Here is a 453133-nt window from a genome sequence, read left to right as displayed (position 1 = left end):
CCCGGGTCGACCAGCAGCGGCGCGTCGTCGCCCGCGGGCAGCCCCAGTTCACGGCGGCGGGCCCGCAGGCGGTCGAGGTCGGCGCTCGGCGGGACGTCGCCGAGGGTGAGCGCCGGAGTGACCTCGACCCCGGCCGACCGCAGCGCGCGGCACACCCGGTCGGTGCCCGCGAACACGGCCTTGCGCAGGAAGTCGGCGCGCAGTGCGTCCAGCTCGGCGACCGCCTCCCCCTCGAACGAGGCGACGAACCCCGCCCGCGCCGCGACACCCCGGTTGATCGCCTCCGCCGCGAAGTGGTCCAGCAGCACGACTTCCGGCTCGGCGACCGCGGACACCGCGTCGTAGGCGTCCGCGACCATGAGGAACGCGAAGTTCGGGGCGCAGAAGTACGTCGGCAACCGCAGCTCGACGTACGCCCGCGTGCCCCGGACCTCGCACCTCGCGACGAAACCGAGGTCCGTCAGCGGCTCGTCCAGTTCCGGATCGCGGACGGTCGCCAGTGCGGACCACACCTCCTCGGCTGTCACGGGTTCGGCACGCCGACCGGCTCGACCACCTGTGGTGCCCGCAGCCGCAGCTCTTCGGGTACCTCGATGTCGTAGAGCCGGGCCGCGTTCAGGCCGAGGATCTTCTTCTTCTGGTCGACGGTCAGCGGCGGGAAGTCCGACAGCTCCTCGTCGGCCGGCATGTTCCAGTCCACGAACCCCTCGACCTGCCACTTCGGCTCCCAGATGGCGTAGTCCGCGCCGAAGACCAGCTTGTCCTCGCCGAGCCAGAACATCAGCTCGCCCATGACCTTCGCGAAGAACTTCGGCCGGGCGTGCATGAGGCCACCGATCACGACGGCGAGCCCCGCGTACACGTTGCGCTCCTGCGTGGCCATGAAGCAGAAGTCCTCGATGCGGGGCAGGCCGACGTGCTCGACGATGAAGTTCAGCCCCTGGAAGCTCGTGGCCACCTGGTCCACATCGGACACGTCGAACGCGTCCTTGTCCAGCGGCCAGATCGTCGGTCCCTTGTGGACGTGGATGTTCTTGACGCCCAGTTCCTCGCACTTCTCCAGGTACTTCGCGGCCTCGGGGTCCTTCAGCGACCAGCCCCGCGAATCGCCCAGCCACTCGGCGGTGTACAGCTTGACGCCCTTGCAGCCGTAGCGCCTGACCCGTTCGGTGAACGCCTTCATGCCCGCGTCGCCCTCGCGCGGGTCGAAGTAGGTGTTGACCAGGAACTTGCCGGGGTGCTTCTCGGCGAGCGCGCCGTCGGTCTCGGTGGTGTTGAACCCGGTGCGGTACCACTGCCGCAGGTTGGTGGGCTGGAAGATCGCCTTGTCCACGTGCCCGGCCTCGAACAGGTCGTGCATCATCAGTTCCTCGGAGTACTTCTGGAACCGGTCGATGGGCCAGTGCGTCTCCTCCGGGCCGAGGCCCTGGTAGGCGTGGAAGCACTCGATCCAGCCCTTGGCGTACTCCTCCTGCCCCTCGACCCAGTTCGCCGGGCTCGCGTCCCAGAAGTGGGTGTGCCCGTCGACCACGAAGTACTTCTCGCCGTCCTTCTCGTACATCGCGGAGTCCTTTCAGCGCAGGGGCTTGAGGTCGAAGTCGAGGTACTCGGCGGCGTCCTCGGGGTTGGCGAACATGATCGTGCGGTCGTCGAGGTGGACCATGCGGCCGTAGTGGGTCGACATGCTCTCCTCGAACTCGGCCGCGTCGAACCAGCCCTCCTCCTCGCCCGCCGCCTCGTCGATGTCGGCGTACACGACGTCGAAGCGGCCCACGCCGTCGACGCGGATCATCGACGGCAGGTGCGTGATGGTGACGTTGTCGAGCCTGCCGAGCACCTCCGCGACGATGGTGCCGACCTGGTTGTTCATCAGCGTGAAGCCGCACCTGTTGGACGCGGTGCTGTCGGCCTTGAAAGGGCTTTCCGTCCGGGAACTCGTGGTGGTCACTGGTTCAGCTCCTTCGGTGCGGGCAGGCCGAGGTCGGCCAGGATGCCGCTGAACCGGCTCTTCGCCCGGTCCAGCCCGTCTTCGAACCGCGGGGGTTTCGCGTCCGGCTGCGACCACAGGGGCTGCAGCGTCCGCGCGGCGTGCAGGCACCGCGGCACCCACTCGCCCAGCCACCCGCGCAGCAGGCTCCGGTTGTGCTCGGCGAACTCGCGGTCGTCGACGAGCAGCCGGAACAACGCGCGGGTGTACCGCAGGTCGCGCTCGGAGAAGTCGTACTCCTCGGCGCCGATCAGCGTCGGCGTCACGAAGTCCCCGTTGGCGGGGGCGGCCTGCTGCACGAGGTTGCTGCGGAACAGCTCCCCCACGAGCGGCTCGAACACGACGTTGGCGGCGAACACCGCCTCGGCCCAGTCCCAGATCCCCGTCAGCTGCTCGGCGACCTCGCGCACGCCCTGCCACGCCGGGTCGTCGTTCCACGTCACCAGGTGCGCCGTGCCGTCGAAGTGGCTGATCTCCTCGGTCAGCGTCAGGTTGTACAGCGCGAGGTCCTGCGCGGCGCGGATGCGGTGCATGCTGTTGACCGCGATCGCCGTGTTGTGCATGTTCGTCGGGCCGCGGCGGTTGGCGTTGGCGAACAGGTACAGCCCGAGCCCGTGGTCCACGTGCATCCACGCGCCCACGTGCTGCGCCACGAAGTGCGTCCAGTTGCGGTTCCACTGGTCGAACGCCTTGGCCTGCCGCGCCGCCTCGACGTTCTGGTTGAGCTGGCGGACGACGTTGGCGTTGTAGCGGTAGAGCGTGAGCTCCCACTCCTCGTTGGGGTCGCGGAACTCGTGCCAGCCGTGGGCGGGCCAGTCGTAGCCCCGGCCCCCCGATCCGGGGCCACGCTCCGGCACCGGCCGGTCCGAGCCCCAGGCCTTCAGTTTCGTCCACTCCAGCGGGTAGCCGCCCTGGCCGTCGGCGAAGCCGTACAGCCAGCCCTGCGCCAGGTAGTGCCGCGGGTCGGGCTGCACCTCGACGGTGACGTCCTCGTAGTGGCTCTGCTTGCGCTTGGCCGGGTCGAAGTAGTTGAACCGCCGCAGGTTCGAGTCGGGGAACTCCCTCGCGCCGGCCTCGGCGTCGGTGAAAACAGGCTTCGGCACACTGCGGACGGGTGTGGTGGTCGGCGTAGACATCGGTTTTCACCCTTCGCCTGTCGTGGTGAACTTGTCGTAGAACACCCGCTTTTCGGGCACGCCCAGCGCGGGCAGCAGTTCCAGTGCCGCCTCCACCATCGGAGGCGGCCCGCAGACGTACGCGTCGGCGCCGCGCAGCGCGGTCTCCCGCCGCCGGACGACGTCCGTGATCAGGCCCGTCTCCCCGTCCCAGCCGTCACCGTCCGGTTCGGACAGTGCCGGGACGTACCGGAAGTCGGGCAGTTTCTCCTCCAGCGCATGCAGTTCCTCGGTGAAGCAGAGGTCACGGCGGCGGCGCGCGCCGTAGTAGAACACCGCGGGCCTGCCGATCCCGCGTTCGGCCATCGAGCGCAGCAGCGCCAGGATCGGGGCGATCCCGGCGCCACCGCCGACGAACACCACCGGCGCGTCCGGGTTGTCCCGCAGGGTGAACACCCCGAACGGCCCGGTCACGGCGAGCCGGTCGCCCGGCCTCAGCCGGGTGTCGAGGAACTGCGAGAACAGGCCGCCCGGGTAGACCTTGATCACGAACTCCAGGCGGCCGTCCTCCCGGCACGAGGTGTTGGCCATCGAGAACGAGCGCGTCTCCTCCGTGCCGGGGACGGCGAAGTCCAGGTACTGGCCCGGGAAGAACTTCAGCGTCTCCGGCTCCAGGAGCCGCACGACGAGGTGCCGCAGGTCGTGCGTCACGTGGCCGATCGACACGACCTCCACCACGCCCTCCTGGATCGGGAGGCCGGAGTGGATCATCTCCTCGTCGTAGTTGAGCAGCTCGATGGTCAGGTCCTCGTACGCGTGTGCCCGGCACAGCAGCGTGTAGCCCTCCTCCTTCTCGAAGTCCGGCAACGCGAACGTGGAGTACCGCTCGTGCTCGACGTCGTCGCCCTCCAGGAGGAAGGACTTGCAGGAGGCGCACTGCCCCTCCTTGCAGCCGTGCATGAGCATGACGCCCTGTTCCGCGGCCGCGCGCAGGATCGTCTGGTCCTCGTCCGCCTCGATCTCGATGCCGACGGGTTCGAAGCGGACGACGTGCTTGTCGGCCATGTCAGCCGGCCGGTGCCGGGCGACCGGCGGGGCCCTGCCGGTGGTAGTCCGCCACGAACGCGGCGCGCTCGTCGTCGGTCATCTGGTTGAGCAGCACGTTCGGGCTCTGCACCTCGGGCATGCGGCGCAGGTGGTCCAGCGTCCACATCCGCTTGGGGTCGAGGTCGAGGTGCGGCTGCGCGACCATCGTCTTTCCGTCGTCGCGGACGAAGCCCATGTCGCTGACCACGTCGGCCCAGTTCCAGCCGTGGTACAGGGTCTCCCATTCGCGGGCACCGATCAGCTTGCCCATGTTGGGGGTGTTGCGGCCCTGGTAGGTGGGCCGGAACGCGGTCGCGTCGGTCCAGTGGCAGGTCTCCGAGCAGTAGGTGCGCCACTGGCCGTCCACCTGGTCGCACACCATGTCCTCGCGGACCAGGCACGGCACCATGCAGGTCCAGCAGCGGTGCGGGTACACGTAGTCGACGTCCTCGGCGACGATCGGGTGGTGCCCGTTGGGCTTCGACAGGCGGTTGTAGTTCTCCCACCACTTCCCGTACTTGTCGTACCAGCCGGGGTACTTGTGCTCGAACCACTCGAAGTCCTCGTCCGTCATCGGGTCTATCCGCCAGTAGTTGGCGAGCCAGCCGGTGGCGAAGAACTGGGCGACCTCGTGCACGTAGCCCTTGTTCCAGATCCGGTTCCACGCCTCCTCGATGAGGTCGTGCGGGATCACCAGCCCGTACTTCTCCAGCGGCACGAGGTAGCTGCGGTAGTAGTCGTCGTAGATCCACCGGCGCCACATCTCGGCGTAGCTCTCGCGGTCCTTGCGGCGGTCCTTCGTGCCGTACTCGATGAACGTGCCGATCGCCGCGTCCACGACGCAGTGGTTGTTCCACCAGGCGTAGCGCAGGTCGCGTTCCAGCAGCTGGTGGTTGCTCTCGTCGGAAAGCGCCATCAGCAGGGTGGCGTAGCCGTTGCTGATGTGGCGGGACTCGTCGGACTGCACGGAGTGGAACACCGTCGGCAGCAGGTAGTCGCCGTTGGCGGCCGCCTCGGCGGGCATCGCCACGAAGAGAGTGTTCGTGAAAGCGGTTTCCGCGACGATCGTCAGGTAGATGCTGGCGGCGGTGATGGCGTCACCGGTGATGAAGCCCTCCGCGAACTGGCGGCCGATCGTGCCGCAGTAGTCGTTCTGGAAGTTGCGCAGCGACGAGTTGAACCCGGCGGGGTCGATGTAGTTGTTCATGTACAGGCGTTTGAGGTTCTGCTGGATCGTCGAGTGCCGGACCTCGTCGATCATCTGGATCGCCTGGCCGTTGTGCAGTTCCGGGTTGGGCACCGTGCGGAACAGCAGCGGCATGGCGCGTGCGGCGGAGATCTCCGGCAGCGGGATGATGGACAGGAACAGCTTCTGCCACTCCAGCCACCGTTCCTGCACCTGCCGGAACATGTTGCCGCGGATCGCGCCGTCCTCCGCGCCGTAGACGCGGTGGTCCTTCTCCTCCTGCATCGGGAAGTACGACCGCAGGACCTGCTTGAGCGGGTCCTTCTTCTTGGCTTTCCGGAACGTGTAGTCCGTGCCGTACTGGGAGACGGGCTCGTGGTAGGCCGGTTCCCAGGACAGTTCCTGGATCTTCTGGTGGGCTTTCGCCACGCTCTGGCGGCTCATGTCGGCTCCTTGGGGCGGCAAGTCCTGTGCCGACGATTACAAGGCCCCCGGCCCGCGTCGCGGGTCTCAATATGAGACAGCGCTACGGCTCGCCGAGCATCCGCTCCCGGAGCTCCGCCAGTTCCCGGCGCGACGCGTCGCCTACGCGCGAGTCGCCCTCCGCGCGCGGTTCGATGCCGAGTGCCCGCAGCAAAGCCGCGGCGGGCTCCCCCGGATCACCGCCATCGCCCAGCTCGGGGTGCAGGCCCTGCTCCGCCAGGTGCGAGAAGACGACGTTCACGATCGTCCACGGGTTGTACGTTTCACCGCGCATGCCCCCATCCCACCGCCGCCGCGCGGCGCGGGGTGTCTCAATTTGAGACACCGGCACGGTGGCCCCCTGGCCTACCCTGTGAGCACGACACAGCGAGGTGCCGGGAGGCCAAGGTGGACCGTGCGACCACGATCCGGCCCGACGACGAAGGCCTCGCCCGCACGCGCGAACGGTTCCTCACCAGGGAACCCGTCGAGCCCGGCGAGGTCAGGGCCCCGATTTTGGCTTCGTGGTGGCGTTCCCGCGAGTTCCGCGTGCCCGCCGACCGGATCGACCTGCCGTTCCTCGGCGACGCCGACCCCGAAACGCCGTTGCTGCGCGGCGCCGCCCCGGTGCTGGAGCGGCTCGGCGACCAGCTGGCGGGCCAGCCGATCAGCCTCATCCTCACCGACCCGGCCGGTGTCGTGCTGACGCAGCGCACCGGCGACCGCGATCTGCACCGGCACCTGGAGCGGGTCGAGCTGGTGCCCGGTTACAGCTACGGCGAACGGTTCGTGGGCACCAACGGCATCGGCACCGCGCTCGAGGACGGCCGCCCCACCTACGTCTTCGGGCACGAGCACTACGCCGAGCACCTGGAGAACCTCGCGTGCGCCGGCGTGCCGATCCAGCACCCCATCTCCGGCAAGACCATCGGCGCCGTGGACCTGACGTGCTGGCGCAAGGACGCCGGCGGGCTGCTCGTCGCGCTCGCGCGCAGCACGGCCGAACAGGTGCGGCAGGCGCTGCTGACGCACAGCAGCCTGCGCGAGCTGGTGCTGTTCCAGTCCTACCTGCAGGCGTGCCGCCGCACGACGGGCATCGTGCTGGCGTTCAACTCCGACGTCGTGATGATGAACGACAGCGCCCGCCGCCTGCTGGACCCCGCCGACCAGACGATGCTGCTCAACCGTGCGCACCAGGAGCTGGCCGAGCGCCACCGCGTGACCACGACGGTCACGTTGTCCAGCGGTGGGAAGGTGCGGCTGCAGTGCCGCCGGGTGAGCGGGCACCGCGAGGGCGAGATCGCGGGCGGTGTGCTCACGGTGAAGCTGCTCGACTCGGACGAGAGCGCGGGCGTCGCGCTGCCGGTGGTGCCGATGTTCCTGCCCGGCGTGGTCGGCTCGTCCCCGGCGTGGCTGCGCGCCGCGCAGGACGTCGATCTCGGCTACGGCCGCGAATGGCTGGTGCTCGCGGGCGAAGCGGGCAGCGGCAAGTACACCCTGGTGCGTGGTGTGCACCAGCGCCGCAACCCGGCCGGGCGACTGCACGTGCTCGACGCGGCGCGCCGGACCGAGGACTGGGCCGGCGACCTGCGCCGCGAGCTGGTGACCGATCCCGTCGACACCCTCGTCGTGCGGCACGTCGACCGGCTGACCCCACCCGGCCTCGGCGAACTGGTGGCGGCGCTGCGGGAGGCGCGCGGCAGCACGTGGGTCGCGGTCACCCTCGCCTCGGACGCCGAAGCCGACCCGGCGCTGCTGGAGTTGTTCCCCCGCACGGTCACCGTGCCCCCGTTGCGGCGGCACGCCGACGACCTGCGTGATCTGGTCCCGCTGCTCCTCGGCCGCCTCGGCGGCGGGCTGACCTGCTCGCCCGCGGCACTGCACCTGCTCATGCGCGCGAGCTGGCCCGGCAACGTCACGCAGCTGTACCGGGTGCTCAAGCAGGTCACCCAGCGCCGCCGCACGGGCACGATCGTGCCGACCGACCTGCCCGCCGAGTACCACGCGCTCGCGCGGCGCCCGCTCAACCGGTTCGAGACCGTCGAGCGGGACGCCATCGTGCGGAGCCTGGAGGACGCGAACGGCAACAAGGTGCGCGCCGCGAAGCTGCTGGGCATCTCGCGCGCCACGATCTACCGCAAGATCCACGAGTACGGCATCGTCACGCCCGGCCGCTGACCGGTTCGCCCGGTTTCCACGTGACGCGTGTTACTCCCCGCGTCCGCACGGGAATGCTCTGCGACACCCGCGGGCTTCGAGGAAGCGAAGCCGTTTCCGAGGAGGGTCATGTCGCAGGACGCCCAGCCCGTCCGCAGTCTCCGGCTCGTCATGGTCGTGCTCGCGTTCTCGTGCGGGGCGACGGTGGCGAACCTGTACTACCCGCAGCCGTTGCTGGACGAGATCTCCCGCGCGTTTTCGGTGAGCCAGGGCGCCGCCGCGCTCGTGGTGACGCTGACGCAGCTCGGGTACGCCGCGGGCATGGCGCTGCTCATGCCGCTCGGCGACCTGCTGGAGAACCGCGGCCTGGCCGCGCGCACGCTCGTGTTCACCACGATCGCACTGGTCGTCGCGGGCCTGTCGCCGGTGTTCGGGGTGTTCCTGGCCGCGTCGGTGCTGATCGGCATCACGTCGGTGGTGGCGCAGATCCTCATCCCGTACGCCGCGCACCTCGCGCCCGAGGAGCAGCGCGGCCGCTTCGTCGGCACGGTCATGACTGGGCTGCTGCTGGGGATCCTGCTGGCGCGGACGGTGTCGAGCCTCATCGCGGACGCCTGGGGCTGGCGGACGATCTACCTCGTCTCCGCCGGGCTGATGCTGCTGGTGGCGGCGGCCGTCGTGCGGCTGCTGCCGCGCCGCGAGCCCGGCCACGACGTGCGCTACCCGCACCTGATGCGCTCCATCCTGACGCTCGCCCGCGAGGAGCCCGCGCTGCGCCGGCGTGCCGCGTGCCAGGCGCTGATGTTCGGTGCCTTCAGCGCGTTCTGGACCACGGTGGCGTTCGAGCTGACCGGCAGGCACGGGCTCACGCAGACGGGCGTGGGGATCTTCGCGCTCGTCGGTGCGGCCGGTGCCGCCGCGGCCCCGGTCGCGGGGCGGCTCGGCGACCGCGGGTACGGCCAGGTGGCCAGCGGGGTGGCGCTCGCGCTCGGCGCGGCGGCGATGGTGCTGGCGGACGTCGGGGTGGGCAGCCTCGTCGTGCTGGCGGCCGCCGGCGTGCTGCTGGACCTCGCCGTGCAGGGCCACCAGGTGCTGAGCCAGCGGGAGATCTACGGTCTGCGGGCCGACGCGAGGGCCCGGATCAACACCGTGTTCATGACGACGATCTTCGTCGGTGGTGCCGCGGCGTCCGCGGTCGCCGGGGCCGTTTACGATCTTGCCGGGTGGACGGGCTCGAGCCTGTTCGGCGCGGCGCTGCCGGTGCTCGGCCTGGGAATCTGGACCTGGTCCCGCGTGCGCGCCCGGCGGGCGTCCCACACCGGGTTGACACCCGTGGGGTAAAGATGAGCTTGTCTCATTTTCTGGAGCTGGGGAGGCCAGGATGATCGGCCACGACGAGGCGCTGCGCGCCGTCGAAAGCAGCCTCGACCGGCCGTCCGCGGCGCGGGTCTACGACTACTTCCTCGGCGGGGACACCAACTACGCCATCGACAGGGAGTTCGCGCACAAGATCCGCGCCCGGCTCCCGCTCATCGGGCAGTACATGCGCACCAGCAGGCAGTTCCTCGCGCGTGCCGTGCGGCGGTGCGCGGAGCTGGGCGTGACGCAGTTCGTCGACATCGGCTCCGGCCTGCCCACCGCGGGCAACGTGCACGAGGTCGCCGACGAGACGCGCCCGCAGCGGGACTCCCGCGTGGTCTACATCGACAACGAGCCGGTCGCGCTGGCCCATTCGACGCTGCTGCTGGCCGACACCGCCGATCCGGAGCGGCACCGGGCGATCGCGGGTGACCTCCTGCAGCCCGACCTGGTGTGGGAGCGCGTGCTCGAGACCGGGCTGATCGACCTGACGCGGCCGGTCGCGCTCGTCGTGAACGCGGTGCTGCACTTCATCAAGGACGAGACCGGCCCGGACTCGGTGCTGGCGGCCTACCGCGACGCGCTCGCGCCGGGCTCGCTGCTCGTGCTGTCGCAGATGACGAACGAGAACCCGCGCAGCGAGGACGAGCGCCAGGCGCTGGCCGACCTGGTGGCGTACTACGAGCAGACGACGAACCCCGGCCAGCTGCGCACGACGGCCGAGTTCGTCCGCTTCTTCGGGGACTGGGACCTGCTGGAGCCGGGCCTGGTCTACGCACCGGCGTGGCACCCGGACGAGGAGACGGTGTTCGCCTCGGCGCCGTCGGAGTCCCGGGTGATCGGCGGCGTGGGGCGGAAGCCGGGCGCGTAAACCGCACCCCGCGACGGTCCCCTGGGGTCCCGACTACGCCGACTGATCACCCCCGCTTATCAATCCCCCGCAAATCAGTCTTTGTGCTGACGGAATCCGCTCCCTAGGTTGGAGGTCGACCGGCGAGCGGAAATGAGGCACGGACGATGGAGTTGCGGCACCTGCGGTACTTCGTGACCGTCGCCGAGACCTGCCACTTCGGGCGGGCCGCCGAACGCCTGCACATCGCGCAGCCCGCGCTCTCCCAGGCCATCCGGCAGCTGGAGGCCGAGCTCGGCGCCTCCCTGTTCACGCGCACGACGCGGCAGGTCGCGCTCACCGCGGCCGGCGGGTTCTTCCTCGCGGAGGCGCGGCGCGTGCTCGGCACCGTCGAGGAGAGCGTGCGGGGCGTGCGCCGGATCGCCGACGGGCGGCTCGGGCTGGTGCGCATCGGCTTCACCGGCACCGCGGCCTTCTCCCACCTGCCGGCGATCGCGCGCAGGGTGCAGCAGGAGCTGCCCGGCGTCGCGCTGGAGATCGAGGCCGACCTGCTCACCCCGGCCCAGTGCGACGCGCTGCGTGACGGCACGCTCGACCTCGCCGTGCTGCGCCCGCCGACCCGCGGGGACGGGATCGAGCTGCGCACCCTGGAGGTCGAGCCGCTCATCCTCGCGGTGCCCGCCGCGCACCCGCTGGCCACCGCACCCACCGTCTCCGTCGCGGACCTGCGTGGCGAGGGCTTCGTCGGTTACGCCAGCAAGGACTCCGTCGTCAACGACGCCGTCAACTGCGCCTGCCAGGCCGCGGGGTTCAGCCCGCGCCGCGAGCACGACGCGGCGGGCACGGCCGTGCTGCTCGCGCTCGTCGCGGGCGGGCTCGGCGTCGCCGTGGTCCCGGCGTCGGCCAGGGCCCTGCCGCTGGCGGGCGTGGTGTTCCGCGACCTGGCCGACGGCGGCACCGTCGAGCTCGCGCTCGCCTGGCGCGGCGACGACGATTCGCCGCTCGTGCGCGCCGTGCTCGACGTCCTCGAAACCCCCGGCTGCGAGGTGTCCCGGTGAAGATCACCCAGGTCGAGGCGATCCCGTTCGCCATCCCCTACCGCAAACCGCTGCGCTTCGCCTCCGGCGAGGTGCACACCGCCGAGCACGTGCTGGTCCGCGTGCACACCGACGACGGGATCGTCGGCGTCGCCGAGGCGCCCCCGCGGCCGTTCACCTACGGCGAGACGCAGGCGAGCATCGTCGCGGTGCTGGAGCAGCTCTTCGCGCCCCAGGTCGTCGGCCTGAGCCTGCTGGAACGCGAAGAGCTGCACGCCCGCCTCGGCCGCACGGTCGGCAACCCGGTCGCGAAGGCCGCGCTCGACATGGCGGTGTGGGACGCGCTCGGCCGCACGCTCGACGTGGGGGTCACCGAACTGCTGGGCGGCTACACCGACCGGATGCGCGTGTGCCACATGCTCGGTTTCGACGAACCCGCCGCGATGGTCGACGAGGCCCAGCGGATGCGGGACACCCACGGCATCACCACGTTCAAGGTCAAGGTGGGCCGCCGCCCCGTCGCGCTCGACACCGCCGTGGTGCGCGCGCTGCGGGAGAACCTCGGCGAGGACGTGGAACTCTACGTCGACGGCAACCGCGGCTGGACGGCCTCGGAGTCGGCGCGGGCGATGCGGGAGATGGCCGACCTCGGGCTGCTGTTCGCCGAGGAACTGTGCCCGGCCGACGACGTGCTCGGCCGCCGCTGGCTGGTGTCCCAAGTGGACGTTCCGTTCATCGCCGACGAGTCCGCGGTCACCGCCGCGGACGTCACGCGCGAGGTGCTGGGCGGCTCCGCCACGGCGATCAGCATCAAGGTCGCCCGCACGGGGTTCACGCATTCCCAGCGCGTGCACCACCTCGCCGAGGGACTCGGCCTGGAAGTCGTGCTGGGCAACCAGATCGACGGCCAGCTCGGTTCACTGTGCAGTGTCGCGTTCGGAGCGGCCTTCCGGCTCACCTCGCGGCGGGCCGGGGAGCTGTCCAACTTCCTCGACCTCAGCGACGACCTGCTCGCCGAGCCGCTCGAAATCAGCGACGGAGAGCTGGTCATCCGTCCCGGCGCCGGCCTCGGCGCCGAACTCGACCCCGGCAAACTCGCCCACTACCGCCAGGACCAGTGACCGGCACCGGAATCAAGGAGGATCCCATGACCGCCACACACGCCCCCGTGCCCACCGCCGCGGACTCCGGCAGCAGCGCCACCGAGCGCTTCAAGGCCGACAAGTCCGGCAACGTCGCCAACACCTCCCCGGAGCGCGTGGACCTGCTCGTCCGCGAGGTGCTGTCGGCCGTGCACGACACGATCCGGCGCCACAAGGTCAGCTACGCCGAGTACAACGCGCTCAAGGCGTGGCTGATCGACGTCGGCGAGACCGGCGAGTGGCCGCTGTTCCTCGACGTGTGGGTGGAGCACGTCGTCGAGGAGGTCGCGACCGAGCACCGCGAGGGCAACAAGGGCACGATCGAAGGCCCGTACTACGTGCCGGGCGCGCCGGAACGCGGCTCACGCGGCGCGGTGCCGATGCGCGAGGACGAGCCCGGCACTCCCCTGCTCTGGAGCGGCCGGGTCACCTCGACCGACGGGCAGCCGCTGGAGGGGGCGAAGATCGAGCTGTGGCACGCCGACGCCGAGGGGCTGTACTCGCAGTTCGCGCCCGGCATCCCGGAGTGGAACCTGCGGGGCACGTTCAGCGTGGAGCCCGACGGTTCGTTCGAGATCACCACGGTGCGCCCCGCGCCCTACATGATCCCCACGGACGGCGCGTGCGGCAGGCTGATCGCGGCCGCGGGCTGGCACCCGTGGCGCCCGGCGCACCTGCACGTCAAGGTCTCCGCGCCCGGGCACGAACAGCTCACCGCGCAGCTGTACTTCCCCGGGGACCAGCACAACGAGGACGACGTCGCGTCCGCCGTGAAGCCGGAGCTGATCCTCGACCCCAAGCCGTCGGGCGACGGGAAGGGCGAGACAGTCGTCTACGACTTCGCGCTCGACCCGGTGCGGGGCTGAGGGCGCCATGCTGTTCCACGTCCGGATGGACGTCCGGCTCCCCCACGACCTCGACCCGCAGGTCAAGGCGGACCTCGTGGCCAGGGAAAAGGCGTACAGCCAGCAGCTGCAGCGGGCGGGCAAATGGCCGCAGCTGTGGCGGATCGCCGGTGAGTACGCGAACTTCTCGGTGTTCGACGTGGACTCGACCGAGGAGCTGCACGAGCTGCTGTCCGCGCTGCCCCTGTTCCCGTACCTGGACGTCGAGGTCACACCCCTGGTCCGCCATCCCTCCAAAGTGGACTGACCACCCCGCGTCGATTGGGCCGAATGGAGCAGTTGCCCGGCGCGCCGCGGCCCCCCAGGTGAAACTGCTGGGGGAACGCGAGGAGGTCCGATGACGGGTGGCCCGGTGGCGCGGCGGGCGTCGCGCGTGGAGAGCAGCAGGACCGCGCAGGTGGCGGGGCGCCTGGGCATGGCGTGCTGGGGGCTCGTGCACCTGGTGGTCGCCTACCTCGCGGTCCGCGTCGCGTTCGGGGACAGCGGGCACGAGGCCGACCAGAAGGGCGCGCTGCAGGAGATCGGCGGGACCGCGTTCGGGCAGGTCCTGCTGTGGGTGCTCGCGGTGGGGCTGATCGCGTTCGGGTTGTGGCAGGGCATGCTCGCCGCCACCGGGTACGGCTGGGTGCGGGAACACGGCAAGCGCGTCCGGAAGCGGATCGGGTCCGGTGCGCGCGGCGTGGTAGTGTTCGGCCTGGCGTACACGGCGATCCGCCTCGCCACGGGCAGCGGTTCGGGCTCGGGCGACCAGGCGCAGCAGGAGTTCACGGCGAAACTGCTTTCGCTGCCCGCGGGTCCGGTCCTGGTGGCCGTCGCGGCCGCCGTCGTGGTGGGCGTGGGCATCGCGGCCGCCGTGAAGGGGGTCAAGCGGAGCTTCCTGCGCGACCTGGACACCAGCGAGCTGCCGACGGGCAGCCGGCACGCGGTGGAGTGGCTGGGCGCGGCGGGCTACGTGGCCAAGGGGCTGGTGTACGTGATCATCGGCGCGCTCCTCGGGTACGCCGCGCTGCGGTCCGACGCCCGGCAGGCGGGTGGCCTCGACAAGGCGCTGCGCACGCTCGCCGCCCAGCCGTACGGCGTGGTGCTGCTCGTGATCGTGGCGCTCGGGCTCGCGGCCTTCGGCGTGTACTGCTTCGCGGCCGCGCGGGCACACCGGAGCTGACGGTGTGCACTCGGTCGGGCTAGCAGCACGACCCGAACGGGTGGTCACGGGCATGCCGGGGCCGCTACCTGGGAAAACGCTTCACATGGATCCTCGGCCCGTGTTGTTCGCCGCTCTCACCGGGGCCGTGCTGACCGGCGGCGTCCAGGCCGCCGTCGCCGCCATGCCGGCGGCTCCCGTCGTCCAGGGGGTCGGGGACGGGGCCGTCACCACTTCCGACGTCCTCGACCGCGTCCACGTCACCGCGGCCGATCCGCGGAGCGTCCGGCTCGTCCTCGACGGGACGCCGTTGCCCGTGCGGTACGACGGCCAGCGGATCGTCCCGCCGCGGCTGCGGCTGCCCGAAGGCACCCACACCCTGACCGCGCAGCTGGGCGTGCTCGCCGACTTCCCGCGCGCCGAGGTCTCCCGCACGTTCACCGTCGACGACACCCCGCCGCGGATCTCGCTCGAGCCCGTCGAGGCCGGTGATCTCCGCGTGCCCGTGACCGTCCGGGGCGTGGCGTCGGGCGCCGAACGCGTGATGCTCAACGGCGAGCCCGTCGAAGTCGGCTCCGACGGGAGCTTCAGCGCGACGCTGCCCACCCCGCCGGGGAGCGTCGACCTCACCGCCCAGGACCGGGCGGGCAACGTCACCCGCACCGAACAACCGGTGCACGCCAAGCACCCCGGCATGCGTGGCGTCCACATGACGGCGCTCGCCTGGGCCTCCCCCGCCCTGCGCGAACCGGTGCTGCAGATGGCGCGGGACGGCTTGATCGACACCGTGCAGCTCGACATCAAGGACGAGGACGGTGAGATCGGCTACGACTCGCAGGTACCGCTCGCCCGCGAGATCGGCGCGGCGAAGGGCTACTACGACGCGCGCGCCGTGCTGGACCAGCTGCACGCGATGAAGATCCGCGTGGTCGGCAGGCTCGTCGCCTTCCGGGATCCGCTGCTGGCCAAGGCTTGCTGGGACGCCGGCCACCGCGAGCGGCTGGTCCAGACCAGTGACGGCGAGGCCTGGGCGAGCGGGTACGGCGACTACACCTTCACCAACTTCGCCAACCCCGAGGTGCGGGACTACAACATCCGGCTCGCCGCCGAGGCCGCCGAGCTCGGCTTCGACGACATCCTCTACGACTACATCCGCCGCCCGGAGGGCTCGCTGGACCGGATGCGGCTTCCCGGCCTGACCGGCACGCCGGAACAGGCGATCGCCGACTTCCTCGAACAGAGCCGCGACGCCGTGCACGGGCACGGCGCGTTCCTCGGCGCCTCCGTCTTCGGCATCGCGATCACCCGCCCGACCCAGATCGCCCAGGACATCCCGGCGATGTCCCGCGAGGTCGACTACATCGCACCGATGGTGTACCCGTCGCACTGGGGCCGGGGCGAGTACGGCATCGACGACCCCGAGGACGCTCCCCACGACATCACCGCACGCTCGCTCGCGGACTTCGCGAAGCAGGCGCGGCAGGGCGGCGCCATCACCATCCCGTGGCTGCAGGCGTTCAGCATGCACCGCACCTACGGTCCCGCGGAGGTGCAGGCGCAGATCGCCGCGGCGAAGGAGAACGGGATGGACTCGTTCCTGCTGTGGAACGCCGCGTGCCGCTACGACCCGGCCGCGCTGGGCGGCTGAGGGCCGAGCCCGAGCGCAGCCAGCCACACGTGGGTCAGCGTCGCGGTCGTGTCGTCGAGTGAGCCGCCGCCGGCCACCGCCTGGTAGAACGCCCGCTCGGTCATCCACACCAGCGCCGCGGTGACGGCAGGCGCGTCCGCCGGTCCCGGACCTGAGGGCACCCCGGCCCGCTCGGCGATGCGGCACGTCGTCTCGGCGAGCGCGGTGACGGCCGAGCGCCACGCCTCGTCGATGGCCGGGACCGACGGTGACAGCTCGACCGCCGCCCGCATGACGTCCCCGTGCTCCCGCCACATGCGGGCCGTCTGCCGCAGCCCCTCCCGCAGCGCCTCAGCCGGCGCTCCCGCCGCGTCGGCGGCGTCGACCTCGGCCCGCAACGCGGTGACCGTCCGCTCGACGAGCGCGGCCAGCACGTCGTTCTTGGAGCCGAAGTAGAAGTAGAAGGCGCCACGCGTGATCCCGGCGGCGGTGGCGATCGTCTCCACCGTCATCGCGTCCGGCCCCGCACCGGCCAGCTGGCGCTCCGCCGCGTCGAGGATCGCGCGTTCCCGCAGGTCTCCCTTGCTGGGCGCGACCCGCCTGCGGCCCCGCCCCTCCGTAGTCCGAGGCACCGGGCAATCCTAGCGTCGAGAAATTTCGACGCGGTGTCGACGAGCGCGATCACCGCCGCACGTCGTGTTCGCCCGAGGGTGGAAGGGGTACCCGTCCGGCGTAACGCCGAGCAGGAGGGAGCACGGGGTGAGCGGTCGGGTGGTCGTGGTGACCGGAGCCACCGGCGGGGTCGGACGGGCGACGGCGCGGGCGTTCGGGGCCCGCGGCGATCGCGTGGCGGTGCTGGCGCGCGGCGAGGAGGGGTTGCGCGCGGTGGCCGGGGAGATCGACGCCGCGGGTGGCCAGGCGCTGCCGCTGGCGGTGGACACCGCGGACCACGCCGCGGTGGACGCGGCGGCGGACCAGGTCGAAGCGGAGCTGGGCCCCATCGACGTGTGGGTCAACGTGGCGTTCACGTCGGTGTTCGCGCGGTTCACCGACATCCGGCCCGAGGAGTACCGGCGGGTCACGGAGGTGACCTACCTTGGCTACGTGCACGGCACCCGCGCCGCGCTCGACCGCATGCTGCCCCGGCGCCGCGGCGCGATCGTCCAGGTCGGTTCGGCGATGGCCTACCGCGGCATCCCGCTGCAAACCGCCTACAGCGGGGCGAAGCACGCGATCCAGGGCATGCACGAAGCGCTGCGCAGCGAGCTGCTGCACGACAACGCGGGCGTGCACGTGACGATGGTGCAGCTGCCCGCGGTCAACACCCCGCAGTTCGGGTGGGTGCTGTCGCGGCTGCCGAAGCGTGCCCAGCCGGTGCCGCCGATCTACCAGCCGGAGGTCGCGGCGAAGGCGATCGTGTACGCGGCCGACCACCCGAGGCGCCGCGAGTACTGGGTCGGCGCGAGCACGGTCGGGACGCTGCTCGGGGACAAGGTCATCCCGGGCCTGCTCGACCGCTACCTCGCGCGGACGGGCTTCAAGTCCCAGCAGACGGACCAGCCGCGCCCCGCGGACCAGCCGGAAAACCTCTGGCACCCGGCGGACGAGGACATAGACCACGGCGCGCACGGCGAGTTCGACGACCGGGCGCACGGGCGGAGCCCGCAGGTGTGGGCCTCGCAGCACCACGCACTGCTCGGGGTGCTGGGCACGGGCGCGGTGGCGGGCGTCCTCGCGTGGCTCCGCCGCCACTGACCACAGTGGACCTCAGCCGGGGCCGGGCCCGGGGTTGGGCCCGATGGAGAACACGATGAAGCGGCCCGCGGCGCAGTCGACCGCGCCCTTGGACGGCAGCGGCGTGCCGTTGCGGTCGAGGACGAACCCGAAGTTGCCGCCGGAATTCTTGGTCAGCGACACGAGCGTCAGGTGATCGCCCTGTTCGTGCCGCAGGCGGAGGAAGCCCGGCAGGCTCCCCCGGTCGCGGGCCTGCTGTCCCATGCGGACGGGCGTCTGCGAGTACCGCGTCACGAGATCGGTCAGCTGCCCCTGCCCCTCACATGGGGAGAGCGGCGACGCCCACCGGAAGGTTCACCCGGCTCATTCTGCCGCCCGTCGTTCGTGTTGCGGGAGAGCGCACGCGCCCCCAGGCTGGGACGGGTCTGCCCCCGTCCCGCTGAGGAGCGCGATGCCGACGTTGCTGCTGGGTGCCGTGGCGTACGACCCCAAGGTCGTCACGATCTGGGCCGGGTTCCGCGCCTGGCTGCGTGACCACGGCCTGCCCTTCGACTTCGTGCTGTACAGCAACTACGAGCGCCAGGCCGAGGACCTCGCGAGCGGCCGGATCCACGCCGCGTGGAACTCGCCGCTGGCGTGGCTGCGGGTGCGGCGCCTGGCGGGCCACCACGTGCGCCCGCTCGTCATGCGGGACACCGACCAGGACCTCACCTCCGTCGTCGTCGTGCGGGCCGATTCGCCGTTCGAGCACCTGCGCGACCTCAAGGACCACCGCGTCGCGGTCGGGGCGATCGACTCGCCCCAGGCGACGCTCATCCCCGTCTCCCTCCTGCGCCACGCGGGGCTGACACCCGGCGAAAACGTGACCGTGCGGCGCTTCGACGTCGGCGTCGGGCTGCACGGCGACCACATCGGCGGCGAGCGCGACGCCGCCCGCGCCCTGCTCACCGGGGAGGCCGACGCCGCCGCCATGATCGACGCCAACCACCTGCTGTTCAGCGGCGAAGGCACGCTCCCGGCGGGCAGCACCCGGGTGCTCGCCCACAGCGAGCCCTACGACCACTGCGTGCTGGCGGTGCACGACAGCGCCCCGGCCGGGCTCGCCGACCGGCTCGGCGAGCTGCTGCTGTCCATGTCCTACGCCGATCCCGGGGTCCGCCCGCTGCTGGACCTGGAGGGGCTCACCGAGTGGCGGCCCGGGCGCACGACCGGCTTCGGCCCGCTCGAAGCCGCGATCTCAGAAAGCGCTTTCTACGACGAGGACGGGCGGCTCACCGAGCCGGAGTACCGGCCGTGATCCTCGACCTCGGTCCGCTCGCGTTCGACGAGGGCGCGCACCTGCTCGTGCGGCGGGCGCTGCGCGACCTGCCGCCGGGCGCCGAACTCGCGGTCACCGGGGCGGATCCCGCGCTCGTGGTGCACCTGAGCGCGTGGTGCCGCACGCACGGGCACCGGGCGCGCCCGGCCGAGGAGCACGGCGTGCGGGCGTGGGTCGTGCGCGGCCGGGCCGACCTCGACCGCTGGTCCGGCGCCGAACGCGCCGGAGGACCGCACCCGGACGGCATCGTGCCGACGGCCTCGCCACGCTGGGGCCTGGCCGCACGCGGCGCGCTCGTCGAGTCCGGCGGTCCCGAAGCACCCTTCGACCTAGTGGACCGGGACCTGGTGTGGGCCGACGTGGCACCCGCGCTCTACCGGCACGCGGCCTCCGCCCAGTGGGACCCCGAACGCACCGTGGACTGGGACGCGGAGTTCGCGCTGCCGGACGAGATCGAGCGCGCGGTCGTGCAGGTCATGACCTACCTGGTGGAGAACGAGCAGGCGGCGCTCGTCGTCCCGGCGCGGCTGCTGTCCCGCATCCACCCGCAGTTCCGCGAGGTGATGCAGCTGCTCGCGGTCCAGGCCGCCGACGAGGCACGGCACGTCGAGGTGTTCAGCCGCCGCGCGCTGCTCACCGGCGGGGAGCTGGGCACCTCCTCGGCCGGCGGCCGGGCCTCGCTGACGACCCTGTTGGCGGAGACGGACTTCTCGATGGCGTCGTTCCTGTTGTCCGTGCTGGGCGAAGGGACTTTCCTGACCCTGCTGGAGTTCCTGGAACAGCACGCGCCGGATCCGGTGACGCGGCGCGTGACCGGCCTGGCGCGCCGCGACGAGGCGAGGCACGTCGCGTTCGGTGTCGCGCACCTGCACCACCTCGGCACGCTCGACCCCGGGCTGCGCCCGCGCCTGCGGGCGGCCGTCGAGCGGCGGCACGAGACCCTGCTCGACACGGCGGGGCTCAACCAGGACGTGTTCGACGCACTCGTGGTGCTCGCGGCGGGGGCGTGGACGCCGGACGCGATCGCGCGCGGGTGGCGTGCGGTGCAGGCGCTTCAGTCCGCAATGGACGATGGGCGGCAACGACGGCTGGTACACCTGGGCTTCCCCGCCGACGAGGCCGCCGAACTCTCCCGGTTGCACACCCGCAACTTCATGTGAGTTCAGACCTGCTGCTTGCTCTTCGGCGCCTTCGGCCGGTGGATCTCCTTCGCGGCGCGCGTGGTGATCACGCTGAACTGGCCGTCCGCCTCCATGCGGGCCTCGTGGACCTGGCCGAGGTCGGCGATCCCCTGTTCCCGCAGCTGCCCGCGCAGCTCCTCCTCGGTGACCAGCTCGCGGCGCATGTTGTGGCGCAGCAGGCGCCCGTCGCGCACGAGCGGCAGCGGCCGGGGCCGGATCAGGCGCTCCGCCCACGCCCACCGCGCGGCGACCCAGTTGAGCAGGAACGACCAGCCGATGATCACGGCGACGAGCAGCAGCCCGTCGGTGATCGACTGGTACTGCCCCGCCATCCCGTTCTGCGCCGCGTCGGCGATCAGGACGACCACGAGCAGGTCGGTGACGCCGGTCGTGCCGCTCTCGCGTTTCAGGATGACCCGCAGCAGCACGAACGGCCCCAGGTACATGGCGCTGCCCCGCACCAGGATCTCCACCGGGTGCGTCTGCGGATCGAGGATCTGCGTCCAGTCGGGCACATTGCGGCAGTACCCGCTGGGCGCTGGTCCATGCGTGGCCGTCGCCGCCGGGGTTTTCCCCCACGTGGACGGGGGTAGCTCACGGCGTGTCACGAAAGGGGCTGCTGGGCCGGCTCGACCGGCTGGAGGGCGACTGGGTTTCCGGACGGCTGCCCGCGGCGCGCCCGTCGCGGGCCACGGTGGTGCTGAGCCTCGCCGCGCGCGGCGGGCTGCTGTGGTGGGTGGCGGCGGCCGTGCTCCTCCTCCGGCCGGGACGGTGGCGGCGCGCCGGTCTGCACGCCGCGCTCGCGGTCGGGATCGCCTTACCGTGCAGCCATCTGCTCGCGCGCCTGCTGCTCCGTCGCCGTCCGCGCGCGGACGACCTGCCCGCGCGCCGCGCGCTGCCGGAGACGCCGACCTCGTCCGCGTTGCCCTCCGCGCACGCGTGCGCGGCCGCGGCGTTCACCACCGCGGCCGCGCTGCAGGCTCCGCCGGTCGCGGCTCTCGCCGCGCCCGTGGCGTTCGGGGTCGCCTACTCCCGCGTGCGTACCCGGGTGCACTGGCCGTCGGACGTCCTCGCCGGTGCCGCCCTCGGCGTGCTCGTCGCGGTCGCGACGCGGCGCCTGGTGCGCTGAACGGGTGTCAGCCCTGGGAAATCGCCTGCACGAGGTCGCCGACCTGCGGGTCGTCCAGCGCCCGCGCGACGTCGGCCTGCGCGACGATCCCGACCAGGTCGTGCCCGTCGATCACGGGCAGGCGCCGCACCTGGTGCTGGGCCATGGTGCGGAAGATCTCCGGCGCCTCGTCATCGGCGCCGATCGTGACGGCCTCACCCTGCGCGACGTCGCCCGCGCGCACGGCACGGGGGTCCTTGCCCTCGGCGAGCACCTTCACCACGATGTCGCGGTCGGTGAGCATGCCCTTGAGCCGGTTGTCCTCACCGCAGATCGGCAGTGCGCCGACGCCGGTGTCCGCCATCATCCGGGCGGCGTCCAGGACCGTGTCGCTCGTGCGCACGCACTTCGGGTCGCGGGTCATGATTTCGCGTGCCTTGGTCATCGCTGCCTCACTTCCTCTGCTCTCCCCGTTCGCGTACCCGGCCGTCACGGGCGCAAACCGGGTCAGGCAGCGTGGCCGGGCTCGAAATCCCGCACGTCCTGGAAGGTGAGCTGGGGGCGCGCCTCGCGCCGCACGACCGCGGACGTCGGGCGCACGAGGAAGCCGACATGGTCCCCGGTGTCGTGGCGGTCGAGCACCTCCCCGGTGAACAGCGCGGGGCTGTCCTCCAACAGCGGCACGCCGTCCGGGCCGGGCCGCCACGCGCAGCGGGTGAACTTGTCCTCCTCGTCCCCGGTGTGCGAACCGAACAGCGAGGCCAGTTCCCGTTCGGCGGTGGTCAGCGTGTGGACCGCCAGCGTCGTCGCGTGACGGGCGACTTCGTAGGTGTGGTTCTTCTTCGACAGCCAGATCATGAACCGCGGCGGGTCGATGCTGCACTGGGCGGCGAAGCCCACCAGGCAGCCCGCGCGCCGGCCACCGTGTGCGGTGGTCACGACGAACATGGAGTAGTCCAGTGCACCGACGAGATCGTGAAAGCGCTCACTCAGTTCGGCATCCATACAGGTGAAGCTACTACCAGCGACGGGCAAATCCGTGTTCCTCCGTCCCCCCGACGGGGAGTAGGGGCAGAGTTAAGCGGGTAGACGGAGTCACCCGCCCGGGGGCACAAGTGGAGGTGGACGATGACGGTCGGAGACGGCCAGGCGCGCGGCAGGTCCGGCCGGACTGGTGACGCCGCGGCGGCAGTGCCGTGGCGGTGGCGGGTGGCCGCCGCGCTGAGCTGGCGGTTCCTGCTGATCGTCGCGGCGCTCGGGGTCGTGTTCTACCTCCTCGGCTACCTGTCGGCCGTCACCATTCCGGTGGGCATCGCGCTGCTGGTCTCGGCGTTGTTCGCCCCGCTGGTGCACCGGCTGGAGAAGTGGCACGTGCCGAGGGCGCTGGCGACGCTGATCGCGATCGTGGTCGGGCTGATCGTCGTCGGCGGGGTGCTGACGCTCGTGATCACGACCGTCACGGCGAGCCTGCCGCAGCTGCAGGAGCAGGTCTCGGCAAGCCTGTCGAGCATCAACGACTGGCTGCAGCGCGGGCCGTTGCACCTCTCGCCCGAGCAGCTGCAGAGCTTCCTGAACCGCACGATCGGGGCGATCAACGGGAACTCGGCCGAGCTGGCCAGCCGCGCGCTGAGCACCGCCACCACCATCGGCAGCATCCTGACCCAGGCGCTGCTGGCGCTGTTCACCCTCATCTTCTTCCTCTACAGCGGGCCGCAGGTGTGGGCGTTCGTGCTGCGCGCGTTCCCGCGCGAGGTGCGCGACCAGGCGGACGTCGCCGGGCGGCGCGGGTTCGCCTCGCTGGTCAGCTACGTGCGGGCGACGGTCGCGGTCGCGTGCGTCGACGCGGTGTGCATCGGCGTCGGGATCTGGATCGTCGGCGTGCCGCTCGCGGTCCCGCTGGCCGCGCTGATCTTCATCGGCGCGTTCGTGCCCATCATCGGCGCCGTCGCCAGCGGCGCGATCGCGGTGCTGATCGCGCTGGTGGCCAAGGGGTTCGTCGCCGCGCTCGTGGTGCTGGCGATCCTGATCGCGGTCATGCAGCTGGAAGGGCACGTGCTGCAGCCGTTCCTGCTCGGCCGCGCGGTGCGGCTGCACCCGCTCGCCGTCGTGCTCGCGATCGCCGTGGGTGTGGAGGTCTCCGGCATCACGGGCGCCCTGCTCGCGGTGCCGATCCTGGCGGTGATCAAGTCGGCGATCGGCTCGCTGCTGCGGGACCCGGACGAGCTCGACCCGCACGACGTCAACGCGCTGCGCCCCCGCAACGCCCGGCCGCTGCCCGACCAGCAGGCGGAGGCGGTCGCCGAACCGGAGGTCGTTCCCGACGAGGACGCCCGCGAACCCTGACGGGTCCGGTTGTGGTGTCCCTCATGCCACGCGGCGAGGACGGCCGCGAAGTGGGCCGAGCGCTACCGCGCCGAAGGTGTGGCCGGGATGGCTGATCGCAGCAGCCGCCCGCACCGCAGCCCGGCCCGCACCCGAGGCCCAGTGGTGCGACGGGCAGCGCTACCGCGCATCACCCGGCTGACCAACCTCCCCGGACGCCACGACTACAGGCGCCCCTCCGCGGTCAGTTTCGCCAGTGCCGCGGCGTGGTCGGTGTGGATCGAGAACAGCGGCCACAGCCCGGCACCCTGCAGCACGCGCCGCACGGGGGCCGAGCCGGCGACCAGTTCGAGCGGCGTGCCCGCGTCGAGCGCGCGCTGCCGCAGGCTCGTGAGCAGGTGCAGCCCGCACGAGGAGCAGAACGAGACGCGGGAGAGGTCGACGACCAACGCGGTGGTGTCCGACGCCGGTTCGTGCTCGAGCGCCCGGTCCAGTGAACCGACGCTCGCCCAGTCGATCTCGCCTGCCGCCAGCACCCTCGTGATCCCGCCCGGGCCCCGGATCGCCGTCACCGACAACGCCGCTCGCCCGCCCGCCGGTGCAGGCGGGTGGCGGAATTCCGGGGAAAAGGTGATGGCCGCTCCTGTCCGTTGTAGACGGTGCCCGTCCGGGAGGCCGAAACCCGACCCTACGCATGCCGCGGCGGTGACCGCAACCCCTGCCCGGTTGCCGGACAGGGAATTCCCGACGTCTCGCGGTGCTCAGCCGGCCGCGCGGGTCAGCCCCGCGTTCCCCGCTCCCCTGCTCAGCACGACCCGGTCGGTGCGTTCGAGCGCCAGCGCCGAACGGGCGGGATCGAGCCGCGGATCGGCCGCCGTGCGCAACCGGATCGGGGGGCCGAGGTCGATGACCGTGGGCACGTACTCGGCGCGGTCGACCGTCCAGCCCGCGCCCGACCGGGTGAAGTGGAACCGGCCGATCAGCCCCTCCTCGGTGGTCCCGCGCGGTTCCGAGTGCCGGGCGATCGAGTTGCCCAGCCCGTAGGCCACCCACTTCCCGCCGACCTTCTCGATCGGCTGCACGACGTGCGCGTGGTGCCCGATGATGAGGTCCACGGCGGGGTCGGCCAGCAGTTGCTTCGCGATCCGCTGCTGCTCGGCCGTGGGGTCCTGCTGGTACTCCACGCCCCAGTGCAGGCTCGCGATCACCACCTGGGCCCCGGCCTTCTTCGCCGCCCGCGCCGCGGCGAGCACGGCACTCGCGTCGAGGGTGTTGGCGACCCAGGGCCGGTCGGCGGGCAGCTTCTTGCCGTTGAACCCGAACGCGTAGGAGACGTGCCCGACCTTCACCCCGTGCACGTCGAGCACGAGCGGCGTCCTGGCCTCCTGCGCGGTGCGCGCGGAGCCGGTGTGCTTGATCCCGGCGGCGTCCAGGTCGTCGAGCGTCCGCTCGATGCCGTCGGTGCCGGTGTCGAGGGTGTGGTTCGACGCGGTGGAGCAGTCGTCGTACCCGGTGTCGGCGAGCGCGGCCGCGATCTCGGGCGGGGCGCTGAACTCCGGGTAGCCCTGGAACGGCCCGTCCTCGGGGGCGAGCGGGGTTTCCAGGTGGCAGATGGCCAGGTCGGCCTTGCTGATCACGTCCCGGATCCCCGCGAGTTCCGGGCGGTAGTCCCGCTTGCCGCCGCCGTCCTCGGTGGCCTGCTCGGTGAGTTCGGGGTGGATCAGCACGTCCCCGGTCGCGACCACCGTGAAGCCCTGATCGGCGGCGGACGTCAACGGCGCGCTGGAGGGCGCCGGGGCCGGCCCCGCTTCCGTCGTGCAGCCCGCCACCAGGGCTACTGCCGCCAGCACTCCGAGTGCCTGCTTCACCCGCATGGGCGGCATCCTGCCAGTGCGCGGTAGCAGGCGGTCATCAGGGCGCGGCGAAGACGGTCTTCATGAGCTCGACCAGGACCCGCCCGTCAGCGGCGAAGGCCACCTGGGCGTTCGGGGTGCCGGTCGCGTTCGGCCGCACGTCCATCACGGTGCGGCCCACGGTCAACTCACCGCTGGTCTCGACCTCGACCCGCACCGGCCGCGTGGTGATCACCTCGGGGCGGACCAGGTAGGCGACGCACACCGCGTCGTGCACCGGAGCGGTGTCGCGCACCGCCACTCCCCCGCCGGCCGTGTAGGCGTCGATCCGTTTCGTGATCAGCGTGGCGGCCGCGGTACCCGACGGGGTGCCGAGGGCGGCCAGTTCGTCGCAGTCCTCCCGGGTCACGAGCGCCTGGTGCGTCGCGTCGAGCGGCACCAGCGTAAGCCGGTCGAACCCGGCGGCGAACACCTTCGCGGCGGCCTCGGGATCGGCCCACACGTTGAACTCGGCCGACGGGGTCACGTTGCCGTAGGCGTGCGCCCCGCCCATGATCACGACCTCCTCGACGGCGTCCCGCACGGACGGGTCGATCGCCAGCACGGTCGCGAGGTTGCCCAGCGGCCCGACCGGCACGAGCGTGATGCGTTCGGTCGTCGTGCGCAGGGTGTGGAGCAGGAACTCCACGGCCGAAGGCTCCCGCGGGGCGCTGCGGGCCTCCGGCAACGGCAGCGTGGTGCCGTGCATGTCCCGCGGCGAGTCGCTTTCGAAGTGCCGCTGCCCGGGGAAGCCGGGCCGCACGACCGGCCGGGCCAGCCCGGGGTGCACCCCGATGTCCGGGCGGCCGATGTGGTCGAGCACCCGCAGCGTGTTGTCGGTCGTGCTCGGCAGCGGCGCGTTGCCCCGCACCGTCGTGACCGCGAGCAGGTCCAGCTCGGGGTGCCCGGCGGCGAGCATGATCGCCACCGCGTCGTCGGTGCCGGTGTCGACGTCCAGGATCAGCTTGCGCACTACCGGGCCTTGTCGCCCACGCCGTCACTCATGATCGGCAGCCTGCCGGAAGGGGCACGTTCGCATCAACCGGTTTGCCCGCCGCTCACCCGCGCGCGCAGTTTCCGCGCCGCCGCGACGAACCGGGGGAACTGCGGCGGCCGGTCGCCGCCCCGCGCGGGCCTGCCCGCGTTCAGCCGTTCGCGTTGCGGCACGACGACGTACTTCGGGTCCCGGGTGGACTCCACACCCGCCTCGAACACGCCGAACCGCTGCAGCGCGCTGCCGGTAAGCAGCGCGAGCCCGGACAGCGCCGCGGCCGGGCGGCTGCGGCCCGCCACCAGGGTGCCCAGCGCCCCGCCGACCGTCAGGTACTCCGCCCACTTCCGCAGCCGGTGCGCCTTGCCCGTCGTGTAGGCCTCCGCGGACAGGCCCAGCCGCCGTTCCAGCAACCGCGACGCGACGACCTCCAGCCCCGCGCCCGTGGCGGCCAGGCGCCGCGCCGGGCCCGCCTCCTCGACCGGTGCCAGCAGCATCCCCAGCCCGCCGCCGCTCGCCGCGGCCGAGCCGGTGAACACGAACGGCAGGTACTGGTGCGCCTCGTGCCACGCCGGCACCGCCGTCTGCGACAGCAGTACAGCCGTGTAGGACGCGACTCCGGGCGCGACGGCCGCCGCCGACAACCCCGCCGGCCGGGCCGCCCAGCCCAGCAGCTTCCCCGGCCACGTCCGCCGCAGCGCCCGCGGCATCAGCTCCGCCACGCCGGCGAGCCCCGCACCGGGGCCGTACGCGGCGAGGATCCACGTGCCGACGCTCATCGGCGAACTCGGCTTCGCGACCCGCAGCATGTGGTGGAAGCGCTCCGGCCGCCCCAGGTCGGCGACCAGGAAGTACGTGCTCGCCGCGATGCTCACCAGCGCCCCGGCGCGCCCCACCCGGCGCAGCTCCGGCCGCCCCGTCAGGTCGGCACCCGCGCCGAGCATCGCCGCACCGGCCGACAGCCCGCCGGTGAACAGGTACGCCGGGATCTTCCACTCCCACACCGGCGACTTCAGCACCGCGCGCCCGTAGTAGGAGCGGAACTCCGCCTTCGGCACCGCGGACTGCTCGCGGCTGCCGTCACCTCGGCCGAACATCTGCGCGTGGATGTCCCGCGCCCCGGCGTCGCTGCGCCGTTCCCGCAGCAGCGGGTCCTCGCCGTTCGTCATCGCTTCCCCCGCCCCAGGAACGCCGACACCACGGCGCCCACGAACACCGACGCCGCCATGCCCGCGTACTTCCACATCGACGGCGCGTCCCGCGTCGGCACCACCGGGTCCGGCGGCAGCCCGTAGACCTCCGGCTCGTCCAGCAGCAGGAAGAACGCGCCGTCGCCGCCCACGCCGTCGTCCGGGTCGTGCCCGTACAGCCGCGCCTCGGGCACGCCTCGCTCGTGCAGCTGCTCCACCCGCCGCGCCGCGCGCTCCCGCAGCTCGTCGAGCGGCCCGAACTGGATCGAGTCGGTCGGGCACGCCTTGGCGCACGCCGGTTCGAGCCCGTCCTTGAGCCGGTCGTAGCACAGCGTGCACTTCCACGCCCGCCCGTCGTCTTCGCGGCGGTCGATCACGCCGTACGGGCAGCCGGACACGCAGTAGCCGCAGCCGTTGCAGATGTCCTGCTGCACCACCACCGTGCCGAACTCGGTGCGGAACAACGCGCCCGTCGGGCACACGTCGAGGCAGCCGGCGTGCGTGCAGTGCTTGCACACGTCGGAACTCATCAGCCAGCGGAAGTCCTGCCGGGCCTCCGCGCCCGTGGCGTCCCCCGGCCGCTCGAACTTCGGCACCCCGAGGTCCACCGGCGCCGTGCCCAGCTCACCGCCGCCGCGCTCGGCCAGCTCGATCGCCGACGCCACCGTGTCGGCCAAGGTCTGGCTGCCCGAAGGCCTGGTCGGCAGTCCCGCGAGGCCGGGGTCCTGCCCGCCGAGCGGACGGCTCTGCTCGACGAACGCCACATGCCGCCACGAATCCGCGCCCAGCATCCCGGTGTTGTCGAACGACATGCCGAGCAGGTTGAACCCGTCCTCGGGGACGAGGTTCCACTCCTTGCAGGCCACCTCGCACGCCTTGCAGCCGATGCACACGGAGGTGTCGGTGAAGAACCCGACGCGGGGCGGGTGCTCGCCGTACCCGGCGTTGCCCGCCGGGTCGTCCAGGGGTCCGTAGAAGCTGTTCTCGCTCACGATCGCTCCTCCGGCTCCATGTGCGCGACGCCGGCGTCCTGCGTGGTGTCCACCTGCGTGCCGGTCTGCGGCGTGATCCCCGCGCGCTGCCGGTACTCCGCGACGTACTCCAGCAGCGCCGGGCCGCGCGGCCGCCGCCCCGGCCGGATGTCGCACGTGGCGACCTTGCTCTCCTGGATGAACACGTTCGGGTCCACCACCACCCCGAGCAGGTCGTTGACGACGTCGCCGTCCACCAGCCCGGTGTGGCCCCAGTGGTAGGGCATCCAGATCTGGTGCACCACGCGGTTCTCGATGCGCAGCGGCGTCATCCGGTCGGTGACGAACACGCGCGCGTCCACCGCCGTGCGGCTGGTGATCACGTGCGCCCAGTCCAGGTGCGCCAGCCCGCGTTCGGCGGCCAGCTCCGGCGAGACCTCCACGAACAGCTCGGGCTGCAGCTCCGCCAGGTACGGCAGCTGCCTGCTCATCCCGCCCGCGGTGTGGTGCTCGGTGAGCCGCGCCGCGGTGAACACGAACGGGAACACCTCGCCGTGCGGCTCCGGCGGCGACGGGTTCGACGGGTTGTCCGAGCGGCCGTACACCTTGCGTACCGGGCTGCCCTGCTGGGCGTACAGGGCGTTGCGCACCGGCGACTCGTGGGGCTCGTAGTGCGTCGGCAGCGGGCCGTCCAGCACGCCGTTCGGCGCGAACAGCCAGGCCTTGCCGTCGGCCTGCATGATGAACGCGTCGTCCCCGCGCAGGGCCTCCACCCCAACCGCGCCCGCGGGCGGGCGGTAGTCCGGTGGCTTCGTCTTCTCGAAGTCCGGCACGTCATGGCCGGTCCACTCGCCCTTCTCGGCGTCCCACCAGATGAGCTTCTTGCGCTCGCTCCACGGGCGGCCCCGCGGATCGGCGGACGCGCGGTTGTAGAGCACCCGCCGGTTCATCGGCCAGGTCCAGCCCCACTCCGACTCGTACGGGCCCTGCTCGTCGTGGGGTTTGCGGCGCGCGGCCTGGTTGACCTCGTCGGCGTACACCCCGCTGTAGATCCAGCAGCCGCACGCCGTCGACCCGTCGGCCTTGAGTTCGGTGTAGCCGTTGACGGCGCGGCCGGTGGTCAGGTCGATGCCGTTCATGTGCCGCAGGACGTCCTCGCCCGAGGGCTCGTCGCCCTCCATCGCGTAGTCCCACATCAGGTCGAGCAACGGGCGGTCCCGCTCGTCGGTGGAGCCGGCGAGCTTCTCGCGGAGCTTGCGGCCCAGGTGGTAGGTGAACCACAGCTCCGAGCGCGCGTCGCCCGGCGGTTCGACCGCCTTGTCGCGCCACTGCAGCATCCGCTGCGTCTGCGTGAACGTGCCCGCCTTCTCCACGTGGGAGGCGGCAGGGAAGAAGAACACCTCGGTCCGGCACGTTTCGGGTGTGATCTCGCCGGTCTCGACCTCGGGGCCGTCCTTCCAGAACGTGGCGCTCTCGATCATCGCCAGGTCCCGCACGACCAGCCAGTCGAGGTTGGCCATGCCCAGCCGCTGCAGCCGCCCGTGCGCCGAGCCCACCGCGGGGTTCTGGCCCAGCAGGAAGTAGCCGAACACCTTGCCGTCGACCATGTCCATGACCGTGCGGTAGGTGCCGTGGTCGCCGTTGATGCGGGGCAGGTAGTCGAAGCAGTAGTCGTTGTCGGCGGTGGCGTGCTCGCCCCAGTACTCCTTCAGCAGCGACGTCATGTACGCGTCGGCGTTGTGCCAGAAGCCCTTCTGGTTCTGCCCGACGATCCTGCCGAGGTAGTCCGACAGCGTCCGCTGGCCCGCCTGCGGCATCGCCAGGTAGCCGGGCAGCAGGTTGAACAGCGTCGGCACGTCGGTCGACCCCTGGATGCTGGCGTGCCCGCGCAGCGCGAACACCCCGCCGCCGGGACGGCCGATGTTGCCCAGCAGCAGCTGGATGATCGACCCGGCGCGGATGAACTGCGCGCCCAGCGAGTGCTGCGTCCAGCCCACGCTGTAGACCAGCGCGGCCGTGCGCTCGCGGCCCGAGTTCCGCGTCCACGCCTGCGCCACCCGCAGGAACTGCTCGGCAGGCACGCCGCACACGCGTTCCACCATCTCCGGCGTGTAGCGGGCGTAGTGCCGCTTGAGGATCTGGTACACACAGCGCGGGTGCCGCAGCGTCGGGTCCGACGGGATCTCCTCGCCGCCGCTGGACAGCGGCGGGCCACCCGAACCGTGCTGGTCCGGCGCGCCGTGCTCCTTGGCGCCGCTGCCGCCACGGCCACCCGCGTGCGTCGACTCGTAGTGCCAGCTCGACGGGTCGTAGGAGGCGGTGTCGTGGTCGTACCCGCTGAACAGCCCGTCGAGGTCCTCGGCGTCCTGGTAGCTCTCGTCCACGATGAACGCCGCGTTGGTGTAGGCCGTGACGTACTCGCGGAAGTCCAGCTCGTTGGACAGGATGTAGTTGATGACGCCGCCGAGGAAGGCGATGTCACTGCCCGCGCGCAGCGGCACGTGCCGGTCGGCGACCGCGCTCGTGCGCGTGAACCGCGGGTCGATGTGCACGACCTCGGCGCCGCGGGCCTTGGCTTCCATCACCCACTGGAACCCCACCGGATGGGCCTCGGCCATGTTCGAGCCCATGATGACGATGAAGTCCGAGTTGACGAGGTCCTGCTGGTAGTCCGTCGCGCCACCGCGACCGAAGGAGGCTCCCAGACCGGGAACCGTGGCGGAGTGTCAAATACGGGCCTGGTTCTCGATCTGCACGGCGCCCAGCGCGGTGAACAGCTTCTTGATCAGGTAGTTCTCTTCGTTGTCCAGCGTGGCGCCGCCGAGGCTCGCGAAGCCCATCGTGCGGCGCAGGCGGTTGCCCTTGGCGTCGGTCTCCTGCCAGCCCTTGTGGCGCGCTTCGAGCACCCGGTCGGCGACCATGTCCATCGCCGTCTCGAGGTCGAGGTCCTGCCACTCGGTGGCGTAGGGCGCGCGGTAGCGGACCTTCTTCACCCGCTGCGGGCCGGTGACCAGCTGCTTGCTCGCGGATCCCTTCGGGCACAGCCGCCCGCGTGAGATGGGGCTGTCCGGGTTGCCCTCGATCTGGACGACCTGCTCGTCCCGGACGTACACCTTCTGCGCGCAGCCGACCGCGCAAAAAGGACAGACGGAGTGCACGACCGAGTCGGCGGACGCCGTGCGGGGCGTGAGCCCGGCGGAGCGCGCGGACTGGGCCGCCGCGCCACGGCCGAGCGGATCGGACCCGGTCACCTGGCGGTAGACCGGCCACGACCGGATCCACTTCCCGAGGTCCATCCCCGTCCCTCCGTTCGAAGTCGCTCGCGGCTACCCGCCCGTCTTCCCGATCAAACCCCGGAAGTCAGCCTCGCGCAACGACCAGCGTCCGCGTGCCGCCGTCGCCCCGCCGGGTGATCCCGCGGGCGTCGAGCTGTTCCAGCAGGGGCACCGCGACCCGGCGCGTGGTGCCGAGCGCCCGCCGCGCTTCGCTCACCGTGAAGGGCTGCGGCAGCGTCGCGAGCGTCGCGGCCGCGCGCTCGAAGGCGTCCGGCCCCAGCACGATCCCGTCGGCGACGCGCACCAGCCGTCCCGTGCGCACCGCGGCGGCGAGTTCCCGCGTGCCGAGCTTCAGCTCGGTCAGCTCGTCGGCTTCCGGCGCGCGGAACGGTTCGGCGGCCAGCCACTCCTCGACCGTCCGCACCGCCTTGTCCACGCGCGGCGGCAGTCCCGTGCCGGGCTTCCGGACCAGGCCGTCCGCCACCTCCAGCCCGGTGCCCGCCAGCAGCCTGGGCACGAGCTCGGCCGCGGGCAGCCCGGCTTCCTGCCGCAGGGCCTCCAGCGGCATGCCCGCCGCCACGTCGTGCTCCGCGGCCCAGCGCTTCACGGCCGCCACGGCGTGTTCGCGCCGTTCGCGCCACCAGTCCGGGTCGACGACCCACTCACCGATCCGCTGACCGGTCCCCGGCAGGCCCATCGCGCGCAGCTCGGCCGCCTTCGCGCACGCCGGCGGGCGGACCCCGCCTTGTGCCAGCTCCTCCGCACGTGCCCGGGCCGCACCCCGCCGCCGCAGCGCCGGTGGTCGCACGTCGAGGACTTCGACTCCGGCGGCGACGCGGTGTTCACCGGGATCCCGCAGCAGCCCGGTGTCGCCGACCCGCAACGGCAGCGGCCGGGCCAGGCGCAGCCGGGCCGCGTCCGTCCCGAGTGGACGGACGTGCACCGGCACCGCGGCGGAGCCCAGGTGCAGCACCAGCTGGCGGTGCAACTCCCCCGCCCCGCGCAGCGCCACGTCGAGCTCCGCCGTCTCCCACCACGCGCCCGGGGTGCGGACGGTGTCGCCGCGGCCGATGGCGCGGCGGTCCACCCCGCGCAGGTTCACCGCGACCCGCGCCACCGCGGCGACTTCGGCGCGGTCCTCGCCCAGCGACTGCAGCCCGCGCACGGTGACGCGCTGCCCGGCGTGCTCAAGCTCGTCGCCCACGCGGATGGTGCCGCCCGCCAGCGTCCCGGTCACGACGGTGCCCGCCCCGCGGACGGTGAACGACCGGTCCACCCACAACCGCACGTCCGCCTCCCGGTCCGGCTGGGGCAGGCGGTCGACGAGCGCGGCCAGTTCCGCGCGCACGCGGGCGAGGTCGGTGCCGAGCACGACGGGCGGATCGGCGAGCGACGTGCCCGCGAAACGGTCCCTCGCCTGCGCGATCGCGGGCTGCGGGTCGGCGAGGTCGGCCTTGCTGATCACCAGCAGCGCCTGCCGGACACCGAGCGCGTCGAGTGCGGCGAGGTGCTCGTCCGACTGCGGCATCCAGCCCTCGGTCGCGGCGACGACGAACAGCACCGCGGGCACCGGTCCCACCCCGGCCAGCATGTTGGCGACGAACCGTTCGTGCCCCGGCACGTCGACGAACGCGATGCGCCTGCCGTCCAGTTCGGTCCACGCGAAGCCGAGGTCGATCGTCAGCCCGCGGCGGCGTTCCTCGGCGAGCCGGTCGGGCCACATCCCGGTGAGCCGGTGCACCAGCGTGGACTTGCCGTGGTCCACGTGGCCGGCGGTGGCTACGACGAACACGCCAGCACCGCCGCCACCAGCAGCTCGTCCTCCTCCGGCGCGACCGTGCGCAGGTCGAGCACGCACCGCCCGGCCTCCAGCCGTCCGACCACCGGCGGGTCGCCGGTGCGCAGCGGCGCCGCGCACGTCTCCGGCAGGCTCACCCCGGCGCTGGGCAGTTCGACGCCGGGCGCGCCTCCCCCGCCGACCGCCGCGGAACAGTCCACGGCACGCGCTCCGGGCAGCCGGGCGGCGATCCGTTCCGCGCGGGCACGCAGCTCCGCCGGGTCCGCGGTAAGCGCTTTCTCGACCGGCGGGGGCGGGCCCACGAGGGTGGCTTCGAGCGCGGCCAGGGTGAGCTTGTCCACGCGCAGCGCGCGGGCGGCCGGGTGCCGTCGCAGCCGTTCGACCAGCCCCGCTTCGCCGAGCAGCAGCCCCGCCTGCGGGCCGCCGAGGAGCTTGTCACCGCTGGCCGTCACGAGGTCGGCGCCTTCGCGCAGTGCGGTGGTGGCGTCGGGCTCGCCGGGCAGGACCGGGTGCGGGCGCAGCAGGCCGGAGCCGATGTCCACCACGAGCGGTACGTCGAGCTTCGCCAGCTCGCGGATGCCCACGGCGGAGGTGAAGCCGGTGACCTGGAAGTTCGACGGGTGCACCTTGAGCACGAAACCGGTTTCCCCGCCGATGGCCGTCGTGTAGTCGCGGAGGCTCGTGCGGTTCGTGGTGCCGACCTCGCGCAGCCGCGCCCCCGTCGATTCCAGCAGCTCGGGGATGCGGAACCCGTCGCCGATTTCGACCAGTTCGCCCCGGCTGATCACGATTTCCTTGCCGGGGGCCAGGACGAGCGCGGTGAGCAGGAGCGCGGCGGCGTTGTTGTTGACCACGTGCACGCCGCCGGCCTCGGGTACTTCGGCCGCCAGTGCGGCGAGCGCGCCGCGGCCCCGTTTCGCGCGGCGGCCGGTGGCGAGGTCGAACTCCACGTCGGTGGCGCGGCCCGCGGTGGTGACGGCCTCCAGCGCGGCCTGGGAGAGCGGGGCGCGCCCGAGGTTGGTGTGCACGACGACGCCGGTCGCGTTGATCACCGGGCGCAGGCTCGCGGCGGTCGCGGGCAGCGCGGCGACGGCGTGCTCGGCCACCTGCTCCGGCTCGATCTCCCCGGCACGGGCGCGTTGCTGCGCGTGCGCGATCACGGACTTCACGAGCGTGCGGCCCAGGACCCGTTCCGCTTCGGCGAGCCGGGGGTGGGTGAGCAGGACGTCCGTGCGGGGGACCCGGCGGCGGGGGTCACCCACGGCAGGCCCCGGGAGCGTGGCGGAGGCGGACGGGAATCGAACCCGCCAGCGGCAGGACCTGCCCCTCGACGGTTTTGAAGACCGCGCCGGTCACCAGACCGGATACGCCTCCCTGGACCATGGCGACCATCATGGCAAGCCCCGGGCGGCGGCGCGAACCCGGCGGGGGCAGCATGGTCGCATGGCCACCCGACTGACCCAGTACGCCCACGGTGGCGGCTGCGCCTGCAAGATCCCGCCCGGTGAGCTGGAGGACGTGGTCCGCGGGCTCGTCGCGGCCCGTCCGCGGGACCCGGCGGGCGAGCTGCTGGTGGGCCTCGACGACGGCGACGACGCGGCCGCGGTGCGCATCGAGGGCGGCACGGCGTTGATCGCGACGACGGACTTTTTCACCCCGGTGGTGGACGATCCCTACGACTGGGGCCGGATCGCGGCGGCGAACGCGCTTTCCGACGTGTACGCGATGGGCGGGCGGCCGGTCGTGGCGGTCAACCTGCTGGGGTGGCCGCGTGAGGTGCTGCCGTTCGAGCTGGCGGCGGAGACGCTGCGCGGCGGGCTGGACGTCTGCGCCGCCGCGGGGTGTCACCTCGCGGGCGGGCACAGCGTGGACGACCCGGAGCCGAAGTACGGCCTCGCGGTGACGGGCGTGGCCGACCCGGACCGGTTGCTGCGCAACGATTCCGGCAAACCCGGCGTTCCGCTGTCGCTGACCAAACCGCTCGGGATCGGCGTGCTCAACAGCAGGCACAAGGCGACGGGAGAGCGCTTTCCGGAGGCGATCGAGGTGATGACGACGCTCAACGCCGAGGCGTCCAGGGCGGCGCTGGCGGCGGGCGTCGAGTGCGCGACCGATGTCACGGGGTTCGGGTTGCTGGGGCACCTGCACAAACTCGCGAGGGCGAGCGGCGTGACGGCGGTGGTCGACTCGGCTGCGGTGTCCTATGTGGAGGGTGCACGGGAGGCGCTGGCGGCGGGTTACGTCAGCGGCGGTACGCGGCGGAACCTGGACTGGGTCGCGCCCCACGTGGACCTGTCGGCGGTGAGCGAGGAGGAGGCCCTGCTGCTCGCGGACGCCCAGACGTCGGGCGGGCTGCTCCTCGCCGGGGAGATCCCGGGCGCCCCGGTCATCGGGGAGCTCGTGCCCCGCGGGGAGCACACGATCGTGGTCCGGTAAGCGCTTTCAGGGGTGTTGGGGCTGAGCTACGAGCTCCGGCGGAGGGGCAGCCGCGGGTCAGGTGCTGCTGCCTCCGAGGGAGCCGTGGGTCGGGTATTGCTGCCCCCGGCGGCGAGGGAGCCACGAGTCACGTAGTGCTGTCCCGTAGAAGGGGCAGCCGCGGGTCGGGCGTTGCCGCCCCCGAGGGAGCCGCGGGTCAAGTGCTGCTGTCCCCCGCGCAATGGGAGCCGCGAGTCGGGTAGTGCTGCCCCGTCGAAGGGGGAGCCGCGAGGCACGTAGTGCTGCCCCGTCCGAGGGGCAGCCGCGGGTCAGGTGCTGCTGCCCCGAGGGAGCCGCCGGTCAGGTGTTGCTGCCTCCGTCGGAGTTCTGCGTGCCGAGGCGGCCGCCGGGGAAGTTGTGGCCGTAGCCGGGGTGCGGGCCGCGGAACTGGTGCTGACCGGTGCCGTGCCCGGCGGTGGCGTGGCCGATCGCGAAGCCGCCGCCCCCGCCGATGAGGAACGCGGCCGCGATCGCCGCCGCGATCAGGGCCGTCCGGCGGCCACGTCGCGGTGGGACGGGGCCGCCCCTCGGCGGGGCGTAGTACGGCGGTGGTGGTGGCTGGTTGCCGCCGGGTGTGCCCGGTTGGGGTGCTGCGCCCGGCGCCTGGTGCGACGCCGTTTCCGGGCCTGAGCCCGCCGCGTGCCCGGGAGGCTGCTCCCCCGCGGGCTGTCCGGCGGGCGGCTGGTCGGCCGTGCCTTGCCCCGTCGGAGACGGTGCTGCCGAGGCCTGATCGGCGACGGCCTGGCCTGCTGCGGCCTGGTCGGCGGGAGTTTGTCCTGCCGTGACTTGGGCGGCCGCCTGGCCTGCCGTGGCCTGGTCGGCGGGCGGCTGGTCCGGGACGCCGTGCCCGGCGGTGGCCTGGCCTGCCGGAGCCTGCGCTGCCGTGGCCTGGTCAGCGGCGAGCGGCCCTGCCGGAGCCTGTCCGGCAGAAGGCCACCCTGCCGCGGCCTGTCCTGCCGTGGGTTCCGAGCCTGCCTCCCCGGAACCCGCAGCCGCGTGGCCGGCGGCAAAGCGTCCGGTCGCGGCTTCCGGGCCCGCAGCGCCCGGCGCCTGTCCACCCGATCCCGGCGCGCCTTCCGGCCGCTCGGGTTCTTGCCTCTGCTCCATGCCCTGATGGTCGGTCGCGACGCTGAAAAGAGGCCGTGGCCACCCTGAAGAGTTCCTGTGAAACCCGCGCCGTATAGGTCGTTATACGGCATGATCAGCGACAGGACGGGTAACCGGCGATCATGACGACCTCGCCCTTCGAGCCGGACCCGCACCTCGGCGAGCAGCGCATCGCCGCCGCCGATCCCGGGCCCGGCGCACCCGAACCCGCACCCGGCTTCGGCCCCCGCGGCAGCGACGACGTCTCCCCCGACGAAGCGCCCGACGAGGACCGCGAGGATTCCTGAGGCCCCACCGCACCCTCACCGGCCTCCGGCGAACTGCACCACCTGCTGGTACGTCGGCCGGTTCTGCCAGCTGATCGGATCGTGGGTGATGCCGCCCATGGGGCGCTGGACGATCGAGTCCGCGCACCACTGCTGCCCCGCCGCACACGTGCCATCCGTCGGGTACACCGACGTCGCCGGCTCGGCCGCCGCCTGCGCCAGGCTCGTCAGCAGCGCCGTCCGGCACGCGGCCAGCGCCCCACCGCCGCAGTACGGCTGCGCGAGCCCGCCCGCCACCGGCTCCCCCAGCACCGCCCGCAGGTCCTTGTCCACATAGGACCACCACCCGTGCTGGAAGGCCGAACCGCGGTGGGGCGCCGCCTCGTTGGCCGAACCACCGCCACCGACCGGGCCGTTCTGCCCGTTCGACGGCGACTCGTTGATCTGCAGCGCCCCGGCCAGCGCCGTGAACAGCTCCTCCCCCATCCCCGGCCGGAACTCCGCCTGCACCAGCAGCGGCCACCACGCGTCCATCACCTTGATGGCGTCCGCATCGGCGTACGTCTTGCTGCCCGGCGCCGTCTCGACGCGCTTCGCCCCGTGCGACAGCCACGTGCGCAACTCGGCCACCGCCGCCGCCTGCGCCGGATCGGTCACCGGCGCGCTGTCGATGACCTTCAACAGGGTCGGCAGCACCTCCTCGCCCCGCAGGTCGGTCACCGCCGCGTCCTCCATCGCGCGCACGACGTCCGCCCGGCTCACCGGGGTTCCGCTCGCCACCAGCGCCGAAAGCCGCGTGTCCAGCAGATCGGCCCGGTGCACGCTCGCCTCGCCGAACGCCGCCGACGTGTAGTCCCGCGCCTGCTTGTTGTTCCACGACACGTAGTAGTCCTGGTTCACCGACTGCGGGTGCTCGGCGTCGCCGGTGCGGTCCGACGTGTTCGTGGCCGGGTCCCAGTTGCGCCACTCGTACCGCGGCTCACCCACCACCGGCAGGTTAGGGTCCACAGTGGACGGCCGCACGGGGTTCCAGCCCGAGTTGTAGTAAGCGGTTTCCGTGGCGTTCACGTAGAACCAGTTGAAGGTGTAGTTGATCTGCGCCGCGGCGGCCTGGAACTGGGCGGCCGTCCGCATCTGCGCCGGGTCGTTGAACCGCTGGAACCCGACGATCGAATCGGCCTCGTGCCGGTAGGTCGAGCGCTGCGCCGCGTACGCCACCGGGAGCCCGCCGATCGTCGCCCGGTACTGCACGAGCCCGTACCGCGTCCGGTACACGACGAGCCGGTACGAGCCGGCCGCCGTGGTGTCGGCGACCGTCGGCTGCCAGGAGTTGCGCACCTCCAGCGGTTCCATCGGCACGCACTGCCCGTTGTCCAGGTAGTACGTCGAGTCCGGGCCCGGCGCCGAGCCGTCCGGAGCGCACAGCTGGAGCGCGAACGTGTCCGTGACGTCCTGCGAGGCCGACGTCGCGCTCCAGGCGTAGTCCTGCCCGCGCCCGAGCTGCACGTAGAAGTTGGTGCCCGCGAAGGAAACCCCGCGTGCGCTGATCCCGGGCCCCTGCAGTTCCTGCAACATCAGCAGCTGCGGCGCGAAATACCCCGTCTGGGGACCGAAGACCGCGATGGGATGCCCGTCGTCGGTGTAGCGGCCGGACACGACGAGCGCATTGGACATGCCGTGCTTGCCGGACAACCCAGGCAGCACGCCCTTGTCGAACATCCCCTTCGCGGGCGCGAGCGCCGGTGGCACTGCGACGTCCGCAGACGCGGGCGCCGCGCTCGCCGCCGAGCCCGTCGGGTCGTAGACCTCCTGCTGCGGCCGGACCGAAGCGGGATCCGGCAGCGCGACCCCCTCGGGGTTCGCGGGGCTCGCGGCGTATGGGAAGGACTGCCCGTCGTGCAGCGTCAGCGTGGCCTCGGGGTCGTTCTGCTCCCGGAAGGACTGCCACACCTGCTCGCCCAGCGCCGGGCCGTACTTGGCCTGCGCGGCCTGTTTGACGAGCGCGGACTGGACCTCGCCACCACCGCCGGTGCCGAACAACGCGCCGACGACCCCGGCGATCGCAATGAGATCGGTCGCCACGAACGGCTGGATCGTGCCGGCGTTGGTGATCGCGTCCACGTGCCCGGTGAGCACGTACTCGCCGGGGAAGTAGCGGCCCGCCTTCGCCTGGCGGATGTAGGTGTTGAGGCCGTCGAGGTAGGCGGTGATGTCGGCGAGCGCCTGCGACCCGGCGGCCCCGCTCGCGGCGATCCGGTCCACCTGGGACTGCAGGTCCTGCTCCGTGTACGGGGCGGCGGCCCAGAAGGTCTGCTCCAGCTCCCGGTTGCCCTCGGCACCACCGGCGAAGCTGGTCAGCTGCCCGCGCCCGACGTGCCGGAACAGGTCCATCAGCCACAGCCGGTCCTGCGCCGCCGCGTACCCGGCGCCGAACTCCGTGCCGGACCGCGTGGTGCCGTAGACGTGGGGGACGCCGGTCGCCTTGTCCCGCACGATGCTCACGTCCGAGCGCGGCCGGATCGTGCTCTGCAGCTGGTCCGGCGGCACGCCGAAGGCGGAGGAGTTGAAGTACTCGTCGATCGTGGCGTCGGTGATCGACCGGTAGTCGTTCGGCAGTGCCGCGTACGGGCCGAGCTGGTCGGAGGCGTGTGCCGGCTTGGTGCCGAACAGCTTGTTGGCGAGGATTTCGGCGAGCGTCGCGTTGCCGTTCTCGCCGGGCGGCAGGATGTCGTGGCACTGGTTGCCGCAGTAGTCGGTGGTCGCCGCCTCGGCAGGGGAAGCGACGACGGGAGCGACGGCCGTGACCGCCGCGAGCAGGGCCGCCGTGGCCCGTGTCCTGGCTGTCCGGAACATGCACCGGGACGGTACGCGCGGACTCCGTTATTACGAAAGTCCCTCACGTTTTCTTCCGTCGAACGGGCCAGTCCGTACGGAGGGCTTCCGGCCAGGACCGGAAGCCCTCCGCCCCCTCACACCAGTTCGTACGCGGTCTCCGCGGGCTTCTCCGCGCGCCGCCTGCGGACGACGCCCGAGATCGCGATCAGCAGGCCCACCACGGCGATCCCGGTGACGACGCTCAACGCCGGGCGCAGGCCCGTGAGCAGGTTCGCCGCCGACGCGTCCTCACCGCCGTTCGCGGTGAGCACCGCCGTGACGACGGCCAGGCCGATGGCGCCGCCCACCTGGAGCGAGGTGTTCAGCAGGCCGCCCGCCAGCCCCTGCTCGTCGTCGCTGATCCCGGTCGTGGCCTGGATGTTCAGCGACGAGAACGCGAGCGTGAAGCCGATGCCGAGCAGGATCATGCTGGGCAGCACGGAACCGGCGTACCCGGAGTGCTCGTCGACGCGCAGGAACAGCGCGTACGCGGCGACGTGGGCGACGACCCCGGCGAGGATCGTGCGCGGCGTGCCGATGCGGTCGATGAGCGGTTCGATGCGCGGCGATCCGAACGCGACGATCAGCGCCGCGGGCAGGAAGCCGAGCGCGGTCTGCAGCGCGGACCAGCCCAGCACCGACTGCAGGTAGAGCATCACGACGAACTGGAACCCGATGTAGGCGCCGAAGAACAGCGCGCCGCCGAGGTTCGCCCGCGCCAGCGGGCCGGAGCGCAGGATGCCCAGGCGCAGCAAGGGGTGCGGGCTGCGCCGCTCGATCAGGACGAACGCGGTCAGCAACGCCGCGGCGACCACGAACGAGATGAGCGTGCGCGGCGCCGCCCAGCCGACCTGGGGTGCTTCGACGACGGCGAACACCAGCAGCAGCGAACCGGCGGCGCCGGTGACCGCGCCGGGCAGGTCGTAGCCGCCGCGGCCGCGGTCGGGCCGGTAGGACGGGACGAGCCGGTAGCCGAAGGCCAGCGCGGCCAGCGCGATCGGCACGGGCAGCAGGAACGTCCAGCGCCAGCCGACCTCGGTCAGCAGTCCCGAGAACACCAGGCCCGCGGAGTACCCGCTGGCGCCGAACACGGCGAAGATGCTGATGGCGCGGTTGCGCGCCGGGCCCTCGTGGAACGTCGTGGTGATGATCGACAGCGCCGCCGGCGCGGTGAAGGCGGCCGCCAGCCCCTTCACGAAGCGGCTCGCGATGAGCAGCGCGCCGTTGTCGACGAGGCCGCCGAGCAGCGACGCGAACGCGAACACGGTGACCGCGACGAGGAAGACCCGGCGGCGGCCGAGCAGGTCGGCGGCGCGCCCGCCGAGCAGGAGCAGCCCGCCGTAGCCGAGGACGTAGCCGCTGACGACCCACTGCAGCGCGCTCGTCGAGAGGTTCAGGTCCGCCCGGATCGAGGGCAGGGCGACGCCGACCATCGACACGTCGAGCGCGTCGAGGCCGATCACGGTGGACACGGTGAGCAGGACACCCCACAACCGCGCGTTCCAGTGCGTCGAGGAGGTGGACAAGGGCTCGGGTGAACTCATGGAGCCGAGATTACATGCGTCTGCATCTAATGCAAGAGGATTTAATGTGTTTGCATAAAATTCACACGCATGCTATGGTGCGGTCGTGAGCGACGTAGCCGAACGGGGTCTGCTGAGGCAGTGGCACGACCTGCTGAGCCTGCACGCGACCGTGTCAGGGGCGCTGGAGAGCAGGCTGCAGGAGCGGCACGGCATCGGGGTGACGGAGTTCGAAGCGCTCGAACAGCTCGTGACGGCGGGGCGGCAGTGCCGCGGCACCGAGCTGACCGAGGTGGTGCACCTGAGCCAGAGCGCCACTTCCCGCCTCGTGGCCCGGATGGAGCGCGAGGGTCTCGTCGAGCGCTCGATGTGCGAGGACGACCGCCGCGGGGTGTTCGTCAACGTGACCGAGGAGGGCCGTCGGCGCTACCAGGAGGCCAAGCCGACCCACCGCGAGGTACTGGCGGAACTGCTCTCCTGATCGTCATCCTTCCGACGACACTCCTCTTGTCATCGTCGCGACGACTTCTTATCCTGGAAGTGCGCGTTGACATGGGAAAAGACAAGGAGGGACAGACGATGTTGATGCGCACCGACCCCTTCCGTGAACTGGACCGGCTCACCTCGCAGGTGTTCGGCACCCCCGGCACCTGGTCCCGCCCGACCTCAATGCCGATGGACGCCTACCGCGCCGGCGACGAGTTCGTGGTCTGCTTCGACCTCCCCGGCCTGACCGCCGACGCCATCGAACTGGACGTCGAGCGCAACGTGCTCACCGTCAAGGCCGAGCGGCGTCCCCCGCACGGCGGCGAGGACGTCGAGATGCAGGTTTCCGAGCGGCCGCTGGGCGTCTTCTCGCGCCAGCTGTTCCTCGGCGACGGTCTCGACACCGAGCACATCCACGCCGACTACGAGGCGGGCGTGCTGACGCTGCGCATCCCGGTCGCCGAGCAAGCCAAGCCGCGCCGCATCGAGATCGCCGGCAAGGACGAGCCCAAGCAGCTGGGCGCCTGACCCCGCGCCTGCCGGGGACGACCCGGCGGGCGCTGTCCACATCGGAGTCCACATCGGACCCCGGTCAGACCTCGCGAGCCTGTTCCAGCAAGGCTTCCCCGAGTGCGGCGGCCTCCGCGCGGGACAGGCTCACCCACTCCACGTGGTCGTCGTCCCGGCCCGAGGAGATCCGCAGTGCCACCCAGCCGGTCGGCACCACCGGCAGCTCCGCGCGGCTCACCGTGATGCGCCGCCCGCACCGCGTCGCCAGCGTCTTCCGCCGACCGGACATCCCGCACCTCCGCTGACCAGAACCCGTGCTACACGGGATAGAGCGCGCGGGATGCGGCCGCTATTCCCCTCCGGCCGGGCCGACGTCCGGCTGCCGGCCGGGCCGCAGCGCCGCGTGCCGTTGCCCGGACCAGGCCCCCGCCGGGCGGCGAGCGCGTCGGCGACGAAGCCCGTGCAGCAGGTCCACCACCAGCTCCCGCCGCGGCCAGGTCTGCGGCGGAGCGCCGACGCCGGTGGCGTTCTCCAGGATCTGGTCGTTGCTCAGCCGCACCACGGTGAACATCGCCGACGCCACCGGGCCACGCAGGCCGGCGTTGGCCATCAGCGCCCGCACCACCCCGGCGAGCGCGCCCTGGCCGAAGTGCATCACCAGGTTCCCGCGCAACCGCGAGCCGGTCAGCCGTGCGAGGACCGCGCCGGGGACCTGCGAGTCCGGCCGTCCGGTGCACCGGCCCTGCCACACCGCGCTCCTCAGCATGGCTCCCGGCTACCTGCTGCGCGGCGGGGAAACCTCAGGCGACCTCGTCGACCGCGAGCAGTCCCGCCAGGCCGAGGAACGAGAGCCCGCTGCCGAAGGCGATCCGCCGCCGCACGCGCGGCCGGATCCCGCCCGCGCCGAGCCACGCGCCGGCGGCGATGTAGCCCAGCCCCACGACCAGTTCCACCACGAGGTAGGCCAGCCCCAGCAACGCGAGCCCGGACGCCTCGGTGGTGAACTGCGGCAGCAGCGCGGCGAACAACAGCAGCGCCTTCGGATTGCTGATGGCTACGGCGAACTCGTGGGCCACCACCGGCCACCAGCCGCCCGGAGCCGGGGCGGGGCCGTCGGCTTCCGGGAGGCGCCGCGCCTGGCGCAGGCTGCCGATGCCGATCCACAACAGGTACGCCACACCCACCCACTTGATCACGGTGAGCGCTGTGGCCGAGGCGGCCAGCGCCGCCCCGAGTCCCGCGACCGCGAGTCCGATGAGGACCGTGAAGGCCGCCAGCCTGCCGCCCACCCCGGCGAGGGCGTGTCCCGGCCCGTGGCGCACCGCGTTGGTCAGGCCGAGCAGCTGGTTGGCGCCGGGGATGAGGGAGACGAGGAGTGCGGCGGGGAGAAAACCGGCCCAGTTGGTCACGGCGCCGATGCTAGCTCGGCTCCCGGGCGACGGGGCCGGACGAGCAGGCAGGTGTGCACACCCGGGCAACCGCGGTTTCCGCATCCCCCATCCGGGCAACCCACCAGGCACGTTCTTCTGGGAGGTTGCCATGACTGACAGGACACGCCTGCACTGGGTACCGGCCACCGCCGCCCGCTGCTGGCTCAGCCTCTTCGCCGGCGTCGTGCTGCTCGGCTCCAGCATCTGGATGCTCAGCACCGGCGACGAGCGGCTGCCGGTGTTCAGCGTGGTCGCGGCGGTCGCGGCGGCGCTGCTCGTGATCATCGCGGTGGTCGGCCTCGTCTCCCCGCGACTGCGGGGACGTTGATCAGCCGGCGTCCACGTCGCGGAAGAACTCGCGCAGCGCGGCGGCGAGTTCAGCGGGTGCTTCCAGCGCGGCGTAGTGCCCCACGCCGTCGAGCGTGACCGAGCGGATCTTCCCGGCCGCGACCTGGGAGACGGTGTTCGCCGTGAAGTCGCCACCTCCGGCGCCCACGGCGAGCACCGGCACCGTCAGCGGATGCGCCTGGGCGAGCGCCACGATCTCGTCCCCCTCACGCAGCATCGATTGGTAGAGACCACTCGCGCCGCGGAAGCCGGAGGGGCGCGAGTAGGTCCTGGTGAACTCGTCGAGGTCCGCGTCGGTGATCGCGTCCGGCTTCGCGCTCAACGCGGGGAACGCGAACTGGCCGAGGAACTCCCGTTCGCGCCCGGCGAGCAGCAGTTCGGGGATCCCGGGCGCGGCCAGCACTCCGATGTGCCAGCTGCCGCCGCGGGTGACGTCTCCCAGCGCTTCCAGGCCGAAGCCCGGCAGGCCCATCTCGATCGCGGTGAAGCTGCGGACGTCCTCGGGGTAGGTGGCGGCGAGCCGGAAGACGGTGGCACCGCTGATGTCCTGGCCCGTCAGGTGGACGGGTCCCGCGCCGAGCAGGCCGATCAGCTCGTGGAGGTCCTGCGCCGCGGTGGCGCTGTCGTACTCCCCCGGCCCGGCGTCGGAGTCACCGAAACCGCGGAGGTCCACGGCGAACACGCGGTGGTCCGCGGCGAGCAGCGGGATCAGCCGCGAGAACGCCCACCACGATTCGGGGAACCCGTGGACGAGCAGGACCGGGGAGCCCGTGGTACCGGCCTCGACGTAGTGCAGGCGGGTGCCGTTCACGGCGGCGGTGTGGTGGGTGAGCTCGGGCATGGCGTCCTCCAAATGGACAACTTAGTTGTCTTCAAGAATAGACAACTCTGTTGTCTTTGTCGAGGACCGTACGCTGAGGGCCATGTCCCGTTCCGGTGCCGACCTCGCCCTGCTCCTCCTCGGCGGCTTCCGCACGCTCGTGGACGCGGCGCAGGCGGAGCTCGCGAAGCGTGGTCACGCGGACGTCCGGCCGGTCCACGACTTCGCGATCAGGGCGATCGCCGCGGGCGCCGACAGCGCGTCCGAACTGGGCCGCCGCATGGCGGTCTCCAAGCAGGCGGCCGCGAAGACGATCGCCGTGCTGCAGGAGCGCGGGTACGTCGCACGCGAGCCCGACCCCGCGGACGCCCGCCGCAAACGGCTGCGGGTGACCGATCGCGGCTTCGAAATGCTGCGGACCGGCGAAGCGGTCTTCGACGAGCTGCGCGAGGAGTGGCGCCGCCGGATCGGCGCGGCGCAGCTGGACGAGCTCGAGGCGCGGTTGACCGAATTGGTGGGGAAGGACCCCGTTCGCCTGGACGCGCCCGGATGGGTGGCACGAGACCTCGGCTGATCGCCGACTTAAGGTCAGTGCCATGGAATATCGGCAGCTGGGTAGGTCGGGACTGCGGGTCTCGGTTCTCACGATGGGCACGATGACGTTCGGCGGCCGGGGGGTGTTCGGCAACGTCGGCAACACCGGGGTGGACGACGCGCGGCGGCAGGTGGACCGCTACCTCGACGCGGGCGGGAACCTCGTCGACACCGCGAACGTGTACTCCGGCGGGTTGTCCGAGGAGATCGTCGGGCAGGTGCTGCGCGGGCGGTGGGACCGCACGCTCATCGCGACCAAGGCCAGGATGGCGATGGGCGACGGCCCGAACGACGCCGGCCTGTCGCGGCACCACCTCGTGCGCGAGTGCGAGGCGAGCCTGCGGCGGCTGGGCACCGACCACATCGACCTCTACCAGGTGCACGAGTGGGACGGCCTGACCCCGCTCGAAGAGACCCTCGCCGCGCTCGACGACCTCGTGCGGGCGGGCAAGGTCCGCTACGTCGGGGCGTCCAACTACTCGGGCTGGCACCTGATGAAAGCGCTCTCCGTGTCCGAAAAGCACGGCTACGCGCGCTTCGTCAGCCAGCAGATCTACTACTCCCTCCAGGCGCGCGAGGCGGAGTACGAACTGGTGCCGATCTCGCTCGACCAGGGGCTGGGCGTCCTCGTGTGGAGCCCGCTCGCCGGTGGCCTGCTGTCGGGCAAGTACCGGCGCGGGCAGCAGGCGCCCGAGGGCTCGCGGCACCTGTCCGACTGGGACGAACCACCCGTGCGCGACCAGGACAAGCTCTACGACACCGTCGAGGAGCTCGTCTCCATCGCGGAGTCGCACGGTGTCTCCCCGGCGCAGGTGGCGCTGGCCTACCTGCTCGGCAAGCCCGCGGTGACCTCACTCGTGATCGGCGCCCGCACCGAGGAGCAGCTCGCCGACAACCTCGGCGCGGCGGGCCTGCGACTGTCCGAAGAGGACCGGAAGCGGCTCGACGCGGTGAGCGCGCCGCCCCTGCTGTACCCGTACTGGCACCAGGTGAAGACCGCGTCCGACCGGCTCGGCCCCGCCGACCTGTCGCTGCTCGGCCCGCACCGGTAAGCGCTATCCGCCCACGCCGAGTGCCTGCCGCGCCCCCGGGTGCAGCGGCACCGGCGCCGTGCGGGACGCCAGCTCCCTGCTGATGTCCTTCGCCGCCGGGTGCACGGATGCCAGCTCCGCCTTGTGGTCCACGAGCAACCGCGTGATCGCGCACGCCGAACCCACCGGGAAGTCCTCGCGCACCAGGAGGAGGTTGGGCACCACGATCGTGGGCACGTCGGCGGGCTGGCCGTACGCGGCGGCCGGGATGACCCCGGAGTCGTAGACCTCGTTGACCCGCTTGAGTTTCGGCAGCAACGGGGTCACGTCGAGGAACTTCACGCGGTCCCGCATGGACGTCACGATGTCGGTCAGCTGCGCGGTCGGCAGCCCGCCCGACCAGACCAGCCCGTCGAGCGTGCCCGCCTTGATCCCGTCCGCGGTCTTGGCCAGGTCCAGCCGCTGCGCCTGGATGTCGGCGGCCGGGTCCAGGCCCGCCGCCTCCAGCAGCCGGTTCGCGATCACCTCGGTGCCCGACTTCGGGGAGCCGGTGGAGATCCGCTTGCCGCGCATGTCGGCGACGCTGTCGATACCCGAGTCCGTCCGCACGAGCACCTGCGTGGAGTTCGGGTAGATCCGGGCCAGCGCCTGGATGTGCTGCGCCTGACCGTCGAAGGACCCCTTGCCCGCCACGGCGTCCGCGGCGGTGTCGGCGAGCGAGAAGGCGACGTCGTAGGTACCGGCCGACAGCTGCTGGATGTTCTGCACCGAGGCGCCGGTTTCGGCGGCCGTCGCCCGCAACGCCGTGTTGTTGCTGATCAGCTGCGCGAGCCCGCCGCCGAGCACGTAGTACACGCCACCGCTGTTGCCCGTGGCGATCGTGATCCGCCCGGCCGCGGCGGTGCACTCCGGCCCGCCCGCCGCCTGCTCGGTGCGCTGCTTCCCGCCGCAGCCCGCGACCGCCGTGAGCGCCAGCGCCACCGCGGTCAGTCCTGCCAGCAGCCGGTTCATGCCGTCCTCCTTCGCAGTACCGCGTGCATGACCACGGCGGCCACGCCGCATCCGGCGCCGACGGCGATCGGCACCGGTTCGAGGTAGAGCAGGCACAGCGCGGCCGGCACGAGCAGCACCCGCACCGGCCACGAGACCTCGCCGAACAGCCGGCCGCCCGTCACGACCGCCAGTGCGGCGACCGCGAGCGCGGACACCACGAGCACCCACACCACGGTGAGCGCGTCCGCCTGGAACAGCAGCGCCGCACCCGAGTCGGTGAGCACGAAGGCCAGCGGCACCAGGAACGCGGGCAGCGTGTACTTCCAGCACTGCCACATCGTCTTGATCACCGAACCCCCGGTGATGGCCGCGGCGGCGACGGCGGCGAGCGCGGTCGGCGGCGTCACCTCCGACAGGACCGCGTAGTAGAACAGGAACATCGCCCGCTCGGCCGCCGCGACGCCGAGGGTTTCCAGCGCCGGGCCGAGCACCACCCACGCGATGATGAACGACGCGGTGACCGGCACGGCGAGCCCGAGCACGCCGACGGCCACCGCGGACAGCACGACCGTCAGCACCAGCACCGCGGTCGGGTTGGTGGTGATGACGCGGGCCAGTTCGACCAGCGCGTCGGCGAGTTCGAGCCCGAGGCCCGTCTTGGCGATGGTCGAGGTGATCACCCCGGCGGCGGCGCACACCGCGATCACCGGCAGTGCGGACCGGACGCCGGTGGCGAGCGCGTTCACCAGGTCGCGTGCCCACCCGCGCAGGTCGCCCCGCCGCGCGATCAGGGCGAACGCCGCGGCCACCCCGGTGGCGTAGACCACCGCGGCGAACGGCGGGATGTCGAGCGCGAGGAACACGACGATGATGCCCAGCGACACGAAGTGGTACCCGCCGCGCAGCAGCAGCCGCCGGACCTCGCCGCGGTGCCGGTCCTCGTCCGGCTGCCGCGCGAAGCCGAACCGCCGGGCGTCGGCTTCCATCGCCAGCACGACGCCGAGGTAGTACAGCAGCGTCGGCAGCGTCGCCCAGATCAGCACCTGCAGGTAGGAGGTCTGCAGGTACTCGGCGATGATGAAGGCCGCCGCGCCGAGCGTCGGCGGGGACAGGATGGCGCCGATGCCCGCCGCGGCGAGCAGCCCGCCCGCCTGCTCACGCGGGTAGCCCGCCTTGCGCAGGATCGGCCACGTGATCGCGCCGACGCTGACGGCCGTGGCCGTGCCCGAACCGGAGACGGTGCCGAGCAGGAACCCGGAGAGCACGGTGGTCCGTCCCGGCGCGGTGCGCGACCGGCGGAACGCGGCGAACGAGATGTCCACGAAGAACCTGCCCGCGCCGGTCGCGTTGAGCACCGCGCCGTAGATCGTGAACAGCACGATGTAGGTCGCGGCGACGTCGAGCGGGGTGCCGTAGAAACCGCTCGCGTCGTTGTAGAGCGCGTTGACGATCTGCGCGAAGTCGATGCCCGCGTGCGCGATGCCCCAGTTCTGCGGCAGGTAGCCGCCGTAGTAGGCGTAGGCGAGGAACAGCAGGCACACCGCGGGCAGCACCCAGCCGGTCGCGCGGCGGGTGGCCTCCAGTACCAGGAGCAGCAGCAGCGCACCGGCGACGACGTCGAGAGTGGACAGCTGCCCCTGCCGGTCGAGGAACGCGTCGTAGCCCCCGAGCACCGGGTACAGCCCGACCACGAGCGCGACCACCGCGAGCACCCAGTCGAACAGGCCGGGGTCGTCACGCAGTGCCGTGGGGCGGGAGCGCGGCCGGTAGCAGAGGAACACCAGCGGCAGCGCGCAGCCGAGGAAGATGACCAGGTAGAACTGGTTCCCCTTGCTGTACGGGAAGAACACCTGCTTGAGCACGAGCACGCCGACGGCGAGCGCGACCAGGTGGACGAGCAGGTCCGTGCGGCGCGAAAGGCGGCGCGCCGGGCGCTCCTCGTCGTACTCGGCGACGAGGTCGGCGGGGTCATCTTTGACCGGTTTCGTCATCAACGCTCCCTTTGCGTTGATCACACGTTAGGGCTTCACGGCCCCCGGGGAAACCTCCGTTCGCCCGGCTTCGCGGAACGCGGCGGGCGAGAGGGTCCACCACACCAGGACGGCGCCGATCCCGTGCACCGCCGCACCGGCGAACCACACCCCGCGCAGGCTCCAGTGCGCGGCGATCAGGCCACCCGCCAGCGAGCCGAGCGGCGTCAGGCCCCACGCCAGCGCGCGGTGGCTGGTCAGGACCCTGCCGAGCAGCGCGCGGGGCGTGAACCGCTGACGGCTGGACTGCGAGCACACGTTCCACACCAGCGTCGCGGCCGTCATCACCACCAGCACCGCGCCCACGGCGGCGGGCCACGGCGGCAGCACCGCGATCAGCAGGCTGGTACCCGCGGCGAAGGTCTGCGCGATCCGCATCGACCACGAGTAGCCCAGCCGCGCGACGATCCGGTGCACCACGAACGACGAGAGGATCCAGCCCGCCGCGAGGCACGTGAGCAGCGCGCCGTAGCCGACCGGGCCGATGCGCAGCACCTCGGTGGCGTAGAGCACGAGCATCGCGTTGCCCGCGCTCGCGGCGAAGGACCCGAGCGCGACGGTGATCGTGATCGCCCGCAGCAGCGGGGTGCGCACCAGGTACCGCAGCCCCTCCCCCACGTCCCGCAGCGGATGCGCCCGTGAGGGTGTGACCGGCGCGGACGGGATGCCGCGGACCAGCAGCAGCGCCAGCAGGGCCGCGACGCACGCCAGCCACGCCGGCAGCCCGGCCGCGAAGGCCACGAGCCAGCCCGTGAACGGCGGCACGACGAACTGCACGAGGCCGCGGTCGATGAGCTGCAGCCGGGTGTTGGCGGCGGTGAGCCGGTCCGGCGGCACGACCTCCGGCACGAGCGCGCCGCTCGCGCCGTCGCCGAGCACCTGCGCCGAGGTCAGCGCGAAGGCCGCGAGCATGAGCAGCGGCAGGCTCAGCAGATGCGCGGTGCCGAGCACGGCGAGGACGAGCGCGGCGGCGACCTCCACGGCGAAGGCCCAGGCGAGCACGGTGGTGCGGCGTACGCGGTCGATGAGCACCCCGGCGAACAGCGAGAACAGCAGCCACGGCGACTGCCCGGCCACGTTCACCCAGGACACGTGCCGCGGGTCGGTCGTGATCGAGACCGCCAGCAGCGGCAGCGCGGCCAGGACCAGCCCCTCCGCGGTCGAAGCCGAGATCGCCACCGCCTGGAGCCGCTTCCAGCCACCGTCCCCCGTCACGGGGGACCAGTGTGCCAAGGCGCTCCCCCGCTCGTCGTCCCTTTTTTTGCGTGCCGCAAGTAAGTGACAGAGCGCACGTTTCCGCCACACCCGGCGCGGGCATTCGATCTTCGTGACTCTCGCGTCCGATCCCCACCTCGACCTCGACTTCGCTCTCGACAACGGGTTGCGCGCCTACGCACTGGCCGTCAGCGCGGCGGTCGGCACGGGCTGGGAGGCGTGCTCGGTCGACAGCGGCACGCCGATGACCGCCTACATCGCCGTCGACGGGTCCGTGCCGGGCCACGACGCGTGCGACGTAGCGCTGCTCTGGCACGAGGACCGCGGCTGGGCGGTGGTGCTGGAGACGCCGTCGGGCGAGGACCTCACGCTGGCGCGGCTCGGCGGACCGGTCGTCGCGGCACCGGAGGCCGTCGCCGGGTTCCTCGCGGCCGTGCGCTCCGGAACGCGCCCGGCGGCGCGGCCGGTGGTGCCGTCGTCGTCGGTCGAGCTGGCCGCGGAACTGGGCGCGTACCAGGGGGATCCGCTGCCGTAGCGCCCACCGGTTGCCCGATTCGCCCGGAACCGTTGCCGGTCACCAGAAGCCCGTAGCGCGCCCATCCTCGCAGGGACTAGGTTCCTGAACCACGGGGGCCGTCCGGTCCCCGCCTGTGCCGTCCATTGTGGACACCGTCACCGGCGAGGAGCGGCGTGCCGAGGACCCTGTCGCACGACGAGTGCGTGAAGCTGGTGCGCTCGCCCGTGCGTTACCGCCGGGCGGAGCTGTCGGTCGACGGCCGGGACGCCTTCGTGCGCACCTGCCTGGTGCTGGACAACGGCGACTTCCTCGTGCCCGGCGACCGGGCGCTGGTCCGGACCGCGGCGGGCCGCACCGTCACGGTGACCGTGACCCACCGGAACCGGCACGTCCCCGGAGGCTGGACGGTGAGCGGGATCGGCCTGGCGAGGCCACTCGTCGCCGCCGACCGGCCGGTACCGCTGCCGCGCGCCACCGAGCAGGATCTCGACTTCCGCACCGGTGTGCGGGTCGTGGTCGCCCGGCTGACCGGCCAGCTGGTCTCGGTGGCCGAGGAGGTCTGAACCGCTGCCGCACTGCTCGCCGGCTGTCCAATCAGGACAGACGTCCCTGGGAGCCGTTGCCGGGCAGGCGCAGCCGCCGGTCCACCACCGCCCGCGCCACCTCGGCCAGCGGCTGCCCCCGCCGGTAGGCGTGCACCCGCAGCCGGACCAGCGCGTCCAGGACCGGGATCCCGAGCTGCACGGCCACCATGCCCGCGGCCTGGTGCACCTCGGCGTGCCACAGCGCGGCCTCCCGGCACCGCGGACGGGGACCCCGCTCAGCTCGTCGATCGCCAGCAGCAGCGCCGTGTCGGCGTACACCACCGCGTCCAGCAGCTCCTCGGTGCCCGGTTCGCGGGGCTCGTCGCGGTGCAGGTCGAGCACCCCCACGCTCAGCGCGCCCAGCATGAGCGGCACGCTGTACAGCGCACGGACACCCCGCGCCGTGGCTTCGGGCGCGAAGGCGGGCCAGCGCCCGGCACCGCCCTGCGCGGCCAGGTCGACGGCCACCACCAGCGTCCCGGACCCCGCCGCGTCGACGCCCGGCCCCTCGCCGAGGTTCACCGCCAGCTCGGTCGGCCCGTCCGCGCCCGTCGCGTACACCAGTTCCAGCGCGCCGGGCCGCCCGGCCAGCGCCAATCCCGCGCCGCTCAGGGAAAGCGCGTCCACCACCGCCAGGCACACGTGACGCGACGACACGTGTTCCCCACGCCGCCGCGCGCAGTCCACCACGGCGGCCCAGACCCGCAGCACGCGGTCGGTTGCCACTCCTCCATCCATTCCGGGCCGGGCGGCCCCCGCGCCGGTGCGGCCCGCCACCTCCGCCCCCTCGTTCCCGGACGGAGCCTCATCATGATCGCGTCGACGGGGCGCCGGTAGGGAAGAAAGCCCCTAGCGCCGCGAGGCCCTCCTTCCTGGTCTTATCCCGGCCTTGGTGCCAAGCTGAGGGCATGCCTGTGGATGATCCGCCGACGGGTGAGGGCGCGCCGTCACTGCGGGGCACCCTGTCCCAGTTGCGGCTCCGCGAGCTGCTGGTCGAAGTGCAGGACCGCGTCGAGCAGCTCGTCGGCGCGCGCGACCAGATGGACGGGCTGCTGGAGGCGATGCTGGCCGTCGCCAGCGGGCTGGAGCTCGACACCACCCTGCGGCGGATCGTGCACGCGGCGATCGACCTCGTGGACTGCCGCTACGGCGCGCTGGGCGTGCTCAACTCCGACGGCGTCGGGCTCGCCGAGTTCGTCTACGAGGGCATCGACGAGGAGAAGCGCAAGGAGATCGGGCACCTGCCGGAAGGGCACGGGCTGCTGGGCCTGCTCATCGACCAGCCCAAGCCGATCCGGCTCATCGACATCGCGCGGCACCCGGCCTCGTCCGGGTTCCCGGCGCACCACCCGCCGATGCGCAGCTTCCTGGGCGTGCCGGTCCTGGTGCGGGACAAGGTGTTCGGCAACCTCTACCTCACGGAGAAGGCCGGTGGGCAGCCCTTCACCGAGGACGACGAGGTCGTCGTGCAGGCGCTCGCCGCCGCCGCGGGCATCGCGGTCGAGAACGCGCGCCTCTACGAGGACGCGAAGCACCGCCAGCGCTGGCAGGAGGCCACCAGCGAGATCCGCGCGGAACTGCTGTCGCGGGCCGAGCCCGCGGAGGTGCTCGACCTCATCGCGAACCGGACGCTGGGCCTCACCAGGGCGGACTACACGTTCATCGCGCAACCGGAGGACCCGGAGCTGCCACCGGAGGAGGTGGACGCCCTCGTCGTCACGGTCAGCGTCGGCCTGGACTCCGACGGGCTGCTCGGCCGCCGCATCCCGATCGACGGGTCCAGCTGCGGGGAGGCGTTCCGCAACGCGGCACCCGTGGAGACCGCGCGCCTGCGGTACGACCTGACCACCGACCTCGACGAGGAGTTCGGCCCGGCGCTCGTCCTGCCCCTGCGCGCCTCCGCCGACACCGTCTCCGGTGTCCTCGTCGCACTACGCCGCCCCGGCCGCGAACCGTTCGCGGCCGACCAGCTGCCCCTGGCGGCCTCCTTCGCCGACCAGGCCGCGCTCGCCCTCCAGCTCGCCGACGACCAGCGGCGCCTCTACGAACTCGAAGTCCTCGCCGACCGCGACCGCATCGCCCGCGACCTCCACGACCACGTCATCCAGCGCCTGTTCGCCCACGGCCTCGCCCTCCAGAGCACCCGCCTGCGCACCCGCTCCCCCGAAATCCAGCGCAGGCTTTCCGACGCGGTGGAGGACGTGCAGAGCATCGTCGCCGAGATCCGCACCGCGATCTTCGACCTGCACGGCGGCCTCCAAGGCACCACCCAGCTGCGCAAGCGGCTGCACGAGATCATCGCGGAGATCACCGCCGAATCCGGGCTCCAGTCAACGGTGCGGGTCTCCGGCCCGCTCGGCGTCGTGTCCGCCGAGCTGGCCGAGCACGCGGAAGCCGTCGTGCGCGAGGCGGTGAGCAACGCCGTGCGGCACGCAAGAGCGAACACGGTGACCATCACCATCTCCGTCGGCGACGACCTCGTCATCGACGTGACCGACGACGGCAGGGGCATGCCCGCCACGGTCGCCCGCAGCGGGCTGCACAACCTCGCCACCCGCGCCGAGGAGGCCGGGGGCCGTTTCGAGACGTCGGCGCCCGAGACCGGCGGCACCAAGGTCATGTGGAGCGCGCCGGTCTCCTGACGGCGAGTCCACTGTGGACTACGACGGCCGCACGACGGCGACGGGGCATTCGCTGTGGTGCAGCAGCGCCTGGCTCGTCGAGCCCAGCCCCATCCCGCTGAGCACGTGCCTGCCGCGGGAGCCGACGACGATCAGCTGGGCACCTTCCGCCCTGGCCAGCAGCCCGCGCACCGGCCGGTCGCGCACGACCTCCTGCCGGACCTCGACGTCCGGGTACTTCTCCCGCCAGCCCGCCATGCGCTCGGCCAGCAGCCTGCGCTCGTCCTGCTCGACGGCCTCCCAGTCGACGTCGAACGGCAACGCGGACCACGTCTCGGCGACGGACACGTCCACCCACGTGTGCACCGCGACGAGCGGCACCGCCCGCAACGCGGCCTCCTCGAACGCGAACGCGACGGCGGCTTCGCTGACCTCGGACCCGTCCACGCCGACGACCACCGGGCCGCTCTCGGGCGGCGGGTCCGCGGGCATCCGGCCCCGCACGACCACCACAGGGCTGTGCCCGTGCGCCGCGACGGCGGAGGACACCGAACCGACGAGCATGCCGCGGAACCCGCCGAGCCCCCGCGAACCCAGCACGACCATCAGCGCGTGCGCGGACTCGTCGATCAGCTCCCCCGCGGCGGGGCCGACGCGCAGCTCCGTCTGCAGCTCGACGCCGCCGTCGGCCTCCCACGCCTCGGCCCGCGCCTGCCGCAGCCAGCGGTGCCCCTGCTCGATCAGCGCCTCCAGGATCCCCGCCTCGGCCGAGCCTGCCACGTGCGGGCCCAGCGCAGGCAGGACGCAGGCGTTGAACAGGTGCAGCGGAACGTGGCGGCGGACCGCCTCCCGCGCCGCCCACCGGGTCGCGTGCAGCGCCGGTTCGGACCCGTCGACACCGACGACGACCGCTTGCCGTGCTTTCGTCTCCACCATGGGTCCCAGCCTCCCGGGGCGCCGGTCACCCGGCGCAGGGCCGCCCGTCCCCGCACGCGGGGCCGAAGGGCCTCAAGGGGTTCGCAGCGGCTCAGCCCCGCACGACGGCGACCGGGCACGGGGCGTGGCGCAGCACCCCGTGGCTGGTCGAACCGAGCGCCAAACCCGCGAACCCGCCGCGCCCGCGGGAGCCGACCACGACGAGCCGCGCGTCCGCGGCCACCGTGACGAGCGCACGCACCGGCCGCTCCTGCGTGATCCGCTCGTGCACCGGCACGCCCGGATACCGGCGCCGCCCGTCCTCGACCTGGCGCCGGGCCTCGGGCGGCAGGCTCACCCCGGACCGGTGCGCCGCGTGCACGACGACGAGGGGCTCGCCGGCGGCAGCGGCCATCTCGAAGGCGAACCCCACGGCCCGCGCGCACTGCGGCGAACCATCGACACCGGCCACCACCGGCCCGGTCTCCGGCGGAGCCGAGTCCGGGGTGCGGCCGCGGACGAGGACCACGGGGCACGGGGCCTGCGCGGTGAGTTCCGCGGCCACCGACCCGAGGAGCGCGCCGGCCACCCCGCCGAGCCCGCGCGAGCCCACGACGAGCAGTTCGGCGGACTGCGCGGCCCGCAGCAGGTGGTCGCGCGCCAGCCCGGTCCGTTGCGCGGTCTGGACACTGACCTGCGGTGCGGCCTCGTGCGCCGCCTTCTCCGCCTCCGCGAGCCACTCCGCGCTCAGTTCGAGCAAGGTGTCGCCATAGGTCCGCGGCAGCCGGACCGGGGTGTAGGGCTCGGGCGAAGGCACGAAGCACGCGTGCAGCACCAGCAGCACCGCGTCCCGGCGGGCCGCCTCACGGGCCGCCCACTGGACCGCTCGCAACGCCGAGGGCGAGCCGTCGATCCCAGCGACGACGGTGCGCCGCGACGGTTCAGTGGTCACCGCCGCTCCGTTCGGACAGCGCGGGCGCGGGACGGCTCACCGGGGTCGCGGTGACCGGGTACCCCAGCCGCAGGACCAGCTGCGGGTACCCGGGCAGCAGCAGCCGTTCGGTCAGCCCGGCCCGCACCTCCGGCAGCCGCAGGGGCTGGGTCAGCACGGACCCGGCGAGTCCGCGCGTCACCGCCGTGAGCCACACGAGCTGCAGAGCGCGGCCCGCCAGCAGGTGGTCCGTGCGGGTGTCGCCGGGCGTGAGGACGATCAGCAGCCGTTCGGCCGCCAGGCGCTCGGTGAGCGTGATCGTGTCGGGCAGGTGCGTGGTGGCGCGGACCAGACCACCCCACGGCAGGGTCGGCTCGGCGGGCAGCGGGTGCCGGAACTGGTCCGACCACGCCTGCAGCTCGCGCTGGTAGGCCCGGTCGTCCCGCAGCACCTGGCCGGCCTGGCCGAACAGCTCGGCCAGCACCGGGGATTCGAGGCGGGTGTCGACCGCCCGCAGTTCCGTGCCGGGCGTGTCGTTCGCGCGCACGAGGTCGCGCAGCACCGCGTCGGTGACCGGGTGCAGGCTGAACGGGGCGCGGTAGCTGCGCCGCCGGAAGATCGCCGAGTACCGCGCGACCTCGTCCTCCGTGGCTTCGCGGCGCCCGTCCGCCACCACGCGGGCGACGAGATCGGGGCGTGCCGCGTCGGGGAACAGGGTGACCCGCGCGTCCCAGCCCAGCGTGCGCACGGCCAGTTCCAGGTCGGCGAGCGCGGCACCACAGGAGATCATCTGGTCGCGGCCCGCCGGGTCGTGCCGCGGCAGCCGCGCCTCGGTCCGTTCGAAGAGGTCCGCCCCGTCCGGGCGGACCTCGACCGTCCACGGCTGGCTGTTGTGCACCGACGGTGCCCTGCTGACAGCGCGCGCCAGCACGCTGACCTCGGTGGCCGACCACGTCATGGCCCCCGCCTCTCTGCTCTCGTGTTCCTGCCACCCAGGTTTCCCGTGCCGGTGCCATCGGCGGTAGGGTCCGGCGTCCCGGCGACGAGGGCCTTTCGCCGCCGCGGGCCCGGGCGATCGAGGCCCTTCGGCCCTGTCCCACCGCCACGCGGAACCCCCAAGCTGCGGGTCGTGACCGAGATGCGTGTCTGGCGGGTGGACCGGCCGGGCCTGCCCGGGACCCGGAAGTTCGAGCTGCGCACCGAGGCCGTGCCCACGGCGGGTGACGGGGAACTGCTGGTGCGGGTGCGGGCGTGCGGCGTGTGCCGGACGGATCTCCATGTGCTCGAAGGGGATCTGCCGGTGCACCGGCGCGGAGTCGTGCCGGGGCACGAGGTCGTCGGCGAAGTGGTGCGGGCCGCCGCGGGGTTCGCCGAAGGTGACCGGGTGGGCGTGGCGTGGCTGCGCGGCACCTGCGGGCGGTGCCGGTACTGCCGTTCCGGCGCCGAAAACCTGTGCCCCGGCTCGACCTACACCGGCTGGGACGCCGACGGCGGCTACGCGGACTACACGACTGTGCCCGCCGCGTACGCGCACCGGCTGCCCGACGGGTACTCCGACGCCGAACTGGCCCCGCTGCTGTGCGCGGGCATCATCGGTTTCCGGGCGCTGCGGCGGGCATCCCTGCCCGCGCAGGGGCGCCTGGGCATCTACGGCTTCGGCGCCAGCGCCCACCTCGCCGCCCAGGTGGCACTCGCCCAGGGCGCGACCGTCCACGTGCTGACCCGCAGCGCCGAGGCCCGCCGGCTCGCGCTGGAGCTGGGTGCGGCCTCCGCCGGTGACGCCGCGGACGAGCCGCCTGAGCCACTCGACTCCGCGATCCTCTTCGCCCCGGCCGGCGAGCTGGTGCTGCCCGCGCTCGCCGCGCTCGATCGCGGCGGGACGCTCGCGATCGCCGGGATCCACCTCACCGGCATCCCGCCGCTGGACTACCAGCGGCACCTGTTCCAGGAACGCCAGCTGCGCAGCGTCACCGCCAACACCCGTGAAGACGCGCGGGACTTCCTCGCCTTCGCCGCCGGGCACCACCTGCACGTCGTGACGAGCCCGTACGCCCTCGCCGACGCCGACCGCGCGCTCGCGGACCTGGCCGCCGACCGGGTGCACGGCGCCGCCGTGCTGCGCCCCTGAGCGGAAAAGATGACCTTGGTCCTCCGCGGTGGGGACCAAACGCCGCGACGGGGTACCCCGGGCGCGACCTAGCCTGGCCGAACCGACCGCGGGGAAAGGTGATGACCTTGATCAAGGTGTTCCTGGTGGACGACCACGAGGTCGTGCGGCGCGGCGTGGCCGACCTGCTGGAGGCCGACCCCGGGCTGACCGTGGTCGGCGAGGCCGCCACCGCGGCGCAGGCGCTGGCCCGCATCCCGGCGCTCCGCCCGGACCTGGCACTGCTGGACGTGCGGCTGCCCGACGGCAACGGGGTGGAGCTGTGCCGGGAGCTGCGGTCGAAGCTGCCGGACCTCAACGTGCTGATGCTGACCTCGTTCACCGACGAGGAGGCCATGCTCAACGCCATCCTCGCCGGCGCGGGCGGCTACGTGATCAAGGACATCCAGGGCCTGCGGCTGGTCTCGGCGGTGCACGAGGTCGGGTCCGGGCGGTCGCTGCTGGACAACCGCGCTGCGGCGACCCTGATGGCGAAGCTGCGTGCCGACGCCGCCGACGAGGGCCCGCTGAACGGGCTCACCGAGCAGGAGCGGACGCTGCTGGGGCTGATCGGCGAGGGCCTGACGAACCGGCAGATCGCCGAGCGGATGTTCCTGGCCGAGAAGACCGTGAAGAACTACGTGTCCCGCCTGCTGACCAAGCTCGGCCTCGAACGCCGCACCCAGGCCGCCGTCCTGGCCACCAGGATCAAGGACAGGCGGCGGCACCTCCGCGACGCCGAATGATCCGTCCATTGTGGATCTAGTCCACAATGGATTCGACTCCCCCGGTGAAGACCCTCATCGAGAACCACCGTTTTCCGAAGAGCCGTTAGTCTGAAACAACGGCGCGCCGGGACCTTGTGCTCTGGCGCGCCGCGGGCCGGTCCGGGCAGGCTCGCATTCCCGGACGAATCCAACGGAAGTGGATCGCATGTCCGCCACCACCGAACCACCGGGGAACGGCTCGCGTTCCCTGCTCGACCACTACGCCCCGGAATGCGATTTCGGGTTCACCGAACACCAGCTGGTCGCGGCGCCCGCCCGCGTCACCTACCTGACGGTCGGCCAACTGCGGAGCGCGCACCTGCGCTCCCCCGTGCTGGGTGCACTGACCTGGGCACGCGGATTACCCGTCCGGTTGCGGCCCGACCAGGCCACGCCCGCGTTCGAGGAGCTCCTGCTCGGCGCGCGGTGGGTGCTGCTGGGCGAACGTCCCGGCCGGGAAATCGCGCTCGGTGCGGCAGGCCGGTTCTGGACACCGGAGCCCACCTGGCAACCGGTCACCGCGGCGGAGTTCGCCTGCTACGCCCGCCCGCGCACCGGCACCGTCGCGTTGTCCTTCGCCGTGCTCCCCTACGAACGCGACCAGAGCGTGCTGACGTTCGAAACGCGCCTGACCGTCCGCGACCCCGTCGCGCGGCGCTGGGCGGAGGCTTATTGGGGGGCCATCAAGCCCGCGGCGAGGCTGATCGCCCGGCAGATCCTGCACGCCATCAACGACGAGGCGACGGGCAGGCGCGCGCGGCGGTGACCCGCGCGCCTGTCGCGTGTGGACACCTGACGCCGCTCGTGGTGCGGAGACCGGCGGCCTAAGCTGACGCGGTGACCCCACGTGACGAGGAACGCTGACGTGCCGGGCTGGCTGCAGGCCGTCCTGATCACCGCCGCCGTGGTGCTCGCGTCGTGGGCGCTGCTGGTGGTGCTGGCCCGCACCCTGCCGCCGGGGCTGGCCAGGGACCTCGCGCGGTTCCTCCCGGACTGCCTCACCACCGCCCGCCGCCTGCGGCGCGATCCCCGGGTCCCCCGGCGGGCGAAGCTGGCGATCGCGTTCGCCGCGCTGTGGGTGCTGTCGCCGATCGACCTGATCCCCGAGTTCCTGCCGGTGATCGGCCCGCTCGACGACGTCGTGGTGGTCGCGCTCGCCCTGCGTTACGCCGGGCGCCGGGTGCCGAGGCAGGTCCTGCTCGACGCGTGGCCCGGCGACCCGGCGCTGCTCCTGCGGCTCCTCGGCCGTCCGCGCTAGCCGTCGCGTACCAGATGGTTACAGGGTGTCGATCCAGTGGGTGAGCCGGCGTGCGGCGTTGGTGAGGATGTCGGGATCACGCAGGGTGTTGGCGAGCAGTGCGTGGCCTTCGTAGGCGGCGAGCAACTCGACGGCAAGGTCGCGCGCGTCGCGGCGGCCCAGCGCCCGGAACTGTTGTTCCGCCCAATCGATGGGCAACGTCAGCAGTTCGGCTTCCGCGAAGGCGGGTTCCGCGACGCGCTTGTCGAGCTCTGAGCACAGGCTGCCGAAGGGGCAACCGTGCTGGGCCACGACCGTGCTCTGGGCGGCGAACTCCCGCACGAGGCTTTTCAACCGGGCCTTGGGAGAACGGTGCTGCGCGTCAAGGGCCGCGAGGGTCGTCTTGATCTGCTGTGCGTGGGCTTCGACGACGGCGGCGATGATGTCGTTCTTGGTTTTGAAGTAGTAGTAGACGTTGCCGGCCGGGACGTCGGCGGCCTTGGCGATGTCGGCGAGCGTCGTCCGTTCGATGCCTTGCCGGTGCAGGAGCTGGACCGCTGCGGTGACCAGTCGCTGTCGTTTCCCGGGCGGGCGCTCCGGCGCGGGTGCGGTTGAGTCAGTCATCTCACTTGTCCACCTCCGCGGTCAGGTTACAGGTCCTGCCGGGGGACGGCGGTCGGTCGCGGTCCGGCTGCCGGGTCCGTGTTGACCATGACCAGCGGGGGCGCCTGCCGGGTGTTGCCGGTGCGCAACGCGAGCAGGGCCGCCGCTGCCATCAGGATGCTGCCGACGAGAAGGGCTCGGTGGTACCCGGCATCCGCGGCCGCCACCGAGGGCACCTGAGCTGCCAGCAGGTGGTTGGTGTCGGCGATCGCGACAGCCGACAGGATCGCCAGGCCGAGCGCGCTGCCGACCTGCTGGGAGGAGTTGAGCAACCCGGCCGCGAGCCCCGCCTTGTCGGCGGGAACGCCGGCGTTGGCGGCGGCGGTGATGGAGACGAAGACGGTGCCCGCGCCCAGTGACATCACCATGAACCCGGGCAGCAGGTCGCGCACGTACGAGCCGTGCAGGGGCACTCCGGACACGTAGTAGATCCCGGCGGCGGCGATCAGGCAGCCGGCGACCACGAGGGGACGGGTTCCCACGCGTGTGACCAGCTGGGACGCGATGCCCCCCGCCACGATGAACCCTCCGGTGATCGGGAGGTACGCCGCACCCGCCTGCAGGGGTGAGTAGTGCAGGACCTCCTGCATGTACAACGTGCCGTAGAACAGCAAGGAGAAGAACCCGGCGAAGGCGATCAGCTGGGTGCCATCGGCGGCGACCAGCCCCTTCACCCGCAGGATGGCGAAGGGGACCAGCGGGTGACGGCTTCGCCGTTCGTTGGCCGCGAACGCGGCCATCAACACGGCCGAACCGGCCAAGGTGGCGATGGTCTGGACCGATCCCCAGCCGGCATCCGGGGCCCGTACCAGGCTGTACACGAGCAACAACATGCTGCCGGTCACCAGCACCGCCCCCTGCCAGTCCAAGGCTCGTCCGGCTCCGCCTCGGCGGTCCCTCGCGAGCAGGACCAGTGCCGTACCGGCCACCACGGCACAGATCGGTGGGTTGACGAAGAAGATCCACCGCCACCCCGGCCCCTGTGAGAGCACCCCGCCGAGGAAAAGGCCGACCGCGGCGGCAATCCCGCTGATCGCTCCCCACACCCCGAGTGCCGTGTTGCGGTCCTTGCCTTCGCGGAAACCGGTCGTCAGCTCCGACAACGCCGCCGGGGCCATCAGCGCCGCGCCGAAGCCCTGCACGAGCCGGGAACCCACCAGCAGCCCGGCGTCGGTGGCCACCCCGGCGGCCAGTGACGACACGCCGAAAACCATCAAGCCGGCCAGCAGCATGCGGCGCCGCCCGAGTAGGTCACCGAGGCGACCTCCCAGCAGGAGGAAGCCCCCGTAGGTGAGGACGTAACCACTCGCTACCCACTGCAAGTTCTGCTGCGAGAAGCTCAAGCTGCGCTGGATCGAGGGCAGCGCGACGTTGACAATCGAAGCGTCCACCAGGTCGAGGAACTGAACCGCGCACAACAGCAGCAGGGTGAGCACACCCAGCCCCGATCGGAGAACCAGCCGCGCACGAGCGTCTGGCACGGCCCTGCCCCGGGCGGATTCCCTGCTCATGGACGCTCCCAGATTTGAGTGAGTTACCTGACTAACTTCTTGCGTACAGCGTGAGCCACCACGGCATGCCAGTCAAGTCAGTGGGCTAACTAATTCTGAGAGCGTCACTGGGGAGGGATCGGCTCCGGCGTCGTCGGTGGGGCCGGTTCGGGGCGGGCGGGGCGCTGCCAGCCACACGGGAGACCGGTTCGCGGGCGGCCGGCCCGGACTTCCGGGGCCGGCCGCCGCTCCGTTGCGGGTCCAGCGCCGCGAACGCGAACCAGAGCTAGTCCGTCAGCAAACCCCAGCGCGCCAGGCTTTCCGCGGTGTCGACGATCGTCGTCTCCACGTCGCGGGGTTGCCAGCCGAACACCTTCCGCGCCTTGGCCGTCGAGATCACCGGCACGCGGCCGTACCGCAGCTCGACGTCCTTGAGCGCCGGGTTCGCCCGGACCTCCTCCAGCGTCAGCTCGCGCGTGGGCACCCGCGCCGCCCGCTCCCCGAGCCGCCGGGCGAGCACGCGCGCGATCTCCAGGAAGCTCACGGCCCGCTCGCCGCTGGCGAGGAACCGCTCCCCCGCGGCGGCCGGTTCCGTCATCGCGCGGACGTGCAGGTCCGCGACGTCACGCACGTCCACGACGCCGAACCAGTACGGCGGCGCCACCGGCAGGTCACCGTCCAGCATCGCCTTGACGTGCCCGGGCGAGGCCGACACCCGCGGCACCAGCAACGGCCCGAAGATGCCCGTCGGGTTGATCACGGTCAGCTCCGGGCCGCCCTCCCGCACGAAGTCCCACGCGGCGCGCTCGGCGATCGCCTTCGACCTGATGTACGCGCTGTTGTCGGCGGCGGGATCGGTCCAGTCGGTCTCGTCGTAGGTGTTCCCCGGCTTGCGGCCGTAGCCCACCGCGGCGAACGACGACGTCAGCACCACCCGCCGCACTCCCGCGTCGCGCGCGGCACGCAGCACGCGCAACGCCCCGTCCCGCGCGGGGACGATCACGTCCTCGTCGCGCTCGGGCGGCACCGCCGGGAACGGCGAGGCCACGTGCAGCACGTACGCGCAGCCCGCCACCGCCTCCACCCAGCCCTCGTCCGAGCCCAGCTCCGCGGCCACGAACTCGAGGTCGCCGTCCTCCGCGACCGCCTCCCGCACCTCCGCCGCCCGCTCCGGGGAGCGGACCGTCGTGCGCACCGCATACCCGTCCCGCAGCAACCGCGCCACGACGTGCGCGCCGAGGTAACCGGAACCGCCCGTGACGAGAACCGGCTCTTTCTGTTGTGCCATCGATCTTCCTTCGCGTCAGAACCGGGACACCGCGTCCCGGACCCCGTCGATGGCACGGCTTTCGGCTTCGGCGTCCCCGCGCACCCTGGCGTCCCACAGCTCGGCCTTGTGCCGCAGGTACTCCCGCCGCACGGTCAGCCGCTCGATCTCGGCGTCCAGCCGGGAGGCGTTGCGGCGGAACAGCTCGCGCAGGTGCGCGGCGGCTCCGTCACCCAGGTGTGCCAGGTACTCGCGCAGGTCGCGCACGCTCATCCCGGTGTCCCGCAGGCAGCTCAGCGCCACAATGGTCTCGACCAGTTCGGGGTCGTACCGGCGGTGCCCGCTGCCCGGGTCCCGCCGCACCGGGCCGATCAGGCCGATCCGCTCGTAGTAGCGCAGCGTCGGTTCCGACAGGCCGCTACGCCGGGAGACCTCCTGGATCGTGCACCAGGTCACCTCGGCCGGATCCGCCATCGACATGACACGAGTCTCCGGAACTTGAAGCGCTTCAAGTCAAGCGCTACTCCTGTGGCGTGCGATACCGGGCGATGTAGCGCTGGCGCGCCGCCTCGTCCTCGTCGGCGTGGGCCTCTCGGCGCACCCGCTTCCCGGTGCCCCGCGGGTACCCGTGTTTGGCCAGCCGGTTCTCGGCCGCCTCCTCCATGTACACGAAGGAGTAGAAGTAGCCGACCAGCGCCGCCATCAGCACGAGCGCGAGCCGCAGCCCGAGCGGTGCCGGGAGCAGCAGCCACACGAGCATCAGCGGCCCGACGAGCACCGTGGAGCGCGCGGCGTGGCGCAGCACCCAGGTTTTCGACGTGGTGTCGTGCAGGACCCATTCGCGGCAGCGCTCGGGCAGGCGGCCGCCCAGGGCGTACCAGACCCACTGCACCGGGTTCGGACGTTGTCTCACCAGACCGATAGTAGACTAATTCTTAGCGTGCTAATCAATGGAGCGGGAGTGACCATGGCGACGATCGACCTCGGGGACGACCCGCTGGCGCTGGACCGGCAGGTGTGCTTCGCGCTGTCGGTGGCCTCCCGCAGCGTGATCGCGATCTACCGGCCGCTGCTCAAGCCCTACGGGCTGACCCACCCGCAGTACCTGGTGCTGCTGGCGTTGTGGGACCGGGCGCCGCGCACGGTGAAGGACCTGTGCGAGACGCTGCGCGCGGAGCCCGCGACGTTGTCGCCCCTGCTCAAGCGGCTGGAGGCGCTGGGGTACGTCAAGCGCGAGCGCAACCGCGCCGACGAGCGGGCGCTGCTGGTCGACCTGACCGACGCGGGACGGGAGTTCCGCAAGGAGGCGGAGAAGATCCCGTACCGCGTGGTCGAGGAGCTGGGCATGGACCTCGCGGAGCTGGAACAGCTGCACGCCGCGCTGGGCCGCGTGCTCGCGGCGACCGAGCGGCGGGGCGCGGTCTAGCCCACCAGCCGTCGTGCACCGGGCGGCGAATGCCGCGCCCGGGCCACGCCGTCCACAGCGTTCAGCTCACCAGCGGTCGTGCACCTGGGCGCGGATCCGCCGGTCGTACAGGTCGCGCACCGCCTCCAGCGTCGCGCCGGGCAGTGGGGCCAGCGCGGCCGCGGCGGCGTTCGCGCGGGCCTGCTCCGGCGAGCGGGCGCCCGGGATCACCGACGTGACGCCCGGCTGCTGCACGATCCAGCGCAGCGCGGTCTGGGCGGGCGTGGCCCCTTCCGGTGCCAGCTCGGCGAACTCCGCCGCCGCCTCGACACCCGTCGCGAAGTCCACGCCCGAGAACGTCTCGCCCTGGTCGAAAGCCTCACCGTGGCGGTTGAACGTGCGGTGGTCGTTCGCGGCGAACACGGTGTCCTTGGTGTAGCGCCCGGACAGCAGGCCCGAGGCGAGCGGCACCCGCGCGATGATCCCGACGCCCGCCTCGGCCGCGGCGGGCAGCACGCGCTCCAAAGGCTTGAGCCGGAACGGGTTCAGGATGATCTGCACGCTCGCGGTGCCCGGCCGGGCGATCGCGGTCAGGGCCTCGTCGCACGTCTCGACGCTCACGCCGTACGCGGCGATCCGCTTCTCGGCCACCAGGGTGTCGAGTGCGTCGAAGACCTCGTCCGAGGAGTACACCGGCGTCGGCGGGCAGTGCAGCTGCACCAGGTCCAGCGTGTCGACGCCGAGGTTCGCCCGCGACCGGTCGGTCCACGCGCGGAAGTTGGCGAGGGTGTAGTTCGCCGGGTCGAGGCTCGCGCGGCGGCCCATCTTGGTGGCCACGAAGACGTCCGCGTCCGGCCGGCCGCGCAGGTACTCGCCGATGACCTGCTCACTGCGGCCGTCGCCGTAGACGTCCGCCGTGTCGAAGAACGTCACCCCGGCTTCGACGGCCGCGTCCAGCACCGCCTTCGCGTCCTCGACGCTCACGTCGCCCCAGTCCGCGCCGAGCTGCCACGTGCCCAGCCCGATCACCGACACGTTCCGGCCCGTCCGCCCCAACACCCGCTGTTCCATGGGATGGATCCTAGTAGTGGCTCGCGGGCGGGCGCGGGTGGCGGAACCTGAGGGGCTCCCTCGCTCCGGGATCGCCTTCTCATGACCGCCAGGTCACCACGGCGGCGCTGTCCTCGCGAGGAAGCCCCTCAGAACCCGCGGCGGTGCCGGTTGTGGGGTGGTGAAAGCGCGGCTCCGCCGCGTGGCCAACGCCCTAAGCCAGTGCCGCGATCCGCTCCGCGGTCCACGTCCCCGCGGCGCCGGGACGGGACGCGAGGTACGCGCCCGCGCGGAGCGGGTCCCAGCCGTGGGCCTCCCGCAGTCCGGTCGCCAGCATGCGCAGGTACCGGGCCGAGGGGGCGAGCAGCTCGACGTCGGTCCACACCCAGGGCGCGGTGAAGGTCAGCAGCGGGTGCCCGTCGAGTTCTCCCGCGCACACCAGGGTTTCGTACCGGCCGGGCCCCAGCGTCGCGCGGCCGGTCTCCAGCGCCGCCGTCAGGTCGAGGTCCTCGCCGGGCTCCCGGTACATCTCCTGCGCCACGACGTCCGAAAACTGCTCCGCCGTGATCAGGTACGCGCGCGCCGCGGCGGTACCCGGCAGGCCCGGGTCGTAGAACGCGCGGCCGCCGCCCCAGACCAAGGACTCGGTGGCGAAGTAGATCCCGCCCGGCAGCTCGCACCCGCGTGTCCGCACCGGCTGCGCGGGGTCGCGGCAGCCGGGGAACGCCAGCCGCCCGCCGGAAGGCGTCCCGCCGGCGAGGTAACACCCGAACCGCGCGGCGTTCATGTTCGAGCCGTAGCTGACGTACCAGACGAGCACGGACCCGATTCTGGAGCACACGGCCCGCCCACGCGCCGTCCGTACGATCGGATCATGAGCCTGACCGTCTCCCCCGGCCGCGCCCCGGGCCTGCTCGGCGCGGGTGGCGTCGTCGCGATCGCGGCCGGTGCGCTGCTCGTGCTGCTGCTGCAGTTCCTGCCGCCCACCAACGAGATCAGCCCGCTGCGCCGCACGATCAGCGAGTACGGGCTGAGCGCCAACAAGTGGATCTTCAACGTGGCGCTGCTGCTCGTCGCGCTCGGGTCCGGGGTGCTGTTCGCCGTGCACGCGCTGCGCCGCACGCTGCCCGCGGGCGCGCTGCTCGCCGGTGCGGTGTGGACGGTGAGCCTGCTGGTGATCGTCGCGTTCCCGAAGACCGACTGGGCCGTCGGGCCGAGCGCGGGCGGGACCGTGCACCGGATCGCGAGCATCATCGGGTTCGTGTGCCTGCCGGTCGGGCTGCTCCTCGCGTCCGGCCCGGTGTTCGCCGACGACACCCCGTGGCGCTGGATCGCCCGCGTCCTCAGCATCGCGTCGCTGGGCTGGTTCGCGCTCATCCTCACCGGTGTCGTCGTGATGCTCGCCGGTGGCGGCCCGTGGTGGACGTTCGTGCCGCTCGGGCTCGTGCAGCGGCTGATGGCGCTCACCGAGCTCCTCGCCGTCGCGACGCTCGCCGTCCCGCTACTACGCTCGACCTGAAGTGACTTGGGTTACACGGGTGTTCAGCACGGCCCGATCCCGGTAGCTTTCTAAGCGCTCGCTTACCCATGCGCACTCAATGCCGAGGAGGAAGCACGTGACCGAATCCCACTCCCGCGTCGCGATCGTCACCGGGGCCGGCCGTGGCATCGGTGCCGCCGTCGCCCGGCGGCTGTCGGCCGACGGGTTCGCCGTGGGGCTGCTCGACCTGGACGAGGCCGCCGTCAAGTCCGGCGCCGAGGACCTCGCCGCCGCCGGCGGCCGGGCGATCGGGGTCGGCCTCGACGTCAGCAACACCGAGCAGGTCGAGGCGGCCGTCGCGAAGGTCGCCGAGGAGCTCGGCCCGCCGACCGTCCTGGTGAACAACGCCGGCATCACCCGCGACAACCTGATCTTCAAGATGACCGACGACGACTGGGACGCGGTGCTGAACGTGCACCTGCGCGGCTCGTTCCTGATGACCCGCGCCGTGCAGCGGCACATGACCGCCCAGAAGTGGGGCCGGATCGTGAACCTGTCCAGCACGTCCGCGCTGGGCAACCGCGGCCAGGTCAACTACGCCGCCGCGAAGGCCGGTATGCAGGGCTTCACGAAGACGCTGGCCATCGAGCTGGGCAAGTTCGGCGTCACCGCCAACGCGATCGCGCCGGGCTTCATCGCCACCGACATGACGGCGGCGACCGCGGACCGGCTGGGCCTGTCGTTCGAGGACTTCAAGGCGGCCGCGGCCAAGGAGATCCCGATGCAGCGCGTCGGCACGCCGGACGACATCGCGCACACCGTGTCGTTCCTGGTGAGCGAGGGCGCCGGGTTCGTCTCCGGCCAGGTCATCTACGTCGCCGGCGGACCGAAGGACTGAGCATGCGCGTCTTCTCCAGCCTGGAAGAGTTCGCCGCGGCCGCCGGGGAGCCCCTCGGCACCAGCGAGTGGCACACCGTCACGCAGGACCAGGTCAACACGTTCGCCGACGCCACGGGCGACCACCAGTGGATCCACGTCGACCTCGAGAAGGCCCAGCAGGGTCCGTTCGGCGGTCCCATCGCGCACGGGTTCCTCACCCTGTCGCTGCTGCCGTACCTGTCCGCCGAGACCTACCGCGTCGACGGGCTGAAGATGGGGATCAACTACGGCCTCAACAAGGTCCGGTTCCCCCAGCCGGTGCGGGTCGGCGCGAAGGTGCGGGGCTCGGCGGAGCTCGCCGAGATCACCGACGTGCCGGGCGGCAAGCAGGCGGTCGTGCGCTGGACGGTGGAGATCGACGGCGAGGCGAAGCCCGCCTGCGTCGCCGAGTTCGTCGTGCGCCTGCTCGCCTGAGGCGGGCAGGCCGCGGCGGTCGCTACGGTAGGACATACCGACTGGTCGGTACCGGAAGGCAGGGAGGCCACATGACCCAGCAGGACCCGCCGGGCCTGGATCTCGCGCGGCTGCGCGCGCACCTCGACGAGCAGGCACCCGGCCTGGTCACGGGTGCGCTGACGGCCGAGGTCGTGCAGGGCGGCCGGTCGAACCTCACCTACGTGGTCACGGACGGCCGGTCGCGCTGGGTGGTGCGCCGCCCGCCGCTGGGGCACGTCCTGCCGACCGCCCACGACATGGCCCGGGAGCACCGGGTGATCAGCGCGCTGCGCGGGACCGCGGTCCCGGTGCCGGGCACGATCACCCTGTGCCAGGACCCCGAGGTGCTCGGCGCGCCGTTCTACGTCATGGAGTACGTCGAGGGCACCCCGTACCGCTCCGCGGCCGAGCTCGAGGCGCTCGGCCCGGAGCGGACGGCGGGGATCGCCGACGCGCTGGTCGACACGCTCGTCGACCTGCACGCGGTGGTCCCCGATGCGGTGGGGCTGGGCGATTTCGGCCGTCCGGAGGGGTTCCTGGAGCGGCAGCTGCGGCGGTGGAAGAAGCAGCTCGACGCCTCCCGCAGCCGGGACCTGCCGGGGGTGGACCAGCTGCACGAGCGGCTGGCCCGGCGGCTGCCCGCCTCGGGAGCCCCGGCGATCGTGCACGGTGACTACCGGCTCGACAACGTGCTGGTGAACGGCGAGGACCGGATCACCGCCGTGCTGGACTGGGAGATGTCCACGCTCGGCGACCCGCTCACCGACCTCGCGCTGCTCGTCGCCTACGCCGAGCGCGGCAAGGCCGACCTGGAGTTCGTCTCCAACGTCAGCAGCGCGCCCGGCTACCCCGGCACGGACGAGGTGATCGCCCGTTACGCGCGGCGGTCCGGCCGGGACATCTCCGCGCTCAACTGGTACATCGGGTTCGCCTTCTTCAAGCTCGCGGTGATCCTCGAAGGCATCTACTACCGCTTCAGCCAGGGCAAGACCGTCGGCGCGGGCTTCGACCAGATCGGCGACGGCGTCGCCCCGCTCGTCGCGCTCGGCAACGAGACACTCAAGGACTGACATGGACTTCGCATTCGACGCCCGCACCGAGGAGCTGCGCGGGCAGCTCCTCGAGTTCATGGACTCGCACATCTACCCCGCCGAACCCGTCTTCGAGGAGCAGCTGGCGGAGCGGGAGAACCCGTGGTTGCCGCCACCGGTGGTCGACGAGCTCAAGGCCGAGGCCCGCAAGCGCGGGCTGTGGAACCTGTTCCTGCCGGGCGAACACGGCGCCGGGCTGACCAACCTGCAGTACGCGCCGCTGGCCGAGATCACCGGCCGCAGCCCGCACCTGGCGCCGGCCGCGCTCAACTGCGCCGCCCCGGACACCGGCAACATGGAGGTGCTGGCGCAGTTCGGCACCGAGGCGCAGCGCAAGCAGTGGCTGCAACCCTTGCTGGACGGGGAGATCCGCTCGGCGTTCGCGATGACCGAGCCCGACGTCGCCTCCTCCGACGCCCGCAACATCGCCACGAGCATCCGGCGTGACGGCGACTCCTACGTCATCACCGGGCGCAAGTGGTACATCACGGGGGCGATGAACCCGAACTGCGCGATCTTCATCGTGATGGGCAAGACCGATCCCGATGCGGAGCCGCACCGCCAGCAGAGCATGATCCTGGTGCCGCGCGACACCCCCGGCCTGACGGTCAAGCGCGGGATGAAGGTGTTCGGCTACGACGACAGCTCCCACGGCGGGCACGCCGAGGTCGTCTTCGACGAGGTCCGCGTGCCCGCGGAGAACCTGCTCGTCGAGGAGGGCGCCGGGTTCGCCATCGCGCAGGCGCGGCTGGGGCCTGGCCGCATCCACCACTGCATGCGCTCGATCGGCATCGCCGAGCGCGCGATCGAGGCGATGTGCCGCCGCACCCTGTCGCGCAGCACGTTCGGCAAGGCCATCGCGGAGCAGGGCGTGGTGCAGGACTGGATCGCGGAGTCCCGCGTGCGGATCGAGCAGCTGCGGCTGCTCGTGCTCAAGACCGCCTGGCTGATGGACACCATCGGCAACCGCGGCGCGCACACCGAGATCCAGGCCATCAAGATCGCCACTCCGCGGACCGTGGAGTGGATCCTGGACAAGGCGATCCAGGCGCACGGCGCGGGCGGGCTGTCGCAGGACTTCCCGCTGGCGGAGATGTGGGCGGGCATCCGCACGCTGCGGTTCGCCGACGGCCCCGACGAGGTGCACAAGCGGTCACTGGCCCACCGAGAGCTGAGGAAGTACAAGTGACGACAGCGGAAGACCTGCGGGCGCGGGTGGCGGAGTTCCTCGCCACCCACGACCCGGAAGACCTGGACCGCCTGGAGTTCCTGCGGGCGCGGTTCGACGCGGGCCTGGCGTGGGTGCACTACCCCGAGGGCCTCGGCGGGCTGGGCGCGCCCCGCGAGCTGCAGACCGTGGTGGAGGCCGAGTTCGCGAAGGCGGGCGCGCCGGACAACAACCCGCGCCGGATCGGCATCGGGCTCGGCATGGCGGCGCCGACGATCCTGCGGTTCGGCACGGAGGAGCAGAAGAAGCGCTACCTGCGTCCACTGTGGACCGGCGAGGAGGTGTGGTGCCAGCTGTTCTCCGAACCGGGCGCGGGTTCCGACCTCGCCGCGCTGGGCACCCGCGCCGTCCGCGACGGCGACGAGTGGGTGGTCAACGGGCAGAAGGTGTGGACGTCGGTCGCGCACATCGCCCGCTTCGCCATCCTCGTCACGCGCACCGACCCCGACGTGCCCAAGCACCAGGGCATGACCTACTTCGTCTGCGACATGACCGATCCCGGCGTCGACGTGCGGCCGCTGCGGCAGCTGACCGGTGAGGCCGAGTTCAACGAGGTGTTCCTGTCGAACGTGCGGCTGCCCGACGCCAACCGGCTCGGCGCGGTCGGCGAGGGCTGGAAGGTCGCGCAGACGACGCTGATGAACGAGCGTGTCGCGATCGGCGGCAACGCGATGCCGCGTGAGGGCGGGCTGCTCGGCATGGTCGCGAAGACGTGGCGGGAGCGCCCCGAACTGCGCACGCCCGACCTGCACGAGCGGCTGCTGCGGCTGTGGGTGGACGCGGAGGCGGCGCGGCTGGCCGGGCAGCGGCTGCGCCAGCAGCTCGCGGTCGGCGCGCCGGGGCCGGAGGGCTCGGCGATGAAGCTGGCGTTCGCGAAGCTGCAGCAGGCGCTGTCGGGACTGGAGGTCGAACTGGCGGGCGAGGACGGCCTGCGCTACGACGACTGGACGATGCGGCGGCCGGAGCGGGTCGACATGCTCGGCCGCGGCCCCGGTTACCGGTACCTGCGGGCCAAGGGCAACTCCATCGAGGGCGGCACCTCCGAGGTGCTGCGCAACATCATCGCCGAGCGCGTGCTCGGCCTGCCGTCGGAACCCCGCGTCGACAAGGACGTCGCCTGGAAGGACCTGCCCCGGTGAGTGATCTGCTGTACTCCGAGGTCGAAGAGGACCTGCGGGCGAGCGTCCGCGACCTGTTCACCGACCGCGCGCCCGCCTCGGCGGTGCTCGCGCGGACCGAAAGCGCGGAACCGTACGACCTGAAGCTGTGGCGCACCCTGGCCGGGGAGCTGGGTGCGGCGGGGCTGGCCGTCCCCGAGGAGCTGGGCGGGCACGGCGCGTCGGCGCGCGAACTGGCCGTGGTGCTGGAGGAGGCCGGCCGGGCTGTGGCGCCGGTGCCGTTGCTGGGCAGCGCGGTGCTGGCGACGTCGGCGCTGCTGGCGTGCGACACGGGCGAAGCGGTGGTGGCGGAGCTGTTGCGGGCGCTCGCGAGCGGCGAGCGGACCGGTGCGCTCGCGGTGCCGTTGAGCACGTGGCCGGGTGCGGCGTTCCCCGAGACCGTGCAGGTGCGTGACGGTGTCCTCAATGGACGGATCGGTCTGGTCGCGGACGCCTCGGTGGCCGACGTGCTGATCGTGCCCGCGTCCGGTCCCGACGGTCCCGCGCTGTACGCGGTCGACGGAGCGACGGCCGCGGAGGCGACCTCGCTCGACCTGACCCGGCGCCTGGCCGACGTCACGCTGGAGAACGTGCCCGGCCGGCTGCTCGCGGGCCCGGAGCGGGCGGCGGACGCGCTGGAGCGGGCGCTGCTCACCGGCGCCGGGCTGCTGGCGTCCGAGCAGGTCGGGATCGCGCAGTGGTGCCTCGACGAGACGGTGGCCTACGTCAAGCAGCGCTACCAGTTCGGCCGCCCGGTGGGCTCGTTCCAGGCGCTCAAGCACCGGCTCGCCGACCTGTACCTGGAGGTCGTCACCGCGCGGGCCACGGCCCGCAACGTGGCCGACGCGCTGGCGAACGGCACCGACGACCTCGGCATCGCGGTCGCCGTGGCGCAGTCGGCGTGTGCGGCGGTGGCAGTGCACGCGGCCGAGGAGGCCATCCAGCTCCACGGCGGCATCGGGATGACGTGGGAGCACCCGGCGCACCTGTACCTCAAGCGCGCCAAGAGCGATGAGCTGGCGCTGGGCACGCCGGGCCGCCACCGCGCGGCGCTCGCGGGCCTGGTGGACCTGCCGCTGTGAGGAGCTATTCCGGCCGCAGCGCGGCCAGCAGCAGTCCGGCGTAGTGGTCGCCCACCTGGCGTGCGGAGAGCTCACCGTCCCCGCGGTACCACACGCTCAGGTGGTGCACCGCGCCGAAGAAGAAGTCGACGACGATGCCGGCGGGTTTGTCGGCGCGGAACACGCCCTCGCGCTGCCCTTCCTCGACCAGTGAGCGGAACCGCTCGTGGTAGCGCCGCCGCTCGGCCCTGACCGCCCGGTACTTCTCGGGGCCGAGCTGGTGCATCGACTGCAGGAAGATGGTCATGTCGTCGAGGTTGCCGATCGTGCTGACCACGACGTCCACCGCCGCCTGGCGCACCCGCTCGGCGACGGGCGCCTCGGTGGCGGCGACCTTCTCCAGCTGCTCGGTCTGCAGCCGCAGGATGCGGCCGTAGATCTCGGACAGCAGGTCGTCCTTGGAGTCGAAGTAGTGGTACATGGCGCCCTTGGTGACGCCGGCGGCCGCCACGATCTCCTGCACGGACGTGCGGTCGTACCCCCGCTGCGCGAACAGTTTCGTGGCGGCCGCGAGCAGGCGGCGCGGTACCGAGTCCTCGGCGGCGGGGCGTGCCATGGGCCAAGGCTAGCGCGCGCCGGGGGACGGCCGGCCGCAGAGACAGCGGCGGCACGCGTCGGTGAACACGCGGACCGCCTCGCGCGAGTCCCCCTCGTGCCACAGCACGGCCAGTTCGGCGGGTGGCAGCCCGGACACCGGCCGGGTCACCACGTCGTCCCGCCGGTACACCTCCGCGTTGCCCTCCGCGACGAGCATGATCCCGGTGCCCGCCGCGACGGCTTCGAACGCCTCCTCCGCGGTCTCCACCTCCACCGCCACCCGTGCCGGACCGGTGCGCTGTTCCGCCGCCAGCCAGAAGTCCCGCATCGGCCCGGCCGATCCCGGCAGCGCGACGAACGGCTCGTCCGCGAGCTCGGCGAACGGCACCACGTCGAGACCGGCGAGCCGGTGCCCGCGCGGCAGCCCGACCCACCGGTCCTCGGTGCTGACGACCTTGTGCTCGTACCCGGCCGGCGCGGGCAGCCACAGTAGGCGACGTCGGTTTCGCCGCTGCCGAGACCGCCGGTCGGGTCCTGCCACGACACCTGCCGGAACAGCAGCCGCCAGCCGGGCAGCACCTCCCGCATGCGCGCGGTCGTCCCGGGCACCAGCCCGCGCCCGATCGACGTGTGGAAGCCGATGGTGAGGGTGTCGCGCTCCCGCGCCGCGGCATCGGCGACCTCACGCTGCCCGGCGGTCCAAGCGCCGATCACCTCCCGTGCCCTGGGCAGCAGGGCGTGTCCCGCCGGGGTGAGCGTCACCGCACGGCGCTCCCGCTCGAACAGCTTGACGCGCAGCGCCGTCTCGAGCCTGCCGATCTGCTTGCTCAGCGCGGGTTGCGAGACGAACAGCGCCTCGGCGGCCCTGGTGAAGCTGAGTTCCTCCGCGACCGTGACGAAGTAGCGCAGGTCCTGGACCCGGACATCCATAACCCGAGGTTATGCGAACCGGTCTTGGACGGGGAGCGGCGCGGCGGGTCAGGATCGGGGCGTGGAAACAGGGATCTTCGGGCTCAACGCCAAGGCGGCGCACGCACGCGCCGAAACACTGCGGTTCGCGCGGCGCGCGGAGGAGCTGGGGTACGGGTCGTGGTGGGCCGGTGAGCACGTCGTCGTGCCGAGCCCGCGCACCCCGGACACCCCGATGGACCCGGCGGATCCCATCCTCGACCCGCTGGTGCACCTGGCTTTCGTCGCGGCGGTGACCGAGCGGATCGAGCTGGGCACGGGGATCGTCATCCTGCCGCAGCGCAATCCCGTCGTGCTGGCCAAGCAGGTCGCGAGCCTGGACGCGCTCAGCGGCGGCCGGCTGCTGCTCGGCGTCGGCGCCGGGTACCTGGAGCCGGAGCTGGCCGCGGTGGGCGTGCCGATGTCCGAACGCGGCCGCCGCACCGACGAGTACCTCGACGCGATGCGGTCGCTGTGGCTCGACCCGCGACCCGCGTACGAAGGCGAGCACGTGTCGTTCTCGGGCGTGGACGCGCATCCGCGCCCCGCCCGCGAACCCCGCGTCGTCATCGGCGGGCACAGTCCCGCCGCGTTCCGGCGTGCGGTCGCGCGCGGGCACGGCTGGTTCGGCAACGGCTCGTCGCCGCGGGACCTGGAGCGGCACCTGACCGGGCTGGCGAAGGCCGCCACCGAGGTCGAGCGGCCCGCCCGCCTGGGCAGGCTCGAAATCACGTTCATGCCGATCGGCACGACGGGACGGCCCGCGGACTACGAGAGCCTCGGGCTCGACCGCCTCCTGCACTACCCGCTGCCGCTGGAGGACCCGGCCGAGATCATGGCGTTCCTGGAGCGCCACGCCCCGCGCTGACCCGCGCTCACTCCCCCGTCGCCTGCTCCACCTTCCGCTGCAGCTTGTTCATGCCGGCCAGCCAGCGGTCGGTGTCCGTGGCACGCGCCGCGTAGTACCCGGCGACCTCGGGGTGCGGCAGGATCAGGAACCGGTCGTCGGTGAACGCCTCCAGCACCGCGTCCGCGACCTGCTCGGGCTCGATCGCCGAGGCACCCATGATCAGCTCGCCCGCGCGGCCGGTGCTCGCGAGCATGTTCGTGCGCACGCCCTGCGGGCAGATCGCCTGGACGGTGATGCCGCGGTGCCGGTAGGTGGCGCTGAGCCACTCGGCGAACGCCAGCGCGCCGTGCTTGGTGACCGCGTAGGGCGCGGAGCCGAGAACGGTGAGCAGCCCCGCCGCCGACACGGTGGCCAGGAAATGCCCCTTGCCGCGGTCGAGCCAGTCGGGCAGCAGCAGCTTCGCGGCCCGCACGTGGGCCATGACGTTGACGTCCCACGCCCGCGCCCACACGTCCTCCGGCGCGTCGGCGCCGCCGTGCGGGGCGATCCCGGCGTTGGCGCAGAACAGGTCGATGGTGCCCAGCTCCGCCTTGGCCGCGGTGATCAACTGCTCGACCCCGGCCTCGGACGCGGCGTCCACGCCCAGCGCCACGCCACCGACCTCCGCCGCGACGGCCGCGGCGGCGTCGCCGTCGAGGTCCGCGACGAAGATCCGCGCGCCCTCGGCGGCGAACCGCCGGGCCAGCGCGCTCCCGATCCCGCCGCCACCACCGGTGATCACGACACCGGCACCGTTCAGCTCGGTGCTCACAGGCCACCGACCAGGCCGACACCGCCGTCGAGCACGAGGGTCTGGCCGGTGATCCAGCTGGCCTCGTCAGACAGCAGGAACGCCACCGCGCCCGCGACGTCCTCCGGGACACCGAGGCGCTTCATCGGGTAGCTCGCGGTGACCTCCTCCTCGCGACCCTCGTACAGCGCCGTCGCGAACTGGGTCTTCACGACCGCGGGCGCCACGGCGTTGACGCGGATCCCCGGCCCCAGCTCGGCACCCAGCTCGGTGGTCAGGCGGATCAGCGCCGCCTTGCTCACGCCGTACATGCCGATGCCCGGCGAAGCGTGCAGGCCCGCGATGGACGCGATGTTGACCACCGCTCCCCCGTGCTCACCCATCCACGCGTCGCGGGCGAGCCGGATCCACGACAGCGGCGCCAGCACGTTGACGCCGAGGATCTTCGCGGCCGCCGCCGGGTCGATGTCGGTGATAGGGCCGAAGACGGGGTTGATGCCGGTGTTGTTGACGAGCAGGTCGAGGCTGCCGAACGCCTCCACGGTCCTGGTCACGGCCTCCTGCTGGTGCGCGGCGTCGTCGGCCTTGCCGGGCACGCCGATCGCGACGCCGGGACCGCCCAGCTCCCGCACGGCCTCGGCCAGCGGCTCCGGCTTGCGGGCGGTGACGCAGACCTTCGCGCCCCGCCGCACCAGCTCGCGGGCGATGCCGAGGCCGATGCCCCGGCTCGCCCCGGTGACGATCGCGACGCGGTCCTTGAGAGAGTTCACTGACCAACTCCTGTTCGAAACTCCCGGGCACTAAGCGCCCGCTTACACTAGTCGCGGTCCGATCCTGGGAGGATCAGAGAATGACAGTCTCGTTGTCCGCCGAACTGTGGCCCGAGGTCCAGCCCGACGCCGCACGCCGGCTCATGCTGGCCGCCGTCGAGTCGTTCGCCGACCGCGGTTACCACGCGACCACGACCCGCGACATCGCCGCGGCGGCCGGGATGAGCCCGGCCGCGCTGTACGTGCACTTCGCGTCGAAGGCCGCGCTGCTGTTCGCGATCAGCAAGAGCGGGCACGAGCAGACGCTGACCCTCGTGGAGAGCGTCGCCGCGCGCCCGGACAGCCCGCGGGAGCGCATGCGCAGCATCGTGGAGGACTTCGTGGCCTGGCACGCGCGGCGGCACACCGTGGCGCGGGTCGTGCAGTACGAGCTGCAGGCGCTGCCGCCGCAGCAGTACGCCGTCGTCGCGGACCTGCGGCGGCGCATCGAGCACCTGGTGCGCGACGTGATCGCCGACGGCGTCAAGGCGGGCGAGTTCACGGTGAGCGACCTGCGGACGGCCGCCCGCGCGGTGCTGTCGCTGGGCGTGGACGTGGCGCGCTGGTACAGCGACCGCGCCGGCAAGACGCCGAAGGCGCTCGGCCGCGAGTACGCGGACCTGGTGCTGCGCATGCTCGGCGCGACGGTCTGAGCCGCCACTGCCTGAGCCGGGGAGCACCACTGCCACGACGGACACGGTACAGCACATACTAAGCGGTCGGTAACCTCTGGCGCGGGGATCTACGGTAGGCCCATGGACCCCTTCCGCATCGACGTCCCGCAGGAGCAGCTGGACGACCTGCACACCCGCCTCGACCTGACCCGCTGGCCCGCCGAGCTGCCCGGCTCCGGGTGGGGCTCCGGGGTGCCGCTGGGCTACCTGAAGGAGCTGGCGCACCACTGGCGGCACGGCTACGACTGGCGGCGGCACGAGCGCGAGCTCAACGAGTTCCCGCAGTTCACGACCGAGATCGACGGGCAGCGCGTGCACTTCCTGCACGTGCGCTCCGGCCGCACGGACGCGCTGCCGCTGCTGCTCACCCACGGCTGGCCCGGCTCGGTCGTGGAGTTCCTGAAGGTGCTCGGCCCGCTGTCGGCGGACTTCCACGTCGTGGTGCCGTCGCTGCCGGGCTACGGCTTCTCCGGTCCCACCACCGAGCCCGGCTGGGGCGTCCACCGCATCGCGCGCGCCTGGGCGGAGCTGATGCGGCGCCTGGGTTACGAGCGCTACGCCGCGCACGGCGGTGACTGGGGTGCGCTCATCACGCGGGAGCTGGGCAGGCTCGACGCCGAGCACGTCACGGCCGTGCACCTGACGATGCTGCCCGGCGGTCAGCTCGACCCGGCGGAGCTGACCGAGGACGAGCGGCGCCGGTTCGAGACGCGCCTGCGCTACCAGCGCGAGCTGTCGGGGTACTCGGTCCTGCAGTCCCAGCGCCCGCAGACGCTGGCCTACGCCCTGCACGACTCCCCCGTCGGCCAGCTGGCCTGGATCACCGAGAAGTTCCGGGACTGGACCGACTCGGCCGACTCGCCCGAGGACGCCGTCGACCGCGACCAGCTGCTGACGAACGTCATGCTGTACTGGCTCACCGGCACCGCGGGCTCCTCGGCCCGGCTCTACCAGGAGTCCGGCGCGCTCTGGCGCACGCCGCTGGAGCCCTCCCCCACGCCCACCGCGGTTTCGGTGTTCCCCAAGGACATCACGCTGCCCATCCGCCGCATCGCCGAGCGGGACAACAACATCGTGCGCTGGACCGAGCACGACCGCGGCGGGCACTTCGCCGCGATGGAGCAGCCGGACCTGCTGGTGGCCGACATCCGCGCGTTGTTGCTCTAGGGTGAGTGGATGGATCTTGACCCCGCCGCCCTGCTCGCCGTCGCCCGCGAGGAAGCCGTCCTCGGCAAGGCCGAGGGCGGCGTGCCCATCGGCGCCGCGCTGTTCACTGTGGACGGTCAGCTGCTCGGCCGCGGCCACAACCGGCGGGTGCAGGACGACGACCCGTCGATGCACGCCGAGACCAGCGCGTTCCGCAACGCGGGGCGGCGGCCGCACTACCGCGACACGATCATGGTGACCACGCTCTCGCCGTGCTGGTATTGCAGCGGGCTGGTCCGGCAGTTCACCATTCCCCATGTGGTCATCGGGGAGGCGCAGACCTTCTCCGGCGGCCACGAGTGGCTCGCGGAGCACGGCGTGCGGGTCACGGTCCTCGACGACGCGGACTGCGTCGCGCTCATGACGGAGTTCATCGCGCAGCGCCCCGAACTGTGGTTCGAAGACATCGGCACCTCTTCCTAGGAGCGGCACATGGGCTCGGTTCCGCTGATCGACCTGTCCCCCTGGTTCTCCGGCGACGACCGGGCCGGTGTCGCCGCCCGGGTCGACGCCGCGCTGCGGGACTCCGGCTTCCTGCTGATCACCGGGCACGGCGTCCCGGACGAGCTGCGGGCACGGACGCGGGAGTACTCCCGCGCCTTCTTCGCGCTACCGAAGGAGGTCAAGCAGCGGTACGCGGTCACGGTCGGCGGCCGCGGCTGGCTGCCCCCGGGCGTGGAGGCCAACGGGTACGCCGAGGGCACCGAGACCCCGCCGGACCTCAAGGAGTCCTATTCGGTCGGTGCGGACGACCCGGTGGGCGTGCCCGAGGTGGACGAGTTCTGGTTCCAGCCCAACGTGTGGCCCGCGGAGGTGCCCGGGCTGGCGGCGGCGGCCCGCGAGTACATGGCGCGCATGCGCGCGTTGTCGGACGAGCTGCTCACGATCTTCGCCGCCGCACTGGACCTCGAAACCGGGCATTTCACCCGCCACACCACGCATCCCACGTACACCTTCAACATCAACTGGTACCCGCCGATGACGCACGTCGGCGCGCCCGCGCCGGACCAGTTCCGCATCGGCCCGCACACCGACTTCGGCACGGTCACGGTGCTGGACCGGGAAGCGGGTGTGGGCGGGCTGCAGGTGTACACGGCCGAGGGCGAGTGGGAGGACGCGCCGCACGACCCGGCGGCGTTCACCGTCAACATCGGCGACCTGATGGCCCGCTGGACGGGCGACCGGTGGCGCTCCACCCGGCACCGCGTCCTGCCGCCCCACGCCACCGCGCCGGACGAGGACCTGGTGTCGCTCATGTTCTTCTACGAGACCGATCACGACGCCCTCATCGAGTCGCTCGCCCCGCCGCTGGGCCGCCGCGAGTACCCGCCGGTCGTCGCATCGCAGTACCTGCGCGAAAAACTGGACGTGATCACCGTTGCCTGACCGCGGCGCAACGCGGCCGAAACATCCGGCACCTACGGTGCTCGCATGGCAGCGACCCGACCAGTGACCCCAGCATCGGCGGAAGTGCGGCCCGGTGAGTACGGCGACCGGGTCGTGGCGGTGGAACCCGGCGGCATCGAACCGGTGGCGGCGGCGGACCGGCACGGCAGGCCGCGGCAGCTGTTCTGGACGTGGTCCTCGCCGAACCTCGAGTTCGCCACGATCTTCGTCGGCGTGCTCGGGGTTTCGGCGTTCGGGCTGAGCTTCTGGCAGACGCTGCTGGCGGCGGCGCTCGGCAACGCGCTCGGCGCGCTGTCCCACGGCGTGCTGTCCGCGCGCGGGCCGAAGCACGGCGTGCCGCAGATGGTGCTGAGCAGGCTGGGTTTCGGCTACTGGGGCAACCTCGTGCCCGCCGCGCTGATGTCGGTGACGGCGGGCATCGGCTGGTTCGCGGTCAACAGCGTCAGCGGCGCGTTCGCGCTCAACACGCTCACCGGGCTGCCCGTGCTGGCGTGCCTGGTGATCGTCGTGGTGCTGCAGATCGGCATCGCGTTCTTCGGGCACAACCTCGTGCAGGCGTACGAGAAGTACATCTTCGGTGTGCTCGCGGTGATCTTCCTCGTGGCGACCGTGTACACGTTCACCCAGGCTCACCCGGGTGCCGCCGGTGGCGGCGGGGGCACGGGCGGTTTCCTGCTCACGATGGGCGCCGCGTTCGGTTACGCGGCGGGCTGGAACCCCTACGCGGCGGACTACACGCGGTACCTGCCGTCGACGGTGCGTGGCCGCGCGGTCGGCTGGTACGCCGCGCTCGGGCTGTTCCTGTCGTGCACGGTGCTGATGGCCGCGGGCGCGGCGTCGGCGACGATCGGCGGCGCGGGCGGCGACGAGAGCCCGACCGCCGCGTTCACCGGGCACATGCCGGGCTGGCTCTCGGCGGTGACCCTGCTGGCGATCGCGCTCGGCGCGGTGGCGGCGAACGCGCTCAACGTGTACTCGGGGGCGCTGGCGTTCCTGTGCCTGGGCATCCGGCTGCCGCTGGCGTGGCGGCGCGCGATCGTCGCGCTCGGCTTCGGCGCGGTCGGGTTCGCGCTCGCCTGGGCCGGGCTGTCGGACGCCGGAGCGGCGTACGAGCACTTCCTGCTGGTGATCGCGTACTGGATCGCGCCGTGGCTCGGCGTCGTGTTCGCCGACCAGTACCTGCGGCGCGGGCGGGAGACCGCCGGGCTGCTCGCGGACCGCAGCCGCCGCGGCTGGGCGGGGCTCGGCGCGTTCCTCGTCGGTGCCGTCGTGTCGATCGCGTTGTTCGCGAACCAGTCGCTCTACACCGGGCCGGTGCCGAAGGCCGTGCCGGCGATCGGGGACATCACGTTCTTCGTGGGCTTCGCGCTCGCCGGCGGGCTCTACGCCGTGCTGGGCAGGCGCAAGCTGGTCTGAACCAGGCTCAGGCGGCGACGGTCACCGAGAGCGCGGCGCGCCCGGCGGGCGTCAGCTCGGCGGTGCGGCCGTCGGCGCCCACCGCGAGGTAACCCCGGTGCGCCAGGGTGTGCGCGGTCATCTGGTCGCAGCACGGGACCCCGTCGATGAACAGGTCCGGCTCGCAGCTGCTCGTCATCACCGCGCGCCCCTCCGCGACGGCCCGCAGCATCGCCAGCGCGCGATGGGACAACTCGTCTTCGGCCACCGGTATCAACCCCCTCGGGAAGAAACTGTGTACACCAGGTTATCGCGCGCTGCTCCATTCGTGTTAGCGCGCGGCCCCGGATATTTTTCGTGTCGCGTCACCTGGTTCAGCGCTACCCGGTTCCGGGAGGGTCGAATCCAGGACCCCCGCCCACTGATGGATGATCCTTTCGCGGCGGCGGCTGTCGTCGCTGAGCAGGTTCGCCAGACCCAGGCCGCGGGCGAGGTCGAGGGTGGCCTGGACCATCTCGCGCACTCCCCGCTGGTCCTCGCTCACGCCCAGCAGTTCCAGCGCCACCCGGTGCGCTTCCCGGCCCACCCTGGCCTCCAGCGGGACCAGTGCGGCCCGCAGCGCGTCGTCGGTCGAGGCGGCGACCCACAGGTGCAGCGCGGCGCGGAACATCGGCCCGGTGTAGAGGTTCAGCAGCATGTCCACGACCGCTTCGATGCGTGACTCCCCGGGCGGCAACTCGTCGACACGCTCCCTCAACTGGGTGAGCTGCACCTCGCCGAGGTACTCGACGGCGGCGGTGACGAGGTCCTCGCGGGTGCGGAAGTGGTGCTGCGCCGCGCCTCGCGAGACCCCCGCCCGCTGCGCCACGACGGCGACGGTCGTGCCGCTCCACCCGAGCTCCCCGATGCAGGCGACGGACGCCTCCAGCAACCGCCGCCGGGTGGTGCGGCTCCGCTCCTGCTGCGGCTCACGCGCCGGTGTACTCAGAACCATCCTCCTAATAGGACTTCGGCAGGCCGAGGGAGTGCTGTGCCACGAAGTTCAGCACCATCTCCCTGCTGACCGGCGCGATGCGGCCCACGCGCACGGCCCCGAGCAGCGTACCCAGGCCGTACTCCGACGCCAGCCCGTTGCCCCCGTGCGTCTGGATCGCCGTGTCCACCGCCTTGATCGCGACCTCCGCCCCGGCGTACTTCGCCATGTTCGCCGCCTCGCCGGCACCGAAGTCGTCACCCGCGTCGTAGCGGGCCGCGGCCTTCTGCGTCATCAGGCGGGCCAGCTCCAGCTCGATCTTGACTTGCGCCAGCGGGTGGGCGAGCCCCTGGTGGCTGCCGATCGGCGCACCCCAGACGCTGCGCTGCTTCGCGTACTCGACCCCCTTGTCCAGCGCGTACCGCGCGACCCCGGTCGAGAACGACGCGGCCATGATGCGTTCGGGATTCAACCCCGCGAACAGCTGCGCCAGAGCCGCGTCCTCGGACCCGACCAGCGCGTCGTACGGCAGGCGCACGTCGTCGAGGAACAGGCCGAACTGCTTGTCCGCCGAGACGAGGTCCATCTCGATCTGCCGGTACTCGAACCCGGGCGCGTCGGTGGGGACGATGAACAACGCGGGCTTGAGCTTGCCCGTCTTCGCGTCCTCCGTGCGCCCGACCACGAGCACCGCCTCGGCCTCGTCCACGCCCGAGATGAACACCTTCCGCCCGGACAGCAGCCAGTCCCCGCCGTCACGCCGCGCGGTCGTGGTGATGCGGTGCGAGTTCGACCCGGCGTCGGGTTCGGTGATGGCGAAGGACATCCGCGCCTCACCCGTCGCGAACCTCGGCAGCCAGCGGCTCTTCTGCGCGTCCGTGCCGTACCGGGCGATGACCGTGGCGCAGATCGCCGGGGACACCACCATCAGCAGCATCGGCGTGCCCGCGGCGCAGAACTCCTCGCACACGGCCGCCAGGTCGCCGATGCCCGCGCCTCCGCCGCCGTACTCCTCGGGCACGGCGACCCCGAGGTAACCCAGCCGCCCGGCCTCGTTCCACAACTCCGTGGTGTGCCCGCCGCTGCGGGCCAGCTTCGAGTAGTACTCGTGGCCGTAGCTGCGGCCCAGTTCGGCGACGGCCTTGCGGAGCGCCTGCCGTTCCTCGGTTTCTTCGAAACTCACTGCTGCTCCTTCACTACCGCCAGCACGGCCCCCACCTCGACCTGCTGTCCCACGGACACGGGCAGTTCCGCCACCACGCCGTCGGCCGGCGCGGTGATCCGGTGCTCCATCTTCATCGCTTCCAGCCACAGCAACGGGTCCCCGGCCGACACCGCGGCCCCCGGTTCGACCGCGATCCGCAGCACCGTGCCGGGCATGGGCGCGACGAGCGAACCCGCCACCAGCGCCGAACCGGGTTCGGTGAAGCGCGGCACCGGCGTGAGCGAGACCGGGCCGACGCACACGAGCCCCGGGTACCGGCCCACGGAGAAGCTCCGCCGCACTCCCGAGACGTCCAGCACCACCCGCTCCGGCGTCGCGTGGACGAGCGTGATGTCCTCGCCTTCGACGCGGTTGCCGGTGTACGCGACCTCGTACTCGCGGCCGCCCACGGCGTAGCGCTTGCGCTGGGGCGCCGACCGCACGTTCCGCCAGCCACCGGGAATGCGCTTTCCGGTGCGGTTCGCGGCCGCGTCGGCGAAGGCCGCCGCGACGGCGGCGAGGCGTTCGTCGCCCAGCGGGGCCGCGAGCGTGTCCAGCCCGTGCCTGCCGAAGAACGCGGTGTCGGTGTTGCCCGCCAGGAACTCCGGGTGCCGCAGCACGTTCACCAGCAGGTCGCGGTTGGTGCGCACGCCGTGGATCTCCGCCCCGGCCAGCGCCGCCGCGAGCTTGCGGGCCGCCTCCGCGCGCGTCGGTGCCCACGCGATGACCTTCGCCAGCATCGGGTCGTAGTGCACGCCGATCACCGAGCCGTCCTCGACGCCGCTGTCCACGCGCACGTCGCCCGGCACCGCGAAGTGGTGCAGGGTCCCGGTCTGCGGCTGCCAGTCGGCGGCCGGGTCCTCGGCGTAGAGCCGCACTTCGATCGCGTGCCCGTTCGGCGACGGCGGTTCGGGCGGCAGCGCCGCGCCCTCGGCGACGCGGATCTGCCACGCCACCAGGTCCAGCCCCGTCACCAGCTCGGTCACCGGGTGCTCGACCTGCAGGCGGGTGTTCATCTCGAGGAAGAAGAACTCGCCGTTCTCCGTCGCGAGGAACTCGACGGTGCCGGCACCCACGTAGTCGATCGCCTGCGCGGCCTTGCGCGCGGCCTCGAACAAGGCCGCTCGCATCGGCTCGTCCACCAGCGGGGACGGCGACTCCTCGACGACCTTCTGGTGCCGCCGCTGGATCGAGCACTCCCGCTCGCCGACCGTCCACACGGTACCGTGCGTGTCCGCGAGCACCTGGACTTCGATGTGCCGCCCGGTTTCCAGGTACCGCTCGCAGAACACCGTCGGATCGCCGAACGCCGACGCCGCCTCGGCCTGCGCGCTCGCGACCGCGTCGGTCAGCTCGTCCAGCTCCCGCACGACGCGCATGCCCCGGCCACCGCCCCCGGCGGAGGCCTTGATCAGCACGGGCAGGTCGGCTTCGGTGACGCGCTCCGGGTCCAGCTCCGCCAGCACGGGCACCCCGGCGTCGGCCATGATCCGCTTGGCCTCCACTTTGGACCCCATGGCCTCGATGGCGGCCGGTGGCGGCCCGATCCACGTGAGCCCCGCGTCGAGCACGGCCCGCGCGAACGCCCCGTTCTCCGACAGGAAGCCGTAGCCGGGGTGCACGGCGTCCGCGCCCGCCGCCTTCGCGGCCTCGACGAGCAGGTCCGCCCGCAGGTAGGTGTCCGACGGAGCGTCGCCGGGCAGGCGCACCGCGGCGTCCGCCTCCCGCACGTGCGGGGCGCCGGCGTCCGCGTCGGAGAACACCGCGGCCTTGCCGAGCCCCAGCTCCGCGCAGGTGCGGAACACGCGGCGGGCGATCTCGCCCCGGTTGGCGACCAGAATCGTGGTGAGCATCGGCCTCACATCCGGAAGACGCCGAAGCCCTCGGCGCCCTTGATCGGTCCGTTGGCGATGGCGGACAGGCTCAGCCCGAGCACCGTCCGGGTGTCGCGGGGGTCGATGATGCCGTCGTCGTAGAGCATGCCGGACAGGAACATCGGCATCGACTCGGCCTCGATCTGCTGTTCGACCATGGCGCGCATGGCCTTGTCGCCGTCCTCGTCGTAGGCCTGGCCGCGGTTCGCCGCCGCCGCGCGGGCGACGATCGACAGCACGCCCGCCAGCTGCTGCGGCCCCATCACCGCGGATTTGGCGCTGGGCCAGGCGAACAGGAAGCGCGGCCCGTACGCCCGGCCGCACATGCCGTAGTGGCCGGCGCCGTAGGAGGCGCCCATCAGGATCGAGATGTGCGGCACCTTCGAGTTCGACACCGCGTTGATCATCATCGCGCCGTGCTTGATGATGCCGCCCTGCTCGTACTCGCGGCCCACCATGTAGCCGGTGGTGTTGTGCAGGAAGATCAGCGGGGTGTCGGTCTGGTTGGCCAGCTGGATGAACTGCGTGGCCTTCTGCGACTCCTCGCTGAACAGCACGCCCTGCGCGTTGGCGAGGATGCCGACCGGGTAACCGTGCACGTCCGCCCAGCCGGTCACCAGGCTCGGCCCGTACAGCGGCTTGAACTCGTCGAAGTCCGAGCCGTCGACGACGCGGGCGATCACCTCGCGCGGGTCGAAGGGCACCTTCAGGTCTCCGGGCACGATGCCCACCAGGTCTTCGGGGTCGTAGCGCGGTTCTTCGTAGTCGGGCTTGGGCGCCGGGCCCTGCTTGTGCCAGTTGAGCCGTTTGACGATGCTGCGGCCGAGCCGGATCGCGTCCTCCTCGTCGACCGCCAGGTAGTCGGCCAGGCCTGAGGTGCGGGCGTGCATCTCGGCGCCGCCCAGCGACTCGTCGTCGGACTCCTCCCCCGTCGCCATCTTCACCAGCGGCGGGCCGCCGAGGAACACCTTCGCGCGTTCCTTGACCATCACCACGTAGTCCGACATGCCGGGCAGGTACGCGCCACCGGCGGTGGAGTTGCCGAACACCAGCGCGATCGTCGGGACGCGCTCGGCGGAGGAGTTCGTCAGGTTGCGGAACGTCCGCCCGCCGGGGATGAAGATCTCCTTCTGCGTGGGCAGGTCCGCGCCACCGGACTCGACGAGGTTGATCGTCGGGAGCCGGTTCTCGGCGGCGATCTCGGCCGCCCGCAGGCCCTTCTTGAGGCTCGACGGGTTGCTCGCGCCGCCCTTGACGGTCGGGTCGTTGGCGACGATCAGGCATTCCACGCCCTCGACGGTGCCGATGCCCGTGACAACGCTGCCGCCCACGTGGTAGTCGGTGCCCCACGCGGCGAGCGGGGACAGCTCCAGGAACGGCGAGTCCTCGTCCAGCAGCAGCTCGATCCGCTCACGCGCGAGCAGCTTGCCGCGCTTGCGGTGGCGTGCCACGTACTTCTCGCCGCCCCCGGCGATGGCCTTGGCGTGCTCGGCCTCGATCTCGGCGAGCTTGGCCAGCATCGCCTCCTTGTTCGCCGCGAACTCCTCGCTCGTGGTGTCCACAGCGGACCTGATGACGCTCAAGCGGTGTACCCCAATCGTTTCGCGGCCAGTCCGGTCAGGATCTCGTTCGTCCCGCCGCCGATGCCGAGGATGCGCACGTCCCGGTAGTGCCGCTCCACTTCGGACTCGCGCATGTACCCGAGCCCGCCGTGCAGCTGCACCGCCTCGTTGACGACCCACTCCGCGGCCTCGACTGCGCTGTTCTTGGCGAAGCACGCTTCCGCGATGACCTCCTCCCCCGCCACGTGCCGTTCGGCGACGTGCCGGGTGTAGACGCGGGCCAGGTCCGTGCGGCGAGCCATCTCGGTGAGCTTGTGCTGGACGAGCTGCCGGGAAATCAGCGGGCGGCCGAACGTCTCGCGCAGGCGGCACCACTCCAGCGTCAGGTCCAGCGCCCGCTGCGCGGTCGCGTAGGCCTGGACGGCGAGCGACAGGCGTTCGACGACGAACTGCGTGGCGATCTGGACGAACCCACTGTTCTCCTGACCCACCAGGTTCGCGGCGGGCACGCGAACGTCCACATAGGACAGTTCCGCGGTGTCCGAGCAGTGCCAGCCCATCTTCTCCAGCTTGCGGGACACGGTGAACCCGGGCGTACCCCGTTCCACGACGAGCAGCGAGACCCCGTGCGCCCCAGGGCCTCCGGTGCGCACGGCGGTGGTCACGAAGTCGGCGCGGCAGCCGGAGGTGATGTAGGTCTTGGCGCCGTTGACGACGTAGTGGTCCCCGTCCCGGCGCGCGGTCGTGCGGATACCCGCCACGTCCGACCCACCGTCCGGTTCCGTGATCGCCAGGGAGCCGATCAGCTCACCTTCGAGCGTGGGCCGCACCCACCGCTCGATCTGGGCGGGATCGCCGGCTTCGACGATGTGCGGCACGGCGATCCCGTTCGTCAGCAGCGACGCGACGAGCCCGCCCGAGCCGCCCGCGTACAGGATCTCCTCCGCGACCACGAGCGCGTCGAGGTAGTTCCCGCCGCCACCGCCCGCGCTTTCCGGGAACGACACGCCGAGTAGCCCGATCGCCCCCGCCTTGCGGTGCAGCTCGCGCGGCAGCTCACCGGCGCGCTCCCACTCGTCGAGGTGCGGCAGCACTTCGGTCTCGACGAACCGGCGGACGGTCTTGCGCAGTTCCGCGCGCTCCGGGGTGTCGATCATGCCGGGACCTCCGCGTGCCGGGCCCGCAGCCATTCGCCGAGCGCCTTGGCCTGCGGGTCGAACCGCGCCTGGGAAGCGACGCCCTCACCGAGCAGCCCGGTGACGACGAAGTTGAGCGCGTACAGGTTGGGCAGCGCGTACCGTTTCACCGGCAGTTCCGCGGTTTCGGGCAACAGCCGCCGGAACTCCTCGACGGTGAGGGTGTTCGCGAGCCAGCGCCACTGCTCCTCGGACCGCACCCACACGCCGAGGTTCGCGTCGCCACCTTTGTCGCCGCTGCGCGCGCCCACAACGGTGCCCAGCGGCGCGCGACGGGTCGGACCCGTGTACGGCTCGGGAAGCGCGGGTTCCTCCACATCAGACAGTTCCAGGGTCTGTTCCGAATGCGGGATTTCGACTCGGTCCCCGTTGGGCAACACCGCGGTGTGGTTCACCTCCGAAGCGTCCACATAGGACGCGGTGTACACGCCGTACGGCGACGCGTCCGACGGTGGTGCGGTCACGTGGAAGCCGGGATAGCTGGCGAGCGCGAGTTCGATCGCGGCACCGCTGAAGGCGCGTCCGGCGACCTTCGGATCCTGATCCTTGACCGCGCACCGCAGCAGCGCACTCGCGCCCTGTTCGGTGTCGGCGTCCTCGCGGTCGGTCCTGGCCAGCGTCCAGCGGATCTCCGCGGGCGGGTGGTCCTTCAGCGACCGCTCCAGCTGCTCCCGCACGAGGGCGGCCTTCGCGTCGATGTCCAGTCCGGTGAGGACGAACGTGGTCTCGTTGCGGAAACCGCCGAGGGTGTTGAGGCAGACCTTCAGCGTCGGCGGCGGCGGTTCGCCCTTCGCGCCGCTGATCCGCACCCGGTCCGGCCCGGCTTGTTCCAGCGCAACGGTGTCGAAGCGGGTCGTCACATCCGGCCCCGCGTAGCGCGGTCCCGCGATCTCGTACAGCAGCTGCGCGGTGACCGTGCCGACCGTGACGGCTCCCCCGGTGCCGGGGTGCTTCGTGATCACGCTCGATCCGTCGGCCTCGATCTCCGCGATCGGGAAGCCGGGCGTGCCGAGGTCGTGCTCGGTGAAGAACGCGTAGTTCCCGCCCGTGGCCTGCGCACCGCATTCGAGGACGTGCCCGGCGACGACCGCACCGGCGAGCCGGTCGTAGTCGTCGCGCTGCCAGCCGTAGTGCGCCGCGGCCGGGCCGACGACGAGCGACGCGTCCGTCACGCGGCCGGTCACCACCACGTCGGCGCCGGCCTTCAGGCACTCCGCGATCCCCCACGCACCCAGGTAAGCGTTGGCGGTCAAGGGTTTTCCCAGTCCCAGCCGTTCGGCCGAGGGCAGCAGCTCGTCGCCCTCGACGTGAGCGACGGCGATGTCCAGCCCGAGCTTCGCGGCCAGGTCGCGGATGGCGTCGGCGAGTGCGGCGGGGTTGAGGCCACCCGCGTTGCTGACGATCTTGACGCCCTTTTCCTGGGCCAGCCCGAGGTTTTCCTCCAGCTGACGCAGGAACGTCTTGGCGTACCCACGTGAAGCGTCCTTCAGCCGGTCGCGGCCGAGGATCAGCATGGTCAGCTCGGCGAGGTAGTCGCCGGTCAGGACGTCGAGCGGACCGCCGGTGAGCATCTCCCGCACCGCCGAAAAACGGTCACCGTAGAAACCGGACGCGTTGCCGATGCGCAGGGTCACGCGAACTCCCCCGGCTTGCGGCCCTTTCCGGGCGGGCCGGCGAACGCCTGGGCGATCTCCAGCCACTTCGCCGCGTCCGCCCCCTCGGCCACCAGATCGGTGTCCGCGGGATGCCGCCGCTGCGTCACCACCAGGCAGAAGTCCAGCGCGCTGCCGGTGACGCGCTGTTCGGCGTCCTCCGGCCCGTATGTCCACAATGTACCGTCCGGGGCCCGCAACTCGACGCGGAACTCGACGGGCGGTGGCGCGAGCGAATGGACCGCGAAGGCGAAGTCCCTGGTGCGGACGCCGAAGCGCGCGATGTGCCGGATGCGGTCCGTCGGCTCGTGCGGGATCCCCAGCGCGTCGTACACGTCCTGCGCGTGCGCCCAGGTCTCCATCAAGCGGGCCGTCGCCATCGAAGCGGCGCTCATCGGCGGGCCGTACCAAGGGAATTTCGTGCCTGCCGGAGCGGTTTCCAGCGCCGCGGAAAGCGCTTCCCGTCCGGTCCGCCACTCCTGGAGCAGTTGGTCGCGCGGTTTGCCCGCCTCTTCCACAGCCCCCGCGTCGACGTAGCCGTCGCCCGCGGCGAGCGCGCGCTGGACCTCCGCGCCGAAGTCGTCCGGCGTGCGCACCGCGAGCAGCGCCTTCGCGTCGGTCCACGCGAGGTGCCCGATCTGGTGGGCGATCGTCCAGCCCTCGGCCGGTGTCGGCGTCGCCCAGTCCGCCCCGGCCACGATGTCGTCGAGCGCCTGGCTCTCGGCCGCCAGATCGCTCAGGATCGGTCGCAGGTCCACCACCGCATTCGCCTCCTCGCGCCTGCCACGGAGCCTGGCACCGGTCGCCGGAAAAATCAAGCACGCTTGATTGTTTCTCTGCGGACCCCGCTAGCACGACCCGCCGACACGCCCGCATATTGGGGTGCTCGCGGAGAGACACCCCTAGATGTAGTCTTCGATCACCGGCAGCGCCCAGCGACGGGAGACGCTGGCTGCCGGGCGAAGCCTGTCCTCCAGCACGTCGTCCCCCGCGGCGGCGTGCCGATCCCACGCGCCCATTTTTGGAGTGATGCATGTCTGTGGAGACCACCTCACGGCCGGCGCGCACCGCCGTGCAGGTCATCCGCCGCGACGGCAGTGTGTCCCCCTTCGACGCGGGCAAGATCTCGGTCGCCCTGACCAAGGCCTTCCTCGCGGTCGAAGGGGACGGCGCCGCGGCGTCCTCGCGCATCCACCACGTCGTGACCGAGCTGACCGGCCAGGTCGAGACGGCTCTGCTGCGCCACGCCACCCCCGAGGCCGCGCTGCACATCGAGCAGATCCAGGACCAGGTGGAGCTCGCGCTCATGCGCGGCGGGCACCACAAGGTCGCCCGCGCGTACGTGCTCTACCGGGAGGAGCACGCGAAGGCCCGCGAACAGCCCGCCGAGCCGGACGCCTCCGCGCACGTCGACTGGGCCCGCGTCGAGCACGTCGTCGGCGAGGCCGTCGCGGGGATCGACGACGTGTCGGCGGAGCCGGTGCTGGCCGAGACCAAGCGGAACCTCTACCAGGGCATCACGGCCGACGAGCTGGGGACGGCGCTGATCATGGCCGCCCGCACACTCGTGGAGAAGGAGCCCAACTACTCGTTCGTCACGGCCCGCCTGCTGCTGGACAAGCTGCGCGGCGAGGCGCTGGGCTACCTGGCCGGCGAGCCGCGCCAGGCCAGCCACGACGAGCTCAACTACCCCGGCTACTTCCGCGACTACCTCGCGCGGGCGATCGAGCTGGAGCTGGCCGACCCCGAGCTGGCGAAGTTCAACCTGAAGAAGATCACCGCCGCGATCCGCCCCGAGCGCGACCTCGACTTCGGCTTCCTCGGCCTGCAGACCCTCTACGACCGCTACTTCCTGCACCACGACGGCACGCGGTTCGAGCTGCCGCAGGCGTTCTTCATGCGGGTCGCGATGGGCCTGGCGCTGCGCGAGGACGACCGCGAGAAGCGCGCGATCGAGTTCTACGAGCTGTTGTCGAGCTTCGCGTTCATGGCCTCGACGCCGACGCTGTTCAACTCCGGCACGACGCGCCCGCAGCTGTCGTCGTGCTTCCTGACCACGGTCGACGACGAGCTGGACTCGATCTTCCAGTCGTACAAGAACAACGCACTGCTGGCCAAGTACTCGGGCGGCCTCGGCAACGACTGGACGCCGGTCCGCGGCCTCGGCGCGCACATCAAGGGCACCAACGGCAAGTCGCAGGGCGTGGTCCCGTTCCTCAAGATCGCGAACGACACCGCGGTGGCCGTGAACCAGTGCTTCGCACCGGAGACGGGCATCTACACCGCGGACGGGGTCAAGGCGATCCGGGACGTCCGCGTCGGTGACCTGGTGCTCGGCTCGAGCGGCAGCTACCGCGAGGTGACCGACGTACTCGCCTACGACCAGACCGACCCGATGGTCGAGGTGAACGTCAAGCACTCCGCCGAAACCCTGAAGGTCACGTCAGGACACCCGTTCTACGCCATCCAGGGCGTGCCGCTCGGGCAGGAGAACCAGCGGACCCTCAAGTGGCTCGCGGACGGCAAGGTCCGTCCGGAGTGGGTCGACGCGAGCCACCTGACCAAGGGCGACTACGTGGCCCAGGTCGTGCCGAAGGAGGTCGTGCCCCTGCCCGGCTTCACCGAAGAGGACGCGCGTCTGTACGGCATCCTGCTGGGCGACGGTCACCTGTCCAAGGACGGACAGCAGTGGGGCGTCTCCGGGAATCCCGAGCTGGACACCCATCTGGACTTCGTCCGGAAGTACCTCACCGAGCGCGGCATCCACTTCGGGGAGACCGAACGCGGCGACGACCACGCACAGATCCACTGGGCGGCGGAACCGCTCACGGGAGCGCGCGAGCCATCCCTGCCGTTCACCGCCGCGGACCTCTACGACGGCGAACACAACAAGCGCATCGCACGCAGGCTGGCGCACCTGCCCAGGCCGCAGACCCTGGCTCTGCTGCAGGGTTTGCTGGAGACCCGTGGCGGCGTGTCGCGGGGTGTCGAGGTCCACTTCACCACGACCTCGCGCCACCTCGCGGCCGCAGTGCGTTACCAACTGCTTCGCCTGGGGATTCCGTCGGATGGGAAGACCCTCGACATCCGGGTCCCCGCGGTGCCGGAGATCGCGCAGTTGCTCGGCTGCCGTCCGGTGGTGAAGCGGAACTGGATCGAGTACCAGGGGATGGTCTTTTCCCGCGTACGCGACGTGCGCGAGATCGATGTGGTGCCCACCGTGTTCGACCTGAAGGTCGAGGGCGACGAGTCCTACATGACGGTCGCGGGCCTGGTGCACAACGGCGGGAAGCGGAAAGGCGCCGCCTGCGCCTACCTCGAGACCTGGCACATCGACGTCGAGGAGTTCCTCGACCTGCGCAAGAACACCGGCGACGACCGGCGCCGCACCCACGACATGAACACCGCCAACTGGGTGCCCGACGAGTTCCTCCGCCGCGTCGAGGCCGACGGGGCGTGGACGCTGTTCTCCCCCGACGAGACGCCCGACCTGCACGACCTCTACGGCAACGCGTTCGCCCAGCGCTACCGCGAGTACGAGGCCGCCGCCGACCGGGGCGAGATCAAGGTGTTCAAGCGCGTGCGGGCCGTGGACCTGTGGCGGCGCATGCTGACCATGCTGTTCGAGACCGGGCACCCGTGGATCACGTTCAAGGACCCGTCGAACCTGCGCTCGCCGCAGCAGCACGCCGGCGTCGTGCACTCGTCGAACCTGTGCACGGAGATCACGCTCAACACCAGCAGCGACGAGGTCGCCGTGTGCAACCTCGGCTCGGTGAACCTCCTCCAGCACGTCACGCCGGAGGGCCTGGACACCGCGAAACTGGAGCGCACCGTCCGCACCGCCGTCCGGATGCTGGACAACGTCATCGACATCAACTTCTACACGATCCCCGAGGCGCGCCGGTCCAACCTGCGGCACCGCCCGGTCGGCCTGGGCCTGATGGGCTTCCAGGACGCGCTCTTCGAACTCGGCCTGCCGTTCGCGTCCGACGAGGCCGTCGAGTTCGCCGACCGCAGCATGGAGCACATCAGCTACTACGCGATCTCCGCTTCGGCGGACCTCGCCGCCGAGCGCGGGCGGTACGAGTCCTTCGAAGGATCCCTGTGGAGCCAGGGCATCCTGCCGATCGACTCGCTGCGCCTGCTGGAGCAGGCCCGCGTCGGCGACGGGCTGGAGGTCGACCACTCGTCCACATTGGACTGGGACGGCCTGCGGGAACGCGTCCGCACCACCGGGATGCGCAACTCCAACGTCATGGCGATCGCGCCCACCGCGACGATCTCCAACATCTGCGGCGTCGGCCAGTCCATCGAGCCGCTGTTCCAGAACCTGTTCGTCAAGTCCAACATGTCCGGCGACTTCACCGTCGTCAACCCGCACCTGGTGCGCAGCCTCAAGGAACGCGGGCTGTGGGACGAGGCGATGGTGTCGGACCTGAAGTACTTCGACGGCAGCCTCGCCCAGATCGACCGGATCCCCGCCGACCTCAAGCGGCTCTACGCCACCGCGTTCGAGATCGACAGCCGGTGGCTGGTGGACGCCGCGTCCCGCCGGCAGAAGTGGATCGACCAGGCGCAGTCGCTCAACCTGTACGTGGACGCGCCGAGCGGCCGCAAGCTCGACGAGCTGTACCGCTACGCGTGGCACAAGGGCCTGAAGACCACCTACTACCTGCGGGCCCGCGCCGCCACGAGCGTGGAGAAGAGCACCCTGCGCGGAACGGACGGCAAGCTCAACGCCGTGCCCGCGACGGTGCCCTCGGTTCCGGTCGCCGCACCGGAACCCGCCGCCTGCCGGATCGACGACCCCGACTGCGAGGCCTGCCAGTGACCGACGTGAGCCCCCTGATCGACTGCGACGCGGGACGCGTCAGCATCGACGACAAGGCGATGCTCAACGCCCGCGCCGACGTGAACCAGCTGCTGCCGCTGAAGTACCGCTGGGCCTGGGAGAAGTACCTGGCGGCGTGCAGCAACCACTGGATGCCGACCGAGGTGTCGATGCAGGCCGACATCGCGCTCTGGCGCTCCCGCGACGGCCTGACCGAGGACGAACGCGTGATGCTCAAGCGCAACCTGGGCTTCTTCGCGACCGCGGAATCCCTGGTGGCCAACAACCTCGTGCTCGCGGTGTACCAGCGGATCACCAACCCCGAGTGCCGGCAGTACCTGCTGCGCCAGGCGTTCGAGGAGGCCGTGCACACGCACACCTTCCAGTACATCTGCGAGAGCCTCGGCCTCGTCGAGGGCGAGCTGTTCAACATGTACCGCGAGGTCCCCTCGATCACCGCGAAGGACGCGTGGGCGCTGAAGTACACCCGCGGCCTGGAAAACGCCGCCGACGACCAGGACTTCCTGCGCGACCTCGTGGCGTTCTACGTCGTGTTCGAGGGCATGTGGTTCTACACCGGGTTCGCGCAGATCCTGTCGCTGGGACGGCGCAACAAGATGGTGGGCATCGCCGAGCAGTACCAGTACATCCTGCGGGACGAGTCGATCCACCTGAACTTCGGCATCGACTGCATCAACCAGATCAAGATCGAGAACCCGCACCTGTGGACGCCGGAGTTCGCCGACGAGGTGCGCGGGATGCTGATCGAGGCGTGCGAGCTGGAGGTCGCCTACGCCCGCGACACGATGCCGCGCGGGATGCTCGGGTTGTCGGCGGAGCTGTGCGAGCAGTACATGCACTTCATCACCGACCGGCGGGCGCAGCAGATCGGGCTGGCGCCGATCTTCGGCGCGAGCGAGAACCCGTTCCCGTGGATGTCGGAGGCGATGGACCTGAAGAAGGAGAAGAACTTCTTCGAGACCCGCGTGACCGAGTACCAGACCGGCGGCTCGCTCGACTGGGACTGACAACGGGTCTTGCCAGTTGGGGGAAGGGGCGGCACGCTGGGGGCAGTGCGCACGTGCCGAGGAGGTCTCGTGACGATCCGCGACCGCGTTCCGCCCCTCACCTCGCTGCCGCTGCCCGCGGCCGTCGACCGGCGGCTGCTGGGCAAGCGGTGGCCGGTCACCGAACTCGCGCCCCCACCGCCCGGCAGCGGCCTGGCCCCCGTCCTCGGCGACGCGGGACCGCCGGTGATCGGGCACGCGCTGGACTCGATGCGGTTCGGCCCGGCGTTCGCGTTGCGGCGGTTCGAGACGTTCGGGCCGGTGTCGTGGATGGGTTCGTTCGGGCAGCGGTTCGTCGTGCTCGGCGGCCCGGAGGCCACGCAGCAGGCGCTGGTGAACAAGGACAAGGCGTTCTCGCAGGAGGGCTGGAAGTTCCTCATCGAGCGCTTCTTCCACCGCGGGCTGATGCTGCTGGACTTCGAGGAGCACCACCTGCACCGGCGGATCATGCAGGAGGCGTTCACGCGCGACCGCCTCGCCGGGTACTCGCGGCAGTGGGGCCCGGTGCTGCGGGAAGGTGTCGGGGCGTGGGGCCGGCCGGGGCGGCCGCGGCTGTACTGGGCGCTCAAGCGGCTCACCCTCGACGTGGCGTCACGCGTGTTCATGGGCATGCCGAGCGGGAACGACGCCGCGCGGCTCAACCGGGCGTTCGTGGACTCGGTGCGCGCGGCGACGTCGCTCGTGCGGTTCCCGGTGCCGGGCGGCCGGTGGGCGGCGGGCCTGGCGGGACGGCGCACGCTGGAGCGGTACTTCGGCGAGAACCTGCCCGCGAAGCGGCGTGCGCCGGGGCCGGACCTGTTTTCCGTGCTGTGCCAGGCGACCGGCGAGGACGGCGAGCAGTTCAGCGACGCCGACGTCGTGAACCACATGATCTTCCTGATGATGGCCGCCCACGACACGACGACGATCACCAGCACGGCGGCGGCCTACCACCTCGCGAAGCACCCGGAGTGGCAGGAGCGGGCCCGCGCGGAGTCACTGGCGCTCGGTGACGACTACCCGGACCTGGCCGCGCTGGACGAGCTGAAGACGCTGGACCTGGTGATCAAGGAGTCGCTGCGGCTGACCGCGCCGGTGCCGTCGTTGCCGAGGAAGACGGTGAAGGACGTGGCGGTGCTGGGGCACCACGTGCCCGCCGGGACGCTGGTCACGTTGTCGCCCAGCATCAACCACTTCTCGCCGGAGCACTGGACGAACCCGCACGCGTTCGACCCGGAGCGCTTCGCGGAGGGCAGGCGGGAGGACCGCTCGCACCGGTTCGCGTGGATGCCGTTCGGCGGCGGGGCGCACAAGTGCATCGGGCTGCACTTCGGGATGTTCGAGGTGAAGGCCGTGCTGCACGAGATGCTGCGCGCGCACCGCTGGACGGTGCCGGAGCGCTACCGCGTGCGGTGGGACTACGTGTCGCTCCCCGTGCCGGTGGACGGCTTGCCGGTGACGCTGACGCCGCGCTGACGGTCCTCGCCGAGCACGGGGAACGCTTCCCCGATCGCGGTGAGCGCGTCGATGATCGGCGGCAGGTCGGTCTGGTCCAGGTCGTCGAGGAGGAACGTCAAGCTGTTCGCGCTGCCTGGCTGGTCGCGGGCCACGCCCCGGACCTCGATCCGGCCGCACCGGTGCACCGTCGCGGTCAGGCTGAGCCACTCCTCCAGCGACTCCAGGCGCGCGACGCCGCCGAAGTCCCGTCGTCGAAGTCGGTCGCTCCGGGGTGCATGCGGCCCAGCACCGTGATCTCCACCCGGTCACCCAGCGGGGACCCGATCAGCACCGGCGGCACCATCACCCCGCCACGGGTGCCGGCGACGCGACCTCCGCCGCGACCGCGGTGGCCGCCCGCACGAACGCCGCCACGGCCGGGGAACGGGAATCCTGCGGCCAGGCCAGGTACAGCGTCACCGGCGGGAGGTCCGTCACCGTGCGGTACGCGATGCCCGGCCGCGGATGGCGCCGCGCCAGGGAATCCGGCACGAACCACACCAGGCCGCTCACTTCGACAAGGTTGAAGATCTGCGCCAGGTCCCGCGTCGACCGGCGGATCGTCTCCGGGCCGAGCACCAGGCCACCGTCCTCCGCCGCACCGCCGTCCGGCAGCGTCCGCCCCCGCAAATCGGCCAGGCACAAGGAAGAACGGGCGGCGAGCGGGTCGTTCGCCGCGATCGCGAGCAGGCGCGGTTCCGTCAGCAGCGGCTCGCTGTCCAGGCCCCGCGGCTCGAACGGCTCCGGCAGCAGCGCGACGTCCGCCCTGCCCTCGCGCAACGCCGGGGCCTGCTCGCCGCGACCGCCGAGCAGCAGCTCCACCGGCACGGCCTCGTCCTCCTGCTCGAACGCGCTGAGGATCCGGGGCAGCAACCCGGCGTCGTAGTCCGCCTTCAGCGCCAGCCGCAGCCCTGGCGCCGGCCGCCCCGCGTGCTGCGCCCTGCGGCCTGCGGCGGAGACGGCCTCGATCGCGGTGCGCGCGTCCCGAAGCAGCACCTCCCCCGCCGACGTCAGCCTGACCTGGCGCGTCGTGCGTTCGAGCAGCCGCACGCCCAGCTGCCGCTCCAGCTCCCGGATCGCCCGGGACAACGGCGGCTGCGCCATCCCGAGCCGCTCCGCCGCGCGGCCGAAGTGCAGCTCCTCGGCGACCGCCACGAAGTACCGCAGCTGCCGCACCTCCAGATCACTCATATTCCCACGGTATCAATGCCGACTGGATCGGTCCTTCACCTCCGCCCCGGCCCGCAGTTGACTCGGCAGCGGCAAAAGGGAAATCCCAGGAGGTCCTCATGATCGTCGTCACCACGCCCACGGGCGCCATCGGCCGCCAGGTCGTCCGCAACCTCCTCGACCGGGACGAGCGGGTCCGCGTCGTCGTGCGGGATCCGGGCAAGCTGTCCGATGACGTCCGAGAACGCGTCGAGGTCGTGCCGGGCTCGCACGGCGACCTCGACGTGGTCACCCGCGCGTTCGACGGTGCCGACGCCGTTTTCTGGCTGGTGCCACCGGATCCGCGCGCGGAGAGCATCGAGGCCGCGTACGTGGACTTCAGCAGGCCCGCGTACGAAGCCATCAAGACCCAGGGGGTCGGGCGCGTCGTGGGCGTCTCGTCCATCGGCCGCGGCACGCCGGTCGTCGGCAACGCCGGGCACGTCACGGCGTCCATCGCGATGGACGACCTGCTCGCGAGCACCGGCGTGCCGTACCGCTCCCTCGCGAACGCCACGTTCATGGACAACCTGCTCCGGCAGGTCGCCTCGATCCGCGACCAGGGCGTCTTCTACGACATCATCGCGGGCGACACGAAGGCGCCGACGTGCGCGACGCGCGACATCGCCGCCGTCGCCACCGGGCTGCTGACCGACCCGACGTGGAGCGGGTACGACAGCGTGCCCGTGCTCGGTCCCGAGGACCTGTCCCAGGACGACCTCGCGCGCACCATGTCCGAGGTGCTCGGCAAACCCGTGCGGTACCAGCGGATCCCCGCGGCGGACCTGAAGGCGATGATGATCGGCCGCGGGACGTCCGAGGCCGTGGCGCAGGCGATGATCGACATGATGACCGCCAAGGACAACGGCCTCGACCTCGGCGAGCCGGACGCCGACCGCCGCGGCACGCCGACGACGTTCCGGCAGTGGTGCGAGGAGGTGCTCAAGCCCGCCGTCGAGTCCTGAGCACCTCCCCGGGCCTCAGACCAGCGCGCCCTGGAGGAGCTCCGCGACACGCGCGCGGATCTCGGGGGTGTCCAGGCCGCGCACGGTCAGCGTGGTGCGGCGGCGCAGGACGTCGTCGGGCTCGCACGCCCACTCCCGCTCGATCGCGTACACCACCTGGGCCCAGATGTCGGGTCCATCGGGGTGCACGCGCTCGAGCAGGGCGGGGTTTTCGAGCCCGAGCGCGAGCAGCTCGTGGCTGACCGAGCCGTAGTGCCGCGCCAGGTGGGCGGCGACGTCCTGCGGCAGCTCCGGGGCGGCACGCAGCAGCACGTGCTCCACCGCCTCGGGGCTCGCCGCGCCGGGCAGCGGCGCGTTGACCGGACCGGGCGTGGCTTGCGGCAGCCGCGTGCGCAGCTGCTTGAGCACCTTCCGGCCGATGTCGCGGAACGTCGTCCACTTGCCGCCCGCGATGCTGATCATGCCGCCGCGCCCGACGCTGACCACGGTCTCGCGCTTGGCGTGCTGGGTGTCGCCCTCGCCGCCGGGCAGCACGCGCAGCCCCGCGAACGAGTACACGATGTCCGACCGGCGCAGGTGCTCCTCCCCGATCGACAACCCGGCCTCGCCGAGGATCTGGTCCACGTCGGCGTCCGTGGGGCGGACGTCGCCCGGGTCGCCCCGGTACTCCTCGTCGGTGGTGCCCAGCAGCAGCCGCCCCTCCCAGGGGATGGCGAAGGACACGCGACCGCCGTCGAGCGGGGTGGTGACCGCGGCGTCCCACGTGCCGTGCCGCCGCAGCACGAGGTGCGTGCCCTTGGACAGCCGCATGCTGGGCCGTGCGGCCGGGTCCTCCAGCCGCCGCAGGTGGTCGACCCATGGCCCGGCCGCGTTCACGACGACCTCGGCGTCGACGCCGAACTCCTTACCGGACAAGGTGTCCCGGACGTCCACACCGGACACCTGCCCACCGGCGGTGCGCAGTCCGAGCACCTCGGCGTGGTTGAGCAGCACGGCACCGGACGCGGCGGCGGCCCGCGCGGTGGTGACCGCGAGCCGGGCGTCGTTCATCTGGTGGTCGTGGTAGATGCCGCACGCCGTCAGCGCGTCCGCGCGCAGGCCCGACACGTACTGCTGCGCCCGAGCGGGCGAGATGATGTGCCCGATGCCGTCGGCGAAGCCGGACAACGCCGTGTAGGCGAGCATCCCGGCACCGATCGTCACCGGCCCGTGCGGACCGCCGCGGCGCAGTGCCACGAGGAACGGCAGCGGGCGCACGTGGTGCGGGGCCACCGTGGTGCCGAGCGCGCGGCGTTCACGGTGGTTCTCCCGCACCAGCTTGACGTTGCCCATCGCCAGGTACCGCAGACCGCCGTGCACGAGCTTCGACGAGGCGCTGGAGGTGGCCGACGCGAAGTCGCCCTTCTCGACCACCGCCACGCGCAGCCCGGCCCTGGCGGCCTCCCACGCGGTCGCGAGCCCGACGATGCCGCCGCCGATCACCAGCACGTCGAACCGGCCGGTGGTCAGCAGCTCCGTGGTCCGGGCCCGTTGCCCGGCAAGGGATTCGTGCACGTGTCCTACTTCCTTCGCTTCCGTCAGTCCGCGTCGATCCAGCCGACCGTGCGGGAAACCGCTTTCTTCCAGCCCGCGTAGCCCTCGGCCCGCTGCTCATCGCTCCACGTGGGCTCCCAGCGGCGGTCCTCCTGCCAGTTCTGCTCCAGCTCGTCCGTGGAGCCCCAGAACCCGACCGACAGGCCGGCGGCGTAGGCGGCGCCGAGCGCGGTGGTCTCGGCGACGACCGGCCGCGATACCGGCACGCCGAGGATGTCCGCCTGCAGCTGCATGCACAGCTGGTTCGCGGTCACCCCGCCGTCCACCCGCAGCACCTCCAGCTCGACGCCGGAGTCCGCGGTCATCGCCTCCACCACGTCGCGGCTCTGGTAGCAGATCGCCTCCAGCGTCGCGCGCGCCACGTGCGCGTTGGTGCTGTAGCGGGACAGGCCCAGCAGCGCGCCCCGGGCGTCGGAACGCCAGTACGGCGCGAACAGGCCCGAGAACGCCGGGACGAAGTAGACACCGCCGTTGTCCTCGACCTGGCTCGCCAGCGCCTCGCTCTGCGCGGCACCGCTGATGATGCCGAGCTGGTCACGCAGCCACTGCACGGCCGAGCCGGTGACGGCGATCGAGCCCTCCAAGGCGTAGACCGGCTTCTCCTCGCCGAACTGGTAGGCGACCGTGGTGAGCAGCCCGTGCTGCGAGCGCACGAGCTCGTGGCCGGTGTTGAGCAGCAGGAAGTTGCCGGTGCCGTAGGTGTTCTTGGCCTCGCCGGGCCGGAAGCACAGCTGGCCGACGGTCGCCGCCTGCTGGTCGCCGAGCACCCCGGCGAGCTTCACCTCGCCGCCGAACGGCCCGTTCGCGCGGGTCACGCCGTGCAGTTCGGGGTTCCCGGACGGGAGGATGAACGGCAGCATCTGGCGCGGGATGTCGAAGAAGGACAACAGCTCGTCGTCCCAGTCCCACGTCTCCAGGTTCATCAGCATCGTGCGGCTGGCGTTGGTGGGATCGGTGATGTGCACCCCGCCGTCGACGCCGCCGGTGAGGTGCCACAGCAGCCAGGTGTCCATCGTGCCGAAGATCGCGTCGCCCGCCTCGGCCGCGGCACGCACCCCGTCGACGTTCTCCAGGATCCACTGCAGCTTGCCCGCGGAGAAGTACGTCGCGGGCGGCAGGCCCGCCTTCTGGCGGATGACGTCGCCGCGGCCGTCCGCGTCGAGCGCGGCGGCGATGCGGTCGGTGCGGGTGTCCTGCCAGACGATCGCATTGGTGTAGGGCCGGCCGGTGCGCCGGTTCCACACCACGGTCGTCTCGCGCTGGTTGGTGATGCCGACCGCCGCGAGGTCGCTCGCCCGCAGGTCGCCCTTGGTGAGCGCGCTTTCGATGACCGCGCGGGTGCGTTCCCAGATCTCGGTCGGGTTGTGCTCGACCCAGCCGGGCCGCGGCAGGATCTGGTCGTGCTCCAGCTGGTGGCGCACGATCTCGTTGCCCCCGTGGTCGAAGACCATGAACCGGGTGCTGGTCGTGCCCTGGTCGATCGCGCCGACGAACTCGCCCATTGTCGTCACCTTCCTGCTCAGGCCTTGGCCTCGACGGGGATCCGCCCGGGCTCGGCCGGCCCGGCGGTGGGGAGGAACCGGCCGACGAGCAGCCGGTAGAGACCGACGCCGACGACGCCGCCGATCAGGGGGCCGACGATCGGCACCCAGAAGTAGGGGTTGCCGTACTGGTCGAGCCACGCGCCGTCGTAGCCGGTGAGGAAGGACGCGAGCCGCGGGCCGAAGTCACGGGCGGGGTTGATCGCGTACCCGGCGTCGGTCCCCCACGCCATGCCGATGCCCACGACGACGGCGCCGACGATGATCGGCGAGGCCCACTGCGGGGGCACGAGGTTGCGCGCGTCGGTGATCGCGGCGACGAGGAACAGCAGGATCGCGGTGCCGATGATCTGGTCGCGCAGCGCGCCGAGGTCGCTCACGGGCAGCGTGCCGTTGCCCGGCAGGGTCGAGAACACGCCCTGGGTCTTGATGGTGTGCCCCGGGTCCGCGGCCGACAGGACCTCGCTGTAGTTCCACCGCACGAGCAGCGCGGCGACGAACGCGCCCGCGGTCTGGGCGAGCACGTACGGGGCGACCTTGCGCCACGAGAAGTCGCGGAACACCGCCAGCGCCACTGTCACCGCGGGGTTGAGGTGTCCGCCGCTGATGCGGGCGGAGACGAACACGCCGAGCACCACGCCGAGGCCCCAGGCCCACGCGATGCTGTCGTGGTCACCGATGCCGGCGGCCGCGACCTGCGCGACCACGCCCACGCCGAACAAGATCAGGATGAGGGTGCCGGCGAATTCCGCCAGCACCTCGCCGGCGAGCCCGCCGGCCTTGAGACGCTCCATTGCCACCTCCGAACCCAGTCCCGCCACGCCACCGGGGCGGGTGCCGGGGACGTTAGGAAGCGATCACGGGGGCGACAACGGGGGCCGTTCGGCATCGTCGAACGCCCGATCTCGCGCACGGGGGTGGCCCGCGCCGAACGGCAGCTCGGGCGCGGGAGGTGCGGTCGGCATTGTCGAACGGAAAGGGGTTAAGGTTCGCGTCGTGCCGGGCCCCATCCAGTCCATCGAACGCGCCGCCGCGATCCTGCGGCTGCTCGCGCGCGGGTCGGGCAGGCTCGGGCTGGCCGACATCGCCGCCGGGCTGGGGCTGGCGAAGGGCACCGCGCACGGGCTGCTGCGCACCCTGCAGGGCGTGGGCTTCGTCCACCAGGATCCCGTATCCGGCCAGTATTCACTCGGGGACGCGTTGTCGCACCTCGGTCCCGGCTACCTCGACGCCAACGACCTCCGCTCGCGCGCGAGCAACTGGGCCGACGCGCTCGCCGCCCGCAGCGGGGAGGCGGTGCGGCTCGGCGTGCCGGACGGCGGCAGCGTGCTGGTGGTGCACCACGTGTTCCGGCCGGACGACACGCAGCAGTCGCTCGACGTCGGCAGTTCCCAGCCGCTGCACGCGACCGCGCTCGGCAAGGTGCTGCTCGCGTTCGACGCCGACCTCGCCCAGACCGTGCTGTCGGGCGCGCCCGAGCCCTACACCCGCCGCACCCTCACCACGGGGGCGGCGCTGAGCGGCGCGCTGGCGCGGATCCGCGAGGCGGACTGGGCGGCGGAGGTGGAGGAGTTCGTGCCCGGCGAGGCCGGTGTCGCCGCGCCGATCCGCTCGTTCGGCGGGCTCGTCGTCGGCGCCATCGGCATCACCGGCGCGGTCGACCGGCTCTGCGACACCCGCGGCAGGCCGCGCCCGGCGCTCGTGCAGAGCGTCCGGGACGCGGCACTCGCGGTGAGCCGCGATCTGGAGACCGACCGCTAGGGAGTGTTGCAGAAGTGGCGCCAGCCGGTGCCGCGTACTCCGAATCGGCCTTGGTTAACCTCGGGGCATGAAACGGCCGGAGGTCCGCTGATGCCCGCGCACCACGTGATGGCGATCGACCAGGGCACGACGTCCACCCGCTGCCTGGTGTTCGACCAGCGGGCGCGGCTCGTCGCCGTCGTGCAGCGCGAGCACCGGCAGCACTTCCCGCGCCCGGGCTGGGTCGAGCACGACGCCACCGAGATCTGGCGCAACGTCGACCGGATCGTGCCGCAGGCGTTGCGGGAGGCGGGGATCGACGCGAGCCAGGTGGCGGGGCTGGGCATCGCGAACCAGCGGGAGACCACCGTGCTGTGGGACCGCCACACCGGTGTCCCCGTCGGCCGCGCGGTGGTGTGGCAGGACACCCGCACCGAGGACCTCGTCCGCGAACTGTCGGCGCTGCCCGGCGCGGAGCGGGTGCGGGAACGCAGCGGGCTGCCGCTGGCGACGTACTTCTCCGCGCCCAAGGTGCGCTGGCTGCTCGACCACACCCCGGGCCTGCGTGAGCGCGCCGAACGCGGCGACGTCCTGTTCGGCACCATGGAGAGCTGGCTGATCTGGAACCTCACCGGCGGTGCCCACGGCGGCAGCCACGTCACCGACGTCACCAACGCCAGCCGCACCCTGCTGATGAACCTGTCCACATTGGACTGGGACGACGACCTGCTGGCGTTCTTCGGCATCCCGCGGGCGATGCTGCCGGAGATCCAGCCGTCCGCGCGGGAACACGGCATCACCCGCCGCGTCGTGCCGGGGCTGCGCATCGCGGCGGCACTCGGCGACCAGCAGGCGGCGTTGTTCGGCCAGACGTGCTTCGACGCGGGTGAGGCCAAGTGCACCTACGGCACGGGCAGCTTCCTGCTCATGAACACCGGCACGGAACCGGTGTCCTCGCGGCACGGGCTGCTGACCACGGTCGCGTTCCAGCTCGACGCCGAGCCCGCCCACTACGCGCTGGAGGGCTCGATCGCGGTCACCGGCTCGCTCGTGCAGTGGTTCCGCGACGCGCTCGGGCTCATCCGCACGGCGCCGGAGATCGAAACCCTCGCCAGGACCGTGGACGACAACGGCGGCTGCTACATCGTGCCCGCCTTCGCGGGGTTGTTCGCCCCGCACTGGCGCAGCGAGGCGCGCGGCCTCGTCGTCGGGCTGACCTCTTACGTCACGAAGGGCCACCTCGCCCGTGCGGTGCTGGAAGCGACGGCGTGGCAGACCCGTGAGGTTGTCGAGGCCATGAACGCCGACTCCGGGCTGACCACGAAAGCGCTCAAAGTGGACGGTGGGATGACGCCGGACCACCTGCTGATGCAGCTCATCGCGGACGTGCTGGACGTGCCGGTGATGCGCCCGATGCTCGCCGAGACCGTGTCCGTCGGCGCCGCCTACGCCGCGGGGCTGGCCGTCGGGTTGTGGCCGGACCTCCGCGGGCTGCGCCGCAACTGGCACCGCGCCGCGCAGTGGCTGCCGCAGATGCCCGCCGCCCGCCGCGAGGCCGAGTACGCGAACTGGCGGCACGCCGTGCGGCTGAGCATCGACTGGGGCAACCGGGCTACGCGCGGCTGAAGCGCGCGCCCCAGTCCCGCACCTGCTCGGCGAGCTCGGGCGGGGACACCACCTCGAAGTCGGCGCCGACGACGCCGAGCGCCATCGTCGGCCAGTCCAGCGACTCCGCGGTCATCCGCACGCGGCACGACTCGCCCGCCTCCTCGACCGTGCACCACCGGCCGATCCGTTCCCGCACCGTCGCCGCCGGGGCGTGCACGAGCACCTCGACGTCGTAGGCGCGGTAGAGGTTGTCGAGGTTGCGGCGCACGAACTCGGCGGCGTCCGCGGCGGGCAGCTCGCGGGGCCGGAACCGCTCGCCGGTGACCGCGGGCGAGGTGAGCCGGTCGACGCGGAAGCTGCGCCAGTCGTGCCGGACGAGGTCGTAGGCCACCAGGTACCACCGGTTCCCGAGCGACACCAGCCGGTGCGGCTCGGCGTGCCGGTCGGTGCGGGTGCCGTTCGCGGCGGTGTAGGTGAAGCGGACGCGTTCGGCGTCCCGGCACGCCAGCGCGACCGTCGTGAGCACGCCGGGGTCCACTCCCCCGCCGCGCCAGCTCGCGGGCACGGTCATCGCCCGCAGCGCGTCGACCCGGTGCCGCAGCCGTCGCGGCAGCACCTGCACCACCTTGGCCAGGACGCGGACGGAGGACTCGGCGATCCCGTCCACGGGGCCCTGCGCCGCGGTCTGCAACCCCACCACGAGCGCGACGGCCTCATCGTCGTCGACCACCAGCGGGGGCAGCGCCGCGCCGGCCGCGAGCTGGTACCCGCCGTCGACCCCGCGTTGCGCCTCGACCGGATAGCCCAGCTCGCGCAGCCGGTCCACGTCCCGCCGGAGCGTGCGGGGCGAAACGCCGAGCCGCTCCGCCAGTTCGGCGCCGGGCCAGTAGCGGTGGCTCTGCAGCAGGGACAGCAGCCGCAGGGTGCGCGTGCTCGTGTTCGCCATGTTTCCGATTCTGCCGCGCATTGCGGCCGGAAACTGGCCGCAATGCCGGTTAGCTTGGGTTTCGACGGCGAAACCGAGACGAAAGGCGGCGGCCATGACCCAGGCGACGATCACCGGCGAGAAGGCGGACCTGCTGGCCGGGCTGGCGAAGCAGCGGCACTTCCTGCGCTTCACCACGCGCGACCTCACCGACGACCAGGCGCGGCAGCGCACCACCGCGAGCGAGCTGTGCCTCGGTGGCCTGATCAAGCACGTGACGTCGGTGGAGAAGGGCTGGGCGGAGTTCATCCGGCGCGGCCCGGCGGCGATGCCGAACTTCGCGGAGATGACGGAGGAGGACTACGCCCGGCGCGCGGACGAGTTCCGGCTGCTGCCCGGCGAGACGCTGACCGGGGTGCTGGCGGATTACGCCGAGGTGGCGCGGGAGACCGACGAGCTGGTCGCGGGCCTGCCGAACCTCGACGTGGACCACCCGCTGCCCGAGGCCCCGTGGTTCGAGCCCGGCGGCCGGTGGTCGGCCCGCCGCGTGGTGCTGCACATCATCGCGGAAACCGCCCAGCACGCCGGCCACGCCGACATCATCAGGGAGTCCCTGGACGGCGCGAAGAGCATGGGCTGAGCGGCGCGGGGAGGTCGCATGGCAGGTGGGGTTGGGGGTGGGGGCGGCTTTGGCCTGGGCCGCCAGCGGCGGCCGGGGCCCGCTCCCGGTGACCGGGGGCCAGGGGGCTGCCGTCAGTGACCGGAGGGCCCGCCGCCGGGGCCACGGGCGCTGCCACCGGCGGCCCGAGGGCCGGGGCCTGCTGCCGGTGACCGAGGGCCCGCCACCAGGGACCGGGAGCCCGCCCCCGGCGGCACGGGCTGCCACCGGCGGCTGCCACCGGCGGCCCGAGGGCCGTCACCGGTGGCCGGGGCCCGCATCGGCGGCCCAGGTGCCTGCACCGGGGCCGGGGGGCTGCTGCTGGTTGCCAGGCCGCGGCGACGCATCGCCCCGGCCGGGCCTCCCCCGCAGTCAGCTACCGACGGCGCGAGGGTCCTGTGCCTTCAGGCGGGCAGCGCCGCGCATCGCCCCCGGCCCGGCCGCCGCGGCCCCGTCAGTCTCGATGCCGTCCGTTCAGCCACAGCACAGCGCACCCGACAGCACCGGCCGGGCGCCGCAGTCAGTCACTACCGGCGGCCATGGTCAGGCGCGGTCGGTCCCCTGCAGCCGGGCGGCAGCCGCAGCGCCCAGCCCGGCCACGCCGCAGCCAGTCACCACCGGGGGTCACGGTCAGGCGTGGTCAGTCCCCTTCAATCGCGCGGCAGTTGCAGCGCCCCAGGCCCGGCCACCGCCGCAACCAGCCACCCCCAACGACCACCAGCGGCAGGATCAGCCCCGGTCCTGGCCCTTCAGCCGCGCCGCTTCCTGGCGGACCTCCGCCTGAACCGCGCGCTCCCGCACGAGCCACTCCGGCTGCTCCGCTTTCAGCGCGTCGATCTGCTCCGTCGTCAGCGGCTCCGTGATCCCGCCGCGTGCCAGCCCGCTGATCGACACCCCGAGCTTCGCCGCGACGACGGGGCGCGGGTGCGGCCCGTTGCGCCGCAGCTCCCGCAGCCACTCCGGCGGATCGGCCTGCAGGGCGTTCAGCTCGTCGCGCGAGACGACGCCCTCCCGGAACTCCGCGGGAGTGGCTTCGAGGTACACACCCAGCTTCTTCGCCGCCGTGGCGGGCTTCATCGTCTGGGTGGTCTTGCGCGAGGTCATGCCGTCCAGGGTAACGAGCGCCCGCCGCGGGGCCGACCACGCCCGGTAACCTGGCCCGCGTGACCAGCCCCGCCCCCTCCTTCACCCTCGCCTACGTCCCCGGTGTGCAGCCGGGCAAGTGGGTGCGGAAGTGGGAGGAGCGGGTGCCCGCCGTCCCGCTGTCACTCGTCGGCGTGACACCGGCCGACGCGGCGGACCTGGTTCGCGAGCGCGCCGCCGACGCCGTGCTCCTGCGCCTGCCCACCGACCGCACGGGCCTGCACGCCATCCCGCTCTACACCGAGACCACCGTCGTCGTGGTGCCGAAGGACCACTTCGTCGCGGCCGCCGACGAGGTCACGCCGGACGACCTCGCCGACGAGATCCTCCTGCACCCGCTCGACGACACCCTCGACTGGGAGCGCCCACCCGGCCGCCCGGCCCTGGAGCGCCCCGCCACCACGGCCGACGCGATCGAACTGGTCGCCGCCGGGGTGGGGCTGCTCGTCGTCCCCCAGTCGCTCGCACGCCTGCACCACCGCAGGGACCTGACCTACCGGCCGGTCACGGACACCCCGCAGTCCCGCGTCGCGCTGTCCTGGCTCGAGGACGAGACCACCGACCTGATGGAGCAGTTCATCGGCATCGTCCGCGGCCGCACCGTCAACAGCACCCGCGGCCGCCCGCCGACTCCCCCGCAGCCGAAGAAGCGCAAGCAGCCGCCGGCCCGCAAACCCGTGCCACGCCGCGGCAGGCCACGCCGCAGGTCCTGATCGTCAGCCGGCACGAGCCGAGGCGATCACCGCTTCGACGAGCTTCAGCACCCGCACGCCCTCTTCGAACGTCGCGCACGGCGGCAGCTCCTTGACGCCCGCGATCTGGTCCACAAAGGACCGTGCCTGGTAGGTGAACAGGTCCGCGACGCCGTGTCCCTGCCCGGGCGCGTCCATCGGCAACCCGCCCGCGAGGTGCGCGGGCCCCACGAACACGCGCCGGTGCCCGTTGACCGCCGCGCGCGGGGCCGGATCGGAGAACGTGAACTCCCCGGGGCGCTGCAGGTCGAACGCGGCCGACCCGCCGGTGCCGAACACCTCGAACGCCAGTCCGTTGGGCAGCCCGTGCGCCACCCGCGACAGCGAGAACGTGCCGAGCGCGCCACCGGCGAACCGGGCGGTGAACGTCGCGACGTCCTCGTTCTCGACCACCGCGTACTCCCCCGTCAGCTCGCCGCGCGTGTGCCCGGTCGTCGGTCCGGCGGGCACGGGGCGCCGGTCGATGACCGTCGTGAACGCGCCACCGCTGATCGAGACCATCGGTCCGCACAGGTACTCGGCCAGGTCGAGCAGGTGGCTGCCGGTGTCGGCCAGCACCCCCGTGCCCGGGCCGCCGCGGTAGCGCCACGTCCACGGCGTGCGCGGGTCGGCGGCGTAGTCGTACCAGCCGTGGCCGTTGAAATGCACGACATCGCCGAGGTTTCCGGCGGTCAGCTCCCCGCGGATGGCGCTGACTGCGGGCGACCACCGGTAGGTGAAGCCGACGGCGGCGACGCGATCGGTGCGGACGGCCGCCGCGGCCATCGCCTCGCCGTCCGCCACGGTGTGCGCCAGTGGTTTCTCGCACAGCACGTGCTTTCCGGCCGCCAGCAACGCTTCCGCCATCTCGCGGTGCAACTGGTTCGCCACCACGACGCTCACCGCGTCCACGTCGCCGGCGTCCAGCAGGGCGCGCCAGTCGGCTTCGGCACGTTCGAAGCCGTACCGGCGGCGAGCGTCCTCGGCGAGCGAGGTGGTGACGTCGGCGATCGCCACCAGCCGGACGTCCGGCCGGTCGAGGCCGAACACCGTGCCCGCGGACCGGTACCCGGCGGCGTGCGCCCGTCCCGCCATGCCCGCCCCGATCACGGCGACGCCGATGCTCGTCATCCGGCCCCTTTCAGCAGTGCACGGCGAGCGGGTTCACGGCTGCGCCTCCAGTTCGTGCCGCAGCGTTTCCAGCTCCGACCCGCCCGCCATGTGGTGCGTCAGCTGGTCGAGCGTCAGCTCGGCGCGGGGCGCGTTCAGCTCGACCTCGCCCTGCCGCAGCACGACGAAGTGGTCGCCGACGAGGAAGGCGTGGTGCGGGTTGTGGGTGATGAACACGACGCCCAGCCCGGCGTCACGCGCCGCGGCGACGTACTTGAGCACGACGCCGGACTGCTTGACCCCCGGCGCCGCCGTCGGCTCGTCGAGGATCAGCACCCGCGCCCCGAAGTGGATGGCACGCGCGATCGCCACGCACTGCCGCTGCCCGCCGGACAGGCTGCCGATCGGCTGGTCCACGTCGGGCAGCTCGATGCCCAGCTTCCGCAGTTCCGAGTCGGTCGTGCGGCGCATGCCCTCCACGTCGAGCCTGCGGACGGGGCCCCAGCCGCGCGTCGGCTCCGAGCCGAGGAAGAAGTTCCGCCACACCGGCATCAACGGCACGACGGCGAGGTCCTGGTACACCGTCGCGATGCCGCGGTCGAGCGCCTCGCGCGGGGAACCGAAGCTCACCGGCGCGCCGTCCACGAGGTACTCCCCCGTGTCGTGCCGGTGCAGCCCGGAGATGATCTTGATCAGGGTGGACTTGCCCGCGCCGTTGTCCCCGAGCACGCACGTCACCTCGGCCTGCCGCACGGTCACGCTCACGCCGCGCAGCGCGGTGATGTTGCCGTAGCTCTTGCCCACGTCGCGAAGCTCCACAAAGGCCTTGCCCGCCAACGGTTTCACCTCCGCGAGGTGCGCAGCCGCACCCACATGTTGAGCAGCGTGGCGAGCAGGAGCGTCGCGCCGACGAAGAACTTCAGCCAGTCCGGGTTCCACCCGGCGTAGACGATGCCCTGGGTGGTCATGCCGTAGATCAGCGCACCGATGGCCGAGCCGACCGCCGAACCGTAACCCCCGGTGAGCAGGCAGCCGCCGATCACCGCGGCGGCGATGTAGAGCAGCTCGTTGCCGATCCCGATGCCGGACTGCACCGAGTCGAACGCGAACAGCTGGTGCATGCCCACGAACCAGGCGCCGAAACCGACCGTGACGAACAGCCCGATCTTGGTCCGTTTCACCGGCACGCCGACCGCCCTCGCGGAGTCGGCCTGCCCGCCCACCGCCTGGATCCAGTTGCCCGCGCGCGTGCGCAGCAGCAGCCACGTCGCGAGCGCGACGAACGCCAGCCACCAGAACACCGTGACCTTGACCGCGACCCCGCCGATCACGATGTCCGCCGAGAACACGGCCTTCGCCGAGGCGAACCCGTCCATGTCGGCTATCGAGTCGGTCGCGACGGTGCCGCTGACCAGTTTCGTCACGGCCAGGTTCAGCCCCTGCAGCATCAGAAACGTCGACAGCGTGATGAGGAAGCTGGGCAGTTTCGTGCGCATCACGAGGTAGCCGTTGAGGAACCCGATCCCCAGCGCCAGCACCAGCGACGCGCCGACGCCTGCCCACACGTTGAGGCTCAGCTCGTAGGCGACCATCGACGCGGTGAGGGAGGCCGTGGTGACCGCGACCCCCGCGGAGAGGTCGAACTCGCCGCCGATCATCAGCAGCGCGACCGCGACGGCCACGATCCCGATCGTCGAACTCGAATAGAGCACAGTGGACAGTGACGCCGGTTCGCGGAAGGGCGGTGCCACCACGAAGAACAACACGAACACCGCCACCGCGCCGAGCAGGGAGCTCAGCTCCGGCCGCGCGACGACACGCCGCCCGAACGACCGGGGGCGGGCCTGTGCCGACGGCGTGCCCGCCGCCGGCACGGGAGTGCTGACGTGGGTCATGCGCCTCACCGGGTTCCGTTGTCGGCGAAGCGGGCTACGGCGTCGATGTTGTCCTTGGTGATGAACGCCGGGCCGGTCAGCGTGCTCTTGCCGCCGCCGAGCACGTTGCCGTTGTACTTGTACAGCCACAACGCGTCGACGGCGAGGTAGCCCTGCAGGTACGGCTGCTGGTCGACCGCCCACTGCACGGAACCGCTCTTGATGGCCTGGACGAGCGCCTTGTTCGTGTCGAACGTGGCGACCTTGGCGGAGCTGCCCGCCCCGCTCACCGACTGCACGGCGAGCAGCGCCATCGGCGCGCCGAGCGTCGCGACGTAGTCGATACCCCTGTCCTGCTGGAGTTTCGCCTGCATCGTCGACTGCGCCGCGGTCTGGTCCTGGCCGTTGACGTAGAGCAGTTCGGTCTGCCCGCGGAAGGTCTGCTTGAGACCCGCGCACCGCGCTTCGAGCGCGACCTGCCCCTGTTCGTGGATGACGCACAACGCGTGCCGCGCGCCGACGTCGTTGAGCCGGTTGCCGAACGCCTGTCCCGCCAGGGTTTCGTCGGAACCGAAGTACTCCAGGAGGCCCAGCTGCGACCACTGGTCCAGACCGGAGTTGAAGCCCACCACGGGGATGCCTGCCGCCTTCGCCTTGGCGAGCGCGCCGCTCATCGCGTCGGGGTGGGCGAGGGTGAGCGCGATGCCGTCGACCTTCTGGTCGATGGCGTTCTGCACGAGGTTCGCCTGGTTCGGGCCCGCCGGGTCGTTGGAGTAGACCAGGTCGACGTTGTCCTTGGCCGCCGCGGCCTCCGCCCCCTTGCGCACGATGTCCCAGAACGTGTCACCCGGCGTCTCGTGCGTGATCATGGCGATCCTGATCCGGGCGGTGTTCGCGGTACCGGCCGCAGCGCCCGCCGCCTGCTGCTCGGCCTGCTTGCCACCGGAGCTGCTGCAGCCGGCCAGCATCAGCGCGACGGCGGCGAGCGTGGCGAGCCAGGCGAGCCTGCGGTTCCTCTTCTGCATACCTGCACCTCTTCGTGCACGGAGGGGAACGGAGCCTGTCGCGCGCTACTAGCGCGCTCTAGTGCGACGTACTATGGTGCCCGTCACACCCCTTGTCAAGCCCTCCCTGCGCCGGGACAGGCGGGAACCATGGCAGACGACTTTCCGCGGCGCCGCCCCACGATGGCGGACGTCGCCGCGCGTGTAGGCGTGTCACGGGCGTTGGTGTCACTGGTGTTCCGGGGCGAACCCGGTGCCGGCGAGGAAACCCGGGCGCGGGTCTTCGCCGCCGCGCGGGAGCTGGGGTACCGGCCCGACAGCGCCGCACGCCTGCTCGCGCGCTCCCGCAGCCGCGTGCTGGGCGTGATGCTGACCGTGCGCAACCTGTTCCACGCCGACCTCGTCGAGGCGATCCACCCGGAGGCGGAACGGCGTGGCTACGAGATCCTGCTGTCGGCCGCGCTGCCCGAGTGCGGCGAGCGGCGTGCGGTGGAGGCGTTGCTGTCGCACCGTTGCGAGGGCCTGATCCTGCTCGGCGGTGAGCTGGACGCGGACTACGTGCGTGAACTGGGCGAACGGATCCCGGCGGTGGTGGTCGGCCGCCGGTTCCCCGGCGCGCGGGTGGACGCGGTGCACGTCGCGGAGACCAAGGGGGTGCGGCAGATCGTGGACCACCTGGTCGGCCTCGGCCACCGGTCGATCGCCCACATCGACGGCGGCAACGGCGCGGGCGCGGCAGAGCGGCGTCGCGGTTACCTCGCCGCGATGCGCAGGCACGGGCTGGCAGCGGAGATCCGCGTCCTGCCGGGCGACCACACCGAGGATTCCGGTGCCCGTGCCGCCCGCGCGCTGCTCGCCGACCGCGCGCACCTGCCGACCGCCGTGTTCGCCGGGAACGACCGGTGCGCGCTCGGGTTCCTCGACGCCGTGTGGCGCGCGGGGCTGGAGGTGCCGCGCGACGTGTCGGTGGTGGGCTACGACGACAGCCACCTGGCCCGCCTGTCGCACATCGACCTGACGTCGGTCAGGCAGGACACCCCGCGGCAGGGGCGGCTCGCGGTGCAGGCGGTTGTGGCGCGGCTGGAGGACCCGGATGCTCAGCCGCGGGAACTGGTGCTGCAGCCGCAGCTCGTGGTGCGCGGCACCACCGGACCGCCACCCGTGGCCGCCATAGCGCGGTGATCACGGCGCGGCGAGAACCCGCCGCTCAGCCGTCGAACGCGCGGCGCTCGTATGGAGCGAACCATTGAACCGCGGCCGCTGGCCACCACACGGCGGTGATCGTGGGGTGGCGAGGAACGGCTGCCCAGCCAAGAAAACCCGCGCCCACTCGTATTGCGCGGGACCACCGGACCGCCACCCGTCCCCGCCACACGGCGGTGATCACCGCGCGGCGAGGAACGGCTCAACCCCGGGGAACACGCGGCAACTGGCACACCGACCGTCGCTCGTGACCGATCACCGCGTGGCGAGGAAGCGGTCGATCCGCTCGCGGGACGGCGCCGTCGCCGGGCCCCGTTGGAGCACTGACAGCGCCGCCGCCGCGTTCGCGCGGACCGCTGCCGTTTCGAGGTCGGCACCGGCGAGCAGGGCCGCGGCGAGCACGCCGCAGTGGGTGTCCCCGGCGCCGTTCGTGTCGATCGGGACCACCGGAAAGCCCGGCACGGCAACGGTCCGGCCCTCAGCGATGATCCGGCAGCCGTCGGCACCGTCCCGCACGACCGCCACCGCACCCGGTTTCGGCAGCTGCTCGATCAGAGTGCCGAGAACACGAGCCTCGGCCGCGTTCGCCGACACGATGTCCACAGTGGACAGCACCTCCGCCAGCGTCGCGGGATCGATCTCCCCGACCAGCGGTCCCGGGTCGAACAGCACGCGAGCCCCGTCCAGGCCGGGCAGCCACGCCCGCAACGCCGCCCGGTTCGACTCGTGCAGCAGGCTGTAGCCGCTGACGTACACCAGGTCCTCGCGCGTCACCCCGACCCCGGCGAGCTGGTCCGGCAGCAACCGGCCCTCCGCGCCCGTGCCGGTGACGAAAGTGCGCTCGCCGGTCGCGTCCACCAGCACCACGCACACGCCCGTGTCCCCGGAGTCCGCAGGCGGTTGCGCCACCTCGATGCCCTCGACGGCGAGCGCCGCGCGGACCTGGTCGCCGAAGCGGCCGGTGCCGTGCGCCCCGGCGTAGACGACGCGCGCCCCCGACCGGGCGGCCGCGGACATCACGTTGAAGCCGCCGCCCGCGTGCAGCCCGGTTTCCGACGCCAGCACGTCGCCGCCGGGCGCGGGCAGTGCGGGCACCCGCATGACCAGGTCCACGATCACCTGGCCGGTGTGCACCAGCCGGCCGGTCACCGGGCCTCCACGCGACGGGCACCGCCGAGCAGCGCGTACAGCCCCGCCGCCACGACGAACGTGATCACCCAGCCCAGCCCGTTCCGCCCCGGCCAGCTGCCGGCGAAGACCCCGGTGAACCACACGTCGTCCCCGGAACCCGCGGTCGTGAACTGGTAGCCCACGACGATCGCCAGCGCCCACGCCGCGACCGCCCTCGGCTCGACCCCGCCGCGGTAGAAGTACCGGCTGGTGCGGCGCAGGTCCATCAACGCGGCGGGGTCGTAGGTCTTCCGGCGCAGCATGTCCGTCGCGAACACGCCGACCCACGCCGTGATCGGCACCGCGAGCAGGCTGATGAACGCGATGAACGGGTCGTAGAAGTTGTCGGCGACGAGCATGAAGTAGATCGCGCCGAGCGTGGTCACCACGACGTCGACGACCACGGCGTAGACGCGCTTGATGCGGATCCCCAGCGTCAGCGTGGTCAGGCCCGCCGAGTACACCGACAGGTGGTTGGACAGCAGCAGCCCGCCGAACGCGGCGATCAGGTACGGCACCGCCATCCACGCCGGCAGCATCCCGCGGATCGCGGCGACCGGGTCCCCCGCCTGCGCCAGCGTCGGGTCGCCCGCCGACAGCAGGCTGCCCAGCGAGATGAGCAGCACCAGCGGGATGCCCGCGCCGACGGCCGCCGAGGCGACGAGCGACCCGGCGCGCACCGCCGGGTGCTGGTAGCGGGACATGTCCGCCGACGCGTTGGCCCAGCCGATGCCGGTGCCCGCCGCGATCGTGCCGATCCCCGCGATCATCGCGCCGACCGACGCGGGCGGCGCCGAACCGACCGCGTTCCAGTCCACAGTGGACACCAGGCTCACCGCGACGACGATGTTCAGCGCGCCGAAGATCCACGTCGCCCAGCGCTGCACGGCCACGAGCACGCGGTGCCCCAGCCCGGACACGATCACCGTGCACACGACGAACACCGCGATGCACACGATCGTCAGCACGGGCACCGACTTCGCGTCCGAACCCGTGCCGAACAGGATGGCGCACAACGACAACAGCGCGAACGCGGCGGTCGTGGTGTTGACCGTCTCCCAGCCCAGCCGCGAAACCAGCGAGACGAGCGTGGGCCCGGCGTTGCCGCGCACGCCGAACACCGCGCGGGACAACGTCAGTCCGGGCGCACCCCCGCGGCGCCCGGCGATCGAGACCGCGCCGACGATGGCGAACGAGCCGACCGACCCGAGCAGCGCGACGATCGCGGCCTGCCAGAAGGCCAGGTGCTGGATGGCGACGAGCGTCGCGCCCAGCGGCAGGCCGAGGATCGAGATGTTGGCGGCGAACCACACCCAGAACAGCTGCATCGGGTGGCCCGTGCGCTCGTTCTCGGGCACCGGTTCGATGCCGCGGGTCTCCAGCGCGCCCTCGGCGCGGACGCTCGTGTCGGTGGTCTCGGTAGTCATCGGGCGCTCCTTTGGGCCGAAGAACGAAGGTCGAGCAACCCGTCGACGACGGGTCCGAGGTCGAGGTGGCTGACCCGGCGCACGGTGGCGACGAGGTCGGCGGGCAGGCCGGACAGCCCGTGCTGCGCGCCGAGGACGGCGCCGCACATCGCGGCGATCGTGTCGGTGTCGCCGCCCAGTTCCGCGGCGAGCGCCAGCGCTTCCACAGGCCGGTCGCCGAGCGCTTCGGCGAGCGCGAACGCGGCGACCACGGATTCCTGTGCGGCGACGGACGTTCCGACCACCTCCGCCACGGCGTCGGCGAGCTCGGGCACGTCCATACCCCGCACCCAGCCGCGGACCCAGCGGAGGCGCGCCGCGATGTCCCCGCCCGCGCTCCAGTGCCCGCGCCGCGCCCCGGCGGCGGCCGCCTGTTCGGCGTGGTCGAGCGCGGCGGGCAGGTCCGCGCCCTCGATCCCGGCGGACACGGCGGCGGCGACGGCCGCGGCGCCGGCGATGCCCAGGCTCGTGTTGTGGGTGAGCCCGCTGGCGGCGACGACGGCGTCGAGCAGGACGTCCAGCCCCGGTGGCGTGGCGATCGCGACCGGGGTGATCCGCATCGCGGCGCCGTTCGTGGTGCCGTACCGGCCCGCCTCCTCAGGCGGGGTGCCCGACTCCAGCAGCTGCAGCGCGCGTTTGGTGGACGGGCCCAGCAGGTCGGAGAGGTTGCGCCGCACCATGTCGGCCTCCCAGTCCAGCAGCGCCTTCGCGAAGACCATCGGGTCGATCCGGCCCCCGCCCTCGATCAGCAGGCGCGCCACCAGCACGGCCTGCTCGGTGTCGTCGGTGACCGAGCCCGCGGGCAGGCTCGGGGCGATGGGCTGCTCGGGCACGGCGTCCAGCAGCGTGCGGACCGGGCCGTAGTGCGCGGCGATCTGCTCGCGGGACATCGACTGCGTGGGCATGCCCAGCGCGTCGCCGAGTGCCAGTCCGGTGAAGGCGCCGAGCGCGCGCTCGCGGGTGTTCATCGTGCTCCGAAGGTCAGGTGGAACCGGAACCGGGCGGGGTCGAGCAGGCTGACGACGTGCTCGACGAGCCCGCCCGACGGATCGGTGCTGGTGCGGGTGGCGTGCAGGAACAGCTCGCCGACAGGCCGTTCGAGCAGGGCGGCGGTGTCCTCGGTGAGGGCCTGCGTGCCGATCCACTGCTCGCCTCCGGCGGCGTGCAGCCCGGCGGAGGCGAGCGTGGCGGTGAGGGAGTTGCGAAGCAGGCCGCGCTCGGGCAGTTCGGCGAGTTCCCCCGTGGCGGGCACGAGCGCGACCTCGTACGAGACCGGCCCCGCCTCGCGGTCCCGGCGAAGTCGCCGCACAGCAACGAATTCGGGGATCTCGAACCGCTCCGTCAGCGCGGCGGCGGTGGTCCGCTCGATGCCGAGCAGTTCCGTCGCGATGTCGAACCCGGAGCCCGCGAGCGCGGTGGCCCAGCCGAGCGACTGGTCGAGCTGGACCCCGTCGAACGTGACGAACGAGCCGACGCCGCTCTGCGTGGCGATGAGGTCCCGGCGCTGCAGCTCGGACAGCGCACTGCGGACGGTGCCGCGGCTGACCCGGTACCGCTCGGCCAGCTCGTGCTCCCCCGGCAGCTGGTCGCCACGGGCGAGCCTGCCGGAGTGGATCTGCCGCTCGAGGTCGGCCACGAGCCGGTCCCGCTTCCCGAAGCGAACCTGTCCAGTCCTGTCCATACCTGTACAGTAACCCGGCGGGAAGGGCCGATCAAGCGGCGGGGAGACCGGGCGCCGCCGCTCGATCGGCCCTGACCGGCGGCCTTGGGCTCGAAAGTCAGGCCGACCTGCGTCAGGGGACCAGCACGACCTTGCCGGTGACGGTGTGCGACTCGGCCAGCTCCAGTGCCTTGCCCGCCTCCGCGAGCGGGAAGCGCGCCGCCACCTGTGCCCGCAGTTCACCGCGTGCGGCGAGGGCGAACACGGCGCCGAGGTCTTCGGCGAGCCGCGCCCGGAAGCGCGCGAGGTTCCGCTTGCCCGCCCAGATGTTGTAGAAGTGCGCGCGGCGCCGGTTGGGCAGCAGCCGCCACCACAGCAGCCGCGCGAACAACTTCAGCACCGGGAGCCGCGAGTTCCCCTCATGGTCCTTTGTGGACGCCGTGCCGTAGGCGACGAGCGTGCCGCCGGGGGCCAGCAGGCGGAAGGAGTCCACGATCCCGGGCCCGCCGACGTGGTCGAACACGGCGTCCACTCCCCCGGGCGCCACGGCACGCACCTGGCCGGGCACGTCGCCGCGGTAGTCGACCGGCAGCGCGCCCAGCGCGCGGACGGCCTCGAAGTTGCGGGCCGACGCCGTGCCGAGCACGCGCACCCCGGCGGCGCGCGCGAGCTGCACGAGCGTCGAACCGACGCCGCCGTTCGCCCCGTGCACCAGGATCGTCTGCCCGGCACGGACCTTCGCGGTCCGGTGCAGCATCTGCCAGGCCGTGATGCCGTTGACGACGAACGTCTCCGCCTCGGCCGGGTCCAGTCCGTCCGGCACCGGCACGAGATCCGCCGCGTCGAGCACCACGTGGCTGCTCCAGCCGCCGATCTTGGTCATCGCGGCGACGCGCCGTCCCCGCAACGCCTCGTCGACCCCTTCGCCGGTCTCGACGACGGTGCCCACCAGGTCGTAGCCGGGCACGAACGGGAACGGGGGCTGGTCGAAGTACTTGCCGCGGCGCATCTGCTGCTCGGCGAACGAGACCCCGGTGGCCTCGACGGCGACCAGCGCCTGTCCCGCCCCGGCCGGCGGCAGTTCGCGGCGGTTGAGCACGAGGCCCCGTGGCTCGACCCGGCCCGGCAGGACGATTTCGGTGATGGTGGTCATGGTCTGCTCCTTGGTAGTGAGTGATTGGTCAGTCACTGCACGGTCCGAAAAAAGGCCCGGCGACCCGGGCTGGTCGTTCAGCCCCGAGGCCCGGTGTCATGGGCCTTCGGGTGCCGGATACCGGCGGTGAGCACCGCGGCCCAGCCGCCGCGGTGGCCGTCGAGTTCGAGTGTCGTGATCAGGTGGCACAGCTGCCCGTAGGCGATGAACCGCTGCACCGACTCGTCCTTCGCCCCCGAACGCGACCGGACGTACTCGGTCACGCGGGCCAGGCCCTGCCGGACGGCCTCGGCGATCTCCGGCACGTCGCACGCCGACTGGGCGTGCACCTGCAACATCAGCAGGTTCTTGTCCGTGATCAGCTCCGCGTACGCGCCGCCCATCTCGTACAGCACCTGCTCCGGGTCGGCGGCGTCCGTGCGCGCGGCGCCCTTCCCCAGCGCCTGCACCACCAGCTCGTAGCAGCGGTCCAGCGCCGCCACGAACAACGCCACCTTGCCGGGGAACAGCTTGAACACGTACGCCGGGGAGATCTCCGCCCGCGCGGCGACGGCCGTGATGGGCGTGTTGTGGTACCCGGACTTGGCGAACTCCGCGATGGCCGCGTCGACGACCGCCTCACGCCGGGCGTCGGAGGTGGAGAGCGTGGCACCGCGTTTCGTCATGTGAGTGACTGTACACTCACTCCTGGCCGGTCCGCAAATAGGTGCGCCCCTTCCAGGCCGCACCCCGCCCGCGCCAGTGCTGCACCGCGGAGTCCACCGTCATCAGCAGGTAGAGCGTCGCGGTGACCGGCAGCAGCAGGGCGGCGGGCCAGGGCTGGCCGTAGTGGCGCAGCATCGGCACGAACGTCAACGCCATCACGAGCCACGCGAGCGCCGCGACGCCACTCGTGACCGGGTCGCCCAGCAGCGCCCCGGTCACGGTCAGCGCCGGCGGGGCGAGGAACACCAGCCCGAGGCCGAGCACGGTCCCGGCGAGCAAAGGCGGCGAATACCGGAGTTGCGTGTAGGCGCTGCGGGAAACCATGCGCCACAACGATTCCAGCGTCGGGTACGGCCGGACGCTGCGGGCGTGCTCGGCCAGCCCGAGCCAGATCCGGCCACCGCTGCGCTTGATCGCGGTGCCGAGCGCGACGTCGTCGATCACGGCACCGCGGATCGCGGCCACTCCCCCGGCCCGCTCCAGCGCCTCGCGCCGCACCAGGCAGCAGCCGCCCGCGGCCGCCGCGGTCCGCGAGCCCGGGCGGTTGACGCGCCGGAACGGGTAGAGCATCGCGAAGAAGTACACGAAAGCGGGCACGATCAGGCGTTCCCACCGGGTTCGCGTGCGCAGGACGGCCATCTGCGAGACAAGGTCGTGCTCCCCCGCCGACTCGACGAGAGCCGTCAGCGACCCGGGGTCGTGGGCGATGTCCGCGTCGGTGAGCAGGAGCCAGTCCGCGTCACCCGCGGCCGCCACGCCGTGCGCGACCGCCCACAGCTTGCCCGTCCAGCCGGGCGGCATCGGGCCCGGCGACGTGACCGTCAGCGGAAGCCCGCCGTTCCCGGCGAGCCGCCGCGCGACGTCCGCCGTGCCGTCGCCACTGCCGTCGTCGACCAGGACCACCCGCGCCTGACCGGGATACCGCTGGGCGAGCAGGCCAGGCAGCGTGTGCGGCAGGATGTCCGCCTCGTCGCGTGCGGGCACGACGACGGCGACCGACGGCCAGGCCGCAGGCGTGCGCCGGGGTGGTAGCCGCTGGTCGGTGCGCCAGAACCCGCCCTGCGCCAGAGCCAGCCACAACCACGCCAGCAACGCCACCCCCGCGACCACGATCATGTGCGCAGCGTGCCAAACGGCGGCCGGTCAGTGCGCGGTGAGGCCCCCGTCCACGACGAACTCGGCCCCGGTGACGAACGAGGACTCGTCGGAGGCCAGGTACACCATCACCGGCGCGACCTCCTCCGGGCGTCCCGCGCGGCGCATCGGGGTGCGCACGATGTCGGGCTGGCCGTCCCCCTGCTCGTCGAGGAGGTCCTGGATCATCGGGGTCGCGATCACGCCCGGGTGCACGGAGTTCACGCGCACGCCGCGGGTGGCGTACTCGACGGCGGCGGTCTTGGTGAGCAGCCGCACCGCGCCCTTGCTGGCCTGGTACGCCGCGGCGGCCCCGCTGCCCACGAGGCCGAGCACGGACGAGGTGTTGATCACCGACGCGGCACCCGAGGCCCGCAGCAGCGGCAGCGTGGCCCGCATGCCGAGCCACGTCCCGGTCTGGTTGACGGCGATCACCCGGTCCCAGGCCTGAAGGGTGGTGTCCTCGATCCCCGGCCAGTCCACGATGCCCGCGACGTTGACCAGCACGTCGAGCCTGCCGAAGCGGTCGCGAACCAGCCCGGCGACCTCGCCCCACTGCGCGGCCGAGGACACGTCGAGACGGGCGGGCAGCGCGCCGAGCCGCGTGGCCAGCTCGTGCACCGCGTCCCCGTCGACGTCGGTGAGGACCAGGCGGGCGCCCTCGCGGGCGAACAACTCGGCCGTCGCGCGCCCGAGCCCGCCGGTGGCACCGGTGACCAGCGCGACCTTCCCGTCGAGGCGGCCGGTCACGAGCGCTCCTCGCGGTAGAGGACCAGGTGCTCGTGGTAGAGCACGCCGTCGCGGATGTCGCCGGTGGCGGTGAAGCCCGTGTCGTCCACGTAGTCGAGGTGGTTCCCGGTGACGGTGTAGCGGCCGGTGTAGGCGCTGCGCCGGTTTCCGCGTGCCTCGTCGTAGCGCCCGTCGGCACGCAGTTCCTGCCTGATGTAGCCGTCGGCGGTGACCCACATGCCGACGACGTCCACGTCCTTCGTCTCCATGGAGCCGAGTCTTCGCGGCGGCGCGGCCCGGTGGCAGGGTGCGCTTCGCCTGGGTGCGCCACACCCAGGCGAACCGTGAGAGGGTGCACGCGGCGAGATCACCACGACCACCAGGAGGACAGCCATGCCGAGCCGTGACGCCACCACCCACTGGGTGGGCGACCTGCAGTCGGGCAAGGGGCACGTGACGCTCGATTCCTCGAACGCAGGCCAGTTCGAGGTCTCCTTCCCCACCCGCGCCGGCAACCCCGACGGGCAGACCAGCCCCGAGGAACTCATCGCCGCCGCGCACTCGTCGTGCCTCGCGATGAACCTCTCCGGCGTGCTCGCGTCGGAGAACCTGGTCGCGGACTCGATCGACGTGAGCGCCGAAGTGACGCTCGGCCCGGCCAAGGGCGGCGGCTTCGAGATCAGCGGCATCGAGATCACGCTGCGCGCCTCGGTCGACGGTCTGGACGCGGACCGCTTCGCGGAGCTGGCCGCCACCGCCGAGCGCACCTGCCCGGTCAGCAAGGCGCTCGCGGGCACCACGATCAAGCTGGACGCCGCACTCGCCTGACGCGCACGGGGCCGGCCGGGCCGGGCGCTCCGGCCGGCCCGGTGCTCAGCGCCCCAGCTGCTGGTGGATCCAGTCCACGAGGATGTCCAGGCGCGACAGGACCTCGGTGCCCGCCTGCGGGCACTCCGGGCCGGAGATCTCCGTGGCGAACAGCCGGCCCGTCTGCTCGTCGGTGCTGGTGAAGAACGGCGCGCCCGAGTCGTCCTTGCAGGGGCTGTTCTCCACCGTGCGCGGCACGACCGGCACCGCCTCGATCGTCGTCGAGTTGACCTTCGAGATCGTGAACTCGCCCTGCTTCAGGTGGTCCGAGGGCGTGACGACCGTGGCCGACAGCGAGCCCCAGCCCGCGAACCGCAGCCGCTGCCCCACCTGGGGCCGCTCCTCGACCAGCGTCAGCGGCTGGATACCGGTGATGGGGGCGCTCAGCTTCACCAGCGCCATGTCGTTGCGCGGCGACTGCCGGACGTCCACCACGTCCGCCTGCTGCCCGCCGGGATCGCTGTCCTTGTTCTTCCCGACCGTCACGGTCATCCGGTACGGCGACGGGCCCCCGACCCGGTTGCCCTTGATGTCGTGGAAGCAGTGCCCCGCGGTGATGACCCACAGCGGGTCGATCAGCGAGCCGCTGCAGCCGCCGCTGCGCACGCCACCGCCTTCGACCGGGATGTCCTGCGAGGTGAGCTTGGCGTTGAACGGCAGCACGACGGAGGGTGGCGGCGGCGCCTCCGACGTGGTGGGCGACGTGGCACCCACGCCCTCCACACGCGGGGTGGGGTGCTGCTGCACCGGCCGGTCGGCCGCGTTCGTCACCTGACGGGAGGAGTAGGTGTAGGCGCCCCCCGCTCCGAGCATGACGGCGACGGCCAGCGCGCAGTGCCACGCGAACCGCCGCCTCGATCTCTTCGTCACCTCTTGTAGGACGCGCGCTACCGCCGGAAAGTTCGGCCCGCACCGCATCGGATACGTCAGGACGGCACATCCTGCCCGTCGGGGCAGGATGTGCCGCGTGCGGTGTGCCGATGATCACGCCGAGGCCGGGGTGAACTTCTCCCGGTGGATGTGCCGCGGCGACATCCGCCGCCGCTTGAACGCCCGCACGCCCGCCTCCACCATCGGCGGCGGCCCGCACAGCCAGCCGGACCAGCCGCGCCCGCTGGCGACGTCCTCGACGAAGGCGTCGGTGGGGAACCCGCTGCGGTAGGCGGGATCCGGCTCGTCGGACAGCACCGGCACGAACCGGAATGAGGGGTACTCCCGCGCGATCTCCGCGAACCGGTCGAGGTCGTACAGGTCCGCCGTGCCCCGGACACCGTGGTACAGCAGCACTCCGCGGTCCGGGTGCCGGGCGAGCGCGGTGCGGGCGATGCCGACGAGCGGCGCGAGTCCCGTGCCGCCGCCGATGAGCACCATGGGCCCGCCGTCGTCCTCCGCCTCGGGCGGCAGGTGGAAGTCCCCGAGCGGGCCCGCCGCTTCGACGACGTCGCCCACCGCGAGCCCGCCGAACAGCCAGCCGTCGGTGGCGACGCCGCCGGGCACGCGGCGGACGTGCAGCTCCAGGACCTTGTCCTCCTCCGCCGTGTTCGCCAGCGAGTACTGCCGGCGCGCACCGGAACCCGGCACGACGAGCTCGACGTACTGCCCCGCCTCGAACGCCAGCGGTTCGGCCAGACCCAGCAGGATGCGGCGGGTGTCCCGCGCGACATCCTCGATGGCGAGGACCGTCGCCGTCAGGTCCCGCAGGGCGTGCGTCGTGCGTGCGGCGTCGCCGAGGCCGCTCACCTCGGTGTCGGTGCGGGGCCGGGCCTGGCAGGCGAGTGCCAGGCCCGCGGCCCGTTCCTCCTCGGTGAGGGTGTCGGCGGGCGAGGCGCCGTGGTCGACCTCGCCGGACACCACCTGGAGCTTGCACGTGCCGCACGTGCCCTGGTTGCACGAGTTGGGCAGCCACACCCCGGCCCGGAGGAAGGCCTGGAGCAGGGTCATCTCCGGCGCGCACTCGACCCGGCGCTCGCCGGCGCTCACCGAGAAGGCCATCTCAGACCTCCCAGGTGACGTGCAGGCTCGTCGGCCCGCGGAAGCCCCAGCCCCAGAACTCCACGCCCTCACGCGTGTCGCGCTCCAGGTTCGGGATGGCCTCGAACAGCTCCTCCAGCGCGATGCGCATCACGTGGTTGGCGAAGTAGATGCCGGCGCACGCGTGGTTGCCCGCGCCGAAGGCCAGGTGCGGCAGCGGCGGGCGGTGCAGGTCGTAGACCGAGGGCGCCTCGTACTGGCCCGTGTCGTGGTTGGCCGAGCCGTAGGACAGCATCACCGGCGTGCCCGCGGGCAGGTCCACGCCCGCGATCGTGACGGGTTTCGTGGAGATCCGCGCGGTGGCCGACCAGATCGGCGAGGTCCAGCGCAGCCCCTCCGAGATCGCCCGGGGGATCAGCGCCGGGTCGTCGATGACCTCCTCCAGCTGCTCGGGCCTGCTGAACAACCCGACGAGCGTGGAGGCCATGCCGTGCCCGGGTTCCTGCATGGCGCCGAGCAGGTAGACGTAGATCGTGGGGTAGATGTACTCGCGATCCCGGGTCTGCCCCGGCGGCATGCCGTCGTGCAGCCAGTGCGAGATCGCGCTGTCGTCGGGTTCGGTGATCCACCGGTCGATCAGGGGGTCGACGATCGCGCGGATCTCGGCCTTCGCCTGGTCGCCCTCCGCGAAGCCCTCCGGGTTGGCGAACTCGCCGTTCTCGTCGACGGCGGCGTTGGTGAAGGAGCGGTTCAGCTTCGCGAACCACTCGCGCAGCTTGTCCGAGTCCACGCTCTGCAGGCCCAGCAGGTCGCCCAGGGAGCGCACGCTGACCGGTTCGCAGTACTGCGAGACCAGCTCGGCGTGCCCGTCGTTCTCGAAGGACTCCAGGTAGCGGCGGGCGATGGGGCGCACGAGGTCGTCGATCCACCGGTCCACCTCGGCGGGCTGCAGCGCGGGCTCCACCATGGACCGCAGGTCGGCGTGGATGTCGCCGTTGACGCCGATGATCGCCGGGTGCCCGAAGGTGCGCCCGCCCGCGGGGGTGATGACGGCCTCGAAGTCCGGGCTCGTCGCCACCTCGCGGCAGACGTCCACAGTGGACGCCACGTAGGAGCCCAGCACGGGCACGTAGGCCAGCGGCGCCTCCCTGCGCAGCCTTTCGTAGGTGCGGTAAGGGTTGCGCTCCAGCTCGCTCATCGTGACGTCGTGCAGCCACGACAGGTCGGGCCGTTCGGTCGTCGTCATTTCGCGGTGTCCTCCCACCTCGTCGTCAGGGACGGGACGGGATGCTAGGAAGCACGCGGCGGGCCCGGCGACACGTTTCGCGCGGTCACGGCACGGATCGCGCGACGGGTTTGTGACCTGGGTCTCTGGTAATCTCAGCCGCATGCCCGCACGGCGTAGTGCACCGCCCCGGGACTGGGACCAGGCGTCCCGGCGGGTGGCGGAGGCGTACTTCCCGCACGAGCTCAGGCTCCTCGGCGGCGGCCGCGACCCGCGGCTGACGCTGCGCACGCTCGACCTCGGCCCGGTCCTCGTCGGCCACGTCGGCTGGGGCGCCGACGTGCGCGTCGCGTGTGACTACCCGGGCGCGTACGAGGTCAACATGCCGCTGACGGGGCACCTGGAAAGCCGGGCACGGCACGGCGGTCTCGTGTCGGTGCCGGGGCAGGCGACCGTGTTCCGCGCCGACACCCCGTCCCTCATCACCCACTGGGACGCCACCTGCACGGTGCTCGGCGTGAAGTTCGACCGCACGTGGCTCGAGTGCGAGGCGGAGCGCGTGCTGGGCGGCGACAGGGTGACACTGCGGGGCGCGCTGCCCGACCAGCTGGACCTGGCCGAGGGCCGGGGCCGCGCGTGGCGGCAGCTCGTCGGCAGCCTCGCCGCCCACCTGCACGACCCGGAGCTGTTCGGGGACTGCGAACCCGTGCGGCACCAGCTCGCCGGGGCGCTCGCCGCGAGCTTCCTGCTGGCGGGCTGCCCGGACGCCGGCGCGGGCCCGCTGCCGCGCCCGAAGGCGATCGCCCGCGTGGTGGACCGGCTGCACGACGACCCGGCGCGCGGCTGGACGGCGGGTGACATGGCGGCCGCGGCGGGCACCAGCGTCCGGCGGCTGCAGGAGGGCTTCCGCGAGTGGGTGGGCTGCACGCCGAGCGAGTACCTGCTCGGCGTCCGGCTGCAGCGCGCCGCGGCGGACCTGGCGGAGAATCCACATCGGACGGTCAGCGAGGTGGCGGCGCACTGGGGTTTCTCCAGCGCCAGCCGGTTCGCCGCCGCCTACCGCCGCCGCTACGGCATCTCCCCCGCCCAGGCGCGACGGCGGTAGCGCGGGCTCAGGAGCCCTGGCGCTCCCGGACCAGGTCCTCGACCGCCTGCGGGATCGTGGTTTCGAAGTCCAGGAGCTTGGCCCACTCCGGCTCGACGGTGATCAGGGCCATGCGGTCGTAGAGCGCCCGCACCCCCTGCTCCCACTCCGCGAAGTGCTCCGCCGGAATGCCCTTCCGGCACGCCTCGACGTACGCCTCCGGGACCCCGTCGACCTCCTCCACCCGCGCGGTGCCGCGGATCAGCAGCGCCCTGGGCGGCCACTGGTCCTGCGTGTCCACGGTGATCGCCACCCGGGGGTCCTGCCGCAGCGCCCGGACCTTCGCCGCCTTCGGAACCGTCGCCATCAGCACCCGCTCGCCGTCCCACAGGTACGCGATCGGGATCACCCTGGGGGCGCCGTCGGTCCCGGTGTAGGCCAGCCGCGCGAGGATCGGCGAGGTCAGCAGCTCCCGCGAGATCGGCTTGGCCAGCACCTCGGTGACGTCTTCGCGCTTCATGTCCTTCTCCTCCGCTCCGGCACGCCCTTCTCGGCGCGCTCGACGAGGAGACGGAACCGCCCGCGCGTTTTCGACATCGCGGGTCTCACACCTTCGCGCGCAGGTGCGTGCGGGCCCGCAGGTCCAGCTCGATCTCCTCCAGGCTGCGGCCCTTGGTCTCCGGCACGAGCCACTTCGTGAGCACGAACAGCACCACGTTGACGCCCGCGAAGACGAACATCGACCCGCCGATACCCAGCGCCTTCGGGTCCGACATCAGCGGGAACACCGCGCTCACGACACCGGTCGCGGCCCACAGCACGACGCTCGCCACGCCCATGCCCGCCGCGCGCTCCCGCAGCGGGAACACCTCCGACATCATGACCCACACGACCGCGCCCCAGCCCAGCTCGTAGCCCACCAGGTAGAGCACCATCATGATCAGCATCAGCACGCCGACGAGCCCGGTGCCGTGCACGTTCAGCACCACCAGTCCCGCGCCGAGCAGGGTCAGCACCATGATCACGTTGCCGATGAGCAGCAGCGGCTTGCGGCCCCACCGGTCGACGACGAACACGACCCACGCGGTGAACAGGAACTTCGTCACCCCGAGCAGCACACCCGACAGCAGCGCGGCCTGCGTGGCGAACCCGAGGCTGATCAGCATCGTCGGGAAGTAGGCGTTCACCGCGTTCACGCCGCTGAACTGCTGCCCCACGGCCAGCAGCAACGCCACGACGAGCATCGGCCGCACCCATGGCGCCCACAGGTCGCGGATGCGCCCCTTCTGCTCGGTGTCGAGCCGGATCACCTCACGGATCGCGGAAACCTCCCGATCGATGTCCGCGCTCCCGCCGTGCGAGCTGACCAGCACCGAGCGCGCCTCGTCCTCGCGGCCGTTCTTCAGCAGCCACCGCGGGGTTTCCGGCAGCACGGTGAGCCCGGCGAACAGCACCACGGCGGGCACGATCGCGCCCGCGAACATCAGCCGCCAGTTGCCCGAGCTGCCCAGCCCGTAGCTGACCAGGAACGCGATCAGGATGCCCAGCACGATGAAGATCTGGTTCAGCGCGCCCATCGCGCCGCGCACCCTCGCGGGCGCCAGCTCCGACAGGTACGTCGGCACCGTGGACGACGAGAACCCGATGCCGACGCCGATCACCAGCCGCGAGACCACCAGCAGCGTGAACGTCGGGGAAAACGTGGCGGCGAGGGTGCCCGCCACGACGACCACCGCGGCCGCCATGATCGTGCGCCGCCTGCCGAGCCACTCGTTGACGCGGGGCGAGCAAAGCGCCCCGACCACCGCGCCGAACGAGATGCTGGCCGTGATCACGCCCTTGTCCCAGCTGGACAGCGACCACAGCTTGCCGATGAACGGCAGCACCCCGGAGATCACCCCGAGGTCGTAACCGAAGAGGATGCCCCCGAGCGCGCCGAAGAAGTACAACGTGACCCTGCCGATGGTCCGCCGGGGCGGGGCTGTCCGCGTCATTGCCTGACTCGCCTCTTTCCTGCTGTACCGATGGGGATGGAGTTAGGTCATCGATCGGAGCACGGCGAACCCGGCGTCCACGATCTCCGCGAGCCGGTCGAGCTGGGCTGGGGACGGCTCCCCCAGCGGCGGTCGCACGGGGCCGACCTTGTCGCCGCGCAGCCTGGCCGCGGCCTTCACGAGCGACACCGCGAAGCCGGGGGTCTCGTCGCGCAGGGCCGCGAACGGCAGGTAGAAGCCCTCCAGCAGCGCGCGCATCACCGCCGTGTCCCCGTCGGCCAGCGCGCGGTGGAACCGGTGCGCGATCTCGGGCGCGAAGCAGTGCACGGCCGAGGAGTACCGGGCCACGCCGATCGCGGCGTACGCCTGCGCGGAGACCTCGGCGGTGGGCAAACCGTTGAAGAACAGGAAATCCTCGGCACGCAGCGTGCCGGCGGAACGGATCGTCGTGACGATGCGGGTCATCAGGTCGACGTCGCCGAACCCGTCCTTGAGGCCGACCACGGACGGGATGTCCAGCAGCGCACGGGCCGCGGCAGCGGTGAAGACGCCGGGCGGGCGGTGGTAGACGATCACGGGGACGGACGTGCCGCCGATGGCGTAGCGCACGTGGTCGACGAGCCCGCCGGGCGGGCCGGACACGAGGTACGGCGGCAGGAGGAGGACGCCGTCCGCGCCGCCCTCCTCCGCCGCCGCAACCCCCAGTCGTGCCGCCGCCGCACCGCCGCCCGCCCCGGTCCACACGGGGACGCGCCCGGCGACCACCTCCCGCGCGGTGCGCAGGAGAACGGCGTGCTCGTCGGGCGAAAGCGAGCTGAACTCCCCGGTACCGCACGCGACGAACACCGCACCCGCCCCGGCCGCGACGCGTGCTTCGACGTGCTCGGCGAAGGCGTCGACGTTCAGCGAGAGGTCCTCGGCGAACGCGGTGAGGGGGAAAGCGAGCAGGCCGTCGAGCTCGGTCCGGGACAGCACCATCGAAAGTGTCCGCTCTGTCGCAGTGGTACCGGTTCTATTCACATATCTGAACGTCGATCCCTGCCAGGCTCTAGTTCAGATATGCGAACATCTTCGGACCGTAATGCGACTTGGGTCACAAGTCAACGGGGCTTTCAGTACCCTTCCGCGGCTCCGTTCCGGCGGGGATCGGCACACGAGCGCAGCGTGCCACCCTCGAGCGTCACACCCTCGAAGTTGCCGGTCAGCGAGTGCCACGGCCCCAGGTCCCGCAACCACAGGCCCCGTTCGGCGCAGCGGCGGCGGAACTCCCGCTCCACGGCGGGCTCGAACCCGTGCTCCAGCGTCACCCCGGGCAGCCAGCCCGCCGCGGGCTCGTGCGGCCGGACCCCGAACCGCGGCGCCGCCACGGACTCCTCAATGGACAGTCCGAAGTCGACGATGTTCACCAGGTTCTGCAGCACGCAAGCGACAAGTGACACCGACGGCGAACCCGACGCCAGCACCGGAACCCCGTCGCGGAGCACGAGGTTCGGGGCCAGGTACACGGTCGCCCGCTCCCCCGGCCACGGCATGCCGCGCTGGAAGAAGGAACCGCCGCCCGACAGCTGGAAGCCCTCGGCGAACAGGCCGTTGACCCACGGGGACGCCATGTGCGAGTGCGTCACCGACGCGATGTTGCGCTGCTCGTCCACCACGGTGACGTGGATCGTGCCGGGCGACGGGACCGCCGCCGGTGACGGCGCCGCGCCGAGCCGCGCCATCCGCCGGGCCGCGTAGTCCTTGGACAGCAACGTTTTCACGTCGGTGGCGGCCGTGCGCGGCGGGGCGTAGTACACCTCGTTGTGCACGGCCGTCAGCAGGTCCAGCGTCTCCACCGAGGACTGCGCCGGGCCCGGCAGGTCCACCAGCTCCAGCATGTTCAGCGCTTCGATGAGCTGGCAGCCCCCGTCGTCCGGCGGTGCGGACGCGACGATCTCCACGTCGCGGTACGTGCCCCGCAACGGCGTGTGCCACTGCGCCTCGTACGCCGCGAAGTCGTCGGGGGTGATGACCCCGCCGCCCCGCTGACACTCCGCGCTGAACGCCCGCGCGAACTCGCCGAGGTAGTAGCCGGAGTCCTCGTCCCGCAACCGTTCCAGCGTGCGCGCCACGCGTTCCTGCCGCAGCGTCTCCCCCGGGCCGACGAGGCTCCCGCCGGGCAGGAACGCCTCACGCGCCTGCTCGTGGCAGCCGAGTTCGGCGCGGTGCGCGTACATCTCGCCGAACAGGTACGGGTTCACCGCGAACCCGTCGCGGGCCAGCTCGATCCCGTCCCGCAGCAGCCGCGCCTTCGGCAGCACGCCGAAGCGTTCGTGCGCGGCGCGGAACGCCGGCCACCAGCCGGGGACGGGCACGCCCCGGCCGGTGGTCAGATCGGCGCCGGTGAACCCGGGTAGCGGCGCGAGCGGCGCCGCCACGTTGCCGTTCAGGTAGCTCGCGCTACCACTGCGCGCGTCCCAGTACAGCATCTCCAGCCCGCCGGTCACCGCGGTCATGTGGGGTTCGACGACCAGCTGGGTGGCGGCCGCGGCGAGCGCCGCGTCCGCCGCCGTGCCGCCGTCGCGCAGCACGTCCACCCCGGCGCGCACCGCGAGCGGGTGCGAGGTCACGACCATCCCCCGCCGGGCCTCGACGGGCTCCTTGCGCCCGTACGAGGCCCGGCGGGCGAGATCGTCGGCGGTCGCCCTGTCCATCACGCCGTCCGCGCCTTGCGGCGCTGCTCGTCCACCGCGGCGGGCATCGCGAACAGGGCCACCAGGATCGACAGCACGCAGAACCCGGTCATGTACCAGCCGAACGTGGCGTTGGTACCGGTGAGGTCGAACAGCCACACCGCGACCAGGCCCGCGGTCGAGCCGAGCGCGGTGGTGCCGATGTTGTAGTTCAGCGCGGACGCGCTCGCCCGCACCTCGGCCGGGAAGCTCATCACGTACGCCGTCGTCAGCGGGGCGCCGACGAAGTTGTTGATGAACGTGAACGCCACGACCGCGACCACCGCCAGCGCGAGCGAACCCGAGCCGATCGCCAGGAACGTCGGCACGGTCAGCACGACGAACAGCCCGTAGCCGACGACCAGCGGGATCCGCGCGCCGTAGCGGTCGGCGAGCTTGCCGCCCCAGATCGCGGGGACCGGCCCGATCGCGTAGGTGAGCAGCGAGGCCAGCAGCGCGTTGTTCTCGGCGAACCCGGCCTTGACCATCGCGGTGACGAAGTAGGCCTGGATCACGAACGAGCCGATGCGCTGCCCGGCACCCAGGCCGATCGCGCGCAGCATCGCGCCCCAGTGGTCCCGCACCGCGGTGCGGAACGGCGTCTGCTTGACCTTGGTGCGCTCGGCTGCCGCGGCCAGCTCCTGGAACTGCGGGGTCTCCTCGACGTGGCGGCGGATGTAGATGCCGATCAGCGCCATCGGGATCGCCAGCAGGAACGGGATGCGCCAGCCCCAGTCGTTGAACGCCTGCGCCGGCATCAGCGAGATCACCAGGTAGGACACCAGCGTCGCGAGCAGCGGGCCGACCGAGGTGGACGCCACCGACAGCCCGGCCAGGTAGTTGCGCCGGTTGCCGCGCTCGTGCTCGAAGATGAAGTTCGCGGCCGTGGTGTACTCCACGCTCGCGCCGACGCCCTGCAGCATCCGGCACAGCAGCAGGATCACCGGCGCGGCGATGCCGATCGCGGCGTAGGTGGGCAGCAGGCCGATGCCCGCCGTGCCCACGCTCATCACCGCGATCGTGAACAGCAGCACCCACCGGCGGCCCTTGATGTCGGCCAGCGGGCCGAGCACCATCGCCGCGACCGGCCGCAGCGCGTAGGACAGCACCAGCCCGGCGTAGGTGGACAGCAGCGCCGCCACCGAGTTGCCGGTCGGGAAGAACTGGCGGGAGATGATGACCGCCAGCGTGCCGTAGAGGCCGAAGTCGTAGTACTCGACGACGTTGCCGAGCATCGCGGACAGGAGCACCTTCCGCCGTGAGCGGACGTCCCCGGCGGGCTCCCGCGTGGTCTCCCGGATGTCGTTGTCGGTCAACGGATCTCCTCGCACAAGTCAGCGCTGGAAGCGTTCCGGGCGGAACGGTTCGAGCATGGGGTGGGGGGTGCCGGTGCGGATCTCACCGGCGAGCAGCTCACCGGCGATGAGGCCGAGCGTGGCGCCGGAGTGGGTGAAGGCGACGAAGCAGCGCGGCACGGCGGACAGCTCGCCGAACACGGGCTCGCCGTCGCCGGGGATGGGCTTGCGGCCGAGGCGCCAGGACGTCGCGGTCAGCTCGACGTCGCCGTCGAGCAGGGCCGAGCCCTCGGCGACGAGTTCCTTCACCACCGACTCGTCGATGGTGCACGTGCCGTCCTCGGCCTCGGTGATGCGGTCGGAGTACCAGTCCTGGTCGAGCGCGAAAGTGTTGCCCGGGTTGGGACGCAGCGCGGCGCGGGGCGTGTTGAGCACCGCCCGCATCTCCGTCTCGACCGGTTCGGTCACCACGAGCATCGACAACGGCGAACCGTCCGGAATGGACACTCCGAGCTCGGCGACGACCGCCGGGGTCGCCGCGCCGCACGCCACGACGACGGCGTCGGCCTCGAACCGCTGCCCGCCGGTGGTGGTGACCCCGGTAGCCACGCCGTCGGCCGTCGTGACACTCGCGCGGCCCGCACCGGTGACGACCTCGCCGCCGAGGCTGGTGAACTCGGCCACGAGGTGGTCGATCAGGTGCGGCAGGGAAACCCAGCCCTCGCCGGGGTTGTGCACCGCCGCTTCTGGAATCGCGGCGGCGTCCACGCCGGGCACCGCCTCGGCGGCCTCGGCGGGGGTGAGCAGCTTCGAGTCGTAGCCGTGCTCGACCTCGGCCCCGTGCCGCTCCCGCGCCTTCGCCGGGTCGGCGGACCAGAACAGCGCCCCGTCGAAACGCAGCCACTCCCGCGCGGGATCGGCGGCGAACAACGTGCGGTACCGGTCGATACCGGCGACCCGCAGCGCGTGGTAGGCCGCCGAGCGGGACCCCGCGGAGTTCAGCCACGCCAGCGACCGCCCCGAGGCCCCGTCGGCCAGTTCGCCCTCGGTCACCAGCACCACCCGCGCGCCGTCGCGCTGCAGGTGCGTCGCCGTGGAGACGCCGAGGATGCCCCCGCCCACCACGACCACGTGCTCGGCCCGTGCGTTGCCTGCGGTCATCGGAAAGAATCCACCTTCTTCTTCGTGTCGGTTCGTCACAGCGGGGACGATTCGTGTGCCCGCTCGATGAGCTTCAGGACCTCGACCGCGTCGGCCGGGTCCACCGGCGGGGCGGCTTCGCCACGCAGGGCCGGAACGAGCAGCCGGTAGAACGCGCCGTAGTCCCCCGGTTCCGGCTCGACCACGTGCGTCTCGCCGCGCACGCCGAGCGTGCCCCAGTTGTCGCGAGGCTCCTGCCCGAAGCCGGGATCGCCGGGCCGAGCACCGCCGATGAGCGCCGGTTCCTGCGGGTCCAGGCCCCATTTCGTGTACCCGGCCTTCGAGCCGAGCACGTGGAACCGGGGCGCGGGCAGCGCGGCGAGACCGGACATGACCAGCCGCGAGCGCGTCCCGCCCGCGTGGGTGAGCACGACGACGCTGTCGTCGTCCGCCTCCCCCGCGCCGCGGTGGGCCAGGTCGGCCCACAGCCGCTCGACCGGCCCGAACAGCTGGACGGCCTGGTCGATCAGGTGCGTGCCGAGGTCGAACAGGATGCCGCCGCCCTCGGCCACCGGGGTGCGGGCCTTCCAGTCACGCGGCCCCTGCGGCTTCCACCACTCGAACCGGGACTCGAACGTGTACACCTCGCCCAGCTCGCCGTTGTCGACCAGCCGCCGCAGGGTCAGGAAATCGCCGTCCCAGCGCCGGTTCTGGAACACCGTCAGCACGCGGCCGGCCTGACGGGCCCGCTCGATCAACACGGTCCCCTGCTCGCTGGAGGGCACGAACGGCTTGTCCACCACGACGTGCAGTCCGTGGTCCAGTGCCGTCGAGGCCAGCTCGGCGTGTGTGCCCGGTGGGGTGCCGAGCACCACGAGGTCGACCTCCCCGGCGTGCTCGAACAACTCGCCTGGTCCGGAAAGGACTGTCGCTTTCGGATACTCCGCCGCGGCTTGCTCGGCGCGCTGCGGGTTTCCGGTGACGATGAAGTCCAGCGAGTAGTGCTCGTCGTGTTCGAGGAACGGGGCGTGGAAGATCCGCCCCGACACCCCGAACCCGAGCACGGCGGTCCGGATCACGGCTCCACCCCGTACACCTCGCGGGCGCGCTCGGCGGAGATCCGCCCCTCGGCCACGTCCCGGCGCACCTGCTCCGGGTCACGCTCCTCCGGCAGCCCGTAGCCACCCGCGCCCGCCGTCACGACGGACACCCGGTCGCCCGGCTGCAGCCGCGTGTAGCCGTGCGAAATCGGTTGCGCCCCTTCGGAAAGCTCGACCGCCGCACTCGCGCCCGGGCCGCCGCCGAACAGACCCCACGGCTTCGAACGCTGCCGCGACGTGTCGAGCCAGAAGTGCACGTCGGCCTCCTCGACGCGGACCGTGCGCCGGATGCCCATGCCACCACGCGTGCGCCCGTCGCCGCCCGAGTCGTCGACGAGCGCGTACTCCTCGACCATCAGCGGGTACTCGGTTTCCAGCGCCTCCACCGGTAGGTTGCTGGTGTTGGTCATGTGCACCTGGACGCCGTCCATGCCGTCCTTGCCCAGCCGGGCCCCGCAGCCGCCGCCGATCGTCTCCAGGTAGACGAAGTAGCGGCCGCTGCGCGAGTCCGTGCCGGAGAAGTGCACACCGGTGTTCGCGCCGTTGCTCGCCGCGGTGACGGTCTCCGGCACGGCGGCCGCGAGCGCGCCGTGGATCAGGTCCACCACGCGCTGGCAGGTCTCGCTGCGGCCGTTGACCGCGGCGGGCTCGACGCAGTTGAGCACCGAACCGCGCGGGGCGTTGATCGTGACCGGCCGGTGCAGCCCCGCGTTCGGGATGATGTCCGGGTCCACCAGCGTCTTCAGCGAGTAGTAGACGGCCGCGTGCAGCGCCGTCCACACGACGTTCACGCTCGCCCTGACCTGCGCCGGGGCGGTGAAGTCGAAGGACACCTCCTCGCCGCGCACGGTCAACGTCACGCCGAGGTCCAGTTCGTCGTCCAGCTCAGGGCAGTCGAACTTGTCGGTGAAGGTGTACGTGCCGTCGGGCACCTTGGCGATCGCCGCGCGCGTCCGGCGTTCGGTGTAGTCCAGCAGCGCCTCCCCCGCCGCCACCAGCGTCTCGCGGCCGTAGCGGCCGGCCAGCTCGGTGAAGCGGGTGACGGCGAGCCGGTTCGCCGCCAGCTGCGCCCGCAGGTCCGCCCGGCGCTCGTGCGGCACCTGGCAGTTGAGCAGGATCAGCTCGAACAGGTCGTTCTGCAGCTCGCCGCGGCGCATCAGCCGCACCGGCGGGATGCGCAGGCCCTCCTGGAAGATGTGCGCGTGCCCGCGGTCGCCGAAGTCCGCGTGGTGCGCCAGGTTCGCCACCCACGCGCTGATCTCGCCGTCCAGGAACACCGGCGACACCAGCACGATGTCGGGCAGGTGCGAGCCGCCGCCGGTGAACGGGTCGTTGCCGATGAACGTGTCGCCCTCTTCGATCGTGCCCGCCGGGTACCGCCGGGTGATCTCGTCGACGATGCCCATCAGCGAACCGAGGTGCAGCGGCGAGCCGCCCTCGTCCTGGGCCAGCATCCGGCCGCGGGCGTCGAACACCGACGCGGTGCAGTCCCGCCGCTCCTTGATGTTGGTGGAGTAGGCCGCCCGCACGAGCGTCTCGCCCATTTCCTCCACGATGGACGACAGCGCGGAGCCGATCACCTCGACCAGCACGGGGTCCTGCATGGTTTTCCTTCCTGTGTCGGTCATGCGCCCACCGTCACGACCAGGTTGCGCAGCTCGTCCACCACGGCCACGTCCCCAGGCAGCAGCAGCGTCGTGGTGTCCATCTGCTCGACGATCGCGGGGCCTTCGATCCGGTTACCCGGCGTCAGCCGCCTGCGGTCGTACACCGGGCATTCGGTGAACCCGCCGCTTTCGGGCAGGTACACCTCGCGGGTCGCGCACACGGCCGCGGAGGGGTCCTCGTCGCCCAGCGGGGCGCGGTGCAGTTCGGCGCGGGCGACCTCGCCGACGGCACGCAGCCGGAAGGTGACGATCTGCACCTCCTCCTCGGCGGAGTAGCCGTACATCCGCTCGTGCTCGGCCGCGAACCGCTTGGCGAGCTGGCTGATGGTGTCCGTGGTGATCTCGCCCTCGGGCAGCTGCACGGGCAGTTCGTAGTTCTGCCCCGCGTAGCGCATCTCGGCCCACCGCTCGGTGCGGCGACGCTCTGCTGGTACGCCCTCCTCCGCGAGCCACGCCGTCGCCGACGACTCCAGTTCGGCGAACACCGCTGAGACCACGGACTCCTCGGGCCGCACGATGTGGGTGCGCAGGAAGTCCGCGCGGATGTCGGTCATCAGCAGCCCGGCGGCGCACTGCGCGCCCGGCGTTTCGGGCACCAGCACCGTCCGCATGCCCAGCTCCCGCGCGAGGCGCACAGCGTGCAGCGGGCCCGCCCCGCCGAAGGGCACGAGCACGTAGTCACGCGGGTCGTAGCCGCGCTGCACGGAGATGACGCGGATCGCGCGGGCCATGTTCGCGGTGATCACGCGCACGATGCCCTGCGCGGCGTCCAGCACGTCCATGCCCAGTGGACCGGCCACTGTGGACACCGCCGCCCGCGCGGCACCGGCGTCGATCTTCATCTGCCCATCGAGCAGGTACTCGGGGTTGAGCACCTGCAGCACCACGTTCGCGTCGGTGACCGTCGGCTCGGTGCCGCGCCCGTAGCAGGCCGGACCGGGGTCAGCCCCTGCGCTGCCCGGGCCGACCTTGAGCGCGCCACCCGCGTCGATCCACGCGATCGAGCCGCCGCCGGCGCCCACGGTGTGGATGTCGAGCATGGGCGCCCGCACCGGCCTGCCGTCGATCTCGGTGCCGTTGGCGACCTTCGGCACGCCGTCCTGCACGAGCGAGACGTCCGAGGACGTGCCGCCGACGTCGAACGTGATGATGTCCGGGTAACCCGCCGCGCGGGCGATCTCCGCGGCGCCGACGACCCCCGTGCTGGGGCCGGAAAGCACCATGCGCGAAGGCATCCGCTCGGCCGCCTCGAACGGGATGATGCCGCCGTTGGACTGCGTGACGTGCGGCGTCGCCCGCAGGCCGAGTTCGCCGAGCCGTGTCCGCAGCCGCGCCAGGTACCGCGCCACGACCGGTCCGATGTAGGCGTTCACAACCACTGTGGACAGTCGCTCGTACTCGCGGAACTCGGGCAGCACGGCCGAGGACACCGACACGTGCACGCCGGGCAGCTCCTCGGCGAGGATGCGCTCGACGACGCGTTCGTGCTCGGGGTGCACGAAGCTGTAGAGGAAGCAGACGGCGACGGCCTCGACGTCCTGCTCGCGCAGCCGCCGCGCCAGCGCGCGGACCTGCTCGGGGTCCACGGCCTGCTCTACGCGGCCGTCGTGGCGCACCCGCTCGTCCACCTCCAGCCGCAGGTCACGCGGGACGAGCGCGGCGGGCTTGTCAGCCTGCAGGTCGTACAGCGACGGCCGGCGGCCGCGGCCGAGTTCGAGCAGGTCGCGGAAGCCCGCGGTGGTGAGCAGGCCGGTGCGGGCACCGCGGCCGGTGAGCAGGGCGTTCGTGCCGACCGTCGTGCCGTGGGCGAAGTAGCCCACCTCCGCGAGGTCGCGCCCGCCGATCTCGGCCAGCAGCTCGGACACGCCCGTCACGATCGCGCGGCCGGGGTCGTCGGGCGTGCTCGAAACCTTGCGGACGTAGAAGCGCCCGGTCTGCTCGTCGAGGGCGCAGACGTCGGTGAACGTGCCACCGGTGTCGACGCCGATCCGAAGTGTCATGTGCTTGGGTCTCCGCCAGTCCGTGAGTGAGAACCTTCTCAGTAGCTGTTGGATGAGAAGGTTCTCAGCCGGTAGTACGATCGGTCAAGACTTCGGGAGATAACCGTTGTGTCAACTGGGGAGGCCGGCAGTGACGACCCATGGCGGGGCGAGCCCGTCGCTGATCGACGTGGCGCGCGCGGCGGGCGTTTCGACGGCCACCGCCGGGCGGGCGCTGGGCGGGTACGGGCAGGTCAGCGAGCGGACGAGGGAGCGGGTGCTCGCGGCGGCGGCCGAGCTGGGGTACCGGCCCAACGGCCTGGCCCGCAGCATGATCACGGGCTCGACGCACACGATCGGCGTCGTGGTCGCCGACGTCGCGAACCCGTTCTTCGCGACCGCGCTGAGCGGGATCACGGATGTCGCGCAGCCAGCCGGGTTCGAGGTGCTGCTCGCCAACACGGGCGGGGCGCTGGCGGCCGAGCAGCGCGCGGTCTCGGTGATGTCGGAGAAGCGTGTGGACGGGATGATCGTCGCGGCGGCGCAGCCCGGCGAGGGCACGCACCTCAAGCACGCGATGGAGGCCGGGGTGCCGGTGGTGCTGATCGACCGGCAGGTCAGCGGCGTGCCGGAGGCGGACAGCATCACGATCGACAACGAGCACGCGGCCGCCGAGGCGGTGGCGCACCTGCTGGAGCTGGGGCACCGGCGGATCGGCGTGATCACGGAGGCGGGCGACCAGCTGGCGCGGCTGCGGGCGGGCACGCGGCGGCGCGGCCTGTTCCCGAGTGCCGTGCGGCTGCGGGGGTACGTGCGGGCGCTGGACGCGGCGGGCGTGGAGGTCGACGAGGCGCTGGTCGCCCCGGCCCGGTACGAACGCGGTTCCGCCTACGACGCCCTGCTGTCGCTGTTGGATTTGGCCGACCCGCCGACGGCCGTGCTGTGCACCGACAACGTCCTCGCGTCGGGCGCCTACCGCGCGGCGCAGGACCGCGGCCTGCGGATGCCGGAGGAGCTGTCCCTGATCGGCTTCGACGACGAGCCGTGGACGACGCTGGTCCGCCCGGAACTGACGATCGTGGAGCAGCCCACGTATGACCTCGGTGCCCGCGCGGGAAGGCAGCTGCTGGACCACATCGAGGGCGAGCGCGCCGGGCGCGCCCCGCAACACATCCAGCTGAAGGCCAAGCTGGTGGCGAGGGAGTCGACGGCGCGGCCGGTGGCTGTGCGCTGAGTCGCGCCTGCGGCAGGGGGCCGGGCGGCCACGCGACCTGCTCAAGGCGGGGCTGGTCACGGGGAATCGAGGGCGTGCCCGGGCGGGGTGCTGAGCCGCGCGCCCGCCACAGGACGGGCCACGCCCAGCTGAAGGCGACGCTGTTCGCCGGGAATTGACGGCGTGCCCGGTCCCGGGCGGCCACGCTACCCGCGCGAGGCATAGCCCGCCGCCGGGGAATCCGCGGCGCGACCGGTGGTCGCTCGGTAGGTCGCTTCCGGCCCGAGGCGGCCACGCCCCGACATGGCCCCGCTCTGGCGAAGCTGGTCGCGAGGATCCAAGGCGTGCCCGGCCGGGGCGCTGGACCGCTCCCGCTCAAGGCAGAGCCCGCTGCCAGGAAACCACGGCGCGACCGGTGGCCGTTCTGAGCGGCGCCTGCCGCGGCGCGGCCAAGCCGCCACGCGACCTGCTCAACGCGAACCTCGCCGGAAACCCACCCCGCGACCGGCCAGCGCGCCGAGCCGCGCCTGGCGCAACGCGACCAGGCCGCCATGCCCCCACTCAAGGCGAAGCTCGCTGCCACGAAACCCACAGCGCGACCGGTGGCCGCGCTGAGCGGCGCCTGCCGCGGCGCGGCCAAGCCGCCACGCCCCCGGCCCGAGGCGAAGCTGGTCCCCAGCGAATCCACGGCGAGTCCAGTGGCCGCGCGCCGAGCCGCGCCTGGCGCAACGCGACCAGGCCTCCATGCCCCCACTCAAGGCGAAGCTCGCTGCCACGAAACCCACAGCGCAACCGGCCAGCGCGCGCCGAGCCGCGCCTGGCGCAGCGCGGCTAGGCCGCCACCGACCTGCCCAAGGCGAAACTCTCCACCGGGGACCCCACCCCGCGGTCGGCGCGCGCCGAGCCGCACCGCGGCCAGGCTGCCACGCCTCCCGCTCAAGGCGAAACTCCCCGCCGCGGAACCCACCGCACAACCGGCCAGCGCGCTGATCCTCACGGGGCGCCCCGGTCCGGCCGCCACGGCTGGGGTCCGGCGGTGCTCAGCGCGTACCGGACCGCGTCGGCGCGTGAGCGGAAACCTGCTTTGGCGAACAGGTTGTTGATGTGGGTCTTCACGGTGGCCTCGCTGATCACCAGCCGCCGCGCGATCTCCGGGTTGCGCAGGCCTTCGCCGATCAGGCCGAGGATCTCCCGTTCCCTGGCGGTGAACTCCACCGCCTCGGCCGCCGGGCGGGCGCGCCGCGTCGCCAGCGTGATGAGCCTGCGCTGCACCTCGGGCGCCAGCACGACCTCCCCGGCACCCGCGTCCCGCACCGCCTGCTCGATCCTCGCCCGCTCGGCCTCCTTCGTCAGGTAGCCGCTCGCCCCCGCCTCCAGGGCGGCCAGTATCGACTCGTCGTCGCCGAAGGTCGTCAGCACCACCACCTGCACGCCGGGCGCGGTGGCCTTGATCCGCCCGGTCGCCGCCACCCCGTCGAGCACGGGCATGTGCAGGTCCATCAGCACCACGTCGGGCTCGTGCGCGGCGACCACCTCCAGCGCCTCCCGCCCGTCGGCCGCGGTGGCGACCACGTCGATCCCGTCGGCGAGGTCCAGCATCACCGCGAGCGCCTCGCGCACCGCGGCCTGGTCGTCCACCACGACGAGGGACACGCTCACCTCGGCACCTCCACCGCCACCCGCCAGCCTCCCGTCTCCGCGTCCGGCCCCGCCCGGAGCGTGCCCCGCAGCAACGCGATGCGCTCACGCATGCCCACCAGACCCATCCCGCCACCGTCGTCCCGCCGCACGGCGCCTCCCGGCGCGCGATCGTTGACCACCGTGAGGGCGACGGAATCCCGCGTGAACGCGAGCTTCACAGCACGCCGTGCGCCGGGCGCGTGTTTCGCGGCGTTCGTCAGCGCCTCCTGAGCCGCCCGGAGCAGGGCGTGCGCCGCCTCGCTCGACACGGGCGCGGGTTCACCGGTGATCTCCAGCGGCACCGATTCACTGCCCGCCAGCAGCTCCAGGCTCTGTTCGAGCGGCAGGGCGTCCTCATGCAGCGCTTCGATCGCCCGCCGGGTCTCGGAGATGCTGGAAACGGCCAGCGCGCGAGCCCGGCGGACGGCCTCGTTCGCCTCGTCCGCGCGGCCCTTGCCGTGCAGGGCGTCGGCCAGGTCGAGCTGCAGCGCGATACCGGACAGCGAGTGGCCGAGCACGTCGTGGATCTCGCGCGCGATGCGGCCCCGCTCCCGGAGCGTCGCCTCGCGCCGCTCGGCCTCCGCGGCCCGTAGCCCGTTCCGCCGGGCGATCCCGAGGAACACGGGCGTGACGACCGTCAACCCCAGCCACCACGGCCAATCGATACTTCCGGGCGCGAGCCTGTCGACGAGCCACAGGGACACGGCTGTCGTGACCGCTCCCCCGGTGGCGACGCACACCGCTGTGCGGGCAGGCAGCTTCTGGCCCGCCTGAGCGGAGGCCAGGAACGCGAACGCGGGCGCCACGGTGGACTGCGCCAGCGGCAGCAGCATGCCCGAGAGCACCGAGTAGGACACCCCGAACGCCAGGCGCCCACCCGGCGCGAGGCGGTCACCCGGCACCAGCCCCGCGGCCTCCCCTGCCGCACAGCAGGCCAGCAAGGCGATCGCGAGCGGCCGCCAGGTGACGGGGTGGGCCGCGAACTGGAGCGCCGCGACGAGGACCAGTGCGGCGATGGCGAACGGGCGCAGCAGGCGGTCGGTGTACCAGTACAGCCGCGCTTCTTCGTCCATGCCTTCGGGTCCTCGGTCGGTGGGCGGTGTTCAGCTTAGCGAGCGTCCCGCCCGGAGTACCGGCGCTGGAGGTCGTCGAGCCACGGCGCGGTGCGGTGCCCGGCTCCATTACGCCCCCGCTGCCAGATGATCCGGCCTTCGCCGCGCACCGCCTTGGCGAGCACGATCACGCCTTCCGCGAGGAGGCTCAGCCCCAGCGTCAGCATCAGTGAGTTGCCGGGCACGGCACCGGCGGCCTGCCGGTCGACCAGACCGAAGAGGACGTTCGCCCCGAACTTCGCCACGACCGTGGCCACGAGCAGGACGACGGTGACCGCGGTGTAGCGCAGGAAGGCGATGCCGTCGCGTTGGAACACCCGGATGCTCGCACCCCGCGCCACCCCGATCGCGACGCTGAGCAGTCCGCTCGCGACGGTGAACGCCCACACCGCCGGCGAATGCACCTCCTTCGCGAGGTCGGTGATCCCGACGACCACCAGTATCGCCGGCAGCACCAGTAGCCGCTTGGCCTCCGCCGGTTCACCGAGCAGGCGGCGCACCAGCACGTAGCCGATGACCGCGATGACGAGCACGATCTCCACAGGTCCGCTCATGGTCCCTTTCCCGTTCCGCTTGCCGTCTCCGGTGAAGCTACGGCGGGACGAGGACCCCCGTCTTCGAGCCGAGGGTGGAGATCCGGGTGGAGATCTCCTCCACCCGGAGGTGGATGCGGAGGGACCAGGGCGGGTCCACTTCGGACGTTCAGGTGATGCGGACGGCGAGCTGCTCGTTGTTCGAGGTGTAGCAGAGGTATTCGAAGGTCACGCCGGACCGGGCGACGAACTCCTGCCACGCGCGGTGTTCGTGCTCCTCCCAGCCCGGGTAGTTGAAGTACTCGTCGAACAGCACGACGCTGCCGGGCCGGAGCCGGTCGCCAAGGTGCTCCAGCACGGTCGCGGTCGAGGAGTACAGGTCGGCGTCCAGGTGCAGGAACGCGACCGGGCCGGGGTGTTCGGCGGCGAAGCCGGGCAGCGTGTCGGCGAACCAGCCGACGACGAGCCGCGCGCCGTCGATGTCGGGCACCTCGGCTTCGCCGAAGGCACCCTCGGCAAAGCCCGTGCGCCACGTCTCCGGCAGGCCCTGGAACGAGTCGAACCCGTAGATCTCGCGCCCGGGCAGCGTCGTGGCGATGGTCTTGAGGGTGCTTCCGGTGTAGACGCCGAACTCCAGCACCAGTCCCTCGTCGGGCACCTCGGTCAGCACGTGCCGCAGCGTCTCCGCGGGGTGCGGGAACGTCGGCACCGCGGGCAGGTGCTGCCGGACGAAGCGCTCGGTGCTGGCCACCGCGGCCCGCTCCGCCGCGGCGAAGATGTCCCGCCGGGACCGGAACTCGACGTCCCGCACGTTGTCCACGACGCGGTCCGCCTCCCGGCGGACGTCCTCACGCAGCCGCTCCACCAGCGCGGCGGTCTCCGCCAGGTGGCGGTCGGCGGCTTCCTCGGCGATGCGCACCAAGGACGCACGCAGGCGATGACGGATCCGCTCCAGCACCGGACCTCCTCTCACCGGCTGCCGAGCAGCCGGGGCCAGTGGGCGCGCCCGCTCAGCTCGGGCACCGGGCCGCGACGAGGGTGCCCCGCCGGGCGAGCGAGCGTAACGCGACCGGGTCACGTTCGCACAACCGCACCCCGGGACCGGCTATGACGACCTTGCCGGACAGGGACACGTGCCACCGGCAGTTGTCCCGGGCCGGGACGCCTGAGGCCGGGGTCGGCTCAGGGAGCGTTCCCTTCCAGCTCGCGACGCGCGCGGCCGCTCCCCTCGTGCTCACGCCCGACCAGCACGAGCTTGGCGACGACGAACGTCACCGGCACGGCGAGCGCGGCCGCGACGAGCGGGGAGACCACCTGGTTCCAGTGCAGGACGTCGACCAGCAGGTACAGCCCCGCCGAGCTGACGACCAGGTTCGTCACGTTGGACAGCGGGAACAGCAGGAACTTCCGCAGCGTCGGCCGCGTGCGGAAGGTGAAGGCGCAGTTGAGGAAGTACGAGCCGACCATGCTGATCAGGAACGCGCACACGTGTGCCGCGAGGTAGGGCAGGAAACGGTGCAGCAGCAGGTAGAGCACGTAGTAGGTGGCCGTGTTGAGCACGCCCACGAGTCCGAACCGGACCAGCCGTGACCAGGTCATGAGGCGGCGCGCCGGCTTTCGGCGGGGACGGGGGCGGCCTCGGGCACCGGGCTCAGCTCCTTGACGAGGAAGTGCGGCCGGCGTTTCGTCTCGTAGTAGATGCGGCCGAGGTACTCGCCGATCACGCCCAGCACGAGCAGCTGGAGCCCGCCGAAGACGAGCACCCCGCACACCGTCGTGACGTACCCGGGTACCGGATTTCCTTGCACCAGCGCGGAGATCAGCACCCACGCGGCGTAACCGAACGCGAACAGCGTGCTCAGCGCGCCCACGTGGATCGCCAGCCGCAGCGGCCGGTTGTTGAACGACACCACCCCGTCGATGCCGTAGTCGAGCAGGCGCCGGAAGGTCCAGCGGCTGCCCCCGCCACCCTCGCGGCGCGCGACGTCGAAATCGACGACCGCGGTGTCGAAGCCGATCCAGGAGAACAGCCCCTTCGAAAACCGGTTGTACTCGCCGAGCGCGAGCAGCGCGTCGACCGCTTTGCGGCTCAGCAGCCGGAAGTCGCCCAGCCCGTCGGGGATCTCCACGTCCACCATGCGGTTGAGCAGGCGGTAGAACAACCGGGTGAACGCCTTGCGCAGAACGGGGTCGCCGGTGCGGTTGCGGCGCCGGGCCACGACCTGTTCGTAGCCCTGCTCCAGCAGCTGGATCATGTCCCGCAGCAGTTCGGGGGGATGCTGCAGATCCGCGTCGAGTATCGCCACCGCGTCCCCCCTGGCGTGGGAGAGCCCCGCCAGCATCGCGGATTCCTTGCCGAAGTTGCGGCTCAGCGCCAGGTAGCGGAACCGGGGGTCGGTGGCGTGGATCGCGCGCAGCTCCCCGAGCGTGCCGTCGGTGCTGCCGTCGTCGACGAACACGACCTCGAACTCGCTGGTGATCCCGGGCAGTACCGCACGCAGCCGTTCGAGCAACCGCGGAAGTGTGCCTTCTTCGTTGAAGCACGGAATCACGAGCGCCAAACGCATGTCATCCCTATCGTTTGTCACCCACATGCGTTACACGGTATGCACCTTTTTGTCCGGTCGCTCTTCTGGCGAGCCGCCAACAAGCAGCGCTTTTTCAGCCGACGAGGTGCGGGTCGAGCGCGGTCGCGGCCCACAGCGTCGTGGCGATCGTGTCCGCCCAGTGGCGGAACTCGGGCCAGTTGCGGTAGTCGCCGAACCCGCCGCTGGAGGCCACCGCCGACGCCTCCGACAGCTCGCCCGGGTCGAGCCTGCGCCAGTCGAGCGCCCCGATGAACGCGCGGTGCTGGTGGGCCCCCGTCAGCTCGCGCAGCCTGGTCAGCTCTTCGCCGTCCAGCCGCACCGCGGGCGGGGAACCGCAGGCACCGCTGGAAAACAGCCACACCGGCCGCGCCACCAGCGCCTCGTGCTCGCGCTCGGCCAGCTCCCGCGCGGACTCGACCCACCGGCCGTGGTAGACCGAGCTGCCCAGCACGACGGCGTGGTACTCGTCGACCTCGGCCACGAACACCGCCGGGCGCACGTCCACCTCCGGCAGCTCACCGAGCAGCGTCAGCGCCTCGCGCAGCCTGCGGCCGATCTCGTCCGCGATCTCCAGCGTCGCCCCGTGCCTGCTCCCGACCGTCACCAGCACCTTCACGACGCGCTCCTTCCGCCGCCGGATGACCTCTTTCGATGCTGGCCCCGGCCGGGCAGCGTGCGACAGGGCCTCCCGGCCCCGGAACGCGGGCCGGAAGTCCTGACGGGACAGGACCAACGGTTCCCGTGTGTTTCACGATTGAGGTCGACGGGTAGGACCCGTCGCGGAGGCAGGAGGGACCGGTGTTCTTCGACGACGACGTGCGGCTCCCGCTCGGCGACCTGGAACTGGAGGCACACCTCGCGCTGCCCAGCCGGGAGAGCGGGGTGGTCGTGTTCGCCCACGGCTCCGGCAGCAGCAGGCACAGCCCGCGCAACCGGCGGGTCGCGGAAGTGCTCCGGCAGGCGCGACTCGGCACCCTGCTGGTCGACCTGCTGACCGCCGAGGAGGAACGCGCCGACGAGCTGCGCTTCGACATCCCGGTGCTCGCGGGGCGGGTGGCGGCGATCGTCGACTGGCTCGCCGACCAGCCCGCGACGGCGCATTCCGCGGTGGGCCTGTTCGGCGCCAGCACCGGCGCGGGCGCCGCGTTGCTCGCCGCCGCCGAGCGGCCCGCCGCCGTGCGCGCGGTCGTGTCCCGCGGCGGACGGCCCGACCTCGCCGGAGACGCGCTCACCCGGGTCCAGGCGCCCACGCTGCTCATCGTCGGCGAGCGCGACGAGACGGTGCTCGACCTCAACCGGCAGGCGCTGGACCGCCTCCGGTCGGGCAAGCACCTGGAAGTGGTGCCCGGCGCCGGCCACCTGTTCGAGGAACCGGGCACGCTCGACCAGGCGGCCCGCCTCGCGGCGGACTGGTTCACGCGCAACGTCGGCACCGGCCCGGCCGTGCCACCGTCGGCGTGAGCCGTTCTCCCGGCTGGACGCGCGAAACCGCTCAGAAGCTGATGTTGCCGTGGATGTCCCCGGCCTGCACGACCTTGCCGTGCACGGTTCCGGTGATCTGGTTGTTCACCCCGCCGTTCGCCGTCTGCTGCCACTGGCCCCGCAGCGCGGCGGCGAACTCCGGGTCGGCCTGCGCTTCCGCGTCGAGCCGCTCGGCGAGGGCCCGCACGCTGCCCTCGTCCGCGGGATCGGCCGCCTCGAGCGCGCCGGCGGCCTCCGGGTGCCGCGAGAACCTGTTCTTCACCAGGTCGTACAGCCCCGTCGCCGCCTTGGTGGCGAGCGTGGTGGCGATGGTCATCAGGATCTCGTCCGGCATGGCACTCACCATAGGTGAAGACGGCAGCCACAGTCGAAGCTCTCGGCCCCCGGGCGGGGGACGCGCCTCGTCGTCCCGGCCGGGGCGCCCGGCGGCGGTTAAGCTGACGGCCGCGAACCGGCAGGCGAAAGGCGGCGAAGGTGACGGTCTGGGCCGACGTGATCAACTACGTGCGTGTCCGGTACGAGGTGCTGGAGGAGACGGAGCACTGGCTGCGGTTCCGCGTCGACACCGGGGGCGGCCGGACGCAGCAGGTCGCGGTGCACTACCTGCCCGACGTCGAGGGCGCGCCGTGCGCCGAGATCTCGTCCCCGGTCGGCTGGGCCGACAAGATCGACCTGCGCCGCCTGCTGGAGCTGGCCGGCACGTCGCCGGTGGGGGGCGCCGCCGTCGTCGACGGGGTGGCCCTGGTCAAGCACACCGTGCCGCTGGCGTCGCTGCACCTGGAGGAGGAGTTCGGGCGGCCGCTGCGCTCGGTCGTGGCCAGGGCCGACGCCCTGGAGCACGAGCTCGGCGCCGGCTCCGACGAGTTCTGACACGTGCTCCGGCTGGGAGTCCTCGACGGGGACGGGATCGGGCCCGAGATCGTGCCCGCGGCGGTGCGGGTCGTGGACGCCGCGGTCGCGGCCGCCGGCGGTGAGCCCGTCGAGTGGGTGCCGCTGCCGGTCGGTTTCGCGGCGATCGAACGGCACGGCACGCCGCTGCCCGAGGACACGCTGACGGCGCTGGCCGGGCTCGACGGCTGGCTGCTCGGGCCGCACGACAACGCCGCGTACCCCGAGCCGCACCGCTCACGGCTCAACCCCAGCGGCACCATCCGCAAGCACTTCGGCCTGTTCGCCAACATCCGCCCCGCGAAGGCGTTCGAGGGCACGCACGCGCGCGTCGCGGGCACCGACCTCGTCGTGGTCCGGGAGAACACCGAAGGCTTCTACGCCGACCGCAACACCTACGCGGGCGCGGGCGAGTTCATGCCGACGCCCGACGTGGCGATCGCCCACGGCATCTTCACGCGTGCGGCCGTCGAGCGCATCGCGCACGAGGCGTTCCGGCTGGCGCGGACCCGCCGGCGCCGCGTCACGATCGTCCACAAGGCCAACGTGCTGCAGCTGACGAGCGGGCTGTTCCTGCGGGTGTGCCGTGAGGTCGCCGGGCAGTACCCCGACGTGGCGGTGGACGACGAGCACATCGACGCCATGACGGTGCACCTGCTGCGCCGCGCCCCGGAGTTCGACGTGCTCGTCACGGAGAACATGTTCGGCGACATCCTTTCCGACCTCACCGCGGAGCTCGCGGGCTCGCTGGGCATCGCCCCGTCGATCAACGCCTCCGCCGAGCGCGCGATGGCGCAGGCGACCCACGGGTCGGCCCCGGACCTCGCCGGAACGGACGCCGCCAACCCGGCGGCGATGATCCTCTCGGCCGCGATGTTGCTCGGCTGGCTCGCCGCGCGGCACGACGACGCCATGCCGCGCGCCGCCGCCCGGCTGATCGAGACGGCGGTGGCGGAGACCTTCCGCGCGGGCGTCGCGACGGCCGACCTCGGCGGCTCCGCGGGGACCCGCGAGTTCACCGGCGCGGTCGTGGCGGCGATCGCCCGCACGGCCTAATTCCCCGGCCCGCGCCAGGGGTGTCCGGGCGGGCGTGCCGGGGTCATCGGGCAGTGATCCCGGGCACGGGGGCCACTTTTCCGACACGGCCGGTTACCTTCAGCAGTCAGCCGGTTGAACTCTCACCGAACGCGAAGGCATCCGGCGAACCGCGGCCGAACCGACGACGTTCCGGCGGTCCGAGAAGGTGCCGGAAGGACGGTTCACGCGCATGTCCCACAGCCCTGTCCCCGCCCAGGAAACCGCCCCGCTGTCCCCGGCGCAGCGGCGGTTGTGGGCTCTGGCGCAGCTGGACGCGGCGAAGGCCGCCTACAACGAGGTGATGCCGTTCCGCCTCCGCGGCCCGCTCGACGTCGGCGCACTCGCGGCGGCACTGGACACACTCGCCGCGCGCCACCAGGTACTGCGCACACGTCTGCTGACCATCGACGGCGAGCCGCGACAGGTGATCGAGCCGCCGGGAAGCGGTTTCCCGCTGCGTGTGGTGAACCTGACGGGCCACCCCACACCTCAGGCGCGCGCCGGAGAACTGGTGCGGGAGACGGCCAGCGCGCCGTTCGACGTCGAAAGCGGGCCGCTCGCCCGTGGCTGCCTGACCATCCTCGGTCCCGACGAATTCGTGCTGGTCCTGACCGCGCACCACGTCGTGTTCGACGGCTGGTCCCAGAGCCTCCTGCTGCGCGAACTCGCCGCGTGCTACCGCGGGGAGACGCTGCCGCCGTTGACGTGGCAGTACTCCGACCACTCGCGCCGGCAGGACGAGTGGCTGGCCGGGGACGAACCGGCCCGCCAGGGCACCTACTGGGCCCGGCAGCTCGCCGGTGCCCCTCCCGTGCTGGACCTGCCCACCGACCGCCCGCGTCCGCCAGAACAGGACCACCGCGGCGGACGCGTGCCCGTGGTCGTCAACGCGAACCTCAACGCAGGCCTGCGGGCGCTTGCGCGGGACACCGCCGTCACGCCGTACTCAGTCCTGCTCGCGGGCTGGGCGGTCCTCCTGGCCCGGCTGTCCGGACAGGACGATCTGGTGATCGGCGTCCCGACCGCCAACCGTGATGCCCGGGCGGCGAACCTGCTGGGTCACCTCGTCAACACCCTCGCGGTGCGCCTAGACCTGTCCGGCTCCCCCACGACCGCCGGGCTGCTCGCGCGGACCAGGGCGACCGTGCGTGCCGGTCTGGACCACTCCGGGCTGCCGTTCGAGCGTGTCGTGGAGCTGGTCAACCCACCACGCAGCCCCGCGTACAACCCGCTGTACCAGACGATGGTCGCCTGGATCCCGTCGTTGCGCGGCGTGCTGGAGGTGCCCGGCCTCGACGTGACGCCGCTGGACCTGACCGAAGCGCCCGCCAAGTGCGACCTCACACTCGCGCTGGCCGAAGAAGGCGAGCAGCTGGTCGGCTACCTCGACTACGCCACGGCGTTGTTCGACCGCGCGACCGCCGAACGGTACGTCCGCTACTACCTCCGCGTGCTCACCCGGCTGGTCGCGCGGGAAGCCGTGGACGACATCCAGCTGCTCGACGACGCGGAACGGCGGGAACTGCTCGCCACCTGGAGCACCGGCCCCACGCCGGAACCCCGCCCCGGCGGACTCGTCGCCCGCTTCGAGGCCCACGCCCGGCAGGACGGCGACCGGACCGCGGTCGTCAGCGGCGGTTCCCGGCTCAGTTACGCCGAACTGGACCGGCGGGCGAACCGGCTTGCGCACACGCTTCTTGACCGCGGGGTGCGGCCTGGTCAGGTCGTCGCAGTGCCCGCCGCCCGGTCGCCCGAGCTGCTGGTGGGGCTGCTCGGGGTGCTCAAGGCGGGGGCCGCGTACCTGCCGCTGGACCCCGCGCAACCACCTGCCCGGCTGGCCGCGATGGCCGCCGACGCGGCGCTCGTGCTGGACGCGGCGGACCTGGCGGACCCGCCGTCCACTGTGGACATAGCGCCGACCGTGGACGACGACCCGGAACGGATCGCCTACGTCATCTACACGTCGGGGTCCACCGGCCGTCCCAAGGGGGTGGCGGTACCGCACCGGGCGGTGCTCAACCTCCTCGACGACTGGGCGGAGCGGTTCGGCACCACGCCGGGCGAAGCGGTTTCGGCGTGGTCCAGCACGGGGTTCGACGCGTCGGTGCACGAGTTGCTGGTGCCGCTGACCACCGGCGCCGAACTGCACCTCGTCCCGGAGGAGATCCGGCGCGACCCCGCCGAGGTGCTGGCCTGGATGCGGGAATCCCGCGTGGTGCACGCGTTCCTGCCGCCGTCGTTCGTCCGCTGGATCGACGAGGACCCGCACGCGCGCCTGGCCGGGCTGGCGTTGCGCCGTGTGCTGACCGGAGTGGAGTCCCTTCCGGAGTCCGCGCTCGCCCGCATGCGGGAAGTCCTGCCGGGGCTGGAGATCTGCTTCGGCTACGGTCCCACCGAAGCCACGGTCTACGCGACCTCCTGCACCCGCTTCGATGCCGTGGAGCGGCCCGCGCCGATCGGCAGACCGCTCGCCGGCACGCGCCTCTACCTGCTCGATGAGCACCTCCGACCGGTGCCGCCCGGCGTCACCGGTGAGGTGTTCCTCGCCGGGGCGTGCCTGGCGAGCGGCTACCTGGGCAGGCCCGAGCTGACGGCGGAGCGGTTCGTGCCCGACCCGTTCGTCCCGGGCGAGCGCATGTACCGCACCGGTGACCTCGCCCGGTGGCGGTCCGACGGCAACGCCGAGTTCGCGGGCCGCCGTGACGACCAGCTGAAGGTGCGGGGTTTCCGCATCGAGCCGGGCGAGGTCGAGGCCGCGTTGCTGGCGCTGCCCGGTGTCCGCGAGGCCGCCGTGCTCGCCGACCGCGAAGACGGTGACGCGCGGCTGGTCGCGGGTGTCGCGGGCGGCACCGGACGGAGCGCCGCGCAGTGGCGGGAAGCGCTTACCGCGCACCTGCCCGACTACATGCTGCCGTCGGTCTTCGTCGAACTCCCCCGCCTTCCCCTGGCACCCAACGGGAAGCTCGACCGCGCTGCCCTGCTGACGGCGGCCCGCGGCGCCGTGCCGCCCCGGGTCAACACCGCCAGTCCCCGTGACCACGTCGAACTGACCCTGCACCGCATCTGGTCCCGTGTGCTGCGGCATCCGGCGTTCGGCATCACCGACGACTTCTTCGACCTCGGCGGGACGTCGGTCTCGGCGGTGAAGGTCTCCCACGCGGCGGCCGCGGAGTTCGGCGTCCCGCTGCCGATCCGCGACATCCTGCTGCACCGCACGATCGAAGCACTCGCCGCCCGGGTCCGCCGCGAAGTCCCGCCCGGTGGGACCGGCAGCCTCATCGAGTTCCGGCCCGGCGACGGGCGGAGCCGGGTCGTGTGCGTGCACCCCGCGGGCGGGACGGCGTTCTGCTACCTGCCCCTGAGCGCCGCGCTGCCGCCGTCGGTGGGGGTGCTGGGTCTCCAGGCACCCGGCATCGAGCCGGGTGAGACGCCGCTTCCCACGGTCGAAGCCATGGCCGAGGAGTACCTGCGGCTCGTCGGACCGCGGCCGGACGAAACGATCGTCCTTAGTGGACTGTCCTACGGCGGTCTCGTCGCGCACGAGATGGGGCGGCGGCTCGCGTCGTCCGGGCACGAGCGGGTGAGCGTGGTCCTGCTCGACACGCGGTCCAGCGAGGGAGCGGAGGCCGAACCGGTGTCGATGGCGGAGTTCCGGGACAAGCTGATCCGCTTCAACGGCATGTACCCGGGCATCGAGGACGACCAGGTGGAGCGCTACTTCCGGATCTACAACCACAACCGGCTCACCGCCGGGGCGTACGAGCCGCCACCGACCTCGGCCCCGCTGGTGTTCGTGGAGGCCACGGCCGACGACACCCCGCCCGGCGAGGCGTTCTGGCGGCAGCGCGCACACGGCGGGCTGCGGGTGGTGCCGGTCGGCTGCGGGCACTGGGACCTGCTGGAAAGCGCCGGGCTGCCCGTCGTGGCCGGGGCGATCACGCACCAGCTGACCCGGCTCGCGGCCGTCGCGGTGGAGGTGTGATGGCGATCGCCCAGGCGGTGCACGAACGGGCCCAGCGCACGCCCTCCGCGATCGCCGTGGTCGACGGCAACCGCGAGCTGGACTACCAGACCCTCGACAACGCCGCCGCGTCCGTCGCGAATGGACTGCTCCACGCCGGGGTCCGGCCGGGGCAGGCGGTGGCCGTCGCACTGCCGCGCTCGTGGCAGCTGATCTGCACGATGCTCGGGATCCTCCGGCTCGGTGCGCGGGTCGTCCCGCTGGACGTCGACAGCCCGCCGGACCGGCGACAGCACATCCTCGCCGACTCCGGCAGCGTGGTGCTCGTGTCCGACACCGAGCCCGCGCTCAGCGCGGACGAACTGCTGGCGGCCCCACCCGTCATGGAGCCGCCCGCACCGCCCGCCGCCGTGTCGTTCCTCTTCTACACCTCCGGCACGACAGGCCAGCCGAAGGGTGTCGAGGTCCGAGAGGCCGGCATCCTGCGGCTCGCCCGGCCCGGCTACATCGAGATCGAGGACGGCGCACGCTACGCCTGCCTGGCCAACCCCGCATTCGACGCGCTGAGCTTCGAGGTGTGGGTGCCGCTGCTCACCGGCGGCACGTGCGTCGTCCTCGACGCCGCGACCGTGCGGGACCCCGGGGCGTTCGCGGCGGCACTCGTCCGGCAGCGCGTGGACACCGTGTTCGTGACCACCGCGTTGTTCAACGCCGTCGCCGCCGTGGTACCGGAGTGCTTCGCGACGACGCGGCAGGTTCTCGTCGGCGGTGAGCAGCTCAGCGCTCGGATGATGCAGCACTGGTACCGGCACAACTCCACGAGCACCACCAAGCTGTACAACATCTACGGCCCGACGGAGACCACCACTTTCGCCGTCTGCCAGGCCATCCCCCGCGACTTCGCCGGGGACGTCGTGCCGATCGGGCACCCGCTGCCCGGCACGGAAGCGGTCCTGGTCGCGCCCGGTGAGGACCGCCTCGCCGAACCCGGGGAGACGGCCGAGCTGTACCTCGCGGGCGACGGTCTGGCCGCCGGGTACCGCAACCTCCCGGACGAGACCGCCGCGAAGTTCGTGCGCCTGCCGTGGCGGGGCGGCGATCGGCTGTACCGGACCGGCGACCTGGTGCGCGCCGAACCCGACGGCGCGATCGTCTACATCGGACGGACCGACCGGCAGGTGAAGGTGCGGGGCTTCCGCGTCGAGCCCGGCGAGATCGAGCACCGGCTGCTGGCGCACCCGGCCATCCGGCAGGCACACGTCGTCACCCGCCGCGCCGCCGAGGACGGTCCGCTCGAGCTGCTGGCGTACCTCGTGCTCGGGGAAGCGTTGTCCTTCGAGTCGTTCGAGGAACACGTGTCGGCGACGCTGCCCGGCTACCTGCGCCCGCACCACGTGTACGTGGTGGACACCTTTCCCCGCACTCCCAACGGGAAGACCGACGAAGCCGCCCTGCTGCGCCACGGCGGTGAACCTTGGCGCCCGGCCGCTGCCGGTCAGGAAGCGACGGACTGGCAGCGCGAGGTGCTCGATCTCGCCGAGGAGGTGCTGGGGGTGCCGCCGCGGCTCGCCGACCGGTGGGTCGCCGCCGGGGGCGACTCGCTCAAGGCGCTGGCGCTGCGGTTCGCGATCCAGCGGCGCTGGGGCTGCGACGTCCCGCTCTCCACCGTGCTCGACGAGGATTTCGCCGGGCTGGCCGCCGCGATCGACGCCGCGCGGTCCCGCGGGCCGGAACACCCTGTCGTGCCTGCCCCCTCGGCCGCGTTGTCCGCGCCCGCGACCAGCGAGCAGCAGCGGCTGTGGTTGCTCCAGCAGGGAGGCTCGCGCGCCTACGACGTGGCCTTCACGTTCCGCCTCGACGGCGAGGTCCACGTCCCGGCACTCCGGCAGGCAGTACGCACCCTCGTCGAACGGCATGTCGCCCTGCGCACCGGTTTCACCGCCACATCCGAGGGCCTGCGGCAGGTGGTGGGCGAGCCGTACGACCCGTGGGAGGAAAGCGCTTCCTCCGAGGCCTTCTTCGCGAAGCCGTTCGACCTCGCCGAGCCGCGGATGTTCGCGGCCTGCTTCCTACCCGACGACAACGGGGGGTTCCTGCTGCTGCGCCTGCATCACATCGCCGTCGACGGCTGGTCGGTGAACGTGCTGCTGCGTGAGTTGTCCGCCGCGTACACCGGCGAAACGCTGCCCGACCCGCCGCACACTCCCCTCGATTTCGCTCCCTGGCAGCAGCAGTGGTTCGCCACGTCCGGCTACACCCGCCAGCGGGACGAACTCCGCGCCTTTCACGACGTTAGGGAACGCGAGCCCGTGCCGCCGTCCCGAGCGTTCCCGCCCGCCCGGCTGCTGCACCGGGCACTCCCCCACCAGCGCGTGGACGAGTTGTGCGCCGAGCTGGGCCTGACCCGGTTCCAGCTGCTGCTGGCGGTGTTCGCGTGGAGCCTCTACGCCGTCACGGGGCGGACCGATCTGGGCGTCGGCGCGCCCGTCACGAACCGGCCCGTGCGGGAGTTCGGTGACAGCGTGGGCATGTTCGCGAACACCGTGCTGCTGCCGCTGTCCGTCGATCCGGAGCAGGACCTGCGCACGCAGCTGGAGCAGCTGGCGGCGGTGAGCCGCACGGTGCTCGGCCGGCAGGACGTCGCGCTGGCCGACCTGCTCGACGTCGCGGCTCCGCCCGAGTTCCTGTTCGTCCTGGAGAACACCGATTTCGACGCACTGACACTGCCCGGCTGCGACGTCAGTCCTGTGTGGACGGTACCGGGCGAGGCGAAGTACGCGGTGACGATGTCGGTGGTGGACCGCGGCGACGGTTTCGACTGCCTGTGGGAGTACGCGGACGACCGGTTCAGCGAAGCGCAGATCGCCGCGATGGCCGACCTGTTTCCCCGCGCACTGGACGCGCTCGCCGGAACCGCGACCCCGAGGCAGCTCGCCGCCCCGTACCGGCAGGACGTGCGCGGCCCGGAGATGCCGTTGGCCTACACCACGATCGCCGAGGTTTTCGCCCGCCAGGTCGCCGCCACGCCCGACGCGCCCGCGGTGCACGACGGCGAGCCGATCTCCTACGCCCGCCTCGACGCCTACGCCTCCGCGCTGGCCGCGGAACTGGCCGCGCTACCCCACGACGACCAGGCTCACGTGGCGTTGTTCTGCACGCCGTCGGTCGAGCACGTGGTGGCGCTGCTGGCACTGGCCAAGCTCAACCTCACCGCGGTGCCCCTCGACCCGGCGTACCCACCCGCCCTGCTGCGGGAGGTCCTCGACCAGGTCGGACCGCTGTGCGTCCTGCTGCGCGAGGAGGACGAGGCGGCGTTCGACGCGCTCGACCCCGGCGTCCGGCGCCACCGGATCTCGTTGTCCACGGCTGGAACACCCCCGCTCCCGCCACACGAGGGCCACCGCCCGCTCTACACGCTCTTCACGTCCGGCTCGACCGGTGTGCCCAAGGGCGTGCGGGTCTGGGACCGCACCCTCGCCAACCTGCTGCAATGGCAGGCCACCGAGGGCGGCCTCGGCGCGCCCGCCGTGACACAGCAGTTCTCGATGCTGTCGTTCGACGTGTCGTTCCAGGAGATCTTCGGCACCCTGTGTGGCGGCGGCTGCCTGCACCTCGTGCGCCCCGGCTGGCGGCAGGACCTGCCCGCACTGCTGGCGCAGCTGGAATCGGCGGGCGTCGAACGGCTGTTCCTGCCCTCCGTCGCGTTGCAGCTGCTGGCCGAGCACGGGGTGCGGCTCGGCCGGTACCCGTCGCGCCTGCGTGAGGTGATCACCGCTGGGGAACAGCTGGTGTGCACCGATGCCCTCCGCCGCTGGTTCGCGGGCCTGCCCGGTGCGCGCCTGTTCAACCACTACGGCCCGACCGAGACGCACGTCGTCAGCGGCCTGTGCCTCGATGGCGATCCAGCGCGGTGGCCCGACCGCCCCGCGATCGGGCGGCCGATCGCCAACACCGTGTTCCGGGTGGTGGACGCCGACGGCGAGAACCTCCCGCCGGGGCAGGTCGGCGAGCTCCTCATCGGCGGTCCTTTCGTCCGCCGGTGTTACCTCGGCGACGACGCGCTCAACGAGCGCCGGTTCACGGCCGATTCGTACTACCGCAGCGGCGATCTCGCCCATCTCGACGAGGACGGGCTGTTCCACTTCGCCGGCCGGGCCGACGACCAGCTCAAGATCAGCGGTTACCGCGTCGAACCAGGACAGCTGGAAACAGCGCTGCTGCGGCATCCGGGCGTCGTCAACGCCGTCGTCGCCCGAGACGGAGACCAGCTCGTGGCCTGCCTGCAGGTCCGTGACGAGGCGCCGAGCGTTGACGAGCTGCGCGCGCACCTCGCGCCGCTACTGCCCGCCCACCTGCGCGTGGACCGGTTCCGCGTCCTGCCGGAGTTGCCCCGCACACCGAGCGGGAAGGTGGACCGGGCCGCGGCACCGCACGCGCCCGGACAGGACCTGCGCCGCGCGGCACCGGCCACCGCGCGCAGCCCGCTGGAAGCCCGCCTCGCCGCGGTGTTCCAGGAGGTCACCGGATCCGCCGCCGAACCGGACGAGACGTTCTTCGCGGCCGGAGCGTCCAGCCTCGCGCTGATGCGCTTCCAGCTGCGCGCCACCGCCGAACTCGGCCTGGACTTCACCGTCGCGGACCTGTTCGAGCACGTCACGATCCGCGCACTGGCCCGGTTCCTCGAAGGTGCGGCACTGCAAGCCGAACGCGCACAGCGGGCCCCGCAGGACGAGCCCGTCGCGGTGATCGGCATGGCCGTCCGGCTGCCCGGCGCCCCGGACCTGGCCGCGTTCTGGGACCTGGTGCGCACGGGCGGCAGCGGCATCGAGCACTTCGACGCGCCCGACGGCCTCGTCGGCGCCCGCTCCCGGCTCGCCGATCCGCTGGGCTTCGACCCCGCGCACTTCGGCATCAGCCCACGCGACGCCGCGCTGATGGACCCGCAGCAGCGCCAGCTGCTGCTCACCTGCGTGCAGGCGCTCGCCCACGCCGGAATCGCCGACCCGTCGACGGCCCGGGTGGGGCTCGTCGCGGGCTGCGGCGAGAACACCTACTTCCAGACCATGCTGCGCGAAGCCGATCCCGGGCAGCTGCCCGATCCGTTCCAGCTCGCGCTGCACCACGACAAGGACTTCCTCGCCACCAAGGCGGCCTACCACCTCGGCCTCACCGGCCCGGCGTTCACCGCGCAGTCCGCGTGCTCCAGCTCGCTCGTCGCCGTGCACCTCGCCGCCGGGCTGCTGCGGCAGGACGACGCGGACGTGGTGCTCGCGGGCGGTGTCCTCGTCGATCCGACGCTGTGGGAGGGCTACCGGTACCGGCCGCAGCACATCTTCTCCGAGGACGGGTACTGCCGGTCGTTCGGCGACGACGCGACCGGCACGGTCGGGGCGAGCGGCGCCGGGATCGTCGTGCTCAAGCCGCTCAGCCGCGCCCGTGAGGAGGGCGACACGGTCTACTCGGTGCTCACCGGCTCGGCGATCAACAACGACGGTGCCGCGAAACTCGGCTACGGCGCCCCGTCGGTCGCGGGCCAGCGCGAGGTCATCCGCACCGCGCTGCGGCGCAGTGGCCGCAGCGGTGGTGAAGTGGCGTACGTGGAGGCGCACGGCACCGGCACGCGGCTCGGCGATCCGGTCGAGGTGAGCGCGCTGCGGCAGGCGCTCGGCGAGACCGAGCCGGGGCGCACGGCGTTGTCCACGGTCAAAAGCCAGCTCGGGCACCTCGGCGCCGCCGCGGGCGTGGTCGGCCTGGTGCGGGCGACCCTCGCCGTGCACCACGGCGTCCTGCCGCCCACGCCCGGCTTCCGCGCGCCCAACCCTCGGTTCGGCGCGGACTTCGAGCCGTTCTTCGTGCCGGCGGAGGCCCGCCCGTGGCCCGCGGACCGGGAGCGGGTCGCGGCCGTGAGCAGCTTCGGCATCGGCGGGACGAACGCCCATGTGGTGCTGGAAGCGGGACCCGCGACGGAAAACCCGCGGTCGGCACCAGGCTGCTTGGTCCTCTCGGCCAGCAGCGAGACGGCCCTGCGCACGGACGCCGCCCGCATCGCCGACCACCTCGAGGCCCACCCCGACAGCTACCCCCAGGTGCTGCGGCACCTGCAGGCCGGGCGCACCATTCACCGCTGGCGCCTCGCCTCCGCCTGTCCCGACCCCACCTCGGCGACCGCGTGGCTGCGCTCGGCCGAGCCGGTTTTCGTGACCCCGCAAGACACCATTGCCGCCGAGAACCATTCGCCCGCCGAGCTGGCGGACGCGTGGCTCGCCGGGCACACGATCACCTGGCCAGACGGACCGGCGCCTGCGCCGTGGAACTTCCCGCCCCCGGCCTTCGACCTCGCCGACTACCACTTCCGCCCCACCGAAGGTCCCCTGCGCCGCCCGGAATCCGACTGGCTCCACCAGCCGACGTGGACCCGCCTCCGCCGGGCGAGCACACCCGCGCGCAGCCCTCGCACCGCCGTGCTCATGTCGGCGAACCCGTCTCCGGACGCGTTCGACCAGCACTTTTCGCGTGTCGTGCGCGTGACGCCCGGCTCCGGGTTCGCCCAGCGCGGGCCGGACGCCTTCGAAGTCGATCCGGCAGATCCGGTGTCGCTGGGCCACCTCCTCGACGCCCTCGACGACGCCGAAGGGCTGGACTGGCTGCACGCCCTGCCCCTCGACGGCGACGCCCGCTGGGCCTGCCTCGACACCCCGGCCGCGCTCCTGCGCGCGGCCGCCGGGAAGCCGGTCGCGGGACGGTTGCGCACGTGGTGGCTGTCCTGGGGAGCGCTACCCGCGGACGGCGAAGTCCGGAACCCCTGGCCGGGGCTGCTCGCCGGGATCGCCGCGGTCGGCCCGCAGGAGACGCGCATACCGGGGCACTGGCTCGACCTGCCGGACCGGGAACTCGGGCGCTGGGCACCCGCGATCGCGGGCCTGGTCACCGGCACCCCGCCGCCGGAACGGGCCGCGCTGCGCCAAGGGTACTGGTGGACCGAAACGACGACGCAATTGTCCACTTCGGACACTATTCCGGTGTCCCTCGACCCGGCCGCCGTACACCTCGTCCTCGGCGGCACAGGCGGGATCGGCAGCGCGATCGCATCGTGGCTACTCACCCACACCCCCGGCCGCGTGCTGCTGCTCGCCCGCCACCCACGGCTTCCCGTTGAACTGGAGCAGTGGGCCGACCGCATCGGCCTGCTCACCGCAGACCTCGCCACCGGAGCCGACCTCGCCACGCTGATCGGCCCACGGCTCGACACCGTCGTGCACGCGGCCGGAACGGCGGCGGGCGGCCTGCTCAGCCACCGCGATCCCGCCACCGCGCACCAGGGCACGGCGGCGAAGCTGCAGGGCGTGCTCGTGGTGGAGGAGCTCATCGAGCGCTACCAGCCTGCGCTCGCCGTCTACTGCTCCTCCATGGCGGCCCGGTTCGGCGGGCTCGGGCAGCTGGACTACGCGGCGGCCAACGGCGTGCTCGACTCGTTCGCGCAGCACCGGCCCGAGGAGCCGACCGAACGGTTGAGCATCGCGTGGGACGTGTGGCGCGAAACCGGTATGGCCGTGGACGCACTGGCGGGCGACCGGCGACACCAGGCGCACCTCGCCGTCGGGCTGACCGTCGAGGAGGGGCAGCGGATGTTCGCCCGTGCGCTGTCCGCGCGGGTGCCCCACGTCCTGGTGTCCACTGTGGACCTCGACGCGGCGCGGGCGTTCTACTCCCCCGCCACGGACGCCCCCGCCGTCGAGCCCGCCGAGGCCACCGGCGACGTGCTGGCCCGTGAACTCCGTTCGGCGCTGGGCGTCGACGAGCTGGATCCCGAGGTGCCCCTGACCGACCTCGGCGCCGACTCCCTGACCATGCTCGACCTCGTCGAAACCGTGAAGCGGCACTTCGGCGTCGACCTGGACCTGTCCTGGCTGGGCCCCGAGGTGACGCTCACCGGCCTCCTCGCCCGGATCTCCGAAGCCGCGGCCGGGGCCGCCGGCACCGAGGACGTGCGGGTCGAGGTGTGGCAGCACGGGACCGGCCGGGACGTGCTGTGCCTCGTCCACCCGGTCGGCGGGGACATCCAGGCCTACCGCCCGCTGGTGGCGGCCCTGGACCCGCGGCTCACCGTGTGCCTCATCGCCGACCCCGCCCTGCGCGCGCCCGTGCCACCGGAGTGGCCGCTCGCCGAACGGGCCCGCCGCTACCACGCCGCGCTGCAGTCCCGTTTCCCCGACGACGAATGGCGGTGGCAGCTGGGCGGCTGGTCGTTCGGCTCGTGGGTCGCGCTCGGCATGGCCGCCGAGGCCGAAGCCGCCGGACGACCCGTCGCCGCGCTGCACCTGTTCGACCCGCCCGCGCCCGACGCCGGGCACGCACTGGGCCAGTACGACGAAACCGAGCTGGCGAGGGTGTTCGCCCTCGAACTGGGCAGTGCCGAGGCCCCTGCGCAGGCCTACGCCGAACGCCTCGCCCGCTGCTGCCGCGCCAACCTCGCCAGCATGGCCACGCACCGGTTGCCACGCCTGGCCGCGACGCCCTCGCGCCTCTGGTTCGCCACCCGCCCCACCGACGGGCTGCCCGCCGTCCCCCAGCGGCCGGAGCCGTGGCAGGACCTGCTGACCGGCGGGTGCGAGTGGCACCACCTGGACACGACGCACTACGAGCTGCTCGAACCGCCCCACGTCCGGACGCTCGCCGCGACCCTCGGCGAGCCGTGAAGGGAAGGAAACCCATGGAACAGTACGAACTGGACGCCGTCGCGCGGATCACGACGAGGCCGCGTCCGGAGTACCGCACGATCGGGGTCACCACCCTCACGGCGGTGCTGGGCGCCGAGGTGTCGGGCCTCGACCTGTCCCGTGAGCTGAGCGAGGAGCAGCTCGCCGAGGTCAAGCAGGCCTTCCTCGACCACCACGTGCTGGTGTTCCGCGACCAGCGGATCTCCGAGGACGACCACAAGCGCCTCGCCGGGCACTTCGGCGAGCTGCGGCCGGTCAACCCGCCGCCCGAGGAGGGCGACCCGTACGTGCTGGAGATCAGCACCAGCCCGGAGGCCGCGAACGTCGCCGGGAACGGCTGGCACACCGACGGTTCCGCCGACGCGGAGCCCTCACTCGGCTCGATGCTGTACATCACGCAGGTGCCCGAGGGCGGCAGCGGCGGCGACACGCTGTTCGCGAACATGCACCTCGCCTACGACATGCTCTCCCCCGCCATGAAGCGCTTTCTCGACGGTCTGACGGCGGTGCACGACAACAGCCTCGCGTGGCGCGGCCACACCCCGCCGCCGGGCTACGACATGCCCGTCAACGAACACCCCGTGGTGGTGCGGCACCCCGAGACCGACCGCAAGCTGCTCTACGTCAACCCGGCCTACACCACGCACATCCCCCAGCTGTCGGCCGAGGAGAGCCGCGCGCTGCTCGACTTCCTGTTCGCGCTGGTGCCCGGGCGGCCGCTGCTCACCTGCCGCGTCCGCTGGCAGCCCGGCACGCTGGTGTTCTGGGACAACCGGTGCGTGCAGCACCACGCCACCTACGACTACTACCCGTTCACCCGCTACGGCAAGCGGGTCGCCATCAACGGCGGGCCGCCGAAGGCCTGACCGTCCACATCGGACGTCACCGGAAACCGGCGTCCCACACGTCGTACTCGACCGGGCGGCGCGGGGCGGGCAGCGTCACGACCGCGCGCGTGCACGTCTCGAACTCCCCGGCCAGGCCCAGCACCTCCAGCGGGCGGCGGACCGCGGCCGGGGCACCGGCGAGCCGCAGCGTGCCGCCCGCGGCGGCCACGAGGTCCCGCGCCCGCAGCAGCACGCCGACCCCGCTCGCGCCGCAGAACCGGACGTCGTGGACGTCGAGCACCAGCACCTCGGGCAGCGCGGCGGCCGCTTCCCGCACCACGGCTTCCAGTTCGGGGCTCGTCATCGCGTCGATCTCGCCGTCCACGTGGACGACGACCACCGCGGGCACCGGACGGCCCGTCCGCACGCGCAACCGGGGCCCGGACTCCCCACGCCGTTCGAGCACGATGCGCCTCCTGTCCTTGCGGATCCAGGGTCTCGCGGATCCAGGGATCCGGGGCCGGAGGCCTGGGCAGGGTGTGGTGGCACCCCGGCCCCGGATCCTGCCGCGAAGCCTGCCCGGCGGTCCGCGACGTCTGCTTTCGGCTCTAGCTTCGGTGCCGGCCCGCGCCGGCACCCGTCCAGCCTGGCACTTCCGGGTACCGGAGCCAATGCCACCACCGAGCGAATTCCGGGAACGGCCCCTCCACTCGGTGACCGGTCCACAGAGGACGGGCTCAGCCGCGCGCGGGCTCCAGCGCCATCGCGGCGGCGGTCAGCTCGACCGACCGGATCCGGTCCTCGATGCCGATCGCCTGGTGGACGGTGATCAGCTCGTCGGCTTGGGCGTCCGAGGCGAACTTCTCCAGGTATGCGCGCACCTCGTCGGGCGTGCCCTTCGCGGTGTACTTCGTCATCGACGCGAGCTGGCGCCCGCCCGGCGAGGCGAGGAACGCGTCGACCTCGGCGTCGGTGAGGGTGGCCCCGCCGGGACCGCGCGAGATGAAGTTCCGGGTCCGGTTGCGGTAGGCGACCTTCGCCTGCTCCGCCGCCTCCTCGGAGTCCTCCGCGGTGAACACGTTGACGCCGGCGATCACGTACGGCTCGGCGAGCTGGTCCGACGGCCGGAAGTTCTCGCGGTACAGGGCGACGGCCTGGTGCAGCGCGTCCGGCGCGAAGTGCGACGCGAAGGCGTAGGGCAGGCCGAGCTGCGCGGCGAGCTGGGCGCCGAACAGCGACGAGCCCAGGATGTACAGCGGCACGACGCCCTCACCCCGCGGCACCGCCTGCACGCCCGTCACGCGCGAGCGCCCGGCGAGGAAGCCCTGCAGCTCCAGCACGTCCTGCGGGAACGAGTCGGCCGACATCGGGTCGCGCCGCAGCGCCAGCATCGTGTTCTGGTCGCTGCCGGGCGCGCGGCCGAGGCCCAGGTCGATGCGCCCGGGGAACAGCGACTCGAGCGTGCCGAACTGCTCGGCGATCACCAGCGGCGAGTGGTTCGGCAGCATGATGCCGCCCGCGCCGAGCCGGATCGTCTCGGTGTGCTCGGCGATGTGCCCGATCAGCACGCTCGTCGCCGACGACGCGATCGAGGCCATGTTGTGGTGCTCGGCGTACCAGACCCGCGTGTAGCCGCTGCGCTCCGCCGCCTGGGCGAGCGCGACGCTGGCCGCGAAGCTGTCGCGCGCGGTCTGGCCGGGCGCGATGGGGGCGAGGTCGAGTACGGACAGTGCGGTGGGCATGGTGCGGCTGCCTTTCGTGCGCCTACAGGACGCGGTGAAGTCGTTCGGTGAAGGCCCGGATGCGCTCGTCGTCCCGCCGGTAGTACGTCCACTGCCCGCGCCGGGTCGCCCGCAGGAACCCGGCCCGGTGCAGGATCGCCAGGTGCGCCGAGATCGTCGACGCCGAGGTGCCCGCCTTCTGCTGGATCAGCCCGACGCACACCCCGAGCTCGGCCGTCTCGCCCTGGCAGGCGGGGAAGTTCGCCTGCGGGTCCTTGAGCCACTCCAGGACGCGCAACCGGGTCTCGTTGGCCAGTGCCTTGCACTCGTCGAGCACGCGCGCCTTCCTTCGGTATTTCGCTCATTAACGAAATTACTCCGGGTCGCCGTGCCCGCGCACCATGACCCCGCTCACCGCGGCGGGGTCCGGTGCAGCCGCCGCAGGGCCAGCGCGAGCTGCAGGCGCAGCCGCCCCCGTGGCTCGCGGACGGACCAGCCCAGCACGTGCTCCACCCGGTCCAGGCGGTCCTGCAGCGTCGAGTGGTGGACGACGAGTTCGGCCGCAGCGGCCCGCAGGCTCGTGCTGTCGGCGACCGTGACGAGTGTGGTGAGGACCCACGGACCCTCGGACGCGGCGCGTTCCAGGGCGCGGACGTCGGGCACGGGCTCGGTGTCCGGGCCGACCGCACCGGCGAGCACCGCGAGGCCGCCCAGCTCGGCGGCGTGCACCACACGCGGGCCCGGGTCCTGCTCGGTGCCCTCGGCGGTGAAGCGCAGCGCCACGCGGGCCGCTGCCCAGGAGCCGGGCAGGGCGAGCACGGCACCGGAGGGGCCGACGCCGACCCGGCCTGCCGGGAGCGGATCGGTGACCCGCTGCACGACCGGGACGCCGGAGGGCAGCGCGAGCGCGCGGAGCGTGCCGTCGAGGCCCAGTCCTCGGGCCGCGCAGCCGGGCGTCCTCGCTTGCGGACGCGTCGACGAGGACCGTGACCAGCGCGGGAGCGGTCGCCCCGCGGGCGGCCTTCGCGGCCCGCTCCAGGATCATCGCGTCGATCGGGCCGGGCGGGCCGGAACGTTCCAGCCAGAGCGTGCCCGTCCCGGCCGGGACGCTGGGCCAGCCTGGTTCCGGCGGGGACGGCCGCTGGGGAACGCCGTCGGGTGTGACCCGGATCCGGATCGCGCCGCCGTCGGAGAACCCGGCGGGCACGCCCGCGAGCACGGCGGCGCCCCGCACGACCGACTCCAGACCCGCGCGCGATTCGGCGAGCTGGTCGAAGTAGGCGATCACCTCGACGGCGGCGCCCGCGTCGGGATCGAGCGCCGCCAGCCTGCCCAGCAGATCCCTCATCCCACCATCGTGCCCCCTCGTTCAGCGGGCGAACACCCTTCGCAGCCACGGCAGGCGCTGCTCCCGCGCGATGCGCGACACGGTGGCCTCCGGTGCGAGCAGGTCGAACCCGTGGAAGCCGCCGGGCCACACGTGCAGCTCGGCCTGCCCGCCCGCGCGCCAGATCCGGTTGGCGTACTCGATGTCCTCGTCGCGGAACGTCTCGGCCGAACCGACGTCGATGAAGGCGGGAGGCAGCCCGGACAGGTCCGTCGCCCTGGCGGGTGCGGCGTAGGGCGAGACGTCCGGGCCGCCACGGGCGTCGCCGAGCAGCGCGGTCCAGCCGAACGCGTTCGCCTCCCGGTCCCACACGCCGAGGCCCGTCATCTGGTGGGCGGAGTAGGTGTCGTTGCGGTCGTCGAGCATCGGGCACAGCAGCAGCTGCCCGAGCAGGGCGGGGCCGCCGCGGTCACGGGCCAGCAGCGCGGTGGCCGCCGCGAGCCCACCGCCCGCGCTCGCCCCGGCGACGACGATCCGGTTCGGTTCGAAGCCCAGCTCCCCGGCGTGCTCGACTGTCCACACGAGACCGGCGTAGCAGTCTTCCAGCCCGGCGGGGAAAGGGTTTTCGGGTGCGAGGCGGTACTCGACGGACACGACGCCGAGCCCCAGTTCCTCCGCCAGTCCCAGCATCTCACCGACCTCGCGGCCGCGGTGACTGCCGATGACCATGCCGCCGCCGTGGATCACATAGAGCACACCAGTGGTCTGGACCACGGCCGTGGGACGGCAGATGAGCAGCGTGATGTCCGGCGCCCCGGCCGGCCCGGGCACGGCCCGTTCCTCGACGGTGAACGCGCCGTCGCGGGTGAGCTCGGCCAGGCTGAGCTCCTCCTCGCCCCGGCTCGCCCGGAGCGCGGGCAACGTCTCGGCGGTGAACACGAGCGGTCCCCGGCGCTGCTGCAGGGCGGCCAGTGCGGCGGCCAGCTCGGGGTCGAAGGGAACCGGGGGGCGTGCGTCCACGGTGCTCGTCATCGGGCTCTCCCAGTGCTGCGGGGCCACCCCGCGGTGGCCGGTACGGCCATTCTCGGGGGAACGCCCAGCGCCAGGCGGCGGAACCTGCCCGCCGGGTGGCGGGGTGGGGGTGGGACGGGGGTGGGACGGGGGTGGCCGGGGTGGGTGGGCGGCTGCAGGCCGGGGTGGCTGCAGGCCGGGTGGCCAGGCCGGGGTGACGGATGGGCGGGCCGGGGGGCCAGGCCGGGGTGACGGATGGGCGGGCCGGGGAGCCAGGCCGGGGTGGCGGATGGGCGGGCCGGGGCGGCTGTAGTCCGGGTGGCCAGGCCGGGTGGCGGCCGGGCGGGCCGGGATGGCGCGAGGCCGTTGTCCGGGCGGCCGGGCGGCTATAGGCCGGGGTGGCGGGTGGGGCGCGGGCCGGGGTGGCGGGTGGGGCGCGGGCCGGGGTGGAGGGAGGCGGAGCCAGGCAGCGGGGTCGGGGTGGCCAGGCGGGGGGCCGGGAATGGGCAAGGGCGAGGTGGCCGAGCGAGGGTCACCGCGGGGCGGACAGCGGGCGCTGAGTCAGGTGACGGGAGGTGTCGGTGAGACGCGGCCGGGCGAGGACGACCGCCCGGCGAGCCCTGACATCACCAGCCGAGCCGTCTCCGAGAGCACCCGCGAGCCGCCCCGAGCGGCGGAGCACCGGAGCCACTCGCACCACCCACCGGAGGCGGCGGGGCGCCATCGCCCGCAGCGCCGACGGTGCCGCCATCCCGGCGGCCGCCAACTACGGGCCGCAACCTCACCTCACCGACGCCACCACGACTGGCCGCGGCCCCACTGCCCACCGCCGCCACCCACGACCGACCGCCGCCCCGGCGGCCACCAACGACCGGCCGCGGCCTCACCACCGGTAGCACCCGCCCGAACTCCTCCGTGATCCGCTCCACCTCACCCCACGCGGCCACCCCGGTGCCGTTGACCCAGATGTCGATCCGCCCGCACTCCCGCTCCGCCGCGTCCGCGAGGGCTCGCATCGCGACCGGATCGGTCACGTCGGCGGGCACCGCGACGGCCTGCCCACCCACCCCCGGACGTCCCCCACCAGCGTCTCCAGCGCGGGCAGCCCCGGGCCGCGCACACGACCCGCGCACCCCGCGCCGCGAACTCGAGCACCGTCGCGCCCGATCCCGCTCGACGCTCACACCGAACACCGGCTTCGGCATCCGGACTCCTCCAACAGCCGACCCGGTCCCCGCACCCGCGGCGAGCACCCCCGCGACCACCGATTCTTCTCGCGGGAAATATTCTTCCGCGCGAGACGTTTACTCGGGCAGAACCCCCGAGGAGGAGGCACCCGATGCAGTTCGGAGTTTTCACCGTCAGCGACGTGACGACCGATCCCACGACCGGCGAGACGCCCGACGACACCCAGCGCGTGCGCTCGATGCTGAAGATCGCGCAGCACGCCGACGAAGCCGGCCTCGACGTCTTCGCCACCGGCGAGCACCACAACCCGCCGTTCGTGGCCTCCTCGCCCACCACGCTGCTGGGCTACCTGGCCGGCACCACGAAGAACATCGTCCTGTCCACCTCGACGACGCTGATCACCACCAACGACCCGGTGAAGATCGCCGAGGACTACGCCATGCTGCAGGTCATCTCGAACGGCCGCATGGACCTGATGATGGGCCGCGGCAACACCGGCCCGGTGTACCCGTGGTTCGGCAAGGACATCCGCCAGGGCATCCCGCTGGCGCTGGAGAACTACGCGCTGCTGCGCCGCCTCTGGGAGGAGGACGTCGTGGACTGGGAGGGCAAGTTCCGCACTCCCCTGCACGGCTTCACCGCGACCCCGCGCCCGCTCGACGGCGTGCCCCCGTTCGTGTGGCACGGCTCCATCCGCAGCCCGGAGATCGCCGAGCAGGCCGCCTACTACGGCGACGGCTTCCTGCACAACAACATCTTCTGGCCGATGTCGCACACCAAGCAGATGGTGAACTTCTACCGCCAGCGCTACGAGCACTACGGGCACGGCAAGGCCGACCAGGCGATCGTCGGGCTCGGCGGCCAGGTGTTCATGCGCAAGAACTCGCAGGACGCGTGGAACGAGTTCCGGCCGTACTTCGACAACGCGCCGGTGTACGGGCACGGCCCGTCGATGGAGGAGTTCACCGCCGCCACGCCGCTAACCGTCGGCAGCCCCCAGCAGGTCATCGAGCGGTACGCGGAGATGCGCGAGCACGTCGGCGACTACCAGCGGCAGCTGTTCCTGATCGACCACGCCGGCCTGCCGCTCAAGACCGTGCTGGAGCAGATCGACCTGCTCGCCGAGGAGGTCGTCCCGGTACTGCGCAAGGAGATGGAGGCCAAGCGCCCCGCGCACGTGCCGGCGAACCCGCCGAGCCACGCCGAGCGCGTCGCCGAGGCCAGGAAGAAGGCCGACAATGAGTGACTTCACGATCGTGGCCGTCTCCGCCGGGCTGGGCCAGCCGTCGTCCACGCGGCTGCTGGCCGACCGGCTCACCCAGGCGACCGTGGACGCTCTGCCGCCGGGGAAGACGGCGAGCGTGGAGACGGTCGAGCTGCGCGACATCGCGCACGACGTCGTCAACACGATGCTCACCGGCTTCCCCTCGGGCGGGGTGTCCGGGGTGCTGGAGAAGGTGACCGGCGCGAGCGGCCTGATCGCGGTGACGCCGATCTTCACCACGTCCTACTCGGGCCTGTTCAAGTCCTTTGTGGACATCCTCGACAAGGACTCCCTGGTGGGCAAGCCGGTGCTGCTCGGCGCGACGGGCGGCACGGCGCGGCATTCGCTCGCGCTGGAGTACGCCCTGCGCCCCCTGTTCACCTACCTGCGCACGGACACGGTGCCCACCGGCGTCTTCGCCGCGACCGACGACTGGGCGGGCGAGGCCGACAGCGTCAACCCGCTGCCCAAGCGCATCGAGCGCGCAGGCCGCGAGCTCGCGCAGAGGATCGCCGGTGGCGTGACCGAGGCCCCGGCGGACCCGTATGGCGCGGTGCCGAGCTTCGCCGACATGATGCGGGACCTGTGAGCGGGAATTCCGTGACACCGGAGGAGTTGTAGCTGCTGTGAAGAAGATCGGGTTCCTGTCGTTCGGGCACTACGGGCCGGGCACGGCCACGCCCACCGCGGCCGACGCGCTCACCCAGATGGTCGAGCTGGCCGTCGCGGCCGAGGAGCTGGGCGTGGACGGCGCGTACCTGCGCGTGCACCACTTCGCGCCGCAGTTCGCCAGTCCCTTCCCGCTGCTGTCGGCGATGGCGGCCCGCACGTCGCGCATCGAGCTGGGCACCGGCGTGATCGACATGCGGTACGAGAACCCGCTCTACATGGCGGAGGAGGCTGCGGCGGCCGACCTGATCAGCGGCGGCAGGCTGCAGCTCGGCATCAGCCGCGGCTCCCCCGAACCGGCGCTCAACGGCGCGTCGGCGTTCGGTTACGTGCCCGGCGAGGGCGAGACGGACGCCGACATGGCGCGGGAGCACGCCCGGATCTTCCGGCTCGCCATCGCCGGGGCCGGGGTGGCCGAGGCCGACCCGCGGATGACCGGCGGGCGCCGTGGTCGGCTGGTGATCGAACCGCGGTCGGAGACCCTCCCCGAGCGCATCTGGTGGGGCAGCGGCACGCGCGCGACCGCGAAGTGGACCGCCGAGCAGGGCATGAACCTGATGAGCTCGACACTGCTCACCGAGGACACCGGCGTGCCGTTCGACGAGCTGCAGGCCGAGCAGATCGCGTTGTTCCGCGAGGAGTGGGCGAAGCACGACTGGGGCCGCGAACCCCGGGTTTCGGTCAGCCGCAGCGTCATCCCGATCACCACGGACACCGACCGCTACTACTTCGGCCGCGAACGCGACAGCGAGGACCAGGTCGGCTGGCTCGACGGCGGGCTCGCCCGGTTCGGCAAGTCCTACGCGGGCGAACCGGACGTGCTGGCCAAGCAGCTCGCCGAGGACGCGGCGGTGCGGGCGGCGGACACGGTGCTCGTGACGCTGCCGAACCAGCTGGGCGTGGACTACAACGTGCACCTGCTGGAGTCGATCCTGCGTGACGTGGCCCCGGGCGCGGGCTGGCGCTGACCCGCGCCCGGAACCCGGCCGTCACGGGGTGAGCACGACCTTCTCGCAGTCGTCCTTCTTGTCGCGGAAGATCTTGAACGCCTTGGGGGCGTCGTCGAGCTTCATGCGGTGGGTGATGACGAAGCTGGGGTCGATGGTCCCCGCCTTGATGTGGTCGAGCAGCGGCTTGAGGTAGCGGTGCACGTGGGCCTGGCCGGTGCGCATGCGCAGTGACTTGTTCATGAACGCGCCCATCGGGAACTTGTCCACGAACCCGCCGTAGACGCCGATGACCGACACGACCCCGCCCGCCGCGCACGCCATGACCGCCTCGCGCAGCGCGTGCGGGCGGTCGGTCTCGGCCTTGACCGTCTGCTTCGCGCGGTCGTACGCGTGCAGGGGCGTGACGTCGACGTGCGCCTCCAGGCCCACGGAGTCGATGCAGGCGTCCGGGCCGCGTCCCGCCGTCAGCTCGTCAAGGGTGTCGAGCACCGGCTGTTCCTCGTAGTTGACGACGTCGGTCGCCCCCGCCTTCTCCTGGGCCATCCGCAGCCGGTAGTCGAACCGGTCGATGGCGATGATCCGCTCGGCGCCGAGCAGTTTCGCACTGGCGATCGCGAACTGGCCGACCGGGCCCGCGCCCCACACCGCGACCACGTCGCCGGGGCTGATGTCGCACATCTCGGCGCCCATGTAGCCGGTGGGCAGGATGTCGGAGAGGAACAGGACCTGCTCGTCGGGGATCCCGTCCTCGATCTTCAACGGCCCGAAGTCGGCGAAGGGCACGCGCACGTACTCGGCCTGGCCGCCCGCGTAGCCGCCGAGCATGTGCGAGTAACCGAAGATGCCGCACGGCGAGTGGCCCATCAGCTTCTCGGCGACGGCGGCGTTCGGGTTGGAGTTCTCGCACACCGACGTCAGCCCGCGCTCGCACGCGCGGCAGTGCCCGCAGGCGATGGGGAACGGCACGACGACGCGGTCGCCGGGGCGCAGCGTCGTCACCGAGCGCCCCACTTCGACGACCTCGCCCATGAACTCGTGGCCGAGGATGTCGCCCTTGCGCATCGTCGGGATGAACCCGTTGTACAGGTGCAGGTCCGAGCCGCAGACCGCGGTCGAGGTGACCCGCACGATCGCGTCGCGGGCGTTGAGGATCCGCGGGTCCGGCACCTCCTGGACCTTCAGCTTGGTCTTGCCCTGCCAGGTGTTGGCTCGCATGGTTTTCCCTCTCGTCAGACCGGCAGCGGCTGTGCGGGGTGCTGTGTGGCGAGGCCCCGCACGTCGGGCCCGTCGGGGCTGCCCTCCGAGCGGACCACCTCGCCGACCTCCAGCAGCTGCTTGAAGCGGCGGAGGTCGTCGCGGACCTGCTGGTCGGGCTCCTCGCCGAACAGCTTCGCCACGGCGGCGCCCACCGCGCCGCCCGGCGGGTCGTAGTCCAGGTGCACGCGGATCTCGGTGCCTCGGCCGCCCGGCGCCTGGCGGAAGTCCACGCGCCCGGAGTTGCGCACCGTGGCCTTGCCGACGGACTCCCACGCCAGGTGCTCGTCCGCGCGCTCCCTCGTGATCTCGGCGTCCCACTCGACGTCCAGCCCGGCCGGCCCCGACGCGCGCCAGTGGCTGCGGCCGTCGCCCAGCTGCCGCACCTCGGCCAGGTGCGTCATGAAGCGGGGCAGGTTCTCGAGCTTCCGCCACGCGGCGTACACCTCGCTCACCGGCCGGTTGACGGTGATCCGGGCCGCGGCGTGGACCGGGGTGCGGCCGCCGCGGCGGCCGACGGTGGTGGCGGCGGCGAGGTCGGCCAGCGTCACGCCCGCGACGGCCGCGGTGGCGATCGCGGCGCGGCGGCGGGCGTCACCGCCACGGGCGCTGCCGAGCAGGCGGCTCAGCACGGTCAGGTCGAACGCGTCCCCGGCGACCCTGGCCCACAACCACAGCGCGGTCATCCGCCGGGACTCCAGGCCCACGCCCGCGGCGAACTCGCGGGCGCCGCCCGCCCAGCGCTGCAGCGCGCGGTTCGCCGGGTTGTCCTCGGCGCCGATGAGCCGGTTGATCGCGCCCGGCGCCGTCAGCTGCGCGGCACCGAGCCCGAGGCTGAACACCCCGAGCCCGTCCACGAGCCTCCGGGGAAGTCGTTTGTTCATTTCGTCGCACCTCGCTGTCGGTGTTTCGCGAGCCGACCTGGTACCCGGTGCGGCGGCGGGAGAAACGCTCAGTCCGGCAGCAGGGGCACCGAGGGGCCCTCGTCCTGGCCCAGCAAGGTGGCGCGCGTGACCGCGACCGCGCCGAAGCGGCCGCGGATGCTGTCGACCGTGGCGTCCAGCGCGCCGGGATCGCTGCCGCCGAAGGGGAGTTCGAGCTGCACGGCGCCGTGATCGTCCAAATTGGACAGCGTGAGGCCGAGCAGGGTGAGCCCGCGGTCCTCGACCGTCGACCGCGAGGCGGCCAGCAGTTCGCGCGCGGTGGCGAGGATGACGGCGGTGTGGGTGGTCGGGTCGCGGAGCGTGTGCGAGCGGGTGGCGCGGCCGAAGTCCGCGAAACGCAGGCGCAGGGTGACCGTGCGGCACACCCGGCCGGCGGCGCGCAGGCGCCGCGCGAGGCGTTCGGCGAGCGCGGCCAGCACGGCGTCGAGCTCCTCCGGCGAGCGACGCCGCCGCCCGAGCGCGCGCTGCGCCCCCATCGAGTGGCGCCGCTGCCCCGTCCGCACCGGGCGCGGGTCGCGGTTGCAGGCCAGCGCGTGCAGGTGGCGCCCGGTCCCGCGGCCGAGCATGGACACCAGCGTCGCCTCGCCGAGCCGCGCCACCTGCCCGACCGTGGTGATGCCACGGCGGCGCAGCTTGCCCGCGGTGACGGGGCCGACGCCCCACAGCCGTTCGACGGGCAGCGGGTGGAGGAACGCCAGCTCGCCGTCGACGGGCACCACGAGCAGGCCGTCCGGTTTGGCGACTCCGCTGGCGACCTTGGCGAGGAACTTCGTGCGCGCGACGCCCACGGTGATCGGCAGCCCGACCTGCTCGGCGACGTCCTGCCGCAGCCGCGCCGCGATCCGGCTCGGGCTGCCCGCGATGCGCGCGAGACCACCCACGTCGAGGAACGCCTCGTCGATCGACAGGCCCTCGACGAGCGGCGTGGTGTGCTCGAAGACCCGGAACACCGCGCGGCTGGCCTCGGTGTACGCCGACATCCGCGGCGGCACCACGACGGCCTGCGGGCACAGCGAACGGGCGAGGCCGCCGGGCATCGCCGTGCGCACCCCGCACGCCTTGGCCTCGTAGCTCGCCGCGAGCACGACCCCGCCGCCGACGATCACCGGGCGGCCCCGCAGCGCGGGGTCGTCCCGCTGCTCGACGGAGGCGTAGAACGCGTCGAGGTCGGCGTGGAGGATCGGGCCCTCTTCTGACACGAACACATGTTCGCACGGGGGTCCGACAGTTTCGGGGTCTCCGGCCGCGGGTAACAGCTGTGGACATGGACGAGCAACGCGACGACCTCGACGAGCGCGCGGAGACCAGGGCCCACCTCCTGCCCGAGGAGGACCGGGTCGGCAGCAGCGCTCCCGAGGACCAGGCGAGGGAGATCCTGCGCGACTCCGACCGGCGCACCGAGGCGCCCGAGCCCGTCGAGCGCCGTCATCCCGAGGAAACCGCCTGAGGAGGCACCGGCATGGACAAGAAGACCGAGGACGACCAGCAGACCGGCCGGCAGACGCGGCGCCCGGACGACACCGGCTCGCAGGAGGAACGCGAGGTCCGCCGCGGCGAGCAGGGCACCTCCACTGGCGATCCCCACGACGACTTCGACCCCCAGCAGGGGTGAGCTAAACCGCCTACAGCGAGGCCAGCGCGTCGTCGAAGGAGCGGTGGACCGGGAGCTGTTCGGCGAGGCCGGTGAGGGCGAAGGCGCGGTACGCCGCGCGCGTGGGGGCGACGATGCGCAGCGCCTTGCCGTCCGCCAGCGAGCGGTAGGCGTTCACGAGGACGGCGAGCCCCGACGAGCCCAGGAAACTCACCCGTGCCAGTTCGACGACCACGACGCGCACGTCGCGGGCGAGCTGCACGGCGAGCGCGTCGGCCAGCTGCGGGGCGGTGGTCATGTCCACCTCACCCGCCACCTCCAGCACGACCTGGCCCGGGCCCGGGGACCGGATGACGAACTCGAGCGCGTCCGGTGTCCGGCGGGGCCGGGGCACGCGGTTCTCCGCTGGCTGGATCATGGCAGTTGGTCCTCCTCGCAAGCACCACACCCGCGGACGGCTGGGGGCTCAACCGCACACGGAAAGCCTATCGACACACCCGCCGCACGCACCACTCACCGGAGCCCGGCCGCCCCCCGATCCGGCGGTTTTTCCCGGTACCGGAAGGCAACCCCTGTCCGAGGTCGCCATCGCCGGGTATGGAGTGATCATGGACATCGCGATCCCACGGCCGCAGAGCCCCTTCGAGGACGACACCCCGCTGCCGGTGCCCGCCCCCGCGGAACCGGTCTACGACGACGCGGAGTTCGAGCCCACGATCGTGCGCGGCCGCGAGTGACTATGACAGCCGTCATGGCGCTCGCGGCACTTCCGTGCTGTACTGGGTTCCATGACGGCTGTCATAACCGAGCCGACCGCCCCGGCCGTGGAGCGGCTCCTCCTCGCGTGCTCGGCCACCAGCCTGAGCCGCCGGTTCTTCCTGCCCGGACGCCCCGACCCGCGTGACGTCTGGCGGCGGTACCGCCGGTACCTGCTGGCCGGCCACCGCGCCCTCGCGTGGGTGGACGGCGCGCCCGCCGGGCTGCTCAACCTCGTGCCGACGGAACCGGCCGTCGCCGAGCTGGGCCTGCTCGTCGCCGACCCGTGGCAGCGGCAGGGCGTCGGCAGCGAGCTGGCGCACTGGCTGTGGCGGTCCGGGTGCTGGGCCGGCCGCACGGTGCACGCGACGGTGCAGCCGGACAACGCCGCCGCGCGGGCGTTGCTGCACAAGCAGGGCTTCACCGCGGTCGCCTCCTTCGAGCAGTCCGAACAGGAGTACAGCCGCCTCGCCCCGGGTACCATGACAGACGTCATGGAGGTGGTGGCATGAAGACGTACTCGCCGCGTGAGCGCATGGTGTTCAGCGCCGCGCAGCTGATCCGGACCCAGGGCGTGAGCGGCACCGGCATGCGCGAGGTCGTCGCCCGCGCCGAGGCGCCCCGCGGCTCGCTGCAGCACTACTTCCCCGGTGGCAAGGAGCAGCTCGTCGACGAGGCCATCGCGTGGACGGGCACGTACGTGGCGAAGAAGGTCCGCCAGTACGCCGACCGGCTGGTGGAAAAGACCCCTGCCCGGTTGTACGAGGCGTTGGTCGCGCAGTGGCGCGACGAGTTCACCTTGGCGGGATTCGCCACCGGCTGCCCGCTCGTCGCCGCCACGGCCGACACCGTCGCCGCCAGCGAGCGGCTCCGCGCGGCCGTCAGCAAGGCCTTCCGGAACTGGCACGGCCCGCTCGCCGAGGAGCTGACGGCGATGGGGGTACCCGCCGGGCGCGCCGCCTCGCTGGCGCTGGTCATGATCAGCGCGCTGGAGGGCGCGATCGTGCTGGCGCGGGCGCACCAGGACGTCGCGCCGCTCGACACCGTCGTGAAGGAGCTGGGCCCCCTGCTGGACGGTGCCGTCGAACACGTCTGACACCCCGGGCCGAATGGAATTCGGCAGACGGTTCGTTCGTTGAACAAGGCGGACGTTCCGGAAGGGGGTGATGATCATGGCGAGACGCACCGAACGGCGGACCGAGGAACCCGACAGCGTGCGCGTCTACCTGGACGCGATCGGGTCGGTGCCGCTGCTGACGGCGACCGAGGAGGTCGAGCTCGCCAAGCGGATCGAGGCGGGGGTGTACGCGGAAGAGCTGCTCCGGCGAGCCGACGCCGGTGAGCAGGAGCTGACCTTCGACCGGCGCGACCTCGAGCGGGTCGTCCGCGACGGCGCGCGGGCCAAGGACCACATGATCACGGCCAACCTGCGGCTCGTGGTGGCCGCCGCGCGCAAGCGGCGTGAGCGCTCGATGCCGCTGCTGGACCTCGTGCAGGAGGGCAACCTCGGGCTGATCCGCGCGGTGGAGAAGTTCGACTACGCCAAGGGCTACAAGTTCTCCACGTACGCGATGTGGTGGATCCGGCAGGCGATGCAGCGCGGGATCGCCTTCGGCAGCCGCGCGATCCGCGTGCCCGAGCACGCCAGCGACCAGCTCGCGAAGCTTGAGCGGGCGGAGGCGGCGCTGCGGCGGGACCTGGACCACGACCCCACGGTGGAGGAGCTGGCGGCGGCCGCGTCGCTGCCGGAGGCCAGGGTGGTCGAGCTGAAGTCGGTGGCGAGGGTGACCACGAGCCTCGACGTGCCGATCGGCGACGGCGAGGTCGAGCTGGGTGACCTCATCGGCAGCACCGAGGACGACCCGGTGGGCGACGCGATCGCCCGCGAGGCGACCACCGTGCTGCTCGACGAGGCGCTGGAGTCCCTGCCCCCGCTGGCGAAGAAGGTCATTTCGCTGCGGTACGGGCTGGCCGACGGCAGGCAGCGCACGCTGCAGCAGGCGGCCGAGCAGGTCGGGGTGACCCGGGCGCAGGCCCGGCGCCTGGAGCAGGAAGCGCTGACGGAGCTGCGCGACCCGCAGCGGCGTGAGGCGCTGATGCCGGTGGCCGGCTGACCCCTGCGCAGTGAGCACGCCCGCGATCCCCGGGAACCTGGGGGTCGCGGGCGTTTTTTCGTCCGGCCACCGCCGCCTTTTCCGGCTAGATTCCCGGTATGGCCAAGGACGACGCGGTGGAGCTCGAGGTCGGGGACCGGACCGTGCGCCTGTCGCACCCGGACCGCGTGTACTTCCCGGCGCGCGGGGAGACGAAGCTGGACCTCGCGCGGTACTACCTCGCGGTGGGCGACGGCATCGTCCGCGCGCTGCGTGAGCGGCCGTGCATGCTGCACCGGTTCCCGTCGGGCGTCAGCGGCGACAAGGTGCACCAGAAGCGGATCCCGCACGGCGCGCCGCCGTGGCTGGAGACCGTGCGCGTGCACTTCCCCCGCTACGACCGGTACGCCGACGAGCTGTGCGTCACCGAGCTGGCGAGCGTGCTCTGGGCCGTGCAGATGTCCACTGTGGAGTTCCACCCGTGGAACTCGCGCCGGGCCGACACCGAACGGCCGGACGAGTGGCGGATCGACCTGGACCCCGGGCCGGAGGCCGACTTCGCCCGCGTGCGGCGCGTGGCGCACGTCGTGGAGGAGGTGCTGGCCGAACTCGGCGCGGTCGGCTGGCCCAAGACCTCGGGTGGGGACGGGCTGCACGTCTACGTCCGCATCGAGCCGCGCTGGGGGTTCCAGGAGGTCCGGCGCGCGGCGCTCGCGTTCGCGCGCGAGGTCGAGCGGCGCGCCCCCGACGACGTGACGACGACGTGGTGGCGCAAGGACCGCGACCCGGCGCTGGTGTTCGTGGACTACAACCAGAACACGCGCGACCACACCATCGCCTCCGCGTACTCGGTGCGCGGCGTGCCGGAGGCGACGGTGTCGACACCGATCACGTGGGACGAGATCGACGACGTCGAGCCCCGCGAATGCACCATCGCCACGGTCCCCGCCCGGTTCGCGAAGCTCGGCGACCTGCACGAGGGCATCGACGAAGCCGTGTACTCGCTGGACACCCTGCTGGACTGGGCGGACCGGGACGGGCTGGAGTAAGCGCTTTCCCAGGTTGACCTGGAGCGCGCACCAGCTCCTAGGGTCGGCGGCGTCCGCCAAGTCCCCGGTCCGCCGGGATGAAGGAGCGTCCGCGCATGATCACCCGAACCACGCTCGGCTCACCCGGCCTCACCGTCAGCGCGATGGGCCTGGGCTGCATGGGGATGAGCGAGAGCTACGGCGCCGCCGACTGGGAGGGCGGCCTCGCCACCATCGACCGGGCCCTGGAGCTGGGCATCACGTTCCTGGACACCGCCGACGCCTACGGCAGCGGGCACAACGAGGTGCTGGTGGGCCGGGCCATCCACGGCCGCCGGAACCAGGTGCAGCTGGCCACCAAGTTCGGCATCGACCGCAGCGCCGGTGACCGGGCACGCCGCATCCGCGGTTCCCGGGACTTCGTGCTGCGCTCCTGCGACGCCTCGCTGCTGCGCCTGGGCGTCGACGTGATCGACCTGTACTACGCCCACCGCCCGCCCCAGGACGTGGAGATCGAGGAAACCGTCGGGGCGATGGCCGAGCTGGTCGAGGCGGGCAAGGTCCGCCATCTGGGCCTGTCCGAGGTCGATGGCGACCTGCTGCGCCGGGCGCACGCGGTGCACCCGATCACCGCGGTGCAGAGCGAGTACTCGCTGTGGACCCGCGACGTCGAGGCGGTCGTCCCGGTGATGGCCGAGCTGGGGGTCGGGCTGGTGCCGTACTCGCCGCTGGGGCGGGGGTTCCTGACCGGCACCCTGGACCGCGCCACGCTGGGCGAGAAGGACTTCCGGCGCACCAACCCCCGCTTCGCCGGCGAGGCGGGCGCGGCCAACGAGAAGATCGCGCAGACCGTGCGCGAGGTGGCTACCCGGCTGGGGGCGACCCCGGCGCAGGTGGCGCTGGCCTGGGTGTACGCGCAGGCCGAGCGGCTCGGGGTCGCGCTGGCACCCATTCCGGGCACTCGCAGCCCCGCCCGGCTGGAGCAGAACGCGGCCGCGCTGGAGCTCACCCTGGACGCCGAGGCGCTGGCCGCGCTGGACCCGCTGAGCGACCAGGTGATGGGCGAGCGCTACCTCCCCGCGCACACCGCCGAGGTCGCCCGGAGCCAGGACACGCCTTAGCGGATCCCCTGCCCCGCGAGCCAGCCGTCGTCGGCGAGGAAGCGCTTCAGCACCTTGCCCGTCTGCGTGCGCGGCAGGTCCGCGGCGAAGAACACCTCACGCGGCTGCGCGAACCGCGCCACGCGGTGCTTGAGGTACTCGCGCACGCCGTCCTCGGTCAGCCCGGCGCGTGGATCGCTCACCACGTACGCCACCAGGCGCTGCCCGTACTCGGGGTCCGGCACCCCCACGACGGCGGCGTCGACGACCCCCGGCAGCCTGGCCAGCGCCTCCTCCACCGGGCGCGGGAACACGTTCTCCCCACCGGAGATGATCATGTCGTCGGCGCGGCCGGACACGAAGAGCCTGCCGTCGGCGTCGAGGTAGCCGCGGTCGCCGGTGTCCATCAGCCCGTGGCGCACCGGCCGTCCGCTGCCGTCGGTGTAGCCGTCGAACAGCAGGTCGTTGCCCACGTGGATCCAGCCGACCTCCCCCGGCGGCAGTGGTTCGCCGGACGGGCCGAGCACCGCCACGCGCGAGCCGAGCGGCGGGTACCCGGCCGTCGCCGGTGAGCACCGCAGGTCCTCGGGCGTCGCGATGGCCGCCGCGGACACCTCGGTGGAGCCGTAGAAGTTGTAGAGGACGTCGCCGAACTCCTCCAGGAAGCTCGTGACGAGCGCGGCGGGCAGCGCGGAACCACTGCTCACGACCACCCGCAGGCTGCTCGTGTCGTAGCGCTCCCGCACCTCGGGCGGCAGCGCGAGGATCCGCTGCAGCATCACGGGCACGACGAACATCGCCGTGCAGCGGTGCCGGGAAACCGCCCGCAGGCATTCCTCCGCGTCGAACCGCCGCTGCAGCACGACGGTCGCCCGCAGCGGCATCCCGACCTGCAGCGCCGACAATCCCCACGTGTGGAACAGCGGTGCGGCGATGAGGATCCGGTCGCTGGTCCGCAACGGGATCCGCGACAGCAACGCCACCACGGCCGACAGGCCCTTCGGTGTCGGGCGTCTGGCGCCCTTCGGCGCGCCGGTCGTGCCCGACGTGAGCACGACGAGGCGGCCCGGCTGCTCGGGCGGGTCGATTTCCACGTCGGGCGCCCGCTCGACGAGCGCGGCGATGGTGTCCGTGCCGATCCAGGCGGTCGACGCGGGCAGCCCGGCCAGCAGCGGCGTGAACTCGGGGTCGGCGACGACGATCACCGCGCCGTGCCGTTCGACGCCCTCCAGCACCTGCTGCGCGGCGAGGCCGGTGTTCAGCAGCACCGCGTCCGCGCCGAGCTTCGCGCAGGCCAGCAGGGTCAGCACCAGCTCACCGGAGTTGCGCGCCATCAGCGCGACCTTGCCCTCCGGGCCGGCGCCCATCCGCCGCAGCACCCCGGCGAAGCGGTCGGCGAACTGCGACAGCTCGGCGAAGGTCCACCGCTGGCCGTGGTCGTCGACGATCGCGACCTCCTTGGGGGCCGTGCGCGCGGCGGCGGTGTAGCCTCCCGCGAGCGTCGCACCCCACCGGCTCGCCGCCCGCAGCTGGCGCAGCACGCGGTCGGGCCGCGCCGGGCTCAGGATGCCCGCCGCGACCAGGGTGTTCGCGATCTGCAGCGCCGTCGGCGGCCGCGGGGGCGGCACCTTCTCGGGCACGTCGGCCAGGTGCCTGCCGATGCGCGCCAGGCCGTCGAGCACCCACTCCTTCAGGCTGCCTGCGCTGGTCCGGCCGCCGCCCGGCGGGCGGAAGAACAGGCACTTCACCCGGGTCCCGGAACCCTCGTCGGACAGCTGCAGCGACACCGAGCCCGCGGTGCCGCCCTCGCTGTCCAGCACGAGCTGCTCCTCCTTGCGGCTGACCAGCACCCGCAGCTCGTGCTCGACGGGCGCGCCACACAGGTTCAGGCGGATCCGGTAGCGGGCGCCACGCCCCGCCAGCGGGCCCGACCGCTCGCAGGAGCCCACCCCGCGGAAGTACCGCGGGTACAGGTCGGGTGAGCTGAGCACCCGCCACACGTCACGACGCGGGGAGTCGACGTGGCCGTCGATGCTGACGCAATCCGGCATTCGCCCGAAGCTAGGGGTGCGGATGGTCCCAGGTCAACGCGAACGCCCGTTTTTCGGGTCCCCGGCACGACCCCACCACGGTTTTTCGTGCTGCCGGTGAGTGGCGGAGCGCGCGTTTGCCCCGCACACGCGGACGCACTGCCCGATCGTTCCTCGCGGGGACCGGCTGTTTCACCGATGCCCCCGCCGCGCCGGGCGCAGGACACTCGGAGACCCCCTGTTCCCTCGACGAGGAGGTTCCATGCGTCGCGTTCTGGGCGTTCTGCTCGCGGTGTGCACGGCCGCGCTGACGTTCGCCGGTGCCGGTACCGCGCGGGCCGCCACCCACACCCCCGTCATCTTCGTCCACGGCTACACCGGAAACGCGTCGAACTGGGTGACCGCGGAGGCCTTGTTCGCCGCGGCCGGGTACAGCGGTGACGAGCTGTACGCCTACGACTACAACTGGGCGCAGTCCAACCGCACGAGCGCCGCGGGCCTGGCCGCGTACGTGAACCAGGTGCGCCAGCGGACCGGCGCGTCCAAAGTGGACATCGTGAACCACTCGATGGGCGGGCTCGTCACGGACTGGTACGTCAAGCAGCTCGGGGGCACCGCGTCCGTGGCCCACGTCGCCTCGCTCGCCGGGGCGAACCACGGCACCACCTACGCCGGGGCGTGCCTGATCTACCCTTCCTGCCAGGAGATGTACCCGGGCTCGTCGTTCATCGCCACCGTCACCTCGGGCGACGAAACCCCGGGGCCGACGCGGTTCGCCACCTGGTACTCGCCGTGTGACGGCATCATCATCCCCTACACCAGCACCGCGCTGAGCGGGGCGGCCAACAACTACGTGGCCTGCCAGACCCACCTCGGGTACCTCACCGACGCGGTCGTCCTGTCCCAGGTGAGAGCCTTCCTCGCCACCTGAGTCAGCCCTCGAAGACGCGGCGCGGCGTGCCGACGAGCATCGTCTCGATCTGCTCCTCGGTGACGCCGCGCTCGCGCACGTACGGCAGCACCTCGTCGGCGATGTGCAGGTAGTGCCACTGCGGCAGCAGCGCCATGAGCTCCGGTTCGATCCAGTCGATGTAGCACGAGGCGTCCTGCGACAGCACCATGCTGCCCGCGTACCCGCGGCGGCACATCTCGACGAGGGTGTCGGCGCGGGCCTCGAACGTGGTCTCCAGGTTGATGCCGAACCGGTCCATCCCCAGCACGAACCCCGCGTCGGCCAGTTCGGCGAGGTGGTCGCAGTCGGTGGTGTCGCCGCTGTGCCCGAGCACGACCCGCCCCGGGTCGACGCCCTCCTCGTCGCACAGCACGCGTTTGACCTCCAGCCCCGTCCGCGACGACGGGTGCGTGTGCACGGTGATCGGCGTCCCGGTGCGGTGGTGCGCCTGCGCGACGGCCCGCATCACGCGCTCCACGCCGGCGGTCATGCCCTGCGCGTCGATCGCGCACTTGAGCATCCCGGCCCGCACGCCGGTGCCGGAGATGCCCTCGGTGATGTCGCGGACGAACATTTCCACCATCGGCTCGGGCCGCCCCACCGCCGGGCCGCGGTGGGTGAAGAAGTGCGGCACGCTCTCGTAGGTGTAGATCCCGGTCGCGACGACGATGTTCAGCTCCGGCACCCGCTCCGCGACCCGCTGGATGCGCGGGATGTACCGGCCCAGCCCGATCACGGTCGGGTCGACGATCGTGCGGACCCCCTGCGCGGCAAGCGCTTTCAGCTTGTCCGCGGCGTCGGCGACCCGCGTCTCCTCGTCCCCCCACTCCTCGGGGAAGTTCTGCTGCACGTCGGCGGTGAGCGTGAAGATGTGCTCGTGCATGTAGGTGCGGCCGAGGTCGGCGCTGTCGACCACGCCGCCGGCCGTGGGCACCGCCGTCACCGCAGCTCCTTCTTCAGGATCTTGCCGGTGGGGCCCTTCGGCAGCTCGCCGACGATGCGCACCTCGCGGGGGTACTTGTAGGCGGCGAGCCGTTCGCGGCAGTACGCCACGATCTCCTCCGGCGTCACCTCACCCGTCGTGCTCACGACGGCGACCACCTCCTCCCCCAGCTTCTCGTCGGGCCGCCCGATCACCGCCGCCTCGCCCACGGCCGGGTGCTCGTACAGCACCTCCTCGATCTCCCGCGGGTACACGTTGTAGCCGCCGCGGATGATCAGGTCCTTCTTGCGGTCGACGATGAAGAAGTAGCCGTCCTCGTCGGCGTAGGCGAGGTCGCCCGTGTGGAACCAGCCGCCCCGGAACGCCTCCTCGGTCGCTTCGGGCCGCTTGTAGTAGCCCTTCATCAGGTTGTGCCCGCGGATGACGATCTCCCCGACGTGGTCGGGGCCGGGCGGCAGTGGCCGGTCGAACTCGTCGACGACGCGGACCTCCACGCCCCAGATCGGCTTGCCGATCGAGAGCACCTTGCGTTCCTCGGCGCTGCGGTTGAAGGTCGCGGTGCTCGCCGTCTCCGACAGCCCGTAGCCCTCCAGGATCACGACGCCGGGGAACTTCTCCTCGAACGCGCGGATCGTCTCGCCGGGGATCGCCGCGCCCCCGGACGAACCCACCCGCAGCGACGACAGGTCGCGTCCGCCGAGGTCGGCGTGGGCGAGGGCGTGGTACATCGTCGGCACGCCGGAGAACACGGTGCAGCGGTGCCGTTCGATCGCGTCGAGCACGGCGCCGGCGTCGAACCGGGGCACCAGCACGACGGTCCCCGCGTAGCGGACGGCGACGTTGAGCACGCTGGACAGCCCGAACACGTGGAACAGCGGCAGCACGGCGACACCGATGTCGTCGTCGCGGAAGCCGAACAGCTCACCGCTGACCGTGCAGTTCATGTACAGCTGGAAGTGCGTCAGCTCGGCGCCCTTCGGCCGCCCGGTGGTGCCGCTCGTGTAGAGCAGCACCGCCGTGTCGTCGGCGTTGGTGGGCACGAGGTCGCCGGTGTCCGCGCTGGAGTACAGCTCGTCGAAGTGGTGCGTGCCCGCGGGCTGCGCGTTGCCGGGCGTGGTGACGACGTAGAGCGGAACGTCCACTTCGGACGCCGCCTTGGCGGCCTCCGGCGCGAAGGACTCGAACGTGATCAGCAGCCGGGAGTCCGAATCGGACAGGTGGTAGGTGATCTCGGCGGCCCGCAGCAACGGGTTGAGCGGCACCATGACCAGCCCGGCCTTGAGGATGCCGAAGTAGGTGAACAGGAACTGGGGCAGGTTCGGCAGGTGCACCGCGACCTTGTCCCCGCGCCGCAGCCCCAGCGCGAGCAGGCTCGCCGCCACCCGGCCCGACACCTCGTCCACCTGCGCGTAGGTGAACGACGTGTCGCCGAAGTGGCACAGCACCTTGTCCGGCGCCGCCAGTCTCGACTCCCGCAGCATCGTTGCCAGCGTGAAGCTCATGGTGTTCCTCTCTCAGACCGTCGCGGTGCTCCTCGACGTGGCGGGGGCGAACTCGACGCCCTCGTCCTCCAGCGGGCCCCAGCGCAGCAGCAGGACGTCCCGCGGGTAGTTCTGGTACAGCCGCCACGGCGCCGACTCGCCCTGCTTGGGGAGCTTGCCGAGGCTGCGCAGCACGTAACCGGACTTGAGGTCGATGAACGGCACCTCCGGCAGCGGCCCGGGCGGCGGTTTCGGGGTGCAGCGGGCGAAGCCGTGTTCATCCATGTGCTTGAGCAGGCGGCACACGTAGCGCGCGACGAGATCGGCCTTGAGCGTCCACGACGCGTTGGTGTAGCCGACCGTCATCGCGAAGTTCGGCACGCCGGAGAGCATCATGCCCTTGTACGACACCGTTTTCGCGAGGTCCACCGGGGTGCCGTCGACCGTCAGCGCGATCCCGCCCGCGGGCAGCAGGTTCAGCCCGGTCGCGGTGACGACGAGGTCCGCGGCCAGCTCCTCACCCGACTCCAGGCGGATCCCGTGCTCGGTGAACCGGTCGATGCGCGCGGTCACGACCGACGCGCGGCCGTGCCGCACCGCGCGGAACAGGTCGCCGTCCGGCACGATGCACAACCGCTGGTCCCACGGGTCGTAGGACGGCTTGAAGTGCGTGTCGACGTCGTAGCCGGGCGGCAGCTGCCGCTGCACCGCCTTGCGCAGGAAGCGCTTCACCAGCTCGGGGCGGCTGCGCGACAGCCGGAACAACAGGGCGGCGCCCAGCACGTGCTGCCAGCGGATCACCGGGTTGGCCACCCGCGCCGGCAGGACGCGGCGCAGCCGGTCCGCGAGCCGGTCGGTGCCGGGCAGGGCCAGCACGTAGCTCGGCGACCGCTGCAGCATCGTCACGTGCCCGGCGCGCTCGGCCATCGCGGGCACGAGCGTCACGGCCGTGGCCCCGCTGCCGATCACGACGACCCGTTTGCCGTCGTAGTCGAGGTCCTCGGGCCAGTGCTGGGGGTGCACGACGGTGCCGCGGAAGTCCTCGACACCGGGGAATTCCGGGGTGTAGCCCTCGTCGTAGTCGTAGTAGCCGGAGTTGGTGAACAGGAAGCCGCAGGTGAGCTCGACCGTCTCGCCGGTGTCGGAGCGCCGGGCCTCGACCGTCCAGCGCGCGTCCGCACTCGACCACTCGGCACGCACGACCTTGTGGGAGAAGCGGATCCGCCGGTCGACGCCGTACTCGCGGGCGGTGTCGCGGATGTAGTCGCGGATGGCGGGGCCGTCGGCGATCGCCTTCGCCTCGGGCCAGGGGCGGAACTCGTAGCCCAGGGTGAACATGTCCGAGTCGGACCGGATGCCGGGGTAGCGGAACAGGTCCCACGTGCCGCCCATGGCGTCCCGTGCTTCGAGGATCGTGAACGTCTTGCCCGGCGCCTCCCGCAGGAGGTGGCAGGCGGCGCCCACCCCGGAGAGCCCGGCGCCCACGATCACGACGTCGAAGTGCTCGGCTGCCATACGACTTCCCCTCGTCAGGACTCCTGCGGCCTGATCGGGAACCTACCGACGGTAGATCAGGCAGTCAACAGGGCGTCGAATCAGTCGACACACTGTCGAGCCAGCTCAGCCGCGCTAGAGTGACCGCATGTCCAGCGAGGAGGGGAACCGGACGAGCCGGGGGCGCCGGGGCGCGCGGCCGAGCGGTGACGACCGCGAGCTGGCGATCCTGGCGACGGCGGAGCGTCTCCTGGCGGAACGCCCGCTGCGCGACATCTCGATCGACGACCTGGCGCGGGGCGCCGGCATCTCCCGCCCCACGTTCTACTTCTACTTCCGTGGCAAGGAGGCGGTGCTGCTCGCGCTGCTGGACCGGGTCGTCGAGGAGGCGGACGAGGCGTCGCAGCGGGTGCTGGCGCAGCCCGCCGACGACACGGCGCAGCGCTGGCGAGGCTGCATCAACGCCTTCTACGAGACGTTCCGGGCCCACCGGGCGGTCGCGCTCGCGGTCGGCGAAGCGAGGGCGACGCTGCCGGAGGTGCGGGAGCTCTGGTCGAAGGTGATGGACCGGTGGGTCGAGAGCACCGCGGCGGCGATCGAGACCGAGCGCGAGCGCGGCGCCGCTCCCCCGGGCCGCTCCGCCCGTGACCTCGCGACCGTGCTGAACCTGATGAACGAGCGCGTGCTGCACGCGACCTTCGCCGCCGAGGAACCCACGGTCGCCGAGACCGGCGTCGTGGACGTCCTGCTGGAAGTGTGGCTCCGCGCGATCTACGCGTGATCGACGCAGCAGGGCGTCGGGTTGGGCACCTCGAACGGCGCGAACCGTCCACTGTGGATCACCGTCACCGCCAGCACCAGCTCGCCGTCCCTCCACTCGGGACGGACGTGGTCCCTCGTGTCGAGGAGGTCGTCGTCGCCGGGCACGGGGCCGCCGATGCTGACCACCCGCGTGATCGCCGTCCGCGTGAGCACGTCCGAAACCGGTAGCGTCCCGGTCAGCAGCGCGGATCCGGGGAACACCACCGCCCGGCCGCCGTTGCCCGCCTCGTGCTCGCACGCGGCCGCGGCCGCCGCCTCCGCCAGTTCGGGGCGGCCGGAGCGGCCGGTGCCGCCCGCGACTCCGGCCGTCCCGTGCTCGGCGTACCGCGTCAGCTCGTTCCACAACCCGCCGAAGCCCGGCGGCACGGCCAGCGACACCGCGACGTGCGGCTCGCCGGAGCGGATCAGGTGCGTGCAGACCACCGCCCGCTCCGGGAGGCGCAGCCGTGCGGCCACCTCGTGGGCGAGGTGGTCCGCCTCCCGGAGCGTGCGGGTGCCGGTGTCGATGCCGAAGCAGGTCACGAGGGCAGGACCCACATCGGGTTGGTGTAGAACCACAGGTCCTGCCACGGGTCGGCGTTACCGGGGGTGTCCATCGCCGGGCCGGCCGGGTCCACCGCGGCACCGCGCAACCCGACCGCGGACCGCTTGCCGTCCGTCCCGCGCAACCGCACGTACAGCGGCGCGGAGACCTTGCCGAGCGAGTAGGTGAAGCGGACCTGCCCGGTCCCCTTGCCCACCTCGAAGGACTTCACGACGCGGGTGTCCGGCGCGACGAACGTGTCGCGGTCGGCGACGGGACCCTTGACGGCGCCCTGGATCACGTCGAGCCGCGCCAGCACCGGCACGAACTGCGCCCAGTTCGGCCCGTTCGCCAGGTCGATCGTGATCACGAGGTCCACCGCGGTGCCGCGGCGCACGTGCAGCATCCCGCCCAGCGGCACGGAGTTCCGGCCGTCGCGGGCACGCAGCTGGACGTCGAGGCCGCTGAGCAGGCCGCCGTGGTCCACCCACACGCGCCCGGCGCGGATGCCGTCCATCACCGCCGCGTAGGAGAAGTCCGTGGCGCCGACGTGGGTGCGGCTGTAGTAGCCGGGCCAGAAGTCGGTGTCGCCGAGGTTGAGGTCCCCGCCGTAGACGGGGTCGTTGTGGTAGCCGTTGGCGTCGAAGTTCGTGCCGGGGCCGCGCACCGAGTTGTCGGCGTAGATGTTGTGCGAGTCAGAATTTGCCGTGATCCACCAGGGTTTGCCCTCGGCGAGCAGGCTGTCCCACAGCCCGCCGACGGTCGCGGTCATCCAGTCGAACCCGCCCCACGTGCGGTAGCTCTCCAGCGGGTAGCCGGGGAACGAGTCCGCGCCGGGGCTGTTGTCGTAGATGCCGCGGGCGCCGCCCGGGCCGTGGGGCGCGGGCAGGCCGGCGGCCTGGTGACCGGGCGCGCCTTCCATGCCCACGGCGATGTCCGGCGCCGCGTCGCGCCAGCCGCGGATCTCGTGCGGCGAGTCGATGCCCTTGCGCGCCGGGTGGTTCGCCAGGAACAGGGCGTCCTGGATCCGGCGGCGGCGCACGGCGTCGGCGAGGAAGTTGACGCCCGCGATCGCCAGCGCCTCGTTGGCGGGGCTGCTGCCGGAGGCGCCCTTCACGGAACCGTCGTAGGAGTTCTCGAACTCCTTGAGCAGCGCCACCTCGTTGCGGCCGGGGTGCACGAAGACGGTGCCGTGCTCGGCGGAGGGGATGTTCCACTCCAGCCCCTGGAACACCAGCGTGTCCGGCGTCCGCTGCCGTGCGGCGACGATGTCCGGGTTGACCTTTTCCACGCCGATCTTCGCGTGCTGCTGGCTGCCGTGGTCGGTGATCACCATCCAGCCGAGCCCGTGCGCGCTGGCGTGCCGCACCTGGTCGAGCACGCGGTACTTGGCGTCGGAGCTGTACTGCGTGTGGATGTGGTGGTCGCCGGCCAGCCACAGGTAGCCGCCACGCGGGACGCGGTTGCCCGTGGCGGCCGCGGTGCCGGCGGTCAGCACGCTGCCCGCGGCCAGTCCCGCGCCGAGCAGCCCGGCGCGGCGGAACACCGAGCGCCGGGACCGCTCGGCCGGGCTCAGCTCCTCGTCGGGGATCGACACGTCGGCGGCCGGGGTCAGCTCGTCGTCCGCGTGGTGATGGTGGTGGTGGGGATGGGAGTGGTCGTGGGTCACGCCCGGAAGCGTCGCCCCCGAGGGCGAACCCCACGTGAACGGCGGTGGTGCGCCGGGGGGCCGGGACATGTCGGGGTAGCCATGTGACCAGGTGGCTCGACGAGGCGCCGGGCGGCAGCAGGCGCGCGCCGTCGTCGACGGCAGGGACGGGCTGGGCGGCCGGGCTGAAGATCAGGTGCGCACGTCCTCGCGGACGTACGCCGCCGCGGCCAGCGCCAGTGCCAGCAGCACCGGCAGCAGGTCGTGCGGGGCGGGGGCGTGTGCGGTCAGCTCCGCCTCCAGCCGCCGCATCTCACCTCTCCCGGCGTGCCGCACCACGCGGGCGGCGACCACCGTCGCGCGCCGCGACTGGTCCACGATCCCCAGCGGCTCGTCCGCGTCGGTCACCACGCCGGAACCGTCGTGCAGGCGCACCACCACCGGCTCGCCCGGATCCCGGAACCCGCCGACGACCAGCGCGAGCGCCGCGACCGCCTGCCTGCGCGGGAGGAGACCCGGCAGCTCCTGCTCGACGTGCCGCGCCAGGTCGTACGCCAGCCGCGCGGCGGGCAGCGCGCCCGGTTCGCGCCAGCCGAGCGCGACGAGCCCGGCCAGCGCGTCGGCCAGCTCGGGAGCACCCACCGAGGCGGCCGCCTCGACGACCAGCCCGCGGGCGACGAGGTAGTGCGAGGGCACCATGCCCTCGGGCAGCGCGTCCGCGATGGCGGCGAGGACCAGCCCGGCGAACGCGGCCTGGCTCGCCGCGGGCCACGCCGTGACCTCGGCGGTGAACCTGGCGAGCGTGCCCGGCTGCCGCCGGTGCGCGTAGTCCAGGAAGTGCTCGACCGCGATGAGCCACTCGCTGTCGTCCTCGCGCCACAGCTGGTCGACCAGCTCGGCCGTCCGGTCCTCGGGGACCAGCGTGACCAGCAGCCGCGCCCACATCGCGACCAGTTCCTCGGGGTGCGGTGTGGTCTGGAGCAACTCCGCCAGCTGCCCGGGCTCGTCCGCGCCGGCGGCGAGCGCGCACAGGTCCGCGGTCCGCGCCACCTCGACTGCGACGGCCGCGTCCTCGTCGGTCATCCGATCCGCCTTCCCGTGCTCGGTGCTGCGGCGGCTCCTGCCCGGCAATATAGAGTGCAATATTGCCCGGGAAAAGTTCTGGCCCCCCGCACGAGGGGGGCGCGCCCCGTCGCGGCGCTCCCCCGTGGACGGTCCGGACGGCTCGGCGGCACGCTGCTCATGACCGGCTCCCTCGCTATGGTTGCAACGGTTGTGCGTCACTTCGTGCGAACCCGGGGTACCCCGGGCACCACCGGACACACCTCGAGATCCTGGAGCGGCACTTGACCCGGCGAGAGTTCGCGGCGGCACGGATCACCGATCCGCGGCTGCACGACGCGTACACCCGGTGCCGTGCGCTCAACGCGCGGCACGGGCGCACCTACTTCCTGGCCACCCGCCTGCTGCACCCCCGGCAACGTCCCGCGATCCACGCCCTCTACGGGTTCGCCCGCCACGCCGACGACATCGTCGACGACCCCGAGCCGGGCGCCGATGTCGCCGCCCGGCTCGACCGGGTGCGGCACGACCTGGCCGAGGGCCTGCGCACCGGCCGTTCCACGCATCCCGTGCTCGCCGCCGTCGTCGACACCACGAGGCGGTTCGGCATCGACGAGGAGCTGTACTGGGCGTTCCTGGCGTCGATGCGGATGGACCTGACCGTCACCGGCTACCCCGACCGCGCCGGGCTGCGCCGTTACGTGCACGGCTCGGCCGAGGTGATCGGCCTGCAGCTGCTGCCGGTGCTCGGCACGGTCTGCGACCCCGCCGAGGCCGCCCCGCACGCCGCCGCCCTCGGCGAAGCGTTCCAGCTGACCAACTTCCTGCGTGACGTGGCCGAGGACCTCGACCGGGGCCGCGTGTACCTCCCCGCCGACGAACTCGCCGCCTACGGCGTGGACCGCGAGCTGCTGTTCTGGTGCCGCCGCACCGGGCGGCTCGACCCGCGGGTGCGCCGCGCGCTGGCCGACCAGATCGCGTTCACGCGTGCGGTGTACCGCCGTGCCGAGCCGGGCATCGCGCTGCTCGACCCCGTGTCGCGACCGTGTGTGGCCACCGCGTACACGCTTTACGCTCGCATCCTCGACCGCATCGAGGCCGAGGACCACAACGTGTTCCGGGCCAGGGCGACGGTCGGCAACCCGGCGCGGCTCGCGCTGGCGGGCAGCGCCGCGACGCGCGCGCTGTGGGCCCGCGTTTCCGCCGGGGTGGCCGCGGGCAGTCCTGGTGCCGCTGGATGAGACGGGAAGGGCGGGAGGATGGACCACCTGCAGTACCTGCTGGTGCTGGCCGCGTGCCTGCTGGTGACGTTGCCGCTGGAACTGACGGGGTCGCGGGTGTACCGCCGCCCGGCGCGGCTGGCGAAGGCGGTCCTGCCCGCGGCCGCGGTGTTCCTGGTGTGGGACGTGCTGGCGATCGCCGGTGAGGTGTGGCACTACGACCCGCGCTTCCTGGTGGGGATCACGCTGCCGTTCGGCGTCCCGCTGGAGGAGGCCCTGTTCTTCGTCGTGATCCCGCTGTGCGGGCTGCTGACGTTCGAGACCGTGGAGCGGATGCTCGCCAGGATCCGCGCATGATGGGCTACACGCTGCCCGCGGTGCTGTCGGTGCCCGCGGTCGTCGCGGCCGAACTGCTCTGGCTGCGCACGGGGTTGTTCCGGCGGCCCGGTTACTGGATCTCGATGGCGATCGTCGTGGCGTTCCAGGTGCCGGTCGACGGCTGGCTCACGCGCCTGCCGGATCCGATCGTGGGCTACAACCCCGACGAGATGACGGGGTTGCGCTTCCCGTTCGACATCCCGGTCGAGGACTACCTGTTCGGCTTCAGCCTCGTCACCCTGACCCTGCTGTGCTGGCTGCGCGCGAAGAAAAAGGAAGAGGCGGCATGAGCGAAGCTTGCGAGCGAATCATCGGCACCATGCTCGCCGACGTCATAGCACTGCCGCGGCTTGCCGCGTCCGATCAGGAGGCGGCATGAGCGAGCTTGCCACGGCGTTCGACCGCGGGTCGCGCGCCTACGACCGGCTGGTCGGCCTCAACCCCGGCTACCACGCGCACCTCCGCCGGTCGGCGGCCGCGATCCCCGCCGGCGCCCGGCGCGTGCTCGACGCGGGCTGCGGCACGGGCGCGTCGACCGCCGCGGTCCTGGATGTCTTGCCCGGCGCGGAGGTCGTCGGTATGGACGCGTCGGCGGGGATGCTGGCCCAGGCCCGGCGGAAGCCCTGGCCGGGCCGGGTGGAGTTCGTGCACAGCCGGGTCGAGGACCTGGCCTCCTCCGGCGTGACGGGACCGTTCGACGCGATCTTCGCCGCGTACCTGATCCGGAACCTGCCGGACCCGGACACCACGCTCACCGCGATGCTGGACCTGCTGCGGCCCGGCGGGGTGCTCGTCGTGCACGACTACAGCGTCGCCGACAGTCTCCGCGCCCGGCTGACGTGGCACGCGGTGTGCTGGTCGGTGATCATCCCGCTGGGGCGGGTCGTGGGCGGTGACGCGGGGCTGTACCGCTACCTGTGGCGCAGCGTGCTCGGCTTCGACGGCGCGACCGAGTTCGCCGGACGGCTGCGGCGCACCGGCTTCACCGGCGTCCGCACCACGACCATGACCGGCTGGCAGCGCGGGATCGTGCACACGTTCCGGGCGGAAAAGGCATGAGGGACCGGAAGAGGGTGCGGTTCGCCGCGCCTGCCGGCGCTCCGCGGGTCCCCGAACCGAAGCGCGTCGCGGTCGTCGGCGGCGGGATCGCCGGGCTGACGGCGGCCACGGCGCTCGCCGAGCGCGGGGTCACCGTCGAGTTGTTCGAGCGTGAGCCGTACTGGGGCGGGCGCGTCGGCGGCTGGACCACGAAGCTGCCCGACGGCAGCACGGTCGGCATGAGCCGCGGGTTCCACGCGTTCTTCCGCCAGTACTACAACCTGCGTGCGCTGCTCGCCCGGGCGGATGTCGAACTGCGGCCGGTGACCGACTACCCGCTGCTCGACGAACACGGCCACACCGACACCTTCCGCGGCCTGCCCCGCACCCCGCCGTGGAACGCGTTCGGCTTCGCCCTGCGCAGCTCCACGTTCACGTTGTCCGGCCTGCGCAAGGTGAACATGCGGGCCGCACTGTCCCTTGTGGACGTTCGCGTGCCGGAGAGCTACGAACAGCTCGACACGGAGAACGCCGCCGACTTCCTGGCGCGGATCCGGTTCCCCGAAGCGGCGCGGCACCTGGCGTTCGACGTGTTCTCACGCAGCTTCTTCGCGTCACCGCAGCGCCTGTCGGCCGCCGAGCTGGCCGTGATGTTCCACCTGTACTTCCTGGGCTCGGCCGAGGGCCTGCTGTTCGACGTGCCGCGCGAGCCCTTCCACACGCTCTGGACCCCGGTCACCGACCGGCTCGCCGCGCTCGGCGCCCGCCTGCACCCGGCCACGCCCGTCACGGCGGTCGAGCCGGGCTTCGCCGTGCACACGGCGGACGCCTCGTACGAGGTCGACGGAGTGGTGCTGGCGCTGGAGATCCCCGCGCTGCGGGAGCTGGTCGCCGCGTCCCCGCTGGGGCCGCCGGAATGGCGTGACCAGATCGCCGCGCAGGAGACCGCGCCGCCGTTCCTGGTGCGCCGGCTGTGGCTCGACCGCCCGGTGCGCGCCGACCGCCCGCCGTTCCTCGCCACGGGCGGGCTGCCGCCGCTGGACAACATCAGCGTGCTGGACCGCTACGACGCCGACGCGGCGGCGTGGGCCGCGCGCAGCGGCGGCTCGGTGGTGGAACTGCACGCGTACGCGGCGGCGGACCGGGAAACGACCGGCAAGGAGCTGCTGGCGCGTTTGCACGCGATCTATCCGGAAACCCAGCAGGCGACGATCGTGGGCGACCGGGAGGAGTGGCGGGCCGACTGCCCGTTGTTCGCGCCCGGCACGTACTTCCGCCGCCCGGCCGTCGCCACCCCGGTGCCGGGGCTGGCACTGGCGGGCGACGGCGTGCGCGCCGACCTCCCCGTCGCGCTGATGGAACGCGCGGCGACGACGGGCTGGCTGGCGGCGAACCGGCTGCTCGCCGGCTGGGGCACGGCGGGGCACCCGCTCACGACCGTGCCCGTGCGCGGGCGGTTCGGGCCGCTCCGGGCGCTGGCCCGCCTGCGGTGAGAGAGAGGGAGACCCGGTGCAGACCTTCCTGCCGTACCCGGACTTCGCGGCGACCGCCAGGGTCCTGGACCCGCGGCGGCTGGGCAAGCAGCGGGTCGAGACGCTGCAGGTGCTGCGGGCGCTGACGGTGCCGGGCTACGGCTGGCGGCACCACCCCGCGGTCAAGATGTGGTGGGGCTACGAGGAAGCGCTGACCCGGTACGGCCTGCAGATGTGCGAGGTGTGGACCTCCTCGGGGCGCGAGGACACGTGCGCGGTGAAGCTGACGGAGGACCTGCGGCGGGCGACCGGGCTGACGCTCGTGCGCACGGAGGTTTCCTTGCTGGAGGCCGGGGAGATGCCGCCGTGGTTCGGCGACCAGGACTTCCACCGCAGCCACCAGTCGGCGCTGGTGCGCAAGGACCCGGAGCACTACGCCCGCTGGTTCCCCGACGTGCCCGACGACATCCCCTACGTCTGGCCGGCTTCCGACCGCGAGCCCCGGACGACTAGTCCCGAACCGCGGTGACGACCGCCGTCGTGTAGGGCATGGTCAGGTCGCCGCCCAGCTCGTCGATCGCGGCCCCGACCGCCTGCGTCACCTCGGCCAGTTTCTCCGGTGGCAGCCGGGTGAACATGCCGTGCGTGGGCAGCTGGTCCAGCCACTCCTCCCGCGTGTAGGTGCGTTCCCAGTCGAACAGCCACCGCTCCGGCTCGCCGAACGCGCCCGTGCTCCGCAACTCCTCCGCCGTCCTGTCCAGCCCCGGCCGGTAGACGTCCATCGCGCGCTTCGGCAGCTTCCGGACGTCGAAGGGCGAGTCCGGCACCACCCGCTCGTACACCGCGACGAACGCCTGCCGGACGGGTTCCGGCAGGTCGAACACGTGCCAGAACAGCGCCACCCGCCCGCCGGGCCGCAGGACCCGCGCGGCCTTGGCCGCTCCGGCGACGGGATCGACCCAGTGCCACGAGGTGCCCGCGACGAGCGCGTCGAACGAGCGGCCCGCGGGATCCCAGTCCTCGAACTTGGCGACCTCCACCTCGAGGCCGCGCTGCCGGGCGAAGCCGGCCATCCGCGCGTCGGGTTCGACGCCGAGCACCCGGCAGCCCGCCGCCTGGAACTGCCGGGCCTCGATGCCCGTGCCGCAGCCGACATCGAGGAACTCCCGGCCCGGGCTCGCGGCCACGACCCGTTCGACCAGTGCTTCCGGGTAAGGCTGCCGTGTCCGGTCGTAGCGTTCGGGGTCTCCTCCGAACGACTCGGCGATCTCCCGGGCTTCGTGGGGCTGCTGAGGTAAAGTGGGCATGCGCCCACCATAGTGGGCAAGCGCCCATTAGGAAAGGACGGCGATGCCGACCGGGGTCCACCTGCGCGACGTGCGCACCCAGCTGTTCGACGCCGCCGAGCGCATCCTGCTGCGGGACGGGCCGGGCGCGCTCACCAGCCGCGCGGTCACCGCCGAAGCGGACGTCGCGAAAGGCGTGCTGCACAAGCACTTCGCCGACTTCGACGGCTTCCTCGCCGAGCTCGTGCTCGACCGCGTCGACCGCATGCGGCCGCGGTTCACCGCCCTGCGTGAGGCCGCCGGGACCGGCGACGTCGCCGGGAACGTCACGGAGGCGCTGACGGAGTTGTTCGGTTCGGTGGCCGTCGCGATCATCCCGCTCATCACCTTCCGGGACGAGCTGCGGGCGCGGCTGCGCGAGCACGTTCCGACGGGTGTGCCGATCCTGAGCGAGGCGGGCACCCTGCTCGCCGCCTACCTCGCGGCCGAACGGGACCTCGGCCGTCTCGCGCCGGACGCGGACGTCCACGTGCTCGCCGGCACCCTGCTCGGCGGCACGCACCTGCTGTTCGCCGACCGGCAAGGGCCGCGGCCCGAACCCGCCGCCGTCCACAAGGCCGTGACGACGGTGCTCGCCGGGGCACGACCGTCCTAACGCGACTCCCGCAGGGCGTAGCGGCGTTCGGCGTAGGCGAGGTCGTCGCGCCACAACCGCGTCGCAGCACGGCGCATCAACGGCCGGAGCGCGGGCGCGGCCCGGCGGGCCAGCGCGAACCCCGGACGCGGCGAGGTCGCGATCGTCGCCTCCAGCACCGCCGTGCGCGGCCTGCCGTCCGGGCCCGGCCCCAGCGGGGTCGCGTGTGTTTCCACGACGCTGCCGGTGCCCTCGCCCTCGATGATCGTCATGACCACCGTGCGCGGCTCGGGGCAGGTGAACTCGGCGCGCACCGGCACGCCGAGGCCGGGCCCGACCCGGAAGGTCACGTCGACGACGAACCGGTCGTCCTCCTCGGCAGCGTCGACCGCGGGTGCCGAGCGGACGGTCAGGTGCGCGAACGAGTACGGGTGGAACCACGAGCCGTGCCAAGGGTCGAGCCGGTTGGCAACCACATCGGTCGGCTCGCACACACCGACCAGCCGCGTCACCGCCGCGACGCTGCCCGGCGCCGCCGGGCGCGCGGGAAGCACCGGCGCGGGCAGGGGTTCCTCGCCGCCGGGCCCGTCGAGCCGGGCCCACACCAGCACCCCGTCGTCGTGGCTGGGCACCGGTTCCCAGCCGTACTTGCCGTTCGCGCCGACCGGCAGCCCGTGCCACCGGCACACCACCGTGTCGCACACGACGCGCCCGTCCGCCAGCGGCGCGCCGAGGTGCGGGCACTCCCCCGGCCCGACGACCAGCTTTCCCGCGCTGTCACGCCAGGCGACCAGTTCCCGCCCCGCGATCCGCGTGCCGAACGGACGGCCGGGCCGCACGTCGCTGCTCGCGGCGAAGGCGAACCAGTTGCCCGACGGACGCGCTTCCGCACGCTTCGCGGCCGCCTCGATCACCGCGGGCGAGGCGGCTTTGAAGGTCGGCTCCTGCGCCGACCACAGCTCCCGCGGCGTCGGCTGCACCGGCCACCGGGAAGGCCACTTCCGGGGGAACCCGAGCTGCGCCACGTGCGCTCCTTTCCGCTGGTGTGCGCGTCCATCCTCCCCGGTGCGCCTGCCCCGCGCATCTCTTCGGTGGACGCGGCGCGAGCGGGACTGGGACAGTACGGGGAGGCAGGGCAGCCGCAGCGAACGAGGAGCGAAATGATCTTCATCACCGCGAAGTTCCGGATCAAGCCCGAGTACGCCGACCAGTGGCCGGAGATCTCCCGCGAGTTCACCGAGGCCACGCGCGGGGAGGTGGGCTGCCTGTGGTTCGACTGGTCGCGCAGCCTCGACGACCCCACCGAGTACGTGCTCGTCGAGGCGTTCAAGGACGACGACGCCGGTGCCGCGCACGTGCAGTCCGCCCACTTCAAGGCCGCGCAGGAGAAACTGCCGCCGCACCTGGCGGAGACGCCGCGGATCGTGAACTTCTCGGTCCCGCAGGAGGGCTGGTCGGAGCTGGGCGAGATGGCCGTCCGGTAGCCCGTCGTGGACGAGCTGTGGCGGCTGTGGCCGGGCACCGCCGGTTCGGTCAGCCCCGAGAACCCCGACGGCGCCAAGGGCGGCGGCGCCAGGGCGACGGAAGGCACCGGTGCGGAGGCTGCGCGCGAACTGGGCCGGGGCTGGAAGGTCTCGCCGTCGATCATCCTGCCGGACGGCGGTACCGCGACGCTCGCCGACCTCACCGGGCCCGGCATCGTCACGCACCTCTGGCTCACCACGGACGTCAGCAGGCTCCAGTCGCTCACCCTGCGGATGTACTGGGACGACGAGGAGTACCCCGCGGTCGACGTGCCGCTCGGCGCGTTCTTCGGCACCGCCTGGCCGGAACTCGCGCTCCTCGACTCCGAAATGATCGTCGTGGCGCCGGCGGGCGGGCTGAACAGCTACTGGCCCATGCCCTTCCACCGCCGCGCCCGGATCACGCTCGGCAACACCAGCGGGGCCGACGTACCCGTGTACCACCAGATCAGCTACCGGCTGCGGGAACTGCCGCCGGACGCCGCACACCTGCACGCCGCCTGGCGCAGCAGCGACCCGCTCGGTTCCCCCGCCGTCCACACCTTGCTCGACGGCGTCACCGGGCCCGGGCAGTACGCGGGCACGTACCTCGCGATCGCACCGCGGGTGCCCGGCTGGTGGGGCGAGGGCGAGATCAAGTTCTACCTCGACGGCGACCAGGAGTTCCCGACGATCTGCGGCACCGGCACCGAGGACTACTTCGGCGGCGCGTGGAACTTCGACCTCGGCGGCCGGTACGCGACGTACTCGACCCAGTGGCTGGGGCTGCACCAGGTGCTGCCGCCGGACGAGATCTACCAGCCGGACCAGCGTTTCGGCGCGTACCGCTGGCACGTGCGCGACCCGGTCACGTTCACCCAGGACCTGCGCGTGACGCTGCAGGCGCTCGGCTGGCAGTCCGGCGGCCGCTACCTGCCGCTGGCGAACGCCGCCGTCTCGACCACGGCGTACTGGTACGCCCAGCCTAGGTAGGACCGCTACCTAGTGGTGCGCTAGCTTGTCCGCATGGATTCCGACCGGCGGGCCCAGTGGCTGCGAGGCGTGCTCGCCCCCTGCGTGCTGGCGCTGCTGGCGCGGCGCGAGTCGTACGGCTACGAACTCGCCCGGGAGCTCGCCGCGGCCGGGCTCGGCGAGATCCCCGGCGGCACGCTCTACCCGCTGCTGCTGCGCCTGGAACGCGACCACCTGGTCGAGTCGGTGTGGCGGGAGGGGACGACCGGTCCCGCCCGCAAGTACTACCGCGCCACCACCGCGGGCAGGCGGGCCCTGCGGGAGCTCACCGCCGACTGGGAGGTCTTCTCCCGTGGCGTGGCCTCGATCCTCGGGAAGGGGCAGGCATGAGAGGGCACCACGACTGGTTCTCCGCGCTCGCCGGTGAGTTGCACCGGCGCGGAGTGCCACCGGAGACCGCGCGGGGCGTGCTCGCCGAAGCGGCGGCGCACCTGCGCGAGAGCGGCGGGCACCCGGTCCGGGTGTTCGGCTCCCCCGCCGCCTACGCGACCGCGGTCGCCGACAGCGTCGGGCGCCCGCGGCGTCCCGCCGGGGACGTCCTGCTGGAGGTCCGCGGCCTCACGAAGAGGCTCGGCCGCCGCACGGTGCTCGACGGGGTGGACCTGACCGTGCGCGCCGGTGAGATCGCGGCCGTCGTGGGTGCCAACGGCTGCGGCAAGAGCACCTTCCTGCGTGCCTGCGCGGGACTGTCGCGAGTGGACACCGGTGAGGTCAGGGTGCACGGCACCCTCGGCTACTGCCCGCAGGACGGTGGTACCGCGGACTTCCTCGTACCCGACGAGCACTTCGTCCTCGTCGGCGCCGGCCGGGGCATGGCACGCGGGGACGCGATCGGCACCGGGCGCCGGAGGGCCGCGGACCTCGACTGGGACCCGCGGGACGCCGGCCAGGCGCGCCACCTCTCCGGCGGCACGCGGCAGAAGCTGAACCTGCTGCTCGCGACCTTGGGCGAGCCGGACGTGCTGCTGCTCGACGAGCCCTACCAGGGCTTCGACCGGGGCACCTACCTCGACTTCTGGCAGCTGCTGTGGCGGTGGCGGGACGCGGGCAAGGCCGTCGTCGTCGTGACGCACCTGCTGGACCGGATCGACGACGTGGACCTGGTGCTCGACCTGACCCCGGCGCGGAGGGCGGTGGCATGACCAAGATCGGCACGGTGTGCGAGATGGCGCTGCGGGAGCTGCTGCGGCGCCGGGCGGTGCTGGTGATCCTCCTGCTGCTGCCGCTGGCGTTCTACCTCAGCAGGCGCGGGGACCACCTCGGCCAGTCCATCCGCTTCGTGTGCCTCGGCCTCGGCTGGGCGCTGAGCACGGCGGCGCTGTTCGCCGGGAACGCGAGCCGGGGTCTCGAACCGCGGCTGCGCCTGTCCGGCTACCGCGGCCGCCACCTCTGCCTCGGCAGGCTCGTCGCGCTGTGGCTGACGGGCGCGGTGCTGGCGGCCCCCTACTTCGTGCTCGTCCTGGTGGACCAGCACGACGTCCGCTACGGCTCCATCGCGCTGATCATGGCGCTCACGATCCTGGTGTCGGCGCCGTTCGGGCTGGCGCTGAGCGCCGTGCTCCCCCGTGAGCTGGAGGGCACGCTGGTGCTGCTGGCCGTGGTGGGCCTGCAGATGATGGCGGATCCGGAAAGCCCGCTCGCCAGGGTGCTGCCGTTCTGGTTCAGCCGGGAGATCGGCACCTACGCCATCGACCACGTGGGCGCGGCCTACCTCGCGCGCGGGCTGGTGCACGGGGTGCTCAGCGCGGTGGCGCTGCTGGCCGTCGTGGCCATCGCGACGAGGATCCGGCTGCGGCGGCACTCCCACGTGCGGTTCCTGTCCGCGCGTTAGCTCCGGCGGGGCTTCCCCGTGGGCAGGTTCGGCAGGTCCGCACGCAGGTCGTCGAGGTTCTCGTACACCCGGGAAGCGCCGTTGTCGCGCAGTTCCCGCTCCCCGAACCCGCCCGTGCGGACGGCGACCGACGGCAGCCCGATCCGCTCCGCCGCCTGGCAGTCCCACACCGAGTCCCCGACCACGACGGCCTCGTCGTCACCGGCTTTGCGCAGCGCGACCTCGATCAGGTTCGGCTCGGGCTTCGTCTCCGACACGTCGCCGGAACTGGTCCAGTCGTTCGCCAGCTCGCGTGCGTCGAGCAGGTCGAGGTACTTGTCGACGTGGTCGGGCTTGCCCGAGCTGGCGAGGACGACGGTGTACCCGGCGTCGCGGGCGGCTTCGAGCAGGCGGCGCGCACCCTCGATCGGGCACACCTCGTCGAGGATCGCGTCGACCTCCTTCTTCCACACGTCCCGCACGCTGTCGCCGAGGCGGTCCTCGACGTCCTGCCCGGCGACGGTGGGCACCAGCTGGTCCCCGCCCATGCCGATCGCGCGGTGGATGCGCCAGACCGGCACGGTCACGTCGAACCGCCGGAAGGCGCGGAACCACGCCAGCGCGTGGTGGTAGTTGGTGTCGACCAGGGTGCCGTCCACGTCGAGGACCAGTACACGACTCATGCGGCCAGGATTGCCCTCGGCGCCCCCGGGACAAACCCGTCAGTACGGCCGGTCCCCCGCGATCGCGACGCGCTCGGCGATCCTGGCGTGCGGTGCGTAGTCGTTGACGGCGTAGTGCTGGGTGGCGCGGTTGTCCCAGAACGCCACGGCGTTCTCGGTCCAGCGGAACCGCACCTGGAACTCCGGCACGTGCGCCTGCACGAAAAGCAGCCGCAGCAGCTCGTCGCTCTCCTCCCGCGGCAGGCCGACGATGTGCGTGGTGAAGGCCGGGTTCACGAACAGCGTGCGGCGCCCCGTTTCCGGGTGCGTGCGCACGACGGGGTGCTCGACGGGCGGGAACTCGGCCTGGCGCGCGGCGAGGAACTCCGGGTCGGAGAAGCGGACGAACCCGGGCACGAAGTCGTGCACGGCACGCAGGCCGGTGATCCGCTCCCGCACGCCGGCGGGCAGGTTGTCGTAGGCGGCGGCCATGTCGGCCCACATCGTGTCCCCGCCCTGCGGTGGCACGCGCACCAGCCGCAGCACCGAGCCGAGCGCGGGGTTGGGCCGGAAGGTCACGTCGGTGTGCCAGATGTTCTCGAACGCGGGCATCCGCGCGTCGCGGGCGAACCGCGTGACCTCGTCGGAGTTCCCCTTGGGCAGCAACGGGTTCGTCTCCAGCTCGCCCCAGTTCCTCGCGAACGCGCGCTGGTGTTCCGACGTGATGTCCTGGTCGCGGAAGAACAGCACCTTCCACTCCAGCAGCGCCCGGTTCAGCTCCGCGCGCAGCGGCGCGGTGAGCGGCCGCGCGAGGTCGACGCCCTCGATCTCGGCGCCGATGACCCGGCCGAGCGGGCGCAGCGTGAACAGGTCGTAGGGCCGGGACTCGACGCCTTCGGACAGCCGGCGCAGCACGCGCGGGCCTTCCAGGATGCCGGGATCCGGGACGCGGGCGGGACGCAGGAGGGCACGGGTGTCCACCGTCATGTCGAACTCCTCGCTCGAGAAAAGGCTTGCGGGTGAAGGGAAAGCGGCGGCGAGGTCAGTGCGGCGGCGAGCCCAGGCGACCACGGCGCCGCAGGAGAGCGGTCACGTTCGACATGGCACCGATGGTCGCCAGCCACCGCGCGCCCGGTCAACCCCGTTCACATCCCGGGACTCGTCGCCGCCCGCCCGGTGTGCTTGACTGCTCACGATCCGCAGTCGGTCCGGCGAGAAGGGAGCGCGGGTGGCGACCTGGCGCGAGCTCGTGACGTTCATTCGGCAGTCGTATCGCGTGATCCGGGACGAGCCGGAGGAGCTGCGCATCCGGCTGCGCTTCCGCAAGGACCCGGAGGACGAGGAACGCACCCAGATGGTGGTCATCGCGCGCGAGGTGCTGGACAAGCGCGAGGAGTGGGTGCAGATCGCGACGCCGTTCGCGCGCGTGGACGAGTGCGACCTGCACTCCGTGCTGGCCGAGATCGGGCACACCACCGTCGTCGGCGGCGCCGTCGTCATGGGCGAGTACCTCGTGCTGCGGCATTCGCTGCCGCTGAAGAACCTCGACATCAACGAGTTCACCGACCCGCTGGAACTGGTGACCGGCTCGGCCGAGCTGCTCGAGGAGCAGATAACAGGTCGTGACGACTACTGACGTTTCGCCCCGGAAGATCCTTTTCCCGGGTTAGGCTCCCGCCATGGAGCCTTGGGGGTTGTCGGGGCCGCAGTTCCTCGGCGTGTACGTGGGCGCGCTGCTGGTCGCGGGCGCGCTGACGGCCGCGCTGCGGTACCTGCTGGCGTGGCGGCCGGCCGCGGGCGCGCAGGCCATGCTGACCGTGGACGAGGCGGCCTTCCTGGTCGGCGGCCCGAAGCGCCTCGTCGACACGGCGGTGGCCGCGCTGGTGCACGCCGAGCGGCTGCGCGTGCAGCGGGGCGGCCGGTTGCGGGCGGTGGGCAGGCGTGCCACCGGCTCCCCGCTGCGGCAGGCCGTGTTCGACCACGTCAAGGAACGCGGCGGGAGCACGCTGCGGCAGGTCCGTTCGGTGCTGGGCACCTCCGCTCCGGTGCGGGCGGTCCAGGCGTCGCTCACCGAGCGCGGGCTGCTCGTCCCGCCCCGGGTGAGCACCCTGTTCGTGACCGCGCTGCCCCTGCTCGCCGTCGTGGCGCTGGGGGTGGCGCGGCTGGTGAACGGCATCCGGCTGCACCGGCCGGTCGGGTTCCTGGTCGTACTGGTGGTGCTGGCGGCCGTCGCCGCGGGCGTCGCGCTGCGGCCGCGGGCGCGGTGGCTGAGCCGGGCCGGTGCCCACGTGCGCTCGGCCGTGCTGGGCGCCGAACCGCGGCGGCACAGCCACATCCGGGTACCGGTGCTGGCGGGTGCGGTGGGCCTGGTCGCCGCGGGCGGGCTGGTGGCCTACCCGGACGAGGCGATCGCCCAGCAGCTGCGCGCGACCGGCTACCCGGGGTCGTCCGGGGGTGACTCCAGCGGGTCGTCGTGCAGCAGCGGGTCGTCGTGCAGCAGCGGGTCGTCGTGCAACAGCGGTTCTTCGTGCGGTGGCGGCGGGTGCGGCGGAGGCGGGTGCGGCGGCTGATGGGCGCGCTGGGTGTCGGGCTCGGCTGGCGGCCGGAGCTGGACCTGACCGTCGAACGGCTGCCGGGCGTGGATTTCGTCGAGGTGGTCGCCGAGAACGTGCGGCCGGACCGGCTGCCCGAATCGCTGGCGGTGCTGCGGGAACGCGGCACGCCGGTGCTGCCGCACGCGGTGTCGTTGTCACTCGGCGGCGCGGAACCACCGGACCCGGCGCGGGTGCGGCACCTGGCGGAGCTGGCCGAGGCGCTCGACGCGCCGCTGGTGAGCGATCACGTGTGCTTCGTCCGCGCGGGCGGGCTGGACTCCGGGCACCTGCTGCCGGTGCCCCGCACGCGGGAGGCGCTGGACGTGCTGGTGGCCAACGTCCGCGCGGTCCAGGAAGCGCTTTCCGTGCCGCTGGCGCTGGAGAACATCGCGGCGCTGCTGGAGTGGCCGGACGCGGAGCTGACGGAGGGCCAGTTCCTGGCCGAGCTGACCGGGCGGACGGGCTGCCTGCTGCTCGTCGACGTGGCGAACCTGTACGCCAACGCCCGCAACCTGGGCACCGATCCCGTGGCGCTGCTGGACGAGCTTCCGCTGGAACGCTTGGCGTACACGCACATCGCGGGGGGCGTGGAGCACGACGGCGTGTACCACGACACGCACGCCCACCCGGTGCGGCCGGAGGTGCTGGCGTTGCTCACCGAGCTGGCGGCCCGCACCGATCCGCCGGGCGTCCTGCTCGAACGCGACGACGACTTCCCCGCCGACAGCGAGCTGGCCGCCGAACTGGCGGCCATCCGCGCGGCACTGGGCACGGGATGACAACAGCCGCGGCGGGACCGGCTCGCGGCGGCGCAGGCCGCGTTGCCGCGGGCCCTGCTCACCGGGGCACCGCCACCGGAGGGCTTCGACGAGGAACGGCTGCGCGTCGAGTCCGCCGCCTTGCGGGCCAAGCGCGGCCGGGTCGTGGCGAAGCTGGCGCCGGACGAGTGCCGGCGGCTCGGAGAGCGCTTTCCGGACCTGTTCGCCGAGTACGCCCGTGCGCACCCGCGCACGGAAGGCGTTCGCGCGCGGGAGGACGCGCGCGCCTTCGTCGCGTGGGCGCGGAGGCAGGGGCACCTCCGCCGCCGCTGGTGGCGGTGACGTGGCAGCATTTTGACGACAACGTGCCGGACTGCCACTCGTGGTACACCGTCGTTCCGGGGACCCTGGCAGACATGAGGTTCCTGGCACGAATCCGCGAGTTCCTGGCGACGCAGCACGAGCTGGCGCAGCGGCAGGCGCTGCTGGACCGGCCGTGGGAGGAGGACCTGCTGCACTGGGCCTTCGACGGGCGCGAATGGCACCTGCACGGCCACCTCGCCCCGCCGCCGAACCGGCGCCGGTACAGCACCACCACCTCCGGCTGGTGCCCCGGCCTGCGCGTGGCCCGTTCCCGGGCCGACGACGTGCGGCTGCGGGAGAACAGCTGAACCTCCGTCCACTGTGGACAAAGGGTCAGCCGCGCGCCCGCACCACCATCACCGGTGCCCGCCCGTGCTGCACGAGCGCCTGGCTCGTCGAGCCGAGCAGCAGGCCCTGGAACCCGCCGCGGCCGCGGCTGCCGACCACGACGAGCCGTGCCTCGGCGCTCCACTCCAGCAGGCAGTGGCGCGGGCGGTCCTTGACCACCACGCGCTCCACCTCGACGTCCGGGTACTTCTCCTGCCAGCCGGCCAGGCTTTCGGCGAGCACGCGCGCCTGTTCCCGCTCGCTGGGCTCGACCTCGATCAGCGCGTACTCGAGCGGCGTGCCGAGCGCGTAGTCCACGTCCCGCCACGCGTGCACCGCGACCAGCGGGGCGCGCCGCCACGCCGCTTCGTCGAACGCCTGCCCGAGCGCCGCCACGCTCCCCGGGCTGCCGTCGACGCCGGCCACGACGGGACCGCCCTCGTGCTCCTCGCCGCGGACCACCACGACGGGGCAGTCGCTGCGTGCCACGACGGCGGTCGCGGTCGAACCGGCGAGCATGCCGGCGAACCCGCCGCGGCCGTGGGCGCCCAGGACGATCGAGTGCGCCCGCTTCGACACGTCGACCAGCAGCGGCACCGGCGGGACCTGCGCGCGCTCGGTGGTCACGGCGAGGCCCGGCGCCACCTTGCGCGCCTCGGCCGCGGCCTCGGCCAGCTGCGTGCGCGCGAGCTGTTCGACGGCGTCGACCGGCTCCGGCGGGACGGGCAGCCCGGCGCCGTAGTAGCCCAGCGCCGGTTCGGCCCCGGACACCAGGTGCAGCCCGAGGTTGCGGGGCGCGGCTTCCGCGGCCGCCCACCGGACGGCCCGCAGCGCCTGCGCGGAACCGTCGACACCGGCGACGATCGCGCCGTTGAGGTCAGTCATCGCTCTTCTCCCTGTTCCCGGTCACCACGTCCGGCCCCCGGCAGCGGGGCCGGGATCCACGGTAGGAACGGGAAAAACGCACCGCTGCGGAAGATCGTCCCGGACTTTGAGGACCAAGGACCCTCCTGCCCGCGCTCGCCAGGCGGGCAGACTGGATGCCGATGTCGATGGTGCCGACTGTCCGGACGGAGCGGTCATGAGCGAGATCCGGCCGCTGACGCCGAGGGAATGCGTGGAGCTGCTGGCCACCCAGCCCCTCGGCCGGCTGGCGTTCTCCGAGAACGCACTCCCCACCGTCCGGCCCGTGAACTTCTTCCTGCACGACGGGGACATCGTGGTGCGGACCAGCCGCTCGGGCTCGATCGCGAGGCTCACCAAGGAGGTCGTGGCCTTCGAGGTGGACAGCATCGACCCGGCGACGCACACGGGCTGGAGCGTGGTCGTGATCGGCAAGGTCAAACCGGTGACCGACGTGACCGACCTGGTCGCCCTGTCCGGTCCCCGGCACCGGCCGTGGGCCGACGGCGAGCGCTCGCACTTCCTGCGCATCCCCATCGATATCGTCAGCGGCCGGTTGCTGCGGCTGGCCGAACCCGGCGCCGTCACGGACGCCGCCGCCAGCTGAGGCGGCGCCGCTCCATTCGCGGACACGTCCACTCCGGACGGTCCTTTGTGTCCACTTTCACCGGGAAGGGTGGTTTTTCCCCACCCGGTCCGGACCATTCACGATCATGGCTCCACACGTTCCCGCGCCCCGCTTCCGGGCGGACGCCCTGCTGCGGCGGGCCCGGGTGGTGCACTGCCCCGGCCACGAGGCTGGGCGGGTCGCCCCCTGCCGGGTGCGCGCGCTGCTCGCCGCCCGGGGGCTCACGGCGGCCCAGCTCGCCAAGGCGACCGGCCGGCGTGAGGCCACCGTCCAGGGCTGGCTCCACGGCCGTCTGGTACCCGGGGACGAGGACACGCTCCTCGCACTGGCCCGGCTGTTCCGGGTCGACCTCCCCGCGCTCGTCGACTCCGGTGAGCCCTGCCCCGTCCAGTACGTCCGGGCGGCCTGCGCCGCACTGCACCTGCCCGCCGGCCCGGTCCTCGGGCAGCTCCGCACCCCGCAGCCGGCGCGCCCCTGAGGTGACCGACGGCGAGGCCGGAGGTGGGCTAAGCTGGACGCGCCACGGTTATAGAGCAGCGGTGGCTCGCCAGACCGTTCCTGCCAGCGAGCCGAGGTCCCGTGAACCCTCTGTCGTGCCCCTCCGTGGTGGCACCGCACGCGTTGCTGTCCGTCAGCACGACGTGGCCCCGCACCGGTGTGTGCGCGCTCGCCGCGGACGGCGAGATCGATGTCTCCAGCGTCGCCGTGCTGTCGAGGGCGCTGGCGCTGGCCACCGCGGAGGCCCCGGCCGCACTGGTCCTCGACCTGGCCCGGGTCCGGTTCCTCTCCGCCGCCGGCGTCGACGTGGTCGCGGGGCTGTTCACCCGCGGCCGCCGGGACGGGTTCGCCGTCCGGGTCGTCGCTTCGACGCGGCTGGTCCGGCGCGTCCTCAGCCTCGTGGGACTGGACCAGGTGCTGGTCGTCCACGACACGCTGGACGCCGCGTTGAATTCCCTCAGCGTATAGGTCGTTATACGGAGCGCGGCGGAGCGACGACCCGCAGCTGCAGCATCGCCGCGAAGCGGGCCTCCGGGTCGGTGAGATCGATGCCGCCCACCTCGGCGAGGCGGCGCAGCCGGTAGCGGAAAGTGTTCGGGTGCACGTAAACCGCGGCCGAGGCGGCGATGACGTCACCGAACGCGTCCAGCCAGGCTCGCAGCGTTTCGACGAGCCTCGTGCCGTGCTCCTCGTCGTAGGCGAACAAGCGCGCCACCGGCCCCGTCGGCCGGTCACCCCGCGCGGTCACCAGGTCCCGCAGTTCCAGCAGCAGCGCCTCGACGTGCACGTCGGCCAGCCGCGCGACCCGGCGCCCGCCCGCCCGCTCCGAGCGGAGCACCCGCAGTGCGCGGTCGGCGCTCGCCCGCGCCTCGGCCAGCCCCGCCCCGTCCTGCGCGACCGGCCCGATCCCCGCGACCACGCGCACCCGCTCCCCCACCCGGTCCAGGAAGTCGGAGGCGATCCGCACCGCGCGCTGTTCGGGATCTCCCGTGCGCGCCACCGGAACCAGGCCGTACGCGACGTCGCCGACGAGCGCGGCGGCGCACCGCGGGTGCACGGCGGACAGGTGCATCGCGAGCCCGTCGCTGATCCGCTGGCGTTCCGTGGCCAGTCCCGCGTCGTGCTCGTCCTCGTCGAGCACCGCCAGTGCCAGCACGACCACGGGCTGGTCGGCCAGCCCCGGGCGGGTCAGCGCCTCGCGCGCGCCCGCCCCGCCCTCCAGCGCGGTGCTGACCAGGTCGGTCCGCAGGCGGCGTTCGACGTCGGCACCGGCCCTGATCCGCAGCATGTGCAGCGCCACCAGCCGCGCGGCGTCCCGCAGCGCCTGTTCGCGGTCCTCGCTCAGCGGTTCGCGCACGGCCGCCCAGATCGAGCCCAGCACCTCGTCCCCTGCCCGCACCGCGACCGCGACCCTGGGCAGGGACAGCCCGTCCACCGCCTGCTCGGGAAGTCCGAAGTAGACGGTCGCGTCGCTGCGGTACAGCTCGCGGAAGACCCCGCGTTCGGTGAGCATGCGGGCGAAGCGTTCGGGCACCTGGCGGCCGAGGATCGTCTCGACCCGTGACGGGTCCGCCTCGTCCTGCCTGCCGGAGAACGCCAGCACGCGGGAGCGGCGGTCCTCGATGGTGACGGGCGCGTCGATCAACGCGGCGATCGCGTTGGCCACCGCGAACAGGTCACCGGACGGGAGCCCGGCCAGCGTCTCCTGCTCGCCCTCCCCCACGTCGCCCTCGGCGAGCAGGGACCGCAGCATGGCCGCGAGCTGCGCCCACGAAGCGCCGCGGGTCAGCCCGAGCAGCGCGACGCCCGTCTCCTCGACGGCCGCGGTCACCTCGTCGGTCAGCACGACGGGCGCCCGCACCACGAGCCCCGCCGCGTCGTGCCGGGCGAGCGCGCGCAGCAGGCGCACCACTTCGTCCGACTCGCTCAGCCCCACCCCCAGCACCAGCGCGTGGTGGGGCAGCACGGGTTCTTCGAGCGGGTCGTGGATCGCGACGCCGCCGATGTCCCCGGCGACGTCGCGCTGCCCCGCGACGAGTTCCAGCAGCGTTTCGCCCAGGTCGTCGAGAACGCGGCCCAGGCTGGCTTGCGGACGCAGGTTCACGGAAACGAGCACCTCCCGAAGCTAGGAGCCGGGAGGTCAGCCTAGTTCGTCGCCGAGGACGACATCAGCCGCCGGATTCGTGCCGGCGGACGAACGTCACCAGGAAAGCCACTCCGTGGACGTGGTGACCTCGTCCAGCACCTCCGGGATCGGGTCGACCCCGATGCCCGGCGCCGTCGGCACCGGGAGGTGGCCGTCCTCGAGCACGAACGGCGGGGTGATGTCGGTGCGGTAGTACCGGCCGGAGGCCGAGGTGTCGCCGGGCAGCGTGAAGCCCGGCAGCGCGGCGAGCGCGACGTTCGCCGCGCGGCCCAGCCCGGACTCCAGCATCCCGCCGCACCACACGGGCACGTCGTGGGCGGCGCACACGTCGGCGATCCGGCGCGCTTCGAGGTACCCGCCGACACGGCCCGGCTTGATGTTGACGACGTGGCAGGCGCCCAGCTTGATCGCGTCCGCCGCCGACTTCGCCGAGGTGATCGACTCGTCGAGGCAGATCGGGGTGCGCACGGTCTTGGCCAGCTCGGCGTGCGCGAGCACGTCCTCCTCGGGCAGCGGCTGCTCGATCAGCAGCAGGCCGAACGGGTCCAGCCGCGCCAGGTGCCGGGCGTCGGCGAGGGTGTAGGCGGTGTTGGCGTCGACCTGCAGCAGCACGTCGTCACCGAACCGCTCGCGCACGGCACGCACCGGTTCGACGTCCCAGCCCGGCTCGATCTTGAGCTTGATCCGCACGTAGCCCTCGTCGAGGTAGCCGCCGACGGCGTCGAGCAGTTCACCGGTCGAGCCCATGATCCCGACCGAGACCCCGCACGGCACGCGGTCGCGCACGGCGCCCAGTTCCCGTGCCAGCGTCCGGCCCGACGCCCGCAGTTCCGCGTCGAGCACCGCCATCTCCAGTGCCGCCTTGGCCATCCGGTGCCCCTTGAAGTGGGCCAGCGCGGGCCCGACCAGGTGCGCCTCCAGCCGCTCGTGTGCCGCGAGCGCCGGCACGAGGAACCGCCGCAGCACGTCGGCCGCCGCGTCCACGTACTCCGAGGAGTAGACCGGGTCGGGCAGCGTGACGCACTCGCCCCAGCCCTCGGCGTCGCCGGTGACGGCGCGCAGCAGCAGGATGTCCCGCGTGGTCTGGGTGCCGAAGGACGTCCGGAACGGGGCCACCAGCGGCATCGCGATCCGGCGCAGTTCCAGTCCCGTCAGTTTCATCGCCCGTCCTCCCTCGTCACCACGTACCACCCCGCCCGGTCGAAACCGGCGATGCGCGCGCCACCGCCGACCAGCGTCCCGAGCGTCTCCCGCACCGCGACCCGCCAGTCCTTCGCGACGCCGGGATCGGTCACCCGCAGCTTCTCGATGTCCCGCGGCACCGCCACGAGCAGCACGTCGCCCTCCGTCGTGCCCGGTACCGGGGCGCCCTGCTCCGACCGTCCTAACGCGACAGTGGCGCCGCGGGCGCGTTCCGCCTCCGCCGACAGCGGGCCCGGCGTGCCGTCGCACGCCGCGAGCACCGCCGGCGAGTCCAGCCGCCAGTACACGAGCAGACGGTCGGTCTCGTCCTCGCCGTTGATGCCGTCGCGCATCCCGCCGTAGAAGTTGGGCAGGTACTCGGCGGCGGTGGCCCCGAGCTTGGCGAGGTTGAAGTAGGCGTTGCGGCTGACCAGCGGGTCGAAGGTCCACTCGATCCCGGTGATCCCCCGCCGCAGCGCCCACGCCCGCTGGTGCAGTTTCAGCGCGAGGCCGACGCTGCGGCCCGCCATCGCCGGGGCGACCCCGGCGATGTGGCTGTGCAGCACCTCGGCGGCCGGCGTGCCGAAGAAGCCGACGCACGCGCCGACCAGCTCCCCGTCGGCGTAGGCGCCGGCGACGTAGTTGCCCGCCTTCGTCAGCGCCCGCATCAGTTCGGTGGTGATCGGCGGGTTCTTCGGGTCCGGCCGCCAGATCCCGTCGAACAGCCGGTACACGGTGTCGAACCCGTCGAGGTCCGCGATCTCCGCGACGGTGACGCCCGCCGCGTCGGCGGCGCGGCGCGCGGCCTCGGCGGCGGGCTGGCCGGGAAGCCCGGCGTTCGCTCTGACGGTCTGCGCCACGTCAGGACACCTTCGGAGTGGCGCGCACGCCGTGGTGCACGTACCGCTCCCCGCCGGGCAGCGTGTAGAAGGTCACCGGAATCCACATCTGTCCCTCCGGTTCCCTGACCGCGTAGAGGTTTTCGGCCACCGCGACCAGCGGGTGCTCCTCGGTAGGGTCGGGCACCAGGTCGGCGAGCATGCCGGTGACCGTCGTGCGCAGCCGCGGCCCGTCGTCGCCCACGAGCACCTCCATCCGCACGCTCGCCCGCTCGTAGGTGCCGAGGTGCGGCGTGATGTCGACGTCGACGGGCTCGGCGGGCGGCTCCAGCGGCCGGGGCATTTCGACGTCCGCCAGCTCCGCGAAGATCTCGCCGTAGAGGTCCTGGTAGAGGTCGCGCGCGTTGCCGCCGTTGGTGAGCAGCGTGACCGCGAGCCCCTCGTCGGGCAGCAGCCGCAGGAACGCGGCCTGGCCGATCGTGTTGCCGTCGTGCCCGATCAGCCTGCGCCCGCCCCAGTCCAGCCGGAACCAGCCCAGCCCCCACGACTCGGCGAGCGTGTGCTTGTCCGGCAGGTCCACCTGCTTGGCCGCCATCGCCGCGGCGCTCTCCTCGCTCAGCAGGCGCGTGCCGTCGGCCGCGAGGCCGCCGGTCAGGTGCAGCCGCGCGAACGCGAGCACGTCGGCCGTCGTGGCGTTGATCAGCCCGGCGGGGCCTGCCGAGCGGGGCAGCGTCCAGACCGGTGCCTTGACCGGCTCGGTCGTGCCCGAGTGCCCGGTCGCCGTCCGGTGCAGCAGCGCCTCCTCCGGCAGGGTGCCCGTGTGCCGCAGGCCCAGCGGCGTGAACAGGCGCTCACGCAGCGCCGCGTCCCAGGTCTTCCCGGTGATCTTCTCGATCACCCGGCCCGCCAGGGAGAAGCCGGAGTTGCAGTACGACCAGGTGACGCCGAGCGGGTGGTTCTGCGCGACCTCCGCCAGCCCCGCCACGTACTTCTCCAGGCAGTCGTCGCCGCGGCCGGTGTCGGTGAACACGTCGCCGTCGATGCCGCTGGTGTGGGTCAGCAGGTGCCGCATCGTCACCTGCTTGCCCACGTCGGGGTCGGCCAGGCGCAGCTCGGGCAGCACATCGGCGATGGGGGCGTCCAGGTCGAGCAGGCCCTCGTCGACGAGCTGCATGACGACCGTGGTGGTCCAGACCTTCGAGATGGACCCGATCTGGAACACCGAGTCCGTCGTGGCCGTCACGCCGGTTTCCACGTTGAGCACCCCGGTGGCGGCCTCCACGAGCTCGTCCTCCTGCCCGGGGCGCAGGCGCAGGATGCCCAGCGCGGCGCCGGGCACGTGGTGCCGCTCGGCCAGTTCCGTGAGCCGCCGCTGCCAGTGCGCCGCGTCGGCGCGCGGGCGGCGGTGGTTCGCGTACTGCTCGACCCAGTCGACGACGCGCTCGTTGAAGTCGATCCGGTGGGAGGGCTTGCCGTTGAGGATGAACGCGTGCGGGGCGCCGGGGTAGAGCACGAGCCGCGACGGGACGCCGCGCTCCCGCAGCGCGCTGTACCACTGCTGCGCCTGCCCCACCGGGCACAGCAGGTCCGCGGCGCCGTGCACGACCAGTGTCGGCGTGCGGACCTGGTCGACCTTGGCGAACGGCGACATCTCCGCGAAGCGCCCTGGCTCCTCCCACGGCAGCGCCCCGACTTCGTACTCCAGCAGGAAATGCCCCTCGTCCGAGGTGCCCGCCATGCTCGAGAGGTCGGAGACGACGCCACCGGCGACGGCGGCCGCGAAGCGGTTGTCCCGGCTGGTGAGGTAGCACGTCATGTAGCCGCCGTAGCTGTAGCCCGCCACGGCGAGCCGCTCCGGGTCCGCGACGCCCTCCTTCACCAGCTCGTCGAGCGGCTCCAGGAAGTCCTTGGCGTCGGCCGTGCCCCACGCGGAATCCACGGCGGTGTAGAACTCCTCGCCGTAGCCGTCGCTGCCACGCGGGTTGACCAGCAGCACCGCCCAGCCGCGCGAGACCAGCTCCTGCTGGTAGGGGTGCACGTCGTCGGCGCCGCCGTGCCACGCGTTGTGCGGGCCGCCGTGGACGTCCAGCAGCAGCGGCGCGGGTCCGGTGACGGCGGGGTCCCGGATCAGCCAGCCCTGCACGACCGTGCCGTCGGAGATGCGGAACTCCCGCTCCTCCTTGGCGAACAGCTCCACTTCGGACAGTGCGTCGCCGTGTCGCGTGAGGACGGTCTCGGTGCCCGTCTCCAGGTCGAGCCGGACGATCTCGCCGTAGGAGGCCGGCGTGACGAGCACGACGACCGCCGTGCTCCCCGCGATCGACAGGCCCGCCACCGTGCGCCCCGCACCCGTGAGGAGCGGGCGCGGCGCGCCGCCGTCGACGGGCACCGAGTACAGGTGGGTGCAGCCGCGCTCACGTACGCAGAACAGCACGGCGCCGCCGTCGGCGGTCAGGCGCGGCAGCGCACCCGGGTAGCCGGGACCGCCCGGCATCACGTTGCGGTCCAAGGACCCCGCGAGGTCGGTGACCTCGCCGCCGTCGAGCGGCACCCGCAGCAGCCGCGCGTGCCCCTTCGGCCCACCGGGGTGGCCGACGACCAGCAGCGCCGTGCCGTCCGCGGTCCACGTCACCGGGCCGCCGACGCCCTCGGCGAGACCGGCCTGCTCGGGCCGGGCCGCCGGGTCGGTGACGTCGAGGACGTGCACGGGGACGCGCAGGCGCAGGTCGCGGTCGGCGCCCGTCGCGGCGGAGAAGGCGAGCTTGGTGCCGTCCGGCGACCACGCCGGGTCGCCGGCGTGCCAGTCGCCGGAGGTGACCTGGCGGCACTGCCGCGTCTCGAGGTCGAGCACGTGCAGGTGCTTGCGGATGCCGCGCAGCCAGCCCGAGCCGTCGGCGTGGTAGTCGAGGCGGTCCGCGGCCATCGGGGCGTCGTCCGGGGTGCCCTCGGTGTCCACGGGTGCGGAGAAGGCGATGGCCGACCCGTCCGGGCTCCACACCGGGGTGCCCGCACCGAGCGGCAGCGACGTGAGCTGTTCGGCCTCGCCGCCGTCCAACGGCAGCAGCCACACGTTCCCGTCCCGCAGGAACGCCACGCGCCGGCCGTCGGGCGACCAGGCGGGCGCGGTGTCGGCGCGCCCGCGCGTCAACGGCCGGGCGTCGCCGCCGTCGAGGTTCGCCCGCCAGAGCGTGTACACGTTCTCGTCGGCGTCGCGGTCGCAGGTGCGCAGCACGTACAGCACCTCGGTGCCGTCCGGGGACAGCGCCGGGTGTTCCGGCACCGCCACGGCGGTGAGGTCTTCGATGCGCAGACGTCGGGTCACCGGGTTCTCCTCGCGGGTCGCAGGTCAGGAAACGAGTTCGGGGGTGGCGGCGAAGTGGCACGCCGCCTGGTGCCGGTGCCCCGCACCGGCGGGCTCGGCCTCGCGGCAGATCCCGCGGTCGGCGAGCACGAGCGGGCCGACCGGGCAGCGCGGGTGGAACCGGCAGCCGGGCGGCGGGTGGTGCGGGTCGGCGGGCTCGACGTCGGCCACGGCGTCCGGTTCGGACAGTGCCACGGTCTCGGCGGCCGCCAGCAGCTCCCGCGTGTAGGGGTGCTGGGGGTCGGCCAGCACGTCGTCGGCGGGCCCGTACTCGACGATCCGGCCCAGGTACATCACGGCGATGAAGTCGCTGACGTAGCGCACGACGGCGAGGTTGTGGGAGATGAACAGCATCGACAGCCGCATCCGGCGCTGCAGGTCGCGGACGAGGTTGAGCACGGTGCCCTGGATGGACACGTCGAGCGCGGAGGTGATCTCGTCGGCGATCACCACCTCGGGCCGTCCGCCGAGCGCCCGCGCGAGCGCGACCCGCTGCCGCTGCCCGCCGGACAGCTGCGCGGGCAGCATCCGCGCCCGGTCGGGGTCCAGGCCCACCAGGTCCAGCAGCCTGGCCACCTCGCCGCGGCGGTCACGGGTGCCGCGCGGCAGCCCTTCGGCGATCGACGCGCCGATCGTCATCCTCGGGTCCAGCGAGGAGTACGGGTCCTGGAACACCATCCGCACGGGCCCGCGCCGCTTCAGCGGCTGCCCGTCCAGCAGCACGCGCCCGCCGGACACCGGGGTCAGCCCGACCGCGGCTCTGGCCAAAGTGGACTTCCCGGAGCCGGATTCGCCCACCAGGCCGACGATCGCGCCGTCCGGCACCGTCAGGTCCACGCCGTCCACGGCGGTCAGCCCCCGATGGCGCCCGCCGTAGCGGACGGTGACGTGCTCGAAGACCAGTGTGCTCATCGCGACTCCCCCACCCGCACGCGCGCCTGCCCGGCCGGTGCGATCTCGTCGGCGTGCCAGCACGCGACCCGCCGCCCGTGCCCGTCGGCGACCAGTGGCGGTTCCGCGCTCGTGCACCGCTCGTCGGCGAACGCGCACCGGGGCGCGAACGCGCACCCCGGTGGCAGCGCGCCGGGTTCGGCCGCGCGGCCCGGGATCACGGCCAGCGGCAGGTCCCGGTCGGTGCTCATGTCGGGCACCGCTTCCAGCAGCGCCCGCGTGTACGGGTGCCGGGCGGCGGTGCGCAGTTCGGCGGCGGGCAGGTCCTCCACGATCCGCCCGGCGTACATCACCAGCACGCGGGCGCAGACCTGCGCGACGACGGTGATGTCGTGGCTGATCAGCAGGATCGCGACGTCGTCGGCGTCGCGGACCTGGAGCAGCAGCCGCAGGACCTGCCGCTGCACCGTGACGTCGAGCGCGGTCGTCGGCTCGTCCGCGACGATCAGCGCGGGCTTGCCCATCACGCCCATGCCGATCATCGCCCGCTGCCGCATCCCGCCGGAGAACTCGTGCGGGAACTGGCGGGCGCGCCGTTCCGCCGCGGGCACGCGCACCGCACGCAGCCGGTCGACGGCGCGGGCGAACGCCTGCCGCCGCCCCATCCCCTGGTGCCGCCTGGCGACCTCGGCCAGCTGCGCACCGATGCGCTGCGTGGGGTTGAACGAGGTCATGGGGTCCTGGAACACCATCGCGAACGAGGTGCCGAGCAGCTGCCTGCCGGCGCGCTCGCCCTGGTCGAGCAGCGCGGTGCCGAGGAACTCCAGCCGGTCCGCGTGCACCCGCCCCGGTTCCTCGACCAGCTGGGCGACCGCGAGCGCCGTGAGGCTCTTGCCGGACCCCGACTCCCCCACCACGCCGACGCATTCGCCGCGGCCGAGCGTGAAGCTCACCCCGCGCACGGGCGTGACCGGCCCGGCGGGACCGGGGAAGCTGACGCGCAGGTTCTCCACCGCGAGCACGGCGTCCCCGGTCTCGGTGAGCGGTGCGGCGGCTTCCGGCTCGGGCTCGCGGGTTTTCCCGCGCTGTGGCGCTTCGTGCTGCCCGATCCCCTTGGCGATGGCCTCGCCGAACAGGTTGAAGGCCAGTCCGGCGACCACCACGGCGACCGTGGGCGCGAGCGCGGCGGCCGGGTGCACGTAAAGGCTGTTGAGGCCCTCCCCGAGCAACCGTCCCCAGTCGTAGTCCGGTGCCTGCACGCCCAGCCCGAGGAACGACAGCCCGGCGAACGCGAGCAGCGCGCCGCCCGCCGAGATCGTCGCGTTCACCACGAGCGGCTCGCCGATGTTCGGCAGCACGTGCCGCAGCAGCAGCCGGACCCGGCCGACCCCGGCGATCCGCGCGGCGGCCACGTAGTCCAGCGCGGTCACCCGTGCCACGAGGGTCTGGGTGAGCCGGGCGAACCCCGGCGCGGTGGCCAGCCCGATCGCCAGCACCCCGCCGACGGTGCCGACCCCGAAGATCACCGCGAAGAACAACGCCAGCAGCAGCCCGGCGAACGCCACCGCGATGGACACCACGCCGTGCACGAACCGGCCGACCCGCGCGCCGAACAACACCGGGGCGGTGCCCAGCACGAGGCCGACGACGACACCGAACGCGGTCGCCGCGAGCGCGAGCTCCACCGACAGGCGCGTCGCCACCAGCACGCGGTAGAACACGTCACGGCCCAGGTTGTCGGTGCCCATCCAGTGCTGCGCCGACGAACCCTGCAGGATCTGCCCGGTGTCCACGGCGGCGGCCCGTTCGCTCCACAGCAGCGGCGCCAGCACCGCCAGCACGACCAGCGCGCACAGCACCACCGCCGCGCTCGCGCCCACCGGGCTGCGCAGCACCGCGCCCCACTTCGACCTGCGCACCGCTCAGCTCTCCCTGATCGTCGAGCGCGGGTCGAGCAGCGCGAGCGCGACGTCGACCGCGAGGTTCACCAGCAGCACGCCGAGCCCGTAGACGAGCACCACGCCCTGCACCACCGGGTAGTCCTTGGCGAGGATCGACTGCACGATCGTGCTGCCCAGCCCCGGCCACGCGAACACGTTCTCCACCAGGACCGTGCCCGCCACCATCGCGCTCAGCAGCAGCCCGCCGAGGGTGAGCGTCGAGGTCAGCGCGTTGGGCAGAGCGTGGCGCAGGTACACCAGCCACGACGGCAGCCGCTTGGCCCGCGCGGTCCGGATGTAGTCGGCCCGCAGCACCGCGAGCATCTCCACCCGCACCAGCCGGGCGAGCACGGCCGCCGGCCCCGCCGCGAGGGCCAGCACCGGCAGCACGTACGACTCCGGCCCGGACCGCCCCGCGACCGGCGCCCAGCCGAGGCTGACGCCGAACACGAACACCAGTGCCACGGCGACGAGGAACTCCGGGATCGCCGCCAGCACCACGCTCGTCGTGGTGAAGGCGAGTTCGGCGTGCCGGTGCCTGCCGTTGCGCGTCAGCACCGCCACGCCCACGCCCACCGGGATCGCCACGGCCAGCGCGAGCAGGAACGCGTAGCCCGCGATCTCCAGCGTCGCGGGCAGCCGGTCCCCGATCACCTGGGACACCGGCAGGCCCGAGGTCATCGACACGCCGAACCGGCCGCTGAACAGGTCACCGAGGTAGTGCAGGTACTGCTGCCACAGCGGGTCGTCCAGGCCCAGCGCCGCGCGCCGCGCCGCCACCAGTTCCGGCGAGGCCGTGGGCCCGAGCGCCGCGCGCACCGGATCGCCGGGAATCAGGTGGATCATGCCGAACGCGGCGGTCAGCAGCACCCACACCGACACCAGCAGGCGTCCCGCGCGGCGCAGCGCGAAGCGCAGCCACGGCGAGTCGGTGGGCAGCCGGCGGACGCCGGCGCTGACGGTGGTCACGCTGGCGGCCTCCTCTCGAAGAAGTTCCTTGCTGGACTGGATGTTTCCGGTTCGGGCGCGCCGGGTGTTCGTGCGCAGGCACGGACTCGCCCGGCGCGCCCTGTCGGCGCGGACGAAGCGTCAGCCGAGCATGCGGATCGTGGCGGGCGCGACGCTGCCCTCGCTCAGGTCGAACGTGACGCCCTGGCTGAAGATCGGCCGCACGGTGTTGACGAACGGCACGACGTCCAGGCGCTGCACGACCGCCCGGTCGCCCTCGCCCCACTTGGCGCAGCCGTCCGAGCCCGCGATGTTCGACGCCTGCTGCACGACGGCGTCGTACTGCGGGTTCTGGATGTAGGCGAAGTTGTTGCCCTCGGCCCCCGCCGGGCCGGACAGGAACGGCACGAGCTGACTGGGCAGGCTCACCGACAGCGGCAGCAGCATCGCGTGCCACGTCCCCTGCCCGGCGAGGATCTGCGTGCTCTCGGTGTTGCTCATGCCCTTGACGTCGACCTGCACGCCCACCGCGCCCCACTGCTGCTGGACCAGCTCCGCGCCGGACTGCATGCCGGCGCCGACGCTCGTCGGGTAGTAGAACGTCAGTGCCAGCCGCTGGCCGTTCTTCACGCGCACCCCGTCGGGGCCGGCGACCCACCCGGCCGCGTCCAGCGCCGCCTTCGCGGCGGCGACGTCGTGGGCGGGCAGCGGGCCGATCGTGTTGCCGTTGCAGGGACCGAGACCGGGCGCGACCAGGCTGGTGGTCGGTTTGCCCGTGCCGCCGGTCAGCACCTGCCCGAGCTGGGTGAGGTCGAGCGCCTGCGTCAGCGCGCGCCGCACGTTCTCGTCGGCGCCGGGCAGGCCGGCCTTCTGGTTGAACCACAGCTCACCGAACGGCGACTCCATGTCCTTTTCGGACAGACCGGACGCCTTGAGCCGCTGCCGGTCCTGGCCCAGGATCTGCGCGGCATTGACCTCTTTGGACACCAGCAGGTTGGCGGCGGTGGTCTCGTTGGCCACCACGCGCAGCACGACGGTGTCCGGCAGCCCGCGCGTGTCGGTCTTCCAGTCGCCGGGGCCCCACGCGTAGTCCTTGCGCCGGGTGAGGGTGTAGTGGTCGCCGGACACCGCTTCGGTCAGCTTGAACAGGCCGGTGCCGTCGGCCCCCTGCTTGAGCAGGTTGCGGTCCTTCATGCCCTTGCCGCACACGATCGGCAGCGTGCCGACGTTGCGCACGAGGAACGCGTCCGGCGCGGGCGAGGTGACGCTGACCGTGCCCGCGGCGTCGTCGGCCGTGGCCTTCGCCCCGGCGGGGACGTAGATCCCCAGCAACGCGGCCGCGTTGTTCGGGTCGCCCACGAAGTTGATGTTGTCCGCGACCACGCTCGCCGTGAGCGGCGTCCCGTCGCCGCAGGTGATGCCCGGCCGCAGCGTGAACGTGGCCTTGGTGGTGTCGCCGTCCCACTTCGCCGCGAGCCCGGCGGTGGTCGCGCCCGACGCGTCGAGGTTCACCAGCGAGTCGTAGAGGAACTTGTCCGCCTGCAGCGCCGTGGACAGGGTGGTGAAGTGCGGGTCGAGGCTGCCGGGGTCGCCCGGCAGGACGAAGGTGAACGTCCTGCCGTCCACCACGGCGCCGCCGCCCGCGCTCCCCCCGCCGCACGCGGCGAGGGACAGCGCGAGCACGCCGGCCCCCGCCAGGGTCAGAGCTTTCTTCATCGTGCCTCCCGGCGGATCACTCGTCCACTGTGGACATACTCGGCGCGGCCGGTGCCGTCGTCGCCGAGGAAGACGTGGGGCTGGTGCAGCCCGTGTGGCGCCTCGCGGGTGATGAGCGTGTCGCCGTCGAGCCGGACCAGCTCGGTCCGCTCGGCCTCGCCCACCTCGGCGAGCACCCCCTTGGGCACCTGCTCGAGCCACACCCGGCCGTCGTCGTCCTGGCTCACCGTCACGTCGGCGACCTCGCAGGAGTAGGTGCCGGTGTACCGGCTCGCGTCGAACGGCGCGGGGTCGGACGGTGGTTCCGGGAACGGCGGCCGGTCGATCCCCGCCAGCGCCGGCAGCAGGTGGCCGAAGACGTCGGCGTAGAGCGAGATCGGGTCGCCGCCGTTGGTGAGCAGCGCGATCGCGACGTCGCGCTCGGGGACGACGCGCAGGAACGCGGCCTGGCCGATGGTGCCGCCGTCGTGGCCGATGATCGTGCCGCCGGGCAGGTCGTAGATCTCCCAGCCGAGCCCCCACGACGTGCCCATGAGGCCGAGCGGCGGCAGCGCGACCTGCCGTTCCTGCATCGCCTTGACGGACTCGGCGCTGAGCGCGGGGCCGCCGCCGTCGAGGTGCGCCCGCACGAACGTGAGCAGGTCGCGGGGCCGCATCGCCAGCACCGAGCCCGCGGGCCCGTTGGACCGCACGAGCGACCACATGGGCGCGGGGCGGGCTTCGCCGTCCACCTGGAGGTGCCCGACGGCGGCCCGGTGCAGGATCGCCTCATCGGCGCTGGTCGCCGCGTGCGTCAGCCCGAGCGGGGTGAACAGGTGGTCGCGCAGGCAGGTGTCGTAGGGCTTGCCCCGCAGGACCTCGATGATGCGGCCCAGCACGCAGTAGGCCGCGTTGTTGTAGGAGAACATCTCGCCCGGCGGGAACAGCTGGTCGACGCCGTCGAGGGTGGCGACGTACTTCTCGACGCAGTCGTCCCCCTTGCCGGTGTCGGTGAACAGGTCGCCCTCGAAGCCCGAGGTGTGGCACATCAGCTGCCGCACCGTGATCGTCGCCGCCGCGGTCTCGTCGCCGAGGCGGAAGTCCGGCAGGTAGCCGCGCACGGGCACGTCGAGTTCGAGCGCTCCCTCGTCGACGAGCTGCATCGCGAGGGTGGCGGTCCAGACCTTGGTGATGGACCCGATCTGGAACACCGAATCGGGGGTGGCCTCGACGCCGGTGGCGGTGTTCAGCACCCCGCCGGCGGCGTCGAGGACCTCGCCGCCGACGGAGACCGCGATGGCCGCGCCGGGCACCCCGTGGTCGGCCAGTAGCCGGGGAAACCGGTCCGCCAGCCACTGCTTGGTCTCGTCCAGGTTCGCCATCGGGCGACCGTAGCCCCACGATCGGACGAACCGCTTCGTCCGCCCGCACAAGCACCCGGGCCCATTTCGGTAGCGGAGGACGAAAGCCCGCGCAGCCGTCAGAGGGCGACGAGGACGGTCTTGGTCTGGGTGTAGGCGTCCAGGACCTCGAGACCGCCTTCCCGGCCGATACCGGACTGCTTGTACCCGCCGAAGGGAAGGTTGCCCGTGCTCATCTCGCCCCAGGTGTTGATCCAGACCGTGCCCGCCTCCAGGCGCGCGGCCACCTGGTGGGCGGTGCTGAGGCTGGTGGTCCACACCGAGGCGGCGAGGCCGTAGTCGGTGTCGTTGGCCTGCGCGACGGCGTCGTCGACGTCGGTGAAGGTGCTGATGGTCGCAACCGGGCCGAAGATCTCCTCCCGCACCACGCGCATGTCGGACGTGGTGTCGTCCAGGAGGGTCGGGGCGACGAAGTAGCCGCGGTCGCCGTGGCGGGTGCCGCCGGTGACGACCCGGGCCCCTTCGGCGACGGCGAGGTCGAGGTAGGAGCTGACGCGGTCGAACTGGGTCTTGGTGGACAGCGGGCCGACGACGGTGCCGGGCGTCAGGGGGTCGCCCGGGACGAACGGCGGGGCGGCCATGGTCTCGGTGAGCAGGGCGAGGAACTCCTCGCGGACGCTGTCCTGGACGAAGATGCGGGTGGTGGCGACGCAGGCCTGCCCGGCGTTGCCGTGGAAGCCGGCGGCGACCCCGCGGGCGGCCTGCCGCAGGTCGGCATCGGCGAACACGACGGCGGGTGATTTGCCGCCGAGTTCGAGCGTGACCTGCTTGAGGGTCCGCGACGCCAGCTCCTGGACGTGCTTGCCGGTCGCGGTGGACCCGGTGAAGGCGATCTTGGCGACGTCCGGGTGCGCGACGAGCGCCTCACCCGCCTCGGCGCCGAGGCCGGTGACGACGTTGACCACCCCGGCGGGCAGGTCGGTGGTCTCCAGCAGCTCCGCCAGGCGGAGGGTGCTCAGCGACCCGGTCTCGGCGGGCTTGAGGACCACGGTGTTCCCGGCGGCCAGCGCGGGCGCGAGCTTGCTGGGCAGCTGCCCCATCGGCCCGTTCCAGCCCCAGATGACGCCGACCACGCCCAGGGGTTCCTTGCGCGTGTAGCCCAGCCGGTCGCCCGTGGTGGGGACGTGCGTGCCGAAGATCTTCGTCGGCCAGCCCGCGAAGTAGCGGAACGCCTCGCTCGCCTCGGCGAGCATCGTGTCGGTCACCAGGCGCGGCGCGCCCATGTTGACCGAGTCGATGGTGGCCAGCTCCTCGGCGTGCGCCTCGATCACGTCGGCGATCTGGTTCAGGATCCGGCCCCGCCGGTCCGGGGTCATGTCCGCCCATTCCGGGTCGGCGAACGCGCGCCGCGCGGCCCGCACGGCCGCGTCGACGTCCGCCGCGCCACCGCGGGGCACGCTCGCCAGGGGCTCTTCGGTGGCCGGGTCGACGTTCGGCAGCGTCTGCCCCGACGCCGCCGGCACCCACTGCCCGCCGATCGACATCAGCCGGTCTCCCCCGCGCACGAACTCCGGCACGTCGCGATGGGTCCGCAGCATCTCAGTCATGGTGGTCCCTCTCGTCCTGGTACGGCTCCCTAAGTGGATAGCCTGTTCAGATAGTAGTGAACAGGCTATCCACTTAGCAAGTCCACCCGTGCCAGGGCGTGGTGGAGGACATTTTCGCCGCTACCCGTGCCGGCGCAGGCCGTCGAACAGGACGCGCACCATCGAGCCGCGAGAGGCCGGGATCCGGCCGGCGGCCACGACCGCGTCCAGCACCTCACCGAGCGCGACGTCGTCGCGGACTTCACCGCTGCGCTGCGCGGCCTGGAAGAGCGGTTCGGCGGCGGCGATCACGCGCGCCCGGTGCTCGCTCAGCACCCGGCTCTCCCCCGGGGAATCGGCCAGCAGCAGGGTGGCCAGCGGGCCCTTGCGCGCACCGGCCGCGTGGAAGTAGTCGAGCCAGGCGAAGAACGCTTCGCCTGGCGTCTCCCCTTCGGCGTTCTCGGCAGCGGAGCAGATCTCGTCGATCTGGGTGCGGTACAGCTCCTCGATCAGCTCGAGCCTGCCGGGGAAGTTGCGGTACAGGGTCGCCATGCCCACCCCGGCCCGCCGGGAGATCTCGGCCATGGACGGCAGATCACCGGAGCCGGCCAGCGCCTCCCTGGCGACCGCGAGGATCTTCGCGCGGTTCCGCTCGGCATCGGCGCGCTTGACGGCAGCCGTGTCCCGGGTCATGGCCACACCCTTCCGGTGATCGTCGTCCTGCTCTCCCCAGGGTAGCGGACAGGCTGTTCACTTCGGCGTGCTGCGCTTTGGGGCAGACCTGGGGCGATGAGCGGCCCCGGCGACCGGATCCGGCCCCCGGCGCCGGCGGAACCGTGCTCGGCTTGGTCGCGGGAAGCCGTCCTCCGTCCTCCTCCAGGAGTCCGTTCATGCGCGTTCTGTTCGTCGTCACACCGGGCATCGGTCACCTGTTCCCCACGGTGCCGCTGGCCTGGGCACTGCGGATCACGGGACACGAGGTGCTCGTGGCCACCACCGGAGCGGCGGCGCGGGCCGCGGCCGAGGCGGGGCTGCCGGTGGCGGACGTCTTCCCCGGCCGGGACTTCGCCGCGCTGATGAGCGAGCGGTTCCGCAGCGACCCGGAACTCGTCAAGCTGATCACGCGGGAGAACACCGACCTGGCCGCGGTCGTGCCGATGCTGGCGGACATGTCCACGCGACTCACCGACGGGACCACGAGCACCGTCGAGCAGTGGCGGCCGGACGTCATCGTGCAGAGCGCCACGGAGGCGGCCGCGTTCGCCGCCGCGGGCAGGTTCGGCATCCCCCTCGTGCGACACGGGTTCGGCTTCCTGCGCGCCGCCGGGATGGGGAAGCTGATCGTCTCGCACATGACGGAGGTGATGCGGCGGCTCGACGTCACGGCCGTGCCGGAGTACCAGGCCGCCATCGACGTCGCGCCGCCCAGCCTCGTCCCGGCGGTCGAGGGCTGGAGCATGCGCTACGTGCCGTACAACCGGGGCGCGGTGCTGACGGACGACCTGGTGCGGACCGGTCCCGCCACCGGCCGCCCCCGGGTCGCCGTCACGCTCGGCACCGTCGCCACGGGCCTGACCGGGCTCGGTCCGGTCGCGCGGCTGCTTTCGGTGGCCGACCAGGTGGACGCCGAGTTCGTCGTCGCACTCGGGGACGCCGACACCAGCGGCCTCGGCCCCGTGCCCGACAACGTGCGGCTGGCCGGGTGGATACCGCTCGACGCGCTGCTGCGCACCAGCACCGCCCTCGTGCACCACGGCGGCGCCGGGACGACACTGGGGGCCCTCGTCGCCGGTGTCCCCCAGCTGGTGCTCCCCAGCGGGTCCGACCGGTACCTCAACGCCGCCGCCGTGCGGGACGGCGGGGCGGGCTTGTCCGCTGCCGAGGGGGACCTGGACGCCGAACTCCTCACGCGGCTGAGCGAGGACGGCGACCTCCGTCGCCGTGCGCAGGAGGTGCGGGCGGAGATCGCCGCGCTGCCGTCGCCGGTCGAGATCGCCGAGCGGGTGATCGATCTCGTGCGGTGACCCCCGGGCACGGTTTCCGTGACCGGGGGCCGGGTTCCGCCGTCAGTGGTTGATCTTGAACCAGGGCTGGGCCCAGCCGAGGTAGGTCTGGCCCCACTTCTGCTTGATCTCGGCGATGGTCGTCTGCGTGTAGGTCCCGGCGCCGTGGATGTCGTTGGACAGGAACTGCCCGTTGCCGATGGAGATCATCGTGTGGCCGGCGCCGCCGTTGCTGAAGTAGGCGAGGCCGCCGGCGGGCACCTCGGTGTCGCCGGGGTGCTTGTACGAGGCCGGGATCTGCGTCCAGTGGATGTACGCGGTGTTGGAGCCGCTCGCGCTCCAGCCGTAGTTCTGCGCGTTGATGCGGTCGCACCAGCCGTCGTAGGAGGAGTCGTAGTCGGTGTGGACGCGGGACTTCGCCTTGGCCACCGCCTGCGCGCAGGTGTTCGGGTTGCCCAGGCCCGATCCCGAGCACGTCTGCGTGGTGCCCGAGCAGTCGGGTGCCACGCGGCCGTCGGAGCCGGTGTAGACGTAGGCGTCGCTGATGTAGCCGCCGCTGGCGGGCACGTGGTCCCAGATGTCGGTGGTGCCGTACTTGCCGCTGACCGTGTCGCCGTTGGTCTGGCAGTCGATCGTCACCGACTTGCCCTCGGCGATGGTGCCCACCGCGCCCGCGCTGGTGCTGGGCGACGAGCGCACGGTCAGCGGGGCGCCGGAGTCGGTGTGGACGGTGCCGGTGGCGGCCATGGCGGGCGCGGTGCCCAGCAGGACGGCGGTCGCGGCGATGCCGACCGCGCCCGCGACGCGTCGCAGGATCTTCATGGGGTCCTCCCTGATGTCTCCTCGGCTGTGCGGTCAGCGTGACGGGCCGGGATACAAGGGACGTACAAACGCGGGTGCTGGTCCGGTTGGGTGACGGTGTCACGACGCTGCGCGAGCGGCGATTTCCCCGGTGTCCGGCAGAGGGGAGAGTCCGATGAGCACGGCGACAGCGGTGACGGGGCGCGGGTTCCTGGCGGCGTTGCGGGCGCCGCACCTGCAGCAGTGGCTGCGGCGGAAGGTGGTGGCGGTGTGGCTCAACGCCCTGATCGTCCTCACCGCGGCGGCCGCCGTGGTGGTGGCCGGGTTCCTGGCGCACCGCAGCTGGCCGCGGACCGCGGAGTGGGGGCCGGGCGCGCTCAAGCTGTTCGTGCTGTGGTGCCTGTCGTTCCTGCCGGGCTGGTTGTACGTGCGGTTCCTGTACGTGCGGGCGCAGGCGGTGTGGCGGGAGTACGTGCTGACGTTGCACCGGCTGGGCTGGGACCGGCCGGAGCACCTGCCGGAGCCCGCCGAGAACTCGTCGTACCACGTGGCGTGGGCGGCGGGGCCACACCCGCGGGACGAGATCTACCGCGAGAAGTTCGAGGCCTACTACGGGCGGCTGCGCAGCGGGCGGTCCGCGGACGAGCCGGTGGTGAGCGCGGAGTCGCTGTTCCCGGTCTTCCTGCTCACCACGGTCCTGGCGGCCGGCTGGTCCGCGGTGTTGTGGGACACGGGTTTCCTCACCTCGCCGGGGCTGGTGTGGGACGTGCTGAAGTACGGGTTCATCGGGGCCTACGCGTTCGTGACGGGCATGCTGGTGCGGCGGTTCTTCCAGACGGACCTGCGGCCGAGCGCGTACACGTCGGCGGTGCAGCGGATCGTGCTGGTGCTGCTGGTCGTGGCCGTGGTGCACCAGGTGGTGCGCGGGATGGGGGCGTCCGCGGTGTCGGCGGAGCTGGCGCTGGCGTTCGTGATCGGGTTCTTCCCGCTGGCGGGGCTGCAGCTGATCCAGCGCGTGACGGCGAAGGTGTTCGGCACGGTGATGCAGCCGCTGAAGCCGCAGTACCCGCTGGACCAGCTGGACGGGCTGAGCCTGTGGTACGAGGCGCGGTTGCTGGAGGAGGGTGTCGAGGACATGCAGAACCTGACGAGCATGAACCTGGTCGACGTCATCCTGCACACGAAGGTGCCGCCGGGGCGGGTGATCGACTGGCTGGACCAGGCGTTCCTGCTGATGCACCTCGACGCGGCGGAGCGCGAGGACCTCAAGCAGGCGCAGCGCGCACAAGCCGTCCGGCACGATTCGGAGCCGCTGGCCGGGCCCGCGGCGCGGATCGCGTTGCGGCGCTTCGGTATCCGCACCGCGACGGACCTGCTGAAGGTCTTCTCCCGGGACGGCGCTTTCACCGTGCCCGAGCGCACCGACTGCCTGCCCCTGCCCGAGTGCCAGCTGCGGATGCTCGTCGGGGTGCTCGCCCAGGAGGCGAAGCTGAGCGTCATCTGGAACTGGCAGCGCAACGACACCCGCGCGTACTGATCACCGCCGCCGCAGCAACCCCCGGAGCCGGTCGATCACCCCCCGCCGCGGTTCGGGCCCGGCGTAGGCGCGCTCCTCGCGGTGGGGTTGGCGGGTCTGGTCCGGGTGGGGCATCGGTGGTTGCTCCGAACGGGGGTCGGAGTGGTGGGGCGGGGTGTCTGGGGCGCCCGCCGGTGGGGCGGGGTGCTGCTGGGTGGTTCCTGCGGCGCCCGCCGGTGGGGCGGGGTGCTGCTGGGTGGGTTGGGGGTTCGCCGGGGCTTCGGGGTGCTCGCGGGTCGCGTGGGCCTCGGATTGTGCGGTCGGCTGGTTCGGATGCTGCTGCGGGTTCGCCGTCTCGGCAGGGGTGGGGTGGCCTGCTGAGTGCGCCCGGGCGGGGTCCGGGGCGTGCTCAGCCGTAGCGGGGTGTTCCCAAGCGGCCTGAGAGCCCGGCGCTCCCGCGGCCTGGCCTGCGGGTTCCCGAGTCACCGCCACCTCGGCGGGCGCGGCGGGCTGGTGCTGCGGGCTCACCGGTTCCGCAGCCTGGCCGCCTGACTGCCGCTGAGCGGCCTCGGTCCTGGAGGGGGCGCCGGATGGCTCCCAACCCGGCTGAGGAGCCGCCACAGGCTGGCCGACCGACTGTGGCTGAGTCGCCTCCGGCTGCTGCCAGCCCGACTCAGGAGCCGCCGAAACCTGGCCACCTGACTCTGGCTGCGTCGCCTCCGGACCCGCCCCGGAGGGGGCACCAAACGGCTCCCAACCCGCCTCAGGAGCCACAACCTGGCCGCCCGACTCTGCCCGAGAGGCCTCCATCTCGGCCCCCGAGGAAGCGCCGAACGGCTCCCAACCCGCCTCAGGAGCCACAACCTGGCCACCTGACTCTGCCCGAGAGGCCTCCGGCCCCACCTCCGAGGTCGCGCCAAACGGCTCCCAGCCCCCTTCAGACGCCGCAGCCTGGTCACCTGACTGCTCCCGGGGTGCCTCCGCCCCGGAGGGCGCCCCATGATCCACACCCGCAGCGGCCTGCTCCTCGGCCGCGGGGCTGGACGACTCCCACTCGGCCGTCTTGTCGAAGAGCTCCGCGGGCTGCTCCCCCGCCGTCTCGAAGTCGTACGGGGCGGTGGGCTGAGTCCGCCCGTTTCCGCTACCCGCAGCATGCCTCCCCGGGTCACGATCCCATTCACCGTCGCGAGAACCGGAGGCTGCCGGAAGCGACTGGCCGCTGTCACCGGTCCACGGGCTGAGCCCCTGGGGCGCGGACGGTGCTTCCACCGGGAAATCGTCGTCATCTTCGAGGAGGCGGTGGCGGCCCGGGCGATCGGTCACCGGCGTCTCGGCGCGGGTGTCGACGGCGGTCGCGGGCAGCACCTGACCGGCGAACACACCTTCCGCCGGGGTGGTGCTGCCTTCCGGCACCGCGTCCTCGCGCAGCAACTCGACGCGGGCGTGGTGCTGCACGTGGGGCACCGTGAACTGCGGATCGTCCTCGGCCCACGCCCGGGCCGCCCCCACGCTCGCCGTTTCGCGCTCGGGTTCCTTCCGGCTCGGCGGGACGGAGCCCGGCCAGTCCGACTCCTGTCGCGCCGCCGGGACCTCGACCTCCGGCTCCCCCAATCCGGAACCCGTCCAGCCGCCCCACGAGGCCGCGCCGCCCGAAAGCGGGTGTGGCTCGCCCGGCTCGGTCTGTTCGGGGCGGTAGCCTCCATCCTGCGGTGAACCCCAGCCCGGCGACTCCGCAACCGAACCCCAGGCATCCTCCTCATGCGAGTCCGGCACCGCAGCGCCTGGCCGCTCCCACTCAGGCACCCCACCGCCAGGGACCGCGCTCCCCCAGCTCACGGGCTCCGGCCGGGCCTCCGCACCCGGGAGCGCAGAACCGCCCACCGGCTCGGGCCGCGCCTCCATCCCCGGCGCCGCAGCACCCGCCGCTCCGGCACTCCCCAAAGCACCCGGCGTCCCGATAGCACCCGGCGCCCCGGCCGCCCCCACGGCCCCAGGCCCACCCGGAGCGCCGGCCATCCCCCCGAGCGCGGGCAGCACGGGCGGCGTCGGCGTCATGTCGGTGAACGGGACGGGCGGCTGATTCACCTCCGGGTAGCGCTCCAGGGGGTTGTCCGGCTCCCGGGGAGCAAGCAGCCGCAGCAGTCCCAGCAGGCCGGCGAGTCCCACGAGTGCCACCAGGCCCCACGCGCCGCCGTCCAGACCCCAACCCGCCATACCGGCCGTCACCGCCCCTCGTTCGCCCGGAGCCCCTCCCCGGGTCCCCCAGAGGCGTACCCAGCCCGATCCGACAGCGACGCCCGCCGCCGTTCAACCACTGGATCGAGTGACCCCGGTCGAGCTAGGTGAGCGCCGTCGCCCCCTTGCCGAGCACCACGATCCCGCCGGGGCTGACGTGGTAGTGCTGCCGGTCCCGCTCGAGGTCCACCCCGATGTGCGCGCCCGGCGGCACGACGACGTTCTTGTCCAGGATCGCCCGCCGCACGACCGCCCCCGAGCCGACGCGCACGCCGTCCAGCAGCACCGAACCCTGCACCACCGCCCCGTTTTCCACCACGACGTCCGGCGACAGCACCGACTCGACCACCTGCGCGCCCGAGATGATGCAGCCGTTGCTCACGATGGACTGGTTGGCCGTCCCGCCCTCGACGAACTTCGCCGCGGCGCGCTGCGCCGGGTGCGCCAGGATGGGCCACTTCCGGTTGTAGAGGTTGAAGATCGGGTGCGTCGAGATCAGGTCGCAGTGCGCCTCGAAGTAGTTGTCGATCGTGCCGACGTCGCGCCAGTACCCGTGGTCACGCTCCGTCTCACCCGGCACCTCGTTGGTGCTGAAGTCGTACACGGCCGCGTCCCCCTGCGCCACGAACGCCGGGATGATGTCGCGCCCCATGTCGTGCTTGGACTCCGGGTTCCCCGCGTCCGCCTTGAGCGCGTCGATGAGCGCCTGCGTGGTGAACACGTAGTTGCCCATGGACACGTACGTCTCGTCCGGCGAGTCCGGCAGGCCCGGCGGATCGGCCGGCTTCTCCAGGAACGCGTCGATGTGCGTGCCGTCGGTCGTGTCGATGACGCCGAACGCGCTCGCCTCCTGCCGCCGCACCCGGATGCCCGCGACCGTCACGCCCGCGCCGGACTTGAGGTGGGCGTCGAGCATCTGCCGCGGGTCCATCCGGTAGATGTTGTCCGCGCCGAAGACCGCGATGTAGGCCGGGCACTCGTCGTAGACCAGGTTGAGGCTCTGGTGGATGGCGTCCGCGCTGCCCTGGAACCAGTGCGGCCCCAGCCGCTGCTGCGCGGGTACCGGCGTGACGTACTCCCCGGTCAGCGACGACAGCCGCCACGTGGTGCTGATGTGCCGGTCGAGCGAGTGCGACTTGTACTGCGTCAGCACGCAGATCCGCCGCACCCCGCCGTGCACGAGGTTCGACAGCACGAAGTCGATGAGCCGGTGCACCCCGCCGAACGGGACGGCCGGCTTGGCGCGGTCCGCCGTGAGCGGCATCAGCCGCTTGCCCTCCCCGCCGGCGAGGACGATGCCCAGCACGTCTGACACGTCGTTCACGAAGACCTCCCGCTCGCTTGGTAGATCCCGACCGTCCGGGCGGCGATGGCAGCCCAGCCGAACTCCTCGACGGCCCGGCGCCTGCCCGCGGCACCCATCTCGGCGGCCCGCTCCCGGTCGCCGACGAGCTCGTTGAGCCGGGCGGCGAGGCCGGCTTCGTAGCCGGCGGCGTCCTCCTCGGCGTAGTGCACGAGCAGGCCGGTCACGCCGTCTTCGACGACTTCCGGGATGCCGCCGACGTCGCTGGCGACGACCGCCGTGCCGCACGCCATCGCCTCCAGGTTCACGATGCCCAGCGGCTCGTATACCGACGGGCACGCGAACACCGCGGCGTACGTGAGCAGCTCCACGAGTTGTTCGCGGGGCAGCATTTCCGGGATCCAGAACACGCCGTCACGCCTTGCCTGCAGGTCTGCGACGAGGCCGCGGAACTCCGCGTCCAGCTCAGGGGTGTCGGCACCGCCGGCGCACAGCACCACCTGCACCCCCGGCTCCAGGGCGGCGGCCGCGCGGACGAGGTGCGGCACGCCCTTCTGCCGCGTGATCCGGCCGACGAACAACACGTACGGCCGCGCGGGGTCGATTCCGTGTGCCCGCAAGGCATCCGTACCGGAAACGGGTTGGTAGAGCTTGGTGTCGATGCCGTTGTGCACGACGTGCACGCGTTCCGGTGGCACCGCCGGATAGGTGGCCAGCACGTCGCGCCGCATTCCTTCGCTCACCGCGATGATGGCGTCGGCGCTTTCGAACGCGGTGCGCTCGATCCACAGCGAAACCCGGTACCCGCCACCGAGTTGCTCGGCTTTCCACGGCCGCAGCGGTTCCAGCGAATGCGCGGTGAGCACGTGCGGGATGCCGTGGGCGAGCTTGGCGAGGTGCCCGGCGAGGTTGGCGTACCACGTGTGGCTGTGCGCGAGGTCGTGCCCGGCGAGCGCGTCGGCCATCGACACCGCGATGTCCATGGTCGCGAACGCGGGCTGGGCGTAGCCGTGGGGATCGCGGTGCCCGTGCGCGCCTTCGCGGTCGGCTCCCCAGCAGTGGACGTCGAGATCGACGAGGTTCCGCAGTTCGCGGGCGAGGAACTCGACGTGGACGCCGGCTCCGCCGTAGACGTCGGGCGGGAACTCGCGGGTGAGCAGACCGACTCTCATGCACCGACCCTACGGCCAGAAGCGGGTCGGGCGCAGTGCGTTGTCCGGGCGAATGTGAACCGGACAACCCGCAGGTGTACGCCGGGTTTCCGGCGGCCGCCGCCGGGGTGGGCGGCGGGTTGCCGGAAAGCGCTTCACGCCGGGCCTCCCCGTCACCGGGAAGGCCCGGCGCGGGCGTCACCAGGCGCGGCCCACGGTGTAGGAACTCGTCCAGATGGTCTGCAGCTTGACCACGTCACCGGATTCGGGCGCCGCCCACATCCGGTTGCCGCCGGCGAAGATGCCGACGTGGTACACGCGCCCGCCGTTGCTGAAGAAGATCAGGTCGCCGGGGCGCGCGTCGGCCTGTGCCACGCCGCGGGCCGCGGAGCGCTGCTGGCTCGCCGTGCGCGGCAGGCTGATCCCGGCCTGCCGGTAGGCGTACTGCGCGAGCCCGGAGCAGTCGAAGCTGTCCGGCCCGGAGCCGCCGGCCGCGTACGGTTTGCCCGCCTGCGCGGCGGCGGCGCTCACCACGCGGTCGCCCGTCGTGGGTTCGGCCGCGGTGGCGGCGGGGGCCAGCAGGCCGGCGGTCGCGACGGTGCTCAGCGCCGTCGCGGCCGCCAGCGTCCGCAATCGAGTGGGCACGATGTGGTCCTCCTCGGGAAATCTATTCGAACTCCTCGTCTCGAATGGGCCCCCGGCTATTCCGGGAGCCGCCGCCCGATTTCCCGGGGCGCGGATCACAAAACAATAAATACTCCTTCCGGTGATTCATCTCACCGGCGGGAGAAAGGCGTCAGACCTGGCCGAGCCGCTCGTCGCCCTCGGGCAGCGGGGTGAGCGTGCGCACCTCCAGCGGCCGCGCCAGCAGCCCCTTGAGCACGCCGCCCAGCTCGGCCAGCGCGGGGGCCTTGCCGTGCGTGGCCAGCGCCTCCGCGGACGCCCACTTCTCGACCATCACGAACGTCGAGGGCGAGCGCGGGTCGCGGTGCAGCGCGTAGAGCAGACAGCCCGGCTCGGTGTGCACGGCCCGCACGGCCTTGCGGAACGCCTGCTCGACCTCGTCCTCCTTGCCCGGGCTCGCCTCGGCGGTGGCCACCACCACGACGGGGTTCTCGCTGGTCATCTCACTCCTCGCGTCGGTTCGAGCTGTCCCGCCGATCATCGCACCCGTCACTCGATCGTGTGGTCTGGCCGCCGGCGGCGTCCCGATCGCGGGTTCCGCCCCTCCAACCCTGCGGGCAGGTCACCACAGCGGCGCCACGCTCGGTGCGCCTGTCCTTCCGGGTAGCCGGCCCGGTCGCGTCAGCCCCCCGAGCGACCGGACCGGCCCACCCGCGCACGAGCCGGGAGCCGGGCTCGCGCCCCGGTAGGGTCGCGGACCATGCGCATCCTGATCTCCGCCGACATGGAGGGCGCCACGGGCGTCACGTGGACCGACGACGTGATCCCGGGCACCGAGCAGTGGCAGCGCTTCCGGCGGTTGTTCACCGGGGACGTCAACGCCGCGATCGCGGGGCTGCACGAGGGCGGCGCGAGCGACGTGCTGGTCAACGAGGCGCACTCGTCCCAGCGCAACCTGCTGCTGGAGGACCTCGACCCGCGCGCCCGCATGCTCACCGGCCGCCACAAGCCGCTGTCGATGATGCAGGGCATCGACTCCGGCGTGGACGGCGTGGTGTTCCTCGGCTACCACGCCGGTGCCGGCGGTGACGGGGTTTTGTCCCACACGTACCTGGAAAACCAGATCACCGGAGTCTGGCTCGACGGCGTGCCGGCCAGCGAGGGGCGGCTCAACGCGGCGCTGGCGGCCGAGTACGGCGTGCCCGTGCTGATGGTCACCGGCGACGACAAGACGTGCGACGACGCCCGCGACTACGCGCCCGAGGCGATCGGTGTCGCGGTGAAGGAGTGCGTGAGCCGCTACGCCGCGATCTGCACCCCGCCGCAGCGGACGGCCACCGCGCTGAAGGTCGCCGCCGAGCGCGCGATGTCCAGGGCGGGCCGTGGTGACGCGCGGCGGCACCCGCACCGCATCGAGGTGGAGTTCGACGCGAGCCACCTCGCGCAGGCCGCCGCCGTGGTGCCCACGGTGGAGCAGACCGGGGTGCGTAGGGTCGGCTTCGAGGCAGCGGACATGACCGAGGCGATGAAGGCGTTCAAGGTGGTCACGGCGATCGCCGCGGGCGCGGTACAGGGGATCTATGGCTGACGTGGTGGAGTTGTGCGCCCAGCTGGTGCGGTTCGACACGACGAACCGGGGGCACGGGGACTCGGAGGGCGAGCGCGAGGCGGCGGAGTTCGTCGCGGGGGTGCTGTCGGAGGCGGGCATCGAGCCGAAGATCCTGGAGTCCGCGCCACGGCGGGCGAACGTGCTGGCGCGCGTGCCGGGCACCGACCCCGCGTTGCCGCCGCTGCTGATCCAGGGCCACCTCGACGTGGTGCCCGCGGACCCGGTGGACTGGTCGGTGCACCCGTTCTCCGGCGAGGTCCGCGACGGTTTCCTGTGGGGCCGCGGCACGGTGGACATGAAGGACTTCTGCGCCATGGTGCTGTCGCTGCTCTCCGACGGGCTGCGCCCGCGGCGGGAGCTGGTGCTGGCGTTCGTGGCCGACGAGGAGGACCGCGGCGAGTGGGGCGCGCACTGGCTCGCCGCCGAGCACCGCGAGTTCTTCGACGGCTGCGCCGCCGCCATCAGCGAAACCGGCGGCTACACCTACCACGCGCCGGCGGCGGACGGGCGGACCGTGCGGCTGTACCCGGTGGGCACCGCCGAACGCGGGACCGCGCACATGCGGGTGACCGCCCGTGGCCGCGCCGGGCACGGTTCACGCCGCAACGACGACAACGCCGTCGTGCACCTGGTCGACGCGCTGCACCGGATCGCCGCACACCGCTGGCCCGTGCACCTCACCCCGACCGTCGAGGCGTTCCTGCGGCGGGCCGGCGAGGCGCTCGGCGTCTCGGTCGATCTGTCCGATGTGGACGGTACGCTCGCCAGGCTGGGCCCGGCCGCGGCGCTGGTGGAGAACGCGGTCCGCAACAGCTGCACGCCCACGATGCTCGACGCCGGGTACAAGGTGAACGTGATCCCGAGCGTGGCGCAGGCGCAGCTGGACACGCGGGTGCTGCCGGGCAGCGAGGAGGACCTGTTCGCGACGATCGACAGCCTGCTCGGGCCGCACGTCGAGCGTGAGTTCGTGGCACACCAGCCGCCGGTGCAGGCGCCGGTGGACTCGCCGTGGTTCGAGGCGATGGCGGCGGCGCTGCGGGCGGAGGACCCGGAGGCCGTCGTGGTGCCGTTCTGCATGGGCGGCGGCACGGACGCGAAGGCGTTCAGCCCGCTGGGGATCAACTGCTACGGCTTCGCGCCGCTGTGGGTGCCGGAGGGCTACCCGTACAACGCGATGGCGCACGGCGTCGACGAACGGGTGCCCGTCGAGGGCCTCCGGTTCGGTAAGCGCGTGCTGGGGCACCTACTTTCGTCGGTGTGACCGGCCTGTCCTGTTTCGGCCAGGTTTCGCCGGAATCCTTGACGCACCAGGGGTTGCCGCGCTGAGCTTCGGCTCATGGTCCGAACCAGCGCAGTGTTCGTGGCGTGTGCCGCCCTCGTGGCGGGGCTGGCCGCCGTGCCCTCGGCGGCGGCCGCCCCCGCGATCGCGAGCTTCTCCTCCTCCTTCGAGCCCGGCGACCCGCAGCCCGCCGTCGACACGGCCGAGCGCGCGTCGGGGGTCAACGGCGCCAACGGTTCCGTCGTCCCCGGCGACGTCAGGGGCAAGATCACCCAGGTCACCGCCAGCGACGAGAACACCGGCGGCAACGAGGTCGCGGTCAACCTCGTCGACGCGAACCCCGACACCAAGTGGCTGGCGTGGGAACCCACCGGCTGGGTGCGGTTCCAGTTCTCCGAGCCGGTCTCGATCACGCACTACGCGCTCACCGCGGGCAACGACGCCCCCGAGCGCGACCCGAAGGACTGGACGCTGCAGGGCTCCGCCGACGGCCAGACCTGGACGACGATCGACCAGCAGTCCGGGCAGAGCCTCGGGGAACGCCTGGAGACCCACACCTACCAGCTCGGCGGTCCGGTCACCTACCAGTACTTCCGGCTGGAGGTCACCGCGAACAACGGCGGCCCGATCCTGCAGCTGTCGGAACTGCTGCTGGCCAACGACGAACCGGCCCCGCCGCCGCTGCCGCACATGCGCAGCTACCCCGACGGCGGCCCGGCGAGCGGGTACAGCAACAAGCCGCGCGCGGGCTACACGGGGCTGCACGCCTTCCACTACACCGGCACGCAGACCAGCGAGGGCCGCGGCTACTCGTACAACACGATGTTCGACGTGCACATCCCGGTGCGCCCGGACACCGAGCTGTCGTACAAGATCTTCCCCGAGTTCACCGGGGCGGACCTGAAGTACCCGAGCACGAACGTCGCCGTCGACCTCGCGTTCACCGACGGCACGTACCTCAGCGACCTCGGCGCCACCGACCAGTACGGGTTCACGCTGTCCCCGCAGGGCCAGGGCGCCGGGAAAGCGCTCTACACCAACCAGTGGAACCTGATTCGCGCCCAGCTGGGCAAGGTCGCGCGCGGTAAGACGGTCGACCGGATCATCCTCGGCTACGACAACGCGAACGGCCCGGCGAGCTTCAACGGCTGGGTCGACGACGTGCAGATCGCGCCCGTGCCGCAGCGTCCGGCCGCGCGGCTGTCGGACAACGTGCTCACCACCCGCGGCACCAACGCGAACGGCAACTTCTCGCGGGGCAACAACTTCCCCGCCACCGCGCTGCCGCACGGGTTCAACTTCTGGACCCCGGTGACCGACGCGGGGGCCGACAACTGGCTCTACCGCTACCACGAGTCCAACAACGACCAGAACCTGCCGACGCTGCAGGCGTTCGGGCTCAGCCACGAGCCGAGCCCGTGGATGGGCGACCGCCAGACGTTCCAGGTCATGCCCTCGGCGACGGCCGGGGTGCCGGACGGCAACCGCACGGCGCGGGCGCTGCCGTTCAAGCACGAGAACGAAACCGCGCGCCCGTACTACTACGGCGTGCGGTTCGAGAACGGCATCCGCGGGGAGATCGCGCCCACCGACCACGCGGCGATGTTCCGGTTCACCTTCCCCGACGGGAACGCGAACCTCGTCTTCGACAACATCCGCAACGAGGGCGGGCTCACGCTCGACCCCGCGACGAGCTCGCTGTCCGGCTACTCCGACGTGAACGCCGGTTCCGCCGGTGCCACCCGGATGTACGTGTACGCCACGTTCGACCAGGCGCCCACCACCGGCGCGATGCTGCCGGGCGACGGCCGGGACAACGTGCGCGGCTACCTCAAGTTCGCCTCGAAGACCGTCACGATGCGGATCGCGACCTCGCTGATCAGCCTCGACCAGGCGAAGCGGAACCTGGCGCTGGAGATCGCCCCGCGGGCGTCGTTCGAGTCGGTGAAGGACGCCGCACAGGCGGCGTGGGACCGGCAGCTCGGCGTGATCGAGGTCGAGGGCGCCAGCCAGGACCAGCTGACCACGCTGTACTCCAACCTCTACCGGCTGTTCCTCTACCCGAACTCGGGCTTCGAGAACACCGGCACCGCGCGGCAGCCGAAGTACCAGTACCAGAGCCCCGTCAGTGCCGGGGTGAAGGACGGCACGATGTACGTCAACAACGGGTTCTGGGACACCTACCGGACCACGTGGTCGGCGTACGACCTGCTCTCGCCGGACATGGCGGGCAAGATGATCGACGGGTTCGTGCAGCAGTACCGGGACGGCGGCTGGATCTCCCGCTGGTCCTCCCCCGGCTACGCCGACCTGATGACCGGCACCAGCTCCGACGTCGCCTTCGCCGACGCCTACCTCAAGGGCATCGACAACTTCGACGTCCGGTCGGCCTACGACGCGGCGGTCAAGAACGCCACCGTGCTCCCGCCGAACGACGCCGTCGGCCGCAAGGGGCTGGACACCTCGATCTTCCTCGGCTACACCCCCACCACCACGGGCGAGGGCATGTCGTGGGCGCTCGAGGGCTACATCAACGACTTCGGCATCGCGAACATGTCGAAGAAGCTCTACGACCAGGCGCGGCCGAACGACCCGCGCAAGCAGGAGTACCTGGACAACTACACCTACTTCCTCAACCGCGCCCAGAACTACGTGACGATGTTCGACCCGAGCGTCGGCTTCTTCCAGGGCCGCAACCCGGACGGCAGCTTCCGGCTGCCGGCGGGCCAGTACGACCCGCGCAACTGGGGCGGCGACTACACCGAGACCGACGGCTGGGGCATGGCGTTCACCGTGCCGCAGGACGGGCAGGGCCTGGCGAACCTCTACGGCGGCAAGCAGGGCCTGGCGAACAAGCTCGACCAGTTCTTCGCCACGCCCGAAACCGCGACCTTCCGTGGTTCGTACACCGGCATCATCCACGAGATGCGCGAAGCGCGGGACGTGCGGATGGGCCAGTACGGGCATTCGAACCAGCCCTCGCACCACATCCTCTACATGTACGACTACGCCGGTCAGCCGTTCAAGACGCAGGCGAAGGTGCGGGAAGCGCTTTCACGCCTCTACGTCGGCAGCGAGCTGGGCCAGGGGTACCCGGGTGACGAGGACAACGGCGAGATGTCGGCCTGGTACATCTTCAGCGCCCTGGGCTTCTACCCGCTGCAGATGGGCAGCCCGAACTACGCGGTCGGCTCCCCGTTGTTCACCAAGGCCACGCTCCACCTGCCCGGCCGCGACCTGGTGATCAACGCGCCGAAGAACAACGCGAAGAACGTCTACGTGCAGGGCCTGCGGGTCAACGGCAGGCCGTGGACCTCGACGTCGCTGCCCGCGGACCTGATCTCCCACGGCGGCACGCTCGACTTCGACATGGGCCCGAACCCGTCGAAGTGGGGCACCGGCCCCGGCGACGCCCCGGCGTCGATCACCAAGGGCGACCAGGTGCCGCAGCCGCTCGCCGACGTGACCGGCCCCGGCAAGGGCACCGGCTCGGACGCCGCGTTGTTCGACAACACGTCGAAGACCGAGGCGCAGGCCACGACCGTGACCTACCAGCTGGCCGCGCCGGGGAACCCGGTGTCGTCGTACACGCTGACCTCGGGCAAGCAGGCGGGGGCCGACCCGGCCGCCTGGGTGCTCAGCGGCTCGAACGACGGACAGCACTGGACGACGCTCGACAGCCGCAGCGGCCAGTCGTTCCAGTGGCGCGACCAGACGCGGCCGTTCCAGGTGGCGCACCCGGGCAGCTACACGAGCTACCGGCTGCAGTTCACCGGCCAGGTGACCCTCGCGGAGGTGGAGCTGCTGGGCAAGGCGCGCTGAACGAGCGCGGACCCGGTCACCGGCGGGCCGCCCTCCCCTGGGCCGCGACCAGCGGGAGGCTGACCAGCCAGGTGTCCGGGTCCTCGCTCTTCCGCCGCCACTGCTCGTACCCACCGCGGCCGTGCACCTGGATCGGGTGGCCGCCGCGGATCAGCTGATCGATGGAGAGCCGCAGCCATTCCAGCCCGGACGAGCCGCCGGGGACGATGGGCGCCTCGACGACCGCGGAGACGTCCTCCAGCCCGCGCGCCCGGAACAGGGCGGGCAACTTCCGCCCCCACTTCGCCGTGAACCCGGCGGTCTCCATCGCGGCCAGCGCCGCCAGCACGACCTCGCGGTGCAGCCCGTCGCCCATGCCGTGGAAGGGAAACTCCTCGGCCTCCTCCACCAGCAGCCAGCCGCCCGGCCGCAGCGCCGCGACGAGCGCATCGAGGACCCGATCGCGCTCCGGGAGGTGGCCGAGCACCAGACGGGCGTGCACCAGGTCGAACTCCCCTTCGGGCGGCCGCTCCGAGCGGAGGTCCAGCTGCCGGACCTCCACGTTGTCCAGGCCCTCCCCGGTGAAGAACGACGTGTCGAGGTCGGCCGCGAGCACCCGGCCCGCCGGGCCGACGCGGTCACTCAGCCAGCGGGTCACCGACCCCGCTCCGGTACCCACCTCCAGGCAGTGCCAGCCGGCGCCCACCCCGAGCCGCTCCAGCCTGCCGACCGTCCCGGGGTCGTAGCTCTCCTCGAGCGCGCGGAGCCGCCGGGGGACGTCCGCCACGTGCCTTCCGTTGAAGATGTACTCGTTCCCGAGTTCGGTGGACATGGGCTTCCTCTCCGTGGTTTCCTCCAGGTTTCGATCTTTCTCCCGCCGGACGCGCCGCCTGGCCGTGCCGGGGCACCACGACCCGATAGGACGGGTCAGATACCTCGCCGGGCAACCGGAGCGGGTTACGGTAGGGCCGTGATCGCCGACCGGTTCTTTTCGTCCTTCGAAGAGGGGGATCCCGTTCCGCTCGCCGGGGAGATCGGGGCCGGGCCCGCGGAGTCGCCCACCGCGAAGGCGGGTGTGGGGTTCACCGGGCTGCGGGCGCTGCGGTACGACCGGCCTGGCCGGGTGCGGCTGTTCGACGTGGACGTCCCGGCTGGTGAGCACACCGGGCTGTCCTATGTGGTCTTCCCCGAGCGGGGCACCTCCGTGGCGCTGGATGTGGAGCTGGACGACGGCAGCACCCTGACGGACGTGCTCGACCCGAAGGCGCTCTACCCGGACCAGTGGAACCTCGTCCGCCGCCCGCTGCCACCGGGGCGGGTGCGGGCGATCGTGCTCGCGGGCGGGGACGACGCGGGCTGGCTCGACGACGTCCGCATCAGCGACCGGCCGCCGCGGCGGCGGGACCCGGTGGACTGGGTGCGCACCACCCGCGGCACCCATTCCAGCTCGGAGTTCTCGCGCGGCAACACGTTCCCGGCCACCGCGGTGCCCCACGGCTTCAACTTCTGGACCCCGGTCACCGACGCGTCGTCCACGACCTGGCTGTACGAGTACCACCGCCGCAACGACGCCACGAACCGCCCTCGCCTGGCGGGTTTCGCGCTCAGCCACCAGCCCAGCCCCTGGATGGGTGACCGGCACACCTTCCACGTCATCCCCGAAGGCGATCTCGCGTTCACGCACGAGCACGAGACCGGCCGGCCGCACCACTACGGCGTGCGGTTCGACAGCGGGCTCACCGTCGACCTCGCGCCGGCCGACCACGCCGCGGTGTTCCGCTTCACCTTCCCCGGCGAGGCGAAGATCCGGTTCGCCTGCAAGCGCGGTGGGATCCGCGTGGACCCGAAACGCGGCACGGTCACCGGCTACACGTGGGTACGCAGCCGCCTGTCCGTGGGCGCGCGCCGGATGTTCGTGCACGGCGCATTCGACCGGCCGGGCCGCCGCGACGGCAAGGCGCTCGCGTTCGGCACCGCCACCGTCCAGCTGCGCATCGCGACGTCGCTGATCAGCGCGAAGCAGGCCCGGCGCAACCTCGACGCCGAGATCCCGGCCGGTACGACGTTCGAGCAGGTGCGGGAGGACGCGCGGCAGGCGTGGCAGGACCTGCTCGGGCGGATCGAGCTGGACGGCGCGACCGAGGACCAGCTGACCACCTTCTACTCGGGCCTCTACCGGCTGTTCCTCTACCCCAACTCCGCCCACGAGGAGACCCCGCGCGGCCGGCGGCACGCGAGCCCCGTCGTGCGTCGCTGGTGGCCCAGCACCCGCCGCCGCACCGGCGCGAAGGTCGTCGACGGGCCGATGTCGGTCAACAACGGCTTCTGGGACACCTACCGCACCTGCTGGCCCGCGTATGCGCTGCTCACGCCACGCAAGTGCGGTGAGCTGATCGAGGGTTTCGTGCAGCAGTACCGCGAAGGCGGCTGGATCGCGCGCTGGTCCTCCCCCGGCTACGCCGACCTCATGACGGGCACCAGCTCCGACGTCGCCTTCGCCGACGCCTACCTCAAGGGCGTGCGGAACTTCGACGTCGAAGCCGCCTACGACGCGGCGCTCAGGAACGCCACCGTCGCCCCGCCGCGCCGGGGCGTCGGCCGCAAGGGCCTGCACGAGTCGATCTTCCTGGGTTTCACGCCGCTCAGCACCCACGAGGGCCTGTCCTGGGCACTGGAGGCGTGCATCAACGACTTCGGCATCGCCAACCTGGCGGCCGCGCTGGGACGCGCCGACGACGCGGCCTACTTCCGGCAGCGCGCCCTGCACTACGTCCACCACTTCGACCCGCGGACCGGGTTCTTCCAGGGCCGCCACCGCGACGGCGCGTGGCGCTGGTCCCCGCAGGACTACGACCCGGCGCGCTGGGGCTTCGACTACACCGAGACCAACGGCTGGAACACGGCGTTCTCGGTCCCGCACGACGGGCAGGGACTGGCGAACCTGCACGGCGGCCGCGCCGCACTGGAGTCCAAATTGGACGCTTTCTTCGCGACGCCCGAGACGGGGCGCAACCCCGGCTCCTACGGCGGGATCATCCACGAGATGACCGAGGCGCGCGACGTGCGGCTGGGCCAGTACGGCCATTCGAACCAGCCGTCACACCACATCCCCTGGATGTACGCGTACGCGGGTGCGGCGGCGAAGGGCCAGGCGGTCGTCCGCGAGGTGCTGACCCGCTGCTACCTCGGCAGCGAGATCGGGCAGGGCTACCCCGGCGACGAGGACAACGGCGAGATGTCCGCCTGGTACGTCTTCGCCTCCCTCGGCCTGTACCCGCTCGCCGTGGGCAGCCCCGGCTACGTCCTGGGCGCGCCGCTGTTCCGGCGCGCGGAAATCGCACTGGAGAACGGAAAGCACGTGGTGATCACGACGTCCGGCAGCGGGCCGTACGTACGCCGCCTGCGGGTCGACGGCGAGCCGCACGAGCAGGCGTGGCTGTCGCACGACCGGCTCGTCACGGGCGCGACGCTGGAGTTCGAGCTGGCCGCGGAACCGTCCGAGTGGGGCACCCCGCCCCCGTCGCTCACCGAAGGCGACGCCCCGCCGCGCCCGCTGGCCGACCTGCCCGGCCGCTCGACGCATCCCACGCTGTCCGACGACACGAGCCGCACCCAGCTCACGTTCACCTCGCCACCGGCGATCGAGTTCACAGTGGACGGTCCACCACGGCCCGTGGAGCTGTACACGCTCACCTCGGGCGCGCACGGCTCCCCCACCGCGTGGGTGCTGGAGGGCAGCGAGGACGGGCAGACGTGGCAGGTGCTCGACGAGCGTGCGGGCGAGACGTTCCGCTGGCGCCGCCAGACGCGGCCGTTCGCGCTCACGGCATCGGCCGCCTTCCCGCGCTACCGGTTGCGGATCACGGCGTTCTCCGGGCGGCGGTTGTCGCTGGCCCAGTGGGAACTGCTGGCCGGGGAGCGCTGATGGACACCCTGCGGATGACCGCCGAACGGCTGCGTGACCGGCTCGTGGCCGCCGACCCGGGGCTGCTGCGGCTGCACCGCGCGGGCCTCGCGGTGGGCGGCATCGTGTTCGCGATCGCCGTGCTGGGCCTCGCGGGCCGCCCCATCCCGACGATCATGGTGGCGGCGATCGGCGCGATGCAGTCGGCCTTCACCGTCAACGACAAGGAACCGCGCGCGCAGGCCGTGACGCTCGTGCTCGCGTTCTGCTCGGGCGCGCTGTCGCTGACCGTCGCCGCGTTCGGGATCACCAGGCCGCCGTTGGACAGCGTGCTGTTCATCCTGCTGATCTTCCTGGCGGTCTACGCGCAGCGGTTCGCGCCGCGCGGCCCCGCGCTGGGCGCGCTCGCGTTCTTCATGTTCTTCTTCTCGATGTTCCTGCAGATCCACCTCACGCAGCTGCCGCAGTACCTCCTGGCGCTGGCCGTCGGGCTCACCGGCAACGCCGTGATGCGGTTCCTGGTGCTCCGGCGCAACCCCGGACGGGAGCTGACGCGGGTGCGCAGGGCGTTCCGGGCCCGGCTCGGCAGGCACGCGGCCGCCGCGGCGGCCTACCTCGCGAGCGGCGGCACCGAGCGCCGCCGCAACCAGCTGCGCCGCGCGGACTCCCGGCTGCACGAGTCGGTCCTGATGATCGAGGACGCCATCAACGAGGTGATGGACCCGCCCGCGTCGGAACTGCTGCGGCGCCGGGCCATCGAGATCGAGATCGCCGCGCAGTGGCTGTCGCTCGTGGTGCGCCGCACCAGCACCGAGAAGCTGCCCGACGAGGTGCGGGACGAGCTGGTCGGCAGCCTGCTGCGGTTCGAGCACCTCATCGAGCACGACCCCCGCGAGCTGCCGGTGATCAGCGACACCGACGAGTTCAGCAGGATGCTCGTCACCGGCAGCCGCCTGCGGGACAAACCCGAGCCCGGCGACGAGCTGCGGCGCGCCATCGCCGAGCTCGCGCTCGCCGACGTCAACGCGCAGCGCATCGCCGAGCACGACTACTCCGCCGAAGCCGAGCTGCCCGAGCCCGATGAGCCGGAGCCCAAGCGCTTCTTCGCCTTCGACAACCAGGCGCGCGCGGCGCTGCAGGCCATGATCGGCGGGGGTCTGGCCGTGCTCGGCGGCGAACTGGTGTCGCACCAGCGGTGGTACTGGGCGGTGCTGACGGTGTTCGTCGTGTTCCTCAACACCTCGACCACGGGCGCCACGTTCGTCAAGGGCTTCCGGCGGGTCGTCGGCACGCTCGTCGGGATCTTCGGCGGGATGCTGCTGGCGCTGCTCGTCACCGGCAACCTCGCGCTCACCGTCGTGCTGATCCTGGTGTGCGTGTTCTGCCTGGTCTACACGGCGCGCGTGTCGCAGCTGGTGATGTCGTTCTTCATCACCTGCATGCTCGGCCTGCTCTACAGCATGCTCGGCACGTTCACCATCGACGTGCTGTGGCTGCGGGTGGCGGAGACCACGGTGGGCGCCGCCGCCGGGATCATCGCGGCGGTCGTGGTGCTGCCCGTGCGCACCAGGACGGTGCTGCGCTCGGACCTGGAGGCGGTGCTGGGCGACGTGCACGAGTTCCTCGACGGGGTCGAGGCGCTGCTGTCCGGCCGGGAGAACATCAACGTCATCGAGCTGTCGCGGGAGCTGGACCGGTCGATCGAACAGGTCCGCACGACGGTCGAACCGCTCACCCACCCGATGAGCCTGTCCAGCCGCCGCGACTTCGGCGCGAGCGTGCTGTCCGCGCTCGACCGGATCTCCTTCCGGGCGCGCCACATCGCGGCCCGCGCCGAGCCCGGTCTGCTCGCCGGGGACGACCGGCTCACCGGGCTCGCCGACCGGATCAGCCACAACCTCGACGTGCTGACCGAGTCGGTGCGGGGCTGCACGCAGGACAAGCTCGACCGGGACCCTGAGACGGCGGTCACGCGGGAGTCCGACGACCGGCACGTGCGGTCCGTGCTGACCAGCCTGAGCCGCCTTGACGAGGGGATCATCGCGCTGGGGCGGGTGTTCGGCGTCCCGGCAGCGGAATCGGTCAAGCCGGATGTGGGGCGACGCACCCGGTCGGCGGGACCGGAGGCCGATAGAGTTCGCACTACAAGCCAAGAGAACGTCCGCAGGAGTACGCAATGACCCAAGCCCCCGTCAACGTCACCGTCACCGGCGCCGCCGGCCAGATCGGCTACGCGCTGCTGTTCCGCATCGCGTCCGGTCAGCTGCTCGGCGCGGACACGCCGGTGAAGCTGCGGCTGCTGGAGATCCCGCAGGCGGTCAAGGCGGCCGAGGGCACCGCGATGGAACTCGAAGACGGCGCTTTCCCGCTGCTCGCGGGCACCGACATCTTCGACGACCCGAAGCAGGCGTTCGAGGGCGCCAACGTGGCGCTGCTCGTCGGCGCCCGCCCCCGCACGAAGGGCATGGAGCGCGGCGACCTGCTGGAGGCCAACGGCGGCATCTTCAAGCCGCAGGGCGAGGCGATCAACGCCGGCGCGGCCGACGACATCAAGGTGCTCGTCGTCGGCAACCCGGCCAACACCAACGCGCTGATCGCGCAGTCCAACGCCCCCGACGTGCCCGCCGAGCGGTTCACCGCCATGACGCGCCTCGACCACAACCGGGCGCTGGCCCAGCTGGCGAAGAAGCTCGGCGTGTCCGTGGCCGACATCAAGAAGATGACGATCTGGGGCAACCACTCCGCCACCCAGTACCCGGACCTGTTCCACGCGGAGGTCGGCGGGAAGACCGCGGCCGAGGCCGTGAACGACCAGAAGTGGCTGGAGGAGGACTTCATCCCGACGGTCGCCAAGCGCGGCGCGGCGATCATCGAGGCCCGTGGCGCGTCGTCGGCGGCGTCGGCCGCTTCGGCCGCGATCGACCACGTGTACACCTGGGTCAACGGCACCGCCGAGGGCGACTGGACCTCGATGGCCGTCCCGTCGGACGGCTCGTACGGCGTGCCGGAGGGGCTCATCTCGTCGTTCCCGGTGACCACCCGTGACGGGAAGTGGGAGATCGTGCAGGGCCTGGAGATCGACGAGTTCTCGCGCGGCAAGATCGACGCTTCGGTGGCCGAGCTGGCCGAGGAGCGGGAGGCTGTGCGGAAGCTCGGGTTGGTTGGCTGAGTTCTGCTTTCGGTGTTCGGCTCGACGCCCCGGCCTGGCGGCCGGGGCGTCGTTGCGTTCGGGGGTGGGTTGGGGCCCTTCGCTTTTGAGGGTTTTACGCGCGGAGGGGGCGCGTCAAGAGCGCCTTCGGCGTCGCTTCGCGATGGCTTCGCCACTCTTGGCCCGCCCCCGGCCGCGCGCAAAGCGGGCTGGGGGCGAAGGGGCGGGAGGGGTGTAAGGGCCTGGGGCCGTTGGGCGCTGGCGCGCCCTCGGCCCTGGGGTGCGGGGGTGGGGGTGGGTGCTGGGGCGTTCGCCAGCACCCGGCGGGGGCCTTCCGGCTGGAACTCCCGCGCAAACCCCGCCACGTCAGCACCGGGGCGTCCCCGGCTCCCGCCGCGGCGGGGCCAACCCCCGCTTACACTCCCGTCAGACCCCGGCGTTTCAGCAGTGGCGTGATCTCCGGGTCCCGGCCGCGGAACGTGCGGAACGCGGCCATCGAGTCCGTGCTCCCGCCCTTGCTCAGCAGCTCCTTCCGGAAGTGGTCCCCGTTCGCCCTGGTCAGGCCGCCGTTTTCGCGGAACCATTCGACCGTGTCGGCGTCCAGGACCTCGCTCCAGATGTAGGAGTAGTAGCCCGCCGAATAACCGCCGCTGAAGATGTGGGCGAAGTACGTGCTCTGGTACCTCGGCGGCACCACGGGCAGCGCCACCCCGGCCTTCTCCAGCGCCGCCGCCTCGAAGCCCGCCACGTCCCGCACGTCGTCGTCCGGGGAGATGGTGTGCCACGCCTGGTCCAGCAGCGCCGCCGCCAGGTACTCCGTCGTCGAGTAGCCCTGGCCGTACTGGGCCGCCTCCTGCAGGCGCTCCACCAGCCGCTGCGGCAGCGGCTCCCCCGTCTCGTGGTGCTTCGCGTAGTTCGCCAGCACCTCCGGCCACAGCATCCACATCTCGTTGACCTGCGACGGGTACTCCACGAAGTCCCGCGGCACGTTCGTGCCCGAGAACGTCGGGTACCGCACGTCCGACAGCAGCGCGTGCAGGGCGTGCCCGAACTCGTGGAACGCCGTCACCACCTCGTCGAACGTCAGCAGCGTCGGCTCACCCTGCGGCGGGCGCGCGATGTTCAAGTTGTTCACCACGACCGGCCGCTCCCCCAGCAGGCCCGACTGGTCGACGAACGTGTTCATCCACGCGCCACCGCGCTTGGAGTCCCGCGTGTAGTAGTCACCCAGGAACAGCCCCAGCGGCGCACCGTCCGCGTCGAACACCTCGAACACCCGCACGTCGGGGTGGTACGCCGGCAGGTCGTGCCGCTCCGTGAAGCTCAGCCCGTACAGCTTGTTCGCCGCGAAGAACACGCCGTCCCGCACCACGCGGTCCAGCTCGAAGTACGGCCGCAGCGTGGCGTCGTCGACGTCGTACCGCGCCTTGCGCACCCGCTCGCCGTAGAACGCCCAGTCCCACGGCTCCAGCGTCGCGCCCGGCACGTCCTGCTCCAGGTACCGCTGCAGCTCCTCGGCGTCCCGCTTCGCGTTCGCCACCGCGGCCGGGGCGAGGCGCTCCAGCAGGCCGATCGCCGCCTCCGCCGTCCCCGCGGTCTCGTCCGAGATCACGTACGCCGCGTGGTGCGGGTGGCCCAGCAACGCCGCCCGCTCCGCCCGCAACGCGGCGATGCGCGTCAGCACCTCGCTGTTGTCGTTGTCGTTGCCCCGCTTGCCGCGCGAAACCGAGGCGCGGAACAAGCGCTCCCGCACCGCGCGGTTCTCCAGCGACGCCAGCAGCGGCTGCGACGTCGGCAGGTTCAGCGTCAGCAGGAACTTCCCCGTCAGCCCGCGCGAGTTCGCCGCCTCGCGGGCCGCGGCCACCGCGTCCGCCGACAACCCGGCCAGCTCCCGCTCGTCGTCCACCACGACGGCGAGATCATTGGTGTCCCGCAACAGGTTCTCCTGGAAGCGGGTGCTCAAAGTGGACAGTTCCGCGTTGAGCTCGCGCAGCCGCTCCTGGTCGCCCTCCGGCAGCCCGGCGCCGGCCCGCTGGAAGTCGGTGTGCACGCGCTCCAGCAGCCACGACGACTCCGCGTCCAGGCCCAGCGACTCCCGCCGCTCGTACAGCTCCCGCACCCGCCCGTACAACCGCGGGTCGAGGTGGATGGCGTCGGAGTGCGCGGCGAGCTTCGGCGCGACCTCGGCCTGCAGGTCCTGCAGCACCGGGTTCGTGTCCGAGGAGGTGAGGTTGAAGAACACCGACGCCACCCGCGACAGCAGCCGCCCCGACTTCTCCAGCGCGACGATCGTGTTGTCGAACGTCGGCGGCTCCGGGTTCGCGGCGATGGCCTCGACCTCGGCGGCGTGCTCGGCCAGCCCGGCCTCGAACGCGGGCGCGTAGTGCTCGTCGGCGATCCGGTCGAACGGCGGCAGCCCGTAGGGCAGCTCGCTCGGGCTCGCGAACGGGTTGTCCGGAGAGAGCTGAGAGTTCACTGACGGCCCCTTCGTCCTGTGGAACCTCCGACCTCCGCGTCGGAGGATGCCTTCTTCCTACCCCGCTTCGGCGGCGGGGGCACGATCCCGGCGAAGTCCGTGCCGTGGTCGTTGACCCGCAGCACGAACGGCCGCGTCTCGGTGTAGCGCACGACGGAGATCGACGCCGGGTCGACCACGATCCGCTGGAACGCGTCCAGGTGCTGGCCCAGCGCGTCGGCGAGGATCGCCTTGAGCACGTCGCCGTGGCTGCACAGCAGCCAGACCGCGTGGTCGCCGTGCTCGGCGCTGATCCGGGCGTCGTGCTCGCGCACCGCCGCCACGGCCCTGGCCTGCATGCTCGCCAGGCCCTCGCCGCCGGGGAAGACCGCCGCGGACGGGTGCGCCTGCACCACCCGCCAGAGCGGTTCCTTGACGAGCGTCTTCAGCTCGCGCCCCGTCCACTCGCCGTAGTCCACTTCGGACAGCCGGGGCTCGACGGTGCGGTCGAGCCCCCGCTCGGCGAGCAGCGGGGCGACGGTCTGCTTGCAGCGCAGCATCGGCGACACGACGGCCTCGGCCAGCGGCACGCCGGCCAGCCTGCCGGGCAGTGCGTCGGCCTGGCCGCGGCCGGTGTCGTCGAGCCCCACCTTGGGGGTGCGCCCGGCCAGCACGCCCGAACCGTTGGCGGTCGAGCGGCCGTGCCGCAGGAGGATCACGGTAGCCACGGCCGCCACACTACGTCAGAAGTCCGGACCGGCCTTCGGGTCCAGCGTGCCCACGGCGATCAGCACGAACAGCGCGATGCCCAGCGCCACCCGGTAGATCACGAACGGGACGTAGCTGCGTGTCTTGATGAACCGCATCAGCCACGAGATCACCAGGTAGCCCACGCCGAACGAGACGAGCGTCGCGAGGATCGTCGGCCCCCACTCGGGGCCGCTGCCCTCGCCGATCTTGCTGACCTCGTAGAAGCCCGAGCCGAGCACGGCGGGCACGGCGAGCAGGAACGAGTACTCGGTCGCCTCGGCACGCGTGTAGCCGAGCAGCAGACCGCCCGTGACGGTGCCGCCGGAGCGCGACACGCCCGGCACCAGCGCGAGCGCCTGCGCGATGCCGAAGGTGAGGCCGTGCCGCACGGTGAGGTGGTCCAGCGTGCGGTACTGGCGGCCCACCCGGTCGGCGATCGCGAGGATGATGCCGAACACGATCAGCACCGTCGCGGTGATCCGCAGGTCGCGGAACGTCGAGTGGATGGAGTCCTGGAACAGCAGGCCCAGCACGACGATCGGGATCGAGCCGACGATCACCAGCCAGCCCATCCGCGCGTCCGGGTCTTGCCGCCACTCGCTGCGGAAGATCGACAGGAACCAGGCGCGGATGATCCGGCCGATCTTGCGGCCGAAGTAGAGGATCACCGCCAGCTCGGTGCCGATCTGGATCACCGCGGTGAACGCGGCGCCGGGGTCCTCCCAGCCGGCCAGCGCGGCGGTGATGCGCAGGTGCGCGCTGGAGGAGATGGGGAGGAACTCGGTCAGGCCCTGCACGAGGCCGAGGATGATCGCTTCGATCCAGCCCATGGTCACCGGGCCTTTGTCGGGTTGAGTCTGATTTGCACGGTGCCGAAGGGTATCGGCAGCGTTGATCACCGGACCGTCGGGCTTGAGTCCGTGCAGGGCAGTTACTCTCTGTGGCATGGAGAAGCGACAGCTGGGCCGGTCGGGACTGCGCGTCTCCCGGATGGCGCTCGGCACGATGAGCTGGGGCGGGGAGACCGACGCCGACGAGGCGGCGAGCCAGCTGGTCGCGTTCGTGGACGCCGGCGGCACGCTCGTCGACACGGCGGACATCTACGCCGAGGGCGAGTGCGAGCGGATCCTGGGCGGGCTGCTGGCGGACCTGGTGCCCCGCGAGGACGTCGTGATCGCCACGAAGGCCGTCGCCCGGCGCACGGACGGCCCGTTCGGCGGCGGCGCCTCCCGCGGCGCCCTGCTGTCGGCGCTCGACGGTTCGCTGCGCAGGCTCGGCGTGGACCACATCGACCTGTGGCAGCTGCACGCGTGGGACGACACCGTCCCGCTGGCCGAGACGCTCTCCGCCCTCGACTACGCCGTGACGTCGGGCAAGGTCCGCTACGTCGGCGTCTCCAACTACTCCGGCTGGCAGCTGGCCACGGCCGCGGCGAGCAGCACGCTGCCGCTGGTGTCGGTGCAGGCCGAGTACTCGCTGGTCGAACGCGGGGTCGAGCGGGAGGTCGTGCCCGCCGCGCTGCACCACGGGGTCGGGCTGCTGCCGTGGGCGCCGCTGGGCCGGGGCGTGCTGACCGGCAAGTACCGCACGGGCACCCCGGCGGACTCGCGCGGCGCCTCCCCCACGTACGCGGGGTACGTCGAGCAGCACCGCACCGACCGCGCGGCCCGCATCGTGGAGGCGGTGTCCACCGCGGCGGACGGCCTCGGCACGTCGCCGCTGGCGGTCGCGCTCGCGTGGGTCCGGGACCGGCCCGGAGTGGTCGCGCCGGTGGTCGGGGCGCGGGACACGGGGCAGCTCACGGGCTCGCTCGCGGCGGAGGAGATCGTGCTCCCGAACGCCATCAAAGCCGCGCTGGACGACGTCAGCGCGATCGAGTTCGGTTACCCGGAGCGGTGGCCGAGGTGACAAGCAGGTGACACAGACGTGACGTGGCGGGCATTGTGGAGGATGCTGGGGCGCAACGTCGGAAGGTCCGGAGGTCGGGTGCGGAGGTCCGCCGTGGTGGCAATGCCGGTCGCGTGCGCGCTGCTCGTGGCGGGCTGCTCCTCGGACACCGGCAAGGGCGACGACGAGCTGCAGATCGTGAACAACCCGGTCGCGGCGACGGCCGCCGTTTCCCCCGCCCCCGCTGTGACGCCCGCCGGCACGGTGCTGGCGTCGCCGGCGGTGACGGCGATGGCGGCGGACGCGGCGTCCCGGACGCTGGCCGTGGCGGTGGACCAGCCGCCCGCGGTGCTGCTGTACCGGCTCGATGAGCAGGGCGCGCAGCCCGTGCGGGTCGCGGTGCCGGGTGCTGTCGAGCAGCTGAGCTTCGGCGCCGGGCAGGTGCTGGCCAGCATCCCCGGGCGCGGGACCGTGGCGAGCGTCCCGGTGGGCGGTGGCCAGGCCGGTGAGCTGGGCGTGCCGGGCCAGCCCGCGGACGCCGTCGCGGCGGGCGCGGACACGCTGGTGGCGGTGCGGGACCGCAAGGCCGTCGAGGTGTACCAGGGCGGGAAGCTCGTGAAGACGATCACGGGCGGGCTGTACAGCGCCGACGAGGTGGTGCACTCGGGGGACCACACGGTGGTGCTGGACCGGCTGCGCACGGCGGTGTTCACGGTCGACGTGCCGGGCGGTGCGATCGGTGAGGGCCTGCGGGCGGGCGACGGCGCGACCAACGCCGTGGCCGATTCGTACGGCCGGGTCCTGGTGACGGACACGCGGGCGGGGGCGCTCCTCGCGTTCTCGATGGATCCGCTGTTGTTGCGCCAGATGTACCCGGTGCCCGGCGGCGTGTACGGCATCGCGTACGACGCCCAGCGTTCGATGGCGTGGGTGACGCTCACGGAGCGCAACGAGGTGGTGGGCTTCGACGTGCGGGGTGGGGAGCCCGTGGAGAAGTACCGGTTCCCGACGGTGCGCCAGCCGAACTCGGTAACGGTCGACGCCCGGACCGGCAAGGTCTACGTCGGCTCGGCAACGGGAGAAGGGGTCCAGGTGATCCAGCCATGACAACCTCGTCCGAGGCGGTGGTCGACGGAGACTGGGAGTACCGGCGGCTGCAGCTGCCACCGGGCGTCTCCCGGCGTGCGGCCGCCACGCAACTGTCCATCCACGCGGAGTTCGCGGGCTGGGAACTGTCCACGGTCCGCCTGTACTCCGACGGCACCCGCAGGGTCTGGCTCCGCAGGAAGCGCCGCCCGGCGGACGTGAACTACCTGGCCTCGTAACAGCCGCAGGCACGGGATGACCACCCACAAACGGTCACCCAGCAACGCGAACGCGAGCGGCCACACCGCCCACACACCGCCACCCGGCGACGCGAAGCGAGCGGCCACACCGCCCACACCCACCCCCGCCCCGATCCCCAGCCGCACTTACGGCCGATCCGGCGGGTCAAGAGTGGGCGAAGCCCATCCCGAAGGGACGCCGCAGGCGCTCTTGACGCGACGGATCGGCCGTGAACACTCAAAGATCGGGGCGGGGGTGGGGCCGCGCAGCAGGCGCGCCAGCGCCGGTGGACCCCCGCCACTCACACGCCCAGCGGCGAACAGGACGAAAAGATCAAAAGAACGCCTCGCCGGCGGGCAGGCTCCGGATGATCACCCAACTCTAGGCAGCGGCTTTGCCCCTCACGCCGCCCGGAAGAACCGGTCCAGCACCCGTGTCCCGAACTTCAGCGCCTCGACCGGCACCCGCTCGTCCACGCCGTGGAACAGGGCCGAGAAGTCCAGGTCCGCGGGCAGCTTCAGGGGTGCGAACCCGAAGTTCCGGATGCCCAGTGACTGGAAGGACTTGGCGTCCGTGCCCGCCGACAGCATGTACGGCAGGGTTCGCGCGCCCGGGTCTTCTGCCAGTACCGAGGCCGTCATGGCATCGACGATCGCACCGTCGAAGGTCGTTTCCACCGGCGGGAGTTCCATCCACTCCTTTTCGATGTCCGGGCCCAGGATCTCGTCCAGCTCCCGGTTGAACGCCTCCAGCCTGCCGGGCAGGATGCGGCAGTCCACCGCCGCCTCGGCGACCGACGGGATCACGTTCGACTTGTAGCCCGCCGTCAGCATCGTCGGGTTCGCCGTGTCCCGCAGCGTCGCGCCGACCATCCGCGAGATGTTGCCCAGCTTCGCGACCGCGCCCTCGATGTCGTCCTCCGGGAAGTCCCACCCGGTGATCTCGGTGACGCCCGCGAGGAACTCCTTCACGGAGTCCGTCAGCACCAGCGGGAAGCGGTGGTTACCCAGCCGCGCCACGGCCTCCGAGAGTTTCGTGACGGCGTTGTCCCGGTGGATCATCGAGCCGTGCCCGGCCGTGCCGCGCGCCCGCAGCTTCATCCACCGGATGCCCTTTTCGGCGGTCTCGATGAGGTACGCCCGCACGTCGTCCTTCAGCGTGACCGAGAACCCGCCGACCTCGCTGATCGCCTCCGTCACGCCCTCGAACAGCTCCGGCCGGTGCTCCACCAGCCACTGCGCGCCGAACTTCCCGCCGGCCTCCTCGTCGGCCAGGAACGCGAACACGATGTCGCGCGGCGGGACGATGCCCTCGCGCTTGTAGTACCGCGCCACGGCCAGCGTCATGCCGACCATGTCCTTCATGTCGACCGCACCCCGGCCCCACACGTAGCCGTCCTGCACCGCACCCGAGAACGGGTGCACCGACCACTCGGCGGGATCGGCGGGCACCACGTCGAGGTGCCCGTGCACCAGCAGGGCGCCACGTGAACGGTCCGCGCCCGGCAGGCGGGTGATCACGTTGTGCCGGTTCTTGCCACCCGACTCGACGTATTCGATCTCGTAGCCGACCTCGGTGAGCTTCTCGGCGACGAACTCCGCGGCCGCCCGCTCCCCCACCAGCGTCGCGGGATCACCGGTGTTCGTGGTGTCGATGCGGATCAGGTCGCTGGTCAGCGTGACGGCCTCGTCGGCCGCGATCTCGATCTGGCTCACCCCGCATTCCTATCATCCGACGACGAGGCGCGTGACCCCGTAGGCGAGCGCGGCCACCGCGGCGGCTGCCGGGAACGTCAGCACCCAGCCCAGCACGATGTCCCGCGCCACACCCCAGCGCACCGCCGACAACCGGCGCGTCGCGCCCACGCCCATCACCGCCGACGTGATCACGTGCGTCGTCGAAACCGGGGCGTGGAACGCGAACGCCGTCAGGTACAGCACGGACGAGCCGACCGCCTCCGCGACGAAACCGTGCGGCGGGTCGAGCGGGAAGACGCGGCGGCCGAGCGTCCGCATGATCCGCAGGCCACCCGAGTACGTGCCCAGCCCCAGCGAGACCGCGCACAGCAGCGTCACCCACAGCGGCACCGTGTACAGGCTCTGCTGCCCGCTCGCGACGAGCGCCAGCACGATGATGCCCATGCCCTTCTGCGCGTCCTGCAGCCCGTGCCCGAGCGCGAGGCTCGCCGCCGACAGGATCTGCAGACGGCGGAACACGTGCCCCACCTTGTGCGGGTTGCGCCGCCGCAGCAGCCACAGCGCCGCCACCATGCCGAGGTAACCGAAGACGAGGCCGACCAGCGGCGAGAGCACCATCGGGATCAGCACCTTCTCCAGCACCCCGCCCCAGTGCACGGTGCCCGCCGACGCGAGCGCCGCGCCGACGAGCCCGCCCACGAGCGCGTGCGAGGACGACGAGGGCAGCCCGAAGTACCAGGTGATCAGGTTCCACGCGACGGCGCCGACGAGCGCGGAGAACACCACGCTCAGCGCGGCCGAGCCCTGCGGCGGGTCGATCAGTCCTTTCGCGACGGTCACCGCGATCCCGGTGCTCAGCAGCGCGCCGAGCAGGTTCATCACACCCGCCAGGATCAGCGCGCCCCGCAGCGACAGCGCCTTGGTCGACACCGCGCTCGCGATCGCGTTGGACGCGTCGTGGAAGCCGTTGGTGTAGTCGAAGAAGACGGTCAGCAGGATCACGAGGACCAGACCGAGCGTGGTCCCGTCCACTAGGACTCCTTGACCGCGATGGTCTGCACCACGTCCGCGACGTGCTCGAAGGCGTCGGCCGCCGACTCGAGCCGGTCGATGACCTCCTTGGTCTTCATCACCGTCAGCGGGTCGGCGCCGTCGGTGTTGAACAGGTGCGCGAGCAGCCGCCGGTACACGCCGTCGGCCTGGTCCTCGATGGCGTTGATCTCCTCCCAGAACGCGCTCAGCTCGGTGACCTTGCGCATCCCGGGCATGGCCTCGGCGGTGAGCGTGGCGGCCCGCCCGAGCAGCTCGACGAGCGCCTCCACGCCCGGCGGGAACTGCTCGATCCGGTACAGCACCGCCAGGTCGGCCGCCTCGTCCATGTCGTCGAGCACGTCATCGATGCGGGAGGCCAGCAGCTGGATGTCCTGCCGGTCGAACGGGGTGATGAACGAGGTGTTGAGCTGGAGCATGATCTCCTGGGTCGCGTCGTCGCCCAGGTGCTCGGTGTCGTGCATGAGCTGGGCGACCTTCTCCCGTTCCGCCATGGGCACGGAGATCAGCTCGGTCAGCAGGCCCGCTCCCGTCACCAGGTTGCCCGCGGCGGTGGTGAGCAGGTCGAAGAAGCGGGTGTCGCGCGGGGTCAGGCGCACGAAGGTCCTCTCACGGTCGGCTGCCGACGCCCGTCCTGAGTTCGTGGAGCCGCCCGCGCGGGCCGTCCGGGGCGAGCGGAGGCGTGTCCAGCCCCGCACCCTCGCGCAGCCCGCCCAGGAACTCCCCGATGGCGTCGGTGGCACTGTAACCCGGTGACCAGCCCAGTTCCGCGCGTGCCCGGCCCGTGTCCATGACCGGCAGGCGGAGTACGGTTTCGAACAGCCCCGGACTCGCCGGCACGGCGTGCAGCCGCCAGGCCGCCGCGAGCGGCCCGCGCAGCGCCCAGCCCGGCAGCTTCACCTTCCGCGCGCCCAGCAGCTCCGCCAGGACGTCGGCGTCGAGCACGGGTTCGGCGGCGACGTTGAACGCCCCGCGCACGTCCTTCACCGCGGCGAGCCGGTACGCCTGCCCCACGTCGGCCGAGTGCAGCGCCTGCATCCGCAGCCCCGGCACGTCGGGGATGACGGGCAGCAGCCCGGCCCGGCCGAGGAAGTTGGGCACGAGCGGCCCGGCGAACAGCCGCCGCTGCTGCGAGGCCGACTCCCGCTTGAAGATGAAGCCCGGCCGCATCCGCACCACGCGCGTGTCGGGGTGGCGCGGCTCGAACCCGTCGAGGTAGCGCTCCAGGTAGGCCTTTTCGCGTGGGTAGGCCGCTTCCGGCCAGCCGTGCGTCGGCCAGCTCTCGTCGACGCGCGTGTCCTGCGGCCCCGGGGAGTAGGCACCCACGGACGAGGCGTACACGAGCGCCGGCACCCGTTCCCGGCCCACCGCCTCGAACATCTTGATGCTGCCGAGCACGTTCGCCGTCCAGGTGCTCACGGGGTCGTGCGTCGGCTGGAACAGCCATGCGAGGTGGATCACGACGTCCGCGCCCCGCACGAGGTAGCCGAGGTCGTCCTTGGCGACGTCGGCCAGCGCCCACTCCGTCTTCGACGCCGTCCACCCCGGCTGGCGGCGCACGATGCCGACGATGGAGGACACCGCCGGATCGGCGCTGAGCGCCTCCACGACGCTGGTGCCCACGTTGCCACTCGCTCCGGTCACCACGACTCGCATGCGCGGCGGGTACCCGGGCCCCAGGGGTTCAACCGGCGTTTGGGGTTCCCCGGGCTGGGGCATCTCGGCCGCATGAGCAAACCTCCCCAGCAACAGCGGCCACCGGGGACCACGGCGGAGATGGATCCCCAGCCGCGGGACACGATGAGCGACTACACCGGCCGCGACCTGCTCAAGGACAAGCGCGCACTGGTCACCGGCGGTGACTCGGGCATCGGCCGCGCCGTCGCGATCGCCTTCGCCAAGGAGGGCGCCGACGTGGCGATCGCGTACCTGGAGGAGCACGAGGACGCCGAGCGCACCGCGGAACTCGTGCGCGCGGAAGGACGGCAGTGCCTGCTGCTGCCGGGCGACCTGGCCGACGGCGAGCGGTGCCGCGCGATCGTCCGCGACACGGTGCGGGCCTTCGGCGGGCTCGACGTGCTGGTGAACAACATCGCCACGCAGCGGGAGCTGGACTCGCCGGAGGAGCTGACCGAGGAGCAGTGGCTGCACACGTTCGACGTGAACATCCACAGCTACTTCCGCGTCACGCGGGCCGCGCTGCCGCACCTGGGCGAAGGCGGCGCGATCGTCAACAGCGCGTCGGTGAACGGCCTGCGCGGCAACAAGAAGCTGATCGACTACTCCGCGACGAAGGGCGCGATCATCGCGTGGACGTACTCGATGGCGCAGGCGCTGGCCGAGCGCGGCATCCGGATCAACTGCGTCGCGCCGGGTCCGGTGTGGACACCGCTGATCCCGGCCACGATGTCGCCGGACCACGTGGAATCCTTCGGCGAGAACGTCCCGATGAAGCGGATGGCCCATCCGGACGAGCTGGCGCCGTCGTACGTGTTCCTCGCCGCGAACCGGCTTTCTTCCTACTACACGGGTGAAGTGCTCGCCGCCCTCGGTGGCGAGACGATGCCCGGCTGAGCACAGGAGGCGACCATGGCACAGGAGAAGTCCGAACAGCAGGAACGGCTCGAGCTGGAGCCGGAACCGCAGACGCTGGAGGACCCGGAGAGCTGGCAGGCGGAGGACCCGGACTACGCGAGGGAACCCGACTCGGAGGCCTCCGGCGGCCAGTTCGCGGCGCCGGACCGCAGCAACGAACTCGTGGACACGGAGAAGACCGCGATCGCCGAGGACGGCGGCACCCAGCACCCCGCGACGGGCGCCGAGGAGCAGGCGATGCACGTGGAGGACGGCGGCGTTTGACGGCCGCCGCACCCGGGCACCCCTACGGGGAGTTACCGAAACGAGTGGAGGTGCTCCCGACATGCCGGGACGAGAAGCACTGCCCAGCACTTTGAAACGCTCGCCCAAGAAGGCGCAGGAGACGTGGGTGAAGACCCACGACTCCGCGGTCGAGACCTACGGTGAGGGCCGCCGCGCGCACCAGACCGCCTTCGCGGCGCTGAAGCACTCCTTCGAGAAGGTCGGCGACCACTGGGAGGAGAAGGAGGGCGGCAAGAAGGGCCCCTCCGACAAGCAGGCCGCCCGCGGCGCCAACCGCAAGCCGACGAAGACCGCCGGCGGCGTGGACGCCTCGGCGAGCAAGGAACACCTGTACGACCTGGCGAAGAAGCTCGACATCAAGGGCCGGTCGTCGATGAACAAGGCGGAGCTGGTGAAGGCGCTGCAGCGCGCGAACACCAAGGAAACCGCCAAGGCGCGCAAGAAGAAGTAGCGCGGTATCAGGACGGCGGCAGGGGCGGCTTTCCCTCGCGGTCGACCACCTGCCGCGCCCGTGCGGGCACCCGCCAGTCCAGGCGGGTGCCCGCACTGCGTTCGAGCCTGGCCAGCACCTGCCGCGCGGCGGCGTAGGCGGCTTCCTGCTCGGCCGGGGTCGCGCCGCGGTGCGCCAGTTCCAGCAGTTTCACCGCCTGCGCGAGCAGTCCCCGCTCCTCCGCCGTGAACCGCGACGCGCGCAGTTTCTCCGCCGCCTCCCGCGCGGCGGTCCACGCCTGTTCGGCCCGCGCGGTGGCGTCGACGAACTCCCGCGCCATCGGCTCCGGCGGGTACTCCTCGGTCCGCAGGGCCATGGCCTCGCTGAAGGCCTCGATGAACCGGGCCGTCGCGGGCACCGCCGGGTCGGCGAGCGCGGGCAGCCGCAGCACCTCCAGCGGGTCCGACTCGTAGCCGGCGTACTCCCCCGCCAGCCGCCGGTACCGCTCCCCCGCCTGCTCCCAGCGCAGCCGCAGCGACCGCGAAGCCGGCGCGGGCGCGGGACTCGCGGACGTGCGCCACCGCCGCTGCAGCGCCACACGCGAGTAGACGGAGATCAGCAGCCACAGCATCACGATGAGCAGCGGCTCGAAACCCTGCAGCGAATCCATGGCGCTCCTCCGGTGCGCTCCGCGAACCCGGTCCCCAGCCTGTCTCCCATGGTGCGCCCGCCGGTGTGTGTCCCGTGTTGCCGCCGCGACAGCACGTCGGAAAGCACCGGGCCGAATGGCCCTACCGGCGCCCGGGTGGCGGGGTGATCGTGAGGGCGCAATCCCCCACCCGTCCGAAAGGCCGCCGCCGATGTTCGACCCGTCCGGCCTGGAGGTCCTCGACCGGGCCGAGTGCCTCGCGTTGCTCGCCACGGCGGACGTCGGGCGGGTCGTGTTCACCAGCCGCGGGCTCCCGGCCGTGCAGCCCGTGCGGTTCTGCTACGGGCAGGACGCCGTGTGGTTCCCCGCCGAGGTGCACACCGACCTGTTCGGCGCCGCGCAGGACGGGGTGGTCGCGTTCGAGGTGGACGCCATCGAACCCCGGCTCGACGCGGGCTGGTGGATCACGGTGCTCGGCCGGGCCGTCGCCGTGTCCGAGCACGAGGTGCCGTGGTGGCCGGAGCTGGCCTCCGGGTCCCCCGCGGGGCAGTTGCGCTGCGTGCGCGTACCCGTCGAAGTCGTTTCCGGGCGGCGGGTGAAGCGGTAGTCTTCGGGGCCTCGCCTCCGGCAGGGGAGCCCCAGTGATCGAAAGCAGCGCGCGGGCGTTGTTGGACGCGGTGGTCGGGATAGCGGCGGACCTGAGCCTGCCCGACGTGCTGCGTCGTGTCGTCGAATCCGCGTGCGGGCTCGTCGGCGCCGAGTACGGCGTGCTGGCCGAGCTGCTGCCCGGGCGGCGCCTGGGCAGGGTCGTCGAAGCGGGCGAACCACGCGAGTACCGCACCCCCGCGGACCTGCCGTCCGGGCCAGGGACGCTCTCGGTGCCGCTGCGCACCCGTGACGGCCTGTTCGGCAGGCTGTACCTGGCCAGGCGGGACGGCGGGTTCACCGAGCAGGACCGCGGCGAGGTCGTCGCACTGGCCGCCGCGGGGAGCATCGCGATCGAGAACGCGGTCCTCTACGAGCAGACCCTGCGCCGTGAACGCTGGCGCGAGGCGTCCCAGCAGGTCACGGCGGCGCTGCTCGCCGGTGAGGACGGCGGCACGACCCTGCACACGATCGCCGACCGCGCCCGGGTCGTGGCCGGCGCGCCGGTGGGTGCGGTGGCGCTGCCCAGCGAAACCGAGCCGGACACGCTGGTGTTCGAGGTGCTCGCCTCGCCGTACCCGGGGTACGAGCGGCTCGTCGGTGCCCGCGTCCCCTACGACGGCACGGCGTCCGGGCGCGCGTTCCTCCGCGGCGAACCGGTCGTGATCAGCTCCTACGGCGGGTACGCGGCGATCCAGCAGGCCAACAGCGGGCTCCGGGCACCGGACACCTTCGCCGACCTCGATTCGGCGGTGGCGGTGCCGCTGAAGGCGGGCTCGCAGAAGCTCGGGGTGCTGCTCGTGGTGCGTTTCCGCGACGAGGAGCCGTTCACCGACGCCGAGGTCGGCCTGGTGCGGGACTTCGCCGCGCACGCCGCGCTGGCCGTGGAGTTCGCGCGGGCCGAGGAGGACCGGCGGCGGCTCGTGGTGTTCGAGGAACGCGACCGCATCGCCCGCGACCTGCACGACCTGGTGATCCAGCGGTTGTTCGCGATCGGGCTCGGGCTGGAGGGGCTCAGCCGGCTGACGAAGCAGCCCGAGCTCGCCGAGCGCGTGACCGGGTTCGTCCGGGACCTCGACCGCACGATCCGGGACGTGCGCAACAGCATCTTCTCCCTGCAGGAGCCCGCGGAGGCGCACGGCGGGGTGCGTTCGGACCTGCTGCGGATGGCGCAGGACAGCACGGCGATGCTCGGCTTCGAGCCCCGGGTGAGCTTCGACGGCCCGCTCGACGCCGCGGTCACCGGGCCGCTGCGCGCCGACCTGCTGGCGACCGTGCGGGAGGCGCTGTCCAACGTGGCCCGCCACGCCGGGGCGAACTCCGTGGCCGTCGAAGTGGTGGTGGAGCGCGGGAACCGGGAGCTGTCGCTCACGGTGCTCGACGACGGGGTCGGGTGCACGGGCAGCTCGCCGCACGGCCAGGGCCTGGCGAACCTCCGGAAGCGCGCCGCCCGCTGGCACGGCACGCTGACGGTGGGGCCGCGGCCGGAGGGCGGGACGAAGCTGGTGTGGACGGCGCGGCCGGGCAGGCGGGAGGAGCCATGACGATCTCGGTGTTCCTGCTCGACGACCACGAGGTGGTGCGGGCGGGGTTGCGGACGCTGCTGGACACGGAGCCGGATCTCGGTGTGATCGGCGAAGCGGGTACGGCGGCCGAGGCGATGGCCCGCATCCCGGCGCTGCGGCCGGACGTCGCGATCCTGGACGTGCGCCTGCCCGACGGCGAGGGCGTGTCGGTGTGCCGGGACATCCGCACCCTGGTCGACCCGCCGCCGGCGTGCCTGATGCTCACGTCCTACTCCGATGACGAGGCCCTGTTCGGCGCCGTTCTGGCTGGCGCGGCGGGGTACCTGCTCAAACAGGTGTCGGGGACCAACATCGTCGAGGCCGTCCGCACCGTCGCCGCGGGTGGCTCGCTGCTCGACCCGGAGCTGAAGGCCGCGGTGGCGCAGCGGATGCGGGGCGAGGCCGAGGCCGATCCGCAATACGAGCTGCTGAGCCCGCAGGAGCGGCGCGTGCTGGAGCTGATCGCGGCGGGGCTGACCAACCGGCAGATCGCCGAGCGGCTGTTCCTCGCCGAGAAGACGGTCAAGAACTACGTGTCCTCGCTGCTGCACAAGCTGGGCTTCGAACGGCGCACCGAGGCCGCGGTGTACCTCGCGAGGCGCAACCGGCGGCGCTGATCTCCCGGCAGGATGGCGGGGTGGACGATCTCGAGATCCGCCTCGCGCGGGACGGCGAACTGGGCACGGTGGCGGGGCTGCGGTGGCGGTGGGTGGCCGAACAGGGTGATCCGGGGCCGCTGGACCGGGCGGAGTTCGTGACCCGGTTCGTGGCGTGGGCGCGGGAGCACTCCGCCTCGCACCGGTGTTACGTGGTGCTGCGGGCGGGCCGGGTGCTCGGCATGGCGTGGCTGGCGCTGCTGCCCCGCGTGCCCACGCCGCGTGCGCTGGACCGGCGTTCCGGGGACGTGCAGTGCGTGTACGTGGTGCCGGAGGAACGCGACAACGGCGTCGGCGGGCGGTTGCTCGACGTCGTGCTCGGTGAAGCGCGGGCGCTCGGGTTGGAGCGGGTCACCGTGCACTCCAGCGAACGCGCCGTGCCCGCCTACCTCCGCCACGGCTTCGCTCCCTCGCCACGGCTGCTGCAGACCCGCCCGGGCTGACGCAACCCGCGCCGCAGGTTCCCATCGGGAACCGGATGGCTGCTCGGCTCGCGCTCAGCCGAGGCCCACCTCCGTCCACTCCCCACGGCCGTTGCTGACCCCGCACCCCCGCGCCGCAGGTTCTGGCCGGGAACCGGATTCGATTCGGGCGACGGAGGTATCCCGGAGTGACTGCCCCGGCGAGGAGGAGGCACATGTACCGTGCGGGAGGCACAGTGACCGGCGAGCGTGACGCGCAGCCCGGCGTTTCGCGGGTCCGCCGGCTCGGCACCCACCTGCCACCGGTGGCCAGGGCACCCGGCGAGGCGCGGGCGTTCGTGGCCGACGCGCTGCGGTCGTGGCACGTGCCGGAGGACAAGGCGTGCGACATCGTGCTCGCCGCGTCGGAACTGGTGACCAACGCCTTCGAGCACGGCAGCGGCGGCATCGCGCTGCGGATGCGCTTCACCGGCGACTGCCTGCTGCTCGAGGTGCGCGACTCCGACCCCGGCGACCCGGTGCTCCACCGGCCCGGCCCCCGCTCGGTGCGGGGCCGCGGGCTCGCGTTGATCCAGGCGCTCAGCAGCGCGTGGGGCCACCGCCGCGGCGGTGACGGCAAGTGGGTCTGGGCCGAGTTCCAGCTGGCCTGAACCCCCGGCCGGACTATTTTCGCCGTTCGAGCGGCGCCGGTGAAATCAGGGTGTTAATATGAGAAACGCCCGCTCCCGGTGACCCCCAGGCCGGTTGAGCGGGCTCCTTTTTACCCGGCGGACCCTCAGTCCGCGTCGTCCTCCGCCCAGTGGCACAGCAGCAGGCACACGTCGTCGTCGTGCTCGGCGGAGCCCAGCATCTCGTCGAGGATCCGGTCCCCCGCCTCGTCGGTCGGGTCGCCGGCCGCCGACGCGAACACGTCCGCCAGCCGCTCCATCCCGGTGTCGATCGACTGCGCCCGCCGCTCCACCAGGCCGTCGGTGTACATCAGCACCGTCTCGCCCGGCTTGAGGCCCGCCTCGTACTCCTGGATGCCGAACGTGAACGGCACCCCCATCAGCGGCGCGTTCGGCTCGTCGAGCGCCCGCACGCGGCCGTCGGTGCCCGCGACGAACACCGGCAGGTGCCCGGCGTTCGCCCAGCGGATGCGCCCGGTGGACAGTTCCAGGTCGATCACGACCGCCGTGGCCAGCAGCGAACTGTGCCAGCCCCGCAGCAGGCCGTGCGTCAGCCGCAGCGTCTCCGCGGGGCCGTGGCCCTCCGTGGCGTAGGCCCGCAGGACATTCTGCAGCTTTCCCATGATCACCGCGGCTTCGAGCCCGTGCCCGGTGACGTCGCCGACGGTCAGCACGATCGTGCCGTCGGGCCGGGTGAACGCGTCGAACCAGTCACCGCCGACGTTGACGCCACGCGCGGCGGGCAGGTACCGGGCACACAACCGCAGGTCGGGCGGGGTGTCCAGGGTCGGCAGCATGGCCAGCTGCAGCCGCTCGGCCAGCTCCCGCTCGCGTTCGTACTCCCCCGCGTTGCGCAGGCCCACCGCCGACCGGGCCGCGACGGCGCTGACGAACGGGATGTCGTCCTCGCCGAACCCGGGCTCGTCCCGGCACAGCTCCAGCACCCCGAGCAGGTTCGGGCCCACCGACAACGGCGCCAGCATGCGCTTCTCGTCAGTCACCGGACGGCGGGTCGCGACCACGCGGCGAACCTCGGGGTCGGGCTCGCCCGGATCGGGTTCGCGGTGCAGGCGGCGGTCGTCGTCGAGGATCCACACCGCCGCCGACGTGGCGACGCCCTCCCGCTGGACCAGCTGCACCAGCGCCTCGGCGACCTCACGGCCACGCAGCGACGCCGACACGGTGCGGCTCACCTCGTCGAGGAACGCCGACCGCTGGCGCTGGCGCTCTACCTCCGCGTGCAGCGCGAGCAGCCCCGCGTTCGTCTGCTCCAGCTCGGTGCGGTGCATCTGGAGCTCCTGCTGCTGGCGTTCGATGATCTCCCGCAGCTCACGCACGAGGTTCTCGGGGCAGTCGGCCATCAGCCACCTCCCCCGGTGACGGCGACCACGCACGCGTCGTCCCGGCCGCGGCCGTGCTGCCCCAGGATCCAGCCCGCGACGATCGCCGGGTCGTGGCGCAGCAGTCCCGGCCAGTCGTCGGCGCTCCACCGGTCGGACACCCCGTCAGTCTGCAACACCAGCCAGCTGCGCGGGGACCACGAATCGGTGGAATCGGCCGCCCGGTTCGTTCCGGCGACACCGACTATGCCGGGCCGCGACAGCAGCCGCTGCACGGGCGCGCCCGGTTCGGGATACCGGCGGGTCGCGATGTTGCCGATCCCGGCGAACCGCAGCCGTCCCGAGGCGGGCGCCACGGAAGCGACCGCCACGGTCGCACCCCGGGTGCGTGCCAGAGATTGCTGCATCGCGTCCAGGATACGGGCGGGGCCCAGCGAGGCGTGTGCCGCGACGGTCTCGATCGCGGCACCACTCGCCTTCGCCGCGGCCTCGCCGTGCCCGAGGCCGTCGCTCAGCGCGACCGCGACCGAGGCCCCGCTCGGCACCGCCGTCCACATGTCCCCGCAGGCCGTTTCGCCCGCCGCGGTCAGCCGGGCCGCCCCCACGCGCACCCCGGACAGCGGCTCACCGTTCCGCCACCGCGCGAGGACCGCCGTGCCGCGCCCCGGCAGGGAGTAGGCGTCGAAGAAGTCGGCGGCACGGCGGATCGAGCCCAGCCCGGCACCCATCGTGCCGGTCGTGGAGTAGCCGTCGCGCATGCTCGTCTCCATCCGCGCGACGCCCGGGCCCTTGTCGACGGCGAGGAGGTCGAGCTGACCGGGGCCCGGCACGACGCTGAACACCCCGCGCCCGGCGTGCTTGGTCAGGTTCGTCGCCAGCTCGGTGGCGGCGAGCGCGACCCGGTGCACCTGCGCCATCGGCAGCCCCTGCTGCTGGGCCACCGCCGCCGCCAGCCTGCGTGCCCTGCCGACGTGGCCGTCCTCGCTGACGACGAGGTCCGTGCGGATCACGGCTTCCTGCGCGCGGTGATGGACAGCTCGATGCGGGTGCCCTTGCCGGGTGCGGAGTCGATGCTGAACCGGTCCGCGAGCCTGCGCGCCCCGCCCAGCCCCAGGCCCAGCCCGGAACCGGTGGTGTAGCCGTCGGTCAGTGCGAGGTCGATGTCGGGGATGCCGGGCCCGGAGTCGACGAACGTGAGCCGCACGGTGCCGCTGAGCGCGTTTTCCTCCACCACGATCTCGGCCCGGCCCCCGCCCCCGTACACCAGTGTGTTGCGCGCCAGCTCGCTCGCGGCGGTGACCAGCTTCGTCTGCTGCACCAGGCTGAAACCGGCGGACACCGCGGCCTCGCGAGCGGCCTGGCGGACGTGCACGATGTCGGTTTCGCTGGTGATCGCCACGCTGGTCGTGGCCGGTGCTCCGCTCACCGGCGGGCCGATCCGTCACTCAGCAGTTCGAGCGCTTCCTCCACCGACAGGGCGGTCTCCAGCCCGGACAGCACGAGACCCAGCTCCACCAGGGTGATCGCCACCGCCGGCCGCATGCCCACCACGACGGTCTTCGCCGCCAGCAGCGACGTCGCGGCCGCGATGTCGTGCAGGGTCCGCGCCAGGAACGAGTCGACCACGTCCAGCACGGAGATGTCGATGAGCACCCCGCGCGCCTGCTGGGCCACGACCTGCTCGGTGATCTGCTGCTGCAGCTCGTCGACCGAGTAGTCCAGCAGCTCGTCCTGGATCGACACCAGCAGGACGCCGTCCAGTTTGACGATGGGGACCCCGGGCATCAGAGCACGCCGGTTCCGGTGCTGGTGACGGTCAGGCCCAGCCGCGACAGCGCGTACTTGAAGGCGTCGGCGAGCCGGGCGCGCGTGGCCACCTCGTCCAGGTCGATGCCCAGCTGCACCATGGTGTTGGCGATCTGCGGGCGGATGCCGCTGATCACGCACTCGGCACCCATCAGCCGCGCCGCCAGCGCGGTCTTGAGCAGGTGCTGGGCGACCATCGTGTCCACCGTCGGTACGCCGGTGATGTCCAGGATCGCGACCTTCGCCTGCTGGTCGAGGATGGCCTGCAGCAGGCTTTCCGTCGCGGTCTGGCTGCGCATGCTGTCGAGCGTGCCGATCAGCGGGATCGCCAGCACACCGTCCCACAGCTTGATCACCGGCGTGGACAGCTCGGCCAGCTGCTCGCGCTGGCTGGCGATGGTGTCGCGGCCCGCGCTCAGCGCCGCGTCGAGCAGGATCAGCCCCAGCGTGTCGACGGCGCCGGACAGCAGCACCGCACCGGGCGCGACGAGTTCCCCGGGCACGTCCTCCTCGGCCCACAGCCGCAGCAACGGCTCCTTGAGGCTCGACATCTGGGCGGCGGTCTGCGAGACGAGCGACGAGTCGTGCACCTGCTGGACGGCCAGCGCCTCCAGCAGCGTGCGGATGCCGGCGAAGCCCTCCGCGGCCGGGTTGTTCACCTCGCCGGCCGCGACCGCGCGGCGCACCCCGTCGAGCACCTCGGCGCCGTCCAGCGCGGCCTGCTCGCGGTCCAGGCCCACGGTCTGGAAGAACGGGGCACCGGACCACTCGGCGACGATCGTCTCCCTGCGCCGGTCGAGGAAGTCACTGACAATGGTGGGGGTTTCCGGTCCCGAGGTGGTCGTCATCGCTCCTCATAGCTTCGCGCACTGCGAACCGGGGGCGGTCCGCCGAGAATGGGTTTGCCTGGCGGCAAAGCTAGGACACCTGGCGCCCGACGACAAACCGGGGGCCGGGCCGGAGAGAAAGGCACCACACGTGGGAAGGGACGAGGTCATCCACACCAGCGCACCCGTCAAGGCAGAACACTCCGGCGACGTCGGCCGGATCAAGCTCTTCGGAGAGATAGACCACACCGCCGTCGAGCAGCTCGACCGCGCGGTCACGGACCTGCTCGGCAAGGGCGTCGCCCGGCTCGTGGTCGACTTCGAGGACCTCTCGTTCTTCGACTCCGCCTGCATCAGCGCGCTGGTGCGCGCGCGGGCGCTCGCCGAGGAGCAGGACAGCGAGATCACGCTGGCGAACGTCAACCGCTACGCCCGGCGGATCCTCGACCTCACCGGGCTGTCCTCGGCGTTCACGATCGAGCCCAAGGACGAGGACGACGAGGAGCTCTGAGTTGAGCGGAACCGGCTCAACTTTGGGAACAAAACCCGGCTCAACTTCGTAGTAAGGGGTGACGGCCCGAGGGGCGGGCCGGAGAAGTTCCCAGGAGGTGAGCGTCATGGCGCTGCCTGCCATGCGATCCCGCGAAACCCTGAGCCGGTGGGACCCGTTCCGCGAGTTCGGTGACCTGAACCGCTGGTTCGACACGCTGGCCGGGCGGCTCGACGAGGCGCCCCGGCCGTGGTCCCCGAGCGCCGACGTGAGCGAGACGGACACGCAGTACGTGTTCGAGGTCGAGCTGCCCGGGGTCAAGCGCGAGGACATCACGGTCGACCTGACCGGCAACCGGCTCGCGATCACGGGCGAGCTGAAGGAGCAGGAGCGGGAGGGCGTGTTCCGCCGCCGGACGCGGCGCACGGGCCGGTTCTCCTACCGCGTGCTGCTGCCGCGTGGCGTCGACGGTGACGCGATCGAGGCTTCGCTCGAGGACGGCGTGCTGACCGTGCGCGTGCCCAAGAGCGACCCGGAGCGGCCCCGCCGCATCGAGATCACCGCGAAGTAAAGCCGGATTCCCGCCGGGCCCTGGACCACGTCCGGGGCCCGGCTTTTCCGCGTCAGGGCGAGACCTCCCGGAACGGGCACAGCTGCTCGCGGGACACGGCCAGCTCGACGCGGTCTTCGTGCAGTGCCCGCACCTGCGCCCACTCCACGAACAGCGAATGCCGGCCCAGCCAGCGGAACAGGGCCGGCAGCGGCCACGGCCCCGCCATCGACCCCCGCAGGTAGCCCAGCCGGTCACCGAGACCGGCCTTGCCGCACTCCAGCCCCACCAGCTCGAACCGCGGCGCGTCCTGGCCCCGCTGCGTGAACACGAGGTCGTGCACGTGGCCGACGCTCGTGCCGTCCCGGTCCAGCACCCGGCGGCCGATCAGCTCCGCCCCCTTCACCGCCTGCTCCCGGGGATCCGCTCGACGACGTGCCTTCGCGTCCACTGCCGGAACCGATCGGCGGGCAGCTCGTCCGCGCGGACCCGCAGCCGCACCTCGCGGCGGTCGAACCGGCAGACCAGGTCCATCGGGATCCGCACCGGGTAGGGGTCGTCACGCGGCCGGAGCCGCCGTCCCACCGCCGCCCACCACGTGCCGATCCGGTCCCCGATGCGCGGCCCGAGCGCCGTCGGCCCGCACAGCAGCGCCGTCACCACCGGCGGGTCGTCCTCGGACAGCTCCAGGTCGTCCACCTTGCCCAGCTCGACGCCGTCGCGGTCGAAGATCTGCCGGTCCCACAGCAGGTCGTTCGCGGTCACGACGTCCATCCCGCCTCCTCACTGCCCCGCCTTCGTCGCGATCAGCAACGGCAGCGCCGCGACCGACACGACCACCATCACCAGCAACGCGAGCATCGCGAGCGCGTTCTGCCAGCGCTTGTTCACGTACCGGCCCAGGTACTCGCGGTCGTTGGCGACCACGAGCAGCGGCAGGTACGTCAGCGGGATCGCCGCGCCGCCCAGCACCACGGACACGATCGTCACGGTGATCGGGTCGATCGTGGTGAGCACGAACGCCGTCGCCGCGATCACCGAAGCCAGGCACACCAGGTGGAAACGCGGCGCGTCGACTGGGCGGTGCCGCTTGCCCCACGACCAGCCGAAGTACTGCCCGAAGCTGTAGCCGATCGACAACGCGGACTCGGCGGCGGCCGCGAACGTGCACGCGAAGAACCCGACGAACGTCAGCAGCAGCCCGGCGACGCCGAGCGCCTGCGCGATGGGCAGCGTGACCTGCCCGAGGTGGTGCACGTCCACCGAATCCGGCCGCAGCACCGGCACCATCGCCGCCATGATCGCCAGGCTGAGCACCGCGCCGAGCGGGAAGCCGACGAGCGTGTTGACCCTGGCGCGGCGCATGTCCCGCACGGTCCACTTCTCCTCACGGCCACCGGAGGCGAAGAACACCACCTGGTAGGGCACGACGCACGCGCCGATCAGCGAGATCCCGTAGAACAGCCAGGTCGGCAGCGGCTCCCCGGCGGGCACGGACGGGGAGAACACCTCTTCGGCGAACTGGTGCCAGTCCGCGGGCAGCAGCGCGAGCGCGGCCGCGAACACCAGCAGGCACAGCCCGAGCAGCCCGAACACGGTCTCCAGCACCGAGAAGGGCAGGCGCCAGATCGCCAGCCACACCGCGAGCCCCACGACCGGCACCCAGATCAGGTAGTGCACGCCGCTGACCAGCTGCAGCACCAGCGCCACGCCGCCGATCTCGGCGGCCAGCGTGAGCAGGGCGAGCAGCGCGCTCGCCACGAGGTTGACGAGCGCGAACCGCACCCCGAGCCGCTCCCGCACGACGTCGAACACCGCCCGCTGCGCCACCGCGGCGACCCGGCCCGCCATCTCGCCGTAGAGCACCATGATCAGCGTGCCGAGCACGACGGCCCACGCGAGCGTCATCCCGAACCGCGCGCCGGTGACGCCGCTGGTGACGATGTTGCCGATGTCGACGAACCCGCCGATGGCGGTCATCACGCCCAGCGCGACCTTGAGCAAGCCCTTCACGCCGACACCTCGGACAGCTGCTCCAGGTCGCCGAGCGGCTGCTCCAGCCGGGCGAGCGCGGCACGCTGCGCGCCGGAGTCGCCGGAGCGGACCGCGATCCGCAGGTCGGTGAGCACGGCCGTGGCCGCGCGCACCGGCCCGTCCATCCGCAGCCGCAGGCGGTCGGACTCCGCGTCCGGCGGCTGCCTGCTTTCGATCGTGGTCTGCACCGAGACGGCGTCGCGCTCGGCGTCGGTGACAACGGTGTCGGTCACCGTGGGCAGCATCCGGCCGCCGAGGTCCAGTTCGACGGCGTGCCGGGCGGTGACGAGCAGCCCCGTCAGCGCCTTGGCGGTCTGCGCGACCTTGTCCCGGTACTCGGCGGCGGTCACCGTGGGTCCCGCGCACGCCGTGAGCGCGGCGAGCAGCAGCAGGGCCGTCAGCACCCGGCCCGCCCTGGTCATTTCCGGTCGTCCTCACCGCCGGCACCGTGCCGCAGGAGCACGAACCCGAGCGCGGCCAGCAGCGCACCGAACACCACCCAGGCGATCAGGATGTCCAGCCCGTCGGTCTGCAGCATCGGCGTCCTCCGGAACCGGAGTTACCCCGTCCGGGTCCCGCCGAAACTGCGTGGAGTGACCGGACTACTGCGAACGGGGACGGCTGACGGCCTCGGGGCGGCGGCGTGGGGTGGCCGGGGCGGCGAAGCCGTACCCGAACCGCAGCACGGCCTGCGGGCAGGCCTGCCCGCCCAGCAGCTCCCGCAGCTCGCGCCGGGTCGCGCCGATCTCGACCGGCTGCGACAGGAACGACGCGCTGACCCCCGCCGTCGTGCCGGTCAGCAGCACCCGCTGCAGCGCCTGGCCCGTGCGCAGCTGCGCGAGCGGCGTGTCGGTGAAGGAGCTGAGCACCGCGACCAGCGGCTCGCTCTCGTACGGGCGTTCCGGCCGGTCCTCCGCACCTGGGTAGGAGCGCAGGGTCAGCAGCGCGCCCGGCGCCTGGCGCGGCCCGCCGGCCGACGGCGGCACCCCGTCGTCGCGGTGCCCGCCCTCGGCCGTCCAGCGCCGCAGCTCCTCCTGGAACGCCGGGTCCTCGCTCTGCAGGTGCTCGGCGTGCCGCAGCAGGCCGGCGAGCCGGTCCAGCTCGGCGGGCCGCTCCAGCAGCGCGAGCGAGGCGCCTTCGAGGCTCGCCGCGCGCACGAGCGAGTGCCGGATCCACCGCGGGACCGGCCGGTCGGCGAAGGGGCGCCGGTTGCTGCGGCGGAACGTGATCGCCCTGGCGAACGCGCGGTCCTCGGGGGTCACCGGGCACTGCCCCTGCAGCCACACCGTGGCGAGGTGCGCGGGCCGGGCACGGTCGGGCAGCAGGTGCACGGCGCTGGCGCGGCCCGCGGCACGCAGCGCGAGCTGGATGTTGAGGATCGCGGCACCACAGGACAGCCGGGCCTCGCGGCCGTCCGGGTCGACCACGGTGAGCACGCGCGCGGGGTCGAGGTGGACGTCGATCCGGTCGTCGCCGAGCTCGAACCGCCACGGCTGCGTGTTGTGCGGCGACGGCGCGCGGACGGCCGACTCGAGTGCGGTCAGGACCAGGTTCGCCGCCCTGGTGTGCGTCGCTGTCATGGCAGCTCTCCCAGAGGTGATTTCCGGTGCCCAGCGTCTCTTCCGCGCGCCGACGTGCGGCAGAGGCGGGCGTCCTGAACCCGGAGGGTCTTTCGGCCCTTCGCCCGGCCGCTGCCCGGGTGCACCTGCTGGTTTTCGATCACCCCGGGTGCGAAGGTGGCTTCATGGCGACGGAAGGCCCCGCCCGGCCCACGCTGCGCGGCACGCTGTCGCAGCTGCGGCTGCGCGAGCTGCTCGTCGAGGTGCAGGACCGCATCGAGCGGCTGATCGCCGCGCGCGACCAGATGGACGGCCTGCTGGAGGCCGTGCTCGCCATCGCGGGCGGCCTCGAACTCGACGCGACCCTGCGCCGGATCGTGCGGGCGGCGACCGAGCTGGTCGACTGCAGGCACGGCGCGCTGGGCGTGCTCAACGCGGACGGAGTCGGGCTCGCGCAGTTCATCCACGAGGGCGTCGACGCGCGGACCAGGGACAAGATCGGGCACCTGCCCAAGGGGCACGGGCTGCTGGGGCTGCTCATCGAGCGGCCGGAACCGCTGCGGCTGGCCGACCTCGCCGAGCACGACGCGTCGGCGGGCTTCCCGGCCGAGCACCCGCCGATGCGCACGTTCCTCGGCGTGCCGGTCCTGGTGCGGGACAAGGTGTTCGGCAACCTCTACCTCACGGAGAAGGCCGACGGGCAGCCCTTCACCGAGGACGACGAGGTCGTCGTGCAGGCACTCGCCGCCGCCGCGGGCATCGCCGTGGAGAACGCGCGCCTGTACGAGGAGACCCGCCTGCGCCAGCGCTGGCAGGAGGCGACGAGCGAGATCAGGGCGCAGCTGCTCGCCGCCGCCGATCCGGCCGCGGTCCTGCGCCTGGTCGCCGAGCGCGCCCGCACCCTGACCGGCGCCGACCACACCTTCCTCGCCCGCCCCGACGACCCCGAGCTGCCTCCCGAGGAGGTCACCACGCTCGTCGTCACCGTCTCCGCCGGGCCGGACGCGGAAGAGCTCATCGGCCGCCGCATCCCGGTGGCCGCCTCGACGTGCGGGGACTCCTTCCGGGACGCGATGCCGCGGCAGGAACCGAAACTGCGCTACGACGTGGGCGCCGGGCTGCCCGCCGAGTTCGGGCCGGTGCTGGTGCTGCCGCTGCGCGCGTCGGCGGAAACCGTGTCCGGGGTGCTGGTCGCGGTGCGGACCGCCGGTGGTGAGCCGTTCGACGCGACCCAGCTGCCGCTGGCGGCCTCCTACGCGGACCAGGCCGCGCTCGCCCTCCAGCTCGCCGACGACCAGCGCCGCCTCTACGAACTCGAAGTCCTCGCCGACCGCGACCGCATCGCCCGCGACCTCCACGACCACGTCATCCAGCGCCTGTTCGCCCACGGCCTCGCCCTCCAGAGCACCCGCCTGCGCACCCGCTCCCCCGAGATCCAGCGCAGGCTGAGTGAGCTCATCGACGAGGTGCAGAGCGTCATCGCGGAGATCCGCACGGCCATCTTCGACCTGCACGGCGGCGCGGACGGCAGCGCGCGCCTGCGGCGGCGGCTGCACGAGATCATCGCGGAGGTCACCGGGGACACGCCGCTGCAGACGAGCGTGCGGGTGTCCGGCCCGCTCGGCGTGGTGTCGCCGCGGCTGGCCGAGGACGCCGAAGCGGTGGTGCGGGAGGCGCTGGACAACACGGTGCGGCACGCGGGCGCGACCGCCGTGGCGGTCACGGTGGAGGTCGGCGACGAGCTGTCCATCGAGGTCACGGACAACGGGCGCGGCCCGGGCGGCCAGGTGCACGGCGGGTTGCGGAACCTGGCCGAGCGCGCGCGGCGTGCCGGCGGGCGCTCCGTGCTCGACGCGCCGGAGGACGGCGGCGCCCGCCTGGTGTGGTCGGCTCCCCTCGCGTGAGCCGCTCAGGGCGCGTGGCCGTTGTCCTCGGGCAGCCCGAAGCCGGCGACGAGTTCGGGGCGGATGCGGATGACGTAGCCGGGTTCGCCGTCCGCCCACGGATCCGCGAGGTGGCGGTAGCGGTCGGCGCCGTCGGCGCGGCGGGCGACACCCGTGACGATGACGCTCCAGCCGATCCGGTCGTCGCCGGAGACCGAGTCCGCCTCGTACGCCACGACGGTGTCCAGCGCGGACAGCAGCGCCGTGCGGTCGTGGCTGCGGATCACCACCTCGCCGTCGTCCTCCACGAGGTGGTGGACGGGCCGGATGGCGGGCAATGCCTGGTGGGTGAACACGATGCGGCCGACACCCACGCTGGCGAGCCGCCGCAGCGACTCCTCACGCGACAGCTCCCGCAGCCGGCCGTTCATGCGTCACTTCCGGCCCGCGGTCCGTTCCTCGACACGGGCGTCATGGTCCCGCGTGGTGGACGGGCCGGAAAAGAGCACAAAGTCCCCGTGCGATCACGGCTAGCCTGGGAGAAATCCCCGGCGCGGGAAGGGTGAGGACCATGATCAAGGTGTTCCTGGTCGACGACCACGAGGTGGTCCGGCGCGGTGTGGCGGACCTCCTGGAGGCCGACCCGGAGCTGACCGTGATCGGCGAGGCCCCCACCGCCGCGCAGGCGCTGGCGCGGATCCCGGCGCTGCGCCCCGACATCGCGGTGCTCGACGTGCGGCTGCCCGACGGCAACGGCATCGAGCTGTGCCGTGACCTGCGGTCCCGGCTGCCGGAGCTGAACGTGCTGATGCTGACCTCCTACACCGACGAGGAGGCCATGCTCAACGCGATCCTCGCCGGGGCGGGCGGGTACGTGATCAAGGACATCCAGGGGCTGCAGCTCGTTTCCGCGGTGCGCGAGGTCGGCTCGGGGCGGTCGCTGCTGGACAACAGGGCCGCCGCGACGCTCATGGCGAAACTGCGTTCGGACGCCACGGACTCCGGGTCGCTGGCGGGGCTCAGCGACCGCGAGCGGACGCTGCTGGAGCTGATCGGCGAGGGCCTGACGAACCGGCAGATCGCCGAGCGGATGTTCCTGGCCGAGAAGACCGTGAAGAACTACGTGTCCCGCCTGCTGACCAAGCTCGGCCTCGAACGCCGCACCCAGGCGGCGGTGCTGGCGACGAAGCTGCGCGACCGCAGGCACGCCAGGGGGCCAGGGCGCTGACGTTCCACAGTGGAGTCGTTCAAGATCCTTTGTGGACGGCGGAAAACGCCCCCTTGAACGAGGGACTTTCGGCCCTACGCCCGCCGCCGGAGCGGAGGAAGGGTGGGGGGCGACGAAAGAGGAGCGTCATGGCACGACCAGCGAAGTGGACCGTGGAAATCGCGCTCGACGAAAGCGGGGACACCACCCGTGCCCAGGTCCGGCTGGCCGCCGCGGGCGGCACGACGTACCACGGGATCGGCCTCGTCCACGGCGGCCCGCGCGGGGTGCACCTGCCCGCGATCGCCGCGGAACTGGCGCTGGCGCGGGCTTTCAGCGATCTGACGGAGGAGCTGCTGGAGGCCGTGGCGTCCGACATCGAAGCGGACGCGCGCGGCCCGCTCGCCGTCCTGCAGGGGCGGGCCTGACCCCGGTGTCACCGCAGCCCGGCGCGGGGGATCCGGCGGAGGGGTACGGCCGGGGTTTCACAAGCCCCGCTTCGGCGGCGCCTGACCGCCGTTCGCCGGGACAACCACGCGCGTGCCCGGCCACCCCAGGGCTGCATCACCGCCCGCCAGCGGGGCGAAACCACGCACTAACGGCCCACCGCGCCTCACCGGCGCGTGAGTGCCGCCAGGCCCGGCGACAGCCGGACCGGCACGGGGCTGGGCGCCCGCAGGCGCCGGGCGTCGCGGGGCAGCCAGCGCAGGTCGCGTTCCAGGCGGTCCCTCGCGTGGTCCAGGCCGTGCCTGCCGCGCACCCGGCGGCCGCCCCGCATCGCCTGCGTCAGGACCGCCCGGCACTTGCCCGGCGGCGGGTCGCCGCGCCGCGCGAGGACGTCGTCCTCCCCCGACGCGCAGCGGTACGCCTGCTTGGCGCCCGGCAGCGTGTCGTCGTCCGCGACGGGTCTGCCGTCGTACTCGACGAGGCGGTAGGCGGTCACCGCCCTCGCCTCCGGGACGGCGAGGTTCCGGCCCACCCCGTAACCGTCGATCGGTGCGTCGGCGCCGGTCAGCCGTTCCAGCTCGTACTCGTCGAGCCCGCCGCTGACGAGAATCCGCGACCGCACGAACCCCGCTTCGTCGAGGGTTTCGCGGGCCTTCCTCGCCGCTTCCAGCGGGTCGCCGGACGACAGCCGCACGCCGATGTGGTCGTCCGGCAGGTCGAGCTCGGTGGCGACGTCCACCGCCGCGTGCACCCCGTCGACCACGTCGCCCTTGTCGACGAGAAACACCGGCCGCGCCGGGAAATCCTGGGCGTAGGCGCGGAAAGCGGCCCGCTCGTCCCCGAAGGCGCCGAGGTAGGCGGCCGTCATCGTGGCGACAGCGGGCAGGCCCAGCACCCGGGCGGCGCCGACGTGGCTCGTGCCGGCGAACCCCGCCACCGCGCACGCCCTGGCCACCGCCGTCGCGGTGGCGAGCCCCGGCGCCCGGTGGCCGGCGAAGTCGAACAGGTCCGCGCCGCCCGCCGCGAGCCGGTACCGCGCCGCCTCGGTGGCGACCGTGCAGCCGAACGTCACGAGGCCGAGCAGCGCCGTGCCCACCAGCTGCGCCTCCGGCAGCGGGGCCGTGACCTCCAGCAGCGGTTCCGGCGCGAACACCACGCAACCCTCCGGCGGCGCCCACACGTCCCCGGTGAACCGCAGGTCCGCGAGCGCCGCGACGTCGGCGTCCCGCAGTTCCGCGGCCTGCCGCAGGTACGCCAGCTCGGCGCGCTCGAACCGGAAGCCTTCGAGGAACAGCAGCACGTCGTCGAGCCCGGCGCTGACGACGAACCCCCGGTCCGGCGGCAGGCGCCGCGGGAACAGGCTGAACGTCGCGGTGCCGGTCATCCCGCGGCGCAGGTGGCTCGCGGCCGTCCGGACCGCGTGCAGATCGGCGTGGCCGCCCGTCACTGGCAGCCGCCCGGGACCCGGCCCATGCACCCCACCGTACGCCCGCAGGGACTTTCGGCAGCACGTCCGGTTACGTCCAGCCCTGTCGCGGGCACTCCCCGGCCAGGCAGTCTCGATCACCTCAGCGCGGTGCGAGGGAGCGAACCGATGGTGGTGGACGACCGGACGACGGCGGGCGGTCAGCTCGCGGGACGGCTGCGGGACCTGCGGGCCGACCGGCCCGTCGTGCTGGGCCTGCCCCGCGGCGGGGTCGTCGTCGCCGACCCGATCGCCACCGCGCTGGCCGCCCCGCTCGACGTCGTGCTGGTCAGCAAGGTCGCCGACCCCGCCGACCCGGAGTTCGCACTGGGCGCGGTCGGCGAAGGCGCGGTCGTGGTCGGCGGGTGCATCGCCCCCGGGCTGCTCGGCTCCGCGCTGCAGGCGGTGGCCGAGCGGGCGCGCCGGTACCGCGCGGTGCGGCGGGCGGTGCCCGTCGCGGGCCGCACGGTCGTGCTCGCCGACGACGGGATCGCCACCGGCGCCACGGTGCTCGCCGCCCTCCGGGTGCTCACCGCCCGCCGCGCCGGCCGCGTCGTCGTCGCGGTGCCGGTCGCGGCGCGCGCCGCGCTGAAAGCGCTGTCCCCGTTCGCCGACCGGGTGGAATGCCTGCTCGCGCCGCCCCGCCTCGGCGCCGTCAGCCGCTGGTACGCCGACTTCCGCGAGGTGACCGACGACGAGGTGCTCTGGCTGCTCGCCGCCCACGCCGAGGTGCCCGCATGAACTGGCCCGTCATCCGCAAGTCCGAGGCCGTGCGCGCGGCCGCGAACCTCCGCGACTACGCGCGGACGGTCGCGGGGTTCAGCTGGGAGGCCGAACTGCTGGCCCTGTCCGCACTGCCGGGCAGCGGCGCGCTGAACATCGCGCACGAGGCCGTGGACCGCTACGCCACCGGCCCGCGCTGGAACCACCCGGCGCTGCGCTGGCTCGACCGCTACGACACCGTCCGCGAGTACACCTTCGCCGAGCTTTCGGAGCTCAGCAACCGGTTCGCCGACCTGCTCGGCCGGCTGGACGTGCCGCGGGGCGAGCGCGTCTACACGCTGCTCGGCCGCACCCCCGAGCTGTACGTGGCGGTGTTCGGCGCCCTCAAGGCGGGCTGCGTGCTGTCCCCGCTGTTCACCGCCTACGGCCCCGAACCGCTGCGGGACCGGCTGTCCCTCGGCGAGGCGGGGGTGCTCGTCACGACCCCGGAGCTGTACCGCGGCAAGATCGCCGCGATCCGCGACTCGGTGCCGTCGCTGCGGCGGGTGCTGGTGACCGGCGAGACGCCCGTTCCCGGCGCGCTCGCGCTCGGCCCCGCGCTCGAGAAGTCCTCGCCGCACTACGAGATCGAGCCGGGCGAGCCCGGCGACCCCGCGTTCCTGCACTTCACCAGCGGCACCACCGGCCCCGCCAAGGGCGTGCTGCAGGCCCACGAAGCGGTGCTGGCCCAGTACGTCAGCGCCCGCTACGCGCTCGACCTGCACCCCTCGGACCTCCTGTGGTGCAGCGCCGACCCGGGTGGCGTGACCGGGCTGACCTACGCCGTGGTCGCCCCGCTGACCGCCGGGGTCACGACGCTGAGCGTCGAGGGCGGGTTCGACGCCGGCCGGTGGCTGTCCGTGTTGTCCGGGCAGCGCGTGACCGTCTGGTACACCGAGCCCGCCGCGCTGCGCACCCTGATGCGCCGCGGCGCGGAACCACCCGCCGAGCACGACCTGTCCGCGCTGCGGTTCGTGGCCAGCACCGGTGAACCGCTGCCGCCGGAAACCGTGGTGTGGGGCCAGGACGCGCTCGGCTGCGCGGTGCACGACACGTGGTGGCAGACCGAAACCGGCGCGATCACCATCGCGAACTTCGCGGGCGAGGACGTCCGCCCCGGCTCGATGGGCCGCGCGCTGCCGGGCATCACGGCCGGGCTCGTCGAGCGCGGCGAGGACGGCAAGGTCCGCGAGCTGACGGCCGGCGAGCACCAGGCGGGGGAACTGGCGCTGCGCCGGAGCTGGCCGTCGATGTTCCGCGGCTACTGGCGGGATCCCGGCCGCTACGACGAGTCCTTTTCGGACGGCTGGTACCTCACCGGCGACCTCGCCCGGCGCGACGACGACGGCTACTACTCCTACGTCGGCCGCACCGACGAGGTGATCTCCGCGCGCGGCTACCGGGTGGGGCCGTTCGAGGTGGAGAGCGTGCTCGTGTCGCACCCCGCGGTGCGCGAAGCCGGGGTGATCGGGGTCCCGGACCCCGTCGACGGCGAACGGGTCAAGGCGTTCGTCACGCTGCACGCGGGCTACGAGCCGGACGAGGAGCTGCGGCTGGAGCTGCTCGCGTTCGGCCGCCGCGCGCTCGGCGCGCTCGCGCCGGCGGAACTGGTCTTCGAGGATTCCCTGCCGCGTACCCGCACCGGCAAGGTGCTGCGCCGGGTCCTCAAAGCGGGAGAAGGAGTGGAGGACGGCTGATGACCGACGGAAGCCCTCGCGCCCAGGAGCGCCTGGACCTGCTGCGCGGGATGATCCGCGCGCGGCGACTCGAGGAGCGCCGGACCGGGCAGCCGGTCATCGGCGACGAAGCGGTGGTGGCCGGGATCGCCGCGGGCATCGGCCCCGACGACAGCGTGGTCGAGGGCGGCGGAATCCCGCTGGCGCTGGGCCTCGCCGCCGCGACGGCCGCCGCGCCGCGGCCCCGGGTCACGGTGTACCGGCTCGGTGAGCGCCCGGTGCCCGCCGGGGAACTGCGGCAGGCGCTGCGGGTCGCCGCCCGCCGCGGGCTGGCGGTCCTGTTCTGCCGCGAGATCAACCTCCACCCGCTCGGCGGGCCGCCGTCGGAAGCCGCTTTCGCCGCGGCACACGGCATCGCGGCGTGGTCGGTGGACGGCATGGACGCGCTCGCGGTGGCCGAGTCCGTCGAGGAGGCCGTGGAGGGGATCAGGTGCGGCGAGGGACCGCACCTGCTGGAGCTGAGCACGTGCCGGTTCCGCGGCCGCGGCAAGGTCACGCGCTGGCGGGAGTTCGACCCGGTCCGGCTGCTCGCCGACCGCATGCGTGACGAGGACGGGCTGGGCGAGGACGAGCTGGCGAAGCTGGAGTCCGAAGTGGATGCCGAGCTGGCCGGGGAGCCGGTGACCGCGGGCTGACGGGTGGAAAACGGCCACCCGCGCGCCGACCACGGCCCGGCCTACGCTGGGTCATGACCGAACTGCGGGAGGTGGACCGGTACGCGGAGCTCCGTGACCAGCGGCTCGCGGCCCGGCTCGCGGCCGAGGACAGCGCCGAAGCCGCCGGGCTGGACCCGTTCGAGCGCCTCACCTGTCGCACCCACCGGCACTGGCTGCACCAGTGCATCGGCTCCGCGGCGCACGTGGTGGTCGTGACCGGGCACCGCTGGTGCCGCGGCTGCGAGCGCCCGGCGGCCGTCGTGGTGGACGAGTTCGCGGGCGCCGTGCGCCTGTTCTGCCCCTCATGCGGCCGTTTCCCCGACTCCCCCGCCAACCGGCAGGTGGTGCGTGCCTGCTTGCGCAGCCTCGCCGCGGCACGGGGAGGCTGACGCTCAGCCGACGCGGAGCTCGGCCGCCAGCGCCAGTGCCTGGGTCGTGCCCAGCTCCTCGCACAGGGCGAGCGCCTTGCGGCGGGAGTCGCCCGCCGCGGTGGGGTTCCCGGTGACGACGTAGAGCGTGGTCAGCTCCGCGAGCGTGCGGGCGCGCTGCCAGCGCAGCGGCACCCCGGTGAACGCGGTGAGCGCCAGCTCCAGGCACACCCCGGCGAGCGCGAGCTGCCCCACCTCGCGGCGGGCCCTGCCCTCGTTGAGCGCGGCGAACGCCTCCTCGATCGGGAACCCGCCCTGCCGGAACAGCGCCCGCGCCTCGCGGAGGGTCCTTGCCGCCGGCGCCCACTGCCCCGCCTCGCTCAGGTCGAGGCCGAGGTTGAGCAGCGTCGTCGCCCGGAAGAACCGGCGTGCCTCGGGGTTGGCCCGCGCGTAGTGCGCCTCCACGTCCGCGAGCACGGCCCGGTGCACGGCCAGCGCCTCGTCCGCGCGGCCCTGCGCGCGCAGGATGGAGCCGAGCACGTTGCGGATCGTGCCCTGCCCCAGCCAGAAATCGAGGTCCTCGGCCAGCGCGACGGCGCGTTCCGCGTGGTCCAGCGCCTCGGCCGGCTGTCCCAGCCGCAACCGGACCGCGGCGAGGTAGCCCAGCGCCCACGCCTGCTCCCGCCGGTCCCCGGTCTCGACGGCGATGCCCAGCGCCTCCCGGTGCAGCGCGAGGCCGCCTTCGTTGTCCGCCAGGCAGAAGTACCGCGCCCAGCCCAGCGAGTTCAGCATCGCCGCCTCGCCCGACCGGTCGCCCAGCGCCCGCGCCGCCGCGAGGCCCAGCGCGAAGATCTCGTGCCACGGCCGCTCCTGCGTGCGCCCGTCGGAGTACCAGTGCACGGCCCGCGCCAGTTCGAGCACCTCGCGGTGGCGCCCCGTCTGCGCCGCGGCGCGCTGGGCGGCCAGCCAGTTCGACGCCTCCGTGTCCAGCCACTCCGCCGCCTCGCGCCGCGACGCGAACGGTTCGGCGGTGAGCCGGTCGGGGTAGAACAGGCGGGCGGCGGCGGTCGCCGTGCCCAGCAGATGGCGCAGCGTGGCCTCGGAGAGCGCCTCGCGGTCGTGCGGCTTCTCCTCGGCTTCGAGCCGCTCGCGGGCGAAGATCCGGATCAGGTCGTGGAACCGGTAGCGCCCCGGCGCGGCGGCGGCGAGCACGAGGTTGGCGTCGACCAGTTCGTCGAGGTGCTCGCCGACCTCGGCCACCGGCAGTCCCGCGGCGATCGCCGCGAGGTCGGCGGCGAAGTCGGCGCCGGGGATCGCCGCGAGGCGCCGGAACACCAGCCGCGCGGCCGGGGACAGCCGCCGGTAGGACATCTCGAACGCCGAGCGCACCTGCAGGTCCCCCGCCGACAGGGAACTCAGGCGGGTGCTCGCGTCCCGCAGCTGCCCGACGAGGTAGGCGATCGACCACTGCGGGCGCGTCGCGAGCCTCGTGCCCGCGATGCGCACCGCGAGCGGCAGGTTTCCGCACAGCGCCACGAGTTCCGCGGCGGCCTCCGGTTCGGCGGCGACGCGCTCCGGCCCGGCGATACCCGCCAGCAGCGCGGTCGCGTCGGCGTCGGCGAGCGGTTCGAGCCACACCCAGCGCGCCGCCTCGAGCCCGGCGAGGGCGCGGCGGCACGTGATCAGCGTGAGGCACCCGGGGCTCGCCGCGAGCAGCGGGCGCACCTGCGCCTCGTCGGCGGCGTTGTCGAGCAGCACCAGGACCCGGCGCCCGGCCAGCAGCGAGCGGAACAGGTGCTGCTGCTCCACGCCGGCGGCCGGGATCTGCTGGGGCGGCACGCCCAGCGCGCGCAGGAGCTGTTCGAGTGCCTCGCGGGAGCTGAGCGGCTGGTCGGCGAGCCCGCGCAGGTCGAGCGCGAAGCACCCGTCGGGGAACCGGTCGCGCAACGCGTGGGCGGCGGCCACGGCGAGGGTGGTCTTGCCGACGCCGGGGTGGCCGATGATCGACAGCACCACGCCGCTGGGCGAGTCGGCCAGCGCGTCCTCCCGCAGCCGGGCGAGTTCGGCTTCGCGGCCACGCAGGTCGGGCACAGGGGGCGGCAGCTCGCCGACGACGGGTGCCGCCGGGGCGCGGGGGCTGCGGCGGCGCCCGTCGCGGGCGGTGGCGAGGAAGCGGGCGCGGTCGGCGCCGGTGAGGCGCAGCGCGTCGGCGAGCGCGTCGGCCGAACGGCGTTGCGCCGCCTGGGCGCGGCCGCGTTCCAGGTCCCGCAGCGCGCGTTCGCTCATGCCGGAGGCCTTGGCCAGTTCCGCCTGGGTCAGCCCGGCGGCGCGGCGGTGGCGCAGCAGCAGGCGCCCGAACGCCGGGGTGGCGTCCGGGCCCGTGCCGGGATCTTGTGCGTCGTTCACCACCGCCCATTCAACCGGCAGAATTGCCGGCGGTCGAAACCTGCCGGTGGTTCCGCCTCCTCCGCGCGCGGGGGACGGTGTTTGCTGGAGGTCATGTCTTCGCGTATAGCGTGGGCCGAGGGCGGCAACCGTCCGCGGCTGCACTCCGTCCCGCCCCGGCGCCCGGCCGTCCGGGTCGCCGTCGTGGCGGCCGATCCGTTCGTCCGCACCGGGATACTGGCCGAGCTGCGGGACAAGCCCGGGGTGCAGGTGGTCGACGCGCGCGAGGACGGCGGGGCCGAGGTGGTGCTCGCGGTCGCCGAGGCGGGCCGTGAACTGGGCGAACTGCTGACGACGACGCCGAACGCGCGGCTGGTGCTCGTCGCGGAGGACACGCGGCCGGCGGAGCTGTGGACGGCGGTGGAGCACGGCCTCGTCGTGCTGGTGCCGCGCGCGGAGGCCACGACGGCCCGGCTGCTGCAGGCGATCGCCGACGCCCACGCCGGGCGCGGTGACGTGCCGCCCGAGCAGCTGGGGCCGTTGCTGCGCGGGCTGTCCCGGCTGCACCACGACGTGCTGGCGCCGCGCGACCTGACGCTGAGCGGGCTGTCCCGCCGGGAGGCCGACGTGCTGCGGCTGCTCGCGGAGGGCATGGACACGGCGGAGATCGCGGCGGAGATGACCTACTCCGAGCGGACCGTGAAGAACATCCTGCACAGCCTCCTGTCGCGGCTCGGGTTGCGCAACCGCACGCACGCGGTGGCCTACGCCCTGCGGGAGGGCATGATCTGACGGGTTCCTCACTCCCGTAGCTCCCGCGGCATCAGGCTGAGCGCGTCGGGCACCTCGCGCATCCGGTCGTCGAACACCATGGCGCGCCGGGCGGCGGAGTCGTAGGCGCTCCAGCCGGCGTCGCCGTCGCGCGCGAAACGCACGAACGCGTCGTGCATCGCGGCCGCCAGGTGCGGCGGTGCGTCCGGCCCCAGCAACCGGGCCACGCCGGGGGCCTGGAGGTGGTCGAAGAAGAACGGGAGGTCGGTGCAGTGGGCGGCACCGAGCCCGGGGGCCTGCCACCCGAACTGGTAGGCGTAGACCGGGATCCCGGCCGCGGCGGCCACCTCGGCGAGATCGCGGGCGGGCGTGCGGAAGGTGCGGTCGGTCAGCGCCTGGGCGAGCGCGTGGCCCGGGTTGCCCGTCCGCAGCGCGCGGAGGTAGTGGCGCAGATCCCGGGGTGTGAGCCCGAGGTTGGCGAAACCTTCCTCGCACGCTTCGGTCGACGGGGCGGGTGTCACCTCGCCGAGCATGAAGTTCCACTCCTCGGCGGTCACGCCGATCAGGAGTGCGTCGAGCGCGCCCGGCACGGCGAGCGCTTCGCCCGGCGCCGTCGTGACGACCTCGCCGTCGTGGGTGGGCTGCCAGCGGAAGGCGGGTTTTCCGGTGCGGCGGGCCCGGTCGTCGACGGCGGCCGGAGGCGCCTGTACTTCCTCGGGCAGCCACGCGGTTTCCAGCTCCAGCCGCCGCTCCAAGGGCACGCGCGCGAGCGCGGCCCGCGTGGGCGGAACGCCAAGCTGCGCGGCGAACTCGGTGGAGAGCGCTCGCATCCGGTCCAGTGACGCGAGCAGCGGGGTCCCGGCGCTCATCACGGCCAGCCGGTGGAACAGGCCGCGTGCGGCGGGCACACCGGAGAGGGCGAGCGCCGCCGTCGCGCCTGACGACTGCCCGGCCACCGTGACGCGGTCCGGGTCACCGCCGAACGCCTCGATGTTGTCGCGGACCCACCGCAGTGCCGCGGTGAGGTCGAGCAGCGCGCGGTTCGCGACGCCGTCGTCGAGGATCATGAACCCCTCCGCGGCGAGGCGGTAGTTGGGGACGACGAGCACGACCCCGTCCCGCGCGAAGGTCTCGCCCGTGTACCACGGGCTGGCGTTGCTGCCGGTGAAGAACCCGCCGCCGTGCAGCCACACCACGACGGGAACGCGTGCACCCCGGTCCGCGGGCGCGTACACGTTGAGGTTCAGCGGGTTGCCGCCCACCACGACGGGGTCGGGGAACAGTTCCTGGGCTACCGGCGCGTGAGGCGCCGAAGCACCTGGGGCCGTGGCCGGGAAAACGCCGTCCCACGGCGCGGGCGCGCGGGGTGGGTCGAATCCGGCGCCGGGGTCCTGCGCGTACGGGATGCCCAGGAAGACCGCGGCTCCATCGAGTAGGCGTCCTTCGACGAGGCCGGACGCGGTGCGCACGATCATCGGCGGGCGCTCCGGTTCCCCTCGAGGAAGAGCGCGATCACGGCGGTGGCGACGCTCAGCGCGGCGAGGGCGAGCAGGGCGGCGCGGTACCCGTGCACGACCGCCGCGGGATCGTTCGCCGCGCCGGGCCCGGTGACGGTCGAGGCGAGCGTGACCAGTGCGGCGATGCCGAGCGCTCCCCCGAGCTGGCGGCACATGTTCAGCAGGCCCGAAGCGACCCCGGCGTGGCGTGGATCGACGCCCGTGGTGGCCGCGACGATCCCCGGCATCATCGTCAGGCTCGTCCCGGCGCCGACGACCAGGGTGGGGGCGAGCACGTGGGTGACGTAGGCCGGGTGCGCGGGCAGCCCCGAGAGCCACCACAGCCCGGCGGCGGCGACCAGCGCCCCGCCCACCACGAGCGGGCGCGGGCCGAGCGCGGGGATCAGCCGCTGGGAGACGAGGACGCCGAGACTGATCACGGCCAGCATCGGCAGCAGGGACAGTCCCGCCCGCAGCGCCGTTTCGCCCAGCACCTGCTGGAAGTACAGCGAGAGGAAGAACAACGGCGTGGTGACCACGGCGCCGATGCACACGGTCAGGGCGTTGCCGATCCGGACGTTGCGCCGGGCGAACACCGCAGACGGGATCAACGGTGCGGCGGCCCGGCGCTCGATCACCGCGAACACGGCCAGCAGCACGACCCCGGCCACCAGTGCGGCGAGCACCTGGGCCGCCCCCCCAGCCGTGGTCGGGCGCCACCGAGATCCCGTAGACGATGGCGGCGACGGCGAGGGTGACCGTGACGGCACCCGGGACGTCGATGCGGGCGCGCTCCCGCGCGAGCGGGGTGGCCAGCAGTGAGGCGCGTGTCGCGACGAGCAGGCACGCGCCGATGGGGACGTTGACGAGCAGCACCCAGCGCCAGCTCAGCGCGGCGGTGAGGACCCCGCCGAGCACGATGCCGGCGGCCCCGGCGCTCGCGGCCGCGACGCCCCACCAGGTCAGGGCGCGGGTCCGGGCGCCGGGGTCGGTGTGGCTGGCGGTAATCAGGCTCAGGCTCGACGGCCCGAGCGCCGCGGCGCCCGCCCCTTGCACGAGACGTGCCACGAGCAGCATCGCACCGTCCGAGGCGAGACCGCCGAGCAGGCTCGCCGCGGTGAACACGACCAGCCCGGCCACGAAGACCCGGCGGCGGCCCAGCAGGTCACCGGCGCGCGACGCGAGCAGCAGCAGACCGCCGAAGGTGATCAGGTAGCCGTTGACGACCCACTGCTGCCCGGCGGGCGACAGGCCGAGACCCGCCTTCATCGCGGGGAGCGCCACGTTCACGATGCTCGAATCGAGCACCACCATGAACTGCGCCAGGCACGCGATGACGGCGACGCCTCTCAGGCTCACCCCCGGTTTGACGAGCTGCTGAGCCGGTTGCGTTACGGAGGACATCGCCCCCACCCTTCTGACCGCAAGTTGACGGATAGCCTGTCCGTCAACCACGGTAGCCAATGCCGGACAGGCTGTCCACCATTGGGTCCGAGAAGCCGGATAGACTGTCCACCAACTCAGGACCTCCTGCGGACAGGACTTCGCGTGACCACGGACAGGCCGACGTTCCCCACCAGGCGGGCCGCCGCAAAGCGGAACCGGGACAAGATCCTCGACGCCGCCCGCGCCGCCTTCGCCGAACCCGGCGTGGAGGTGTCCATGGCGGAGATCGCGCGCCGCGCCGGCGTCGGCATGGCCACCCTCTACCGCAACTTCCCGGGCCGCCGGGAACTGCTCGAAGCCCTCTACGCCGGCGAGGTCGACGCCCTCTGCGAGGCCGCCCGCGCCGACGACGGACAGCCGCCGGGCGAGGCGCTCCTCGCCTGGCTGCACCGGCTCTTCGCCTTCCTGCCCGGCAAACGCCTCATCGTGGCCGAGTTGCTCGAACTCAGCGTGGACGACAGCCCCGTCGTCGACGGCAGCAGGGCCCGGGCGCTCGCCGCGGGCCGGCCGCTGCTGACCGCGGCCCAGGACGCCGCCGAGATCCGCGCGGACCTCACCCTGGAGCAGATCTTCGACCTGGTCGCCGCGATCGCCAAGATCTCCAGCGATCCCCGCTACCTCGAGCCGATGCTGCGGACCATGCTCGACGGCCTGCGCACGCCGGCGGCCGCCCAGCTGGACTGAACCACTGACAGAAAGGTCCAGACAATCCGACTTTCGTCGGTTGACGGTCCCCGAAACCCTTGCCTAGCCTCGGAATCTCCCCGCAATTCAAGGAGGTATTCCGGTGCTCTCCCGCCGCGCCTTCCTGGGCCTGTCCGCCGCCACCGCCGTCACCGCGGGTACCGCGCCCCTCTGGCCCGGCTTCCCCCAGGCCGCCGCCACCCCGGCCACCTTCGCACTCGACCTGGTCAACTCCTCGGGCTCCGGCACCGTCTACGCCTACGTCACCGGCTTCGCGCCGGACAACCGCCTCGTGCTGCTGGCCGCGGACGGGTCGCCCTACTACCCGTCGTCCCCCTCGTCCACGCTCACCCCGCTGCCCGTCGACTGCGCGATCCCCGTGGGCTCGGGGCGCCGCGTCACCGTGCCCCGCATGTACGGCGCCCGCATCTACGTCGTCACCGGCTCGAAGCTGGACTTCTTCCTCAACCCCGGTCCCGCGCTGGTGCACCCCAGCTTCCTGAACACCTCCGACCCCAACTACGGCCGGAACTGGTCCTTCGCCGAGTTCACGTTCAACGACGTGCAGCTGTTCGCCAACATCAGCTACGTCGACTTCGTGGGCCTGCCGCTGGGCATCGCGCTGACGTCCTCCGCCGGCACCCAGTCGGTGCAGGGCCTGCCGGCCGGTTCCGTGGACGCGGTCGCAAGCGCGCTCAGCGGGCAGGGCGGCGCCTGGCCGCAGCTGATCCAGAACGGCCCCGACGGCCGCCCGCTGCGCGTGCTTTCCGCGCACCACAAGGCGAGCCAGTTCGCCGGGTACCTCGACGGCTACATCGACCAGGTGTGGCAGAAGTACTCGAGCCAGACGCTGACGGTCGACCCGCAGAACGGCACCGGGCCCTTCACCGGGCGCGTGACGAACGGCGTGCTCACCTTCAACAACGGCGAGACGTTCAGCAAACCGAGCACCGCCGACGTGTGGAGCTGCGACAGCGGCCCGTTCGCCATCGCCGCGGGCGCGAGCAACGCGCGCAAGGCGATCATCCCCCGCCTCGCCGCCGCGCTGAACCGCACCACGCTCCTGGCCAACCCGAACCAGCCCACCGGCGAGAACCCCGCGCAGTTCTACCAGAACGCGCAGACCAACCACTACGCCCGCGTCGTGCACAGCAGGCTGCCCGGCAACCGCGGCTACGCCTTCCCGTACGACGACGTCACCCCGGGCCCGGACTTCAGCGGCTCGGTGTTCGCCGGCGACCCGCAGGTCCTCACGGTCACGGTGCGCGCTACGCACGCGTGATACTGGCGGGATGACGATCCGCGTACTGGCGTTCGACATCTTCGGCACGACGGTGGACTGGTACACCGGCGTGTCCCGGCAGGCGGCGGAGGTCTTCGGCGAGCTGGGTGTCCGGCTCGACCCGGGGGCCTTCGCCCTGGAGTGGCGGGACAAGTACCTGCCCTCCATGGCCCGCGTGCAGCACGGCGAGCGCGAGTGGGCGTACTTGGACACGCTGCACCGCGAGTCGCTCGACGAGCTGCTCGCCGAACACGGCGTGGACCTCGACGAGGCCGCCCGGCAGCGGCTCGTGCACGCCTGGCACCGGTTGCCCGCGTGGGACGACGTGCCCGACGGCCTGCAGCGGCTGCGGAAGTCCTACACCGTCGCGGCGCTGTCGAACGGCGGGTTCGCGTTGATGACCAACCTGGTCAAGGCCGCGAACCTGCCGTTCGACTGCATCCTCTCGGCCGAGCTGGCCCGCACCTACAAGCCCGACGCCCGCGTGTACCGCACGGCGGCGAGCCTGCTCGACGTCGACCCCGGCGAGGTCCTGATGGTCGCCGCGCACGGCTGGGACCTCGCCGGGGCGGCCGCCGCCGGGCTGCGGACGGCGTTCGTCGAACGTCCTCGTGAGAAGGGCCCGGACCGGGAGGCCGACAAGGACGTCGACGCCGAGTTCTCGGTGCACGACTTCGGCGAACTCGCCGAAAGGCTCGGCGTATAGGTCGTTATACGAGCATTCCGCCTCGCACGACCCGGCGCGGGCCCGCCCACAGCACGGACGGGTCCGTGAACGGGTCGCCGTCGAGCACGAGCAGGTCGGCGGCACAGCCGACCGCGATCCGGCCGAGGTCGGGGCGCCGCAGCAGCGCCGCGTTGACCGACGTGGCGGACCGCAGCACCGCGAGCGGCCCCTCGACCTCGGTCTGCAGCCGCAACCCGTTGAGCTGCTCGTCCTCCAGCACACCCATCAGGTCCGAGCCGAACCCGATCGGCACGCCCGCCGCGCGCGCCAGTTCGACCGCGTGCTTGCCGGATTCCAGCACCTCGCGGTTCTTCTCCCGCGACACCGCGGGCATGCCGAGCTCCTCGCCACGGCGGTCCATCGCGTCGTAGGCGGCGAGTGTCGGCACCAGGAACGCACCGGAAGTCGCCATGAGGGACGCGGTTTCGGCGTCGAGCAGGTTGCCGTGTTCGATCGAGCGCACGCCGTTCTCCACCGCGTGCCGGATCGCCTCGGGCGAGTACGCGTGTGCCGCCACGTAGCTCCCGCGGCGCGCCGCCTCCTCCGTCACCGCCCGGATCTCGTCGGGCGAGTACTGCGGCACGCGGATCGGGTCGGTCAGCGAAACCACGCCACCCGACGCCATGATCTTGATGGCGTGCGCCCCGCGCCGGAACCGGTCGCGCACCGCGTGCCGCAGCGCGTCGACGCCGTCCACCACCTCGTTCATGAACTCGTGGCAGCCGCAGAAGTCGCTGTCCGTGCCCCGCGGGTCGCCGTGCCCGCCGGTCTGGCTCAGCGCCGGGCCGGTGTAGAGGTACCGCGGCCCGCTGATCAGGCCTTCCGCCAGTGCACGGGGAATGCCGGGGTCGCCACCGGCGACGTCGCGGACGGTGGTGAACCCGCGTGAAAGCGCTTTCCGCAGCCGGTCGGCGCCGGAGTAGGCGAGGTAGCTGGGCGTCGCCGACTCGATCTCCAGCAGGTCCAGCGAGATGCCGTAGGCGTGGAAGTGCGCGTCGATCAGGCCCGGCACGACCGTGCCGCCCCGCGCGTCGAGCACCTCGTCCGCCTCGAACTCACCGCCGAGCTGGACGATCCGCCCGTCCTCGACGTGCACCGGACCGTCGAGCAGCTCCTCGGACTCGCCGTCGAACACCGCCCCGTTGACCACCGACAGCCTCATGACGCGCTCCGCAGCCGCTGTGTGCCCACCTCGTCGACGGCGAAGGTCTCCGGATCGACGGCCACCCCGTACTCACGGGCCGCGGCTTCCGGCGACACGAACCCGTTGCGGACGTCGCGGGCCACGCGCTCGGGCTCGCGTTCGAACGGGTTGCCGTAGCCGCCACCGCCGCCGGTGTCGTTGACCAGCACCTCGCCCGCGTCGAGGCGGTTGTAGCTGCCGCCCTGGACCACCTCGCGGTCGGTGCCGGGGTTGAGCACGATGCGGTTGTTCTCCCCCGGCTTGCCGCCCGCGATGGGCCACGGCTTGGTCTTCGTCTTGTACACCAGGCAGATCCCGGTCGAGGGCGCGGTGAACCGGTACACGCGGCTCACGCCGACGCCACCTCGGTGCCTGCCCGCGCCGCCCGTGTCGGGCCGGTAGCCGTAGGACTCGATGAACATCGGCGACTTCGTTTCCAGCACTTCGACGGGGTTGTTGCGGCAGCCGGGTTCCGACAGGTGCATGATCCCGTCCTCGCCGTCGCCGCCGGCGTGCGCGCCGAAGCCGACGGCTTCGTTCGTCGCCTCCAGCCAGGATTCGCCGGTGCGCGGGTTGACGCCCAGGCCCATCATCGAGCAGACGTCACCGCCCGAGCACGCGGGCACCTGGTCCGGCATGCCCTGGGCAAGCGCTTTCAGCACCACCTCCCCGGCGAGCAGCCCGGTCCACAGCGTGAACGTCGGCATCGGCGGGACGGCGTGCATCACCGAACCCGGCTCGGTGACCACGCGCAGCGGCCGGAAGTTGCCTGCCACGACCGAGGTGTCCGGGGTGGTGAGCGACTTGAACACCAGGCTGCACAAGGCTTCCGTCTGCCCGAGCGGCAGGTTGATGGGCCCGCGCACGCCGTGCTCGCTGCCGGTCCAGTCGATCACCAGCTCCTCGTCGGTGACGGTGACCGTGACGCGCAGCTTGATCATGCGGTCGAGGTCCACGCCGTCGGAGTCGACGTAGTCCTCGGCGGTCCAGGTGCCCTTGGGCAGCTTCGCCAGCGCCAGCCGGGCCAGCCGCTCGCCGTGGTCGTTGATCGCGTCCATCGCGGCCACGAGGGTGTCCGTGCCGTACTTCGCCGCGATCTCCTGCGTGCGCCGCACCCCCGTGACACACGCGGAAACCTGCGCCTGCAGGTCGCCGATCGTGCGCTCGGGCATCCGGCTGTTGAACCGGATGATGTTGAACACGTCGTCGTTCTGCACGCCCTCGGCGTAGAGCCGGGTGGCGGGGAAGAACAGGCCCTCCTGGTACATGTCCGTGGAGTCCAGGACGTAGCCGGGGTCCTTCTGCTTCAGGTCGAGCACGTGGATGCGGCACGAGGCGAACCCGATGAGCCTGCCCTCGGCGTGGACCGGCGCGAACACCAGCGGGTCGAGCGTGTGCGCGGACGACCAGTACGGGTAGTTCAGCACGAACACGTCGCCCGGCCGCATCGCGTCGGCGCCCAGGAACTTCACCGCCTCCTTGATGCCGTGGTCGTTGCCGCGCGTGAAGATCGCGATGCCCGGCGCGTCCGCGACCACGTCCCCATTGGCGTCGTGGATGCCGATGCCGTAGTCGTGGATCTCGTAGACCACGGTGTTGTAGGCGGTGCGGCACAGGTTCCGCGCCATCTCCTCGGCCGACGCCAGGAGCCCGTGCCGGATGATCTCGGTGGTGATCTGGTCGCTCATCGTTCCCCTACGGTGATCACGAGTTCGCCGTGAGGACCGACCCGCAGGCGGTCCCCGGCGTGGATGACGGTGGTGGCGGTGTGCTCGGCGATCACGGCGGGGCCGTCGAACTCGTCGCCCGCCAGCAGGTTTTCGCGCGTGTACAGCGCGTACGGCACGGCGGGCTGCTCCTCCGACACGAACACCGGGCGGCTGCTCTCGGCCGCCACCGAGCCGGACGTCCGCGACGGCAGCAGGGGCAGCGTCGGCTTGTCCACCGAGCCCGTCGCCCGCAGGCGCAGCGTCGTGACCTCCACCGGGTCGGTCATGGTGTGCCCGTACTGCCGCTCGTGCAGCCGGGCGAACTCACTCTCCACTTCGGACAGACTCGTGAAGGTGACCGTCACCGAGTGCTCCTGCCCGGCGTAGCGCACGTCGAGGCTGCGGCTCAGCGTGGCCTCGAAACCCTCGGAGGCGAGCAGTTCCCGCGCCTCGGCCTCCATCCCGGCGTAGGCCGCCTCGACCTGCTCGGCGTCCAGTTCGCCCAGCGGCGCGACGAGCGTGCGCGCGAAGTCGTGCTGCACGTCGGCCATGAGCATGCCGAACGCGGAGAACGCGCCCTGCCCCGGCGGCACGACGACGGTGGGGATGCCCAGCTCGGCCGCCACGTCGACGGCGACGAGCCCGCCGCCACCGCCGAACGACAGCAACGCGAAGTCCTTCGGGTCCCTGCCGACCTCGACGGTGATCGCCCGGACCGCGCCCATGATCTTGGTGCTGGAGATCCGCACGATGCCGCGGGCGAGCGCGGGCACGCTCATCCCGAGCGGTTCCGCGACCGAGGAGAGCGCCTTCTCCGCCAGCACCCGGTCCAGCACGAGCTTGCCGCCCAGCGGGGCGTCCGTGCCCAGGTACCCGATCGCCAGCGCCGCGTCGGTGAACGTCGGCTGCGTGCCGCCCCGCCCGTAGGACGCCGGGCCGGGTGCCGCGCCCGCGCTCTGCGGGCCGACCTGCAGCGCCCCGGCCTCGTCGAGGTGGGCGATCGAGCCGCCGCCCGCGCCGATGGTGTGGATGTACAGCGACGGGGTGTTGATCGGCAGGCCCTCGAACTCCGCGCCCTGGTACAGCACCGGCTCGCCGTCGAGGATCAGCGACGCGTCGAGGCTCGTGCCGCCCATGTCGATCGTGATCAGGTTCGGCTCGCCGATCAGCCCGGCGAACGCCGCCGCGCCGATCACGCCCCCGGCCGGGCCGGACAGGATCAGGCTCACCGGCTGCTCCCGCGCGGTGCCGACGGTCATCGCGCCGCCGCCCGAGCGGGTCATCAGGAACCGGCCGGTGAACCCGCGCCCGGTCAGCTCGCCTTCGAGGTCGTGCAGGTACTGCCGCACGATCGGCTTGACGTAGGCGTCCAGCACGGCCGTGCTGGTGCGCTCGTACTCGCGGTACTCCCGCGACAGCTCGTGCGACAGGGTCACCGCCACGCCGGGTGCGAGCTCGGCGAGCACCTCGCGCATCCGCAGCTCGTGCTCCGGGTTGGCGTAGGCGTGCAGGAACGCGACGGCCACGGACTCGTAGCCGCGCTCGGCGATGACCCGCGCGACGCGCCGGGCGTCCTCGACGTCGAACGGGGTGTGCACGCTGCCGTCGAACAGGCTGCGCTCGGTCACCTCGAACGTGTCGTAGCGCTCCAGCAGCGCCTCGGGCTTGCGGTAGGTGATGTCGTAGTTGGTGCGCCGGTCGGTGCGGCCGAGCAGGTAGACGTCGCGGAAGCCGCGGGTGCCGACCACCGCGGTGCGGGCACCGGTGCGGGTCAGCAGCGCGTTGAGGCCGAGCGTCGTGCCGTGGGTGAACATCGCGATCTCGCCGACGTCCGCGCTCGCCACGCCGAACGCGTCGAGCACTCCGGTGGTGGGCGAGGCGGGCGTCGTCGCGACCTTGTCGAACCGCAGCTCGCCCGTGGCGGGCAGCAGCTCGACGACGTCGGTGAAGGTGCCCCCGACGTCGATCGCCAGCCGGCTGGTGTTGGTCATGCGGCGCAGTATCGGGGTTTCGGCGAGAGCACGGCTGGATGACGGAGCACAGGTCCCGCGGCCGGGGCTGTGCTGCTAGCACATCGGCCTCCGGGTGCGCACAGTCAGCATTCCCCCACCTCGACCACTGGAGAAAGGCGGAGGAGGAGCTGCAATGAAGACCTCGCTTCGACTCACGGCTCTGGCGGGAGCGGCGGCACTTGCGGTGTCGCTGTCCGCGTGCAGCCGGCCCAGCACCGACGCCGCGACGGCCACCTCGGCGGCCCCCGCGGACAAGACACTGTCCATCGGCTTCTTCGGCTTCGCGAAGGCCAACTCCTTCGCCCAGGCGACGTGGGCCGGCATCCAGGAGTACGCGGCGGCGCACAACGCGAACGCCACCTTCCTGGACTCGAACTTCGACGGGCCCACCCAGGTCAACCAGCTGCAGGACGCGGTGACGTCCAAGCGGTACGACGTGGTGATCGTGCAGGCCAACGACGGCACCGCGATCGTCAACGCCGTCAAGCAGGCCGTCGCCGCCGGCATCACGGTGGTCATCGAGTTCACCCCGGTCGGCGGCGACTACTCGACCACGCAGCCGCAGGTCCCCGGCACGATCAGCATCGTGGACGCGCCGGTCCTCAACGGGCAGGGGCTGGCCACGCTCGGTCTCGGCGCGTGCAAGGAGGCCGGGTCGACGCCCTGCAAGGTGGCCTACCTGGAGGGCTTCGCGAACTACCCGCTCGACACCGCCCGCACCAACGCGACGGTGGACGCGCTCAAGGCCGGTGGCGCGGACGTCGTCGCCAGCGTCGTCGGCGGCTACACGCAGGACTCCGGGCGCGCGGCGTTCCAGAACGTGCTGCAGGCCCACCCCGACGTCAACGTCGTGATCGGCTCCTCGCAGGCGATCGAGGGCGCGGCGCCGCTGGCGGCGGGGCGCAACATCAAGTTCGTCGGCAACGGCGGTTCCACGCAGGCGTTCCAGGCCGTGCAGAGCGGCACCTGGTACGGCGTGTACGTCATCCCGGAGAAGGCCGAAGGCGCGAAGGCGGCGGAGCTGGGCCTGGCGAAGGCACGCGGGCAGCAGGTGCCGGTCGCGACCGACGCCCGCACGCTGACCCCGTACCAGGCGCTCGGCACCAAGCACACGCTGCAGGGCCAGACCGCCGACTACTCGGACTGACGATGCGCGCACCCGCCATCTCCGTCCGCGGAGCCGGGAAGAGCTACAGCGGGGTCTCCGTCCTGCGCGGTGTCGACCTCGACATCGCGCCGGGCGAGGTGCACTGCCTCGTCGGCGAGAACGGCGCCGGCAAGAGCACGCTGCTCAAGATCCTCGGCGGCGCGATCAGGGCCGACGAGGGCACCGTCTCCTTCGACGGCAAGCCCGCGGCACTGCACACCCCGCGCGATTCGATCCGGCACGGCGTCAGCCTCATCTCCCAGGAGGGGGCGCTCGTGCCGGCGCGGACCGTGCTGGAGAACGTGTTCCTGGGCCGCTGGGCGAACCGCGCCGGGTTCGCGCGGCGGCGCGACGACCGCCGCGCGTTCGACGAACTGCTGGCGGTCACCGGGTTCGACGTGGACCCGCAGGCCCGCGTCGCCGACCTGTCCATCGGCACGCAGCAGCAGGTGGAGATCCTGCGGTCGCTGGCCCGCGGTGCCCGCGTGCTGGCGATGGACGAGCCGACGGCGGTGCTGACCGAGCACGAGAAGGAGAACCTGCTCGGGCTCATCCGCAGGCTCGCCGCCGACGGCCGGACGATCATCCTGGTGTCGCACTTCCTCGACGAGGTGCTCAGCGTCGCCGACCGGATCACCGTGCTGCGGGACGGGAACCTCGTGCTCTCCGACGACGCCGCCAACCACACGCCCGCCACCCTGGTGCGGCACATGGTCGGGCGGGAGCTGGAGGTGCTGCACGCGGACCCGCCGCCGCTGCCCCCGGACGCGCCGGTGCGCCTGGCGGCACGCGGGCTGCGGCGCGGGCTGGTGGACGGCATCGACCTGACCGTGCGCGCCGGGGAGATCCTCGGCATCGCGGGGCTGGTCGGCAGCGGCCGCAGCGAAACGCTGCGGCTGTTGTTCGGCGCCGACCGGGCCACCGCGGGTGTCGTGGAGGTGGACGGGAAAGCGCTGTCCCGGCTGACCCCGCGCCGCGCGATGGCGGCCGGGATCGCGCTGGTGCCGGAGTCCCGCAAGGAACAGGGCCTGGTGATGGCCCGCTCGGTGCGGGAGAACGTCGCGCTCGCCTCGCTCGGCGCGCGCCGGCTGGGCCCGTTCGTCCGCACCCGCGGCGAGCGGACCGCGGTCGGCGAGGCGTCGCGCTCGGTCGACATCCGCGCGGCGAAGCCGGATGCCGCGATCGAGACGCTGTCGGGCGGCAACCAGCAGAAGGCGTTGTTCGCGAAGTGGCTGCTGCGGCGCCCGCGGGTGCTGCTGATCGACGAGCCGACCCGCGGGGTGGACGTCGCGGCGAAGACGCAGATCCACCGGCTGATCGTCGAGCTCGCCGCCGAGGGCATGGCGGTCGTCGTCGTGTCGTCGGAGATCGAGGAGGTGCTCGGCCTCGCCCACCGGGTGCTCGTGCTGCGGCACGGCCGCGTGGCTGGCGAGTTCAGCCGGGGCGCACCGCGCGAGGACGTGCTCGCCGCGGCGTTCGGACAGGAAGGGGAACAGTCGTGACTGTGGACACCGCGCCGGAGACGGCGAGCGCCGCACCGGCCGGCAGGGCGCTGCGGCGGGGCGGGCGGATGCGCGACTACGGGATCCTGGTCGCGCTGCTCGCGATCGTGGTCGCGCTGTCGCTGAGCACCAGCACGTTCCTGAGCACGTCGAACCTGGTCAACCTGCTCGACCAGTGCTCGGTCGTCGGGCTGCTCGCGGCGGGCGCCACCGTGTGCATCATGAGCGGCGTCTTCGACCTCACCGCGAGCGCGTCGCTGGCGCTGTCGGCGATCGTCGGCGTGCAGGTCGGCCGGAGTTTCGGCGTGTTCACCGGGTTCGCCGCGGCGATCGCCGCCGGCGCGCTGCTCGGGCTGGTCACCGGCACGATCGTGGTGCGCAGCGGGGTCAACTCGTTCATCGCGACGCTGGCGACGAGCATCATCTACCGCGGCCTCGCGGTAGTGGTCACCGCGGGCTCGATCGTCTACCCGCTGGCCACCCAGCAGGAGGACTTCGGGATGCTGACGTGGCCCTCGCTGTTCGGGCTGACGTCGGCGACGGTGGTGTTCGTCGTCGTGGTCGCCGCGATCGGGGTGCTCATCTCCTCGACCACGTTCGGCCGCCGCGTCTACGCGGTGGGCGGCAACGCCGAGGCGGCGCGGCTGTCCGGTATCCGGGTCGGCCAGATCCAGGTCGCGGCGTACGTCGTGAGCGGCGTCTGCTCGGCCCTGGCCGGGCTGATCCTGGCCTCCCGCGCCGGTTCGGCGCAGTCGAGCATGGCGACCGGGATGGAGCTGTCCGCGATCGCCGCGGCGGTCATCGGTGGCACCAGCATCCTCGGCGGCGAGGGCGCGATCTGGCGCGGGGTCGTCGGTGCGCTGCTGCTCACCCTCATCGGCAACGGGTTCAACCTGCTGGGCTGGGACACCATCTACCAGCAGGTCGTGCAGGGCTGCCTCATCCTGCTCGCCGTGGCCGTTGATCGCTACCTGCGGAAAAAGAGCAGGTAGGACAGGTAGATTGCGGCAATGGCGGTCAGGATCGGGGTGAGTCTCGGTCCTGGACGGTCGAGTGCGGTGACCGTCCAGGACGGCACTGTGCTGGGGCAGCTGGCCGGGAGCGACCCGGCCAAGCTGCTCGCCGAGGTCGCCCGCACCGGGTCCACGGGGCTGGTGATCGACGTGAGCAGGCTGCTGGCCGACCACGTGCTGCACCGGCACGAGGAGCTCTCCCCCGTGGCGATGATCCGCGTGCTGCCCCGCGCGGCGACGGACCCGGCGCTCGGGCGGCATCCCGACGACGTCGTCGAGCGCCTGGTCACCCGCCGCTACACCGTGCCCGGCGGGCATGACCTGTTCGGCCGTGAGCTGCGGCCGATCGACCGCGGCGCGCTGCGCGCGGTCTGCCAGGAGATCCAGGACAGCCCGGCGCGCGACATCGCCGTCGTCGCGTCGGGCTCCCCCGCCCAGCCCCGCCACGAGCGGGAGGTCGCCGACGCGCTCCAGGCCGCGATGCCCGACGCGCGGATCTCGGTGGCCTACGAGTTCGGCGGCCAGGGGCTCGCCGCCCGGGAAGCGACCGTCGTGCTCAACGCGGCCCTGTCCGGCGCGGGTGGCCGGATCCTCGACGCGTGCGAGCGAGGTGCCCGTGGAACCCCGTTCCAGATCGCCCGCGGCGACGGTGGCTGGGTGAGCCCGTCGCGGTTCCGGACGCTGCCCGTGCTCGGCATCGGCGCGGCCGACGCGCTGCAGCTGCAGGGCGCGGCGAGCCTCGCGGGCGCGGAGGACTGCCGGGTGCTGCTCGACCGCGTGCCCGAGCCGATGGTCGGGGACGTCCGCAACGGGCTGGCCGCGGTGCGCCCGCAGACCGTCGCCGAGCTGGGCACGGTCCTCGTCGTGCCGACGGCGGCGCTCACCAGGGCGGGGGCGTCCCGCGCGAGCGACATCGCGCTGGTGAAGGCCGAGCGCCCCGCCGACGAGCTGACGTGCGTGGGCGCCGCGGTGAGCAGGCCGATGGCGTGGCTGGACGAGATCGCGTTCATCGAGTCCACCGCCGAGCTGGAGGGCATCCGCCGCGACGCGCACGCCCGCGCGACCGCGATCGCCACCGCCAACGGGGCCACCCCGGGCAGCGCGGACGTGGTGGAGATGTCGACCGTGGCCGTGCCCTACAGCCCGTCGGGCACCGTCCGGGTGCGGGTCAGGGTCGCGGGGGTGGCCGAGGAGCCGGGAGCATGACCACGCGTTACGTCGGCGCCGCCACGACGATCACCGCGGACGACGTCACGGCGCTCTACGAAGGCGCCAAGTTCTACTCCCCCGCCGTCGCGCCCGAGAAGACCACGCTGCAGTCGTGGACGGCGGACCTGCTGGAGCGCAACGGTCCCGTCACGCTGGTGCGGCCGGACTCGATCGCTCCCGAGACCCGCTGCGCGGCCATCTGCGTGATCGGCTCCGGCGCGGCGCTAGCGGACCTGCCGCCCTCGGGCGACGAGTTCGCGCTCGCCGTGCGCGAGCTGGAACGGCTCACCCGGCGCCGGTTCGAGGCGGTGTACCCGCTCGCGGCGGCCACGGTGAGCGCGCTGGCCCCGCTGGCCGCGGCCTCGCAGCTGGACGTGCCGCTGATCGACGCCGACGGCATGGGCCGCACGTTCGCCCTGATCCACCACACGGCCATGCACCTGGCGGGGCTGTCCCCGACGCCGCTGGTGATCCGCGGCGCGACCGGGGAGAACGTCGCGATCACCGTGCCGGACGCGGCCCGCGCCGACACCCTCCTGCGGTCCAATGTGGACGTCGTCGGCGGCTGGGCGGCGCTGGCCGCCTACCCCACGACGGCGGGCGAGCTGCGCCGGGCCGCGCTCACCGGCACCGTGTCCCGCCTGGTCAACGTCGGCCGCCTGCTGCTGGAGTCCGGCGACCCCGACGTGCTGGTGGCGCGCCTGGCCGCCGTCACCGGCTGCCGCCGGATCGGCCGCGGCCGGATCGTGGAGCTGGAGCACCTGAGCAGGCCCACCGACGTGACGATCCCGGCGCACCCGTCGACGGTGGTGGTCGACGAGCTGGGCGGGCAGGGCAGGCAGCTGCGGCTGGAGCTGCGCAGCGAGGTGGTCGCGGTGTTCGCCGACGGCGCGCTCGCCGCCGCGGCGCCCGACCTGATCTGCCTCGTCGACGTGCTGCACGGCGAGCTGTCCAGTCTGGACAGCCTGGAGCCCGGTGACCTGGTGGACGTGCTCGTCATGCCCGCCGACGCGGTCTGGTACTCCCCCGAGGGGCTGGCGATGGTCGGGCCGGCCTCGCACGGCATCCCGCTGACCCATCCGAGGCGCCGATGAGCGGCAAGGCACCACTGGCTCCCCTCGTCCTCGCCGAGCTGCTGCGGGTCGACCCGCTCGCGCGCGCGGCGGCCGTCCACCTGCCCGATCCGGCCCGCGCCGTGCACGAGGTGGTGCTGGCCCAGACCTTCGACCGGCTGCACCGCGCCGCGCCGCACTCGCTGGTGGTGCTGCACGACGACGCCGCGACCGGCGGCTGGGCGCTGGCGGCCGCGCTGCACGCGGGCTGGGAGCGCAACGTCTCCGCGGTCGTCGTCCCGAAGACGGCGATGAGCGCGTCCAGCGCCGTGCTCGCCGACCGGCTGGGGATCGCCCTGCTCGCGACTGAGGACGACCCGGTGGACGTCGCGCTCGCGCTGGCGGGCCAGGTCTCCGCTCCGCAGGCGGCCCGCGCGCAGCGGGTGGCGGTGTGCGCGGAACGGCTCGCCGGGCAGTCGAGCATCCGCGGGGTGCTGGGGGTGCTCAACAGCGAGCTGGCGCCCGTGCCGGTGGCGCTGCTGATCGGTGGCGCACTCGCCGCCGGGCGCGCCGCGGGTGCGGAGGAGCGGGCGGACGCCACGGCCGTGCGGGTCGAGATCAACGCCGCCGGTCACCCGTGGGCGGAGCTGGTGGCGTCGGTGCCCGCGAAGAGCGCGGGCGCGGCGGGGCACGTCGAATCGCTGCTGCGCCTGGCGCGGCTGCCGCTGCTGGCGGTGTGGGCGCAGACCCGGATGAACAGCTCCGCGCAGGCCGCGCAGGAGCAGGCCGCGTTCGGGCTGCTGCGGCGGCTGGCCACCGAACCACCCGCGTCGGTGACCCCGGCCGCCGACGTGGCCGTGCCGTCCTGGACCGGCGAGCTGGGCTGGCGCGTCGAGGGGCGCAACCGCGCGGTGTGGCTGTCGCCGCTGCACGGCGGCACACCGGCGGAGGAGCTGACGCAGCTGGTCAGGGCGGCGTGGCAGCGGCACCGGCCGGACTGGCCGCTGATCGCCGACTCCGACGGCTGGCTGTCGTGGCAGAACTCCCCCGAGGACGCCGAGGACGACACGGCCGCCCTGCGCCGCGCGCTCGGCACGATGACCCGCACCGCGGCGAGCCACGGCCTCGTGCTCGGCGTCGGCGGGGCGCATCCCGGTGTTCCCGGGCTGATGCGGTCGGTCACCGAAGCGCGGCTGGCCGCCCACGTGGCCGGGGACGGCGGCCCGGGTTCGGTCCAGTGGTTCGACCAGGTGGGTGCCAGGGCGGCGCTGGCGTGGCTCCCGCGCGGGCAGATCGCGGAGGTCGCCGACCTCTGCCTGGCCGACCTGATGGGCGCCCGCGACCGCGAGGCGCTGGTGGACACCGTGCTGGCCGTGCTCGACTGCGGTGGTTCGCTCAGCCAGGCGTCGGCCCGGCTGGGGGTGCACCGCAACACCGTGCTGTCCCGCGTGGCGAGGGCGAAGGAACTGGGCCTGGTGTTCGACGATCCCGCCCGCAGGCTTGCCCTGCACGTGTTGTGCTACTCGCTGGCGTCACTCTGGGTACCCGGCCGGGTTTGAACGCGGTTCCCCCTGCACGAGGGGGCTTTTCCCCGGCGGTATGCTGCACAGCGCGCAGGTCTCTCGAAGGGGATTCGGACAGTCGGCGGCGATGTCAAGTTACACAGAGGAATGATCCGAAACGTGAAGTTGACTCACAGTTGCTGTCACGATTAACCTGCGCAGGCGCTGGAGACGCCACCGGGCCGACCCGGCGCCACATGTCAACTGGGTGCGGGGGCCCTGGCCAGTTACAACGAGTGCGGGAAGGCCCTCAGGAGCCTTGAAGAAGAACTTCGGACCACGCAAGGGACGTGCTTCGATCCGGACGAGGGTGTTGTCGATCGCCTTCGTGCCCAGCATCGCGCTGCTGGTGGCCGGCGTCGCACTCGCAGGATATCTGCTGTACTCCGCGATCTCGGCGCGGTCGTTCATCACGAAGGTGCACGACTCGTCGCCGATCGCCGTGCAGTTCTTCGCCGCGGTCCAGCAGGAGCGCCAGCTCACGCTGACCGAGCTGGCGACGAACGGGTCCGTGCGGCCCCAGCTGGAGCAGGTCAGGGCGAAGACGGACAGCACCGGCGCCGGGCAGGGCCAGAACCTGGCCGGCCTCTACGACCAGGCACCGCCGCGCGTCCAGGCGAGCATCAACCAGACCGCCGCGAACCTCGCGCAGCTGCCCGAGTTCCGCGCGAAGGTGGACGCGGGCCAGGTCTCCCTGCTCGACGCCTACACCTTCTACAACCGGATCCTCGACACCTACACCGACGGCCTGCTCGGCGTCGCCGAGGGGACGCCGGACGCGAAGACCGCGTACCTGCGGGCCACCGCGATGCCGCTGTTCGTGGCGGCCGACCAGATGGCGCGCAGCGTCGCGCTCGCCTCGGGCGGGATCGCCAACGGCGGTCTGTCCGACGACGAGTTCAACGCCTTCATCGCGACCGTCGGCGCCTACCACGCCGGCTTCGACAACGCGGTGCCCGAGATGATCCCGTCGGTCGCGCAGCAGTACAACGCGCTGAAGGCGAGCCCCGCCTGGTCGACCGTGACGGCCGTCGAGGCCTCGATCATCGGCGGCAACCACCGGACCCTGCCCGCCGGCATCACGCCGCAGCAGTGGCAGGCGGCCACCACCCAGGTCGCCGGCGCGCTGATGAACCTCTACATCCAGCAGAGCACCAACGCCACCAACGTCGAGATCGACACCGGTAACCGGGACCTGGTCACGGCGATCGCGGCCGGTGCGGCGGCGATCATCCTCGCGCTCATCGTCACGGTCATCGCGTGGCGCCTGTCGACCAGGCTCGTCCGCCGCCTCCACCGGCTGCGCGAGGAGACGCTGGAGATGGCCGACACCCGGCTGCCGGAGCTCGTCGGCCGGGTCCGCAACGGCGAGGACGTCGACCTCGACACCGAGATGTCGCTGCTCGACCACGGCGAGGACGAGATCGGGCAGGTCGCCGACGCGTTCAACAAGGCGCAGCAGACCGCCGTCGCCGCCGCCGTGGACGAGGCCAAGACCCGCGAGGGCACCAGCAAGGTGTTCCTCAACATCGCGCACCGCAGCCAGGTGCTCGTGCACCGGCAGCTCAAGGCGCTGGACGAGGCCGAGCGCAAGCAGGAGGACCCCGACCAGCTGGACCTGCTGTTCAAGCTGGACCACCTGTCCACCCGCGCCCGCCGCAACGCCGAGAACCTGATCATCCTCGGCGGCGAGCGGCCGGGCCGCCAGTGGCGCAACCCGGTCGCGCTGGCCGACCTGATCCGCGGCGCCACCGCCGAGACCGAGGACTACGCCCGCGTCAACGTGGGCAAGATGCCCGCGGTCGCGGTCAACGGGCCGGTGGTCGCCGACCTGATCCACCTGCTGGCGGAGCTGATCGACAACGCCACGTCGTTCTCGCCGCCGCAGTCGCGCGTCGAGGTGTGGGGTGACGTCGTCGGCCGCGGCGTGGTGCTGGAGATCGAGGACCAGGGCCTCGGCATGGAGGCCGAGCAGATCGACGAGCTGAACTCGATGCTCGCCGACCCGCCGGACTTCAGCATGATGGCGCTGTCGGCCGAGCCCCGGCTCGGCCTGTTCGTGGTGGCGCGGCTGGCGTCGCGGCACGGCATCGCGGTGACGCTGCGGCCCTCGGCCTACGGCGGCACGCGCGCGATCGTGCTGGTCCGTTCCGAGCTGCTCACGCCGGTGCAGCTGGCCGACGAGCCCGAGCCGTCCGCCGTGTCCGCCCCGGTGCCCCCGCAGGCGCAGGCGGCGAACCACCCGAGCCTGCCGGTGCGCCGCCCGCAGGCGGTGCCCTCGGCCGAGGAGACCGCGCGGCACAACGGCACGCTGGGCGCGCCCGCCGCGGAGAGCACCCAGCGGGTGGACCTGTTCCGCCCGGCGCGGGAGCAGCAGCCCCCGGCACAGCCGCAGCGCGAGCCGCAGCACCAGGCCCGCCAGCCCCAGCACCAGGCCCGTTCGCCGCAGCCGAGCAGGCCGTCCCAGGACACCAGGACGTCCCGTGACACCCGGTCCTCGCAGCCGCCGGGCCCGCTGTCACCGGACCGTCCCCAGCTGCCCCGCCGCCGGCGCCAGCAGAACCTGGCTCCGCAGTTGCGCACCGACGAGGTGACCTACGAGGAACCCACGTCGTACGAGCCGAGGGAGGACCCCGACCAGGCTCGCAGCAGGCTCGCCTCGTTCCAGCAGGGGACGCGGCGGGCCCGCAGCACCGACCCAGCCGCCACCGATTTCTTTGGAGAGCACAGATGATGGCCAATCCGGGCTTGAACGAACTGGACTGGTTGCTCGACGATCTGCTCCAGCAGGTCGCCGGAGCCGACCGGGCCGTGGTGCTGTCCGCTGACGGGTTGCTCATCGGCCGGTCGTCCAACCTGACCGAGGAGGACGGGGAGCACCTCTCCGCCGTCGCCTCGGCGTTCCAGAGCCTCGCCAAGGGCACCGGCAGGCACTTCGGCGGTGGCCAGGTGCGGCAGACCGTGGTGGAGATGGACCACGCGTTCCTCTTCGTGACCGCGGCGGGGTACGGGGCCTGCCTGGCCCTGCTCACCAGCGAGGAGGCCGACATGGGCCTCGTCGCCTACGCGATGAACATGATGGTCAAGCGCGTCGGGGCGGTGCTCAGCTCCGCTCCGCGCGTGGAACACGCCGGTGGCCCGGCGTGAACCGAGAGCCTGACACGACGCCATGACAGCCGAGGAAGAGGCGTGGTTCGATGACGCCGCCGGACCGCTGGTCCGGCCCTACACGGTCACCGGCGGCCGGACCCGGACCGACACGATCGGGCTGGATCTGCTGACGCTCGTGGTCGCGGTGACCTCGATCATGGACGCGGCGCACCTGCCGCAGGAGTACGCCCGCGTCGTGCGCCTGTGCCAGCAGCCGATGTCGGTGGCCGAGGTCGCCGCGTACCTCGAGCTGCCGCTGCCGGTCGTGAAGGTGCTGCTGGCGGACCTGATCGAGCAGAACCACGTGATCTTCCGCAGCGCGACCCCGATGACGGCGGCCCCCGACGAACGCATCCTCCAGGCGGTGCTCGATGGCATCCGCAGACTCTGATAGGGCGGCAAGCACAGTGGACTCCCCCGTTCGAGGACAGCTCTCGAACCCCGGCGCCCGGCCGGGCGTCCCGCAGTACCGGCGCAACCTCAACGCGCTCACCCTGAAGCTGCTCATCGCAGGCGGTTTCGGCGTCGGCAAGACGACGATGGTGGGCTCGGTCAGCGAGGTGCCGCCGCTGCGCACCGAGGAGGCGCTCACCGCGGCCTCGGCCACGGTCGACGACCTGACCGGGGTCGAGCGCAAGACGACCACCACGGTCGCGCTCGACTTCGGCCGCATCACGATCAACCCCGAGCTGATCCTGTACCTGTTCGGCACCCCGGGGCAGGACCGGTTCTGGTTCATGTGGGACGAGCTGGCCATCGGCGCGCTGGGCGCGGTGGTGCTGGCCGACACCCGCCGCCTGGAAAGCTGTTTCCCGGCGGTGGACTTCTTCGAGCGGCGGCAGATCCCGTTCGTCGTGGGCGTCAACTGCTTCGACGACGCGTACCGCTACGGCACCGAAGAGGTCCGGGACGCCCTCGAACTCGACGAGAGCGTCCCGGTCCTCCTCTGCGACGCGCGGGACAAGGAGTCGACCAAGCAGGTGCTCGTCACGTTGATCGAGCACGTCATGGCCACCCAGCGCAATCTCGCGGGTACCTTGCCGCGGTTGTCCTAGCCGCCGATCCCGTAGCGGCTCATCGCCGTCTCCGGGGTGATGTTGCGGTCGGCGACGTCGGCGCGGACGTCGTCGGCGGAGCGTTCCACCGGGTCGCCGTAGCCGCCGCCACCGCCGGTCGCACAGCGGATCACGTCGCCCTTGCGGATGGTCGCGCCGTTGACCTTCAGCATCCGGCGCTCGTCCGGCCGCCCGGGGTTGATCACGACCTCGGGCCCGACCGCGTCCTCACCGCCGAACAGGCCCCACGCCGGCTGCCGCGACCGCTCGAACCACAGCGACAGCGAGCAGTCGGTCTGGGCCTCGTACTCCCGGACCACGCCGTTGCCGCCGCGCCACCTGCCCGCGCCACCCGAGTCGGGGCGGATGCGGTACTCGGTGATGCGGAACGGGTACCGCGTCTCCAGCACCTCGATGGGGATGTCCTTCAGTGAACCGTTGACGTTGTTGATGAGAGCGCTTTCCCCGTCGGACCCCGACCACGCGCCCCAGCCGCCGACGGTGGCCTCCAGGCTGACGAACTCCCTGCCGTAGCGGGGGTCCGTGCCCGAGGTCAGCACGATCATCGAGTCGCCGTGGCTGGCTCCCGCGACCCGGTCGGGCATCGCGGGCGCCAGCGCGCGGGCCACCATGTCGATCAGCAGGCCGAGGTGCGAGAAGTACCACTGGCACGCCGCGGGCGCGGTCGCCCCGAGCACGGAACCCTCGCGCACCTGCGTGGTCATCGTGCGGAACGAGCCGCCGTTGCCCGGCAGGTCGGGGCTCACCAGCAGCTTGTAGCCCACGCGCAACGCCGAAACCGCTTGGGCCACACCACAGTTGACCGGGCCGGTGGTCTGGTCCGCGGACTCGGTGACGTCGAAGTCGATCGTGTCGCCGGCGACGGTGACCTTGAGCCGGATCGGGATCGGCGCGTCCAGGTCGACGCCGTCGTTGTCCAGCACGCCTTCCGCCGCGTACACGCCGTCCGGGATGGCCGCGATCGTCTCGCGCTCCAGCAGCTCGGTCTGGCGGAAGATCTCGTCCCGCGCCGCCTCCAGCGTGTCCAGCCCGAACCGCTCGACGATCTCCTGCAGCCGCTTCTCCCCCATCGTGATGCACGCGATCATGGCGTGCATGTCCCCGGTGGTCGGGTAGGGGAACCGGACGTTGCGCGCGATGGTGTCCATCAGCGCGGCCTCGTCCTTGCCGCCCGAGACGAGCTTCTGCGGGCCGAGCCGCAGGCCCTCCTGGAAGATCGACACGGAGTCCATCGACCCGCCGGGGTCCTTGGACCCGACGTCGATCCAGTGCGCCCGCGAAGCCGTGAACCCGACGAGCGTGTCGCCGACGAACACCGGCCCGAAGATCGTCACGTCGTTGAGGTGGGTGCCGCCGAGGTAGCTGTCGTTGAGGATCCAGACGTCGCCCGGCTGCCACACGTCGCGGCCGAACTGCTCCTCGGTCGCGCGGGTGCAGGTCTCCAGGTTGCCGAGGAAGATCGGCAGGCCCGCGGACTGCCCCAGCACCTGGTGGTCGGCGTCGAGCAGCGCGACGACGCAGTCGCCGCATTCGTAGATGATGGGCGTGTAGGCCGAGCGGATGAGGGTCGCGTTCATGTCGTCGGCGGCCGAGGTCAGCGCGTTGCGGATGATCTCGACCGTGACCGGGTCGACGGTCGTGGCTGCGGTCACTGGCTCTCCTTGCTGCGGATGATGAGCGAACCGATCTCGTCGACGGAGACCGAGTACTGCGGCGGGACGACGGTGGTCGCGGTGTCCTCGACGATGACGCCGGGGCCGTCGAACGTGTGGCCGGTGAGCAGGTCGTCGCGGCGCACCACGATCGCGTCGCACGGCCGGCCGCCGAACACGACCTGCCGGACCTCGTGCGGGAACTCCGGGGACTCCGCGTGCGGCCACTTCTGCGGCTCGGGGCGGCCCAGGTCGCCGAACGCGGCGGTGCGCACGGTGACGAACTCGATGGGGGCGCCCAGGTTCGCGTGCCCGTACCGGCTGTGGTGCATCTCGGCGAACCGCTCGGCCATGACCTTCAGGAAGTCCGGAGTGGACGGTTCGGCCGCGTCGGCGATGGGCACCGTCAGCGTGTATTCCTGTGCCTCGTAACGGATGTCGACCGAGTGCGCGACCGAACGCTGCCCGTCGGGCACGCCCTCCTCGCCCAGCGTCGCCAGCGCCTGCTCCTCCAAGCGCGTGAGCACCGCGGTGAGGTCGGCACCGTCGAGGTCGGCGTCGAGGAAGAAGTACGGCTCGGTGAAGTCCTTGCGGATGCGGGTCTGCAGCATGCCCCAGGCGGAGAACGCGCCGGGGAAGCGCGGCACGATCGTCTCGGCGATGCCCAGTTCGCGGGCGAGGAACACCGCGTGCATGGGGCCCGCGCCGCCGAACGCGACGAGGCTGGAGTCCCGCGGCTCGATGCCCCGCGACACCGTGATGGTGCGGATCGCCTGCGCCATCTTGGAGTTCGCCACGTCGCAGATGCCCTCGGCCATCGCGACCGCGTCGAGCCCGAAGGTCTCGCCGAGCTCGCCGACGGCTTTTCGGGCGCCGGCCGTGTCGAGCGTCATCTGCCCGCCCGCGAAACCCTCGGGGTCGATGCGGCCGAGCACGAGGTTGGCGTCGGTCACGGTCGGCTCGGTGCCACCGCGGCCGTAGCAGACCGGCCCCGGCCGGGCGCCCGCCGAGCGCGGCCCGACCCGCAGCCCGCCGGCCTCGACCCAGGCGACGGACCCGCCGCCGGCGCCGACGGTGTGGATGTTGACGACGCTCATCAGCATCGGCAGGCCTTCGAGCTGGGCCTCGGCGGAGGTGTCGGGCTCGCCGTCCACGATGAGCGAGACGTCGAACGAGGTGCCGCCCATGTCGACGCCGATGAGGTTCGGCCTGCCGCTGACGCGGGAGAGCTCGGCACACGCGATCGCGCCGCCGACCGGGCCGGACAGCAGGGTCTGCAGCGGCCGGGCTCGTGCCGAGTCGGCGGTGAGGATGCCGCCGGAGGACTGCATGACGTGCAGCGGGACGGCCAGTCCGCCTTCGCGCAGACGGACTTCGAGGTTGCTGAGGTAGCGGCGGACGATGGGGCCGGTGTAGCTCTCGACGACCGCCGACGAGGTGCGCTCGTACTCGCGCCACTCCTTGGCCGCCTCGTGCGACAGCGAGACGGTGAAGTCCTCGCCCAGCTCCTCCAGCAGGATCTCGCGGGCGCGCAGTTCGTGGGCGGGGTTGGCGTAGCTGAACAGGAACGCGACGGCGATGGCGCCGTGGCCGCGTTCCTTCGCCGTGGCCGCCGCGGTGCGCACGGCGTCCTCGTCCAGCGGGGTCAGCTCGCTGCCGTCGGGCGCGATGCGGCCGCCGATGCCGAGCACGTCGCGCCGGGGCACGAGCGGTTCGGGCTTGCGGTAGTGCAGGTCGTAGAGCCGGGTCCGGGGACCGCGGGCGATGTGGTAGGTGTCCTCGACCCCGGCGGTGCCGAGCAGCAGCACCGGCACGCCGCGGCGTTCGAGGAACGCGTTGAGGCCCTGGGTGGTGCCGTGCACCAGGAACCCGATGTCCCCGGGCGTTTCGACGACGGAACCGAGCCCGGCGAGCACCCCTTCGCTCAGGTCGTCCGGGGTGGTCGAGGCCTTGGTCGCCGCGAACACCCCGGCCTCGTCGTCGTAGGTGACCACATCGGTGAAGGTGCCACCGATGTCCATCGACACGCGGTACCGCGCCATGACGAACTCCAATCCAGCAGACGTGCCTGGAAAGCTAGAAGTCCGCACGGCGGCGGCGGTGTGCTCACCGCACCCGTGAGCGCCCGCTCACTATGCGCGGCGCACGAGCGGGGGCGGGAGGAGCCGGGAGGTGGGTGGGGGCGGGAAGCCGGGCGTGTCTTGGGGTTCGGGTGGGGTGCGGCCGGGAGGGGGTGGGTACCGCGGGTGGCGGCGCCCCAGCAGCGGGGTCACCGCCACCCGCCACTCCTGGCGCCGCGTGAGCACCAGCGCCGCCGCCCGCGCCGCCCCGCCGGCTGCCATCGCCCCACCAGCGCCGCCGCATCAGTGCCGCGCGTCACCACCCGAGGCGCCCCCAGCGCCGCCGCGCCGAGGCGCCACTCGCCTCCCCGCCGCGGCTACCACCCGAGGCGCCATCCGGCGCCCGCCGCTCCTAGCGCCACCGCTCAGGCCGCCGCACCGGCGCCCCCCAAGGCGCCACCCCACCGCGCCACCCACCGCACCGAGGCGTCACTCCGCCACCACCCGAGGTGCCCCCAGCGCCACCCCACCGCGCCACCGCGCGGCCCGGCCTCAACGGGCCCAGATGCCCCGCACGTGCCGGATGTGGCGGTCCATCAGCGCCTCCGCCCCATCGGCGTCGCCCGCGGCGATGAGGTCCAGCAGCTGCGCGTGTTCGGCCGCGGAGGGCACCAGCTCCCCGCGGTCCGCCAGCGAGCGCAGGCCGTAGATCCGCGAGCGGGCGCGCAGCGAACGGACCGTCTCCACCAGGTGCGGGTTCCCGCCCTGCGCGAGCAGCCGCAGGTGGAACTCCATGTCCGCCTTGATGTGCGTGATCAGGTCACCCGCGGCTGCGGCGTCCGCGATCGCCGCCGCGACCGGGCGCAGCTCGTCCAGCACCGCGCGGTCCACCCCGGCCTCGGTGATCCGCCGGACGGTCGGCACCTCGATCAGCGCGCGCAGCTCACTCAGGTCGTCGAGGTCCTTTTCGGACAGTTCGGTGACGCGGAACCCCTTGTTCCGCACGGTATCGATGAGCCCTTCCTTCGCCAGGTCGAGCATCGCCTCGCGGACGGGCGTCGCCGAGACCCCGAACTGCGCCGCGAGGCTGGGCGCGGAGTACACGACACCGGGCCGCAGCTCACCGGAGATGACGGCCGCCCGCAGGGTCTGGATGATCTCGTCCCGCAGGTTGCCGCGGGCGCCGAACGAGGGCAGCACGGGCTCGTGGTCAGCCGTCATTCCCCCTCCTCGTACTCGGCCGCGGCGACCACCAGATCCTCCCACGCCATGCCGACGCTCTTGAACAGACGGGGCGCCTCGGGAGACACCGCAGCCTCGCCCCGCACGACCGCCGCCAGGCCGACCAGTTCCGCCGGATCGCAGGCCCCTGCCGCCACCGCCTGCACGACGTCCCCGGCCTCCCGCAGCGCCGTCGCCACCGACTCCACGACGACCGTCGAGCGGCGCACGGTCTCGTCGTCCACCTCGCGGACGTCCGGCTCGTGCGAACCGACCGCGACCACCGTCGCGTGCGGCCGGAGCAGTGCCCCGTCGAACAGCGGCTCACGCGCGGTCGTGCAACACGCGACGAGATCCGCGTCCCGCACGTCGTCCGCCGTGCCGACCCGCCCGCCGACCTCCGCCGCGAAACGCCCGGCACGCCCCGGGTCCCGGCCCACGATCACGACGTCCACCACGGGCCGCACCACCCGCAGCGCCGCCACGTGGCTACGCGCCTGCGGACCGGTGCCGAACACGAGCAGCCGCGCCGGGCCGGGCGCGGCGAGCGCGTCGACGGCCACCGCCGACACGGCCGCCGTCCGGACGTTCGTGAGCGCCACCCCGTCCAGCACGGCCAGCGGCGCCAGGGTTTCGCCGTCCAGCAGCAGGTACTGCCCCTGGATCCGGGCGAGGCCGCGGGCGGGGTTGCGCGGCGCCACGCTCGCCACCTTCACGCCCGTGTACCGGCCCCACTCGGCCGGCATGAGCAGCAGCTGCCCGTGGCGCACCGGCACGACCGACCGCGGCGGCCCCGCGTCCGGGTCGAGCCCCGCGCGCAGGGCCTCCCGCAGCGCGCCGATCGCCGCGGCCTCCCCGATCACAGCTGGAACCCCGCCGGGAACGGGTCGTCGGGGTCGAGGAAGTACTGCGCGGTGCCGGTCAGCCACGCCCGCCCGGTGATGGTCGGGACGACCGCGGGCACGCCGGCGACCTCGGTCTCCTCCACCAGCCGCCCGATGAACTGCGTGCCGATGAACGACTCGTTGCGGAAGTCGGTGTGCAGGGGCAGTTCCCCGCGTGCGTGAAGCTGCGCCATTCGCGCGCTGGTGCCCGTGCCGCACGGCGACCGGTCGAACCAGCCGGGGTGGATGGCCATGGCGTGCCGCGAGTGGCGCGCGTCCGAACCGGGGGCGGCGAGGTAGACGTGGTGGCAGCCGGTGATCTCCGGGTTCGCCGGGTGCACCGGCAGGTCGTGCTCGTCGATCGCGGCCATGATCGCCAGCCCCGCGTCGAGCAGCCGCTGCTTCTCCGCCCGGTCGAAGGGCAGGCCGAGTTCCGCCAGTTCGACGATCGCGTAGAAGTTCCCGCCGAACGCGAGGTCGTAGCGCACCTGCCCGAGCCCGGGCACCTCGACCTTCCGGTCCAGCCCGACGGAGAACGACGGCACGTTCCGGATGGTCACCGACCGGGCGGCCCCGCCCTCGACCGCGACCTCCGCGACGACGAGCCCGGCCGGGGTGTCCAGCCGCACGGTCGTGACGGGCTCGGTCACCTCGACCATGCCGGTCTCGACCAGCACGGTCGCCACGCCGATCGTGCCGTGCCCGCACATCGGCAGGCAGCCGGAGACCTCGATGAACAGCACACCCCAGTCGGCGTCGTCCCGCGTGGGCGGCTGCAGGATCGCGCCGCTCATGGCCGAGTGCCCGCGCGGTTCGTACATCAGCAGCTGCCGCAGGTGGTCGAGGTTTTCGATGAAGTACCGCCGCCGGTCGAACATGGTCGCGCCCGGCACCACGCCGACGCCGCCCGTGATGACGCGCGTCGGCATGCCCTCGGTGTGCGAATCGACCGCGTGGAAGACGCGCTGGGTCCGCATGGTCAGCGCAGCCCTTCCGCGAGCGCCTTCTCGGTCGCCTCGCGCACGAGCTTCTCGTGCTCCGGCGTGAGCGGCACGCGCGGGTGGCGGCACGGCCCGCCGTAGCGGCCCGCGATGTCCATGCTCAGCTTGATCGCCTGCACGAACTCGGTGCGGGAATCCCAGCGCAGCAACGGGTGCAGCTGCCGGTAGAGCGGCACGGCCCGGTCCAGCTCGCCCGCGCTCGCGGCGCGCCACAGCTCCACGCACGCCTTCGGCAGGGCGTTCGGGTAGCCCGAAACCCAGCCGGGCGCGCCCGCGACCGCCAGCTCCAGCGACACGTCGTCGGCGCCGCACAGGACATCCAGGCCCGGCGCCAGCTCGGCGATCCGGTACGGGCGGCGGACGTCGCCCGAGAACTCCTTGACCCCGACGATGAGGCCTTCCGCGTGCAGCTCGGCGAGCAGTTCGGGGACGAGGTCGACCTTGGTGTCGATGGGGTTGTTGTAGGCGACGATCGGCAGGCCCGCCTTCGCGACCTCGCGGTAGTGGGCGATGACGGCCCGTTCGTCCGCGCGGTAGGCGTTGGGCGGCAACAACATCACCGCCGGGCAGCCCGCCTCGCCCGCCTGCTCGGCCCACCTGCGTGCTTCGGCGGCGCCGTACGCGGCGACGCCGGGCATCACCGTGAAGCCTTCAGGCGCGGCCGCCACCGCCGTCGTGACGACGCGGGCGCGTTCCTCCGGCGTGAGCGTCTGGTACTCCCCCAGCGAGCCGTTCGGCGTCACGCCGTCGCAGCCCTCGGCGGCGAGCCACGCCACGTGCTCGGCGAAACGGTCGTAGTCGACCTCCAGGTTTTCGGTCAGCGGCAGTGCGGTTGCCACGAGAACGCCGTGCCACGCGGTCATGAGCCCTCCAGGGTTGGGGTGGGGTGGGTTTCCGACAGGGTCCCGAGCGGGACCGGATTGGCGATCGGCCTCGCGGCCATCGCGAGCAGGTCCTGTGCCGTGTGCGCCCGGCCGCGCTCGGCGGCGACGAGGCACGAGGTGGCGAAGCCGCACACGCGGCCCTGGCACATCCCCATGCCGGGCCGGGCGAGGAGCTTCACCGAACGGGCGTCCGTCGCACCGAGGTCCACAATGGACTCTCGTACGCGGCCGACGGTCACCTCCTCGCACCGGCACAGCTGGGTGTCCTCGCTCAGCCAGGTGCGCCAGCCCGGCCGCACGGGGTGGGTTTCGTGCAGCAGGCGGGCGAACGCCCTGGCCTGACGGCGTTTCCGCAACAGCCGGGCCACCCTCGCGTCGTCCGGGACAGCGCCGACCGTGGCGAACGCCGCGTGCAGCCCGGCCAGTTCACCCTCCACAAGGGACAGTGGCGCGCCGCCGACCCCGCACACCTCCCCCGCCAGGTACACCCCGGGCACGCTCGCGCGCTGCTGGTCGTCGGCGTTCGCGACGAGGCTGCCGTCGACGTCGAGCCGGGTTTCGCAACCCAGCTGCAGTGGGATTTCCAGCTGCGGGGTGAACCCGTACCCGACGGCGATCGCGTCGCACTCGACCTCACGGGTGCCGACGATGTTCCAGTCCGCGTCGAGGGAGGCGATCGTCGCTCCCTGCACGCTGCCGGTGCCGTGCGCGGCGACGACGGTCGTGCGGATGCGGTACGGGATGCGGTGTTTCAGCAACGTGCGGACGTATCCGGCGCCTTCCGCCAGCTTCCCCAGCGGCGGGCGCCGCGCGAAGCCCGCGGGCGAACCGGCCTCGCACACCGCGACGACGTGTGCCCCGGCTTCGGCGAGCCCCGCGGCCACGGGCAGCAGGAACGGCCCGGTCCCGGCGACGACGACGCGACGCCCGGCGGTCACGCCCTGCCCCTTGAGCAGCGCCTGCGCGCCACCGGCCGTGAACACGCCCGGCAACGTCCAGCCGGGGAACGGCAGCTGCCGGTCGTACGCGCCGGTCGCGACGATGAGCGTGCGGGCGTGAACCTCGCCTTCGTTGGTGTGCAAGGTGAAGCCGGGTTCGACGTGCCAGACCTGCCGCCCGCCCAGGAACTCCGGCGCGGCGGCGCGGAGCCGTTGCAGCTCCCGCCAGTGGTGGTGCCCGGCGCCGGTGTCGCCGTCGCGGTGGCGCCAGTACTGGCCGCCCACCCGCTGCCCGGCGTCGAGCAGCACGACCCGCGCACCGGCCTGGGACGCGGCGACGGCGGCGGCGAGCCCGGCGGGGCCCGCGCCGAGGACGGCGATGTCAGCAGGCGAGGTCGACACGTCCGGCTCCTTCCTGCGGCTCGATCCGGTCACCTTCGCGGGGTTCGGTGAGGCAGGCCCGCTGGTTGGGGCGTCCGTTGACCACGACGAGGCAGTCGAAGCAGACGCCGATGCCGCAGAAGATCCCGCGCGGCTCGCCGCCGCGCCGCGTCGTGCGCCAGGACCGGCGGCCCGCCGCGATCAGCGCCGCGCCGACGCTCTGGCCGTCCTCGGCCTCGATTTCCTCGCCCTGGAAGGAAAACCTCACGCCGCCTCCTCCTCGAATCGCTCCGGCCGGAACGGGTGCAGGTCCAGCTCCGGCTTCTCCCCGGAGACGACCTGTGCGATCAGCCGTCCCGTCGCGGCGGACAGGCCGATCCCCGCGCCCTCGTGCCCGCACGCGTGCACCAGCCCGGGCACCCGCGGATCGGGGCCGATCACCGGCAGGTGGTCGGGGCAGTACGGGCGGAACCCGAGGTAGCTGCGCAAGAGGCCCACGTCGGCGAGGAACGGGAACACGCCGATCGCCTGCGCGGCGAGCTTCCGCACGACGGGCAGCGAAAACGTTCGGTCGAAGCCCACGCGCTCGCGGCTCGCCCCGATCAGCACCGTGCCCGCCTGCGTGCCCTCGACGACGACGGAGGTCTCCAGGCCCTCGTCCCCGCTCGCGACGTTCGCCACGTAGTCGGCGGTGTAGACCTTGTGCCGCACCACCACCGGCAGCGGTTCGGTCACCAGCACGAACCCCCGGCGCGGCAACACCGGCACGGGCGCGCCCGCCAGCGTCGCGACCTCGCCGCCCCACGTGCCGGCGGCGTTGATCACCCACTGCGCGGGCAGGAAACCGGCGCTGGTCTCGACCCCGGTCAGCGCGCCGCCACTGTCGCGGCGGAAGCCGAGGACTTCGGTGCCGGTGAGCACGGTGGCGTCCCGCAACAGCCGCGCGGCGGCGAGCATCGGCTGCACCTGCATGTCCTGCGGGTAGAAGACGCCGCTCGTCACCTCCCGCGTCAGGTTCGGCTCCAGCTCGAACAACTCCGCGGGCGTCACGTCCCGGGCGTCGACCCCGCTGTCGCGCTGGGCGGCGGCGAGCTTCGCCAGCCCGGCGGCGGCTTCGGGCGACTGGGCCACCACGACGCCGCCCTTCGGCTGCAGTTCGAGCGCTTCGGCGCCGAAGCGCTCGCCGAGCTCCCGCCACAGCCGGACCGACAGCAGCGCGAGGTCGAGCTCGGGCCCGGGTTCCTTGTCGGAGACCAGGACGTTGCCCTCACCGCCGCTGGTCGTGCCCCCCGCGACGGTGCCCCGGTCGACGACCGTGACCCGCAGCCCCGCCCGCGCGCAGAAGTGCGCACAGGCCGCCCCGACCATGCCCGCACCCACCACGACGACATCCATGCTCAGTAGTATGTCACATTGCACAAGCCCGTCTGGCAGGCTGAAGGCGTGACGCTAGCCCTGCTGGATTCCGCGAGCCTGTACTTCCGGTCGTTCTACGCGCTGCCGGAGTCGATGACGGCGCCCGACGGGACGCCGGTGAACGCGGTGCGCGGGTTCGCCGACACGCTCGCGCGGATCCTCACCGACCGGCGGCCCTCGCGGCTGGTGGCGTGCCTCGATGCGGACTGGCGGCCGCAGTTCCGGGTGGACCTGCTGCCGAGCTACAAGGCGCACCGGGTCGCCGACGAGGCCGCGAACGCCGAGGAGGTGCCGGACACGCTGACGCCGCAGGTGCCGATCATCCTGGACCTGCTGGCGGCGGTCGGGCTCGCGACGGCCGAGGCGCCCGGCTACGAAGCGGACGACGTGATCGGCGCGCTCACGGCGCGGGAGAAGAGCGACCCGGTCGAGGTGATCACCGGGGACCGGGACCTGTTCCAGCTGGTCCGCACCACGCCGACGCCGGCGTCGGTGATCTACGTGGGGAAGGGCTGGGCGAAGGCGGAGGTGCTGGGCCCGGCGGAGGTGGCGGAGCGCTACGGCGTGCCGGTGGACGGCGCGGGCCCGGCGTACGCGGCGATGGCCGCCCTGCGCGGCGACCCGTCGGACGGCCTGCCCGGCGTGGCGGGCATCGGCGAGAAGACGGCGGCGAAGCTGATCACGCAGTTCGGTTCGGTGCAGGAGCTGCTGGCCGCGGCGAAGTCCGGGAACAAGGACCTGCCGCTGAAGATGCGCCTGAAACTCACCGCGGCGGAGGACTACCTGACGGTCGCGCCGACGGTCGTGGAGGTGGCGGTGAACTCCCCGGTGACCCTCTCGGGCTCCGACGCCGTGCCACCCGCGGTGCGGGACCCGGAGCGCCTGGAGGAACTCACGAACCGCTGGAACCTGGGCGGTTCGGTGAAGCGCCTGGTGGCCGCCCTGGACGCGGTTCGGTAGGGGTTTCGGCGCCGGGCGGCGGAGCGGAGCACCGCGCCGTCACGACGGAGAGCGCGGCGGAGAGGGGCGCCACACCTTCACGGTGGCGAGTGGGTAGGCGGGGGCCGGGATCCGGGGCCGAGAGCTTGAACCGCCGCGGCCACCCTCGGGCTACCCTCGGGCTGTAGCCCTCCAGACGCCCCGGCAGCGCCTTCGAAATCCGGGCCCGGCCACCGCCCGGAACTCCAACCGCCCGCCCCCTCCCGACGGCAACCCCGCAACCCTCCCCCCTCAACCCCCTGACGACTGGGCCGCGTGCTGGGCGCGGATCGCGCGGCGGAGGGCCTTCGTCACCGGGGTGATGGGGGCCGACAGCGCCTCCAGCCGGTCGCGGTACTGGCGGCGGTCCCGGCCCGGCACCACGACCCGCAGCTGCCCCGCCGCCGCGAGGGCCGTCAGCGCCGCGACCTCACCGTCCACACGGGACGGTGCCTGGCTCCCCCGCACCGCGCGGCGCACCAGCTCCGCCTGCCGCTTCGCGCGCGGCCGGTCCCTCAGCGTGATCCGCGTGTAGGGCACCACACCAAGGACCCGCGCCCGCTCCACCGAGATCACCCGCGCCGCCGCGAGCTCGTCCCGCACCGCACCGAAGATCTCCTTGCGCCCCCGGCTGATCCACCGGCCCCACGACTTCGGCGCGGACTCCGCGATCTGACCCCACACCGCCGCCAGCACGGGATCCCGCGGCGGCGCCCCGGTCGCCTCGGGCTTGCCGTCCGCGTCCCGCAACCGTCCACTCAGGACGAGTTCCGCGAGCGCCGCCGCGCGCAGCAGGTGGCCGAGGTCCTCCCTGGCGGTCAGCCGGTGCTTCTCCGGGTGGAACGCCAGCAGGAACATCCTCGCCGGCAGGCTCTCAGGCGGATTCATCCTCGTCTCCTTCGGACTTGCGCGGCCGCCCCCTCGGCCGCATCCGGCCGACGTCCCTGGGCAGCCGCCCGGCTTCGGCGAGCGCCCGGCGCAGCAGGAACTCGATCTGCGCGTTCGTGCTGCGCAGCTCGTCGGCCGCCCACTTCGCGAGCGCGTCGTGGACGGCCGGGTCCAGCCGCAGCAGGATCTTCTTGCGCTCGGCCACGACTACGAATACAGCGTCCCGGTGTTGACGACCGGCTGCGCGTCCCGGTCCCCGACCAGCACCACCATCAGGTTGCTCACCATCGCCGCCTTCCGCTCCTCGTCGAGGTCCACCACGTCGTGCCGCGCCAGCCGGTCCAGCGCCAGCTCGACCATGCCCACGGCACCCTCGACGATCCGCTGCCGCGCCGCCACGATCGCCCCCGCCTGCTGCCGCCGCAACATCGCCTGCGCGATCTCCGGCGCGTACGCCAGGTGCGTGATCCGCGATTCGATCACCTGCACCCCGGCCGAGGCGACCCGGGCGCCGATCTCCTCGCTGAGCTTCTCCGTGATCTCGTCGGCGTTGTCCCGCAACGAAAGCCCGGGCTCGTCGTGGGTGTCGTACGGGTAGGCGTTCGCGATGTGCCGCACCGCCGTCTCCGTCTGGATGGCCACGAACTCGACGAAGTCGTCCACTTCGAACAGTGCCTGCGCGGTGTCCCGCACCTGCCACACCACGACGGCCGCGATCTCGATCGGGTTGCCGTCCGCGTCGTTCACCTTCGCCACGTCGGTCTCGTGGTTGCGGATCCGCGTCGACACCCGCCGCCGCACGGCGAACGGGTTCACCCACTGGAAGCCGTCCTCCCGCACCGTGCCCGTGTACCGCCCCAGCAGCTGCACGACCCGCGCCTCCCCCGGCGCGACCGGCGTCAGCCCCCGCAGCAGCACCGCACCCACCACCGCGACCAAGGCACCCAGCGCAGCGAGCGCGGGCACCGTGACGGCCAGCGCCACCCCGCCCAGCACGAGCACCACCGCGACCACCAGCACCACCAGCCCCGGTACCGCCTTCGCCCGCCGCTCCCGCACCCGCGGCGCGGGCATGTCCACCGCCGTCTCGGTCATGTCTTCCCCTCGATCCGGTCTTGCGCTCCCAGCCGGGAACTATCATAGTGATATCACATTTTTCGCGCTGAGGGGAGCCGGGATGACCGGAAGACGACTCGAGATCGACGGGATCTCCAAGACCTACGGGACCACCACCGCGTTGCGCGGCCTGACGTTCGACGTCCGCGCCGGTGAGCTGTTCGGTTTCGTCGGCAGCAACGGCGCCGGCAAGACCACGGCCATGCGCATCGTGCTGGGCGTGCTGGCGGCCGACAGCGGTGCGGTGCGCTGGGACGGGGCGCCGATCACGCTCGAAACCCGCCGCCGCATCGGCTACATGCCGGAGGAACGCGGGCTCTACCCGCGGATGAAGGTCGGCGAGCAGCTGACCTACCTGGCCCGGCTGCACGGCCTGAACGCCGCCGCGGCCCGCCGCGCCGCGCAGGAGTGGACGGAACGGCTCGGCGTCGCCGCCCGGCGCGACGACGAGGTGCAGAAGCTCAGCCTCGGCAACCAGCAGCGCGTGCAGCTCGCCGCCGCGCTCGTGCACGACCCGGAGATCCTGGTGCTGGACGAGCCGTTCTCCGGGCTCGACCCCGTCGCGGTGGACGTGATGAGCGACGTGCTGCGGGAGAAGGCGGCGCAGGGCGTGCCCGTGGTGTTCTCCAGCCACCAGCTCGACCTCGTGCAGCGGCTGTGCGACCGCGTCGGCATCATCCGCGACGGCGCGCTCGTCGCGTGCGGCGGTGTCGACGAGCTGCGGGCGGGCGGCGCCGTCCGGCTCGTCGTCGACGCGCCACAGGCGCCGCCGGACTGGGCCGACGTCCTGCCCGGGGTGCGGGCGCTGGCCCGCGAGGGTACCCGGACCGAACTGGAACTCGCCGACGGCGCCGACGACCAGGCGGTGCTGCGGGCGGCGCTGGCGACCGGGCCGGTGCACGAGTTCGCCCGGCGGCGGCCGTCGCTGACCGAGTTGTTCCGCAGTGCCGTCACCGAGGAGGCCGCCCGATGAACCACGGGACGTGGGGCGCGATCGGGCTCGTCGCGCACCGGGAGATCACCACGCGCCTGCGCTCGAAGGCGTACCTGATCAGCACTGCGGCGCTCATCCTCGTGCTGGTCGCGTTCACCGTGGTGCTCAAGCTGATCGGCGGCACGACGTCGGACCACACGATCGGCTACACCGCGCCCAACGCGTCGCTCGCCGCGCCACTGCAGGTGAGCGCGCAGGCGATCGGGCAGCATGTCACCACCCGGCCGGTCGACGAGGCCCAGGGCCGCGAGGCGGTGCGCGACGGCTCGCTCGACGCGCTGCTGGTCGGCGACGGCACTCGCGTGCGGGTCGTCGTGCAGGAGGACCTGAACTCCGACCTGCGCACCGCGCTCAACGTGCTGGCGAGCCGGCTCGCGCTCGACCAGCAGATCACGCGGCTGGGCGGCGACCCCGCGCAGGTGAACGCGGCGGTGGCGAGCGCGTCGGTGGACGTGGAACCGCTGAGCCCGCCCCGGCAGTACGACCCCCAGCAGCTCGTCCTGGGCATCATCGCGGGCGTCCTGGTCTACGTGTCGCTGATGATCAACGGGCAGCTCGTGGCGCAGGGTGTGGTCGAGGAGAAGACCAGCCGCGTCGTGGAACTGCTGCTCGCCACGATCCGGCCATGGCAGCTGATGGCAGGCAAGGTGCTGGGCATCGGCGCGGTCGGCCTGCTGCAGGTGCTCGCGATCGCCGCCGCGGGCCTGGCCGCGGGGCTCGCGACCGGGGTGCTGACGCTCGCCGTGTCCGCGGCGGCGGGCACGGTCGTGTGGCTGGTCGTGTGGTACCTGCTGGGTTTCCTGATGTACTCCATCGTGTTCGCGGGGCTCGGCGCGCTCGTGTCACGGCAGGAGGAGGTCGGCGGGGCGGTGACCCCGGCACTGCTGTTCGTCGTCGCCGGGTACGTCGTCGGCGTCTCGGTGCTGCCTGCCGACCCCGGCAACCGGCTGGTGGAGATCCTGTCCGTGCTGCCGTTCTTCGCCCCCACGCTCATGCCGATGCGCCTGGGCCTCGGCGGCGTGCCGGTCTGGGAGGCCGCGCTGTCGGTGCTGCTCGTCGCGGCGCTGATCCCGGTGCTGGTGTGGTTCGCGGGCCGGATCTACCGCAACGCCGTGCTCCGCACCGGGGCGAAGGTGCGGTTGCGCGAGGCGCTTCAGAACTGAGTGCCGCAGAACGGGACGCTGCCGGTGGCGAACAACGCGTTCGCCACCGGCAGCGCCTCCGGGCGCAGCACCTCGATCCGGCCCGTCTCGGCGAGCAGGCGTGGCGCGCGGTCGCCGAGGTAGAGCATCGCCAGTTCCGTGAGGCCGAGCCGCAGGTCCGGCGCGTCCTCGACGCGCTCCACCCCGCCGGGCGAGATCCGGTAGCGGCCCGAGTTCTCCGGCAGGACCGGGTCGGTGACCTCCAGCACGACCGGGTCGGCGTCGCCGTACGTCCGGGCGGCCAGCGCGGCGGGCACGTCCACCAGCCGCAGCCACCCGCTGTCCTCCAGGCCCACGACCTCGCACGCGCGGGGGTCGGTCAGCAGCAGGCCGATCGGCTCGTCCAGCGGCCGCATGGGTGCCCGCACCTCGGCCACCAGGTCGACGCTGAGCAGGTACCGCCACAGCCCGGTGAGCGCCCCGGTCCCGGTCGCGTGCAGCTCGCCCACCACCAGCGCCGCACCGGCCTCGGGCTGCTCGAACGTCCGCCGCTCCTCGGGGCGGTAGAGCACGAAACCGTCGTCCCCGCCCGGGCCGGTGTGCACCGCGACGTGGTGGCGGTCGACCAGCCTGCGGTGCGCCCACTGCCACCACACGCCGGGCCGGTCGATCATGCCCGTGCGGTACGGCGCGATCCGCTCGTACAGCCCGGGCAGCAGCTCGTGCGCCTCGTCCGGCTCCAGCAGCCGCACCCGCCCGCCGGACGGCGCGTCGTCACGGAACCTCGCTCGTCCTTTGTGGACACGCAGGGTCTTGCCGCGCGTCGCGACGCCGTAGCCGAACCGGCCGTAGATCGTCGCCTCGCTGGCGTGCAGGTAGGCGAAGACCTCTTCACGCCGCAGGCAGTCGCGCAGCTGCTCCCGCATCAACGCGGTCAGCACCCCGCGCCGGGTGTGGTCGGCGCGCACGGCGACCCCGTCCACGGCGGCCGCGGGCGGCGTCTTCCCGCCCGGTACGGCGAGCCGCGTGCCGAACGAGCCCGCCGTGCCGATCAGCCGCTCCCCCGCGAACGCGCCGAACTTGCGGTCGGCGGGAAAACCCGCGGCGCGCCGCTCCCAGTCCTCGTCGGTGGGACGGGGCGCGTGCAGGGCCCGGCCGAGCACCTCGAAGGCGGCGCGCTGCTCGCCGTGCACCAGCGGACGGATCGTGAAGTCGGTCATGACCCCGATCCTGCCCGTGCCGGCGGGGCACGCCCACCGAATTTCTCACCTGGGCTGGGAGACCTGGTACGTCCCGTCGAGCCCCTGCACGGTCAGCGTCACGTTCTTGCGGACCCCGCCGACGACCACCTCGCAGTCGAACGAGATGCCCGCCTGCACGAACTGCCCGGAAGGACACCGCACTTCGCCCACATCGGCCAGCCCGTAGGACTGGGTGAGCACCTGCCGCACGCCGTCCTCCAGCGCCCGCGCGTCGAACACGCGGGGCGCCGGGGACAGCGTGCTGCTCGACGGCATCCCGCCGCCGGTGGTGCCGCCCAGCGAGGTCGGCGCGGGCGGCGCGTCACCTCCCCCGCCGCATCCGGCGAGCGGCAGCACGCTCGCGGCGAGGCAGGCGCAGAGGCGGGCACGCCGAGACACCGCGGTTCCCCCTGGCAGCTGTCGGTCCGATGTGGTCAGAAGTGTGTACCACACCAGGCCGACGGGCGGGTGGCGAACAGGCGGTCCGCGCGGGCCACCGCGTCCGGGTCCGCGGCCTGGACGCGGCCGGCCGTCACGAGCGCCGACGCCGGCCACGCCCCGAGGTAGAGCATCGCCAGCGCGTCCACGCCGAGCCGCAGCTCCGCGGGGGCTTCCGTGCGGGACACACCGTCCTGGCCGACCCGGTACCGCCCGCTGTTGTCCTCCAGCAGCGTGTCGGCGACCTCCAGCACGACCGGCTCGCCCTCGTACTCGCGCGCGGCCAGCGCCGCCGGCACGTCCACCAGCCGCAGCCACAGGTCATCCGTCACCGCGGTGGTCTTGACCACGCGGTAGTCGGTGCACAGCAACGCGGTCGGCTCGTCCACCGGGCGCCCCTCGGCCCGGATCACGTCCACGAGGTCCACCGAGAGCAGGTACCGCCACAGGCCCGCGAACGCCTCGTCGTTCGCCGCGTGCAGGCCGATCACGTCCAGCACGGCCGGTTCCCGCCAGCTCTTGCGCTGCACGGAGTACACCGCGAAGCCGTCCACCCCGTCGGGTCCGGAGTGGACGATCGTCACCGGCGGCTTGTCCTCCTCGCGCATGTGCCGTTCGAAGGCGGGCCACCAGTACGGCGGGCGGGTCATCGCGCCGGGCCGCGGGTGGGGCAGGCCGGCGTAGATCTCCGGCAGCCGTTCGAGCGCGGCCTTCAGCCCGAGCGTCTCGATCTCCCCGCCCGCGGGGACCTCCGGCCGCAGCGTGACCCGCCGTGGATCGATCTCGTGGTCGTGGGCGAGCGTCGAGACGCCGTAGCCGAAGCGGCCGTAGATGGGGCCTTCGCTCGCGTACAGGGCGGCCAGCGGCACGCCCCGCTCGGCGAAGTCGGCGAGCTGGGTGCGCATCAGCTGACTGAGCACGCCGCGGCGGGTGCGGTCGGCCCGCACGCCGACGCCCGTCACAGCGGCCACGGGAAGGCGCTTCCCGCCCGGCACGGTCAGCTCGGCGTCGAACGAGCGCGCGGTGCCGATCAGTTCGCTGTCGAACGCGCCGAGGGTTCGCCCCGGCTGGTACATCCGCCCGACGTAGGTCCAGTCCTCGTCCTTGAGCGGCGGCACGTGCAGTGCCGCCCGGAACAACTCGCTCGCGGTCCGGGTCTCGTCGGGTCGCAGAGCACGTACGGTGTAGTCACTCACCCCGCCGATACTCGCCGAGAAACCCCGGCGCGGCCACCTCTTTACCGCGGGTGCCCGACCTGGTAGTTGCCGTTCCCGTCCTGCACCGTCACGGTCACCTGCCGCTGCCGCCCGCCGATCGTGGCGGTGCACGTGAAGGTGGTGCCCGCCTTGACCTCCTGGTCCGGCGGGCAGCTCACGGCGGTCGCGGTGTCGCCGTACGTGGCGAGCATCTGCTTGACCCCGTTCTGCACGGCGGTCTGGTCCAGCACCTTCGTGATGAAGAACCCGGGCTGCCAGAACCCGGTGATCCCCACCACGGCGAGGACGACGACCACGACGCCGGTGATGATCCACAGCAGCTTCCCGCTGCCGCCGCCCTTCTTGACCGGGGCGCCGAACCCGCTCGGGGTGCCGTAGTCGTACTGCCCCTGCGGCGGCTGCTGCTGCCCGTAGTAGGGCTGCTGCGGGTACTGCGGCTGCTGGGGGTAGGCGGGCTGTTGCGGGTACTGGCCCTGCTGCGGATACGCGGGCGGGTACTGGCCCTGTTGCGGGTACGCGGGCTGCGCCGGGAACCCGCCGGTCTGCGGATAACCCGGCTGCTGGGGATAACCGGGCTGGCCCTGCGCGGGAAACCCGCCGGACCCCGGCGCCTGGCCGCCCCACTGCTGCGGGTCGTTGCCGCCGTACGGCGTGCTCATCGGAACTCCCTCCGCGCGTCTCGCTCTGCGCGATCCAACCACACCGCGTCACGGCCCGAAACCGCTACTCGGCCCCCGCCGCCACCACGCCGCGCCGCAGCGCCTTGACCGCCTTCGCCGCCGCCGCGCCCACCTGGTCCTCGCGGCCCAGCACGGTGCGGATCTGGTCGAGCAGGTCGATCACCTGCCGGGACCACCGCACGAAGTCGCCCGCGGACAGCTCCTGCCCGTTGGCCTCCGCCGTCGTGAGCACCTGCTCCAGCGACTCGCCCCGCGCCCACCGGTACACCGGCCACGCGAACCCGGCGTCGGGCTCCCGGGTGCGGTCCAGCCGGTGGCGGCGCTCGTCCTCGGCCAGCTCCGTCCACAGCCGCACCGTGTCCTGCCACGCCCGCGGCACCGCCCCGGACGGCAGGCGCGGCTCACCGGCCGAATCACGGCGGGCCTCGAACACCAGCGTCGACACGATCGCCGCCAGCTCGGCCGGGCTGAGGCCCCGCCACACGCCGTGCCGGATGCACTCGGCCGCCAGCAGGTCGGATTCGCTGTACAGCCGGGCGAGCCGCTCGCCGTGCTCGGTCACCCTGTTCTCGCCCTTGCCGAGGTAGCCGCGCTCGTCGAGCAGGTCCCGGATCCGGTCGAACGCCCGCGCCAGCGAGTGCGTCGTGGCCGCGACGCGGCGCTCCAGCTGCTGGGTCTCGGCCTCCAGCCGCTGGTACCGCTCGACCCAGCGCAGGTTCGCCTCGCGCTCGGCCAGCCCGTGGCACGGGTGCGCGCGCAGCTCGCGGCGCAGCATCGTCAGCTCGGCGTCGTCCTGGGCACCCGCCCGCCGCCGCTGCCTGCCCGGCAGGGAGATCCCGGCGTTGCGCAGGCTCGACGCGATGTCGCGGCGCGTCTTGGGCGAGCGCAGCTCGACGTGCTTGGGCAGCTTGATGTGCCCGAGCGGCTCCACGGGCGACGGGAAGTCCGCGAGCGACAGTGGTCCGGACCAGCGGTCCTCGGTGACGACGACCGGCCGCGGTTCGCGGATCGGGTCGAGCCCGGGGTCGACGACGACCGCGAGCCCGGCGCGCCGCCCGGCGGGCACGGCGATCACGTCGCCCTTGCGCAACCGCTCCAGCGACTCCGCCGTGCTCGCCCGCCGGGCGGCGCTGTTCTGCTTCGCCAGCGCCTTCTCCCGGTCGGAGATCTTCTTGCGCAGCTCCACGTAGGACAGCATCTCGTCGAAGTCGCCGGTGATCGCCTCGCGGTAGCCCGCCAGCGCCTCCCGGTTCTTCTCGATGCGCCGCGACAGGCCGACCACCGACCGGTCCGCCTGGAACTGCGCGAACGACTGCTCCAGCAGCTCGCGCGCCTCCTGCCCGCCGAGCTGGCGGACCAGGTTGATCGCCATGTTGTAGCCGGGCCGGAAGGATGAGCGCAGCGGGTACGTGCGGGTCGACGCGAGCCCGGCGACCTGCTTGGGGTCCACCCCCGGCTGCCACACGACGACCGCGTGCCCCTCGACGTCGATCCCCCGGCGCCCGGCGCGGCCGGTGAGCTGCGTGTACTCCCCCGGCGTGAGGTCGACGTGCGCCTCGCCGTTGTACTTGACCAGCCGCTCCAGCACGACCGTGCGGGCGGGCATGTTGATGCCCAGCGCCAGCGTCTCGGTCGCGAACACGACCTTCACCAGGCCGCGGACGAACAGGTCCTCGACGGTCTCCTTGAACGCGGGCAGCAGCCCCGCGTGGTGGCTCGCGATCCCGCTCTCCAGCGCCTCGCGCCACTCCCAGTACCCCAGCACACCGAGGTCGCCCTCGGGCAGGTCGCCGGTGTGCTCGGCGATGATCCGCCGGACCTCCGCGCGCTCCTCCGGCGAGTTGAGCTGCAGGCCCGCACGCGTGCACTGCGCGACGGCCGCGTCACAGCCCGCCCGGGAGAAGATGAACACGATCGCGGGCAGCAGGCCCGCCGCGTCGAGTCGCGTGAGGATGTCCACACGGGACGGTGGGCGGAAACGCGGACCCCGGAACTGCTGCCGTCCGCGGTTTCGCGGCCCGCGGAACCCGGCGGGCGCGTGCATCCGCCCGACCTCCTCGACCCGCCGCAGCAGACCGGGGTTCATCCGCAGTTCGCCGTCGTCCGCGAACAGGTCGAGCAACCGGTTCCCCACCATCATGTGCTGCCACAGCGGCACCGGGCGGTGCTCGTCCACGACGACCGTGGTGTCGCCCCGCACCTCGACGAGCCACTCGCCGAACTCCTCGGCGTTGCTCACCGTCGCGGACAGGCCCACCACGCGCACGTACTCGGGCAGGTGCAGGATCACCTCCTCCCACACCGCGCCGCGGAACCGGTCGGCCAGGTAGTGGATCTCGTCCATCACCACGTAGCCGAGGTCGGTCAGCGCCGAGGAGCCCGCGTAGAGCATGTTGCGCAGCACCTCGGTGGTCATCACGACGATCTGCGCGCTGCCGTTGATCGCGGTGTCACCGGTGAGCAGGCCGACGGCGTCGTTGCCGTAGCGGTCGACGAGGTCGTTGTACTTCTGGTTCGACAGCGCCTTGATCGGCGTCGTGTAGAAGCACTTGCGGCCCTCGGCGAGCGCGAGGTGCACGGCGAACTCGCCGACGACGGTCTTGCCCGCGCCGGTCGGCGCGCACACGAGCACGCCGTGGCCGTCTTCCAGCGCCTCGCAGCCGCGGACCTGGAAGTCGTCGAACTCGAACGACGCCTCCGCCGCGAAACGGGTCAGCTGGGGGTGTTTCCCACGGCGCCGCGAAGCCTGGTAGGCCTCGGCCGGGGACGGAGAAGGGCTAGCGGCCACCTCGCCAGGGTGTCACACCCGCGCCTGACCTCGCATGCGGGAGGCCGGGAGATCACGCGACGACGGTGAGCGCGCCGGGCACGCAGCGCACGGTGACCGGCCCGGCGGGCAGCGGTTCGCCGTCGACGACCAGTGGCAGGGCCGTCCCCCCGATCCCCTCGATCCGGACCTCCCTCGCCCGCAGGGTCCGCACGGCGGGGTGCCGCAGGTGCGCCCCGGCCCGCAGCTTCGGCAGCAGGCGCACCAGGTTGGCCCGGCTCGCCCGGCCCACCAGCGTCACGTCGAACAACCCGTCGTCGGGGCGCGCGGAGGGGCAGATCGGGATACCGCCGCCGTAGTAGGCCGTGTTGCCGACGGCGACCAGCGTGGCGTCCAGCTCGAACCGTTCGTGCTCGGTGCGGACCGCCACGGGGTGGCTGCGGAAGCGGGCCAGCTCGGCGAGCACCGCCACGTCGTAGCGGCGCGGGCCGCGGGGCCACCGCAGGGCGTGCGCCCGCCGCGCGACCGCCGCGTCGAAGCCCGCGCACAGCACCGTCGCGAACCAGGCGTCCCCGGCGGAGCCCAGGTCCAGGCGCCGCCGACGGCCCTCACGCAGGGCCGTGAGCAGCACTTCGAGCGCCCCGAGGGGGTCGAGTGGCAGGTCCAGCGCCCGCGCGAGGTCGTTGCCGTTGCCCGCGGGCAGCAGCCCCAATGGCACGCCGTGGGCTGCGCAGTACCGCACCGCGTGGTGCACCGCGCCGTCGCCACCGAGCACGACGAGCAGGTCCAGCCCGCTCGCCGGCCCGGTCCCGACGTGCAGCTCGTCCACGACCGGCCGCAACCGGGCCGCGACGGTGTCCGCGACCCGCGCCGCCGCGCCGGAACCCGAGCCGGGGTGGACGACCAGCCCGGCCCGCACCTACGTCACGTCGTCGGTGCTGCCGTGCCCGGCCTTCTCGGCCGGTTCCTCGTCGATCTTCGTCGGCGTGTAGTCGAACGGCGCCGGCTGGTCGTCCGGCACGTTCGCCCACTCCGACTCGCTCGCGGCCCGCTCCTTGCGGCGGTCGTGCACGCGGGCGATCTGGATCGCGATCTCGTTGAGCACCGTGAGCGCCCCGGCCAGCCCCAGCATGGAGAACGGGTCCGAACCCGGCGTGGCGAACGCGGCGAACACGAACAGCAGGAAGATGATCCCGCGGCGCCACTTCTTCAGCTGCGGGTACTTGAGCACCCCGACGAAGTTGAGCATCACGATCAGCAGCGGCAGCTCGAAGCTGACGCCGAAGATCACCAGCAGCGACAGCACGAACGAGATGTACTTGTCCGCCGTGAGACCGGTGACGAAGAAGTCGCTGCCGAAGCCCATCAGCAGCGCGAGCGCGTGCGGGATGAGCAGGTACGCCAGCACCGCGCCCGCGACGAACAGGGCGCTCGCGAACCCGACGAACGTCAGCGCGTACTTGCGCTCCTTCGAGTACAGCCCCGGCGCGATGAACGCCCACAGCTGGTACAGCCACAGCGGCGAGGTGAGCACCGCACCGGCGGCGACGCCCACCTTCAGCTGGATCATCAGCGCCTCGAACGGCACCGTCTGCAGCAGGTAGCAACCCTGCGCCCCGTTGAGCCTGCGGTCAGCGGGGATGGCGCAGTACGGCTCGTTCACGATGTGCCCGAGCGACGGGATCGGGCCCAGGTGGGTGTTGAACCAGATGAACCCGAAGATCCCGCCCGCCACGACGGCGAGCAGGGCGTAACCGAGCCGCCTGCGGAACTCGTAGATGTGCTCGATCAGGGTCATCGTGCCGTCGGGGTTGTGCCGACGGCTGCGCTTGCGCCGCCGGTCCCGACGGCTGGAGGAGGCGGCGTCCGCCACTGGAGGGTTCCCGTCCGGTCAGCTGGCGTGCTTCTGCTGCTCTTGCTGCTTCTTCAGCTCGTCGAGCTGGCGCTGCAGCTCCGCGACCTGCTGGTCGGCCGCCGCGGGCTGCGCCGTGGCGGCGGGCAGCTCCTTCTTCTCCGGCTCGGCGGCGGGCTCGCCCGCCAGGTCCTTCGTCTCCGCCTTGAAGATCTTCATGGACTTGCCGATGGAGCGGGCGGCGTCGGGAAGCCGCTTGGCACCGAACAGCAGAACCACGATCAGCACCAAAATGATCAAGTGCCACGGCTGCAACCCGTTCAGCATGAGTGGCCTCCTTCTCGTCTCTTGCCCAATGCTACTGGTTGTCCGAAGTGCGCCGACGCTGCTCGAGCGCGATCCGCAACCCGGCCGAGCGCGCCCGGAGCAGCCCGGTGCGCTCGCCTGTACTCGTCACGACCATGCTCATCGCCGAACGGAACCGGCGCAAGCCCCTGAGCACAGCAATCAGCAGGACGGCCAGCAGGACCAGGCCGGCGGCGGCGAGCACGATGCTCGGCAGGTACGACACGCGGTCACCCTACTGGCCCAAGGTTGACGGAAGGTGACGAGCCCGGGCCAGCGCGTCGGCGGCCCGTCGACGAACCGAGCCGGCCAGCGTGGCGGGGCTCTCCACCCGCGCGTCACCGCCGAGGCTGAGCACCAGCCGCACCATCCACGACTCGTCGCCGTAGCGCATCCGGACCCGCAGCCGCCCGCCCGGCAGCTCGGCCAGCTCCTCGCACGGGTAGTACTCGGCCACCCACCGCGCGTCCGGGTCCAGCACCAGCTCGGCGACCTCCTGCCCGGGCCGCGGCGCGAACACGCCGTCGGTGAGGTCGGTGGGCCGGGCGGTCGGCGGCGGCGCGGCGGGCTCGTCGAGCACCTGGACGTCGTCGATGCGGTCGAGCCGGAACAGCCGCACGCCCTCGGCGCGGCGGCACCAGGCCTCCAGGTACCCGACGGCCTGCACGATCAGCAGCCGCATCGGGTCGACGGTGCGCTCGGTGATCTCGTCCCGCGAGGCGGTGTAGTAGCGGATGCGCAGCGCCCGGCCGGCCTGCAGCGCCCGCTGCACGACGCCGCGGGTGTGCGCGGTGCGCTCGCCCTCGCGCAGGGCGAGCCCGACGACCACGCCGGAGGGCTGGGCCTGCCCGGCGGCGGCCTCGATCTTGGCGATGGCGCGGCGGACGGCGTCGGTGTCGAGCAGGCCGGGGGTCTCGGCGAGCGCCCGCAGCGCGACGAGCAGCGCGGTCGCCTCCCCGCCGGTCAGCCGCAGCGGCCGGTTCATCCCGGCGTCGAAGGTGACGGTGACGGTGTCGCCGGCGAAGGACAGGTCGATCAGGTCACCGGGCCCGTAGCCGGGCAGCCCGCACATCCACAGCAGCTCCAGGTCGCGGCGCAGCTGCTTCGGCGTGACCCCGAAGTCCCTGGCGGCGTCGTCGATCCGGATGCCCGGCCGCGCCAGCAGGTACGGCACCAGCGCGAGCAGGCGCGGCATCCGGTCGGTCGCAGCGCTCACGAGTCCTCCCCCGCGACGGCACGAAGGCGTTCGTGCACGGCCTTGGCCAGCACGTCCGGTTCGAGCACGAGGACGTCGGGCCCGTGCCCGGCGATCCAGTCCGCCGCGCTCTCCGGGTAGTACAGCTCCAGCTCGGCCAGGTCGCCCTCGACCCCGGCGACGGTGAGCCGCCCGGTCAGCTTCGCGCGCCGCCGCACCCCGGCCGCCCGGCGGTCGGCGATCCACAGCTTCGCCGTGGCGACCGGCGAGGACTCCTTGCCCGTGCTGCTGCCCGCGACGAACTCCAGCAGGTTCACGTCCTCGGGCCGGTCCACCTCGCCGGGCGCGCCCGCGGGCCGCACCTCGCCGACGATGCGGGACAGCCGGAAGCAGCGCGGGGCGCCGCGGTCGCGGTCGTGCCCCACGACGTACCAGCGGGCGCGCCACGACACCACACCCCACGGTTCGAGGGTGCGGGTGAGCCGTTCCGCGGAGCCGGAGCGGCGGTAGCCGAACCGCACCGGCTGCCGGTTCTGCACGGCGGCCAGCAGCGGGGAGAACGCGGGCTCGGCGCGCACGCGGGACTCGACGACCGGCGGCGCCGTGTGGTCGACCTCGACCCCGGCGGCGCGGAGTTTGACGAGCGCGCCCTGCGCCTGCCCGGTCAGCTCGGGGGAATCCCACAGCCGCACGGCGAGCCCCACGGCGGCGGCCTCGTCGGGCGCGAGCTCGATCTCGCCCAGCTCGTAGTCGCGCCGGGCGATGCGGTAGCCGTCGGCGCCGTCGAACACCGAGTTGCGCCCGGTCTCCAGCGGGATCCCCAGCTCGCGCAGCTCGGTCTTGTCACGCTCGAACATCCGGGAGAACGCCTCGTCGCTGGCGGCGTCGGCGTACCCGGGCACGATCCCGCGGATCCGCTCGGCAGTCAGGTACTGCCGGGTGGACAGCAGGGCGAGCACCAGGTTGACCAAGCGCTCGGCGCGGGCGGTGGACACGCGAACACAGTAGCTCGGATCCGCGAACCCCTCCCGGAGGTCCCGCTATTACACGCCGTAAATTTCGAACCCATGACCGAACGAGTGCTTCTGATTACCGGAGCGTCACGGGGCCTGGGCGCGGCGACGGCCCGCCGCGCGGCGGGGGCGGGCTGGCGCGTGGTGCTGGTGGCCCGCTCGCGGGAGAGCCTGGCGCCGCTGGTCGCCGAGCTGGGCGAGGACCGCGCGCTGGCCGTGGCGGCGGATGTGGCCGAGTGGAGCCAGATCTCGGCCGCGGTGGCGGCGGCCGAGGACCGCTTCGGGCGGCTGGACGCGGCGTTCGCCAACGCCGGGCAGATGGTGCCGGTGTCGTTCTTCGGCAACGGGGGCACGGACCCCGAGCAGTGGCGCGACATGGTGCTGACGAACGTCTACGGCGCGGCGATCACGGCCCGCGCGGCGCTGCCCGCACTCGCCCGCACCCGCGGCCACCTCGTCCTGACCGGTTCCGTGGCGGGACGGCACGTCCGCCGCGCGAACCTGTACTCGGCGACGAAGTGGGCCGTCACGGGTCTCGCGGGCTCGATCCGCGAGGAGGCGGTCGGCACGGGCGTGCGGGTCACCCTCCTCCAGCCAGGCATCGTCGAAACGGACCTGATCTACGAGGAGATGCGCCGCAAGCCCATGCTTGACCCCGACGACGTCGCCCGCGCCGTCTGCTACGCCCTCGACCAGCCCCCTGCGGTGGACGTGAACGAGATCGTCCTGCGACCCACCGGTCAGGAGCTGTAGAGGATCTTCTCCCCCGCCGTCACCTCGAACGGGAGGTGGTTGCCCGGCGGGGGCAGGGGGCACGTGGCGAACTGGATGAACGCGCACGGCAGGTTCACCGCGCGGTTGAAGTCCAGCACCACCCGCCCCTGCTCGTCCGGCGCCGCGACGGCCAGGCTGCGGTTCGCCGCGTACGTCGTCACGCCGCTCGTCCCGTCCGTGAACAGCACCGAGAACCCGTTGCCGCCCTTGCCGTTGAACGCCGTCAGCCGGTGCGTCGCGCCGTCGTGCTCGAAGCGCAGCACCCCGGGCGAGGTGTAAACGTGCGACAGGCCCTCGACGACCGCGCCGACCGTCACCGGGCGCGGCTCGTCGAAGGGCTCGAACACACCCTCCACCACCCACGCCGGATCGGGCTCGTATGCGGGCACGCCCCGGAACGCCGCCCGCGCCGGGCTCGCCGGGTCGTGCACGCGGACCACGTACCCGCCCCGGCGGGCGACCTCGATCTTGCGCTCCCCGGCGTCGATCAGGTGCCCCGGCCCGCTGTTGACCAGCTCGAACCGCTCGGTGCCCGCCACCGCCAGCTCCTCGCCGGGCGAGACGGTGACGACGGCCGCGCCGTCCTCCTCGTGCCACTGCCCCGGCACCCCGTCGAACCGCTGGGGACTGTCCGTCAGCCAGTGCAATCCGGTGATGGACAGCCACCCGTGCGGCTCGGCGAGCACGCTTTCCCGGTCCCGGTGCCACTCGCGCCACGCGGCGGCGAACCGGTCCACCTCGACCGTCGTCACAGCGAGCTGATCAGCCGGTCGACGCGCTCGTCCACGGCGCGGAACGGGTCCTTGCACAGCACGGTGCGCTGCGCCTGGTCGTTGAGCTTGAGGTGCACCCAGTCGACCGTGAAGTCGCGGCCCGCGGCCTGCGCGGCGGCGATGAAGTCGCCCCGCAGCTTGGCCCGCGTGGTCTGCGGCGGGGTGTCCTTCGCGAGCTCGATCTCCCCGTCGTCGGTGATGCGCCGCACCAGGCCCTTGCGCTGGAGCAGGTCGAACAGGCCGCGACCACGCCGGATGTCGTGGTAGGCCAGGTCGAGCTGCGCCACCCGCGGGCTGGACAGGTCCAGGTCGTGCTTGGCCCGGTACCGCTCCACCAGCCGGTGCTTGATCGCCCAGTCGATCTCGGTGTCGATCTTGGAGAAGTCCTGCTGCTCGACGGCGTCCAGCGCCCGGCCCCACAGCTCGATCACGCGCCGCGCGACCGGCCCGGAGTCGTTGGCCTGCACGTGCTGCACGGCCCTGCCGTAGTACTCGCGCTGGATGTCCAGCGCCGAGGCCTCCCGGCCGCCCGCCAGCCGCACCGGGCGCCGCCCGGTCAGGTCGTGGCTGATCTCCCGGATCGCGCGGATCGGGTTGTCCAGCGTGAAGTCCCGGAACTGCACGCCCTGCTCGATCATCTCCAGCACCAGGTGCGCGGTGCCGATCTTGAGCAGGGTCGTCGGCTCGGCCATGTTCGAGTCGCCCACGATGACGTGCAGGCGCCGGTAGCGCTCGGCGTCGGCGTGCGGCTCGTCACGGGTGTTGATGATGGGCCGCGACCGGGTGGTGGCGCTGGAGACGCCCTCCCAGATGTGCTCGGCGCGCTGCGACAGGCAGTACACCGCGCCACGCGGGGTCTGCAGGACCTTCCCGGCCCCGCAGATCAGCTGCCGGGTCACGAGAAAGGGCAGCAGCACGTCCGCGATCCGCGAGAACTCGCCGGCACGCGTCACCAGGTAGTTCTCGTGGCAGCCGTAGGAGTTGCCCGCGGAGTCGGTGTTGTTCTTGAACAGGAAGATGTCGCCGCCGATGCCCTCGTCGGCCAGCCGCCGCTCGGCGTCCACGAGCAGGTCCTCGAGGATGCGCTCCCCGGCCTTGTCGTGGGTGACCAGCTGCACCAGGTCGTCGCACTCGGCCGTCGCGTACTCGGGGTGCGAGCCCACGTCCAGGTAGAGCCGGGAGCCGTTGGACAGGAACACGTTGGACGAGCGCCCCCAGGAGACGACCCGCCGGAACAGGTACCGGGCGACCTCGTCCGGCGAGAGCCGGCGCTGGCCGTGGAAGGTGCACGTGACCCCGAACTCGGTCTCGATGCCAAAAATCCGCCGCTGCATCTCTCAATGCTAGGCGCTTTCGGCCCAGTCGCGGAGCGCCGTTCGGGCGGCGACACACCCGGAACCGGAAAATTCCCTACCGCGGCCCGGGTTTTCCCGCGCAACGGGACGCCGGCCCCGGTGCCCCCGGAGCCGGCGTCCCGCCCGTGGTCTCGCGTCAGCCCGCGGTTTCCCCGTTCTGCGACTGCTCGCCACCCTCGGCGGGCTCGTCACCGTCCGCGGCGGGCTCGGGCTCCGGCAGCAGCGCGTCGAGCGCGGCACCGGTGATGCGGCGGAACGCGCGGCGCGGCCGGTTGCGGTCCAGCACGGCGACCTCGAGCTTGACCGGCTCGCTCTCGCCGTTGTTCGGGGAGGTCGAGCGCAGCGTGCGCACCGCCATCGGCAGCGCCTGCTCCAGCTCGGCGTCCTCCTCGAAGCCCTCCTTGAGCTTGGTGACGATGGGCTCGGTCTGCCCGCCCATCACCACGAACTGCGGCTCGTCGAAGATCGACCCGTCGTAGGTCAGCCGGAACAGCTGGTCCTCCGCCGACGTGGCGCCGACCTCCGCGACGCAGATCTCCACCTCGTACGGCTTGAGCTGCTCGGTGAAGATGCTGCCCAGCGTGGCCGCGTACGCGTTGGCCAGCGCCCGTGCGCTGACGTCCCGCCGGTCGTACTGGTAGCCCTTGAGGTCGGCGTGCCGGATGCCCGCGACCCGCAGGTTCTCGAACTCGCTGTACCGGCCGACCGCCGCGAAGCCGATGCGGTCGTAGATCTCGGAGAACTTGTGCAGCGTCGTCGACGGGTTCTCGGCGACGAACAGCACACCGTTGCGGTACTTGAGCACGACGACACTGCGCCCGCGCGCGATGCCCTTGCGGGCGAGCTCCGAGCGCTCGCGCATCAACTGCTCGGGAGAGGCGTACAGCGGCATCGTCACGGTGACGGCTCCAAAGTGCTCTGGTCGGAAAGGGGGTTCGGGGGTGGGGCGCCGCTCAGCTGCGGCCCGAGGCGGCCTGCTCGCGGCGGCCCTCGACGACCGCCTCCGCGACGGCCGCGGCCTGGTCGGCGGGCAGGTGCTCGGCACCGCGCTCCGCGGTGACCGTGATGACCGTCGGGAAGATCCGGCGCACCAGGTCGGGGCCGCCGGTGGCCGTGTCGTCGTCCGCCGCGTCGTAGAGCGCCTCGACCGCCGTGCGCACGGCGGCCTCCTCCGAGGCCTCGGGGTCGTAGAGCTTCTTCAGCGCCGACTTCGCGAACAGCGAGCCGGAGCCGATCGCGTGGTAGCCCGCCCGCTCCTCGTACCGGCCGCCCGCCACGTCGTAGGACACGATCCGGCCGGCGCGCTTGGGGTCGTCGGCCTCGATGTCGTAGCCGACGAACAGCGGCAGCACCGCCAGGCCCGCCATCGCCGCGTCCAGGTTGCCCTTGACCATCGTGGCGAGCTTGTTCGTCTTGCCGTCCAGCGACAGCGGGACGCCCTCGATCTTCTCGTAGTGCGCCAGCTCGACGGCGTAGAGCCGGATCATCTCGATCGCGAGCCCCGCGGTACCCGCGATCCCGACCGCCGAGTACTCGTCGGTCACGGCGATCTTGTCCATGTCGCGCGACGCGATCAGGTTGCCCGACGTCGCCCGCCGGTCACCCGCGATCAGCACGCCACCGGAGAACGCCACCGCGACGATCGTGGTGCCGTGCGGCGCGTCCACCTCGTGCGCAGCCGCCCCCGGCGCCTGCCGGTGCCACGGCAGCAGGTCAGGCGCCTGCGACTTGAGGAACTCGGCGAACGACGAGGTCGTGGTCGAGAAATAGGCTGCGGGCAGCGAGGAGCCCGAGGTGTTGTCCATGCGTGCTCGTGATTCCCATCAACGTAGGTCAGTGGGGCAAACGGGTGCGGTGAGCCTAGTGGCCCGGGCGGGAGCGGTTACTCGCCGCCCTTCTGCACGTAGGCGCGCACGAAGTCCTCGGCGTTCTCCTCGAGCACGTCGTCGATCTCGTCCAGGATCGTGTCGACGTCCTCGCCGAGCTTCTCCCGGCGCTCCTGGCCTGCCGGGGCACCGCCCTCGAGTTCCTCGTCGGAGTCGCCGCCGCCGTGCTTTTCGATCTTTTCCTGAGCCATCTCGCCTCCCGGTGAGCTGTTGGTTCCAGACTACCCAGTGGGAACGACAATCGGGGGATGCGCCAGGACACGGCTTGGCACCCGTCAGTCGCTGCCGGTGAGCGCCTCGACCAGTTCCTCCGCCGTCGCCGACGCCTCCAGCAGCGCTCCGACGTGCGCTTTCGTCCCGCGCAGCGGTTCCAGGGTGGGGATCCGCACGAGCGACTCCCTGCCCACGTCGAAGATCACCGAATCCCACGAGGCGGCCGCGATGGAGCTCGCGTACTTCTCCAGCGTGCGCCCGCGGAAGTAGGCGCGGGTGTCCTCCGGCGGGTTCGTGATCGCGTGCCGGACCTCCTCCTCGGTGACCAGCCGCTTCATCGAGCCGCGCGTCACGAGGCGGTTGTACAGGCCCTTGTCCAGCCGCACGTCGGAGTACTGCAGGTCGACCAGGTGCAGCCGCGGGGCGCCCCAGTTCAGCTGGTCGCGCTGGCGGTAGCCCTCCAGCAGGCGCAGCTTGGCCGGCCAGTCGAGCCGGTCGGCGCACTCCTGCGGGTCGCGGGCCAGCGCGTCCAGCACCTCGCCCCAGACCCGCAGGACCTCCTTGGACTGCTCGTCACCGCCCTCGCGCTCCAGGTGCGCCGCGGCCAGCTCGTGGTAGGCGAACTGGATCTCCAGCCCGGTGTACTTCTTGCCGCCGGCCAGCCCGACCTTCGTCTTCAGCGTCGGGTCGTGGCTGATCTGGTGCACCGCGCGGACCGGCTCGTCGAGCTTGAGGTCGTCGAACCGCTGCCCGGCCTCGATCATGTCCAGCACGAGTGCGGTGGTGCCGACCTTGAGGAACGTGGAGTACTCGGCCAGGTTCGCGTCCCCGATGATGACGTGCAGCCTGCGGTACTTGTCCGCGTCGGCGTGCGGCTCGTCGCGCGTGTTGATGATGCCGCGCTTGAGCGTGGTCTCCAGGCCGACCTCGACCTCGATGTAGTCCGAGCGCTGCGACAGCTGGAACCCGGCCTCTTCGCCCTGCGGGCCGATGCCGACGCGGCCGGAGCCGGTGACCACCTGGCGCGAGGCGAAGAACGGGGTGAGCCCCGCGATGACCGACGTGAACGGCGTCGACCGGTTCATCAGGTAGTTCTCGTGGGTGCCGTAGCTGGCGCCCTTGCCGTCGACGTTGTTCTTGTACAGCTGCAGCGGCGGCTGGCCCGGCACGGTCGCGGCCTTGCGCGCCGCCTCCTCCATGACCCGCTCGCCCGCCTTGTCCCAGATCACCGCGTCGCGCGCGTTCGTGACCTCGGGCGCGGAGTACTCGGGGTGCGCGTGGTCGACGTAGAGCCGGGCGCCGTTGGTGAGGATGACGTTGGCCGCGCCGAGGTCCTCGACGTCGGGGTCGTGACCGGGCCCGCCCGGTCCGGCGAGGTCGAAGCCGCGGGCGTCGCGCAGCGGGGACTCGACCTCGTAGTCCCATCTCGCGCGCCGCGCCCGGGGGATGTCGGCCGCCGCCGCGTACGCCAGCACCACCTGTGTGGAGGTGAGCACCGGGTTCGCGGTCGCGTCGCCCGGCACCGCGATGCCGTACTCGACCTCGGTTCCCATGATCCGCCGCATGTGCCAAGCCTACGGGTCCCGGCGACGGCGGGTGAGCGGCCTCCTGGTTGCGGGGTGGTAAACCACTCGCCCGTCGTAGAGTCCGGGCCTGTGCGGGAAGAACTGGTCGCGGTCTACGACGAGCGGGGCGGGGTCGCGAGCAGCGCGACGAGGGCGGAGATGCGGGCGCGCGGGCTGTGGCACGCGGCGGGCGAGGTGCTGGTGCGCTCGGGCGACGGCGGAAGCGTCTACGTGCACCGCCGCTCACCGGACAAGGACGTGTTCGGCGGGCTGTGGGACTGCTGGGCGGGCGGTGTCGTCGCGGCCGGGGAGACGCCGCGAGAATGCGCTTTCCGGGAGCTGGCCGAGGAACTGGGGGTGCGGGACGTCCCGCTGACGCCGCTGTTCACGCACGTCTTCGAGCAGCCGCCCCACCGCTGCCACAACTTCTGCTTCGAAGTCCTCTGGGACGGCCCGGTCACGCACCAGCCCGAGGAGATCGTCGACGGCCACTGGCTGCCGCTGGCGGAACTGCGGAAATGGGCGCAGGACCCGGAAAGCCCGCTGATCCCCGACGGGCGGCGGGGAATCCTGGAGTGGTTCCGCCGGTACTACCCCTGAGCGGAGGGCAGCTTGCCCGCCGCCAGCGGCGCCAGGCCCTTCACGGCCTCCGACGCCTTGGCGGTCGTCGCCGCCTTGACCTGCAGGCCCGACAACACGTGCCCGCTGGCGAGCAGCACCGTGCAGGTGCCGCTCGCGCACCAGCCCCGCACCGCCTGCGCACCGGCGGGCAGCGCCACGGTCAGCTTCTGCCCGTCGCACTGCACCCGGGACAGCACATCGGTCGCCAGCTCGTCGAGGTACCCCGTGACCTGCTGCGTCAACGTCGCGCCGCTGGCGTAGGTCCAGCTGGCACCACGGGGATCGCCCGCGGGCACCGCGTCGAAGCACGCGCCGTTCTCGGCGCGCTCCGCCGCCGCGTGCACGCCCTCCTGCGCCAGGTCCTCCTTGGTCAGCACGGCCGCCGCGACGTCGCCGGCGATCGCCTGGCGTGCGCTGCTCGACGCGGCCGCCGCGGGGTCCGCGGACACGCTCGGCGCGGGCGAGGACGGCGACGTGGTCGTGGTGACCGCGTTCCCTGGCCTGTCGTAGTAGGTCTCGAGGTCGTTGGGGCGGTCGGCGCAACCGGTCAGGCCGGTCAGCAGCACCGCGCTCAGGACCACTACCCGTCCGTGACGCACCGTGTCGTTCCCCTTCGAATCCGTCGCTGGGGCGCCGAGAGTAGCGGAAGTGTTCAGCGCCAATGCAAAGAGGATCTCCGTCCCCAGTACTCCCCCGGCTGCTCGGCGAGCGTAGCGAGTGCCCGCAGTTCCCCTTCGGCCAGACTCAGTTCCGCCGCCGCGAGGTTCGATGCCAGCTGCGCGGTGCTGGCGGGCCCGACGAGCACGACGTCGGCCCACGGCCGGGCCAGCACCGCGGCGACGGCCACCGCGTCGGGCCCCACGCCGTACCGGGCGGCGATCCGCGCCAGCACCGGCGGCGGCGCCACGACCAGCCTGCCGTTGGCGAGGGTTTCCTTGACCAGCACCAGGTTCCCGGCCGCGTGCGCCTCCGCCAGCGCGCGGCCCGCCGACGGTTCCAGCACGTTCCAGGTGGACTGCACCGCGGTGAAGATCGGCCTGCCCGCGATCTCCAGGTCGAAGGCGCGGCGGATCACCTCGCCCTGCCGCGGTCCCGAGGTGGAGAAGCCGACGCGGACGCCGTCGTCGCCGAGCGCGGACAACGCCCGCTGGAGCGCCTCGTCGGTGAACAGCGGGCTGTCCAGGGTCAGCGAGTGCACCTGGTACAGGTTGATCGCGGACCCCAGCAGTGAGCGGCTTTCCGACCACTGGCGGGAGAAGCTGCTCGCCGAGTGCTCCTTCACCTCGTGCATCGCCGCGTCCATCCGCCAGGCACCGACGTAGGTGTAGCCCCACTTGCTGGAGATGGTCAGGTCACCGGGGTCGCGGCGGCCGAGCCAGCTCGCCAGGAACTCCTCCGCGCGGCCGTAGGACCGCGCGACGTCGATCCAGCGGATGCCGGCCTGGTAGGCGGCGTCGAGCACGGCGTGCGTGGCGCGCCGCATCGTCTCGACGTCCCGTTCGGCGGGCAGTTCCTCGGCCCTGCCCAGGTTGATGTACGCGGGCCGGCCCAGTGCGGCCAAGCCGAGTCCGATACGCAGGGCCCTGCCCCTTCCTCCCGGTCTGCACCAGCGCGGGCATAAGCGGTTTCTATGCCTCGCCGTGTAGGTGGTTATACACCGTCGGCGCGCTGCCGGAGGATTTCCAACCACTGCTGGGACGACAGCGCCTGGCGGTGGAGCTTCTCCAGCCGCGCCGCGGGCGCCCGGACGTAGCCCTTGCCGAACACCGGCGCGATCTGCCGGAGGCTCGCGCCCTGCTCCCGCGCGGCGAGCAGGGCCCAGTCCGACGCGTCGGCGCACGCGGCGGAGGCGCGCCGCAGCTCGCCGAGGACGGTGATCAGCTCGTCGGCGCTGACCTGGCCGTCCGCGACGGCCTCGGCGGTCTCCTCCAGCCACGCCAGTACGTCGGCGGCCGTGACGGGCGCGTGCGGACGGGAGGGTTCGGTCATGCGCCGAAGTATAGGGCGTTATACACCTCAGGGGCGAGCGGAGGGACAACCCTTCCTGACGCCGGACGTCTTCCCGGGTGTGGCGGGGAAGATCTTGCGGGCGGTGGCGGGCGCCGTGGGCGTGACGCTGGTGCTCGCGCCCGTGCACGTGACGGCGGTGCTGGGGTTCCCGTTCGCGTCGGAGCGGTACGACTCCAGCGGACAGGGCGGGCCGTTCCGCAGCTGCACGGCGGATTCCGTGTCCTGCGCGGGCCCGCACGTCCCGGTGATGGCCGGGTGCGTGCTCGTCGTCCTCGGCGGGCTGCTGCTCGCGGCGTGGGCCGGACGGCGAGCGGCACGGCGCTGACACGACGGAGGCCGCCGATCCGGCTGGATCGGCGGCCTCCGCTGACCTCGCGGCCCTACAGGTACTGGCCGGTGTTGGTCGCCGTGTCGATGACGCGCCCCGAGTCCTGGTTCTTGCCGGTGACGAGCGTGCGGATGTAGACGATCCGCTCGCCCTTCTTGCCGGAGATCCGGGCCCAGTCGTCCGGGTTCGTCGTGTTGGGCAGGTCCTCGTTCTCCGCGAACTCGTCCACGATCGCGTCGAGCAGGTGCTGCACCCGCAGCCCGGGCTGCTTGGTCTCGAGCACCGACTTGATCGCCGACTTCTTCGCCCGGTCCACGATGTTCTGGATCATCGCGCCCGAGTTGAAGTCGCGGAAGTACAGGATCTCCTTGTCGCCGTTGGCGTAGGTGACCTCGAGGAAGCGGTTCTCGTCCGTCTCCTCGTACATCCGCTCGACCGTGTGCTGGATCATCGCGTCGATCGTGGCCTGCGCGTCCCCGCCGAACTCGGCGAGGTCGTCGGCGTGGATCGGCAGCCCCGGCGTCAGGTACTTGGAGAAGATGTCCTTCGCACCCTCGGCGTCCGGCCGCTCGATCTTGATCTTCACGTCCAGCCGGCCCGGCCGCAGGATCGCCGGGTCGATCATGTCCTCGCGGTTGGAGGCGCCGATGACGATGACGTTCTCCAGCCCCTCCACACCGTCGATCTCGGCGAGCAGCTGCGGCACGATCGTGGTCTCCACGTCGGAGGACACGCCGCTGCCGCGGGTGCGGAAGATCGACTCCATCTCGTCGAAGAAGACGATCACGGGGGTGCCGTTGGACGCCTTCTCCCTGGCCCGCTGGAAGATCAGGCGGATGCTCCGCTCGGTCTCGCCGACGAACTTGTTCAGCAGCTCCGGGCCCTTGATGTTGAGGAAGTACGACTTGGCCTCCGCGGCCCCGCCGTCACCCCGCGCCTCGGCGACCTTCTTGGCCAGCGAGTTGGCCACCGCCTTGGCGATCAGGGTCTTGCCGCACCCGGGCGGGCCGTAGAGCAGGACGCCCTTGGGCGGCCGCAGCTCGTACTCCCGGTACAGGTCGGCGTGCAGGAACGGCAGCTCGACCGCGTCGCGGATCTGCTCGATCTGCCTGCCGAGGCCACCGATGTCCTCGTAGCGGACGTCCGGGACCTCCTCCAGCACGAGGTCCTCGACCTCGGCCTTCGGCACCCGCTCGTAGGCGTAGCCCGCCTTCGAGTCCACCAGCAGCGAGTCGCCCGGCTTGAGCGCCTGCGCGGCCAGCGGATCGGACAGCCACACCACCCGCTCCTCGTCCGCGTGGCCGACGACGAGTGCCCGGGAGGCACCGTTCTCGACCTCGGGGGCGAGGACCTCGCGGAGCGCGCACACCTCACCGGTACGCTCGAAGTCGCCGCCTTCGACCACCGTGAGCGCCTCGTTGAGCCGCAGCGCCTGGCCGCGCTGGAGCGAGTCGACCTCCACCGCCGGGGACACGGACACCCGCATCTTCCGGCCCGCGGTGAACACGTCGACCGTGCCGTCCTCGTAGGCCTCGACGAACACGCCGTACCCGCTGGGCGGCTGGGCGAGGCGGTCCACCTCCTCACGCAGGGCGAGCAGCTGGCCGCGTGCCTCGCGCAAGGTCTCGACCAGTTTGCTGTTCCGCTCCGTCAGCTGGGCGACACGCTCCGACGCTTCGGCGAGGCGCTGCTCCAGCACGCGGTTCTGGCGGGGGGAATCGGTCAGTTTGCGGCGCAGCAGCGCGACTTCCTCCTCGAGGAAACGCATCTGCCGCGCGTAGTCGTCCGGCGTCGTTCCAGCTCCAGTCGTCTGTGAAGGGTCGGCTTCTCCATGCCGACCTCCGGGAAGGTCGTGTTGCATGTCGGCACCTCCTCGGAGTGCTTTTCATCCACGGTACCGGCGATCACCGACATGAAAAGGCCTATCCGCATCACAGGATCGGCGCGTCGCACCGGATACACGAACCCACTGACCGCGCAAGCGCCCGTCACGGTGCCCGTCGCGGTCCTTCGCGAACTACTCTCCGTGAAGCCAGGACGCCATCGGGCGGCCGACCGGGCTGTCGACGATTCACCCATGTCACGACCACCCCACCAAGGCTTTACAGGACGTTCATCTGCGGTGTTCCCTGCCGGAAGACCTTCAAACCGGGGCCCGGCCCGCTTCTCCTCCCCCGGGGAGGAGCGATTTCCCTCGGTGAGCGGTCTCCGGATCGGGCGAACCGGATTCCCTCCCCCGGTGGTGGACCACGCCTCCGCCGCGCGGCGCCCGGCGGGCCGCCCCGCGGGCGGCGCTACGATCCTCGCGGCCGGGCGGATCCCGCCCGCGGCCGAACCGGACCGGGCCCTCGCGCGTCAAAACCAGCGTCGGACCGCGAACAGACGGAGTGCGAGGACATGACCCAGCCGCCACCACCGTGGCCGCCCGCCGGGTCCGGCAGCCTGGAAGGACCCACGGCCGAACCACCCAAGCGGCGCAAGGGCTTGCTCGCCGGGCTCGCCGGCGCGGTCGTGCTCGTCGCGGGCGGCGTCGTCGCGCTGGTCCTGCTCACCGGCTCCGGCGACGGCGGCAGCTCCCCGGACACGGCTCGTCCGGCGCCCCGCTCCGGGCCCGCCGCCCTCGCGCAGGCCGCCGTCGACGCGCTCAACGCCCGCAGTGCCGCCCAGTACGGGACGCTGGTCTGCACCGCCCCCGGGCAGCCGGAGCTGGACAGCCTGCAACGGCAGTGGACCGACGCCGCCGAGCTGCGCGGCGCCGTGTCCGGCGCGCCCGAGCTCACCGGCACCACGGCCACCGTCGAGGTCACAGTGACCTACAACGGCCGCACGCAGAGCTCGAAGATCCCGATGAAGCAGCAGGGGCAGGACTGGTGCATCGATGAGTCCTGACCCCGCGGGCCACGCGGCCCGCACGACCCGAGGGGGAACCCGATGACCTATCCGCCGCAGCAGCCCGGCCAGTGGGGCCAGCAGGACCCGTACGGCCAGCAGGGCCAGTGGGGTCAGCAGGGCCAGCCCGGCGGGGCGTACCCGCAGAGCGGTCCGCAGCAGCAGCCCGGCTACGGGCAGCAGGGGTACGGCCAGCCCGGCTACGGCGACCAGCCGGGCTACGGGAGCTACCCGCAGCAGGCGTTCCCCACGCCGCAGTACTCGCAGTACCCGGGCTACAGCCAGTTCCCCGACGGCGGCGACGAGCCGCCGAAGAAGAAGACCGGCCTGATCGTCGGCATCATCGCGGCCGTCGTCGTGGTGGTCGGCGGTGGCGCGGCCGCGTTGTTCCTGCTCACCGGCAACGACGACAAGGGCGGGACGGCCGCGCCCGCGCCCAGCTCGTCCGCCGCGCCGCCGTCGAAGTCGAAGGCGCCGAGCAGCACCAAGGCACCCAGCTCGTCGGCGGGCGGCGGCACCCCCGCCGCGGGCGGCAAGGCCACCCCCGAGGAGACGGCCGAGGCGATCACCCAGGCCTACGACCACGCCGACCGGCAGGCGCTGCAGGACACGGTGTGCCTCAGCACGGGTCAGCAGGCACCCCAGACGCTCCCCCAGAACATCACGGTCACCGTCCGCGGGGCCGTCGAGAAGAGCGGCAACCGCGCGCTCGTGCCCGTCACCGCGCAGGGCCCCGGCGGTACCAACGACTTCGAGCTGATCCTCCAGCGCGAAGGCGGCGTGTGGTGCTACGCCGGGGAGAACGACAACTGACGCTCAGCCCCGGCTCGGCCGCCGCTGCGGCCGGGGCGGGGTGACGCCGTCGGCGAGGCGGCGCGTGGTGAGCAGGAACGCGGTGTGGGCGACCATCCGGTGCTCCGGCCGCACGGCCAGGCCCACCACGTGCCAAGGGCGCACCAGCGTCTCCCACGACTCCGGCTCGGTCCAGCCCTGCTGCTCGCGCAGCGCCTCGGTGACGGTCGACAGCTGCGTCACCGTCGCCACGTAGACCACGAGCACGCCGCCGGGCACGAGGTTCGCGTGCACCGTCGGCAGCACCTCCCACGGCGCCAGCATGTCGAGCACGACGCGGTCCACCTCGCCGGTGTGCGTGGCCAGGTCCGCCACGCGCAGGTCCCAGTTGTCCGGACGGCCGCCGAAGAAGCGCTCGACGTTGCGCACCGCGTGCTCGGCGTGGTCCTCACGCACCTCGTAGGAGGTCACGCTGCCCTGCGGGCCGACGGCCCGCAGCAGCGAGCACGTCAGCGCGCCCGACCCGGCACCGGCCTCCAGCACCCTGGCGCCGGGGAAGATGTCGCCCCACATGACGATCTGCGCGGCGTCCTTCGGGTAGATCACCTGCGCGCCGCGCGGCATCGACAGCACGTAGTCCGCCAGCAGCGGGCGCAGCGCCAGGTACGAGGTGCCGCCGGCGGAGGCGATCACCGAGCCCTCGGGCTTGCCGATGAGGTCGTCGTGCCGCAGCGCGCCGCGGTGGGTGTGGTACTCCTCCCCCTCCGCGAGCACCAGCGTGTAGTGCCGTCCCTTGGGATCGGTCAACCGCACGCGGTCACCAGGACGGAACGGCCCGCTCACCGACACTCAAACCTCCACGATCGTCGCCAACGCAGCGACCGATCTTCGCAGATCACGCGGGCGGCGGTTCAGCGGGGACGGCGCGCGAGCGCGGCCCGCAGGTCCTCCCTGCGCAGCACGCCGGCGGGCCTGCCCTCCTCGTCGACGACGAGGAACTGCCATGCCGCGGTCTCGCGGACGCGCTCGGCGATCTCCTCCCCCGGCTCGGAGGACAGCAGCACCGTCTCGGCGCGGATCGGCTCGGCCGCCAGCTCGGCTGGCGCCTGCGGCGACGTCTCGGCCAGGCGCTGCGCGTCGTTCTCGTCGAGCAGCCCCGCCGCGACCCCGTCGGCCCGCACCAGGACCACCCCGCGGCCGGCGGAGGCGGCGAGCGCGTCGGACACCGGGCTCTCCGCGGGCAGCTGCAGCACCGGGCGCACGAGGTCGGCGATCGCGAGCCCCTCGGGCCAGCTGCGGTTCTGCTCGGCCGCCAGCTCGCTCCCGGCACCCATCGCGACGAACCACGCGGTGACCACGCACACGCCGAGCCGCAGCCAGCGGTCGTCGCTGCCCGCCGCCATGCCGAACACCGCCCACAGCAGCAGCGCGGCCGCGACGAGGCCGCCGCCCACGACGGCCGCCTTCGTGCCGCGCGCCCGCGTGCCGGTCAGCGCCCACACCCCGGCGCGCAGCATCCGGCCGCCGTCCAGCGGCAGCCCGGGCAGCAGGTTGAACACGCCGACGGCGAGGTTGGCGACGGCGCACTCGGCGACGAGCAGCCACGCGGGGGTGTCCGGGGGCACGGCGAGCAGCAGCAGCCCGCACACCACGGCCAGCAGCACGGACACGACCGGCCCCGCCGCCGCGACCAGGCCCTCCTGGCCCGGTCTGCGCGGGGTGCGGGCCACTTCGGACAGTCCACCGAGGAGGAACAGCCGCAGCCGCCGCACCGGGATGCCCATCCGCAGCGCGACGACGCAGTGCCCCAGCTCGTGCGCCAGCACCGACAGCCCGAGCAGCAGCGCGAACGCCGCGGCGAGCACCCACGACGTCGTGGTGCTCGCGGCCGGCAGCAGGCGCCCGACCATCGGGGCGTAGAGGACCACGACGACGAGCGAGCCGATCCACCAGGACGGCGCGAGCAGCACCGGCACGTCCTGGACGCGGAACAGCAGCAGCCCGCCGTCGGCGACGGTGAGGAACCGGCGCGCCCGGCTCCGCGGGTGCTCGCTGGTCAGGGACATGGCCCCAGCCTAAGGCCACTGGTGTGGGAGTTCCGTGACGGCGCCCGCGCGGCGCGCGCCCAGCGTGGCCCGCCAGGAACTGTCGGTGGTCTGCCTTAGGGTGCAGGGCATGGCAGAGATCGCGACCGAGCCGTCCGGGCCCGAGGCGGCGACGGCGACCGCCGTGCGCCGGCCCGCGCTGTCGCCTTCGCGCGCCAGTGACTTCAAGCAGTGCCCGCTGCTGTACCGGTTCCGCGCCGTCGACCGGCTGCCGGAGCTGCCGACGAAGGCGCAGCTGCGCGGCACGCTGGTGCACTCGGTGCTGGAGCGGCTGTTCGCGCTGCCGCAGCCCGACCGGCTGCCGGAGCGCGCGAAGGAGCTGCTGGCCCCGGCGTGGGAGGAGCTGTCGGGCGAGCGGCCGGAGTGGGCGGAGCTGTTCGCCGGACAGGAGCCCGGCCAGGTCGCCGACTGGCTCGGCGGGGCGGAGAAGCTGCTGGACAGCTACTTCGCGCTGGAGGACCCGCGGCGGCTGCAGCCCGAGGCGTGCGAGCTGCACGTGGAGATCGAGCTGGACTCCGGGGTGCGCCTGCGGGGCTACGTCGACCGGCTGGACGTGGCGCCCACCGGGGAGATCCGGGTGGTGGACTACAAGACCGGCGCCGCGCCGCGCGAGATCGGCGAGGCGAAGGCCATGTTCCAGATGAAGTTCTACGCGGTGGTGCTGTGGCGGCTGCGGGGCGTCGTGCCGCGGCAGCTCAAGCTCATGTACCTCACCGACGGGCAGTCGCTGGCGTACACGCCGGACGAGGCGGAGCTGCGGCGTTTCGAGCGCACGCTGGAGGCCATCTGGCAGGCGATCCTGCGCGCGGGCAAGACGGGTGACTTCCGGCCGAACCCGGGCAGGCTGTGCGACTGGTGCGCGCACCAGTCGCTGTGCCCCTCCTTCGGCGGCACGCCGCCGGAGTACCCGGGCTGGCCGGAGCCGGACCCGGGTGTCGAAACACTGCTGGACCGGGCGGACTGAGGATGACCGGAGAAAACGCTTTCTACCTGCCGCGCGGCGAAGGCCGCTACCAGCCCACCCGGCACACGGCCGGGCCTTGGACGGAGGGCGCGCAGCACTTCGGGCCGCCCTCGGCGTTGCTGGTGCGGGCGCTGGAGGCGGTCCCGCTCGAGCGCGCGAGCAGGCTGGCGCGGGTCACCGTGGAGATCCTGGGCCCGGCGCCGCTGACGGCGCTGACGGTGCGCGCCCGCGTCGAGCGGCCGGGGCGGTCGGTCGAGCTGCTGGTCGCGGAGCTGGCCTCGGGCACCCGCACGGTGGCGCGGGCCTCGGCGTGGCGCGTCGCCACCTCGGACACCGCGGAGATCGCGAACCTGCCGTCGGGCGACTGGCCCAAGCCGGAGGACTGCCCGGAGGCGCGCTGGCCGGAGGGCTGGCTGCCCGGCTTCCTGGAGGCGGTGGAGTGGCGGTCGGTGTCGGGCGGCCTCGCGCAGCCGGGTCCGGCCTCGGTGTGGGGGCGGCAGCGGGTCGCCCTGGTCGACGGCGAGGAGCCGACACCGCTGCAGCGGCTGTTCGCGGTCGCCGACTGCGGCAACGGCGCGTCGAACTTCCTCGACGCCCGCACGTGGTGGTTCATCAACAGCGAGCTGACGGTCCACCTGCACCGGCTGCCGCGGGGCGAGTGGATCGGCCTGGACGCGGCCACGTCGGTGGGCCCGGACGGGATCGGCACGGCGACGAGTACGCTGCGCGATTCCGAGGGCCCGGTGGCCACCGGAGCGCAGGCGCTGCTGGTGCGGCCGCGCTGAACGACACGGGGAAGGTCCGCACCTCCCCCGACGGCGGCCGGAGATCCACTAACCTGACCCGGCAGGGACGATCCTCCTAGGAGCGCGCGAGTGCAGATCACCTCGGTGGTCAACCAGAAGGGCGGCGTCGGCAAGACCGCGCTGAGCGTGGGTGCCGCGGCGGCGCTCGCCGAACGCGGGCGCCGGGTGCTGCTCATCGACCTCGACCCGCAGGGTCACGCCACGACGGAGATGCTGGGGCTGCCCGAAGCCCCGCCCGAGGCGCCGAGCCTGGCCAAGGCGCTGACGAAGGTGTGGAAGGGCCCGGTCGAGGAGCTGATCGTGCCCCACCCGCGCAGCAACCTCGGGCCGGGTGGCGCCTTCGACGTCATCCCGACGTCGCCGGGCATGTTCGACCTGATCCGCAGGCTCGACAACTTCCGGGTGCCGGGGTGGCAGCTGGCGCGGGTCATCCAGTTCGCCAACTACGACCACGTGCTCATCGACTGCCCGCCGGCGCTCGACGTGCTCACCAACAACGCGCTGGCCGCCACCCACGGCATCCTGGTGCCCGTCCAGCCCGACCGCACGAGCATCCGCGCGCTGCGGCTGCTCAACGACCAGCTCCACTACGTGCAGCAGTCGGTCCAGCGTGACCCGATCCCGTACTTCGGGGTGGTGCCGGGCCTGTACCGGCGCCCGATGTCGACGTACGCGGCGGCGGCGCTGGCCGAGCTGGAGAACTTCGGCTACCCGCTGCTGGCGCACGTGCCGCTGGGCGTGGTGATGAACGAGGCCGCCGCGCACGGCGTGCCGGTCACCACGTTCGCGCCGGAGACCACGCAGGCGGTCGCGTTCCGGCAGATCGCCGAGGTGCTCGACCAGCACCTGGCGCGGCAGCCCGCGCCGGCGCCGGTGCCGATCGCGGACGAGTTCGTCTTCGAGGACTTCATCACGTCGGTCGCGCAGACCCGCAACGAGAACGACAACGGCGCCCGCAAGAAGCTCTACGACCTGCTGCCGAAGAAACCCCGCGGCTGAGCCGCTCGCCGGGTGGGTGAGCCGCACCCAGGCGGGGCGCCGGTCCGGCGGTTACGTTCGAAGGCATGGACAACGAGCTCGGTGAGTTCCTCCGCGCCCGCCGCGACCTGGTCACCCCGGCACAGGCGGGGCTGCCCGAGGACGGCGAGCGCCGGGTGCCGGGGCTGCGCCGCGAGGAGGTCGCGCTCCTCGCGGGAGTGAGCACCGACTACTACATCCGGCTCGAACAGGGCCGGGAACGGCACCCGTCCGACCAGGTGCTCGACGCCGTGGCCCGCGCGCTGCGGCTCGACGAGGACGCCGCGGCGCACCTGTTCCGGCTCGCGATGCCCGCGCCGCACACGGTGGCGAGGGCGGCTTCGGCCACAGTGGACCCGGAGCTGCGTTCGCTGATGGAGCACTTCATCCATGCACCCGCGACCGTGCTCGGGCCCGCGCTGGACGTCCTGGCCGCCAACTCGCTGTCCACCGCCCTCTACTCCGGTTTCTCGCGGCACGACAACCTGGCCCGCATGGTGTTCCTCGACCCCGTGGCCGTGGAGTTCTACGTGGACTGGGAAACGACGGCGCGGGCCACGGTCGCGAGCCTGCGAGCCGGCTCCGGGGCGTTCCCGGACGACCCGCGGGTGCCCGAAGTGGTGGGTGAGCTGACCGTCCGCAGCCCGGCCTTCGCGGACCTGTGGGCACGGCACGAAGTGCGGCCGCGCAAGGCCGAGCACAAGCGGTTCCGGCACCCCCGCGTCGGCGAGCTGGTGCTGCGGTCCCAGGCGCTGGCGGTGACCGGCGCGCCCGGGCAGCAGCTGTTCGTCTACAGCGCCGAACCGGGCAGCCCGAGCGCGGACGGGCTCACCTTGCTCGGCCGGCTCGCCGGAGAGTCCAGACACAACGAAATCCCTACTGTCAAAGGAAATTCATGAAGACGTGGTTCATCACCGGGGCCTCGAAGGGCTTCGGTCGCGAGTGGACGATCGCGGCGCTGGAGCGCGGCGACCGGGTCGCGGCGACGGCACGCACCGTCTCGGCGCTCGACGACCTGCGTGAGCGGTTCGGCGGCGCGCTGCTGCCGCTGCAGCTGGACGTGAACGACCGCGAAGCGGACTTCGCCGCGGTGCGGCAGGCGGCCGACCACTTCGGACGGCTGGACGTCGTGGTCAACAACGCGGGCTACGGCCAGTTCGGCATGATCGAGGAGCTGTCCGAGGAGGAGGCCCGCGCGCAGTTCGAGACCAACGTGTTCGGCGCGCTGTGGGTCACGCAGGCGGCGCTGCCGATCCTGCGGGCGCAGGGTTCCGGGCACCTCCTGCAGGTCTCGTCGATCGGCGGGATCTCGGCGTTCGCCAACATCGGCATCTACAACGCCTCGAAGTGGGCGCTGGAGGGGTTCAGCCAGGCGCTCGCCCGCGAGGTGGACCACTTCGGCATCAAGGTGACGCTCATCGAGCCGGGTGGCTTCTCCACCGACTGGGGCGGCCCGTCCGCGAAGAGGGCCACGCCGCTGCCGGACTACGAACCGGTGCGTGAGCGTGCCGCCGAGCAGCGCCGCAGCCGCGTCTGGAACCCCGGCGACCCGAAGGCGACGGGCAAGGCCGTGCTGGCGCTGGTGGACGCGGAGAACCCGCCGCTGCGCGTGTTCTTCGGCGACGGTCCGCTGGCCATCGCCACCGCCGACTACGAGTCTCGCCTCGCCGAGTGGCGGGAGTGGGAGAAGCTGTCGATCGAGGCGCACGGCTGAGGTCCGGACGCAGAAGGCTGCCGCCCGGAGCCGGGCGGCAGCCTTCTCGTGTGTTTCACCAGATCAGAGGCGGCAGGAGCGGATGTCCGAGGCGAGCACGGCCTTCGCGCCGATCTCCGCCAGCTCGTCCATGATCTGGTTGACCTCCTTGCGCGGCACCATCGCGCGCACGGCCACCCAGTCCTCGTCGGCCAGCGGCGCCACGGTCGGCGACTCCAGCCCCGGCGTGATCGCGACCGCGCGCTCCAGCAGCGTGCGGGGGCAGTCGTAGTCGAGCATCATGTACTGCTGCGCGAAGACGACACCCTGCAGCCGCGCCGCGAGCTGGGCCTTCGGCTTGGTCTTCTCGGCACCGCCACGCTGCACGAGCACCGCCTCGGAGACGCAGATCGGGTCGCCGAAGGCCACCAGGTTGTGCTGCCGCAGCGAGCGGCCGGTCTCCACGACGTCGGCGATCGCGTCCGCGACCCCGAGCTGCACGGAGATCTCCACGGCCCCGTCGAGCCGGATGACCTCCGCCTCGACCCCGTGCCCGGCCAGGTCGCCGCGCACCAGGTTGGGGAACGACGTGGCGACGCGCTTGCCCGCCAGGTCCGCGGGCTTCCAGTCCTGCCCGGCGGGGGCGGCGTAGCGGAACGTCGAGGCGCCGAAGCCCAGTGCCAGGATCTCCTCGACCTGCGCCCCGGAGTCGATCGCCAGGTCGCGCCCGGTGATGCCGAGGTCGAGCTCCCCGCTGCCCACGTAGATCGGGATGTCCTTGGGGCGCAGGAAGAAGAACTCGACCTCATTGGCGGAGTCGAGCACGGTCAGGTCGCGGTCATGTCGGCGGCGGTAGCCCGCCTCGCCGAGCATCTCCGACGCCGGCTCCGCCAGCGCGCCCTTGTTCGGCACCGCAACCCGCAGCATGCCCTGCCCCTTCCTCACAAGTAGCGGTAGACGTCCTCGGTGCTCAGCCCGCGGCCGAGCATCAGCACCTGCACCCGGTACAGCAGCTGGGAGATCTCCTCCGCCAGGCGCTCGTCCGATTCGTGCTCCGCCGCGATCCAGACCTCACCGGCCTCTTCGAGCACCTTCTTGCCCTGCGCGTGCACTCCCGCGTCCAGCGCGGCGACGGTGCCCGAGTCCTCGGGCCGGGTCCGCGCCCGCTCGGTCAGCTCCGCGAACAGCTCATCGAAGGTCTTCACGGTCTGTAGATCCTTCCATCCGGACCCCGGCCCGGCCGAGCCGCCCCGCTCCCTCCGGACAGGGATCACACCGCACGGTGAATCGCGCGCAGCCCCGCGGCGTCGAGGCCGACGAGCGAATCGCGGAACACGCGGCGCTCGCCGGGCTCGACCCGCACGTCGTGGGGCACCACGAGCACGACGCAGCCCGCCGCGGACGCCGACTCGGCCCCGGGCGGCGAGTCCTCCACCGCGACGCACCGCGCCGGGTCGACACCGAGCAGCCGTGCGGCACGCAGGTACGGCTCGGGGTGGGGCTTGTTGAGCCCGCCCACCTCGTCGCCGCAGACCGTGACGTCGAAGAACTCGCGGCCGATCGTGTTGAGCGCCAGCTCGGTCAGTGAGCGCTCGGTGGAGGTCACCAGCGCCGACGGCAGGCCCTCGGCGCGGACGGCGGTAAGCGCTTCCCGCGCGCCGGGGCGCCACGGCAGCTGGTCGTCGAACAGCCGGGCGGTGCGGTCGCGGATCCAGACGCCGGCCTCGGCGATCCGCTCCGGGGTGGGCTCGTGCCCGGTGACCTGGAGCAGGTAGGCGGACGTGGCGTCCATGTTGGAGCCGACGAGGGTGAGGCGCTGCTCCTCGCTGAGCGTGCCGCCGAGCCATTCCGCCGCCTCGTACAGCGCGACGTCCCAGAGCTTCTCCGAGTCGACCAGCGTGCCGTCCATGTCCCACAGGACGCCGGCCAGACCGTCCACACCGGACGGTTCAGACATGTGTCTCCTTAGGTGTTGAAGTACTTGGCCTCGGGGTGGTGGCAGACGATGGCGTCGGTGGATTGTTCGGGGTGGAGCTGGAACTCCTCGGACAGCTTGACGCCGATGCGCTCGGGTTCGAGCAGGTCGATGATCTTGGTGCGGTCTTCGAGGTCGGGGCAGGCGCCGTAGCCGAGGGAGAAGCGGGCGCCGCGGTAGCCGAGTTTGAAGTATTCCTCGATCGCGGTGGGGTCCTCGTCGGCGACGGTGGTGCCGGAGGCGAAGTGGAGCTCCTGGCGGATGCGGCGGTGCCAGTACTCGGCGAGCGCTTCGGTGAGCTGGACGGACAGGCCGTGGACCTCGAGGTAGTCGCGGTAGGCGTTGGCGGTGAACAGCTCGTTGGCGTAGTCGGCGATCGGCTGGCCCATGGTGACCAGCGACAGCGGCAGCACGTCCACTTCCCCGGCGGCCAGCGCCTGCTCGCGGGGCCGGTAGAAGTCGGCCAGGCAGAGGAAGCGGTCTCGTTGCTGGCGGGGGAAGGTGAACCGGCACCGCTCCGGGGCGTCCGGGCGGGGCTCGGTGAGCACCACGAGGTCGTTGCCGTCGGCGACGGCGGGGAAGTAGCCGTAGACGACGGCGGCGTGGGCGAGGATCCCGTCGGTGGCCAGCCGCTCCAGCCAGTACCGCAACCGCGGCCGCCCCTCGGTCTCGACGAGCTCCTCGTAGGTGGGGCCCTGGCCGCCCTTGGCGCCGCGCAGCCCCCACTGCCCGAGGAACGTGGCGCGTTCGTCCAGGTAGCCGGTGTAGTCCGCGACCGGGATGCCCTTCACGACGCGGGTGTCCCAGAACGGCGGGGTGGGCAGCGGCACATCGGTGGCCACGTCCGACCGCGAAGGCACCTCCACGGGTTCGGCGGCGGCTTTGCGGGCCTCGGCGATCCGCAGCGATCGTTCCCGGCGGGCTTTGCGCTCGGCGCGCTTGGCTTCGGCTTCGGGGTCCACGGCGGGGGCCTCGCCGCGGCGCACGGCCATGATGCGGTCCATCAGCCGCAGCCCTTCGAAGGCGTCCCGGGCGTAGTGGACCTGGCCGTGGTAGAGCTCGGTGAGGTCGTTCTCCACGTAGGTGCGGGTCAGGGCGGCACCGCCGAGCAGGACGGGCCATTTGTCGGCGACCCCGCGGGAGTTCATCTCCTCGAGGTTCTCCTTCATGATCACCGTGGACTTCACCAGCAGCCCGGACATGCCGATCGCGTCGGCGCGTTGCTCCTCGGCGGCGTCGAGGATGGTGGTGATGGGCTGCTTGATGCCGAGGTTGACCACGTCGTAGCCGTTGTTGGACAGGATGATGTCCACCAGGTTCTTCCCGATATCGTGCACATCCCCCTTGACGGTAGCCAGCACGATCCGCCCCTTGCCCCCGGAGTCGTCCTTCTCCATATGCGGCTCCAGATACGCCACCGCGGCCTTCATCACCTCGGCCGACTGCAACACGAACGGCAGCTGCATCTGCCCCGACCCGAACAACTCCCCCACCGTCTTCATCCCCGACAACAACACGTCGTTGATGATCTCCAACGGCGGCTTGCTGCCCATCGCCTCATCGAGGTCCTGTTCCAGGCCGGTGCGTTCGCCGTCCACGATCCGCCGCTCCAGCCGTTCGAACAGCGGCAGCGCGGCCAGCTCCTGCGCCCGCGACTCCCGCGACGAAGCCGCCGACACCCCCTCGAACAACTCCATCAACCGCTGCAGCGGGTCATAGCCCTCGCGGCGCCGGTCATACACCAAATCCAGCGCCACCTCCCGCTGCTCCACGGGGATCCGCGCCATCGGCAGAATCTTCGACGCGTGCACGATCGCCGTCGTCAACCCCGCCTGCACACACTCATGCAAAAACACCGAGTTCAGCACCTGGCGGGCGGCGGCGTTGAGCCCGAACGACACATTCGACACCCCCAGCGTCGTCTGCACCTCCGGATAACGCCGCTTCAACTCCCGGATCGCCTCGATCGTCTCCAGCGCGTCCCGCCGCACCTCCTCCTGCCCGGTCGAGATGGGGAAGGTCAGGCAGTCGACGATGATGTCCTCACGCCGCATCCCCCAGTTCCCGGTCAAATCCTCGATCAGACGGCTCGCCACGGCGACCTTCCGCTCGGCGGTGCGGGCCTGGCCCTCCTCGTCGATGCACAACGCCACCACCGCCGCGCCGTGCTCCCGAACCAGGCGCATCATGCGCTCGAACCGCGACCCCGGCCCCGCGCCGTCCTCGTAGTTCACCGAGTTGATCGCACACCGGCCACCCAGGCGCTCCAGCCCGGCCTGGATCACCGCGGGTTCGGTGGAGTCCAGCATGATCGGCAGCGTCGACGCGGTCGCCAACCGGCCCGCCAGCTCCGCCATGTCCACCGCGCCGTCGCGGCCCACGTAGTCCACGCACAGGTCGAGCATGTGGGCGCCGTCGCGGGTCTGCTCCCGGGCGATCTCCACACAGTCCTCGTAGCGGCCCTCGAGCATGGCCTCGCGGAACTTCTTCGACCCGTTGGCGTTCGTCCGCTCCCCGATCACCAGCACCGACGCGTCCTGCGCGAACGGCACCGCCTGATACAGCGACGACACACCGGGCTCCGGCCGCGGACGGCGCCGCGCCCGCTCCAGCTCGGCCACCGCCTCGGCCAGCTGCCGGATGTGCTCCCCGGTCGTGCCGCAACAGCCGCCGACCAGGCCGGCCCCGAACTCGGTCACGAACCCCGACAACGCCTCCGCCAGCCCTTCCGGCGACAGCGGGTACACCGCGCCGTTCGGGCCCAGCTCCGGCAACCCCGCGTTCGGCATCACCGACAACGGCACCCGCGCCGACTTCGACAACGTCCGCAGGTGCTCGCTCATCTCCGCCGGACCCGTCGCGCAGTTCAACCCGATCACATCCACACCCAGCGGCTCCAACGCCGCCAGCGCCGCACCCACCTCGGTGCCCAGCAGCATCGTGCCGGTGGTCTCCACCGTGATCGACGCGATCACCGGCACCCGCCGACCCACCGCCTCCATCGCCCGCCGGGCGGCCACGATCGACGCCTTCGTCTGCAGGATGTCCTGCGTGGTCTCGATGATCACCGCGTCGACGCCACCCTCGAGCAGGCCGCGGACCTCCTCGAGATAGGCGTCCCGCAACTGCGCGTACGGCGCGTGGCCCAGCGTCGGCAGCTTCGTGCCCGGACCGACGGAGCCCAGCACGAACCGCTGCCCGAACTCGTCCGCCGTCTCCCGCGCCAGCCGGGCACCCGCCTCGGCCAGCTCGAAAATCCGGTCGGCGATCCCGTACTCCGCCAGGTTCGCCCAGTTCGCCCCGAAGGTGTTCGTTTCGACCGCTTCGGCACCCGCCTCCAGATACCCCCGGTGGATACCCCGCACCACGTCCGGTCGGGTCACGTTCAGGATCTCGTTGCACCCCTCCAGACCCGCGAAATCGTCGAGGGAGAGGTCATGGGCCTGCAGAGCGGTACCCATCGCGCCGTCGGCCACGACGACACGGGCGGACAGGGCATCGAGCAGTGGCGACGACAGTCGGTCCGGCATGTCGTCCAGGCTACGGTCTCCGGGTCCGCGCGTGGGTCGTAGGCTGGTCGAGTGAGTGACCCAGCCGACGCCTTCCCGCAGCCCGGTCCGCCGCCCGGCGACCCCGCCGAAGCTACGCGACCTGTCATGATCTTGGCCTTTGAAGGCTGGAATGACGCAGGTGACGCGGCCAGCACGGCGATCGAGCACCTGCAGCTGAGCTGGGACGCCAAGCCGCTGGCCGAGGTGAACCCGGACGACTACTACGACTTCCAGGTGAGCCGCCCGACCGTCCGCATGGTGGACGGGGTGACCCGCCGCGTCGAATGGCCCACCACCCGGCTGTCCGTCTGCCGCCCGCCCGGCTACGACCGCGACGTCATCCTCGTGCAGGGGCCGGAGCCGAACATGCGCTGGCGCAAGTTCTGCGAGGAGCTGCTGGAGCACATCATGCAGCTCGACGTCGCCACCGTGGTGACGCTCGGCGCCCTGCTCGCCGACACCGCGCACACGCGCCCGGTCCCGGTCAGCGGCACCGCCTACGACGCGGAGGCCGCCGAGCGGTTCGGCCTGGAGCGCAGCCGCTACCAGGGCCCGACCGGGATCACCGGCATCCTGCAGGACTTCTGCGTCCAGGCCGGTATCCCGGCGATCTCGATCTGGGCCGCGGTCCCGCACTACGTGTCGCACCCGCCGTCACCGAAGGCCAGCCTCGCCCTGCTGCACAAGCTGGAGGACGTGCTGGACGTGGAGGTCCCCCTCGGCGCGCTGCCCGAGCAGGCCGAGGAGTGGGAGCGCACGGTGTCGGAGATGGCCGAGGAGGACGAGGAGATCTCCGAGTACGTCCGCACGCTGGAGGAACGCGGCGACGCCGAGGTGGAGCTGTCGCTCGACGAGTCCAGCGGCGAGAAGATCGCGGCGGAGTTCGAGCGCTACCTGCGGCGGCGCCGCCCCGGCCAGGAGGGCCCGGGCACCGCCGGCAACCGGTGAGGCGGGCCGCCCTCTACGTCGGCGGGCTGCTCGGTCCCTTCGGGGCCGGGGTCGTGTCGTCGATGCTGCCCGAGCTCGCCCGGACGTTCGACGTGTCCCAGAGCAGCGCCGCGACGTCGCTGACCGCGTACCTGCTGCCGTTCGCCCTGGTGATGCTGGTGTCCGGCACCCTGGGCGAGCGCTGGGGGCCGATGCGCACGATCCGCGTCGCGTACGCGGGGTACGTCGTCGTCGCCCTGCTGGCCGCGCTCGCGCCGTGGTTCTGGCTGTTCCAGGTCTCGCGCGGGCTGCAGGGGGTGGCGAACGCGTTCACCACCCCGCTGCTGCTCACCAAGCTCGCGTCGGTCACGCCGAAGGAGCGCCTCGGCCGGACGCTCGGCCTCTACGGCGCGGTGCAGTCGATCGGGCAGACGTCGGCGCCGCTGATCGGCGGGCTGGCCGCGGAAAGCTCGTGGCGCTGGGCGTTCGTCGGGATCGCGGCCGTGGCCGCCGTCCTGACGGCGAGCCCGCTCCCGCCCGACGAGCGGGCCGCCGAGCAGGCGCCGCGGCTGCGTGACGCGTGGCGCCCGGTCGTCGTCTGGTCGGGCGTGGTGATCTTCGTGGCGTGGGCGTGCCTGGCGGGGCTGCCGTTCCTCGTCGCGTTCCGGGTGGACGACGCGTTCGCGCTCGGGCCCGGGGCACGCGGGCTGGTGCTCACCGCGTTCGGGCTCGCCGGGATCGTCACCGCACGCCTGGTCGGGTCGGTGGCGGATCGGTTCGGGCCGCGCCTGGCGGTGTGCGCCGGGCTGCTGCTCGGCGCCGTGGCCGTGGCCTCGATCGGGCTCGTGGCCGCGTTGCCGTTGGTGGTGCTCGCGTGGGCCGTCGGTGGGTTGTGCGGGCAGCTGGTGCTGGTAGGCGTGAACGCGCTCGTGCTCGGCGGCGAGGCGAACGGCCGCGGCGGGGCGATCTCGGTGGTCACCGCCCTGCGGTTCCTCGGGATGTCGGCTTCCCCGGCGGCGTTCACCGACCTCTACCGGCACAGCGCGGTCTGGGGGTTCCTGCTGCCCGGCGTGTTACTGGCGGCCACCGCTCCCCTGCTGGCTCACAGGATCTTCCGCAGCGGCACGGGGCCGCGGGCCCGCTTGCGCCACTCGCGCGGGTAGCCGAGGGAGACCTCCTCGAAGCGGATGCCGTCCGCGGACGTCGTGCGCGGGATGTGCAAGTGCCCGAACACCGCGACCTCCGCGCGGTAGCGCACGTGCCAGTCCTCGGTACGGGTCGTGCCGCACCACAGGGCGAACTCGGGCCAGTACAGCGGGGCCGTCGGGTGCCGGTGCAACGGCCAGTGCGACACCAGCACCGTGCCGTGGTCCTCGGGGATCGCGGCGAGCCGCTCCTCGGTCTGCTTGACGCGCCGCTCGCACCACTCCTGCCTGCTCGGGTACGGGTCGGGGTGCAGGAAGTACTCGTCGGTGCACACGACGCCGGCCTCACGGGCCTGGTCGAGCGCCTCGGCGAGCGAGACGTCCTCGGCCTGCGGGGTGCGCCAGCTGTAGTCGTAGAGCAGGAACAGCGGCACGACCGTCAGCGGCCGCGGCCCGTGCTCCCACACCGGGTACTCGTCCTCGGGGGTCAGCACGCCGAGTTCGCGGCAGCGGTCGACGAGGTAGTGGTAGCGCGCCTCGCCCCGCAGCTGCACCTCGTCCTGGGGCGTGGTCCACAGGTCGTGGTTGCCGGGCGCCCACACGACCTTCGCGAACCGTTCCCGCAGCGTGGCGAGCGTGTCCACGATCGCGCCGGTCTTCTCGGCGACGTCGCCCGCCACGAGCAGCCAGTCGTCGGGGGATTCGCCGCGGACCCGGTCGAGGATCGGCTCGTTGCCGCGGTGGGTCACGTGGAGGTCGCTGGTGGCGTAGAGGCTCGGCACTCCTCAACCGTAGCCACCCGTCGCCGCAGCCCGAGCAACGCGATGATCCCGGCGGCCACGTACAGGGCCGCCTGGGCGTCGAGCAGGTGCGTCAGCCCGACGTGGTCCGCGAGCGCCCCGGCGACGAGGATGCCCAGCACCTGGCACGCGGCCATCAACGCGAAGAAGGTGCTCGACACGCGGCCGAGCCGGTCCGCGCCCACTTCCCGTTGCAGCACCGACATCTGCCCCGAACCGATGGCCACCCCGGGCGCGCCCACGACGGCGAACAACCCGGCGTAGACGGCCAGCACGGTGGTCACCGCGGGCCCGTTCCAGATCGCCAGCGAGATCACGCCCAGCACCACGCAGCCCCAGCCGAGCAGGTGGCCGGGCCCGGTCCGGCGCGCGACGGTCGCGATCGCGACGCCCGCCGCGAAACCGCCGACCGCCTGCACCCCGCGCAGCAGCCCCACTTCGGCCTCACCGCCGCCGAGCGGGCCGGTCACGAAGACGACGAACAACACGAGGAACATGCCCTGCGCCACGGACATCAGCAGTGTGGTCACCGCGGTCACGCGCAGCGCTGGGCTGCGCAGCGCCGCGAAGCGGGCGGGACGGGCCTCGACGGCGGGCCGGGCCAGGACCGCGAACCGCGGCAGCAGCAGGACTCCCGCGAGCAGCAGCAGGACCAGGTACCCGGCGACGACCCAGCCCAGCCCAGCGAAGCCGAGCACCGCCCCGCCCGCCGCACTGCCACCGAGCCGGGCGACGCTGCTGTTCATGCCCATCAGCCCGTTCGCAGCGGTCACGTGCTCCGGGCCGACGAGCGCGGGCACGAGCGCGTTGCGGGTCGGCTCGAACAGCGAAGCGAGCGCGGACTGCGCGGCCATCACGACGTAGACCAGCGCACCGTCGCCGGACAACAGCGGCAGCGACACCACTGCCTGCGCGAAGCACACCGCGACCAGCAGGACCCGCCGGTCGAAGCGGTCGGCGGCGAACCCGGACAGCGGGCTGAGCAGCACCATCGGCACCACCCCGGCGACCATCGTCAGCGCCGTCGAGGCCGCGGACCCGGTCGCCTGGTAGACGAACACGGGCAGCGCGACCTGCAGCATCCACTCCGCCGTCTCGGCGAACAACCCGGCCACCCACAGCCGTGCGAACGCGGGGTTCCTGAGCGGCCCGCTCATGCGCTCGGTCTCCCGTCCGCCTCGATGCGCAAGAAGGCCCGCCAGCTCGCGTGCACGACCTTCGCGTCCTCGGGCGCTTCCGTGCGGATCGGCGCCACGTAAGGCCGGACCAGCGCGTCGATCTTCGTGTTCAGGGCGTCCAGTTCCTCGGCGGTGAGCCGCAACGCGTAGCTGTTCAGGGCGGCCGCCTGCTGCCACTCCGGGTCGAGGTCGTCCATCGTGTCCATGAAGCGCTGGGTCAGCTCGTCGTCCTGCCGCAGCCACGTGGCCTCGACCGCCTTGCGCTCCGGGGTGGGCGCTTCCCGGACGTCCAGCCCGACGGGGATGGCGCGCCACGGCCGTTCCCTGCCGTCGGTGGCCTCGACCCGCTCCACCAGCCCCCACTGCGCGAGCTGACGCAGGTGCCAGCTGCAGTTCGAGGCCGTCGAGTCCACCGCCGCCGCGCATTCGGTCGCCGTGCGAGGGCCGACCGAGAGCAGGTAGTTCAGCAGCGCCGAGCGCAACGGGTGCGCGAGCGCGCGCATCAGCTCGGCGTCCCGGATGCGCCTCCGCGGCGGCAGTTCGGTCATCGACTTCCCCATCCTGAAAGAACTCTTTCGAAAGTATCCCTTCAGAGTTTCCGCCGTCAAGCGGGCGGAAAAGCGGTTGCGCGGGGTCGTACCGTGGACACGTCATGAAGAACTGACCTGCCGCCCTCCCCGCGTCCGAGGCTTCGCCCGGCGGGGTCCGCTCCTGCTTTCCGGGCCGGTGATGTCTTCATGCGTGCAGTCGATCTCGTCTTCTCCTACCGCGACCGCGTCGTCTTCGACGGGCTTGCGCTCACCGTCTCCCCCGGGCAGCGGCTCGGGGTCGTCGGCGAGAACGGCGCGGGCAAGTCCACCCTCCTGCGCCTGCTCGCCGGGCTCGAAGAGCCGTTGGCGGGACACGTCGAGCGCGGGCCCGACGTGGGTTTCCTGGTGCAGGAGCTGCCTTTTCCCGGCAGCGCGACCGTGGCCGACGTGCTGGACGACGCGCTCGCGGAGATCCGGGCCGCCGCCGCGCGGCTCGACGTCCTCGCCGGCCGGATGGCCGAGGACGAGGCCGCGCTCGCCGAGTACGGGCAGCTGCTGGACTGGGCGCAGGCCCACGATCTGTGGGACGCCGACCGGCGCGCGGACCTGGTGTGCTCGGGGCTGGGCCTGGACGGCGTGGCGCGGACGCGGCGCCTCGACACGCTGTCCGGCGGTCAGCGGTCCCGGCTCGCGCTCGCGGCGTTGCTGGTCCGGCAGCCGGAAACGCTCCTGCTCGACGAGCCGACCAACCACCTCGACGACGCGGGGATGGAGTTCCTGGAGCGGCACCTGTCGGGGTTGAGCGGTGCCGTGGTGCTGTCCTCACACGATCGCGTGTTCCTCGACGCGGTGTGCACGAGCATCCTCGACCTCGACCCGGCGCTCGGCGGGCCCGCGCGCTACGGCGGTGCGTACTCGGACTACCTGGTGCAGAAACGTGCGGAGCGGGCGCGGTGGGAGCAGCGCTACGCCGAGGAGCAGGAGGAGCTCAGGCGCCTGCGGGAGTCGGTCGCCGTCACCGCGCGGAGCGTGGCACACGACCGGGCGCCGCGGGACAACGCGAAGATGCTCTACGACTTCAAGGGCGGCCGCGTGCAGAAGCAGATCTCGCGGCGCGTCCGGAACGCGCAGCAGCGCCTCGACGACCTGACGCGGGACCAGGTGCGCAAGCCACCCGCTCCCCTGCGTTTCGCGGGGACGCTCACCGGGCGGGCGGCCGGGGACGAGCCCGTGCTGTCGCTGCGGGACGTGCGGGTGCCGGGACGCCTCACGCTGGAACGCCTGGAGGTGACCGCTTCCGCGCGGCTGCTGGTGCTCGGGGGCAACGGCGCGGGCAAGTCCACCCTGCTCACGGTGCTCGCGGGCAGGCTCGCGCCGAGCGAGGGCGTGGTGCACCGTCGGCGCGGGGCGCGGGTGGGCCTGCTGGAACAGGACGTGCGGCTCCCCGATCCCACGCGGACCGCGCGGCGGATCTACGAGGAGGCGGCGGGAGCGGAGGCGCCGCCGCTGTCCGAGCTGGGCCTGCTGCAGCCGAAGGATCTGGACCGTCCGGCGGGGGCGCTGTCGGTGGGTCAGCGGCGGCGCCTGGCGCTGGCGGTGCTGATCGCGTGCCCGCCGGACGTCCTGCTCCTCGACGAGCCGACGAACCACCTGTCGCTCACACTCGCCGAGGAGCTGTTCGATGCGCTGGGCACCGCGCCGGGCGCGGTGGTCCTGGCCTCACACGACCGCTGGCTGCGGCGCGAATGGCAGGGTGCGTGCCTCCGACTCGCGGACGGGCGGGCGGTGTAGTGGCGGCGGGGTGGCGGGGTCGCCGACCGGCGGCGGTTTCGCCGACCGGCGGCGTTTCGCCGACCGGCGGCGGTTTCGCCGACCGGGGCGGGACGGCCACCTCGGGGCAGCCGCGGAGGGCTCGCCCCGGGCAGCGTGTGCCGGGGTCGCGGTCTCCGCTGACGGGGGCGGCGGCCGTCCCCCTGCGCCCGCGGACGGACGCGCGCCAGGAGCGGTGGCTGGGTTCGGGTGTGGGCGGCCTGTGGCGGCGCGCCGGGGCCGGTTGGGCGGCGGCGCGCGACGGCATCCTTCAGCCACCCGCGGACGGACACGGGCGGCGGCTGCGTTGCAGGGTCGCCGCCCCGCCCTTCGGTGCGCCGTGCAGCGCGGGCGGCCGCGGCAGCCACGTTCTGGGCCCCGCCACAAACCCCGCCAAGCGGCAACCCGCCGCCGCGCGACGACCTACAAAACCACCCCGAGCAGGGCGTCCACCGCTGTGCGGACCAGGGCCGGCGCCTCGGCGTCCGTGCCCGCGCGGCGCAGCGCCTCGTCCGCCCACGCGTCCACCGCCGCGAGCGCCCGGGGCGTGTCCAGGTCGTCGGCGAGGTGGTCGCGCAGCCTGGCCACGGTGTCCGACGCCGCCGGGCCCGCGGGCAGCGAAACCGCCTCGCGCCAGCGGGCGAGACGGGCCTCCGCCTCGGCCAGCAGGTCCGGCGTCCACGCGCGGTCCTCGCGGTAGTGCCCGGCGAACAGCGCCAGCCGGATCGCCGCCGGGTCCACGCCGTCGGCCCGCAGGCGCGACACGAACACCAGGTTGCCGCGCGACTTCGACATCTTCTCGCCGTCGAGACCGATCATCCCGGCGTGCACGTAATGGCGCGCGAACGGGTGTGTGCCCGCGACGGCCTCCGCGTGCGCGGCGCTGTACTCGTGGTGCGGGAAGATCAGGTCCGAGCCGCCGCCCTGCACGTCGAAGCCCATGCCGAGCCGGTTCGTCGCGATGGCGCTGCACTCGATGTGCCAGCCGGGCCGTCCCGCGCCCAGCTCCGACTCCCACGACGGCTCGCCGGGCCGCGCGCAGCGCCACAGCAGCGCGTCCAGCGGGTGCCGCTTGCCCGGGCGGTCCGGGTCGCCGCCCCGCTCGGCGAAGAACTTCGCCATCGTCGGCTCGTCGTAGTTCGACTCGTAGCCGAACCGCCCCGTCGCCTGGTGGTCGAAGTAGACGTCCGGGTACTCGGCGTCGTCCGCGCGGTAGGCCGCACCGTCGGCCAGCAGCTTCGCGATCACCTCGACGATCTCCGGGATCGCCTCCACCGCCCCGACGAACTCCCGCGGCGGCACCACGCGCAGCGCCTCCATGTCCTCGCGGAACAACGCGGTCTCCCGCAGCCCCAGCACGATCCAGTCGTCCTGGTCGCGTTCCGCGCGCTCCAGCAGCGGCTCGTCGATGTCGGTGACGTTCTGCACGTAGAACACGTCGTGCCCGTTGTCCCGCCACAGCCGGTTGACCAGGTCGAACGCCAGGTACGTGGCCGCGTGCCCGAGGTGCGTCGCGTCGTAGGGGGTGATGCCGCAGACGTACATCCGCGCCGTCTGTCCCGGCGCCGTCGGGCGTACCTGCCCGGTGGAGGTGTCGAACAGCCGCAGGGGACGCGGCGTGCCCGGGACGCGCGGAACGGGAACCGATGACCAAGTCTGCATACCCCCACCCTAAGCGGCGTTTCGCCGCGACGTCCCGGACGGTGGGACGCGGGCTTCAGCGCGTGGTCAGGGCGCGCAGCTGGTCGAGGGTGCCGAAGAACGTGTCCTGGTTGCCGGGCAGCGGCCCGGTCACGCCGGACTGCCAGAACTTCGCCGTCCAGCCGGCGGGCTGCTCCCCGATCTCCGTGTTGTACCGCGCGAGCCACAGCACGTGGTCAGCCGCGAACGCGGAACTGTTGCCCGTGCACGCCTTCCACCAGCTGGTCGTGGTGTAGATGATCGGCGTGTGGCCGGTGAGCTGCCGCAGCGTCGCGCTGAAGTCGGCGATCCACGCCACCATCGCCTGCGGCGTGAGGTTGTAGCAGTGCGCGGCCCCCTGCGTGTCCTCCATGTCCAGCGTCGGCGGCAGCGTCATGCCGTCGGTGAACCACTTGCCGTCGTGGTCGTGCAGGTACCGCGCCTGCTCCGCGCCGGAGGTCGAGTCCGGCCGGGCGTAGTGGTACGCGCCGCGGATGATGCCCGCCGCCTTGAGGCCGCGGAACTGGTCGAGGAAGTTGGGGTTGACGTAGCCGACGCCCGCGGTGTCCTTGATGAACGCGAAGGCGGCCCCGTTCGCCTTGGCGGCGTTGAAGTCCGGCACGCCCTGCGAGGCGCTGATGTCGAAGCCCGCCAGCGTGGCCTGCTGGGCCGCCTGCGCCGTCGCCACCGGCACCAGGCTCGCCGTCACGGCCATCGCGACCAGTGCCGCCACCCGTTCCCGAAACCGAAGCACGTTCGAAACGCTAGATCAACTTCGCGCGCTCAGCCGCCCGGCACGGGCAAACCGACCGTTCGAGTGATCAACTCGGGAACGACGCCGTCCACATCGCCGCGAGCCCGTCGGTCAGGTCCGCCGGCGAGGGCGCGCCGTCCGGGTCCAGCAGCCACTGCACGGAAAGCCCGTCGCACACGGCGATCACGAAGCTCGCCACGGCCTGGCACCGGGGGTCGGCCGGGTCCGTGCCGTCGCCGAGGGACTCCGCCACGAGCGCCGCGACCCTCCGCCGGCACCGGCGGTACTGCTCGGCGAACTGCTCCCGCAGCGACACCGTGCGCTCCGCCTGCGCGAGCGCCTCCACATAGGACAGCAGCAGGTCCCGTGTCGTGGGCAGGCTGTCGAGCATCGCCGTCCACGCGCGGCGCCCGCGTTCGACGGGCGTGGCGGCGGGGTCGGCCATCGCGATCTGCGCGAGTTTGTCCGTCCACTCCTCGAAAACCTCGCCGATCGCGGCGTTGAGCAACCCCGCCTTCGAGCCGAAGTGGTAGCCGATGGAGTGCAGGTTCGTGCCGGACGCCGCGACGAGGTCGCGTGCCGTGATGTGCGCGTACCCCTTCTCCTCCAGCAGGCGCCGCGCGGCGGCGAGCAGCTGTTCCCGGTGACCCACTCCCCGAGCCTACCCCTGGACACCGCGTTTATACGCGCGTATAAAAAGGGCGTCCGGCACCGCAGCCGAGGAGGTCCCTCCCGTGACGACCACCCTGTCCCGCACGACCGCGCTCCCGCCGGGCCCGAAGCTGCCCGCGCTGGTGCAGACGGTGCTGTTCGGCAACTTCCGGCACCGGCTGCTGCCGCTCTGGCACCGCCGCTACGGCGACGTGTTCACCGTCCGGCTCTACGCCAACCGCGAGGCCGTCCAGCTCGCCGACCTCGACCACATCAAGGCGGTGTTCAGCGGCTCGGCCAAGACTTTCCACGCGGGCGAGGGCAACGCGATCCTCAAGCCGATCATGGGCGAGCACTCCGTGCTGCTCACCGACGAGGACGTGCACCTGCGCGCCCGCAAGCTGCTGATGCCCGCCTTCCACGGCTCCGCGCTGCGCGGGTACCGGGACATGATCACCGAGCTGGCCGAGCGGGAGGCCGCCGGGTGGCCCGCCGGCCGGGTGTTCCGCTCGCACGAACGGATGCAGGCGCTCACCCTGGAGATCATCCTGCGGGTCGTGTTCGGGGTCGGCGAAGGCCCGCGGCTGGACGAGCTGCGGCGCCTGCTGACCGAGCTGGTCGACATCGGCGTGCTCGACCTGTTCGGTTTCCAGAACGAGAAACTGCGGAACTTCGGCCCGTTCCGGCGGTCCCGCGAGCGGCAGGAGCGGGTCGACGAGCTGCTGTACGCCGAGATCGCCGAGCGCCGCACCGCGCCCGACCTCGAGGAGCGCGGCGACGTGCTGTCCCGGCTGCTGACCGTGCCCGCCGAGGACGACCGGCTGTCCGACGCCGAGCTGCGCGACCAGCTGATCACGCTCCTGCTCGCCGGGCACGAGACCACCGCGACGGCGCTGGCGTGGTCGTTCCACGAGCTGGCCCGCGATCCGGCCCGGCTGCGCCGCGCCACCGAGGCCGCCGGCTCCGGCGACGACAAGTACCTCGAAGCGGTGGTCAAGGAGGCGATGCGCCTGCACCCGGTGATCTCCGAGGTCGCCCGCAGGCTCACCGAGGACGTCGAGATCGGCGGCTACCGGATCCCCGCCGGGTACACGGTGATGCCGTCGATCGCCCTCGTGCACGCTGACGGGGCGCACCACCCCGCGCCGGACGAGTTCCGGCCGGAGCGGTTCCTCGACGGCGGTCCGGCGAGCGGCACGTGGTTCCCGTTCGGCGGCGGCGTCCGCCGTTGCCTTGGCGCGGGTTTTTCCTTGCTGGAAGCCACGATCGTGCTGCGGGCCGTGCTGTCCCGCTGGCACCTCACGCTTGACCGCGCCCGCGCTGAGGGCTCGCGGGCGCGGCACATCACGATGGTGCCCGCGCGGGGTGCCCGTATTTCGGTCACCCCGCGCTGAATCAGCGTCTCCGCGTGCGCAGGTAGTCGCCGACCACGGCGGCGCCCAGGCCGTCGAGGTCCGGCGCCACCACCCGGCCACCGGAGCGGCGGGCGAGCAGGTCGACGAACGCCTCCAGCCGGGGGTCGTCGCCGAGCCGGAACACCGTCAGCGACGCGCCCAGCTTCGCCAGGCGGTCCACTTCGGACACCGTGCGGTACAGCGTCTGCGGCTGGGGCGGGTAGTCGAACACGGCCTCCCCGTCCGGCTCCAGGTGCGCGGTCGGCTCGCCGTCGGTGACCATCAGCACCACCGGCTGCGCGTCGGGGTGCCTGCGCAGGTGCCGTCCGGCCAGCAGCAGCGCGTGGTGGGCGTTGGTGCCCTGCTCCCACGCGCCCTCCAGGCCGACCAGCTCCGCCAGCTCCACCGCCGCGGCGTACCGGCCGAAGGTGATCAGCTGCAGCGCGTCGTTGCGGAAGCGCGTCGAGATCAGCTGGTGCAGCGCGAGCGCGGTGCGCTTCATGGGCAGCCACCGGCCCTCCTGCACCATCGACCAGGACGTGTCCACGAGCAGCGCCACCGCCGCCCGTGACCGGTGCTCGGTCTCCACGACCTCCACATCGGACACGTCCAGCCGGACGCGACCGCCACCGACGGAAGCCGTCCGCAGCACCGCGTTGCGCACCGTCCGCGAGGTGTCCCACGGCTGCATGTCGCCGAACTGCCACGGCCTGCTCGCGCCCGTCGGCTCGCCCGCCGCACCCGCGGACTCCTGCTCGCGCTGCCCGGTCTTGCCGCGCAGCGCGTTCACGACGTCCGCCAGCGCCGTCTCCCCCAGGCGCCGCAAAGCCTTGGGAGACAAGCGAAGCGACCCGTCCGGCGCCCGCTCGAACAGGCCCTGGCGGCGCAGTTCCCGCTCCAGCTCGGACAGCCGGCGCGCGTCCACCCCGGCGTCGGGGCCCAGCTGGCGCTCCAGCGCCTCCAGGTCGATGTCCTCGAGCCGCGCACCCGGGTAGGACTGCGCGAGCTGCTCGGCCAGCGCGTCCAGCTCCGCGAGGTCCTGCATCGCCTGGGCGCCCTCGCCCATGCCGAGCGGGTTGCGGCCGCGGAACCGGGCCGAGGACGTCCAGTCCTCCCCCGGCCGCAGCGCCCGCAGCTGAGCGTCCAATTGGGACAGTTGCTGCGCGATGCGGGGATCGCCGAACGCCTGCTGCGCGAGGCTCATCAGCTCGTTGCGCTGCTCCTCGCTCATCGAGTTCATCATCCGCTGCGCGGCGGCGGCGCGTTCGGCGAGCGCGTCGATCAGCTCGTCCACGTTCTGCGGGTTCTCCGGGAAGAACTCGCCGTGCTGCCGCATGAACTCCTCGAACCGCTCGTCCACGTCAGGCGAGTGCCGCGCGTGCGCGTCGAGCAGTTCGTTGAGGTCGGACAGCATCTGGTTGACGCGCTCGACGTCCTCCTGGCTGGTGTTCCGCAACGCCTCCTTCATGCCCTGGAACCGGGATTCGAGCATCTCCCGGCCCAGCAGGTCCTGGATCTTCTCGTAGTTCTCGCGGCCCTGCTCGGAACGCCACTGGTAGTCGGTCAGCTCGCGGACCGCGGCGGCGGTGCCGGGCGGCAGCGCGTCCAGCTCGGCCTCCGCCAGCCGCGCGTCGTCCGACGGGTCGGGGAACAACGCGCGCCGCTCGGCGTCCAGCGCCTCGTTGAGCAGGCGCTGGACCTCCTGGAGCGTGCCGTCGAGGTTGTTGCGGCGCTGGATCTGCGAGCGCCGCTGCCACACCCGCCGGGTCAGCTCGTCCAGGCCCGCGGTGTTGCGCGTACCGCGCCGGAGCAGCTCCTCCAGCGCGGAACGCGGGGACGAGCCGCCCATGACGTCCTGGCCGATCTCGTCCAGCGCGTCCCGCAGGTCGATCGGCGGGGCGAGCGGGTCCGGCCCGTCGTGCCACGGGCCGTACGAGTAGCTCTCAGGGGTGGTCACGGCCCGTACACCGTCGTCGCGTCGTCGGAGTCCTTGGCCAGTTGCCGGGCCAGGTACAGCGACTCCAGCGCCAGCTCGACGGCCGAGGCGATGCGGCCCGGCGGGTCTTCCGCCGACACGCCCGCCCGCTGCGCGACCTCGTGCAGCACCGGCAGCTCGGGCAGCGCGGACAGCACGTCCGCACCGGGCACCTTCTCGCCCGTCGCGACCAGGTGGCCGTTCGCGACCGCCTCGACCAGCGGGCGCAGGTTCAGCCCGCCGAAGCGCTCACGGGCCGTCTCGGCGACGGCGCGGCGCAGCAGGTGCACGAGGTGCTCGGTCTCGCGGCCCTCCTCGCCGGGCTCGAACTCGACCTTGCCGCGCAGCACGGCGGGCACCGCGTCGAGGTCCACCGGGCGCGCCACGGCGGGCTGCTCGCCGGTGAGCGCGGAGCGGCGCAGCGCGGCCGCCGCGACCGTCTCCGCCGCCGCCACGGCGAACCGCGCGGACACGCCGGAGCGCTGGTCGATCACGGTCGATTCGCGGAGGTTCCGGACGAACCGGGCGATGACCTCCAGCAGCGGCTCACCGACCTCGGCGACGAGGTTGGCCTCCTGGCGCACCACGTCCACCTCGGCGGAGAGCTCCAGCGGGTAGTGCGTGCGGATCTCGGCGCCGAAGCGGTCCTTGAGCGGGGTGATGATGCGGCCGCGGTTGGTGTAGTCCTCGGGGTTCGCGGTGGCCACGAGCAGCACGTCCAGCGGCAGGCGCAGCGTGTAGCCGCGGACCTGGATGTCGCGCTCCTCCATCACGTTGAGCAGGGCGACCTGGATGCGCTCGGCGAGGTCGGGCAGCTCGTTGATGGCCACGATGCCGCGGTGCGCCCTCGGCACCAGTCCGAAGTGGATGGTCTCGGGGTCGCCGAGGCTGCGGCCCTCGGCCACCTTCACCGGGTCGACGTCGCCGATGAGGTCACCGACGCTCGTGTCCGGCGTGGCCAGCTTCTCGGTGTAGCGCTGGTCGCGGTGCAGCCAGGTGACGGGCAGGTCGTCGCCCAGCTCGGCGGCACGGCGGATCGAGGCGGGTGTGATCGGGTCCAGCGGGTGCTCGGCCAGCTCGCTGCCCTCGATGACCGGGGTCCACTCGTCGAGCAGGCCGGCGAGCGTGCGCAGCAGGCGGGTCTTGCCCTGGCCGCGTTCGCCGAGCAGCACGACGTCGTGCCCGGCCAGCAGGGCGCGCTCGAACTGCGGGAGCACGGTGCGCTCGAACCCGACGATGCCCGGCCACGGGTTCCGGCCCTCGCGGAGCGCGGCGAGCAGGTTGTCGTGGATTTCCTGTTTGATCCCGCGCGGCCGGTGACCGGCCGCGCGCAGCTCCCCCGCTGTCCGGGGAAGGTGTTCGGGTACGGGGTTCACCCCTACGAAGCTAACCCTGCCGGGCCGGATCGTCGATGTGGAGCAGCTCCAGCACGCGGAGCCGGTATTCTGGATCGCCGTGTGCTGTCCTTCCGCGACCCTGACCGTGTGGACCTCCGCGTGGCTGTCCGGCGCCGCCGCATCCGACGACGTGCTCGACGCCCTGCTCGCGTGGGGCGAGGCGCACGAGGTCGTCGCGGCCGACGCGGAGTCCGCGGTGGGTCTCGACCTGCCGCCGGCCGGTGACTTCCCCGCCACCCCGGTGCAGTTGCTGGCCGCGCTGCGCTCGCGGGGCGCCACCGACGCCCGGCTGGTGCTCCCCGTGCCGGGCGACGTGCGCGGGCTCGGCGGAGGCGGCCCGTTCACCGAGGCCGCGCTGCGGGCGGGCGAGGCGGTGCTGTTCCCGTCGCTGGGGTTCGGCCTGGTGCCGCAGCCGATCGCCGAGGGGCTCGTGCGCTGGTCGGTGTACAAAGTGGACAGTGGTGCGCCGGAGTACGTCGGGCTGGCGGAGGCGGAACACGGCCTGACCGACGCGATCCGCGACTCGGCGGGCGCGCTGCAGGCGCTCGACGTGGCGAAGGACCGGCCGGGCGTGCGGGCGGAGCTGTCGGCGTGGCTGCGGGCCCGGCCCCGGCCGGAGTGGCCGGCGGGCACCCCGGGCCGCGCGCTGCGGGTGCTGCAGCGCGCGGAGGAGGTGGGGGCGATCCTGGCGGTCGCGGAGATCGACGAGCCGGGCGGCGCCCTGTCCGCCTCGGCGGCGACGCTGCGCGCGGACGCGCTGCGGCCACTGGGCAACGCCGTCCGCCGGGCCCGCTACGCCGCGGTGAACGAAGCGGTGCGGCAGTTCAGCGAGCAGGCGGACCGGTCCCAGTAAGCGCTTCCGCGCGGGGCGGACACCCGGACAGCGATCACCCGGCAGGGCCGCCGCCGGGCCCGCCACCTCGGCGGCGAACGGGGGCGAACCGCCAGCTCAAGCGGGCAGGCTGAGCGGCCCAGTAAGGGCGGTCCCGCGGCAGGCGGCTGGCCAGCGCGCCGCCCCGCAGCCACACTGCGATCACCCGGCAGGGCCGCCGCCGGGCCCACCACCTCGGCGGCGAACGGGGGCGAACCGCCAGCTGAAGCGGGCAGGCTGAGCGGTCCCAGTAGGGGCGGTCCCGCGGAGGCGGCTGGCCAGTGGCCGCGCTACCGCGAAGGCCGCCTCACGGGTTCACAGCACGCCACCGCGCAGGGGGCGCCGTTGACGGTGCAGCCCGCCGCCGGGAAGTCCGACAGCTTGCGCACCGGGGCGTCCGACAGGTGCTCGCGCACCAGCTCCACCACCAGCTCCGCGAACCGCGGGTCCGCGTTGGGGGTGGCGGCGCGGGCGAACCCCATGCCGTGCTCCGCGGCGCGTTCGGCGGCCTCGTTGTCCAGGTCCCAGATCACCTCGAGGTGGTCCGACACGAACCCCACCGGGCACACCACGACGCCCTCGACCCCGCGCTCGTGCAGCGCGTCGATGTGGTCGACGATGTCCGGCTCCAGCCACGGCACCTGCGGCGGCCCCGACCGCGACTGCCACACCACGTCGTACTCCGCGACGCCCGCCTCCGCCGCGACCAGGCGCGCCGCCTCGTGGATCTGCCGCGAGTACCGGCGCCCGCCCTCCTCCGGCGGCCCGGCGGCCTTGTCGGCGCTCTCCGGCACCGAGTGCGCGGTGAACACGACCCGCGCGCCCGGCACCTCCGCCAGCGCCGCCCGCAGCCCGTCGGCGAACGCGGCGACGAACAGCGGGTGGTCGAAGAACTGGCGCAGCTTCGTCAGCTCCGGCGCGGCCTCGCCGACGGCGGCGCGGGCGCGCTCGATGTCCTCGTCGTACTGCCGGCACGCCGAGTAGCCGCCGTACGCACTGGTCGGGAACACCAGCGCCCGCCGCACCCCGTCGGCCTTCATGCGCTCGACGGTGTCCTCCACCATCGGGTGCCAGTTGCGGTTGCCGAAGTACACGGGCAGGTCGACGCCCTGCGCCGCCAGCTCCTTCTCCACCGCCGCGATCGCCTCGCGGTTGAGCCGGTTGATCGGCGAGACCCCGCCGAAGTGCTGGTAGTGCTCGGCGACCTCGGCCAGCCGCTCCGGCGGCACGCCCCGGCCGCGCGTCACGTTCTCCAGGAACGGCATGACCTCGTCCGGCCCCTCCGGCCCGCCGAAGGACAGCCACAGCAGCGCGTCGTAACTCACGGCCACCATCCTGCCGCTATGACGCGCCCCACGCTGATCCGCCCCTAAATGCCCAGTGCGTGCACTCCCCCGTCGACCCACACCATGGAACCCGTGGTCGCCGGGAGCCAGTCCGACAGCAGCGCGCAGATGCTCTTCGCGACCGGCGTGGCGTCCTCGGCGTTCCAGCCCAGCGGCGCGCGGTCGCCCCAGCCGCCCTCCAGCTCGCTGAAACCCGGGATCGACTTGGCCGCCATCGTCTTGAGCGGGCCCGCCGACACCAGGTTCACCCGGATGCCCTTCGGCCCCAGGTCACGCGCCAGGTACCGGTTCACCGACTCCAGCGCCGCCTTCGCCACGCCCATCCAGTTGTAGGCGGGCCAGGCGACGCGCGCGTCGAAGTCCAGTCCGACGATCGACGAGCCCTCGCCCAGCAGCGGCAGGCACGCCATCGCGAGCGACTTGAACGAGTACGCCGACACCTCGACGGCGACCGACACGTCCTCCTTCGGCGCGTCCAGGAACGGCGACCCCAGGCACGTCTGCGGCGCGAACGCGATCGCGTGCAGCACCCCGTCGAGGCCGTCCACGTGCTCGCGCACGCGGTCGGCGAGGGTGTCCAGGTGCTCGCTGTTCTGCACGTCCAGCTCGATCACGGGCGCCGGCTCGGGCAGCCGCTTCGCGATGCGCTCCACGAGCGACATCCGGCCGAAGCCGGTCAGCACGACCTTCGCGCCCTGCTCCTGCGCCACCTTGGCGGCGTGGAACGCGATGGAGGCGTCGGTGATGACACCGGTGATCAGCAGCCGCTTACCTTCGAGCAGTCCGGGCAAAACCAGTCCTTTCTACGGGGAAAACCTTCTAGTGGCCCATGCCGAGGCCGCCGTCGACGGGCAGCACCGCACCGTTGACGTAACCGGCTTCCTCGGAGGCCAGGAAGCGCACGGCGGCGGCGATCTCGGCGGGGTCGGCGTAGCGGCCCGCCGGGACCTGCGACAGCACCGCGGTGCGCTGCTCCTCGGTGAGCGCGTCGGTCATGTCGGTGGCGACGTAGCCGGGCGCCACGACGTTCGCGGTGATGTTGCGCGAACCCAGCTCGCGGGCGAGCGACCGGGCGAGGCCGACGAGGCCGGCCTTGCTCGCCGCGTAGTTGACCTGCCCGGCGTTGCCGGTCAGCCCGACCACCGACGAGATGAAGATGAACCGGCCCCACTTGCCGCGCAGCATGCCGCGCGACGCGCGCTTGGCGACGCGGTAGGCGCCGGTGAGGTTCGCGTCGACGACGCTGGTGAACTGCTCCTCGGTCATGCGCAGGAGCAACGTGTCCTGGGTGATGCCCGCGTTGGACACCAGCACCTCGACGGGACCCTGGTGCTCCTCGACCTGCTTGAACGCCTCGTCGACCTGCTCGCTGTCGGTGACGTCGGCCCGCACGCCGAACAGCCCCTCCGGCGCGCCGGACCCGCGGTGCGTGACGGCCACCTTGTGCCCCTGCCCGGCCAGGTCACGGGCGATCGCCAGCCCGATGCCCCGGTTGCCGCCGGTGACCAGTACCGACCGTCCCACGTGCCACTCCTCGTGCGTCGTCTCCGATGTGCCCGGCTGAGGTTATCCGCAGCCCAGGGGCCGCCGGGCACCCGCCACCGCTACCCCGCGGTAGCCCGCGCGGGAGGTATAACCGGGATCACAGACGGAAGGGAAGTGATGGTGCCCTGGGAACTCAGGCCGGAGTCGTCCGTGCTCCTGGTGATCGACATGCAGAACGACTTCGTGCGCGAGGGCTTCCCGATGGAGGTCCCGATGGCCCGCAGCCGCCTCCCCGCGATCCGCACGCTCGTGCACGCCTGCCGCGCCACGGGGGTGCCCATCGTGTACACGAGGCACGTCCTGTACGACTCCTTCGACGTGTCGCCGCTGGAAACCGCGTACCAGCCGAAGCTGCGTGAGGTGGGCATGCGGGACGGGACGTACGGCGCGGAGATCGTCGACGAGCTCAAGCCCGAACCCGGCGAGGTCGTGATCCGCAAGCACCGCTACGACGCCTTCCACGGCACGGAACTGGACACCGTCCTCGGCACGCTGCGCGGGCCGCGCGGGGTGGACACGCTGATCGTGACCGGCACGGTCACCGAGGTGTGCTGCGAGTCCACCGCGCGCAGCGCCTTCATGCGCGACTACCAGGTCGCCTTCGTCTCCGACGCCACCGGCGCCCTGTCGGACGCCGCGCAGGAGGCGACGCTGCGCACGATCGGCTCGTTCTTCGGGCGGGTGCTGGACACCTCACAGGTCCTGGCGGCACTGCGATGACCGAGCCGGTCGCGCGGCTGCGGGTGCGCTGAGGGCGCGGGTCCCGAAGCTGGTTCAGGCCTCCACGACGCCCGGCCGCCCGTCCTCGACGACGTAGCTCGCGCGCGTCGTCACGGGCGCGCCGGGCTTCGTCACGTACGGCACCACGCGGAAGTCGCTGCGCCACCGCTGCCGGTCGACGTTCACGCGCACGTACCCGCGCTGGCTGTTGAAGAACTTCAGGTGCGGGTTGGCGGCCAGGAACGCCTTGCCGTCGTCGTTCAGGTCGGCGCCGTCGCCGCCGCTGGTGATCGACGTGCCGACGAACTCGCTGCCCACCGTCGCCGAGTCCGGGTCGGCGTAGTCGCGCTTGAGGTCCCACGCGTAGTTCTGGTGCCGGTCGCCGGTGATCACCACGAGGTTGCGCACACCCCGGTCCTGCGCGGCGGCCAGCACCCGGTTGCGGTCGGCGACGTAGCCGTCCCACGGGTCGAGCCAGACGTTGACGTCCGGGCCGGGGTCGCGGTCGGTCTGCCCCATCGGCGCCTGGTTGCCGAGCACCTGCCACCGCGCCCGCGACGACGAAAACCCGTCGACGAGCCACTTCCGTTGCGCCGCACCGAGAATCGTGCGGTCGTCCTCGAAGCGCTCGGTGCACGTGGAGGACGTGCCGTCGCCGCAGGGCTGGTCGTCGCGGTACTGGCGCGTGTCGAGGATGGTGAAATCGGCGAGCCTGCCGTACGGCAGCCGCCGGTACAGCCGCACGTTCGGCCCCGCGGGCATCTGCGTGTGGCGGTAGGGCAGGTGCTCGTAGTTGGCCTGGAACGCCTGCGCCCGCCGCTGCCGGAAGACGGCCGGGTCCTGGTCGGGCTCGGTGTCCTCCTGCGAGATGTCCCCGGCCCAGTTGTTCTCGACCTCGTGGTCGTCGATCGTGTGGATCCAGGGGAACCGGGCGTGTGCCCGCTGCAGCGGCGCCTCGGCCTTGTAGAGCGCGTACTGCAGCCGGTAGCGGGCGAGGTCGGCGGCCTCGGTGGTGAACTTGTCCTCGACGGTGACCCCGCGCTTGTTGCTGCCGACGCCGGATTCGTACAGGTAGTCGCCCAGGTGCACGACGAGGTCGAGGTCCTCGGCGGCCATGTGCTCGTAGGCGGTGTAGTACCCGTCCTGCCAGGCCTGGCAGGAGGCGAACGCGAAGTTCAGCTCCCGCGGGTTCGCCCACGGCACGGGCGTCGTGCGGGTGCGGCCGACCATGGAGATCTCGCCGCCGGTGCGGAAGCGGTAGAAGTACTCGCGGTCGGGTGCCAGGCCGGAGATCTCCGGGTGCACGGAGTGCCCGAGCTCGGGCGTGGCGATCGCGCTGCCGCGGCGGACGACAGCGCGGAACCGCTCGTCCAGGGACACCTCGTACTCGACGCGGACGGGCTTGGCCGGCATGCCGCCCTTCCCGTCGGCGGCGAAGGGGTCGGGGGCGAGCCGCGTCCACAGCACGACGCCGTCGGCGGTCGGGTCGCCCGAGGCCACGCCGAGCGTGAACGGGTTCGCGCCGCGGACCGGGTTGGCGTAGGCGCTCGCGGCGTTCCAGGCTCCGGTGCCGAGCAGCACCGCGGCGGCACCGGCGCCGCCGTAACCGAGGAAACGGCGCCGGTTGAGGGGCGCGACCATGCGGGATCCTCCTGTGGTGGGATGGACGGGCTCCCGGCATGCTCGGGCGCGGAAATGTCCGGTTCGCCGCCACCGGCCGAACCACGGGTGAAGGGAAAACGATCTTCAGGATGTTCCGGGTGCTCTTCTACCAGCCGGAGATTCCGCCCAACACGGGCAACGCGATCCGCCTGTCCGCGAACACCGGCGCGGAGCTGCACCTGGTCGAGCCGCTCGGGTTCGCCTTCGAGGACAAGCACCTGCGGCGGGCCGGGCTGGACTACCACGACCTCGCGCACGTGCGGGTGCACCCGGACCTGGACGCCGCGTGGGAGGCGCTGCTGCCCGCGAACGTGTACGCCTTCAGCGCCCGCGCCGAGCACCGGTACACCGACGTCGCCTACCAGCCGGGCGACGTGCTGCTGTTCGGCCCGGAGTCGGTGGGCCTGCCCGACGAGGTGCAGCACGCCCCGCAGGTCACGAAGCGCGTGCGGCTGCCCATGCGCCCCGGCTCGCGCTCGCTGAACCTCGCCAACACCGCTTCCATCGCTCTGTACGAGGCGTGGCGCCAGCACGACTTCAGCGGCGGCGCGTGAGGCTCAGGGCAGCCGCTGTCCCAGGAACAGCGCGCTGCCCGCCGCGACGATGAGCGCCAGCGTGCCCAGTACGACCCAGGGGCGGCTGGCGTCGGCCTCCTTGAGCTCGTAGCCGATCTGCTCGCCGAGGTCCTGGTAGACCTCCTTGAGCTGCTCGGCCGAGCCCGCCTGGTAGAAGTCCCCGCCGGACAGGCGCGCGACCTCCTGCAGCGAGCCGTCGTCGACGTCCACCGGGACCTCGCGGCCGTCGATCGTGACGGTGCCGTGGTTGGTGCCGAAGGAGATCGTGGAGATCGGCACCTGCTCCTTCTTCGCCTCCTCGGCGGCGGTGAACGCGCCGCGCGGGGCGTAGAGGTCCTCGGGCACGGTCTGCTTGCCGTCGCTCATCAGCACGATCCGCGCGGGCGGCGGCCCCTCGGCCCCGCCGACGACGGCGGAAAACCCTTGCACCGCCTGCAAAGCGGCGAAGATCCCCTCGCCGGTCGCGGTGGACTGGGCGAGCTTGAGGTTGTCGATCGCCGCCACGACGCTCTGCCGCTGCGTCGTCGGCGCCACGAGCACCGTCGCGGTGCCCGCGAACGACACCAGCCCCAGGTTGATGCCCGGCGTGAGCCCCTGCGCGAACTGCGTCGCCGCGTCCTGCGCCGCCTTGATGCGCGTCGGCTTGACGTCGGTGGCCTCCATGGACAGCGAGACGTCCACCACCAGCATCACGGTCGCCCGGTTGCGCGGCACCTTCTGCTCCGCGGTGGGACCGGCGAGCGCGACCGTGAGCAGGATCAGCGACACGATCAGCAGCACCGCGGGCACGTGCCGGGGCCAGCCCTGCGCCTTCGGCGCGACCCGTTCCAGCAGCGCCAGGTTCGAGAACCGCATCGTGCGCTTGCGCCGCGCCCGCTGCGCGAGCACGTAGCCCACGGCGACCGCCGCGACCACGATCAGCAGCAGGAACCACCACGGGGCGCTGAACCCGGTGAAACTCACGCCGCGCCTCCCGACCACCGCCGCTTGCGGGCGACGACGAAGCGGACGGTGTCGGCGATCCAGTCCGAGTCGGTGCGCAGGGTCAGCTGCGCGGTCCCGGCCTGCCGCAGCGCCCGCGCCACCTGGTCGCGGTGCGCCTGCGCGGCGGCGGCGAACTCGCGGCGCAGCAACGCCGACGCATGCACCTCGCGCTGCCGCCCGGTTTCCGGGTCGGCGAGCACGATCGTGCCGACCTCGGGCAGGTCCACGTCACGGGGGTCGAGCACCTCGACGGCGATCAGGTCGTGCCGCGCGGCCAGCGCGCGCAGCGGCCGCTGCCATTCGGTGCCGCCGAGGAAGTCCGACACGACCACGACGAGCCCGCGCCGCCGCGGCGGACGGCGCAGTTGTTCGAGGATCGCCGAGAGATCACCGCGCGTGCCCTCGCCGGCGCGGGGCAGCTCGGCGATCTTGCGCAGCAGCCCGCGGGTGTGCGCCCGGCCGCCGCGCGCGGGCACGCGCACTGTTTCGGCGCCGTTGGACAGCACCGCGCCGAGCCGGTTGCCGCCGCCCCCGGTCAGGTGCGCGATGGCGGCGACGGCGCACAGCGCCAGGTCCCGCTTCTCGCACAACGCGGTGCCGAAGTCGAGGCTCGCGGACAGGTCCACGGCCACCCACGTCTCCAGCTCGCGGTCGGCCACCGTCTCGCGGATGTGCGGCGTCGTCGTGCGCGCCGTGACGGCCCAGTCCATGCGGCGCACGTCGTCACCGGGCTGGTACGGCCGCGCCTCCCCCGGCTCCGAACCGGGCCCCGGCACGAGGCCGAGGTGGTTGCCCTGCAGCAGCCCGTCGAGCCGGTGCCGCACGTCCAGCTCCAGCGTGCGCAGCCCGGCCTCCAGCCGGTCCCCGCGCAGCACGGGCGGCGCCCACGCGGGCCGCTTTCCCCTGTCCTCGCCAGCCACTAAGTTCTCCCGGCAGCTTTTGTCGTGGCCGTCAGCTCGCACCGCCGCGGGTTCTGAGGCGGCTTCTCGCGAGGACAGCTCGAACGTGGTGAATTGGCATTCATGAGTTCGAGATCCCGGAGTGAGGGGCCGCCTCAGGTTCCGCTACCCGCACCGCTACGCAAGCCAATCCCACCATTTCCTAGTAACCCGCGGCTCCCATGTGGGCGGGCTGGCCGCCGGGACCGGCCTGAGGACGGGCCGAAACCTGCGGCAGCGGCACGGTCTGCAGCACGCGGTTGACGATGTGGTCCAGCGGCACCGCGTCGGCGAGCGCGTCGTAGGACAGCACGAGCCGGTGGCGCAGCACGTCGGGCACGACGTCGACCACGTCCTGCGGCAGCACGTAGTCACGGCCGCGGACAAGCGCGAGCGCCCGCGCGGCGGCGATGATGCCGAGGCTCGCGCGGGGCGAGGCGCCGTAGGACACCCAGCCCGCGACGTCGGTCAGGCCGTGCTCGGCCGGGGTGCGGGTGGTGAGCACGAGCCGCACGACGTAGTCGACCAGCGCGTGGTGCACGAACACCTGCGACGCGACGCCCTGCAGCCGCACGAGTTCCGCAGGGCTGAGCACCTGCTGCGGCTCCGGCGGGGTCACCCCCATCCGGTAGATGATCTCGCGCTCCTCCTCCGCCGACGGGTAGTCGACGACGATCTTGAACAGGAACCGGTCGCGCTGCGCCTCCGGCAGCGGGTACACGCCCTCGTTCTCGATCGGGTTCTGCGTGGCGAGCACCAGGAACGGGTCGGGCATCGGGAACGTCTTGCCGCCGATCGACACGTGCCGCTCGGCCATCACCTCGAGCATCGCCGACTGCACCTTCGCCGGGGCGCGGTTGATCTCGTCGGCCAGCACGAAGTTCGCCACCACCGGGCCGAGCTCGACGTCGAAGCGCTCGCTGCCCTGCCGGTAGATGCGGGTACCGAGGATGTCGGCCGGCACGAGGTCCGGGGTGAACTGCACGCGCGAGAAGGTGCCGCCGACCACGCGCGCGAACGTCTCGACCGCGAGGGTCTTCGCGACGCCGGGCACGCCTTCCAGCAGCAGGTGCCCCTTGGCCAGCAGGCCCACCAGCAACCGCTCGACCAGCCGGTCCTGCCCGACGATCACGCGCTTGACCTCGAACACGGTGCGTTCCAGCAACTGGCCGTCGGTGGCCGGAGTCGCGGCCTGCTGCCCGTTCGTGCCCTCGGCGTAGCCGGGCTCGGTCACGGTTCCCTCCTCGCTTGCGTTCGCCTCTCCCGTGCGACCGTATCGGTAGTACACCCCGGCGGTGGTGTGAGGGCTGTGAGCTTCACGAATGCCGTAGTCGATCTTCCGGCGTGTCGATGTCCGCGGCCTCCCCGGCGTGCTCCGGGACCCCGGTGACGTCGAGCGCCCCGAGCGCCGACCGCAGCGGTGCTCCGGCGGGTTCGGCGGGCAGCACCGCGCGCAGCCGGGCGGTCCGCCACACCCCGAGCAGCCACTGGCGGCGTCCGCCCGCGTCGACGACCACGGCCCCGTCGTGCGTGCCGAGCGCGGCGACAAGCCGGTCCACTGTGGACGGCGTCACCGCGGCGAGGTCCCCCGCCAGCACGGCGACGAGGTCCGGCCGCTCCAGCACGGCCAGCCCGGCCGCGAGCGCGGCCAGCGGCCCGCCGCCGGGCGGCTCCTCCCGGGTCCAGCGCACCCCGGGGATCCCGCCGCGTTCGGGCCCGACCACGACGACCGGGTCGGCTCCGGCGAGTGCGTCGACCGCGTGTCGCAGCAAGGGTTTCCCGCCGACCGGCAGCATCGGCTTGTCCACTCCGGACAGCCGCCGCGCGGCACCGCCGGCGAGCACGATCCCGGCGAGCGTGCTCACAGCAGGCTCAGCACGGCGTCGGCGAACGCCTCCGGCGCCTCCTGCGGCGCGTTGTGCCCGATCCCCGGCAGCAGGCGGTGTTCGTAGGCGCCGGTGAAGTGCTCGCGCTCCTGCGGGTCCAGCGGCCCGCCGACGCCGTCGGCCCCGCTTTCCAGGACCACCGTGGGCACGGGGATCGGCGGTCGCGCGGCGATGAGGTCCTCCAGCTCCTGGTACCGCGGATCCCCCTCGGCGAGGCCGTAACGGTGCCGGTAGGAGTGGATCACCACGTCCACGAAGTCGGGGTTGTGCAGGCTGGGCGCGCTGGCGGGGAACGCCCCGGACGCGCCCGCCCACGTGGGCGACCACGTGCGCCACAGCAGTTCGCACAGCTCCTCGCGGTTGCACTCCAGCCCCCGGCGCCCGCGCTCGGAGTGGAAGTAGTACTGGTACCAGAAAGTGCGCTCCACGTCCGGTGGGGCGGGCTCGCCGGAAGCCGCGATGTCCTGGACGTTGTAGCCGTCCACGGTCACCAGCCCCCGCGCGCGGCCGGGCCGCAGCGCGGCGACGAGGCACGCGGCCCTGCCACCCCAGTCGTAACCGGCCAGCACCGCGTCGTCCAGCCCCAGGGCGTCCAGGAAGTCGAGCAGGTCCTGGGCGAGCGCGGCCTGCTGACCGGACCGCGGCGTGGTGGCGTCCCGGAACCGCGTCGGGCCGAAGCCCCGCAGGTACGGCGCCAGGACGAAGGCGCCGCGGTCGGCGAGGACGGCTGCCGCGTCGTCGAACGCGCGGACGTCGTACGGGAAGCCGTGCAGCAGCACCACCGGCACACCCCCGGGCTCGCCGGTGTACTCGTACGCCACGTCCAGCACAGGCGTGCGCACGCTGCCGGTGGAGGAGAAGGTCATGCGCCGATCATGGCACGCGCGACCGCGCCGCTCAGCCCACCAGGCGCGTCGCGTACGGCAGGATGTCGCCGTACCGCACGGGCGCGACACGCACCGCCAGCCCGGACTGCGGCGCCTCGATCATCATCCCGTTGCCGAGGTACAGCGCGACGTGGTGGATGCCGCTGCGGCCCCAGAACAACAGGTCCCCGCGCCGCATCTGCGACAGCGGCACCTTGCGGCCCGCGTCGTACTGGTAGCCGCTGTAGTGCGGCAGCGACACCACGCCCGCGTAGGCGTAGATCATCAGGCCGGAGCAGTCGAACCCGATCTTGCGGTAGTCGCCGTAGGCGTCGGCCACCCCGCCGTCGCGGATGCCGCGCGTCGGGCCGCTCGCGTTGCCGCCGCCCCACGCGTACGGCACCCCGAGCTGGGACATCGCGCGCGCGATGGCGCGTTCGACAGCCGACGACGCCGAACCCGACACGGGCCGCGAGCTGCCGCCACCGCCACTCCCGCCGCTGCCCTTGCTCGCGGCGAGCGCGGCCTGCCGCGCCTGTTCCTCCTCCTCGCGCTGCTTCTGCGCGAGCCAGTCCTGGTACCGCTGGCGCTGCCCCTGCAGCCCCGCGACACGCTGCTGCGCGGCGTAGAGCTGCTCCTCGACACTGTTCCTGCTCGCCTCGAGGCTCGCGGCCTGCGCCGCCTGGTTCTGCTGCGCCCGCACGGCCGCGGCCTGCGCGGCGTCGGCGGCCTGCCTGGCCTGCTCGGCCTCCGCCTGCTTCTGCCGCGCCCGCTCCAGCGCGGCGCGCGCCGCGGCGTCCTTGTTGGACTTGTCGGTCTGCGCCTGCTCCATCAGCTCCAGCGCGTTGAGCTGGCTCCCGCTGACCGAGGACAGCAGCTGCGCGCGGGCGAGCAGGTCCTGCGGGCTGCTCGACCCGAGGTAGGCGGAGATGGAGCCGATCGTGCTGCCCTGCTGGTAGCTGCCCGCGATGAAGCCGTCGAGCTGCTGCCGGGCCGTCTCGATCTGGGCCGCGGCGGCGTCGGACTCGCGGCGGGCAGCGTCGGCGTCGGCCTGCGCCTGGTCGGCCGCGTCCTGCGCGGTCTGCTGGTCGACCAGCGCCTTGTTGGCCTCCTCCATCTTCAGCTCGACCTGGGCCTGCAGGTCCGACAGCCGGGACTCGGCCTCGGCGAGCTGGTTGGTGAGCTGGCCGACCTCGCCCGCCTTCGCGTTGGCCTCGGCCTGGCCCGCCTTGATCTCGGAGTCGCTCGGGTTGGGCGGCGGGGGCGGCACGGCCACGGCGGTACCCGCCACGCCGAACGCGACGGCCAGCGCCAGCGTCGTCGCGGCCGTCCACCGGGACACCCGCGCGGCCAGGATCGCGCGCACCCGCCACCTCCGTCTCGCCGGTTCAACTCCGCACACTTGTGTCACAGATGTATCAGAAATCCCACGAGACACTTCACCCGCACGTGCAACAATTCCCCGCTTGGGGGACCCTTTTCAGCCGATCCGGCGTCCCACCGAGGAGATCCGGCAGGAAAGGGGTACGGCGATGACCGGCTTGCGGCGCGGACTTCCGTGGCTCGCCTCGGCGGGGCTGGTGGTGACCGTGCTCGGCACGTTCCTGCCGTGGTTCCACTCCGGAGGTGTCCAGCGCCACAGCTACCAGACGGCCGACGCGATCGCGCGCCTCGTGCTGGTGGACAGCGCTTTCCTGCGCACCGCGCTGCGCCTCTGGCTCGGCGTGCCGCTGCTGGCGGCGGTGTGCCTCGGCCTGTTCGCGCTGGGTTTCGCGCGCACGGCCGCAACACTGACGGCCCTGCTCGCGATATCCGTGGGAACCGTCGCACTGCTCGCCACCGTCCGAAGTGGTGGGACGGACGGGCTGATCGGCATCACGCCGACCGGTCCCGTCACCACACTGGCCGGCGCGGGCGTCGCGCTGGCCGGTGCGCTCGGCACGTTCGCGGTCCGTGCCCGGCGCAGCCACCCACCCGTGACAGCGAGAACTGGGGGACACCCGTGACCACACCCGGCCAGCCCGGCTGGCAGCAACCACAGCAGCCGCAGCAGCCAGGCTGGCAGCCGTACCCGCAGCAGCCCGGCTACCCCCAGCAGGCCTATCCCCCGCCGGGTTACGGCCAGCAGCCGGGCTACGGCCAGCTGCCGGGGTACGGCGAACAGCCCCAGCCGCCGCGCAAGGGCCGCCGCTGGCTGATCGTCGGGCTGGTGGCCGCGCTGGTCGTCCTCGCGGGCGGCGGCACGACCTGGTACCTGCTGGCGCAGCAGGGTTCCGGCGCGGCGAGCCCGACCGAGGCCGCGCTGAAGCTGACCAGCTCGCTCGGCAGCGGTGACCTCGTCGGCGTGCTCGACAGCCTCGCCCCGGCCGAGGCCGCGCTGTTCACGGACCCGGTGAAGGACGCGACGAGCGAGCTCAAGCGCCTGCAGGTGCTCGACGGGAACGCCGATCCCAACGCGCTGTCCGGCGTCGGAGTCCAGACGCAGAACCTGACGTTCGACGAGGCGGGCGCGCAGCGGGTCAACGACCACGTCACGATCACCAAGCTGACCGGTGGCACGCTCACGATCACCAGCGACTTCGGCAAGCTGCCGCTGGCGAAGCAGTTCCTCGACGCCCTGCCCGGCACGCCGGACGCCGGGCCGCACACCGAGACCATCGACATCGCCAAGGAGGTCCGCGAAAGCGGCGAGCCGGTGCGGATCGCGACGGTCCAGGTGGACGGCGAGTGGTACCCGAGCCTGCTGTACACGATCGCCGACTACGCGTTGCGGGAAGCCGGCCAGCAGTGGCCTGCGACGTCCATCCCGGCGAAGGGCGCCGCCTCCGCGAACGACGCGGTGAAGGAGCTGGTGCAGGCCGCGCTGGACGCCGATGTCCAGCGCGTCATCGAGCTGCTGCCGCCGGACGAGATGGGCGTGCTGCACGACGCCGGCCCCGCGATCCTCGCGGCCGCCGAGGGCGAGACCGAGCCCACCGGCGCCCAGCTGCTCGACCTGCGGACGCAGACCTCCCCCGTCACCGGCGGCACCCGCGCGACCGTGACGTCGCTGAAGCTGCGGGACCCGTCCGGCGAGGAGTACAGCGTCACGAAGGACGGCGACTGCTACGAGGTCAGCGGTGAGGGCCGCACGCAGAAGATGTGCGCCGACGACCTCGCCGAGCAGATCGAGAGCGAGGCCGGTTCGCTGCCCTCCGACGTGCGGGAGGTCCTGCGCCACCTCAGCGGCGGCATCCTCAAGCAGGGCATCGGCGTCGTGACCACCGAGGTGAACGGGAAGCACTACGTCAGCCCGCTGCGCACGCTCACCGAGCAGGGCATGACCGTGCTGCGCAGCCTGGAGCCCGGCGACTTCACGAAGCTGCTGAAGCTGGCCCAGTAACGCTCACAGCACCACCTTCTCGTCGGTGACGACCGTGCGCACGGAGTCGAGGTCGATGAACTTGCCCTCGTCCGGGTGCACCCGCTCGCGGTAGTTCGCCGACGAGAAGAACGCGTCGTGGTCGGCCCAGCTGTCGAACCAGATCTCGGTGACGCCGTCGTACGCCGGGCTGGGGTAGCCCGGCGCGGGCACCGGATGGGAAACGGTGTAGCGCCGGACGTACTGCCGCGTCTCGGGGATGGAGGTGAACAGCGGGGCGTGGTGCTCCCGGTGGTACGCGACGAACTCCTCGGGGGTCATCCCCGGGACGCGGTTGACCAGGTACACGAACTTGATCATCGGCTTCCCCTTCTCGTGGTGCCTGTGCTGACCTGGCTACGCTAAAAGTTGACATCCATGTCAAAGGCAAGCCCGGGTGACGGAGGGCACAGGGGACGCGATGCGGATCGGTGAGTTGTCGAGGCGGACCGGCGTGAGCCAGCGGTCGCTGCGCTACTACGAGCAGCAGGGCCTGCTGGCCAGCGTGCGGGCGCCCAGCGGGCAGCGGCACTACGACGAGGAGCACGTCCGGCGCGTCGAGCTCATCCAGGCGTTCCTGTCCGCCGGGCTGCCCAGCCAGACCATCGCCGAGATGGCCCCTTGCATGGCGGAACCCAGCAGGCCCAGGGCCGAGTTCGCGCTGGCGGCCATGGAACGTGAACGGGAACGGCTCTCGCACGCGATCGCCAGCCTCACCGCCGCCCGCGACGCGCTGGACGAGCTGATGGACGCCAACCGGAAGTACCTCGCGGAGCACGGCTGAAGTCACAGCGTGGCGGGGGCGTGTCGGCCTTGCCAGCAAAAAAGGACAAGCGTACTGTTTGGCTCGTAGCAAGCCTGCACGTCCCCGCGTATGCGGACGCCGCACGCGTGCGCGAGACTCGCTCAAAAGACCCGACTGACGACCGGGACGTCGCCACGGCACCACCCAGGCGGCGCCCCAGCCACTGGAGACAGACGTGACCGCACCAGCCAGCAAGGACAGCTTCGGCGCCCGGGACACCCTGCAGGTCGGCGACGCCTCGTACGAGGTGTTCCGCCTGGACAAGGTGCAGGGCTCCGAGCGGTTGCCCTACAGCCTCAAGATCCTGCTCGAGAACCTGCTGCGCACCGAGGACGGCGCGAACATCACCGCCGAGCACATCCGCGCGCTCGGCGGCTGGGACGCCACCGCGGACCCCTCCATCGAAATCCAGTTCACGCCCGCGCGCGTGGTGATGCAGGACTTCACCGGCGTGCCGTGCGTGGTGGACCTGGCGACGATGCGCGAGGCGGTCACCGACCTCGGCGGCGACCCCGACAAGGTGAACCCGCTGGCGCCCGCCGAGCTGGTCATCGACCACTCGGTGATCATCGACGTGTTCGGCCGCGCCGACGCCTTCGAGCGCAACGTCGAGATCGAGTACGAGCGCAACCGCGAGCGCTACCAGTTCCTGCGCTGGGGCCAGAACGCGTTCGAGGAGTTCAAGGTCGTCCCGCCGGGCACCGGCATCGTGCACCAGGTCAACATCGAGTACCTGGCGCGCACGGTGATGTCGCGCAACGGCCAGGCGTACCCGGACACCGTCGTCGGCACCGACTCGCACACCACGATGGTCAACGGCCTCGGCGTGCTGGGCTGGGGCGTCGGCGGTATCGAGGCCGAGGCCGCGATGCTCGGCCAGCCGGTGTCGATGCTCATCCCGCGCGTCGTCGGCTTCAAGCTGACCGGGGAGATCCCGGCCGGCGTGACGGCCACCGACGTCGTGCTGACGATCACCCAGATGCTGCGCAAGCACGGCGTGGTCGGCAAGTTCGTCGAGTTCTACGGCGAGAGCGTCGGCGCGGTGCCGCTGGCCAACCGCGCCACGATCGGCAACATGAGCCCCGAGTTCGGCTCGACCGCGGCGATCTTCCCGATCGACGAGGAGACGCTGCGCTACCTGAAGCTGACCGGCCGCTCCCCCGAGCAGCTGGCGCTGGTCGAGGCCTACGCCAAGGAGCAGGGCCTGTGGCACGACCCGTCGCACGAGGCCACCTACTCCGAGTACCTGGAGCTGGACCTGTCGACGGTCGTGCCGTCGATCGCCGGCCCGAAGCGCCCGCAGGACCGCATCGAGCTGTCGAAGGCCAAGGAGAGCTTCCGCACCTCGCTCGCCGACTACGTGCCCGCGGAGGTCACCGGCAGCGCCGAGCGCAAGCCGGGCGTGCCGCAGCAGGAGCAGCCGCAGGGCGTGCTGTCCGGTGTGGACGAATCCTCGTCGGAGTCCTTCCCCGCCAGTGACGCGCCCGCGTACGCGGCTTCCGCGAACGGTGGCGACGAGCCGCAGCAGCCGCACGGCCACGCCGAAGGCCGCCCGTCGAAGCTCGTGACCGTGAAGTCGGCGGAGCGCGGCGAGTTCCAGCTCGACCACGGTCACGTCGTGATCGCCTCGATCACCTCGTGCACCAACACCTCGAACCCGTCGGTCATGCTGGGTGCCGCGCTGCTGGCCCGCAACGCGGTGAACAAGGGCCTGTCGGTCAAGCCGTGGGTCAAGACGTCGATGGCGCCGGGCTCGCAGGTCGTCACCGACTACTACGAGAAGGCCGGGCTCTGGCCGTACCTGGAGAAGCTGGGCTACCACCTGGTCGGCTACGGCTGCACCACGTGCATCGGCAACTCCGGCCCGCTGCCCGAGGAGATCTCGGCCGCGGTGCAGGAGAACGACCTGAGCGTCGTGTCGGTGCTGTCGGGCAACCGGAACTTCGAGGGCCGGATCAACCCCGACGTCAAGATGAACTACCTGGCCTCGCCGCCGCTGGTGATCGCCTACGCGCTGGCCGGCACGATGGACTTCGACTTCGAAACCCAGCCGCTGGGCCAGGACGAGCAGGGCAACGACGTGTTCCTGCGCGACATCTGGCCGTCGCCGCAGGAGATCCAGCAGACCATCGACTCGGCGATCACGCAGGAGATGTTCGCCAAGGACTACGCCGACGTGTTCGACGGCGGCGAGCGGTGGAAGTCCCTGCCCACCCCGGAGGGCAAGACCTTCGCGTGGGACGCGGAGTCCACCTACGTCCGCAAGCCCCCGTACTTCGAGGGCATGCAGGCCGAGCCGTCGCCGGTCGAGGACATCGCCGACGCGCGGGTGCTGGCGCTGCTGGGCGACTCGGTGACCACCGACCACATCTCGCCGGCGGGCGCGATCAAGGAGGACTCCCCGGCCGGGAAGTACCTCAAGGAACACGGCATCGAGCGCAAGGACTTCAACTCCTACGGTTCGCGGCGCGGCAACCACGAGGTGATGATCCGCGGCACGTTCGCCAACATCCGGCTGCGCAACCTGCTGCTGGACGGCGTGCAGGGCGGGTACACCCGCGACTTCACGCAGGAGGGCGGCCCGCAGGCGTTCATCTACGACGCGGCGCAGAACTACGCGCAGGCCGGCATCCCGCTGGTCGTGCTGGGCGGCAAGGAGTACGGCTCGGGCTCGTCGCGCGACTGGGCGGCCAAGGGCACCCGGCTGCTGGGCGTGCGCGCGGTGATCGCGGAGTCGTTCGAGCGCATCCACCGGTCGAACCTGATCGGCATGGGCGTCATCCCGCTGCAGTTCCCGGAGGGCGAGTCGGCGGCGTCGCTGGGCCTGGACGGCACGGAGACGTTCGACATCGCGGGCATCACCAAGCTCAACGAGGGCGAGACCCCGCGGACGGTGCACGTCACCGCGAGGAAACTGGCGGACGACGGCACTGAGTCTTCCAAGGTGGAGTTCGACGCGGTCGTCCGCATCGACACCCCCGGTGAGGCGGACTACTACCGCAACGGCGGCATCCTGCAGTACGTGCTGCGCAAGATGACGCGCGCCTGATCTCCTCGGGCGGAAGCGCCGCGGGCCCTGGTGGCCCGCGGCGCTTTTCTTTTGCCACCCGCCGGTGTCGAATCGGGGCGCGCCCCGTTCGTCTAGGAGGGCAGGAGGTGGTACCGCATGAAGTACCTGATGTTGTTCTGCGAGACCGAACAGTGGGAGAAGGACTGGGAGGCGATGGACGAGGCCGAGCGCGAGGCCGCCGGGGCGCGGGTGATGGCGTGGCTGGCGGAGCACTCGGACCGGATCACGCACCGGGCCAAGCTCGCCGAACCGGACACCGCGACCTCGATCCGCCTCGGCGGGGGTGAGCCCGTGGTCACGGACGGCCCGTTCGTCGAGGGCAAGGAGGTCGTCAGCGGGTACGTCGAGGTCGACGTGCCCGACCTCGACGAGGCGCTGCGGATGGCCCGCGGCTGGCCGGGCTGCCCGCTCGTCGAGATCCGGCCGATCGCCTTCTGAGACCGGTGCCGGACGCGGAGGACACGCTGGCCCGCGTGGTGCGCGACCACGCGGGCCGGCTCGCGGCCGCGCTCGTCGAGCTGCTGGGCGACTTCGCCGCCGCCGAGGACGTCGTGGCCGACGCGGTGCTCACCGCGCTCGAACGCTGGCCCGCGGAGGGCATCCCGGACCGGCCGGACGCCTGGCTGTTCACCGTCGCCCGGCGCCGGGGCCTGGACGTGCTGCGCCGCCAGGCCCGGCTGCGCGACAAGCTCGCGCTGCTGGCCGATCCCGGGCCGCCGGACCCGGCGGAGAAGCTGCGGCTGCTGTTCACGTGCTGCCACCCGGCGCTCGCGCCGCAGGCCCGGGTCGCGCTGACGCTCAAGACCGTCTGCGGGCTGACCACGGCCCAGCTCGCGCGGGCGTTCCTGGTGCCGGAGCCGACGATGGCGCAGCGGATCACGCGGGCGAAACGCAAGATCACCGCGGCCGGGATCCCCTACCGCCTGCCGGCGGACGACGAGCTGGGCGAGCGGCTCGACGGGGTGCTGCGGGTGATCTACCTGCTGTGCAACGAGGGGTACCTCGGCACCACGCAACCGCACTCCCGCGACCTTACCGCCGACGCCGAGTGGCTGGCGGCTTCGCTGGCGGACCTGATGCCCCGTGAGGCGGAGGTGCTGGGCCTGCTCGCCCTCATCCGGCTGCACCGGGCGCGAGTGGCCGGGCGGTTCGACGCGGACGGCGGTCTGTTGCTGCTGCGGGACCAGGACCGCAGCCGCTGGGACCGCGAGGCGATCGACTCGGCGATCCGGCTGCTCACGCGCGCCGGACGGCTACGGCGGCCCGGCCAGTACCAGCTCCAGGCGGCGATCGTGGCGTGCCACGCGGAGGCCGCCCGCTGGGAGGACACGGACTGGCCCCAGATCGTGCTGTTGTACGAGCTGCTGCTGCGCTACGCGCCCTCCCCCGTGACCCGGCTGCACCGCGCGATCGCCTTGCGGTACACGAAGGGTGTGGCTGCCGCACTGTCCGAAGTGGACGCGATCCCGGATCTGGACCGCTACCACCTCTTCCACGCCACGCGCGCCGAGCTGCTGCGGGAACTCGGCCGCCACGAGGAGGCCCGTGACGCCAATCTTCGCGCCCTCGCGCTGACGGCCAACCCGGCGGAGCAGGACGTGCTCACCCAGCGACTGCGCTGGTGAGCGGGGAGGAGCCCGGCGAGGGGGCCGTCAGCTCTGCCGCGCCGGCGGGTTGGCGACGATCCTGCGGGGCCGGAGCACGATCGTGAACCGCTCGTCGCCGAGGACCCTCGGTTCCCTGCCGTACGCCTCCGTGAAGCGCTTGAGATCCGCGAAGTCGGTGTCGGCGACCAGCTCGGCCTCGGCGCGGACTTCCAGTGTGCGGAAGGGGTTGGCCGGGTCCATCAGGAAGAAGGTGCACGACGGGTTCGCCCGCAGGTTCTTGATCTTCTGCCGGTCGGCGGTGGAGGAGAGCTTGAGCAGCCCGTCGCGGTCGACGAGGTACCAGGCCGCGGTCGACTGCGGGCGGCCGTGCCGGTCGATCGTGGTCAGCACCGCGGTGCCCGGAGCCGTCAGCAGGTCGTGATGGCTGGCAGGGACGATGTCCAGAATTCCACGACCGGTGTCCGCCATGTGTCCTCTCCTCCGCGCAACGCCGATGATCATTTGAATCTTCACGCGACTATAGCCCTGTCACGTGAATCTTCAAGTCACGCTCCCCCGCCCCTATGCTTGACCGCATGACCGGCGACCGAAGCACCGGGGCGACGGTCCCGCGCTGGCTCGACGACGAGCAGCTCGCCACGTGGCGGATGCTGATGAGCTTCGTCGCCCGCCTGCCGACCGCCCTGGAGTGCCAGCTGCAGCAGGACTCGCAGCTGCGCTTCCTGGAGTACTACGTCCTGGCGGTGCTGGCCGAGCAGCCGGAACGCCGGATGCGGATGAGCAGGCTCGCGGTGCGCACGCACTCCGAGCTGTCCCGCCTGTCCCACCTCATGGCCCGGCTGCAGGCACGTGGTTTCGTGGACCGGGAACCGGATCCGCGCGACGGGCGGTTCACGCTCGCCATCCTCACCGACGCCGGTTTCGCCCAGCTGGCCGGCGCGGCTCCCGGCCATGTCGCCCGCGTGCGGGAGCTCGTCATCGACGCGCTCCAGCCGGAGGAGCTGTCGGCGCTGGCCGGGATTCTCAGCAAGCTGCACGCGCGCCTGATGCCGGACCACCGCGACGCGGCGGACCACGGCTGACGGGAAGCGCCGGGCCGCGCCCGCAGTCGCCGGCGCTGCCGCAGCCACTCCACCACGGCTCCTCGCCGGCCGGCACCACCGCGCGGAACTTCGGCAGGGACCAGCGACTGCGCTGGTGAGACGGCGAAGCGCCCTCCCACCGGGAAGGTGGAAGGGCGCTTCTGGGGGATTGGACTTCAGCGCACCACGGCGCCCGTCTTCGGGTCGAGCTGCACCGCGGGAGCGCGGTGGCCGAAGAAGTCGAGCATGTTCCACAGCCCGCCGGCGCGGGTGTCGAACGACGTGCCGCCGACGCGGCCGGTGAACCAGTTGTCCTCGATGAACTGCAGCACCGACGTCTGGTCGGTCCGCGTGTGGTCGACGAAGTTCGTCTTCGCGAACGGCGAGACCACCAGCAGCGGCAGGCGCGGGCCGTAGCCGCAGCGGTCGGCGTAGCCGCCCAGCTCCGTCTTCTTGCCCGTGCACACCGCCGAATCGTTCGACGCGTCGTGCGAGCCGTTCACGACCTTGCCGTCCACGTGGTCGTACCAGCCGTCCGAGTCGTCGTAGGCGAGCACGATCGCCGTCGACGCCCAGTCCTTCGAGTGCTGGATCTTGTTGATCTCGCTGACCACGAACTGCTGCTCGTCGAGCGGGTCGGAGTAGCCGGCGTGCCCGTCCTGGTACTCCGGCGCCTTGAGGAAGCTCACCGCGGGCGTGTTCCCGGCGGCCAGCGCGGCGTCGAAGTCGGTCAGGTCGTACTGGTGGTTGGCCTGGTCGGTCTGGCCGATCGCGGCCACCGAGCTCGGCGGCAGGTGCTTCTCGTTCGCCGTCGACTTGTAGTACTGGAACGGCTCGTGGTGCGGGCTGTAGTCCACCGCCGAGATGCCGCCGACGTTCTGGTGCGACGCGCCGCAGACCGCGTAGCCGTTCTGGGTCCCGGTCGGCCGGAAGCCGCCCTGGAACCAGCCCCACGTGACGTGCCGGTCGTTGAGCAGGTCACCGATGTTGCGGCCCTGCATGACGCCCAGGTTGTCGCTCGCGGTGTGGTTCTTGTCGGAGCAGTCGTCGTAGGCCGGGTCCGGGTCGTTGATGACCGTGCCGACGCCGTTGCGGTCGGGCGAGGCCACCACGTAGGAGTCGCTGACCGGCTTGTGCGTCACCGGGTCGACGGCCTGGATCCCGTGCGTCTGCCCCGAAATCAGGTTGATCGCGCCGGGCGTGGAGGGGCCGAACACCGTGTTGAACGAGTTGTCGCTCATCGCGTAGTGCTGGGCGTAGTTCCACATGCCGGTGACGGTGTTGCCGTCGTAGTAGTCCATCACCAGGCCCGGCTCGCCGAACAGGATCGGCTGCCCGGTGCACTTGTCCGTCTCGGTGTTCTCGACGAACTTGTCCATCTTGCCGCCGTCGAACGCCTTCTGCTCCGCACCGTAGTTGTGGTTCTGGTCGCAGGTGAGCGCCTGGCTCGGGGACAGCCGCTTGGGGTTGTAGGCGTTCGGGTTGTCGGTGAGCAGCTTCTTGTCGAGCCCGTCGACCTTCGGCGTGTTCTTCGCTGCGGTGAACGGCGTGCCGTCGGTGTTGGCCGCGTTCGGGTAGGTGCCGAAGTAGTGGTCGAACGAGATGTTCTCACCGAAGATCACCACGACGTGCTTGATGGGCGTCGCGGTGGGCAGCCAGTCGGCGTGCTGCGCCTGCAGCGGCTGCGCGTCGGCGCCGCCGACCGCGGTCGTGACGGCGACGGCCACACCGGCCGCCGTCAGCACGGCTCCGGCGCCGAGCAGCGTCCGCTTGCGGCGCCACCGGCCGAAAGCTCTGTCCACAGTGTCCTCCTGGAGTGGTGGGAGCGGGTTTTCCCCGGTCAGGCCAGCAAGGCCCGGCCGAAGAAGTCTTCTGGCCCGGCGACGCCGGGGAGCGCGAAGAAGTAGCCGCCGCCGAACGGGGAGATGTAGTCGGTCAGCGGTTCGTCGATCAGTCGCGTTTGGACGGCCTCGAACTGGCGCGCGATGTCCTGCTGGTAGCAGGTGAAGATCAGGCCCATGTCGAGGTTGCCGTTGGTGTCGATACCCCGGTCGTAGTTGCACGACCGGCGCAGGATCCGGCTGGCGTCGGTGTCCGCGGTGCGCGGGTTGGCGAGCCGGATGTGGCTGGTCAGCGGGATGACGGTCCCGGTGGGGTCCTCGGCGTACCGCGGTTCGTCGGTTTCGCGGGCACCGTCGAGCGGGGCACCGCTGTCGCGGCGGCGGCCGAACATGTTCTCCTGCTCGGACAGCGAAACCCGGTCCCAGAACTCGACGAGCATGCGGATCAGGCGGATCACCTGGTAGCTGCCGCCCGCCGTCCACGCGGGCTCGCCGGCGCCCGCCCAGACCAGCCGGTCCAGCTCCCCGTCAGTGGGGTTGGCGATGCCGTCCTTGAAGCCCATCAGGTTGCGGGGCGTGCCCTCGGGGCGCGGCGGGGAGCTGAACCCGTTGATGCGCCAGCGGAGTTGCATCACTCCCCTGGTCGCGCGGGCGAGGTCACGCAGCGCGTGCACCACGGTGTCGGCGTCGCTCGCCGCGAGTGCCAGGCTGAGGTCGCCGTGGCACTGGGTCTCGTCGAGCGCGTCGTTGGGGAACATCTTCATCGGCGTGAGCTTCGCGGGTTTGCGGTCGCCTAAGCCGTAGCGCTCGTCGAACAGCGAAGCGCCGACGCCGAGGGTCACGGTGAGGTCCCCCGCCGGCACGGTCGGGCCGAGCACGCCGGAGTCGGCGGGCGGGGCGGTGATGCCGACGGCGGTCGGCGAGCCGCCGCTCGTCAGGAACCTGGCGCGGTCGGTGATCGCGCGGAACAGGTCGGTGAGCTCGGCGCGGTTCTCGGCGATGACGTCGAACGCGGCCACGATCGACTGCGGCGCCGGTGGGCGCAGGATCCCGGCCTGGTGCGTGCCGTGGAACGACCACGTCGTCGGGGAGGCCGTCGCGGTGCCCGTGCCCACCGCGGCGGCGGTGGCTCCGGCGCCGAGCACGGCGCCCCGCAGGAAGGTGCGGCGGTTCGGGGTCACGGGACCCGCCTCGGTTCGGTGATGGCGGCGATCGGGGCGAGCCGCTCGACGAGCCCGCTCACCGCGCCGTCGATCTTCTCGCGCTGCTCGCGGGACAGCTGCGTGACGGGCGTCCAGGTGCCGTCGGGCCGCTGCGCGGTGTGGAGCGCACGGTCGGTGCGGTCGAGCCAGGTGTCCACATCGGACATCGGCATGCGCGGGGCCAGCACCGGGCGCAGGACCGTCAGCACCTCGCGGGTGCCGTCGAGGTTGGCCAGCGCCGTGGCGAGCGTGGTCCCGCTGCCGTAGTCGGTGCGGCCGGTGAGTTCGAACTGCAGGGTGTTCTCCAGGATCTCGTGGGCGCGCAGGCCCAGGTCGTTCGGGTCGACCTGCAGGGTGGGCAGGTCGGTGCGCAGCTGGTGCACGTCGGCGTCGAGCTGGTCGGCGACGGGGGCCAGCGCGGCGAGGTCCTCGTTGTGCCACAGGCCGTTTTCGAGGCGGTGGAAGCCGGTGAAGCCCTCGTCGGCGGTGCCGCCGGGCAGGCCGTCGGCCGTGCCGTTGATGGCGCCGTCGGAGTCGCCGAAGGCGTCGTACGCGGCGCCCAGGCGTTCGTAGGTGAGGTGCGCGGTGAGCCAGGCGGCCTCGCTGCCCGCGCGGTCGCCGCGGTGCACGGCGTCGCGGAGGGCGTCGGCCTGCCCGGCCAGCGTGTCGAGGCCCGTCGCGACGTAGGCCTGGTAGTCGCGCAGGGGGCCGAGCAGGTCGTTGCGGCTGACCGGCACGACGGCCGGTCCGGAGCGGTCGTCACCGCCCGTGATGGTGACGCTGGGGCCGGTGATCGGGTCGGTCTCCTCGGGCGTGCACCGGAAGGCGTAGACGCCGTTGCCGAGCGTGACCTGCAGCGTCCTGGTGGTGCCGGGGCCGAGGCCTTCGACCTCGCCGTAGACGGTACCGGTGGTCGGGTCGACGAGGTCGGCCTCGGCGGTGACGGAGCCGGTGTTGTGCACCTGGAAGGACTGCACCCCGGGGCGCGGATCGGTCCAGCCCTGTCCGCAGGAGGAGCGGGAAACGGTGATCACCGGGTCGCCCGGGGCCGCGGCGGGCGTGCCCTGCCAGGCCAGGAAGACCACTCCCCCGACGACGACCACTACCCCCGCGAGCACCACGCCCACAAGCCAGCGCGACACCGTGCTCCTATCGCTCGAACGGCTGACAACTGCGAGCGGAGCGTAAGCGCCGGAAGTGAATTTCAGCCGTCCGCGAGGGGGTCCCGCGAGAGGTTCAGCGGATGTTCACCCGGGGTTTCTCGCATTACCGTCCAAATCGGATATACGCGACGTCCCGGGGTGGCGGGGAATGGCCGCGCTGCGGGGAGCAACCGTGCCCGCCCGGCGGGGTCGGGCGCCGAAGGGTACGACGCAGCTCGGCCACACGCGCCACCATCGGAACCAGTGGCGGGCACCGGCGGGAAGCGACCCCAGCAACCCCCCGACTCGCCCACACGCCACCCCCGAAAACACCGGTGCCCCGGCCACACGGGCCGGGGCACCGGAACAACAACCTCAGCGCCGTTCGAGGATGAACAGCGGCAGCTCGCGCCCCGCGACGGACCGCTCCATCGCGTACCCGGGCCAGAACTCCAGCACCTCCCGCCAGAGGGACTCGTACCGCTCGCCCGTCACCTCGGTCGCCAGCACCGGCACGCGCTGCCTGCGGACCTCGACCGTCGCCTTCGGTTCGGCACGCAGGTTCCGCGCCCACTGCGGGTCGTCCGGTTTGCCCCAGTTCGAGGCGATCAGCACGTACCGGTCCCCGTACGGGAAGTAGAGCAGGTTCACGCTGCGCTCCAGCCCGCTCTTGCGGCCGATGGTGGTCAGCCGCATCGACGGCAGGCTCGCCAGCCCGAGCAGCGACACGCGCCCGCCGGTCAGCCGGTACAGCCGCTTGTCGAGCGGAGGCACGACCTTCGCCGCGCGCATGAACCACGGCTGGGACGCGAGCCAGAGTGCGATACGAGGTAACGGGTTCACCGGGCTATTCGATCACCCCTCACGAACCGCCCTGGACAGGGACACCCCGAAGCGGCGTTCCGCGTCGGTCCACCAGCGTTCCACCGCGAAGCCGCTCTCCGCCAGCTCGGCCGCGACACCACCGGCCCGGAACTTCGCCGAGATCTCCGTGCGGATGTACTCGCCCTCGGCGAAGTGCACCGTCATCCCCGCGCCGGGGATGTGCACGGTCGTCTCCTCCGTGGCCCGCAGCCGCATCTCGATCCACTCGCGCTCGGCGTCCCAGTACGCCTCGTGCGCGAACCCGCCCGGGTCGAAGTCGGCGCCGAGCAGGTCGTTCACCACGCGCAGCATGTTCCGGTTGAACTCGGCGGTCACCCCGGCCGCGTCGTCGTAGGCGCGCACCAGCGTCTCCGGGTCCTTGACGAGGTCGGTGCCCAGCAGCAGCCACTCCCCCTCGGCCAGCACGGCCCGGACCGAGCGGAGGAACTTGATCCGCTCGGCGGGCAGGAAGTTGCCGATCGTGCCGCCGAGGAACGCGACGAGCCGCGGCGGCTCACCGGGCAGCAGGCCGAGGTCCTCGGTGAAGTCGCCGACGACGCCGTGCACCTCCAGACCGGGGTAGTCGGCCCGGATCGCGGCCACCGCCTCGTCGAGCGCCGAGGCCGACACGTCCAGCGGCACGAACGTGCGCAGCGTGCCGTGGGCACGCAGGCCGTCGAGCAGCAGGCGGGTCTTCTCGCTCGACCCGGACCCCAGCTCGACGAGCGTGCTGGCGCCGGTGACGCGGGCGATCTCACCCGCCTCGCGGGCCAGCGTCTCGCGTTCGGCCCGCGTCGGGTAGTACTCCGGCAGCCTGGTGATGTCCTCGAACAACGCGCTGCCGCGGGCGTCGTAGAACCACTTGGCGGGCAACCACTTCTGCGCCGCCGAGAATCCGGACCGGACGTCGGTGCGCAGGGCTTCCGCGCGGTCGCTCATGACAGGGCACTCCGATCAGCGTCGAGGGGGATGAGGTCGGCCGCGCCGGCGCGCGCGACGACGGCGTGGCCTTCGGGCACCGGTGTCCAGTCCGGGCCGGGATCGGTCGGTTCGGAGGCGACCACCACCGCCCCGTCGCGCACCCGGTACGACAGCGCGTGGGTCCAGGCGGTGGCCACCAGGGTCTCGCCGTCGGTGAGCAGCAGGTTGAGCCGCGAACCGGGCGCGGCCCGTTCGGTGCGCAGGACGAGGTCGGTGACGGCCTGCACCGGGTGCTCCCCCGCCCGCAGCCGCTCCCGCAGCAGCGCCCACAGCACGGCGGAATCCGTGGGCGCCTCCAGCGTGAGCAGGTCGGCGACCGGCAGCTTGCCCGCCAGCGCGGTGAGCGAGCCGGGCCAGCCGGTGACCCGCCCGTTGTGGCTGAACGCCCACGGCCCGTCGACGAAGGGCGCGCACGCGCCCTCCGCCAGCGGCATCCCGACCGTGCCGTTGCGCACCGCCGCCACGAACGCGCCCGAGCGCACCGACCCGGCGAGCACGGGCGCGTCGTCGTCCGTCCAAATCGGACTCGCCCGCCGGTACCGCACCGGCGTGCCGCCGCTGTACCACGCGAAGCCGAAGCCGTCGGCGTTCACCGTGCCGCCGCCCCGCATGTCCGCGGGCGCGTAAGACTGGTGCAGCAGCGAATGCGGCGCGCCGAACACCAGCTCGGCAGGCGAGACCGGCGGTCCGAGGTACGCGAGGTGCCTACACACCCTCGGCGTCCCTCGCGCAGCGGAACCCGGAGAAGATCTGCCGCCGGATCGGGTAGTCCCAGTTGCGGAACGTGCCGCGGATCGCCGCCGCGTCCGTGCCGAACGAGCCGCCCCGCAGCACCTTGTACTCCGGTCCGAAGAAGACCTCCGAGTACTCGCGGTACGGGAACGCGGCGAACCCCGGGTACCCCGCGAAGTCGCTGCTCGTCCACTCCCAGACGTCGCCGATCAGCTGGTGCACCCCGAGCGCCGAGGCTCCCGCCGGGTACGCACCCGCCGCCGCCGGGCTCAGGTGGACCTGGCCGAGGTTGGCGTGCTCCGGCTTCGGGTCCTCGTTGCCCCACGGGTACCGCCGCGACTGCCCGGTCGCCGGGTCCCAGCGGGCGGCCTTCTCCCACTCGGCTTCGGTGGGCAGCCGCTTGCCCGCCCACCTCGCGTACGCCTCGGCCTCGTAGAACGACACGTGCACCACCGGCTGGTCGGCGGGCACGGGCTCGTGGACGCCGAACCTCGTGCGCCACCACCCGCCGGGCTCCCGCCGCCAGAACCGGGGCGCCGTGATGTCGTGCGCGGTGCGGTACTCCCAGCCCGCGTCGCTCCACCACCGGCGCTGGTCGTAGCCACCGGCGTCGAGGAACTCGAAGTACTGCCCGTTGGTGACCGGCGTGGTGTCGATGAAGAACGCGGGCACGTCGACCTCGTGCGCGGGCCGCTCGTTGTCCAGCGCCCACGGTTCGACGCTCGTGCCCATCAGGAACGGCCCGCCGGGCACCAGCACCTCTTCGGGCAGCGAGCCCGTGCGGCGGCCCGGCGCGGCCGGCGCGTGCAGCACGGGCTCGCCCCGGCGGAGCTGGTGGGTGGCCAGCATCGTCTCGTCGTGCTGCTGCTCGTGCTGGGTGATCATGCCGAACGCGAACGCCGCCTCGGTGAGCCTGCGCCCGCTCAGCGGCGCCTTTTCCAGCACCTCGAACGCCTTCGCCCGCACCTCGCCCACGTACTGGCGCGCCTCGGCGGGCCCGAGCAGCGGCAGCGAGGGCCGGTCCGCGCGGGGGTGCTGGAAGGCGTCGTACAGGTCGTCGATGTCGGGCCGCAGCGGCTCGCGGCCGCCGACGTCCCGCACCAGCCAGAGCTCTTCCTGGCTGCCGATGTGCGCGAGGTCCCACACCAGCGGGGACATCAGCTTCGAGTGCTGGCGCACCAGGTCCTCGTCGTCCACCGCGTCGGTCAGCGCGGTGCTCCGCTCCCGCGCGCGGGTGAGCGCCAGCGCCGCGTGGTCACGCAGCTGCTCGGCGCTGCGTTCCTCGAACCCGCTCGGGGCCTCGGTCAGGATCTCGGTCACGTCGGTCATCCCCTTCCGGCGTGCACCAGCCGCTGCACGCCGTCGCTGATCTCGTGGATCTTTCCGGGCGGCAGCCCCGTGGCCGGCAGGTGCGCACAGCCCAGGTCCGCCACTTTCCGCGCCACCGCGGCGATCTCGCGGTCACGCAGCCCGTCGCGCGCGGCGCGCTCCCACGCGTCGGGGACGGGTTCGCACAGCGCCAGTACCTCGTCCACAGTGGAGGGACGGGCGAGCAGTGCGGTCAGCAGTGCCACCGGGTGCAGCCAGCGGTCGCCCGGCTGCGCGTCCAGGTAGCGCACCTCCAGGTAGCCGTGCGGGCGCACCGGGGTGAACATCGTCGTGAGGTGGTAGTCGAGGTCGTCCGTCGTCGGCGGGGCGAGCAGCCCCGCGGCGCCCCGCCCGGCCACCCAGTCGGCGAAGGTGAGCCCGTCCGGCGCGTCCCACGGCCCGTCCTGCCGCCGCACCAGCAACAACGGGGTGTCCATCATGCGCCGGGCCCACGTCGCGGGCGGATCGTCCGACGGCGGCGTGGCGAACGTGCGGGCGTGCTCGGTGTCGAGCACCGCCTGCCAGCGCGCCGACGCCAGGCCGGTGTCCCGGCCCGCGTGCCGCGGCGAGTTGGCGAACAGGGCCAGCAGCGGCGGGCCGAGCGCGTGCACGGCCGCCCAGCGGGCGGGCAGTTCGTCGCTTTCCCCGCTGTCGACGCAGATCTGCAGCCCGGCGGTGCTGCACATCATGGTGATGCCGCCCGGCCCCAGCGGGGCGAACCGGCGCTCCATGGTGGCGTAGCGCGGAGTGGTGAGCAGCCGGGCCGGCGGGCGGAACGGGTCGATCCCCGTTTCGCCGAGGGCGAACCCGGCGCGGGCGAGCAGATCGGTCAGGTAGGTGAGATCGGCGGAGACGACGCGGTCGAGGTCCCGCAGCGATTCCTGCGGGAGCGCGGAGATCTCCACCTGGCCGCCCGGTTCGAGGGTGAGCGGCGAACCGGCGGGCAGCGGCAGCGCGGGGCTGCCGGGGACGAGCGTGCTGGGCGCGTGCGCGCCGAGCGCACGGGCGAGATCGGGGGCCTGCAGTGGTTTCCGGGGATCGTCGGCGTAGTGGACGGTGTACTCCAGCTCGACCCCCAGCAGTCTCGGAGGGCCGTGCTTGAAGCACACCGACGCGACGTAGGCTTCGCCGGCGGCACGATCGGAGACGACCTTCGCGGCCACTCCGTTCGCACCTCCGGCGGGCCCCGGGACGTGGCGAACCGTGGTCATGTCACACCTGCTTCGTCAGGAGGATCACTCGGGTTCGGACGCTACACGCGCGGTACGACAATTTCAGGCGCCGCGAGACGGACACAGTACGTACGTACGGATTGCGTAAGAACTACCGCGCGTGACACGATCAGCGAATGCCACGGGTGAGCCAGGATCATCTCGACGCGCGCCGGCGCCAGATCCTCGACGGTTCCCGCGTGTGCTTCGCCAGGTACGGCTACGAGGGTGCCACGGTGCGGCGGCTGGAGGAAGCCACCGGCCTGTCCCGCGGCGCGATCTTCCACCACTTCCGCGACAAAGAGTCCTTGTTCCTCGCCCTCGCGGAGGAGGACGCCGCGCGGATGGCCGACGTCGTCGCCGCCCAGGGTCTGGTGCAGGTGATGCGGGACCTGCTCGGCGGCGGTGAGCACCCGGCGGACTGGCTCGGCACGCGGCTGGAGGTGTCGCGCCGGCTGCGCACCGACCCGGAGTTCCGCGCCCGCTGGGCGGAACGCTCGCGGCAGCTCACCGACGCGACGCGGCAGCGCCTGCTGCGCCAGCGCGAAGCGGGCAACCTCCGCGACGACGTGGACGTCGACGTGCTCACGTCGTACCTGGAGCTGGTGCTGGAGGGGCTCGTGTCGCACCTGGCGATGGGCCTGCCCGCCGACGACCTGGGCCCCGTGCTCGACCTCGTCGAAGAAAGCGTGCGCCGGCACCGCGTTCGTGCTTCGCTGGAGCCATGAACCTGCTCGACGCTCATGGGGAAGCGCTGCGGACGTTCGACCGGACGGTGCACCAGGTTCGCGAAGACCAGTGGGACGCGCCCACCCCGTGCACGGAGTGGACTGTGCGGGACCTGGTCAACCACCTGGTCTCCGAGCAGCTCTGGGTGCCGCACCTGCTGGCGGGACAGACGCTGGACGAGGTCGGCGACCGCTACGACGGGGACGTGCTCGGCGCGGATCCGGTCGGGGCGTGGGAGAAGTCCTCGGCCGCCGCGCGGGAGGCGTGGACCGAGCCCGGCGCGACGGACCGCCTCGTGCACCTGTCCTACGGCGAGGCGGACGCGACCGACTACGGCTGGCAGATGACGCTCGACCTGGCCGTGCACGCGTGGGACCTGGCGCGCGGGATCGCTGCGGCACAACCGATCCCGGAGGACGTGGCGGAGGCGCTGCTGACCACGATGGGCCCGCAGCTGGAGTCCTGGCAGGGCACCGGGATCTTCGCCGAAGCGGTGCCCGTGCCCGGCAGCGCGCCCGCCGCCGAACGGCTGCTCGGGCTCACCGGGCGCGACCCGCGGGGCTGACCTTCCCGCGAGGGACGCCCCGGCTGACCGGATCGCCCGGTATCATGGACGGCACCTCAGCGGCCATGACAAGGAGTGAGCGCTACCCGTGCGCGACGCGCAGTCACCTGGTGACAGTACCCAGCCGGGTGACGAACCCGGCTCCCCCGACTCCCATCCCGCCCGCCGAGCGGCAGGGGCGCGCTGATGGACGTGCTCTTCTCCGTGCTGGGCGTGCTGTTCTTCGTCCTGCTGACCATCGGCACCGGACTGGCCGTGGCGGCCGAGTTCTCGCTGACGGCGCTCGAGCGCAGCACCGTGGAGGCCGACGTCCGGCAGACCGGTGACCGCCGGTCCCAGATCGTCCGCAAGGCCCACGCCCACCTGTCCTACCAGCTGTCCGGCGCGCAGGTCGCGATCACGCTGACCACGCTGGTCACCGGTTACCTCGCCGAACCGCTCATCGGGCGGCTCGTGCGGCCCGCGCTGACGGCGCTGGGCCTGTCCGAGGGCGCCGCCGAGGGCGCGTCGCTCGTCGCAGCCCTGCTGCTGGCCACGTCGCTGTCGATGATCCTCGGCGAGATGGTGCCGAAGAACCTCGCGGTGGCGCGGCCGTTGCAGACCGCGCGGGCCGTGATGGGCTACCACTCGCGCTTCTCCGCGCTCTTCCGCTGGCTCATCACGCTGATGAACAACAGCGCGAACTGGGTGGTGCGCAAGTTCGGCGTCGAGCCGCAGGAGGAGCTGCGCTCCGCGCGCTCGCCGCAGGAGCTGGGCTCGATCGTGCGCACCAGCGCGGAAAGCGGCACGCTGGAGCCCTCGACCGCGGAGCTGCTCGACAAGTCCCTGCGCTTCGGCGGCCGCACCGCCGACGAGCTGATGACCCCGCGCGTGCAGGTCGAGTCGCTGACGGTGGACGACACGATCAACGACCTCGTCGCGCTCTCCCGCGAGACCGGGCACTCCCGTTTTCCCGTCTACCGCGAGGATCTCGACGACGTCCAGGGCGCGGTGCACGTCAAGCAGGCCTTCACCGTGCCGGCCAGGGAACGCGGCAGCGTCCGCATCGGCACGGTGATGCGGCCGGTGCCGACCGTGCCGGAGTCGCTGCCCGGTGACGCGCTGCTGTCGAGGCTGCGGGACTCGCGCTTCCAGATCGCGATGGTCGTCGACGAGTACGGCGGCACGGCGGGCCTGGTGACGCTGGAGGACGTCGTCGAGGAGATCATCGGCGACGTCCGCGACGAGCACGACCAGGGTGAGGCGCCCGCGTCGCAGCGGCTGGACCCCGACACCTGGCTGGTGTCGGGGCAGCTGCGGGCCGACGAGGTCAGCGAGCTGACCGGGTTCCGCATGCCCGAGGGCGACTACGAGACCATCGCCGGGCTGGTGCTGGAGCGGCTGGGCCGCATCCCGGCGGCGGGCGACGGCGTCGAGGTCGACGGCTGGCGGCTCACCGTGCTGACGATGGACCGGCACCGGATCGCGGAGCTGAGCGTGCACCGGCTGGAGGCGCCGGCCCCGGCGGAGGAGGAGCAGCCGCGATGAACGACTGGCTCGCCATCGTCCTCGTCGTGGTGCTGCTGCTGACCAACGCGTTCTTCGTCGGCGCGGAGTTCACCCTGATCTCCTCGCGCCGCGACCGGCTGGAAGCGCTGCTGGAACAGGGCAAGACGCGCGCGAAGATCGTGATCAACGCCAGCAGGCACGTCTCGCTCATGCTCGCGGGCGCGCAGCTGGGCATCACGATCTGCTCGCTGCTGCTGGGCCGCCTCGGCGAGCCCGCCGTCGCGCACCGGCTCGGCGCGTTCTTCGAGCTGGTGCACATGCCCGAGGTGCTGGTGCACGCGATCTCGTTCGCGATCGCGCTGGCGTTCATCACCATCCTGCACGTGCTGATCGGCGAGATGGTGCCGAAGAACCTGGCGATCGCCGACCCCGAGCGCCTGGCGCTGTGGCTGGTGCCCGTGCACGTGGGGTGGGTGAAGCTCGCGCGGCCGTTCATCTGGCTGCTGAACTTCCTCGCGAACTCGCTGCTGCGCGTGGTCAAGGTGGAGCCGAAGGACGAGCTGGAAACCGCTTACACCTCGGCGGAGCTGGCCGAGCTCCTCAGCGAGTCGCGGCGGGAGGGGCTGCTGGAGCAGTCGGAGCACGAGCGGCTGAGCCAGACGCTGTCGTCGGTGCGCAAGACCGTGGCCGACGTCCTGGTGCCGCTGAACGAGCTGAAGACGCTGTCCCCCGCGCCGACGGTCGGGGAGGTCGAGCGGGCGGTGTCGGAGACCGGCTTCTCGCGGTACCCGCTCTGCTCGGCGGCCGGGGAGCTGATCGGGTACCTGCACGTGAAGGACGTGCTGGACCAGATCGGCGACGCACCCGCGACCACGATCGCCGCGGACCGGATCCGCGCGTTCACCGACCTGCCCTCGGGCACCCGCCTCGACGAGGCGTTGTCGGCCATGCGGGCGGAGGGTTCGCACCTGGCGCGCGTGCTCGACACGGCCGGACGGCCGGTGGGCGTCGTCGCGCTGGAGGACCTCGTCGAGGAGTACGTCGGCACGGTCCGCGACGGCACGCACGTGGCGGCGTGACCATGCGCGTGCTGGCGCCGGAGGAGTGGGGCGAGCGCGAGCGGGCACACGCCGAGCGCATGCGGCGCTGGACGCGGCCCCGGCAGGAACGGCGGTCCCGCGGGGAGAAGCACCCCGTGCTGGACTTCCTGTTCGAGTACTACTCGTACCGGCCGGGGCACCTGGAGCGCTGGCACCCCGGTGCCGGTGTCGTGCTGGCCGGTGGCGAGCGGTTCCTGGAGCGGCCCGGCTACGTCCGCGTCGAGGGCGGCGTGGCGCTCGACCTGGCCGCCTTCACGGAGAAGAAGGCGCAGACGACGCGGTATTTCCTTGCCCTGCTGGAAAAGACGGCGAGCCGCGCGCCCCGGCTGAGCTGTTTCGGGCTGCACGAGTGGGCCATGGTGTACCGGCAGAGCCCCGAGCAGGTGCGGCACAACCAGCTGCCGCTACGGCTGGGTGGCGCGGGTACGGACGCCGTCGTGGACTCGCTCGACATCCGGTGCGGGCACTACGACGCGTTCCGCTTCTTCACCGCGCCCGCCCGGCCTCGGAACGCGCTGCAGCCGACGAGGGAGACCCAACCCGAGCTGGAACAGCCGGGCTGCCTCCACGCGAACATGGATTTGTACAAGGTTTGTTACAAGCTGGATCCGTTTGTCCCGTCGGAACTGCTCGCCGACTGCTTCGAACTCGCCGTGGAGATCCGCGAACTGGACATGCGGGCGAGTCCGTATGATCTTTCCGCGCTCGGGTACGAGCCCGTGCGCATCGAAACCCCGTCCGGGCGCGCCGAATACGCCCGGCTGCAGGGCGGGTTCGCCCGCCGTGCGGCCCCGCTGCGCAACAGGCTGATAGCGCAGTGCCACTACTTACTTTCGCTTCACAAGTGATTCCTTGATCTTTTGTGTGGTGACGGTAAGTTTTTTCGCCCTCACGGGCGCATCACGTTTTCCTAACGCTCTACCCCTGTTAGGGTGAACGCGTTTGCCGACTATGCACGCAGAGTTGAAGGGACTACCCGATGGGGCGTCACAGCCGGGACGACGATCCCGCTCCTCGCCTCCCTGAGCGACCGCAGGAGCCGCGGCGGCCGGCGGGCGGACCGGGCAACGCCGCGCATCCGAGGCAGCCGCAGTACGGCCGGGCACCGATGCGGCCTGGACAGCCGGCGCTGAACCGCCCGCAGCGCCCCCTTCCTCCCGTCGACGAGCGCACGCGCACGATCCCCGCGGTGACCGACGAAGGTGATTTTCCCTTGCCTGGAGGGCGTTCCGAGGCCAACCGCACGACGGTCGGCCTCCGCCGCCCCGCCCCCGAGCCTGCCGACGAGCCCGATGGCTTCAATGCCTTCGGTGAGCCCGGCCGCGCCACGCGCAGCGGGAACTTCCCTGCGGTAGGCGGCACTCCTAGTGAAGGCAGGGCCACCCGCAGCGGCAGCTTTCCGCCGGTCGGCGGTTCCCCCACGGACCGTCGCGCCACGCGCAGCGGCGGTTTCCCGGCGGTGGACGGCGCCCCCGGCGAAGGCAGGGGCGCTCGTAGCGGGAACTTCCCGGCAGTAGATGGCACCGGAGGCCGCGGGACGCGCGGCGGGAACTACCCCGCGGTCGGCGGCTCCGCCGCGGAGGGCCGCGCCACGCGGAGCGGCAGTCACCCCACGGAAGGCCGCGCCACGCGCAGCGGTGGCTACCCGGCCGAGGGCCACGCCACCCGCAGTGGGAACTTCCCCGCCATCGGCGGCTCCCGCACCGAAGGCCAGGCCACCCGCAGTGGGAACTTCCCCGCCATCGGCGACGCCCCCGCCGAAGGCCGCGCCACCCGCAGCGGCAACTTCCCCGCCATCGGCAGCACCCCCACCGAAGGCCAGACCACCCGCAGTGGCAACTTCCCCGCCGTCGGCAGCACCCCCACCGAAGGCCAGGCCACCCGCAGCGGGAACTTCCCCGCCATCGGCGGCTCCCGCACCGAGGGTCGCTCGACGCGCAGCGGCAGCTTCCGCGCCGCGGGCGAAGGCCGCGCCACGCGCAGCGGCAACTACCCCGCCGTCGGCGGCACCCCCACCGAAGGCCGCGCCACGCGAAGCGGCAACCACCCCGCCGTCTCCGAAGGCCGCTCCACCTCCACGGGCGGCTTCCGCACCCGCGAGGGTCGCGCCACCTCGACCGGCAGCCACCGCCCCGTCCGCGCCACCGACACCGGCGAGAACCGCACCACGACGACCGGCAGCCACCGCGCCGTGTCCGAGGGCCGCTCCACCACCACGGGCAGCCACCGCGTCGTCTCCGAGGGCCGGTCAACCGCCACGGGCGGCCACCGCGTCGTCTCCGAGGGCCGCAGCAGCGCTACCGGCACGCACCGCGCCATGGGCAAGGTCGCCGGGCGCCGCAAGGTCGCGAAGTGGCCGATCGTCGCCGGGGTGTTCGTCGTGCTGCTCGTCGTCGGGCTGCTGGGCTGGAGCTGGGCCAACAACACCGTCAACAGCCGCGCCGAGGCCCAGGCCAACGCCTGCACCGAGGGCGACTCGACGATGTCCGTCGTGGTCACGCCGACCGCGCAGAAACCCGTCGAGGCCGCCGCGAACCGGTGGAACCAGGCCAACACCGTCGTGCACGCCCACTGCGTCCACATCGAGGTGCGGGCGATCCCGTCCCAGCAGGTCCTCGACGCGCTGACCGGCAAGGCCGACCTCGCGGCCATCGGCGGCCTGCCCGCCGCCTGGGTGCCCGAGAACTCCTACTGGGTCGACCAGCTGCAGACCACCAAACCCGGCATGGTCGGCTCCCCCGCCGAGTCGGTCGCCAACGCCCCCTCCGCCGACTACCCGTTCCTCGGGCTGGCCGGTGCCACGGTGGACGAGGTGCAGGCCCGCGCGGCCCAGGTCTTCCGCGACTACCTGCGGGAACCCGCCCAGCAGGCCGACTTCAAGGCGGCCGGGCTCACCAGCGGCTGAGCCTGGAAAAGAAACAGGCCCGGACACCAAGCTGGTGTCCGGGCCTCCCCACTCTGTCCATGCCGTGAAGGCGCCTGAGAGGTTCACCCGTTGCGTTGGGCCGGGCTTGCACCGTCGGCGGAGTTCCGGGTTGTGGCCGGGACCCACTTTCCAGAGGCGTCTCGTCCGCGCGGTCCGGGGGCCTGAGAGGTTCCGGGGAGGAGTTGCTCCTTCGGCGCCGGGCCCGGGTGGGGGCTCGGTCTCTCCCGCGCGGCTTCGGCGACTGCGGGCTTCACACTACCCGCAGGTAATTTCAGCCCGTACGGCGGGCGTTGCGCCGCTGGCTCAGCTCGTCCGGCACGACGGCTTCGACGTGCCCGCCGTCGGCGCGCTCGGCCGGGAACTCGTGGATCGTGCCGCTGATCTCCTGCATCGGGACCTTCACGGCGATGCCGAACACGCCCTGCCCGCCCTGCAGCAGATCGACGATCTCCTCCGGCGAGGTGCACTCGTACACGGTGGTGCCGTCCGACACCAGCGTCACCTTCGCCAGGTCGGCGACCCCGCGGGCCCGCAGGTGGTCCACCGCGACCCTGATGTTCTGCAGCGAGACGCCCGTGTCCAGTAAACGCTTCACGATCTTGAGCGCCAGGATGTCCTTGAAGGAGTACAGGCGCTGGGAACCCGAGCCGTGCGCGGTGCGGATGCTCGGGGCGACGAGCTTCGTGCGGGCCCAGTAGTCGAGCTGCCGGTAGGTGATCCCGGCGATCTGGCAGGCCGCGGGCCCCCGGTAACCGACCAGCTCATCCGGCAGGGACGAATCAGGGAACAGCTCACCCTGCTCTCCGTCGACCGCCTTGATCGGCCTCTCGTCGACCACGCATGCCTCCCCTCGCCCGGCCGGGCGGCCGGTCGAAACAAGCACCGGGGTCCCGGGAGCGGAACCCCTGCCGGCGAACCGCGGCGTGCACCCCGGTCCGGGGGGAATTGCACCTTGGCGATTTACCGCCTTAGACGGTAAGCGTGGTGGCCCCACTGGTCAACGCGACGCGCGGCGGCCCCGACCAGTTATTCAGCCGTCATCCGGATCAGCTGTCCGCGGCGGGACGGGGGCTCAGGTGTCGGCCCCGCGGAAGTCCTCGGGTGAGACGGAGTCGAGGAACTCGCGGAACTTCTCGACCTCGTCCTCCTGCTCGTCGGGGATGATCAGGCCGGCCTCTTCGAGCACCGAGTCCACGGCGTGGATCGGCACCCCGACCCGCAGCGCGAGCGCGACCGAGTCGCTGGGGCGCGCGGAAACGCGCACGTTGCCGTCGAACACCAGCTCCGCGAAGAAGGTGCCCTCGCGCAGATCGGTGATCACGACGTGCTCCAGCTCCCGCCCGAGCGCGCCGATGACCTCCTTGAGGAGATCGTGCGTCAGCGGCCTCGCCGGCCGCACGCCCTGCTGTTCGAGCGCGATGGCCGTGGCCTCCACGGATCCGATCCAGATCGGGAGGTAGCGCTCGCCCTCCGTCTCCCGCAGCAGCAAGATCGGCTGATTCGCGGGCAGCTCGACCCGCACGCCGACGACGCGCATCTCGCTCATCGGACTTCGCCTCCCTCTCCTGTGCGCGGGCTGCAGCGCCCTGCGGCCGTGCCCGCGCCGACATCCTCGACGCTACCCGCCCGGTGGACGCTGTGCTCGCTAGTTCGCATGTGCCTCAAGCACGTTCGGTGTCCGGCAACCCACAACCAACGGTACGGCATCCGGGGCGATAGGAAGAGTCATGAAACTGTGTCATTACCGACCGGGACAGGGCACGGGGCCGCACTCAGCCGCCCGTGACACCGCGGATGCCCGCTTTGACCAGAAGCGTGTGCAGGGTCACGGACAGCGCCGCCAGCTCGCGCACCATCTCGTCGGCGCGGGCCTTCGCGTCGGCGTCGCGGTGCCGGTACACGGGCGTGACGATCTGCTCCAGCAGGCCGACCTCCCGGTCGGCCGAGGCGCGGAACGCCCGCAGGTGCCGCGGCTCGATGCCGAACTCGGTCATCGCCCGCACGGTGCGCGCGACGAGCACCGAGTCCGGGTCGTAGAAGCCGGCGGGCCCCGGCCGGACGAGCCCGTACTGCTCCAGCTCGGCCAGCGTGCCCGCGTCGACACCCGCCTGCTCGAGCAGCTCCTCGCGGGTCAGCCGGACCTCGCGCCCCGGCGCGAAGTCCTCGGCCGAGGGCAGCGCGTCCCCGGCCGGCGAGGACAGCGAGACGAGCTTGCGGGGCAGCCGGACCGGAGTGACCTCGGGCCCGGCCGCACCGCTGTCGGCGGCGTCCAGCTGCTCCTTGATGACCTTCAGCGGCAGGTAGTGGTCCCGCTGGGCGGACAGCACGAACCGCAGGCGCTCGACGTCCGCCGGGGCGAACTGCCGGTAGCCCGAAGGCGTGCGCCCGGGCCGCACCAGCCCCTCCGACTCGAGGAACCGGATCTTGGAGATGGTGACGTCGGGGAAGTCCGAGCGCAGCTGCGCCAGTACGGCCCCGATGCTCAGCCCCTCGCGCTGTGGCCGCCCGGCAGCCGTCACCGTGCCCCCTGGCCCCCGTGCCCCGGGCCGGTCAGGAAGACCAGGCGGAACTTGCCGATCTGCACCTCGTCCCCGCCGGCGAGGACGGCCTGGTCGACCGGTTCGCGGTTGACGTAGGTGCCGTTGAGGCTGCCCACGTCGATCACCACGAACTCGCCGCCCTCACGCCGGAACTCGGCGTGCCGGCGGGAGACCGTGACGTCGTCGAGGAAGATGTCGCTGTCGGGGTGCCGTCCCGCGCTGGTGGTGTCGCGGTCCAGCAGGAACCGCGAGCCCGCGTTGGGACCCCGCTTGACGACCAGCAGTGCCGAGCCCGCCGGCAGCGCGTCGACGCCGGCGACCGAAGGCTCGGGCGCCGGCGGCTCGTGGCCCTCCGCGTCCGCCAGGAAATCGGCCCGGAAGACCGAGGTCCGCTCCGGAGACTGCTCCGGGGGAACGCCGGGTCCGTCGTTCGTGCTCACCTGAGCTCTCCTCACCACTGAAGTGTTACCGGAAGAACGTGTGCTGCCAACGTACCGTGTCTGATCGGTCGCAGGCGCTGGGGCTCCCCCAAGTCCCGGGCGTTATCCGGCGGTCAGCGCCTGGTAGGCGTCGGCGTCGAGCAGGCCTTCGACGGTGGCCGGATCGGCGACCTTGAGCTCGATGAGCCAGCCCTCGCCGTAGGGGTCGCTGTTGATCAGCTCGGGGGACTCGACAACGGCGTCGTTGACGGCCGCGACCTCCCCGTCGAGCGGCGCGTACAGCTCCGAGACGCTCTTGGTGGACTCCACCTCGCCGAACACGTCGCCCGCGCTGACCTGCTTGCCCACCTCGGGCAGCTCGACGAACACCACGTCGCCGAGCTGGTCCTGCGCGAACTCGGTGATCCCCACCCGGACCGAGTCACCGGCGGCGCTGGCCACCCACTCGTGCTCCTCGGTGTAGCGCAACTCTTCTGGAGCGGACAACTGCGGTCCCCTTTCGTGCCTTCACTGCGCGGATCTCGCGCGAAGTCTTACATCACGGGTGTGCGGGCGGCACCCCGGACCGCCGAGATCGTCTGGATCACGTACAGCGCCCCCGACCACAGGTAGAGCACGCAGCCCCAGGCGGTGAACGCGTAGGCGAACGGGCGGGCGACGGCGGCCACGGCGGAGCCCCCCTGCGTGAGCAGCAGGAGGGGGAAGGCGTACATCAGCACGAAGGTCGCGGCCTTGCCGGCGTAGGTGACGTCGGGCGGCAGGAACCCGTGGCGGCGCAGGACGACCAGGCAGACGCCCACGACCAGTTCCCGCAGCACGAGCGGCGCGACGACCCACCAGGGCACGATGCCGCGGACCAGGAAGGCGACCAGCGTGGCGGCGATGTAGAGCCGGTCGGCGGCGGGATCGAGCAACTGCCCGAGGCGGCTCATCTGGTTCAGCCAGCGGGCGAGCTTGCCGTCGAGCCAGTCGGTGAGGGCGCTGAACACCAGCAGCGCCAGGGCCCAGCCGTCCTCCCGGGGGCCGAGCAGCAGCCACAGGAAGACGGGGACGCCGGCCAGGCGCAGGAGGGAGAGGAGGTTGGGGATGTTGAGCGCCTGGCGCAGCAGGGAGGGGGTGGCGGTCGGGGTTGCGGGCGCTTCAGCGCCGGAGGCGGCGGGGGCGGCGGGGGTTCCGGTGCCCGAGGCGGGCGGCGATCCGGCCGGGGGTTCGGCGGCAGAGGCGGCGCGGGTTGGGCTGCCGGAAGCGGCTGGGGGTTCGGCGGATGCGAGGGCCGTTCCGCCGGAGGCCGTGGGGGCCTTGCCACCGGGAGCGGCCGGGGGTTCGGCGGAGGCGGGAGCCGTTCCGCCGGAGGCGGCGGCCGTTCCGCCGCCGGGCGTGGGCGGCGCGGTGGCGGCCGCGGGAAGCGCCATCTCGCCTGGGGTCGCGCCGTCCCGGGAGGCCTCCCCGCGAGACGCGTCGATGCGAGAGGCGGCCGGGATGCCGGTCCGGGACCGTTCCGGGGCGGCGCCGTTCGTGGCGGCCGTGGGGGCCTCGCCGGTGGAGGCGGGGGTCGGGCCGTCCGCAAGAGGGTGCTCCGCGGGACGGCTTTCCGGGCTGGGGTCGCTCACCAGGTCACCCTATCCGGCAGACAGGACGATCCGATGCCCGGCGGGCCGCGCCGCCGGGCCTACCGGGCAGGTCCTCACGTGCCTGGCGGCAGGCGTGCCGGGGCAGGTCCGCGGACGCCCCGCCGGGCCAACTCCGTTGGGAACCGCCGGTGCCAAAACGGGCGGCGCCGCCGGGTCGATCGGATCAGTTACTCCGGTGCCTGGCGGCAGACCAGCCCACGGCAACTCCTCCAATGCCTCGCGGGGTGCGCCGAGTAAGCACCTCCGGTACCCGCGGCAGGCCTGCCGGGGCGGGTCCTCCGACCGCCGCCGGGGCCTGCCGAATCAGCTTCTCCAGCACCGGCCAAGCCCTGCCGGGGGCAGGTCCTGTACTCGCGGCAGGCCTGCCTGGGCAGGTCATCCGACCGGCGCTGGGCCCTACCGAATCAGCTCCTCCGCGACCGGCCGAGCCCTGCCGGGGGCAGGTCCTGTACTCGCGGCAGGCCTGCCGGGGCGGGTCCTCCGACCGCCGTCGGTCCCTGCCGAATCAGCCCCTCCGGGACCGGCCGAGCCCTGCCGGGCCAGCTCCACCGGCATCCACCGGCACCTGCCGGACCGCACCGCCACCCCAGCCGGGGTCAGCTGGCGCGGTGGTAGCTCCAGCCTCGGCGGCGCAGGTCCGCGCCGGTGAGGGCGAGGGGGCGGCCCCGGTTGTCCCTGCCGACCCAGCGGGGGTTTCCGGTGCCGGGCTCCAGCACGTACGGGCGCCCCTGGCTCCACACCACCGTGCAAGGCGTGGTCGGCGGTTCGTCGGTGGACTCTGTCTCGCTGTCTGAAGCTGTGTCGGTGCTCATCGCTCTCAGTGCTCGGATCTCTCGGGGGGAGGGCGCCTGCGGGGACAGGCACATCCAGAACGTCGCCCGCGAGCGCCGTGATGTTAGCCACCCGGGGTGGATTCACCCGCTCCGGTGGTCAAAAAGAACGCTGCGTGACCGTCTACTGTGGAGGGTCGTGCGGGCGGCGGGCGTCCGGCTCCCGGTCCGGGTAGCCTTCCGCTGCCGAAGATCAGGAGGAGGCCGGGATGGGTGCTTCGAGCCGCTGGTTCGCCGCGGCCGCCCTGCTGCTGCTCACCGCGGGCTGCGCCGCGGGCGGCGACGAGCCGGCGGGCCAGGTCGCCACGCCGAAGCCGATCCCCGCGCCCGCCACCAGCACTCCCCCGCCCACCGCCGGAAGCGCCGCGCCCGAGACCACGGGCAGCGCCCCGCCCGAAGCCCAGCCGAACGCCGAAGCCCAGCCGAGCGCCGAAGCGCAGCCGAAAGCCGAAGCCGACGGGGCGTGTGGCGCCGTCACCGCCGCGAGCGGCCTGCGGCTGCAGGTGCTGCCGGACTCCACCGTGCCCTGCGCCGAGGCGACCGACCTGGTCCGCCGCTTCCAGGAACAGCTCGCGGGCAAGCAGCCCGCGGGTTCGAACCAGCCCGCGAGCGCCACCGTCGACGGCTGGCTGTGCGTCTCCGGCCCGCCCGCCGCGCAGGGTGGCACCACCTGCAGCAAGCAGGACAAGACCGTGTTCGCCGGTGTGGCGAGCGAGTAGCCCTTCCCACTCCCCTTCAAGGAAACTCCCCGTGTCCGGAAAGTTTGTGCTTCGCTCGACCGGATCTGTCGCGGTGTGCCTGTTCACGCTCAGTGCGTGTGGCGGCCAGGAAGCCCCGCCTGCCCCGCCCTCCGGCGGCGGCGAGGCCCAGGCCGTGCTCGCCAGTCCGCCGGCCGAGGACGTCCAGTGCGGCACCGTCCCGTCGGCCGACGGCACGCAGGCGAAGGTGATCATCCGCGAGGGTGCCGTCGAGTGCGCCGAGGCCGTCACGCTCCTGACGCAGTACTTCGCGCGCGTGACCCCGGCCGCCGCGGCCAGCCCCGACGGCGCGGGGCCGATCGCGATCGAGCCGTGGACCTGCGGCAGCGAGCCGGGCTCGGTCGTCACCGCCACCTGCTCGACCGAGGACGGTCGCGAGGTGGCCGCCGAGCCCGCCCGCTGACCGCCGCTCAGCCCTTCAGGCCGGGGAAGTCCTCCTCGCGGAACTCGCCGTCCGGGCGGCCGTCGCCCCGCTTCTCCTCCTGGCCGCGCAGCTCGACGCGGCGGATCTTGCCCGAGATCGTCTTCGGCAGGTCGGTGAACTCCAGCCGCCGGATCCGCTTGTACGGCGCGAGGTGCTCGCGGCAGAACGCGAGGATGCTCTCCGCCGTCGCCGCGTCCGGGGCGTGGCCCGCGGCGAGCACGACGTACGCCTTCGGCACGGCGAGCCGGATCGGGTCCGGCGCCGGCACGACGGCGGCTTCGGCGACCGCCTCGTGCTCCAGCAGCACGCTTTCCAGCTCGAAGGGCGAGATCCGGTAGTCCGACGCCTTGAACACGTCGTCGGTGCGGCCGACGTAGGTGATGTAGCCGTCCTCGTCGACCGAACCCACGTCGCCGGTGTGGTAGAAGCCGTTCGCGAACGCCTTCTGCGTGCGCTCCTCGTCGTCGGCGTACCCGGTCATCAGGCCCACGGGACGCTTCGCGAGGTCGAGGCAGATCTCGCCCTCCCGCGCCCGCTCCCCCGTCACCGGGTCGACGAGCGCGACCGCGAACCCGGGCAGCGGGCGGCCCATCGAGCCCGCCTTGACCGGCTGACCGGGGGTGTTGGCGACCTGGACGCTGCTCTCGGTCTGCCCGAAGCCGTCCCGGATGGTCACGCCCCACGCCTTCGACACCTGCTCGATGACCTCGGGGTTGAGCGGCTCCCCCGCGCCGACCACCTTGCGCGGCGGGGTCTTCAGCGCGGTGAGGTCGGCCTGGATGAGCATGCGCCACACGGTCGGCGGGGCGCAGAAGCTGGTCACGCCGCAGCGGTCCATCTGCGCCATCAGCGCGCTCGCGTCGAACCGCTGGTAGTTGTAGATGAACACCGTGGCCTCGGCGTTCCAGGGCGCGAAGACGTTGCTCCACGCGTGCTTCGCCCAGCCCGGCGACGAGATGTTGAGGTGCACGTCGCCCGGCTCGAGCCCGATCCAGTACATCGTGGACAGGTGCCCCACCGGGTACGAGACGTGCGTGTGCTGCACGAGCTTGGGCTTCGCGGTCGTGCCCGACGTGAAGTACAGCAGCAGCGGGTCGGTGGCGGCCGTGACGCCGTCGGCCTCGAACTCGGCGGGCGCGGCGTACGCGTCGGCGAAGGACAGCCAGCCCTGCGCGGGCTCCCCCACCGCGATGCGGGTGTAGTCGCCGCTCACGTCGGCGAACTTCGGCACGTCCGCCGAGCGCACCACGACGTGCTTCGCCGCGCCGCGGTCCACGCGGTCACGCAGGTCGTCCGGCCCGAGCAGGGTGGAGGCCGGGATGATCACCGCACCCAGCTTGATCGCCGCGAGGATGGTCTCCCACAGCTCGACCTGGTTGCCCAGCATGAGGATCAGCCGGTCCCCCCGGCGCACGCCGTGCCCGCGGAGCCAGTTCGCCACGCGGTTGGACCGCTCCGCCAGCTCGGGGAACGTCCAGCGGCCCTCCGAGCCGTCCTCCTCGACGATCCACAGCGCGTACCGCTGGGCGTTGGCCTCGTCGCGGGCGATGACGTCGAACCAGTCGAGCGCCCAGTTGAACTCGCTCAGCTCGGGCCAGGTGAACTCGCGGTACGCGGTGTCGTAGTCCTCGCGGTGCGCCAGGAGGTAGTCCCGTGCCTGCCGGAAAGCGTCGCTGCTCACCCTATTCTCCCTTGAACTCCGGCTTCCGCCGCTCCATGAACGCCTGCACCGCCTCACCCAGGTCCTTGCTGGGCAGGAAGGCGGCGTTCCACGCCGAGACGTACCGTAACCCGTCTTCGACCCGTTGCCGCGTGTTGATCGCGAGCACGTCCTTGACGCCCTGCACGACCAGCGGCGGGTTGGCGGCGATCTCCCCGGCCAGCTCGCGCGCGGCGGCGAGCACGGCCTCCTGATCGGCGTACACGTCGTTGACCAGGCCGATCTTCTCGGCACGCGCGGCGTCGATGTCCTTGCCGGTCAACGCCAGCTCACGCAGGTGGCCCTCGCCGATAATCCCGGCGAGCCGCTGCAGGCTGCCCAGGTCGGCGACGATCGCGACCTTGGTCTCGCGCACGCTGAACTTCGCGTCCGCGCTGGCCAGGCGCACGTCGGCGGCGGAGATGACGTCCACGCCGCCGCCGATGCACCAGCCCGCGACCGCGGCGACGATGGGGGTGCGGCATTCGGCGACCGCGGTGACCGAGTCCTGCAGCTTCCTGATCTCCTTCAGGAACTCCGTGCGCGGGCCGGCGAGGCTGTCCCCGGACAGCAGCGGCGCCCAGCTGCCCATCATCGCGGGCAGGTCGAGCCCGTAGGAGAAGTTGCGCCCGCTGCCGGTCAGCACGATCGCCCGGACCTGCGGGTCCTCGTCGAGCGCGCGGAACACCAGCGGCAGCTCGCGCCAGAAGTCGGGGCCCATCGCGTTGCCTTTGGAGGGTCCCAGGAGGGTCACCTCGGCCACGGCGCCGGAGCGGTCGACGCGGAGCGACACGAGGTCGGCGAAGTTACTCATAGGTAGAGAGTGCCACGCGGAGCGTGTCGATGAGGGGTGGTGGTCGGGAGAGGGGCTGGCCATCTTGGCGCATCCTCGTGGTTTCCTGGGGACATGACCCCGCACCAGCTGGAGCTCGCCGGGTCCTTCACCTTCGAAGGGCACCGGCTGGCCTACACCGAGTACGGCCAGGGCGACCGCGTGGTCGTGCTGACGCACGGGATCATGTTCACCCGCCGCATGCACGCCCCGCTCGCCCGCAGGCTCGCCGCCGAAGGGTTCCGCACGATCACGCTCGACCTGCTGGGGCACGGCGAGTCCGACCGGCCGACCGAGTCGTGGCGGTACTCGATGCCCGCGTTCGGGTTGCAGGTGCTCGCGTTGCTGGACCACCTGGAGATCGACCGCGCGGTGGTCGGCGGGACGTCGCTGGGGGCGAACGTCGCGCTGGAGGTCGGCGTGGTGGCGCCGGAGCGGACGCGCGGGCTGGTGGTGGAGATGCCGGTGCTGGACAACGCGATCGTCGCGGGGCTGCTGACGTTCGCGCCGCTGCTGTTCGCCGCGCGGTTCCTGCCGTTCACCGTCGCCGGGGTGGCCGGGCTGGCCGGACTGGTGCCGCACGGCAGCCAGTGGGTCGACGTCGTGACCGACACGCTCGAGCAGCGTCCGGCGTCGATGGCCGCGTTGCTGCACGGTGTCCTCTTCGGACGGATCGCGCCGCCGAAAGCGGTGCGGCGCACCATTTCCCCGCCCGCGCTCGTGATCGGCCACCAGCGCGATCCGATCCACCCCTTCGGTGACGCGGACACGCTCGCCGCCGACCTGCCGGACGCGGAGTTCGCACAGGCCCGCAGCCCGGTGGAGCTGCGCTTCGACCCGGACCGGCTGACCGAGGTGATCGTGGACTTCGTGCGGCGCCGCTACGAACCCTGAAGCCCCGCAACGGGTCCGATCACGGTCACCGCGGGCGGGCGCACCCCGGCGGCCTTCGCGTCGGCCGCAACGGAGTCCAAAGTGGACCTCGTGATGCGCTGGGTGGGCATGGTGCCGTCCTGGATGATCGCGACGGGCGTGTCGCCGGGCCGCCCCGCGGCGAGCAGCGCGTCGGCGAACCGGTCGAGCTTGTCCACGCCCATCATGAGCACGATCGTGCCGCGCAGCCTGCCGAGCGCGTCCCAGTCGGTCAGCGACGTCTCGTGGCCCGGCGGGACGTGCCCGGACACCACGACGACCTCGTGCGCGACTCCGCGGTGGGTGACGGGCACCCCGGCGACGGCGGGCACGGAGAAGGCGCTGGTGATCCCGGGGACGACGGTGACGGGGACCCCCGCCTCGGCGCACGCGAGCAGCTCCTCGAAGCCCCGGCCGAACAGGTAGGGGTCGCCCCCCTTGAGGCGCACCACGAACTTGCCCGCCTTGGCGTGCTCGACCAGCGTCTGGTTGATGAAGTCCTGGCTGGCCGCGCGGCCGTACGGGATCTTGGCCGCGTCGACGATCTCCACGTCGGGGCGCAGCTCGTCGAGCAGCTCGCGGGGGCCGAGCCGGTCGGTCACCACCACGTCGGCGCGCGCCAGCAGGCGCCGCCCCTTGACGGTGATCAGCTCGGGGTCGCCGGGGCCGCCGCCGACGAGCGCCACCCCGGGCAGCTCGCCGTCCTGGCGCGGCACGGAGTCGGCGATCACGCCGCTGTGCAGGGCCTCGACGATGTTGTCGCGGACGGCCGCCGACCGCAGCGGCTGGCCGCCGGAGAGCACGCCGACGACCAGGCCCTCGTGGCGGCCCGAGGCGGCGGTGACGGCGGTGCCCTCGGCGCCGTTGTCGGCCCGCACGCAGAAGATGCGGCGCCGCTCGGCCTCGGCGCAGACGGCGGCGTTGACCTCGGGGTCGTCGGTGCAGGCCAGCGCGTACCAGGCGCCGTCGAGGTCGCCGTCGGCGTAGCGGCGGCGGTGCCAGACCACCTCGCCCGCGTCGGCCATCGCCCCCACCGCCGCGGTGGTGGAGGGCGAGACGACCTCGACGGCGGCTCCCGCCCCGATCAGCCGGGGCAGGCGGCGCTGGGCGACGGTGCCGCCGCCCACCAGGACGACGCGCCGCCCGGTGAGGTCGAGGCCGACGAGGTAGTGGTCTTCGGACATGGCCACCATCATGACGGCACCGCCGCCGGACCACGAGGTCAGGCCGGGCGAGTGTGAGCAACTCCGTACTGGCTCCGGCACTTCGGGACCGCTGTCACCGGGTGCTGTAGGGCAGCAGTGCCATCTCCCTGGCGGTCTTGATCGCCGTCGCGACCTGGCGCTGCTGCTGCGGCGTCAGTCCCGTGACGCGCCGGGAGCGGATCTTCCCCCGGTCGGAGATGAACTTCCGCAGCAGCTCGGTGTCCTTCCAGTCCACTTCGGACAGGCCGGCGGCGTGCAGCAGGTTCCGCTTCCGCTTGAGCGGGCGTGGCGTGCGCATGCTCACCAGCTCGCCTTCGACACGCCCGGCAGCTCACCGCGGTGCGCCATCTCCCGCAGCCGCACCCGGGACAGCCCGAACTTGCGGAAGTAGCCGCGCGGCCGGCCGTCGGCGGCGTCGCGGTTGCGCAGCCGCACCGGGCTGGCGTCCCGCGGCAGCGCCTGCAGCGCCGACACCGCCGCGGCCCGCTCCTCCGGGGTGGACCGCGGCGAGCGGATCGTCTCCTTCAGCTCCGCCCGCCGCTCCGCGTACCGCGCGACCACGACGCGCCGCTGCGCGTCCTTCGCGATCTTCGATTGCTTCGCCATCAGCGCTCTTCCCGGAACTCGACGTGCTGCCGGGCGACCGGGTCGTACTTGCGGATGACCATCCGGTCGGGGTCGTTGCGCCGGTTCTTGCGGGTCACGTAGGTGTAGCCGGTGCCCGCGGTGGACCGCAGCTTGATGACGGGGCGGACGTCGTTCTTCGCCATTACAGCTTCACTCCCTTGGCCTTCAGTTCCGCGACAACGGCTTCGATGCCGCGCTTGTCGATCGTCTTGATGCCCTGCGCGGACACGCGCAGCCGCACCCAGCGGTTCTCGCCCGGCAGCCAGTACCGCCGGTTCTGCAGGTTCGGCTCCCAGCGGCGCGAGGTGCGCCGGTGCGAGTGCGACACCTGCTTGCCGTAACCGGGCCTGCTGCCGGTGACCTGGCAGACCTTGCTCATCCCACACCCCTAGTTGGCATCGGTTTTCATTTTCATCTAACGTACACGGGCGTGGAAACCTTCCCGATGCGCACCCCCGTGACCTTGATCGCCGGACTGGACCCGGCCGCCAACGCGCGGCTGGCCGACCAGCTCCACCGCCCCGGCACCGCGCTGGTGCACCACAACCTGCGGGAGATCACCTCGGGCGTGGTGCGCAGGCGCCTGCGCCTCGGCCACCGCGACGAGACGGTCACGCTGGAACTGGCGCACGGCTGCGTGTCCTGCACGCTGCGCGAGGACCTGCTGCCGCTGCTGCGGCGCCTCGCCGGGATGCCGGAGGTGGACCGGATCGTGGTCCGGCTCGACGAGTCCATGGAGCCGGAGCCGGTGTGCTGGGCCATCGAGAACGTGCTGGTCGGCGACCGCACGGTGAGCGAGTTCGTCGAGATCGAGGCCGTCTGCGCCACCGTGGACCGGGCGAGCTGGCTCGACGACGCCACCGGCGACGACACGCTCGCCGAGCGCGGCCGGCAGGCCAGCCCCGAGGACGAGCGCACGGTCGCGCAGGTCGCGTTGTCCCAGGTCGAGTTCGCCGACGTGCTCGTGCTGTCCGGCACGCCGGCCGACACGTGGCAGGCGATGCGCACCGCCGCTGTGCTCGACCGCGTCGCCCCGGCGGCGCTGCGCGTCGAGCTGGGCGAACCGCTGCCCGCCGTGCCGCCGGACGCGCGCCGCGGCGAGGTCACCGACATGCACGGCCCGTTGCTGCGCGGCGAGCCTCCCCTGCACCCCGACTGCGGCATCGCGGTCCTGCTGTTCACCGCGCGGCGCCCGTTCCACCCCGCCCGCCTGCACGAGGCGATCGACGTCCTGCTCGACGGCGTGGTGCGCACGCGGGGACGCGCGTGGGTGGCCAGCCAGCCCGAGCGGGCGCTGTGGATCGAGTCCGCGGGCGGTGGGCTTGGGGTCGGGGACGCCGGGCCGTGGCTCGCCGCCACGGAAGGACCCGCGTGGGAGGACGTGTCGCCGGAACGCCGCGCGCTCGCCTCACTGCGCTGGGACCCCGAGTTCGGCGACCGCGCGCAGGAACTCGTCGTCGTCACCGACCGCGCCACGCCCGAGGAGGTGTCGGGCGCACTGCGCGGCGCGCTGCTCACCGACGAAGAACTGGCGGCCGGGCCGGACGCCTGGCACGCCTACCCCGACCCGTTCGGGTCGTGGGCCGAAGTCAACGCAGGAGAGGAAGTCTCGTGAAACCCGGCATCCACCCCGACTACCACCCCGTGGTGTTCAAGGACACCGCCACCGGGGACGCGTTCCTCACGCGGTCCACCGTCACGTCCGACAAGACGATCGAGTGGTCCGACGGCGGCACCTACCCGCTCGTGCTGGTGGACATCAGCTCGTCCTCGCACCCGTTCTGGACCGGCTCGCGGCGGGTCGTGGACACCGCGGGGCAGGTCGAGAAGTTCCACCGCCGCTACGGACGACGAGGAGGGCGTGCCTGATGGCCGTGCCCAAGCGCAAGACGTCGCGCAGCAACACCCGCACCCGCCGCTCGCAGTGGAAGGCCGCCGCACCGGACCTGGTGCCGATCGTGGTGAACGGCGAGCGCAAACTCGTGCCGCGCAGGCTGGTCAGCCACTTCCACCGCTCGGCGCGGTGACACCGGACTGCTCGCGGGCGCCGAGCCGGCCCTGGAGCTGGTCGAAGGCGACCGCGAGCAGGATCAGCACGCCGATCGCGATCCGCAGGTAGAAGGAGTTGATCCCGAGCAGGTTGCCGCCGTTGTTCAGGGTGGAGGTGATCAGCGCGCCCGCCGCCGCACCCAGCGCGCTGCCCTTCGCGCCGAACAGGCTGGCACCGCCGATGACACACGCGGCGATCGCGTCCAGCTCGTTGCCCTCGCCCATCGTCGGCACCCCGGCGTTGAGCCGGGACGCGAGCAGCACCCCGCCCAGCCCCGCGAGCAGCCCGGACAGCGCGTACACGGTGACCAGGACCCGCGCGACCGGGACGCCCGCCAGCCGCGCGGACTCCGCGTTGGAGCCGACGGCGTAGACGCAGCGGCCGAACACCGTGCGGCGCAACAGGAACCCCGCGAGCGCCACCGCCACGACCGCGATGATCAGCAGGTTCGGCACGCCCCACACGGTGCCGTTGGCGATCGCCGCGAAGGAGTCCGGCAGCGGCTGGATCGTGTTCGCGTCGGTGATCACCAGCACCAGCCCGCGGGCCGCGCCCATCATGCCGAGGGTGACGATGAACGGCGGCAGCTTCGCGAACGCCACGAGCACGCCGTTGACGACACCGACGAGCGCGCCCGCGGCGACGGCGAGCAGCACCGCGAGCGGCACTCCGAACCCGGCCACCAGCAGCTGCGCGGCCACCGCGCCGGTGAGCCCGACGACCGAGCCGACCGACAGGTCGATGCCCTTGGTCAGGATCACCAGCAGCTGGCCGATCGGGATGACCGCGAACACCGCCCACTGCCGGGCGAGGTTCTCCATGTTGCCCAGCGTCAGGAAGTTCGGGCTCGCCAGCGCGAGCGCGCCGAACAGGACCACGAGCACGACGAGCCCGCCGCCCTCGCGGCCGACCGCCTCGCGCCAGCCCAGCACGCGGGTGCCGGAGTCCACTTCGGACTCCCGGACGACGAGGTCACGCAGCCCCATTCGCCCTCCCGGTGCTCGCCAGTGTCAGCAGTCCCTCTTCGCTCGCCTCCGCCGCCGGCACGTCGCCGACGACGCGGCCGCGGCGCAGCACCACGATCCGGTCGACGAGGCCGAGCAGCTCCGGCAGGTACGACGACACGACGACGATCGCGAACCCGCGTGCCGCGAGGTCCCCGATCAGCGTGTACAGCTCGGCCTTCGCGCCGATGTCCACGCCCTTGGTCGGCTCGTCGAACAGCAGCACCCGCACGTCGGTGACGAGCCAGCGGGCCAGCAGCACCTTCTGCTGGTTGCCGCCGGACAGGGTGGAGACGGGTTCGTCGTAGGAGGCGGCACGCAGGCGCAGGCCGTCGAGCACTTCGTCGACCCGCTGGGCCTCGCGCCGCCGCGACAGCAGGCCACGCGACGCGATCGAGGTCAGGCTCGCGATCGAGACGTTGTCGCGGATGCTCAGTTCCGGCAGCAGCCCCAGTTCCTTGCGGTCCTCCGACAGCAGCCCGATCCCCGCTTTGACGGCTTCACGCGGGCGCCCGGGCGGCACCGGTTCGCCGTCGACTTCGACCGTGCCCGCCTCGGGCTGGTCCGCGCCGAAGATCGCCCGCAGCAGCTCGGTGCGCCCGGCCCCGAGCAGTCCCGCGATGCCGACGATCTCCCCCGCCCACACATCGAGGTCCACGGCGTGGGGGCTGCCCGGCGGCCGCAGCCCGCGGACCCGCAGCAACGGGGTGTCGGTCTCGCCGCGGTCCGTCGAGGACGGGTACAGCTCCTCGACCGTCCGGCCCACCATCGCCGAGATCAGCGTGTCCTCACTGAAGTCGGCCATCGCGCCCGTGCGCGTGACCGTGCCGTCGCGCAGCACGGTCACGCGGTCGCCGATCTCAAACATCTCCTCGAGCCGGTGGCTGACGTAGAGCACAGCCACGCCTTCGTCCCGCAACGCGGCGATCCGCCCCAGCAGCGCTTCGGCTTCCGCGCCGGACAACGCCGTGGTCGGCTCGTCGAAGATGATCACCCGCGGGTCGTCGCCGAGGACCTTCGCGATCTCGACCAGCTGCCGAGTGGCGGCGGGCAGGGCCGCGACCGGAGTGGCGGGGTCGAGATCCAGGTCGACGCGGGCGAGTTTGCGGCGCGCCTGTTCACGCAGCGCCCGCCGGTCGACGACACCGGCGCGGGCGGGAAACCGGCCCATGAGGAGGTTCTCGGCGACGGACAGATCCAGCAGCAGGCTCAGTTCCTGGTACACCGCCCCGATTCCGGCGGCCCGCGCGGCGGCGGGGGTGAGCGTCACCGGCATCGGCCGGCCGTCCACGAGGTACTCCCCCGCGTCCCGCCGCAGCGCGCCCGTGAGGACGCGGATGAGCGTGGACTTGCCGGCGCCGTTCTCCCCGGCGAGGCAGTGCACCTCGCCGGCCCGCAGCTCCAGCGACACGCCGTCGAGCGCGACCACGCCGCGGAAAGCCTTGCGCAGCCCCGAAAGCCGGATGACGGGCTCGCTCATTGGCTCGCCTGCGCGGTCGGCGGGTTGAGCAGGTCCTTGACGGCGGGGTCGTTCATGTTGCCCTGGTCGGCCAGCACCGCACCGGGGTCGAGGCTCAACGGCACCTTCGCGCCGGTGCTCGCGGCGATCGCCTCGACGACGCCCTGGTAGCCGAAGAAGTACGGGTTCTGCACGACGAGCGTGTCGATCGAGCCGTCGGCCAGCGCGGCGTTCTCCTGCGGGTCCGAGTCGAACGCCACCACCGGCAGCGTGGCGGCGCGGCCGGTGTCCTTGATGGCCCGCGCGACGCCGTTTCCGGACATGTTGTTCGCCGCGAAGATCCCGACGAGGTCGGGCACCGCGCCCAGCGCGTCGTTCGTCTGGTTGGCGGCGGTGTTGATGTCGTTGTTGTTGAAGCGTTCCTGCCACACGGTCAGCTGCGGGCAGCTCGCCGCGAGCCCTTGCCGGAACCCCTTCGCGCGGTCGCCGAGAGCCTGCACGCCCGCGACGGCGTTCTCCAGCAGCACCCGCCCGCTCGTCTTGCCCTGCGCGGTGACGAGCTGGCACAGCCGCTGCCCGGCCTGCTCCCCCGCACGCAGGTTGTTCGTCCCGATGAACGCCTCGTTCTGCGTGGACACCGTCCCGTCGACCGTGACGACCTTGATGCCGGACTGCCGGGCCCGGTCGATCACCTTGTTCAGCGCGCTTTCGGAGTTCGCGGCGAGCACGATCGCGTCCACACCACGGGAAATCGAGTTCTCCACCAGCCGCACCTGGTCGCTCACGTCGGTCTCGGACGTGGGCCCGAAACGGCCGACGTCGACGCCGAGGTCCTCCCCCGCGCGCTGGGCCCCGGCGAACATGCTCTGCCAGAAGGAGGAGTCGGTCGCCTTGACGATCACGTCGATCCGCAGCCCCGACGCCTTACCCGGCCCAGCGTTGCCCTGCGCGCCGCCCCCGCCGAGCGCCTTGCCGACGACGAGGCCGATCACCAGCGCCAGCACGACTCCGGCGGCCAGCAACGGGGTCGAGAACAGGATCCGGTTCCGGGCCATCGCCTCCGCCTCCCAGCGCCTCGTCGCGCGTCGTCGCCTCGAACGGGCCGTGGCCGGAAACTAGCACCGGGAAGGAGCAGGATCAAGTAAACGATTTCCCAGGACGGTAGAGCGTGCCGAGGAATTCCAGCAGCAGGCGCTCCCGCAACGCGGGCGGCGCTGCCGCGAGCAGGGCGTTGACCTCCGCCATCCGAGCGGGCAGCGCGCCGCTTCCGCCGAGCCCCGCCGCCGAAAGCAACCCGGCGAACTGTTCACCGGTGAGCGTGCCGGGGTCCAGCGCCGCGATGAACGCCGCCACGTCCGGATCGACGCGCACTGGCCCGGCCGCGCGGGCGGCGGCGACGGATTCCGCGAGCGCGGTGAGAATTTCGTTCTCCGTGCCGTGGTTGGCGGCCGTGACCGTGAGGTGCAGGTTGAGGGGCGACGACTCGTGCGCGAACTGCGGCTGCACGTACCAGCCGCGCTCCCGCATCTCGTCGGCCACGGTGAACAGGTCGAACTCCTCGCTGTCCGCGGCGAGCGCGAGCAGCGTCGAGTCCGGTTCGCCCAGCACGCGCAGCCCGTCGACCGCCGCGACGCCCTCGCGGATCCGCCGCACCGCGGCCAGCGTCCGCTCGGCCAGCCGGAGGTAACCCTCGTCGCCGATCTGCCGCACCACGGCCCACGCCGCCGCGAGCGGACCGCCCGAGCGCGTGGACTGCAAGGTGGTGTTGAGCATCGTGTAGCCCGGCCAGCGCGCGCTCGCGAAGTAGTGCCCGCGCCGCAGGTCCGCGTCGCGGTGCAGCAGCACCGAAACACCCTTGGGGCAGTAGGCGTACTTGTGCAGGTCCACCGAAACGCTGGTGACCCCTTCGACGGCGAACCCGAACTCCGGCACCGGCACGCCCAGCCGCCGGAAGTACGGCAGCACCCAGCCGCCGATGCACGCGTCCACGTGCATCCGCACCCCGCGTGCGGCCGCCGCGGCCGCGATCTCCGCGACGGGGTCGAGCACGCCGTGGGCGTAGGACGGGGCGCTCGCCACGACCAGCACCGTCGAGTCGTCGATGGCGGCGGCCATCGCGGCCGGGTCGGCGCGGAACGTCACCGGGTCGACCGGCACGACGACCGGCCGCACGCCGAACAGGTGCGCGGCCTTGTGGAACGCCGCGTGCGCCGTCGACGGCAGGACCATGTTCGGCTCCGGCGCGTCGCCACGGGCCGCGAGGACGGCCAGCAGGCACGACTCCGTGCCACCCGAGGTCACCGAACCGACCCCACCGCCCAGCAGGTCCGCCGCCGTCGCGACGAGGTCGTTCTCCAGGCGCAGCAGGCTCGGGAACGCCGTCGGGTCGAGCGCGTTGGCCGACGACGCGAGCGCGTGCGCCGACGCCGCCAGCTCGTCGAGCCCGGCCAGCCCGCTGTCGTAGACGTAGGCGAGCGTGTGGCCGCCGTGCGTGGGCAGGTCCCCGGCGCGCAGCGCCCGCAGCTCGGCGAGGACGTCCGTCATGCCGAGGGCTCCAGCACCCGGCGCCGCAGCAGCGGGATCGCCAGCACCACGAGCACGCCGGGCAGCAGCGTGAACCCGAGCAGGATCGCGATCACGGCGCTGTGCGGCTGCGCGGCGGAAGCGTCCACACTGGACACATACCCGCCCGCGGTGAGCAGCAACCCGAACAACCCCGGCCCGAGCGCGAGCCCGAGGGTCTCCGACGCCGTCCACACGCCCGCCGCGACCCCGGCCCGCGTGGCGCCGGTGCGTTCCTCCTCGGCGCTGATCAGGTCCGGCAGGATCGCCAGCGGGAACACCTGGATGCCCGCGTACCCGACGCCCGCGAGCGCCACGAACACCATCGCCACGCCGAGCGGCAGCACGAGCGAGAAGCACAGGCCCAGCATCGCCACGCCGAACGCGAGCGAGGCGAACCGGAAGCCCCACAGCTTGCCCCAGCGCGCGCCGATGCGCGGCCACAGCGGCATCGTGAGCAGCGCCGGCCCGACGAAACCGACGAACAGCAGCGGCTGCAGCCCGGCGTCGCCGAACACGTGCCGCGCCGCGTAGTTCACGCCCGCCAGCAGCGTCGCCACGCCCAGCGCCTGGACGAAGTAGACGCCCAGCAGCCAGCGGAAAGCGCTCCACTCGCGCATCGTCGTCAGCAGGTCGCGCCACCCCGCGGTCGGCGGCCGCCGCTGCCCCACCGGGGCGTCCCGCGTCCCGAGGAACACGCCGATCGTGCCGACCAGGATGACCAGCCCGATCGCCAGCCCCATCACGCGGTAGCCCGCCACCCCGCCGATGCCCTCGGTGATCGCGGGGGCGACGCCGCCGGAGATCAGGATCGCGACCGCGAGGAACCCGATGCGCCAGCTCGTCAGCCGCGTGCGTTCGTCGTAGGAGCCGGTGAGCTCGGCGGGCAGCGCGTTGTAGGGCACCTGGAAGATGCCGAACGCGGTGGCGCACAGCAGGAACGCGACCACCACGTAGGCCGCGTCCGCGGCGGTGCCGCCCAGCCCGGGGTGCGCGAAGATCACCGCGAACAGGATCGCCACCCCGATGCCGCCGAACAGCAGGAACCGCCGCCTGCTGCCGTGCCGGGCGAGGTCGGCGTCCGACAGCCGCCCGGCGAACGGGTTGAACACGACGTCCCACGCCTTGGGCACCAGCACGATGACGCCCGCGACCGCACCGGGCACCGCCATGGTGTCGGTCAGGTACGGGAGCAGGAGCAGGCCGGGCACGGTGCCGAAGGCGCCCGTGGTGAACGAGCCGAGGGAGTAACCGAACCTCGTCGATGCCGGGAGCGCGGCCATGACCCTCCTTCGCGCGCGGGAACCGCGACGAATCGTGTCATCGTCGCCGGGCAGGGCCGTGACCGGGGCCACCCCTACCGCAAGATCGGCGCGACCCGCCGCAGCGTTTCGGCGTTCCCGCGGAGCAGCAGGGTCGTGACCACCGTGTCCTCCCAGCGCGCCAGCTCCTCGCGGATCTTCTCCGGCGGGCCGATCAGCGACGTGTCCTCCACGAGGCTGGTCGGGATCGCCGCCGCCGCTTCGGCCTTCCGGCCCGCGAGGTAGAGGTCCTGCACCTCGTCGGCGACGTCGGCGTACCCGAGGCGCGCGAACACGTCGTGGTGGAAGTTCACCTCCTTCGCGCCCATGCCGCCGATGTAGAGCGCGAGCGACGGTTTCATGAACCCGGCCGCGGTCTCGACGTCGTCGTGCACGATCACCGGGACCGACGCGGCGACCTCGAAGTCCGCCATCGTGTGCCGCGCGCCGGGGCGGGCGAAGCCCTCCTCCAGCGCCGCCCGGTAGAACCCGTCGGCCTTGGGCGAGAAGAACAACGGCAGCCAGCCGTCGGCGATCTCGGCGGCGAGCGCCACGTTCTTCGGCCCTTCGGCGGCCAGGTGGATCGGGATCTCCGCACGCAGCGGGTGCACAGTGGACTTGAGCGGTTTGCCCAGGCCGGTGCCGCCGGGCAGCGGCAGCGGGTAGAACGGTCCGTCCGAGGTGACGGGCTCCTTGCGCGCGATCACCTGCCGCACGATGTCGAGGTACTCGCGCGTGCGGGCGAGCGGTTTGGGATAGGGCTGCCCGTACCAGCCCTCGACGACCTGCGGCCCCGACACGCCGAGCCCCAGCACGAACCGCCCGCCCGACAGGTGGTCCAGCGTCAGCGCGCTCATCCCGACGGCGGCCGGGGTGCGCGCGGACATCTGCACGATGTTGGTGCCGAGCTTGATCCGGCTCGTCGCGGCGCCCCACCACGCGAGCGGGGTGAAGGCGTCGGAGCCGTACGCCTCGGCCGTCCACACCGAATCGAAGCCGAGTTCCTCGGCGGTCGTGATCGCTTCGAGCGCGCCCTCCGGCGGGCCGGACTGCCAGTAGCCGATGTGGTAGCCGAGCTTCACAGAGCCTCCCGGGGTGAGTAGTGCTTCGGATCATCGCGCCACCGCGTCGCCTGGTTCTCCTCCGGCACCTCGGCGCACGTGCGGGTCCAGTACTCGCGAAACGCCTCCCACGAGAGCGCGTGACAGCGCTTTCCGCGCGCGTCCACCCCTTTGATCGAGTCGTGGTAGCCGCGGGCGGTCTCCGGCGCGCCCGGCTCCACCGATCGGGTACAGCGAACGCAACAACCGCTGCCACCGCTCCTCGAAGAACCGGGAGCGCTCGGCCACGCCCGCGCCCAGCGCGGGGTGCATGTTCCGCATCGACCCCGCCCACAACACCATGAGCAGGGCCGCCAGTCGCCGGAGCAGCGCCAGGTCAGGCTTTCGGGTCCGGGTGGCTGCGGTGCCATGACCAGCACGCTACGATTGACAACACCCGTAGTCAATTGAGGGGACGCGATGACCCGGACCTGGGCGGGCACGACGCTGGCGGACCGCCGGGCCGCGCGGCGGGAGCGGCTGCTGGCCGCCGCGCTCGACCTCCTGGGCACGGGCGGCAGCTCAGCGGTCAGCGTACGGGCGGTGTGCCGCGGGGCGAAGCTCACCGAGCGGTACTTCTACGAGAGCTTCGCCGACCGCGAGGAGCTGGTGACCGCCGTCTACGAACAGGTCGCCGCCGAACTGCGGCAGGCGCTGGTGGACGCCGTGCCCGACCGCGGCGCCGACCCGGCGGTGCGGGCGGAAGCCGCCGTGACCGCGTTCGTCGAGCTGGTCGTCGACGACCCCCGCAAGGGCCGGGTGCTGCTGCTCGCGCCCGTCACCGAACCGGCGCTGTCCGCCCGTGGCGTGGCGCTGCTGCCCGCGTTCGCCGCGCTGGTCCGCGAGCAGCTGCCCCCGCGCCTGCCCGCCGACGAGCGGGAGATGACCGCGCTCGGCCTCGTCGGCGCGCTCGCGAACCTGTTCACCGCCTACCTCGCCGGCACGCTGGCGGTCTCCCGCGAGCGGCTGATCGCGCACTGCGTCCACCTCCTCGCCCGCGCCTAGCGTTCCGCCGCCAGCTGGAGCGCGATGTCGATGATCATGTCCTCCTGGCCGCCCACGTACTTGTTCTCCCCCACCCGGTAGAGGATTTCGTGCGCAGGCACGCCGTAGCGTTCCGCCGCGCGCTCCGCGTGCAGCAGGAAACTCGAATACACGCCCGCGTAGCCCTGCACGATCGACGCGCGGTCCATCACCGGCAGCCGCGTGATGTAGGGCTTCACCACGTTTTCCGCGGTGTCCATGAGCACGTCCTTGTCCACGCCGGTCCGGACCCCGAGCCGCTCGAACACCGCCGCGAGCACCTCGGTCGGCGAGTTGCCCGCCCCGGCGCCGAGCGCCACCAGCGAGCCGTCGATCTGCCGCGCGCCCGCCCGGTGGGCGAGCACGGAGTTGGCCACGCCGAAGCTGAGGTTCTGGTGCCCGTGGTAGCCGACCTGCGCGTCGTCGCCGAACTCGGCCACCAGCGCGGCGACGCGCTCGGCGGCGTCTTCGAGGATCAGCGCACCAGCGGAGTCCACGATGTACACGCACTGGCAGCCGGCGTCGACCATGATCCGCCCCTGCTTCGCCAAGGCGTCCGGAGTGGACATGTGGGACAGCATCAGGAAACCGACGGTCTCCAGCCCGAGTTTCCGCGCCTCCGTGAAGTGCTGGATGGACACGTCCGCCTCGGTGCAGTGCGTGGCGATGCGCACCGCGCCCGCGCCGAGGTCCGCCGCCGCCTTGAGGTCGGTGACCGTGCCCAGCCCGGGCAGCAGCAGGACGGCGATCTTCGCGCGCTTGGCCTCCGCCACGGCGGTCGCGATCAGCTTCCGCTCGTCCACGAGCGAAAACCCGTAGTTGAACGTGGAGCCGCCGAGCCCGTCGCCGTGGGTGACCTCGATCAGCGAGACCCCGGCGCCGTCGAGCGCCCGCACGGTGTCGCGCACGTTGTCCTCGGTGAACTGGTGCGCCATCGCGTGGCTGCCGTCGCGCAGCGTCGTGTCGACGATCCGCACCTCCCGCCCGCCGTCCGCCCAGTTCACGCCGCCACCTTCCGTTGTGCCAGCAGCTCGCCGACGCGCGCGGCGGCGGCCGTCATGATGTCCAGGTTCCCGGCGTACGGCGGCAGGTAGTCGCCGTTGCCCGCAACCTCCAGGAACACCGCCACGCGTGCGCGGCCCTGCCAGCCCGGCCGCGGGTCGTCGAACTGGGGCGGCGCCTTGAGCGTGTAACCCGGGACGTACTCCTGCACGGTGGTGACCATCCGCTCGACGGACGCGGTGATCGCGTCGCGGTCGGCGTCCGGGCCGATCGCGCAGAACACCGTGTCGCGCATGATCATCGGCGGCTCGACGGGGTTGATGATGATGATCGCCTTGCCGCGTTCCGCACCGCCGACCTGCTCGATCCCGCGCGCGGTGGTCTCGGTGAACTCGTCGATGTTCGCACGCGTGCCGGGGCCCGCCGAGCGCGACGAGACCGACGCGACGATTTCGGCGTAGGGCACCGGCGTCACGCGGGAAACCGCGTGCACGATCGGGATCGTGGCCTGCCCACCACAGGTGATCAGGTTGAAGTTCGGGGTGTCCAGCTGCTCCGGGGAGGTCACCGCCGGGCACGTGTACGGCCCGACCGCCGCGGGCGTCAGGTCGATCGCCTGGATGCCCGCCTCGGCGTAGCGCGGCGCGTTGGCCAGGTGCGCCTTCGCCGACGTCGCCTCGAACACGAGCTCCGGCAGTTCCGCCCGTGACAGCAGCCAGTCCACGCCCTCGGCCGAGGTCTCCAGGCCGAGGGCGGCAGCGCGCGCCAGCCCGTCGGACGCCGGATCGACCCCGACCATGTACCGCACGTCGACGAACTCGCTGCGCCGCAGCTTGGCGAGCAGGTCGGTGCCGATGTTGCCAGGACCGACGATCGCCGCGATCGCTTTCCTCATGGGCCTTACCCTCCGCCGCCGGGCCGGGCACACTCAACGCATGTGTGCCGCTGAGCGGGACGACCCGGGAGGGGTCACCGCCGCCCGCCTGACCGCCCTGCTCTGCGCGTTCGCCCCGGGCGACGAGTGCCTCGGCGCCTCCGAGCTCGCCCGTCGCACGGGGTTGCCGAAGTCCTCGGTGCACCGGCTGCTCGGGCACCTCGTCACGCACGGGTTGCTCGAACGGGACGGCGGCGCTGTCCGGTTGGGCCTGAAGTTGTTCGAGATCGGGCAGCTGGCCGTGCGGGGGCGCGGACTGGTCGACGCGGCGCGCCCCTACCTCGCCGACCTCCGCGAAGCCACGCGCAACACCGTGCACCTGGCCGTGCTGGAGGGGACCGAGGTGGTGTACCTCGACATCGTGCGCGGCCCCGACGCGCCGGCACTGCCATCGCGGATCGGTGGCCGGTTCCCCGCGCACGCGACCGCCGTCGGAAAGGCGATCCTCGCGCACTCTCCCGGTTCGCAGCTGGAGGCGGTAATCTCTGCGGGCCTGCCCCGGGTCGGGCCGCGGACCCTCACCGCGCCCGGGCTGCTGCGCAGGCAGCTGACCAGGGTGTGTGAGGAGGGCGTCGCGTACGACAGAGAGGAATCGGGGGCCGGTGTCGTCTGCGTCGCGAGCCCGGTGCTGGACGGTTCGGGGCGCGCTCGCGCGGCCGTCTCGATCTCGGGCTGGAGCAACCGGGTGCGCGCCGAACGGGTCGCTCCAGCCGTGCGAACCACTGCCCTTACGCTGTCCCGCACACTCCCTTAACAGCCAGTGCACGCGTCGTCCGCCACCATGCGGAACGATCCGAACGCTGGACAAGGCCCGCGCCAGGCGAAACGGAGGACACCCGTGATCGGCCAGACCACTCAGGTGGACGACCTGCGGCTCGTCGCGCTGCCCAGTGCCGTCAACTGCGCCGAGATGTTCGTGCGCTTCGCGCTCGCCGAGTGGTCGCTGCGGTCGCTGATCCCGGAGGCCACCCGGATCATGCGGCACCTCGTCTCCGCCTCGGTCCAGCAGAGCGGGTCCGGCACGCCGAAGTTCATCACCGTGCGGCTGCGCCTGCACGGCGACGCGCTCGTGCTCGAACTCGACGACGACCTGCACGGTGAACCGCCCGAGCTGCCCGGCGCGCAGATCAACGCGGTGACGCTGCCCGGCTCGCGGCGCAACATGTGGTCGGAACTGCCGCTGCCGACGGGCATGTCCGCGGCCGCCGTCCCGCTCCCCCAGCGCGCGCCGAGCCGCGCCGCACAGCCCGCCCCGGTGGAGTACCCGCCGGAGCAGCCAAGGGTGGACGCGGATTCCCAGATCCTGCAACGGGTTCTGTACGGTCTCAACCGCACCAACGGCCGCGGCTGAAGGCCAGGGAGGCGGGCGGCGTTGCCCAGCCGTATCCCGCTGAAGCCCACCGTGCTGGTGCTTACCGCGTCCCAGAACGGCCAGAGGTGCGTGAGCACGCGAAGTTAGCGCCCCGCTTCCTCGTGCAGCCGGAGGAGGTCGCCGACCGGCTCGGCCGGTCCGAGCGGTTCGACCGGCACGGTCGCGACGTGGGCGTGCGGCGTGGGATCGCCGAACGGCCGGAATCGTTCCGCGGGAAGCCGGTAGGCGAACTACCTGACCGTCCGCACGGCGTCCAGCCAGTGGTATCCGATGGCGTGCACGCGGTCGCCCCCGCCCGCGCCGATGATCCGTTCCCGTCCGGTGTCCGTGGTGGACGGCGTGGACCAGGCATCGCCCGCGGGCCCTGCCGCGGTAACGACCGCCGCGCTACGCCAGCCCGCGGATGGCGCGGGCAGGCGGGCGGTGACCGTCGATCGCGGCGACCATTTCCAGGACGCGGCGGGTCTGGCGCACCTCGTGCACACGGAAGACGGCCGCCCCGTCGCGGGCGGCGAGTGCGGTGGCCGCGAGCGTTCCGTCGAGCCGCTCCGTCAGCTCCACCCCGAGCGTCTCGCCGACGAAGTCCTTGTTGGACAGTGCCATCAGGACGGGCCAGCCGGTCTCGGCGAGCGTGGCGGCGTGCCGCAGCAACGCGAGGCTGTGCCAGGTGTTCTTGCCGAAGTCGTGCGTGGGGTCGATGAGGACGCCCCGCCGCGGCACCCCGAGCGCGACGACCTCCTCGGCCCGCCGGGTCGTCTCCTCCACCACCTCGCGCACCAGATCGTCGTAGTGCACGCGGAACGGGCGCGTCCGCGGCGCGGCGCCGCCGGTGTGCGAGCAGACGTAGCCCGCGCCGAACTCGGCGGCCACCTCCGCGAGTTCCGGGTCGGCACCGGCCCACGTGTCGTTGAGCAGGTCCGCGCCGGCCTCGCACGCGGGGCGCCCCACCTCGTGCCGCCACGTGTCCACGCTGATCACGAGGTCCGGGTGCCGCCGCCGCACCTCGGCGACGAACGGCACCACGCGGCGGATCTCCTCGGCCACGTCCACTTCCTGCCCGGGCCCCGCCTTCACGCCACCGATGTCAACGATGTCGGCGCCTTCCGCGACCACCCGGTCCACTGTGGCGAGTGCGCGCTCGTCCTCGAAGCTCGCGCCGCGGTCGTAGAAGGAATCGGGGGTGCGGTTGACGATCGCCATGACCAGGGCGCGGTCGCGGACCAGCGGCCTGCCGCGGAACTCGAGTTCGACCAGGGGCACGCCTCCATCATGCCCTGGCGGGTCCGTGCCGCGAGAACGGTGGTCATGCCCTAAGTTGCTTCCCAGGAGACCCGAAGGGGGTGCGTGCGGATGGCCACGAGGCACAGCCAGGCCGGACCTGCCGAGAGCTCCAGCAGGGAACGGCTGCTCCAGGCGGCGCTCACCGTGCTCGTCGAGCAGGGGGTCGCGGGGCTGACCGTCCGTGGCCTCGCCGGCGCGGCGGGCAGTTCGACCATCGGGGTCTACACGCGGTTCGGTGGCCGCACGGGTGTGCTCGACGCCTTGTACGAGCGCACTTTCGAACTGCTGCACGAGGAACTCGCCGCACTGCCCCCGGTTTCCGGTGATCCGCTGCCCGACGTCCTCGCCTTCGCCCGCACCTACCGGGAGTTCGCGCTGGAGAGCCCGGCGCGGTACGCGTTCATGTTCGAGCGCGCCGTGCCCGGCTACGACCCGGACCCGGACCTGCGGATGCTGGCGCAGCGCAACACCTACGACCTGCTCGCCGAGCGCGTCCGCCCCGCGGCCGGTCCCGGGCTGGACGAGGACAGCGCCGGCTACCTCGTGTGGACGGCGATGCACGGGCTGGTCAGCCTGGAGCTGACGCACCGCGCCCGCACCCCGCCGCCGGGCTGGTTCCTCAGCCCCGAGGACGATTCCTACGCGCGCATCTTCCAGGACGGCATCACGACGGTGCTCGCGGGTGTCGCCACGCGCCAGAAGCCGGACAACGGCCTCTTCGGCCGCTGAGACAGCGCTTTCAGCCCGCCGGGCGGCGCCGCTGGGCGAGCAGGCCGCTCAACGGCTCCCACCTCCGCGCACCACGCAACCGCTCCCACCTCGGCGCACCACTCAACCGCCCCCACCTCGACGCGCCGCTCAACGGCCCCCACCTCCGCGCCGCTCAACGGCCCCCACCTCCGCTCCGCTCAACGCGAGCGGCCGCCACCCCTCCGCCATCGGCCACCGCCCCCGGAAAGCGCTTCCCCGCGAAACCCCGCACACGACAACGGCCCCCGGCTCCCGAAGGAGCCAGGGGCCGCTGCCGCTAGGTGCCTAGTGCTCACGCACCGCCGGAGAGCTTCTCGCGCAGAGCGGCGAGCTGCTCGTCCGAGGCGAGGGTGCCACCGCTCGACCGCGAACCGGAGTCCGAAGCCGACGAGCTGTAGCTCTGCTCGCCCCCGTCGACACCGGTGGCGGCGTCCGCAGCGGCGGCGGCGTCGGCCTCGGCGGCCTTCGCGACCTGGCGCATGTGCGCCTCGTAGCGGGCCTGCGCCTCGGCGTACTGGCGCTCCCACTCCTCACGCTGCTTCTCGTAGCCTTCCTGCCACTCCTGCGTGTCGGGGTCGAAGCCCTCGGGGTAGATGTAGTTGCCCTGCTCGTCGTACTCGGCGGCCATGCCGTACTGGGTCGGGTCGAACTCGGTGTCCGGCGTGACACCCTCGTTCGCCTGCTTCAGCGACAGCGAGATGCGGCGACGCTCGAGGTCGATGTCGATGACCTTGACCATGACCTCGCTGCCGACCTGCACGACCTGCTCCGGGATCTCCACGTGGCGCTCGGCCAGCTCGGAGATGTGCACCAGGCCCTCGATGCCCTCCTCGACGCGGACGAACGCGCCGAACGGGACGAGCTTGGTGACCTTGCCCGGCACGATCTGGCCGATCGCGTGGGTGCGGGCGAACTGGCGCCACGGGTCTTCCTGGGTCGCCTTCAGCGACAGGGACACGCGCTCGCGGTCCATGTCGACGTCCAGCACCTCGACGGTGACCTCCTGGCCGACCTCGACGACCTCGGACGGGTGGTCGATGTGCTTCCAGGACAGCTCCGAGACGTGCACCAGGCCGTCGACGCCGCCGAGGTCCACGAACGCACCGAAGTTGACGATCGAGGAGACGACGCCCTTGCGGACCTGGCCCTTGGCGAGGTTGTTGAGGAACTCGCTGCGGACCTCGGACTGGGTCTGCTCGAGGTAGGCCCGGCGGGACAGCACCACGTTGTTGCGGTTCTTGTCCAGCTCGATGATCTTGGCCTCGAGTTCGCGGCCGACGTAGGGCTGCAGGTCGCGCACGCGGCGCATCTCGACGAGCGAGGCGGGCAGGAAGCCGCGGAGACCGATGTCGAGGATGAGGCCACCCTTGACGACCTCGATGACGGTGCCCTTGACGGGCTCGTCCTTCTCCTTGAGCTCCTCGATCGTGCCCCAGGCGCGCTCGTACTGGGCGCGCTTCTTGGACAGGATCAGGCGGCCTTCCTTGTCCTCCTTCTGCAGGACCAGAGCCTCGACCTCGTCACCGACGCTGACGACCTCGCCGGGGTCGACATCGTGTTTGATCGACAGCTCACGCGAGGGGATCACACCCTCGGTCTTGTACCCGATGTCGAGCAGCACCTCGTCGCGATCGACCTTGACGATCGTGCCCTCGACGATGTCGCCATCGTTGAAGTACTTGATCGTCTTGTCGATCGCCGCGAGGAAGTCTTCCTCCGACCCGATGTCGTTGACCGCGACCTGCTGGGTCTGCGGGCCGGTCGTCGGGACGGTGGTGGTGTCGGTGGTCATTAGGTGGGTTGCTCCGGTAACGGCTTGGAATTAGTAGGAGGTGTGCAGTTAGCTGTCGCACAGTGAGCGGACGACGGCGAACTCCACGGTTTTCGTCCCTGCGAACGGGCGCGAAGCTCCACCGCCGACGGTGCGCGACCCGGACCCCGGCTCGAGCTGTGCCGGGAGGAAGGTAGCGCGAACCCACTGCGCTGGAGATATCGTACGCGGCCGTCGGTATGCGGCACAAACAGGGTCGCCTTGCCCGCGCGGGGAACCCGCTGGGCGAGAATCGGACCGTGACCGCACAGGACAGGCACGACTCCGCAGAACACCGGCTGGGCACCGTCGGCGTCGCCGCACGCCCGGTGGGCGCGCGGGAGGCCACCGCGGCCAATCTGGCCTGGTGGGACGCCGATGCCGACGACTACCAGGCCGAACACGGCGCGTTCCTCGGGGACGCCGATTTCGTGTGGTGCCCCGAAGGTCTGCGCGAAGCCGACGCCGCCCTGCTGGGCGACGTGCGTGGCAGGCGCGTCGTGGAGATCGGCTGCGGTCAGGCCGCGTGCGCCCGGTGGCTCGCCGCTTCCGGCGCGCACCCGGTGGCACTGGACCTCTCCGGTGGGATGCTTCGTCATGCAAAACAGGCCAACGCGCGCACCGGGATCGATATTCCCCTCCTCCAGGCGAGCGCCGAGGAGCTGCCGCTGGCGACCGGGAGCATGGACGCGGCGTGCTCGGCGTTCGGGGCGCTGCCGTTCGTCGCCTCGCCCCGGACGGTGTTCGCCGAGCTGCACCGGGTGCTGCGGCCCGGCAGCCCGTGGGTCTTCTCGGTGACCCACCCGATGCGCTGGATCTTCCCCGACGACCCCGGCCCGAACGGGCTCACCGCGACCCAGCCCTACTTCGACCGCACGCCGTACGTGGAGGTCGACGCCGAGGGCCGCGCCACCTACGTCGAGTACCACCGGACGCTCGGCGACTGGGTGCGTGCGCTGACGAGCGCCGGTTTCGTGCTGGAGGACCTCGTCGAACCGGAGTGGCCGGAGGGCCACTCCCGCGTGTGGGGGCAGTGGAGTCCCTTGCGCGGCAAGCTCTTCCCCGGCACGGCGATCTTCGTGACGCGCCGGGCGGACCGGTGATCGCCGGCCGCCTGATCACCGCGCAGCGGGCGCGGTTCGCCGCCGTCGACCCGGCGCTGCCCGCGCCACCGGGTCCGCCGGAGGGCGAGCTGCTGACCGCGGCGACCGCGGACGGCGAGCAGGTCGCCGCGGCACTGCAGACGAAGTCGCACCCGCCGGGGGCGCTGGACCTGCTGTGGTCGGCGCAGCGGGTGTGGCAGCTGTTCCCGTACCCCGGCGAGACCGGCGGCGAGGGCGTGGACGTGCTGCTGCGCGCGTGGCGGCACCGGATGGACGCCGAGTCGCCCGGCCCGGATTCCGCGTGCGCGGTGACGTGGCCGAGCCGCGACGCGCCGGCGATCAGCGCCTTCCTGCGGCACGGCATGGTGCCCGCGTCCGTGCTCGCGATCCGCACCCGTCCGCCGGAGCCCGCGCCGGTGCCGGACGAGGTGACGGTGCGCCTGGCCGGGCCCGAGGACTTCGAGGAGGTCCTCGACCTGACGACGGTGACCTTCGACTACACCGCGCTGGTGACGGCCCGGAGCCGCCCCGAGGCCGGTGAGCTGATGACGCCCCAGCTGCGGCGCAACCTCGCCGCGGGCGCGCCGGTCTGGCTCGCCGAGGTCGCGGGGATCGCGACGGCGGTCGCGGACTGCGGGTGGATCGACTCCGCGCCCGGGACGTGGGCGGCGGAGCTGCTGCCCCACGGGCGCTGGGGCTATGTCAACAACGTCGCGACGCGGCCCGATGCTCGAGGCCACGGCATCGGGCGCGCGCTGATGTCGGTGGTGCACCGGGAGTTCGCGCGCCGCGGCGCCGTCGGCACCTACCTCTACTACAACCCCACCAACCCGCTGTCCTCGGTGTTCTGGCCGCAGCAGGGTTACCGTCCACTGTGGACGTTCTGGGAGGTTCAGCCCGCGTCGGCGTTGCGCTGACCACATCCTGGGTACCCCGCGTTGCGGGCCGCCGTCGTCCGCCGTAGCGTTTGAACTGACCAGTCAGTCTAAACAAGGGGGACGCTCGTGCAGGTGTGCGCCGAGCAGGTCACCGTCGCCGGGCCGCACGGGACCGTGCTGCCGCCGACGTCGCTGACCGTCGAGGAGGGTGGGCTGGAGTTCGTGCACGGCGAGCCGGGCACGGGCGTCACCGCCTTCGGCCTGGCGCTGACCGGGCGGCTGAAGCCGACCACCGGGCTCGTGACCGTGGACGGCAAGCCCGACGCCGCGCGGCTGCGCCGGGTCACCGCCGTCGTGGACGCACCCGGTGTGAGCGAGCCGGAGGACGCGCTGCCCCTGCGCGTCGTCGTCGGCGAGGAGCTCGCGCTGGGCGGACGGCCTGCCGGCAAGCAGGACGTCACGCGCTGGCTCGCCGAGCACGACGCCGCGGGCCTCGCCGACGCCCGGTTCGAGAACCTCGAGCCCGCCGTCCGGACCCGGCTGCTGACCGAACTGGCCGCCGCGCGGAAGGACGTCCGGCTGCTCGTGCTCGACACCCCCGACCGGCACACCAGCGACGTCGACAGCTGGGCGGCCACCGCGCGGGCGCACGCCGAGCGCGGGCTCGCCGTCGTCGTGCTGACCGCCACCACTCCCCTGGCCGCACTGCCCGCCACCCCGATCCGGATCGGAGCACCCTCGTGACCAGCTTCCGCATCGCGGCGAACGAACTGCGCCGGCTGACCGCGGGCAAGCTGCCGAAGCTCGCCGTGGCCGCCCTCGTGCTCGTGCCGCTGCTGTACGCGTCGTTCTACCTCTACGCGAACTACGACCCCTACGGCCGCCTGAGCAAACTGCCCGCCGCGATCGTCAACGAGGACACCGGGGCGCAGGACCGCAACGTGGGCCGCGAGGTCACCGGCGAGGTGGTCAAGTCCGGCACGTTCGGCTGGCACGAGGCGTCGGCCGGCGAAGCCCAGCAGGGCGTGCGCGACGGCAAGTACTCCTTCGCCATCACGATCCCCAAGGACTTCTCCAGCGCGCTGCTGTCGTCGGGCAACTTCACGCCCGAGCAGGCGACCATCAGGCTGACCACCAACGACGCCAACAACTACCTCTCGCACACCATCGCCAACCAGGTCGCCGAACAGATCCGCACGACGATCGCGGAGAAGGTCGGCGCGGAGGCGGCGAACCGGTTCCTCATCGGCTTCTCCACGATCTACGGCAAGACCCAGGAGGCCGCTAACGGCGCCACACAACTGGCGGACGGCGCGAACCGGCTGCGCGACGGGCAACAGCAGCTCGCCGACGGCGCCTCGCAGCTCGCCACAGGCAGCACGCAGCTGTCCGCGGGGCTCAACACGCTCCGCAGCAGCACGGCGTCACTGCCGGACAAGACGCGGCAGCTCGCGGACGGCGCCGCCCAGGTGTCGGCCGGCAACGCGCAGGTCGCCGCGGTCGGGCAGACGCTGGCGAGCGGTTCGTCGGACCTGCAGCAGCAGCTGAACGACGCCGACAACCAGGTGGCGCAGCGGCTGCGAGCCACCGGCGTGCCGGAGGCGCAGGTGCAGCAGGTGCTGTCGGTGCTGCGCGACCTGCGCTCCCCCGTCGACCAGGCGAACGCCAAGGTGCAGAACGCGGCGAGCCAGCTGAACCGGCTCGCGGACGGCTCGCGCCAGGTCGCCGCCGGTGCCGCCGCACTCGCCGACGCGACACCCCAGCTCACGAGCGGCATCGGGCAGGCCGCCGACGGGGCGAACGCGCTGTCCTCCGGCGCGGCGAAGCTGAACGACGGCGAGAAGACCGCGCTCGACGGCACGAACCAGCTGGCGACGGGCGCAGGCCAGTTGCGGGACGGCCTGAACGAGGGGCTCAAGCAGATCCCCAACCCCAACGACCCCACGCGCACCGCGACGGCCGACACGATCGCCGACCCGGTGACGGTGGACTCGGCCGGTGTCGCGTCCGCGGGCACCTACGGCGCCGGGCTCGCCCCGTTCTTCATCTCGCTGGCGACGTGGATCGGCGCGTTCGTGTTGTTCCTGTTGCTGCGCCCGCTGTCGGCCCGCGCACTCGCCGCCGGGGTGTCGCCGCTGCGGGTCGCGATCGGCGGCTGGCTCGCCTCCGCGGTGCTGGGCATCGCGCAGGTGCTGGTGTTGTTCGGGGCGGTTACGTGGCTGGTCGGCATCCACGTCGCGCACCCGCTGGGCGCCATCGGGTTCGCGGTACTCGCGTCGCTGACGTTCACCGCCATCGTGCACGCGCTCAACGCGATGTTCGGGGCGGTGGGCAAGTTCCTCGGCCTGGTGCTGCTGGTGCTGCAGCTGGTCAGCGCCGGGGGCACGTTCCCGTGGCAGACCCTGCCCGACGCGCTGTACCCGCTGCACCTCGTGCTGCCGATGGGGTACGTGGTCGACGGGCTGCGGCACCTGCTCTACACCGGCGCGTCGCTGGAGAGCCTGCTGGACATCGGCGTGCTGTGCGGGTGGCTGGTGGCCGCGGTGATGGTGTCCACGCTGGCCGCGCGGAAGCAGCGCGTGTGGACGGTGTCGAAGCTGCACCCGGAGCTGAGCCTGTGACGACGACGAAACAACGCCTGTTCGAGGCGACGCTGAAGCTCGCGAGCGACCGCGGGCTGGCCGAGCTGACGGTCGACGACATCGCCGCCGAGGCCGGCGTCGCCAAGGGCACGGTGTACTACAACTTCGGCAGCAAGGACGGGCTCATCGACGCACTCCTGCGTTACGGCGTGGGGCTGCTCGCCGAGCGGCTGCGCGAGCACGCGGACGAGCCCGACCCGGTCGCGGGGCTGGAAGCGCTCGTGGACACGGGTTTGGCGTTCATCGCCGAGTACCGCGGGTTCTCGCAGATCCTGGTGAGCGAGATGTGGCGGACGCCGGGCCGCTGGCACGAGACGTTGCGGCCGTTGCGGGAAGAGGTCGTCTCGATCGTGAAGGACCAGCTGCAGCGTGTCGCGGACGTGGGCAGGCTGCCGGAGGGGGTGCAGGTGTCCACGGCCGCGGCGGGCCTGTTCGGCACGCTGCTGGTCGTCGCACTGGACTGGCAGGTGTTCCAGCCCACCCGCACCCGCGCCGACGTCCGGGATTCGGTGCTGCTCCTGCTGCGGGGCCTGGCCCGCTGACGGCTCGGCAAGGGCGGCGCGCGGTGGGGCGGCTGCGGCCGCCGTCCCCGCGTGGTTTTCAGTGCACAGGGGGCGCTGCCGCACGGGCGGGCTCGCTGACGGCTGCTCCTGCTGCGGGACCTGGCCCGTCTCGAGGTGGCAGATCGAGCGGGCGCCGCCGCACGGACGAGCCCGCGAGGTCGGCTACGGCCCGGACCACGCCGAAGTTCCAGCGGCGCGTGCCGCCGCACTACGGCTGCTCCGGTTGCGGGGCCGTCACCCGCCGACGGCTCGGCGGTTGCCGTCCCCGCCCGGGTTTTCAGTGCACCAGTAGGCGCTGCCGCACGGGCGGGCTCGGTGACGGCTGCTCCGTGCGAGGCCCTGGCCCGCCGACCACTCATCCCACCAGCGGGCCGCCCTGGCCCACGTCGTGCAGCGACGCCGGGCGCTGCCGCACGGGCGTGGCCGCGCGGCAGGCTACGGCTCGAAAAGCGCTGAAGTTCCTACAGCGGGCACCGCCGCACTACGGCTGCTCCTCCTGCGGGGCCTGGCCCGCTGACCACTCATCCCACCAGCGGGCGGGCCTGGCCCGTCTCGATGTGGCAGATCAAGCGGGCGCTGCCGCACGGACGAGCCCCCGAGGTCGGCTACGGCCCGGACCGCGCCCAACTTCCAGCGGCCCGCCGCCACGACAACTGCTCCGGTTGCGCGACCTGGCCCGCCGAGGGCTCAGTGCACCAGCGGGCGGGACTGGCCGACCTGGTGCAGCGACGCGGGGCGCCCCTCCACCGCACGGGACACCGCCTCCAGGACGGCGCCGCTCAGCTCCGTGTGCGACAGCGGGCGGTTGCCCGGCAGCCCCGACAGCGAGCCGGCCAGCACGAGCTGCGTGGGATGCGCGGCGAGCAGCGGCTCCGGCGCCTCCGGGCCGCCCACGGCGCGGACCTCGACGACCGGCGCCGCGGGCGCGAGCAGCCGTTCACACGCGCCCAGCACCGCACGCCGGTACTGCTCGTGCACCCACGCCACCAGCAGGTCCGCCGGACCGCCGAGGGCCGACTCGGCCTTCGCGGCCAGCTCGCGCGGGCGGTCCCAGTGCGCCTCCACCCATCGCGCGCGCCCGGGCTCGCGCCGCTGGGTCGGCACGTGGCCGCGCGGCCGCAGTGCCTTGAGGGCGGCGACGCCCATCCGGTTCTCGGGCACCGACAGCGGCTGGTAGCGACGGCTCGGCAGCACCACCTGCCAGCCGTCCCGGACCAGCGCCTCCGCCACCTCCGACAGCATGCCGGTACCCGCCAGGATGAGCGCTCGCCTGCCCGTCATGGCCCCACGCTAACCCGTGCTTAGCCCATTCGCAGGACTCCGATCGGGGCCTTTCATGCTGGTAACACGCCTTTCACGTCACCCCCAGTCCTTGCTTCCGTCGAACTCGTGACGCTCCGTGAGACTGAACCAGTTGCCCGAGTCATCGCGGAAAACCGCCTCGACCCCGTACGGGCGTTCGGCCGGTTCCTGCAGGAAGGTCACGCCCCGGTCGACGAGCTCCTCGTACGTCTTGCGGCAGTCGTCCGTGGCCCACACCCCCGAGCCCATCGCGCCCTTGGCGATCAGTTCCCGCACGACCTTCTCCGTCTCCGGGTCGTGCTGCGGCGGGCCGGGGCGCATCAGCACGACCTCGACGTCCGGCTGGTCCGGCGGGCCGACGGTGAGCCAGCGGAAATCGCCGACCCGCATGTCCTGGCGCACCTCGAAACCGAGCTTCTCGGTGTAGAACGCCTTCGCGGAATCCTGGTCCAGCACGTAGAGGTTCGCGTGCGACAACCTTCGGATCATGGTTCGCTCCCCTGTTCTTTCCGGTGGTGCGGCAACGCTAACCGGAACCGGGGGACGGACGCTTATCCGAAAGTGCTGGGCTTGGTCCACATCATCAGGTAGCACCCCGGGATCGCCGGCGGGCCGTGTTCGGCGCGGTACTGCGTGGGGGTGCGGCCGGTCAGCTCCGTGAACCGGCGGCTGAACGTGCCCAGGCTGGTGAACCCGACGGCGACGCAGACCTCGGTGACCGTGAGGTTCGCCGAGCGCAGCAGGTCCTGCGCGCGCTCGATCCGCCTGCGCGTCAGGTACGCCTTGGGCGTCTCGCCGTAGGCCGCGGCGAAGCACCGGATGAAGTGCGAGCGCGACCAGCCCGCGACGGCCGCCAGCCGCGCCACGTCCAGCGGCTCGGCGTAGTGGGCGTCCATCCAGTCCTTGGCCCGCCGCAGGTGGGCCACCGCGGGCGGGGCCATGGTCACTCTCCTCGAAGGACGCGGGGCGGCGGCCGGCACCGCCGCCACCCCGCTGGTCTCAGTGCGCCGCGTCGTTCCAGGACCGGCCGAAGCCGACCGACACCTCCAGCGGCACCGCCAGCTCGTACGCGGCACCCATCTGCTCGCGCACCAGCTGCTCCACCGCCGCGTGCTCGCCGTCGGCGACCTCCAGCACGAGCTCGTCGTGCACCTGCAGCAGCAGCCGGCTGCGCAGGTCCGACTCCTTCAGCGCCCGCTGCACGTTGAGCATCGCGACCTTGATAATGTCCGCCGCGCTGCCCTGGATCGGCGCGTTAAGCGCCATCCGCTCCGCCATCTCGCGGCGCTGCCGGTTGTCGCTGTTGAGGTCGGGCAGGTAGCGGCGGCGGCCGAAGATCGTCTCGGTGTAGCCGACCTTGCCCGCCTCCACGACGATGTTGCGCAGGTAGTCCCGCACGCCGCCGAAGCGCTCGAAGTAGTCGTCCATCAGCCCGCGCGCCTCCTCGGTGGAGATGCGCAGCTGGTTCGACAGCCCGTACGCCGACAGCCCGTACGCCAGGCCGTAGTTCATCGCCTTGATCTTGGCGCGCTGGGCGCCGGTGACCTCCGACGGCTCGCACGCGAACACCCGCGCCGCGGTGGCGGCGTGGAAGTCGAAGCCCGACTGGAACGCCTCGATCAGCGCCGCGTCCTCGGACAGGTGCGCCATGATCCGCATCTCGATCTGGCTGTAGTCCGCGGTCATCAGCTCGGCGTAGCCCGAGCCGACGACGAACGCGTCACGGATGCGGCGCCCCTCCTCCGTGCGGATCGGGATGTTCTGCAGGTTCGGGTCCACAGAGGACAGCCGTCCGGTGGCGGCGATCGTCTGGTGCAGCGTGGTGTGGATGCGCCCGTCGTCGGCGACCGACTTGATCAGCCCCTCGACCGTGACCCGCAGGCGGGTGGCGTCGCGGTGCTCGAGCAGGTGCTGCAGGAACGGGTGCTCGGTCTTTTCGAACAACGTCTGCAGCGCGTCGGCGTCGGTGGTGTAGCCGGTCTTGGTGCGCTTGGTCTTCGGCATCTGCAGCTCGTCGAACAGCACGACCTGCAGCTGCTTCGGCGAGCCGAGGTTGATCTGCTTGCCGATCACCGCGAACGCGTCGGCCTCGGCCTGGCGGACGCGGCTCGCGTAGTGCGACTCCAGCTCGGTCAGCTGGTCGAGGTCGACGGCGATGCCCGCGGCCTCCAGCTCGGTGATGACCTCCAGCAGCGGCAGCTCGATCTCGGCCAGCAGCTTCGAGCCGCCGATCTTGCCCAGCTCCGCCAGCAGCGCGTCGGCCAGCTCCGCGACCGCGCGGGCGCGGACCAGCTCCGCCTGCACGACCTTGCCCTCGCCGTCGTCGGAGTCCAGCAGCGACAGCTGCCCGTCACCGTCGCCCTCCTCCGAGCGCAGCTCGCGCTGGAGGTAGCGCAGCACGAGGTCGTCGAGCTCGAACGAGCGCTGGCCGGGGCGCACGAGGTACGCGGCCAGCTCGGTGTCCAGGTGCAGGCCGGCGAAGCTCCAGCCGCGGGCGAGCACGGCGTGCAGCGGGACCTTGAGCGAATGCCCCACCTTGAGCATCGCCGGGTCGGCGAGCCACGCCGCGAGCGCCTTCTCGTCCGACTCGTCCAAAGTGGACAGATCGACGTACGCGCCCTGCCCGTCCGGCGCGGCGAGCGCGAGGGACCGCGCGTCGGCGTTCACCGATGCGCCGGTGGTGCGGAAGGACACGCCCACCGGTTTGCCCGGCTCGACGTGCTCGGCGAGCCACGCGTCGAGCCCGCCGGTCGGCACCGCCGCCCCGGTGACCTGGAAACCCTCGTCGGCCTCCGGCTCCGCGCTCTGCAGCGTCGCGAACAGCCTGTCCCGCAGCACGCGGAACTCCAGCTCGTCGAACAGCCGGTGCACCGCGTCGCGGTCCCACGGCTGCAGCGCGAGCTGCTCCGGGGTGGTGTCCAGCGGCACGTCCCGCACCAGCTCGGTGAGCTGCCGGTTGAGCATCACGGCGTCGAGGTGGGCGCGCAGCGCGTCCCCGACCTTGCCCTTCACCTCGTCGACGCGGTCGATGAGGGTGTTGAGCGAGCCGAACTGCTGGATCCACTTCGTCGCCGTCTTCTCGCCGACGCCGGGGATGCCGGGCAGGTTGTCCGACGGGTCGCCCCGTAGCGCCGCGAAGTCCGGGTACTGCTCCGGCGTCAGGCCGTACTTGTCGCTGACGCCGGCCGGGTCGTACCGCACCAGGTCGGACACGCCCTTGCGCGGGTACAGCACCGTCACGTACTCGTTGACCAGCTGCAGCGCGTCCCGGTCACCGGTGCAGATGAGCACCTCGTAGTTCTCGGCGACGGCCTGCGTGGTGAGCGTGGCGATGATGTCGTCCGCCTCGAAGCCCTCCTTCGCCAGCACCGGGATGCCCAGCACCCCGAGCACCTCCTTGACGAGGTCGACCTGCCCCTTGAAGTCGTCCGGCGTCGCGGAGCGGCCCGCCTTGTACTCGGCGTAGGTCTCCGAGCGGAACGTCTGCCGCGACACGTCGAACGCGACCGCGAGGTGGGTCGGCTGCTCGTCGCGCAGCAGGTTGATGAGCATGGAGGTGAACCCGAAGACCGCGTTCGTGACCTGCCCCGTCGACGTGCGGAACCGGTCGGCGGGCACGGCGAAGAAGGCCCGGTAGGCCATCGAGTGGCCGTCGATCAGCAGCAGGCGCGGCCGGTCGGCCTGTGCCAGTGTCGCTGTGGCGTTCGCTACGGATTGGTTCTGACTGGGGCTCACGGGAGCGAGTCTAGGGTGAGGGTCTGACAGTCTCGATTGAGGAGCCGTGCGTGACCGAACACCTGTCGGAGGACTACCGCGAGCGGATCGCGGGCCTCGACCCCAGCCAGCAGCTCAACGACAAGCTCGGGATCAGCTTCGTCGAGGTGGGCCCTGAGCGCGTGGTCGCGACGATGCCGGTCGACGGGAACCGCCAGCCGTACGGGCTGCTGCACGGCGGGGCGAACGCGGCGCTCGCGGAGGCGCTGGGCAGCACGGTCGCCGCGCTCAACGCGGGCACCGACAAGATGACGGTGGGCTTCGAGCTGTCCTGCACGCACCACCGCGGCGTGACCGACGGGATCGTCACCGGCACCGCCGTGCCGCTGCACGTCGGGCGCACCACGATCACCACGGAGATCGTCCTGACCGACGAAGCCGGGCGGCGCACCTGCACCGCCCGGCTGAGCTGCATCGTCAGGGACTACCCGAAGGAGTGACCGCCTCGGGGTCACGCGACCCCGAGGTAGGCCTCCTTGATGCTGGCGTCGGCGAGCAGTTCGCGGCCGGTGCCGGCGCGGGTGATGCGGCCGGTCTCCAGCACGTACGCCCGGTGCGCCCGCGACAGCGCCTGCTGCGCGTTCTGCTCCACCAGCAA

Annotated in this window: 435 protein-coding genes, 1 tRNA gene, 9 pseudogenes and 1 riboswitch (1 of these 446 cut by a window edge); of the genes and pseudogenes, 187 read left to right on the top strand and 258 right to left on the bottom strand. The window is 72.5% G+C overall.

The window, feature by feature from the left end:
- From BMZ92_RS02210 to BMZ92_RS02180, 7 genes are all read right to left on the bottom strand, one after another.
- Positions 1-527, bottom strand: the 5' portion of a protein-coding gene (locus tag BMZ92_RS02210; RefSeq protein WP_091503947.1) for an iron-sulfur cluster assembly protein. 151 nt of this gene lie to the left of the window's left edge; the window shows 527 of its 678 coding nt (coding positions 1-527); the start codon lies at positions 525-527; its stop codon lies beyond the left edge, outside the window.
- Complete coding sequence (locus BMZ92_RS02205; protein WP_091503945.1) at positions 524-1561, bottom strand: amidohydrolase family protein; 1038 nt, start codon at positions 1559-1561, stop codon at positions 524-526. The genes BMZ92_RS02210 and BMZ92_RS02205 overlap by 4 nt, the downstream gene beginning before the upstream one ends.
- Positions 1562-1573: 12 nt before the next feature.
- Positions 1574-1948, bottom strand: a complete 375-nt coding sequence (gene mimD / locus BMZ92_RS02200; protein ID WP_091503943.1) for a propane 2-monooxygenase effector subunit MimD — start codon at positions 1946-1948, stop codon at positions 1574-1576.
- Positions 1945-3123 (bottom strand): ferritin family protein, encoded by a 1179-nt coding sequence (locus tag BMZ92_RS02195; protein WP_091503941.1) that lies wholly within the window; start codon positions 3121-3123, stop codon positions 1945-1947. The genes mimD and BMZ92_RS02195 overlap by 4 nt, the downstream gene beginning before the upstream one ends.
- A 6-nt stretch (positions 3124-3129) precedes the next feature.
- Complete coding sequence (locus BMZ92_RS02190; protein WP_091503939.1) at positions 3130-4167, bottom strand: FAD-binding oxidoreductase; 1038 nt, start codon at positions 4165-4167, stop codon at positions 3130-3132.
- Between the two features lies 1 nt (position 4168).
- On the bottom strand, positions 4169-5818 hold the full coding sequence (locus BMZ92_RS02185) for a ferritin family protein (protein WP_091503937.1): 1650 nt from the start codon (positions 5816-5818) through the stop codon (positions 4169-4171).
- 82 nt (positions 5819-5900) lie between these two features.
- Entirely contained in the window at positions 5901-6131 is a 231-nt protein-coding gene (locus BMZ92_RS02180) for a hypothetical protein (protein WP_091503936.1), read from the bottom strand.
- Between the two features lie 113 nt (positions 6132-6244).
- Between BMZ92_RS02180 and BMZ92_RS02175 the strand changes: the two genes are divergently transcribed.
- The 9 genes from BMZ92_RS02175 to BMZ92_RS02135 all read left to right on the top strand — a co-directional run bounded on the left by BMZ92_RS02175 (position 6245) and on the right by BMZ92_RS02135 (position 16075).
- Positions 6245-8014 carry a sigma-54-dependent Fis family transcriptional regulator gene (locus BMZ92_RS02175; protein ID WP_091503934.1) on the top strand — a complete coding sequence of 590 codons (1770 nt, stop codon included), beginning with the start codon at positions 6245-6247 and terminating at the stop codon, positions 8012-8014.
- 108 nt (positions 8015-8122) lie between these two features.
- Positions 8123-9334 carry an MFS transporter gene (locus BMZ92_RS02170; RefSeq protein WP_091503933.1) on the top strand — a complete coding sequence of 404 codons (1212 nt, stop codon included), beginning with the start codon at positions 8123-8125 and terminating at the stop codon, positions 9332-9334.
- A 40-nt stretch (positions 9335-9374) separates the two neighbouring features.
- On the top strand, positions 9375-10223 hold the full coding sequence (locus BMZ92_RS02165; protein ID WP_091503931.1) for an SAM-dependent methyltransferase: 849 nt from the start codon (positions 9375-9377) through the stop codon (positions 10221-10223).
- Between the two features lie 146 nt (positions 10224-10369).
- Complete coding sequence (locus tag BMZ92_RS02160; RefSeq protein WP_091503929.1) at positions 10370-11260, top strand: LysR substrate-binding domain-containing protein; 891 nt, start codon at positions 10370-10372, stop codon at positions 11258-11260.
- Entirely contained in the window at positions 11257-12360 is a 1104-nt protein-coding gene (locus BMZ92_RS02155) for a mandelate racemase/muconate lactonizing enzyme family protein (RefSeq protein ID WP_091503928.1), read from the top strand. Before BMZ92_RS02160 ends, BMZ92_RS02155 begins: the two co-directional genes overlap by 4 nt.
- Before the next feature lie 26 nt (positions 12361-12386).
- Positions 12387-13247 carry a catechol 1,2-dioxygenase gene (gene catA, locus BMZ92_RS02150; RefSeq protein ID WP_091503926.1) on the top strand — a complete coding sequence of 287 codons (861 nt, stop codon included), beginning with the start codon at positions 12387-12389 and terminating at the stop codon, positions 13245-13247.
- A gap of 7 nt (positions 13248-13254) precedes the next feature.
- The gene (catC, locus tag BMZ92_RS02145) at positions 13255-13533 is read left to right on the top strand and encodes a muconolactone Delta-isomerase (protein ID WP_091503925.1); all 279 of its coding nucleotides are present in this window, start codon (positions 13255-13257) and stop codon (positions 13531-13533) included.
- Positions 13534-13623: 90 nt separating this feature from the next.
- Positions 13624-14448 (top strand): DUF1206 domain-containing protein, encoded by an 825-nt coding sequence (locus BMZ92_RS02140; RefSeq protein ID WP_245782838.1) that lies wholly within the window; start codon positions 13624-13626, stop codon positions 14446-14448.
- An 85-nt stretch (positions 14449-14533) separates the two neighbouring features.
- Complete coding sequence (locus BMZ92_RS02135) at positions 14534-16075, top strand: putative glycoside hydrolase (RefSeq protein ID WP_091503923.1); 1542 nt, start codon at positions 14534-14536, stop codon at positions 16073-16075.
- Here the strand turns inward: BMZ92_RS02135 and BMZ92_RS02130 are convergent.
- Entirely contained in the window at positions 16048-16686 is a 639-nt protein-coding gene (locus BMZ92_RS02130; RefSeq protein ID WP_091503922.1) for a TetR/AcrR family transcriptional regulator, read from the bottom strand. The genes BMZ92_RS02135 and BMZ92_RS02130 overlap by 28 nt on opposite strands.
- A 127-nt stretch (positions 16687-16813) precedes the next feature.
- Between BMZ92_RS02130 and BMZ92_RS02125 the strand changes: the two genes are divergently transcribed.
- Positions 16814-17809: an SDR family oxidoreductase gene (locus tag BMZ92_RS02125; protein WP_091503920.1), complete on the top strand. Its 996-nt coding sequence runs from the start codon at positions 16814-16816 to the stop codon at positions 17807-17809.
- A 12-nt stretch (positions 17810-17821) separates the two neighbouring features.
- Here the strand turns inward: BMZ92_RS02125 and BMZ92_RS02120 are convergent, their stop codons facing one another.
- Complete coding sequence (locus BMZ92_RS02120; protein WP_091503919.1) at positions 17822-18082, bottom strand: hypothetical protein; 261 nt, start codon at positions 18080-18082, stop codon at positions 17822-17824.
- 157 nt (positions 18083-18239) lie between these two features.
- Here BMZ92_RS02120 and BMZ92_RS02115 point away from each other — a divergent pair, with 157 nt between their 5' ends.
- Both BMZ92_RS02115 and BMZ92_RS02110 read left to right on the top strand, forming a co-directional pair.
- On the top strand, positions 18240-19085 hold the full coding sequence (locus tag BMZ92_RS02115; protein ID WP_091503917.1) for a phosphate/phosphite/phosphonate ABC transporter substrate-binding protein: 846 nt from the start codon (positions 18240-18242) through the stop codon (positions 19083-19085).
- Positions 19082-20266 (top strand): hypothetical protein, encoded by a 1185-nt coding sequence (locus tag BMZ92_RS02110; RefSeq protein WP_091503916.1) that lies wholly within the window; start codon positions 19082-19084, stop codon positions 20264-20266. The genes BMZ92_RS02115 and BMZ92_RS02110 overlap by 4 nt, the downstream gene beginning before the upstream one ends.
- 2 nt (positions 20267-20268) lie before the next feature.
- Here BMZ92_RS02110 and BMZ92_RS02105 read toward each other — a convergent pair whose 3' ends face one another.
- Complete coding sequence (locus BMZ92_RS02105; protein ID WP_218153371.1) at positions 20269-20802, bottom strand: DUF421 domain-containing protein; 534 nt, start codon at positions 20800-20802, stop codon at positions 20269-20271.
- A gap of 86 nt (positions 20803-20888) precedes the next feature.
- On the opposite strand from BMZ92_RS02105, the gene BMZ92_RS02100 reads away from it, so the two are divergent.
- On the top strand, positions 20889-21416 hold the full coding sequence (locus BMZ92_RS02100; RefSeq protein ID WP_245782837.1) for a phosphatase PAP2 family protein: 528 nt from the start codon (positions 20889-20891) through the stop codon (positions 21414-21416).
- Between the two features lie 7 nt (positions 21417-21423).
- Here the strand turns inward: BMZ92_RS02100 and BMZ92_RS02095 are convergent, their stop codons facing one another.
- Together BMZ92_RS02095 and BMZ92_RS02090 are read right to left on the bottom strand one after the other, a co-directional pair.
- Positions 21424-21840, bottom strand: coding sequence for a CBS domain-containing protein (locus BMZ92_RS02095; protein WP_091503914.1), 417 nt, complete (start codon positions 21838-21840; stop codon positions 21424-21426).
- 62 nt (positions 21841-21902) lie between these two features.
- Positions 21903-22400: a flavin reductase family protein gene (locus tag BMZ92_RS02090; protein WP_091503913.1), complete on the bottom strand. Its 498-nt coding sequence runs from the start codon at positions 22398-22400 to the stop codon at positions 21903-21905.
- Positions 22401-22523: 123 nt separating this feature from the next.
- Between BMZ92_RS02090 and BMZ92_RS02085 the strand changes: the two genes are divergently transcribed.
- Together BMZ92_RS02085 and BMZ92_RS38745 are read left to right on the top strand one after the other, a co-directional pair.
- The gene (locus BMZ92_RS02085) at positions 22524-23738 is read left to right on the top strand and encodes an AI-2E family transporter (RefSeq protein WP_091503911.1); all 1215 of its coding nucleotides are present in this window, start codon (positions 22524-22526) and stop codon (positions 23736-23738) included.
- A gap of 30 nt (positions 23739-23768) precedes the next feature.
- Positions 23769-23915, top strand: a pseudogene (locus BMZ92_RS38745) (leucine zipper domain-containing protein); the annotation flags it as partial.
- Between the two features lie 26 nt (positions 23916-23941).
- Here the strand turns inward: BMZ92_RS38745 and BMZ92_RS02075 are convergent.
- The 9 genes from BMZ92_RS02075 to BMZ92_RS02030 form a co-directional block, all read right to left on the bottom strand.
- Positions 23942-24289: an STAS domain-containing protein gene (locus BMZ92_RS02075; protein WP_177228500.1), complete on the bottom strand. Its 348-nt coding sequence runs from the start codon at positions 24287-24289 to the stop codon at positions 23942-23944.
- A 189-nt stretch (positions 24290-24478) separates the two neighbouring features.
- Entirely contained in the window at positions 24479-25591 is a 1113-nt protein-coding gene (locus tag BMZ92_RS02070; RefSeq protein WP_091503907.1) for a CapA family protein, read from the bottom strand.
- A 37-nt stretch (positions 25592-25628) separates the two neighbouring features.
- On the bottom strand, positions 25629-26582 hold the full coding sequence (locus tag BMZ92_RS02065) for a nucleoside hydrolase (RefSeq protein WP_091503906.1): 954 nt from the start codon (positions 26580-26582) through the stop codon (positions 25629-25631).
- A 65-nt stretch (positions 26583-26647) separates the two neighbouring features.
- Positions 26648-27769 (bottom strand): NrfD/PsrC family molybdoenzyme membrane anchor subunit, encoded by a 1122-nt coding sequence (gene nrfD / locus BMZ92_RS02060; RefSeq protein WP_218153370.1) that lies wholly within the window; start codon positions 27767-27769, stop codon positions 26648-26650.
- The gene (locus BMZ92_RS02055) at positions 27766-28785 is read right to left on the bottom strand and encodes a 4Fe-4S dicluster domain-containing protein (protein WP_091504303.1); all 1020 of its coding nucleotides are present in this window, start codon (positions 28783-28785) and stop codon (positions 27766-27768) included. The genes nrfD and BMZ92_RS02055 overlap by 4 nt, the downstream gene beginning before the upstream one ends.
- A complete protein-coding gene (fdh, locus tag BMZ92_RS02050) occupies positions 28779-32057 on the bottom strand; it encodes a formate dehydrogenase (RefSeq protein WP_245782836.1) in 3279 nt (1092 codons plus the stop codon). The genes BMZ92_RS02055 and fdh overlap by 7 nt, the downstream gene beginning before the upstream one ends.
- A gap of 64 nt (positions 32058-32121) precedes the next feature.
- Positions 32122-33828, bottom strand: a complete 1707-nt coding sequence (locus tag BMZ92_RS02040; RefSeq protein WP_091503901.1) for a SelB domain-containing protein — start codon at positions 33826-33828, stop codon at positions 32122-32124.
- Positions 33816-35096 (bottom strand): L-seryl-tRNA(Sec) selenium transferase, encoded by a 1281-nt coding sequence (gene selA, locus BMZ92_RS02035; protein ID WP_091503899.1) that lies wholly within the window; start codon positions 35094-35096, stop codon positions 33816-33818. The genes BMZ92_RS02040 and selA overlap by 13 nt, the downstream gene beginning before the upstream one ends.
- A gap of 17 nt (positions 35097-35113) precedes the next feature.
- A tRNA-Sec gene (locus BMZ92_RS02030) sits at positions 35114-35208 on the bottom strand.
- A gap of 69 nt (positions 35209-35277) precedes the next feature.
- On the opposite strand from BMZ92_RS02030, the gene selD reads away from it, so the two are divergent.
- Entirely contained in the window at positions 35278-36270 is a 993-nt protein-coding gene (gene selD, locus BMZ92_RS02025) for a selenide, water dikinase SelD (RefSeq protein ID WP_091503898.1), read from the top strand.
- 339 nt (positions 36271-36609) lie between these two features.
- Here selD and BMZ92_RS36720 read toward each other — a convergent pair whose 3' ends face one another.
- Positions 36610-37416, bottom strand: coding sequence for a hypothetical protein (locus tag BMZ92_RS36720; RefSeq protein WP_143249774.1), 807 nt, complete (start codon positions 37414-37416; stop codon positions 36610-36612).
- 122 nt (positions 37417-37538) lie between these two features.
- Between BMZ92_RS36720 and BMZ92_RS37205 the strand changes: the two genes are divergently transcribed.
- The gene (locus BMZ92_RS37205) at positions 37539-37703 is read left to right on the top strand and encodes a hypothetical protein (RefSeq protein WP_177228499.1); all 165 of its coding nucleotides are present in this window, start codon (positions 37539-37541) and stop codon (positions 37701-37703) included.
- Between the two features lie 15 nt (positions 37704-37718).
- On the opposite strand, the gene BMZ92_RS02020 is transcribed toward BMZ92_RS37205, so the two are convergent.
- Complete coding sequence (locus BMZ92_RS02020) at positions 37719-40535, bottom strand: penicillin acylase family protein (protein ID WP_091503896.1); 2817 nt, start codon at positions 40533-40535, stop codon at positions 37719-37721.
- Positions 40536-40651: 116 nt separating this feature from the next.
- On the bottom strand, positions 40652-42100 hold the full coding sequence (locus tag BMZ92_RS02015) for an MFS transporter (RefSeq protein WP_091503895.1): 1449 nt from the start codon (positions 42098-42100) through the stop codon (positions 40652-40654).
- A gap of 85 nt (positions 42101-42185) precedes the next feature.
- Between BMZ92_RS02015 and BMZ92_RS02010 the strand changes: the two genes are divergently transcribed.
- Both BMZ92_RS02010 and BMZ92_RS02005 read left to right on the top strand, forming a co-directional pair.
- Positions 42186-42560 carry a MarR family winged helix-turn-helix transcriptional regulator gene (locus BMZ92_RS02010; protein ID WP_091503893.1) on the top strand — a complete coding sequence of 125 codons (375 nt, stop codon included), beginning with the start codon at positions 42186-42188 and terminating at the stop codon, positions 42558-42560.
- Positions 42561-42658: 98 nt separating this feature from the next.
- A complete protein-coding gene (locus BMZ92_RS02005) occupies positions 42659-43093 on the top strand; it encodes an Hsp20/alpha crystallin family protein (RefSeq protein ID WP_091503892.1) in 435 nt (144 codons plus the stop codon).
- A gap of 64 nt (positions 43094-43157) precedes the next feature.
- Here the strand turns inward: BMZ92_RS02005 and BMZ92_RS02000 are convergent, their stop codons facing one another.
- The 3 genes and pseudogenes from BMZ92_RS02000 to BMZ92_RS01990 all read right to left on the bottom strand — a co-directional run bounded on the left by BMZ92_RS02000 (position 43158) and on the right by BMZ92_RS01990 (position 44484).
- Positions 43158-43364 (bottom strand): hypothetical protein, encoded by a 207-nt coding sequence (locus BMZ92_RS02000; protein WP_091503890.1) that lies wholly within the window; start codon positions 43362-43364, stop codon positions 43158-43160.
- 60 nt (positions 43365-43424) lie between these two features.
- A pseudogene (locus tag BMZ92_RS01995) lies at positions 43425-43841 on the bottom strand (hypothetical protein).
- Positions 43842-43875: 34 nt separating this feature from the next.
- A complete protein-coding gene (locus BMZ92_RS01990; protein WP_245782834.1) occupies positions 43876-44484 on the bottom strand; it encodes a LysE family translocator in 609 nt (202 codons plus the stop codon).
- A gap of 130 nt (positions 44485-44614) precedes the next feature.
- On the opposite strand from BMZ92_RS01990, the gene BMZ92_RS01985 reads away from it, so the two are divergent.
- On the top strand, positions 44615-44833 hold the full coding sequence (locus tag BMZ92_RS01985; RefSeq protein WP_091503887.1) for a hypothetical protein: 219 nt from the start codon (positions 44615-44617) through the stop codon (positions 44831-44833).
- Here BMZ92_RS01985 and BMZ92_RS01980 read toward each other — a convergent pair whose 3' ends face one another.
- Positions 44834-45694 carry an alpha/beta fold hydrolase gene (locus BMZ92_RS01980; RefSeq protein WP_091503886.1) on the bottom strand — a complete coding sequence of 287 codons (861 nt, stop codon included), beginning with the start codon at positions 45692-45694 and terminating at the stop codon, positions 44834-44836.
- A gap of 82 nt (positions 45695-45776) precedes the next feature.
- Between BMZ92_RS01980 and BMZ92_RS01975 the strand changes: the two genes are divergently transcribed.
- Positions 45777-46247 carry a MarR family winged helix-turn-helix transcriptional regulator gene (locus tag BMZ92_RS01975; protein WP_091503884.1) on the top strand — a complete coding sequence of 157 codons (471 nt, stop codon included), beginning with the start codon at positions 45777-45779 and terminating at the stop codon, positions 46245-46247.
- A gap of 22 nt (positions 46248-46269) precedes the next feature.
- Positions 46270-47319 carry an aldo/keto reductase gene (locus BMZ92_RS01970; protein WP_091503882.1) on the top strand — a complete coding sequence of 350 codons (1050 nt, stop codon included), beginning with the start codon at positions 46270-46272 and terminating at the stop codon, positions 47317-47319.
- A 3-nt stretch (positions 47320-47322) separates the two neighbouring features.
- Here BMZ92_RS01970 and BMZ92_RS01965 read toward each other — a convergent pair whose 3' ends face one another.
- The 3 genes from BMZ92_RS01965 to BMZ92_RS01955 are packed head-to-tail and all read right to left on the bottom strand — an operon-like array spanning position 47323 to position 51536.
- Entirely contained in the window at positions 47323-48309 is a 987-nt protein-coding gene (locus BMZ92_RS01965; RefSeq protein WP_091503881.1) for a TAXI family TRAP transporter solute-binding subunit, read from the bottom strand.
- Positions 48306-50282 carry a TRAP transporter permease gene (locus BMZ92_RS01960; protein ID WP_091504301.1) on the bottom strand — a complete coding sequence of 659 codons (1977 nt, stop codon included), beginning with the start codon at positions 50280-50282 and terminating at the stop codon, positions 48306-48308. Before BMZ92_RS01960 ends, BMZ92_RS01965 begins: the two co-directional genes overlap by 4 nt.
- 27 nt (positions 50283-50309) lie before the next feature.
- Positions 50310-51536: an MFS transporter gene (locus tag BMZ92_RS01955; RefSeq protein WP_245782832.1), complete on the bottom strand. Its 1227-nt coding sequence runs from the start codon at positions 51534-51536 to the stop codon at positions 50310-50312.
- A 112-nt stretch (positions 51537-51648) separates the two neighbouring features.
- Between BMZ92_RS01955 and BMZ92_RS01950 the strand changes: the two genes are divergently transcribed.
- Both BMZ92_RS01950 and BMZ92_RS01945 read left to right on the top strand, forming a co-directional pair.
- The gene (locus BMZ92_RS01950; RefSeq protein WP_091503879.1) at positions 51649-52071 is read left to right on the top strand and encodes a DUF6292 family protein; all 423 of its coding nucleotides are present in this window, start codon (positions 51649-51651) and stop codon (positions 52069-52071) included.
- 155 nt (positions 52072-52226) lie between these two features.
- The gene (locus BMZ92_RS01945) at positions 52227-52616 is read left to right on the top strand and encodes a hypothetical protein (protein WP_091503877.1); all 390 of its coding nucleotides are present in this window, start codon (positions 52227-52229) and stop codon (positions 52614-52616) included.
- A gap of 31 nt (positions 52617-52647) precedes the next feature.
- On the opposite strand, the gene BMZ92_RS36715 is transcribed toward BMZ92_RS01945, so the two are convergent.
- Positions 52648-52806, bottom strand: coding sequence for a hypothetical protein (locus BMZ92_RS36715; RefSeq protein WP_177228498.1), 159 nt, complete (start codon positions 52804-52806; stop codon positions 52648-52650).
- Positions 52807-53001: 195 nt separating this feature from the next.
- Between BMZ92_RS36715 and BMZ92_RS36710 the strand changes: the two genes are divergently transcribed.
- Positions 53002-53283 (top strand): hypothetical protein, encoded by a 282-nt coding sequence (locus tag BMZ92_RS36710; RefSeq protein ID WP_143249772.1) that lies wholly within the window; start codon positions 53002-53004, stop codon positions 53281-53283.
- 262 nt (positions 53284-53545) lie between these two features.
- The gene (locus BMZ92_RS01935) at positions 53546-55279 is read left to right on the top strand and encodes a sensor histidine kinase (RefSeq protein WP_091503874.1); all 1734 of its coding nucleotides are present in this window, start codon (positions 53546-53548) and stop codon (positions 55277-55279) included.
- 18 nt (positions 55280-55297) lie between these two features.
- On the opposite strand, the gene BMZ92_RS01930 is transcribed toward BMZ92_RS01935, so the two are convergent.
- The 3 genes from BMZ92_RS01930 to BMZ92_RS01920 all read right to left on the bottom strand — a co-directional run bounded on the left by BMZ92_RS01930 (position 55298) and on the right by BMZ92_RS01920 (position 58062).
- Complete coding sequence (locus BMZ92_RS01930) at positions 55298-56194, bottom strand: universal stress protein (RefSeq protein ID WP_091503872.1); 897 nt, start codon at positions 56192-56194, stop codon at positions 55298-55300.
- Positions 56195-56285: 91 nt separating this feature from the next.
- Positions 56286-57125, bottom strand: coding sequence for a universal stress protein (locus BMZ92_RS01925; protein ID WP_091503871.1), 840 nt, complete (start codon positions 57123-57125; stop codon positions 56286-56288).
- Positions 57115-58062 (bottom strand): Acg family FMN-binding oxidoreductase, encoded by a 948-nt coding sequence (locus BMZ92_RS01920; RefSeq protein WP_091503869.1) that lies wholly within the window; start codon positions 58060-58062, stop codon positions 57115-57117. Before BMZ92_RS01920 ends, BMZ92_RS01925 begins: the two co-directional genes overlap by 11 nt.
- 180 nt (positions 58063-58242) lie before the next feature.
- On the opposite strand from BMZ92_RS01920, the gene BMZ92_RS01915 reads away from it, so the two are divergent.
- From BMZ92_RS01915 to BMZ92_RS01900, 4 genes are all read left to right on the top strand, one after another.
- Entirely contained in the window at positions 58243-59232 is a 990-nt protein-coding gene (locus BMZ92_RS01915) for a zinc-binding alcohol dehydrogenase family protein (protein ID WP_091504299.1), read from the top strand.
- A gap of 107 nt (positions 59233-59339) precedes the next feature.
- Positions 59340-59996, top strand: coding sequence for a response regulator (locus BMZ92_RS01910; protein WP_091504298.1), 657 nt, complete (start codon positions 59340-59342; stop codon positions 59994-59996).
- A 187-nt stretch (positions 59997-60183) separates the two neighbouring features.
- On the top strand, positions 60184-60783 hold the full coding sequence (locus BMZ92_RS01905) for a hypothetical protein (protein WP_091503867.1): 600 nt from the start codon (positions 60184-60186) through the stop codon (positions 60781-60783).
- 81 nt (positions 60784-60864) lie between these two features.
- A complete protein-coding gene (locus tag BMZ92_RS01900) occupies positions 60865-61275 on the top strand; it encodes a YkvA family protein (RefSeq protein ID WP_245782831.1) in 411 nt (136 codons plus the stop codon).
- An 18-nt stretch (positions 61276-61293) separates the two neighbouring features.
- Here the strand turns inward: BMZ92_RS01900 and BMZ92_RS01895 are convergent, their stop codons facing one another.
- The 5 genes from BMZ92_RS01895 to BMZ92_RS01875 form a co-directional block, all read right to left on the bottom strand.
- Positions 61294-61878 (bottom strand): TetR/AcrR family transcriptional regulator, encoded by a 585-nt coding sequence (locus BMZ92_RS01895; RefSeq protein ID WP_091503864.1) that lies wholly within the window; start codon positions 61876-61878, stop codon positions 61294-61296.
- A 26-nt stretch (positions 61879-61904) separates the two neighbouring features.
- Positions 61905-63428: an MFS transporter gene (locus tag BMZ92_RS01890; RefSeq protein ID WP_091503862.1), complete on the bottom strand. Its 1524-nt coding sequence runs from the start codon at positions 63426-63428 to the stop codon at positions 61905-61907.
- A 265-nt stretch (positions 63429-63693) separates the two neighbouring features.
- Complete coding sequence (locus tag BMZ92_RS01885) at positions 63694-64695, bottom strand: SDR family oxidoreductase (protein ID WP_091503861.1); 1002 nt, start codon at positions 64693-64695, stop codon at positions 63694-63696.
- Between the two features lie 15 nt (positions 64696-64710).
- Positions 64711-65154 (bottom strand): MerR family transcriptional regulator, encoded by a 444-nt coding sequence (locus tag BMZ92_RS01880; protein WP_245782830.1) that lies wholly within the window; start codon positions 65152-65154, stop codon positions 64711-64713.
- 40 nt (positions 65155-65194) lie between these two features.
- Positions 65195-65587 carry a DUF5313 domain-containing protein gene (locus BMZ92_RS01875; protein WP_425425782.1) on the bottom strand — a complete coding sequence of 131 codons (393 nt, stop codon included), beginning with the start codon at positions 65585-65587 and terminating at the stop codon, positions 65195-65197.
- Between the two features lie 54 nt (positions 65588-65641).
- On the opposite strand from BMZ92_RS01875, the gene BMZ92_RS01870 reads away from it, so the two are divergent.
- Complete coding sequence (locus BMZ92_RS01870; RefSeq protein ID WP_091503858.1) at positions 65642-66100, top strand: MarR family winged helix-turn-helix transcriptional regulator; 459 nt, start codon at positions 65642-65644, stop codon at positions 66098-66100.
- A 66-nt stretch (positions 66101-66166) separates the two neighbouring features.
- Here the strand turns inward: BMZ92_RS01870 and BMZ92_RS01865 are convergent, their stop codons facing one another.
- Complete coding sequence (locus BMZ92_RS01865) at positions 66167-67150, bottom strand: aldo/keto reductase (protein ID WP_091503856.1); 984 nt, start codon at positions 67148-67150, stop codon at positions 66167-66169.
- 193 nt (positions 67151-67343) lie between these two features.
- Positions 67344-67949, bottom strand: a complete 606-nt coding sequence (locus tag BMZ92_RS01860; protein WP_245782829.1) for a histone deacetylase — start codon at positions 67947-67949, stop codon at positions 67344-67346.
- 54 nt (positions 67950-68003) lie between these two features.
- Between BMZ92_RS01860 and BMZ92_RS01855 the strand changes: the two genes are divergently transcribed.
- From BMZ92_RS01855 to BMZ92_RS01825, 7 genes are all read left to right on the top strand, one after another.
- Positions 68004-68648 (top strand): DUF998 domain-containing protein, encoded by a 645-nt coding sequence (locus BMZ92_RS01855; RefSeq protein ID WP_091503855.1) that lies wholly within the window; start codon positions 68004-68006, stop codon positions 68646-68648.
- 97 nt (positions 68649-68745) lie between these two features.
- The gene (locus tag BMZ92_RS01850) at positions 68746-69507 is read left to right on the top strand and encodes a beta-ketoacyl-ACP reductase (protein ID WP_091503853.1); all 762 of its coding nucleotides are present in this window, start codon (positions 68746-68748) and stop codon (positions 69505-69507) included.
- 2 nt (positions 69508-69509) lie between these two features.
- A complete protein-coding gene (locus BMZ92_RS01845) occupies positions 69510-69962 on the top strand; it encodes a MaoC family dehydratase (RefSeq protein WP_091503852.1) in 453 nt (150 codons plus the stop codon).
- A gap of 71 nt (positions 69963-70033) precedes the next feature.
- Positions 70034-71053, top strand: coding sequence for a phosphotransferase family protein (locus BMZ92_RS01840; protein ID WP_091503850.1), 1020 nt, complete (start codon positions 70034-70036; stop codon positions 71051-71053).
- A 1-nt stretch (position 71054) separates the two neighbouring features.
- The gene (locus tag BMZ92_RS01835) at positions 71055-72263 is read left to right on the top strand and encodes an acyl-CoA dehydrogenase family protein (protein ID WP_091503849.1); all 1209 of its coding nucleotides are present in this window, start codon (positions 71055-71057) and stop codon (positions 72261-72263) included.
- Entirely contained in the window at positions 72260-73441 is a 1182-nt protein-coding gene (locus BMZ92_RS01830; RefSeq protein ID WP_091503847.1) for an acyl-CoA dehydrogenase family protein, read from the top strand. The genes BMZ92_RS01835 and BMZ92_RS01830 overlap by 4 nt, the downstream gene beginning before the upstream one ends.
- Positions 73438-74541 (top strand): acyl-CoA dehydrogenase family protein, encoded by a 1104-nt coding sequence (locus tag BMZ92_RS01825; RefSeq protein WP_091503845.1) that lies wholly within the window; start codon positions 73438-73440, stop codon positions 74539-74541. The genes BMZ92_RS01830 and BMZ92_RS01825 overlap by 4 nt, the downstream gene beginning before the upstream one ends.
- Before the next feature lie 4 nt (positions 74542-74545).
- On the opposite strand, the gene BMZ92_RS01820 is transcribed toward BMZ92_RS01825, so the two are convergent.
- The 3 genes and pseudogenes from BMZ92_RS01820 to BMZ92_RS38740 all read right to left on the bottom strand — a co-directional run.
- Complete coding sequence (locus BMZ92_RS01820) at positions 74546-75136, bottom strand: TetR/AcrR family transcriptional regulator (protein WP_091503844.1); 591 nt, start codon at positions 75134-75136, stop codon at positions 74546-74548.
- A gap of 9 nt (positions 75137-75145) precedes the next feature.
- Positions 75146-75658, bottom strand: coding sequence for a LysR substrate-binding domain-containing protein (locus BMZ92_RS37775; protein ID WP_218153369.1), 513 nt, complete (start codon positions 75656-75658; stop codon positions 75146-75148).
- Between the two features lie 209 nt (positions 75659-75867).
- Positions 75868-76047, bottom strand: a pseudogene (locus BMZ92_RS38740) (LysR family transcriptional regulator); the annotation flags it as partial.
- A 61-nt stretch (positions 76048-76108) separates the two neighbouring features.
- On the opposite strand from BMZ92_RS38740, the gene BMZ92_RS01810 reads away from it, so the two are divergent.
- On the top strand, positions 76109-76933 hold the full coding sequence (locus tag BMZ92_RS01810; RefSeq protein ID WP_091503842.1) for a TIGR03619 family F420-dependent LLM class oxidoreductase: 825 nt from the start codon (positions 76109-76111) through the stop codon (positions 76931-76933).
- A 7-nt stretch (positions 76934-76940) separates the two neighbouring features.
- Here the strand turns inward: BMZ92_RS01810 and BMZ92_RS01805 are convergent, their stop codons facing one another.
- On the bottom strand, positions 76941-77726 hold the full coding sequence (locus BMZ92_RS01805; protein ID WP_091503840.1) for an SDR family oxidoreductase: 786 nt from the start codon (positions 77724-77726) through the stop codon (positions 76941-76943).
- A complete protein-coding gene (locus BMZ92_RS01800; RefSeq protein WP_091503838.1) occupies positions 77723-78475 on the bottom strand; it encodes an SDR family oxidoreductase in 753 nt (250 codons plus the stop codon). The genes BMZ92_RS01805 and BMZ92_RS01800 overlap by 4 nt, the downstream gene beginning before the upstream one ends.
- A gap of 80 nt (positions 78476-78555) precedes the next feature.
- On the opposite strand from BMZ92_RS01800, the gene BMZ92_RS01795 reads away from it, so the two are divergent.
- From BMZ92_RS01795 to BMZ92_RS01775, 5 genes are all read left to right on the top strand, one after another.
- Complete coding sequence (locus BMZ92_RS01795; RefSeq protein WP_091503836.1) at positions 78556-79167, top strand: TetR/AcrR family transcriptional regulator; 612 nt, start codon at positions 78556-78558, stop codon at positions 79165-79167.
- A gap of 102 nt (positions 79168-79269) precedes the next feature.
- Positions 79270-80355: an epoxide hydrolase family protein gene (locus BMZ92_RS01790; RefSeq protein ID WP_091503835.1), complete on the top strand. Its 1086-nt coding sequence runs from the start codon at positions 79270-79272 to the stop codon at positions 80353-80355.
- Between the two features lie 9 nt (positions 80356-80364).
- Positions 80365-80817 carry a nucleoside deaminase gene (locus BMZ92_RS01785; RefSeq protein ID WP_091503833.1) on the top strand — a complete coding sequence of 151 codons (453 nt, stop codon included), beginning with the start codon at positions 80365-80367 and terminating at the stop codon, positions 80815-80817.
- A gap of 9 nt (positions 80818-80826) precedes the next feature.
- Complete coding sequence (locus BMZ92_RS01780) at positions 80827-81780, top strand: isopenicillin N synthase family dioxygenase (protein ID WP_091503832.1); 954 nt, start codon at positions 80827-80829, stop codon at positions 81778-81780.
- 45 nt (positions 81781-81825) lie between these two features.
- Positions 81826-83217: a purine-cytosine permease family protein gene (locus tag BMZ92_RS01775; RefSeq protein WP_091503830.1), complete on the top strand. Its 1392-nt coding sequence runs from the start codon at positions 81826-81828 to the stop codon at positions 83215-83217.
- A gap of 7 nt (positions 83218-83224) precedes the next feature.
- Here BMZ92_RS01775 and BMZ92_RS01770 read toward each other — a convergent pair whose 3' ends face one another.
- The 8 genes from BMZ92_RS01770 to BMZ92_RS01735 all read right to left on the bottom strand — a co-directional run bounded on the left by BMZ92_RS01770 (position 83225) and on the right by BMZ92_RS01735 (position 92418).
- Entirely contained in the window at positions 83225-83428 is a 204-nt protein-coding gene (locus BMZ92_RS01770) for a hypothetical protein (protein WP_091504295.1), read from the bottom strand.
- A gap of 99 nt (positions 83429-83527) precedes the next feature.
- Positions 83528-84190, bottom strand: coding sequence for a TetR/AcrR family transcriptional regulator (locus BMZ92_RS01765; RefSeq protein WP_091503829.1), 663 nt, complete (start codon positions 84188-84190; stop codon positions 83528-83530).
- Positions 84191-84194: 4 nt separating this feature from the next.
- Positions 84195-85352, bottom strand: coding sequence for an acyl-CoA dehydrogenase family protein (locus tag BMZ92_RS01760; protein ID WP_091503827.1), 1158 nt, complete (start codon positions 85350-85352; stop codon positions 84195-84197).
- Positions 85349-87226 carry an acetyl/propionyl/methylcrotonyl-CoA carboxylase subunit alpha gene (locus BMZ92_RS01755; RefSeq protein ID WP_091503826.1) on the bottom strand — a complete coding sequence of 626 codons (1878 nt, stop codon included), beginning with the start codon at positions 87224-87226 and terminating at the stop codon, positions 85349-85351. The genes BMZ92_RS01760 and BMZ92_RS01755 overlap by 4 nt, the downstream gene beginning before the upstream one ends.
- 5 nt (positions 87227-87231) lie before the next feature.
- Positions 87232-88830: an acyl-CoA carboxylase subunit beta gene (locus BMZ92_RS01750; protein WP_177228495.1), complete on the bottom strand. Its 1599-nt coding sequence runs from the start codon at positions 88828-88830 to the stop codon at positions 87232-87234.
- Positions 88827-89966, bottom strand: coding sequence for an acyl-CoA dehydrogenase family protein (locus BMZ92_RS01745; protein ID WP_091503823.1), 1140 nt, complete (start codon positions 89964-89966; stop codon positions 88827-88829). Before BMZ92_RS01745 ends, BMZ92_RS01750 begins: the two co-directional genes overlap by 4 nt.
- Positions 89963-91639: an acyclic terpene utilization AtuA family protein gene (locus BMZ92_RS01740; protein ID WP_091503821.1), complete on the bottom strand. Its 1677-nt coding sequence runs from the start codon at positions 91637-91639 to the stop codon at positions 89963-89965. Before BMZ92_RS01740 ends, BMZ92_RS01745 begins: the two co-directional genes overlap by 4 nt.
- On the bottom strand, positions 91636-92418 hold the full coding sequence (locus BMZ92_RS01735) for a TIGR03084 family metal-binding protein (RefSeq protein WP_091503819.1): 783 nt from the start codon (positions 92416-92418) through the stop codon (positions 91636-91638). Before BMZ92_RS01735 ends, BMZ92_RS01740 begins: the two co-directional genes overlap by 4 nt.
- A gap of 272 nt (positions 92419-92690) precedes the next feature.
- Here BMZ92_RS01735 and BMZ92_RS37955 point away from each other — a divergent pair, with 272 nt between their 5' ends.
- From BMZ92_RS37955 to BMZ92_RS01720, 3 genes are all read left to right on the top strand, one after another.
- Positions 92691-96491 (top strand): ribonucleoside-diphosphate reductase subunit alpha, encoded by a 3801-nt coding sequence (locus BMZ92_RS37955; RefSeq protein ID WP_091503817.1) that lies wholly within the window; start codon positions 92691-92693, stop codon positions 96489-96491.
- Between the two features lie 5 nt (positions 96492-96496).
- Positions 96497-97519, top strand: coding sequence for a ribonucleotide-diphosphate reductase subunit beta (locus BMZ92_RS01725; protein WP_281245127.1), 1023 nt, complete (start codon positions 96497-96499; stop codon positions 97517-97519).
- Positions 97520-97588: 69 nt separating this feature from the next.
- On the top strand, positions 97589-99013 hold the full coding sequence (locus BMZ92_RS01720; protein ID WP_245782828.1) for a cytochrome P450: 1425 nt from the start codon (positions 97589-97591) through the stop codon (positions 99011-99013).
- On the opposite strand, the pseudogene BMZ92_RS37750 reads toward BMZ92_RS01720, so the two are convergent.
- A pseudogene (locus BMZ92_RS37750) lies at positions 98956-99222 on the bottom strand (WapI family immunity protein); the annotation flags it as partial. The gene BMZ92_RS01720 and the pseudogene BMZ92_RS37750 sit on opposite strands and share 58 nt — an antisense overlap.
- Before the next feature lie 115 nt (positions 99223-99337).
- A complete protein-coding gene (locus BMZ92_RS01710; protein WP_091503816.1) occupies positions 99338-100225 on the bottom strand; it encodes a LysR family transcriptional regulator in 888 nt (295 codons plus the stop codon).
- A 98-nt stretch (positions 100226-100323) separates the two neighbouring features.
- Here BMZ92_RS01710 and BMZ92_RS01705 point away from each other — a divergent pair, with 98 nt between their 5' ends.
- Positions 100324-101208: an NAD(P)H-binding protein gene (locus tag BMZ92_RS01705; RefSeq protein WP_091503814.1), complete on the top strand. Its 885-nt coding sequence runs from the start codon at positions 100324-100326 to the stop codon at positions 101206-101208.
- A gap of 15 nt (positions 101209-101223) precedes the next feature.
- On the opposite strand, the gene BMZ92_RS01700 is transcribed toward BMZ92_RS01705, so the two are convergent.
- The 3 genes from BMZ92_RS01700 to BMZ92_RS01690 are packed head-to-tail and all read right to left on the bottom strand — an operon-like array spanning position 101224 to position 105136.
- Complete coding sequence (locus BMZ92_RS01700; protein ID WP_091503813.1) at positions 101224-102762, bottom strand: glycerol-3-phosphate dehydrogenase/oxidase; 1539 nt, start codon at positions 102760-102762, stop codon at positions 101224-101226.
- Positions 102763-102785: 23 nt separating this feature from the next.
- Entirely contained in the window at positions 102786-104303 is a 1518-nt protein-coding gene (gene glpK, locus BMZ92_RS01695; RefSeq protein ID WP_091503811.1) for a glycerol kinase GlpK, read from the bottom strand.
- A gap of 17 nt (positions 104304-104320) precedes the next feature.
- Complete coding sequence (locus tag BMZ92_RS01690) at positions 104321-105136, bottom strand: MIP/aquaporin family protein (RefSeq protein WP_091503809.1); 816 nt, start codon at positions 105134-105136, stop codon at positions 104321-104323.
- Positions 105137-105338: 202 nt separating this feature from the next.
- Here BMZ92_RS01690 and BMZ92_RS01685 point away from each other — a divergent pair, with 202 nt between their 5' ends.
- Together BMZ92_RS01685 and glpK (BMZ92_RS01680) are read left to right on the top strand one after the other, a co-directional pair.
- Positions 105339-106103 carry an IclR family transcriptional regulator gene (locus tag BMZ92_RS01685; protein WP_091503808.1) on the top strand — a complete coding sequence of 255 codons (765 nt, stop codon included), beginning with the start codon at positions 105339-105341 and terminating at the stop codon, positions 106101-106103.
- A gap of 90 nt (positions 106104-106193) precedes the next feature.
- Positions 106194-107708 carry a glycerol kinase GlpK gene (glpK, locus tag BMZ92_RS01680; protein WP_091503806.1) on the top strand — a complete coding sequence of 505 codons (1515 nt, stop codon included), beginning with the start codon at positions 106194-106196 and terminating at the stop codon, positions 107706-107708.
- Here the strand turns inward: glpK (BMZ92_RS01680) and BMZ92_RS01675 are convergent.
- Positions 107695-108636: a helix-turn-helix transcriptional regulator gene (locus tag BMZ92_RS01675; protein WP_091503805.1), complete on the bottom strand. Its 942-nt coding sequence runs from the start codon at positions 108634-108636 to the stop codon at positions 107695-107697. The genes glpK (BMZ92_RS01680) and BMZ92_RS01675 overlap by 14 nt on opposite strands.
- A gap of 94 nt (positions 108637-108730) precedes the next feature.
- On the opposite strand from BMZ92_RS01675, the gene BMZ92_RS01670 reads away from it, so the two are divergent.
- Positions 108731-109255, top strand: a complete 525-nt coding sequence (locus tag BMZ92_RS01670) for a DinB family protein (RefSeq protein ID WP_091503803.1) — start codon at positions 108731-108733, stop codon at positions 109253-109255.
- Between the two features lie 747 nt (positions 109256-110002).
- Here the strand turns inward: BMZ92_RS01670 and BMZ92_RS01665 are convergent.
- A complete protein-coding gene (locus tag BMZ92_RS01665; RefSeq protein ID WP_091503802.1) occupies positions 110003-110377 on the bottom strand; it encodes a DUF5997 family protein in 375 nt (124 codons plus the stop codon).
- A 59-nt stretch (positions 110378-110436) separates the two neighbouring features.
- Here BMZ92_RS01665 and BMZ92_RS01660 point away from each other — a divergent pair, with 59 nt between their 5' ends.
- Complete coding sequence (locus BMZ92_RS01660; RefSeq protein WP_091503800.1) at positions 110437-111129, top strand: LysR family transcriptional regulator substrate-binding protein; 693 nt, start codon at positions 110437-110439, stop codon at positions 111127-111129.
- 3 nt (positions 111130-111132) lie between these two features.
- Here BMZ92_RS01660 and BMZ92_RS01655 read toward each other — a convergent pair whose 3' ends face one another.
- The 4 genes from BMZ92_RS01655 to BMZ92_RS01640 are packed head-to-tail and all read right to left on the bottom strand — an operon-like array spanning position 111133 to position 115156.
- Positions 111133-112278, bottom strand: coding sequence for a Gfo/Idh/MocA family protein (locus BMZ92_RS01655; protein WP_091503799.1), 1146 nt, complete (start codon positions 112276-112278; stop codon positions 111133-111135).
- Positions 112279-112311: 33 nt separating this feature from the next.
- Positions 112312-113094: an ATP-binding cassette domain-containing protein gene (locus BMZ92_RS01650; protein WP_218153367.1), complete on the bottom strand. Its 783-nt coding sequence runs from the start codon at positions 113092-113094 to the stop codon at positions 112312-112314.
- Positions 113095-113099: 5 nt separating this feature from the next.
- Entirely contained in the window at positions 113100-114152 is a 1053-nt protein-coding gene (locus tag BMZ92_RS01645) for an ABC transporter permease (protein ID WP_091503797.1), read from the bottom strand.
- A gap of 5 nt (positions 114153-114157) precedes the next feature.
- Positions 114158-115156, bottom strand: a complete 999-nt coding sequence (locus BMZ92_RS01640) for a substrate-binding domain-containing protein (protein ID WP_091503796.1) — start codon at positions 115154-115156, stop codon at positions 114158-114160.
- 129 nt (positions 115157-115285) lie between these two features.
- Between BMZ92_RS01640 and BMZ92_RS01635 the strand changes: the two genes are divergently transcribed.
- Positions 115286-116317 carry a LacI family DNA-binding transcriptional regulator gene (locus BMZ92_RS01635; RefSeq protein ID WP_245782827.1) on the top strand — a complete coding sequence of 344 codons (1032 nt, stop codon included), beginning with the start codon at positions 115286-115288 and terminating at the stop codon, positions 116315-116317.
- Positions 116318-116593: 276 nt separating this feature from the next.
- Here BMZ92_RS01635 and BMZ92_RS01630 read toward each other — a convergent pair whose 3' ends face one another.
- The 9 genes from BMZ92_RS01630 to BMZ92_RS01590 form a co-directional block, all read right to left on the bottom strand.
- The gene (locus BMZ92_RS01630; protein ID WP_091503793.1) at positions 116594-117487 is read right to left on the bottom strand and encodes a PfkB family carbohydrate kinase; all 894 of its coding nucleotides are present in this window, start codon (positions 117485-117487) and stop codon (positions 116594-116596) included.
- A complete protein-coding gene (locus BMZ92_RS01625) occupies positions 117484-118935 on the bottom strand; it encodes a purine-cytosine permease family protein (protein WP_091503791.1) in 1452 nt (483 codons plus the stop codon). Before BMZ92_RS01625 ends, BMZ92_RS01630 begins: the two co-directional genes overlap by 4 nt.
- The gene (locus BMZ92_RS01620) at positions 118932-119942 is read right to left on the bottom strand and encodes an ADP-ribosylglycohydrolase family protein (RefSeq protein ID WP_091503789.1); all 1011 of its coding nucleotides are present in this window, start codon (positions 119940-119942) and stop codon (positions 118932-118934) included. Before BMZ92_RS01620 ends, BMZ92_RS01625 begins: the two co-directional genes overlap by 4 nt.
- Positions 119939-120655: a GntR family transcriptional regulator gene (locus BMZ92_RS01615; protein ID WP_091503788.1), complete on the bottom strand. Its 717-nt coding sequence runs from the start codon at positions 120653-120655 to the stop codon at positions 119939-119941. The genes BMZ92_RS01620 and BMZ92_RS01615 overlap by 4 nt, the downstream gene beginning before the upstream one ends.
- Before the next feature lie 112 nt (positions 120656-120767).
- Complete coding sequence (locus BMZ92_RS01610) at positions 120768-121787, bottom strand: medium chain dehydrogenase/reductase family protein (protein WP_091503786.1); 1020 nt, start codon at positions 121785-121787, stop codon at positions 120768-120770.
- Between the two features lie 77 nt (positions 121788-121864).
- Positions 121865-122452: a TetR/AcrR family transcriptional regulator gene (locus tag BMZ92_RS01605; protein WP_091503785.1), complete on the bottom strand. Its 588-nt coding sequence runs from the start codon at positions 122450-122452 to the stop codon at positions 121865-121867.
- Between the two features lie 16 nt (positions 122453-122468).
- The gene (locus tag BMZ92_RS01600) at positions 122469-123608 is read right to left on the bottom strand and encodes a glycosyltransferase (RefSeq protein ID WP_091503783.1); all 1140 of its coding nucleotides are present in this window, start codon (positions 123606-123608) and stop codon (positions 122469-122471) included.
- 27 nt (positions 123609-123635) lie between these two features.
- A complete protein-coding gene (locus BMZ92_RS01595) occupies positions 123636-124376 on the bottom strand; it encodes an SDR family NAD(P)-dependent oxidoreductase (RefSeq protein WP_091503782.1) in 741 nt (246 codons plus the stop codon).
- Positions 124373-124624 carry an Atu4866 domain-containing protein gene (locus tag BMZ92_RS01590; protein WP_091503780.1) on the bottom strand — a complete coding sequence of 84 codons (252 nt, stop codon included), beginning with the start codon at positions 124622-124624 and terminating at the stop codon, positions 124373-124375. Before BMZ92_RS01590 ends, BMZ92_RS01595 begins: the two co-directional genes overlap by 4 nt.
- A 124-nt stretch (positions 124625-124748) precedes the next feature.
- On the opposite strand from BMZ92_RS01590, the gene BMZ92_RS01585 reads away from it, so the two are divergent.
- Positions 124749-125183, top strand: a complete 435-nt coding sequence (locus BMZ92_RS01585; protein WP_091503778.1) for an OsmC family peroxiredoxin — start codon at positions 124749-124751, stop codon at positions 125181-125183.
- Between the two features lie 45 nt (positions 125184-125228).
- On the opposite strand, the gene BMZ92_RS01580 is transcribed toward BMZ92_RS01585, so the two are convergent.
- From BMZ92_RS01580 to BMZ92_RS01570, 3 genes are all read right to left on the bottom strand, one after another.
- The gene (locus BMZ92_RS01580; protein WP_245782826.1) at positions 125229-126092 is read right to left on the bottom strand and encodes a S1 family peptidase; all 864 of its coding nucleotides are present in this window, start codon (positions 126090-126092) and stop codon (positions 125229-125231) included.
- A gap of 114 nt (positions 126093-126206) precedes the next feature.
- Complete coding sequence (locus BMZ92_RS01575) at positions 126207-127214, bottom strand: 2Fe-2S iron-sulfur cluster-binding protein (RefSeq protein WP_091503776.1); 1008 nt, start codon at positions 127212-127214, stop codon at positions 126207-126209.
- Between the two features lies 1 nt (position 127215).
- The gene (locus BMZ92_RS01570; RefSeq protein WP_091503774.1) at positions 127216-128439 is read right to left on the bottom strand and encodes a cytochrome P450; all 1224 of its coding nucleotides are present in this window, start codon (positions 128437-128439) and stop codon (positions 127216-127218) included.
- Between the two features lie 142 nt (positions 128440-128581).
- Here BMZ92_RS01570 and BMZ92_RS01565 point away from each other — a divergent pair, with 142 nt between their 5' ends.
- Positions 128582-129523: a helix-turn-helix transcriptional regulator gene (locus BMZ92_RS01565; protein WP_091503772.1), complete on the top strand. Its 942-nt coding sequence runs from the start codon at positions 128582-128584 to the stop codon at positions 129521-129523.
- A 7-nt stretch (positions 129524-129530) separates the two neighbouring features.
- Here the strand turns inward: BMZ92_RS01565 and BMZ92_RS01560 are convergent, their stop codons facing one another.
- The 9 genes from BMZ92_RS01560 to BMZ92_RS01520 all read right to left on the bottom strand — a co-directional run bounded on the left by BMZ92_RS01560 (position 129531) and on the right by BMZ92_RS01520 (position 141409).
- Positions 129531-130022, bottom strand: coding sequence for a pyridoxamine 5'-phosphate oxidase family protein (locus BMZ92_RS01560; protein WP_091503771.1), 492 nt, complete (start codon positions 130020-130022; stop codon positions 129531-129533).
- Positions 130023-130107: 85 nt separating this feature from the next.
- Positions 130108-131496 carry a sugar porter family MFS transporter gene (locus tag BMZ92_RS01555; protein ID WP_091503769.1) on the bottom strand — a complete coding sequence of 463 codons (1389 nt, stop codon included), beginning with the start codon at positions 131494-131496 and terminating at the stop codon, positions 130108-130110.
- Between the two features lie 42 nt (positions 131497-131538).
- On the bottom strand, positions 131539-132474 hold the full coding sequence (locus tag BMZ92_RS01550; protein WP_091503768.1) for a 5-dehydro-4-deoxyglucarate dehydratase: 936 nt from the start codon (positions 132472-132474) through the stop codon (positions 131539-131541).
- A 134-nt stretch (positions 132475-132608) separates the two neighbouring features.
- Positions 132609-134189 carry a gamma-glutamyltransferase gene (locus tag BMZ92_RS01545; protein ID WP_091503766.1) on the bottom strand — a complete coding sequence of 527 codons (1581 nt, stop codon included), beginning with the start codon at positions 134187-134189 and terminating at the stop codon, positions 132609-132611.
- Positions 134189-135523 (bottom strand): MFS transporter, encoded by a 1335-nt coding sequence (locus tag BMZ92_RS01540; protein ID WP_091503765.1) that lies wholly within the window; start codon positions 135521-135523, stop codon positions 134189-134191. Before BMZ92_RS01540 ends, BMZ92_RS01545 begins: the two co-directional genes overlap by 1 nt.
- An 18-nt stretch (positions 135524-135541) precedes the next feature.
- The gene (locus BMZ92_RS01535; protein ID WP_091503763.1) at positions 135542-136663 is read right to left on the bottom strand and encodes an NAD(P)/FAD-dependent oxidoreductase; all 1122 of its coding nucleotides are present in this window, start codon (positions 136661-136663) and stop codon (positions 135542-135544) included.
- Between the two features lie 35 nt (positions 136664-136698).
- Positions 136699-137721 carry a Gfo/Idh/MocA family protein gene (locus BMZ92_RS01530; protein ID WP_091503761.1) on the bottom strand — a complete coding sequence of 341 codons (1023 nt, stop codon included), beginning with the start codon at positions 137719-137721 and terminating at the stop codon, positions 136699-136701.
- Entirely contained in the window at positions 137718-139370 is a 1653-nt protein-coding gene (locus tag BMZ92_RS01525) for a hydantoinase B/oxoprolinase family protein (protein WP_091503760.1), read from the bottom strand. Before BMZ92_RS01525 ends, BMZ92_RS01530 begins: the two co-directional genes overlap by 4 nt.
- Positions 139367-141409 (bottom strand): hydantoinase/oxoprolinase family protein, encoded by a 2043-nt coding sequence (locus tag BMZ92_RS01520; protein ID WP_091503758.1) that lies wholly within the window; start codon positions 141407-141409, stop codon positions 139367-139369. Before BMZ92_RS01520 ends, BMZ92_RS01525 begins: the two co-directional genes overlap by 4 nt.
- 130 nt (positions 141410-141539) lie before the next feature.
- Here BMZ92_RS01520 and BMZ92_RS01515 point away from each other — a divergent pair, with 130 nt between their 5' ends.
- Entirely contained in the window at positions 141540-142622 is a 1083-nt protein-coding gene (locus tag BMZ92_RS01515; RefSeq protein WP_091503757.1) for a LacI family DNA-binding transcriptional regulator, read from the top strand.
- A 972-nt stretch (positions 142623-143594) separates the two neighbouring features.
- Here the strand turns inward: BMZ92_RS01515 and BMZ92_RS01510 are convergent.
- The 7 genes from BMZ92_RS01510 to BMZ92_RS01480 form a co-directional block, all read right to left on the bottom strand.
- Positions 143595-144260, bottom strand: a complete 666-nt coding sequence (locus tag BMZ92_RS01510) for a response regulator (RefSeq protein ID WP_091503755.1) — start codon at positions 144258-144260, stop codon at positions 143595-143597.
- Positions 144257-145354: a sensor histidine kinase gene (locus tag BMZ92_RS01505; RefSeq protein ID WP_091503754.1), complete on the bottom strand. Its 1098-nt coding sequence runs from the start codon at positions 145352-145354 to the stop codon at positions 144257-144259. The genes BMZ92_RS01510 and BMZ92_RS01505 overlap by 4 nt, the downstream gene beginning before the upstream one ends.
- A 35-nt stretch (positions 145355-145389) precedes the next feature.
- Positions 145390-145947: a DUF1453 domain-containing protein gene (locus BMZ92_RS01500; RefSeq protein WP_091503752.1), complete on the bottom strand. Its 558-nt coding sequence runs from the start codon at positions 145945-145947 to the stop codon at positions 145390-145392.
- A gap of 148 nt (positions 145948-146095) precedes the next feature.
- Complete coding sequence (locus BMZ92_RS01495; RefSeq protein ID WP_091503751.1) at positions 146096-146884, bottom strand: TylF/MycF/NovP-related O-methyltransferase; 789 nt, start codon at positions 146882-146884, stop codon at positions 146096-146098.
- 224 nt (positions 146885-147108) lie between these two features.
- Positions 147109-147525, bottom strand: coding sequence for a GtrA family protein (locus BMZ92_RS01490; RefSeq protein WP_091503749.1), 417 nt, complete (start codon positions 147523-147525; stop codon positions 147109-147111).
- Positions 147522-148493 (bottom strand): glycosyltransferase family 2 protein, encoded by a 972-nt coding sequence (locus tag BMZ92_RS01485; RefSeq protein WP_091503747.1) that lies wholly within the window; start codon positions 148491-148493, stop codon positions 147522-147524. Before BMZ92_RS01485 ends, BMZ92_RS01490 begins: the two co-directional genes overlap by 4 nt.
- Positions 148494-148587: 94 nt before the next feature.
- Positions 148588-149130, bottom strand: coding sequence for a flavodoxin domain-containing protein (locus tag BMZ92_RS01480; RefSeq protein WP_177228492.1), 543 nt, complete (start codon positions 149128-149130; stop codon positions 148588-148590).
- 182 nt (positions 149131-149312) lie between these two features.
- Between BMZ92_RS01480 and BMZ92_RS01475 the strand changes: the two genes are divergently transcribed.
- Positions 149313-149975 carry a dienelactone hydrolase family protein gene (locus BMZ92_RS01475; RefSeq protein WP_091503744.1) on the top strand — a complete coding sequence of 221 codons (663 nt, stop codon included), beginning with the start codon at positions 149313-149315 and terminating at the stop codon, positions 149973-149975.
- Between the two features lie 31 nt (positions 149976-150006).
- On the opposite strand, the gene BMZ92_RS01470 is transcribed toward BMZ92_RS01475, so the two are convergent.
- Positions 150007-150330: a hypothetical protein gene (locus BMZ92_RS01470; RefSeq protein WP_091503742.1), complete on the bottom strand. Its 324-nt coding sequence runs from the start codon at positions 150328-150330 to the stop codon at positions 150007-150009.
- Between the two features lie 140 nt (positions 150331-150470).
- Here BMZ92_RS01470 and BMZ92_RS01465 point away from each other — a divergent pair, with 140 nt between their 5' ends.
- The 5 genes from BMZ92_RS01465 (at position 150471) to BMZ92_RS01445 (ending at position 165505) form a co-directional block, all read left to right on the top strand.
- Positions 150471-150866, top strand: coding sequence for a hypothetical protein (locus BMZ92_RS01465; RefSeq protein ID WP_091503741.1), 396 nt, complete (start codon positions 150471-150473; stop codon positions 150864-150866).
- Between the two features lie 3 nt (positions 150867-150869).
- Positions 150870-151940 carry an isocitrate/isopropylmalate dehydrogenase family protein gene (locus BMZ92_RS01460; RefSeq protein ID WP_091503739.1) on the top strand — a complete coding sequence of 357 codons (1071 nt, stop codon included), beginning with the start codon at positions 150870-150872 and terminating at the stop codon, positions 151938-151940.
- A 211-nt stretch (positions 151941-152151) separates the two neighbouring features.
- Positions 152152-155943, top strand: a complete 3792-nt coding sequence (locus BMZ92_RS01455; protein WP_091503737.1) for a non-ribosomal peptide synthetase — start codon at positions 152152-152154, stop codon at positions 155941-155943.
- Positions 155943-164618: a non-ribosomal peptide synthetase gene (locus BMZ92_RS01450; protein ID WP_091503736.1), complete on the top strand. Its 8676-nt coding sequence runs from the start codon at positions 155943-155945 to the stop codon at positions 164616-164618. The genes BMZ92_RS01455 and BMZ92_RS01450 overlap by 1 nt, the downstream gene beginning before the upstream one ends.
- 14 nt (positions 164619-164632) lie before the next feature.
- Positions 164633-165505, top strand: a complete 873-nt coding sequence (locus BMZ92_RS01445) for a TauD/TfdA dioxygenase family protein (protein WP_091503734.1) — start codon at positions 164633-164635, stop codon at positions 165503-165505.
- A 16-nt stretch (positions 165506-165521) separates the two neighbouring features.
- Here BMZ92_RS01445 and BMZ92_RS01440 read toward each other — a convergent pair whose 3' ends face one another.
- The 4 genes from BMZ92_RS01440 to BMZ92_RS37950 form a co-directional block, all read right to left on the bottom strand.
- Positions 165522-165932 (bottom strand): STAS domain-containing protein, encoded by a 411-nt coding sequence (locus tag BMZ92_RS01440; protein ID WP_091503732.1) that lies wholly within the window; start codon positions 165930-165932, stop codon positions 165522-165524.
- 271 nt (positions 165933-166203) lie between these two features.
- Complete coding sequence (locus tag BMZ92_RS01435) at positions 166204-167208, bottom strand: LLM class flavin-dependent oxidoreductase (protein ID WP_091503730.1); 1005 nt, start codon at positions 167206-167208, stop codon at positions 166204-166206.
- Positions 167209-167230: 22 nt separating this feature from the next.
- The gene (locus tag BMZ92_RS01430; protein WP_091503729.1) at positions 167231-167524 is read right to left on the bottom strand and encodes an ArsR/SmtB family transcription factor; all 294 of its coding nucleotides are present in this window, start codon (positions 167522-167524) and stop codon (positions 167231-167233) included.
- Between the two features lie 74 nt (positions 167525-167598).
- Entirely contained in the window at positions 167599-168066 is a 468-nt protein-coding gene (locus BMZ92_RS37950) for a helix-turn-helix domain-containing protein (protein WP_245782825.1), read from the bottom strand.
- Between the two features lie 107 nt (positions 168067-168173).
- On the opposite strand from BMZ92_RS37950, the gene BMZ92_RS37945 reads away from it, so the two are divergent.
- Entirely contained in the window at positions 168174-168467 is a 294-nt protein-coding gene (locus BMZ92_RS37945) for a hypothetical protein (protein ID WP_245782824.1), read from the top strand.
- Between the two features lie 89 nt (positions 168468-168556).
- Here the strand turns inward: BMZ92_RS37945 and BMZ92_RS01420 are convergent, their stop codons facing one another.
- Positions 168557-169546, bottom strand: coding sequence for an alpha/beta hydrolase (locus BMZ92_RS01420; protein WP_091503727.1), 990 nt, complete (start codon positions 169544-169546; stop codon positions 168557-168559).
- 1318 nt (positions 169547-170864) lie between these two features.
- On the opposite strand from BMZ92_RS01420, the gene BMZ92_RS01410 reads away from it, so the two are divergent.
- The 3 genes from BMZ92_RS01410 to BMZ92_RS01400 are packed head-to-tail and all read left to right on the top strand — an operon-like array spanning position 170865 to position 173614.
- Positions 170865-171959, top strand: a complete 1095-nt coding sequence (locus tag BMZ92_RS01410; protein ID WP_091503724.1) for an LLM class flavin-dependent oxidoreductase — start codon at positions 170865-170867, stop codon at positions 171957-171959.
- Complete coding sequence (locus BMZ92_RS01405) at positions 171952-172566, top strand: FMN reductase (RefSeq protein ID WP_091503723.1); 615 nt, start codon at positions 171952-171954, stop codon at positions 172564-172566. Before BMZ92_RS01410 ends, BMZ92_RS01405 begins: the two co-directional genes overlap by 8 nt.
- 37 nt (positions 172567-172603) lie before the next feature.
- Positions 172604-173614, top strand: a complete 1011-nt coding sequence (locus tag BMZ92_RS01400; RefSeq protein WP_091503721.1) for an LLM class flavin-dependent oxidoreductase — start codon at positions 172604-172606, stop codon at positions 173612-173614.
- Positions 173615-173635: 21 nt separating this feature from the next.
- Here BMZ92_RS01400 and BMZ92_RS01395 read toward each other — a convergent pair whose 3' ends face one another.
- The 3 genes from BMZ92_RS01395 to dinB all read right to left on the bottom strand — a co-directional run bounded on the left by BMZ92_RS01395 (position 173636) and on the right by dinB (position 176999).
- Complete coding sequence (locus BMZ92_RS01395) at positions 173636-174811, bottom strand: zinc-dependent alcohol dehydrogenase (RefSeq protein ID WP_091503719.1); 1176 nt, start codon at positions 174809-174811, stop codon at positions 173636-173638.
- 14 nt (positions 174812-174825) lie between these two features.
- Positions 174826-175734 carry an SRPBCC family protein gene (locus tag BMZ92_RS01390; RefSeq protein WP_091503718.1) on the bottom strand — a complete coding sequence of 303 codons (909 nt, stop codon included), beginning with the start codon at positions 175732-175734 and terminating at the stop codon, positions 174826-174828.
- A gap of 68 nt (positions 175735-175802) precedes the next feature.
- Entirely contained in the window at positions 175803-176999 is a 1197-nt protein-coding gene (dinB, locus tag BMZ92_RS01385; RefSeq protein WP_091503716.1) for a DNA polymerase IV, read from the bottom strand.
- Between the two features lie 59 nt (positions 177000-177058).
- On the opposite strand from dinB, the gene BMZ92_RS01380 reads away from it, so the two are divergent.
- Together BMZ92_RS01380 and BMZ92_RS37195 are read left to right on the top strand one after the other, a co-directional pair.
- The gene (locus BMZ92_RS01380) at positions 177059-177241 is read left to right on the top strand and encodes a hypothetical protein (protein WP_091504290.1); all 183 of its coding nucleotides are present in this window, start codon (positions 177059-177061) and stop codon (positions 177239-177241) included.
- A gap of 12 nt (positions 177242-177253) precedes the next feature.
- The gene (locus tag BMZ92_RS37195) at positions 177254-177406 is read left to right on the top strand and encodes a hypothetical protein (RefSeq protein ID WP_177228477.1); all 153 of its coding nucleotides are present in this window, start codon (positions 177254-177256) and stop codon (positions 177404-177406) included.
- Positions 177407-177416: 10 nt separating this feature from the next.
- Here the strand turns inward: BMZ92_RS37195 and BMZ92_RS01375 are convergent, their stop codons facing one another.
- Complete coding sequence (locus BMZ92_RS01375) at positions 177417-177803, bottom strand: STAS domain-containing protein (protein WP_091503714.1); 387 nt, start codon at positions 177801-177803, stop codon at positions 177417-177419.
- A gap of 190 nt (positions 177804-177993) precedes the next feature.
- Here BMZ92_RS01375 and BMZ92_RS38525 point away from each other — a divergent pair, with 190 nt between their 5' ends.
- From BMZ92_RS38525 to BMZ92_RS01350, 6 genes are all read left to right on the top strand, one after another.
- Positions 177994-178122: a hypothetical protein gene (locus tag BMZ92_RS38525; protein WP_281245126.1), complete on the top strand. Its 129-nt coding sequence runs from the start codon at positions 177994-177996 to the stop codon at positions 178120-178122.
- A 51-nt stretch (positions 178123-178173) separates the two neighbouring features.
- Positions 178174-178653 carry a GNAT family N-acetyltransferase gene (locus BMZ92_RS37940; protein WP_091503712.1) on the top strand — a complete coding sequence of 160 codons (480 nt, stop codon included), beginning with the start codon at positions 178174-178176 and terminating at the stop codon, positions 178651-178653.
- Positions 178650-179237, top strand: coding sequence for a TetR/AcrR family transcriptional regulator (locus BMZ92_RS37935; protein WP_091503711.1), 588 nt, complete (start codon positions 178650-178652; stop codon positions 179235-179237). Before BMZ92_RS37940 ends, BMZ92_RS37935 begins: the two co-directional genes overlap by 4 nt.
- 76 nt (positions 179238-179313) lie before the next feature.
- Entirely contained in the window at positions 179314-180255 is a 942-nt protein-coding gene (locus BMZ92_RS01360) for a sigma-70 family RNA polymerase sigma factor (RefSeq protein WP_245782823.1), read from the top strand.
- 98 nt (positions 180256-180353) lie between these two features.
- On the top strand, positions 180354-181283 hold the full coding sequence (gene ligD / locus BMZ92_RS01355; RefSeq protein WP_091503708.1) for a non-homologous end-joining DNA ligase: 930 nt from the start codon (positions 180354-180356) through the stop codon (positions 181281-181283).
- 95 nt (positions 181284-181378) lie between these two features.
- Positions 181379-182383: an aldo/keto reductase gene (locus BMZ92_RS01350; protein WP_091503706.1), complete on the top strand. Its 1005-nt coding sequence runs from the start codon at positions 181379-181381 to the stop codon at positions 182381-182383.
- On the opposite strand, the gene BMZ92_RS01345 is transcribed toward BMZ92_RS01350, so the two are convergent.
- Positions 182380-184413, bottom strand: coding sequence for an AMP-binding protein (locus BMZ92_RS01345; RefSeq protein WP_091503705.1), 2034 nt, complete (start codon positions 184411-184413; stop codon positions 182380-182382). The two genes, BMZ92_RS01350 and BMZ92_RS01345, sit on opposite strands and share 4 nt — an antisense overlap.
- A gap of 241 nt (positions 184414-184654) precedes the next feature.
- Between BMZ92_RS01345 and BMZ92_RS01340 the strand changes: the two genes are divergently transcribed.
- A complete protein-coding gene (locus tag BMZ92_RS01340) occupies positions 184655-185323 on the top strand; it encodes an esterase/lipase family protein (protein ID WP_091503703.1) in 669 nt (222 codons plus the stop codon).
- A 1-nt stretch (position 185324) separates the two neighbouring features.
- Here BMZ92_RS01340 and BMZ92_RS01335 read toward each other — a convergent pair whose 3' ends face one another.
- The 3 genes from BMZ92_RS01335 to BMZ92_RS01325 are packed head-to-tail and all read right to left on the bottom strand — an operon-like array spanning position 185325 to position 189283.
- Positions 185325-186287: a phosphotriesterase family protein gene (locus tag BMZ92_RS01335; protein WP_091503701.1), complete on the bottom strand. Its 963-nt coding sequence runs from the start codon at positions 186285-186287 to the stop codon at positions 185325-185327.
- Positions 186284-187789, bottom strand: coding sequence for a long-chain-fatty-acid--CoA ligase (locus tag BMZ92_RS01330; RefSeq protein ID WP_091503698.1), 1506 nt, complete (start codon positions 187787-187789; stop codon positions 186284-186286). The genes BMZ92_RS01335 and BMZ92_RS01330 overlap by 4 nt, the downstream gene beginning before the upstream one ends.
- Positions 187790-187801: 12 nt before the next feature.
- Complete coding sequence (locus tag BMZ92_RS01325; protein ID WP_091503697.1) at positions 187802-189283, bottom strand: flavin-containing monooxygenase; 1482 nt, start codon at positions 189281-189283, stop codon at positions 187802-187804.
- A gap of 127 nt (positions 189284-189410) precedes the next feature.
- On the opposite strand from BMZ92_RS01325, the gene BMZ92_RS01320 reads away from it, so the two are divergent.
- The gene (locus BMZ92_RS01320) at positions 189411-190043 is read left to right on the top strand and encodes a TetR/AcrR family transcriptional regulator (RefSeq protein WP_091503695.1); all 633 of its coding nucleotides are present in this window, start codon (positions 189411-189413) and stop codon (positions 190041-190043) included.
- On the opposite strand, the gene BMZ92_RS01315 is transcribed toward BMZ92_RS01320, so the two are convergent.
- From BMZ92_RS01315 to BMZ92_RS01305, 3 genes are all read right to left on the bottom strand, one after another.
- Positions 190034-190621: a hypothetical protein gene (locus BMZ92_RS01315; RefSeq protein ID WP_091503693.1), complete on the bottom strand. Its 588-nt coding sequence runs from the start codon at positions 190619-190621 to the stop codon at positions 190034-190036. The two genes, BMZ92_RS01320 and BMZ92_RS01315, sit on opposite strands and share 10 nt — an antisense overlap.
- Positions 190603-192276 (bottom strand): PHP domain-containing protein, encoded by a 1674-nt coding sequence (locus BMZ92_RS01310; protein ID WP_091503691.1) that lies wholly within the window; start codon positions 192274-192276, stop codon positions 190603-190605. Before BMZ92_RS01310 ends, BMZ92_RS01315 begins: the two co-directional genes overlap by 19 nt.
- A gap of 171 nt (positions 192277-192447) precedes the next feature.
- Positions 192448-193338, bottom strand: a complete 891-nt coding sequence (locus tag BMZ92_RS01305; protein ID WP_091503690.1) for a hypothetical protein — start codon at positions 193336-193338, stop codon at positions 192448-192450.
- 263 nt (positions 193339-193601) lie between these two features.
- Between BMZ92_RS01305 and BMZ92_RS01300 the strand changes: the two genes are divergently transcribed.
- The 6 genes from BMZ92_RS01300 to BMZ92_RS01275 all read left to right on the top strand — a co-directional run bounded on the left by BMZ92_RS01300 (position 193602) and on the right by BMZ92_RS01275 (position 197954).
- On the top strand, positions 193602-194558 hold the full coding sequence (locus BMZ92_RS01300) for a phytoene/squalene synthase family protein (protein WP_091503688.1): 957 nt from the start codon (positions 193602-193604) through the stop codon (positions 194556-194558).
- An 18-nt stretch (positions 194559-194576) separates the two neighbouring features.
- The gene (locus BMZ92_RS01295) at positions 194577-194894 is read left to right on the top strand and encodes a lycopene cyclase domain-containing protein (protein ID WP_091503686.1); all 318 of its coding nucleotides are present in this window, start codon (positions 194577-194579) and stop codon (positions 194892-194894) included.
- Complete coding sequence (locus tag BMZ92_RS01290; RefSeq protein ID WP_091503685.1) at positions 194891-195205, top strand: lycopene cyclase domain-containing protein; 315 nt, start codon at positions 194891-194893, stop codon at positions 195203-195205. The genes BMZ92_RS01295 and BMZ92_RS01290 overlap by 4 nt, the downstream gene beginning before the upstream one ends.
- Before the next feature lie 85 nt (positions 195206-195290).
- Positions 195291-195974: a class I SAM-dependent methyltransferase gene (locus BMZ92_RS01285; protein WP_091503684.1), complete on the top strand. Its 684-nt coding sequence runs from the start codon at positions 195291-195293 to the stop codon at positions 195972-195974.
- Positions 195971-197446 carry an FAD-dependent oxidoreductase gene (locus BMZ92_RS01280; RefSeq protein ID WP_091503682.1) on the top strand — a complete coding sequence of 492 codons (1476 nt, stop codon included), beginning with the start codon at positions 195971-195973 and terminating at the stop codon, positions 197444-197446. The genes BMZ92_RS01285 and BMZ92_RS01280 overlap by 4 nt, the downstream gene beginning before the upstream one ends.
- Before the next feature lie 16 nt (positions 197447-197462).
- Positions 197463-197954 (top strand): MSMEG_6728 family protein, encoded by a 492-nt coding sequence (locus BMZ92_RS01275; RefSeq protein ID WP_091503680.1) that lies wholly within the window; start codon positions 197463-197465, stop codon positions 197952-197954.
- Here BMZ92_RS01275 and BMZ92_RS01270 read toward each other — a convergent pair.
- Entirely contained in the window at positions 197935-198732 is a 798-nt protein-coding gene (locus BMZ92_RS01270; protein ID WP_091503679.1) for a class I SAM-dependent methyltransferase, read from the bottom strand. The two genes, BMZ92_RS01275 and BMZ92_RS01270, sit on opposite strands and share 20 nt — an antisense overlap.
- A 43-nt stretch (positions 198733-198775) precedes the next feature.
- Between BMZ92_RS01270 and BMZ92_RS01265 the strand changes: the two genes are divergently transcribed.
- Positions 198776-199366, top strand: coding sequence for a TetR/AcrR family transcriptional regulator (locus BMZ92_RS01265; RefSeq protein WP_091503677.1), 591 nt, complete (start codon positions 198776-198778; stop codon positions 199364-199366).
- Here the strand turns inward: BMZ92_RS01265 and BMZ92_RS01260 are convergent.
- On the bottom strand, positions 199363-200370 hold the full coding sequence (locus BMZ92_RS01260; protein WP_091503676.1) for a Rieske (2Fe-2S) protein: 1008 nt from the start codon (positions 200368-200370) through the stop codon (positions 199363-199365). The two genes, BMZ92_RS01265 and BMZ92_RS01260, sit on opposite strands and share 4 nt — an antisense overlap.
- A gap of 135 nt (positions 200371-200505) precedes the next feature.
- On the opposite strand from BMZ92_RS01260, the gene BMZ92_RS01255 reads away from it, so the two are divergent.
- From BMZ92_RS01255 to BMZ92_RS01235, 5 genes are read left to right on the top strand one after another with little or no spacing between them, the layout of a single operon-like run.
- The gene (locus BMZ92_RS01255; RefSeq protein WP_091503674.1) at positions 200506-200829 is read left to right on the top strand and encodes a putative quinol monooxygenase; all 324 of its coding nucleotides are present in this window, start codon (positions 200506-200508) and stop codon (positions 200827-200829) included.
- A 6-nt stretch (positions 200830-200835) separates the two neighbouring features.
- Positions 200836-201840: a glycoside hydrolase family 172 protein gene (locus BMZ92_RS01250; RefSeq protein WP_091503673.1), complete on the top strand. Its 1005-nt coding sequence runs from the start codon at positions 200836-200838 to the stop codon at positions 201838-201840.
- 33 nt (positions 201841-201873) lie between these two features.
- On the top strand, positions 201874-202209 hold the full coding sequence (locus BMZ92_RS01245; protein WP_091503671.1) for a PadR family transcriptional regulator: 336 nt from the start codon (positions 201874-201876) through the stop codon (positions 202207-202209).
- Complete coding sequence (locus tag BMZ92_RS01240) at positions 202206-203021, top strand: ATP-binding cassette domain-containing protein (protein WP_091503669.1); 816 nt, start codon at positions 202206-202208, stop codon at positions 203019-203021. Before BMZ92_RS01245 ends, BMZ92_RS01240 begins: the two co-directional genes overlap by 4 nt.
- On the top strand, positions 203018-203710 hold the full coding sequence (locus BMZ92_RS01235) for an ABC transporter permease (RefSeq protein WP_091503668.1): 693 nt from the start codon (positions 203018-203020) through the stop codon (positions 203708-203710). Before BMZ92_RS01240 ends, BMZ92_RS01235 begins: the two co-directional genes overlap by 4 nt.
- Here BMZ92_RS01235 and BMZ92_RS01230 read toward each other — a convergent pair.
- Positions 203707-204372, bottom strand: a complete 666-nt coding sequence (locus BMZ92_RS01230) for an HAD family hydrolase (RefSeq protein ID WP_091503666.1) — start codon at positions 204370-204372, stop codon at positions 203707-203709. The genes BMZ92_RS01235 and BMZ92_RS01230 overlap by 4 nt on opposite strands.
- A 39-nt stretch (positions 204373-204411) precedes the next feature.
- Complete coding sequence (locus tag BMZ92_RS01225) at positions 204412-205338, bottom strand: TauD/TfdA dioxygenase family protein (protein ID WP_091503665.1); 927 nt, start codon at positions 205336-205338, stop codon at positions 204412-204414.
- A gap of 241 nt (positions 205339-205579) precedes the next feature.
- Here BMZ92_RS01225 and BMZ92_RS01220 point away from each other — a divergent pair, with 241 nt between their 5' ends.
- The 5 genes and pseudogenes from BMZ92_RS01220 (at position 205580) to BMZ92_RS01200 (ending at position 208374) form a co-directional block, all read left to right on the top strand.
- Positions 205580-205987 (top strand): hypothetical protein, encoded by a 408-nt coding sequence (locus BMZ92_RS01220; protein ID WP_091503663.1) that lies wholly within the window; start codon positions 205580-205582, stop codon positions 205985-205987.
- Positions 205988-206030: 43 nt separating this feature from the next.
- The gene (locus BMZ92_RS01215; protein ID WP_091503661.1) at positions 206031-206921 is read left to right on the top strand and encodes a TIGR04222 domain-containing membrane protein; all 891 of its coding nucleotides are present in this window, start codon (positions 206031-206033) and stop codon (positions 206919-206921) included.
- On the top strand, positions 206921-207724 hold the full coding sequence (locus BMZ92_RS01210; RefSeq protein WP_091504289.1) for an MbnB/TglH/ChrH family RiPP precursor modification enzyme: 804 nt from the start codon (positions 206921-206923) through the stop codon (positions 207722-207724). The genes BMZ92_RS01215 and BMZ92_RS01210 overlap by 1 nt, the downstream gene beginning before the upstream one ends.
- A 36-nt stretch (positions 207725-207760) precedes the next feature.
- Positions 207761-208045, top strand: a pseudogene (locus BMZ92_RS01205) (SCO6045 C-terminal-like domain-containing protein); the annotation flags it as partial.
- 74 nt (positions 208046-208119) lie between these two features.
- On the top strand, positions 208120-208374 hold the full coding sequence (locus BMZ92_RS01200) for a hypothetical protein (protein WP_143249771.1): 255 nt from the start codon (positions 208120-208122) through the stop codon (positions 208372-208374).
- A 25-nt stretch (positions 208375-208399) separates the two neighbouring features.
- Here BMZ92_RS01200 and BMZ92_RS01195 read toward each other — a convergent pair whose 3' ends face one another.
- The gene (locus BMZ92_RS01195; protein ID WP_091503657.1) at positions 208400-209278 is read right to left on the bottom strand and encodes a universal stress protein; all 879 of its coding nucleotides are present in this window, start codon (positions 209276-209278) and stop codon (positions 208400-208402) included.
- A 196-nt stretch (positions 209279-209474) separates the two neighbouring features.
- On the opposite strand from BMZ92_RS01195, the gene BMZ92_RS01190 reads away from it, so the two are divergent.
- From BMZ92_RS01190 to BMZ92_RS01180, 3 genes are all read left to right on the top strand, one after another.
- Complete coding sequence (locus tag BMZ92_RS01190; protein ID WP_091503655.1) at positions 209475-209903, top strand: pyridoxamine 5'-phosphate oxidase family protein; 429 nt, start codon at positions 209475-209477, stop codon at positions 209901-209903.
- Between the two features lie 106 nt (positions 209904-210009).
- The gene (locus BMZ92_RS01185; protein ID WP_091503654.1) at positions 210010-210402 is read left to right on the top strand and encodes a helix-turn-helix domain-containing protein; all 393 of its coding nucleotides are present in this window, start codon (positions 210010-210012) and stop codon (positions 210400-210402) included.
- Positions 210403-210527: 125 nt separating this feature from the next.
- Positions 210528-210890: an STAS domain-containing protein gene (locus BMZ92_RS01180; protein WP_177228491.1), complete on the top strand. Its 363-nt coding sequence runs from the start codon at positions 210528-210530 to the stop codon at positions 210888-210890.
- A 4-nt stretch (positions 210891-210894) separates the two neighbouring features.
- On the opposite strand, the gene BMZ92_RS01175 is transcribed toward BMZ92_RS01180, so the two are convergent.
- From BMZ92_RS01175 to BMZ92_RS01125, 11 genes are all read right to left on the bottom strand, one after another.
- On the bottom strand, positions 210895-212538 hold the full coding sequence (locus BMZ92_RS01175) for a PucR family transcriptional regulator (RefSeq protein WP_245782822.1): 1644 nt from the start codon (positions 212536-212538) through the stop codon (positions 210895-210897).
- Between the two features lie 84 nt (positions 212539-212622).
- Positions 212623-213729, bottom strand: a complete 1107-nt coding sequence (menC, locus tag BMZ92_RS01170) for an o-succinylbenzoate synthase (RefSeq protein WP_091503650.1) — start codon at positions 213727-213729, stop codon at positions 212623-212625.
- Entirely contained in the window at positions 213726-214610 is an 885-nt protein-coding gene (locus tag BMZ92_RS01165; protein ID WP_091503648.1) for a GNAT family N-acetyltransferase, read from the bottom strand. Before BMZ92_RS01165 ends, menC begins: the two co-directional genes overlap by 4 nt.
- A gap of 1 nt (position 214611) precedes the next feature.
- Positions 214612-217911 (bottom strand): serine hydrolase, encoded by a 3300-nt coding sequence (locus BMZ92_RS01160; protein WP_091503646.1) that lies wholly within the window; start codon positions 217909-217911, stop codon positions 214612-214614.
- Between the two features lie 24 nt (positions 217912-217935).
- Positions 217936-218862 (bottom strand): ABC transporter ATP-binding protein, encoded by a 927-nt coding sequence (locus BMZ92_RS01155; RefSeq protein WP_091503645.1) that lies wholly within the window; start codon positions 218860-218862, stop codon positions 217936-217938.
- Entirely contained in the window at positions 218859-220760 is a 1902-nt protein-coding gene (locus BMZ92_RS01150; protein ID WP_091503643.1) for a dipeptide/oligopeptide/nickel ABC transporter permease/ATP-binding protein, read from the bottom strand. The genes BMZ92_RS01155 and BMZ92_RS01150 overlap by 4 nt, the downstream gene beginning before the upstream one ends.
- Before the next feature lie 3 nt (positions 220761-220763).
- Complete coding sequence (locus tag BMZ92_RS01145; protein WP_177228490.1) at positions 220764-221750, bottom strand: ABC transporter permease; 987 nt, start codon at positions 221748-221750, stop codon at positions 220764-220766.
- 120 nt (positions 221751-221870) lie between these two features.
- Positions 221871-223445, bottom strand: a complete 1575-nt coding sequence (locus BMZ92_RS01140; protein ID WP_091503642.1) for an ABC transporter substrate-binding protein — start codon at positions 223443-223445, stop codon at positions 221871-221873.
- Entirely contained in the window at positions 223442-224806 is a 1365-nt protein-coding gene (locus tag BMZ92_RS01135; RefSeq protein ID WP_091503640.1) for a serine hydrolase domain-containing protein, read from the bottom strand. Before BMZ92_RS01135 ends, BMZ92_RS01140 begins: the two co-directional genes overlap by 4 nt.
- A gap of 98 nt (positions 224807-224904) precedes the next feature.
- Complete coding sequence (locus BMZ92_RS01130; protein WP_091503638.1) at positions 224905-226392, bottom strand: aldehyde dehydrogenase family protein; 1488 nt, start codon at positions 226390-226392, stop codon at positions 224905-224907.
- 120 nt (positions 226393-226512) lie between these two features.
- Positions 226513-227064 (bottom strand): TetR/AcrR family transcriptional regulator, encoded by a 552-nt coding sequence (locus BMZ92_RS01125; RefSeq protein ID WP_091503637.1) that lies wholly within the window; start codon positions 227062-227064, stop codon positions 226513-226515.
- Between the two features lie 197 nt (positions 227065-227261).
- Between BMZ92_RS01125 and BMZ92_RS01120 the strand changes: the two genes are divergently transcribed.
- A complete protein-coding gene (locus BMZ92_RS01120) occupies positions 227262-228395 on the top strand; it encodes a nucleotide disphospho-sugar-binding domain-containing protein (RefSeq protein WP_091503635.1) in 1134 nt (377 codons plus the stop codon).
- Positions 228396-228437: 42 nt separating this feature from the next.
- Here BMZ92_RS01120 and BMZ92_RS01115 read toward each other — a convergent pair whose 3' ends face one another.
- Positions 228438-229196 (bottom strand): hypothetical protein, encoded by a 759-nt coding sequence (locus BMZ92_RS01115; RefSeq protein ID WP_091503634.1) that lies wholly within the window; start codon positions 229194-229196, stop codon positions 228438-228440.
- 154 nt (positions 229197-229350) lie between these two features.
- On the opposite strand from BMZ92_RS01115, the gene BMZ92_RS01110 reads away from it, so the two are divergent.
- Complete coding sequence (locus BMZ92_RS01110) at positions 229351-230712, top strand: hypothetical protein (RefSeq protein ID WP_091503632.1); 1362 nt, start codon at positions 229351-229353, stop codon at positions 230710-230712.
- A gap of 2317 nt (positions 230713-233029) precedes the next feature.
- On the opposite strand, the gene glgC is transcribed toward BMZ92_RS01110, so the two are convergent.
- From glgC to BMZ92_RS01085, 4 genes are all read right to left on the bottom strand, one after another.
- A complete protein-coding gene (gene glgC, locus BMZ92_RS01100; RefSeq protein WP_177228489.1) occupies positions 233030-234250 on the bottom strand; it encodes a glucose-1-phosphate adenylyltransferase in 1221 nt (406 codons plus the stop codon).
- Positions 234247-235401, bottom strand: coding sequence for a glycogen synthase (gene glgA, locus BMZ92_RS01095; RefSeq protein WP_091503629.1), 1155 nt, complete (start codon positions 235399-235401; stop codon positions 234247-234249). The genes glgC and glgA overlap by 4 nt, the downstream gene beginning before the upstream one ends.
- Positions 235402-235578: 177 nt before the next feature.
- Entirely contained in the window at positions 235579-236025 is a 447-nt protein-coding gene (locus BMZ92_RS01090) for a C40 family peptidase (protein WP_245782821.1), read from the bottom strand.
- 151 nt (positions 236026-236176) lie between these two features.
- Positions 236177-236506, bottom strand: coding sequence for a putative quinol monooxygenase (locus tag BMZ92_RS01085; RefSeq protein WP_091503626.1), 330 nt, complete (start codon positions 236504-236506; stop codon positions 236177-236179).
- Between the two features lie 258 nt (positions 236507-236764).
- Here BMZ92_RS01085 and BMZ92_RS01080 point away from each other — a divergent pair, with 258 nt between their 5' ends.
- The 3 genes from BMZ92_RS01080 to BMZ92_RS01070 all read left to right on the top strand — a co-directional run bounded on the left by BMZ92_RS01080 (position 236765) and on the right by BMZ92_RS01070 (position 242714).
- Positions 236765-237592 (top strand): M55 family metallopeptidase, encoded by an 828-nt coding sequence (locus BMZ92_RS01080; protein WP_091503624.1) that lies wholly within the window; start codon positions 236765-236767, stop codon positions 237590-237592.
- Positions 237585-238874, top strand: coding sequence for a M20/M25/M40 family metallo-hydrolase (locus BMZ92_RS01075; protein ID WP_091503623.1), 1290 nt, complete (start codon positions 237585-237587; stop codon positions 238872-238874). Before BMZ92_RS01080 ends, BMZ92_RS01075 begins: the two co-directional genes overlap by 8 nt.
- Before the next feature lie 75 nt (positions 238875-238949).
- Positions 238950-242714 carry a GH92 family glycosyl hydrolase gene (locus BMZ92_RS01070; RefSeq protein WP_091503622.1) on the top strand — a complete coding sequence of 1255 codons (3765 nt, stop codon included), beginning with the start codon at positions 238950-238952 and terminating at the stop codon, positions 242712-242714.
- A 16-nt stretch (positions 242715-242730) separates the two neighbouring features.
- On the opposite strand, the gene BMZ92_RS01065 is transcribed toward BMZ92_RS01070, so the two are convergent.
- The gene (locus tag BMZ92_RS01065; RefSeq protein ID WP_091503620.1) at positions 242731-243525 is read right to left on the bottom strand and encodes a class I SAM-dependent methyltransferase; all 795 of its coding nucleotides are present in this window, start codon (positions 243523-243525) and stop codon (positions 242731-242733) included.
- Positions 243526-243663: 138 nt separating this feature from the next.
- Between BMZ92_RS01065 and BMZ92_RS01060 the strand changes: the two genes are divergently transcribed.
- Genes BMZ92_RS01060 through BMZ92_RS01050 form a run of 3 tightly spaced genes read left to right on the top strand, consistent with a single transcriptional unit; the run spans position 243664 to position 249766 of the window.
- Entirely contained in the window at positions 243664-246618 is a 2955-nt protein-coding gene (locus tag BMZ92_RS01060; protein ID WP_425425779.1) for a GH92 family glycosyl hydrolase, read from the top strand.
- Positions 246618-248777, top strand: coding sequence for an FUSC family protein (locus BMZ92_RS01055; RefSeq protein WP_245782820.1), 2160 nt, complete (start codon positions 246618-246620; stop codon positions 248775-248777). Before BMZ92_RS01060 ends, BMZ92_RS01055 begins: the two co-directional genes overlap by 1 nt.
- Positions 248774-249766 (top strand): malate dehydrogenase, encoded by a 993-nt coding sequence (locus BMZ92_RS01050; protein ID WP_091503619.1) that lies wholly within the window; start codon positions 248774-248776, stop codon positions 249764-249766. The genes BMZ92_RS01055 and BMZ92_RS01050 overlap by 4 nt, the downstream gene beginning before the upstream one ends.
- A 394-nt stretch (positions 249767-250160) precedes the next feature.
- Here BMZ92_RS01050 and BMZ92_RS01045 read toward each other — a convergent pair whose 3' ends face one another.
- From BMZ92_RS01045 to BMZ92_RS01035, 3 genes are read right to left on the bottom strand one after another with little or no spacing between them, the layout of a single operon-like run.
- Entirely contained in the window at positions 250161-252221 is a 2061-nt protein-coding gene (locus BMZ92_RS01045) for a M3 family metallopeptidase (protein WP_091503617.1), read from the bottom strand.
- Positions 252218-252928, bottom strand: coding sequence for a histidine phosphatase family protein (locus tag BMZ92_RS01040; protein WP_091504283.1), 711 nt, complete (start codon positions 252926-252928; stop codon positions 252218-252220). Before BMZ92_RS01040 ends, BMZ92_RS01045 begins: the two co-directional genes overlap by 4 nt.
- 15 nt (positions 252929-252943) lie before the next feature.
- On the bottom strand, positions 252944-253780 hold the full coding sequence (locus BMZ92_RS01035) for an undecaprenyl-diphosphate phosphatase (protein ID WP_091503616.1): 837 nt from the start codon (positions 253778-253780) through the stop codon (positions 252944-252946).
- A 115-nt stretch (positions 253781-253895) separates the two neighbouring features.
- On the opposite strand from BMZ92_RS01035, the gene BMZ92_RS01030 reads away from it, so the two are divergent.
- The 3 genes from BMZ92_RS01030 (at position 253896) to BMZ92_RS01020 (ending at position 256162) form a co-directional block, all read left to right on the top strand.
- Positions 253896-254858 carry an aldo/keto reductase gene (locus BMZ92_RS01030; protein ID WP_177228488.1) on the top strand — a complete coding sequence of 321 codons (963 nt, stop codon included), beginning with the start codon at positions 253896-253898 and terminating at the stop codon, positions 254856-254858.
- Between the two features lie 102 nt (positions 254859-254960).
- Positions 254961-255944 carry a YncE family protein gene (locus tag BMZ92_RS01025; RefSeq protein WP_091503614.1) on the top strand — a complete coding sequence of 328 codons (984 nt, stop codon included), beginning with the start codon at positions 254961-254963 and terminating at the stop codon, positions 255942-255944.
- Positions 255941-256162 (top strand): DUF5703 family protein, encoded by a 222-nt coding sequence (locus BMZ92_RS01020; protein ID WP_091503613.1) that lies wholly within the window; start codon positions 255941-255943, stop codon positions 256160-256162. The genes BMZ92_RS01025 and BMZ92_RS01020 overlap by 4 nt, the downstream gene beginning before the upstream one ends.
- A 402-nt stretch (positions 256163-256564) precedes the next feature.
- On the opposite strand, the gene BMZ92_RS01015 is transcribed toward BMZ92_RS01020, so the two are convergent.
- The 4 genes from BMZ92_RS01015 to BMZ92_RS01000 are packed head-to-tail and all read right to left on the bottom strand — an operon-like array spanning position 256565 to position 260566.
- Positions 256565-257878 carry a M20/M25/M40 family metallo-hydrolase gene (locus BMZ92_RS01015; protein WP_091503611.1) on the bottom strand — a complete coding sequence of 438 codons (1314 nt, stop codon included), beginning with the start codon at positions 257876-257878 and terminating at the stop codon, positions 256565-256567.
- Between the two features lie 12 nt (positions 257879-257890).
- Positions 257891-258892, bottom strand: a complete 1002-nt coding sequence (locus BMZ92_RS01010; protein WP_218153365.1) for an inorganic phosphate transporter — start codon at positions 258890-258892, stop codon at positions 257891-257893.
- On the bottom strand, positions 258892-259509 hold the full coding sequence (locus BMZ92_RS01005) for a DUF47 domain-containing protein (protein WP_091503609.1): 618 nt from the start codon (positions 259507-259509) through the stop codon (positions 258892-258894). Before BMZ92_RS01005 ends, BMZ92_RS01010 begins: the two co-directional genes overlap by 1 nt.
- Before the next feature lie 10 nt (positions 259510-259519).
- Positions 259520-260566: an NAD-dependent epimerase/dehydratase family protein gene (locus BMZ92_RS01000; RefSeq protein ID WP_091503606.1), complete on the bottom strand. Its 1047-nt coding sequence runs from the start codon at positions 260564-260566 to the stop codon at positions 259520-259522.
- A gap of 72 nt (positions 260567-260638) precedes the next feature.
- Between BMZ92_RS01000 and BMZ92_RS00995 the strand changes: the two genes are divergently transcribed.
- From BMZ92_RS00995 to BMZ92_RS00985, 3 genes are all read left to right on the top strand, one after another.
- Complete coding sequence (locus tag BMZ92_RS00995; protein ID WP_091503604.1) at positions 260639-261484, top strand: SDR family oxidoreductase; 846 nt, start codon at positions 260639-260641, stop codon at positions 261482-261484.
- A 15-nt stretch (positions 261485-261499) separates the two neighbouring features.
- Positions 261500-261769 carry a DUF5709 domain-containing protein gene (locus BMZ92_RS00990; protein ID WP_091503603.1) on the top strand — a complete coding sequence of 90 codons (270 nt, stop codon included), beginning with the start codon at positions 261500-261502 and terminating at the stop codon, positions 261767-261769.
- Positions 261770-261830: 61 nt separating this feature from the next.
- The gene (locus tag BMZ92_RS00985; protein WP_091503601.1) at positions 261831-262241 is read left to right on the top strand and encodes a ChaB family protein; all 411 of its coding nucleotides are present in this window, start codon (positions 261831-261833) and stop codon (positions 262239-262241) included.
- A gap of 7 nt (positions 262242-262248) precedes the next feature.
- Here BMZ92_RS00985 and BMZ92_RS00980 read toward each other — a convergent pair whose 3' ends face one another.
- Positions 262249-262890 carry a hypothetical protein gene (locus tag BMZ92_RS00980; RefSeq protein ID WP_091503600.1) on the bottom strand — a complete coding sequence of 214 codons (642 nt, stop codon included), beginning with the start codon at positions 262888-262890 and terminating at the stop codon, positions 262249-262251.
- Positions 262891-263080: 190 nt separating this feature from the next.
- Between BMZ92_RS00980 and BMZ92_RS00975 the strand changes: the two genes are divergently transcribed.
- The 5 genes from BMZ92_RS00975 to BMZ92_RS00955 all read left to right on the top strand — a co-directional run bounded on the left by BMZ92_RS00975 (position 263081) and on the right by BMZ92_RS00955 (position 266807).
- On the top strand, positions 263081-263476 hold the full coding sequence (locus BMZ92_RS00975; RefSeq protein ID WP_091503598.1) for a pyridoxamine 5'-phosphate oxidase family protein: 396 nt from the start codon (positions 263081-263083) through the stop codon (positions 263474-263476).
- A 34-nt stretch (positions 263477-263510) separates the two neighbouring features.
- A complete protein-coding gene (locus tag BMZ92_RS00970; RefSeq protein WP_245782819.1) occupies positions 263511-265058 on the top strand; it encodes a sensor histidine kinase in 1548 nt (515 codons plus the stop codon).
- On the top strand, positions 265055-265696 hold the full coding sequence (locus BMZ92_RS00965) for a response regulator (RefSeq protein ID WP_091504279.1): 642 nt from the start codon (positions 265055-265057) through the stop codon (positions 265694-265696). Before BMZ92_RS00970 ends, BMZ92_RS00965 begins: the two co-directional genes overlap by 4 nt.
- A gap of 20 nt (positions 265697-265716) precedes the next feature.
- Positions 265717-266178 carry a GNAT family N-acetyltransferase gene (locus BMZ92_RS00960; protein WP_091503597.1) on the top strand — a complete coding sequence of 154 codons (462 nt, stop codon included), beginning with the start codon at positions 265717-265719 and terminating at the stop codon, positions 266176-266178.
- Between the two features lie 194 nt (positions 266179-266372).
- A complete protein-coding gene (locus tag BMZ92_RS00955; protein WP_091503595.1) occupies positions 266373-266807 on the top strand; it encodes an ATP-binding protein in 435 nt (144 codons plus the stop codon).
- A gap of 125 nt (positions 266808-266932) precedes the next feature.
- Here BMZ92_RS00955 and BMZ92_RS00950 read toward each other — a convergent pair whose 3' ends face one another.
- Genes BMZ92_RS00950 through BMZ92_RS00930 form a run of 5 tightly spaced genes read right to left on the bottom strand, consistent with a single transcriptional unit; the run spans position 266933 to position 270819 of the window.
- Positions 266933-268186: a PP2C family protein-serine/threonine phosphatase gene (locus tag BMZ92_RS00950; protein WP_091503594.1), complete on the bottom strand. Its 1254-nt coding sequence runs from the start codon at positions 268184-268186 to the stop codon at positions 266933-266935.
- Entirely contained in the window at positions 268186-269175 is a 990-nt protein-coding gene (locus BMZ92_RS00945) for a SpoIIE family protein phosphatase (RefSeq protein WP_091503592.1), read from the bottom strand. Before BMZ92_RS00945 ends, BMZ92_RS00950 begins: the two co-directional genes overlap by 1 nt.
- On the bottom strand, positions 269172-269591 hold the full coding sequence (locus BMZ92_RS00940; protein WP_091503591.1) for an anti-sigma regulatory factor: 420 nt from the start codon (positions 269589-269591) through the stop codon (positions 269172-269174). Before BMZ92_RS00940 ends, BMZ92_RS00945 begins: the two co-directional genes overlap by 4 nt.
- Entirely contained in the window at positions 269588-269950 is a 363-nt protein-coding gene (locus BMZ92_RS00935; protein WP_091503589.1) for an STAS domain-containing protein, read from the bottom strand. The genes BMZ92_RS00940 and BMZ92_RS00935 overlap by 4 nt, the downstream gene beginning before the upstream one ends.
- Complete coding sequence (locus BMZ92_RS00930) at positions 269950-270819, bottom strand: STAS domain-containing protein (RefSeq protein WP_091503588.1); 870 nt, start codon at positions 270817-270819, stop codon at positions 269950-269952. The genes BMZ92_RS00935 and BMZ92_RS00930 overlap by 1 nt, the downstream gene beginning before the upstream one ends.
- Before the next feature lie 130 nt (positions 270820-270949).
- On the opposite strand from BMZ92_RS00930, the gene BMZ92_RS00925 reads away from it, so the two are divergent.
- Positions 270950-271309 carry an STAS domain-containing protein gene (locus tag BMZ92_RS00925; RefSeq protein ID WP_245782818.1) on the top strand — a complete coding sequence of 120 codons (360 nt, stop codon included), beginning with the start codon at positions 270950-270952 and terminating at the stop codon, positions 271307-271309.
- Between the two features lie 106 nt (positions 271310-271415).
- Positions 271416-271859 carry an Hsp20/alpha crystallin family protein gene (locus BMZ92_RS00920; RefSeq protein WP_091503585.1) on the top strand — a complete coding sequence of 148 codons (444 nt, stop codon included), beginning with the start codon at positions 271416-271418 and terminating at the stop codon, positions 271857-271859.
- A gap of 52 nt (positions 271860-271911) precedes the next feature.
- Here the strand turns inward: BMZ92_RS00920 and BMZ92_RS00915 are convergent, their stop codons facing one another.
- From BMZ92_RS00915 to BMZ92_RS00900, 5 genes are all read right to left on the bottom strand, one after another.
- Complete coding sequence (locus BMZ92_RS00915) at positions 271912-272244, bottom strand: PRC-barrel domain-containing protein (protein WP_143249770.1); 333 nt, start codon at positions 272242-272244, stop codon at positions 271912-271914.
- Entirely contained in the window at positions 272241-272612 is a 372-nt protein-coding gene (locus BMZ92_RS36700) for a hypothetical protein (protein ID WP_143249769.1), read from the bottom strand. Before BMZ92_RS36700 ends, BMZ92_RS00915 begins: the two co-directional genes overlap by 4 nt.
- A 9-nt stretch (positions 272613-272621) precedes the next feature.
- Positions 272622-273851: an NRAMP family divalent metal transporter gene (locus BMZ92_RS00910; protein WP_091503581.1), complete on the bottom strand. Its 1230-nt coding sequence runs from the start codon at positions 273849-273851 to the stop codon at positions 272622-272624.
- Entirely contained in the window at positions 273848-274294 is a 447-nt protein-coding gene (locus BMZ92_RS00905; protein WP_091503579.1) for a hypothetical protein, read from the bottom strand. Before BMZ92_RS00905 ends, BMZ92_RS00910 begins: the two co-directional genes overlap by 4 nt.
- A 180-nt stretch (positions 274295-274474) precedes the next feature.
- Positions 274475-275452 (bottom strand): Acg family FMN-binding oxidoreductase, encoded by a 978-nt coding sequence (locus BMZ92_RS00900; protein WP_091503578.1) that lies wholly within the window; start codon positions 275450-275452, stop codon positions 274475-274477.
- A gap of 164 nt (positions 275453-275616) precedes the next feature.
- Between BMZ92_RS00900 and BMZ92_RS00895 the strand changes: the two genes are divergently transcribed.
- Positions 275617-277335: a sensor histidine kinase gene (locus BMZ92_RS00895; protein ID WP_177228486.1), complete on the top strand. Its 1719-nt coding sequence runs from the start codon at positions 275617-275619 to the stop codon at positions 277333-277335.
- A 5-nt stretch (positions 277336-277340) separates the two neighbouring features.
- Here BMZ92_RS00895 and BMZ92_RS00890 read toward each other — a convergent pair whose 3' ends face one another.
- Positions 277341-277745 (bottom strand): pyridoxamine 5'-phosphate oxidase family protein, encoded by a 405-nt coding sequence (locus BMZ92_RS00890; protein WP_091503576.1) that lies wholly within the window; start codon positions 277743-277745, stop codon positions 277341-277343.
- Between the two features lie 140 nt (positions 277746-277885).
- Between BMZ92_RS00890 and BMZ92_RS00885 the strand changes: the two genes are divergently transcribed.
- Both BMZ92_RS00885 and BMZ92_RS00880 read left to right on the top strand, forming a co-directional pair.
- Positions 277886-278542, top strand: coding sequence for a response regulator (locus tag BMZ92_RS00885; RefSeq protein WP_091503574.1), 657 nt, complete (start codon positions 277886-277888; stop codon positions 278540-278542).
- 128 nt (positions 278543-278670) lie between these two features.
- Positions 278671-278949 carry a dsRBD fold-containing protein gene (locus BMZ92_RS00880; protein WP_091503572.1) on the top strand — a complete coding sequence of 93 codons (279 nt, stop codon included), beginning with the start codon at positions 278671-278673 and terminating at the stop codon, positions 278947-278949.
- Positions 278950-279134: 185 nt separating this feature from the next.
- Here the strand turns inward: BMZ92_RS00880 and BMZ92_RS00875 are convergent, their stop codons facing one another.
- Positions 279135-280415 carry a nicotinate phosphoribosyltransferase gene (locus tag BMZ92_RS00875; protein WP_091503570.1) on the bottom strand — a complete coding sequence of 427 codons (1281 nt, stop codon included), beginning with the start codon at positions 280413-280415 and terminating at the stop codon, positions 279135-279137.
- A gap of 147 nt (positions 280416-280562) precedes the next feature.
- Between BMZ92_RS00875 and BMZ92_RS00870 the strand changes: the two genes are divergently transcribed.
- The 4 genes from BMZ92_RS00870 to BMZ92_RS00855 are packed head-to-tail and all read left to right on the top strand — an operon-like array spanning position 280563 to position 283976.
- On the top strand, positions 280563-281174 hold the full coding sequence (locus tag BMZ92_RS00870; RefSeq protein WP_177228485.1) for a phosphoribosyltransferase family protein: 612 nt from the start codon (positions 280563-280565) through the stop codon (positions 281172-281174).
- On the top strand, positions 281171-282892 hold the full coding sequence (locus BMZ92_RS00865) for an AMP-binding protein (protein WP_091503567.1): 1722 nt from the start codon (positions 281171-281173) through the stop codon (positions 282890-282892). The genes BMZ92_RS00870 and BMZ92_RS00865 overlap by 4 nt, the downstream gene beginning before the upstream one ends.
- A complete protein-coding gene (locus tag BMZ92_RS00860; protein WP_091503565.1) occupies positions 282892-283566 on the top strand; it encodes a thiamine pyrophosphate-dependent enzyme in 675 nt (224 codons plus the stop codon). Before BMZ92_RS00865 ends, BMZ92_RS00860 begins: the two co-directional genes overlap by 1 nt.
- A gap of 53 nt (positions 283567-283619) precedes the next feature.
- The gene (locus BMZ92_RS00855) at positions 283620-283976 is read left to right on the top strand and encodes a hypothetical protein (RefSeq protein ID WP_091503564.1); all 357 of its coding nucleotides are present in this window, start codon (positions 283620-283622) and stop codon (positions 283974-283976) included.
- Positions 283977-283979: 3 nt separating this feature from the next.
- Here BMZ92_RS00855 and BMZ92_RS00850 read toward each other — a convergent pair whose 3' ends face one another.
- Entirely contained in the window at positions 283980-286361 is a 2382-nt protein-coding gene (locus tag BMZ92_RS00850) for an ATP-binding protein (protein WP_245782817.1), read from the bottom strand.
- A 93-nt stretch (positions 286362-286454) separates the two neighbouring features.
- Here BMZ92_RS00850 and BMZ92_RS00845 point away from each other — a divergent pair, with 93 nt between their 5' ends.
- Positions 286455-287132 carry a helix-turn-helix transcriptional regulator gene (locus BMZ92_RS00845; RefSeq protein WP_091503563.1) on the top strand — a complete coding sequence of 226 codons (678 nt, stop codon included), beginning with the start codon at positions 286455-286457 and terminating at the stop codon, positions 287130-287132.
- An 8-nt stretch (positions 287133-287140) separates the two neighbouring features.
- Here the strand turns inward: BMZ92_RS00845 and BMZ92_RS37930 are convergent, their stop codons facing one another.
- The 3 genes and pseudogenes from BMZ92_RS37930 to BMZ92_RS38735 all read right to left on the bottom strand — a co-directional run.
- On the bottom strand, positions 287141-288586 hold the full coding sequence (locus tag BMZ92_RS37930) for a carboxylesterase/lipase family protein (RefSeq protein WP_091504277.1): 1446 nt from the start codon (positions 288584-288586) through the stop codon (positions 287141-287143).
- Positions 288583-289293 (bottom strand): MFS transporter, encoded by a 711-nt coding sequence (locus BMZ92_RS38520; RefSeq protein ID WP_342743444.1) that lies wholly within the window; start codon positions 289291-289293, stop codon positions 288583-288585. Before BMZ92_RS38520 ends, BMZ92_RS37930 begins: the two co-directional genes overlap by 4 nt.
- A 238-nt stretch (positions 289294-289531) precedes the next feature.
- Positions 289532-289876: pseudogene (locus BMZ92_RS38735) on the bottom strand (MFS transporter); the annotation flags it as partial.
- A 279-nt stretch (positions 289877-290155) separates the two neighbouring features.
- Here BMZ92_RS38735 and BMZ92_RS00825 point away from each other — a divergent pair.
- The 3 genes from BMZ92_RS00825 to BMZ92_RS00815 all read left to right on the top strand — a co-directional run bounded on the left by BMZ92_RS00825 (position 290156) and on the right by BMZ92_RS00815 (position 292725).
- The gene (locus tag BMZ92_RS00825; RefSeq protein ID WP_091503560.1) at positions 290156-290737 is read left to right on the top strand and encodes a TetR/AcrR family transcriptional regulator; all 582 of its coding nucleotides are present in this window, start codon (positions 290156-290158) and stop codon (positions 290735-290737) included.
- Positions 290738-290840: 103 nt separating this feature from the next.
- The gene (locus tag BMZ92_RS00820) at positions 290841-292019 is read left to right on the top strand and encodes a glycoside hydrolase family 64 protein (RefSeq protein WP_091503558.1); all 1179 of its coding nucleotides are present in this window, start codon (positions 290841-290843) and stop codon (positions 292017-292019) included.
- A gap of 10 nt (positions 292020-292029) precedes the next feature.
- Entirely contained in the window at positions 292030-292725 is a 696-nt protein-coding gene (locus BMZ92_RS00815) for a haloacid dehalogenase type II (protein ID WP_091503556.1), read from the top strand.
- Positions 292726-292729: 4 nt separating this feature from the next.
- Here the strand turns inward: BMZ92_RS00815 and BMZ92_RS00810 are convergent, their stop codons facing one another.
- Genes BMZ92_RS00810 through BMZ92_RS00800 form a run of 3 tightly spaced genes read right to left on the bottom strand, consistent with a single transcriptional unit; the run spans position 292730 to position 297629 of the window.
- Positions 292730-293908 (bottom strand): metal-dependent hydrolase family protein, encoded by a 1179-nt coding sequence (locus BMZ92_RS00810; RefSeq protein WP_091503555.1) that lies wholly within the window; start codon positions 293906-293908, stop codon positions 292730-292732.
- A complete protein-coding gene (locus BMZ92_RS00805; protein WP_091503553.1) occupies positions 293905-295617 on the bottom strand; it encodes a hydantoinase B/oxoprolinase family protein in 1713 nt (570 codons plus the stop codon). The genes BMZ92_RS00810 and BMZ92_RS00805 overlap by 4 nt, the downstream gene beginning before the upstream one ends.
- Positions 295614-297629, bottom strand: a complete 2016-nt coding sequence (locus BMZ92_RS00800; protein WP_091503551.1) for a hydantoinase/oxoprolinase family protein — start codon at positions 297627-297629, stop codon at positions 295614-295616. The genes BMZ92_RS00805 and BMZ92_RS00800 overlap by 4 nt, the downstream gene beginning before the upstream one ends.
- A 154-nt stretch (positions 297630-297783) precedes the next feature.
- Here BMZ92_RS00800 and BMZ92_RS00795 point away from each other — a divergent pair, with 154 nt between their 5' ends.
- The 10 genes from BMZ92_RS00795 to BMZ92_RS00750 all read left to right on the top strand — a co-directional run bounded on the left by BMZ92_RS00795 (position 297784) and on the right by BMZ92_RS00750 (position 309340).
- Positions 297784-298797 (top strand): sugar ABC transporter substrate-binding protein, encoded by a 1014-nt coding sequence (locus tag BMZ92_RS00795; RefSeq protein WP_218153364.1) that lies wholly within the window; start codon positions 297784-297786, stop codon positions 298795-298797.
- A gap of 2 nt (positions 298798-298799) precedes the next feature.
- Entirely contained in the window at positions 298800-300299 is a 1500-nt protein-coding gene (locus BMZ92_RS00790; protein WP_091503550.1) for a sugar ABC transporter ATP-binding protein, read from the top strand.
- Positions 300296-301291: an ABC transporter permease gene (locus BMZ92_RS00785; protein WP_245782816.1), complete on the top strand. Its 996-nt coding sequence runs from the start codon at positions 300296-300298 to the stop codon at positions 301289-301291. Before BMZ92_RS00790 ends, BMZ92_RS00785 begins: the two co-directional genes overlap by 4 nt.
- 18 nt (positions 301292-301309) lie before the next feature.
- Positions 301310-302518 (top strand): hydantoinase/oxoprolinase N-terminal domain-containing protein, encoded by a 1209-nt coding sequence (locus tag BMZ92_RS00780; protein WP_091503549.1) that lies wholly within the window; start codon positions 301310-301312, stop codon positions 302516-302518.
- Entirely contained in the window at positions 302515-303615 is a 1101-nt protein-coding gene (locus BMZ92_RS00775; protein WP_091503548.1) for a DUF917 domain-containing protein, read from the top strand. The genes BMZ92_RS00780 and BMZ92_RS00775 overlap by 4 nt, the downstream gene beginning before the upstream one ends.
- Positions 303612-305132, top strand: a complete 1521-nt coding sequence (locus BMZ92_RS00770; RefSeq protein WP_091503547.1) for a PucR family transcriptional regulator — start codon at positions 303612-303614, stop codon at positions 305130-305132. The genes BMZ92_RS00775 and BMZ92_RS00770 overlap by 4 nt, the downstream gene beginning before the upstream one ends.
- 262 nt (positions 305133-305394) lie before the next feature.
- Positions 305395-307869, top strand: a complete 2475-nt coding sequence (locus BMZ92_RS00765) for a sensor histidine kinase (protein ID WP_245782815.1) — start codon at positions 305395-305397, stop codon at positions 307867-307869.
- Positions 307869-308282: a roadblock/LC7 domain-containing protein gene (locus BMZ92_RS00760; RefSeq protein WP_091503545.1), complete on the top strand. Its 414-nt coding sequence runs from the start codon at positions 307869-307871 to the stop codon at positions 308280-308282. The genes BMZ92_RS00765 and BMZ92_RS00760 overlap by 1 nt, the downstream gene beginning before the upstream one ends.
- Before the next feature lie 22 nt (positions 308283-308304).
- A complete protein-coding gene (locus BMZ92_RS00755) occupies positions 308305-308676 on the top strand; it encodes a DUF742 domain-containing protein (protein ID WP_091503544.1) in 372 nt (123 codons plus the stop codon).
- 103 nt (positions 308677-308779) lie between these two features.
- Complete coding sequence (locus tag BMZ92_RS00750) at positions 308780-309340, top strand: GTP-binding protein (RefSeq protein WP_281245143.1); 561 nt, start codon at positions 308780-308782, stop codon at positions 309338-309340.
- Here the strand turns inward: BMZ92_RS00750 and BMZ92_RS00745 are convergent.
- The 9 genes from BMZ92_RS00745 to BMZ92_RS00705 all read right to left on the bottom strand — a co-directional run bounded on the left by BMZ92_RS00745 (position 309337) and on the right by BMZ92_RS00705 (position 319777).
- Complete coding sequence (locus tag BMZ92_RS00745; RefSeq protein ID WP_091503542.1) at positions 309337-311013, bottom strand: hydantoinase B/oxoprolinase family protein; 1677 nt, start codon at positions 311011-311013, stop codon at positions 309337-309339. The two genes, BMZ92_RS00750 and BMZ92_RS00745, sit on opposite strands and share 4 nt — an antisense overlap.
- On the bottom strand, positions 311010-313055 hold the full coding sequence (locus BMZ92_RS00740; RefSeq protein WP_177228484.1) for a hydantoinase/oxoprolinase family protein: 2046 nt from the start codon (positions 313053-313055) through the stop codon (positions 311010-311012). The genes BMZ92_RS00745 and BMZ92_RS00740 overlap by 4 nt, the downstream gene beginning before the upstream one ends.
- Positions 313056-313625: 570 nt before the next feature.
- Entirely contained in the window at positions 313626-314294 is a 669-nt protein-coding gene (locus BMZ92_RS00735; RefSeq protein WP_091503540.1) for a GntR family transcriptional regulator, read from the bottom strand.
- Positions 314291-315157, bottom strand: a complete 867-nt coding sequence (locus tag BMZ92_RS00730) for an ornithine cyclodeaminase family protein (protein WP_091503539.1) — start codon at positions 315155-315157, stop codon at positions 314291-314293. The genes BMZ92_RS00735 and BMZ92_RS00730 overlap by 4 nt, the downstream gene beginning before the upstream one ends.
- Entirely contained in the window at positions 315154-316155 is a 1002-nt protein-coding gene (locus BMZ92_RS00725; RefSeq protein WP_091503537.1) for a proline racemase family protein, read from the bottom strand. Before BMZ92_RS00725 ends, BMZ92_RS00730 begins: the two co-directional genes overlap by 4 nt.
- Positions 316156-316157: 2 nt before the next feature.
- The gene (locus BMZ92_RS00720; protein WP_091503536.1) at positions 316158-317042 is read right to left on the bottom strand and encodes a dihydrodipicolinate synthase family protein; all 885 of its coding nucleotides are present in this window, start codon (positions 317040-317042) and stop codon (positions 316158-316160) included.
- Entirely contained in the window at positions 317039-318403 is a 1365-nt protein-coding gene (locus tag BMZ92_RS00715; protein ID WP_218153363.1) for an NAD(P)/FAD-dependent oxidoreductase, read from the bottom strand. Before BMZ92_RS00715 ends, BMZ92_RS00720 begins: the two co-directional genes overlap by 4 nt.
- Positions 318384-318650, bottom strand: coding sequence for a (2Fe-2S)-binding protein (locus tag BMZ92_RS00710; protein WP_177228483.1), 267 nt, complete (start codon positions 318648-318650; stop codon positions 318384-318386). The genes BMZ92_RS00715 and BMZ92_RS00710 overlap by 20 nt, the downstream gene beginning before the upstream one ends.
- On the bottom strand, positions 318647-319777 hold the full coding sequence (locus BMZ92_RS00705) for an NAD(P)/FAD-dependent oxidoreductase (protein WP_091503534.1): 1131 nt from the start codon (positions 319775-319777) through the stop codon (positions 318647-318649). Before BMZ92_RS00705 ends, BMZ92_RS00710 begins: the two co-directional genes overlap by 4 nt.
- A gap of 48 nt (positions 319778-319825) precedes the next feature.
- On the opposite strand from BMZ92_RS00705, the gene BMZ92_RS00700 reads away from it, so the two are divergent.
- Complete coding sequence (locus BMZ92_RS00700; RefSeq protein ID WP_091503532.1) at positions 319826-320758, top strand: 5'-3' exonuclease; 933 nt, start codon at positions 319826-319828, stop codon at positions 320756-320758.
- Positions 320759-321028: 270 nt separating this feature from the next.
- On the opposite strand, the gene BMZ92_RS00695 is transcribed toward BMZ92_RS00700, so the two are convergent.
- From BMZ92_RS00695 to BMZ92_RS00685, 3 genes are read right to left on the bottom strand one after another with little or no spacing between them, the layout of a single operon-like run.
- Positions 321029-321664, bottom strand: coding sequence for a GOLPH3/VPS74 family protein (locus tag BMZ92_RS00695; protein WP_091503530.1), 636 nt, complete (start codon positions 321662-321664; stop codon positions 321029-321031).
- Positions 321651-321869, bottom strand: a complete 219-nt coding sequence (locus BMZ92_RS00690) for a type II toxin-antitoxin system antitoxin (protein ID WP_091503528.1) — start codon at positions 321867-321869, stop codon at positions 321651-321653. The genes BMZ92_RS00695 and BMZ92_RS00690 overlap by 14 nt, the downstream gene beginning before the upstream one ends.
- Before the next feature lie 2 nt (positions 321870-321871).
- Complete coding sequence (locus BMZ92_RS00685; RefSeq protein WP_091503527.1) at positions 321872-322759, bottom strand: SPFH domain-containing protein; 888 nt, start codon at positions 322757-322759, stop codon at positions 321872-321874.
- Positions 322760-322841: 82 nt separating this feature from the next.
- On the opposite strand from BMZ92_RS00685, the gene BMZ92_RS00680 reads away from it, so the two are divergent.
- Positions 322842-323753 (top strand): ABC transporter ATP-binding protein, encoded by a 912-nt coding sequence (locus BMZ92_RS00680; RefSeq protein WP_091503525.1) that lies wholly within the window; start codon positions 322842-322844, stop codon positions 323751-323753.
- Complete coding sequence (locus BMZ92_RS00675; protein ID WP_091503524.1) at positions 323750-324937, top strand: ABC transporter permease; 1188 nt, start codon at positions 323750-323752, stop codon at positions 324935-324937. The genes BMZ92_RS00680 and BMZ92_RS00675 overlap by 4 nt, the downstream gene beginning before the upstream one ends.
- Here BMZ92_RS00675 and BMZ92_RS00670 read toward each other — a convergent pair.
- The 11 genes from BMZ92_RS00670 to BMZ92_RS00620 form a co-directional block, all read right to left on the bottom strand.
- On the bottom strand, positions 324928-326136 hold the full coding sequence (locus BMZ92_RS00670) for a GNAT family N-acetyltransferase (RefSeq protein WP_091503522.1): 1209 nt from the start codon (positions 326134-326136) through the stop codon (positions 324928-324930). The two genes, BMZ92_RS00675 and BMZ92_RS00670, sit on opposite strands and share 10 nt — an antisense overlap.
- A gap of 45 nt (positions 326137-326181) precedes the next feature.
- Entirely contained in the window at positions 326182-326556 is a 375-nt protein-coding gene (locus BMZ92_RS00665) for a DUF4333 domain-containing protein (protein WP_245782814.1), read from the bottom strand.
- 35 nt (positions 326557-326591) lie between these two features.
- Positions 326592-327791: a GNAT family N-acetyltransferase gene (locus BMZ92_RS00660; RefSeq protein ID WP_091503520.1), complete on the bottom strand. Its 1200-nt coding sequence runs from the start codon at positions 327789-327791 to the stop codon at positions 326592-326594.
- A 41-nt stretch (positions 327792-327832) separates the two neighbouring features.
- On the bottom strand, positions 327833-328471 hold the full coding sequence (locus BMZ92_RS00655; RefSeq protein WP_091503518.1) for a DUF4333 domain-containing protein: 639 nt from the start codon (positions 328469-328471) through the stop codon (positions 327833-327835).
- 64 nt (positions 328472-328535) lie between these two features.
- The gene (locus tag BMZ92_RS00650) at positions 328536-331280 is read right to left on the bottom strand and encodes a DEAD/DEAH box helicase (protein ID WP_091503516.1); all 2745 of its coding nucleotides are present in this window, start codon (positions 331278-331280) and stop codon (positions 328536-328538) included.
- Positions 331281-331332: 52 nt separating this feature from the next.
- The gene (locus tag BMZ92_RS00645; RefSeq protein ID WP_091503514.1) at positions 331333-332178 is read right to left on the bottom strand and encodes a diacylglycerol/lipid kinase family protein; all 846 of its coding nucleotides are present in this window, start codon (positions 332176-332178) and stop codon (positions 331333-331335) included.
- Positions 332179-333132, bottom strand: a complete 954-nt coding sequence (tatC, locus tag BMZ92_RS00640; protein WP_091503513.1) for a twin-arginine translocase subunit TatC — start codon at positions 333130-333132, stop codon at positions 332179-332181.
- Between the two features lie 18 nt (positions 333133-333150).
- Positions 333151-333438 (bottom strand): Sec-independent protein translocase subunit TatA, encoded by a 288-nt coding sequence (tatA, locus tag BMZ92_RS00635; protein WP_091503511.1) that lies wholly within the window; start codon positions 333436-333438, stop codon positions 333151-333153.
- A gap of 31 nt (positions 333439-333469) precedes the next feature.
- A complete protein-coding gene (locus tag BMZ92_RS00630; RefSeq protein WP_091503510.1) occupies positions 333470-333682 on the bottom strand; it encodes a bacteriophage holin in 213 nt (70 codons plus the stop codon).
- Between the two features lie 9 nt (positions 333683-333691).
- Entirely contained in the window at positions 333692-334672 is a 981-nt protein-coding gene (locus tag BMZ92_RS00625; protein WP_091503508.1) for a helix-turn-helix transcriptional regulator, read from the bottom strand.
- Entirely contained in the window at positions 334669-335646 is a 978-nt protein-coding gene (locus BMZ92_RS00620; protein ID WP_091503506.1) for a helix-turn-helix transcriptional regulator, read from the bottom strand. Before BMZ92_RS00620 ends, BMZ92_RS00625 begins: the two co-directional genes overlap by 4 nt.
- Positions 335647-335718: 72 nt before the next feature.
- On the opposite strand from BMZ92_RS00620, the gene BMZ92_RS00615 reads away from it, so the two are divergent.
- Positions 335719-336417 (top strand): SDR family oxidoreductase, encoded by a 699-nt coding sequence (locus BMZ92_RS00615; protein ID WP_091503505.1) that lies wholly within the window; start codon positions 335719-335721, stop codon positions 336415-336417.
- Here the strand turns inward: BMZ92_RS00615 and BMZ92_RS00610 are convergent.
- The 6 genes from BMZ92_RS00610 to dop all read right to left on the bottom strand — a co-directional run bounded on the left by BMZ92_RS00610 (position 336405) and on the right by dop (position 342230).
- Positions 336405-337175: a DUF1684 domain-containing protein gene (locus BMZ92_RS00610; protein WP_091504270.1), complete on the bottom strand. Its 771-nt coding sequence runs from the start codon at positions 337173-337175 to the stop codon at positions 336405-336407. The two genes, BMZ92_RS00615 and BMZ92_RS00610, sit on opposite strands and share 13 nt — an antisense overlap.
- 11 nt (positions 337176-337186) lie before the next feature.
- The gene (gene pafA / locus BMZ92_RS00605; protein ID WP_091503503.1) at positions 337187-338545 is read right to left on the bottom strand and encodes a Pup--protein ligase; all 1359 of its coding nucleotides are present in this window, start codon (positions 338543-338545) and stop codon (positions 337187-337189) included.
- A gap of 157 nt (positions 338546-338702) precedes the next feature.
- The gene (prcA, locus tag BMZ92_RS00600; RefSeq protein WP_091503501.1) at positions 338703-339464 is read right to left on the bottom strand and encodes a proteasome subunit alpha; all 762 of its coding nucleotides are present in this window, start codon (positions 339462-339464) and stop codon (positions 338703-338705) included.
- 55 nt (positions 339465-339519) lie between these two features.
- Positions 339520-340371, bottom strand: a complete 852-nt coding sequence (gene prcB / locus BMZ92_RS00595; protein WP_091503500.1) for a proteasome subunit beta — start codon at positions 340369-340371, stop codon at positions 339520-339522.
- Between the two features lie 77 nt (positions 340372-340448).
- Positions 340449-340643, bottom strand: a complete 195-nt coding sequence (locus BMZ92_RS00590; protein ID WP_091503498.1) for a ubiquitin-like protein Pup — start codon at positions 340641-340643, stop codon at positions 340449-340451.
- A gap of 84 nt (positions 340644-340727) precedes the next feature.
- A complete protein-coding gene (dop, locus tag BMZ92_RS00585) occupies positions 340728-342230 on the bottom strand; it encodes a depupylase/deamidase Dop (protein ID WP_091503496.1) in 1503 nt (500 codons plus the stop codon).
- Positions 342231-342332: 102 nt separating this feature from the next.
- Here dop and BMZ92_RS00580 point away from each other — a divergent pair, with 102 nt between their 5' ends.
- Positions 342333-342830 carry an NUDIX hydrolase gene (locus BMZ92_RS00580; protein ID WP_425425784.1) on the top strand — a complete coding sequence of 166 codons (498 nt, stop codon included), beginning with the start codon at positions 342333-342335 and terminating at the stop codon, positions 342828-342830.
- Here the strand turns inward: BMZ92_RS00580 and BMZ92_RS00575 are convergent.
- The 3 genes from BMZ92_RS00575 to BMZ92_RS00565 form a co-directional block, all read right to left on the bottom strand.
- Complete coding sequence (locus BMZ92_RS00575) at positions 342821-343432, bottom strand: hypothetical protein (RefSeq protein WP_245782811.1); 612 nt, start codon at positions 343430-343432, stop codon at positions 342821-342823. The genes BMZ92_RS00580 and BMZ92_RS00575 overlap by 10 nt on opposite strands.
- Positions 343433-343503: 71 nt before the next feature.
- Positions 343504-344412: an aldo/keto reductase gene (locus BMZ92_RS00570; RefSeq protein WP_281245124.1), complete on the bottom strand. Its 909-nt coding sequence runs from the start codon at positions 344410-344412 to the stop codon at positions 343504-343506.
- An 89-nt stretch (positions 344413-344501) separates the two neighbouring features.
- A complete protein-coding gene (locus tag BMZ92_RS00565) occupies positions 344502-344840 on the bottom strand; it encodes a hypothetical protein (RefSeq protein ID WP_091503493.1) in 339 nt (112 codons plus the stop codon).
- Positions 344841-344919: 79 nt separating this feature from the next.
- On the opposite strand from BMZ92_RS00565, the gene BMZ92_RS00560 reads away from it, so the two are divergent.
- Complete coding sequence (locus tag BMZ92_RS00560; protein WP_091503491.1) at positions 344920-345186, top strand: hypothetical protein; 267 nt, start codon at positions 344920-344922, stop codon at positions 345184-345186.
- 55 nt (positions 345187-345241) lie between these two features.
- Here the strand turns inward: BMZ92_RS00560 and arc are convergent, their stop codons facing one another.
- Positions 345242-347050, bottom strand: a complete 1809-nt coding sequence (arc, locus tag BMZ92_RS00555; protein WP_091503489.1) for a proteasome ATPase — start codon at positions 347048-347050, stop codon at positions 345242-345244.
- Between the two features lie 536 nt (positions 347051-347586).
- Here arc and BMZ92_RS00550 point away from each other — a divergent pair.
- A complete protein-coding gene (locus BMZ92_RS00550; protein WP_091503488.1) occupies positions 347587-348078 on the top strand; it encodes a hypothetical protein in 492 nt (163 codons plus the stop codon).
- A gap of 42 nt (positions 348079-348120) precedes the next feature.
- The gene (locus BMZ92_RS00545; protein WP_091503486.1) at positions 348121-348891 is read left to right on the top strand and encodes a hypothetical protein; all 771 of its coding nucleotides are present in this window, start codon (positions 348121-348123) and stop codon (positions 348889-348891) included.
- 3 nt (positions 348892-348894) lie between these two features.
- Here BMZ92_RS00545 and BMZ92_RS00540 read toward each other — a convergent pair whose 3' ends face one another.
- Both BMZ92_RS00540 and BMZ92_RS00535 read right to left on the bottom strand, forming a co-directional pair.
- A complete protein-coding gene (locus BMZ92_RS00540) occupies positions 348895-349719 on the bottom strand; it encodes a tRNA (adenine-N1)-methyltransferase (RefSeq protein WP_091503484.1) in 825 nt (274 codons plus the stop codon).
- A gap of 62 nt (positions 349720-349781) precedes the next feature.
- Positions 349782-350936: a site-2 protease family protein gene (locus BMZ92_RS00535; RefSeq protein ID WP_091503481.1), complete on the bottom strand. Its 1155-nt coding sequence runs from the start codon at positions 350934-350936 to the stop codon at positions 349782-349784.
- A gap of 109 nt (positions 350937-351045) precedes the next feature.
- Here BMZ92_RS00535 and BMZ92_RS00530 point away from each other — a divergent pair, with 109 nt between their 5' ends.
- From BMZ92_RS00530 to BMZ92_RS00510, 5 genes are all read left to right on the top strand, one after another.
- Positions 351046-351939: a RecB family exonuclease gene (locus BMZ92_RS00530; protein ID WP_091503480.1), complete on the top strand. Its 894-nt coding sequence runs from the start codon at positions 351046-351048 to the stop codon at positions 351937-351939.
- 2 nt (positions 351940-351941) lie between these two features.
- A complete protein-coding gene (locus tag BMZ92_RS00525) occupies positions 351942-352724 on the top strand; it encodes a thioesterase family protein (RefSeq protein ID WP_091503478.1) in 783 nt (260 codons plus the stop codon).
- Between the two features lie 90 nt (positions 352725-352814).
- Positions 352815-353744, top strand: coding sequence for a ParA family protein (locus tag BMZ92_RS00520; RefSeq protein WP_091503477.1), 930 nt, complete (start codon positions 352815-352817; stop codon positions 353742-353744).
- Positions 353745-353809: 65 nt separating this feature from the next.
- Positions 353810-354661, top strand: a complete 852-nt coding sequence (locus BMZ92_RS00515) for a helix-turn-helix transcriptional regulator (RefSeq protein ID WP_091503475.1) — start codon at positions 353810-353812, stop codon at positions 354659-354661.
- Positions 354658-355476: an SDR family oxidoreductase gene (locus BMZ92_RS00510; RefSeq protein WP_091503474.1), complete on the top strand. Its 819-nt coding sequence runs from the start codon at positions 354658-354660 to the stop codon at positions 355474-355476. Before BMZ92_RS00515 ends, BMZ92_RS00510 begins: the two co-directional genes overlap by 4 nt.
- Before the next feature lie 63 nt (positions 355477-355539).
- Here BMZ92_RS00510 and hisG read toward each other — a convergent pair whose 3' ends face one another.
- The 4 genes from hisG to metH form a co-directional block, all read right to left on the bottom strand.
- Positions 355540-356382, bottom strand: coding sequence for an ATP phosphoribosyltransferase (gene hisG / locus BMZ92_RS00505; RefSeq protein ID WP_091503472.1), 843 nt, complete (start codon positions 356380-356382; stop codon positions 355540-355542).
- Positions 356383-356396: 14 nt separating this feature from the next.
- On the bottom strand, positions 356397-356660 hold the full coding sequence (locus tag BMZ92_RS00500) for a phosphoribosyl-ATP diphosphatase (protein WP_091503471.1): 264 nt from the start codon (positions 356658-356660) through the stop codon (positions 356397-356399).
- Positions 356661-356725: 65 nt separating this feature from the next.
- Positions 356726-357412, bottom strand: a complete 687-nt coding sequence (locus BMZ92_RS00495; protein WP_091503469.1) for an HAD family hydrolase — start codon at positions 357410-357412, stop codon at positions 356726-356728.
- An 8-nt stretch (positions 357413-357420) separates the two neighbouring features.
- Positions 357421-360960 carry a methionine synthase gene (gene metH, locus BMZ92_RS00490; RefSeq protein ID WP_091503468.1) on the bottom strand — a complete coding sequence of 1180 codons (3540 nt, stop codon included), beginning with the start codon at positions 360958-360960 and terminating at the stop codon, positions 357421-357423.
- Between the two features lie 51 nt (positions 360961-361011).
- Between metH and BMZ92_RS00485 the strand changes: the two genes are divergently transcribed.
- Both BMZ92_RS00485 and BMZ92_RS00480 read left to right on the top strand, forming a co-directional pair.
- Positions 361012-361929, top strand: coding sequence for a PAC2 family protein (locus tag BMZ92_RS00485; RefSeq protein WP_091503466.1), 918 nt, complete (start codon positions 361012-361014; stop codon positions 361927-361929).
- On the top strand, positions 361926-363071 hold the full coding sequence (locus BMZ92_RS00480) for an MFS transporter (protein WP_245782809.1): 1146 nt from the start codon (positions 361926-361928) through the stop codon (positions 363069-363071). The genes BMZ92_RS00485 and BMZ92_RS00480 overlap by 4 nt, the downstream gene beginning before the upstream one ends.
- Here the strand turns inward: BMZ92_RS00480 and BMZ92_RS00475 are convergent.
- The 3 genes from BMZ92_RS00475 to BMZ92_RS00465 are packed head-to-tail and all read right to left on the bottom strand — an operon-like array spanning position 363011 to position 365579.
- Complete coding sequence (locus BMZ92_RS00475) at positions 363011-363835, bottom strand: metallophosphoesterase family protein (RefSeq protein ID WP_091503465.1); 825 nt, start codon at positions 363833-363835, stop codon at positions 363011-363013. The genes BMZ92_RS00480 and BMZ92_RS00475 overlap by 61 nt on opposite strands.
- Positions 363799-365010 carry an MFS transporter gene (locus BMZ92_RS00470; RefSeq protein ID WP_091503463.1) on the bottom strand — a complete coding sequence of 404 codons (1212 nt, stop codon included), beginning with the start codon at positions 365008-365010 and terminating at the stop codon, positions 363799-363801. Before BMZ92_RS00470 ends, BMZ92_RS00475 begins: the two co-directional genes overlap by 37 nt.
- A complete protein-coding gene (locus BMZ92_RS00465) occupies positions 365007-365579 on the bottom strand; it encodes an ArsR/SmtB family transcription factor (RefSeq protein ID WP_091504266.1) in 573 nt (190 codons plus the stop codon). The genes BMZ92_RS00470 and BMZ92_RS00465 overlap by 4 nt, the downstream gene beginning before the upstream one ends.
- A gap of 189 nt (positions 365580-365768) precedes the next feature.
- Here BMZ92_RS00465 and BMZ92_RS00460 point away from each other — a divergent pair, with 189 nt between their 5' ends.
- Positions 365769-367352, top strand: a complete 1584-nt coding sequence (locus tag BMZ92_RS00460) for an ABC-F family ATP-binding cassette domain-containing protein (RefSeq protein WP_091503461.1) — start codon at positions 365769-365771, stop codon at positions 367350-367352.
- Positions 367353-367793: 441 nt separating this feature from the next.
- Here BMZ92_RS00460 and mshC read toward each other — a convergent pair whose 3' ends face one another.
- The 3 genes from mshC to BMZ92_RS00445 all read right to left on the bottom strand — a co-directional run bounded on the left by mshC (position 367794) and on the right by BMZ92_RS00445 (position 370456).
- Complete coding sequence (mshC, locus tag BMZ92_RS00455; RefSeq protein WP_091503460.1) at positions 367794-369032, bottom strand: cysteine--1-D-myo-inosityl 2-amino-2-deoxy-alpha-D-glucopyranoside ligase; 1239 nt, start codon at positions 369030-369032, stop codon at positions 367794-367796.
- A gap of 55 nt (positions 369033-369087) precedes the next feature.
- Positions 369088-369804 (bottom strand): GH25 family lysozyme, encoded by a 717-nt coding sequence (locus tag BMZ92_RS00450; RefSeq protein WP_245782808.1) that lies wholly within the window; start codon positions 369802-369804, stop codon positions 369088-369090.
- Positions 369805-369871: 67 nt separating this feature from the next.
- The gene (locus BMZ92_RS00445) at positions 369872-370456 is read right to left on the bottom strand and encodes a TetR/AcrR family transcriptional regulator (RefSeq protein ID WP_091503458.1); all 585 of its coding nucleotides are present in this window, start codon (positions 370454-370456) and stop codon (positions 369872-369874) included.
- Between the two features lie 82 nt (positions 370457-370538).
- Here BMZ92_RS00445 and BMZ92_RS00440 point away from each other — a divergent pair, with 82 nt between their 5' ends.
- Positions 370539-371849, top strand: a complete 1311-nt coding sequence (locus BMZ92_RS00440; protein WP_091503456.1) for a cytochrome P450 — start codon at positions 370539-370541, stop codon at positions 371847-371849.
- 1 nt (position 371850) lies between these two features.
- On the opposite strand, the gene BMZ92_RS00435 is transcribed toward BMZ92_RS00440, so the two are convergent.
- Together BMZ92_RS00435 and BMZ92_RS00430 are read right to left on the bottom strand one after the other, a co-directional pair.
- Positions 371851-373806, bottom strand: a complete 1956-nt coding sequence (locus BMZ92_RS00435; RefSeq protein ID WP_091503455.1) for a vWA domain-containing protein — start codon at positions 373804-373806, stop codon at positions 371851-371853.
- Entirely contained in the window at positions 373803-375200 is a 1398-nt protein-coding gene (locus BMZ92_RS00430; protein WP_091503453.1) for an ATP-binding protein, read from the bottom strand. The genes BMZ92_RS00435 and BMZ92_RS00430 overlap by 4 nt, the downstream gene beginning before the upstream one ends.
- A 79-nt stretch (positions 375201-375279) precedes the next feature.
- On the opposite strand from BMZ92_RS00430, the gene BMZ92_RS00425 reads away from it, so the two are divergent.
- Entirely contained in the window at positions 375280-376074 is a 795-nt protein-coding gene (locus BMZ92_RS00425) for a hypothetical protein (RefSeq protein ID WP_091504264.1), read from the top strand.
- A 308-nt stretch (positions 376075-376382) separates the two neighbouring features.
- Here BMZ92_RS00425 and BMZ92_RS00420 read toward each other — a convergent pair whose 3' ends face one another.
- The 3 genes from BMZ92_RS00420 to BMZ92_RS00410 are packed head-to-tail and all read right to left on the bottom strand — an operon-like array spanning position 376383 to position 378962.
- Positions 376383-377417 carry a ferrochelatase gene (locus BMZ92_RS00420; RefSeq protein WP_091503452.1) on the bottom strand — a complete coding sequence of 345 codons (1035 nt, stop codon included), beginning with the start codon at positions 377415-377417 and terminating at the stop codon, positions 376383-376385.
- Positions 377418-377461: 44 nt separating this feature from the next.
- A complete protein-coding gene (gene fabI, locus BMZ92_RS00415; RefSeq protein WP_091503450.1) occupies positions 377462-378229 on the bottom strand; it encodes an enoyl-ACP reductase FabI in 768 nt (255 codons plus the stop codon).
- 28 nt (positions 378230-378257) lie between these two features.
- Positions 378258-378962: a beta-ketoacyl-ACP reductase gene (locus BMZ92_RS00410; RefSeq protein WP_091503449.1), complete on the bottom strand. Its 705-nt coding sequence runs from the start codon at positions 378960-378962 to the stop codon at positions 378258-378260.
- Positions 378963-379103: 141 nt separating this feature from the next.
- On the opposite strand from BMZ92_RS00410, the gene BMZ92_RS00405 reads away from it, so the two are divergent.
- On the top strand, positions 379104-379703 hold the full coding sequence (locus BMZ92_RS00405) for an isochorismatase family protein (RefSeq protein ID WP_177228481.1): 600 nt from the start codon (positions 379104-379106) through the stop codon (positions 379701-379703).
- A gap of 54 nt (positions 379704-379757) precedes the next feature.
- On the opposite strand, the gene BMZ92_RS00400 is transcribed toward BMZ92_RS00405, so the two are convergent.
- Positions 379758-381344, bottom strand: coding sequence for an alkaline phosphatase D family protein (locus BMZ92_RS00400; RefSeq protein ID WP_091503446.1), 1587 nt, complete (start codon positions 381342-381344; stop codon positions 379758-379760).
- A 110-nt stretch (positions 381345-381454) separates the two neighbouring features.
- On the opposite strand from BMZ92_RS00400, the gene BMZ92_RS00395 reads away from it, so the two are divergent.
- Positions 381455-381919: a tRNA (cytidine(34)-2'-O)-methyltransferase gene (locus BMZ92_RS00395; protein ID WP_091503444.1), complete on the top strand. Its 465-nt coding sequence runs from the start codon at positions 381455-381457 to the stop codon at positions 381917-381919.
- A 3-nt stretch (positions 381920-381922) separates the two neighbouring features.
- Here BMZ92_RS00395 and BMZ92_RS00390 read toward each other — a convergent pair whose 3' ends face one another.
- From BMZ92_RS00390 to BMZ92_RS00365, 6 genes are all read right to left on the bottom strand, one after another.
- On the bottom strand, positions 381923-382903 hold the full coding sequence (locus BMZ92_RS00390; RefSeq protein ID WP_091503443.1) for a VWA domain-containing protein: 981 nt from the start codon (positions 382901-382903) through the stop codon (positions 381923-381925).
- A complete protein-coding gene (locus BMZ92_RS00385; RefSeq protein WP_091503441.1) occupies positions 382900-383844 on the bottom strand; it encodes a DUF58 domain-containing protein in 945 nt (314 codons plus the stop codon). Before BMZ92_RS00385 ends, BMZ92_RS00390 begins: the two co-directional genes overlap by 4 nt.
- 181 nt (positions 383845-384025) lie before the next feature.
- Complete coding sequence (locus BMZ92_RS00380; protein WP_091503440.1) at positions 384026-385096, bottom strand: AAA family ATPase; 1071 nt, start codon at positions 385094-385096, stop codon at positions 384026-384028.
- Between the two features lie 82 nt (positions 385097-385178).
- Complete coding sequence (gene mobA, locus BMZ92_RS00375; protein WP_425425783.1) at positions 385179-385658, bottom strand: molybdenum cofactor guanylyltransferase; 480 nt, start codon at positions 385656-385658, stop codon at positions 385179-385181.
- Between the two features lie 65 nt (positions 385659-385723).
- Positions 385724-386614, bottom strand: a complete 891-nt coding sequence (locus BMZ92_RS00370) for an alpha/beta fold hydrolase (RefSeq protein ID WP_091503437.1) — start codon at positions 386612-386614, stop codon at positions 385724-385726.
- A gap of 31 nt (positions 386615-386645) precedes the next feature.
- Positions 386646-387971 carry an NlpC/P60 family protein gene (locus BMZ92_RS00365; RefSeq protein WP_091504263.1) on the bottom strand — a complete coding sequence of 442 codons (1326 nt, stop codon included), beginning with the start codon at positions 387969-387971 and terminating at the stop codon, positions 386646-386648.
- A gap of 175 nt (positions 387972-388146) precedes the next feature.
- On the opposite strand from BMZ92_RS00365, the gene BMZ92_RS00360 reads away from it, so the two are divergent.
- The gene (locus tag BMZ92_RS00360) at positions 388147-388620 is read left to right on the top strand and encodes a hypothetical protein (RefSeq protein WP_091503435.1); all 474 of its coding nucleotides are present in this window, start codon (positions 388147-388149) and stop codon (positions 388618-388620) included.
- The gene (locus BMZ92_RS00355) at positions 388617-389996 is read left to right on the top strand and encodes a flagellar basal body-associated FliL family protein (protein WP_091503433.1); all 1380 of its coding nucleotides are present in this window, start codon (positions 388617-388619) and stop codon (positions 389994-389996) included. The genes BMZ92_RS00360 and BMZ92_RS00355 overlap by 4 nt, the downstream gene beginning before the upstream one ends.
- Positions 389997-389999: 3 nt before the next feature.
- On the opposite strand, the gene BMZ92_RS00350 is transcribed toward BMZ92_RS00355, so the two are convergent.
- Entirely contained in the window at positions 390000-390335 is a 336-nt protein-coding gene (locus BMZ92_RS00350; RefSeq protein WP_091503431.1) for an EthD domain-containing protein, read from the bottom strand.
- Between the two features lie 76 nt (positions 390336-390411).
- On the opposite strand from BMZ92_RS00350, the gene BMZ92_RS00345 reads away from it, so the two are divergent.
- From BMZ92_RS00345 to BMZ92_RS00330, 4 genes are all read left to right on the top strand, one after another.
- On the top strand, positions 390412-390798 hold the full coding sequence (locus BMZ92_RS00345) for a MerR family transcriptional regulator (RefSeq protein ID WP_342743442.1): 387 nt from the start codon (positions 390412-390414) through the stop codon (positions 390796-390798).
- A 196-nt stretch (positions 390799-390994) separates the two neighbouring features.
- Positions 390995-393868 (top strand): aconitate hydratase, encoded by a 2874-nt coding sequence (locus BMZ92_RS00340; protein ID WP_091503428.1) that lies wholly within the window; start codon positions 390995-390997, stop codon positions 393866-393868.
- A gap of 117 nt (positions 393869-393985) precedes the next feature.
- Positions 393986-394327 (top strand): YciI family protein, encoded by a 342-nt coding sequence (locus BMZ92_RS00335; protein ID WP_091503426.1) that lies wholly within the window; start codon positions 393986-393988, stop codon positions 394325-394327.
- Positions 394328-394332: 5 nt separating this feature from the next.
- Complete coding sequence (locus BMZ92_RS00330) at positions 394333-395514, top strand: RNA polymerase sigma factor (protein WP_218153362.1); 1182 nt, start codon at positions 394333-394335, stop codon at positions 395512-395514.
- A 27-nt stretch (positions 395515-395541) separates the two neighbouring features.
- Here BMZ92_RS00330 and BMZ92_RS00325 read toward each other — a convergent pair whose 3' ends face one another.
- The gene (locus BMZ92_RS00325) at positions 395542-395964 is read right to left on the bottom strand and encodes a PPOX class F420-dependent oxidoreductase (RefSeq protein ID WP_091503423.1); all 423 of its coding nucleotides are present in this window, start codon (positions 395962-395964) and stop codon (positions 395542-395544) included.
- A 107-nt stretch (positions 395965-396071) separates the two neighbouring features.
- Between BMZ92_RS00325 and BMZ92_RS00320 the strand changes: the two genes are divergently transcribed.
- Entirely contained in the window at positions 396072-396578 is a 507-nt protein-coding gene (locus BMZ92_RS00320; RefSeq protein WP_091504262.1) for a MarR family winged helix-turn-helix transcriptional regulator, read from the top strand.
- 176 nt (positions 396579-396754) lie between these two features.
- Here the strand turns inward: BMZ92_RS00320 and BMZ92_RS00315 are convergent, their stop codons facing one another.
- The 8 genes from BMZ92_RS00315 to BMZ92_RS00280 all read right to left on the bottom strand — a co-directional run bounded on the left by BMZ92_RS00315 (position 396755) and on the right by BMZ92_RS00280 (position 405919).
- On the bottom strand, positions 396755-398380 hold the full coding sequence (locus BMZ92_RS00315; protein WP_091503421.1) for a phospholipase C: 1626 nt from the start codon (positions 398378-398380) through the stop codon (positions 396755-396757).
- Between the two features lie 38 nt (positions 398381-398418).
- Positions 398419-399600 (bottom strand): Dyp-type peroxidase, encoded by a 1182-nt coding sequence (locus BMZ92_RS00310; RefSeq protein ID WP_091503420.1) that lies wholly within the window; start codon positions 399598-399600, stop codon positions 398419-398421.
- On the bottom strand, positions 399597-400763 hold the full coding sequence (locus BMZ92_RS00305) for an EfeM/EfeO family lipoprotein (RefSeq protein WP_342743440.1): 1167 nt from the start codon (positions 400761-400763) through the stop codon (positions 399597-399599). Before BMZ92_RS00305 ends, BMZ92_RS00310 begins: the two co-directional genes overlap by 4 nt.
- 375 nt (positions 400764-401138) lie before the next feature.
- Entirely contained in the window at positions 401139-401555 is a 417-nt protein-coding gene (locus BMZ92_RS00300) for a nitroreductase family deazaflavin-dependent oxidoreductase (protein WP_091503416.1), read from the bottom strand.
- Positions 401556-401618: 63 nt separating this feature from the next.
- Positions 401619-402566 (bottom strand): L-histidine N(alpha)-methyltransferase, encoded by a 948-nt coding sequence (gene egtD, locus BMZ92_RS00295; RefSeq protein ID WP_091503415.1) that lies wholly within the window; start codon positions 402564-402566, stop codon positions 401619-401621.
- Positions 402563-403321: an ergothioneine biosynthesis protein EgtC gene (gene egtC / locus BMZ92_RS00290; protein WP_091503413.1), complete on the bottom strand. Its 759-nt coding sequence runs from the start codon at positions 403319-403321 to the stop codon at positions 402563-402565. The genes egtD and egtC overlap by 4 nt, the downstream gene beginning before the upstream one ends.
- Positions 403314-404669, bottom strand: a complete 1356-nt coding sequence (gene egtB / locus BMZ92_RS00285) for an ergothioneine biosynthesis protein EgtB (RefSeq protein ID WP_091503411.1) — start codon at positions 404667-404669, stop codon at positions 403314-403316. The genes egtC and egtB overlap by 8 nt, the downstream gene beginning before the upstream one ends.
- Positions 404666-405919: a glutamate-cysteine ligase family protein gene (locus tag BMZ92_RS00280; RefSeq protein ID WP_091503410.1), complete on the bottom strand. Its 1254-nt coding sequence runs from the start codon at positions 405917-405919 to the stop codon at positions 404666-404668. The genes egtB and BMZ92_RS00280 overlap by 4 nt, the downstream gene beginning before the upstream one ends.
- A gap of 137 nt (positions 405920-406056) precedes the next feature.
- Between BMZ92_RS00280 and BMZ92_RS00275 the strand changes: the two genes are divergently transcribed.
- From BMZ92_RS00275 to BMZ92_RS38510, 6 genes are all read left to right on the top strand, one after another.
- Positions 406057-406647, top strand: a complete 591-nt coding sequence (locus BMZ92_RS00275) for a TetR/AcrR family transcriptional regulator (RefSeq protein WP_091503408.1) — start codon at positions 406057-406059, stop codon at positions 406645-406647.
- On the top strand, positions 406644-407213 hold the full coding sequence (locus BMZ92_RS00270; protein WP_091503407.1) for a TIGR03086 family metal-binding protein: 570 nt from the start codon (positions 406644-406646) through the stop codon (positions 407211-407213). The genes BMZ92_RS00275 and BMZ92_RS00270 overlap by 4 nt, the downstream gene beginning before the upstream one ends.
- A gap of 186 nt (positions 407214-407399) precedes the next feature.
- Positions 407400-408740: a hemolysin family protein gene (locus BMZ92_RS00265; RefSeq protein WP_177228480.1), complete on the top strand. Its 1341-nt coding sequence runs from the start codon at positions 407400-407402 to the stop codon at positions 408738-408740.
- A complete protein-coding gene (locus tag BMZ92_RS00260; RefSeq protein WP_091503403.1) occupies positions 408737-409780 on the top strand; it encodes a hemolysin family protein in 1044 nt (347 codons plus the stop codon). The genes BMZ92_RS00265 and BMZ92_RS00260 overlap by 4 nt, the downstream gene beginning before the upstream one ends.
- Positions 409781-409782: 2 nt before the next feature.
- Positions 409783-410649 carry a 3-methyladenine DNA glycosylase gene (locus BMZ92_RS00255; RefSeq protein ID WP_091503401.1) on the top strand — a complete coding sequence of 289 codons (867 nt, stop codon included), beginning with the start codon at positions 409783-409785 and terminating at the stop codon, positions 410647-410649.
- 611 nt (positions 410650-411260) lie between these two features.
- Positions 411261-412706, top strand: coding sequence for a serine-rich family protein (locus BMZ92_RS38510; protein ID WP_281245122.1), 1446 nt, complete (start codon positions 411261-411263; stop codon positions 412704-412706).
- Between the two features lie 160 nt (positions 412707-412866).
- A riboswitch (glycine riboswitch) is annotated at positions 412867-412964 on the bottom strand.
- A 34-nt stretch (positions 412965-412998) separates the two neighbouring features.
- On the opposite strand, the gene BMZ92_RS00235 is transcribed toward BMZ92_RS38510, so the two are convergent.
- From BMZ92_RS00235 to BMZ92_RS00205, 7 genes are all read right to left on the bottom strand, one after another.
- Complete coding sequence (locus BMZ92_RS00235) at positions 412999-413565, bottom strand: MerR family transcriptional regulator (protein ID WP_091503396.1); 567 nt, start codon at positions 413563-413565, stop codon at positions 412999-413001.
- A gap of 234 nt (positions 413566-413799) precedes the next feature.
- On the bottom strand, positions 413800-414273 hold the full coding sequence (locus BMZ92_RS00230) for a bifunctional nuclease family protein (protein ID WP_091503395.1): 474 nt from the start codon (positions 414271-414273) through the stop codon (positions 413800-413802).
- A 226-nt stretch (positions 414274-414499) separates the two neighbouring features.
- Positions 414500-415246, bottom strand: coding sequence for a transcriptional regulator FtsR (gene ftsR, locus BMZ92_RS00225; protein ID WP_177228479.1), 747 nt, complete (start codon positions 415244-415246; stop codon positions 414500-414502).
- Complete coding sequence (gene garA / locus BMZ92_RS00220; protein WP_091503393.1) at positions 415243-415707, bottom strand: glycogen accumulation regulator GarA; 465 nt, start codon at positions 415705-415707, stop codon at positions 415243-415245. Before garA ends, ftsR begins: the two co-directional genes overlap by 4 nt.
- Before the next feature lie 102 nt (positions 415708-415809).
- On the bottom strand, positions 415810-416193 hold the full coding sequence (gene gcvH / locus BMZ92_RS00215; protein ID WP_091503392.1) for a glycine cleavage system protein GcvH: 384 nt from the start codon (positions 416191-416193) through the stop codon (positions 415810-415812).
- 47 nt (positions 416194-416240) lie between these two features.
- Complete coding sequence (gene clsA, locus BMZ92_RS00210; protein ID WP_091504260.1) at positions 416241-416816, bottom strand: cardiolipin synthase ClsA; 576 nt, start codon at positions 416814-416816, stop codon at positions 416241-416243.
- A 1118-nt stretch (positions 416817-417934) separates the two neighbouring features.
- The gene (locus BMZ92_RS00205) at positions 417935-418150 is read right to left on the bottom strand and encodes a hypothetical protein (protein ID WP_091503390.1); all 216 of its coding nucleotides are present in this window, start codon (positions 418148-418150) and stop codon (positions 417935-417937) included.
- 227 nt (positions 418151-418377) lie between these two features.
- Between BMZ92_RS00205 and BMZ92_RS37920 the strand changes: the two genes are divergently transcribed.
- Together BMZ92_RS37920 and BMZ92_RS00195 are read left to right on the top strand one after the other, a co-directional pair.
- The gene (locus BMZ92_RS37920; protein ID WP_245782807.1) at positions 418378-418887 is read left to right on the top strand and encodes a hypothetical protein; all 510 of its coding nucleotides are present in this window, start codon (positions 418378-418380) and stop codon (positions 418885-418887) included.
- 31 nt (positions 418888-418918) lie between these two features.
- Positions 418919-419329 carry a hypothetical protein gene (locus tag BMZ92_RS00195; protein WP_245782806.1) on the top strand — a complete coding sequence of 137 codons (411 nt, stop codon included), beginning with the start codon at positions 418919-418921 and terminating at the stop codon, positions 419327-419329.
- Positions 419330-419336: 7 nt separating this feature from the next.
- Here the strand turns inward: BMZ92_RS00195 and BMZ92_RS00190 are convergent, their stop codons facing one another.
- Together BMZ92_RS00190 and BMZ92_RS00185 are read right to left on the bottom strand one after the other, a co-directional pair.
- Positions 419337-421031, bottom strand: a complete 1695-nt coding sequence (locus BMZ92_RS00190) for an AMP-binding protein (protein WP_091503386.1) — start codon at positions 421029-421031, stop codon at positions 419337-419339.
- A gap of 1 nt (position 421032) precedes the next feature.
- On the bottom strand, positions 421033-421863 hold the full coding sequence (locus tag BMZ92_RS00185) for a crotonase/enoyl-CoA hydratase family protein (RefSeq protein ID WP_091503385.1): 831 nt from the start codon (positions 421861-421863) through the stop codon (positions 421033-421035).
- Positions 421864-421956: 93 nt separating this feature from the next.
- Here BMZ92_RS00185 and BMZ92_RS00180 point away from each other — a divergent pair, with 93 nt between their 5' ends.
- Positions 421957-422775: an alpha/beta fold hydrolase gene (locus tag BMZ92_RS00180; protein ID WP_091503383.1), complete on the top strand. Its 819-nt coding sequence runs from the start codon at positions 421957-421959 to the stop codon at positions 422773-422775.
- Here BMZ92_RS00180 and cobA read toward each other — a convergent pair.
- From cobA to rpmB, 5 genes are all read right to left on the bottom strand, one after another.
- The gene (cobA, locus tag BMZ92_RS00175) at positions 422763-423977 is read right to left on the bottom strand and encodes a uroporphyrinogen-III C-methyltransferase (RefSeq protein WP_091504258.1); all 1215 of its coding nucleotides are present in this window, start codon (positions 423975-423977) and stop codon (positions 422763-422765) included. The two genes, BMZ92_RS00180 and cobA, sit on opposite strands and share 13 nt — an antisense overlap.
- A gap of 94 nt (positions 423978-424071) precedes the next feature.
- On the bottom strand, positions 424072-424296 hold the full coding sequence (gene rpsR / locus BMZ92_RS00170; protein ID WP_091503381.1) for a 30S ribosomal protein S18: 225 nt from the start codon (positions 424294-424296) through the stop codon (positions 424072-424074).
- 2 nt (positions 424297-424298) lie between these two features.
- Positions 424299-424604, bottom strand: a complete 306-nt coding sequence (gene rpsN / locus BMZ92_RS00165; RefSeq protein WP_091503380.1) for a 30S ribosomal protein S14 — start codon at positions 424602-424604, stop codon at positions 424299-424301.
- Positions 424604-424768 carry a 50S ribosomal protein L33 gene (gene rpmG, locus BMZ92_RS00160; protein ID WP_091503378.1) on the bottom strand — a complete coding sequence of 55 codons (165 nt, stop codon included), beginning with the start codon at positions 424766-424768 and terminating at the stop codon, positions 424604-424606. Before rpmG ends, rpsN begins: the two co-directional genes overlap by 1 nt.
- Complete coding sequence (gene rpmB / locus BMZ92_RS00155) at positions 424768-425004, bottom strand: 50S ribosomal protein L28 (RefSeq protein WP_091503376.1); 237 nt, start codon at positions 425002-425004, stop codon at positions 424768-424770. Before rpmB ends, rpmG begins: the two co-directional genes overlap by 1 nt.
- 66 nt (positions 425005-425070) lie before the next feature.
- Between rpmB and mrf the strand changes: the two genes are divergently transcribed.
- Genes mrf through rpmF form a run of 3 tightly spaced genes read left to right on the top strand, consistent with a single transcriptional unit; the run spans position 425071 to position 426652 of the window.
- Positions 425071-426240 carry a ribosome hibernation factor-recruiting GTPase MRF gene (gene mrf, locus BMZ92_RS00150; protein WP_091503375.1) on the top strand — a complete coding sequence of 390 codons (1170 nt, stop codon included), beginning with the start codon at positions 425071-425073 and terminating at the stop codon, positions 426238-426240.
- Complete coding sequence (locus tag BMZ92_RS00145) at positions 426237-426494, top strand: type B 50S ribosomal protein L31 (RefSeq protein WP_091503373.1); 258 nt, start codon at positions 426237-426239, stop codon at positions 426492-426494. Before mrf ends, BMZ92_RS00145 begins: the two co-directional genes overlap by 4 nt.
- Positions 426494-426652 (top strand): 50S ribosomal protein L32, encoded by a 159-nt coding sequence (rpmF, locus tag BMZ92_RS00140; RefSeq protein ID WP_091503371.1) that lies wholly within the window; start codon positions 426494-426496, stop codon positions 426650-426652. The genes BMZ92_RS00145 and rpmF overlap by 1 nt, the downstream gene beginning before the upstream one ends.
- On the opposite strand, the gene BMZ92_RS00135 is transcribed toward rpmF, so the two are convergent.
- The 7 genes and pseudogenes from BMZ92_RS00135 to BMZ92_RS00105 all read right to left on the bottom strand — a co-directional run.
- Positions 426624-427661: an ABC transporter permease gene (locus BMZ92_RS00135; RefSeq protein ID WP_091503370.1), complete on the bottom strand. Its 1038-nt coding sequence runs from the start codon at positions 427659-427661 to the stop codon at positions 426624-426626. The genes rpmF and BMZ92_RS00135 overlap by 29 nt on opposite strands.
- Positions 427648-429159, bottom strand: coding sequence for a sugar ABC transporter ATP-binding protein (locus BMZ92_RS00130; protein WP_091503368.1), 1512 nt, complete (start codon positions 429157-429159; stop codon positions 427648-427650). The genes BMZ92_RS00135 and BMZ92_RS00130 overlap by 14 nt, the downstream gene beginning before the upstream one ends.
- Positions 429156-430193 carry an ABC transporter substrate-binding protein gene (locus tag BMZ92_RS00125; protein ID WP_091503366.1) on the bottom strand — a complete coding sequence of 346 codons (1038 nt, stop codon included), beginning with the start codon at positions 430191-430193 and terminating at the stop codon, positions 429156-429158. The genes BMZ92_RS00130 and BMZ92_RS00125 overlap by 4 nt, the downstream gene beginning before the upstream one ends.
- An 82-nt stretch (positions 430194-430275) precedes the next feature.
- Positions 430276-431682 carry an aminotransferase class V-fold PLP-dependent enzyme gene (locus BMZ92_RS00120; protein WP_091503365.1) on the bottom strand — a complete coding sequence of 469 codons (1407 nt, stop codon included), beginning with the start codon at positions 431680-431682 and terminating at the stop codon, positions 430276-430278.
- Entirely contained in the window at positions 431679-432983 is a 1305-nt protein-coding gene (locus BMZ92_RS00115; RefSeq protein ID WP_091503363.1) for an MFS transporter, read from the bottom strand. The genes BMZ92_RS00120 and BMZ92_RS00115 overlap by 4 nt, the downstream gene beginning before the upstream one ends.
- A 74-nt stretch (positions 432984-433057) precedes the next feature.
- Complete coding sequence (locus BMZ92_RS00110) at positions 433058-434083, bottom strand: LLM class F420-dependent oxidoreductase (protein WP_091503361.1); 1026 nt, start codon at positions 434081-434083, stop codon at positions 433058-433060.
- A 41-nt stretch (positions 434084-434124) separates the two neighbouring features.
- Positions 434125-434472, bottom strand: a pseudogene (locus BMZ92_RS00105) (oxygenase MpaB family protein); the annotation flags it as partial.
- Between the two features lie 49 nt (positions 434473-434521).
- Here BMZ92_RS00105 and BMZ92_RS00100 point away from each other — a divergent pair.
- On the top strand, positions 434522-435106 hold the full coding sequence (locus tag BMZ92_RS00100) for a TetR/AcrR family transcriptional regulator (RefSeq protein ID WP_091503360.1): 585 nt from the start codon (positions 434522-434524) through the stop codon (positions 435104-435106).
- Here BMZ92_RS00100 and dmpG read toward each other — a convergent pair.
- Positions 435103-436128 carry a 4-hydroxy-2-oxovalerate aldolase gene (gene dmpG / locus BMZ92_RS00095; RefSeq protein WP_091503358.1) on the bottom strand — a complete coding sequence of 342 codons (1026 nt, stop codon included), beginning with the start codon at positions 436126-436128 and terminating at the stop codon, positions 435103-435105. The two genes, BMZ92_RS00100 and dmpG, sit on opposite strands and share 4 nt — an antisense overlap.
- Positions 436125-437021 carry an acetaldehyde dehydrogenase (acetylating) gene (locus BMZ92_RS00090; protein WP_091503356.1) on the bottom strand — a complete coding sequence of 299 codons (897 nt, stop codon included), beginning with the start codon at positions 437019-437021 and terminating at the stop codon, positions 436125-436127. Before BMZ92_RS00090 ends, dmpG begins: the two co-directional genes overlap by 4 nt.
- 40 nt (positions 437022-437061) lie before the next feature.
- Here BMZ92_RS00090 and BMZ92_RS00085 point away from each other — a divergent pair, with 40 nt between their 5' ends.
- Both BMZ92_RS00085 and BMZ92_RS00080 read left to right on the top strand, forming a co-directional pair.
- Positions 437062-437814, top strand: coding sequence for an IclR family transcriptional regulator (locus tag BMZ92_RS00085; RefSeq protein ID WP_091503354.1), 753 nt, complete (start codon positions 437062-437064; stop codon positions 437812-437814).
- An 84-nt stretch (positions 437815-437898) separates the two neighbouring features.
- Positions 437899-438411, top strand: a complete 513-nt coding sequence (locus tag BMZ92_RS00080; protein ID WP_091503352.1) for a hypothetical protein — start codon at positions 437899-437901, stop codon at positions 438409-438411.
- 77 nt (positions 438412-438488) lie between these two features.
- Here BMZ92_RS00080 and BMZ92_RS38730 read toward each other — a convergent pair.
- Together BMZ92_RS38730 and folP are read right to left on the bottom strand one after the other, a co-directional pair.
- A pseudogene (locus BMZ92_RS38730) lies at positions 438489-438602 on the bottom strand (DUF6886 family protein); the annotation flags it as partial.
- 217 nt (positions 438603-438819) lie between these two features.
- Positions 438820-439686: a dihydropteroate synthase gene (gene folP, locus BMZ92_RS00070; protein ID WP_091504257.1), complete on the bottom strand. Its 867-nt coding sequence runs from the start codon at positions 439684-439686 to the stop codon at positions 438820-438822.
- A gap of 96 nt (positions 439687-439782) precedes the next feature.
- On the opposite strand from folP, the gene BMZ92_RS00065 reads away from it, so the two are divergent.
- Entirely contained in the window at positions 439783-440442 is a 660-nt protein-coding gene (locus BMZ92_RS00065; protein ID WP_091503348.1) for a TetR/AcrR family transcriptional regulator, read from the top strand.
- A 313-nt stretch (positions 440443-440755) separates the two neighbouring features.
- Here the strand turns inward: BMZ92_RS00065 and rpsA are convergent, their stop codons facing one another.
- Positions 440756-442255, bottom strand: a complete 1500-nt coding sequence (gene rpsA, locus BMZ92_RS00060) for a 30S ribosomal protein S1 (RefSeq protein ID WP_091503344.1) — start codon at positions 442253-442255, stop codon at positions 440756-440758.
- Positions 442256-442533: 278 nt separating this feature from the next.
- Between rpsA and BMZ92_RS00055 the strand changes: the two genes are divergently transcribed.
- From BMZ92_RS00055 to BMZ92_RS00035, 5 genes are all read left to right on the top strand, one after another.
- Positions 442534-443376 carry a class I SAM-dependent methyltransferase gene (locus BMZ92_RS00055; protein ID WP_425425777.1) on the top strand — a complete coding sequence of 281 codons (843 nt, stop codon included), beginning with the start codon at positions 442534-442536 and terminating at the stop codon, positions 443374-443376.
- Positions 443373-444293 carry a GNAT family N-acetyltransferase gene (locus BMZ92_RS00050; protein WP_245782805.1) on the top strand — a complete coding sequence of 307 codons (921 nt, stop codon included), beginning with the start codon at positions 443373-443375 and terminating at the stop codon, positions 444291-444293. Before BMZ92_RS00055 ends, BMZ92_RS00050 begins: the two co-directional genes overlap by 4 nt.
- 87 nt (positions 444294-444380) lie before the next feature.
- On the top strand, positions 444381-444998 hold the full coding sequence (locus BMZ92_RS00045; RefSeq protein ID WP_091503331.1) for a P-loop NTPase family protein: 618 nt from the start codon (positions 444381-444383) through the stop codon (positions 444996-444998).
- A complete protein-coding gene (locus tag BMZ92_RS00040; RefSeq protein WP_091503326.1) occupies positions 444995-446875 on the top strand; it encodes a YhgE/Pip domain-containing protein in 1881 nt (626 codons plus the stop codon). Before BMZ92_RS00045 ends, BMZ92_RS00040 begins: the two co-directional genes overlap by 4 nt.
- Positions 446872-447438 (top strand): TetR/AcrR family transcriptional regulator, encoded by a 567-nt coding sequence (locus BMZ92_RS00035; protein WP_091503322.1) that lies wholly within the window; start codon positions 446872-446874, stop codon positions 447436-447438. Before BMZ92_RS00040 ends, BMZ92_RS00035 begins: the two co-directional genes overlap by 4 nt.
- 708 nt (positions 447439-448146) lie before the next feature.
- On the opposite strand, the gene BMZ92_RS00030 is transcribed toward BMZ92_RS00035, so the two are convergent.
- The 4 genes from BMZ92_RS00030 to polA all read right to left on the bottom strand — a co-directional run bounded on the left by BMZ92_RS00030 (position 448147) and on the right by polA (position 452496).
- Positions 448147-448740 carry a Rossmann-fold NAD(P)-binding domain-containing protein gene (locus BMZ92_RS00030; protein WP_245782804.1) on the bottom strand — a complete coding sequence of 198 codons (594 nt, stop codon included), beginning with the start codon at positions 448738-448740 and terminating at the stop codon, positions 448147-448149.
- A 78-nt stretch (positions 448741-448818) separates the two neighbouring features.
- A complete protein-coding gene (locus BMZ92_RS00025; protein WP_091503317.1) occupies positions 448819-449250 on the bottom strand; it encodes a VOC family protein in 432 nt (143 codons plus the stop codon).
- Between the two features lie 62 nt (positions 449251-449312).
- The gene (locus tag BMZ92_RS00020; RefSeq protein ID WP_091503312.1) at positions 449313-449702 is read right to left on the bottom strand and encodes a helix-turn-helix domain-containing protein; all 390 of its coding nucleotides are present in this window, start codon (positions 449700-449702) and stop codon (positions 449313-449315) included.
- A 58-nt stretch (positions 449703-449760) separates the two neighbouring features.
- Entirely contained in the window at positions 449761-452496 is a 2736-nt protein-coding gene (polA, locus tag BMZ92_RS00015) for a DNA polymerase I (RefSeq protein WP_091503311.1), read from the bottom strand.
- 50 nt (positions 452497-452546) lie between these two features.
- Between polA and BMZ92_RS00010 the strand changes: the two genes are divergently transcribed.
- Positions 452547-452975 carry a hotdog fold thioesterase gene (locus BMZ92_RS00010; protein ID WP_091503308.1) on the top strand — a complete coding sequence of 143 codons (429 nt, stop codon included), beginning with the start codon at positions 452547-452549 and terminating at the stop codon, positions 452973-452975.
- An 11-nt stretch (positions 452976-452986) separates the two neighbouring features.
- Here BMZ92_RS00010 and BMZ92_RS37915 read toward each other — a convergent pair.
- A pseudogene (locus BMZ92_RS37915) lies at positions 452987-453133 on the bottom strand (ABC transporter ATP-binding protein); the annotation flags it as partial.

The sequence above is a fragment of the Amycolatopsis sacchari genome (assembly GCF_900114035.1).
Classification (GTDB): Bacteria; Actinomycetota; Actinomycetes; order Mycobacteriales; family Pseudonocardiaceae; genus Amycolatopsis_E; species Amycolatopsis_E sacchari.
Note: the sequence above shows the minus strand (reverse complement) of the source record. Positions and strands in the feature narration are given on the sequence as shown.

Bases quoted from the DNA above. Each gene is read 5' to 3' on its own strand.
- BMZ92_RS01055 (WP_245782820.1), top strand. From the start codon at position 246,618: ATGGACACCCTGCGGATGACCGCCGAACGGCTGCGTGACCGGCTCGTG.
- BMZ92_RS37920 (WP_245782807.1), top strand. From the start codon at position 418,378: ATGGGTGCTTCGAGCCGCTGGTTCGCCGCGGCCGCCCTGCTGCTGCTC.
- BMZ92_RS00855 (WP_091503564.1), top strand. From the start codon at position 283,620: ATGACCGAACTGCGGGAGGTGGACCGGTACGCGGAGCTCCGTGACCAG.
- BMZ92_RS01775 (WP_091503830.1), top strand. From the start codon at position 81,826: ATGGCAGCGACCCGACCAGTGACCCCAGCATCGGCGGAAGTGCGGCCC.
- mobA (WP_425425783.1), bottom strand. From the start codon at position 385,658: ATGCTGCCGGTCGGCGGGAAACCCTTGCTGCGACACGCGGTCGACGCA.
- BMZ92_RS02170 (WP_091503933.1), top strand. From the start codon at position 8,123: ATGTCGCAGGACGCCCAGCCCGTCCGCAGTCTCCGGCTCGTCATGGTC.
- BMZ92_RS01770 (WP_091504295.1), bottom strand. From the start codon at position 83,428: ATGCTGCGGGCCGTCGCGGAGGGGCGCGCGGTGATGACGAGCAGCTGC.
- BMZ92_RS00815 (WP_091503556.1), top strand. From the start codon at position 292,030: ATGACGATCCGCGTACTGGCGTTCGACATCTTCGGCACGACGGTGGAC.
- BMZ92_RS01115 (WP_091503634.1), bottom strand. From the start codon at position 229,196: ATGAAGATCCTGCGACGCGTCGCGGGCGCGGTCGGCATCGCCGCGACC.
- BMZ92_RS00495 (WP_091503469.1), bottom strand. From the start codon at position 357,412: ATGTCTGAACCGTCCGGTGTGGACGGTCTGGCCGGCGTCCTGTGGGAC.
- BMZ92_RS00880 (WP_091503572.1), top strand. From the start codon at position 278,671: ATGGCACGACCAGCGAAGTGGACCGTGGAAATCGCGCTCGACGAAAGC.
- BMZ92_RS00120 (WP_091503365.1), bottom strand. From the start codon at position 431,682: ATGACGGACGTCCTCGCCGAGCTGCGGGCGCTGCGCGCCGGGGACCTG.
- BMZ92_RS00810 (WP_091503555.1), bottom strand. From the start codon at position 293,908: ATGAGGCTGTCGGTGGTCAACGGGGCGGTGTTCGACGGCGAGTCCGAG.
- BMZ92_RS01155 (WP_091503645.1), bottom strand. From the start codon at position 218,862: ATGAGCACACTGGTCTTCGAGCACGTCACCGTCCGCTACGGCGGGCGC.
- BMZ92_RS01670 (WP_091503803.1), top strand. From the start codon at position 108,731: ATGACCCAGGCGACGATCACCGGCGAGAAGGCGGACCTGCTGGCCGGG.
- BMZ92_RS00320 (WP_091504262.1), top strand. From the start codon at position 396,072: ATGACCGGCGACCGAAGCACCGGGGCGACGGTCCCGCGCTGGCTCGAC.
- BMZ92_RS01030 (WP_177228488.1), top strand. From the start codon at position 253,896: ATGGAGAAGCGACAGCTGGGCCGGTCGGGACTGCGCGTCTCCCGGATG.
- BMZ92_RS01560 (WP_091503771.1), bottom strand. From the start codon at position 130,022: ATGAAGCGCGAAGACGTCACCGAGGTGCTGGCCAAGCCGATCTCGCGG.
- BMZ92_RS01500 (WP_091503752.1), bottom strand. From the start codon at position 145,947: ATGAGCGGACCTGTGGAGATCGTGCTCGTCATCGCGGTCATCGGCTAC.
- BMZ92_RS00860 (WP_091503565.1), top strand. From the start codon at position 282,892: ATGACCGACGGAAGCCCTCGCGCCCAGGAGCGCCTGGACCTGCTGCGC.
- BMZ92_RS01845 (WP_091503852.1), top strand. From the start codon at position 69,510: ATGCGCGTCTTCTCCAGCCTGGAAGAGTTCGCCGCGGCCGCCGGGGAG.
- BMZ92_RS01135 (WP_091503640.1), bottom strand. From the start codon at position 224,806: ATGGCGAACCTGGACGAGACCAAGCAGTGGCTGGCGGACCGGTTTCCC.
- BMZ92_RS01985 (WP_091503887.1), top strand. From the start codon at position 44,615: ATGACTGACAGGACACGCCTGCACTGGGTACCGGCCACCGCCGCCCGC.
- BMZ92_RS00740 (WP_177228484.1), bottom strand. From the start codon at position 313,055: ATGGCGCGGTACCGCGTGTCGATGGACATCGGTGGCACCTTCACCGAT.
- BMZ92_RS00790 (WP_091503550.1), top strand. From the start codon at position 298,800: ATGCGCGCACCCGCCATCTCCGTCCGCGGAGCCGGGAAGAGCTACAGC.
- BMZ92_RS37930 (WP_091504277.1), bottom strand. From the start codon at position 288,586: ATGATCGTGCGCACCGCGTCCGGCCTCGTCGAAGGACGCCTACTCGAT.
- BMZ92_RS01330 (WP_091503698.1), bottom strand. From the start codon at position 187,789: ATGAGCTTCACGCTGGCAACGATGCTGCGGGAGTCGAGACTGGCGGCG.
- BMZ92_RS01380 (WP_091504290.1), top strand. From the start codon at position 177,059: ATGGACGAGCAACGCGACGACCTCGACGAGCGCGCGGAGACCAGGGCC.
- BMZ92_RS01960 (WP_091504301.1), bottom strand. From the start codon at position 50,282: ATGACGAAACCGGTCAAAGATGACCCCGCCGACCTCGTCGCCGAGTAC.
- BMZ92_RS02090 (WP_091503913.1), bottom strand. From the start codon at position 22,400: ATGGATGCCGAACTGAGTGAGCGCTTTCACGATCTCGTCGGTGCACTG.
- BMZ92_RS01610 (WP_091503786.1), bottom strand. From the start codon at position 121,787: ATGACCACCATCACCGAAATCGTCCTGCCGGGCCGGGTCGAGCCACGG.
- BMZ92_RS01895 (WP_091503864.1), bottom strand. From the start codon at position 61,878: ATGACTGACTCAACCGCACCCGCGCCGGAGCGCCCGCCCGGGAAACGA.
- BMZ92_RS01645 (WP_091503797.1), bottom strand. From the start codon at position 114,152: ATGACCCACGTCAGCACTCCCGTGCCGGCGGCGGGCACGCCGTCGGCA.
- BMZ92_RS01970 (WP_091503882.1), top strand. From the start codon at position 46,270: ATGGAATATCGGCAGCTGGGTAGGTCGGGACTGCGGGTCTCGGTTCTC.
- BMZ92_RS01410 (WP_091503724.1), top strand. From the start codon at position 170,865: ATGCAGTTCGGAGTTTTCACCGTCAGCGACGTGACGACCGATCCCACG.
- BMZ92_RS01270 (WP_091503679.1), bottom strand. From the start codon at position 198,732: ATGCCCACTTTACCTCAGCAGCCCCACGAAGCCCGGGAGATCGCCGAG.
- BMZ92_RS01795 (WP_091503836.1), top strand. From the start codon at position 78,556: ATGACAGTCTCGTTGTCCGCCGAACTGTGGCCCGAGGTCCAGCCCGAC.
- BMZ92_RS01375 (WP_091503714.1), bottom strand. From the start codon at position 177,803: ATGATCCAGCCAGCGGAGAACCGCGTGCCCCGGCCCCGCCGGACACCG.
- BMZ92_RS00025 (WP_091503317.1), bottom strand. From the start codon at position 449,250: ATGATCCGAAGGTTGTCGCACGCGAACCTCTACGTGCTGGACCAGGAT.
- menC (WP_091503650.1), bottom strand. From the start codon at position 213,729: ATGAAACTGACGGGACTGGAACTGCGCCGGATCGCGATGCCGCTGGTG.
- BMZ92_RS01485 (WP_091503747.1), bottom strand. From the start codon at position 148,493: ATGCGTTTGGCGCTCGTGATTCCGTGCTTCAACGAAGAAGGCACACTT.
- glpK (WP_091503811.1), bottom strand. From the start codon at position 104,303: ATGGGCGAGTTCGTCGGCGCGATCGACCAGGGCACGACCAGCACCCGG.
- BMZ92_RS02205 (WP_091503945.1), bottom strand. From the start codon at position 1,561: ATGTACGAGAAGGACGGCGAGAAGTACTTCGTGGTCGACGGGCACACC.
- BMZ92_RS01555 (WP_091503769.1), bottom strand. From the start codon at position 131,496: ATGACGCGGACAGCCCCGCCCCGGCGGACCATCGGCAGGGTCACGTTG.
- BMZ92_RS00680 (WP_091503525.1), top strand. From the start codon at position 322,842: ATGACCGGAAGACGACTCGAGATCGACGGGATCTCCAAGACCTACGGG.
- BMZ92_RS01240 (WP_091503669.1), top strand. From the start codon at position 202,206: ATGAGAGGGCACCACGACTGGTTCTCCGCGCTCGCCGGTGAGTTGCAC.
- BMZ92_RS01790 (WP_091503835.1), top strand. From the start codon at position 79,270: ATGGACCCCTTCCGCATCGACGTCCCGCAGGAGCAGCTGGACGACCTG.
- BMZ92_RS01905 (WP_091503867.1), top strand. From the start codon at position 60,184: ATGTCCGCCACCACCGAACCACCGGGGAACGGCTCGCGTTCCCTGCTC.
- BMZ92_RS01285 (WP_091503684.1), top strand. From the start codon at position 195,291: ATGAGCGAGCTTGCCACGGCGTTCGACCGCGGGTCGCGCGCCTACGAC.
- BMZ92_RS02135 (WP_091503923.1), top strand. From the start codon at position 14,534: ATGGATCCTCGGCCCGTGTTGTTCGCCGCTCTCACCGGGGCCGTGCTG.
- BMZ92_RS01350 (WP_091503706.1), top strand. From the start codon at position 181,379: ATGATCACCCGAACCACGCTCGGCTCACCCGGCCTCACCGTCAGCGCG.
- BMZ92_RS00865 (WP_091503567.1), top strand. From the start codon at position 281,171: ATGAACTGGCCCGTCATCCGCAAGTCCGAGGCCGTGCGCGCGGCCGCG.
- tatA (WP_091503511.1), bottom strand. From the start codon at position 333,438: ATGCTGAACGGGTTGCAGCCGTGGCACTTGATCATTTTGGTGCTGATC.
- mrf (WP_091503375.1), top strand. From the start codon at position 425,071: ATGCGCACCCCCGTGACCTTGATCGCCGGACTGGACCCGGCCGCCAAC.
- BMZ92_RS00550 (WP_091503488.1), top strand. From the start codon at position 347,587: ATGACCCAGCCGCCACCACCGTGGCCGCCCGCCGGGTCCGGCAGCCTG.
- BMZ92_RS00255 (WP_091503401.1), top strand. From the start codon at position 409,783: ATGCGCGTGCTGGCGCCGGAGGAGTGGGGCGAGCGCGAGCGGGCACAC.
- BMZ92_RS01965 (WP_091503881.1), bottom strand. From the start codon at position 48,309: ATGAACCGGCTGCTGGCAGGACTGACCGCGGTGGCGCTGGCGCTCACG.
- BMZ92_RS00360 (WP_091503435.1), top strand. From the start codon at position 388,147: ATGACCGGCTTGCGGCGCGGACTTCCGTGGCTCGCCTCGGCGGGGCTG.
- BMZ92_RS01635 (WP_245782827.1), top strand. From the start codon at position 115,286: ATGGCAGACGACTTTCCGCGGCGCCGCCCCACGATGGCGGACGTCGCC.
- BMZ92_RS02005 (WP_091503892.1), top strand. From the start codon at position 42,659: ATGTTGATGCGCACCGACCCCTTCCGTGAACTGGACCGGCTCACCTCG.
- BMZ92_RS01265 (WP_091503677.1), top strand. From the start codon at position 198,776: ATGCCGACCGGGGTCCACCTGCGCGACGTGCGCACCCAGCTGTTCGAC.
- catA (WP_091503926.1), top strand. From the start codon at position 12,387: ATGACCGCCACACACGCCCCCGTGCCCACCGCCGCGGACTCCGGCAGC.
- BMZ92_RS01110 (WP_091503632.1), top strand. From the start codon at position 229,351: ATGAGCACGGCGACAGCGGTGACGGGGCGCGGGTTCCTGGCGGCGTTG.
- arc (WP_091503489.1), bottom strand. From the start codon at position 347,050: ATGCAACACGACCTTCCCGGAGGTCGGCATGGAGAAGCCGACCCTTCA.
- BMZ92_RS01785 (WP_091503833.1), top strand. From the start codon at position 80,365: ATGGATCTTGACCCCGCCGCCCTGCTCGCCGTCGCCCGCGAGGAAGCC.
- BMZ92_RS01435 (WP_091503730.1), bottom strand. From the start codon at position 167,208: ATGCCCACCGCACTGTCCGTACTCGACCTCGCCCCCATCGCGCCCGGC.
- BMZ92_RS01065 (WP_091503620.1), bottom strand. From the start codon at position 243,525: ATGTCCACCGAACTCGGGAACGAGTACATCTTCAACGGAAGGCACGTG.
- BMZ92_RS01455 (WP_091503737.1), top strand. From the start codon at position 152,152: ATGTCCCACAGCCCTGTCCCCGCCCAGGAAACCGCCCCGCTGTCCCCG.
- BMZ92_RS01915 (WP_091504299.1), top strand. From the start codon at position 58,243: ATGCGTGTCTGGCGGGTGGACCGGCCGGGCCTGCCCGGGACCCGGAAG.
- BMZ92_RS01975 (WP_091503884.1), top strand. From the start codon at position 45,777: ATGTCCCGTTCCGGTGCCGACCTCGCCCTGCTCCTCCTCGGCGGCTTC.
- BMZ92_RS01230 (WP_091503666.1), bottom strand. From the start codon at position 204,372: ATGAGTCGTGTACTGGTCCTCGACGTGGACGGCACCCTGGTCGACACC.
- BMZ92_RS01590 (WP_091503780.1), bottom strand. From the start codon at position 124,624: ATGGAGACGAAGGACGTGGACGTCGTCGGCATGTGGGTCACCGCCGAC.
- hisG (WP_091503472.1), bottom strand. From the start codon at position 356,382: ATGCTGCGGGTTGCGGTGCCGAACAAGGGCGCGCTGGCGGAGCCGGCG.
- BMZ92_RS00870 (WP_177228485.1), top strand. From the start codon at position 280,563: ATGGTGGTGGACGACCGGACGACGGCGGGCGGTCAGCTCGCGGGACGG.
- BMZ92_RS01075 (WP_091503623.1), top strand. From the start codon at position 237,585: ATGGCTGACGTGGTGGAGTTGTGCGCCCAGCTGGTGCGGTTCGACACG.
- glpK (WP_091503806.1), top strand. From the start codon at position 106,194: ATGCCCGCGCACCACGTGATGGCGATCGACCAGGGCACGACGTCCACC.
- selD (WP_091503898.1), top strand. From the start codon at position 35,278: ATGGCCACCCGACTGACCCAGTACGCCCACGGTGGCGGCTGCGCCTGC.
- BMZ92_RS00775 (WP_091503548.1), top strand. From the start codon at position 302,515: ATGACCACGCGTTACGTCGGCGCCGCCACGACGATCACCGCGGACGAC.
- BMZ92_RS01120 (WP_091503635.1), top strand. From the start codon at position 227,262: ATGCGCGTTCTGTTCGTCGTCACACCGGGCATCGGTCACCTGTTCCCC.
- BMZ92_RS01880 (WP_245782830.1), bottom strand. From the start codon at position 65,154: ATGTCGATGGCGGATCCGGCCGAGGTGACCTGGTGCACGATCCAGGAG.
- BMZ92_RS00720 (WP_091503536.1), bottom strand. From the start codon at position 317,042: ATGACCGCGTGGCACGGCGTTCTCGTGGCAACCGCACTGCCGCTGACC.
- BMZ92_RS00280 (WP_091503410.1), bottom strand. From the start codon at position 405,919: ATGACCACGGTTCGCCACGTCCCGGGGCCCGCCGGAGGTGCGAACGGA.
- BMZ92_RS00805 (WP_091503553.1), bottom strand. From the start codon at position 295,617: ATGAGCGACCAGATCACCACCGAGATCATCCGGCACGGGCTCCTGGCG.
- BMZ92_RS00980 (WP_091503600.1), bottom strand. From the start codon at position 262,890: ATGGATTCGCTGCAGGGTTTCGAGCCGCTGCTCATCGTGATGCTGTGG.
- BMZ92_RS00795 (WP_218153364.1), top strand. From the start codon at position 297,784: ATGAAGACCTCGCTTCGACTCACGGCTCTGGCGGGAGCGGCGGCACTT.
- BMZ92_RS01225 (WP_091503665.1), bottom strand. From the start codon at position 205,338: ATGACGGTGGACACCCGTGCCCTCCTGCGTCCCGCCCGCGTCCCGGAT.
- BMZ92_RS01625 (WP_091503791.1), bottom strand. From the start codon at position 118,935: ATGACTACCGAGACCACCGACACGAGCGTCCGCGCCGAGGGCGCGCTG.
- BMZ92_RS01470 (WP_091503742.1), bottom strand. From the start codon at position 150,330: ATGCCGGACGAGATCCTGATGACCATCGCCACCACGCTCGCCACCAAG.
- BMZ92_RS00565 (WP_091503493.1), bottom strand. From the start codon at position 344,840: ATGACCGAACCCTCCCGTCCGCACGCGCCCGTCACGGCCGCCGACGTA.
- BMZ92_RS02085 (WP_091503911.1), top strand. From the start codon at position 22,524: ATGACGGTCGGAGACGGCCAGGCGCGCGGCAGGTCCGGCCGGACTGGT.
- BMZ92_RS00515 (WP_091503475.1), top strand. From the start codon at position 353,810: ATGGACAACGAGCTCGGTGAGTTCCTCCGCGCCCGCCGCGACCTGGTC.
- BMZ92_RS37205 (WP_177228499.1), top strand. From the start codon at position 37,539: ATGACGACCTCGCCCTTCGAGCCGGACCCGCACCTCGGCGAGCAGCGC.
- BMZ92_RS00510 (WP_091503474.1), top strand. From the start codon at position 354,658: ATGAAGACGTGGTTCATCACCGGGGCCTCGAAGGGCTTCGGTCGCGAG.
- BMZ92_RS00975 (WP_091503598.1), top strand. From the start codon at position 263,081: ATGTTCGACCCGTCCGGCCTGGAGGTCCTCGACCGGGCCGAGTGCCTC.
- BMZ92_RS00935 (WP_091503589.1), bottom strand. From the start codon at position 269,950: ATGCCCGGGGTCCCCATCGTCAAACTGGACGGCGTCCTGCTGGTGTCG.
- BMZ92_RS01255 (WP_091503674.1), top strand. From the start codon at position 200,506: ATGATCTTCATCACCGCGAAGTTCCGGATCAAGCCCGAGTACGCCGAC.
- BMZ92_RS01320 (WP_091503695.1), top strand. From the start codon at position 189,411: ATGTCCAGCGAGGAGGGGAACCGGACGAGCCGGGGGCGCCGGGGCGCG.
- BMZ92_RS00675 (WP_091503524.1), top strand. From the start codon at position 323,750: ATGAACCACGGGACGTGGGGCGCGATCGGGCTCGTCGCGCACCGGGAG.
- BMZ92_RS00965 (WP_091504279.1), top strand. From the start codon at position 265,055: ATGACGATCTCGGTGTTCCTGCTCGACGACCACGAGGTGGTGCGGGCG.
- BMZ92_RS00705 (WP_091503534.1), bottom strand. From the start codon at position 319,777: ATGGATGTCGTCGTGGTGGGTGCGGGCATGGTCGGGGCGGCCTGTGCG.
- BMZ92_RS01325 (WP_091503697.1), bottom strand. From the start codon at position 189,283: ATGGCAGCCGAGCACTTCGACGTCGTGATCGTGGGCGCCGGGCTCTCC.
- BMZ92_RS01130 (WP_091503638.1), bottom strand. From the start codon at position 226,392: ATGACTGAGATGCTGCGGACCCATCGCGACGTGCCGGAGTTCGTGCGC.
- BMZ92_RS00230 (WP_091503395.1), bottom strand. From the start codon at position 414,273: ATGAGCGAGATGCGCGTCGTCGGCGTGCGGGTCGAGCTGCCCGCGAAT.
- BMZ92_RS01605 (WP_091503785.1), bottom strand. From the start codon at position 122,452: ATGACGAAACGCGGTGCCACGCTCTCCACCTCCGACGCCCGGCGTGAG.
- BMZ92_RS00325 (WP_091503423.1), bottom strand. From the start codon at position 395,964: ATGGCGGACACCGGTCGTGGAATTCTGGACATCGTCCCTGCCAGCCAT.
- BMZ92_RS01570 (WP_091503774.1), bottom strand. From the start codon at position 128,439: ATGACGACGACCGAACGGCCCGACCTGTCGTGGCTGCACGACGTCACG.
- BMZ92_RS00185 (WP_091503385.1), bottom strand. From the start codon at position 421,863: ATGAGTAACTTCGCCGACCTCGTGTCGCTCCGCGTCGACCGCTCCGGC.
- BMZ92_RS00670 (WP_091503522.1), bottom strand. From the start codon at position 326,136: ATGACCGACTTCACGATCCGTCCGCTGGTGCACGGCGAGCAGCGCGCC.
- BMZ92_RS01890 (WP_091503862.1), bottom strand. From the start codon at position 63,428: ATGAGCAGGGAATCCGCCCGGGGCAGGGCCGTGCCAGACGCTCGTGCG.
- mshC (WP_091503460.1), bottom strand. From the start codon at position 369,032: ATGCAGACTTGGTCATCGGTTCCCGTTCCGCGCGTCCCGGGCACGCCG.
- BMZ92_RS01835 (WP_091503849.1), top strand. From the start codon at position 71,055: ATGGACTTCGCATTCGACGCCCGCACCGAGGAGCTGCGCGGGCAGCTC.
- BMZ92_RS00845 (WP_091503563.1), top strand. From the start codon at position 286,455: ATGTCTTCGCGTATAGCGTGGGCCGAGGGCGGCAACCGTCCGCGGCTG.
- BMZ92_RS01885 (WP_091503861.1), bottom strand. From the start codon at position 64,695: ATGGCACAACAGAAAGAGCCGGTTCTCGTCACGGGCGGTTCCGGTTAC.
- BMZ92_RS00130 (WP_091503368.1), bottom strand. From the start codon at position 429,159: ATGAGCGAGCCCGTCATCCGGCTTTCGGGGCTGCGCAAGGCTTTCCGC.
- BMZ92_RS02000 (WP_091503890.1), bottom strand. From the start codon at position 43,364: ATGTCCGGTCGGCGGAAGACGCTGGCGACGCGGTGCGGGCGGCGCATC.
- BMZ92_RS01215 (WP_091503661.1), top strand. From the start codon at position 206,031: ATGGAGCCTTGGGGGTTGTCGGGGCCGCAGTTCCTCGGCGTGTACGTG.
- metH (WP_091503468.1), bottom strand. From the start codon at position 360,960: ATGCCGGACCGACTGTCGTCGCCACTGCTCGATGCCCTGTCCGCCCGT.
- BMZ92_RS01395 (WP_091503719.1), bottom strand. From the start codon at position 174,811: ATGCGAGCCAACACCTGGCAGGGCAAGACCAAGCTGAAGGTCCAGGAG.
- BMZ92_RS00885 (WP_091503574.1), top strand. From the start codon at position 277,886: ATGATCAAGGTGTTCCTGGTCGACGACCACGAGGTGGTCCGGCGCGGT.
- BMZ92_RS01550 (WP_091503768.1), bottom strand. From the start codon at position 132,474: ATGGTGCTGTCCCGGACCGAGCTCGACGGCCTGCTCGCTTTCCCCCTC.
- BMZ92_RS01235 (WP_091503668.1), top strand. From the start codon at position 203,018: ATGACCAAGATCGGCACGGTGTGCGAGATGGCGCTGCGGGAGCTGCTG.
- BMZ92_RS00615 (WP_091503505.1), top strand. From the start codon at position 335,719: ATGACCGAACGAGTGCTTCTGATTACCGGAGCGTCACGGGGCCTGGGC.
- BMZ92_RS00470 (WP_091503463.1), bottom strand. From the start codon at position 365,010: ATGAGCGGGCCGCTCAGGAACCCCGCGTTCGCACGGCTGTGGGTGGCC.
- BMZ92_RS00275 (WP_091503408.1), top strand. From the start codon at position 406,057: ATGCCACGGGTGAGCCAGGATCATCTCGACGCGCGCCGGCGCCAGATC.
- BMZ92_RS00535 (WP_091503481.1), bottom strand. From the start codon at position 350,936: ATGTCCCTGACCAGCGAGCACCCGCGGAGCCGGGCGCGCCGGTTCCTC.
- BMZ92_RS00125 (WP_091503366.1), bottom strand. From the start codon at position 430,193: ATGGCCCGGAACCGGATCCTGTTCTCGACCCCGTTGCTGGCCGCCGGA.
- BMZ92_RS00920 (WP_091503585.1), top strand. From the start codon at position 271,416: ATGGCGCTGCCTGCCATGCGATCCCGCGAAACCCTGAGCCGGTGGGAC.
- BMZ92_RS00205 (WP_091503390.1), bottom strand. From the start codon at position 418,150: ATGAGCACCGACACAGCTTCAGACAGCGAGACAGAGTCCACCGACGAA.
- pafA (WP_091503503.1), bottom strand. From the start codon at position 338,545: ATGCAGCGGCGGATTTTTGGCATCGAGACCGAGTTCGGGGTCACGTGC.
- BMZ92_RS01420 (WP_091503727.1), bottom strand. From the start codon at position 169,546: ATGACGAGCACCGTGGACGCACGCCCCCCGGTTCCCTTCGACCCCGAG.
- BMZ92_RS01025 (WP_091503614.1), top strand. From the start codon at position 254,961: ATGCCGGTCGCGTGCGCGCTGCTCGTGGCGGGCTGCTCCTCGGACACC.
- BMZ92_RS00895 (WP_177228486.1), top strand. From the start codon at position 275,617: ATGGCGACGGAAGGCCCCGCCCGGCCCACGCTGCGCGGCACGCTGTCG.
- BMZ92_RS01920 (WP_091503869.1), bottom strand. From the start codon at position 58,062: ATGACGTGGTCGGCCACCGAGGTCAGCGTGCTGGCGCGCGCTGTCAGC.
- BMZ92_RS01870 (WP_091503858.1), top strand. From the start codon at position 65,642: ATGGCGACGATCGACCTCGGGGACGACCCGCTGGCGCTGGACCGGCAG.
- BMZ92_RS00115 (WP_091503363.1), bottom strand. From the start codon at position 432,983: ATGGCCGCGCTCCCGGCATCGACGAGGTTCGGTTACTCCCTCGGCTCG.
- BMZ92_RS01190 (WP_091503655.1), top strand. From the start codon at position 209,475: ATGAGCGAGATCCGGCCGCTGACGCCGAGGGAATGCGTGGAGCTGCTG.
- rpsN (WP_091503380.1), bottom strand. From the start codon at position 424,604: ATGGCGAAGCAATCGAAGATCGCGAAGGACGCGCAGCGGCGCGTCGTG.
- BMZ92_RS01705 (WP_091503814.1), top strand. From the start codon at position 100,324: ATGATCGTCGTCACCACGCCCACGGGCGCCATCGGCCGCCAGGTCGTC.
- BMZ92_RS02185 (WP_091503937.1), bottom strand. From the start codon at position 5,818: ATGAGCCGCCAGAGCGTGGCGAAAGCCCACCAGAAGATCCAGGAACTG.
- rpmB (WP_091503376.1), bottom strand. From the start codon at position 425,004: ATGAGCAAGGTCTGCCAGGTCACCGGCAGCAGGCCCGGTTACGGCAAG.
- BMZ92_RS00735 (WP_091503540.1), bottom strand. From the start codon at position 314,294: ATGACGGCTGACCACGAGCCCGTGCTGCCCTCGTTCGGCGCCCGCGGC.
- BMZ92_RS00460 (WP_091503461.1), top strand. From the start codon at position 365,769: ATGCGTGCAGTCGATCTCGTCTTCTCCTACCGCGACCGCGTCGTCTTC.
- rpmF (WP_091503371.1), top strand. From the start codon at position 426,494: ATGGCCGTGCCCAAGCGCAAGACGTCGCGCAGCAACACCCGCACCCGC.
- BMZ92_RS00030 (WP_245782804.1), bottom strand. From the start codon at position 448,740: ATGACGGGCAGGCGAGCGCTCATCCTGGCGGGTACCGGCATGCTGTCG.
- BMZ92_RS00260 (WP_091503403.1), top strand. From the start codon at position 408,737: ATGAACGACTGGCTCGCCATCGTCCTCGTCGTGGTGCTGCTGCTGACC.
- BMZ92_RS02095 (WP_091503914.1), bottom strand. From the start codon at position 21,840: ATGACCAAGGCACGCGAAATCATGACCCGCGACCCGAAGTGCGTGCGC.
- BMZ92_RS01445 (WP_091503734.1), top strand. From the start codon at position 164,633: ATGGAACAGTACGAACTGGACGCCGTCGCGCGGATCACGACGAGGCCG.
- BMZ92_RS00395 (WP_091503444.1), top strand. From the start codon at position 381,455: ATGTTCCGGGTGCTCTTCTACCAGCCGGAGATTCCGCCCAACACGGGC.
- BMZ92_RS00300 (WP_091503416.1), bottom strand. From the start codon at position 401,555: ATGCGCGCGGCGAAGGTCGTGCCTCCGCTCGACAAGCGGCTGTACCGG.
- BMZ92_RS01620 (WP_091503789.1), bottom strand. From the start codon at position 119,942: ATGAACACCCGCGAGCGCGCGCTCGGCGCCTTCACCGGACTGGCACTC.
- BMZ92_RS00760 (WP_091503545.1), top strand. From the start codon at position 307,869: ATGGCCAATCCGGGCTTGAACGAACTGGACTGGTTGCTCGACGATCTG.
- BMZ92_RS00900 (WP_091503578.1), bottom strand. From the start codon at position 275,452: ATGACAGCGACGCACACCAGGGCGGCGAACCTGGTCCTGACCGCACTC.
- BMZ92_RS01000 (WP_091503606.1), bottom strand. From the start codon at position 260,566: ATGCGAGTCGTGGTGACCGGAGCGAGTGGCAACGTGGGCACCAGCGTC.
- BMZ92_RS00525 (WP_091503478.1), top strand. From the start codon at position 351,942: ATGACCGGAGAAAACGCTTTCTACCTGCCGCGCGGCGAAGGCCGCTAC.
- BMZ92_RS01245 (WP_091503671.1), top strand. From the start codon at position 201,874: ATGGATTCCGACCGGCGGGCCCAGTGGCTGCGAGGCGTGCTCGCCCCC.
- BMZ92_RS37955 (WP_091503817.1), top strand. From the start codon at position 92,691: ATGTCTGTGGAGACCACCTCACGGCCGGCGCGCACCGCCGTGCAGGTC.
- BMZ92_RS02195 (WP_091503941.1), bottom strand. From the start codon at position 3,123: ATGTCTACGCCGACCACCACACCCGTCCGCAGTGTGCCGAAGCCTGTT.
- BMZ92_RS00545 (WP_091503486.1), top strand. From the start codon at position 348,121: ATGACCTATCCGCCGCAGCAGCCCGGCCAGTGGGGCCAGCAGGACCCG.
- egtD (WP_091503415.1), bottom strand. From the start codon at position 402,566: ATGAGCGACCGCGCGGAAGCCCTGCGCACCGACGTCCGGTCCGGATTC.
- BMZ92_RS00905 (WP_091503579.1), bottom strand. From the start codon at position 274,294: ATGACCAGGGCGGGCCGGGTGCTGACGGCCCTGCTGCTGCTCGCCGCG.
- BMZ92_RS01855 (WP_091503855.1), top strand. From the start codon at position 68,004: ATGAGCCTGACCGTCTCCCCCGGCCGCGCCCCGGGCCTGCTCGGCGCG.
- BMZ92_RS01085 (WP_091503626.1), bottom strand. From the start codon at position 236,506: ATGACCAGCGAGAACCCCGTCGTGGTGGTGGCCACCGCCGAGGCGAGC.
- BMZ92_RS01070 (WP_091503622.1), top strand. From the start codon at position 238,950: ATGGTCCGAACCAGCGCAGTGTTCGTGGCGTGTGCCGCCCTCGTGGCG.
- BMZ92_RS01980 (WP_091503886.1), bottom strand. From the start codon at position 45,694: ATGCCCGAGCTCACCCACCACACCGCCGCCGTGAACGGCACCCGCCTG.
- rpmG (WP_091503378.1), bottom strand. From the start codon at position 424,768: ATGGCGAAGAACGACGTCCGCCCCGTCATCAAGCTGCGGTCCACCGCG.
- BMZ92_RS00985 (WP_091503601.1), top strand. From the start codon at position 261,831: ATGCCGGGACGAGAAGCACTGCCCAGCACTTTGAAACGCTCGCCCAAG.
- BMZ92_RS00990 (WP_091503603.1), top strand. From the start codon at position 261,500: ATGGCACAGGAGAAGTCCGAACAGCAGGAACGGCTCGAGCTGGAGCCG.
- BMZ92_RS00085 (WP_091503354.1), top strand. From the start codon at position 437,062: ATGTGTGCCGCTGAGCGGGACGACCCGGGAGGGGTCACCGCCGCCCGC.
- BMZ92_RS01360 (WP_245782823.1), top strand. From the start codon at position 179,314: ATGGCGAGACGCACCGAACGGCGGACCGAGGAACCCGACAGCGTGCGC.
- BMZ92_RS00955 (WP_091503595.1), top strand. From the start codon at position 266,373: ATGTACCGTGCGGGAGGCACAGTGACCGGCGAGCGTGACGCGCAGCCC.
- BMZ92_RS00725 (WP_091503537.1), bottom strand. From the start codon at position 316,155: ATGCGGACCCAGCGCGTCTTCCACGCGGTCGATTCGCACACCGAGGGC.
- BMZ92_RS00695 (WP_091503530.1), bottom strand. From the start codon at position 321,664: ATGAATCCGCCTGAGAGCCTGCCGGCGAGGATGTTCCTGCTGGCGTTC.
- BMZ92_RS00370 (WP_091503437.1), bottom strand. From the start codon at position 386,614: ATGACCTTCTCCTCCACCGGCAGCGTGCGCACGCCTGTGCTGGACGTG.
- BMZ92_RS00020 (WP_091503312.1), bottom strand. From the start codon at position 449,702: ATGGCCCCGCCCGCGGTGGCCCACCTGCGGCGGGCCAAGGACTGGATG.
- BMZ92_RS00655 (WP_091503518.1), bottom strand. From the start codon at position 328,471: ATGAGCACGCCGTACGGCGGCAACGACCCGCAGCAGTGGGGCGGCCAG.
- catC (WP_091503925.1), top strand. From the start codon at position 13,255: ATGCTGTTCCACGTCCGGATGGACGTCCGGCTCCCCCACGACCTCGAC.
- BMZ92_RS01405 (WP_091503723.1), top strand. From the start codon at position 171,952: ATGAGTGACTTCACGATCGTGGCCGTCTCCGCCGGGCTGGGCCAGCCG.
- BMZ92_RS01450 (WP_091503736.1), top strand. From the start codon at position 155,943: ATGGCGATCGCCCAGGCGGTGCACGAACGGGCCCAGCGCACGCCCTCC.
- BMZ92_RS00800 (WP_091503551.1), bottom strand. From the start codon at position 297,629: ATGACCAACACCAGCCGGCTGGCGATCGACGTCGGGGGCACCTTCACC.
- BMZ92_RS01675 (WP_091503805.1), bottom strand. From the start codon at position 108,636: ATGGCGAACACGAGCACGCGCACCCTGCGGCTGCTGTCCCTGCTGCAG.
- BMZ92_RS02115 (WP_091503917.1), top strand. From the start codon at position 18,240: ATGCCGACGTTGCTGCTGGGTGCCGTGGCGTACGACCCCAAGGTCGTC.
- nrfD (WP_218153370.1), bottom strand. From the start codon at position 27,769: ATGACGAACGGCGAGGACCCGCTGCTGCGGGAACGGCGCAGCGACGCC.
- prcB (WP_091503500.1), bottom strand. From the start codon at position 340,371: ATGGACAACACCTCGGGCTCCTCGCTGCCCGCAGCCTATTTCTCGACC.
- BMZ92_RS01865 (WP_091503856.1), bottom strand. From the start codon at position 67,150: ATGGAACAGCGGGTGTTGGGGCGGACGGGCCGGAACGTGTCGGTGATC.
- glgA (WP_091503629.1), bottom strand. From the start codon at position 235,401: ATGAGAGTCGGTCTGCTCACCCGCGAGTTCCCGCCCGACGTCTACGGC.
- BMZ92_RS00995 (WP_091503604.1), top strand. From the start codon at position 260,639: ATGAGCAAACCTCCCCAGCAACAGCGGCCACCGGGGACCACGGCGGAG.
- BMZ92_RS00685 (WP_091503527.1), bottom strand. From the start codon at position 322,759: ATGACCGAGACGGCGGTGGACATGCCCGCGCCGCGGGTGCGGGAGCGG.
- BMZ92_RS01665 (WP_091503802.1), bottom strand. From the start codon at position 110,377: ATGACCTCGCGCAAGACCACCCAGACGATGAAGCCCGCCACGGCGGCG.
- dop (WP_091503496.1), bottom strand. From the start codon at position 342,230: ATGCGGCGGATCATGGGAACCGAGGTCGAGTACGGCATCGCGGTGCCG.
- BMZ92_RS01710 (WP_091503816.1), bottom strand. From the start codon at position 100,225: ATGAGTGATCTGGAGGTGCGGCAGCTGCGGTACTTCGTGGCGGTCGCC.
- BMZ92_RS01340 (WP_091503703.1), top strand. From the start codon at position 184,655: ATGCGTCGCGTTCTGGGCGTTCTGCTCGCGGTGTGCACGGCCGCGCTG.
- BMZ92_RS01765 (WP_091503829.1), bottom strand. From the start codon at position 84,190: ATGGTTCTGAGTACACCGGCGCGTGAGCCGCAGCAGGAGCGGAGCCGC.
- BMZ92_RS00065 (WP_091503348.1), top strand. From the start codon at position 439,783: ATGGCCACGAGGCACAGCCAGGCCGGACCTGCCGAGAGCTCCAGCAGG.
- BMZ92_RS00780 (WP_091503549.1), top strand. From the start codon at position 301,310: ATGGCGGTCAGGATCGGGGTGAGTCTCGGTCCTGGACGGTCGAGTGCG.
- BMZ92_RS00180 (WP_091503383.1), top strand. From the start codon at position 421,957: ATGACCCCGCACCAGCTGGAGCTCGCCGGGTCCTTCACCTTCGAAGGG.
- BMZ92_RS01640 (WP_091503796.1), bottom strand. From the start codon at position 115,156: ATGCAGAAGAGGAACCGCAGGCTCGCCTGGCTCGCCACGCTCGCCGCC.
- BMZ92_RS01585 (WP_091503778.1), top strand. From the start codon at position 124,749: ATGCCGAGCCGTGACGCCACCACCCACTGGGTGGGCGACCTGCAGTCG.
- BMZ92_RS01020 (WP_091503613.1), top strand. From the start codon at position 255,941: ATGACAACCTCGTCCGAGGCGGTGGTCGACGGAGACTGGGAGTACCGG.
- BMZ92_RS01780 (WP_091503832.1), top strand. From the start codon at position 80,827: ATGGGCTCGGTTCCGCTGATCGACCTGTCCCCCTGGTTCTCCGGCGAC.
- BMZ92_RS36700 (WP_143249769.1), bottom strand. From the start codon at position 272,612: ATGGACGTCGTGACCGCGAACGACCTGCTGTGGGACCGGCAGATCTTC.
- BMZ92_RS00590 (WP_091503498.1), bottom strand. From the start codon at position 340,643: ATGGCTCAGGAAAAGATCGAAAAGCACGGCGGCGGCGACTCCGACGAG.
- BMZ92_RS00890 (WP_091503576.1), bottom strand. From the start codon at position 277,745: ATGAACGGCCGGCTGCGGGAGCTGTCGCGTGAGGAGTCGCTGCGGCGG.
- BMZ92_RS02190 (WP_091503939.1), bottom strand. From the start codon at position 4,167: ATGGCCGACAAGCACGTCGTCCGCTTCGAACCCGTCGGCATCGAGATC.
- BMZ92_RS01080 (WP_091503624.1), top strand. From the start codon at position 236,765: ATGCGCATCCTGATCTCCGCCGACATGGAGGGCGCCACGGGCGTCACG.
- BMZ92_RS02165 (WP_091503931.1), top strand. From the start codon at position 9,375: ATGATCGGCCACGACGAGGCGCTGCGCGCCGTCGAAAGCAGCCTCGAC.
- BMZ92_RS38525 (WP_281245126.1), top strand. From the start codon at position 177,994: ATGGACATCGCGATCCCACGGCCGCAGAGCCCCTTCGAGGACGACACC.
- BMZ92_RS00400 (WP_091503446.1), bottom strand. From the start codon at position 381,344: ATGGTCGCGCCCCTCAACCGGCGCCGTTTCCTCGGTTACGGCGGCGCC.
- BMZ92_RS01655 (WP_091503799.1), bottom strand. From the start codon at position 112,278: ATGACGAGCATCGGCGTCGCCGTGATCGGGGCGGGCATGGCGGGACGG.
- BMZ92_RS01290 (WP_091503685.1), top strand. From the start codon at position 194,891: ATGATGGGCTACACGCTGCCCGCGGTGCTGTCGGTGCCCGCGGTCGTC.
- rpsA (WP_091503344.1), bottom strand. From the start codon at position 442,255: ATGACCACCGACACCACCACCGTCCCGACGACCGGCCCGCAGACCCAG.
- BMZ92_RS00350 (WP_091503431.1), bottom strand. From the start codon at position 390,335: ATGATCAAGTTCGTGTACCTGGTCAACCGCGTCCCGGGGATGACCCCC.
- BMZ92_RS01600 (WP_091503783.1), bottom strand. From the start codon at position 123,608: ATGATCGTGGTCGCGGGGGTGGCGTTGCTGGCGTGGTTGTGGCTGGCT.
- BMZ92_RS36720 (WP_143249774.1), bottom strand. From the start codon at position 37,416: ATGGAGCAGAGGCAAGAACCCGAGCGGCCGGAAGGCGCGCCGGGATCG.
- BMZ92_RS01345 (WP_091503705.1), bottom strand. From the start codon at position 184,413: ATGCCGGATTGCGTCAGCATCGACGGCCACGTCGACTCCCCGCGTCGT.
- BMZ92_RS37195 (WP_177228477.1), top strand. From the start codon at position 177,254: ATGGACAAGAAGACCGAGGACGACCAGCAGACCGGCCGGCAGACGCGG.
- BMZ92_RS01210 (WP_091504289.1), top strand. From the start codon at position 206,921: ATGGGCGCGCTGGGTGTCGGGCTCGGCTGGCGGCCGGAGCTGGACCTG.
- BMZ92_RS36710 (WP_143249772.1), top strand. From the start codon at position 53,002: ATGAGCGGCACGCTGTACAGCGCACGGACACCCCGCGCCGTGGCTTCG.
- BMZ92_RS00270 (WP_091503407.1), top strand. From the start codon at position 406,644: ATGAACCTGCTCGACGCTCATGGGGAAGCGCTGCGGACGTTCGACCGG.
- BMZ92_RS01140 (WP_091503642.1), bottom strand. From the start codon at position 223,445: ATGAAGAAAGCTCTGACCCTGGCGGGGGCCGGCGTGCTCGCGCTGTCC.
- BMZ92_RS01125 (WP_091503637.1), bottom strand. From the start codon at position 227,064: ATGACCCGGGACACGGCTGCCGTCAAGCGCGCCGATGCCGAGCGGAAC.
- BMZ92_RS02015 (WP_091503895.1), bottom strand. From the start codon at position 42,100: ATGAGTTCACCCGAGCCCTTGTCCACCTCCTCGACGCACTGGAACGCG.
- BMZ92_RS02140 (WP_245782838.1), top strand. From the start codon at position 13,624: ATGACGGGTGGCCCGGTGGCGCGGCGGGCGTCGCGCGTGGAGAGCAGC.
- BMZ92_RS00755 (WP_091503544.1), top strand. From the start codon at position 308,305: ATGACAGCCGAGGAAGAGGCGTGGTTCGATGACGCCGCCGGACCGCTG.
- BMZ92_RS02160 (WP_091503929.1), top strand. From the start codon at position 10,370: ATGGAGTTGCGGCACCTGCGGTACTTCGTGACCGTCGCCGAGACCTGC.
- BMZ92_RS00090 (WP_091503356.1), bottom strand. From the start codon at position 437,021: ATGAGGAAAGCGATCGCGGCGATCGTCGGTCCTGGCAACATCGGCACC.
- BMZ92_RS01615 (WP_091503788.1), bottom strand. From the start codon at position 120,655: ATGGACAGGACTGGACAGGTTCGCTTCGGGAAGCGGGACCGGCTCGTG.
- BMZ92_RS00335 (WP_091503426.1), top strand. From the start codon at position 393,986: ATGAAGTACCTGATGTTGTTCTGCGAGACCGAACAGTGGGAGAAGGAC.
- BMZ92_RS36715 (WP_177228498.1), bottom strand. From the start codon at position 52,806: ATGGTGGCCGTGCAGCTCGGGATCCCGGTCCTGGACGCGCTGGTCCGG.
- BMZ92_RS01535 (WP_091503763.1), bottom strand. From the start codon at position 136,663: ATGACCGCAGGCAACGCACGGGCCGAGCACGTGGTCGTGGTGGGCGGG.
- BMZ92_RS01390 (WP_091503718.1), bottom strand. From the start codon at position 175,734: ATGAACAAACGACTTCCCCGGAGGCTCGTGGACGGGCTCGGGGTGTTC.
- BMZ92_RS01505 (WP_091503754.1), bottom strand. From the start codon at position 145,354: ATGGACGAAGAAGCGCGGCTGTACTGGTACACCGACCGCCTGCTGCGC.
- BMZ92_RS01035 (WP_091503616.1), bottom strand. From the start codon at position 253,780: ATGGGCTGGATCGAAGCGATCATCCTCGGCCTCGTGCAGGGCCTGACC.
- BMZ92_RS01745 (WP_091503823.1), bottom strand. From the start codon at position 89,966: ATGATCGACACCCCGGAGCGCGCGGAACTGCGCAAGACCGTCCGCCGG.
- BMZ92_RS00950 (WP_091503594.1), bottom strand. From the start codon at position 268,186: ATGGCCGACTGCCCCGAGAACCTCGTGCGTGAGCTGCGGGAGATCATC.
- BMZ92_RS01840 (WP_091503850.1), top strand. From the start codon at position 70,034: ATGACCCAGCAGGACCCGCCGGGCCTGGATCTCGCGCGGCTGCGCGCG.
- BMZ92_RS01930 (WP_091503872.1), bottom strand. From the start codon at position 56,194: ATGGTGGAGACGAAAGCACGGCAAGCGGTCGTCGTCGGTGTCGACGGG.
- BMZ92_RS02070 (WP_091503907.1), bottom strand. From the start codon at position 25,591: ATGCGGGTGAAGCAGGCACTCGGAGTGCTGGCGGCAGTAGCCCTGGTG.
- BMZ92_RS00530 (WP_091503480.1), top strand. From the start codon at position 351,046: ATGGCAGAGATCGCGACCGAGCCGTCCGGGCCCGAGGCGGCGACGGCG.
- BMZ92_RS01185 (WP_091503654.1), top strand. From the start codon at position 210,010: ATGGCTCCACACGTTCCCGCGCCCCGCTTCCGGGCGGACGCCCTGCTG.
- BMZ92_RS00135 (WP_091503370.1), bottom strand. From the start codon at position 427,661: ATGGGGCTGCGTGACCTCGTCGTCCGGGAGTCCGAAGTGGACTCCGGC.
- BMZ92_RS00265 (WP_177228480.1), top strand. From the start codon at position 407,400: ATGGACGTGCTCTTCTCCGTGCTGGGCGTGCTGTTCTTCGTCCTGCTG.
- BMZ92_RS01195 (WP_091503657.1), bottom strand. From the start codon at position 209,278: ATGACTGACCTCAACGGCGCGATCGTCGCCGGTGTCGACGGTTCCGCG.
- cobA (WP_091504258.1), bottom strand. From the start codon at position 423,977: ATGTCCGAAGACCACTACCTCGTCGGCCTCGACCTCACCGGGCGGCGC.
- BMZ92_RS00100 (WP_091503360.1), top strand. From the start codon at position 434,522: ATGACCCGGACCTGGGCGGGCACGACGCTGGCGGACCGCCGGGCCGCG.
- BMZ92_RS01520 (WP_091503758.1), bottom strand. From the start codon at position 141,409: ATGACACTTCGGATCGGCGTCGACACCGGTGGCACGTTCACCGACGTC.
- BMZ92_RS01935 (WP_091503874.1), top strand. From the start codon at position 53,546: ATGCCTGTGGATGATCCGCCGACGGGTGAGGGCGCGCCGTCACTGCGG.
- BMZ92_RS02180 (WP_091503936.1), bottom strand. From the start codon at position 6,131: ATGCGCGGTGAAACGTACAACCCGTGGACGATCGTGAACGTCGTCTTC.
- BMZ92_RS01820 (WP_091503844.1), bottom strand. From the start codon at position 75,136: ATGGCACGCCCCGCCGCCGAGGACTCGGTACCGCGCCGCCTGCTCGCG.
- ligD (WP_091503708.1), top strand. From the start codon at position 180,354: ATGGCCAAGGACGACGCGGTGGAGCTCGAGGTCGGGGACCGGACCGTG.
- BMZ92_RS01525 (WP_091503760.1), bottom strand. From the start codon at position 139,370: ATGACCGACACAGGAAGGAAAACCATGCAGGACCCCGTGCTGGTCGAG.
- BMZ92_RS01575 (WP_091503776.1), bottom strand. From the start codon at position 127,214: ATGGCCTTCTCGGTGAGCGCCGGCGAGCGCCGGGTCGAGTGCGCGCCG.
- BMZ92_RS01050 (WP_091503619.1), top strand. From the start codon at position 248,774: ATGACCCAAGCCCCCGTCAACGTCACCGTCACCGGCGCCGCCGGCCAG.
- BMZ92_RS01305 (WP_091503690.1), bottom strand. From the start codon at position 193,338: ATGACCGACGAGGACGCGGCCGTCGCAGTCGAGGTGGCGCGGACCGCG.
- BMZ92_RS01200 (WP_143249771.1), top strand. From the start codon at position 208,120: ATGAGGTTCCTGGCACGAATCCGCGAGTTCCTGGCGACGCAGCACGAG.
- BMZ92_RS00465 (WP_091504266.1), bottom strand. From the start codon at position 365,579: ATGACCGAACTGCCGCCGCGGAGGCGCATCCGGGACGCCGAGCTGATG.
- BMZ92_RS02020 (WP_091503896.1), bottom strand. From the start codon at position 40,535: ATGTTCCGGACAGCCAGGACACGGGCCACGGCGGCCCTGCTCGCGGCG.
- BMZ92_RS01295 (WP_091503686.1), top strand. From the start codon at position 194,577: ATGGACCACCTGCAGTACCTGCTGGTGCTGGCCGCGTGCCTGCTGGTG.
- BMZ92_RS00930 (WP_091503588.1), bottom strand. From the start codon at position 270,819: ATGACGACCACCTCGGGACCGGAAACCCCCACCATTGTCAGTGACTTC.
- BMZ92_RS01490 (WP_091503749.1), bottom strand. From the start codon at position 147,525: ATGACCTGGTCACGGCTGGTCCGGTTCGGACTCGTGGGCGTGCTCAAC.
- egtB (WP_091503411.1), bottom strand. From the start codon at position 404,669: ATGACCGACGTGACCGAGATCCTGACCGAGGCCCCGAGCGGGTTCGAG.
- BMZ92_RS01280 (WP_091503682.1), top strand. From the start codon at position 195,971: ATGAGGGACCGGAAGAGGGTGCGGTTCGCCGCGCCTGCCGGCGCTCCG.
- BMZ92_RS01565 (WP_091503772.1), top strand. From the start codon at position 128,582: ATGCCCGCACGGCGTAGTGCACCGCCCCGGGACTGGGACCAGGCGTCC.
- BMZ92_RS00770 (WP_091503547.1), top strand. From the start codon at position 303,612: ATGAGCGGCAAGGCACCACTGGCTCCCCTCGTCCTCGCCGAGCTGCTG.
- BMZ92_RS01755 (WP_091503826.1), bottom strand. From the start codon at position 87,226: ATGCTCACCACGATTCTGGTCGCCAACCGGGGCGAGATCGCCCGCCGC.
- BMZ92_RS37935 (WP_091503711.1), top strand. From the start codon at position 178,650: ATGAAGACGTACTCGCCGCGTGAGCGCATGGTGTTCAGCGCCGCGCAG.
- BMZ92_RS01690 (WP_091503809.1), bottom strand. From the start codon at position 105,136: ATGGAGCGTCTCAAGGCCGGCGGGCTCGCCGGCGAGGTGCTGGCGGAA.
- BMZ92_RS01545 (WP_091503766.1), bottom strand. From the start codon at position 134,189: ATGGACAGGGCGACCGCCGACGATCTCGCCCGCCGGGCCTCGTACGGG.
- BMZ92_RS37940 (WP_091503712.1), top strand. From the start codon at position 178,174: ATGACGGCTGTCATAACCGAGCCGACCGCCCCGGCCGTGGAGCGGCTC.
- rpsR (WP_091503381.1), bottom strand. From the start codon at position 424,296: ATGCGCACGCCACGCCCGCTCAAGCGGAAGCGGAACCTGCTGCACGCC.